Raw genomic sequence first — 455,186 nt, 5'->3', positions numbered from 1 at the left:
CTCGAAAGGAACGTCATGCACAACAAAATAGTTGAACAGGCACAGCACAGCATCCACGCGATCCACGACCTGATCCACGCCATTTTTACCAATCACCAGGGTGACGGTGCCGCGAGGATCGACGAACTGATGCCCGCCTTCGACGATAACTTCAGCATGGTCACCACCTCGGGCGCCATCGTCAATCGCGCTCAGGTCGAGCAGATGTTCCGTGGCGCCGTCGGCGCGCGCTCAGGCCTGGAGATCGCTATCAGCGACATGTTGACCGTCTGGCAGGAAGGCCAAAGCGTGGCTATCCGTTACAAGGAAACTCACCGGTTGAACCAGCAGGAAACATCGCGTCTCTCGGTGGTGGTGATTCGCATCGACGAGCACTCGGCCCAGTGGCTTTACCTGCACGAAACACCGTTAAGCTAAAAGCCAGCGACATATGAGGAGGTGCGGCCTAAAACTACTTGTTACCCTTTTGACGTTCGGCGGCCAACCGCGCGGCAAGTTCGTCGACACCGGGAAGCGGTTTTTCGGGCATGGCGCGCAAGGTCGCCTGCATCAGGCGCATTTGTCGGATGAACCGTCGGCAATTGGGGCAAAACATCAAATGATGGCGCACCATCAGCCGCTCACGAAAGCTCAACTGGCCATCGAGATAATCGCTGGACCGCGCTACTTGTTCCTTACAGGTCAACATTCGCCGGTCTCCTCAAAATGCTCCACGGTTGCAAACACCTTCAACCGTGCGCGGTGCAGCAGCACACGAACATTGGAGAGCGAGATCTCCAGAAGATTACAAATCTCCTCCAGCTCCAGGCCCTGGCGCTCACGCAAGAGCAGCACGCTGCTTTGCAGTTCCGACAGGCTGAGCAAGGTATGTTCCAGGCATTCACGCAGTTCGTTTTCGGTGAGCAGCGCTTCCGGGGTGTCCTGATGCCAGCTGAACGGCGCCACCAGCCAGTGGCCATCAGCGGCGGAGAACCGATCATCGTCGATGGTGCCGTGGGGTGACGGCAGGTCATCGAGCAAGACTTCCCGGCGGTTTTGTTTGTATCGGCCTTTTGCCGCGTTGGCGGTGATGGTCAACAGCCAGGTCTTGAGGCTGGAACGCCCCTCGAACCGGTTCAGGTTGCGCACCACCGACAGCCAGGCATCTTGCACCACTTCGTCGGCATGCCGGTTACCGACGATGGCATAAGCCACCGCCCGCATGGCGCTCTGATAGGTGCTGACCAACTCCTTGAAAGCCTGCTGCTCGCCCGCCAGCAGGCGGGCGAGCAGTTGCGTGTCGTCAGTCATCAGTGCTGATTCCCTGTGGGTGCATGACTCAAGCTTGTCACTACCCTTCACAACTCAGCGCTTGCGCAGAATCACGCTGCCAATCGAATAACCGGCACCAAACGAGCTGAGTACCGCCAGCGAACCGGCTGGCAAATCGTCCTGGTTCTTGTGAAAGGCAATCACTGAACCTGCAGAGCTGGTGTTGGCATACGTGTCGAGAATCACCGGGGCTTCTTCTTCGGTGGCTTCGCGGCCGAGCAGCTTCTTGACGATCAGGTGGTTCATGCTGAGGTTGGCCTGGTGCAGCCAGAAGCGTTTCACGTCGCTGATGTTCAGCGTGTTCTCGTCCAGGTGGGTGGCGATCAGCTCCGCGACCATCGGGCAGACATCGCGGAACACCTTGCGACCTTCCTGGACGAACAGTTTGTCACGGGCACCGATGCCCTCTTCCGCCGCGCGGTTGAGGAAGCCGAAGTTGTTGCGAATGTTGTTGGAGAACTTGGTCAGCAGTTTGGTGCTGACGATGTCGAACTGATACTTGGACGTGGCCAGGTCGGCACGTTCGATGATTACCGCAGTGGCCGCATCGCCGAAGATGAAGTGGCTGTCGCGGTCGCGGAAGTTCAGGTGACCGGTGCAGACTTCCGGGTTGACCATCAGGATCGCCCGGGCCTGGCCCAGCTGTACGCTGTTGGCGGCGGCCTGAATGCCGAACGTTGCCGAGGAACAGGCCACGTTCATGTCAAAACCGAAACCCTCGATACCCAGCGCTTCCTGGACTTCAATGGCGATGGCCGGATAGGCGCGTTGCAGGTTGGAGCAGGCAACGATCACCCCGTCGATGTCCGCCGCCGTCTTGCCGGCGCGTTGCAGGGCCTGCTCGGCAGCGCCAATGGCCATCTGGCAAAGCACCGACCATTCGTCATTGGAACGCTCGGGCAAACGAGGTGCCATGCGCTTTGGATCAAGAATACCTTCCTTGTCCATGACAAAGCGGCTTTTGATCCCCGAGGCTTTTTCGATAAACGCGACGCTGGATTCGGTCAGTGCCTGCACTTCGCCACGTTCGATGGCGTCAGCATTGTCAGCATTGAACTGAGCGACGTAAGTATTGAAAGACTGCACCAGCTCTTCGTTGGAGATGCTGTTGGCCGGTGTGTACAGGCCGGTGCCGCTGATGACGACATTATGCATGGTCGTTTCTCTGATCTGTTCAGGCAGAAAGTATTGGTACCGACGTACCAACACATAAAGGGTTTATCCCGTCGAAGGGCATCAACCTGGCATTTCTTGATTCCGATCCGCCCGGGTTGCGAGGCTCAAATATGCGCGGGCGGTGTTTATAACGGCGAAGTTTGCCATAAACATTGGCGTTTGGCCCCTGTCGCAAGAACAAAGGCAGGCATACCTGTGGAAGCTCGTGTGGCGAGGGGGCTTGCCCCCGTTGGGTGGCGAAGCCGCCCCAAAACCTGCAACCTCGGCGTATCAGTTACACCGAGTGCGCTGGTTTTACGACTGCTTCGCCACCGAACGGGGCGGTGCGGCGTTCCGACAAGCCCCCTCGCCACACAAGCCCGCTCCCACAGGGGTTACGGTTCGACTTGGGTCCATTGCTTGCTCAAACGCTTGTCGGAGATCGGCACCTTGGTCCCCAATTGCTGGGCGAACAGCGAAACCCGGTATTCCTCCAGCCACCAGCGATAGAGTTCAAGCTGCGGATCGCGCTTGCCTTCCTGCGCGTGCTTGTTGGCGCGGGTCTGGTATTGGGTCCAGAGGCCGGACAACTCGCCGCTCCAGACCCGATCCTTTTGCACCTGAGCCCCAAGTTTTTCGAAGCGCTGCTCGACGGCCTTCAAGTAACGCGGCAATTCCTTGAGCCACTGCATCGGGGTTTCACGGACAAAGCCCGGATACACCAGATGACTGAGCTGCTGCTTGATGTCGTTCAGGGCCACCGCTTGCGCCAGGTCGATCTTGCCTTTGAAGCGTTTCTGCAAAGCGTGCCAGAGCTTGAGCGTTTCCAGCGTCAGTTTCGCCAGACGCTCGGCATGCTCGGTCCACGCACCGCGCTTGCGCTCGGCCAGCGAGGCCAGACCAGCGCCGTCACGCGGCAAGCTTGCTTCGCCGTCGAGAATGCAGCTGTCGAGGCTCGCCAGCAGGATGTCTTCCACCAGACTGTCGATACGCCCCAGCTCGCGGTACATCAGGCCCAGCTCGGTGAGTCCCGGCAGCTTGCCGCGCAAGAACTTCGCCGGCTCGGCCAGTTGCTGCATGAGCAACCGCTGCAATGCCCGACGATGCTGGTACTCGGCCTCGGCCGGGGTCGAAAAACGCCCTTCCTTAACGCTGCCCGCCTCTTCCACCAGCGCCGGGTAGACCGTCATCGACAGCCCGGCGATCTTCTGCTGGGTTTTCTCGGCCACCGCGGCGAAGACCTTGGCCTCCACCGGCTGTTGGCTTTTCGCCGTCTGCGGTACCGCCAAAGCCGCCTGGCTGGCCTCGGCGAAACGTGCGGTCAGCTCGGCCAGATCACGGCCTTCGCCGAGGAACTTGCCCTGGCCATCGACGATTTCCAGGTTCATCCGCAGATGACTTTCAACCTGCTGCGCCGCTTCCGTCCAGGCCTCATCACTGACCCGTGCACCGGTCATGCGCAACAGTTCACGACCCAGCGCATGCGGCAACGAGCCCTCGGCGAAAGTGACTCGCTGCAACGCCGCTTTGACAAAGTCCGGCACCGGCACGAAGTTCTTGCGCAGGGCCTTGGGCAAGTTACGCACCAGGGCGATGCACTTGGCTTCGATCACCCCCGGCACCAGCCATTCCAGGCGTTCCGGCGGCAATGCCGGCAACAGTGGTGCCGGTACGCGCAAGGTCACACCGTCGCGGGGATGGTTAGGCTCGAAGTGGTAACTCAACGGCAACGTCAGATCACCCAGGCGCAGGGTGTCCGGGTAATGCGCGGCGGTGACTTCGCTGGCTTCGCGAGCCAGCACGTCTTCTTCGCGCATGATCAGCAATTGCGGGTCTTTCTGGCTGTTGATCCGATACCAGCTGTCGAAGGTCGCGGTCTGATGGATCTCTGCCGGCAAGCGCGCGTCGTAGAAGGCAAACAGGGTTTCCTCGTCTGCCAGAATGTCGCGACGACGGGCCTTGGCCTCCAGTTCGTCGAGCTGTTCCAACAATTGCTCATTGGCAAACAGACACTTGGCTTTCGACTGAATCTCACCGCGTACCAGCGCTTCGCGGATAAACAGCTCACGCGAGGTGACAGGATCGATCGGCCCGTAATGCACGGGCCGGCGACCGACCACGATCAACCCGAACAGGGTGATTTGCTCGTAGGCCACGACCTGTCCGCGCTTCTTCTCCCAATGCGGTTCGAAGTGGTTCTTCTTGATCAGGTGCCCGGCCAGCGGCTCGATCCAGTCCGGCTCGATCTTCGCCACCATGCGCGCATAAAGCTTGGTGGTTTCCACCAGTTCGGCAGTCATCAGCCATTGCGGACGTTTCTTGCCCAGGCCCGACGACGGGTGAATCCAGAAGCGCCGCTGACGCGCGCCGAGGTAATCGCCGTCTTCGGTTTTCTGGCCGATCTGGCTGAGCAATCCGGACAACACCGCTTTGTGCAGTTTCGGGTAGTCCGCCGGTTCTTTGTTCAGGCTCAGCTGCATGTCGCGGCAGATCAGGCTCAACTGACGATGGGAGTCGCGCCACTCGCGCAGGCGCAGGTAATTCAGGAAATTCTTGCGGCACCAATTGCGCAGCGGGCTGGCGGTCAGGGCCTGGCGCTGCTCTTCAAATCCACGCCACAGATTGACCAGCCCGGCGAAATCCGAGTCCACATCTTTCCATTGTGCGTGGGCCTGATCGGCGGCCTGCTGACGCTCCGGCGGACGCTCGCGCGGGTCCTGGATCGACATCGCACTGGCGACGATCAGCACTTCCTGCAAGCTGCCGAGTTTCGCCGCTTCGAGCAACATCCGGCCCATGCGCGGGTCCACCGGCAACCGCGCCAGTTGCCGGCCGAGCGGCGTCAGTTGGCTGTTGCGGTCGACTGCCGAGAGTTCTTGCAGCAGGTTGAAACCGTCGCTGATGGCCTTGCCATCCGGCGGCTCGATAAACGGGAAATCGGTGATTTCACCGAGGCGCAGATGGAGCATCTGCAAAATCACCGCCGCGAGGTTGGTACGGAGAATTTCAGGGTCGGTAAATTCCGGCCGCCCGATGAAATCTTCTTCGCTGTACAGACGGATACAAATGCCCGGCTCGACCCGTCCGCAACGGCCTTTACGCTGGTTGGCGCTGGCCTGGGAAATCGCCTCGATCGGCAAGCGCTGGACCTTGGCCCGATAGCTGTAGCGGCTGATGCGCGCGGTACCGCTGTCGATCACGTAACGAATGCCCGGCACGGTCAACGAGGTTTCCGCGACGTTGGTCGCCAGCACCACGCGACGGCCCGGATGGGATTGGAAAATCCGCTGCTGTTCGGCCGGCGACAGCCGTGCGTACAGCGGCAGAATTTCGGTGTGTTTGAGCTGGGCCTTGCGCAGCATGTCCGCGGCGTCACGAATCTCGCGCTCGCCGGGCAGGAACACCAGCACGTCGCCGGGACTGCGGCGTTCGCTGCGTTCGTATGCGGCAATTTCGTCGAGGGTGGCGAGGATCGCCTGATCCACGGTCAGGTCGTCTTCGACCCGGTTGCCCTCTTCGTCCTGCTCCAGCGTCAACGGCCGATACCAGGTGTCCACCGGGAAGGTGCGGCCCGAGACTTCGACAATCGGCGCATCGTCGAAGTGCTTGGAGAAGCGCTCAAGATCGATGGTCGCCGAGGTGATGATGACTTTCAGGTCCGGGCGGCGCGGCAGCAGGGTTTTCAGGTAACCGAGCAGGAAGTCGATGTTCAGGCTGCGTTCGTGGGCTTCGTCGACGATGATCGTGTCGTAGCGTTCGAGGTAGCGGTCGTTCTGGGTTTCCGCCAGCAGGATGCCGTCGGTCATCAGCTTGATCAGGGTGTTGGCATCGCTCTGATCCTCGAACCGTACCTGATAGCCGACCAAGGCACCGAGCGGCGTCGCCAGCTCTTCGGCGACCCGGCTCGCCACGCTGCGCGCTGCAATTCGACGCGGCTGGGTGTGACCGATCAGGCCGTGCTGGCCGCGACCGATTTCCAGGCAGATCTTCGGCAACTGGGTGGTTTTACCCGAGCCGGTTTCGCCGGCGATGATCAGCACCTGATGCTTGAGCAGCGCTTCCTTGATTTCGTCGCGTTTGGCGGCGATCGGCAGGCTGTCGTCGTAACGAATCAGCGGCAGGCTGGCACGTCGCGCCAGCACCTGATCGCAGGACGCTTGCATGCGCGTCACCCACAGGGCCAGCTTGGCCTCGTCGGGTTTCTTGCGCAGCTCGAGCAACTGCCGCCGCAGCCGGTGGCGGTCGGCGAGCATGGCGTGGTCGAGGTTTTTCAGCAGTTTGTCGATTGAAGGCGATTCGTCAGTCATCAGGTACGCAAAGGTCGTCTAGTGGCGCAGGGGGGCGATTGTCGCAGATTTGAGTCCATAGCGACGAACCCAACCTGCTTTTGTGGCGAGGGAGCTTGCTCCCGCTGGGTTGCGAAGCGGCCCCAAAAGGGACTGCTGCGCAGTCCAGCGGGAGCAAGCTCCCTCGCCACAAGGTGTTCACTCAGGAGGGCTACTCGTTATCGAGGCCTTTGCGCCGATACGGGAACACATCGATCACCTTGCCGGCGCGAATCGCCGCTTGCAGGCCTTTCCAGTAATCGGCGTTGTACAGCTCGCCATGCAGTTGATCGAACAATCGGCGCTGCGCAGAGTCGGCGAACAGGAACGGTGGGAATTCTTCGGGGAACACGTCCAGCGGCCCGATCGAATACCACGGCTCGGAGGCCATTTCGTCTTCCGGTGTGCGCGGTTGCGGGATATGGCGGAAGTTGGCTTCGGTGAGAAAGCAGATCTCGTCGTAGTCATAAAACACCACGCGCCCGTGTCGGGTGACGCCGAAGTTCTTCAGCAGCATGTCGCCGGGAAAAATGTTCGCCGCCGCCAGTTGCTTGATCGCCAGGCCGTAGTCTTCCAGCGCTTCGCGCACCTGCGCGTCGTTGGCGTTTTCCAGGTAGAGGTTCAACGGGGTCATGCGCCGCTCGGTCCAGCAGTGGCGAATCAGCACGGTGTCGCCTTCCACCTGAACCGTCGACGCGGCGACTTCCAGCAGCTCGGCCAGGCACGCCGGGTCAAACTTGCTCAACGGAAAACGGAAGTCGGCGAACTCCTGGGTATCGGCCATGCGCCCGACCCGGTCGACGCTTTTCACCAAGCGATACTTCTCGATCACCGTCGCGCGGTCGACGTTTTTCGACGGCGAGAAACGGTCCTTGATGATTTTGAACACCGTGTTGAACCCCGGCAGGGTAAACACGCTCATGACCATGCCGCGCACGCCTGGGGCCATGATGAACTGGTCGTCGGTGTTGGCCAGGTGATTGATCAACGCCCGGTAGAACTCCGACTTGCCGTGTTTGTAGAAACCGATCGAGGTGTACAGCTCGGCGATGTGCTTGCCCGGCAGGATGCGTTTGAGAAAACCGATGAACTCCGCCGGCACCGGCACATCGACCATGAAGTACGAGCGGGTGAACGAAAAGATGATCGACACTTCGGCTTCATCGGTGATCAACGCGTCAATCTGAATCCCCCGGCCTTCGCGGTGCAGAAACGGAATCACCAGCGGCCATTGCTCGTCCGCGGTATAGATGCGCCCTACCAGGTAGGCGCCCTTGTTGCGGTAGAGCACCGAGGAAAACAGCTCGACGCTCAGATCCGGGTCCTTGCAGACCCAATCCGGCAGATTCTCGCGCAGTTGCGCTTCGAGTCGGCGCAGGTCGCGGTCGAGGTCAGCGTAGTCTTCGCTGAAGCGGTAATCGGCAAAAATGCTCGCGAGCATGCCGGACAGTTGACCATGCGGCTTATAGATCCGGGTCTGCGCGGCCCGGGCCCGGTGCAAGCTGGGCCGGGTGGTGTGGATAAACATGCAGCCATCGCTGATCAGGTCATGACTGAACAGCCCGCAGAAAATCGAGTTGTACCAGGTCTCGGACAATTCATCGTCGAAACGCAAGTCGATCAGGTTGATGTAGGCACTTTTGACCAGCGGCCAACAGGTGACGTCCATCAGCACATCGTCCGCGAACGACTGATGCAAGCACCCCACCGTTTCGCCGACCTTTTCTTCATAGAGGTTGATCCGCGCTGCCGACGCGATCTGCGTTTCCTGCCACTGCGCCTTTTCGAAGCGCGCCCGGGCGCCGTCAGTGATCTGGCGGAAATGCTCGCGGTAATCGTCGAAGCCGTCGAGGATCATCTGGGCGATATCGGCGGCGGGCCATGGCTGCGGCATGTGAGGACCTCTGCGGGATGGTTCTTGTCGTTGGGGCTGAGCTTAGAGGTCAATTGTTACGCAACGCAACCATTGCCTTGGCACCCTGCGGCAGCGACACTTGCGCCCTGATAAAGGAAGGAACGAGCTGTGAACCCCGTCGATATTCTGCGTATGTTGTCACTTGCTGCCATTTGGGGGGCGAGCTTTCTGTTCATGCGCATCATCGCCCCAGTGATTGGCACAATCCCCACTGCTTTTTTCCGCGTTTCGATCGCCGCCACCGGGTTGCTGGTGATTCTGGCGCTGATGCGGATCAGCTGGGATTTCCGTGGCAAGTTCAAAACCGTGCTGCTGCTCGGGGTGATCAACTCCGGTCTTCCAGCGACCCTGTACTCAGTGGCCGCTCAAGTGCTGCCGGCCGGCTACTCGGCAATTTTCAACGCCACCACACCGCTGATGGGCGTGTTGATCGGCGGCCTGTTCTTCAGCGAAAGACTCACCCTGTCAAAAATTGCCGGCGTTGCCCTCGGCTTGTTTGGCGTCGCCATCCTGACCCGCGCAGGTCCCGTGGCCTTCGACATGCAATTGCTGATGGGCGCCCTCGCCTGCCTGCTGGCAACCACCTGCTACGGCTTCGCCGGGTTCCTGGCACGACGCTGGCTCGATCATCAAGGCGGCCTCGACAGCCGTCTCGCGGCATTGGGCAGCATGCTCGGGGCAACGCTGTTTGTGTTGCCGTTGTTCGGCTACAGCGTCATCACTCAGCCGCCCGTTAGCTGGGGTGGCTGGAATGTCTGGTTGTCGCTGCTGGGCTTGGGCCTGGGCTGCACGGCATTCGCCTACATCCTGTATTTCCGTTTGCTCAGCTCCATCGGCCCGGTCAAATCGATGACCGTGACCTTCATGATCCCGCCGTTCGGCGTGTTGTGGGGCGCATTGTTTCTCGATGAACCGCTGTCGATGGCGCACCTGTATGGCGGGCTGTTGATTGCAGGGGCGTTGTGGCTGGTGTTGAAACCTGCGGCGGTGAAGGTGCCTGAACTGGTAGAGCAATAACCCATCGGGAGCGGCGCATCGACACACTATGCGCCGCTTGGGATTGCTTGCACTTCACCTCAAGGCGAAGTCAGCGTAATCAGATAAGCGCCCGAGTTCACCGGTTTACCGGCCGCGTCGACCAAGGCGTATTGCTGATCGTAGTAACGGCCATCCTTGCTCCCCTCTGTGACCAGCTTCACGCCCACGCGGGAATGATCGAGCGCACTGACCGAGCGAACCGGCTCGACGCTGCGCACACTGACCGAGCTGCCATCCACCCTGGTCGGACAACCGTTGAACTCAAACGTCGAACTCGCCCCCATGTGGGAGCTACAACCTGACTCGACAATACTGCCGTGGAACTGGATGACACCTTGGCCTAGCGGGGTGGCCGCCAGGCACGCACCGCTCAGCGCGAAGAACAGGCTGATTCCGACCGACAAACGCTTACCGTTCATGTTGATGCTCCTTAGGGTTGTAAGGACTGCATCGACAAGTCTGGCTGGGATCTTGAGGATTTTAGGAAATGTCTGATGTTTATTTCTTGAAGCTGCCAACGGCGTCTCAGGGCGCATCGATTGCCAATGCATGCGGTACTGACCGGCGCATCCGCCAGCAGGCTGCCGCTGACAAACCAAGAAACGCCTGATGTTCACAGACTTTCACGGACGCTAAGGTGTTAGTTTCTTTATCACTACGCATTGCTAGCAACATGGATATTTCAAACAAACAGAATCGATTGCGCACTGTTCTGAACATCGCTTGCGTAATGGCGTTTGCCTACGGCCCCGGTGCAATGGCTGCCAATTGCAAGTTCCTCAATACCAGCGGTTCTAATAATACTTCTACTCCCCTGAATTGCGGGACCAGTTTGACCGCTGACAGCTTGGCAATCCCCCCAAGATGCCCCATAAACACAGTCATTTACGAGGAGAGCCTTCAACATGAAGAACTTTTCTTTACCTGCACAGCGTCGTTTCACTACGGAATGGTCATGACGCCTGCGCTCGGCGTACCTTCCGGCAATACTGACCCCCTGGGCAAAACCGGGCGGTCATTCCGTATAAAAGCACCTAATCCGAATGTCCCGGAAAAGACGCCCCCCCCTTCACCTGTAACGGTCAATTATCCAGCTAAGCACCACCTTCCAACAGGCGCAGGTCTCGTTGAGATGATTAAGGCGATTAAATCTGGCAAACACAGAGCTTTTAGGGATGTGGACGAAAGCAAGGCAACGATCGGGTAGACGCATCAGCGCGTCCATCTGTTGCTTGGCCGAAATGTGCCAGAACATCTCAGGAACCAAACTGAGTATTGCGGCAACAGCTTAAAGTCGGCGCTTGATGTAATACGAGTAGCTTCTCGAATCACAGACAGGTCTCCTCGGTAAAAAGCAGATTCTCGGCTCTATTGAAAAGAACTTGAGATCGAATTTGGAACAGCCAATCCCAGTATCAACTTAGCTATTGAGGCATGTATAACACTCGATCGCCACTTTAAGAATCGTCTGATTCGCACGCAGGCCCACCCTCGCTAGGGTAGCCAGATGAAACTGAAGAACTACCTTCACCAGATCAATCCCCTCCTCTCCACACCGAACGCCGCACGACGTCTGTTGCGTATTTTTGGCGTAGTTTTGCTCGTTGGCATACTCAGTGGCGTCTACAGTTTCCTGCTGCTGACGTTCAACGCCGAAGTGTCGCGCAGACGCAGCCACATGAGCAGTGCGATTGCTGAAGCCCACACGTTTTTCACCACCCGCGAAGCGCTGCTCGAAAGTCTAAGCCTGTCGGCGATTCGCAAGCCCGACGGGGTAAAACCGCAAGTCTCGCCAGAAGAAATCCATTTGCTGCTGGGTACCACACGCGGCAAGCAATGGAGCATCTGGCTGACCGAGCGGATCCGGCAGTACCTGACCAGCAAGCAGGTCAACTTGCTGTACGTCAGCAGTGGAAACGACCTTCAAGTGAAAAGGCTTTATACCGCCACACCGGTGGTTGGAGATTTCCCCCAGGCGATGCTCAATCGCTTGCAGGCGTTGAAAAGTGACAATACCAACGCGATGGACCAGTTGTGGCTGACCAATCAATCGTCCGGCCATTCGCAGCTCTACATTTTCATTCGGCTGGATGCGCGGGATCTCGATTCCGGCTGGCTGGGGCTTGAGATGGACGGTCGCGAGGTGTCCAACGCGCTGGATGATCAAAGCGCCGGGCAATTCACGATGTTCAATCCCGACGGCATGCTGGTGTTCAGCAACAGCCAACCTGCCCAGATCTGCAAAAATCTGATGCAAATGCAGATGCAGAATTTTTTTGGTTTTGTCGGCAAAAACTGGCTGCCCGATAATCTGGTGATGCGCAAACAACTGAAGTCATCCGACTGGCAGTTGGTCTATTCCATCGATCTGCGCAAGGTGCTCATCACACTCTGGCCACGACTTGGCGGCGCCCTGCTGTTCTGCCTGTTCAGTATCAGCCTGGTGTGGATTGTGATTCGCCGCCTCGAATACCGCTTTATCACGCCGACCATCAGTCGTATCCAGGCGCTGGTCGAAAGCGAGCTGTTCAGCAGCGATGTGATCCAGACCGCACCGGTTGCGCTGTGTGTTCTGCGTCGCGCCAATGGCCAGGTGGTGTTGGAAAACACCTTGGCGCAGCAATGGCTGGGCCAGAGCGGTGAGCGTGAGCGCCTCAGTCCGCGTTGGATCTACCAGGCGTTCGACGAGATGAACCCGCAAGTCACCGACTATTTCGAAGCTGCCGACGGCCGCCACCTGTACCTGAGTTGCGCGCCCACCCGTTACAAGGGCGAAGACGTCTTGCTGTGCGCCTTCAGCGACATCAGCACGCGCACCCAGATTGAGGATGCGCTGGATCAGGCGCGGCAACTGGCCGATGCCGCGAACGACGCGAAAACCCTGTTTCTGGCGACCATGAGCCATGAAATCCGCACACCTTTGTATGGCGTGCTGGGCACTCTGGAGTTGCTGGCGCGGACCGAACTGGACGCGCAACAAACCGACTACTTGCGCACCATCGAAGGGTCGTCCGCGACGTTATTGCAATTGATCTGTGATGTGCTCGATGTGTCGAAGATCGAGGCCGGGCAACTGGCGCTCGAGCTTACGGAGTTCAGTGTGTTTGAGCTGGTTCACGAGGTGCTTCAGGGCTACGCTGCCGCCGCTCATGGCAAGGGCCTCGACCTGTACGCAGTGATCGATCCGAAGTTGCCGGAGCGGGTCATCGGCGACGTGTCGCGTATCCGCCAGATTCTCTACAACCTGCTGAGCAACGCCGTCAAATTCACCGACGCCGGGCGCATCGTCCTGCGCGTGAGTCTGATTGGCCGCGACGGCGAGCGCGCCAACCTGTTCTGGCAAGTCTCGGACACCGGTAAGGGCATCACTCAGGAAGACCAGGCGCGTATTTTCGAACCCTTCTACCAGACTCGCGGCCACACTAATGTGATCGCCGGCACCGGCCTCGGCCTGCCCATCTGCCAACGCCTGACACACTTGATGAACGGCAGTATTCGCGTGGTCAGCGAACCCGGCCTGGGAAGCAGTTTCTCGCTGAATCTGTCTCTGGAACAGCCTTCAACCCCCGCACTACCCAGCAGTTTCACGCCGTTGCTACCAAAAGTGGTGTTTGTGGTTTCACCGATTCGCGAACTGACGGAAACCATGAGCGGCTGGTTGCGCCGGTGGGGCGCCCGCCCGCAGCTTGATCGCGCTTCACGCTGTGCCGCCACGCCAGACAGCGTGCTGCTTGAGTTGCATCCCGGTTGCTTCGAAGAACGCCTCGATCCGCAATGGACCGGGCCGTTGGTGATGGCCACCGGCGACGGCTACAACGAACCCCAGGCAGGTTCCGGAGGCTGGGTGGTCAACATCAACTACCTGGAGGCCATTCATCAGGCCGTCAGCCGGGCCCAAGGGCTTTCCGTGATCAAACCGGAAAATGACAACCCGCAACGGCAACTGAAAAAGTTGCATCTGCACATCCTCGTGGCTGAAGACAACGTCATCAACCAGTTGATCCTGCATGACCAATTGCAGGAACTGGGGTGTACGGCCGAACTGGCGAGCAATGGCGAGGAGGCACTGGCGATGTGGCGCAGAGGCCGTTTCGACGTGATTCTGAGCGACGTCAACATGCCGCGCAAAAATGGCTATGAACTGGCGCGAGAGCTGCGCCGTCTGGGGTGCAAGGTGCCAATCATCGGCGCAACCGCCAACGCCATGCGCAGCGAAGAAGCCCTGTGCCTGGCTGCTGGCATGAACCATTGCCTGGTCAAACCTTTCACGCTGCAGGCCTTGCACAACCAACTGGCGCCTTACGAAAGAACACCTCATGAAACCACTTAGTATCCTGATCGTTGAAGACCATCCGTTCCAGCAACTGTATCTGCAGAATCTGTTCAGCGAGCTCGGAGACTTTGAGCTGGAGTTCGCTCAAGAAGGCAGCGCAGCGCTGGACTACCTGAAAAGGCGCGACTTCGATCTGGTGCTGACTGATTTGCTGATGCCGGGAATGGACGGCGTCCAGTTCATTCAGGGGCTGGCGGCGTCCGGTTCGCGACCCGCGCTGGCGATCATGAGCGTCGCCTCCCGACGCATGCTGACCAGCGCCAGCCTCGCCGCGCGCAATCTCGGCGTCAGCGTCATCGGTCTGATTTCCAAACCGGTCAAGAGCAGCGCTTTGCGCAATCTGACTGATCAGTTGGGCAGTCGGCGTCAAGCCATCCTGCCCCTGCCCGGCCCGCAGATTGATCACTTGGCGATACTCGCAGCGCTGGACAACGGTGAACTGCAAGCCTGGTTCCAGCCGAAAAAATCGCTGGCCAACGGCCGTATCGTCGCCGCAGAGGCGCTGGTGCGCTGGATTCATCCCGAGCATGGCGTGCTGTTGCCGGGTATGTTTCTGCCGGCGTTCAAGGCGTTTGCCCTGGAGGAAAGCCTGCTGTGGCATATTCTCGAACAAGCGATGAAGGCGCAGAAATTGTGGGGCGCTCAAGACTACGCCATCCCGGTGTCGATCAACCTGCCCACCCACTTGCTTAACAGTCCCGATCTGGCCGACCGGATTCTGCAGTTTGTCCTTAAGCACCATGGCGCCCCGGCGATGATCTGTTTTGAGTTGATGGAGTGTTCGATGCCCGAGGACATCAGCAACTTCTACGCCGGTGCGTGCCGGTTGCGCATGAAGGGGTTCGGGCTGTCGCAGGATGACTTCGGTCAGGGTTACAGTTCGTACATGAATCTGGTGTCGACGCCGTTCACCGAGTTGAAGATTGACCGGGCGCTGGTGCACGGTTGCAGTGAAAACGAAGAGTTGGCCCAGGCCCTGACCAGCATCGTCGCGCTTGGCCGCCAATTGGGCCTCACGGTGGTGGCCGAAGGCGTGGAAACAGCACAGGAATTGGCTCTACTGCGTAGAATCAACTGCACTCAGGTTCAGGGGTTTCTCATTTCACATGCGGTGTCGTCATCCGAATTTCAACAACTGCTAACCCAGGACGGCCCGGCTGTCGTGGATTGATCCCTGACGCACAGACTCTGTTTGCATCCGAGGTAGCGGTGTCCAAGGCTTATCCAAGCATCTCCAACAGGCTGGCCCAATGACTCATCCCAATGCGCGTCTGCACAAACTGACCAGTAGCTCACTGCGCATGAATAAAGGTGTCGTGGTGCTCTGCGGTCTGGCATCGATGTTGGTCGGTCTCAGCGTCTGGGGCCTGAATCGCATGGTCGCCGAACAACGCGATGCGGTGCGTTATCACTTCGCCCGGCTGATGGAGAACATGGGCGAACAAGATCTTTTCCTCAGCGCTATCGCCCAACAAAGCGCCAAGGGACTCACGCTGAATACCCAGCGGATGCACATGTCTGTGCAGGAGCCGATGCCGGAGCAAGACAGCGGGATTTACCGGGCTAAAGAACTGTCTTTTTCCCTGCCCTTTAGCGTCAAGATCAACCCGACATCGATTGAACCGAGTGAGCGCCCCAAGGTATTCGCGCTGGGCGCGCATCTGGCCAGTTACTACAGCGCATTCTGGTCGGCCTCGCACTACCAGTCGCCCCAGGTATTTCTATTCAACGTCCCGGACAACTTTGACATCGCGGTGCCCGCCGCCGGGGAACTGCGCGGCGCCGGGCAGATTCAGGGGGGTACCTTTCAGCAGGTACTAACCCAGGTGTTGCAGTGCCTGCAGAAGAAAAATCCACAGCCGTTGGACAGTCAGGTTCACTGGGTTCGTTATGGTGCGCAAGCGGATAAAGGCGTTGCTCCGACAGTGCTGGCCTACATCAACGTCGACCTGCCGGCGAGCCAATTGGATATTGAAGGCGCCAGCCCGTGGGTGGTCGTGGCATCGCTGTTGAATCTGAGCCAGATCAACGATATCGAGCGCATCATGGAATGGTCGATCTACGACCGCTTCGGTCTCACCGCGCCCAACGGCAGCCTGTTGGTCGGGACCGAGCCGCCCGACCCGGCGCTGAGCGAAGGGCTGAACGTGCGCCTCGACGGTCTGGTGTTCAAGATTTCCAGCGAGGGGCCGCACCCGTGGACGGCGGTTTACGTGGTCGGTTTCAAGAGCTTTATCGATTACGCGTGGTGGCCGTTGCTCGGCGTCTTGACATTAATAATTGCCAGCATCGGTGGCGGCTGGGCCTTCAGCCGCTGGTACAAAACCCGCGTGGTACTGCCCGCCCATCAAGCGCATCAGAGCATCTCCGAAAGCGAGGCATTCAGCCGCGCGGTCATCGATGCTGCGCCCACCGGGCTGTGTGTGGTACGGCGCAGTGACCATCAGGTATTACTGGAAAACCAGCGTATTCAGGAGTGGCAGCAAAGCGACCGGTTGATCGCCGCCCTCGACCAGAAATACCCACTGACCAGCCCCGGCCAGACCGACCTCGAAATCGAGGGTCATCATCTGCACGTAGGGGTGGTTGACGCCCGTTATCATGGCGAGGATGTGTGGATCTGCGCATTCCACGACGTGACCCGGCATATCGATGATGCCGCGGCATTGGAGCAGGCATTGCGTGCGGCCGATTCGGCCAACGAGGCGAAAACGCGCTTTCTGGCGACCATGAGTCATGAAATCCGAACGCCGTTGTACGGCGTTTTGGGCACGCTCGAACTGTTGGGGCTGACCGATCTCGGGCCGCGTCAACAGGAATACTTGCGCACCATTCAGCGCTCTTCGGCGACCCTGTTTCAGCTGATCAGCGACGTGCTCGACGTGTCGAAAATCGAATCCGGGCAGATGACCATTGAAGCTCAGGACTTCTGCCCGCTGGAACTGACCGAAGACACTTTGTGCGCCTACAGTGCGTTCGCCGAGGCCAAAGGTTTGCAGCTTTATGCCTGCATTGATTCGGCGATCCCTGACCGGGTGCAAGGCGATCCGCTGCGCATCCGGCAGATTCTCAATAATCTGCTGAGCAACGCGATCAAGTTCACCGACAATGGCCGCGTGGTATTGCGACTGCGGCTGCTGGATCTCAACGCCGGCGGTGCCAATCTGCAATGGCAGGTCAGCGACTCCGGAATCGGTATTTCCCAGGCCCAGCAAAGCCAATTGTTCGACCCGTTCTATCAGGTGCGCGATGCCTCCAGCGAAGCCGGGGCGGGCCTCGGTCTGGCGATTTGCTGGTGGTTGTGCGAGCTGATGGCCGGGCAGTTGAAAGTGGTCAGTGAACCCGGACTGGGCAGCAGCTTCTCACTGCAATTGCACCTCGCTTGCGCAGTCGGTCAGTTGAGCGATTGCCCCGAATTCGCGCCTGACGCGCCGCCGATTTACGTACAGGCACCGGCACCGGAACTGGCGCAGCATGTGTGCAACTGGTTCAACCGACTGGGTCAGGAAACCCGCATCCTCGGCCCGGACGCGAAAAACCTGCCTGGCTCTTCAGCGCTGCTGCTGGATGTGCTGCCGTCCTCGCAAACCGCTTGGGGCGGCCCGCGTGTCATCGCCACGACCGCTGGGGCCAACCCGGCGGAATACACCGCCGAAGGCTGGTCGGTGGATGCGCATGACATCCGGGCGATGGCCTGGGCGGTCAGCTTCGCGCAACAAGGCGTGGGACAGCGTAACCACACTGCGCTTACCGAGCAGGCCCGACGGCTGGATCTGAACATTCTGATTGCCGAAGACAACCCGATCAATCGGGCGATCATCAAAGAGCAGCTTGAGGCGCTCGGTTGCACGGTGGTCGCCACCGCCGATGGCGAACAAGCCCTGCACCAATGGCTGCCTGGCTTGTTCGACATGGTGTTGACCGACGTCAACATGCCCGTGATGAATGGCTATGAACTGACCAAAGCACTGCGCAGAAACGATGCGGATCTGCCGATCATCGGCGTCACCGCCAATGCTCTGCGCGATGAAGGCGAACGCTGTGCGGCGGTCGGCATGAACGCCTGGCTGGTCAAGCCATTGAACCTGCACACGCTGCGTACGCAATTGCTCAAGCACTGCAAAGCAGCCAACCCGTTGCCCCTGGTTGAGCCGGACCAGCCCGCGCATATCGCGCAAATCCCCGATCAGCCGCAGTTGTCGCCAAAAATGCGGACCTTGTTTTTCAGCACCATGCAGCAGGACATCGACAAGGTCACGGCCTCACTTCGGGACAGCGATGCGGCTGCGCTTGGCCGTCATCTGCACAGCATGGCCGGAGCTTTGGGCGCCGTGCAGGCCGGCAGTCTGGCAGACGCATGCATCAGCCTTGAGAGCCGCCTGGAGGGTCACCCTCTCACTCCGGCCTTGGCTACCGAGGTCAGCGCTTTGCTGGAACGACTGGCAGCAATGCTCGACGCGCTGGCGTAATCCGTATGCATTCAACAACAAATCAAGGAGCGCCGAACATGGCAAAACTCAACGTCGTGATCGCCGATGATCACCCCATCGTATTACTGGGTGTACGTGAGCTGATAGAGCGCGATGAGCGCTTTCGCGTCGTGGGTGAAGCGGCGGGCTCGAACGAGCTGATCGAGCTGCTCAAACATCAATCGGTCGATCTGGTGATCACCGACTTCAAGATGCCCGCCGATTCGCCTTACGGCGATGGCCTGAAACTGGTGGAATACCTGCGCCGGCACTTTGCCGATGTGAAAGTTCTGGTATTGACCATGATTTCCAGTTCGCTGATCCTCACCCGCCTGCATGAATTGGGCGTCGTCGGGGTCATCCAGAAAAGCCAGCTACATGGCGAGATCCAATTGGCGCTGATGGCTGTGGCGCAAGGTCGCCCGTTTAACAGCGCCAAGCCGGCACCGACGTGCGTGAGGGAGCCGAACGTCGCGCTGGATGAGAGGCTGTCCCGGCTTTCACCCAAGGAGTTCGAAATCTTGCGAATGTTCGTCGCCGGACAGAGCGTAACCACGATTGCCCGCAACCTTTCCCGCAGCTTAAAAACCGTCAGTACGCAAAAGAATGCGGCCATGCGCAAGCTGGATGTTTCCAGCGACCAGGATTTGCTGACGTATTGCCTAGAAAATAACGTTTTCAACTGAGGCTGATCCTTCAGCCGAATTCAATCAGTAAAAAAGGCGCTCACCTGGATCAGCGTGAACGCCAGCATCGAACTCTCAGCTCGTAATCCCCCCCCCCTCAAACAGTCGCGTTCTTCGTAGCGCTCTCACCACCGAGCAAGACGACGTCACGCCGTTGCGCCCGTTCGTAGGTTTGCTCGCGCTCGAGCATCTGGTATTTAGCCTCCTCTGACTAATTCCTTAGTGTCTCGCTGGACCGCCAGGCATCAGTTCCATCGTCAATCTGGCTTCACTGATCTGGCGCCTGGATACCCGCGCATCTGCTGTCGGTATCACGGGTTCGATTTCCAGTTGGGCGGTAAGAGTTTTTCCTCTCGTAAGCTCGCCGCTAACGACCGGAGCAAAGGTCCGGCCGGGTTGAAGCAATCGCGAGTCCGAAGCGGCATCATTGATAATTCCGTCAGCAGTACTGCCGGCTATCTGTACGCTTTTGCCATCCACTTGCGCATTGGATAAGCGGATAACCAAGCTGCCGCGCTCCCCGTAAACCACATTGCCGCTGGCGTTTGTCTGACCACGCAGGGTTAGACGCATGGCCTGTGTATAGGGGCAAATCACGCTGAGCATTACTGTACGTTTGCCAAAGGTGGAGCTATTACTTACGGCAGGTGCATTCTGTAATTGCCACCGAGTTTGAGTACCGTAGTCGATGAGTTCTCCCCCGAGCGACACGCTGCACCGTCTATCCGTGGCTAAATTGGATGGCATCTTTTCGACGCCACTACCCAGAGGGGCCGCCTCGCTATAGTGGCTGAGACATGAACAAGCTGGAAGCGGCCGGCACACTCACCCCACATGAGCCGCACGCCTGCTATGACTTGCCGTCGCTGATCGACAAGGCCACTTTGCGCTATGACGTCAGCCGTCTGCGGCTGTTGGCCAGCGTGCCGCAAATCGCCATGCAGCGGGGCATGCGTGGTTATGTCGACCCGGCCTTATGGGATAGCGGCGTCTCGGCGGCCTTTATCAACTACCAGTTGAGCAGCAACCGTAACAGCACGGACTACGCCACCACGTTCTCCAACAACCTGGGTCTGCGTAACGGCCTCAATCTGGGCGCCTGGCGCCTGCGTAATGAGTCGAACTTCAGTAGCAGCACCGGTCAGCCCAACACGTTCAAGAGCAACCGCAGCTACTTGCAACATGACGTGACCGCGTTGAAGGGCCAGTTCAGTGCCGGCGATATATTCTCCGACACCGACCTGTTCGACAGCGTGCGTTATCGCGGCCTGAAACTGGCCTCCGACGAAGGCATGCGCGCCGACAGCGAGCGCGGCTATGCGCCGATCATTCGCGGCGTGGCGGAAACCAGCGCCACGGTGGAGATCCGTCAGAACAATTACATCCTCTACACCGCCAACGTGCCACCGGGCCCGTTTGAGATCAGCGATATCTATCCCAGCGGCTCGAACGGCGACCTGCAAGTGACCATCATCGAAGCCGATGGCCGTCGACGAGTATCGATGCAGGCATTTTCGAGCCTGCCGATCATGGTCCGCGAAGGCCAAGTGAAGTACAGCGTCTCGGCGGGCAAGTACAACAGCAACAGCGATGGCCTGGCGTCGCCGCAGTTTGTCAGCAGCACCCTGGCCTACGGCATCAACAGCAACCTCACCGGGATCGTCGGCGTCCAGGCCTCGGAGAACTTCAAGGCGCTGTCAGTCGGGGCGGGGCGCAACACCCCGATCGGCGCCGTCTCTGTCGACCTGACCCGCTCCTCCAGCCTTACCGCGGGCCAGACCGTCCAGGGTAATAGCCTGCGGGCGCTGTATGCCAAGACGTTCACCGGCACCGACACCAACTTCACCCTGGCGGCCCATCGCTATTCGACCGAGGGCTACCGGACCCTGACCAACCACGTCGAGGAACTCAACGCCGACGGCAAAAAAACCACAGGCAACTCGAAAACCCGTACCGACCTGACCATCAACCAGAGCCTGGGCCGCAACCAGCAATATGGCAGCGTTTACCTGAACGCCAGCGACCAGCGCTACTGGGGACGCGGCGGTTCCCAGAGCCTGTCTACCGGCTACAGCAACTACTGGGGTGAGGTCAGCTACAACGTCGGCGCGACCTATACCAAGGATGTCGGTGATTTCGGACCGTCCAACAATGACACGTTGATCAACCTGTCCCTGTCGTTCCCGCTGGGTTCCAAGCCCCGCGCTCCCAGGGCCTTTGTCTCGGCCAGCACGCAGAAGAACAGCGACAGCACTCAAGTCGGTATCAACGGTTACCTGTCGGAAACCAGCGACACCTATTACTCACTGCAAGGTGGCAACAGCAGCACCGGTGGCAGCTCGGCCTCGGCCAACATCAGCACCCGCACCTCGGTGGCGGATGTCAGCGCCGGCTACAGTCAGGGACGCGGCTACACCTCGCAAAATCTCAACCTTGCAGGTTCCGTGGTAGGCCACGCGGGAGGCGTCAATCTGGGGCAGACTGTGGGCGAAACCTTTGCCCTGGCCGAAGTGCCGGGTGTCTCCGGGGCCAAAATCGGTAGCTACAGCGGCGCTAAAACCGGCGCCAATGGCTTTGCCGTGGTCCCCAACACCCAGCCCTATCGGGTGAACTGGATCAGCCTGGATACCCGGGATCTGGGTGCGGACATCGAGATCGATAATGCAACCCAGCAAGTCGTACCAAGACGGGGTGCCGTGGTGCTGGCCCGCTATGTCGGCAAGACCGGGCGACGGGTGCAGTTCGAGCTGTTTGACGCGCAGAACAAGGCCATTCCATTTGGCGCCGCGCTGGAAGACGCCGCCGGTAAACAACTGGCCATTTCCGACCCGAGCGGTAAAGCGCTGGCGCTGGTGGAAGAGGATTCAGCCACCCTCACCATCAAATGGGCTGACAAACACTGCCTGGCGCCCTACGCATTACCCGAGCGCAACAAAGCCCTGAACTATGAGCGCGTGCGCCTGCAATGCCAGCCATGAAAAACGCGGCCTTCGCCAATCACGAAGGCCGCGTCAGCATCAGCGGCTTTTACGGAACACAAACACCAGGCCGACGATGATCAACAGCATGCCGAGCATGCTCAACATCGCCAGTCGGTTGCCGAAAATCAGGTAGTCCATCACCGCCGTCACTGCCGGCACCAAGTAGAACAAACTGGTGACATTCACCAGATTGCCTCGGGCGATCAGGCGATACAGCAGCAAGGTCGCCAGCAGCGATACCACCAGGCCCATCCACAACACGGGCACGATGAACCCCGTGCTGTGCTCGAAGTGGAATGGCTGGAACGGCACGAAAACTCCGCACAACAATAGCCCGGCCAGGTATTGCACCGGCAGTGTGCCGAGGGGATTGTCGGTGATGCGCTTCTGCATGATCGAGCCTGCGGTCATGCTGACCAGCGCCAGCAAACCAAAGAGCATTCCGGCCAGCGACATGCCGGCCAGGCCGATGCCCTGATAGACCACCATGATCAACCCCGCCAGCCCGAGCATCAGACCGAACATCCGGCTCCTGGAGCGTTGGCGCTCAATCAGCACCACGGTGAGGATCGGTTGAACCCCCATGATCGTGGCCATGACCCCAGGCGTAACCTTCAGGTCCAGCGCCAGCAGATAGAAAATCTGATAGGCGCCCAGCAATACCAGGCCGGTGGCCGCGGCATACAGCATCGGCTTGCGGCCACGAGGCAGTTTGAGCTTGAGCAACGGGATCAACAGCACCAGCCCACAGAGGGCAATGGCGAAACGGATCAACAGAAAGGCAAAGGGTGAGGCGTGAGCCAGCCCCCATTTGGAGAAAATCGCCCCGCTACTCCAGAGCAGAACAAACAGGCTCGTGGACGCCGCCGCGAGCGCGGTCTTTTTTGAAATGAGCAACATGAAAACCACCTGTCATCAGGCAAGAAGCCAACTCAGCCGAAGCTGAAATTCAGTCGTTGTGTTCAGGCGGGCACAGGCAACAGCAGAAGCCGCTGATCAGCCCGAGAAGCCAACACCTGGCGGTGAAACCACCGCGCACACCGGCGTGCGACTGACAGGAGGGGGATAGTGACTGATCTGCGCAGGCTGCATATTCCCGCACGGCACGACGCCAGCGTTGTGCCGCTGAATCGACTACCGCGTTGATGAGGGATGCAGGCATGGGCTGATCTTTTTCGAGGGAGAAATCGCTGGGTTGGAAACGCAGCGAGCGCTGACTATAACCAGCGCTCGACACAGATTGCAATGACTTGGTCAAAGCGCCAGTAAAGACAGCTGATGTGCCTGCGAATAGCCTTCAGAACGCACCACTCCCCATAGCAGCGGCACCACTAAAAATACAAGAGGCCATATGCGAGCACGAGTTAAGAAGCCTTGCGCGAAGGACAAATTATGGAGGATGCATAAAAAGCAGATGAATACGAGGCTATCCGCCAATCAATTTCGATTGTTCAAAGCGGCCCTGATCGGAACCGAAAATGAAGAGCCAAGCCTCCTCGCAGGCCGTCCTTGATTTTCTCTAGCCAAAAAAAACCGCTCATCGATGAGCGGTTTTTCTTTTTTGGCGATTGGTATCAGCCAAACAACCAGTAACCCAGCGCCGTCAGCACCACAACCGCCAATACTGGCCGCAGGATGCGGTACAGCTTCGGATTACGGCGCTTCCACTTTTTGACCACGCCGCTGAATTTGTCGCTGGAGGTCTTGCTCCAGGCGTAGACCTTGTTGATCCCGCCGACGCGCTCGTCATCGAGGTTTTGCGGCGCCGTGGCACGGCCCAGCAGGCCACTGACGCAACGGTTGATACGCGTCATCAAGCGGTTGCTCAGCGGTCGTTCGATGTCACAGAACAGAATCACCCGGGTCGTTTCGGTTTCGTTCTTGACCCAGTGCACGTAGGTTTCATCGAACATCACGTCTTCGCCATCGCGCCAGGCGTAGACCTGACCGTCGACAAAAATGCGGCAGTCGTCGGAGTTCGGTGTCGACAAGCCCAAGTGATAACGCAGGGAACCGGCGAACGGGTCGCGGTGCGGGTTGAGGTGGCTACCGCCCGGCAACAGGGCAAACATCGCGCCTTTCACGTTGGGGATGCGGCTGACCAGCTCGACGGTTTTCGGGCAGAGCAATTCGGCCGATGGCAGCGGTTTGTCATACCACTTGAGGTAGAAACGCTTCCAGCCCTTCTTGAAGAACGAACCGAAACCGGCGTCGTTATTCTTCTCGGCGGCGCGAATGTAGCCCTCGTCGAACAGGTGCATGGCCTCGTCACGAATGACTTCCCAGTTTTCCTTGAGCACATCCAGTTCCGGGAACTTGCTGCGGTCCAGGTACGGTTTGGACGGCACTCCCGAGAACAGGTACATCAAGGCGTTATAAGGAGCGAACAGCGCCGAGTGGTTGACGAACTGACGCAAGACCGGCAAACGCGCCTTGCCGCGCAAATGCACGTAGAGCGTGCTGCCGATGAACAGCAGCAACAGCGACGCCTTTGCGGCAAAGGAAAAGGTCATGGGGCAACTCCTTGGAAAAAGGTCTCTCTGCGCATCGTCATTTACCCGACATGGCAGCCGGCCATGATAAACACTACCGGCCTTGGGAAAAACCCACATAACTGAACAATCAGTGTTAAAGGTTGCGCAATAAAGCACTTATTAACATAAGGCACCTGAACCTTGACTGATTTGAGTCAACACAAGTCCCCTGTGGCGAGGGCGCTTGCTCCCGTCAGCTGACGCGATCAGTTGTGACGAAGAATAAAGATAGTCACAGCACCCCACGGATTCAGCGGTCTCAAGAGACTACTGTAGTGGTCTAATGAAATCTATGGTCGCCCATTTAGGCAAGAATGCTCGCCAGATAGAGGTGCCTGATGACCAAGCAACGTCGTTCCTTTTCCGCTGAATTCAAACGCGAGGCCGCAGGCCTCGTGCTCGATCAGGGTTATAGCCATATCGAAGCCTGTCGTTCGCTCGGGGGTGGTCGAGTCCGCGTTGCGTCGCTGGGTCAATCAGCTCCAGCAAGAACGCAATGGCGTCACTCCGCAGAGCAAAGCGCTGACGCCCGAACAACAGAAAATCCAGGAACTGGAAGCTTGAATCGCTCGTCTTGAGCGGGAGAAATCCATTTTAACAAGGCTACCGCGCTCTTGATGTCGGAAGAGCACGAGCGCACACGCTGATCGATCAGTTGAGTGCCCGAGAGCCGGTCGATTGGCTTTGCACAGTCTTTGATGTCACGCGCTCGTGTTACTGCGCCCACCGCCTCAGGCGACGAACTCCGGACGTTGAGCGGCTTCGGTTGCGCAGGCGGGTCAACGAACTGTTTACGCAAACCCGAAGCGCTGCCGGTTGCCGCAGCATCGTGTCGATGATGCAGGACGGCGGCGAGCAAATCGGGCGGTTCAAGGTGCGTGGTCTGATGCGGGAACTGGCGTTAGTCAGCAAACAACCTGGATCGCATGCCTACAAACCGGATACGAATCTGGTGATCAAGGCGCTGGATATGCCTTATGAGCAGCGTGGGAGGCCTCAAGGGCTGCTGTTTCACTCGGATCAGGGCTCGCAATATGGCAGCCGTCAGTTTCGCCAACGACTCTGGCGTTACCCCGCATGCGCCAGAGCATGAGCCGTCGTGGAAACTGCTGGGACAATGCCCCGATGGAGCGCGGGTTTCGCAGCTTGAAAACTGAATGGATACCGACCGTGGGCTACACGACGGCTCAAGAAGCACACCGAGACATCAGCCATTACCTGAAGCATCGGTACAACTGGATTCGGCCCCATCAATTCAACGGTGGGCTGGCGCCAGCTCAGGCCGAGAAAAAACTTAACGTCGTGTCCGGGATTAGTTGACCACTACATTTCCACCGCACCGGCCTTGACCCCGGCACGCGCCAATACATCCTTGAGCAGCACCCCGGTCCACTGTAACGCGCCCCATTAGACGATTCTTAAAAACCCATTAATTCAATCCACCCTCGCGACGTGCACACGGTTAAATAAAATACCCCCCCTAGACTATCAACTTTGCACTATCAGAATCGTCCCATAGCCGCCACTCACATCCGCACTTAACATTTGGCCTGTGCCCGAAGGACACACTACTTTCGCCTTACTTTTGTGGACAACCCGATGAAAAAGCTTTCGCTGACCTTGTTGACACTTTCAATGCTTGCTGCCGCAGGCCAGTCTTTTGCAGCCGACCCTGTAGTACCGACCAAGGCAGGTAGCGGCACCATCAATTTCAGTGGTGTTATCAACAATGACGCCTGCTCGATCGAAGATGCCGGAATCGGTAAAACCATCTCCGTGCCCATGGGCGACGTTTCCATTAAAGATATGGGCACCGCTTCCGCGCCGAAAGGCAGCGGCAAACTGAGCGCTGAAAACTTTGATATGAAAATCAACTGCAATGCCGGTACTAAGGTGGCCATGATCTTCCAGCCCACTACGGGTGCGGGTACAGGCTTGGTGACTGGTACCAAGGTGTTGAAGTTGATTGATGGTGTCGGTGCGGCGAGAGGTATCGGTATCGCTCTGCTCGACGCCAATGGCGATCAGATCGACCTGAGTTCGCCGACTGCCGCAAAGATTGAAAACACCCTGCAAGACGGTAACGCAACTCTGAAGTTCTCCGCTGCCTACGTCACCACCGGTGATGTCAAAACCGCTGTGGCCGGCCGTGGCGATGCCACCCTGCCGTTCACCTTGCAATACGAGTAATAACCACCAGGGCTACATTGCGCGGGGCTGCATGTCCCGCCTTTATTCACCTAAAGGGCCTTGCACATGTTCAACCGTCGTTTCATCTCCCTCTGCATGGGCTTGCACTGTGCATTCCTGGCCACGCACGCCAGCGCGGGTATTTCGCTGAGCGCCACTCGCCTGGTGTTTGACGGCGAACACAAAGAAGTCAGTATCAAAGTGCGCAACAACGGCGATGATTTGTTAATTCAGTCATGGATCGACAGCGATTCTAACGTCGGTTCGGCGCCGTTTGCCGTCACGCCACCGCTGGCAAAAATCCTTGGCAAGCAACAACAGTTACTTCGAGTGATCTATGAGGGCACCGGTATGCCGGCCGATAAAGAATCTGTCGTATGGCTCAACGTGCAGGAGATCCCTCAAACCTCAACGACAAAGAACACCTTACAATTGGCGGTCCGTCAGCGCATTAAAGTTTTTTTCCGCCCCGCCGGACTGACGGCCAAAGCTTACTTGGCGCCGACACAGTTAATGTGGCAAGTAGCCGAGCAAAATGGACATGCAATATTACAGGTCACCAATCCAGGACTTTATCATGTTTCACTGGCGGAGCTGACGCTTAAATCAGGCGTTATAACCGAGCAGCCCTTCGACTCGACCATGATTGCACCCGGTCAACACAAAAATTTTCCACTTGAAAAGTTGAACAGTTCACACCCCATCAAGTTGGACTTTCTCAGTATCAATGATTACGGTGCGCAAGATCGTTACGTTGCCGATTTGTCACGCGGGACTGCTGTCAGCGCCACCGCCAAGCACTAGCTTACGGTATTCACTTACCGTACATCTCGAACGTTTTGTAATTCAAACATGAATGTATTCTGTCTTTTATCGCTTTATAGGGCTGGGCATGTATTTATACCCACGCGGCAATTCCAACGACGTAAAAAAACAGGATAGTTTGGCTAATGCAGGGCTAAATGCGCTGTCGCTAGCCATTGCCCTCGGCGTGCCTCTAATGGCCAAAGCCGACGCCCCCTCTCTCGCCGAGCCTGCTCAAGTTTCACGGTTCAACACTTCGTTTTTGCAAGGTGCCGGGTCCGACGTGGACCTTGACCTGTTGCTCGTGCCAAACAGCGTGATACCTGGCACTTACCGGGTCGACGTGTACAGCAACGAGGTAATGGTAGGGCGCCGCGATATCGACTTTCGACTGATGTCGACGTCCAATAAAGTCCAAGCATGCCTAACCCTGGACATCATTCGTCAACTGGGCATCGACATGAGCAAGCTCGAAACCGGCGGTCAGCTCAATCCCGACGCGCCGGGCACCTGTTACGATCTGCCGAGCCTGATCGACAAAGCTACCGTGAACTACGACCCCGGCCGCCTGCGGCTCTCCATCACGATACCGCAGGTTGCCCTGCAACGCGGAATGCGCGGCTACGTCGACCCGGCCCTATGGGACGCCGGCATATCGGCGGCCTTCATCAATTACCAGTTGAGCGGCAATCGCAACGACACGGACTATTCCACGTCGATCTCCAATAGTCTCGGGTTGCGTAACGGCATCAACCTTGGCGCGTGGCGTTTGCGCAATGAATCGAACTTCAGCAGCCGTACCGGCGAATCGAATTCGTTCACCAGCAATCGCAGCTACGTGGAGCATGACGTGACTGCCTTGAAGGGGCAGTTCAGCGCAGGTGATATTTTTTCCGACTCGCAGCTTTACGACAGCGTGCGTTATCGCGGCGTAAAACTGAGTTCGGATGAGGGGATGCGCGCCGACAGCGAACGCGGCTATGCCCCGGTTGTCCGAGGCGTGGCGCAAACCAATGCCACCGTCGAGATTCGTCAGGACAACTACATTATCTACACCACCAGCGTGCCGCCGGGCCCGTTCGAGATCAACGATATTTACCCCAGCGGCTCCAACGGCGACTTGCAGGTCACAGTCATCGAGGCCGACGGTCGTCGCCGCGAAACCCGCCAGGCCTTCTCAAGCTTGCCGATCATGGTGCGCAAGGGCCAGATCAAATACAGCGCATCGGCAGGCAAATACAACAGCAACTCCGAAGGGCTGGCCTCGCCGAAGCTCTTCAGCGGTACGCTGGCCTACGGCATCAGCAGTAATCTCACCGGCATTGTCGGCATGCAGTCTTCGGACAACTTCAGTGCGATGTCGCTGGGTATGGGCCGCAATACAACCTTCGGCGCTTTTTCATTCGACCTGACCCACTCCTCCAGTCAGGTACGAGATAGCTCGAGCAAGGGCAACAGCCTGCGCATGCTGTATGCAAAAACCTTCACCGGTACCGATACCAACTTCACGCTGGCCGCCTATCGTTACTCCACCGAAGGCTACCGCACGCTGTCCGAGCATATCGAAGATCAGAGCTATACCGATCAACGGCGCGGTAACTCCAAGACTCGGACAGATTTGACCATCAATCAAAGCCTGGGTCGCAATCAACAGTTGGGCAGTGTCTACCTCAATGCCACTGACCAGCGTTATTGGGGCAGTGGCGGCTCACAAAGCCTGTCCGCTGGCTACAGCAATAGCTGGCGCGACCTGACTTATAACCTGGGTGTGACCCATACCAAGGATGTGGGCAATCGCGGCTCCGCGAATAACGACACTCAGGTCAATCTGTCGCTGTCTTTCCCACTGGGCTCCACGCCTCGGGCACCGAGAGCGTTCATCTCGAGCAGTACGCAAAAATCCGGTAACAGTACCCAGTTGGGCGTAAACGGCTATGTGTCCGAAGACAGCGACACCTACTATTCCCTGCAAGCAGGCAATAGCAGCAATGGCGGCAATACGGGTTCGGCAAGCATCAGCACACGCAGCGCGTTTGTAGATGCCAACGTTGGTTACAGCCAAGGGCGCGGCTACAACTCACAAAACCTCAACCTGGCAGGCTCGATCGTCGCACATGCAGGAGGCATCAATCTGGGGCAGACCCTCGGCGAGACCTTCGCCCTGGCCGAAGTGCCTGGTGTACCAGGCGGGGTCAAGATCAATAGCTTCAGCGGCACGAAAACCGGCTCGAATGGCTATGCCGTGATCCCCAACACCCAGCCCTACCGGGTCAATTGGATCAGCCTGGACACGCGCGACCTTGGCGCCGACGTCGAAATCGAAAACGCCACCCAGCAAGTCGTGCCTCGCCGTGGCGCCGCGGTGCTGGTGCGCTATCTCTCCGAGACCGGGCGTCGCGTGCAATTCGAGTTATTCGACAGCGCACACCGACGCTTGCCGTTTGGTGCAGCCCTGGAAGATGCAAGCGGTAAACAGATCGCCATTGCCGACCCCAATGGCAAGGCCCTGGCACTGGTTCAAGACCCGCGCGCCCTGCTCACTATCAAATGGGCGGACCGGCAATGCCAGGCGACCTATTCACTGCCAGAGCGCGATAAGGCACTGAACTATGAGCGCGTACCGTTGGTTTGCTCGCCCTGAAGTCTGTTCAGAAACCTTCTTCAATCACCCAAGGCTATCGGTGTCTCCATGCATTCTATAAAAGATCACATTGACCGAAATCCAGCGATGAAAAAACTGTTATGCCTCACCTCAATAGCACTGGTCGGCTGCATGAATGACGCAATGGCCAGTTGTTCTTTCAAAAACAATGACAAGCCCCGCGTCATAAATTTTACCGCGCCCAGTACAATCAACGTCCCGGTGGACGGTACCGCATTGACGGTGGTGGACGTACAAACCGCAGGTCCGGCTTCATACATTGTATTGACTTGCTCTCCAAGGGAGGATTCCGGCTTTTTACTGAACCCCTCTCTCGGTGCGCAGCCCGCCACTGGCACTGTATTCCCTTTAAGGGAAAGCGGACTTGATATGAGGCTCAGGATCGAGGGGCTCAGCCCGTTCCATTCTCTAACTGAAAAAAACAGTACTTTCACGGTGGGCACAAATGAAACTTTCAAAGACGGGCCCTACAGGCTGTTCTTGATCAAAAACGGCCCAATCAAACCAGGCGTGACTATTCCGGCGGGCCTACTCGGAACATGGGTTACAACCGGCGGTTTCGAGGTCGCACGCTTCAATTTGCTGAACCCCATCCAAGTGGTAGCTGCGTCATGTTCGGTCAGCGACGTCAATGTGCAGATGGGTGACAGCTACCAATTGTATGAACTTGAACATCCTGGCGATAGTACGCCACCGATACCTTTCAAGATCCGTTTGAATGACTGCGATGAAGGTATCAACAAAATCCAGCTGTCATTCGAGGCGGTCAATGGAATCGAAGAAGAGAGCAGCGGTATTGTGTCATTGGACAAGCAATCCACGTCCAGAGGCATAGGGTTAAAGCTAACTGACACACTGGGCGGTGCCGTCACAATGAATAAGACCTATAAACTGGGGAGTTATGTAACCGGCAATAAAACCGCAGAAGCCAATTTCAACGCCGCTTACGTCCGAGTTCCGGGTGATATTCAAGCAGGCACGGCGAACACAAGTATCAGGTTCACCATGACGTATCAATAAACCCAAGTAGTGGGGTCAAGTTACTGACCGAGGGTACGGTAAAGAGCCCCTCCTTGCGGCGTTTAGGAATCATCTCATGGCCCTGAGTCAATGGAATGTTCTCCCTTGCTGAATCTGCCCATCTAATCCTGCGGCATGACACACCTACCGGTGTTGAAATTGGCACGGTTTTTTTCACTCCCTGCGTCGATGCTACCGCACTGCCGAATGGCTCACGCTTACAGGTACACAACTGCTGTTCAAAATCAACGAAAACCAGCTCGCGCTGTAAGCTGCCATCATGGAACTTTCAAATGGGGTAGAGAAGCGCGGATCGGCTGAAGTTGCGGACAACGTTCGCGGCGCCTGGCTGCACTTTACCGAAACGAAGAGTTCATCAAGATGACCCTAGCGGTGATGATGGCGCCGAAGTGATTACGAGTGTTTTTGCCTTCAACAACTCAACGCAATCGATTGGCTAGACCCAGATACTACAAAGCAAAAAAACGCCCGTATTATCGGGCGCTAAATCGAACACCAATTCCAAGTGAGCCGAGTATAAAAGAAGTGAATATCGGGAACGCTTCGAATAATCAGATATCGGGTTGTTGCTTCTGTTCGATAGTGTCTGCTGCGGAAGAACCGTTGTTTTTGGTCTGGGCTGTCAGGGCCTTTTGTGCGGCTTCAGCGTGGGCTTCCACCTGGCTGGCCTGAAACGCCTCCCATCGGGCGCGGGCCCGGTCAGAACCATCTTCGGCAAAGACGGCGACAGAGATAACGGACAATAGGCCGGCAATGACAAGGGTGGACAGTTTCATAGAATAAATTTCCTGAGGTGATAAAGAAGAGTGCCGCTTGGGCTATATGAAATTTATGGATAGCACTTTAGGAAGTGTCGTTATTAACAGAGCGTTAAGTGCTCATCAGTTTTCGTTCGTGCAACGTCCTTGAACCAGATAGTCCAAAACATGCTCCCGCCCCTGATGATCCAGGTAATCGAGACGCGCGGGAATCACACCGCACTGGTCCGAGATATCAGTAATTGATATGATTTTTGCAACATCCATATGAACATAGAAGCCGGTCTTGTCATGAATCACCGGTGACTTCTCGGTAGTATCGGCAAAAACTGAACCGCAGGTGAGCAAGGTAGCAAATCCAAGCATAAACAATTTCATTAAACTATCTCTCTACTGGTAAGTTTCTTGCTAGCTGATAATTAGCCTACAGCAACTAATCCGACTCAAACATTCTACAAACAGAACAATGGCAAAGTTGTAGTGCAAACTCGCCCCCCCTTAAGACTCATGAGGCGTAACTGCATGAGATGTGTATAGGACTAATGAGCCGGACACTCACAATTGGGATACCGCCTAGAAAAGCCTGATTCCCCATCTGGCAAAACAGAATATTGCCTCTGTGAAAAAGGACAGTGGTGCCCCAGAGGGCATTGGTGAGCACAGCGCTAGGACAGCTGTTCCTATAGTGGTGGCTCATCAGTTCGGGGTGAACGGGTGAACGACCTCGCGGGACGAGTTCAGCGCGGAAAAAGGGATGAGAAATAACCATGGTGGTGTCCATTAGCAGGTAATGCGAGATGAGCCGGTGAATGATTCGATTTCATCCTTCCACTCTCACCCGATATGCACGATGACATTTTTCGCATGTACGCCATGCCCTAACGGCATGGCTTACGTTCCCCAGCCCAACGAGAGGGTCAAATCCACCCACACGGCAGCATCGCGCCAATGCATACCAAAAAGGCATGCCACCTATTAAAAACAAGCAATGGTGCATACGTCAGCAGTAGGTGACGATGTGTAACACCTCATTGGTGCTGCTTGGCACCACTCGGTGACTCGCACATTCCACTTCAGTCCGCTTGGAGCCTCACTGTGAAAAAAATCTTGCGAATCGCCACCGCTCTCGGCTTCGCGGCACTCTCCACCGGCACATTCGCCGCTACGACCAGCGCTGACACAACGCACTCCATGGGCATTCAACTGCTCGGCTCTGGTGGCCCCATCTCTGACGACGCCCGTGCTTCATCGGGCGAGATTGTCTGGATCGATGGCAAGTCGCGGCTGCTCATCGACGCCGGCGGCGGTACATACCTGCGCTTTGGCCAGGCGCATGCCCGGTTGGAAGACCTGCACTTCATCGGTATTTCGCACTTCCACACGGACCATAGTGCCGATTTACCCGCCATCTTGAAGGGCGCTTACTTTATGGCCTCGGGCAACACGACCGCACTGGTCGGTCCGGACGGATCTGACTCATTCCCGAGCATGACGGAATTCTTCCATGACACGTTCGGCGCCAAGACTGGCTCGTTTGCCTACCTCGAGGGTCTGCATGATGGCAGTGATGGGTTGAATCTAAAGGTCAGCCCGATTATCAACGTGGATCGTCACGCCGAGAAAGCGTCCCTCGTATATCAAGACGCCGAGGTTAAGGTATATGCCTACGGCATTCCGCACGGTGATGTGCCGACCCTGGCGTTTCGCATCGAAGGCAAGTGCGGCACGATCGTGATCTCAGCGGATCAGAACGGCAGCCGCGCTGGATTCGTCGACTTTGCCAAGGGCGCAGACATTTTGGTCATGCCGGCTGCCATCGATGACGATGCCGACGCCACCTCTAAATTCCTCCATGCAACGCCCACGGTCGTTGGCAAGATTGCCGCAGCCGTCAATCCCAAAATGCTTGTCCTCAATCACTTCATGGGCAGATCCCTGAAGAACAAGGATAGCAACGTCGCAATCATCAAACGCTACTACCACGGCCCGGTCTACGCAGGTCGTGATCTCTCGCGCTTCGAAATGCCATTACCCAGGAGCACCCAATGAAACACACATTCGCGCTATCCATCGCCGTTGCCTCGCTCGCCTCGCTCGCCGTCATCAGCCAGCCAGCTCACGCCAGTGAAACCCCACCACCGGCCATTGCCAAGACCACCAAGGGTGGCGGCAAGTGTGCCAGCGGTAAGTGCGGCACCGAGAAGATCTACGGCAAGGCCAAGATCAATCAGGACCCACAGGATCGATTGGTCCGCACACGTGACGGTAAATGTGGTCTGACTGCTCAAGGTTACGACGTCGCCGAAACGCCCCTGAAGAAGCTCGCAGAAGGGGTTTGTGGCCAATGATCATCCAAGGACGAGGGCTTGGGCTCCGACGTGAGTTTGCCTTGTCTCTCGCCAACGGCCCTATTCGGAATGACTTCGACTTTCTAGAAGTCGTACCGGACAACTGGATGGGGTTGGGTGGAGAGAGCATGGAACAACTCGACGCCATCGCGGATAAATATCCAATGGTGGCACACAGCTTGAGCCTGTCCATCGGCGACGCACAATCGCTGGATATGGATTACTTGCGCGCAGTGAAGACCTTCTTAGACAACTACGACATTGCGATCTATAGCGATCACGTCAGCATGTCACGCGATAGCTGCGGCTACCTTTACGAGCTGATTCCTGTGCGTCGCACGCAGGCAAGCCTGCAGCTTATGGTCGATAAGATCAAGGCAGTGCAGGATTACCTGTCCCGGCGTATCGCGTTGGAGAACATCTCCTACTACTACGATGAGGAGGGACAGATGGCCGAAACCGAATTCATCGCTCGGCTGGTCGACACCTCGGGCTGCGGGCTGCTATTGGATGTCAATAATGCGTATGTGAACGCGCGCAACCACGGATTCGATCCGCGCGCATTCATAGATGCATTGCCGACGGACGCGGTGACCTACTTTCACGTGGCCGGTCATCTAGATAATGGACCTCAAGAGCGGGTCTTGGATACGCATGGAACCGATGTTTCGGCCGCCGTGCTGAACCTGGGTGCTTATGCGGTTCATCGGTTCGGCGAGCAGCCCATTGTGCTAGAGCGCGACAACAATATACCCAGCCTCGACGAGCTATGTGAGGAACTGCGCGGCATCCACCAGGCCATGACCGGCTCGACAGGGAAGCTGCAATGAACCTTCGCATCGCACCAGATGTCGCCAGCGAAGCAGAGCGTCGGTGTCAGGCCGTACGCAGCGGTGATCTCGGCCCGTATGGAGAATTGGTCCGGGCGAACGCGCAAGAGCTAGTCACCACGATGTTCCCACGGTTTACCCAACATCGCGGTGCCGAGCGCCTGCGCCAGGATATCGACGCATTCTACAAATGCTTTGGCGCAACGCGGGCCGAATTCATTCACCTCGCGACCGAGTTTGTCCGCTTCATACAGCCGCGCCTGCCACCGGGTATCGGGCGCCCCCTTATCGAGTACGAATGGATGTTGTTTGACGTTGAGGTCGATAAGACCCCAGTTCCCCGCCCCCATGGGGAGGACGCTCGTCGCCCTACCCGCATTTACCTCAACCCCACCGTGCGATGGCTGGCCACTCCGTTTGATCTGCACGAGGACGACCAACATGCGGCGCAAGCGCCGCTAAACCACGACGCGCCTTATGTCTATGCCGTCTTTCGCACATTCGACCATAGGGTCGTGACGCAACGGCTTTCAAACCACGACATTGCAGAACTGTCCACCTTCACGGGCGGCGAGCGGCTCGTATCTCCAACAGAGTCAGCACACTGGTTCACGCACGCGCTTCGGCACGAACTCATTACTTTACACCACGAATAGTAAGGCATCGCCATGGATAAACTGATCGCACTTCTCAATCGCGGCCTCGAAAAGTCCAAAAAGCTGGATTTCGTAGCGCTACTTTCCATCCGTCTGTATCTGCTACCCACCCTCTACGAGGGCGCCCACGCCAAAGTCACCGGCTTCAGTGGCCTGGTCGAGTGGTTCGCCACTCCGGTGGCCCAAGGCGGTCTCGGCATGCCTTTGCCCACTCTGATGGCCACGCTTGCTACGGGAACCGAAGTAGCAGGGCTCATCTGCATCGCCCTGGGTCTGTTCACCCGCATTGTCACCATTCCGCTGGCGATATTGATGACCGTCGCCGGTTTGTCCGTGCACTGGTCGCACGGCTGGGCCGCGATTGCCGACAAAACCACCGAAGCCAGTATGCGCCTCAGTGGTCTCATGACTTGGCTGCAGCATTCCTTTCCGGGCCGCTTCAACTATGTTACGGAATTGGGTGACCCAATAATCCTCAACAACGGCATCGAATTCACGGTGACCTATGCCGTCATGATTATGGTGCTGTTCTTCTATGGCGCAGGTCGCTATGTCAGCGCAGACCATTGGCTGGCCAAGGTCTTCCCGCGTTGGCCGAAGTGACCATACGGCCAGCGTAGCGGTTCGATTCAATTTAGGACGCGCTACGTAGCCGCGTGGTCAATGTCGCCAGGTATGTCCATCAACGACCGACGACGGGTAACAGCTAAACCCAAGCCGGGTTCTGAGAGTTCCGTTTGAATAGCTTTGGGCTGAGTTCGTTGCTCAGCCCTTTTTTTGTATCTTCACAAAGTTCCAGAAGACACAGAAACGAGAACGCCGATTTGATTGATGGTGTTCGTGCGAGCAAACACATCTGAAAAAAGGCGTTCTCATCCAGTTCGCCAAACGGCTAAAGACTTACTGGCAAGACAACCTAAGTCGGAGTCGCTGACGATGCACACAAGGCAGTTGGAAGGGATAAACAATCGAATCAAGTGATCAAGCGGATGGCTTATGGTTAGCGGGATAGCGAGTCTTTTTCATGTAGAACCTCTATTTGCCCGTCGTTTGCAGTTACTGCTCGAGCAAGGAAAGTAATTCGCGCTCGGCCGGCCCATCAGGTACGGCAGCGCGACGCACAATACTCAACGTTCGACGAAGCGTGAGCTGCGCGCAAGGTAGAGGGATGAGTACGTCATTGGCCAATTCATCGGTGATACTGATGGAGGGCAGCCAGGCAATGCCGCCGCCATGAATGGTAGCCTGCTTGATGGCCTCAGTGTTGCCAAACTCCATGATTGATCCTTGCTGCACACCAAGATCTTCGAGTACTGCCGCAACCAATTCGCGCGTGCCCGATCCCACCTCGCGCATCAGTAATGGCTCGTCATTGATATCCTGGGGTTTAATGGCGGTAGCATCGGCCAACCGGTGCCACGCGGCTACTACCGGCAACAAATCGTCCTCGCGAAAACTGGTCGCGGTCAAACCATTTATATGCAAAGGACCTTCAATGAACCCCAGCGAGTAGCGCATATCTGCAACGGCCTGAGAAACCTGTTCAGTGTTATTCACGAAAAGACTTACCTTTACACCTGGATTGTTATTGCGAAAACGTGCAAGAACGCGCGGCAATACATATGTACCGATGGTGCTGCTCGCCGCTATGGATAAGTGCCCAATCTTGGCACTTGCGAGTTCCTTCATCGCCAGGTCAGCCGTTCTGGCAATATCAAAGAGTCGATCGGCATATTCGGCAAGAACTTCGCCGGCGTGCGTCAAACGCATACCACGCGGTTGTCGTTCAAAAAGTGTTAGACCGAAGCGCTCCTCCAGTTTGCGCAATTCGCGAGACAAAGCCGGTTGCGAGATGTGCAACGCCTTTGCGCAGGCAGTAACACTGCCTGTTTTGGTAATCGTATGAAAGACTAAGAGATGATGAAGGTTCATATAAGGGAAGAAAGAATGGCCATGAGCAAATGCTAGCGGGTACTCAGTCTATCCAGGATCTGGACGATGCAGTCAGCGCTAAGTGAACAGCGCTGACTTGGCACCATGGCTAAGCAAGTCAAACAACTGCATGATATTATCCTATCCGCTACTCCCTGGACATCAGATCGGTGCACGCCACGACAAACTGGTGAAAAGCTTTGGCGCAATGGTCTCAGTGGCTAGCACCATACGCTGTTTACGACATTACTTCTCGAGGACGTAACGTAAGCCCGCCTTGTCTGTCCCGGATTTGGTGGATAGACCGGGCCCAAGTTTGGTTCACAAACCATGACTAAGCTGTACCAGCGCCGATAGCTGTAGAGTTAAAGGATCAGCCACACCAATCCACTATCTGCTGCGCGGATGCGTGCAACTCGACATCAGGCGTGAGCGATTCCAGATCGGGATGCTGCTGCCGTAGCGTCTCCAGAACCTGTCCATGGCTCTGACGGAACTACGCAAACTGTTCCGTGTAGACTGCAATCGAACCTCTTGCTGAAAGAGCTCCAGCCGGAAGCAGACTAACGGCCTCACCGGTAGTCATGAATAATCGTTTTATGTCGGCCACGTCAATCGATAGCCCCCAACAAAGAACAAACGATGCTGGAGGCTGTACACTCTAATCGTGCAACTTTACCAACTGCGTGAGAGCGGCAGGCACTGCCTCGGGGGAACCCACCATGCTGGCGTCGGTGAAGTATTTGTCATTCACCACAAAACTGGGCACCGCCTGGATTTTATAGCGTTGGGCAAGTTTATCGCCTTGAGCCATCCGACTTTTAACTGCGAATGAGTTGATTTGTTGCTCGGCAACTTTTCTTTCTACGCCGAGCCCAACGAAAAAGTCAGCAATCTCCTCAGCAGTCTCCAGCTTCCCGCCGTGATGCGCTAGTTCAAATAGCGCGTGATTCGTGACGACTTGAATATCAAGGACTTCACCAACATAAAAGGCTTTAGCGTAGCCTTCCCATTGTTTGCTGCCAAAAGTGACAGGGACCCGAGTCAGGACCACGTCATTTCCAGCCTTGGCAGCCCATTGGGTCATGCTCGGATCGAGTTGCCGACAGTGAGAGCAGACATACGAAAAAAACTCGAGCACTTTTGGCGTTTGGCTTACTGGCTCATCCGTCACTGTATAATTCTTTCCAGCCTGTAATGAAATAACCGAGGCCGCCATCCCTATTGGAATATAAAATATCGCAGGCATAATCAAAGCCAAGCAGAACTTACGCATCAAAGTACCTCACTCATTTTATGAATCGAAGTGTATTTGTGACGATCACTGCGCCAGAACAAAGTCCGCCAACTGTTTCAGCTCGGCCGGCTGTAAACCTGGGAATGGTGGCATAGGTATCGCCCCCCAACGTCCAGCGCCACCGTGACTGATGTGATCGATAACTTGCGAAATGGCCTGGGCATCACCTTTGTAGTGCACAGCAACATCGTGGTACGCGGGGCCAACAATCTTTCGATCAATCGCATGGCAGCCGAGACAGCCATTCTGCTCCAGAAGCACCTTCGCATCGGCAACTTTAGGGTTATCCACTGTATGAGCCACACGTTCGATGGTCTTGATCGCAGATTTACTCTCGAGAGCAGGTTGACCTGAATAAGTAGCGGCCAGGTATTCACCCACCAGCCCTACTTCACTCTCTGAAAGTGGGGCGCCATAAGACTCTTTCATTTTTCTGGCCAGCCCTGTCCACTGTTTCTGGCTGAAGCCGGGTGGTTGATACTCAATATAATCGGCCGAATGACATATTCCGCACTTCTGCTGAGCAACGGAGTAACCCGGCAAGTCCGAGGGGCGCAGGCTGATAGTCTCGGCAGGCAGATTAATTGTTAATGGAGAAGCTACTGCGCAAATCGGAAAGGTACAAAATGCAAACAGCAACGCTTTGTAGTGCTCAAATACACTTTTCATCCTGGAGTCCTATACAACCGTGATCGGGGTGGTTTCAATATTGTTCTTTACATAGATAGCGGGGTTCCACAAGGCTCTCACCGGTTGTTGTTCGCCCTGCCCGTTCGTGGCACGAACTTGCAAACCTACTTTGCCCTTTTCTCGAGGTACCCACTGCAGTGTCCATTCGCGAAATGAGTAATTGCCCAGGTTCTCGCCCAATACAGCCAACTGCCAATTTCTGCCGCCATCTTCAGACAATTCAACTGACTGGATGCCGTGCCCACCATCAAATGCAAAGCCTTTCAAGGTAATGGGCTCGTTAAGCTTCACCTTGGCACCAGGCTGCAAACTGGTAATAAAGGATCGTACTTTCAGCCTACCGATCGGACGGGTTTTGTCTGGTACCGTTCCTGGCGGTACGCATTGGCAATCATTGTCAGGAACGCGGTAGGCCTTTTCCATAAAGTAGCCTTCGAAGGTATGGTCGATGACCTCAATTTCACTTAAATGCTTGACCCAATAGGTACCGAAGTAGCCAGGAACGATCAGTTTGATGGGGTAACCATTAAGGAAAGGGATATCGGTGCCGTTCATGGCCCAGGCAATCATCGGCTCATCGCTAAGCGCCAGATCGATACCCAGTGCCTTGATGAACTCTGGTGTTGTCGGCAATACCGGGTGGTCCAGGCCGCGAAAGGTCACTTGTTTAGCCCCCGCCTGCACCCCAGCCTGTTCAAGCACTGCTTTTAACGGGATGCCCGTCCACCGCGCGTTACCTACCGAGCCGTTACCCAGCTGCGCACCAAATACCCGTGGCGATCCATAACCTCGGCTGTTACCGGAACACTGGTTGACAGCCACTACCTCGACGGTCTTTCCCAACGCCTTGAGTTCCGCGAGGCTCAAGCTGAGCGGTTTGTCCACCAGGCCTTTGATCTGTAGCTGATAGTTGTCCGCATCAATCGAGGTAGGAAGATTAGCGAGGTGGTAGCGAACAAAAAAAGCATCATTGGGCGTCAGTATCGACTCGTTGAACACCGAAAACGGTGTTTCCAGATGCGGTGGACGAGCCGTGACACGCATCAGCGGTCTTTTCTGCGGATAAGCCACCAACTCCCGGGTTCCATTGGAAAAGTCCTGAGCCTCAGTTTCTGCCGCTCGACTATGCAACGGTTTAAATGCAAGCCCCGCAGCTACCAGACTTGCCCCCTGGAGAAAGACACGGCGCTTAATAGTGTTTCTGTTATCAATAGACATAAGTTCTACACTCTCAACACGAATAAGGATCGAAGATCAGACTCTTTACTTTATTTTTCCCAAGCGCTACCAGTGGCCTGCTCTACGCGCCTGTTGTTCGTCAGATAAGTAATACAGTAGGCCAAGTTGGTCGCTGACCTCAGACTTGCAAGCCTGAGGTAGCTATTGATGAGTTGACTATTTAGCCAAAGAAGCGATGCATGGCGAGACGAAAAGATTTCCTCGATACGCACCAGCAATCGTCCTGAAAGCCACGATCAACCACAGGACCGCCAACACCAACACCAGGCATCCACCAAAAATACTGAAGAAGCTGGAATGCAGAACAGAGCCCAACTTGAGAGTCGTGACGGCATAGACGCCGATAGGAAAAGTAAACCCCCACCACCCCAGGTTAAAAGGAACACCCGCCTTAAAGTAGCGGATCGTGATTAGGGCGGCCATTGCCATCCACCACAACCCCAGGCCCCAGAAAAGAATGCCGGAAATCAGTCCAATGCCTTGAGCAACCTCGCCAATCCCTTGCAGTCCCTGCGCCGAAAAGATTGCGGGGGCCTCGCCGCCTATGACCAGCATGCCCAGTGCACCTGTACCAATAGGACCCAGCGATAACCAGCTGGATGCGGCCATGCTTTCGTGGGGAAGTTTGTGCAACGCCATGCGCAACAGCAGGATGACCAGAATGCTCAGCGCAACAGGAACCGAATAGGCCCACAGTACATAGCTGGTAATCAACATAACGAATTGCGCGCCGGTATCGAGCAGGTGCGGAGCCAGCGACCCACCACTTGCAGCCGCTACTTCCGCGGCTACTACTGGCAGCAACCAGACGGCCGTCATTTGATCGATACTGTGTTGTTGACGGGTGAACATCATGTAAGGAATCAGCACACCGCAGGCGAGCGCCATGACGACATCGATCCACCACAGGGCTTCAGCCAGCGGTATGACACCTGTGCCCCAACGAGGAACGCCGAACACCAGAAGACCATTGATAATGGTCGCAAGCCCCATCGGAATAGTGCCGAAGAACATCGAGACCGTGGAGTGCCCGAAGATTTGCTTGGCCTCATCAAAAAACATGATCCACCGAGCCATGTACAGGACACTGAAGGTGCAGAACAGAACGATGTTCAACATCCAGAGCCCTTCAGCAATGGATCTCAAGCCAGGGATGGCTAGAGGAAACTGAGCCAGGGCCAAGGCAAGGATGCCGGTGCCCATGGTCGCGGCGAACCAGTTCGGCGTGAATTGGCGTATCGCCTCCCGTGGTCGGCTCAAATGGCTAAGGGGTTTGGCTCCCGCATTGATAGTTGCGAGATCTCTAAGCGACATGACAATCTTCCTGATGAGTGTGTAATGATCGTGTGCTCATTCTAGGTGATTTTCTTATCGGCTTTTCGCCGTATTATCGTCATAGCTTATCGATTTTACCGATAAGGAATTTTCTACGATGACGTGCTACGTGATATGTGCGAGCCAAACCGGCAATTGTGCCAGAGCAGACTGTGAGCAACGAATAGACAGATTGGGCAAAAGTGAGTGCTGATTTGTGCATCATTTGCCTAATTAACAGGGGTATCACCGAGCGTTACTTGAGCAGAAGAAGAAGTAACCTTATCGCCTAAAGACAAAGGTTGCTCGCCAGTGCTGTACTGGATGACAACATCCCCCCCTTAACTTCGATTGGTTAATGCTGGTACAGACAAAGTACTTGGCAATGGTGATATCGATAGATACCCCCATGAATGAGTATGAGCTGATAGCAAAGAACAGCCTCCTCGACCCAGGGTCCATTTCCTGAAGAGGCTGTATCCAGCATCGGAAAGTTGGTCAGTGCGACTTCATCCCCGCCGCCTGCATGAACAGTCGGATCAGCATGGCAAACACACCCAGTGCCGCCACGCTGCCCGCATAAATCACCAGCATCCAGCCCAGCCGCTGCCGCAGTAGTGGCTTATGTCCGGCCGGTTCAACAATTGTCTTACTGTCCATTGGAGCGCTCCTCTGCTAGTGGTAACCGTCCTCGTGGGTGACCTTGCCGCGGAACACGTAGTAGCTCCAGAAGGTGTAACCCAGGATGAACGGGATAATGAACAAGGTGCCAACCAGGAGAAAGCCCTGGCTTTGCGGTGGTGCGGCGGCGTCCCAGATCGAGATCGACGGCGGCACGATGTTCGGCCACAGACTGATGCCCAAACCGCTGTAGCCGAGGAAGACCAGCAGCAGGGTCAGCAGGAACGGCGTGTAGTGCGCGTTACGCGCCACCGCCTTGAACAGACCCCAGGTTGTTACCAGCACCAGGATCGGCACCGGCAGAAACCAGAACAGGTTCGACAAGGTGAACCAACGTGAGGCAATCTCGGGATGAGTTATTGGGGTCCAGATACTGACGATAGCGATTACCACCAGTAGCACGAGGACCAGCGGCCGCGCCAGGTCATGCATCAACTCCTGCAACTTGCCTTCGGTTTTCATGATCAGCCAGGTACAACCCAGCAAGGCATACGCGACGATCAGCGCCACGCCACAGAACAGGCTGAAGGGTGTCAACCAGTCCAGCCCACCGCCAGCGAACTGCCGATTGACCACCGGTATGCCGTCGATAAAAGCCCCCAGCGCCACGCCCTGGAAGAATGTGGCGACCAGCGAACCACCGATGAAGGCTTTGTCCCAGATATGGCGCTTGTCTTCTTTGGCCTTGAAGCGGAACTCGAAGGCCACGCCCCGGAAGATCAGCCCGAACAGCATCAGAATCAGTGGCAGATACAGCGCCGACAGCACCACCGAATACGCCAGCGGGAAGGCGCCAAATAACGCCGCACCGCCCAATACCAGCCAGGTTTCGTTACCGTCCCAGACGGGCGCGACAGTGTTCATCATCACATCGCGGTCACAGTGACCCTTGATGAAGGGAAAGAGAATGCCGATTCCCAGGTCAAAACCATCCATGACCACGTACATCATGATCCCGAAGATGATGATCACGGCCCAAATCAATGGAAGATCAATACCCATGACTCAATTCCCCTTGTTCAGGCTAAGGCTGTGATCACCTTCACCGTTGTCGTCGGCAGCAGAAAGTGGACGAGCCGGCGTACGTTGCTGACCAGGACCTCCGTGGCTGATTTCTGCGCCTTCGTTGGTCTTTGGACCTTTGCGCACCAGGCGCATCATGTAGCCGAAACCGGTCCCGAACAGCGCGAAATACACCACGACAAACAGACCCAGGGTAAGGCTCATCTGTGCCACGCTATGGTTCGACGAGGCATCGGTAGTACGCAGCAGGCCATACACCACCCACGGTTGACGACCGATTTCAGTGGTGAACCAACCGGCGAGAATCGCGATCAGACCGGACGGCCCCATGAACATCGCCAAGTACAGAAACGGGCGGCACTGGTAAAGCGTTCCGCGCTTGCGCAACCACAAGCTCCACAATCCGGTGAAGACCATCAACATACCGAGGCCGGCCATGACCCGGAACGACCAGAACACGATGGTCGAGTTGGGGCGGTCTTCAGGGGGAAACGATTTCAGTGCGGGCACCTGTTTGTCCAGGCTATGGGTCAGGATCAGGCTGCCCAGGTACGGAATTTCGACGGTGAATTTAGTCTTCTCGGCTTTCATGTCCGGCCAGCCGAACAGAATCAGCGGAGTCGCTTCATTACCATGGTCTTGCCAATGACCTTCAATCGCAGCGATTTTCGCCGGTTGATGTTTCAGGGTATTCAGGCCGTGCATATCACCGACCATGATCTGAATGGGCATGACGATCAGGGCCATCCACATGGCCATCGACAGCATGGTGCGGATCGCAGGGTTGTCACGGCCGCGCAACAGATGCCAGGCAGCCGATGAGCCGACGAAGAAGGCGGTGGCAACGAACGCAGCAATTGACATGTGTGCGAGGCGGTAGGGAAACGAAGGGCTGAAAATTACCGCCAGCCAGTCCGTCGGAATCACCTGGCCGTTAACGATTTCGAAGCCCTGAGGGGTCTGCATCCAGCTATTGGACGCCAAGATCCAAAAGGACGATATCAGCGTTCCAAGAGACACCATAACGGTAGAAAAAAAATGCAGTCCTCGCCCGACCCGGTTCCAGCCGAACAACATCACTCCCAGAAAACCCGCCTCAAGAAAGAAGGCGGTGAGTACCTCATAGGTAAGCAGAGTACCGGTGATGGGGCCGGCGAAGTCCGAAAAACGGCTCCAGTTGGTACCGAACTGATAGGCCATAACAACACCGGACACCACGCCCATGCCGAAGTTGACAGCAAAGATCTTCGACCAGAAGTGGTACAGATCACGATAGATGTCGTTACGGGTCTTCAGCCACAAACCCTCAAGAACTGCCAGGTAACCGGCCAAACCGACTGTGATAGCCGGGAACAGAATATGGAACGAGACCGTAAATGCGAACTGCATTCGCGCCAAGTCTAATGCCTGTAGATTAAACATAACTGCCCTCTTATATACGGATAAAGCGTGACTGCAACAGTGCTTTCAAGTTAGCTACTGAGGTTCTACATGACCGACATACTTTCTCTGCCGGGATGGCATGCAGAATCACAGACGGCAAGCCGGCTCAAATTTTTTTCAATCAGTAAAAGACCGAACCTTAACCACCAGGATTGAAATACAAGAAGCGAGTCATTGGAGTACGGCGAGCGTTGAGCTCATTACCTAACACCTCGAAGAAAAGTCATACCTGAGCAGTACTAGTTTGTCAGTAGCTGATAAACCACGGAATTAGTCTCACACTCTCCAATGCCACACTCCAGGACTGTAGATACCAGGTTTGCAGCTATCAGGAAAATAAATACGACCATGGCCAACTTCCCAAGAACATGCGCCTGTTGCCTGATAGGTGATGGTTGCTCCCAGTTCTTAAGCAGTAGAAGCCCCGAGATAAACCCCATGGGTGCAAGGGTAGACACTACGCCCCCCCGTATAGAAATGTGCGTCCAAAAGCGTCACCCCATAGCCCGGATCCTCTGGAAGAACATGCAGAAACATCTGGCGTGAGGCGATAGCTCCGGCTAGCAAACTCCCTAGTAGCGCACACCGAAACGCACATTCATTAAAAATCCAGAACCTATGATAATCATACTCAATCGTTGTAGCACGCATACCGGGCATGGCAGCTCATGCCAAAACAACTGGTAATAAAATGCAATTACCAGCGACAAACTGACGCCCAGAAGACCAAGAATATTTAACGCATCACCACTACTGAGCTTGGAGAGCTGAGAAGCACTCTCCCCCATCAAGGCCGCGAACTGCAATTACCCACTCCCTAACACCTTTCAAAAGTGCAAGTCAAGAAGATCAGTTGAGTGAGAGTTAAACCACACGAGACTGATAATTAATAACACCCCACATTCCGAAGCCAGTTCGCTTTTTCCAGAAAAATATAGAAACGGAGCTCAGCAGAGCGATTAAGAACGGCAAGAACATATACATTGCCGCCACTCCTTTACAAGAAGTGATCCAGCGCTTTTTATTTAGAATTAGCCAAAACCCTAAATTAGTCAGCCGCGCTAAAGCGCATCCTGAAATCTGCTTATCCCATCAAAAACAAGTCCCACCGAACCGTGTACAAACACTACAGTATGAAAAACAGAACGATGTTCAATACCCTTCAGAAATGGAGCGCGAACTTGGAGATCCATGAAAATCAGTCAAGATCAATGAAAAGCTGCTAGCCCCTGGTCGCCAGAATGAATTGGCGTACCACCCAATGGTCCGCTCATATGGTCAAATGTTTAACCAGCAAGATACCTATGCGTTATGGCAATCTTCCTAATATGTGTGAGTGACCATGTACGCAGTCTAAGTCATTTTCTTATCGGTTTTTTACCGTATTATCGACAAGTCTTATCGATTTTACCGATAAGGCTTTTGGCAAGGGTCATTTCTGTCTTGTTGCAGGCAAGCTGGCGAAGCGTTTGGCTCCAGACTTCAAAACCATTGCCGACTTTCGCAAAGACAACGGCAAAGCCGTTCGCAGCGTATGCCGCCAGCTTGCAGTTCTTTGCCGCAACCTCAATCTCTTTTCTCAGCTGATCATCGCCATCGACGGCCGCAAATTCAAAGCCGTCAATAACCGCGACCGCAATTTTATTCAGGGCAAGCTGAAGGCACGCATGCAGCAGATCGAGCAGAGTATTGATCGATATCTGACGGCAATGGATTCGGCGGATAGGACAACGCCCGAAGTGGCCGAGGCCAAGGCGAGCGGCTGAAAGAAAAGATAGAAAACTGAAAAAGCAGATGCAGAAAATTAAGGAAATCGAGGCGCAACGCAGCTCCACGAAAGTCCAGAACAGCAGATCTCCCTCACAGCCCAAGATGCACGTTCAATGGCCACGAGCGGCCGAGGCACCATAACGGCCAGCTACAACGTACAAACAGCTGTCGACGACAAACACCATCTGATCATTACCCATGAGGTGACCAACGTTGATCGTGGGCAACTGAGCAGTATGGCGAACCTGGCGCGTATAGAAATCGAGGCTGAATCGCTGACGGGGCTCGTTCAGGTAACTAATAGCGTCACTCCCGCCGCCAAGTACTTACTGTCCATGTGAATAACCCTAACTGAAGTAGTTAAGATCTACGTCGACAATGGCGTAGCGATCTTTAATGGAGGGAAGAGGTGGCAGTTTGTTGGACAAAACGACCAGACAATCAGGTTCAAAACGAGCGTCCATCGCTACAGATAGACGATCTCCATCATCAGGGTTGCGTTATAGCTACCAATGGCAGGTAACTCTTGTGCGCCGAGTACCGGTCTGACCGAGAGTTTGAGATTCAGCGCTGTCGCCTCCACGAAGAACGTAAATTGCTCGCCAAGGTTGAAATGTACATCGCGGACAGTGCCTGTCACGTCGCTCAGACGGGTTTTCAATCCCAGTTTGTCCAACGTGGTACGCAACGTAGCGGTGTCGTAGGCGCCGTTGCCGGCAGTGAAGCGCAATTGCAATTTACTGCCTTTCGTGCATTGAAAATCAAACGCTACGTCAGTCCAGTCGGTCATTCCAGAACCCAAAGCGTTCAGATTGACCTTGGGAATTTCAACGTTTTGCGTGGACGGAAAATTGGCTGAGCAAGGCGGCTGTATCAAGGTTCCGCGGATATCCAGCCGGGCCGTTGGCGCCGCCTGGCACACTTGAGCCGAACACAACACCGCAACGGTCAAAAGCGCTCCCCACAGCGTCAGCCTGATCGCCATAGGCACCTCACAGGTACTCGATATTGATCACTGTCGAGGCACTGAACTTGCCCTCGGTCAACTCGCCGTTCTTTAGCAGTTTTGCCTTCATGCTCAGGTCGACGTTACCGTTTTGCTTGGTGAGGGTGCGCTTCGCGCCCGTGATATCCACGGCCGAGTTGTCGCTGCTGAGCGTCAGTGTATAGGCCAGGTTGGCTTTGTCCGTAGTGGCCTGGGTTGTCGAACCTGAAACGGCACCGGACGCCTTGATACTAACACTCAGGGATGAATTGGCAGGGCATATCAGGGTGATGGGCACTGGAACGACTGGGGCGGACTCTACTTGGTCGTAGCGCAAGCTGCCGAAGTCGACGCTCAGTGTCTTGCTGCTTGTCACGTTGCACGGTGGGCGTGTCAAGGTGCCGCTCACGTTGATCGTGACCGTATCGGTGATTGCAAAGGCGGACTGGCAGGTTATGCCGGCGACGAGTAAGACGGTAGCGGATCCCAGTAATTTCATGAGTGTGCTCCTGCGGGAATCATGGATAAGTGAGGTTGAGTGTGTATTGGCTGGAGAACGCTCCGGTCGGTAAAGCACCGGCGTTAACCACGGGGCGAAAGTTGAGGCTTATCAGGTTACTACCGGTACTCAGGCTGAAACTTCGCGTCACATTGAAGTCAACCGCCTGACCGTTATCGGCCCAGGTCGCCGCCATGGACAAACCCTCAAGGCTGGTTGCAGATAATCCGGTACCGACCGCGCTTTGTGTAGGCACGAGCCTGGCCCTGGCGGTGACGCCAGACAGGCAGTTGACGGTGATATCGGCGGTGCGTTGGGCGCCAACATCATTGGGGGACAGCGTACCGAACTGAAGCGCCAGACTGGTTGCTGAACCAATAGAGCAGGCCGGTTCTACGACGATGTAGGTATAGGTGACCTCCGCGATCTTGGCCTTACGCTTAACATTATCTATGGGCGAATAACCGTAAACGGTAACGACAGTGCTGTAGATACCTGTCGCACGCTCAGCATTGAACACCACAAAAAAATCATAGGGAAACACACTGCCTTCAAGAAGTTCGCCACGGCAATTGCTCGGCACGAAGCATGCCGTTTGTGACCCACTGGCGTCTGATGGAACCGCGACTCTCGCATCCTTCGCTACAACTAAAAATGTCAGATTCCCGCTAGTGCCTACCGGACTTTGGGTCTGGGTGTAATAGCCGCCCAACGGGTACCAGCCATCCGTTCTACAGGTGCCTGAAGCAAAGGGTAATTGAAACCTAGTGCCCGGACGTACCGCCCCGAGTAAAACGCTTGATGAGACCGGGCTACCTGAACACGTTACGGAGGGATCAACATAAGCACTCGCCGACGGCCCAACGACACCGCACAATAGTGCAACCACTAAACAGCTTACTCGTCTTCTGATTAAATATTTTAGGTTCGCAAAACAGTACATCAGTACGCTTCCTTAATTATCACTAGCGCCAGTAGTGGGGTTACAGGTCAACTTGAATTGTCCAATGCCGGCTTGAGGCAAGGTGTAATGACTCAAGTCCAGGTCCTGACGGCACCAAGTCTTACCGTTGACCTTGATAACCAATCGAGACTGCTCCGGTACACCGGTGATAAATACCCGTCCTTTATCGGCAACCATGGCCTCGCTGAGCACGGCACCGGTCGAATCGAAGAGCTGGACGTTTGCCGCGAATGGCGCGGCCATCCCCTGCGCCGTTTCAACGGTCACCAACAGGCGGCGACCGTTTTGGGTCTTGAAGCGGGCCATCACAAAGGCCCCACGCTTGGGCGTGACTTCCTGTACCAGCCCGGCGATATCGACGTTGTCGGACAATGAATCCGTGTCGAGCGATACGCGGTTATCCCGGTAAGGCTGCGCCGACGAGATGATCGTATAGCCACTGTTGTTGGTCCTGACCCCGCTGCGGGTCAATACCCCCACATCGGCAGCGCCTGGGGTGGCAACGATGATGTTGGTTTCCCCCAGCGGCTGGGTAAACATCAGGGTGTCGCGCATGGCGACCACGCCGCCCTCGACGCCGTAATCCATTTGCCGAGTATTTCGATCTTGGTTGTACGAGCCATGCCAGATCGCATTGGCGGCGTTGTAGCGTGCGGCAACCGAGCCGCCCAATATGCGATCCTCATCACTCAGCTGCTGGTTGACGCCGAGGCTGTAGGACAGCGCGTCATCCTTGAAGCTTGAGCCGCTGAATGTGGCTGCGCGCGTTGCATTGCCATTGGAGTCCTGGTTGTTGCTCAAGCCGATGCGACTGCTGCTGCCCGGATCGCCAAGCGGAAGGCTCACGCTCAACGACAGGCTGCGAATGTCATCATCACTGCCGCCATTCTGCGCCAGGCCCAGGTTGTAAGAAGCGCGCCCCACACTGAAGCTGTAGCCCAGTTGAATCGACGTATTGCTCTTGGCCATGTTCCAATAAGCCGTCTTGGTCAGGTTGGCGTACAGGCCGCCGTAGTTGCCGAATTGCTGCGACACATTGGCGGTAAAACTGCTCTTCATATGACCTTGCAAGTAAGGCGAAAAGTGTTCGCCATTCGATAGCGATTCATCGACATAGGGGGCCAGGGACCGGTTGGCACGCGCGTTGTTCGCCTCACTGAAACTGTAATAACCACTGGTGGAGTAGCGGTAGCCGATCAGGCTGAAGTTGGTGTCGGTCAGGCTCAATGTCTTGGAATACCGGAAACGGTATGACTGCCCGGCCAGGGTTTTGCGTTCCGGGCCCAGGTCGTCGCTGACCGCATGCGTCACATCAAGGGAGATGGCGCCGAAACCGGCATAATCGTGAGCGAAACCCAACAGTGAGGATTTGTATTGATCGCTGACGAGCGCCCCGCCAAACAGCGTAGTGCCGTCGCTCAAACCACGGCGCAGGGTGCCCAGGACGAACGCCGGCTTAGCCTGATCACGGGCGCCGTCCGCCGGACGATACTGCCCCGCTGTCAGCGAATAGCTCTGTTGACCTTCGCGCATCATATACGGCACCGACGAGAACGATTGCGTGTACACCTGACGCTCGCCGTTGGGGCCCTGAACCGTGACTTCGATGTCGCCGTTGCTGGGCGTGGAATACAGGTCCTTGAGTGCGAACGGCCCTGAAGGCACCCACTGTTCACTGATCACATAGCCGCGCTGGCGCAGGGTCACCAACGAACGGCCATTGGCGACGCCGCGCACCACCGGGGCAAAGTTACGCGACTCTTCGGGCAGCATGTCCAAGTCGGACTCGATGCCGATACCACGATAGGAGATGGAGTCGAACAGGTCGCTGTCGGTTGAGCTTTCGCCGATGGTGGCGATTGCCATCATGTTGCCCATGTCACGCTGGACATAGGTGTCCAGCGACTTCCACTGGCCTTCGACGTTGGTGCTTTTTTGCCAGTTCGAGAAATTGCGCAAGCGCCAGGCGCCTGTATTAATCCCGCTGCGCACGCTACCGAACTGCGATTGACGGTTGTTGTAGTCCGTCTGGTACTGACTGCCGGAAAAACTGTAGTTAGCGAAGGCAACTTGCTCGCCATCGCTCCAGCGTTTGCGTCGGGTGGCAAACGGCACACTGCCGACGAAGGCTTGCGGGATCTGCAAATCCAGGCGCTGTTTGTGGAAGTCGTAGGTGTACGTCACACCCGCCAGGTCACGATTGAAATACACACACTGTTCGGTACTGATATCGGCATGCGCCAGCCGCGCAGGGTCGACCCCCAATGCCGTGAGCTGATCAATGCTCAAACAAGGAAACAGCCCGGTGAGGGTGGGTTTCTGCTGAGCCGTCTCACGCACAAAGCGCACGTCCCGCTGTTCGATCATGCGGTTATCGACCGTCACATTGACTCGATAGATACCCGGCAGTTGCCCCTGGCTCATCGTTTTGACTTGCTCGGCCACTTCGGCCGAAGTGTTACCTCCGCCAATTTCCAGGAATGAAGCATCAAAGCTGTAATCAGCGTAAACCGCAGTGGTTGTCAAACCTGAAGTGATCAGGGCAAAACAACTCCAATACTTAGATAGGCGCGCATAGACACACATGCGCAAAGGGGGCATGAGAGAGTCCTTTCTTTAAGACTTACAACTTAATGCTTAGTGAACTTTTATGGGATCTGTCTTGACGGTGCTGCCGTATTCATTTATGTAACTTAGTACAATCTTGTCGCCAGCTTTAAGTGCTTGTACGGATTTTAGCGTACTAACAGGCTTAATGACCTCAGGCAAATCCTTGTTAATAGCGTTATTGACCAATAACTCACTAACCACCACATTGAAGCCTGAGAGATTACGAACACTCAGCTTGCCATCGTCAACGCTCCACTCCAGCTGATCAACAGCTTCCTTCAGTGATCCTTTCAAGTTTTCCGGACGATAAAAAAGTTTGATAGTCGTTTTTAACGCAATCTGCAGTACGTTCTGACTATGCTGCTCGGCGCTCACCGCCGGGATAGCCTTGACGTTGACAAAGAACAGGCTTTCCCTGTCGTTGGGCAAGCTCTGTACGTTGGTCGCGATTATCCGCAGAATGTTCTGACTTTTCGCATCGAGTCTAAACAGCGGCGGAGTAATAATGAACTCATCGGCGCTGGCGTCGCGATTGTCATAGGGACTTACCCAGGACTGAATCAGATAAGGCGAGTCATCATCGGTGTTGGCCAGGGAAAGATTCGCCTCTTTGTCTTTACCTTGGTAAACCACTCGTGTGGTGCCCACGTTGACGCCCGCCTGAAGTTGGGGAAGCCAAAGACACGCCGCCAAAGCCGTAAAAGCCGCAACTTTTAAGCGCATAATAAGTTTTCCTCGGTTAACATCAGGACTCGCTGGTGAATTCGACCCCTGGCGTTAATATCATGATTACTTGTAGGTCACATCGAAACTGGCCAGCGCATTCACCTGGCCGGTACCGATACCGCGAACGCCAGGCTTGCCATCAGCACCGTCTGTGTCTGCAACCAGGCGCACATAGGATGCGGTGAAATCGAAGGTATTGGACTGCGGGCGCAACACGTAATCCGTGCTGGCGGTGTTGAGTGGTAGCTTGGTTCCGGTGCGGGCATCGTTGATTTGAATGCCGACTCCCGCTACCTGATTGGCACCGGTCATGCCCAGGATCGTTGGATCTGAAGACGACTGCTGTCCGCGGAAGGTGATCGCCGCATTTTTCAACGTGGCACTGCTGCAGTTTTCCAGCGAGATGGAAAACGGAACGGATCCAGCGGTGGCGCCGACCGTGTTGGCGAAGTCAGCCAAGCGGACCTGCCCCATATCCACCGACTTCTTCACATTTTCGCTGCTGATGGTACAAGCGTTGTCATTGATCGAACCAGTAAATTCAACTTGACCATCCGATGCCCGCGCGCTGGCGGCGGCCATCAGGATCAACAATGAGGAGCCACACAGGGCGGTGCATTTACAGAAATTCTTAACCATGAAAGTTACCCTTAGCTGTAGTCGATGTGCGATTTAATCATTTAACTTCCCTGTTCCACGGCTCGCCGCAGCAGGTGAATCAATGATTTACCGGCACAAGCACCCAGTCCATAAGACGATTCTTAAACGTCACTTATCTGTACGAATAAAAATGCGCGGCAAGGCCGCAATGCTGTTCACTCACTCACTGACTGACGCTGTGATACGTTGGTCGGCGCCCAGGGTTGATGCCGGACTCTCTACTTTTAGGTTTACCCCTTCCACCGCATCTGGATGTATTCCACAGAAAAGCATTTTTAATCTGTCCCATACTCCAATACCTAAACAACAGCCGATAGATTTGCTTTCTATCAACGCCCATCACCTCGGCATGTTCTTTTACATCTGCACAGAAATTAACGGTCAGAAAATCCAGAGGTGACTTACCCTCGACCATATCCTTGATCAAACTCCAGATCTTCTCGAGACTGCTTTTTTCTCGATCATTCAGTTCATCTTCACGGCGAATCATAAAATTAAGAGGCAGTTCAACATTTAGGATTGTGAAACTAAGCATGACGGGAATCCTCAACCGCTGAGAATTCACTCAAGCTCATCACCTCTACATGCAAAGGCTTTGACAGCTCGGTAATCTTTGATTTCAGGTCACTCTCAGCCTTCCGACCCAAATCAGGTGGAAAAATAGGCACTTCACTCCCATGTGTTCCATGTATAGAGATTTCGTGATTTTGAGCAGGAGGGTATTCAGCGGTATCTCATCTGTTCTTGCCGTGGAGATAACCTCTAACATCCGACTTATATTTTTTCACTCACAAGCGCTGGAGAGATAAGCGCGTAGCTTCTAAGAATCAGCAGATTCCTAATTCTGACTTGCGAAAGTCTTTCGTAGTTAACCAACTTCCACTCGATATCTCTTCTGGCCCAGAAAAGTCGCTCAATCCCGAGTTTTTTGAGCCATCTGCCCTGCTCGGCTTTCGGGGCGTCTTCGATCTCTTTTGCATACTTCATTGATCTCGCGACCAGTCGTTCCTTACCCGTACTGTCCACCTGCGTGATTAGAAAATCGGTCGTTAGCACTAGAGAAACGGAAGTCCCAGGGTAAACCGCTGGCCGGACGTTCAAGCTCGAAGCAATTGCATGGGTTTCAGCTGCAGGCAGCAGGGGAACTGCTCACGAATATCAATGATTGACCGGTCATGCTCAAGCATCACGTGGTAGTGGTACTCAGCATTCGAAAGCAGGTGGTGAGCTCAATGGACTTTCACTCCTGGCACGATGTGGGAAGTACCACGCGATACAAATGCCCGCACCTTGATCCAGGGAATGTATTCTTCGCTGACCCCCTTGGCCATCGCCGGCGGTTATCCGTTTATCTATCTTTCCCTGTGTAAAACGACCTTCGAGCGCACTGGTTTGCAAGGTGACAATTTAACCTGGCTCATCTGGCTAACCGGACTACCTGAATGACGTGGCAACGCTCCAAAAAGAGCATTGCTGGTAGAGAGGGGGAACTCATGCTGTCGAATCGCAGCGCAGGATGCATAGCATCACAACCTCACAAAAGATTGTGAACCTGATTAATGATTGCGGTTGCTACCCCGACGTAGGGCAGCAACCGTGACAAGGTTTATTTACTTGTGACATCAGTCTGACGAAACACTCCCGCAGGGTTAAGGAGTGCTTCGCACTCCAGCGCGAGCAAGCTCCCTCGCCACAACGTCAACACAGACGTTACTGCTGCAACTCTTGCTCAGTAAACAAATCGCTGAACAACATGCTCGACAGATAACGCTCACCAGAGTCCGGCAGGATCACCACGATGGTCTTGCCCTGCATTTCCGGGGTTTCGGCCAGACGCACGGCAACCGCCATGGCCGCACCGCAGGAAATCCCGGAGAGAATCCCCTCCTCCTGCATCAGGCGCAGGGCCATGGCCTTGGATTCTTCATCGCTGACCAGCTCGACCCGGTCAACTATCGACAGATCGAGGTTTTTCGGTACAAAACCCGCGCCTATGCCCTGGATCTTGTGCGGGCTTGGCTTGATTTCCTCACCGGCCATGGCCTGGGTAATCACCGGCGAGACCAGCGGTTCCACCGCCACCGAGAGAATCGGCTTGCCCTGGGTGTTCTTGATATAGCGCGAAACACCGGTGATGGTCCCGCCGGTGCCGACACCTGCAACCAGCACATCAATGGCTCCGTCGGTGTCATTCCAGATTTCCGGACCGGTGGTTTTTTCGTGGATTGCCGGGTTGGCCGGGTTCTCGAACTGCTGCGGCATGAAGTAGCGGGCCGGATCACTGGCCAGAATCTCGGCAGCCTTTTCGATGGCCCCCTTCATGCCTTTGGCAGGCTCGGTCAGTACCAGTTCGGCGCCAAGGGCCTTGAGCACCTTGCGCCGTTCGATGCTCATCGACGCCGGCATGGTCAGCACCAGCTTGTAGCCGCGAGCTGCCGCGACGAACGCCAGGCCGATGCCGGTGTTGCCCGAGGTCGGTTCGATAATGGTCATGCCCGGCTTGAGTTTGCCGCTGCTTTCGGCATCCCAGATCATGTTCGCGCCGATCCGGCATTTGACTGAATAGCCCGGATTGCGTCCTTCAATCTTCGCCAGAATGGTCACGCCGCGAGGCGCAATACGGTTGATCTGAACCAATGGCGTATTGCCGATGGAATGCGCGTTATCAGCAAAAATGCGGCTCATGGCTGGGTCCTTATGCAGCGTTGGAGAAGCCTCCAAGGGTATGCCTCGCAACCCTCGTGCGTCCAGTCGCGACGCTGGATGATAGGCATGTTCAGTCATTCGTTAAGCTGACCGGGTCACCATGTGACGCCCCATTCAGAGACTGAATAAGCCGTCTGCGTTCACAGTCGACCGGGCGCCGCGTTATAGTCGGGCATACTTTTATTTCGCCCGCCCTGCCTGGCGCAGATCGGCGTTACCGTTCGAGGAATTACCGATGAAGTTCGAAGGCACCCGCGCATATGTCGCCACCGATGACCTGAAGCTGGCGGTCAACGCCGCCATCACCCTGGAGCGGCCTTTGCTGGTCAAGGGCGAACCTGGCACCGGCAAGACCATGCTCGCCGAGCAACTGGCCGAGTCCTTCGGTGCCAAGCTGATCACCTGGCACATCAAGTCCACCACCAAGGCTCACCAGGGCCTGTACGAGTACGACGCGGTCAGCCGCCTGCGGGACTCGCAACTGGGTGTGGACAAGGTCCATGACATCCGCAACTACCTGAAAAAGGGCAAGCTGTGGGAGGCCTTCGAGTCCGAAGAGCGGGTGATTCTGCTGATCGACGAAATCGACAAGGCCGACATCGAGTTCCCGAACGACCTGCTGCAAGAACTCGACAAGATGGAGTTCTACGTTTACGAGATCGACGAGACCATCAAGGCCAAGCAGCGTCCGATCATCATCATTACCTCCAACAACGAGAAAGAGCTGCCGGACGCCTTCCTGCGCCGTTGCTTCTTCCACTACATCGCCTTCCCGGATCGCGTCACCCTGCAAAAAATCGTCGACGTGCACTACCCGGACATCAAGAAAGACCTGGTCAGCGAAGCGCTGGACGTGTTCTTCGATGTGCGCAAGGTCCCGGGTTTGAAGAAGAAGCCATCGACGTCCGAACTGGTCGACTGGCTCAAATTGCTGATGGCCGACAACATTGGCGAAGCGGTACTGCGCGAACGCGATCCGACCAAGGCCATCCCGCCGCTGGCCGGCGCCCTGGTGAAGAACGAACAGGACGTGCAATTGCTTGAGCGTCTGGCGTTCATGAGCCGTCGCGGCACCCGCTGATACTCTTCTTACAAGATCAAGGGCGAAAGCCATGCTGCTCAACCTGTTCAATGAAATGCGTGCAGCCAAGGTGCCGGTCTCGGTACGTGAACTGCTGGACCTGATCAACGCGCTGAAACAGCGCGTGACCTTCGCCGACATGGACGAGTTTTATTACTTGTCACGGGCGATTCTGGTGAAGGACGAACGGCATTTCGACAAGTTCGACCGGGCGTTCAGTGCCTACTTCAATGGCCTGGAAAAACTCGACGATCACCTTCAGGCACTGATTCCCGAAGACTGGTTGCGCAAGGAATTCGAACGTTCGCTGACCGATGAGGAGCGCGCGCAAATCCAGTCCCTCGGCGGTCTCGACAAACTGATCGAAGAATTCAAGAAGCGTCTGGAAGAACAGAAGGAGCGCCATGCCGGCGGCAACAAGTGGATTGGCACCGGTGGCACCAGCCCGTTCGGCTCCGGCGGTTTCAACCCGGAAGGCATCCGGGTCGGCGATGCCGGCAAGCGCCAGGGCAAAGCGGTCAAGGTCTGGGACCAGCGCGAGTACAAGAACCTCGACGACCAGGTCGAGTTAGGCACGCGCAACATCAAGGTGGCCCTGCGGCGGCTGCGCAAATTCGCCCGCCAGGGTGCGGCGGACGAGCTGGACATCGACGGCACCATCGATCACACCGCCCGTGACGCAGGGCTACTGAATATTCAGATGCGCCCGGAACGTCGCAACAACATCAAGTTGTTGCTGCTGTTCGACATCGGCGGCTCGATGGACGCCCATGTGAAGATCTGCGAGGAGCTGTTTTCGGCCTGCAAGACCGAGTTCAAACACCTGGAGTACTTCTACTTCCACAACTTCATTTATGAATCGGTGTGGAAGAACAACATGCGCCGTGGCTCGGAACGTACGGCGACCATGGACCTGCTGCACAAATACGGCGCCGACTACAAAGTGATCTTCGTCGGCGACGCCGCCATGGCGCCTTACGAAATCACCCAGGCCGGCGGCAGCGTCGAGCACTGGAACGAAGAAGCCGGTTACGTGTGGATGCAGCGCTTCATGGAGAAGTACAAGAAGCTCATCTGGATCAATCCGTACCCGAAAGACACCTGGGGCTACACCTCCTCGACCAAGATCGTGCGCGATCTGATCGAAGACCAGATGTTCCCGCTGACCTTGCGCGGGCTGGAAGAAGGGATGCGGTTTCTCTCCAAATAACTGCGTTCTCTGTGGCGAGGGGGCTTGTCGGAACGCCGCAGCGCCCCGTTCGGCTGCGCAGCAGTCGCAAATCGGCTGCATGCGTTTACCCGATAGAACCACGCCACAGGTTTTAGGGTCGCTTTGCGACCCAACGGGGGCAAGCCCCCTCGCCACAATGCTCGGCTGTGCTTAAAGAAACCTGCGCAAATACTCGACCTGCTGCCGATGCGCCGTTTCCTGCACCACCGGTGCCAACCGGATCTGCTGCCCTGGCAAACATTGCGCCAGGCGGGCCAACGCCAATGGCGTCAACGCGCCTAATCGTGGATAACCGCCAATGGTCTGCCGATCATTGAGCAGCACGATCGGCTGCCCGTCCGGTGGTACCTGGACCGCGCCCAGCGGGATGCCTTCGGAGATCATCGGCTTGCCTTGATACTGTAACGCCGTCCCCAGCAAGCGAATGCCCATGCGATCAGCACGACTGTCGAGGGTCCAGACACGGTTGAAGGCGTCGAACAGGCTTTGCCCGCTGAACTCGCCATGTTGCGCACCGAGCACCAGATCCAGCGGCTGATTCAGCGTGAAGTCCGGTCGCTGCTCGCGCGGCACCTCCCGCAGCGCCTGCGCCGGCCCGGAATAACTCAACTCGGCGCCGCGTGCCAAGGGCCGGCCAAAACCGTCGAGACCGCCGAGTTCCTCGCGCACTACCGTCGCACAACTGCCCAACACCTGGGGCGCATTAAAACCGCCGGGCGCTGCCAGATAGGCGCGGGCACCTTGCACCGGCTGGGTGAATTGCAAACGCTGGCCTTTCTTCAACTGAAAACTACGCCACGGCGCCAGCGGCTGGCCGTCGAGCAGCGCACCGAGGTCCGCCCCCGCCAGCGCCAGACAGCAATCGTCTTGCGCCTCCAGGGTCAAACCGCCGAGGGTGACTTCAATCACCGCGGCCTCCAGCGAATTACCCAGCAGCCAGTTGGCCCAGGACATCGACAGCCAATCCGCTGCACCGCCCTGGGTCACGCCCAGATGCCGTACACCGAACCGACCGGCATCCTGCAGCAAACACAGCGGCGTGCTGGCTTCGATCGTCAAACGGCTCATGCCAGCACCTCCAGCGGTGTATCGTCGCCGCCCAGATTGACGAACTCGGCATGACCGACCGCGGCAAAACGTACCGTGTCGCCCGGTTGCATCAGGCTGTAGCCCTCACGCTCGCGGTCGAACAACTTGGCGGGAGTGCGACCGATCAGATTCCAGCCACCCGGAGAAACCACCGGATACGCCGCTGTCTGCCGCTCGGCAATCCCCACGCTGCCGGCTGCCACGCGCTTGCGCGGGGTATTCAAACGGGGCGCGGCCAGCACTTCTTCAACCAGTCCCATGAAGGCAAACCCCGGCGCAAAACCCAGCGCGAACACTTGATACTCACGCTCGCTGTGGCGACGAATCACCTCCTCCACAGCCAGCCCGCTACGCTGCGAAAGCAGGCTCAGCTCAGGCCCGACACTGAGGTCATACCAGACCGGCAACACATGGCATTGACCACTGGCCCGGGCGTTAGGGGTCAGATCGGTCAAGGCTTCGGCGATCAGCTCCCGCGCCTGAGCCGGACTCAAGGCGAGCAGGTCGTAATGCACCATCAGGGTAGTATAAGACGGCACCAGATCGATCAAATGCCCGGCGAACCCCGCACGCAGTCGCTCGCTGGCGGCGAGCATCCACGGCATGTTGGCTTCGGCGATTTCATCGAACAACCGCACCATCAAACAATCGATGGCCACCACTTCAACCCGTGGCTTCATGGCGCGCTCTGCTGATTCAACGCTTCACGGATCCGCTGCACAGCCGCCACCGAACTGGCGTTGTCGCCGTGTACGCAGAGGGTGTTGGCCTGCAAATGCAAAGCGCTGCCGTCACTGGCGACAAGGTTGTCACCGCGAGCGATAGTCAGCGCCTGTTGAATGATTGTCTCGGGATCGTGATGCACCGACCCCGGCAGCTGCCGTGAAACCAGATGCCCGGCGCTGTCATAGGCACGGTCGGCGAATGCTTCGAACCACAGCGTCACACCGTACTCGTCGCCCATCAGCTGAGCCGCGTGGTTGTCACGGGTCGCCATCAGCATCAACGGCAATTGGGGGTCATACGCCGCCACGGCCTGAATCACCGCCCGCAGTTGCGCCGGGTTGGCCATCATGTCGTTGTACATCGCCCCGTGGGGTTTGACGTAACTGACGCGAGCGCCCTGCGCCCGGCAAATGCCGTCCAGCGCGCCGATCTGGTAGTGCAGCAGATCCTGAAGTTCCTGCGCGGTGTAGGCCATGGAACGGCGGCCAAACCCCAGCAGATCCTGATAGGCCGGATGCGCACCAATCTGCACGCCGTGGCTCAGCGCCAGGCTGACGGTCTTGCGCATGATGCTCGGGTCGCCGGCATGGAACCCGCAGGCAATGTTGGCGCAATCGATGTACGGCATCACTTCGGCATCCAGCCCCATGGTCCAGTGACCAAAGCTTTCGCCGATATCGCAGTTCAATAGCAGGCGGCTCACGGTGAGTACTCCTGAGGGTTTTATCGTTTTAACCGGGGACGTTCGAGCGGTCTCCAGATTATCAGTTACTGCGCATCGAGTTGCTTGCCACGGGTTTCCGGCAGGCTCAACGCCGCCAGGATCACTACACCGTAAGACACCGCCGCAAACGCGCCGATCCCGACGCTCAGCGGTACTTTCTGGCTGAGCAAACCGATCAGCAGCGGAAACAGCGCCGCCAGCGCGCGACCAACGTTGTAGCAAAAGCCCTGGCCCGAACCGCGAATCCGCGTTGGAAACAGCTCGGTGAGAAACGCGCCCATGCCACTGAAAATCCCCGAGGCGAAGAACCCCAGCGGAAAGCCCAGCCAAAGCATCACGCCATTGCTGACCGGCAGTTGGGTGTAGAGCAGCACAATGGTGAACGAGCCGACCGCGAACAGAATGAAGTTCTTCTTGCGACCCAGAATGTCAGTCAGGTAGGCGCTGATCACATAGCCGGCGTAAGACCCGAGAATCACCATCGCCAGATAACCGCCGGTGCCGAGTACGCTCAGTCCGCGCTCGTTTTTCAGGAAGGTCGGCAGCCAGGAAGTGATCGCGTAGTAACCGCCCAGGGCGCCAGTGGTCAGCAAGGATGCGCGAAACGTGGTGCTGAGCATGCCGGGGGCGAAGATCTCGTAGAACTTCGACGGGTTGCTCGGTTCCTGCCGGGCCTTGGCCTGGCGGTAGATTTCTGGGTCCTTGACCAACCGGCGGACGAAGATCACGAAAATTGCCGGCACAATGCCGAGGATGAACAGCGCACGCCAGGCATCCTCCGGCGGCAGGATCGAGAACAGCAGCGCATACAGAATCGCCGTCAGGCCCCAGCCCAGGGCCCAGCCGGATTGCACCATGCCCACCGCCTTGCCGCGGTCCTTGGCACGGATCACCTCGCCCATCAGTACTGCGCCGGCAGTCCATTCACCACCGAAACCGAAGCCCATCAAGGTTCGGGCGATCAACAGTTGTTCGTAGTTTTGCGCAAACCCGCAGAGGAAAGTGAAGAAGGCGAACCACAGCACCGTCAGTTGCAAGGTGCGCACGCGACCGATGCGGTCAGAGAGAATCCCGGCGACCCAACCGCCAATCGCCGAAGCGATCAGCGTGCTGGTGTGGATCAGCCCCGCTTGGCCAGTGGTGATGCCCCACATGGCGATCAGTGTCGGCACCACAAAGCTCAGCATTTGGGTGTCCATGCCGTCCAGGCCATAGCCGACCTTGCAGCTCCAGAAGGTTCGGCGTTCCTGCTGATTGATGTTGCGGTACCAGTCGAACGGGCCGGGGCGGCTCTCGATCTTGGGTTTGGCGACATCGAGCGTGTCGGGCGCACTCATGGCAAATCTCCAGCTGAATTTTATTGGTATTGTTCTGAACACCGACGACGCCTATCGTGGGTTCGGCGCATTTTTCGACGACGGCGCCCTGCTCGTCCAACTAATAAAAACCCTGCCAAGGCATAAGAAAAAGTTGATCGCATGAACCTCAAATTTCTCGAGACCTTCGTTTGGGTCGCCCGGTTGAAAAGCTTTCGCCTGACGGCCGACAAGCTCTTCACCACCCAGGCCTCGATTTCCAGCCGCATCGCGGTGCTGGAAAGCGAGCTTGGGGTGAAGCTGTTCCTGCGCGATTCACGCGGCGTGAAGCTGACGCCCGAAGGCGTGAAGGTGCTCGATTACGCCGAGCAAATGCTCGACACCATGCAAGCGCTGAAGCAGTCGCTGGAAACCCGCTCAAGCAAGGTCGGACGGGTTCGCATCGGCGTGATGGACACGGTCATTCACACCTGGCTCAGTCCGTTGGTGGCACAGATGACCGATCACTATCCGTTGGTAGAAATCGAGTTGGTCGCCGATACCTCGCTGAATCTCTGCGATCAGCTGCAAAAAGGTTTTCTCGACCTGATTCTGCAAACCGACCTGCTGCGCCAGGAAAGCGTGCGCAGCCTGGAACTGGCCAGCCACCCGATGGGCTGGATCGTCGCCAGCCATTCGATCTACAACCGCAACTACACCAGCGTCGCCGAACTGGCCCGTGAACGGATCATCACCTACTCGAAAAACTCCCACCCGCATCAGGACGTGCTCAGCCTGATGCAGGCCAATGGCGTACTCGCGCCAAAGCTCAATTGCGTGAATTCGGTGTCGGCGATTATCCGATTGCTGCGTGACGGTTTCGGCATTGGTGCCTTGCCGCCGGTGCTGGTCAGTGAAGAACTGGCCCGGGGCGAATTGACCTTGCTGGCCATCGACCAACGCCCGCCCAACCTGCAAGTGGTGGTGTCATGGCGGGTCGGCGCGGAATGGGTCGAGGAGATCGTGGCATTGTGTCAGCACGTGGTGGAGGGCTATGCGCAGAAGGTCGGTGAGCACTACATCGTCTTGAGCAAAGACTAAGCCGGCCTCTGAATAGGAGCTTTCCCACACCACAAGTAGGAATTACTATCATTTGCATTATTATTTTTAGACGGTATTCTCAGCGCGCATTCAGCTAAACAACTGTCCAGAAGGAGTCGGACCTGATGCGCGCCTACACGCAACAACAGCAGCAACTGCTCGCACACTGGAGCGAAGCCCTTGGCACCCAGGCTTTCCAGTCCCACCGCATCACCCTCGATCATTTGAGCAATGCGCTGGAACCCGCCGCCCAGCGCTGTTTTCAACGCCTGATCCAGGCGCTGTTTCGTGAAGACCTGATCAACCCCGACACCTGCGAATACGATGACAACCGCCGCTGCTGGTTGCCGCTGGGCAACGGCGCACACCTGTGCTTCGATCATCTGTCCGGTGGCAGGATGAACAGTTGGGATGTGCGCGGCAGCATCGTCCTGCACACCCCCGACGCACTGCCGCACAAGATCCAGCTGCCCAGCGAACTGCTCGCCCATCTCTCCACCCAGCTGAACCCGCCCGCCTCCCCGCAAGTACTGGAACGTCTGGCCCGCGAGCTGGATGACAGCTACAGCAACGACACCCTGTGCCTGGCGTTCCACCATGGATGGACCGAACGTCTGAGAGAGCAGATCGGCACCGAACACGACGACAACCTGCTCGCCTGGCTCAAAACCAGCCCCGGTCAGCGGAACCCGACGTCGTTGCTCGAACAGTGGGGCACGCTCGGCCATCCGTGGCACCCCAACTACAAGACCAAACTGGGCTTGAGCGCCACTCAGGTCATCGCTTTCTCGCCGGAGTTCGAAGCGAGCTTCCCTGTTGTGCTGTGCGCCCTGCACCGCCAATACGCCCACGTCGAAACGCTGGCCGGCAGCGCCGATTACTGGGAATGGTGGCAAGGTCACTTCCCGCAGGCCGCCGAACAATTGCAGCGCCATTTGCAGCAACTGGGCCTGGACGTTACGGACTACCTCCCGCTCCCGTCGCACCCCTGGCAAGCCGAAGAAGAGCTGCCAAAATCGTTCGCCAACGAAATCGCCGACAACCTGCTGATCGTCACCGACATCGTGGCCTTCACTGGCCACCCGACCATGTCCTTTCGCACGGTCGTACCGGAGGCCAGTCGCGTTGCGCCGATGGTCAAGTTGCCGGTGGCCTTGCGCCTGACCAGCGTGCAGCGCACCGTGTCGCCGCGCTCGGCCCGGATGGGGCCGCGTATCAGTCAGCTGTTGCTGGATATTCTCGATCAGGAGCCGCAGATTCAGCGTCTGCTGAACATCGTGCCGGAGCGCATCGGCGTGCATTACGCGCCACAACCGGCCAATGACGAACTGTCCCGGCATGCTGCCGTGCTGTACCGCGACAACCCGCTGACCCTGCTGCAAGCAGGCGAGTTGGCGATACCGGTCGGCAGCCTGTTCGCCGTCAACGAATTCGAACAACCGTTGCTGCGCGATTGGGTACGCCTGGCTCAGGGCCGTGACGACAGCGAGGCCATGCTGGCGTTCTTCGATGACTACCTGTCGATTGCCGTACCGAGCCTGTTGGGCATTTACCTGATGTATGGCGTGGCGTTCGAAGCGCACCAGCAAAACAGCTTCATGGTGATGGGCGCTGACGGGCAGTTGAATCGGCTGTTACTGCGTGACTTCGGCGACATCCGCATCGATCGCAAGACCCTGCATGCCAAGGGTCTGGATATCCAGCTGCACGATCCGAAAATGACCCTGTACGACGAGCCCGGTTTTGTCCGCGACAAACTCCTGCACACCACGTTCATGTGCCACCTCGGCGAGCTGACGTTGCTCTGCGCCCGTCACTGGAACGTATCGGAAAACCTCCTGTGGGAGCGATTGGCAGCGCACGTTGCAGAGTGCTTCGACGCCTTGCGCGAACACGTCGAACCGGCACGCTGGGACAGCGAGCGCGCGGCCTTGCTGGAACAGGACTGGCCGGCCAAATCGTTCATGCGCATGCGCTTGCACGACAGCCACGCCGACATCGTCGGACGCTTGAGCAACCCACTGCGATCCAGCGCCCATGCTCGCTGACAGTCGCGCGTTGCGACTGCTGATCGTCATCCAGTTGGTCTCCATGGGTGCCATGGAAATGAGCGGCCCGTTCTGGCCCTTGCAGATCCGCCATCTGCTCGGGCCAGAGGGCGCCGGCTACACAGCGCTGTTATCGGCGCTGGTCTATGCCGGCCCGATGCTCGCCGCCATGCTCCTGACTCCCGTGTGGGGCCAGTTGGGTGATCGCACCGGGCACAAGCCGATGATCGTTCGGGCGTTGCTGGCATTGGCGTTGTGCCAAGGGTTGGCGGCCATCACCGTCGACCCGTGGCTGCTGGTGGGCATTCGTGTGATGCAAGGCGCATTGGCCGGGTTTCTCGCCGCTGCGCAAGCCTATGCCCTGGCCTGCTGCGACAATTCCCGGCGCGGCCACACCCTGGCCCGCCTGCAATCGGCGACCGCCGTCGGCTCGTTGATCGGCCCGGTGCTGGGCGGTTGGCTGATGGATATCTCGGGATTCGCCCTGCTCTGTTATGGCGCGACGGCGATTTGCCTGCTGTGCGCACTGGGGAGTTTTTTCCTGCCGGCCGACAAGGCCCGGGCCTCGACGAAAAAACCAGTCGCGCCAGTGGCCCTGCCCAAAGGCTGGCTCGGTGGAATCTTGCTGGTGATCGTGTTGATTCAGGCCGCGAAGATGATGCCGCAGCCGTTCTACGCGCTGTACGTCGCCGAGATTCTGCACGCACCGAGCTGGCTGATCGGCGCCACTTATGCGGCGAGCGCCGCGACCCTGGCCATTTCCGCCCCGCTGTGGGGACGCCTGTTCGACCGCTGGCAACCGGCCTACACCTTGCGCGTCATCGAAGGCGTCGCCTGGCTGTGCGCCCTGACACTGGCGGCCACGGCACTGGCCAACGAATGGCTGGGGTTCCTCGTCAGCCGGCTGGTCTGGGGTGTCTGGCAAGGCGCCCTGCTGCCGGTCGCCTATGCACTGATCGCCAACACCGTTGCTTCAAGCCAACAGGGTTTTGCCCTCGGCCTCGGCAACAGCGCGGCCAAGGCTGGCGCCTTGCTCGGTGCCGTCCTCGGCGGGATCGGCATGGGGCTGGTCGGGCTGGCGCACAGTTTCTGGCTGGTGGCGCTGACTTATGCGCTGGCCGCCATCGGAATTCGCTGGGTGCGGTCCTTCACCTCCACACCCGGCCCAACACCCTTATCCACCCACACTTATCAAAACTAAAAAAAGACCACGTCATGACCCGAACCAAACTTTCTCTGTTGATTCCGCTGCTTGGCTCCTTCAGCGCCCAAACCTGGGCCGAGGAGACCGAACAGCAACCCGGCACCCTGAACATGCAAGCCACCGTCGTCTCCGCGACTCGTAGCGAGGCGAGCATCGCCTCGATTCCAGGCTCGGTCCAGGTCATCGACGAACAGCAGGTCCGCGAGCAAAGCGGCGCGGGTCGCCGAGTCTCCGACATTCTTGGGCAATTGGTGCCCGGCCTTGCGCCGTCCAGCGGCGGGATGAGCAACTTCGGCCAGACCCTGCGCGGGCGCAACATGCTGGTGTTGATCGACGGCGTATCGCAGAACGCTACGCGCGACAACTTCCGCCAGCTCAACAGCATCGCGCCGGCCAGCATCGAGCGCATCGAAGTGATTTCCGGCGCCAGCAGCATCTACGGTGCCGGCGCTTCAGGCGGCATCATCAACATCATCACCAAGCGCAACCAGGGCCAGGATATTGCCTATAGCAGCAAACTGGGCCTGACCAGCGGCAACAATCTCAACAGCAAAGGCTTCGCCTATGAAGCTTTCCAGAGTGCGACCGGGCGCAAGGACGCGCTGGACTGGTACGTGTCCGCCGACCTGACCCAGCGCAACGATCAGTTCGATGGCAACGGCAAGCGCATCCCTCAGGACACCTCCCAGGGCAGCAACATGGACACCGAAACCTATGACCTGCAAGGTCGTTTCGGTTACGAACTGGATGCCGACAAAAAACTCAGCCTGTCGCTGCAGGACTACAAGGACCAGCAGGACACGGACTTCACCAAAGACCCGAAAAACCTGCAGCAAGCCGTAGCGGTCAAAGGGCTGAAACTCGACGACCAGCCCTACACCCATAACCAGGCGGTCAACCTCAACTACACCGACAAGGACTTCTACGGTCAGGGCCTGCAGCTGGAAAGCTACTGGCGTCGGGCCGACGCGCTGTTCTTCCCGGACCTGTCGCGGGGCAAGGCCGGGATCGCCGACAACAACAGCGTGCAGGATGTCTACGGCTTGCGCGCGGCCATCGACACGCCGTTGCCGGCCATCGGCAGCGCTACGGGCAATCTGGTCTGGGGCGCCGACTACGATCACGAGCGCTCGCGCCAGCGTGGCGACCAGTACACCCTCAAAGGGCTGACTTACAGCAAGACCGGCACCACCTACGAGATGGGCCCGGATCTCGAAACCACCACCAAGGCGCTGTTCGGGCAAATGTCCTGGGACGTTGGCGACTGGACCTTGCGTGGCGGTGTGCGCCGCGAGTGGATCGAAAGTGAGGTCGCCGACAGCATCGCCTACGGTCAGATCGTCCAGACCGGCGTCCGCGCCACCCTGCCCGGCGACACCCTCAAATATGACGCCACGCTCTATAACCTGGGCGCGGTCTATCACCTGAGCGAGAACCAGGACCTCTTCGCCAATTACAGCCAGGGTTTTTCGCTGCCGGATATCCAGCGCTTCTTGCGTGACGTCAACAGCACTTTCGACATCCAGAGCCTCAACGCCCAGGCCATCAAGGTCGACAGCTACGAGCTGGGCTGGCGCGGTAACTGGGACCAGTGGCAGGCCGACGTCACCGTGTATGAAAACACCTCGGACGTGACCCAGTTCTACGATGCCAATGATCGCGTCCTGCGCCTGATCAACCAGAAGGAACGGGTACGCGGCATCGAAAACAGCCTGACCTACCGCGCGACCGATCACTGGTCGGTGGGGGGCACTTATGCGTGGGCCAAAGGCGAGACCGAGCAGAACGGCAAATGGATCGACCTGCCGGCGACACGCATCTCACCGGCCAAGACCACGCTGTTTGTCGGCTACACCGAAGATGACTACACCCTGCGTTTGCAAGGCATGCGCCTGGCCAGTTACGACGCCGCCGCCAAGGACAACAACGGGCGCGACATCAAGGGCTATACGCTGGTGGACTTGCTGGGATCGGTGCGATTGCCGGTCGGGCGTCTCGAAGGTGGGGTGTACAACCTGACCGACCGTACCTACGTCAACCTGTTCGCCCAGGCCAACGCCAAAGCGCCGTTCGCCAACGCCGAAGGCCGTACGTTGAGCATGAGCTACTCGATCGATTGGTAAATAACCCAATCGCCGTAGGAGTCGGTTCCGGTTTCGGGGGATCGAGATCGAGGGCTTGCGCAGATGCTGTAGGAGCACGGCTTGCCGGCGATGGCGATCTCAAGGACGCCATCGCCGGCAAGCCGTGCTCCTACGAAGGGTGTTACAAACCGCGCAAATCACGCTCTTCGATCGGCCGGCTCTGGCGCAGGCGCTTGCCGCCCAACACCACCCAGTCGATCAGGCGGAACAGGCATTCCAGACCGAACGACAGCAACATCGCCCCGCTCAGCCCCCAGCCCATGGCTTCAGGTGTCAGCAACAGCTGGTAGCTGTAGCCATTCCAGGTTTCCTTGCGAATATCCGGGTCAGCCGCCAACACCACCTGCAAGAAGCGGATGTACCACGGGCCTTGCATGGCCTGGAATTGCTTGTCCAGCGCCAATTGGCGAGTGAGCAAGGTGCTCAGGCTGTCGGCATCGCTGCGAAACACCGGGTCGTCACTGGCACGGTAATGAGCAACCAATGCTTGCAGATCGCCCTTGAAGAACTGCTCGGCGGTGCCTTGAAAACCCCGCAAGCCGGTCTGCGCTTCGATCAGGTGCGCCTCGACCCGCTTGGCGTAGTCGTTGATGAAACCCGGCACCTGCACACCCACCAACAGGCCGATCGCAAACAACACCAGCCGCAAATAACTGAGCAACATAGAAAGGTGTTCCTTATTCGGTCTTGCCCTGGCTGACGCATTCACCGCGTCGCCACAGGCTCCATTGGCCCGGTTCGTAACGGGTCCAGGTTTCGTTTTCGGTCAGGGGTTCGGTGGCAATGACCGTCACCACATCGTTGGGCGTGGTTTCGGCCTGGAAGTCGACGATGACGTCCGCATCCTTCAAGCGTGCCGGACCAAACGGCGCGCGTCGGGTGATGTGCGCCAATTTGCTCGAGCAATAACAGAACAGCCAGTCGCCGTCGCTCAACAGGCAATTGAACACACCTTTGCTGCGGTATTCGGCGCACGCCGCCACCAGGCTCGGTAGCAACTGCTCGACTTCAACCGGCTCCGGGAAGGCTTCACGCACGCGGTTGAGTACATCGCAGAATGCCGCTTCGCTGTCGGTGTCGCCAATCGGCCGGTAAAAACTGGCGGTCGGCTGAAAGTCAGTGAGTTGGCCGTTATGTGCGAAACACCAGTTGCGACCCCACAACTCACGCACGAACGGATGAGTGTTGGACAGGCAGACCTTGCCGACGTTGGCCTGGCGGATATGCCCGATCACCACTTCGCTTTTGATTGGATAGCGCTGCACCAGCTGCGCGACTTCGGACTCACAACTCGCCGCCGGGTCCTGAAACAAGCGCAGGCCACGGCCCTCATAAAACCCGATGCCCCAACCGTCCCGATGCGGGCCGGTTCGACCGCCACGCTGCATCAGCCCGGTGAAGCTGAACACGATATCGGTCGGTACATTGGCGCTCATGCCCAATAATTCACACATGCCTGGACTCTCGCTTCAATGCCGGGGCAACGTCAAAGACGGGGTTCAACTCGCGAACGCTGGGGGTTGCTCGGAACCGGCGGACGACCATAACGATCGTCACCAGCACCGCCAAAGGGCTGGTCATCATCCGGATCGGCAGCCTTGGCAGCGGCTTTCGCGGCGGCCTCCCGCTCCTTGCGAGCATTGGCGGCGCGCTCGATGGGAAAGCGGATCAACGCGAAGATCAGGTAAATGCCGAAAGCGATCATGCTGTACATGACCAGGTCGGAGATCGCGCGCCAGATGTTGTTACCGACCTTGAACAGCAGGTCCAGGGCAGTAATGGCGATGGCCGGGGCGAATTTTTCCTTTACCGGGTCGATAATGGTCGGGCTGAACAACAGCACGACCATGAGCAGACGCAGTGGCTCGCGCAACCAGCGCCACATCCAGCGGGTCAGCCGCATCCACACCAACAGGCAGCCTAAAGCGGCAAAGGCGTAAAGGCCCCAAGCGATCAGATAGTCGTTCTCGGTCATGGTGTCCATGGCAAGGCAGGCAAAGAGGCGCTTATGATAACGGCTTTTCACCGATCAGGCTGCCCCGCTGTCTGTGAAGCCATTTTTACATTACGCCCGAGAGTCCTTCATGCCCCTATCCGCCCACGTTTGCAGCGCCCCGATTGCCCACAAGGCCGACGGCGATGACCCATACGCCTGGCTGCAGGAGCGCGACAGCGCACAGGTGCTCGACTACCTCAAGGCTGAAAACAGCTATCAGGAAGCACAACTGGCCGACCAGGCCGAGCTGCGAGAAACCCTGTTCAACGAAATAAAAAGCCGGATTCTCGAAACTGACCTGTCGCTGCCCTCCCCGTGGGGGCCCTACCTGTATTACACCCGCACCGTCGCCGGTGACGAATATGCCCGGCATTACCGCTGCCCGCGTCCGGCCGACGACAGCCTGCTGGTCGACGAAAGCCAGGAACAGCTGCTGCTCGACCCCAATGTGCTGGCCAATGGCGGTTTTTTTTCGCTGGGCGCCTTCAGCATCAGCCCGGACCACCAGCGCCTGGCCTACAGCCTCGATACCAGCGGTGAAGAGATTTACACGCTGTTCGTCAAGGAGCTGTCCAACGGCAAGGTCAGCGAACTGGCATTCGACAATTGCGACGGCAGCATGACCTGGGCCAACGACAGCCTGACGCTGTTTTTCGGCGAACTGGATGACACCCATCGCCCACACAAGCTGTTTCGCTATCGTCTCGACGGTACCGCCGCTGAAGAAGTCTTCCATGAAGCGGACGGACGGTTTTTCCTGCACTGCTACCGTTCAAGCTCCGAACGCCAGTTGCTGCTGTCGCTGGGCAGCAAAACCACCAGCGAAGTCTGGGTGCTCGATGCGTCGCAGCCACAGCAGGCCTTCACCTGCCTGGCACCACGGGTTGAAGATCACGAGTACGACGTCGACCACGGCAAGCTCGACGACCAATGGACCTGGCTGATTCGCAGCAACCGCGACGGCATCAACTTTGCGCTGTATCAGGCTGCCGACACCGGGGTTGCGCCAACCGAAAGCGACTGGCAAAACCTGATCCCTCACAGCGACACGGTGATGCTTGACGGCATGAGCTTGAATACCTCGGCCATGACCCTGAGCCTGCGCGAAGGCGGTTTGCCGATCATCGAAGTTCACCCACAAGGCCTGCCTGCTTACCGCGTGCAACTGCCAGACGCGGCCTACAGCCTGCATGTGCAAAACAGCCTGGAGTTTGCCAGCGACAAGATCCGTCTGCGTTACGAGGCGTTGAATCGCCCGGCGCAGATTCGCCAGCTCACCCTCGCCAGCGGCGAACAGAAAGTCCTCAAGGAAACCCAGGTGCTCGGCCCTTTCGACGCCGATGCCTATGTCAGTCAGCGCCTGTGGGCGACCGCGCCCGATGGCACACAGGTGCCGATCAGCCTGGTGGTCAAACGTGAAATGCTCGGCAAGCCGACGCCGCTTTACCTTTACGGCTACGGCGCCTACGGCGAAAGCCTCGACCCGTGGTTCTCCCACGCGCGCCTGAGCCTGCTCGATCGCGGCATGGCCTTCGCCATCGCCCATGTGCGCGGCGGCGGTGAGCTGGGCGAAGCCTGGTATCGCGCCGGCAAGCAGGAACACAAGCAGAACACCTTCAACGACTTCATCGCCTGCGCCGAACACCTGATCGCCAACGGCTTCACTACCTCAAAACAACTGGCCATCAGCGGCGGCAGTGCCGGCGGATTGCTGATCGGCGCGGTGCTCAACCAGCGCCCGGAACTGTTTGCGGCGGCGATTGCCGAGGTGCCGTTCGTCGACGTGCTCAACACCATGCTCGATCCGGACTTGCCGCTGACCGTCACCGAATACGACGAATGGGGCAATCCTGAAGAGCTGGCAGTTTATGATCGGATCAAGGCATACGCGCCGTACGAAAACGTCGGCGCTCACGCCTATCCGGCAACCCTGGTGATCGCCGGCTACAACGACAGCCGCGTGCAGTATTGGGAAGCGGCCAAGTGGGTGGCCAAGTTGCGAGCGACCAAATCCGACAATAATCTGTTGCTGCTCAAGACCGAACTGGGTGCCGGTCATGGCGGGATGAGCGGGCGTTATCAAGGATTACGTGACGTAGCCCTCGAATACGCATTTGTTTTCAAGGTATTGGGAATCGCCTGAAGAACTCTGCAAGGCGTATGAGTCTTAAATGTGGGAGCAGGCTCGCTCCCACAAGGGATTGGCAATTACCCACAAAGCCCGAACCGGCAACACACAAGAAAAAGACTGTGATGACATGTCAGAACCGACCCTGTTGAACAAAGAAATTCGCGACTGGCTGATGGACTGCGGCCTGTTCGATCAACTGCAACTGGCCGATTTCACGGCGGCTGCCGGCTACTTCAGCATCAGCACCATCGCCGAGGGCCAGGAGATCTTCCACGAAGGTGATGCCGGCAGCTTCATGTGCATCATTCACTCGGGTCAGGTGGCGGTGCAGAAAACCAATAGCGACGGCAAGCCGGTGACGATCGCAACGCTGCGCAGCGGCCGGGCATTCGGCGAAATGGCTGTCCTCGATGGCGAACGGCGCTCGGCCAGTTGCGTGGCGGCGAGCAATTGCCAACTGCTCAACCTGGGCAAGGACTCGCTGGAAAAGATGCTCAACGACGCACCGAAAATCGCCGCGAAGATCATCCGTGCTATTGCCGTGTCGCTGTCCAAACGCCTGCGCATGGCCGACGGCCAATTGCTCTCGCAACAGATTTAACCGCCGGGAGATTTGTTTTTTTGCTGAATCTGCTCAAGCCCCGGCAAGGTCTGGTCCTTGGGCGGGTTGGGCATTTCGATCGGTGGCAACAACGGTTCACCGCCGCTACTGCTGCCGACCTTGGGTACAGTGGTCGGGGTAATCTGCGGGTATGGCGTAGGGGTTGCGGTGCCGGGTGAACCGGGGGCCGCTGACGGTGCAACAGGGACCGTTTGCAACTCTTGCGCCTGCGCTGCACTTATCGAGAGCGCGGCCAACACAATGACCGTTAGAATGGTGCACTTCATCAATGGCTCCGTTGCCCTTGCTTGTTGCCTTAAGGCTACTCCCAACCGCGCAAGATTGCCCTTCTCAATGCCGGTTTCTCCTCCCTGATGCCAGTTTCCCTCCTTTAAAGAGAGCCCCATGAAACGTTTCGTTCTGCTCGACACCACCCCGATCCCCGAAAACGGCGGTGCCCTGTGCCTGTTCGAGTATGGCGAAGATTTCGTCATCAAGATCCAGGGCGGTGACGGCGGACAATTGATGAACACCCGCATGCACGGTTCCGAAGACGCCTTGGCCGAGATTCCTTGCCGCAAGGTCGCCGGCCGACCGAATTCACGGGTGCTGATCGGTGGTCTCGGCATGGGGTTCACCCTCGCATCGGCGCTCAAGCACCTGGGCAAGACCGCTGAAGTGGTGGTCGCCGAACTGGTGCCGGGGGTGGTCGAGTGGAACCGCGGGCCGTTGGGCGAGAAGTCCGGGCGACCGCTGCTCGACCCGCGCACGGTGATCCGCATGGAAGACGTGGCCAAGGTCCTGCAGGCCGAGCCGCAAGGTTTCGACGCGATCATGCTCGACGTCGATAACGGCCCCGAAGGCCTGACCCAGAAAGCCAACAGCTGGCTGTACTCGGCCGGAGGCCTGAGCGCCTGCGCCAAGGCCCTGCGCCACAAAGGCGTGCTCGCCGTATGGTCGGCCAGCGCTGACCGGCAGTTTTCCGACAAATTGAAAAAGGCCGGCTTCAAGTCCGAAGAAGTGCAAGTCTTCGCCCACGGCAACAAAGGCACCCGACACACGATCTGGATTGCCGAGAAGCTCAAAGGCTGAGCTAAACTCTCGTTATTACCGTCATTAGTCTTTTTACAAAGGTGAACCCATGAGTTCGTCAACGCCTCCCTCCAACACGGCCAAACTGGACCGCATCCTCGCCGACGCCCAGCGCGACCGTGAAATGGGCTACCGCGACAAGGCCCTGAAGATGTACCCGCACGTCTGCGGACGCTGTGCTCGCGAGTTCTCCGGCAAGCGCCTGAGCGAGCTGACCGTGCACCACCGCGACCACAACCACGACAATAACCCGCAGGACGGCTCCAACTGGGAGCTGCTGTGCCTGTACTGCCACGACAACGAACACTCGCGCTACACCGACCAGCAGTACTTCGGCGACGGCTCGCTGAGCACGCCGAAAATCGCCAAGGCAACGCATAACCCGTTCGCCGCGTTGGCCGGGTTGATGAAAAAAGACGACTGACGTGCAAAGTCCCGAACGTCATCGGATTTTTTCAAACTCGGTACCTACCGCAAGCTGCTTGTATTCAACATGAAACTTTCATCAGAAAGTCTGGCAACTTTTATTGGCAAAATTGGACACCCGGTAATGATCTTTTCATTAGGTAACCGAAATGTCCCGTATTTTGACGATAGAAGACGATGCCGTGACGGCCAGGGAAATTGCAACCGAGTTGCAAAGCCACGGATTTGAAGTGGATTGGGTGGACAATGGCCGTGAAGGCCTGGTGAGTGCCGTCAGTGGCAATTACGACCTGATCACGCTCGACCGCATGCTCCCCGAGCTTGATGGCCTGGCCATTGTCACCACGCTGCGTGCCATCGGCGTGGTGACGCCGATTCTGATGATCAGTGCCCTCTCCGATATTGACGAACGCGTACGCGGCCTGCGCGCAGGTGGCGACGATTACCTGTCCAAGCCGTTCGCCACCGATGAGATGGCAGCGCGTGTCGAAGTGCTGCTACGGCGTAAAAGCCCGGTCGGAAAGTTCGAAACCACCCTCAAAGTCGCCGACCTGGAACTCAATCTGATCAGCCACGAAGCCAATCGTGCCGGTCAGCCGCTGAGTCTGCTGCCTACCGAGTACAAACTGCTCGAATTCATGATGCGCAATCCGGGACAAGTTCTCTCGCGGATGATGATTTTCGAAGAAGTATGGGGTTATCACTTCGACCCGGGAACCAACCTGATCGACGTGCATATCGGGCGCCTGCGCAAGAAGATCGATCCTCCCGGCCTGACGCCCTTGATCCGGACGATGCGAGGCTCGGGCTATGTCATTGCTGAACCCCTCTAAAGGCTGGAGCTCTTCGACCAGTCGCTTGCTGGTGCTCTACAGTACGTTGTTCGTGATCTGGAGCGGTGTCCTGATGGGCGGGCTCTATTACGAAGTTTCCGGCTACATGAACCGTCTGGCCAAACACTCGTTGATGCAGCGCCAGCACCTGCTCTCGCGCTTTCAAGGCGATCAGCTGATCGAAGCGCTGACCACCAGCATGCAGTTCGATATGCCGAACGTGGATGCCTTTGGGGTATTCGACAGGCAAAAAAAACCGCTGAACGGAGCGATCCGGAAAATCCCTGCACAACTGCCGCTGGACGGCCGGATTCACGAGTTGAACAGCTGCGTAGATTCCGACGATCCGGCGCTGCCGCAGTCCAGTTGTTATGCCATCGCGACCCACATCCAGAATGACCGCTGGCTGGTTCTGGTTCGGGATAACGGTTCGTTACTCGCCGTCACCCTGATCATTTGGCATGCGCTGCTCTGGGGTATTTCCTTGACCATCATTCCCGGTATCGCTGCCTGGCAACTGTTGCGCCGCCGCCCACTGCTGCGGATTCGAGCGATTCAGGCCAGTGCGCAATCCATTGTCGCCGGCAAACTGACCCAGCGCCTGCCGCTGTCGGATCGACGCGACGAACTGGATATGCTCGCGGCTATCGCCAATGCCATGCTGGAACGCATCGAGCGGTTGCTGAATGAAGTCAAAGGTACTTGCGACAACATTGCGCATGACTTGCGCACACCCCTCACCCATATACGGACACAGCTCTACCGTATTCAACAACAGGCCAGTGAGGGTTCGCCGCAGGCCTTGCAAATGAACAAGGTCATTGCCGAAGCCGATACGTTGATGGCGCGTTTTCGCGGCCTGCTGCGCATCTCTGAACTGGAAGATCATCAGCGTCGCTCCGCGTTCATCCAGTTCGATCCAATGACGTTGTTGAAGGAGGTTCATGACTTCTATTCGCCGCTTGCCGAGGAGCGCCAACTCACCCTGCTGTTGCAGCTACCGCAATCGCTGCCATCCCTGGACGGCGACCGGGCATTGCTGTTCGAAGCGCTGGCCAACCTGCTGAGCAATGCGATCAAGTTCACACCGCACGGCGGTGAGGTCATCCTCAAGGCCGTCAGTCATGACGGCAGCACACGGATCGAAGTGTTGGACTCCGGCCCGGGAATTCCTCCCGCTGAACGAGAAGCGGTATTTCAGCGGTTCTATCGCTGCGACAGCACTCACCAGCAGAACGGCTTCGGACTGGGGCTATCGATTGTTGCAGCGATCATCGATCTGCACGGGTTCAGACTGGAGGTCGGAACCCGTGAGCATGGAGGCGCGCGGCTGATTCTGGATTGTCATTCCGGTTAGATCCGGTTCGGGCAAAGCCTTAGTGTGCCGACCTGTCCAGTTTCAGTAGCGCACGACGGCCCCCTGGAAGGGTTTACCCCGGCATGCATCTAAAGTCGCCAGTCTGCGCGACTTGCTGACCGTGGGAGTCCTCCAGACGTGCACTGACTTCCTGCCCCAGGCTCGACTCCACCAGTGTGTAGTGTTCGCCCGCCTTGAATTGGTTGTAGCGGACCTCGCCTTGGCAGTCCTGCTGGTTCGAGTCACCACTCGGGATCTCGAACAGCGTCACGGCCAGATCATGAGCACCTGGGGTCACTTCGAAAAAGCGTCCGTCATCGATACGTTTGCCATCCACCCGTTCTGCCAGCATGTCATTGGGCGCCTCATCCCGAAGCCCGATCCAGGCCATGCCCGGATCAGGTTTTGGCATCGGACCGGCACAGGCGGACAACAGACAGGCCACGCTCAGGCCAGGAATCAGCAGCAGTTGTTTAAGTGTCATCGAATGACTCTCTCTCATGTAAAAAACACAGACCCCGGCATGCCTGAAGGTCAATCAGCAATCGTTGGAAAGCCGGCCTACAAACACTTGAAGCGGTCGCTTTGCGCGACTTGCTTGCCGTGGGAATCGACCAGGCGGGCGCTGGCGGACTGCCCCTCGCTCGACGTATTTATCTGGTAATGCTCACCTGCCTGAAAGCCGCTGTATTGAAGATGCCCCATGCAAGTGGGCTCAACCGAGTTGCCATCTGCCCCGGTCAGCAGCGTCATCTGCAGACGATGAGCGCCAGGCTTGACCTCGAAATAGCGACCATCGTCGACTCGCCGGCCATCGACTCGATCCGCCAGCAAACTGCTGCTCGAGGCTTGTTGCAGAGCAATCCAGGCATCGCTCGGATCGGACTTGGGGACCGGCCCCGCACAGGCAGACAACAGGCAGGCCAGGCCAAGACCTGGAATCAGTAACAGGGGTTTGAATGTCATTGAAAAAAACCTCGCAAATGACAGCCGATGTCGTCGTCAGGGTTGAAAGCAGCCCATCGGCTTGAGCATCAGAGTGACGAGACAGGCAGGTGCAGACAAATGAATCCAGGTGAAAGGATTTTCAGGAAATCGGTAAAAATTTCTTCATCCCGATGAAGGCAAATTGTTAGTTTGCAACCGCAAGACTGCCGAGGATTGCAACTCAACTCCTCGGAGGTTTACGGCATGCTCGGGCTGGTAAAGACTGCACTGCTAAAGCCCTACACGTTTATCGTGCTGGCAATTTTCATCTGCATCATCGGGCCCATGGCGGCGCTGCGCACACCGACCGATGTCTTCCCTGACATCGGCATTCCGGTGATTGCAGTGGTCTGGCAATACAACGGACTGGCCCCGCAGGATATGGCCGGACGGGTGATCTATACCTATGAGCGCTCCCTGAGCACCACGGTCAACGACATCGAACATATCGAGTCGCAATCGCTGCCGGGCATGGGCATCGTCAAGATTTTCTTCCAGCCAGGCGTCGATATTCGTACCGCCAATGCCCAGGTTACGGCGGTGTCACAGACAGTCTTGAAACAGATGCCCCCGGGGATTACCCCGCCACTGGTCCTGAACTACAGCGCCTCCACGGTGCCAATCCTGCAGATGGCGTTCTCCAGCCCGACCCTGTCGGAAGCGAAAATTCGCGACCTGGTGCAGAACAGTATCCGCCTGCCACTGACTTCGGTCCCGGGCTTGGCGATCCCCACCCCGATGGGCGGCAAACAGCGCCAGATCACCCTCGACCTCGACCCTCAGGCGTTGGCCGCCAAGGGGCTCTCGGCCCAGGACGTGGGTAACGCGTTGGCGGCTCAAAACCAGATAATCCCGGTGGGCACCGCCAAGCTCGGCCCCAACGAATACACAGTGCTGCTGAACAACAGCCCGCAAGCCATCGACGAACTCAACGACCTGCCGATCAAGACGGTCGACGGCGCGCTGATCACCATCGGCCAGGTGGCCCACGTGCGTGACGGCTCACCGCCACAGACCAATATCGTGCGAGTCGACGGCCGACGCGCCGTGCTGATGCCAGCCTTGAAGAACGGCAACATCTCCACCCTGTCGATCATCGACGGCATTCGCCAGATGCTGCCGCGCATCAATGAAACCCTGCCGCCATCGCTCAAGACCTCGTTGCTGGGCGACGCTTCAGTGTTCGTCAAACAGTCGGTGGGCAGCGTAGCCCGGGAAGGCATCATCGCCGCCTTGCTGACCAGCGCGATGATTCTGCTGTTTCTCGGCAGCTGGCGTTCGACCCTGATCATCGCTGCCTCGATTCCGCTGGCGGTACTGTCGGCCATCGCCCTGCTGGCCGCCAGTGGCCAGACCCTGAACGTCATGACCCTTGGAGGGCTGGCGTTGGCGGTGGGGATTCTGGTGGACGATGCCACGGTGACCATCGAGAACATCAACTGGCATCTGGAACAAGGCAAGGCGGTGAAGACCGCGATCCTCGACGGTGCGAAACAGATTGTCGGTCCGGCCTTCGTGTCGCTGCTGTGTATCTGCATCGTGTTCGTGCCGATGTTCCTGCTGCAGGGCATCGCCGGATACCTGTTCCGGCCGATGGCCCTCGCGGTGATCTTCGCCATGGCCAGTTCGTTCATCCTCTCGCGAACGCTGGTGCCGACCCTGGCGATGTTCCTGCTCAAACCCCACGTGCCCGAGCAAGGTCCGGGGCATCACCCGGAAGATGAATTCATCAATCATCATGAGGGCGAACATCACCACACGCCTCGGCATCCGTTGCTGCAAGCGCTGCTGAATTTCCAGCAGGGGTTCGAACAGCGATTTTCCAACCTGCGGGACACCTACTACGGACTGCTGGAACTGGCTCTGGAATACCGCAAGCGATTCCTGCTGGGGTTTCTGGCCTGTGTCCTGGCTTCCTTTGCGCTGCTACCGAGCCTGGGCCAGGACTTTTTCCCGGCCACCGACGCCGGTGCACTGTCCTTGCATGTGCGCTTGCCGCTGGGCACGCGGATCGAGGAAAGCGCTGCGGCCTTCGACCGGATCGAAGCACGCATTCGCGAGATCATTCCGGCCGAGCAACTGGACACGATCGTCGACAATATCGGTATCCCGCTGAGCGGCATCGACATGGCCTACAGCAACAGCGGCACCATCGGTCCCCAGGACGGTGACATTCAAGTAACCCTCAAAACGGAACACAGCCCCACCGCCGACTACGTGAAGCGGCTGCGCGAGGCCTTGCCCGAAAGCTTCCCCGGCAGCCATTTCGCTTTTCTGCCGGCGGATATCAGCAGCCAGATCCTCAACTTCGGCGCACCGGCGCCGCTGGACGTGAAAATCTCCGGCCCCAATAGCGATGCCAACCGGGCCTATGCGGTGGAACTGGAGCGACGCCTGCAACATGTGGCCGGTATTGCCGACCTGCGAATCCAGCAGTCCACCGGTTATCCGTCACTGCAAGTCAAGGTCGACCGACTGCGGGCCAATGGCCTGGGCATCACCGAACGTGACGTGACCAACAGCATGGTCGCCTCGCTGGCCGGCAGCTCCCAGGTTGCGCCGACCTTCTGGCTAAACCCGGCCAACGGCGTGTCGTATGGAGTGGTCGCGGCCACCCCGCAATATCGCCTGGACAGCCTGCCATCGCTGGAAGCCTTGCCGGTCACCGGCAGTGACGGTCGCTCGCAGATCCTCGGCGGCCTGGCGAGCATTTCCCGGGTGCAGAGCGAGGCGGTCGTCAGCCACTACAACGTCATGCCGACCCTGGATCTGTACGCCAACGTGCAGGGCCGTGACCTCGGCGGTGTGGCCAAGGACATCCAGAAAGTTTTGGATGACACCGCCTCCTTGCGACCCAAGGGTTCGGTGATCAGCCTGCACGGGCAGATCGACGCGCTGCATGAAGCCTTCAGTGGGCTGAGCTTCGGCTTGCTGGGTGCGGTGGTGCTGATTTATCTGCTGATCGTGGTCAACTTTCAGTCCTGGGTCGATCCGTTCGTGATCATCACCGCCCTGCCCGCGGCGCTCGCCGGGATTGTCTGGATGCTCTTTCTCAGTGGCACCTCGTTATCGGTGCCGGCACTGACCGGGGCAATCCTTTGCATGGGGGTGGCTACCGCTAACTCGATTCTGGTCGTCAGCTTCTGTCGCGAACGCCTGGCGGAACACGGCGATGCCCTCAAGGCGGCGCTGGAAGGCGGCTACACGCGCTTTCGCCCGGTGTGCATGACGGCCCTGGCGATGATCATCGGCATGCTGCCGCTAGCCCTGTCCGAAGAACAGAACGCGCCACTGGGCCGCGCCGTCATCGGCGGCCTGATCCTCGCGACCACTGCCACTCTACTGTTCGTTCCGGTGGTGTTCAGCCTGGTCCACGGACGTCAATCTCGCGCTAATGCTGAAGAAAACCTTGCTGGAGAAAGCTCTCATGTCGCCTGATCAAAAACCTTCGCGCAAACGCCTGATGCTGGCGGGTATCGGAGGCCTGACTCTGGCCGCGCTGCTGGTCACCAACGGCCTGGCTGCCCGCACCCGCCATGAAAAAGCCGTTGCCGCCTGGACCGAAACTGCGGCCATGCCCTTGGTCAGCGTGTTCCAGCCGCAACAGAACGTGCATGGCGACAGCCTGCGTCTGCCGGCGCATCTGGAAGCCTGGAGCAAGGCACCGATTCATGCCCGGGTCAGCGGCTACCTCAAGGACTGGAAAACCGACATTGGCACTCCGGTCAAAGCCGGGCAGATCCTCGGCGAAATCGACAGCCCGGACCTTGATCAACAAGTCGCACAGACCCATGCGCGGCTGATCCAGGAGCAAGCCAACGCACGCCTTGCCGAAACCACCGCGACCCGCTGGCAAAACCTGCTGGCGACGCATTCGGTGTCGCGTCAGGAAGCCGACGAAAAACGCTCCAACGCCGCAGCGGCCAAGGCCAACGCCCAGGCGGCCGCCGCCGATTACGCCCGGCTCTCGGCGCTGGAAGACTACAAAACCATTCGCGCTCCGTTCGCCGGGACCATCACCGCTCGCAACACTGACATCGGCCAGTTGATCAAGGCTGACAGCGACAGCGATCCGGAGCTGTTCGACATCGCCGACACCCATCAGCTGCGCCTCTATGTGCCGGTGCCGCAGAACTACGCCAGCGTGATCCGTCCCGGCATGCAAGCCGAATTGATTGTGCCGGAACACCCCGGCCAGCACTTCAGCGCCAGGCTGATCGGTGACTCCACCGCCGTCGACCGCCGCTCCGGGACCTTGCTTGCACAGTTTGTCGCCGACAATCCGGACGGGGCGTTGCTGCCCGGCGATTATGCCGAAGCCACTCTGCAGATTCCGGCCGACACCCATGGCGTGAGCATTCCCGCCAGCTCGCTGATCTTCCGCGCCCAGGGCACTCAAGTGGCAGTACTCGACCCGGATAACCATGTGCACCTGCGCGAGATTCATATCGGCCTGGACCTGGGCGAGCGCCTGGTCATCGATCAGGGCTTGAAGCCTGCCGACCGCGTCGTCGACAACCCGCCGGATGCGTTGCGCGAAGGTGATTCCGTACAACTGGCCGACGCTGGGGGTTCTCATGCGCCCAAGGCTTAAGCCTCTCGCCGCAGTGCTGGCCATGGCGCTGGCCCTGCAGGGCTGTTCACTGGCGCCGACCTATAAGGCGCCGCCGATCGACTTGCCCGCGCAATACCGCGAACAGACCAGCGACGGTCCCTGGCACATGGCCAAACCCGCCGAACAGCTGTCTTCGCAATGGTGGCAGTTGTACCAGGACCCGCGTCTGGACAACCTGCAACAGCAACTGCTCAAGGCCAACCCGGACCTGGCGGCAGCCCTCGCGCACTTTGATGCGGCGCAGGCTTATGCCGGCCAACTGCATGCCGGGCTGTTCCCACAGGTCACCGCCAGTGCGCAGCCGCTGCGCCAGCGCCAGTCGGACAACCGACCATTACGCGGGGCCAGCCAACCGTCGGTGTACAACAGCGATACCGCAGGCTTTGCACTGAGCTTCGATCTCGACCTGTGGGGGCGGATTCGCAACCAGGTGGCCGCAGGCGATGCCCAGGCCCAAGCCTCTGCCGACGACCTCGCCGCCGCTCGTTTGAGCCTGCAACGTCAACTGGCAACGCTGTATGTCCAGCTCAATGGCCTCGATGCCCAAGGCAAGATCCTCGCCAGTTCTCTCGATGATTACGGCCAGGCATTGCAACTGACCCGTGACCGCTATCAGGGAGAAATCGCCTCGGAACTCGATCTGACCCGAGCCCAGAGCCAACTGGCCGAGGCCAAGGCGCAGCTGGACGATGTCCGCGCGCAACGCAATCTGACCGAACATGCGATCGGTGAGCTGGTTGGCCAACCGGCCAGTGATTTCCATCTGGACGCAAACAGCCAGGCCTTGAATCTGCCATCGATACCCGGCGCGCTTCCGAGCACCTTGTTGCAACGGCGCCCGGATGTCGCAGCAGCCGAGCGAAGAGTCTTTGCCGCCAACGCCAGCATTGGTGTCGCCCGAGCGGCCTGGTACCCGGACTTCAGCCTGACGGGGCTGCTCGGAGGGCAAACCGCCGGCAGCGGCAATCTGCTGGCTGCCGGCAACCGCTATTGGGCGCTTGGGCCGTTGGTCAATCTGCCGATTTTCGACGGCGGTCGCCTGGATGCCAACGAGCGTCAGGCCAAGGCCGAATTTGAAGAAGCGGCCGCCCATTACCGCAGTCAGGTGTTGCGAGCGGTACGCGAAGTCGAAGACAACCTCGCGCAAATGCGTGACCTGCAGCGTGAGGCAGAGGATGAGCAGGCAGCCGTACATGCCGCGCAAACGACTCAGACGTTGGCCATGAACAGCTATGAAGCCGGAGCCGTGAACTATCTGGACGTAGTGACCGCACAAACCTCTGCCCTGCAGGCTCAACGACGTTTGCAGGATCTGCAGACCCGGCAGTTGCAGGCGAGCGTTGGATTGGTCGTGGCGTTGGGTGGCGGTTGGAGCAACGGCAGCTGACCGACAGTCGAGATTGACGCTGTATGCACCGGCCCTATCGCGAACAAACTCGCGAGAGCCATTGCCCACGCACCGCCAATCTCGAAACTGACCGTTCCCACCCAATCCCCGTATAATTGCGGTTTTTCTCGAAGGGCACCCCGCTCGTGGCAAACAAACGGTACAGCTGCATCGGTTTGTATAACCCCAAATCACCGGAGAACGTCGGTTCGGTGATGCGCGCCGCCGGCTGTTACGGCGTGGCGTCGGTGTTCTACACCGGCAAGCGTTATGAACGCGCCCGTGACTTTGTCACCGACACCAAGAAAATCCACCACGACATTCCGCTGATCGGCATCGACGACCTGAAGAAAATCCTCCCGCTGGGCTGCGTCCCGGTGGCGGTCGAGCTGGTCGATGGCGCCCGTTCGTTGCCCGAGTACACCCACCCGGACCGTGCGCTGTACATCTTCGGGCCGGAAGACGGTTCACTCGATAAAGAGATTCGCGAGTGGTGCGAAGACGTGGTCTACATCCCGACCACCGGCTGCATGAACCTGGCGGCCACCGTCAACGTGGTGCTTTACGACCGTATGGCCAAGGGCAATAACACCCGTTCCGGTCCAAAATTTCGCTGATACGCTGGGCGCGGTATGGAACAAGGCGGCCGACCGCACAGTCAGCTGTATAGCCATTGCCCCTGAGGAGACAGATCATGAGCGACATCAAACGCGTAGAACCCACGCCGTTCCAGACGCCGCCAACGCAAAACGTCCAGGGCTGGGAACGCATCGCGAGCACGGCCGGCGGCGTGGTGATGGTCGGCAAAGGCCTGCGCCGTGGTGGCGTGTTCGGGTTGATCGAGGTGGCGCTCGGCGGTGTAGCCCTGGCCCGCGGTATCACCGGTCACAGTTCGGCAAAAAGTTTCTTCGAAAAAAGTCGTCAGGACATGGCCAACGTCCGGTCGAAAATCGAACGGGCCGGTGCAGAGCTCAAAACCCTTAAAGCCAATGCTGATATGGCAACCCATACCGCGACGGTGACGGGCAATGATTCGCTGAAGTCGCCCAAGGCCGGGGTTTGAGAAACACTGCAAAACCCTGTGGCGAGGGAGCTTGCTCCCGCCGGCCGGTCCGCGCTCGGGCGTAGCAGTCGTAAATTCGACTTACACGGTTTATCTGTAAACCGCGTTTACCGCATTCAGGACCGCTTCGCGCTCCAGCGGGAGCAAGCTCCCTCGCCACAATTGCGCTTGACTCAAGTTATCTGAGCAACTCGGTGTCCAGCACTTTCGACGGCTCACCGATAATGCTCTCGGCCAACACCACAAACTCTTTGGTACTCACCCGCCCGAGGTCCATGGCGCCGCGCAACATGTCGTCCAACGAACGCTTGTTACGGGTTTTCAGGCGAATTTCGCGGTCCAGTTCCTGCAACAGCAACACCGCTTTGGCGAGCTGTGCCGTGCTGAGCTGATCGCCGCGCAGGGTGCTGACATGATGGCTGGCCTTGGTCATTTTATCTTCCAGCACCTGATAACGATCATCGCTCATGCCGCCGGCACGGCGCAGCAGTTCAATCGCGTAGTACTCGGCAAAGCCTTCATTGATCCAGTCACTGCGATCACTGTCCTTGATTCGCCCCAATACCTGGGCCAACTCACGGAGCAACGGGCTGCTGCCGCTTTCGCTGACCAACGGCAAATGACTGTGCAGATAAATCGATTCGTGCCCGGCCAGGCTGCCGCGCCACATCGGGTCCGCGGCCCCCACAATCAGCAGCTTGCCGGGATGACGCGGATACAGCGCCTGCACTTGCGGCCAGACGAAGGTCAGCAGCGTCAACACGTCCATCCGGTGCATGCCCTGCCCTTGCGGCGAGGCGACCGTGACTTCGGTTTCGCCCAGGCGTGTGCGACGACTGCCCAGGTTGCCGGCGAGCATCCAGCCCGTAGGCCGGTCGAGCCGTCGAGCAACGTTGTCGATGCGAAAGCGGTTCTTGCCGACCCGCGGCCAGGAAGTCTCGACGCTTTTCCAGCCTTCCGGCAATTCGAACTCGAGACGCGATACCAGCTCGACACCGTCCTGCTGATCCAGGCGCGCCGCCGGGACCAGGTCGTCGCCACGCATCAACGCCCAATTCGGCGTCATGCGGGTATCGAAACTGGAATTCTTGAAGGTGTGACTGATGCGTACCCGGTAGGTCAGGCTGGCCTTGTCAGCGCCCGGATGCCAGACGCCACGCGCTGCGTTGCCCGGCATGAGTTGCCACTGACCATCGGCCTTGAAGTCGCTGTACTGGCTGCCATCGCCCAGATCAAAATCCAGGCTGTGCACCGCCGAGCCACGTGCCAGGGTCAAGCGCACTTCAGCCTGATCGCTTTGCGGCAATAATCGTACGTGGTAATCGAGATCGACTTTTTTTGCCGCCCATACCGGTGAACTCAGCACCAGCAACGACAAAACCATCGGCAGCTTCAACCCAACAGCCATACACACTCCTTCGTGACTTACTCGTACTACGACAGGTGCTTAACCCGCCCGAAAAATCAGATGATCTTCCCAATCATCCTCAGCCACGCTGCCTTCGGCGAGCATACGCCCGGACTGGGAAATGCGCTCGTGGTGCACGGCATCCCGATCGCCGCAAACCAGGTGATGCCAAAGCGGCAAGTCCTTGCCCTCGCTGACCAAACGGTAACCGCAGGTCGGCGGCAGCCACTTGAACTGATCGGCCTTGCCCGGCGTGAGCTGGATACAGTCCGGTACCGAGTCGCGACGGTTCGCGTAGTCGGTGCACTGGCAGGTTTTCAGGTCCAGCAGTTTGCAGGCGATGCGCGTGTAGTAGACGCTGTTGTCTTCTTCGTCCTCAAGCTTTTGCAGGCAGCACAGGCCACACCCGTCGCACAACGACTCCCACTCCTCTTGATCGAGTTGTTCGAGGGTTTTGCGTATCCAGAAAGGTTCGACTTTGGCGGCCATGGCTCAAGCATCAACATCAGGTGGTGAAAAGGCCGCCAGTCTAGTGCCCCCGCCCCTGCGGGCCAAGTGCTGGCGACTGCCGGTAGAACAGAACTTGTCAGTTATGCCGCCACGAAGTAGCTTTGCCAGTCGCAACGACCCATGCCAAGGTGCCATAAACGCTCTACCGCGTTGCATTCAGGGCAATTGCCCCGGGTCTGAAAAACCTCACTGCCCAGCTCCACTGCGCGCGTCGGTTTTTACTCAACTTTTCCTTCATAAATGTAGTCAGGAAACTCGTCCATGAGCGCTAATCCCCGCGTTGCCGAATATGCCATTCACCCACAGTTCACTGATCGCTGGTCGCCGCGCGCCTTCACCGGTGAAAGTATCCCTGAAGAGACCCTGCTGAGCTTTTTCGAAGCGGCTCGCTGGGCACCGTCGGCCTACAACTCGCAGCCATGGCGTTTTCTCTACGCGCGCCGCGATACGCCGAACTGGGAGCGTTACCTGGGTCTGCTGAACGAGTTCAACCGCAGCTGGGCGCAACACGCCTCGGCCCTGGTGATCGTGATCTCGAAAACCACCTTCACCGCGCCAGGCGCCACCGAAGAAACCGCAGCCCTGTGGCACACCTTCGACACCGGCTCCGCCTGGGGCCATTTGGCCCTGCAAGCCTCTATCAGCGGCTGGCACACCCACGGCATGGCCGGTTTCGATCAGGAACTGACCCGCAAGGAGCTGAATATTCCTGAAGGCTACGCGCTGCACGCGGCAGTCGCGATTGGCAAGCTGGGTGACAAGGCGACGCTCGCCGATTACCTGCAGGCCCGGGAAGTCCCAAGCCCGCGTCGCCCGCTGAGCGAGCTGGCGGCTGAGGGTGATTTCACCCTGTAAGCCACACTGAAAAACCTGTGGCGAGGGAGCTTGCTCCCGCGGGTCGGTCCGCGCTCGGGCGAAGCAACCCCAAGACTGGCAACCGCGCTTTATCTGATAGAACGCATCCGCTGGTTTACGACCGCTACGCGGCCGAGCGGGAGCAAGCTCCCTCGCCACAACAAGCTCACTCCCACAGTTGTTCGGAGTTGATCAGTAGCCCCGTGTGAAATCCACTTCGCCGCGCAACGCTTCGCCCGCCTGAAACGCCCGCAGATTCTCGACAAACAGCTGCACCATCATTGGCGGTGAGGTAGGTGCCGAGCTGTGGCCGGTCAGCAGCAAGCCCCAGGCGGTCCAGAATGGATGGCGCTGCGGCAACGGTTCCTGACGGCAGACGTCGATCACCGCCCCCGCCAGATGCCCTTCCTTCAAGGCCTCTACCAGGTCCGCATCGACCACCGCCACGCCACGCCCGACGTTGATGAACAACCCGGTCGACTTGAACTGCTTGAACAACGCGGCGTTGTACAGATCGTGAGTGTTCGGTGTATTCGGCAGCAAATTGATCACGTAATCGACTTCACCGACCAGGCGCCCCAGATCCTCCAGCCTCGCGACTTCAATGAACGGCGCCTGCTCGCGCGGCGTACTGGCGATCCCGTACAGCTTGACGCCAAAAGGCACCAGGAACTGCGCCACGCTCTGACCGATGTCGCCAGTACCGACGATCAGCACCTTGCGCCCCGCCAGGCTCTGGCCCAGACGGTTATCCCACTTGCGCTCGACCTGGCTGACCAGTCGCGCCAGCACTTCGCGCTCATGGCCAAGCATGTAGGTCAGCACATATTCAGCCATCATTTGACCGAAAATCCCGACCGCACGGGTCAGCCGATAGTGGCGTGGCAAGCCGTCGGCGAGCAACGGTGTAATACCGGCCCAGGTCGATTGCAGCCACTGAGGCTCATGACCTTGACGCAACAGCGTCGCCAACAGGTCCGGCTGGCCGAGCCATACCGGGCAGTCGGCGGCCATGCTGGCCAGTTCAGCGGAGTCGCCGCTGGTCAGTACCTGCAGTTCAGGCGCGGCCTGTCGCAACAGTTGGGCATATACAGCGTGGTCGTGTTCGGCAATCAGAACGCGCATGGTTCGAACCTTCAAAAACAGTGCACAAGGCCGCCGAAGGAGTGTTTCTCCCTCGCTCGCGGCCCTTGCCAAAATTATCAATTCCATTGTTTCCAGAGGCTCTGGACAGAGCCTCTACAGATATCCGTCAAACCGGATCATTACGTCGTAGCAGCTCTTCCGGCAAGTGTTCGATGTACTCGTCTTCAGCCGGCGGCATTTGCAGGTGATAGCCCTGCTTGTCGAGGTTTTCCAGGACCACCGTGATGTCTTCGCGCGAGAGCTTGCGCTCGGGGGTCAACACCAGGTCGAAGGCGTGATGCGGTTTACCGAACGCCAGCAGCAGGTTTTCCGGGACGCGCTCCAGTGCATCGCTTTTGAGCACATAGAGGTACATCTCGTTTTTTTTCAGGCTTCGGTAGATAGAGCAAATACGTTTCAAGGCTGTTCTCCGGCGGTGGCCAGGCAGTCGAGCAGGGCCTGGCCCATCAATTCGCGGCGCCAGCCACGCAGCGAATCAGGCAATTGGTAAGGGCCCTCGGGGAAGCCGCTCTTGAGCAAGGCTTCGAGGGTTTTCTTGCGCAGCATCAGTTCCGGGGCAATGTTCAAGCGTTCAGCTTCGGCCTGACCGAGCGCCCGCAGCCGCTTGACCAGTGCCGCGGCTTCCACCGGCAAGGGCTCCGGCACCGCTGGCGGCCACTGGTCCGGCGGGACACTGCCGGCCTGCTTGATCAAGCCCAGCAGGAACTCACCGTCCTGACGCACGGTGCGCGGGTGCATGTCTTCGATTTTCGCCAATGCCCCGAGATTGTCCGGCTGGGTGCGTGCCAGCGGCCACAACGAATGCTCGCGCACGATGCGGTTGCGCGGCAGATCGCGGGCACGGGCCTCGTGCTCGCGCCAGGCGCAGAGTTCACGCAGCACGGCGAGTTGCGCGCGGGAAAGTTTCCAGGCCAGCTTGGCTTCGCGATACACCTCGTAAGGGTCGACTTCGCGGCGCAGGTTGGCCACCAGTTCGGCGCCATCTTCCAGGACCCAGGCGTACTTTTCGTCCGACAGCTTCGGCCGCAGATGCACGAAAACCTCTGCCAGATGCACGGCATCTTCGGCGGCGTAGCTGATCTGGGTTTCCGAGAGCGGACGTTGCAGCCAGTCAGAACGGGTCTCACCTTTGGGCAGGTCGATGCCGAGCACCTCCGACACCAGACGCGAGTAGCCCATGGAGAAACCCAGGTTCAGGTAGGCAGCCGCCAGTTGCGTGTCGAACAATGGCGCCGGCAGGCTGCCGGTCAAGCGCAACAGGACTTCGAGGTCTTCGCTGCAAGCGTGCAGCACTTTGACCACTGCCGGGTTTTCCAGCAATTGGGCCAGCGGTTGCCAGTTGTCGATCGTCAACGGATCAATCAGGAAAGCCCGCTCGCCATCGCCAATCTGCAACAGGCCGGCGATCGGATAAAAGGTGTCGACCCGCATGAATTCGGTGTCGAGGGCGACGAACGGCAACTGCTGCCATTGGGCGCAAAACTGACCGAGGCTATCGTTGTCGCGAATCCAGTGAATATCGATGGCCACACGGCTCTCCCTTGAAGAATGGCGCGCAGTATATATCGGCCCCGGCGATTTCCGCGCACTGACTGAGCAAGCGCTTGAGCAAAACTCCCGCGGCTCGAGAAGAATAGGACAACTAGTCGGCTTTATGCAGCACGTAGACTCGCGGCAGGTCGCTGCCAGGCAGGGTGTCCAGGTACTTGAGCGTCTTGAAGCCCGCTTGCCGAAACTCTGCCTCAAGTTCGGCCTTGGTCGCCAGTTGATGCGCTTGTGCATCCTCGCCGAACCGCGCACGCAGCTTGAAATACCCGTCTCGCTGTACCGACACGATCAGCGCGTCGCGACTGACCCGGTGAAACTCACGCAGCATCGCCAGGCGATCTTCACTGTTTTCGATGTGCTGGAACAACGGCATGCAAAAAATGCAATCCACGGAATTTTCCGGCAAACCGATGGTGAATGCCGAGCTCTGAAAGGTTTTGACCCGTTTGAGCAGCTCGGCCGGATGATGAGTCTGGGCATGGTCGAGCATTTCCTGGGACGGGTCGGTGGCGAGAATCACCCGGTTGGTATGCTCGGCCAGCACCGGCCAGTTGCCCCCTGCCCCGCAGGCCACATCGAGAATCAGCCCCGGTTCGCCGGCCACCTTGAGTGCGCGCCGCACCAGTCGCTTGCCACGCCACTGCAAAAACCGCTGCACCAGCCCACGGGGATGCCGCTGGAGGCAGACTCGAGCGTGCTCCTGATCGTAGCGTCGAGCACATTCGTGCTCGACTGAGGAAGGGGGTTGCGCAGACATAACTGGCGACTCTTGATAAAGGAAACGACTTACTGGCGACAGGTTATCAAGTTGCGCGTGAAAAAAAGGTTTAATGACGATGCCGGGGCTAGCCTGCAGCTTTTGCTGCGCCGCACGCTGGTTTCACCCTTGCACCAGCGCACCCGGCCAACAAATACTGACGTCGACCTCCCCTCCTCCTCTGGCAACACTCAAGGACGACCCGATGAAAGCTCGTTTACTGCTCTGCTCCTTGCTCACGTTCAGCGTCCAGGCAATTGCCCAGAATGCACCTTCGCACCTGGACCAGGTGATTGAACGAGGTCATCTGAAGGTCTGTACCACCGGCGATTACAAGCCTTACACCTATCTGCGCGCAGAGGGCGGATACGAAGGGATCGATATCGCCATGGCCCAATCCCTGGCGAAAAGCCTGAACGTTGATGTGCAATGGGTCCCCACCACCTGGAAGAACCTGATGACGGATTTTCTGGCTGACCGTTGCGATATCGGTATGGGTGGTATTTCGGTTTCACTGGAGCGACAGAAAAAGGCGGCTTTCAGTGACACGCTGGGCGTCGACGGAAAAATCCCGCTGGTGCGTTGCGAAGATAAACAACGCTATCAAACCGTCGAACAACTCAACCAGTCGTCCGTGCGGCTGATCGAACCGGCAGGCGGCACCAACGAAGTGTTTGCCCGCACTCACCTGCCCAATGCCACGCTGACCCTGTTCCCGGACAACGTGACGATTTTCGAGCAATTACTGGAAAACAAGGCCGACGTGATGATCACCGACGCTTCCGAAGCACGCTACCAGCAGAAGCTCAAACCCGGTTTGTGCGCGGTCAACCCCGAGCAGTACTTGCAGTACAGCGAGAAAGCCTACTTGCTGCCTCGCGATGACGTGGCCTGGAAGGCCTATGTGGATCAGTGGCTACACCTGAGTAAAGCCACGGGCGCCTATGATGCGGTGCTCGCCCAGTGGCTGGCGACCGCCCCCGGTCACTGAACACTGACCAGCACCCGGAATGCCTCACTCGCCGCGCTGCGATAAGCGCCCTTACGACTGAGCAACGCCACCGTGCGTTGTGGCAACGCTGGTTGCAGCGCCAGCGGACGCAACCCCGGCAACGCATGGGTAATGGCTTCGGGGAGAATGGTCGCCAGGTGCCCGCGACGAACAATCTCGACAATCGCGCTGATGGAGTTGGCTTCGATGACGATGCGTGGCGCGATGCCTTGCTGTCGGCAATACAGGTCGATGTGCTGACGGGTTGCAAAGTCGCCGCTGAGCAACACCAGCGACTGCTGGCCCAGCGCCTGCGCGTCGAGTGCTTGTTGCCGGACAAACCTCGGATGCGCCTCACTGACGACCAGGCTCAAGGTTTCGGCAAACAGCGTCTGGCTGTCGATGTCCGCCAGGTGACTGCCGGTGAATGCGATGCCGAGGTCCAGTCGGTCTTCGGCCAGCGCGGCCTCGATCTGGTCCTGGGTCATCTCCTCGACGCTCAGGGTGAGGCCCGGGTACAGGCTGTTGAAACGCGCCAGCAACGGGCCGATCAGGTAAGCGGTGAAGGTCGGCGTCATGGCCAGCCGCAACGAGCCGCGTGTCAGGTCCTGCACATCGTGCATCGCCCGTTTGGCCGCCTCCAGGTCTTGCAAGGCCAACCGCGCATAACGCACATACGCCTCGCCGGCATCAGTCAAACGCACCGTACGCCCGGAGCGATCGAACAACGGCGCACCGAGGACATCCTCAAGTTGCTTGATCTGCTGCGACAGCGTTGGCTGCGAGACATGCAATGCCTCCGCCGCCCGAGTGAAGTTGCGATGCTCGGCGACGGCGAGCAAGTAACGGATATGGCGTAACAGCATGCCGGCTCAACTATAGACATGGATTATGGATGGCATCATAAGCTGGTCCGCGTCGCTATGGCTGGAAACAGTATCCGTGCGCCTTCCCTTGCGACTTTTTCCGGTAAGCCGAGCAGTATTTAATTTTTAAATACTGCACATGACTTTCTGATTTGCCGACGCCCGCCGCGCACCGCCTAATCCATACCTTGTCCTTCAAGGTATGGTTATGGAAAACGTTCGCGCCACCTCCCGCCCCGCTGTCTGGCTGATGATCGCCGTGATCCTCGTCGCCCTGAACCTGCGTCCGTCGATGGCCGCCGTCGGTCCGCTGTTGTCGGCCATTCGCGGCGATATTGCGTTGAGTTTCAGCCTGGCGTCGCTGCTGACCATGTTGCCGGTGATGGCCATGGGCTTGGCGATGTTCTTCGGCATGAGCGTCAGCCGGCGCCTGGGAGAACATCGAACAGTGGTGCTGTCGCTGCTGATCATTGGCTTGGCCACTGTCTCCCGACTGTTCCTCGATTCGGCCGCCGAACTGATCCTCAGCGCAGTCCTCGCCGGCATCGGCATTGCGCTGATCCAGGCCTTGATGCCGGCGCTGATCAAATCCCGCTTCAGCGACAACGTCTCGTTGTTCATGGGGCTTTACGTCACCTCGATCATGGGCGGCGCGGCCATCGCGGCATCGTTCGCGCCCTTGGTGATGACGCGTACCGGCAGCTGGCGTGTGGGCTTGGCGATCTGGGCGCTGTTGGCATTGCTCGCCCTGTTGCTCTGGTATGGCCAACGTCACGCCGTCCCGGCGACGCCTGCCGCCGTGCAACGCAAAGAAGCGTTTTTCAGCAATTCGCGCGCCTGGCTGCTGGCGATTTTCTTCGGTTTGGGCACTGCGTCCTACACCTGCGTGCTGGCCTGGCTGGCCCCGTACTACGTCGAGAAAGGCTGGAGCGAGCAGAGCGCCGGCCTGCTGCTAGGCTTTTTGACGGCCATGGAGGTGATCTCTGGCTTGCTGACGCCGGCTATCGCCAACCGCAGCCGCGATAAACGACTGGTTCTGATGGTGCTGCTGGGATTGATCATGGCCGGCTTCTGCGGGCTGATCCTCAGCCCGCAACACCTGAGCCTGCTCTGGCCGTGTTTGCTGGGCCTGGGTATTGGCGGCTTGTTTCCCATGAGCCTGATTGTCTCGCTGGATCACCTGGACAATCCGCAGCGCGCCGGTGGGCTCACGGCATTCGTGCAAGGAATCGGCTATTTGATCGCCGGCTTGTCGCCACTGATCGCCGGGATGATTCGCGATCAACTGGGCAGTTTCGAATGGGCCTGGTGGTCACTGACGGCAGTGATGCTGTTGATGGTTCTGATGGTGTTGCGCTTTGACCCACGGCATTACGCCAAACACATTGATTGATCAGGGGCACACCAATGAAACAGATCAGTTTCGCCTCCGCCAACGCGGGCATGTTGCTTTGGGCTGCGTTGGTTGCCGCCTCGTTTTTCGCCGCTGCCGAGGTCAGCCAATCCATCGACCCGATCCTGCTGACCGGCCTGCGGCTGCTGTTTTCGGCTTTGGCATTTCTGCCGATGCTGCTGCTCAACGGCGGCACCGCGATCACCGCCAAAGGCCTTGTCAGTCATGCCTGGCTCGGGCTGTTGCTGGCCGTGTATTTCGGCTCGTTGTTTGAAGCGCTGCGCTACACCTCGGCGGTCAACACCGGAACCCTGTTTACCCTGGTGCCGTTGATGACGCTGTGCTTCGAGGCCTTCCTGATACCTGGCAACCGGTCGAAAAGCCGTCTGCTGCCGATGCTGATTGCGGCGGCCGGTGCGCTGCTGCTGATCCTCAAGGGCACAGGCCCCGGCGAAGTCCCTTCGCTCTACGCGGTGTCGGTGTTCGGGATTGGCTGTCTGGCGATGGCCCTCTATTCACCGTTGAGTCAGCGCTTCAAGGCCCACAATCTCAAGGGTCGTGGGCCCGTGGTGATGACGTTCTGGAACATGCTCTTCGGCTCGCTGTTCCTGTTCGCGTTCAGCCTGGCCAATGGCGGCTGGCGATCCGGCGCCCTGTTGTCCGCCCACGACCTGTTCTGGCTGGTCTACCTGGCGCTGTTCGCAACCCTGGCAACCTTCTGGTTGCTGCACCGGGCGATCGGGGTGATTGCACCGTCCACGGTCATTTCCTACGTCTACCTCAGCACGTTGTTCATCACCTTGTTCCATTGGTTCTGGCTGGCGCAGCAACCGCTGATGCTGGAAGTCGTGGGTGCCTTGCTGGTGGCCATCGGGATGCTCGCGCTGGTGATGTCCAGTCGTCGCGCACTTCCGGTAACTGCGTAAACACAGCGGCTGAAGGCTGAAGGTGCTCACCCGCCTTCGGCCCGGATTGCGACAGACGTCGCATTTGCTACAACTTCTGTCCCACACTTGTCCGTGAATAATCCTACGAACCATTCTCCTAGGACGATCGTTCCGCTAGCATCACTCGCACACGTTTGCGCACAACTTGCGCAACGAGCGGAGTGAGATAGTACGGATGCTGAACAGTAACTTGCTTAGAAAGCTCGACATGCAGGACCTCATGGTGTTCATCGCCGTGTATGAGCAAAGCAGCGTCACCGGTGTGTCTGAAGCGCTGTTTGTCAGCCAGTCCACGGTGAGTTACTGCCTGAAGAAACTGCGCACCAGTTTCGAGGATGAGTTGTTCATCAATACCCGCACCGGTATGCGTCCGACCTACAAGGCCGGCACCATGTACACACACGTGCAGAAGATTCTCGAAAGCATCAATCTGTGCCATGCCGGGGTTCAGGCGTTCGACCCGACGCAGCAAGCCGTGACCTTCAATATCTGTGCGCCGGAATACTTCGAGCAACTGATCCTGCCGCGGCTATTGAAGAACTTCGATTTCGCCGACCTGCCGGTGATCGTCAATGTGCACAAACTCGAAACCGACATACCCGCCGAAGAGCTGCGCGATGGCAGCCTCGACCTGGTGATCGGCTTCGGCCCGAACTTTCATCGCAGCCACACTGACTTCAGATCCCAGGTGTTGCTTGAGGACGATCTGGTGTGCGTTTTCGATAAACGGGCGACGCCGCTGGAGCCTCGCATCAGCCTCAAAGCCTACGTCGAGCGCCGACACGTGTTCCCCACGCCGTGGACGTCCACCACCAACATGGTCGACGGCTGGCTCGCCCAACAGGCGCACAAACGCCAGATCGTTGCACGCGCCAACAGCTACAGCGCTGCACTGAAGCTGATCACCGGGACCGACTTCATTCTGACCATGCCCCGGCGCATCCAGCACCTGCTGGCCAAAGACTCGGTCTTCAGCCATTGCGAGGCGCCGAACGGCGTACCAGGGTTCACCCTTGAGATGCAGTGGAGTCAAACCCACGAGCTGGACAGCGCCAACACCTGGCTTCGCGAGCAAGTGGTCAAGGCCTGCACAGAACAGGGTTTTATCTGAGGATCGGCGCGCAGGGTATCAGTGACTGATGGCAGTCTTGGCGTAGGAATCGCGATCGATATCCAGAATCTCGACGCATAGCTGCACATCAACACTGGCAGGCCATTCGCAGAGATCCTGCACCACCGCCAACAGGCTTTCGGACAATTGCTTCTTGATCGCGGGCGAGCGCCCGCTCAGCAAGGCCAGCTTCACATGCACAAAACCACGCTCGCCCAGCCCGGTACCGACCCGGAATGCGTCGACCTGCACCGCACGGCTCTTGATATCGAACTCTGCGGAAAACTGCCCGGACGCCACTAATGCGTTGTTCAAGCGCAACAATGCCACATCGGCATTGAGGTTCGGCAGGTTGGCGGTGTACTCCATGTGCAGGTGAGGCATTGCGATGCTCCTTGAGGATTGAACGAAGGGCCGTAGATATACCATAGAGCGCCCCAGCCCTTCCCCGCGAAAACACCTGCGCGTCAATGCTCCTGCGCCGGTAGCGATTCACGCAGTACTCGCGTTTCCCACGCGGCTACCAGAATCATCACCGCGGTGGTCAGCCCTCCCAGAACCAACGCCGAAAACAGCTGATTCAGCGCCACAGGCAATAGCGCGAGCAGCAGCGCCAGGCCCGCCAGATGAGACAGCGGCGGCAAAATCCGATCGGCCATGACCCACTTGAACAACGCACACCCCAGCAAGAACAGCCAGGGCCCGGCGACAATCACGAGGATCCCGGCATCGCTCGCCTGTTCCGGATGCACCAGCACCAGCTCATCGGCCACCGCGCTGACGATGATTCCGGCAACGATCAACACATGCAGATAGGTGTAGGCAATCCGCGCCTGCCGCCCAGGGTCGCTGGAATGGGCGATCCGGTGGTGAGCGCGCTCGGCGCCGCTGTCGAAATACACCCACCACATGGCCACGCTACCCAGCACGGCAATCAAAAAACCCGCCAGCGCCTGCCAGTTCAGCACCAGATCGGCGAACGTTGCGCCAGTCACCAGCAACGACTCGCCCAGGGCAATGATCACGAACAGACCACAGCGCTCGGCCATGTGATTGCCCTCGACGTTCCAGTCGGCCAGCGTTGAACGGCCGAGCCCCGGCACCCAGAAGTACAACGACGGCGAGATCAGTTCGATCAGTAATGCCAGCGCCCAACAGGCCAGGCGCTGATCGCCTTCAAGCAGTGCGCCGCTGATCCAGAACACCCCGGACAGCACCATCCACGCCAGAATTCGCTGGAAGTTACGGGTCATATTCAACGGCTCGCCACGCACCGCCCAGATCGCGAACAGCGTGCGGCCGACCTGCATGAAGACAAAGGCTGCGGCGAACATCACTCCGTGCTCAGTAAAAGCCTTGGGAATCGACGACGACAGCAGCAGGCCGGCGACCATCAAACCGAACAGGCCGAGGCGGATCGGCAACTTTTCGGGGTCCAGCCAGTTGGTCACCCAAGAGGTGAAGATCCACACCCACCACACCGCCACCATCATCAAGGCGACCTGCACCGCGCCACCTAGCGTCAGGTGCGCGAGCAAGGTGTGAGAAAGCTGGGTGACGGCGAACACGAACACCAGATCGAAAAACAGCTCGATCATGCCAACCTTGCCACTGTCTTGACTGCCGCGCCCACGCAACAGAGAACGGGAACTGCTCATGGGATGGATCTCCGGTCAGTCATCGGGAAAACACTGGCAGCAAAACAACACTATGTCGGGCAAGCAAGCCGCCGCCGGTTACCGTCCGAGCAATTTGTCGCTCTGTATCCCGGACACACCGCGCTCGCTCATGAAGGCTTCGAGCCGTGCACGCAGCCAACGTTCGGCGGGGTCGCTATCGACGTGGCTCAGCCAGACCATGGACAGGTCCAGGGTCGGCGTCTTGAACGGGAACGGTTCCATGAACAACTGACCCGAGGCGGCCATCGCCGCTGCCGCGTAGTCTGGCAGGCTGGCAATCAGGTCGGTCCCCGCGAGCAGGGCCGGCAAGGCACTGTATTGCGGCACCGAGAGCACCACCTGGCGTTTGCGACCGATTTCGGCCAGCCACTCATCGGCATAACCGCTGACATTGGCCGTATGCGAAACCAGTACATGCGGCCGCGCACAGTACTCGTCGAGGGTCAGCGGCGTATCGCAGGCATCGGCGCGCAGTATGCAGGGCTGAATGTGCCGCAACAGTTTGCGCTTGGCATTGGCCGGCAGGCCGCGGGTCTGGCTGATGCCGACCGTGATATCACCGGACGCGAGCAAGTCCGGAATCCGCCAGTAATCGACATGCTGAACCACGAACACCACTTGCGGCGCTTCCTGGCGCAATGCGCGCAACAGCGGTGGCAGCAAACCGAACTCGACGTCATCGGACAAACCGATGCGAAAGGTCATGGTGCTGCTGGCAGGTTCGAAGTGGTGGGTCAGGCTCAACGCCGAGGACAACGCATCCAGCGCCGGCGAGAGGTGTTGAATCAGCTCCTCGGCCCGCGCCGTCGGCTCCATGCGGTGGCCAACCCGGATAAACAGCGGATCGTTGAACATCGCCCGCAAACGGTTGAGTGCCGAACTGATGGTCGGTTGCCCGAGAAACAGCTTCTCTGCCACTCGCGTCACGTTGCGTTCGAGCATCAGCGTCTCGAATACCACCATCAAATTGATGTCGGCCTTACGCAATTCATTGCGGTTCATCAGCTGCCCTCAGTCCCCAAGACTGGGAGCAGTGTAGAAAAGCTTGAGTGCTGGCGTCTACGCACTCGTGCCACTGAACAACAGCGTCGACCGAGCGCAGTATGGAGCCGGCAGGCCGGTTCAATGCACGGTCAACGCTTGTAACCCGATTGCCAACTTACGCGAATCCTCGCCCATGCCGAGTTCGCCGGGACTGATTGCATTGGCAAAGTGAAACTGGATCCGCAACACACCCTGCTGCGCAATGAGCTTTTTCACTTCGGTTGGCAGTGCGATTTCAATCCTGTTCGCTTCTGGCTTGATCAGGCTGGTATCGAGGAGCCGAACTTCATTGACGCGGACTTCCAACGACTGACGTACGTGTGTAGGGGCCAGTAAGGCATTGGTTTCGAGCAGCAGCGAATGCACGTCAGTCGTCGGTCGCAGAATGATTTCCGCATCGGTTCCTTCTGACCAAGTCCCCCACGGTTCGTTGGCAGACCAGCCTTTTGCCAGATAGGCTGTCGCCGGGCTCCCTTCCGTGAACAGCATCCTTTCGCCCTGCTTGAGCAATGGAATCAAATCCAGCGGATTGACGGCATTGACTGCGGGACAATCGGCACATTGTTTCCAGCCAGGAGCCAGTACGTTCAAGCCATCGACTCTGGCCAGAACATCGGTGCTGCTGTCGAGGGAGACTGCCGCTTGGAGCAGTGCCCTCTCGTCCAGTACATACAGGGAATCGGCGTCATACTTCATGGAGGCGAGAGTCAGGTCCGCCTTGCGTTGTGCCGCCTCTACGGCCACGGCACTCACTCTACCCAGATAGACCGCATCCGTCGCCATACGGTAAGTGCCCGCGTAATCTGCCAGCGTCAACCACTTGACCGAAAAGTTTTGCGGACGAACCCAGCGCACCTTCTGATAGTGCGATGCAGCACTCGGCCAAAACGAGTCGACCAGCGGGGTCTTCCATTTCGATGCTGGCGAAACCATCAGGAGTTTCCGCGCCCCCATCCAGCCCGCCCGGGTATCCGCCACCTGGATCACCAGAGCAATGGCTAACAGCACCAACGCCGTTCGCTGCGTGTGCCCTCGGACAACCACGTAGATGATGCCGAAGATCGCCACATACATGACTGGCCAGATCATCCGCCCCGAAGCCCGAAAAATACCTGCCGCGGAAAGGAAGAACTCGGGTAATGGATAGTCGAACTCAAATGCGCCAATGCCGACTTTATTGGAGACGGCGAACAGTGCGAGCCCCAAAAGAGCAATCAGTAATACCGGCCGCCTACGCACTGCAACGATAACGTTGCTGTTGCCCTGCAGCGACACCAGAAAAGCGCAAATGGCCAGAAAAATGCCTCCCAGCCCCAGGAACGCTAAACCTTCGCCATCGCCCAAAACGCCTGGCATATCGTTCAGTACGTAGGACCAGTTGCTGGCATCGAAGAACGTCAGCACGTTCGCGCGAAACAACCCAAAACCGAGTGAGCCTACGCCACTGCCTCCGACACTGAAATAGCCGGCCTGCCAGCAGCACAAACTGACCAGAAGAAACAAGATGACCAGCTCGATAAACGCCTTGGGCAGCATCAGGTGACGTCGTAAGGTTTTAGCCAGCAGATCGGCAATCCAGATCAGCGCGACCATTGCCAATAGATAAGCATGCACCAGTGCCGTTGCCGCCAACAGAGCGCCCCAGGCCAGACGGCGCTTGTCGTTTTGAGGACGCAAGGCCAGGTACAAGGCGGCAAGAATCAGAAAATGGCCCGCCAGAGACAGATGCACACCCAATCGCGCAATCATTGCGGGGGTGAAGAGAAATAGCCCCGTCCCCAGTAAGCGTAATGTCACATTGGTGGTGACCAGCCCCATCAGCTTCCAGGCAAACCAGCTTTGGAGAATGAAACATGTCAGGAACCAGAGACCGAAATACTGGAAAGGCTCGGGGAGCAGCGCAGCAAAGGGTTTGAATATCAACGCAAACAGCGGATTTGAATCCGAGAATATGATGGCGTTACCCAGCTCCAGCCCATAGGACGGATTGAGACCCAATGGAAACGACCAAGGTGAGTACCTGAAAAAAACCCAACCAAGGTAATGGGTTGCCGGGTCCCCATTATCCAGCCAGGCAATGTTCATCGGGTTCAATGCCCGAGGACCGACCACGATAAAAAACGCCAATATCCCCATGAGAACAGGCAACATCGAGATCGTCAGGTGTTTTCCGGAAACCTTCATCGATACGTCCAAAAGTTATGCAGCACAAACGTAAAGGCCGGAATGGTCAGCGCCACTGCCCCTATCCCCAGCAAGTAATGAAGCCCGGCCATTTGTGCGGCCCAGGCCACCAGCATCGCCAGTAGTAAACCGGCCCCGGAAACCATCATGAAGCGCCCCAGCGTCCGGCCATGCAATCGGCTGGAAAAACTCCAGCTCGTGTTGATCACATAAGAAACCAGGGTCGCCACAGAAAACGCTACACCGTTGGCCACGGGTGGCAGCGCCAGCACGTAGTTGATGAGCAACACGGCCACCACCGCATGCAGGGCCGTTACGAATAACCCGGTCACGGCAAAACGCAGGCCACGCTTGATCAGGGCTGATTTTTCGGCTGAGGTCACGGTTTCTGCGCCAGCACGAACACCGTCAGACCCGCCAGGCGGTTCGCGCCCATGAACGGACGTTCGATACTGCACAAGGTCTTGAGCAGCGTATTGACCAATGGATGGTGCTGCTTGAGTTGCGAGCGTGGCGACGAAGGTTGTGCGCCTTGGGACAGCAACCGCAGGGTCGCTGCAATCGGGAACACCGCGCCGAAATAGTAAGTGCCCTGCTTCACTGTCAAACCGGCTTCCCTGGCCACCCTCTCCAGTTGCGGCAAGGTATAGCGACGTTTGTGTTCAAGAAAGTCATCGTGCCCGCTCCAGAGAAACTGGAATGCCGGCACGGTCATCAGGAAACGACTGCCGGACGAGACTTTATCGACGTACGCCTTGAGCAACCCGACATCGTCATCGACATGTTCCAGCACATCCATCAGCAGCACCAGATCGGCATCAACCGAGTCGATCGAACGGCGATAGTGCACCGGTTTCCCGGCAGTCGTGGCGTCCGAATCCGCTTCGTAGCTGATGTCCACGCACCAGGCCTCGGTGGCTGCCGTATGGGTCAGCAGATGATGGGAAAAGAACCCCGAACCCGCACCTACGTCAAGAATCCTGTCGACCCGCGCATTGCCCAGCAAACGAGTCGTCGCCGCCGCTTTTGAGCGGTAGTACCAATGCTGCTCGATGCTTGAACCGAGGATGTCGGTTTCCTTGAGATCCATGGTCAGTCCTTGGCGTTATGGACGCGACGCACCAGAAAAACCGGGCGGCGTTTTGATTCGATGTAGGTTCTGCCCAGGTACTCACCCAGCACCCCGATACCGATCAATTGCAGCCCCCCCAGAAAGGTGACGGCAACCATCAGCGAGGCGTAGCCCGGGACATCGATCCCGGTCAACAACGTCCGCAACACAATGAAAGTGGCAAATGAAAAAGAAACCACCGACACCAACAGCCCCAGATACGTCCATACCTTGAGCGGGTCGGTGCTGAAACTGGTGATGCCTTCCAGCGCGAAATTCCACAAGCGCCAGCCATTGAATTTGCTTTCCCCCGCCACCCGCTCCGGACGCTCGTAATCGACATGGGTCGTCCGAAACCCGACCCAGGCGAACAAGCCCTTCATGAAACGCCGTGACTCCGGCAAGGTCTGCAAGGCATCGATCACGCAGCGGTCCATGAGCCGAAAATCACCGACATTTTTCGGCAGCGGCTGATCAGATATTTTGTTGTGCAGGTGATAAAACCAGTTGGCGGAGGTTTGCTTGGCCCAAGAGTCGTTGTGACGACTCACGCGATGGCCCAGCACCACTTCATAGCCTTCACGCCAGCGGGCGATCATCTGGAGGACGACTTCGGGCGGGTCCTGGAGATCGACATCGATGGGCACTACCACCTGGCCAGTGGCAGTCTGCAAGCCCGCGGTCAACGCCGCTTCCTTGCCGAAATTGCGACTCAGATCGACGATTCGCACGCGGGGGTCAGTCTTCTGGCGCTCCAGAAGCAGCTCCAGCGTGGTGTCGGTACTGCCGTCATTGACGAACACCATCTCCAGACCGACCAGCGCCTCATCCTTGAAGACGTCAGTGATCCGCGCCATGAACAAATCGATGGTGGCAGCTTCATTAAAGACCGGAATGACGAGCGATAGCGCCACATGCTCGCCCCAATGCGTTCCATGCTGATGAGTCACTGATTGCTCTTTTTATAGTGATTTTTCTACTATCCGAGGTCGCCGGCTAATCTCCAGCGCCATGAGCTGCGTGACATTAAGCAGGAGCGTGGGAGGTGATGCAAGGGCGAAACTGCGGCGATTTTGGCCATTCATTTACCCCCCCCTTTCGCCACTTGGCGGATGACCTGATTCAGCAGACGCCGAAGCCGCGAAGCTGCTCGATGTACCTGAGCAGCTTCGTTTCCACACACCAGCAGGTACAGCCTAGATCTCCTTCACCGACGTTTCGTTGTGGACGCTTTTGATCAACCCGATCACGTGCAGGCAATCCGCCTTGTTGACGTACGACTCGCCGCTGGCAACCGTCTCATGATTGGCCGCCCTTAAACGCCAGCGCCATTGGCCCTTCCCGGTAAGCGGAGTGCCTCGCGACTGCCTGTAGATCTCAAAGTACATGGTTCGCTCCTTGCGACTGCTGATAACGACAGACTCCTGGTCTGTGCAGGCAGAGTAGACGAGTGATTCAAGATTTAACGGCGATCAAAAGTAAGCAGACATTACCCAAAATACCCTCCACCCCAACGAAAGCCAACAGACACTGAGGCCAGTTAAAAGGCTGACTGAACAGCGTCATTTTTCAGGAAATCGTACTTATTTTTCATACAGAGCCTGGACCGCATTCATCCCGACCTGCTGGAAAAAAGCACGGAACAAACAGGATTGTTCCGTCTTTGCACCGCCCCCTTACCTGGCTGCTACGACCGCTATCCGCCCGATGATGAGCACCCTGGGTGGATAGACCTCAAAAAAGTCGCTTTTTTGTTCATCACCCGCCAAGGGATAGTCCTACCATCTCATCGATTTCAGGAAATACCCCATGCCATCTCTATAAGCACTGGGAACAGTGCGCCAAAACCGAAGAGGTCAAACGCATCAATCAACTCCTCAAGAGCCTGCCGAGCGCCGAGGATAATTGACCAGCCCGCCCGTCTCGGTCGACCACATCAGAGCGCCAGGGCCAGAGTATCGGCCTTGGCGCTATTAATGTTCCGGCACTGCTCGCGAATGATGTCGGTCATCAGCCGGACTTCCGGGTTGAACCTGTACTCTTCCAGGAATCCCATATACATCGGCACGTTGCATTCGCGTTGATGACACAGTGGTACCAGGCGCAACTGACCGCTCGCCAGCTTGTCGCTGACCATGTGTTCAGGCAACCAGGCAAAACCCAGACCGCGTTCGACAAACGTCAGCGCGGTGCTCAGGTTGCTTACGGTCCAGCACTGGGACGCGCCGGACCAACTGCTGTTCTGGGAGTTGCGGATAGCCGAATCGCTAACCACGATTTGCCGGTAGTCTTTCATGTCAGCCAGGTTCAGCTCGCCATTGAAATGGGCCAGAGAGTGATCAGACGCCACGACACACAGCAGTGAAACGTTGAGCAGGAACTCCTGCATATAGCCCTCCGGCAGACTACTGGCGATGCCCAACTCGACCTTGCCGTTTTCCAGCAATTCGTATGCGCCGGACACGGCCGTTTCGTGAAGCCGGACATGGTACCCCTGCAAAACCGAAGAAAAGCGTGACAGCGCTTGCTCCAGCACGTTGGCGGGAAACAGCATGTCGACCGCCAGCGAGTGTTCGATACACAACCCCGGCTGGTACTGAATGGCCAGTCGCTCAAGCTTTTTCGCCGAGCCCAGCAGATGCTTGGCCTGAGGCAACAGGGCCTGGCCCAGAGGTGTCAATACGGCCTTGCGCCCCTCGATCAGGAACAGTTCCTGACCCAGCAGGGTTTCCATGCGGTTGACCGAATGGCTGACGGCCGACTGTGACTTGAACATATACTCGCCGGCCTGCTGGAAACCTCCACACTCGACTGTAGAAACAAAAGCCTGCCACTGGTCGAGACTGATCCTGGAAAACATTCGAACCTCCATGTCCGTATCGGGTAAAAACCACCGCTACTGCGGCTCGGCGTTTTACCACAAAAAAACCTCTCGCCCTACACCATCGATACCGCGATTGCCCTCATGCCTCACATGAAGATTCTGAATGAATAGCGACTAATTAATTCATTTAAAACAATCAAGCCGCTCATGATAAAACGCCACGCCAAGCAGGACGCTATCTCATTAATCCATCGGAAGGATTCGCTACTCGCTGACACGCCAAATCACACCCGTATCTTCCGTTCAGAAAAATCGCACATACCTTTGTGGCCTTTTCTGCGGACGCGTGCGGCAGCCTGAAAATTCGTCATAACTAAATAAAAACACTATAAAAATCAATCAATTAACTTTATTAAGCCACGCTATTACATAGGGCATGGATAAGCCCCCTGTTGCCGTAACAACAAGAGGCTTTAGTACCTTTGTACCAAAACAACCCGTCTATCGACTCACGCAGAAAAGAAAGGAAAACTTGCATGCGTACTCAAGTAGCCAAACGCAACACCCTACTCTGGAAGTCCGCCGTCGACTTTGTTAAACGCCGGTACATGAAAGCCTTTAACGCCATCATCGAGCCATCTCCCGAGTACTTTTTAATCGTATTCGATAACAATGACTCCATTCAGTCGTGTGCCGGTTTCAGTTTCGCCAAGTCAGGCCCTCTATTGTCCGAGTGTTATCTGGACTCACCGTCCGAGGAGACGCTGTCGCGCATCACCAACACCCGGATTGAACGCGACAGCATCGTCGAAATCGGCAATACCGCATCGATCAATTCGGCTGCCGGCCAGACCCTGTTCAACATGCTCTCAATGGTGACCTGGTGTATGGGCGCACGCTACGTGCTGTGCACCTGCACACCGCAATTGATCAAATCGATGGGCTACTGCAACGTCAAGGTCAACAAAATCTGCGATGCCGACCCGCAACGCATGACCCCACAAGCGGAAGTCGAATGGGGCTCCTACTACGAGCAGACGCCCATCACCGGCTACATCAAGCTGGGCGATATGAAGCGTCACTATCACGAGACCGTCCTCAAGACCGTTTTCCGACTCGACGTGCAGAGCGAGCAAGCAGCATGACGCATTTCGTCGAAGACTTGCTGGCCCAGGCCCAACGCACACCGGATGCCGTCTGCGTCGTCGATATTCCTGCGGCAGACGGTACGGGTGGGCGGCGCCTGACCTACACCCAGGTGCTGGAGCATGCCCGGCAGTTGGGGCAACACATGAACCGTCAGTTCACCGACGAAAAGCGCACCATCGGCATCGTCATGCGCAACAGCAGCGACTGGGTCATCGCCGACTTCGCCTGCCTGCTCTTCGGCTTCACCTCCTTGCCGCTGCCGTTGGGCTTCAGCAAGTACCAGGCCGAACACCTGGCCTTCGAATGCTCGGGCTTCCTGGTCGATGACAAAGGCCGGGAGACGCTGGAAAAGCGCTGGGAAATCGACCTGAACGCCAGCCGCCTGATCCATGTGCCCAGCGCACTCGAGACCCCGGCTCCGGTGCCAACGGGCCCGAGCTTCATCGACAGCGCCGATGCCGAATGGACCTGCAAAGTCATCCACACCTCCGGCACCACCAGCAAACCCAAAGGCGTTAAGCAAAGCCTGGGCGGCCTGAGCGCCGTGCTGCAATCGCTACTCGGCGTGGTCCCGGCCAGCTATCAAAAGCGCTACCTGTCGGTGGTGCCGCTGAGCCTGTTGATCGAACAGGTCACGGCGGTCTACCTGCCGCTGCTGTCCGGCGGCACGGTATACTTCCTCGACGAGCGCACGCCGTTGATCGGCGAAGCGGGCTACGACACCTCGGCGATTCTGGCGCAACTGCTCAAAACCCGGGCAAGCGCGGTGACCGTACCGCCGATCATGCTCGACGTGCTCCTTGAAGTGGCCGAGCAAAACACCGACACGGAGCTGCTGTCGTTGCTGCGCAACGAGTTGTACATCACCGCCGGTGGCGCTCCGATCAGCAGTGAAAAACTGCAGCGCCTGAGCGCACAGGGTATTCAGGTTCATCAAGGTTACGGATTGAGCGAGAACGGTTCGGTGGTGAGCGTCAACACCCCGGCCAACAGCAAGCTCGGCAGCGTTGGCAAACCCCTGCCGCACGTCCAGGTCCGGGTGACGGATCAGCAACGGGTAGAAATCAAAAGCAGCTCAATGTTCCAGGGCTACTCGTGGGTCGATCCGAGCGCCTGCTCCTTCACCGAGGATGGCTGGCTGCGCACCGGTGATATCGGCGAGTTCGATGACGAGGGTTTCCTGTTCATCACCGGCCGCGAGAAAAACATCATCTGCCTGCCCAACGGCCGCAATGTTTCTCCAGAGCAAATCGAGCTGGAGTTCAAAGAGCAAACCGGCGTGAACGATGCACTGATGTTCATGACCACAGACGGGCAACTGGCGATCGTACTCAGCATCGGACCGCTATTCGATCACCAGCACACTCAGGACTGGGCGCAACAGCGCTTCTCGGAAGTCGAACTGCCGCAGGCCATCTGGCCACTGGCGCCGGACGCCCCGCAGCTGCAAAGCCTCTATGCCCTCAATGGCCCGGCCCGTAGAGCGCACGCCACCGACCTGCATCGTCAGACATGTACTCACTAAAGGATTAGCGACATGACTCAATCTACTTATCAGGCGAGTGTCATCACCGATCGCGCGTATGCCTTGAGCGCCGACACTGCGGCGGTTTTCGAAGAGCTTTCGAACGCCGGCGTGATTATCTTCCGCAACTGCATCCAGTCGCTGGACGAGTTCGGTGCCTTCGTGAAAAAACACAGTTCGCGCCTGAGCCTGGACCCGGGCCGGGTGATCGCCAAAGGCGTCGCACAACTGGTCGACGCCGGCACCGATGCTGTAGGCCTGCACTGCGAAAACGGCAACGCGCCGATCTGGCCTGACCTGACCTGGTTCTTCTGCGAGATCGCCCCCACCAAAGGTTCGCAAACCACCTTGTGCGATGGGGTGAAGGTCTACCAGGAACTCAGCGAAGAGGCCCGTCAGCGCTTCGAGAGCAACCGCATCCGCTACCGCCGCACGGTGACGGGCGAAAAGTGGCGCAAGATCGTCAGCTACTACAAACCGGAAATCCAGCAGCTGGAAGACGCCCGTTTCGAGCACCTGAACGAGATCATCGGCCAGGACCCCAACACCCGGATGGAGTACAACCCAAGCACCGATTGCGTGGCCTACGCCTACAGTGTCCCGGCGTGCCAGACCTCCAGTTTCTGTGAGCACCCAGCCTTCGCCAACAGCATTCTCGGGCCGTCCTTCAACTACGAAAAACCGGTGATCGACTTCGAGAACGGCGAAGAGATTCCCGCCGACCTGCTGGCAGAAATCACCGAGGTCACCGAACGCAATACGCACACCGTGGGCTGGCAGGACCTGGACCTGGTGATGATCGACAACCGTCGGGTGATGCACGGCCGGCAAGCGATCATCGATGACCAGCGTCGCATTTTCAATGCGCTGAGCTATCGGTAATGGCCGCCATGACCAATCATCCAGAGCAAACCTGGGCCGTCGAAGGCCAGTACGAAAGTTTCATCGACAACCGCGGCCATCAACTAATTGACCTCAGTGGCGGGTTCGGCCTGCAAGTACCCGAAGTGGTGCAGGCCGTGAGTCGGCAGGTCGATAAAATCGGCCTGTCCAACCGTGTCCTGCTGTCCGCGCCGTTGATCGAGTTGTGCAAGCAACTCAGCGAGTTCATGCCCGAAGGGTTGGAGAACTCGTACGTCTGCAACTCTGGCGACGAGGCGTTTGAAGGTGCGCTGAAACTCGCGCGTTCGCTCACCCCCCATCGGCGCACTGTGATTGCCGTGGGAGGCGTGGCGTACGGTTCGTTGTCTTACGGGCGCTACCTGAGCGCCCCTGGGCTTTATCCGGAGTCCGGGGAGTTTCTGGGGATCAAGGTGGTGCACGTCGACTCGGTGCACGACCTGCCGGACATGGCGATCTGGCAGGACTGTTTTGCCCTGTGCTACGGCCCGTTGCGCACGGCCGCCAACGGGCTGCTGGAGGCGGTCGATCCGATGCTGATCGCCAGTCTGGAACGGATCGCCAACAGCCAGCGAATTGTGACCCTGTTCAATGACGTCGACACCTGCCTGGGCAGCGTCGGGCATCTGCTGTCGCAGAACCTGTCCGGTGCGCGCCCGGACATCGTCGTCCTGGGCAAAAGCCTGGGCGGCGGCTGCATCCCCATCGGCACCTACACCTGCAGCCATGCGCTGGCCTACAAGGCCTACGGCAAAGCCACACCGGCCAAACACGGGAGCACCACGGCGGGTAACCCGCCATCGTGCATCGCGGCACAGACTGCCCTGCGCTACGCGCAGGAACAGCGGCTGGACCAGCGCAGTCTCGACAACGGCAAGGCGCTGGCCAGCGAACTGGCCGACCTCAACGCAAGGGCCATCGGTGGCATCGTCAAGGTTCCGCTGGCCAGCACCGAGCAAGCCCTCGAGGCGCAACGGGCGCTGTACGCCGCCGGTGTGCATATTCGCCGGCCAAGCGGGCGCGAACTGCTCTTGCGTTGCCCATTGGTCGCGCGCACGGAGCGCGTGGTCGACGCCGCACACCTGATAAAAAGGACTTTGCAATATGCTGCTTAACCGCCTGGTGGATGACTGCTACAAACACTGGACGCCCTCGGCGGCCAAGCTTTATCGCATTGCCAATACCGGCATCGAACGCTCCGCCGAAGGGGCGATCGTTACCGACCATCGCGGCAAGCACTTCATCGATTGTGCGTGCAGCTATGGAATATTCCTGGTCGGTCACCAGAACCCTCAGGTCAAGTACGCCAGCCAGCGTCAGCTGAACCGGATGGCCTGGCAGCCCGAGGGGCTGACCCACAATTCGCAGCACCAACTGAGCGAGACCCTCAAGCGTCTGGCTCCCGGCGAGTGGGGCGATGTGCGCTACACCATGACCGGTGCCGAAGCCATCGAGCAAACCTTGCGCTATGCGCTCAAACGGCAGTTGCCGCGCAAACGGATCGTGGTCATGCGCAATGCCTACCATGGCAAAACCCTGACCACTATGGCGATCCTCGGCCAGCAGTACCAAAGCAACCAGCATGGCCTGAACCGCGTGATGGTCGACTTCATTCCCTACGGCGACTTCGCCGCCCTGGAACACGCCATCACCGACCAGGTGGCGGCGGTCTACATCGAGCCGATCCTCGGCGGTGCCCACCTGACGTTGCCCGAAGCCGGCTACAACACGCGGATCCGCGAGTTGTGCAGCGCCCACGGCTGCCTGATGATCGCCGATGAAATCCAGACGGCGTTCGGTCGCTGCGGCAAATGGTTCGCCGTCGATTACGACAACGTGGTGCCTGACATCATGGTGCTGTCCAAGGGCTTGACTGGCGGCTACGCAGCCATCGCGGCGGTGATGTACAGCCGCGCCTTGATCGACCGGCAGCCACTCGACCCTCTTGAAGATCAGGTCTGCGGCCAGGGCGGTTTGCCCTATGCCTGCGAAACGGCCCTGGCCGCAATTCATGCGATTGAAGAAGGCCAACTGATCGAAAAATCCCAGGCTGCCAGCACACAGTTGTGTCAGGGATTGCAGCTACTGGCCGAAGCCTACCCGCAGATCATCAGCGACGCGCCAGCGATTGGCCTGATGACCGGTTTACGCCTCAAGGGCGCGGTGTGGGAAAACCTGATCAGCATGGAACTGAGCAAACGCGGGGTTCACTCAGGGCACTCGTTGAACGAAAAAGCCTCGGCGCCGGTGTTGCGTTTCTATCCACCGCTGACCATCAGCACCGCGCAAGTGAGCCAGGTCCTCAAGGCCCTGGAAGAATCCCTCGAGGCCGTCGCCAGCAAGCCGCGCTGGATGCTCAAACTGATGACGCCGATCATCCGCAATCTCTACCGCATCCCCTACGCCATGACCCCACGGAGCGCAGACCGATGATTCGCGAGGACGATCTTTCCCGGTAGTTCGGCAAGCGCCTGGAGACCGCCTTGCCAAAATGGCAGGCGGTGATTCCCGCTCAGTAACCCTCCCCCACTGACATCGTTGCCGGGGTCATCCCCGGCAGCACGATCAGTTGGCCCTGGTGTGCCGCAAATGAGTATCTCGAGGGCACTTCAGACCGGAGTAATGCGGTAAGCACAACGGCGGGCATTCATCAGAATGTGCTCCACACGCTCAACCCTGGCTTGCAGAACCTGCTCGAACACATCCAGTTCGGCACGGCAGAAACCCTGACACGCGGTCGCCGCCGCGCAGATCGGGCAATGGTTTTCGATCAGCACAAAGGCCCCATCCGGTTGCTCACTCCACTCGGCCATGTAGCCCTCGCGGGCCCGCAGGGCCGCAAGGCGCTTGACCCGTTCCTGAAGGGTCTCGGCACTGGCCAGCTCTTGCAGGTACAAGGTGCGACTCTGCTGCTCGCGAACGTCGATCAGACGATCGATGGCCTCGGGCCCGAAGGTCTCGCGCACGGTCTGCAAGAGCTGCACGGTCAGCTCCGAATGGGTATCGGGAAACCGCGCATGGCCGGCCGCCGTCAGACGCCAGACCTGCGACGGGCGCCCGACGCCTCGGGCCTCGGACTGAGCCTCCACCAGGCCACTGGCGGCCAGTTTGACGAACTGCTGGCGCGCCGCTTCCCCCGTGGTGCCCATCGCGCGTCCGGCATCGGCCGCCAGTTGCGGGCCGCGGGTCTTGAGCATGTGAAGCAGTCGGTCGGCAGCCGACATCGACACGTCATCCTGGTTTTCCAAGTGTTTACTTGACAAACAACAGCCCTCGCAGCTTCAATATTTAAAGAATTAACTTGGTAAATCTAACCCAAGCCTTGAAAGCAGGCAATTGACTCTCGCAATCCGCCGGGTCGCGAGTCACAGCAGGAGGTTGTATGTCTACACAAGGAAGCAGCTGGAGCGATTTACTCTCCGGAAAAAACGCCGCGCGATCCATCGCACTGTCAGGAGGCGTTACGCTGCACGCGATCAATATCTACATCGCTACGACTATCCTGCCCTCCGTGGTCAAGGAAATCGGCGGGCTCGACCTGTACGCCTGGAACACCACACTGTTCGTCGTCGCATCCATCCTCGGCTCCGCGCTTACGGCCAAAATCCTGCAACGCACAGGGCCACGCGTTTCCTATGCGATAGCCTCGTTATTTTTCCTCGCTGGCAGCCTCATTTGTGCCCTGGCACCGAGCATGCCAGTGATGTTGGTCGGTCGCGCGGTTCAAGGTTTGGGCGGCGGCTTGATGTTCGCCCTGTGCTACTCGATGATTCAGCTGGTGTTCGAAGAGCGCCTCTGGCCTCGGGCCATGGCCCTGGTCTCGGGCATGTGGGGGATCGCCACGCTGATCGGCCCGGCCATCGGCGGCATCTTTGCGGAAATGGATGCCTGGCGTTTAGCCTTTGGCACGCTGGTGCCGGTGACGCTGGCGTACATACTGCTGACCAGCAGCGTATTGCCCAAACGTGACATGAATCAACCGCCCGTGGGCCGCTTGCCCTTGCTGCAACTGTTCCTGCTGGCTGCGGCGGTGCTCTCGGTATGCATCGGCAGCGCTTCGTCGCTTCCGACCTGGAACCTGCTGGGCATAGGCCTCTGCCTGCTGCTGGTGTTCTTCCTGGTTCGTCATGAATCCAGCACCCTGACACGCCTGCTGCCCAAGGATGCCTTGCGGCTCAACACCCCACTCTGTGCGCTGTACGCGACCATGGGGTTGTTGGTGGTTGGCATGACCAGCGAAATCTTCGTGCCGTACTTCCTGCAAACCCTGCACGGGCAGACGCCGCTGATTGCCGGCTACCTGGCGGCCCTCATGGCGGCTGGCTGGACGCTGTCCGAAGTGATGAGCTCCGGCTGGCGCGAGCGTGGCGTGCGCCGCGCAATCATCAGTGGCCCGGTGTTCGTACTGGTCGGACTGATCATCCTGGCCGTCGCCATACCGTTCGACAGTGGTGGAGACTGGGCGCTGCTCACCCCGATCTGCATTGCCTTGACCCTGGTGGGATTCGGCATCGGTATCGGCTGGCCACACCTGCTGACCCGAGTCCTGCAAGTGGCCTCGGCCGAAGACCAGGACTCGGCGGCTTCATCCATCACCACCGTACAACTGTTCGCCACCGCACTCGGCGCGGCACTGGCCGGGATGATCGCCAACATGGCCGGTCTCAACGACCCGAGCAACATGCAAGGCACTGCCAACGCCGCACGCTGGCTGTTTGCGCTGTTTACCATTGCACCGATTCTGGCGCTGGTGACTGCGGTGCGGTCGGCGCGGATTCGGCCGGGGCTTGCAGCGGTTTGAATCGGGTCGCGCTTCAATAAAAAACCCCGGCATTACCCGCCATTCTGTTCACTTAAGCCGGAGACCAGAGCTTTTTTATTTCAAACTCTACGGTGAAAACCAAGTAAAACGCCGCTTTCTCATGTCGAGACAAGCGGCGTTTTCATCATTCGCCATCACCAACACTGGATGTCATGGCGTCATGCTTCCGGGCTTATCAGCGCACCGACTCGATGCGCCACTTCCACAGACCTACCGGACTGTTCTCGAGAACATGAACGAACTGTCCATAGTCGGCGAGGTACCAGGACAGATCGGTCCAATCCAGCCCGCGGGCTTTCATCTTGGTGCAATTGAGGAGCTTGGCCGAGCCCAGCAGAGTCGGATGCAAGGCGCTGGCAGGTTGTTCGCGGACGATCTGGCAGGTCACAGTCCTGGGTTCACTGGTCTTGTGCGAAGGGCTGCCGTCAGCGTTGGCAGGCTCTGCCCGGGTTTCGATATAGCTGACCTGGGTCTTGAGCGGCAAGTTGCGCCAGTCACCCTGAAAGCTCAGGTCGACCAGGGGCCGCGAATCCGCCACTTCCTTGCCGGTTTCTTTGTCGATGTTGTGGCTGGCCAGATCGAACAAGCCACGGAAGGTCAGGTTGATCGCAGGCGGGAGCACAAAGTCCACTGGCTGCACCAGAGTTTGCCCCGAGGCGCTGTCGGTGCTGATGAAGACCTCCTTGGAGAAGTCGCCAAGTTTAGTCCCGTTAAACATCACCATGTCATAGCGATATCCCAGGTGGCGCAGGGGCCTGGCCGGCGCGGGCAGGTCCAGGGCCTGGATGGCCGCTACGACTGACGGTGCAACCGTCGGCGTGCTGATGACCGGCGGCAAGGTTTGGCGTGCGTTGAAGACAGGCAACCTGGCCAGCTCCGCTTGCGGCAGGCAAGCGGCCTTGAACACGCGTTGCCGGTCGGCCGAAGCCTGCATCAGCGGTTGCGGCACAGCCGGCCTTTCGACTTTGCCGCTGGAGACTTCGTGCGAGCCATCGATCATGAACTGGCTTAGTGCCGTGACCGTTTGCTGCTTGCAGTCCAAGGCCAGTCGCTCCTGGCTCTGAGCTATCAGCGCGGCTCCGTCGCTGGCAATAAGGTAGTGCCGATAATCGCGGCCGGCCCAGACATACAGTAGTCCGCCTTCCTGTTGCAGGCTATTGCGGTCAAGCATCAGCCAATCCTGATCCTCGGCTAATTCCAGCATCCGCCAATCGGGCGTGGGACGTTGTGTGCATACCTGTTGCAACTGCGCACTGTGCTGCAACTGCTGACTTTGCTCCGCCGGCAAAGCAGTGCTGGTCATTGGCTGGTCGGTAAACGCGCTCAAACCGTTACGGGTGGGATAGAACATGCTGTTCGGACCCTGCTTGCAGGACGCATTGAACCTGGCATAGATCGCAGAGTTGCCCACTCGCGTGACCAAGTAGGTCACCTTGTCGCCTTCGCGCACAATGGAGTGCTCCAGGACGGGCAACGTGAGGGCCTCATTGAAGACGGCCAGGCCCGGGTGCACCTTGGGTTCCTGCGGGATCGGCCTGGAGCTGCAACCGGTCAGACTCAGGGCCAGCAGCGAGAAGCCCAACACAACCGGGTGGCGGAAAAAGGTAGAGCTGGCGTCCATGCGGATACGGTCCTTGAAAATTAGGGGCGGGTGAAAGATAAAAATCTTGTTGATAGTTCGGCACATTTTTTTCGCCCATCACCGATGGGTATCTGAAATTGCACGTACTGCTCGACACGGCCGGTTATCGAATCCGGGCCGTTACGCAGATTCTGGAAAACCTCGCGATGCGCGGCGGCATCACCACCGACTCAGTGATCCTCAGCGACTTCGCGCAGCTGTGCCGCATTCCTCTACGTGATGGCTGCGACTTGCTCGATGTGATTGCTGCGCAGCCGTCGCCCGCAAGCGAACGCGCCAAGCCATAACCCCAAAAAAGAAAAAGCCCCCCTAACGTTTCAGCTACGGGGGCTTTTTTATAGGTATGGCGCAGAGATAGGGATTCGCCCCCAAAATAACGGGGACAAATGCTTTCTTACTGGGCCAGCGACACCTGACCAGCGCCGAGCTTCAACCCGGCCAGGCGCTTGAGCAGTTCATTGATGTTCTCCCGTGCCGAGCCTTCGTTCGCCAGTCGCAGGCGTTTCACACCGAAGAACGAGTCGCCGACGCCGGCGGTGAAGGGAGCCTTGACCTTGTCGGTCCAGATCACCCGGCCCGTGGCATTCTCTACCAGGCTGTATTCAACCATCGAAGTGACGGTGAAGTTCAGGCCGATCAGCGGCTGGTCGAGGCTTACCAGATTGGCGCGCAGGGCGTAGTTTGCCTTGCTGTTCTTACCCAGCAGGCCAGCGTTGCTCAACGATTGCTCAAGCGCCGAACGGAAGTCCGCGCTTTCGATCTGCGAAGTCCACAGCGGGTTGGTCGTGCTGCCGCCGCCGACACTGTCGACTTTCATGTTGTCGCGAAGCGCAACGTCATAGGTTTGTGCTTGCGCGGGATTGACCTGCATATTCTCGACCTTGGCTGATGAAGCACAGCCAGTGAGAACAAGGGCAAACAGGGAGATAGAAAGCAAACGGAGCATGGTCGATCCTTGATGTCCAAAAAGGGGCGAGTAACGGTAAACGTCGTATCAGGGTCTGCGAATGAAGGCCGGAGTGTCGGCGGCTGTCCCTGAAAACGCGAGGAGGATAATAGAGTTGAGTTAATGGCTCAATGACATCATCACAAGAAATGCGCCTTGGAAGGGAAGCGGTCAATGAAAGGGGGGATATTTTCAGCGCTCGCTTATCCAACGCCAAAATACTCGATACTTTTTCCAAGAGCTTGAACCCGGGCCTTTACGCAGATTCTGGAAAACCTCGCGATGCGTGGCGACATCACCATCGACTCGGTGATCCTCAGCGACTTCGCGTAGCGGTGCTGCATTCCTCTGCGCAACGGCTGCGATTGACTCGATGTGATTGCTCGACGGGGACACCTTCCAGCTCAAACCATTCAGTCCCAAAGAGGGGGGGTGAATCAAATTTCAGCTCTGGTTTGCAGCCGTTTCCTAAGCACACCCAATTGTTACCGAACGTCCCGGCGCGACGTAACTCCACGCTCAAGTAACAGCCGTCACGCCTTCGCAAAACCTTCCGAAAAAATCGCCTCCGGCCAAACCCTTGCCCCAAAAGCGTTCCAGTTAAACCCTGTGCTTTATTGAACAGCGATCCAACAAGTTGGCCGCCTGATTGCATATTCTTGTATGTACAAGTAAACGTGTGTGCACAAGAGTCGCGGGAACCTCTTCACCTCCACCGCCTTGCTTGTAGAGCAATGCCGCGCACAACAAAGACGTGTGCATCGGCAACCGCGTCGTGATTCTCAAGGACGGCCGATTGATTCAGATTGGTGCACCGAAAGGGATCCTTGACTCGTCTGCTGACGAATAGGTTGATCGCTTCGTTCAGCGTCCTGCCGCACCTGCTTGAAATGAGTTTTTCCGGACGACGTGTATCCAATGTGGCCAGGGGCCGAATCCTCTGGCCACAGGTGTAACTCGACAACAACCCTTGCGTGAGGCTTCACATGTCACAGGCTAAAAAAATTGTTATCGCCGATGCGCCGTTGCGTTGGCAGGATGTGGTCGCAGTTGCCCGGCACGGTGCTGTGCTTGAATTGTCGGCTCAAACCTGGGCACGGATCGACAATGCCCAGGCCATCGTCCAGCACATCGTCGTCAGCGGCGAGCGCGCGTATGGCGTCAATACCGGTTTGGGCGCGCTCTGCAATGTCTCGCTGCAAGGCGAACAACTGAGCCAACTGTCGCGCAATACATTGCTTAGCCACGCGTGTGGCGTCGGTGCACCACTGACCGATGAGCAGACGCGGTCGATCATGTGCGCGGCGATCATAAATTACAGCCACGGCAAATCCGGTCTGCATCGGCAAGTGGTCGAAGCGCTATTGGCCTTGCTCAATCGCGGGATTACCCCACAAGTACCGTCCCAGGGTTCGGTCGGCTACCTGACTCACATGGCGCATATCGGCATCAGTCTGCTGGGGGTCGGCCAGGTCAGTTATCGCGGGCAGATCGTCCCTGCGCAGCAAGCTTTGGCTGAAGAAGGCTTGAAGCCGGTGCAGTTGGGCGCGAAAGACGGGCTGTGCCTGGTCAACGGTACGCCGTGCATGACCGGCCTGAGCTGCCTCGCCCTCGCCGATGCAACCCGCTTGATCCAGTGGGCAGACGTGATCGGTGCCATGAGCTTCGAAGCCCAGCGCGGTCAGATCGACGCATTCGACGCTGAAATAATCGCCCTCAAGCCACATCCGGGCATGCAGCAAGTCGGCATCAACTTGCGCGGCCTGCTCGATGGCAGTGAAGTGATCGCCAGCAGCAAGGGCATTCGTACTCAAGATGCACTGAGCATCCGTTCGATCCCGCAAGTACATGGTGCGGCCCGTGATCAACTTGACCACGCGACCCGGCAGATCGAAACCGAACTCAACTCCGCCACTGACAACCCGCTGCTTCTGGGTACACCGGATAACTACCGGGTGATGTCTCAGGCCAACCCGCACGGCCAGTCGGTGGCCTTGGCTGCCGACTTGCTGGCGATCGCCATGGCGGAGATCGGCTCGATCGCCGAGCGTCGCCTGGACCGTTTGATCAACCCGCACGTCAGTGGCTTGCCGGCATTTCTGGTGAGCAACCCTGGGGTTAACTCTGGAATGATGATCGTCCAGTACGTTGCCGCTTCCTTGTGTGCGGAAAATCGTCAGCTGGCGCAACCGGCGGTGCTCGACAATTACGTCACATCGGGTCTGCAGGAAGACCACCTGAGCATGGGCACCAACGCTGCACTGAAGCTGCATCGGGCGCTGGAAAACTGCACGCAGATCCTCGCTATCGAGTATCTGCTGGCGGCCCAGGCCTTCGAATTTCTCAAGGCTGACTTTCTCAAGGGGCCATGCTTCGGTGCAGGCACGGAGGTCGCTTGGCGACTGCTGCGCGAGCGCGTTCCGGCCTACGACCAGGACCGCTGGCTGGCGCCAGATATCGCCAGTGCAGCAAGCGTGTTGAAAGATCCGCAATTGCTGCAAACCGCGTTACCGAGCCTGCACTAAAATCGATTCCCAAGCAGCGTGCCAAGCCGCAGCCATTCATAAGTGGCTGCGGCGGATAATCGCCACCAAAGCACTCACCCAATCGTTCCCCATCGCGCACCAACATCTCTCAATTTGTTACCGAGCGCCCCGGCATAGCGCAATTCCACACTCAAGTAACGACCGTCACACCTTCGCAAAGTCTCTCAAAAAAAATTGCCTCCCGCCAAACCCTTGTCCCAAAGCCATTCCCACCAAACCTGAGCTTTATAGAAAAGCGATCCAATAAGTTGGCCGCTTGATTGCATAGCCTTGTATGTACAAGTAAGTATGTGTGCGTAAGAGTCACGAGAACCTCTTTGCCTCTCCACTATTTCACTTGTAGCGCAATGCCGTGCACAGGCTTGCTCGCCCGCTGCCTGGCTGGTTTTTACTGCTTTGTATGGTATGCACAAAAATAGTTGTGCATACCCGCACAGGAGATTCGGCCTGAGCCGGATCAGATCGCAACACTCCATTGATTAGGCAGGAATTATCAAGATGTCGAAGAAATCAAGCTGGTTGGGTTCTGTAGCGCTCAGTGCAATGGTTCTCGCCTGTGCTCCGGCACTGCAGGCCAAAGAATGGACTTCGGTGAATATTGCAACCGAGGGCGCCTATGAGCCCTGGAACGTGACTCTGCCAGGCGGAAAAATTGGCGGCTTCGAACCGGAGCTGATGGATATCATCTGTCCGCGCATGAAGCTCAAGTGCAACATTGTCGTACAGAACTGGGACGGGATGATCGCCAGCCTCAATGCCGGTAAATTCGACATGCTGATGGACGCCATTGTCATCAACGAAGAGCGCCAAAAGGTAATGGCCTTTTCGATTCCCTACGCCCAGACACCTGCCAGTTTCGTTGCGCTGAAAGCCGATCTGTTGCCGGGCAAAACCGGTGCCGAAGCCGCCATCACACTGGGTACCGACGCCAAGGAAGTACGCGCCGGCGTTGAAGAGCTGCGCAAGGCACTCAAGGGCAAGACCATTGGTATCGCCTCCGGCACCATTTACACGTCATTCATTGATCAGAACTTCAAGGATGTGGCGACCATTCGTGAATACGGCAGCTCGGCCGAAGCCATTCTCGACCTGCTGGCCGGCCGCATTGACGTCGCATTCGATGACGTGACCTTTTTCAATTCGGTGATGGACAAGCCGGAAAACAAACCGCTGGCCTTTACCGGCCCGGTCATCAAAGGCCCGATCTGGGGTGAAGGGGAAGCTCTAGGCTTCCGCCAGACAGACCCTGAGCTCAAAGCCAAGTTCGACGCAGCTCTCAAGGAAGCCATGGCTGACGGCACGATCAAGACACTTAGCGAGAAGTGGTTCAAAGTAGACCTCACACCTAAGTCTTGACCCCTGAATTGCCCGGCACCGTGAAGGCTGCCGGGCTGCTTAAACCTTCTCAAGAATGGGAGCCTCTATGAACCTCTTGCAGCTACTCAGTTTTGGTGACTCAGGCTGGGGAATGGCGCTGCTCAAGGCAGCGGGCATGACCGTGATATTGACCCTGGCAGCGCTGCTGGTGGGTGCGGTATTTGGCAGCCTGGTCGCGGCTGCCAAGCTATCCCGTCGACGCAGTTTGCGCTGGCTGGGGGATCTGTATTCGATACTGTTCAGGGGGATCCCCGAGTTGCTGGTGATCTACCTGTTCTACTTTGGCGGAGCCAGTGTGGTGACGGCGGTTGGCCACTGGTTCGGGGGTGAAGGCTACATCGACGTGCCACCTTTTCTGGTCGGCGCGTTGGCAGTCGGGCTGATTTCCGGCTCCTATCAGGCTGAAGTCTACCGTGGCGCTTTTCTCGCGGTATCGCGAGGCGAACTGGAAGCCGGCCTGGCCATAGGCATGTCCCGCGCGATGCGCTTCAAACGGATTCTGGTCCCCCAGGTGCTGCGATTTGCGCTGCCCGGCCTGGGAAATGTCTGGCAAATGAGCCTGAAAGACTCGGCGCTGATTTCGGTCATCGGCCTGGTGGAATTGATGCGTGCCAGCCAGGTTGCGGCCGGTTCCACTCGTCAATATTTCACGTTCTACATCATCGGGGGCGCCGTGTACCTCATTCTAACCGGCTTGTCCGGTCGGCTTTTCAATATGGCTGAGGCTCGTGTGCGTCGCACGCGGCAGCGCAGTCCAGTCTAGTTCGAGTCGGGAGCGCTACGTATGATCGATTTTCCGTTCCTCGCTGACACCATGCTCAAGCTTTTGGCAGCGCTGCCCACAACGCTGACGCTGTTTTTCAGCTCATTGGTGATCGGCCTTACCCTGTCTGTCGGCATTGTCAGCCTGCGGGTCAGCCGCTGGTGGTTTTTCAGCTATCCGGCGCGGTTCTACATCATGTTGTTTCGCGGTACGCCGCTGCTGATTCAAATGTTCCTGATTTACTACGGGCTGGGCCAGTTCCCGGCCATTCGCGATAGCTTCGCCTGGGTACTGCTCAAATCGCCCTATGGCTGCGCGGTGCTTTCACTGGCCTTGTGTACCGCCGGTTACACCGCCGAAATTATTCGCGGTGGGCTGCTTAGCGTGCCACAAGGGCAAATCGAGGCGGGCAAGGCCGTGGGCATGTCGCCTTGGGAACTGCTACTCCGGATCATTGCTCCGGTCACCCTGCGCCAGGCCCTGCCGGCCTACTCCACGGAAGCCATTTTGCTGGTCAAGTCCACGGCTCTGGCTAGCCTGGTGACTGTGTGGGACGTCACTGGCGTCGCGCAGCAGATCATCCAGCGTACCTATCGCACGATGGAAGTGTTCATTTGCGCAGCCCTGATCTATCTGGTGCTGAATTTCCTGGTCGTCCGCGCTGTCGCCTGGCTCGAGTATCGCCTCTCGCCGCACTTGCGTGAGCGGCCAGTTGACGCCATCAAAAAAGCCAGCCCCTCGCTGCCTTCCCATTCCTGATTTGATACGGAGCATGCCATGAGCACTCAGCCCGCTTCAGCCTTGTCGGTAACTAACATTCAGAAGTCCTTCGGCAGCGCACATGTCCTCAAAGGCATTTCCCTGGAAGCCCACAAGGGCGATGTGATCTCGATCCTCGGTGCAAGTGGATCAGGTAAAAGTACCTTCCTGCGTTGCATCAACCTCCTGGAAACACCCGATCAAGGCATCATCAGCGTCAATGGTGAAGTGATCGAAATGAAGCAGCATGCCGACGGCCGCCAGACACCGAGCAACAGCCGCCAGGTCGAGCGCATGCGCAGCTGCCTGGGTATGGTGTTCCAGAGCTTCAACCTCTGGTCGCACATGACGGTGCTGCAAAACGTCATCGAAGGCCCGATGCGGGTTCTCAAACGTTCCCGTGCCGAATGCGTTGAGGAAGCAGAAGCCCTGCTGCACAAGGTCGGCCTGTACGATCGCCGCGACTATTACCCGGCGCACCTGTCCGGTGGCCAGCAGCAACGCGTAGCGATAGCCCGCGCACTGGCAATGAATCCACAGGTCATGTTGTTCGACGAACCAACCTCGGCACTTGACCCTGAACTGGTTGGAGAGGTGTTGCGCGTAATGCGCTCTCTGGCTGAAGAAGGCCGCACCATGCTGGTGGTCACGCACGAAATGGGCTTTGCCCGACACGTGTCAAATCGGGTGGTGTTCATGCATGGCGGCCTCATCGATGTGCAGGGTACACCGACGGAACTATTCGAAGGCTTGCCCACCGAACGCTTTCGGCAATTCGTCTCCAGCCATCATGAGAGAAGCGCCGAATAAGCACGGCCCGCGGAGCGCGCGCCAAGCCATAAACCCAAAAACGAAAAAGCCCCGTAGTGTGTTCAGCTACGGGGCTTTCATGTATTGCGTACAGCATGATTTGTCATACGCCGGAGCGCTGGAAGTCTTCAGTAGCGCGCCGGCAGCCAGAATCGACGACGCCTGAGCCTGATGCGAGAAGAACCGCCTGCCCGGCCAGCAACTGTCCGAGCTTGCGGCCACTAAAGCGGATCTGCGACAGGCTCAGGGCCGTGAACCCGATCATCACCGCCGCCGGCCGTCGCACCTCCTGACAGAATTCGCTGACTGGTTGCAAGGCCAGTCCGATGCCGCTGGCACGGCGACAGAAGTCGGATTCGTCACTGCCCGCAGGCAATTCCAGGACGAAGTGCAGACCGGCATGGTGCCCGGAAACCGAATAACCTCCCGGCGCCTGTTCCGCCAGACAGGCCAGCAACGCGTCACGGCGTTCCTGATAGGCCTGGCGCGCCGAGCGCAGGTAACGCACGAACGCCCCGCTCCTCATGTATTCCGCCAGCGCAGCCTGCTCGGTGACCCCAACGGAGCGGCCGGTGGTCTGCAGGGTCGCCAGCAGGCGATTGCGCAACGCCCCGGGAACCAGCATGAAACCGACGCGCAGCCCGGCGAACAAGGTCTTGTTGAAGCTGCCGCAGTAGATCACCCGGTCATCGCGGTCCAGGGACTTGAGGGCTGCCAGTGGCGCGCTGTTGTAGTTGAATTCGCTGTCGTAGTCGTCCTCCACCACCCAGGCATCGGTCCGGCTGGCCCAGTCCAGCAGGGCCAGGCGCCGCGACACCGAGAGGGTCACCCCGAGCGGCGACTGGTGCGCGGGCGTGACATAAACCAACCGGGCATCGCCGTGCTCGCGCAGTGCCCCATCGTCGATGCCGTCTTCGAGGACCGGGATATACACCAGCCGCGCTCCAGCCATGGAAAAGATCCTTTTCGCCGACAGGTAACCCGGATCTTCGACACACACCTTGTCACCCTGCGTCACCACGCTGCGGGCCACCAGGTCCAGGGAGTGGCGAATGCCCGTGGTCACGATCAGGTCATCAGGCTTGCAGCGGATGCCACGGTACTTGGCCAGGTAATCGGCAATCTGTTCGCGCAGGGCCAGCATGCCGCCGGGGTCTGGCGAACAGAGCAACTGCGCCGAGGCTTCGGCCATGGCCTTGGCAACCGCCCGCGACCACACGCGAATGGGGAACAGCGCCGGGTCCGCCAGGCGTGCCACGAAAGGCTGCCCTACCCTGACCGCGATCTCCAGCGCCGGCGGCGGTGCTGCTGGCGTCTGCTGCTCCCGTGCCTGGAGAGCCGCCCGGGCCTGCGGCGCGCGAATAAAGAGATCGGGCACCACCGCACTGACCCGAGTCCCCGAGCCCGACACCCGGGTCACATAACCTTCGCTGCGCAAGCGGTCGAAGACCATTTCCACGGTCCCCCGGGACAGCGACCAGCGCTGCGCCAGGGTTCGCGTAGAAGGCAACTGGCTACCGGCGGGCAGGAGTTTTTCCAGGATCGCGCCGCGCAATGCCTCATAGGCGCTTTCCTGTTTGGTCAACACCCGGCTGCCATCGCTCAGGCTACCGGGCTGGGGCAGATCCAGGGGAACGGAAACCTTTCCTCGGCTCATAGTGGTCCAGTCGAAATACTAATTAATGGCTCTCGGAATTAAACCACAAAGCGCTTAACGTCACGGTCCTGTAACGGATACCCAAGAACGCAATGGCTTCTACACCCTCCCCGAATTCACCCTCGCAACCATTGGCGGCCCGAGCCTGACTTGCCACTGGATGTCATGCTCGCCCCTACGGAATAACCCATGCCTGTAAAATCTAACCTGGCGCCCTGGATCTGGTCGGCGTTGTTGCTGGTGGTCGTCTGCCTGCCACGCGTCACCATCGACATCTACCTGCCCTCATTGCCGGCGATGGCCGATGCCCTGCGTGCCAGCGATGCCCAACTGCAACTGACCCTCACCCTGTACATGGTCGGGTACGCCTTTTCGATGTTGATTGGCGGCCCGCTCTGCGATCATTTTGGTCGGCGGCCAGTGCTGATCGGCGGCACGGCGCTGTACCTGATGGCAACCCTGATGTGCGCGCTCGCCCGCGATGTCGAGGTGCTGATCGTCGCCCGGATGCTCCAGGCCCTCGGTGGCTGCTGCGGCACGGTGATCGGCAGGGTCATGGTCCGCGACCGTTTCGACCGCCATGAACAGACCCGCCTGCTCAGCCGGATCTCCATGGGCATGGCCATTTCGCCGATGGTGGCCCCGATGATCGGCAGCCTTATCGAAACCGCCTTCGGCTGGCGTGGAGTGTTTGCCATCCTGAGCGTGATTGCTGCGCTAACGCTGACCCTGATCAGCCTGCTGCTGCCGGAAACCCGTCCGTCCGCCCAGCCCGATACGCGCCAGCAAGGCACCCTGCGCATTTACGCACGACTGCTGCGCGACCGCTATTTCCTGCGCTACTCCCTGGCCATAGGTTGCGTGTACTGCACCTATTTTCCGTTTATCGCCGAGTCCTCGACCCTGCTGCAACGCACCCTGCGCCTGTCCTCAATGGAATATGCCCAAGTGTTCGCCGTCACCGTGGCCGGTTATGTGCTGGGCTCCAATCTGTTCCGCCGCCTGTCCGTCAGACACGATGCCGATACTCTGATCAGCTACGCCATCGCCCTGAATCTGGTGGGCTCGTTGCTACTGACCATGGCCACCCGGCTCTGGCCCGAGGCGCTGCTGTCGATCGTCTGCCCGATGCTGCTGATCATGCTCTCGGTGGGTATCGCCATCCCCGCCTGCCAACTGGCGGTACTGCAACCCTTCTCGGCCATAGCCGGCACCGCTTCAGGGCTGTTTTTCTTTATCCAGATGGCCATGACCGCGGTGTGCGGCTTCGTCACCGGCAAACTTTCGGATGGCAGCGTCTACCCGATGATGATCATGACCTCGATCTTCAGCATCAGCTTCTGCCTGGTCTGGCTGCTGTTCAAAACAGAGACTGCCCCGCAGGAAGAGGCGCTGGGCGAACGCTGAAGCGGCGCTGGACATGTGGCAAACAAAACGCCAGAAACGAAAAAGCCCCCGTAACTTTTCAGCTACGGGGGCTTTTTCTATGTAATGGCGGAGAGATAGGGATTCGAACCCTAGGTACCGGTGAAGGTACAACGGATTTCGAATCCGTCCCATTCGGCCACTCTGGCATCTCTCCAACGGCGCGCATCATAACAGCACATTCAGCGGAAGCGAACCCCCTGAGTGAAATTTTTTCCGTGCTATCAGATGCTTGCGTCGATTACAGCGGTACGCCGAGGCGCTTGGCGACTTCTTCGTAGGCTTCGATGACGTCACCGAGGCCCTGACGGAAGCGGTCCTTGTCCATTTTCTTGCCGGTGGCCTTGTCCCACAGGCGGCAGCCGTCCGGGCTGAACTCGTCGCCGAGGACGATTTCACCGTGGAACACGCCGAATTCAAGCTTGAAGTCGACCAGCAGCAGGCCGGCATCGTCGAACAGTTTGCTCAGGACTTCGTTGACCTTGAGCGACAGTTCTTTCATGCGAACCAGTTGCTCGGCCTTGCCCCAACCGAATGCCACGACGTGGGATTCGTTGATGAACGGGTCGCCCTTGGCGTCGTCCTTCAGGAACAGTTCGAAGGTGTAAGGGTTGAGCTTCATGCCCTCTTCGACACCCAGACGCTTGACCAGGCTGCCGGCGGCGTAGTTACGCACGACGCACTCGACCGGGATCATGTCGAGCTTCTTCACCAGGCACTCGTTGTCGCCCAGCAGTTTGTCGAATTGGGTCGGCACGCCGGCTTCTTCGAGTTTCTGCATGATGAAGGCGTTGAACTTGTTGTTCACCATGCCTTTGCGGTCGAGCTGCTCGATGCGCTTGCCGTCGAACGCCGAGGTGTCGTTGCGAAACAGCAGGATCAAGCGGTCAGCGTCATCGGTCTTGTAAACCGATTTGGCTTTGCCGCGGTAGAGTTCTTCACGTTTTTCCATGATGGGCTCCGCTTGCTAAGTAGATGGGCTAGGCGATATGTCGCCAGTCGAGCCCTGAATCTTGATCGGCCAATTGCAGCCAGTCCGGGTCGCACCCAAGGGTGTCGACAAAACATTGCCGGGCCAGCTGCGGCAGGTTGTTCTTGCTGCTCAGATGGGCCAGTACCAGGTGTTGCAGGTCCTGCCAGCCCAACTCGGCCACCAGGCTTGCGGCCTGATGGTTGTTCAAATGTCCCAGTTCACCGCCTACCCGCTGCTTGAGAAAGTACGGGTAGTGACCGCGGGCCAGCAGGTCGCGGCAGTGATTGGATTCGATCATCAATGCATCGAGATCCCGATAACCGTCCAGCACCGTGGCGCAATACGAACCGAGGTCGGTCAGCAGGCCGAAACGCCGCGAACCGTCACTGAAGACGTACTGCGTCGGTTCCTGCGCATCGTGGGCCACGGCAATGACGCCGATACTCAGCCCGCCGATCTGCAACTGCTCACCACCGGCGATAAAGCCTGCCGGTTCAACCGGTTTGCGCATCCCGCGCAGGGTGCCACGACTCAGGTAGACAGGAAGATTGTAGCGCCGAGACAGCAAACCCACGCCATGCACGTGGTCGGCATGTTCGTGGGTCACCAGTATCGCGCTCAACTGCGTCGGGCTTACACCCAGGCGCAGCAGGCGTTTTTCGGTTTCACGCAAGGAGAAACCACAATCGACCAGGACGTACGTGTCATCACTGGCTATCAGCGTGCCATTCCCTTGGCTACCACTGCCGAGAACGGCGAAACGCATCTGATCAGCCCAGGTTGTCCTGAATCACGCCCAACACTTTGCGCGCCACTTCAGCCGGCGCAACGGTGTTGATGTTCTTCTCGACGGTCACTTGTACGTTCTCGCCAACCTTGCTCAGACGAACCTGATAACGCTCGGCGCGGGCTTCAACTTCTTCCTTGCTCGGCGCACTGCCGAACAGGTTGCTGAAGAAACCTGGCTTCTGGTCTTTCTTCTCGGCTTTTTCGGAAAGGTTGATGTAGTACAGGCCCAGGCTGCGGTTGATGTCTTCAACGCGCCATTCACCCTTTTCCAGCGCGCGCCCTACGCTCGACCAGGCACGGTCAAGGTCGGTACCGACGTTGAGCACCGGGTTACCGCTGCCGTCTTCAGTCAGGCTGACACGGTTTGGCGTATCGAAATCACGCGAGGCGAGCATCGAGACCGAACCGCCCTTCTCCGACGTGCGGCTCATGCTGGCGAGCATGTCGTCGATCAGCGCAGCGTCCAGGCCAGTGTTGACCGAACGGTTGGTGAACGCGACATCGGCGGTGCTACCGGCAGGACGCTCGGCGCTGACCACGTAGACTTCACTGGTGTTGCGCTGCACGCCTGGCTCGATGCGCACCCGCACCCGAGTCTGGCTGTCAGAACCAACGCCGGTACTGCTCAGGCGCTTGGCCATCGTCGCGGAAAGCTCGTCAGGACGCTGCCAGGCCGTGGTGAACTCGCCGGTTTGCGGACGCTGTTGATCCAGACGGAAGCCGTTGTCCTGGAAGAACTGCACAGCCACTGGCCAGACTTCAGCCGGTGGATGCTGGGCCATGACCCAACGCGTATCGCCGCTTTTTTGCAGGCTGTAATCGCTGGCATCGGCAATCGCCGACAACGGCTGCGGACGAGGAACGACGTATTCGCCCTTGAACGTGTCATCGGCGACGTTGCGCGGAATCGGCAGCAACGGGTCCAGGCGCTTGGAGGTATGGACATCCGGCGGCAGTTGCATCGGTGCAGTCTGTTGCGCTTCCAGGTAATCGCTACCACGGTCACGGAAGTAACCTTCCGGGCCCCAGATCCATCCACAGCCACTGGTGCTGGAGATAATCAAGGCAAGTGCGGAAAGTCCGGCCATTCGCTTCATGCGTTGTACTTCCTCAATTAAACCAATACGCCGGACTGGCGCATGGCCTGTCGCAGCGGTTCGTGACAGGCTTCGCTGAGCCAGGTGAGCGGCAGACGGATACCGTCCGGCATCAAGCCCATTTCATGCAGCGCCCATTTCACGGGGATAGGGTTGGATTCGATAAACAGGGTTTTATTGAGCGGCATCAGCTTTTCGTGGATCGCGCGGGCTTTCACGGCATCACCGTTCAAGGCGGCGATGCACAGATCGCTCATGTCACGCGGCGCAACGTTGGCAGTCACCGAGATATTGCCTTTGCCGCCCAGCAGGATCAGCTCGACTGCGGTGGCGTCGTCGCCGGAAATCACCAGGAAGTCCTTGCTGACACCGTCGAGGATGGCCTTGGCGCGCGAAAGATCGCCCGTGGCTTCCTTGATGCCGATGATGTTCTTCACGGTCGACAGGCGGATGACCGTCTCGGCCTGCATGTCGCACGCGGTACGACCCGGCACGTTGTAGAGGATCTGCGGGATGTCGACAGCTTCGGCGATGGTCTTGAAGTGCAGGTACAGGCCTTCTTGCGTCGGCTTGTTGTAGTACGGCGTTACCAGCAGGCACGCATCGGCGCCGGCGGTCTTCGCATTGGTGGTCAGTTCGATCGCTTCGCGCGTCGAATTGGCGCCTGTACCGGCGATTACCGGAATACGACCGTTGACCTGCTTGACCACGCGACGAATCACTTCGATGTGTTCGTTCACGTCAAGGGTCGCAGACTCACCTGTGGTGCCGACCGCCACAATGGCGTGGGTGCCGTTTTGCAGGTGAAAGTCCACCAGTTTGCTCAGGCTGTCCCAGTCAAGACGACCCTGTGCATCCATGGGTGTGACCAGTGCCACCATACTGCCCGCAATCATGCAACCGCTCCTGCCGGAAAAAGAGAACGGTAATGGTACTGGCGCCAAGATGCTTGTACAAGCGAAGTACTGCGCTCGCGCCATTCCCCTAAGCGCCGGTTTTCGCTACCCTTCAGACTTTGATCAGTACCGACAGGCTCGTACGCCGGGTTCCAGCCTCCACTTTCGGCCTCACAAGCCCCGATCCTGCGTTGCCGCCTACCCGATCTCGCCTCACTGGAGCTCGTCGCAACCATCTGGCTCGGGCTTTTTGATTTCGCATCCGGACGCCCACCCCGACGAATCGGCCCTTGATAAGTACCGACCGCTCATCGCTTTAGGAATGCTGCATGTCCACCCCCACAGTTCGCGAACAATTCCTTGTCATCAGTGCCCTTGGCGCCAACCCCATGGAGCTGACTAACGTCCTGTGCCGCGCCAGCCATGAAAACCGCTGTGCCGTGGTCACCTCTCGCCTGACCCGTCATGGCGAGTGCAGTGCGTTGGTCCTCGAGATTTCCGGTAGCTGGGACGCGCTGGCGCGCCTTGAAGGCAGCCTGTCGAGCCTCGCCAAAAAGCACGCCTTCACGGTCAACGTGGTGCGCAGCGCGGCGCTGGAAAACCGTCCACAGGCCCTGCCGTATGTCGCCTATGTCAGTTCGGCTTACCGCTCGGACATCATCAACGAGCTGTGCCAGTTCTTCATGGACCACAACGTCGAGCTGGAAAACCTGACCTGCGACACGTATCAGGCACCGCAAACCGGCGGCACCATGCTCAACGCCACATTTACCGTGACGCTACCGGCGGGCGTGCAGATCAGCTGGCTGCGCGATCAGTTCCTGGATTTTGCCGACGCGCTGAACCTGGACGCGCTGATCGAACCGTGGCGCCCACAGAACCCAATGTAAGGAAGCTCCCATGGCCGTTGCTATCGACCAACCTGTCGCCGATTTCGAAGCGCCTGCCACCAGCGGGCAAACCGTCAGCCTCGCGGCCCTCAAGGGCAAGCAAGTGGTGATCTACTTCTATCCCAAGGACAGCACGCCGGGTTGCACCACCGAAGGTCAGGGCTTTCGCGACCAGTATGCGCAGTTCACCGCGGCCAACACCGAAGTGTTCGGCGTATCGCGTGACAGCCTGAAATCCCACGAGAACTTCAAGTGCAAACAGGAGTTCCCGTTCGAGCTGATCAGCGACAAGGACGAAACCATCTGTCAGCTGTTCGACGTGATCAAGCTGAAAAAGCTCTATGGCAAGGAATACATGGGGGTTGATCGCAGCACTTTCCTGATCGACAAGAATGGCGTGCTGCGTCAGGAATGGCGTGGCGTGAAAGTGCCAGGGCATGTTGATGCGGTATTGGCTGCGGCCCAAGCCTTGAACAAAGCCTGAGTTATTTACGTTCTGCAGGAGCAGAGCTTGCTAGCGATGAACGATAACGCGGTGTGTCAGGTACACCGTCATCGCGGGCAAGCCTTGCTCCTGCAGGTCAGCGGTAATTACAACAACGGCGCGACTATCGGCTCCTTGCGCGGCCAGGCATCCAGCACTGCCTTGAACAGGGTAGCCAGCGGAATCGCGAAAAACACGCCCCAGAACCCCCACAGCCCGCCGAACAGCAGCACTGCGCAAATGATCGCCACCGGGTGCAGATTGACCGCCCCCGAAAACAGCAGCGGCACCAGCACATTGCCGTCCAGCACCTGAATGATCCCGTAGACTGCCATCAAGTAGATGAACTGATCGCTCCAGCCCCACTGGAACAACGCAATCAGCAGCACCGGCACGGTCACCACCACCGCCCCGACATACGGCACCACCACTGAAACACCGACCAACAGTGCCAGCAGCGCGGCGTAGTTGAGCCCCAGGGTAACGAAGCCGATGTAGGTCGCCCCGCCGCAAATGACCATTTCCATGACCTTGCCGCGAATGTAATTGGCGATCTGCCGGTTCATTTCTTCGGCAACGCGGGTGATCAGTGCACGCTCACGCGGCAGATACCCGCGAACCCACTGGCCGATCATCACCCGGTCCTTGAGGAAGAAAAACACCAGGATCGGCACCAGCACCAGATAGATCATGATGTTCACCAGCAGTGGCAAGCTGGACAGCGAGAACGTCAACGCCCACTGACCGAACTTGCCAATCTCGCCACGCGCCACCTCGATGGCCTGCAGCACCTGTTGATCGGACACCAGATGCGGATAGCGCTTGGGCAGCAACAGCAGCAACGACTGCCATTTGGCGAGCATGCCCGGCAGTTCGTTGAACAAGGCAATCAGTTGATGCCAAAGCAACGGCAGCACCACGACCAGAAATAGCAACAACATGCCCATGAACAACGCGAACACCAGCCCCACCGCGGCAGCACCGGGCAAATGCAGGCGTTCAAGGGTACTGACCAGGCCTTGCATCAGATACGCCAGCACCATTCCCGCCAATACTGGCGCGAGCATTCCACCCAGAGTCAGGACCGCGGTGAAGGCTAGAAAGAGCAGTACGGCCAGGACCACGGCCTCCTCATCGGAGAAGTAGCGCTGAATCCAGTCGCGTAACACTTTGAACATCGATATTCCTTAACAACGAACGCCGCAAAATTCAGGCTTTTTTCAGCCAGTAGCGATAAACGCCAGCTTCGTCTTCTTCATGAAGCAGCGTATGACCTGCCAAACGGGCAAAGGTGCGAAAGTCGCGTTGCGAGCCGGCATCGGTAGCGATGACCTTGAGTACCGCGCCGCTGGGCAGGCGATTGAGTTCCAGCTTGGCCTTGAGCAACGGCAATGGACAGTTCAACCCGCTGGCGTCCAGTTCGGCGTCATGCTCTACAGCGTCGGTCATTGCTTCACTCCGGATAGGTGATTGAGTGATCTAGAATATCTGGTCGCAACGCATGTGTCCGGCTACAGTAAGGTCTTTGTCGACTAAGGCTTCATGCATGACTTTTCTGCGCCCCACCCTGCTGACGCTCGCTTGCCTGCTAGCCTCACCGGGCTTTGCCGACGACCTGCCGTCACTTGGCGATGCCAGTTCTGCCATCGTATCGCCACAGCAGGAATACCAGTTGGGCCGCGCATGGCTGGCGATGCTGCGCAGCCAGGTGTCACAACTCAACGACCCACTGCTCAAGGATTACGTCGAAACCAGTGTCTATAAACTGGTGGAAACCAGCCAGGTGAATGACCGGCGCCTGGAGTTCATTCTGATCAACAGCCCGCAACTCAACGCCTTCGCCGCACCCGGCGGGATTGTCGGAGTCAACGGCGGCCTGTTTCTGAATGCCCAGACTGAAAGCGAATACGCTTCGGTACTCGCCCATGAATTGGCACACGTGTCGCAACGCCACTTTGCGCGCGGCGTCGAAGCTTCGCAACGTATGCAAATCCCGATGATGGCGGCCCTACTCGGCGGGATCATCGTGGCCGCGGCTGGCGCCGGCGACGCCGGTATCGCTGCCATCGCCAGCACCCAGGCAGCGGCCATTCAGGAGCAACTGCGCTTCTCCCGGGAGAAGGAGCAGGAAGCCGACCGTATCGGCATGCTCAACCTCGAGAAAGCCGGTTACGACCCGCGCTCGATGCCGACCATGTTCGAACGTCTGATGCGCCAGTACCGTTTCAATGCCAAACCGCCCGAATTCCTGCTGACTCACCCGGTCACCGAATCGCGGATCGCCGACACCCGCAACCGCGCCGAGCAGTTCAAACCGGGCGGCAAGGAAGACAGCCTGACGTATCAACTGATTCGCGCGCGCGTCCAGTTATTCTACGAAGACAGTCCGGGTCTTGCCGCTAAACGCTTTCGCGCCCAACTCGATGAAAACCCGAAAAGCGACGTAGCACGTTATGGCCTGGCAATCGCCCAGATCAAGGGCAGCCTGTTCAACGACGCCCGTGAGAACCTCAAGCAGTTGCTGGCCAAGTCGCCTGACGAAATCATCTACAACCTGGCGCAAGTCGATCTGGACATCGCCAACAGTCGCCTGCCGGATGCACAGGCGCGGGTCGACCGGATGCTCGTGCAGTACCCGCGCAACTATCCGCTGAATCAGGTGCGGGTCGACTTGCTGCTCAAGCAGAACCGCCCGGCTGACGCCGAGAAAGCCCTTGAAGCCTTGCTCAAGAACCGCCCGAACGATCCGGACGTCTGGTACATGGTGGCCGAGACTCGTGGCCAGTCCGGCAACATCATTGGCCTGCATCAAGCCCGCGCCGAGTACTTCGCACTGATCGGCGACTACCGCCAGGCGATCCAGCAACTGGACTTCGCCAAACGTCGCGCGGGCACCAACTTCCCACTGTCGTCACGCATCGATGCGCGTCAACGGGAGCTGATGGAGCAAGAGCGCCTGGTCAAGGACATGATGGGCTGAGGTTTCTTTGCCCCATAAAAAAACGCCTCTTTCGAGGCGTTTTTTTATTCAGTGACTAACCGGCTTACTCGACCAGTTTGAAGGTAATGAAGCTGGCACGCCCCTGACGCAGGACCCGCATCGATACAGAGCGGTTCTTTGGCAGCGCTTGGGCGATTTCCGTGAACTCCTTGGCAGAACCAATCGCCTGATTGTTCAAATGAGTAATCACGTCGCCCGGCTGCAGGCCGATCAGGGCGGCAGGACCTTCCTGAACATCCTTGATCACCACGCCGCCTTTGAGATCGAAGGCTTTCTTCTGCTCATCGCTCAAATCGGCCACAGATACACCCAGTCGATTGCTGCTGCGCTCGACACCAGGCTTGGCAAGGGCATCGAGCTCTTTGCCTTCCTCTGGAATCGCACCAACCGTCAGATCGACATTTTTACGCTTGCCGTCACGAATCACTTCAAGCTTGGCTTTCTCGCCCGCCTTGAGCGCACCTACCAGATGCGGCAGATCCGCTGACATGATGATCGGTTGACCGTTCATGCTCAGGATCACGTCACCGACCTGCAAACCACCCTTGGCAGCCGGACCACCCTCCTGGATCTGCGCCACCAGCGCACCGGCCGGCTTCTCCAGGCCAAAGGACTCGGCGAGATCCTTGCTCACTTCCTGAATGACCACACCCAACCAGCCTCGGCTGACTTTGCCACCGCTTTTCAGCTGATTGGAAACATCCATGGCGACATCGATCGGGATCGCAAACGACACCCCCATGAAACCACCGGAACGGGTGTAGATCTGCGAGTTGATCCCGACCACTTCGCCCGCGAGGTTGAACAACGGACCACCCGAGTTACCCGGGTTGATCGGGACATCCGTCTGGATGAACGGCACATAGTTTTCGTTCGGCAGGCTGCGGCCAATGGCACTGACGATGCCTTGGGTCACCGTGTGGTCAAAACCAAACGGCGAACCGATGGCAACAACCCACTGCCCGGCTTTCAGATCCTGGGACTTACCCAATTTGAGCACCGGCAGACCTTTGCCCTCGACCTTCAGCAACGCCACATCGGAACGTGGGTCAGTGCCGATCAACTTGGCTTTCAGCTCACTGCGATCGGCAAGACGCACGATGATTTCATCAGCATCGGCGATCACATGGTTGTTGGTCAGAATGTAGCCATCAGGCGAGATGATGAACCCCGAACCCAGGGATTGCGCTTCACGCTGGCGACCACGAGGCGCACGCTGCTGTGGCGGCATGCCACGCTCGAGAAACTCGCGCAGCGCCGGCGGCAGGCCTTCCAGATCCGGAAGATCCTGATTGGAGACCTTACGGTCCGGCAATTTCTGCGTGGTACTGATGTTCACTACCGCAGGCGAGGCTTGCTCGACCAACTGCGTGAAGTCAGGCAGCTCGGCCGCCTGGGCACTGACGGCCTGACCGAGTACCAATACAGCGGCAAAAATGGAGAGGTAGGATTTCAAACGTGGTATCGACATACGGCTCCCGTTACGACGAGCATGGTTAAGCGATATGGAGCAAGGAATACCGGGAAACATACACCGGTACTTTTGTTCCGGGAACAACAAACAAGGCCAGAGCCGTGGGGCTCTGACCTATAGAAAATTTTTGGGGATTTTGCAAATGGAAATGCTCACCAAACATTTCAACATCTCAATTGTGCAGTGGACAATTGCTGGCCTCTTTCACAACCATCCGACTGTCCGATGAGCATCACCGGATCAGCTCACTGCTTGGCCGCAGTGGTATTGGCACGCATGGAGAGTGCAATGCGCTCAGCGGTGCCGATCGGAATTTCGCCGACTACAGTGACCATCATCTCGCCTTCAGGCGTGGTCAGACGTCGCGAAACCGCAACGGTTGGGCCTAACTGAGTACGTGTATCGGTAACCACCGCGCCATTCAGTGGCTCGAGGAACACCGAAAAACGCGCCAGGCCATCGTCATACATCAAGCTGCTGATCTGGACCTTGGTCTGCGGATCCTGGCGTGCACTACTGCTACTGAGCTCGAAGCCAGGTGGCAACCAGTCGGAATGCCATACCTGAGCGGTTTTCACCGCTAATGCCTTGTCGCTGTCGAGCGTCACAGCCTTGCACTCGGAAGTGGCTTGCAGGTCACGCTCAGTCGGCATGTCAGCCGTATCCAGTCGAGTAAACTGGAAACGCTCCAGCAACTGCCCCTTGTCATTCAACAGCAATGACTTCAACGGCAAGCCGGTTTCGCGGTCCAGGTGCAATTCAAAGCCATAACGATGCTGATCACGCGGCGTCAATGAAACGATGACCGCCGGGCGCCCAGCCACGCGCGACTTGCCGATGACGGCAAGATCGTACCAATTCTTGAGCTTTTGAGGATCGAGCGCACGAGCAGAAGAGTCGGGAGTATCCCCCAGCCCCGCTACCAGGCTGCCGCTGACGCATTGAGTATGCCCATCAATGCGTACGACTTCCTGAGCAGAACCGTCAAGCTGAAGTAAACGCTCGCGGACTTTGCCATCCTGGACACGATGCCAGATGTTGTGGGTAGAAAAACTACCGTTACGCTCGTAGACGAAAGTGCCTTGGAAACTTTGCTGTTGTTCGGCTTGGCTCAGGCGGGTCAACCAGTCCTGAGCCTCATCGGCATAGGCTGGAACAACAAACCAGCCAGTCACCAGCAGCGTAAGTAGAGGGATGGCGCGCATGATCCTCCTTAACGGTTTTCCAGGCTTGCCGCACGAGCGTAAGGCAGAGCACTTTCAGTGCCTTTCAGTGCAGCTTGTTGAGCATGTTGGCGCAAGTAGCCTGGCAGACGCTGATCATGCCAGCCCGGCTGACCTTGCAATACGCCGTTGGCCATAGGACCAGTGGCTTCCGAACTCTCATTGTAGCCTGCCAAAACGGCTGGGCCTTTTACTTGAGGAACGGCCAGACCCGGTTGAGTGGAGTGCTGGGCCAATTCGACACCGGCGATCTCATCCTGGTTGTACAGACGCACGCCCGCCAGAACAGCAAGGGTCACCGATGCGGCCACTGCCAGACGGCCCACGGTACGCCATGGACCACGAGTGGTCTTGACCGGTACGGCTTCGTCAGCCAGGGCAGCAGAAACGGCCGAAGCAAGATCCAGACGAGGGATCAGCAGGTCCTTGTGCATGACTGCCCGAGCGACTTGGTAACGGGCCCAGGTCTCGCGGGTTTCAACATCGTCAAAGGCATTTAGTACCCGACGCAATTCCAGTTCGTCCGCTTCGTTATCCATCACTGCGGACAGCGATTCCTGCAGGGCTTCACGACTCATGGCGGTTCCTCTCTTGGCTGTCGCCGCTGTCTCAGCTTTCCTGCAACAACGGCTGCAGGGCTTTATCGATGGCTTCCCGAGCGCGGAAAATCCGGGAGCGCACGGTACCCACCGGACACTGCATGACGCTCGCAATGTCCTCGTAACTCAGACCATCGAATTCACGTAAAGTTAACGCCGTACGTAAATCTTCTGGCAGTTGCTGGATGGTTCGATGGACGGTGCCTTCGATCTCATCACGCAGCAATGCACGTTCCGGCGACTCGAGATCCTTGAGGCCATGATCGCCATCGTAGAACTCTGCATCCTCTGAACTGACATCGCTATCCGGCGGCCGACGGCCGCGTGAAACCAGATAGTTTTTCGCCGTGTTGATGGCGATGCGGTAAAGCCACGTATAAAACGCGCTGTCGCCGCGAAAATTTCCAAGTGCACGGTAGGCCTTGATAAAGGCTTCTTGTGCGACATCCTGGGCTTCATGGGTGTCGTGCACGAAACGCACGATCAACCCGAGAATTTTGTGCTGGTATTTCAGCACTAGCAGATCGAAAGCGCGCTTGTCGCCGCGTTGAACGCGCTCGACCAGCTGCTGATCCTCTTCCTGGGTTAGCATGAACACTCCTCGATAAGCTCGGAGGAGGCTTGCATAACTAATCGATCAGGCTTGCAAACATAGACTCGGGCTTTTCGCAAAAGTTCTCCCCCTCCAAGCAAGTTTCCTGCGCGCTCTGATTTGGCACACACGAAAGACGCAGCACGGGCTGGGCCGGCTACGCGAATAATCTTTTCGTCGAATCCACCCGCAATGACCAAAACACAAATCCTGCGTGAAGCCGACGCTGTTCCTTGTTTCAGGCAACCTTCTATTGAGCTTGGACGCCTTGCAAAGTTCCCAAGCTTTATAGTCGCGCGAGACGAATAATGTATGACCACGCGGCGAAAAACAGCGCTTCATCGGCGATCAGGCTGTCTTATCGTCGATCCCGCGTGTAAATTTCCCTACACGGCCCTCTACCTTTTCCGTCACGGTAGTTTCACATTGCCACGTAGGCCCGACTATTGTGCCGATCCACCCCTCTATATACTAGTGCGCTGTGTGGCTGTCTCGACTCGCCGATTCAGGTGTCTTGCGCCAACCCCGACCCGGGTCGCTTTGAGCGGAATCCTGAAATGAGCCAACAGTTTCAACACGATGTTCTGGTGATTGGCAGCGGCGCTGCCGGTTTGAGTCTGGCATTGACCTTGCCCGATCATTTGCGCATTGCCGTACTGAGCAAAGGCAACCTCGCCAACGGTTCGACGTACTGGGCCCAGGGTGGTGTCGCTGCCGTGCTGGATGACACCGATACCGTTGAATCCCACGTCGATGACACGCTCAACGCTGGCGGCGGCCTGTGCCACGAAGACGCCGTGCGTTTTACCGTCGAGCATAGCCGCGAAGCCATTCAATGGTTGATCGATCAGGGCGTACCATTCACCCGCGATGAACAGTCCGGCACTGAAGACGGCGGTTTCGAGTTTCACCTGACCCGCGAAGGCGGTCACAGCCATCGGCGCATTATTCATGCCGCCGACGCCACAGGCGCTGCGATTTTCAATACGTTGCTTGATCAAGCACGACAACGGCCGAACATCGAGTTGCTGGAGCAACGGGTCGCCGTTGATTTGATCACCGAAAAACGCCTGGGCCTGGAAGGTGATCGCTGCCTTGGCGCCTATGTGCTCAATCGCGGCACTGGCGAAGTCGATACCTATGGCGCGCGGTTCGTGATCCTCGCCTCCGGCGGTGCCGCGAAAGTCTATCTCTACACCAGCAACCCTGACGGCGCTTGCGGCGACGGCATTGCCATGGCCTGGCGTTCGGGCTGCCGGGTGGCGAATCTGGAGTTCAACCAGTTCCACCCCACCTGCCTCTACCACCCACAAGCCAAAAGCTTCCTGATTACCGAAGCCCTGCGCGGTGAAGGCGCACATTTGAAACTGCCGAACGGCGAACGCTTCATGCCGCGTTTTGACCCGCGTGCCGAGCTGGCGCCACGGGACATCGTTGCCCGGGCAATCGACCATGAAATGAAGCGCCTGGGTATCGACTGCGTGTACCTGGATATCAGCCACAAGCCTGCATCGTTCATCAAGTCGCACTTCCCGACGGTGTACGAACGCTGCCTGGAATTCTCCATCGACATCACCAAGCAGCCGATCCCGGTGGTTCCGGCTGCGCACTATACCTGCGGTGGTGTCATGGTCGACCAACACGGTCGTACCGACGTGCCAGGCCTGTATGCGATTGGCGAAACCAGCTTCACCGGCCTGCACGGCGCCAACCGCATGGCCAGCAACTCGCTGCTGGAGTGTTTCGTCTATGCCCGTTCGGCGGCGGCAGACATTCTTGAACAACTGCCTCAAGTCGAGATTCCGAGCACCCTGCCCGCCTGGGACGCCAGCCAGGTCACCGACTCCGACGAAGACGTGATCATTGCGCACAACTGGGATGAGCTTCGGCGGTTCATGTGGGACTACGTGGGCATCGTGCGCACCAATAAGCGCCTGCAACGCGCCCAGCATCGCGTGCGCCTGCTGCTGGACGAGATCGACGAGTTCTATAGCAACTACAAGGTCAGCCGGGATTTGATCGAACTGCGTAATCTGGCCCAGGTGGCAGAACTGATGATTCGCTCAGCCATGGAGCGCAAGGAAAGTCGCGGCCTGCATTACACCCTCGATTACCCGAACATGCTGCCAGAAGCGCTGGACACTATTCTGGTGCCGCCCACCTACGCCGACTGAACTTGAGCCGGACCCGCAGGCGTCGGTGAACATCCGCCGCCTGCGCATCACGCGGCACACAGATCGCCCGGACCCGCCGCTCGCCGCGCAGACGAAAACGCAACACGACGACCAACGGTAGCGCCAGGCTGTCTGGACGCAATTGCACAGCTTGCCAACCCGACGCCTGATTCCACAATTGCCAACCATCAGCGTCCCGACGCAAGCCGCGGAATGCCTGCGGGTGCGTCAGTAGAATCTGTCGCGGCAACACCCAAAAACCGTGAGCCACACACAGCGTTATGCCGAGCAAACTGGCCCATAGCGGCATAGAGAGCAGCAACAGCGAACCCAGCGCGAACAGCTGGGCAAGAAGATAAGCCGCCAGCAATTGCCGTGAGGCATGCCAGCGGCACTCAAACTGGGTGTCCTTTCTCACAGTTACGTTTCTCTTTTGGCGAGTGGCTGTTGTTGCCAGGCAAGGCGCCGCGACAAGTCATAGCCCGCTATGGCGAGGAGCGGCAACGCGGCATGGCGACAACAGACGCCGTCAAAAAGAAACAGTCACTGTGAGACAGGACACTCTCACTTGGGTTGGACACGGTCCAGAATCATGCGAACCATGCGCTGCAGCTCAGGGTCTTCCGACTCGGCGCGTTCCATGAACCAGCCGAACATGTCCTGATCTTCGCATTCGAGCAGTTTGCGGTAGCACTCGCGATCGACATCGTTGAGGTGCGGATAAACCTCTTTGACAAACGGCACGAGCAACACGTCAAGCTCGAGCATGCCGCGGCGGCTGTGCCAGTAGAGGCGATTCAGTTCAACATCTTCGACCATGGAGCGCTCCTCAAATAGAGCGCAAGTATACAGCCCCAATCCCCGTCGAACAGTCGGCTTTGGTCGGGCACGTTCGAACCTTTGTGAACTACCCATTTCAAGGGCGCCCCCTTATGATGTGCTCCAGACTCTTTACCCTGCGATGACCCATGGCTGATTCTGCTTTTTTCTGCACCTTGTCCCATGAAGGCGTACTCGCCGTTCGCGGCTCCGACGCCAGCAAGTTCCTTCAGGGACAATTGACCTGCAACCTCAATTACCTGAGCGACACCCACGCCAGCCTCGGTGCACGCTGCACCCAGAAAGGCCGCATGCAGTCGAGTTTTCGCATCCTGCTGGAAGGTGATGGGGTCCTGTTGGCGATGGCCAGCGAGTTGCTGGAGCCACAGTTGGCGGACCTGAAAAAGTACGCGGTGTTCTCCAAATCCAAGCTGACCGACGAAAGCGCTGACTGGGTTCGCTTTGGCCTGCAGCACTCGGAAGCCGTCCTGTCCGGCCTGGGCCTGGCGCTTCCCCGGGAAGACGGCGCAGTTGCCCGCGCAGGCGGTCTGATTGCCATTCGAGTGTCATCCGATCGCGTCGAACTCTGGGCGGCGGCCAGTCAGGCCGGCACCTTGCGCAACTCGCTGGCCGCATTGCTGCCTGAAGGCGACCTGAACCAGTGGCTGCTCGGGCAGATCCGCGCCGGCATCGGCCAGGTCATGCCGCAAACCCGCGAGCTGTTCATTCCGCAAATGCTCAACCTGCAAGCGGTAGGCGGCGTGAGCTTCAAGAAAGGTTGCTACACCGGCCAGGAAATCGTCGCGCGCATGCAGTACCTGGGCAAGCTCAAGCGTCGGCTGTATCGCCTGCAACTCGACGCCACCGAGCTGCCCGAGCCAGGCATCGCACTGTTTTCCCCAACCCACGGCAGCTCCATCGGTGAAGTGGTGATTGCCGCTCATGCCGAACAGAACATCGAGCTGTTGGCGGTGCTGCAAGCCGAAGCCGCGGACAGTGGCGACGTGCATCTTGGCGCCCTGGAGGGCCCGGCCCTGCACCTGCTCGACCTGCCTTACCAACTGGATCGTGACCTCGAGATCCAGCGTTAATTGCAGCATTTTTTTGCAATGCCCTAGAGAAACTAAATGAGCGAGCTGGCGGAAAAGGTCCAACAGGATTTGGTTGAGGCCATCGATAACGATGACCTGGTTCTGCCAACGTTACCGGAAGTGGCCCTGCAGATTCGCAAGGCCGCCGAAGACCCGGAAATCAGCGTCGCCGACCTGAGTAAAGTCATCGGCCGCGACACCGCGTTGTCCGCGCGGCTGATCAAAGTGGTCAACAGTCCGTTGCTGCGTGCGGCTCAGGAAGTGACAGACCTGCACACGGCAATCACCCGACTGGGCATCAATTACAGCAGCAACCTGGCTATCGGTCTGGTCATGGAACAGATTTTCCACGCCCGCTCCGAGGTGGTGGAACAGAAGATGCGCGAAGTCTGGCGCAAGAGCCTGGAAATCGCCGGTGTCAGCTATGCACTGTGCCGCACTCATACCCAATTGAAACCGGATCAGGCGGCCCTTGGCGGGTTGGTGCATCAGATCGGCGTGCTGCCAATTCTGACCTATGCCGAAGACCACTACGAGCTGCTGTCAGACCCGGTCAGCCTCAACCATGTGATCGAACACATTCATCCGCTGCTCGGTGACAAGCTGCTGCAGGTCTGGGAGTTTCCGGAAATGCTGGTGAAACTGCCGGGGCTGTATCTGGACTTCAAGCGTCAGTCCGAGCAGGTCGATTATGTCGATCTGGTGCAGATCGCCAGCCTGTATTGCCACAAGGACACCGATCATCCGTTGTCCAGAATTGACGTGCTCAACGTGCCGGCGTTCAAGAAACTGGGGATTGATCCGGAGAACACGGCAATGTGCAGCGATCTGGATGAGTCACGATCGATGTTTTATTGATCACTGCAGAGGGGCGTCTGTGGCGAGGGGCTTGTCGGAACGCCGCACCGCCCCGTTCGGCTGCGAAGCAGTCGTAAAATCGGCTGAGTCGTTGATTCAGATAAAACGCGGTGACCATTCTTGGGACCGCTTCGCGCTCCAGCGGGGGCAAGCCCCCTCGCCACAGGTATTGTGTTTCGCTCGCAGGTAATCAGCCCTACCCGGCGATAAAACTGACCCGAACCTTCAGCCCACGTTGCGCGCCATCGTGCAGGCTGATCTGGGCCAGATGGGCGCGGCAGATTTCACCGACAATCGCCAGGCCCAGGCCTGAACCCGCCACCTGCTGATTACGCCGGTAGAAGCGTTCAAACACCCGGTCGCGCTCCTCAAGCGGAATCCCCGGCCCATCATCCTCGACCTCCAGCACCGCGGGCGCACTGACGCGCAAGATCACGTTGCCGCCGGGGGGCGTGTGAGCCAAGGCGTTATCCACCAGATTGCTCAGCAGCTCATTCAACAGCGTTGGTTCGCCGCGCAGCCACACCGGCTCCTCAGCCTCCAACGCCAACGCGACGCCCCGCGCGTGGGCCAACGGCGCCATGGCCATGCCCAGTTCACGAGCCAGCTGACTCAAATCGAGCAACTGCGCCCCACCCTCGGCAATCGCCCGCGCACCGTTCTCGACGCGTGCAAGCGAGAGCAATTGATTCGCCAGATGAGTCAGCCGATCGGTGCCCTGAGCGGCGCTCTCCAACGTATTTCGCCAGATTTGCGGCTCGCCCGCCCGCAGTCCTAATTCGAGCCTTGCTTTAAGAGCCGCCAACGGCGTTCGCAACTCATGGGCGGCATCGGCGATGAACTGCGCCTGACGCTCGAACTGCCTGCGCAAGCGCTCGGTAAAGTGGTTAAGCGCGCGTACCAGCGGCCACAATTCACGCTGCACTTCTACCAGTGGCAAAGGCCGAAGGTCATCCGATTGCCGCTCCTCCACCACCGTGCGCAAACGCTCGAGCGGGCGCAGTGCCGCGCTCACCGCAAACCACACCAACAGCAACGCCCCCACTGCCAGCAGGCCCAGACGCAGCAAGGTATCGGTCATCAGGCTGCGAGCCATGCGGACGCGGGCCTCGTCGGTTTCCGCTACGCGGATTTCCGCCATGCCATTCATGTTCGGTTCGGTCACCGGCTTGAGCAGGCTCACTACCCTCACGTTCTGCCCTTGGTAAATGGCGTCATAGAACCGCGCCAGCGCTGGATAATCGTCGGTTCGCGGCGTGCCTGGCGGTGGTCCGGGCAGGTTTTCGTAACCGGAAATCAGCTGCTGATGGATGTCGTTGACCTGGTAGTAAATGCGTCCGGCACTGTCGTAGGCGAATGTATCCAGCGCCACGTAAGGCACATCGGCGCTGAGGCTGCCATCGCGCTGGGAAAGCCCGGCGGCGATGGTTCGCGCCGAGGCCAGCAAGGTCCGGTCATACGCCGTGTCGGCCGCTTCGCGACCATTCCAGTAGGCACTCAAACCGCTGGCGATCATCAGCACCACCAGCAGCAGTGCGAGGTTCCACAGTAGCCGCCAGCGCAGACTGCCAGGCTTATGCATCGCGGGCTTCCAGCAGGTAACCGAGCCCCCTGAAGGTCACGATTGCGACTGCATGGCCGTCGAGTTTCTTGCGCAAACGGTGGACGTAGATTTCGATGGCGTCAGGGCTGGCCTCTTCGTCCAGACCAAACACCTGGGAGGCCAACTGCTCCTTGCTCATCACCCGCCCAGGGCGCGCGATCAACGCCTCGAGCACCGCTTGCTCACGGGAAGTCAGGGTCAGCAGCTCATCGCCGAGGGTGAAGCGCCGAGTGTCCAGGTCATACACCAACACACCGCAACGTTGCTGACGCTCGCCGCCGAGTACGCTGCGCCGCAACAGGGCCTTGACCCGCGCTTCCAGCTCGGTCAGTTCAAAGGGTTTGGCCAGGTAGTCATCGGCGCCAAGGTTGAGCCCGTGAACCCGGTCCTTGACGTCGCTGCGGGCCGTCAGCATCAGCACCGGCAAGTTCTTACCACGGCTGCGCAAACGCGCCAGCACCTCGAAACCATCCATGCGCGGCAGGCCGACATCAAGGATCGCCACCGCGTACTCCTCGCTGTTCAAGGCCAGGTCGGCAGCTACCCCATCGTGCAGCACATCGACGGTCAAACCGGTGCTCTTGAGCGCTTGGGCGACACTTTCGGCCAACTGCAGATGGTCTTCGACGAGAAGAACACGCATGGTTTTTTACCTCGTTCGGGGATGGTCGACGCCATTCTTTGGCGCGGAGTTTACAGCCGCATCCGCCTCTGTGAAGACCGAAAACAATGAAAGTCTGCTGAAAGGTTGGAGAAAGGTTAGCCCGTTAGAGTCCAGCCACGGACAGTTTCGACTGCCGTGACCATGAAGCGCTGCAACCGAAAAACGCCTCGAAGCGTTTTCGTCAAATAAGAACAATAAATGGAGTATTTCAGCATGCTGTCCACACAGCCTCAGGCTTGCCCGCCTGCGCGTTTTTCCCGCCTCGCCTCCACAGCTCTCGCCAGTGCCGCCGCCCTCGCCGGCTTTTCGCCTGTCAGCCAGGCTGCCTTCTTCGAAGACAGTAGCGCGACCCTCGAAACCCGTAACATGTACTTCAACCGCGACTTTCGCAGTGGCACCAGTGCTCAACAGTCCAAGCGTGACGAATGGGCCCAGGGCTTCATGCTCAACGTGCAGTCAGGCTACACCGACGGCACCGTGGGTTTTGGTGTCGACGCGCTGGGCATGCTCGGGGTCAAGCTCGATTCCAGCCCCGACCGTACCGGCACCGGCTTGCTGCCAACCCACGATGACGGGCGTGCCGCCAATGAGTACTCCAAACTTGGCCTGACCGGCAAAATGAAGATCTCTGCTACCGAGCTCAAAGTCGGCAGCCTGATACCTGAATTGCCGACCCTCAAGCCCAACGATGGGCGAATTCTGCCGCAGACCTTTGAAGGCGGCCTGGTGACTTCAAAGGAAATCAAGAACCTGACCTTCACCGGCGGGCGCCTCGATAAAGCCAAGGACCGCGACAGCACCGATTTCGAGGACATCGCCCTCAACAACAAGAACAGCCGTTTCGCCGGCACCGTGCCCGGCACGCATTTCGATTTCGGCGGTGTCGACTACAAGTTCACCGACAAGATCACCGGCAGTTACCACTTCGCTCAACTGGGCGAGGTCTACAACCAGCATTTCCTTGGTCTGGTCGCCTCGCAACCGTTCGGTCCGGGCACTTTTGCCACCGACCTGCGGCTGGCCATCAGCAATGACCAGGGCCAGGCCCGTGGCGGCAAGATCGACAACAAATCCCTCAACGGCCTGGTGAGTTATGCCTTGAGCGGGCATAAACTCACCGCCGGTTATCAGCACATGTCCGGTGACAGCGCCTTCCCGTATGTCGACGGTGCCGACCCGTATCTGGTCAACTTCGTGCAGATCAACGACTTTGCCGGCGCCGAAGAACACTCCTGGCAGGCGCGTTACGACTACGACTTCGCCAAGCTCGGGGTTCCGGGCCTGAGCTTCATGACCCGTTACATCAGCGGTGACAACATCAAGCTGAAAAACGGTGCTACCGGCGAAGAGTGGGAACGCAACACCGAGATCAAATACGTGGTGCAAAGTGGTGCCCTCAAGGACGTCGCCGTGCGTCTGCGCAATGCCACCTACCGCTCCAACTACTCTGCCCGTGACGCTGATGAAGTGCGTTTGCTGGTGAGCTACAGCGTTGCCCTTTGGTAATTGATTCAACAAACGACAGCTCCTACACAACAACAACTCCTGTGGAGACGAAAAATGGACTTATCACTGCGTAAAGTTGCATTAGCCGCCAGCTGCCTGCTGTTCGCCGGCCCACTGCTGGCCGATGTGGCCGGCGAGCCCAAGCGCCCGGAATGCATTGCCCCGGCATCCCCCGGCGGAGGCTTCGACCTGACCTGCAAACTGGCGCAAAGCGCGCTGGTGAACGAAAAAATCCTGACCAAACCGATGCGCGTGACCTACATGCCCGGCGGTGTCGGCGCGGTGGCTTACAACGCCGTCGTCGCCCAACGCCCAGCCGATGCCGGCACGCTGGTGGCCTGGTCCAGCGGCTCGCTGCTGAACCTGGCCCAAGGCAAGTTCGGCCGCTTCGACGAAAACGCCGTGCGCTGGCTGGCAGCGGTGGGCACCAGCTACGGTGCCATCGCGGTGAAAAGCGACTCGCCCTACAAGAACCTCGACGACCTGGTTCAGGCGTTGAAGAAAGACCCGAGCAAAGTAGTGATCGGTTCCGGTGGCACGGTGGGCAGTCAGGACTGGATGCAAACCGCGCTGATTGCCAAGGCCGCCGGAATCAACCCGCGTGATCTGCGCTACGTCGCCCTCGAAGGCGGCGGCGAAATTGCTACGGCGCTGCTCGGTGGTCACATCCAGGTCGGCAGCACCGACATCTCCGACTCGATGCCGCACATCCAGAGCGGTGACATGCGCCTGCTGGCCGTGTTCGCCAACGAGCGTCTCGACGAGCCGGAAATGAAGGACATTCCGACCGCCAAAGAGCAAGGCTACGACATCGTCTGGCCAGTGGTTCGGGGTTTCTACCTCGGGCCAAAAGTCAGCGATGCGGAATACGCCTGGTGGAAAAACGCCTTCGACAAACTGCTGGCTTCGGAAGACTTCGCCAAGCTGCGCGATCAGCGTGAACTGTTCCCGTTCGCCATGACCGGGCCAGAGCTGGACACCTACGTGAAGAAGCAGGTAGCGGACTACAAACTGCTGGCCAAAGAGTTCGGCCTGATTCAGTAATCGCCTCTGTCTCGCGGCCAGCCCCTTGCGCATCAAGGGGCTGGCCCAGGAGTTTGTCATGCTCTTACAACGTATTTTTGCCTCGGTGCTGTTACTGGCCTGTCTCGGCCTGGCACTGATGGCCTGGCCGTATCAAGCGGCTTTTTCCTATGAACCCGTCGGCCCCAGGGCCTTTCCGCTGTTGATGCTCGGCTTGATGGGCGTGGCACTGCTGTACATGGTGTTTCGCCCTGCACCGATCAAACACAGTGAAGACGAGCCGCCACTGGACCGCGAAACCCTGACCAAGATCGGTATCTGTGTCGTTCTGCTGCTGGTGTTCGCCGGAACCTTCGAACCGCTCGGGTTCATTGTTTCGAGCATCCTCATCGGCGTACCGATGGCCCGTTTGTATGGCGGTCGCTGGTTGCCGAGCGTGGTGATCATCAGCTTGATGAGCGTCGGCCTGTACATGCTGTTCGACCGGTTGATGGACGTGCCACTGCCGTTGGGCCTGCTCGACGTTCTGGAGAACTGATATGGATACCCTTAACTATCTCGGCCAGGGTTTTGGCGTCGCACTGACTCCTTACAACCTGGTCACCGCGTTGTGCGGCACCCTGATCGGCACCGTGGTCGGCTTGTTGCCGGGTCTTGGGCCGATCAACGGCGTGGCGTTGTTGATACCGATTGCGTTCGCCCTCGGCCTGCCACCGGAGTCCGCGCTGATCCTCTTGGCTGCCGTCTACCTGGGTTGCGAATACGGCGGGCGTATCAGCTCGATTCTGCTGAACATTCCGGGCGAAGCGTCGACGGTCATGACCACTCTCGACGGCTACCCGATGGCTCGCCAGGGCATGGCCGGGGTGGCACTGTCGTTGTCGGCCTGGAGCTCGTTCATCGGCGCATTCATCGCCACCTGCGGCATGGTGCTGTTCGCCCCGCTGCTGGCGAAATGGGCCATCGCCTTCGGCCCTGCGGAATACTTCGTGCTGATGGTCTTCGCCATTGTCTGCCTCGGTGGCATGGCCGGTGATCGACCGCTGAAAACCTTCATCGCCGCGCTGATCGGGTTGTTTCTGTCGTGCGTCGGGATCGACGCCAACAGCGGCGTGTACCGTTTCACCGGAGACAACATCCACCTCACTGACGGTATTCAGTTCGTGGTGTTGGTGCTGGGCCTGTTCTCCATCAGCGAAATCCTCTTGCTGCTGGAAAAAACCCATCACGGCCAGGAAGCCGTGAAAGCCACCGGGCGGATGATGTTCAACTTCAAGGAAGCCGCCTCGGTGTTCGCGGTGAACATCCGCTGCGGCGTTCTGGGGTTCATCATGGGCGTGTTGCCAGGTGCTGGTGCGACGCTGGCCAGTGCCGTTGCCTACATGACCGAGAAACGTATCGCCGGTGCCAGCGGCACCTTCGGCCAGGGCGACAAACGTGGCCTCGCGGCGCCGGAAACTGCCATCGGCGGTGCTGCCTGCGGCGCACTGGTACCGATGCTGACCCTCGGCGTACCGGGTTCGGGCACCACGGCGGTAATGATCGGCGCCCTGTCGCTGTACAACATCACCCCGGGGCCGCTGTTGTTCCAACAACAGCCGGACATTGTCTGGGGCCTGATCGCCTCGTTGTTCGTCGCCAACGTCATGCTGGTGATCCTCAATATCCCGATGATCCGCATCTTCACCCGCATTCTTGCGGTGCCGAACTGGGCACTGGTGCCGGTGATCGCGATCATTACCGGTATCGGCGTCTACGCCGTGCACGCGACGACCTTCGACCTGTTCCTGATGATCGGCATCGGCATCTTCGGCTACATCCTGCGCAAGCTGGACTTCCCGTTGTCGCCAGTTCTACTGGGGTTCATTCTCGGCGGCTTGATGGAACAGAACCTGCGTCGAGCGCTGTCGATTTCCAACGGTGCGCTGGAAATCCTCTGGTCGAGTCCCATCACCTTCGGTTGCTGGGTACTGACGGCAATCATGTTGCTGATGCCGATCTTGCGCATCTGGCGCAAACGCTCCGTCGCGCGGCGTGCAATCGCCGATGTCTGATCGGCCTTTCAAAAGCTGGTGGGGAACACCGCTGGTCGGTCTGCTGGGCGGGTACCTCGCCAGCCAGATCGGCTGGCCGCTGCCATGGATGGTCGGCTCGTTGCTGGCGATCATCCTGGTGCGCTGCCTGACACCCTGGCAATTGGCGGAAATTCCTGGCGGGCGTAAATGCGGCCAGTGGATTATCGGAATCGGCATTGGTCTGCACTTCACCCCGCTGGTGATCGAGCAGATCATGCGCCACTTTGGCCTGATCTTCTTTGGGGCGCTGGTCACCAGCCTGTCGGCAGTGGTCGGGGTTTGGTTGCTGCGGCGCACCGGCGAGGATCGCGCCACTGCATTTTTCTCCAGCATGCCGGGCGGCTCCGGTGAAATGGTCAACCTTGGCGCACGCAATGGCGCCGTGCTCAGCCGGGTGGCGGCAGGGCAAAGTCTTCGGGTGTTGGTGGTGGTGTTGTGTGTACCGGCGGCCTTCAAATACCTGCTCGGGGACGGCGTTCCACAACTGCATCCGGCCAGCGTCGATTGGCGCTGGCTGGCGGTGTTGTTTCCGGCCGGTGCCCTGCTCGCCTGGATCTGGCAACGGTTGCGCCAGCCCAACCCCTGGCTGTTTGGCCCGTTGCTGGTGAGTGCAGCGGTGAGCATCGGCTGGGATTTACACATCGGGCTGCCCCACGGCGGCAGTCAGATCGGCCAATGGCTGATTGGCAGTGGCCTGGGCTGTCACTTCAATCGGCAGTTCTTTCGTCGAGCACCGTCGTTCATGGGCCGGACCTTGATCGGTACGGCGTTGACCATGCTGATCGCCACACTGGCGGCGCTGGGACTGAGTGCGCTGACCCAACTGGACCTGCGCTCACTGACTCTGGGCATGATGCCTGGCGGCATTGCAGAAATGAGCCTGACCGCTGAAACCTTGCAACTGTCAGTGCCGTTGGTCACAGCGATGCAAGTGATGCGGTTGTTGTTCGTGCTGTTTCTGGCGGAGCCGTTGTTCAGGTATTGGGACCGGTTGCCGGATGACACCTGAGTTGATCACCTGTGGCGAGGGGGCTTGCCCCCGTTCGGCTGCGTAGCAGTCGTAAACCATATGTCTGTGGTGTGTCTGACAAAATGCAGTGGCTGGTTTTGGGGCCGCTTCGCGACCCAACGGGGGCAAGCCCCCTCACCACAAAAGCCGCTCCCCTTCACTTTCGCGTCGTTTCAGACCGGTGGCAACCGCCAGTCGATCGGTGTCTCGCCATTCTGTTCAAGATACTTGTTGGCGCGGCTGAAATGCCCGCAACCGAGGAATCCGCGGTAAGCGGACAGCGGCGACGGGTGCACCGACGTCAGCACCAGATGTTTGGTCGCATCGATCAGTTTCTGTTTGCTCTGTGCATGAGCACCCCACAGCAAAAACACCAGATGGGGCTGATGTTCGCTGACCACCTCGATAATCCGATCGGTAAAGTGCTGCCAGCCCTTGCCCGCATGGGCGTTGGCATTGGCCCGCTCCACGGTCATGGTGGTGTTGAGCATCAGCACGCCCTGGTCGGCCCAGCTTTGCAGGTAACCGTGGTTCGGGATGTCGATGTTCAGGTCGCGCTTCAACTCTTTATAGATGTTCACCAGCGACGGTGGCGCCGGTACACCCGGTTGCACCGAGAAGCACAAGCCATGGGCCTGACCCGGGCCGTGGTACGGGTCCTGGCCGAGAATCACCACTTTGACCTTGTCCAGCGGCGTCGAATTGAGGGCGTTGAAAATCATCGGTCCCGGCGGATAGATTTCCTTGCCTGCGGCGTTTTCCTGCCGCAGAAACTCGCGCAACTCAGCCATGTAAGGCTGGTCGAATTCGGCACGCAGTGCTTCCTTCCAGCTCGGTTCGAGTTTGATACGGTCTTCAACAGTCATGGTTACACCCGAGAATTCAATGGGGCGAACCCTAGGAAAGCCCACCGCGCTTGTCAATTGATCTGACGCAGATCCAGCACTTTCTCGTACAGCGATCATACTGAACGTTCAATTCAGTCATCGAGGTCAAAATGAATCTGCACTTCGAAGAACTCACCGGCACGGACGGCGCACGCATCGGCATCGCCAGCCTGGATGCCGAAAAATCCCTGAACGCCCTCTCGCTGCCGATGATCAGGGCCTTGAGCGATCAACTGGAAGCCTGGGCCAAAGAGCCGCAGATTGTCTGCGTGCTGTTACGCGGTAACGGCGCCAAGGCGTTTTGCGCCGGCGGTGAAGTGCGCAACCTGGTAGAGGCCTGTAGAGCCCATCCCGGTGAGGTTCCGCCCTTGGCCGCACAGTTTTTCTCGGCGGAATATCGCCTTGATTTTCGCTTGCACACCTACCCTAAACCGCTGATCTGCTGGGGTCACGGTTACGTTCTCGGTGGCGGCCTGGGGTTGCTGCAAGGCGCGAGCATTCGCATCGTCACCCCGAGCAGCCGCCTGGCCATGCCCGAAATCAGTATCGGCCTGTACCCGGATGTTGGCGCCAGTTGGTTTTTGTCACGATTGCCCGGCAAGCTCGGCCTGTTTCTTGGTTTGACCGGCGCGCAGATGAACGCACGCGACGCCATTGACCTGGACCTGGCTGACCGCTTCTTGCTCGATGAACAGCAGGAGGAGCTTATCGAAGGTCTGCTGCAATTGAATTGGCAGGAACAAACGCCAATGCAGCTCAACAGCCTGCTCAAGGCCTTGCAGCAAGAAGCCGTCGGGAAAATGCCCGAGGCGCAATGGCTGCCACGACGCCAGCAGATTGATGAGTTGCTGGATGTCAGCGATGTACGCTGTGCCTGGCGCGCCATCAGTCTGTTGCGCGATCACCGTGACTTGTTGCTGGCCCGCGCGGCAAAAAACCTGCACGAGGGCTGCCCACTGACGGCTCATCTGGTCTGGGAGCAAATCCAGCGTGCTCGGCACCTGTCATTGGCCGAGGTATTCCAGATGGAATACACCATGAGCCTGAACTGCTGCCGGCACCCGGAATTCAGCGAAGGTGTTCGTGCGCGTTTGATCGACAAGGACCAGAAGCCGCACTGGCATTGGCCGGACATCAACGCGATACCTGAAGCGGTGGTCCAGGCGCATTTCCATAAGGTCTGGGAAGGTCGGCATCCGCTGGCAGACTTGTCGGGTTATTGAAATCCGGGCATAAAAAAAAAGCGGCGCTGAATGCGCCGCTTGTTCGTTGCAAGGCCTAACGGTGGCCGTCCCAATTGCGGCGGCCATCGCGACCATCACGGTCACCCTGTCTGTCGTGATCACGCCCGTCACGATGCCCCCGATCATTCCATTCCCGGCGACCATGGCCACCCTCTTCGCGATGACCCCAGCCATGGCGGTCGCGGTCATCCCAGCCACGGTTCTGGTAAACGCGGTACTCGACTCGCGGTGGTGCCTGGTAATAACGCGGCGCTGGCTGGTAGTAGCGCGGCGGCGAGTAGTAACGCGCAGGCGGTGCGGAATAATAGGATCCACCTCCGTAGTAATAGGCTGGCGCCGGAGAGGTGTAGACCTCAGAGCGGTAATTACCGGGGCCTTCGTCGTAATAGGGAACACAAGCAGAAAGCGTCAAACCCAATGAAGCAATGAGAAGAAGTCGACGATACATGGCGGCCTCCTGGACCGCGAATGAGCCATACCAGCGACGCTGGTCAGCGGCAGCCAATTCATCTGACTGACGAAACATCTGACAGCAAAATCAGAATCTGGTGCGATTTAGAAACAAATATAAACAAGTAGCCGATAACGCTTCTCGACCGCTGGAAGCCGGCATGAAAAACGGCGCTTCCTTCACCCGTAAAGCGCCGTGAAATGAAAGGATTGAAAAACCATTGAGCCCGCTCGCCTTATCTGGCGTCAATCGTGCTCGTGGCGATCCCTCCCGCGCCCGCGGTCATGGTCACCATGGTAATAATGGCGATAACCGCCGTAATAGCGAGGGCCATAGTAGTAACCACCATAGTAATAAGGCCTGTAGTAATAACCGCCGTAGTAATAAGGTGCCGGCACGGTGTACACCTCTGGACCGTAATAGCCGGGTTCTGCGTAGTAAAAACAGGCGGAAAGACTCAAGCCAAACAACCCACTGAGCAAGATTCGACGGTACATGGCGGCCTCCTGGACCGCAGGCAGCACATTCCGAAAACGCGGATTGCTGCCAGTCGGAACACTGAACGGCTGACATTGATTAAGACTCTGTCACAACCGCCAAGTGCCTCCTTTCACAGAACTTCAGATCAGCGGCCCGCCCAACTTGCACAGCCTGTTGTCACGCAACGATCAGGCGATGTACCGTGCCAAGCCTATCGACCCTGACCGAACCTGCGCAGAAGTGCCCCACTCCAGTGATGAATAAACCTGACCTCTGCCCGGCCTGCGGCGCCAGCAACGATTGCAGCCTGGCCGATCCGCGAACCGCCGACCAGGCTTGCTGGTGCTACACCGTGGCTATCGACCCGGCAGTGCTGCTGGCGTTGCCCGCCGAACTGCGCGACCAGTCATGCCTGTGCCCGAGCTGCGCTCAAGTCGAGTCGCAGCTGCGAGCAGCCCTATAGGGTAAGATGCGCGCCCTTTTCCGATCTGCCGACCGTCATGCGCGTTGACCGCTTCCTCAGCAACCTGCCCCGCTTCAACCGCAAACAGGTGCGCTTGCTGTTGGTCGAACAGCGGATCAGGGTCGACGGGCAGATCGTCAGCGATCCACATTGGGAAGTCCGCGAGTTCAGCCGTGTCGAGTGCGACGACGAAGTGCTGCAAGCCGGCAAACCACCGCGCTACTTCATGCTGCACAAACCGCCAGGTTGTGTCAGCGCCACTCGCGACCCGCAACACCCGACTGTCCTCGACCTGATCCTTGAACCTGACAAGGATGACCTGCACATCGCCGGGCGTCTGGACTTCAACACCACCGGGCTGATGCTGATCACCAACGACGGTTCCTGGTCGCGGCGCCTGACCCAACCGCAGACCAAACTGCCGAAGGTCTACTACGTCGAAACCGAACAACCGATAACGCCAAAGTACGCACAGACCTTCGCCCAGGGCCTGTACTTCGCCTTTGAAGACCTCACCACCCAGCCTGCGGACCTGGTAGTGCTGGGCGAAAAATCTGCGCGATTGAGTATCGTCGAAGGCCGTTATCACCAGGTGAAGCGGATGTTTGGCCACTTCGATAACAAGGTCTTGCGTCTGCACCGCGAACGCATGGGGCCGCTGGTACTCGATGACACATTGAGGCCGGGTGAGTACCGTCCGCTGAGCGCCACAGAGACCCAGCTGATCTGAAGCAAGCGACCGCTGAGCAGAAGTTGTCGAACAATTTACAAACTGCACTTGCGCGATGACCACTCCCCTGCTTGAATCAGGACGTCGGCCGAAATGTGACCGGCAAGTCATAACATACTTCTAAGAAACTTTTTGTCGGCAGAGCGCCTCGCAGATTCCACCTCTCCCGACAGACTGCCCGCCAATAACAATACCCGTCGACCAGCCTCCACCGGATCGACATGGGCTCAAAAATTCCAGGCGTATGCCTACCTGTCACAAAGCTCGTGCAATCTCATTGCGCGCATACCCGCTTGCCAGGAGTCTTACGACATGAGGCCAGAAATCGCTGTGCTGGATATACAAGGTCAGTACCGGGTTTACACGGAGTTCTATCGCGCAGACGCCGCAGAGAAGACCATCATTCTGGTCAACGGCTCGATGGCCACTACTGCATCGTTTGCACAAACCGTGAAAAACCTGCACCCGCAGTTCAACGTGGTGCTGTACGACCAGCCCTACGCGGGCAAGTCCAAAGCCCACAATCGGCATGAGAAAATGCTCACCAAGGAAGTCGAAGGGCAGATCCTCCTTGAGCTGATCGACCATTTTGCCGCGGAACACGTGATGTCATTCTCGTGGGGTGGCGCAGCCACCATGATTGCTCTGGCACAGCGCCCGCGCCGGATCGAAAAAGCCGTGATCAGTTCGTTCTCGCCGGTGGTCAACGAGCACATGCGCGACTACCTGGAGCGCGGTGTCGACTACCTCGGCAAGCTTGATCGCGACCGTGTCGGCCATCTGGTCAACAACACCATCGGCAAGCACCTGCCATCACTGTTCAAACGCTTCAACTATCGTCACGTCAGCACCTTGGCCGAACACGAATACGGGCAAATGCACTTCCACATCAGCCAAGTACTCAACAGCGATCGCATGTGCTACCTCAAGGCGGCCAAGCACATCGACGTGCCGGTGCTGTTCATGAACGGTGAATGGGACGAGTACACCGCCGCCAGCGATGCCCACCTGTTCGCCAGCCATGTGCAACACAGCACATTCAGCACCATCCGGGCCACCGGGCACTTTCTCGACATGGAGCACAAAGCCGCCTGCCGAGACAGCCGCCATGCACTGCTGGGGTTCCTGAAACCGGCTCATCATGAAGGCCGAACGCGTTCCCACTTCACCCAGGACCACCATGCATTGGCCATTTGAAACAGCGTCCTCGCGAGCAACCTCGTCTTCCTAGGTACACGCACTACTTCCCGGAACGAGGCTTGCCCGCGACAGACCGCAACACGCTTTCAAACCCTGCGTACCATCACCATCGCCAGCGCTGAGCCCAGCGGCCGACGAGGCGTGCGCCTACCCGCCCGAATCTGCAAAAAACCACGTAAACACAGATCCGCTAAAGAAAAACTTCAAATCCCCGGCCACATCTGGTACAAAGTCAGCCGCTCTGAGCGGGTGTCGTATAATGGCATTACTCCAGCTTCCCAAGCTGATAACGAGGGTTCGATTCCCTTCACCCGCTCCAATCAGATTTCAGTCTCACGTCGTTTTTTGACGGCGGATGCAGATAAAGAAAAAACCGGCCTTGATGGCCGGTTTTTTTATGTCTGGGGTTTGGTGGAATCGGGCTCCGAGGCATCTCCCCCACTTTTGTCCGCTGATCGATGAGCGAGTACTCTCGGAGCGTTAGCGACTACCCTGAAGTCTGTTAGCGTTTTTTTCTAAAAACACGGATTTATTATCAAATTTCATCAAGCGTTAGCATTTTCACGCCTACGAAAATTAGCGTTTTCGCACGGGACTCGCAGCAACTTCATCTTCTACACCGCACGTGTCGTCGCGCACACGATTCGAAAGGAAATGGCGGATGAAGCCAGAGTACTGGTGATCTTTCAGCGAGCTCAGGACCGGCTGAAAGAAGTACTGGAAATGTCAGACCAGGATGCGAACCGCATCATCCGCTTCATCAAGAAGAACGGCTGGGTGGTGTCCGGCAAGCTAAAGAAAGGTTACCCGCAGCTTGAAGGTGAGCGCATGGCAGAACGCGTTGTGGCGGCCGTGCGTTCTGCGTTTGAGAATCGTGAGATGGGGGGCGGCGAAGAGTGATTCTACGGCGCGGCGGATTAATGCCAGCCAAATTCAGTGTCGACCACCTATTTACTGGTGGCACAAAGAAGCCAATTTCCGAAAAGGCAATGTCCCACACGACACTGGGAATTGTCCGTACACTTGCTCATTGCTGTGCTTTTGTCACGAGACTTATAGTCGGCCGACGCCCAAATGGCGTGTCGGGTTTGGCGACTCGGCGACATGGTGCAGAAGCTTCCGAGCAGTTTCGGAGCGCTTTTGAACGCACTTAGCTACCTGTTTTTTGGCAGCTGTGCGTGGGAGATCCTAGGATCTACCGGTTTTACCATGTCCGGTTCGCCAACCCGCGTACAGCTGCCACCCATTTGTTTGGCGACAATTGAGTGGTGGGGTCTTCCAACTACATGGTGATCACTCATGAATGAATATATGGCCTTAACCAGCAACGCCGACGACCTACCCTCCCTGTTCGTCAACACCACTCAACCGCTGCATTCACTGCTCAGCACGGCCAGCTACAGAATCCGAGCCGTGACGCAGATTCTTGAAAACCTCGCGATGCGGGGTGACATCACCACTGACTCAGTCATTCTCAGCGACTTCGCATTGCTCTGCTGCATACCTTTGCGCGACGGTTGCGATGTGCTGGATGTGATTGCGCGACGTATGGATGCAGAACCGTCCTGACGTCACAAGGGGGCGCTGTTTCGGCGCCCCCTCCAGATCTTGACACCAAAAACTACGCATGCTAGCGAATGCTATACTTCTTTCAAATTGCATGAAGTCTGCAACGTCCCCCACGGCTACAGATACCGACTGCAAATCTCAGTTAACGGCTGCAGGACAGAGGAGGTCCACAGCAAGCACGAGATGGGAGGTGTGGTATGAATCGGCACTATTACATCAGTGACAATCTCGACGATCTTGAAACCGTTGAAACTGAACTGGAAGCCAACGGCATCAATACCGAACAAATTCATGTGCTCAGTGAAGAAGTGGCTGATGTTGAAGAACATCACCTCCACGAAGTTAACTCGTTAATGAAACAAGATACCGTTCACTCTGGCGAGATTGGTGCGGTGGTCGGTATACCACTCGCGGCGCTGGTCCTGGGTGGCGCCTATTGGCTAGGCTGGACCGAATCCGCAGCAGGCTGGATGCCTTTTATCTTCCTGGCGATTGTTATCGCGGGCTTCTCCATCTGGGAAGGTGGTTTTTTTGGTATCCAGGTGCCAAACACTCACTTCCGCAGTTTTAAACAGGTGGTAGACGAGGGTAAACATATCTTCTTCGTGGATGTTGAGCCGGATCAGGAATCGGTACTGGACCGGGTAATCGAACATCATCCAAGGCTGAAGATCGCCGGCACGGGAACGGCAGCCCCCCACTGGACAGTCGCCTGGCAGCACAAATGGCATCAGTTCAAACGAGTGATATCGGGTTAGCCCCGCAGGTTTGAGGGCGTCCGGAAGTGCCATCCGGACGTCGCTTATTGGCCGAAGAAAATCACCCGGCTGAGGAACACATAATCAGCCTCGGTGGCCATCAGTCCGACGAGTACCAGTAAACACAACGGTGGCACCAATATGGCGTAGACCATGGCCAACCGTTCCCAGGCCATGTGCATGAAGACGGAGACAATCAGACCTGCCTTCAACAACATGAGCGTGATGATCAGGAACCACCGGAGGTAGCCCTGGAAGTGAAAATAGTCGACGAGATACGACAACGTGCTGAGGACGAATAACAGCCCCCAGATTTTAAGGTACAAGCTGATTGGATGTTGCTGACCCTGGGTATGCGCCATCATCAGTGCTCCTCTTCAGAACCTGTTCACGACCTACCATAAATAGAAGAAAGCAAAAATAAACACCCACACCAAGTCCACGAAGTGCCAGTAAAGCCCGGCTATCTCGACGATCTGATAGTTTCCGGAGCGCTCATAATCTCCGCGCAATACTTTCATCGCCACAATGCTGAGGTAGATGACGCCGACTGACACATGCAGCCCGTGGAAACCGGTAATCATGAAAAAGCTGGCACCAAATTGCGCCGCCCCCATGGGGTTCCCCCAGGGACGCACCCCTTCTGCGATGAGCTTGCTCCATTCAAATGCCTGCATGCTGACGAAGGTCACCCCGAAGGCTGCGGTCGCCAGCATCAGGGCAGCGGTTTTCGCGCGATCACGGCGATAGGCGAAATTGACCGCCATAGCCATGGTGCCGCTGCTACTGATCAGCACAAAGGTCATGATGGCGATCAGAATAAGCGGGATTTCTCTGCCGCCAATCGTCAATGCAAACACTTCACTGGGGTTCGGCCAGGCGCTGGTGATCGTCATGCGTACCGACATGTAGCCGGTTAAAAAGCAGGTAAATACAAACGTATCGCTGAGCAGGAATATCCACATCATCGCCTTGCCCCAAGGCACCTGCCTGAAAGCCTCTCTGTCCGAGGCCCAGTCGTTGGCGATGCCCTGCCATCCCGTTGCAGGCGGCGAGCTGGGTGGATTGGATGAACTGGATTCGACTGGGGCTAGCGGGTGCGATGCCATGGCTTTTCACCTCAGGCCGCAGAATCTGGCAATGGCTTCATAGGTTGCCGGCGTACTGGTCAGCAGCGCGAATAGCACGAACCAAAGCCCCAGTAAGTAATGCCAATAGATGGCACAGAGCTCTACGCTGGCGCTGAGTTGCGGCAACGGCACGTGATGCAGGAATTTAGCGACGGTTCTGCTCCAGGCGATCAGCCCGCCCAGCAGGTGGAACCCGTGCAGGCCGGTCAACAGGTAGAAGAAACTGTTGGCCGGATTACTGGCGACAAAATAGCCCCAGGCGACAAACTGCTGCCAGACCCAGAGTTGTCCCGTCAGAAAGGCAGCTGCAAATATGCCCCCCACTGCAAAACCAATGACCGTTGCGTCCAGTCGCCCCTGTCGGGCGGCCATACGCGACCACTGCAGGGCGATGCAACTGAATACCAGAAAAGCCGTATTCAGCCATAGCTGCCATAGATTGGCTAACGGCGCCAAGGGCTCCGTCAGGGGTTGCCAGTCGGCCATTTGCGAACGTTCGATAAAGGCGACCAGAAAAAGAAAGAATAACGAGCTCACCACGGCCAGAAACAAGCGCAGGCCGACTCTTGCGTTTTGGATTCTATTGGCAGCCTCGGCGGCCTGAATATCCTCAGGACCACCACTCCAACTACCGCCGGGGTCAGCACCGTCGACGTTTCTCAATAGCAGCCTGTTCATGTCTTAACGTCCGCAATACTGGCTCCGGCACTGAGTTGCCGCATCTGCTCCAGCTCCTCGTCGGAGACCGTTTGCGGAACGAAATCCTGGTCTATTCCCGGCATGCTGTAGTCGTAGGCCCAGCGATGCACGACCGGCAGCTTCGCGCCCCAGTTACCGTGTACCGGCGGGGTGTCCGGCGTTTGCCATTCCAGACTGGCTGCGCCCCAGGGGTTACTGCCTGCCGGCTTGCCTTTGAAAGTGCTCCAGGCCAGGTTGAACAGGAACAGCAGTTGGGAAACGCCGACGATCAATGCGACCACCGTAATGAAAGAATTCAGTTCTTGCGCCGACTGCGGAATGAACGCGTAGTTGTCATAGGCGTAGTAGCGGCGTGGCATACCCTGGAACCCCAGGTAGTGCATGGGAAAGAAAATCGCGTAGGTGCCGAGAAAGGTAATCCAGAAATGCAGCTTGCCGAGGGTGTCGTTCGTCATGCGCCCGGTGACTTTCGGGAACCAATGATAAATGCCGCCGAACACCACCAGTACCGGTGCGACACCCATGACCATATGAAAATGGGCCACGACGAAATAGGTGTCCGAGAGCGGAATGTCCACGATCACATTACCGAGAAACAACCCGGTCAGACCGCCGACCAGAAAGGTGACGATAAAGGCCAGGGCAAACAGCATCGGTACGGTCAAATGAATGTCGCCCCGCCACAGGGTCAGAATCCAGTTGTAGACTTTCAGTGCGGTCGGCACCGCGATGATCAAGGTGGTGGTGGCGAAGAAAAAGCCAAAGTACGGGTTCATTCCGCTGACATACATATGGTGTGCCCAGACCACAAAACTGAGTACGCCAATCGCAATAATGGCCCACACCATCATTCGGTAGCCGAAGATACCTTTACGCGCATGCGTGCTGATCAAGTCGGAGACCAGACCAAACGCCGGGAGAGCAACGATATAGACTTCCGGGTGGCCGAAAAACCAGAACAGGTGCTGGAATAATATCGGGCTGCCACCTTGGTGATCGAGCTGCTGCCCCAGCGAGATGATCGCCGGCATAAAGAAGCTGGTGCCCAACAGCTTGTCGAACAGCGTCATGATCGCGCTGACAAACAACGCCGGGAAAGCCAGCAAGGCCATAATCGAGGCCATGAAGATTCCCCATACGGAGAGCGGCATGCGAAACAATGTCATGCCGTGCGTGCGCGCCTGCAACACCGTGGTGACGTAGTTCAACCCGCCCATGGTGGTTGCGACGATAAAAATCGCCAGTGAGACGAGCATCAGTACGATGCCCCACTCGGTCCCCGGTGTCCCCTTGGTAATGGACTGTGGCGGATAGAGCGTCCAGCCCGCACCGGTGGGGCCGCCAGAAACAAAGAAACTGGCGAGCAACACCAGTACCGCGAGCAAGTAGGTCCAGTAACTCAGCATGTTGACGTAGGGGAAGACCATGTCACGGGCCCCCACCATCAGCGGGATCAGATAGTTGCCGAAGCCGCCGAGAAACAAGGCCGTCAGCAAATAAATGACCATGATCATGCCGTGCATGGTCATCGCTTGATAGTAAGTACTGGCGTCCATGAACCCCAAACTACCGGGGAAGCCTATCTGCAAGCGCATCAAATCGGACAACACCACGGCGATGATGCCCACGAATATAGCCGTCAAGGAATACTGAATGGCGATGACCTTGTGGTCCTGACTCCAGATATATTTGGTCAGGAAACTCTTGGGCTCGTGCAGTGCTTCTGTTTCGGCTTGCTCCGCATAGGCCATCACGTCATCCTCCAACTGAAGTTTCGGTGTATTGCTGGCTGCTTACGGCTACTTTCCTGGCTCCGCCTTGCTCGTATCAGCGTCGGCATTCGCTTTGGATTTGATAAAAGCGATCAGTGCGCTCAACTCCTTATCACTCGGCGTAAAGGTCGGCATGATGGGTGCATAACCCTTGACGATTTTGGCGTTAGGCTTGAGAACCGATTCTTTTATATAGTCCTCATCGACCTTTATCCTCGTACCGTCCTCAAGGGTTTCTGTCTTGCCATACAGGCCCTGCCAGCTGGGACCAACGCCCTTGCTGCCATCGACACTGTGGCAGGCCAGACAGCCGAACGACTTGGCCAGTTGCTGTCCCTGCGCCGCCAAGTCTTCACCTGGGGCAGAAAGCTCATCGCCTTGGCGCGCGGTACCCAGTGATTTGATCAGGGTGACGAGAGCACCCAGTTCATCATCATTGAGAGTATAGGCCACCATGACCGGCGGGTAGCCCTGCACCCGCCGGGCCTTTGGATCGAGAATCGCCGATTTAAGGTAAGCCTCATCGACCTGCACACTGGTGCCATCGGCAAGCTGTTCAGTGCGGCCGTACAGCCCTTTCCATCCCGGGCCGAGACTGGCACTGCCATCCTGGCTATGGCAGGCGTTGCAACCGTACTTCTCGACCAACAGCCGGCCTTTTTCCAGCACGCTGTCGCGACTGGGTTTGGCAGCTGCCGCTAATGTCTGCGCAAAAGTCGGTTGGCTGCTCAGCCATTGATCGAAGGCGTTCTGTTCGTCCACGATCATATGGCCGCGCATGTTGTAATGCCCTACGCCACAATACTCAGCGCACATAATTTCATATTGCCCGGTTTTAGTTGGCGTAAACCAAAAGTACGACACCATCCCCGGCACCATGTCCATCTTGCCGCGCATTTGCGGTACATCGAAATCGTGCAGTACATCTTTAGAACGCAGTAAAACTTTTACCGGCTTATCGAGCGGGAGGTGAACTTCATTGTTGAGTATCAATATATCGTCCTGCCCTGCAGGATCCTTGAGATCAAGACCGAAAGGGTTGATGGAATCAGCAAACTTGATATCCGACTTTCCCAACTTCCCGTCTCGACCGGGAAAACGAAAAGCCCACTGCCACTGTTGGGCAACCACTTCAAGTTCATAAGCTTTTTTCGGCACCCGGACGAAATCACTATAAACAACCAGGCCTGGCGCCAACATCGCGGCAATACCGACCGACGTAACGATAATTAACCATAACTCCAATTTCTTATTGCCTGGCTGGTAAGCCGCCCTGGCACCGTCCTTGTGACGATAACGCATCACGGCGACCGCCATAAATACCGTGATGGCGATGAAAAATATTCCGCTGATGACCAGGGTGATGAACTGGGTGGTGTCTATTGACCCCCAGTTGGAAGCGGCCGGTGTCGCATGCCAAGGCGCCAGGATGTTGAACAACACTGATGCAACAACGATTAGAATCAAGATAATTGCTATTGCCATTTTCTCTTCATCCTATTCCTGTCACGCGTGGATTATGCAAAAGCATCGCCACTTAACAGCATCGTCAAATTAATATTAATCTGACGTCCCAGCAGAGCAGACAAGCACCACTGCTCCTGACGGTAAAGTCAGCAAGAAGTATAGTGCAGGAACGGAGCAAGCGCTTTTCCTGAAGTACCGTGACGCACGAGCATTCCAACTCCAACAGTAAGTTAATTAGTTAAATCCATTCGCCACCTATAGCTAAAGATATTCAGCATCACGCCTCCCTGTACTCAATTGGGCATAGCGACTTGTTTCCGATCAGTCAAAATAATCAGGATCGAGCCCCACGCCCCCAAGCGACGCCCGGTTGCCAGCTATACTTAATTTCTGATTACGGACGGTAGAGATCGACCAGAAGTGGCCCGAGCTACAGAGTCCAGCAGTCCACAACGGAGGTTCCGTCATGAGTGCCTTGACGATCGAAGGCTGGTGCAAAATCAGCGGCGCCCAAAAATCCACCCCGGTGGGAGAGATCCATTTTGACGTCGATGCCCCCCTCCACCTGCGCCTGGAGGAAGCTGAAGAACGCCTGCAGAAGACCCATGAGCGTGAAGCCATGGTCGATGTCGACATGAGTTCAATGGATTTGATCCTGCCCGAGGGATACGGCCCCTTGTCCGACTGCCAAATGCGCGTCTATTTGCAACACGAACGCGGTCAGTTCCATCTGGTCGGACATCGAGCAAGCGATGGAAGCTTGATCTATACCAATGCGGTATTGATTGATCAGCTGCTTGAGTAGCGACTACGTGATTCTCGGCATCGGGTTTTCTCTGCGGGGGAAGCGCGGTGTCAAAAACTCATCTTTGTAAACAGAAAATGCAGAGACAAGAAAAACCGGTCCTCAGTGACCGGTTTTTCATGCCCGCCATTCAGCAATAACACGCGTTGAACTGGCATTGAAGGAATCAGAAACACTCCAGCGCTGCTCCTGGACACCGTGTCTTGCGGTGGTTCCTACACTGTTCCCTACCACTCATCCATTCTGTCGCCACCAGCGGTGGTTATAGTGTTGATAACTTATTTTCAGTAGGTATAGTAACCACCTACACAGCACAGGGAAGTGATGTGAATAGCCGATATTTGATAACCCAAATCGTCGCAGACGGCTGGTATCTGGTACGGGTCAGGGGCAGCCATCACCACTTCAAGCATCCTGTGAAGCCCGGTCTGGTCACCGTCCCACACCCGAAAAAGGATTTACTGACCAAAACGGCCGTCAGCATCCTGCAACAGGCCCTGCTGTATTGAACCGGCGAACAGCACCCAGAGGACAACGAACATGCTTTACCCAATTGCGATTTCAATGGGCGATAACGAACACGCCTGGGGCGTGGAAGTGCCGGATATTCCGGGCTGTTTCTCGGCCGGTGATGACCTGGACGATGCGATCGCCATGGCGCGCGAAGCCATCGAAGGCCACTTCGAGATACTCGCCGAAGACGGCTCGGCGATTCCACCCGCCAACAAGGTCACCGTACACGCGGCCAATCCGCAGTACGCCGGCGCTACCTGGGCATTGGTGGACATCGATGTCACCAAGTACCTGGGCAAGGCTCAGAAACTCAACATCACCCTGCCCGGCTATCTGCTGACCCGTATCGACGAATACGTGCTGCATCACCCGGAAGAAAAAAGCCGTTCCGGCTTCCTCGCCTCGGCGGCGTTGAAAGTGTTGCAACAGGGCTGAGGGCAACAGCTTCAGGCCTGATGCAGCAACGGCCTTTAGCGGGTCGCCACAATGAATAAACGCGGGAACGGCAGCAACACCGAACCATCGGCCAGCACCGGGAAGAATGGCTCTAACGCAGCCAGGTATTGCTCGAGGTACTGAGCTTTTTCCGCCTCGTCGAGCGGTTCAAGAAACGGCCGCAAACCGCTGCCCTTGAACCACTCGACCACGGCCGCAGGACCGCCCGCCAGCGGGTGATGGTAGGTGGTGCGCCACACATCGACCCGCGAGGCGCACGAACACAGCATCTGGTAGTAGGTATTGGCATCGTCGAGGGTCGTCCGTTGCCCGGCGATATCCGCAAGCTTGCGGGCCCAAGGCCCGTTATTGGCGACTTCACGCATCATTCGATGCGACGGTTGATCGAGGTTGTCGGGCATTTGAATCGCCAGGCTGCCACCCGGTGCGAGCTTGGCCACCAGCGACGGCAACAGCGTGGCATGGTCGGGTAACCACTGGAACACCGCGTTGGCGAAGATCACATCGAACGGGCCGGGCTCGCTCCAGGCGGCGATATCGGCAATGTCGAAACGTACGTCCGGCAAGCGTTTGCGGGCGGCGTCGATCATGTCGGCCGAGCTGTCCAGCCCACGCACCGCGGCGTTGGCAAAACGCTGCACGAGCAATTCGGTAGAGTTGCCGGGGCCACAGCCGATGTCGATCACCGAACGCGCATCGGTGTTCGGGATAGCCGCCAGCAAATCGCGCGCCGGGCGCGTGCGCTCATCTTCGAAAGCCACATACTGTTTGGCAGACCAGCTCATCGCGTACTCCTGTAACGGATCAGGACATGAGCGACGCGCTAGACTCTGCGTTTCGCTCGTGGGGCGCCAGTAAGCGACGGCCCAACCAAGTTCGTCAAGACTCGGCTGGATGAGAGGGAACGCGATTCGTAGCAGCTGCCGGAGGCTGCGTTCGGCTGCGCAGCAGTCGTAAACCCTGAATCCACGGTTAACCTGAAAGAACGCGTTGCCTGATTTTACGAGCGCTTCGCACTCGAACGCAGCCTTCGGCAGCTGCTACGTATTGTCATGAATTCGAGATCGTGACAGCGTCCGGACAGCACAAAAAAGCGACCCGAAGGTCGCTCTTTTTTGATTCGGCGAAACGCTGGATCTAGTGGGCCCAGCCCCCGCCTTGCCAATGCCAGCCATCGTTGCGCTGTTCCCAATGCGGGTGCACGTAACGATAACCCCGGCGTTCCGGTTCCCAGTGCCCACGAACGGCGACATAACGCCCGCCTTCCCAGCGCCAGTAACCGCGCGACCAGACATAACCTGGCCGGCCCGCGGGCTCCACTTCGATCACCTGGACCGGTGGTGGCTGCGGCGCGATGACTTCGACGTACTCGCGTGGTGGCGGACGCCGATCGTGAACCACACGCTCCTGTACGCAACCGGAGGCCGCGATGACCACTGCTACCAATGCCGCGTAACGTAACAACATGCTGCCTCCTGAGGCTCATCGGCCAATAGAGTAACCCTGTACAACCATGCCCCCTTTACCGCCGCGCTCCTGCTTGGCGTATGAATATTTGTACCAGTAGATATCTGTCTAATACCTGAACCCACCTAAAGGAACTGTGTAAAGAAAAGTTGACCTTCCACAGATCGCAGAACCTGCGAGAAGTTGCTACAAAGCACTGCTACCAAATTCAAGGACCCGATGCAGTTCGTGGTGTCGGCGGCTGGGATACCCACGTCAATCAAGGCAGCACCAGCGGCCAACTGGCCAACAACCTGGCGAACCTCGGTGAAGGCCTGGTCGCCTATGCCCAGGCGCTGGGGGAAGAGTGGAACAACACCACCGTGGTGGTGCTCTCGGAGTTCGGCCGTACCTTCCGTGAAAACGGCTCCAGGGGCACCGACCACGGGCATGGCACGGTGTACTGGGTACTCGGCGGCAACGTTCGCGGTGGACGCATCGTGGGTGAACAGGTGGCGGTCAACCCACAAAGCCTGCTGCAAAACCGCGATTACCCGGTGCTCAACAATTATCGGAACCTGCTCGGTGGTTTACTTGGCAGGACCTGGGGCTTATCCGCTTCGCAGTTGCAGAACGTATTTCCCGGTGCGCGTCCGGACGCATTGCAGTTGCTCTGATCGGCGATCGGCGCAAGGCTTGCTCAAAGCCATCGACGGTCAATTCTCCGACACCCTGGAAGTGAAGCTGCCGAGGTCGGTAATCGTTGCTCAATGGCACACAATTCAGAGGGAAATCAACGCTTGGGAAACGTTCTGGATCACCACTTCCTTATCGCCAAATCATCGGAAATTAGAAGCAAAACTACCGTTCGTCGAACGAAGCCCCGTCTGTTTTGACAGCTTAAGACGGACATCTATATTCCAGACGCGGCCTGTTGGAAGGAACCTGGGCCGGTCACTTTTATAGGCAAGGAGCCAGGCCAGCTCGTACCTTGTGATCGGTAGGTTCCCCATAGTAGCGCGCTTACAGCAGCCGTATGGCAATCAAGCGTTGTTGTGCCTGGTAGACGCCAGGCCCTCACTATGAACAAGGAGCTTTACTATGTCTCGAGTCACGGATGTGCTTGTTTCGATCGACACCGAATCCATTCTGAAAAACTACCCGAACATCAGCAAAAATCCCAACGCGCCAACGCTTATCGATGTCAGTCATGTGTACATGGTCACCAACCGGGACAACGTGATCAATGGCCAGGCCGGTGGCGAACTGAATCTGAAAGCCTCCGTCGGTGACCTGATTCGCTGGCGTGAAACCAGCCTGTCGCAGAGCTTCGAAACAGCGGTAATTTTCTACAAGTTCATCGGCAACGCGGGTAATGAGCTGATCTCGACACCGACGCCACGCAAGGCCACCGCATGTGTTGCCGTGCCAAACACCAGCAACCCGTCAGTGCCTAGCTGCCAGAAAGTCGATAACCATTACTGGTCTTCGGAAACCCTGGCCACCGGCAGCGTGACCTATCACTTCAACTTCCTGATCGTGAACCGGGACTGCCAGATTGTAGGTTGCTGCTCGTGGGATCCGTTCATCACCATCCGTAACTGATCTGGACGGCCCCTTGGCGACAAGGGGCCGTCCCCTCTACCTCGCGCCCCGACTGGAACTGGATGTCTTGCGTAAGCCGCAGCGGTGGCCGCGATCGACCCACATCATGAAAGGAAGCCGTGATGTCTACAGATACCAGCGCAAATCCGTCATCCACCACTGAGCAGGCAACCAATGTGTTGCTGATTATCGACGCCGAAACCCTGCTCACCCGCTACCCGGAACCGAGCCTCGACCCGCAGAAACCGACCGTGATCGAGGACGGCTTCATTTTCACCTTTGGCGCGTCCCTGGGGACAACGCCAACGTCCAAGAGCCCTTGCCTTGAACTACCGGCAAGTTCAACCAAAACCTTCCACATCCGTGGCCGAACCGTCGGCCTGCACGCCGAACACAGCGTGGTATTTTACAACCTGACTGTGGGCGACGCCGGTGTGTTCTCAAAACCGCATCTGGTGGTGCATAACGGCCAGACCTTGCCCGCCCCCAATCCCGAATCCCCCACCGAACCGCTCGCGGTAAAAGCCGATGATCACTACTGGCATTGCCAGCAGCTGAGCACCGGAGTCGAGCAGTGCGAGCTGAGCTTTATGCTGGTGAACAGCAGCTGTGAAGTGCTGGGGTATTTCAGTTGGACGGTTGGGGTAAAGCTGTCGAGCTAAAGTGCCCGGACTGTTTTTGTGGCGAGGCTCGAAGCGGTACCGGCTCGCCACCTACTTTGTAGCAGCTGCCGAAGGCTGCGTTCGGCCCGCGTAGCGGCCGTAAATCTGGCACCGCATCATTTCTGAGGTACAGAGAACACGGTTTTGCGAGGGTTTCACCCTCGAACGCAGGCTTCGCCAGCTGCTACGGATCGAGTGAGCATGCATGACTCAACCATCCACCCGACCCGATTGGCTGTTGGCCTGAAGGGCCCTTGCCATATGCAAATGGTTTTCGAGCTTGGGCAGGGTTTCTGCAACGAAGGCCTTGAGTTCCGGCACGTCGGTGGTTTGTGCTTCCTGCTTCAACTGTTCGATGGTTTCCTGGGTGGTTTTCACCTGGCTGGCGGCAAAGGCCGTGTCGAAGGAGTCGCCGTCCTTGACCTCAGGAATCAGCGCCTTGGCCTTGCTGGCCACCTCGTCTCTGGGGGCGACGGGCAGATCGAGTTTCTTGGCGATTTTCGCCAGATGCTGGTTAGCCGTGGTGCGGTCGTTGATCACCACAATCGTGTAATCCTTGACCTCTTTGGATTCGGTTTTCTGGTGAGCCAGGCGGCTGGCTTCGATGTCTGCCATACCTTTGACCGAGGTGTCATTGATGAAGTCGGTTGGCGACTGGGCAAAAGCGTTGCTGGCGCCCAGGCCTAGCAACACGACAAAACTGATGGTCGATAATCGGCTGGCCATACGGCTCATGGTCACGCCCTCCTTGAACAGGCAAATGAGTGCAACGGGTTTCCCCGCCTGACGTCTGAAGTTAAAACACCGCAAAGGTTTAGAAAAATTGCACCGGCCGCGACGAACGGCGCCCGAATGGAAGCCGAATCAGACGCGGTCCAGCCGTCCACTCAGGCGTTTGACTGCGTACATGGCCTCATCCGCATGCTTGAACAATTGCTTTTCTTCGCTGCCATGCTCGGGGTAGAGCGCGATGCCGATACTCGGCAGGATGTTCAGGGTATGGCTCTCCAGGCGCATCGGCTGGCCAAGCACCTGACGGATTTTGATCGCCACACGGGCTGCATCTTCGGCGGCCTGAATGCTGTCGAGCAAGACCACAAACTCATCACCGCCAATGCGCGCCACCGTATCGGACTCACGCACACAGCCTTGCAGTCGATTGGCCACCGCTTGCAGCAACATGTCGCCGACGCCATGGCCATAGGTGTCGTTGACCTGTTTGAAGTGGTCCAGGTCGACGTACAGCAGCGCCATGCGTCCAGAGTTTCTTCTGGCTTTACCGAGGGCAGCAGTCAGGCGTTCACGCAACAGTTCGCGGTTAGGCAAGCGGGTCAACTGGTCGTGCTGCGCCATGAATTGCAACCGGCAGTGCAATTGCTTGCGCTCAATGGCTGCCGCGAGCTGGGCACAAACGTATTGCAGCAGCTCCTTGTCGCGCTCGGTATAGCGTTCGCCACCGGGTACGCTTTTGACGATCAGCGCACCGATGGTGCCTTTCTGTGAGTTCAGCGGCACACCCAGCCAGCAGGGTGAGTCCTGGCCATTTCCAACCTCGAACAGTCCGGGCATCGAGAAAGGTTGGTCAGGCGTCACCAGCACCGGCTGCCCCGTTTCGATCACCTCGGTGCAAAGCCGGCCGGTAACGCTGCACAGCGGATCGCTCTCGTGTTCGTCGACGTGGTACGGGAAACTCAATTGCTCGCAGTGCTCGTCATAGAGCGCCACCGAGAAGTTCAGCGCCGGCAGCCATTCGCCAATCAATTGATGAACGAGCTTGAACAGCGCCAGCAGATCCTCAGCAGCATGGGCTGCTTCGGAGATCGCGTACAGTGCGGCCTGCCGGGACTCTGCCTGTTTGCGCTCGGTGATGTCACGGGCCACGGCGATGCGCAGTTGATCGACTTCAGACCAACGCGCCGACCAGAGAAGATGCACCACCTGACCATCCTTGCGCAGGTAGCGGTTTTCGAAGTTCGGGTTGGGTTGGCCGCGCATGATTTCCCGAGCGGCGTCCAGGGTCCGTTGGCGATCGGCCGGGTGGACCATCTCGATCATCGACTGGCCGATCAGCTCGTCCGGGGTGTAGCCGAACACTCGCTCGCTGGCGGCACTGACAAAGACGAAGCGCCCCTGGCTATCGACCGCACACACGACGTCGAGCAAAAGATCGATGTAACTCGCCAGCGGCGCGGAATTACTGGTGGTCATCGTGGATGGATACTGTCCAAAAGTGCAGCCGTGAGTATCAATCCCTGGACCCGGCATCGCTGAAACGGATGTCCTGATGCAGCTGTCGCAGCCCTGCGCGCAGCCTCAAACCTTGTTCGTCAGCAACCCTGGCACCGCGTGCAGCAAGGCATTGATGGCGAAACCGGTGAACATTACCCCGCAAATCCGGGTAATTGCCAGCTCATGACGCTGATACAACATGCGCACCCGACGAGTGCCCACAATGCCGATCAGAATAGCGTATGCGGCGATACCGCCAACGAAACTCGGAAAGATCAGCTATGGACATGCCGGGAGTGCGCCCGGTCACGGAGTGAAAAACTTCATCCCGGCATAAGGTCTCTGGCGGCACGCCTCAAGTCGCGACACCAGATCCCCGACATGGGCCTCGATCTTGTGCCCATCCGGATCCAGAAAATAGAACACCACGCTGCAGTCCAGATCAGTGACCGCCGGGGTCAGATGGTTGAGGCCGGAGAGCATGCAGGAATACCTTGTGGGTGATGTTTTGAATCAAAGGTTCTGGGGGCAACAGACAAATGGGGCTAGCAGCGCCCCCCTGACAGCGATGTAGTATGTTGTATTACAAACCACTACATCGAGACTGCCATGTCCGTCATGTCTTTGCGCCTGCCAGACGAAATCGCCGAGACTCTCGCCAATTTGGCTAAAGCGACAGGCCGCAGCAAATCTTTTCTCGCCGTAGATGCGCTACGTGAATACCTGGCTCGAGAGGCCTGGCAAATCGAAGAAATCCAACATGCCTTAAAAGAGGCTGACGCTGGAGATTTTGCCAGTGACGAAGACGTAAATGCCTTGGCCCGCAAGTGGGCAAACAATGCGCGTTGAGTGGCTGAAAACCGCACTAAAAAATATTGATGACGAAGCCGCTTACATCGCGCTGGAAAGTCCAAAAGCCGCAGCTGACTTCGTCAAAGCCATCTTCACCAGTATCGAGCACCTTGCCCAATTTCCTGCGATTGGCCGTGAAGGCCGTCTGCCCGGCACTCGAGAGTGGGTACTAGCCGATCGCCCCTACGTCATCCCTTATAGAGTCCGCCAAGGGCGTTTGCAGGTTCTGCGAGTGTTCCACACCCGCCGTCTACCCCCCGGAACATGGTAGGTCTCAACCTGTGTCATGAGCCCTGCAATTCTTTCGGAACAACATACCGCTGACCGTCATACCGTAGCGTCGTCAGTACCGTTTTCCCCACTGTATCTTTGGATTCGCATTCGCCATTTTTCACCGAGTCTTGCGAGCCGGTGGTCACCGATTTAACGATCAGGTCGGCAAAGCCGTGGCTGCTGGTTTTGGCTATATCCAGAGTGCGTTTGATGTTCGAGAACTCGCCCGCACAGTTGGTATCCCACTCACCGCTAGCGGATTCGATCACCAGTTGCTCCAGTACCGGGCGCAGCGTGTTGCCTTCGCGAACATACAGCGACAGTTGGGACTCGCCGAAAGGATTGGCCCGCGACGAGCCAGTGAAACCTGCCCGCACGCCGAACGCTCGCAGATCGGAGGTGAGTTTGTAGCGCGCGGTATCGATGCTCAGCCCATCGAACCGGATGGCATCGGAGCTGAACACCGAGGCTTTGGAATAGTGGGCCAGCGGCTTGCCATCAACGTTGGACACCACCGCCAGTTTCAAGTCGTACATACCCATGCCGTCAGGCTCATCGCTATGAGTCGAGTCCGGCTCAATCTGCGACAGTGCAGTGATAGTCTGGCCGCTGTAGGCCGGCCAGTCCTTGCACACCGAATAACCCGGTACACCCTCGGGCAATGGCGGTGTTACACACTCGGCATACGCCTGGGTCGCGCCCAGCGCACCACTCATTGCCACACATCCCAACCAGCTGTATTTCAAGGTCATTCCCTGTTCCTTGTGAACGTCATCAATCGATAAAAGATCAGCCCTGCACTATCGCCCGCCCGGTCTGCCGATTCAACCCGTTCGATACAGCAGTTCAAAACGCGCTGCGAAAGATCTCCTCGATCTGCCGCTGATCTGCCGCCCGTGGATTGGTCAGGCCGCAGGCATCTTTCAAGGCGTTGGCGGCAAGGATCGGAATGTCTTGCAGCTTGGCGCCGAGGTCGCGCAAACCGCCGGGGATTTCCACATCCCTGGCCAACGCGCGGATCGCCACGATGGCCGCTTGGGCGCCCTCTTCCGGACTGACACCGAGGGTGTCGGCCCCCAGAGCCTGCGCCACTACCGCCAGGCGTTCGGCGCAGACCGCGGCGTTGAAGCTTTGTACGTGCGGCAGCAGTACCGCGTTGCACACACCGTGGGGCAAGTCATAAAAGCCGCCCAACTGGTGCGCCATCGCGTGCACAAACCCCAACGAAGCATTGTTGAATGCCATACCGGCGAGGAACTGCGCATACGCCATGTTTTCCCGGGCGATCATGTCGCTGCCGTCGTGCACGGCCAAGCGCAGGTTGCGGCTGATCAGCTCGATGGCTTTCAGTGCGCAGGCGTCGGTGATCGGGTTGGCGGCCGTGGAAACGTAGGCTTCGATGGCGTGGGTCAAGGCGTCCATGCCGGTAGCGGCGGTCAGGCCCTTGGGCATCGCCGCCATCAGCGCCGGGTCGTTGACCGACAGCAGCGGCGTGACGTTGCGGTCGACGATGGCCATTTTCACGTGGCGCGATTCGTCGGTGATGATGCAGAAACGGGTCATCTCGCTGGCAGTGCCGGCGGTGGTGTTGATCGCGATCAGCGGCAATTGCGGCTTGGCTGATTGGTCGACGCCTTCGTAATCGGCGATCTTGCCGCCGTTGGTGGCGCACAACGCAATGCCTTTGGCGCAATCGTGGGGCGAGCCGCCGCCCAGGGAAATCACGCAATCGCACTGGCTGCGCTGCAGCAGTTCCAGGCCGCTCTCGACGTTGGCGATGCTCGGGTTCGGTTTGGCACCGTCGAAAATCACCGAGTCGATGTCCTGCATCGCCAGTTTTTCAGCGATCAACCCTGCCACGCCAGCCTTGGCCAATCCTGCGTCCGTCACGATCAAGGCCTTGCGAAATCCATAGTTGCGAATGGCATTCATGGCTTCGTCGAGGCAACCGGTGCCCATGATGTTCACGGCAGGAATGAAAAACGTGCTGGTCATCACCAATCCTCTTCGATAGAGCCGAACCGGCAACCCCGATTCAGCGGAGGCCCAAAGGATCGACCCATCCGTTACCGCGCATCTTGATCTGGCTCAACACCCGGTCGTGATAAAGTCTGCGCCCTGCACTCCACCCGCTTGAGATGACCGACGCGATGACCGATTTCCAGGAATTTGATGCCCGACTAGAAGACTGGAATGCGTTGCGCGCAACCACCCCGTTCAGCGGCCTGCTGGTGGGCAACGGCGCCAGCCGTGCGGTGTGGGATGACTTTGGTTACGACTCGCTGTTCGAGAACGCCCGCACGGTCGAAGAAAAGCCGTTGAGCCAGTCCGAACTGAGCGTGTTCGACGCAATGCAAACCCGCAGTTTCGAGCAAGTGCTTAGTGCACTGAAAACCACCAGCCGGGTCAACAAGGCCCTGGCCGTGAGCTCCGCCGCGCCGCGCAATCGCTACTACGCAATCAAGGAAGCGCTGATCAACACCGTGCACGCGGTGCACATCCCGTGGCGTCTGGTACAGCCGTCAAGCCTGGCGGCAATCAATCAGGAATTGAGCACCTATCCGACGGTGTTCACCACCAACTACGACTTGCTCAATTACTGGGCGATCCAGCACCAACCCAATACCATCAGCGACCTATTTCACGGCACCGAGCCGAGCTTCGACCTGAGTACCAGTACCGCGGATAAAACCCGCCTGCTCTACCTGCACGGCGGCTTGCATCTGGTGCGCAACCAGGACGGCACCGCGCGCAAACTGACCTCGACGGAGGGCACACTGCTGGGCAGTTTTGCGATCAACAACACGATCAAGACGCTGGACGACGTGCCGCTGTTCGTCAGCGAAGGCAGCTCTGAAGACAAGCTCAAGACCATCCGCAGTTCGGATTACCTGTCGTTCTGCTACGACCAGTTACTCAAGCAAAGCGACGCGCTGTGCATCTTCGGCCACAGCCTGGGCAAGCAGGACGCTCACATCGTGCATGCGCTGCGCCAGGCACAACCGAAGACCGTGGCGATCTCGATTTACCCGCGCAGCGCGGCGTTCATCCAGAGCCAGAAGCGGCATTACGCGAAGGTGTTTGAAGGGACCGGTGTGGCGCTGAGGTTTTTTGATTCGAAGAGCCATGCGTTGGGTAGCCCAACACTGAGTGTGCCGGTCGAACGCTGACACCTGTGGCGAGGGAGCTTGCTCCCGCTCGGTCGCGCAGCGGCCGCAAACCAGAATGCGCGGTGTGTCTGACGCAATCGTGTTGCTGATTTCGGGGCTGCTTCGCACCCCAGCGGGAGCAAGCTCCCTCGCCACAAAAGCTGTGCTCTCAAGTCAGAACCTGCAGCTCCAGCTCACTCCTCGCCGCGATGCAGCACCAGCAACTGCGCCTGCACCTCGCCCACCGAGCGCAGGCGATGCGGTTCTTGCGCGTTGAAGTGCAGCGCATCGCCACGGTTCAAAATCACCCGTTCGCTCATGAAGTCGACTTCGACCTGGCTTTCATGGACAAACAGAAACGAGCGTCACGGGCTGCATTCCCACGCAGAGCATGGGAACGATCATCAGCAGCCTTTAAAACACCGGCAACGTCTTGTCCTTGATCACCTTGGTCGGCCCGTTGGCCTTGACGCTGGCGATGCCTTTTTCCAGTGCGGTGTCTGAAGAATAGGCTTCACTGCTGCCGATGATCTGATGATTGGCAGCCGTGAGATTGAAGTAAGGATGGCCATCCTTGGTGGTTTTTTTCTCGTAGCGTTCATCCAGTGGGCTATTGGCCTGAACCGAGGCGATGCCGTCATCAGCAGCGCTGCGCGTGGTGTACAGCTCGCTGGTAAGAATGGTCTCGGCGTTGGCCGCCTTCAGCACAAAGCGGAACTGGCCAGTGATGCTTTTGCTCAACTCGTACCATCCGGACATGCTCGTTCTCCTTGGAGATTGAGAGGTTCGCGCTTCAGAGTAAAGACCAGGTCGGGGTTTCTGTCGCCTGTACCGGCCTCATCGCGGGCAAGCCTTGCTCCTACGGTTCAATAGCGTTTGTGCGCACCGCGCAGGAGCAAGGCTTGCCCGCGATGGGGCCCTCAAGATCAATACAAACCCACTTACTTCACCACCGCGCGCACCACCGATAACTCCGGCGTCGTCACCCGGCGCTGGCTCAGGTAACGCGTGCAGCTGACCCGCAGGAACGAGGCGAAGTTCACCACTTCGCCCCGGTAGTCCATCACCTCTTCGTAGAGCTTGGCGATCAACTGGTTGGTGGTCATGCCATCGACTTCGGCGATCTCGCTGAGGATGTCCCAGAACTGGTTCTCCAGCCGCAGCGTGGTCACCACCCCGCAGATGCGCAGCGAGCGCGAGCGTGACTCGTAGAGGATCGGGTCGGCTTTGACGTACAGCTCGCACATGCGCAGGCCTCCGCTTACAAAGTGATTTTGGTGCCCAGCAGACCAAGGAAACCGGCCAGCCAGCTCGGGTGTGCCGGCCAGGCTGGAGCCGTCGCCAGATTGCCCTGAACGTGGCCTTGCGTCACCGGGATATCGATGAACGTGCCACCGGCCAAACGCACTTCTGGCGCACAGGCCGGATAAGCGCTGCATTCGCGACCTTCAAGAATCCCCGCCGCCGCCAACAATTGCGCACCATGGCAGACCGCCGCAATCGGTTTGCCGGCCTTGTCGAAAGCTTGCACCAGTTGTAGGACTTTTTCGTTCAGGCGCAGGTATTCCGGCGCCCGCCCACCCGGCACCAGCAACGCGTCGTAGTCCGCCGCATCGACCTTGGCGAAGTCGAAGTTCAGTGCGAACAGGTGACCGGGTTTCTCGCTGTAGGTCTGGTCGCCTTCGAAGTCATGGATCGCGGTGCGCACGGTCTGCCCGGCGGTTTTGTCCGGGCAGACCGCGTGCACTGTGTGACCGACCATCAGCAGTGCCTGAAACGGCACCATCACTTCGTAGTCTTCGACATAATCGCCGACCAGCATCAGAATTTTTTTCGCGGCCATGGGGATGACTCCTCTGGTAAAAATTGGGCAGGAAGGAGTATTCAAGGTAGTCCGAATCCAGCGAGGCGGGTAATAACCAGCTACTACGTAAAGCAGCGCACTCCCTGTAGCACGCAGATGCCTTTGTGGCGAGGGGGCTTGTCCCCGTTGGGGCGCGCAGCGGCCCTCAACCCCTACACCGTTTTCTTTCAGACAAACCGCGTCAATCTGTTTACGACTGCTTCACCCGAACGCGGACCGGCCGACGGGGGCAAGCCCCCTCGCCACAGGATTTGCGGTTGCTTCAAAACTGTACGTGTCACTCTGTGCCTAGCTGTAGCAGCGCTGCGCTCAAGGTTTATGGCTAGATGAACACTCTCCCGCCACTTCAGAATTCTGGTTACCGTTATGTCCTCCCGCGAAAACACCGGCATGGCGCTGGGCCTGCTCGGCGTCGTCATCTTCAGCCTGACCCTGCCCTTCACCCGGATCGTGGTGCAAGAAGTCCATCCGCTGCTCAATGGCCTGGGCCGAGCGTTGTTCGCGGCGATTCCGGCGGCGATGTTGTTGCTCTGGCGTCGGGAGAAATGGCCGACCTGGAAACAGATCAAAGGCCTGACGCTGGTGATTGCCGGAGTAATTCTAGGTTTCCCGGTACTCTCGGCCTGGGCGATGCAAACACTGCCGGCGTCTCATGGCGCACTGGTCAACGGTTTGCAGCCCTTGTGCGTAGCGCTGTATGCAGCGTGGTTGTCCCATGAGCGACCGTCGAAAGCCTTCTGGGCCTGTGCCGCATTGGGCAGCGCGTTGGTCCTGGGTTACGCCTTGATCAGCGGTGCCGGCAGCATCCAGGCCGGTGATCTGTTGATGCTCGGGGCGATTGCCATCGGTGGTCTGGGTTACGCCGAAGGTGGCCGGTTGGCCAAGGAGATGGGCGGCTGGCAAGTGATCTGCTGGGCGCTGGTGCTGTCGACACCGCTGTTGATCGGCCCGGTGACGTATCTGGCGCTGCAGCACCAAGGCGAGATTTCGGCGAAAACCTGGTGGGCCTTCGGTTACGTGTCGCTGTTCTCGCAGTTCATCGGCTTCTTCGCCTGGTACGCCGGGCTGGCGATGGGTGGCATCGCCCGGGTCAGTCAGATCCAGTTGCTGCAGATCTTCTTCACCATCGCCTTCTCGGCGCTGTTCTTTGGCGAACACATCGAACCGATTACCTGGCTGTTTGCGGTCGGGGTGATTGTCACCGTGATGCTCGGGCGCAAGACGGCAGTGCGCCCGGCGCAACCGGGTACGTTACCGGCGGGTATTCAGATCAAGCCGTTCAAATAAGCAGCCCATCGGCTCGCAGCAGCGTTTCCAGACAATGCTCGCTGATGTGGTAGAACGCCTTGAGCTCCTGGATTTTCACCAACAGCTGGGCCGGGTCCACCGGCTCCGCACGTTTGACTGCCAGGATCATCTTGTTCTTGTTGGTGTGGTCCAGGGAGATGAACTCGAAGACCTTGGTTTCATACCCGCAGGCCTCGAGGAACAACGCCCGCAGGCTGTCGGTGACCATTTCCGCCTGCTGACCGAGGTGCAAACCGTATTGCAGCATCGGCTTGAGCAGCGCCGGGCTCTGGATTTGCAGGCGAATCTGCTTATGGCAGCACGGCGAGCACATGATGATTGCCGCACCGGAGCGGATGCCGGTGTGGATCGCGTAGTCGGTGGCAATGTCACAGGCATGCAGGGCGATCATCACGTCCAGCTCGCTCGGTGCCACGCTACGCACATCACCACATTTGAACACCAGCCCCGGATGCTCCAGGCGCGCGGCAGCGGTGTTACACAGAGTGACCATGTCTTCGCGCAACTCGACACCGGTGACCACGCCTTCGGCGTGCAAGGTGTTGCGCAGGTAATCGTGAATGGCGAAGGTCAGGTAGCCCTTGCCTGAACCGAAGTCCGCCACCCGTACCGGTTTATCCAGCGCCAGCGGTGAAGATGTCAGCGCATGGCTGAAGACTTCGATGAACTTGTTGATCTGCTTCCACTTGCGCGACATCGCCGGAATCAGCTCGTGCTTGCTGTTGGTTACACCGAGATCCGCGAGGAACGGTCGGGTCAGGTCGAGGAAGCGGTTCTTCTCGCGGTTGTGCTCGGCGGACGGCACTTCGCGCAGTTGCTGGGGCTTGCTCTTGAACAGCGAGCTCTTGCCCTTCTTGCTGTATTCGAGCTGGGCTTCATCGGTCAGCGCCAGCAGGTGAGCGTTCTTGAAGTCCTGCGGCAACAGCGCAGCAATCGTCGCGATGCCCTCTTCGACCGGAAAATTCTTGGTGATGTCACGCGTCTTGTAGCGATAGACGAAGGACAGGCACGGCTGATCCTTGACCGTCAGCTGCTTGATGATGATTCGCTGCAAGTCGACTTCAGCGCCGACGTACTTGGCCAGCACCAGTTTGATGAAGGCGTTCTGCGCCAGGCTGGTGCTCAGCAGGTCGATAAATTGCGCGTGATGATCCGGCGTGAGGCTGGCGGGAGTTGCGGTAACAGACATGTAGAAAGCGCCTCGGGCGGTGCGGATCGGGGAATGACCGGTATTTTAGGGGGGATGGCGCGTCGGGACACGCAGTTATTTACGAACGGTGCACATCCTGTGGCGAGGGAGCTCGCTCCCGCTCGGTTGCGAAGCAGCCGCAAGACAGGCAACCGCGATTACCTGATGGCCTATGTTTACTGGTTTTAGGGCCGCTTCGCGCCCCAGCGGGAGCAAGCTCCCTCGCCACAAAGTTCCCGGTTCTAAATCCCAGAACCAGCTTCAGCCCAACACCACCAACCGGTTCGGTAACTCATTGCGCGCCTGCGTCACCGGCACATGCACCTTGAGCAACTCGCCACAGGCCTCGATGCAGGTGACAAAGCCCTGCAACGTCTGGCCCTGTTTTACCTGCCGGGTGAAGGCTGCGACGATCGGATCCCAGCTTTTGGCAGGCAGCCGCCTGGAAATCCCTTCGTCCACCAGAATCTCCACATAGCGCTCGGCTTCACAGACGAAAATCAGCACGCCGGTGCCGCCGACGGTGTGGTGCAGGTTCTGCTCCAGAAACTGCCGACGCGCCAGGTTCGAGGCGCGCCAATGGCGCACCGACCGGGGGATCAGGTGGGTGGTGATCGACGGAATCCGAAACACCAGGCACAGCACGATAAAACTCACCCACTGCACCAGCAGCAAGCTGTGCATGTTCAGCCAGCCGGTAACGTAGTGCACGATGCCCGGCACGATCAACGCCAGCAGGCTGGCCCAGAGCAGCGGGATGTACGCGTAGTCGTCGGCCCGGGCCGCGAGCACGGTGACCAGTTCAGCGTCGGTGTCGCGCTCGACACGCGCGATGGCCTCGGCGACTTTGCGCTGTTCGTGTTCCGTCAGTAATGCCATGGTTTTGAATGCTCGCTCATTATTGTTATCACCAGCCGCCCGACGAACCGCCGCCCCCGAAACTGCCCCCGCCGCCGCTGAAGCCGCCGCCCCCTCCCAAACCGCCGCCAAAGCCTCCGCCGCCAAACCCGCCGGAACCTCCGCGACCGCCGCCACGGGGCAGGATACCGAGCATCTGCATGATAGAAATCGTCAGGATAAACAGCACCGCCAATAACACGAATACTGTCGGATGACGCCCGATAAAGTCGCTGCCCTGATCTCCGCCCGAATCATATATCGTCGACGGTTCATCCAGTGGGCTGCCGCCCAGTACCACCAGCATCGCGGCAACGCCGTCACTGATGCCTTTGCTGAAATTGCCGGACTTGAACGCCGGAGTGATCACCTGATTGATGATCACCGAACTTTGCGCATCGGTCAGCCGATCCTCCAGGCCATACCCGACTTCGATCCGCAGCTTGCGCTCGGCGCGAGCGACGATCAACAAGGCGCCGTTGTTCTTGCCCTTCTGACCGATGCCCCAGTAGCGCCCCAGCTGATAACCATAATCATCGATGCTGGTGCCTTGCAGGTCCGGCAGCGTCACCACCACCAACTGCTCGCCGGTGGCCTGTTCGTGGGCCTGGAGTTGCTGAGTCAGTTGCGCGCGCACCGCAGGCTCGATCATCTGGGCGTTATCCACCACCCGACCGGTCAGCGCCGGAAACTTCAGCTCGGCCTGAGTGGTGATGGCAAAGATCCAAAGCATCACCACCAGGCTGATTTTCAAAACGCGCATTGGCACCTCATCCCTAATGGCTCATGCCTCATGGCTCTTTCCTCATGATTCATGGGGTGGTATCCCGACAGCACTGAAAACCCGCCGGGAACCTGCGCTGATCAGAACTTCACTTGCGGCGCCTTGTCGGCACCCGGGCTGGTGGCCTCGAAGGTGTCGCGCAACGGCAGGTCGCTGTACAGCACGCTGTGCCACAAACGGCCTGGGAACGTCCGCAGTTCAGTGTTGTAGTTCTGCACCGCCAGGATGAAATCCCGGCGCGCCACGGCGATGCGGTTTTCGGTGCCTTCAAGTTGCGATTGCAGCGCCAGGAAGTTCTGGTTGGCCTTCAGGTCCGGATAACGCTCGGACACCACCATCAAACGGCTGAGGGCGCCACTGAGCTGATCCTGGGCCTGCTGGAACTGTTTGAGTTTTTCCGGGTTGTCGAGGGTGCTGGCATCGACCTGAATCGAGGTCGCCTTGGCCCGCGCTTCGACCACCGCCGTCAGGGTCTCCTCTTCATGTTTGGCGTAACCCCTGACCGTTTCCACCAGATTGGGGATCAGGTCGGCGCGACGCTGGTACTGGTTCTGCACTTGCGACCAGGCCGCCTTGGCCTGCTCGTCGAGGGTCGGTATGGTGTTGATGCCACAGCCGGCCAGAACCGTGCTGAGCACCATCAATACTGCTATTTGCCAGCCCGAACGATAGCGCTGTTGTACATTCATGCGAGTGATGCTCCCTTGCCCATTACCCTGGAAATATTCCTGCGCGCCTTCAACTCGAACTCTTGGGGCATAATCTGCCGCCGCCACTGGATTGCATCGGGCCAATCGGCTAAAAGATGCCCAGCGCTGAAAGAGTTTAGAAGTTTGCGGCATTTAGTCGAACAACAACAGACGCCCCCTAATTTTTGGCTGACCGGCGCGTAACCACTGCGTCCGTTTAGGCTTTTGAGATCACTATTCATGAAGAAGCTGTGTTTGCTGGGCCTTGCCATCGGCCTGGCCAGTCACTCGGTATGGGCCGACACAACGCCTGCACCGATTGAAAACAAGGACGCTTTCATCAGCAACCTGATGAAGCAGATGACCCTGGAAGAAAAGATCGGCCAATTGCGCCTGATCAGCATCGGCCCGGAAATGCCCCGCGAGCTGATCCGCAAGGAAATCGCCGCCGGCAACATCGGCGGCACCTTCAACTCGATCACGCGCCCGGAAAACCGTCCGATGCAGGACGCGGCCATGCACAGCCGGTTGAAGATCCCGATGTTCTTCGCCTATGACGTGATCCACGGCCACCGGACCATTTTCCCTATCCCCCTGGCCCTGGCCTCGAGCTGGGACATGGACGCAATTGGCCGTAGCGGGCGCATTGCCGCCAAGGAAGCCGCGGCCGACAGCCTCGACATCACCTTCGCGCCGATGGTCGACATCTCCCGCGACCCGCGTTGGGGCCGCACCTCCGAAGGTTTCGGCGAAGACACTTATCTGGTCTCGCGCATCGCCAAAGTGATGGTCAAGGCCTATCAGGGCGAGACCCCGAGCGCGGCCGACAGCATCATGGCCAGCGTCAAACACTTCGCCCTGTACGGTGCGGTCGAAGGCGGTCGCGACTACAACACCGTCGACATGAGCCCGGTGAAGATGTACCAGGACTACCTGCCACCGTACCGCGCCGCGATTGATGCCGGCGCCGGTGGGGTGATGGTTGCGCTGAACTCGATCAACGGCATTCCGGCCACCGCGAACATGTGGCTGATGCAGGACCTGCTGCGCAAGGAGTGGGGCTTCAAGGGCCTGGCGGTCAGCGACCACGGGGCGATCTTCGAGCTGATCAAGCACGGCGTGGCCCGCGACGGGCGTGAAGCGGCGAAGCTGGCGATCAAGGCCGGCATCGACATGAGCATGAACGACACCCTGTACGGCAAGGAACTGCCAGGGCTGCTGAAGTCCGGCGAGATCCAGCAAAGCGACATCGACAACGCCGTGCGTGAAGTGCTGGGTGCCAAGTACGACATGGGCCTGTTCAAGGACCCTTACCTGCGTATCGGCAAGGCCGAGGATGATCCGGCCGACACTTACGCCGAAAACCGTCTGCACCGCGCCGAGGCCCGTGACGTTGCACGTCGCAGCATGGTGTTGCTGAAGAACCAGAACGAAACCCTGCCGCTGAAGAAGACTGCGAAAATCGTTCTGGTCGGCCCGCTGGCCAAGGCACCGATCGACATGATGGGCAGCTGGGCTGCCGCCGGTAAACCGGAACAGTCGGTCACGTTGCTCGACGGCATGACCCGTGCCCTGGGTGATCAGACCAAGCTGACCTACGTCCGTGGCGCCAACATCACTGAGGACAAGAAAGTCCTCGATTACCTGAACTTCCTCAACTTCGATGCCCCGGAAGTGGTGAATGACCCGCGTTCGGCGCAGGTCATGATCGACGAAGCGGTGAAAGCCGCGCAGCAGGCTGATGTGGTGGTGGCGGCAGTCGGGGAATCCCGTGGCATGTCCCACGAATCGTCGAGCCGTACCGATCTGAACATCCCGGCCAACCAGCGCGACCTGATCAAGGCCCTGAAAGCCACCGGCAAACCGTTGGTGCTGGTGCTGATGAACGGCCGTCCGCTGACCATTCTCGACGAGAAGGACCAGGCTGACGCGATTCTCGAAACCTGGTTTACCGGTACCGAAGGCGGCAACGCCATTGCTGACGTGCTGTTCGGCGACTACAACCCGTCCGGCAAGCTGCCGATCAGCATCCCGCGTTCGGTGGGGCAGATTCCGACCTACTACAACCACCTGAGCATCGGTCGCCCATTCACCCCTGGCAAACCGGGCAACTACACCTCGCAGTATTTCGATGACACCACCGGTCCTCTGTTTCCATTCGGCTACGGTCTGAGCTACACCAGCTTCAGCCTGTCGGACATGGCCCTGTCGTCGACCACGCTGAACAAGTCCGGCAAGATCGACGCCAGCGTGACCGTTAAAAACACCGGCAAGCGCGACGGCGAAACCGTGGTGCAGCTGTACATTCAGGACGTGGTCGGTTCGATGATTCGCCCGCTCAAGGAACTGAAAAACTTCCAGAAAGTGATGCTCAAGGCCGGCGAACAGAAAGTCATCCACTTCACCATCGACGAGGACGACCTGAAGTTCTACAACGCCCAGCTCAAATATGCAGCAGAACCTGGCAAGTTCAACGTGCAGATCGGCCTCGATTCCGAGGACGTGACGCAGCAGAGCTTTGAGTTGCTTTAACCCCCCTGAAATCTGGCGGGCTCTTGTGGCGAGGGGGCTTGCCCCCGTTGGACCGCGAAGCGGTCCTAAGACCGGCAAACTCGTTCTGTCCTGAGAATGAGTTTGCAGGTTTTATGGCTGCTACGCAGCCAAACGGGGGCAAGCCCCCTCGCCACAGTTCCACGTAACCGGCTATCCCCGCCGATCCAGCAGATTCACCACCATCCGATCCACCCATCCCCACACCCGCTGCTTGATCCGTCGCCACAACGGTCGGCGTTGCCATTCCTCAAGACTGACCCTATGACTCAGGGCAAAGTCCCTCTCGAAACTCGCCGCCACTGCCAGGCTCAACGTCGGATCGAGGGCTTCGAGGTTGGCCTCCAGGTTGAAGCGCAGATTCCAGTGATCGAAATTGCATGAGCCAATGCTCACCCAGTCATCGATCAGGACCATTTTCAGGTGCAGGAAACACGGCTGGTACTCGAAGATCTTCACCCCGGACTTGAGCAAGCGCGGGTAATAACGATGCCCGGCGTAGCGCACCGACGGATGATCGGTGCGCGGCCCGGTCAGCAGCAGGCGCACATCGATGCCCCGTGCAGCAGCCTTGCGCAGCGAGCGGCGGACTTTCCAGGTCGGCAGGAAGTAAGGCGTGGCCAGCCAGATTCGCTGCTGACCGCTGTTCAGTGCACGAAACAGCGATTGCAGGATGTCCCGATGTTGCCGGGCGTCGGCATACGCTACCCGCCCCATGCCTTCACCCATCGGCGGCACCCGTGGCAGACGCGGCAAACCGAAATGGGAGGCAGGTTTCCAGGCGCGGCGGTGGCGGTTGGCGATCCATTGGCGGTCGAACAGCAACTGCCAGTCGAGCACCAGCGGGCCGCCGATTTCCACCATCACTTCATGCCACTCGCTGGTTTCGCAACCTGGGGTCCAGAACTCGTCGGTGACGCCCGTGCCGCCGACCACCGCCAGCGACTGATCGACCAACAGCAACTTGCGGTGGTCACGGTAAAGGTTGCGCACCCAGCGCCGCCAGCTCAGGCGATTGTAGAAACGCAGCTCCACGCCGGCCTCGATCAGGCGTCGCCGCAGACTCAGGGTGAATGCCAGGCTGCCATAGTCATCAAACAGGCAACGCACGCGCACGCCGCGCTCGGCAGCTTGCACCAGCGCCTGCACCATCGCCTCGGCACAGGCGCCCGCTTCCACCAGGTACAGTTCCAGTTCGACCTGTTCCCGCGCAGCGGCAATCGCCGCCAGCATCCGTGGAAAAAACTGCGGCCCGTCGATCAACAGCTCATAGCGATTGCCGTCGCGCCAGGGAAACACTGCACCGCTCATGTCAGCGCGCCGTGAAAATCAGCACCGCACCCACCGGTACCGACGAACTAATGGCCGACAGGCCGGCGACTGTGCGCAGGGTTTCCAGCCCTGGCAGCAAATCGAAATCCTCCGCTTTAATGACCAGCGGTTCCAGGGTCACCACTTGAAAGCGCCGATCATCGAGGCGTGTCGCCAGCAACTCGGCGCTGTACGCGTGCTCTTTGCCGTGAAGGCTGACCGTCAGTGGCAAACGCAATTCGAGTTGCGCACCGGGGGCCAGATCCTTGATCGGCCGCAGATCGATCTGCGTGCTGATCAGCGCTTCAGGGAACGTCTTGATCTCGAACAGCTCTTTGCGCATGCGCTCATCGCGCAGCGGAATGCCGCTGTTGATCGACTCCAGTTCGACCTGCACTTGCGCCTGGCCGTTGGCATCGACCTTGCCATGCAGCACCAGAAAGCGCTGAACTTCGGAGAGGTTGGCGTTCTTGGTGGAGATAAACGACAGACGTGAAGACTCACCGTCCAGATACCAGTCGGCGTGGGCTGGCGAGGTAACGAAAGCCAACGGCAGCAAGGCCAGGGCTGTGCAGCAAAACCGCTTGAACATAAACACTCATGGGCAAGTAAACCTGAGCCGAACCTTAGCCTGAGTGAACGCGCTTGCAAACCGCGCAAGGCAAAAGACCGCCTCTATGGGTTCAACCGACACCCCTGACGAATCCCCAGCCACGCGGCGATATGACTGCGCCCCATGCCGCTGACCGTCACGCGTTTGTTGGGAGCGTCATCGAGAAAACTGCTGACGGGCACGTACTGCGTCACATAGCCCTGGCAATAATCCGCCGGGTTGTTCTCGACATACCGGCACGAGCAATATTCCTTGGCGGTGTAGGCGCTGATGATGTCGGGAAATGCCCACAAAGCGACCCGTTCCTGCCAGATCCAGCCGAGCAGCACGACACTCAACAACAGCAGCATGCTGAGCCGTGGTCGACGAAGAATAATTCCAGGATTCATGGCTGCACCTTCTGCGCAAATGCCGCCAGTGCCAGCCTGAGCAATTCGTTGTGCCGGTAACTGCCGTCGCGATCATCGCCATAGCGCACGATCACCAGGTTCTCGCTGGGCACCACGTACAGCGCCTGCCCCCAATGGCCGAGTGCGGCAAAGGTGTCATCGGGTGCGTCTTCCCAGGGTCTTTCGGCGCCGCCGACCGCCCGATTGAGCCACCAATGCCCGCCGGGAACGGCTTCATCCTGATTGGCCTTGAAGCGCATGAACGGTTGGCGGTTGAACTCGACCCAGTCCTTTGGCAGCAACTGCCGGTTACCCCAGCGACCGTCGCGCTGCATCAACAGGCCGATCCGCGCCAGATCGCGCGCCGTCATATAGGCATAGGACGAGGCAACAAACGTCCCCGTGGCATCGGTCTCCCAAACAGCACTGCGTATCCCCAAGGGGCCGAACAACGCGGTCCATGGATAGTCGGCATAGCGCTGCGCACCGACCATGGTCTTCAGCGTTGCGGACAATAGATTGCTGTCACCGCTGGAATAACGAAACGCCTGACCCGGCGGGCTGAACTCGTCATGGCCGGCAGCAAACGCGGCGATGTCCTGGCGTCCATGGGTGTAGAGCATCGCCACTATCGAAGAATTCAGCGGTGCATATTCATAGGTTTCCTGCCAGTCCAGCCCCGAGGCCCAATGCAGCAGATCCGCGATGGATACATTCGGATGGCCCTGCAAGGGTGGATAAAACTTCACGGCCGGGTCCTGCAATTTGAACAAGCCTTCGCCATAGGCCACGCCCAGCACCGTGGCCATCAGGCTTTTACTGACGGACCAGGTCAGGTGCGGTGTCTCGGCTGTGGTTGGGCCGGCGTAGCGTTCGTAGATCAATTGCCCGTCACGAATCACCAGCAAGGCATCGGTGCGAACGCCTGTGCGGCTGCCGTCGTCGCGCGGTGCAAAGGCGTAATCTTCCAGGGCCTGAAGCGCCGGACCACTGATTTTCGGGCCGGGTGACCATTGCTCGGCAGGCCAGTTTTCCGCCAGAACCGGAAGGCTGGCCAGCAACAGGAACAGCAGAGTCAGGCGTTTGAACACGGTAGGCACTCAGAGGGATTAACCCTCTGAGCGTAGTCGAGGCAGATGACGGTTTCGAATGTAAGTACCCAACCAGCAACTACTCAGCTTCCGTAGCAGCTGGGGCGCTAGTCAGATCCCGCCAACGCCTTGGCCAACCGCTTGGCCCGGGCTCCCGCCGCCAGATCGAGCACCGCCTGATCGCGCGTCCACAACGCCGCCCATTGTGGCGGTCCGGCGGCAAAGGCTTCATTGAGTGCAGACTTGAGCCCATCGAACTGCGCAAACAACCCGCCCAGCAACACATGCCCGGCGCTACTGTTCGGTGGTTGGCGGCTGACTTCCGCACACCCGGCCAACAGTGCCAGCAGCTTCAGTTGAAGGTCTTGCGGCCAGGCGCTGTCCTGACCCACACCGTACAGCCAGGCACTCATTGCGCTGAGTACATAGATGTCTTCCAGGGTGCGGAACGGTTTGACGTACGCGTCCCAGCCATCTCCAGCGAGCAGTTCACACAGCGCGTTGTCGAGAAACAGCCGGCCATGGCTGATGTCCGGCATCAAGGCAATGGCCGGCAGCTTTTCAACCCGTACGCCGGGTTCGCCGGGATACACCACCGCCAGACTCAAACGCGCTGACTCGCCCTGCTCTTCGCTGCGTGCGGCGATCAACAGCCAGTCTGCCGCATCACCCGCAGTCACGAAATCCTTGCGCCCGCTCAAACGCAAATCCTTGAGCCGGGTTTGCAGGTCTGCCGGGCGCAGGCTGCGCTGCTCAGTCGCACACAATGCCCCCAGGCTCGGCGGTGCGCTGGGCCACAACATACGCAACGCCGCCTGGTATCCCACCAGAAAGGCCAATCCCGGTGTTGCCATCATCCGCCCGCCACGCACCGCCAATTCGAACGGCGTCACCGCACCCAATACCTGCAGCAACGTCGCATACCCCTCTGCCAGGTCGGGGTTTTCGGGCTGGCGCTGGTTACAGTTCAACAAGACTTGCCAAGGCATAAACGGGTCCTCTGGGGGCTGTCACACAAGCATCACCAAAGCTTCATGGCGATGACACCGGGGCTACATAGCCTGACTTTGCACAACAAAGTCGATCGACTGCAACCCAAGACGGGTGAGCAGCCCGTACGGAGATTCGCAATGACTCAGATCGCCCGCATCAGCGACACCGGCAATGAACGCCGCCTGCAAGCCGAACGCCTGATCGGCGCCGAGGCGTTGCAGGAAGCCCAGGCCCTGCGCTTCAACGTTTTCAGTGGCGAGTTCAACGCCAAGCTCAAAGGCGCAGAGTTGGGTCTGGACATGGATGACTATGATGTTCACTGCGCCCACATTGGCGTGCGTGATTTGAATAGCGGACGCCTGGTAGCAACCACGCGTTTGCTCGACCATCAGGCCGCCAGCAGCCTGGGGCGTTTTTACAGCGAAGAAGAATTCAGCCTGCACGGCCTGGTCCATCTGCAAGGGCCGATCCTGGAGATCGGTCGCACCTGCGTCGACCCGGCCTACCGCAACGGCGGCACCATCGCCGTGCTCTGGGGCGAGTTGGCCGAAGTGCTGAATCAGGGCGGCTACAGCTACCTGATGGGCTGCGCGAGCATCCCGATGCAGGACGGCGGTATTCAGGCCCAGGCGATCATGCAGCGCTTGCGTGAACGCTATCTGTGCACCGAACACCTGCGCGCCGAACCGAAGAAACCGCTGCCGGCCCTCGACATTCCGTCCAACGTGATCGCCGAAATGCCGCCACTGCTCAAGGCCTACATGCGCCTGGGCGCGAAGATCTGCGGTGAGCCGTGCTGGGACGAAGACTTCCAGGTCGCCGACGTGTTCATCCTGCTCAAGCGTGACGAACTGTGCCCGCGTTACGCCAAACACTTCAAGGCGGCAGTCTGATGAGCCGGCTGCGGGTGTACGCGCGGATCGCGCGAGTGCTGCTGGTGGTCGCGCTGGGCTTGAGCATGGCCAGCGTGTTCGGGCTGTTCGAACGCATGGGGGTGGCCAACTCGATGGTGCGGCGCCAACGCTGGTCGCGTTTTTTCATGACCCGTCTGAGTAACGCCCTGCCCTTTCGCGTGACGGTTCACGGTGAACTGCCGCAAAAGCCGATGCTCTGGGTCAGTAACCATGTGTCCTGGACCGACATTCCGCTACTGGGCATGCTCACGCCCTTGTCCTTCCTGTCCAAGGCCGAAGTGCGTACCTGGCCGGTCGCCGGCTGGCTCGCGGCCAAGGCTGGCAGCCTATTCATTCGTCGAGGTTCGGGTGACAGCCAACTGATCCGCAAGCAGATGAGCCGCCACCTGGAGCAAGCCCATCCGTTGCTGATGTTCCCGGAAGGCACCACCACCGATGGCCGTTCGTTGCGCACCTTTCATGGTCGCTTGCTGTCGGCAGCCATCGACGCGGACGTGGCGCTGCAACCGGTGGCCGTTCGTTATCTGCGCGACGGCCAGATCGACCCGCTCGCCCCGTTCATTGGTGATGACGACTTGCTCTCGCACTTGATGCGCTTGTTCGCCAACGATCAGGGCGACGTCGAGATCCATCTGCTCAAACCGATTGCCTGCCACGGTCAGGAACGCGCGGCGCTGGCGTTTGCGGCGCAACAAGCGGTGCAGAAGGCGTTGTTTGGCGACGTGGCAAAACCTGCGGAACCACGACGCGCTGGCGAACTGATTGCCGCATGATCCCGATCCCGACCCAATCCCGTAGGAGCAAAGCTTGCTCGCGATGAACGATGACGCGGTGGTTCAGAAAAACCGCGGTGCATCGATCGCGAGCAAGCTTTGCTCCTACGGATACGGATTCAGGCGCTCCAGATGGTCTTGTGCAAAAAACTGAAGCTGCGGATAGAACAACCGAAAGTCCTCGCTCAACGGCTCATACAGCCGCTGCAATTCCTCCATCGCTGCAGCCAGTTCTTCAGGCCGTGACAGGCGCCGTGAAATCCCCCGCAGCACCTGGTCCAGCACCGCAAACTCCCGATAAGAACCAAGCCAGTCATTCGCCTCCATGTGCGGGGCAATCTGCGCGAGTCGCCCTGGCAGCTGCGGTTCGGCAGCCAGCACCCGGTACACATCCGAAGTGAACTGCTCCAGCGGCTGGTCCGCGTAAAGCCTCCAGTCCCGCGCCAGGCAATGGTCGAAAAACACATCGAGCACGATCCCGGCATAACGCCGTCGCGTCAGCGTAAAGCGCGACAACGCCAGGTCGACCAACGGATGGCGGTCGGTAAACACGTCGATGCTGCGATGCAGCTGAATGGCCGCTTCGATCTCCGGATTGAACTGCCCTTGCAGCCGCCCCTTGACGAAATCGCCATACAAACTGCCGAGCATTTGACCGGGGCGCTGGCCACCGAGATGAAGATGTGCGAGATAGTTCATGCCGCGTAGCTTAGCACTGCGCCCTCAATATCGTTATAACCCGATATACCGATTTAGGCTGTCATCAGATCAAAATCATATTGGTATATCGCGAAATACCGATTTAAAGTTCGCCTCATCGCGATATAACGTTTTACCCAACCCGAGCACTGCCATGTCCACCATTGACCTCGACGAAATAATAAAAGCCCTGGCGCACCCGGTACGGCGAGAAATCCTGCACTGGCTCAAAGACCCGACCGTCGAATTCCCCGACCAATCCCACAGCAACGAGCACGGCGTCTGCGCTGGGCAGATCGATCAACGTTGCGGTTTATCGCAGTCCACCGTTTCCGCCCATCTGGCGACCCTGCAACGCGCCGGCCTGATCAGCAGCCGTAAAGTTGGCCAGTGGCATTTTTTCAAACGCAACGAGGAAACCATTCAGGAATTCCTCCGCACCTTCAGCAAAGAGCTCTGACCCTTTCGCCGATAAGGAATCAACAATGCCCCTCTCGCTTCTCATTCTGGCCCTCAGCGCCTTTGCCATCGGCACCACCGAGTTCGTCATCATGGGCTTGCTGCCCGATGTGGCGGCCGACCTTGGTGTGTCGATCCCTGGCGCCGGGTGGCTGGTGACCGGCTACGCCCTGGGCGTGGCCATCGGTGCGCCGTTCATGGCACTGGCCACCGCCAGACTGCCACGCAAGGCTGCGCTGGTCGCGTTGATGGGCATTTTCATTGTCGGCAACCTGCTCTGCGCCCTCGCCAGTGATTATCAGGTGCTGATGTTCGCCCGTGTCGTCACCGCCCTGTGCCATGGCGCGTTCTTCGGTATCGGCTCGGTGGTGGCGGCAGGTCTGGTGCCTGCCAACAAACGGGCGTCGGCCGTTGCATTGATGTTCACCGGCCTGACCCTGGCCAACGTGTTGGGCGTACCGCTGGGCACTGCGCTGGGTCAGGAAGCTGGCTGGCGCTCGACCTTCTGGGCAGTGACCGTGATCGGCGTGATTGCGCTGATCGGCCTGATCCGTTTCCTGCCGGCCAAACGTGACGAAGAAAAACTCGACATGCGCGCCGAACTGAGCGCCCTCAAAGGGGCCGGTATCTGGCTGTCGTTGAGCATGACCGCACTGTTCGCCGCATCGGTCTTCACCTTGTTTACCTATGTCGCACCGCTGTTGGGCGAAGTTACCGGTGTCTCGCCACGCGGCGTGACCTGGACCCTGATGCTCATCGGCCTGGGCCTGACAGTCGGCAACATCATCGGCGGCAAGCTGGCTGACAAAGGCATGGCGGCGACACTGATTGGCGTGTTCATCAGCATGGCGGTGGTCTCCACCGTGCTGACCTGGACCAGCGTCGCAGTGATCCCGACCGAAATCACCCTGTTCCTCTGGGCTACCGCGTGCTTCGCCGCCGTCCCCGCCCTGCAAGTGAACGTAGTGACCTTTGGCAAGGCGGCACCGAACCTGGTGTCGACCCTGAACATCGGCGCTTTCAATGTCGGCAACGCACTCGGAGCCTGGGTTGGCGGCAGCGTCATCGCCCATGGTTTCGGCCTGACCAGCGTGCCCCTCGCGGCCGCTGCGCTGGCGATCCTGGCGCTGCTGGTGACCCTGATTACTTTCCGTCAGAGCGGTAATCCCGAACTGGCTCCTGCTACCAACTGATACCTCACGAGGGTTGTATTAAATGACGACTATTTTCGATCCGATCAAGCTTGGCGACCTGCAACTGGCAAACCGCATCATCATGGCGCCACTGACTCGCTGCCGCGCCGACGAAGGCCGTGTACCGAACGCACTGATGGCTGAATACTATGTGCAGCGCGCATCCGCCGGCCTGATCCTCAGCGAGGCCACCTCGGTCACGCCGATGGGCGTCGGCTACCCGGACACCCCGGGCATCTGGTCCAACGACCAGGTGCGCGGCTGGAGCAACGTGACCAAAGCGGTCCACGGCGCCGGCGGCAAGATCTTCCTGCAACTGTGGCATGTGGGCCGGGTTTCCCACCCGTCCTACCTGAACGGCGAAGCTCCGGTTGCACCGAGCGCCATCCAGCCAAAAGGTCATGTTAGCCTGGTTCGCCCACTGGCCGACTACCCAACGCCACGCGCACTGGAAACCGCTGAAATCGCCGACATCGTCGACGCTTACCGCGTCGGTGCGGAAAACGCCAAGGCTGCCGGTTTTGACGGCGTGGAAATCCACGGCGCCAACGGTTACCTGCTCGACCAATTCCTGCAAAGCAGCACCAACCAGCGCACCGACAATTACGGTGGCTCCCTGGAAAACCGTGCTCGCCTGTTGCTGGAAGTGACCGACGCTGCCATCGAGGTCTGGGGCGCAGGTCGCGTCGGTGTGCACCTGGCACCCCGCGCCGACTCCCACGACATGGGCGACGACAACCTGTCCGAAACCTTCACCTACGTCGCTCGCGAACTGGGTAAACGCGGCATCGCGTTCATTTGCTCCCGCGAGAAAGAAGCTGGCGACAGCCTCGGCCCACAACTGAAAGAAGCCTTCGGCGGCGCATACATTGTCAACGAACGTTTCACCAAGGACAGCGCCAACGCCTGGCTCTCCAGCGGCAAGGCCGATGCGGTCGCCTTCGGCGTACCGTTCATCGCTAACCCGGACCTGCCGGCACGCCTGAAAGCCGATGCACCATTGAACGAACCGCGTCCAGAACTGTTCTACGGCAAGGGTCCGGTCGGCTACATCGACTATCCGACGCTGTAAACTCCGTTTAAATAAAGAAGCCCCGGGTAGAAATACCCGGGGCTTCTTTATTGGAAAACGCTCAACTAATGAAACAACATCAACATTGCACCGACACTGACAGCGGGGCTAACTTCAACCACCAACACGACTAACACGTTATCTAACATGGACGCCCCCGCACACAAACTTATTATCACACTGACACTCAGCAACCTCACTGACTCGATAGTCTGACGCAACGACGTCATGCTGGATGACACCCCGTCAGCCTTCCCTTCCAACGTCATGCCACTTAGCACACAGCTGATCGTCCTGGAGGGCTGAGCCGTGGCCCGCAAAGCCCCTGAAACCACTTACTTAATCGAAAGGAATCGACATGAACGACATCAAAGACACCAGCAACAACTACGAAGAGCTGCTCTCGTTTTTCAACTACACCTCCATTGGAATGCTTTACAACCTGACGCCGCTTCTATTCAGCGAGGAAAACCAGCAAGCACTGGATGAGTTGATTGGGGTCGCCAAGGTTGAATTGATCAGCCTGTTAGATCAAATTAATTCGGAGCACGCCCAGAACAAACAAATCGAACAGTGGCGAAATCAAAACAAGCGCTCGAACATCACTCGCGTGATAGTCAAACTCATCAATAACTCCCCTCACACGTTTAAAATTGCACAGACCAGCTTGCCACTGCACACATCAGAGCGTGAGTCATTCCTGCTCCCCGCGTACGGCAATACAGCATTCAAATCCGATTTCGCCTATACCTACGCCTATCCTTGGCAAAAAAACAAAATCATGTTCAATCAGTTCGTGGATTTTATCGATCAGAACGTCGGGGTTCGTTTTGATCTCGGCATGATAATGAATACGTCCTTCGGCGTTCTGTCGCCCACACACAGGGCAAGGGTAAAAAACACCGTCACCTCCATTGGCTCATCCAAAATCAATTGCTCAACCCAAATCACGAGCATGGGAGAGAGTGAGCCTTTCAATTTCGAGGTGGAAATCAGGCTGGGCTGAAGCAACGCCCCTTCCGGATTGTTCTCACCTTTTCACATCTACGACACAAAACTCCTACAAAATACGTAGCTTGCTACCTGTCATCCCGAAGCGCGTCCGTATATAAAAGCACCCATTACGACAACGCGGGCGAAGAGTTGGTCTTCGCCCGCGTCTATTGACAGAATCGGATCCAATTACGCATCTTGTTTCATTTGCGCAGGCTGGGGCTCAAGCGCAGCATGTCCAGACCCGCGTCGACCCAGCGCGCGGCTTCAGCGTGCAGCTGAAAGCTGTCGGGAGCGAGCAGCCACCCATACAGGATGCCGTCAACATAGGCATGAATGCTGATTGCTGCGCGGGCCGTGTCGAGATTCTCCGGCAACTGGCCTCGTTTCACCGCATTACGCAATGCCAGTTCGATACGCACATTGCACTCCAGACTGACGGTGCGACGCTGCTGGCGCAGATCACACATTTCATCAGTGAATTCGCACTTGTGGAACAGAATCTCATTGATGCGTCGGGTCTTCGGGTCCAGGGCAACTTGATGAAACAAATGAATCAGCAGTTTGCGCATGCATCCCAGCGGATCCTCTTCCTCTGCGCTTTCGCTCGCCCTGGCCATTTCATCCAGCGGTTCATGCAAGCTGTCGAGCATCGCCTGAACCAGATCAGCCTTGTTGCTGAAATGCCAGTAGATGGCCCCACGCGTAACACCGGCCAGGGTCGCGATGTCCGCCAGTGTCGTGCGCGCCACGCCCCTTTCGTAAAAGGCTTTTTCTGCCGCTTCGAGTATCTGGCTGCGAGTTTCTTGAGCTTCCTCTTTGGTGCGACGGACCATGGCAGTAAAACCTCAATCAGGAATGCTTCAGCGATGTCTGTACACCGTCTGAATAAATGTGGGTGCGAGCTCTTTGAGATCTCATCCCCAGCCTACAATTTTCACCTTGCATCGACTTTTGTAACCGGATGGGTACTGAGCCAGGCTATTTACAAACAACCATGAACGTAAGTATATTCCTTAGCAAGCTACTTATCCACCCAGCACAGTTTTTTTACCTTTACACTTTTCTTGTGCGCATGTTGCGCGCCTGACCCGAGGATCTTCATGCAATTCAAGCCAGCTGTTACCGCTCTGGTTACTGCCGTCGCCCTGGCATCGCTGCTCAGCGGATGTAAAAAGGAAGAGGCGCCCCCAGCCCCTCCAACCCCTCAGGTCGGCGTCGTAACCCTTCAACCTCAAGCCTTTACCCTGACATCCGAACTGCCGGGCCGCACAACGGCCTACCGCATCGCGGAAGTTCGCCCACAGGTCAATGGCATCATTCTCAAGCGCCTGTTCAAGGAAGGCGGTGACGTGAAGGAAGGCCAGCAGCTTTACCAGATCGATCCTTCGGTCTATCAGGCCACCCTGAACAGCGCACAAGCCAACCTGCAATCGACCAAGTCGATTTCCGATCGCTACAAGCAACTGGTCAACGAGCAAGCCGTAAGCCGTCAGGAATACGACACTGCCGTGGCCAACCGCCTGCAATCGGAAGCCGCCCTGAAAAGCGCAGAGATCAATGTGCGCTACACCAAGGTTTACGCACCGATTTCCGGTCGCATCGGCCGCTCTTCGGTCACCGAAGGCGCACTGGTCAACAATGGCCAGGCCGACGCCATGGCCGTGATCCAGCAACTGGACCCGATCTACGTCGACGTTACCCAGTCTTCGGTCGAACTGCTGGAGCTGCGCCGCGAACTGGAAAGCGGTCGTCTGCAAAAGGCCGGCGAGAATGCCGCCATGGTCAAGCTGACCCTCGAAGACGGCAGCCAGTACAAGCAACAGGGCAAGCTCGAGTTCTCCGAAGTGTCGGTTGACCAGACCACCGGTTCCGTGACCTTGCGCGCAGTGTTCCCGAACCCTGATCACACCTTGCTGCCGGGCATGTTCGTTCACGCCCAGCTGCAAGCCGGGGTGAACGCTGCCGCGATTCTCGCACCGCAACAGGGCGTGACCCGTGACCTCAAGGGAACGCCAACTGCTCTGGTGGTCGGTCCGGACAACAAGGTCGAGCTGCGTCAGCTCAAGGCCAGCCGTACGGTCGGCAGCCAATGGCTGATTGAAGATGGCCTCAAGGCCGGCGACCGCCTGATCACTGAAGGACTGCAATTCGTCAAACCAGGCGTCGTAGTCAAGCCCACTGAAGCGACTAACGTTGGCGCAAAGAACCCAGCCCCCGCACAGGCAGCTAACACTGCCACTGGCGGTAAAGGGGAGTAAACCATGTCGAAATTTTTTATCGACCGTCCGATTTTCGCCTGGGTAATTGCCCTGGTGATCATGTTGGTCGGGGCTCTATCGATCCTCAAGTTGCCGATCAACCAATACCCGAGCATCGCCCCGCCGGCGATCGCCATTTCCGTCACCTACCCAGGTGCTTCTGCACAAACCGTGCAGGACACCGTGGTGCAGGTGATCGAGCAGCAGCTCAACGGTATCGATAACCTGCGTTATGTGTCCTCGGAAAGTAACTCCGACGGCAGCATGACCATTACCGCGACCTTCGAGCAGGGCACCAACTCCGATACCGCGCAGGTCCAGGTCCAGAACAAACTGAACCTGGCCACCCCGCTGCTGCCACAAGAAGTGCAGCAACAGGGTATCCGCGTGACCAAGGCAGTGAAAAACTTCCTGATGGTCATCGGCGTGGTCTCGCGCGACGGCAGCATGACCAAGGACGACCTGTCCAACTACATCGTTTCCAACATGCAGGACCCGATCTCGCGGACAGCCGGTGTCGGTGACTTCCAGGTGTTTGGTGCCCAGTACGCCATGCGTATCTGGCTCGACCCGGCCAAGTTGAACAACTTCAACCTGACCCCGGTCGATGTCAAAACCGCCATCGCCGCGCAGAACGTCCAGGTTTCCTCCGGTCAACTCGGTGGCTTGCCCGCCCTGCCTGGCCAGCAACTGAACGCCACGATCATCGGCAAGACCCGCTTGCAGACGGCCGAGCAGTTCAAGGAAATCCTGCTGCGGGTCAACAAGGACGGCTCGCAGGTTCGCCTGTCTGACGTTGCCGATGTCGGCCTCGGTGGCGAAAACTACAGCATCAGCGCCCAGTTCAACGGCAGCCCGGCTTCCGGTCTGGCAGTGAAGCTGGCCAACGGCGCCAACGCCCTCGACACCGCCAAGGCCCTGCGCAAGACCATCGACAACCTCAAGCCATTCTTCCCGGAAGGGATGGAAGTGGTGTTCCCGTACGACACCACTCCGGTGGTGACCGAATCGATCAAGGGTGTGGTTGAAACCCTGGTTGAAGCGATCGTGCTGGTGTTCCTGGTGATGTTCCTGTTCCTGCAAAACTTCCGCGCCACGGTCATCACCACCATGACCGTACCGGTGGTGTTGCTGGGTACCTTCGGGATCCTCGCGGCGTTCGGCTTCAGCATCAACACCCTGACTATGTTCGGTATGGTGCTCGCCATCGGCTTGCTGGTGGACGATGCCATCGTCGTGGTGGAAAACGTCGAACGGGTGATGAGCGAAGAAGGACTCTCACCCAAGGAAGCCACCAAGAAATCCATGGGCCAGATCCAGGGCGCACTGGTCGGTATCGCACTGGTTCTGTCGGCGGTACTGCTGCCGATGGCGTTCTTCAGCGGTTCGACCGGGGTGATCTACAAACAGTTCTCGATCACCATCGTTTCGGCCATGGCCCTTTCGGTATTGGTTGCCCTGATCTTCACCCCGGCGCTCTGCGCCACCATGCTCAAGGCGATTCCGAAAGGCGAGCACGGCACTCCGAAACGCGGCTTCTTCGGCTGGTTCAACCGCAACTTCGACCGTAGCGTAAGAAGCTACGAGCGCGGTGTCGGCAACATGCTCAAGCACAAGGCGCCGTACCTGCTGGCCTACATCATCATCGTGGTCGGCATGATCTGGCTGTTCACCCGCATTCCAACGGCGTTCCTGCCGGAAGAAGACCAGGGTGTACTCTTTGCCCAGGTCCAGACCCCGGCCGGCTCTACCTCCCAGCGCACCCAAGTGGTCGTGGACGAGATGCGTGAATTCCTGCTGCGTCCAGGCAAGGACGGTGGTGAAGGCGATGCGGTGAACTCGGTGTTTACCGTGACCGGCTTCAACTTCGCCGGCCGTGGCCAGAGTTCGGGCATGGCGTTCATCATGCTCAGGCCATGGGCCGAGCGAAACGCCGACAACAGCGTGTTCAAGGTTGCGGCCCGTGCCCAACAGCACTTCTTCACCTTCCGCGACGCCATGGTGTTCGCCTTCGCGCCACCGGCGGTACTGGAGTTGGGTAACGCCACCGGTTTCGATGTGTTCCTGCAGGATCGCGCCGGCATCGGTCACGACAAGTTGATGGCTGCCCGTAACCAGTTCCTCGGTATGGCGGCGCAGAGCAAGGTGCTGTCGCAGGTCCGTCCGAACGGTCTGAACGACGAACCGCAATACCAGCTGGAAATCGACGATGAAAAGGCCAGTGCCTTGGGCATCACGATGACCGACATCAACAACACGCTGTCGATCGCGCTGGGCAGTAGCTACGTCAATGACTTCATCGACCGTGGTCGAGTGAAAAAGGTTTACGTACAAGGCCAGCCGGGTGCTCGCATGAGCCCTGAAGACCTGAAGAAATGGTACGTACGCAACAGCCAGGGCGCCATGGTTCCGTTCTCCGCGTTCGCCAAGGGCGAGTGGATCTACGGCTCGCCGAAGCTGGCGCGTTACAACGGCGTAGAAGCGGTGGAAATCCTCGGTTCCCCGGCACCTGGCTACAGCACCGGTGAAGCCATGGCCGAAGTCGAAGCCCTGGCCCAGAAACTGCCGGCAGGCGTGGGTATTTCCTGGACCGGTCTGTCGTATGAGGAACGTCTGTCCGGCTCGCAAGCTCCGGCGCTGTACGCCTTGTCGTTGCTGATGGTCTTCCTCTGTCTGGCGGCGCTGTACGAAAGCTGGTCGATTCCGATTGCGGTGATGCTGGTTGTACCGCTGGGGATCATTGGTGCCCTGCTCGCCACCAGCCTGCGCGGTCTGTCCAACGACGTGTATTTCCAGGTGGGCCTGTTGACAACCATCGGTCTGGCGGCGAAAAACGCCATTCTGATTGTCGAATTTGCCAAGGAACTGCATGAACAAGGGCGCAGCCTGAGTGACGCAGCCATCGAAGCGTGCCGGATGCGTTTGCGACCGATCATCATGACCTCGCTGGCGTTCGTCCTCGGTGTGGTACCGCTGGCCATTTCCACCGGCGCAGGCTCGGGTAGCCAGCATGCGATCGGTACCGGGGTTATCGGCGGCATGCTGACGGCCACCGTACTGGCGATCTTCTGGGTCCCACTGTTCTTTGTCACTGTGTCGTCGATGGGTCAACGCAAAACTGCGGATCAGGATGACGTCGCTATAGAAACTTCTAAAGAGGCTGGCCAATGAGCAAGTCGCTACTCTCCCTAGCCATCGCCGCGTTCGTGCTCGGTGGCTGCTCGCTGATACCGGATTATCAGCAGCCTGCCGCACCGATTGCATCGCAATACCCACAAGGTCCGGCGTACTCGCCGGCCCAGGCCGCGAACCAGGCTGCCGCCGAACAAGGCTGGAAGCAGTTTTTCCGTGACCCGGCGCTGCAACAGCTGATCCAGACCGCTCTGGAAAACAACCGCGACCTGCGTGTCGCGGCACTGAACATCGACGCCTTTGCGGCCCAATACCGCATCTCGCGCGCCGACCTGTTCCCGGCCGTCTCGGCGACCGGCACCGGCAGCCGTCAGCGGATCCCGGCGCGTGCCTCGCAGACCGGTAAAGAGAGCATCAGTGCCAGCTACTCGGCCACCGTGGGCGTCAGCGCCTATGAGCTCGACCTGTTCGGTCGGGTTCGCAGCCTGAACGAACAAGCGCTGCAAAACTACTTCGCCACTGAAGAGGCACGCCGCAGCACCCAGATCAGCCTGGTGGCCAGCGTGGCCAACGCTTACCTGACCTGGCAGGCCGACAAGGAACAGCTGAAACTGTCCCAGGACACCCTCGCCACCTTCGAAGAAAGCTACCGGCTCACCGCCCGCAGCAACGAAGTCGGCGTGGCGTCGGCGCTGGACCTGAGCCAGTCGCGTACGGCCGTGGAGACCGCCCGGGTCCAGCAGGCGAAATTCACTCGCCTGGTGGCCCAGGACGAAAACAGCCTGGCGCTGCTGTTGGGCACCGGTGTACCGGCCAATCTGGCCGCGGGCCAGCCGTTGTCCGATGACCTGCTCAGCGAAGTACCGGCCGGTCTGCCGTCCGACCTGCTGCAACGTCGCCCGGACATCCTTGAAGCCGAACACAAGCTCAAGGCTGCCAACGCCAACATCGGCGCGGCGCGCGCAGCGTTCTTCCCGAGCATCAGCCTGACCGCCAATGCCGGCACCCTGAGCCCGGATCTGTCCGGTCTGTTCAAGGGTGGTTCGGGGACCTGGCTGTTCCAGCCACAAATCAACCTGCCGATCTTCAATGCCGGTAGCCTGAGCGCCAGCCTGGATTACTCGAAAATCCAGAAAGACATCACGATCGCGCAGTACGAGAAGTCGATCCAGACCGCCTTCCAGGAAGTCTCCGACGGCCTCGCCGCACGCCTGACCTTCAACGAACAGTTGCAGGCCCAGCGTGATCTGGTGGCCGCCAACCAGAACTACTACCGCCTGGCCGAACGTCGCTACCGCATCGGTGTCGACAGCAACCTGACCTTCCTAGACGCCCAGCGTCAGTTGTTCACTGCGCAGCAATCGTTGATCACCGACCGTCTGTCGCAACTGATCAGCGAAGTGAATCTGTACAAGGCTCTCGGTGGTGGCTGGAACGCACAAACCGCGAAGAACGAGCCGGTGAAAGAAGAAGCACCGAAGCTGAAGATGTTCTGATAACACCCGCAAAAACGAAGCCCACCATTTGGTGGGCTTTTTTATGGGCTGTGTCTCGTCCTGAATAAGGTTTACACCTTCTGACTTATCTTCAGGAGGAACTAATGGATACGGGAAAAAGGCGCTGTAGCCTCTGATGGGCGCTACGTAGGCAAGCTTAAACACCCGTCGTAGCAGCTGCCGAGCCCGCGAGGCTGCGTTCGGTCTGGGCCCAGAGTGTGTAAAAACACTGTCTGAGGCTTTCATCTTCAAATCTAGGGTCTTTCTTACGCTTCGGCCCCCACGCACGGCCAAGATGCTCTTGGCCCACCAACTTGGCGTTGCCGATGACTAGAAAGGCCTGAACGGGCTCTAACGTCCTCTGAATCATGTCCGAAATTGACCAAATCTTAGGTCGCCAGAGCCTTAATCAAGCTCCCGACCCCCATGATTTTCATCACTCGTTTCAGGTTGTAGGCGAGCACATTCAAGCTCATTTCGGCGCTCACCCCGGGTAGCTTTCGGGTCAGGAAGTGGGCCGCTCCCATCCAGTGCTTGAGCGTCCCGAAGGGATGCTCAACCGTTCGTTTGCGGATCCGCATCATTTCTGGCGCGTTGCTCAGCCGACTCTGCATTTTTTCCAGTACGGCTTCATGCTCCCAGCGTCGGACTCGCCGTTCCCTGCCCGGTGTGCACTTCAATTTCAGTGGGCACTGTTGGCAGTTGGAACTCCAGTAACGGTGTAACTTCAGGCCGTTATCAACGCTGGAAAAACGCCAGATCAACGCCTGTCCAGCTGGGCAAATGTATTCATTTTTCGTCGCGTCATAGATGAAGACATCATTATTGAAACGCCCGTCCGCCTTGGCTCCGGAGGTCATTGGCTTCGGCACATAGGCGGTGATGTCTGCATTGTGACAGGCCAGGATTTCTTCGCTTTTGAAGTAGCCTCGATCAGCCACTACTGACAGCGTTTCCAAGCCCATGGCCTCGCGGGCCTGCTTGCCCATCGAGCTGAGTTGATCGCGGTCGGAGCCGGTATTGGTGACCTCGTGCGCAACGATCAAATGGTGTTGGGTATCGACTGCTGTCTGCACGTTGTAGCCGACGATTCCAGTGCCACGCGTCATCATGGAACGGGCGTCTGGATCGGTCAGTGAGACCTGTTTGTCCGGCGAGTCGTTGAGCCGCACTTCGATCGCCTGAAGCTCTTTCATTTGAGCCTTCAGCTTGACGATTTTTTCTTCCAGCCGCGCAGCCTTGGGCTGCGCAGTCGAGGGCTCTTGTTGATCGGCTTCGTCGAGTGCAGTCAGATACCGGTTTATGCTCGATTCAATTTCTACCATTCTCCGTTGCAACTTGGCGCTGGTGAAATTGCGGTCGCGGTTGTTGACCGCCTTGAACTTGCTGCCGTCGATGGCAACTAGGTTTTCTTCGAATAATCCCAACTGCTGACACAGCACGACGAACTGCCGGCAGACACCGCGGATGGCTTTGCTGTTGTCTTTTCGGAAGTTGGCAATGGTCTTGAAATCGGGCCTCAAGCGGCCGGTTAGCCACATCAGCTCGACGTTACGCTGGGCCTCTCGCTCCAGCCGTCGACTCGACTGAATCCGGTTGAGATAGCCATAGATGTAGATCTTCAGCAGGATCGCGGGGTGATAAGCAGGCCGGCCAGTATCGGCCGGTATGACGCCTTCAAAACCCAGCTTAGCCAGGTCAAGTTCATCGACGAAGACGTCGACTACGCGCACCGGATTGGTATCGCTGACGTAGTCGTCGAGGCTTTCGGGAAGCAAGGTGCTTTGACCTCGATGTTCACCTTGAATAAAGCGCGTCATGGGCGATCCTTGCGATGAAATCCTCAGAAATCATAGCAAGGGTTCGCTAAGGCGTTTTTACACACTCTGGGCCGCATCCGGACAAAGCGGTCGTAAAATCATGCAACACGTTCATTCCGGTAAACCGCGTATGCAGGGTTGGCGAGGACTGCGTCCTCGGACGCAGCCTCGCGGGCTCGACAGCTGCTACGCGGGAGCCGCGTTCTTATCTGTTACTCCGGTGGATCGAGGTGGTCCAGTGCGCGATTCACCGCCAGCTCGGCCAGCGAGATCATCTGTTGAATCGCCAGTGCGGTATTGCGTTTGGGGCCTTCGAGGTCGAACGCCAGATCGCTGGCCATGACATTGGCCGAGGCGAGGGTTTCGCAGGCGTGGGCCAGCAGGGTTTCGCTGTCGACGTCGGGGGCAATGACGAAAATGCAGCCGGGGCGGCGGTCGGCTAACAATTGCTTGGTCTCGGGCAGCACCAGGTAGTGGTCGAGCGCGCGGTGCGCGGCGGCGTGGAGTTCTTTTGAGTCGAGGGAGGCGTAGGGGGAAACCGGATCGGTTTCGGGGGGATTCGGTGTGGCTTTGAACATGATGAAACTCCAAATGTAAGTAGAGGAGCCATCACCCTCGCTACCAAACGAAGGGTGGTGGCCATACGCGGGTTGGTAGACCGGACACTTGGAAACCGGCGCGCCCGAGGGCGCCCTGCGCATGGCCACCATAAAAGCGAATGCCGACAAAAAGCACCTGCATAAGGTGACGCTGTGCGCCATGTGTCCGGGCTACCAAACCCGATCGCTGATAATCAGCGACACGGAAACGATAGAGGCGTGGACCAAGGCGCACAAGCCGGCGGATTCTGGCGCAGGTGTAGGCCGTGACGCAAGGCGCTGTAGCCTCTGATGGGCACAGCGTGGGCAAGCTTAAACACCCGTCGTAGCAGCTGCCGAGCTGCGCGAGGCTGCGTTCGGCTGCGAAGCAGTCGTAAAATCATGCAACACGTTCATTCAGGTAAACCGCGTACGCAGGGTTGGCGAGGACTGCGTCCTCGAACGCAGCCTCGCGCAGCTCGGCAGCTGCTACGGGGCGCGTTACGGCTTAACTGACAGACGGCCCCCTCCAACGCCATTGACCAGAAAAACCGGTTCTTCCAGATAATTGAGTCCCAGCCGGTTTTCGAACAGTTCATCGCGTAACGCTGCCGTAGTGAAACAACCCAGCCCAAGGGCCGTGGCCACCAGTGAAAAGGTCTGACTCAAATGCCCAGCATCCATCAGCGCCACCCGCAGTGCTCGGCTGAACTCGTACTTCCAGGCCATTCGCTCGACCCGCGCCGTGGATACAAACACTGCCGCTGCGTCCTTGATCCACGGCTGCTCGCCACAGGCGTCGCCGATCCAGACTCGCGGGTCTTCCCGTGACAGCAGCTCGAGCCCGTGGCGGCGTACCGAATAGTGGTAAAGACCGCGTTCGAAGCCTTGCACATTCATCAGCACCGCATACACCTCGGTGCCCTGCAGCGAACCGCCGGCCGGTGAGGTTTTCTTCAGGAAGTAATCCCCCATGCGGTTCTGTTCCATGACCGTCGCGCCCCACGTGTAGTAGAGCAACAGGGACAATTGCTGCGCGCTCAGCGGCTGGTCGCTGAAGGTGCGCGACGTGCGGCGCTCGCACAGCGAATCGAGCAATGTCGATTGGGCGATCGCGCCGGAAGGCGCCAGCAGCGGGTTTTCCAGGGCAACAAAAGGATGGGAGAAATAATCCTTGAATGCCGACGGCTGACGTCGCGCTGAGGCCTTTTGCTCAAGCTGCGCTTCCAGATCGCTGACGCTGATGTAGGGCGTGTGCGACCCGGTGCGGGTGCTCAGGTAAAACTCCAGCGCCGCGTCCCAATGGGCCCAAAGGCTGGCCGGATGGCTGCGCTCAATGGAAGCGCCAGTGTCAGATGATGTATCGACCGGCTGTAGGACACCCTGGCTGAACAGTTCCCGCAGGAACGCCAGGTTGTCGTCCTGCTCGGGACTCTGCAAAACACCCGGCAGCAACAAGGCACTGCCCAATGTCTGGGGAGTCAGGAAGTGGCGCAGCAACGGCAGAAACATCACACCGAATTCCAGACTCAGGTCGCACTGCCGATCGCGGATAAAAAACGACGCCGAACCGATGCTGAGCCAGGTGCTTTCCCTGAGTTTGAGCAGGGTTTGTGCACCCTGCTCGAGTTGCGTTTGCGGCGCCTGCCGGGCACACCCCTGCCAGAACAAGGCTTTGGGGCGAAGAGACTTGATGGCCGTGATCAACGTCAACAATTCTGCATCATCGGTTTTGCGGGAAATATCCCACTCAAGGGTGATCGCTTTCACCGGCGACGAATCAAACAAATGACGCAAGATTTCCCAATCCCGCTGCGGATGGCCGGTATGAATTTCAATCAGCCGGTCCAGCGGCAACGAACGCAAGTAGCTGTTCAGGTCGTAACCCAGGGTTCTGGCGGTCGCGATTGCGCTGTCGAGGTCCAGCAGAAAGCCCGAGTCACTGCGCTCCACCACTCGAGAGATGAACGCGCCTTCGGATTGCTCTTGTGCATCGTGCAACGAAAACAACCTCGGCGCGTTTTCCAGTACCAGCAGCGTTGCCGTGAGGTCACGCAATTCGATGGCGTTGGCCACCACCGTGTCAGCTACCTCTTGGGCCAGGGTCGGCAGAATGAAATGCTGAGTGTCGCCTCCGTGAAACCGCGACCAGGAAATATGCTCGGCCAACCAGGGCGAGCGGGTTTTCTCGCACAGCCGCCGAGTCATTTTCAGAAACTCGCGGTCCATCGCGATGCCCACACTGCCCAAGGACAAACTGGAAGAATGCAGCAAGCTCGGTACTTGCGCACCGAGCTCAAGCAGACGCGGTTCCAGAATGCAGTGCGTCGGCTGAAACTCGACGTAATCAAAATGCGGCAAGCCCTCGGCGAGAATCCGTTCGACGGTCGGGTCGAGTCCCTCCTCCGATAACTCATCCTGAGGCGTGTGCCGTGGCAAATGGTATTCCAGCCCAACGCCGGCCTCCGGAAACTGCGAAACATCAAACATCGCCATGTCCGCCTCCCTGGCGTCAACCGGTCAGGCCCAGCATGCGTTTAGCCCCCGCCGCAGCGCCCGATATCGCCAACAACGCGGCGTGTTGAGTTTCCAGCGCCCTGACTTCTTTGATCAGGTTTTCCAGCAGTTGGCGGCCCTGAGGGGTGAAATCCGCGCACGCTTCGAAATCCGGTAACGCCTTGATCAAGCCTTGCAGGATGAACACCAGGCGTTTTTGTGCCCGCTGCAGTTCATGGGACGAGCGCGAACGAACCCGCTCCAGGTATTTGACCAACGCGACGTACACGAAAAACGCATGAAAATAGCCATAGAGGTCACGCTTCTGCCCCGACCACGGCAAGGTGAACAACGCCTCCCGCGAGGTCTCATCCCTGACGACCGGGCACACTTCGACAATGTTGTAGAGCAACTGATGAGTGGCCTCATGCACCAGCGACTCTTCCAGGTCGAGTATCGAATCATCCCGGTTCGAGATGAGGATGATCCCGGTGAAGCGCGAAGCCGAGCAGCTTCGAAATGAACCATCGGGCAAATAACATATGGACTTGACCAGTTTTCTAAACTGCTCGCGACAGGCGGGCCACGAGTGTTCTATCCGCAACAGCGCGATATTCACCACATCGCAAAAGAAACTCACGGAATGACCATGACGTTCCAATTGTTTACGGGTTGCTTCATCTTCCGGAAACTCATAACTGGGCGGTGCCACTCTCATCACCAACGGATCAATATTAAAACGATACACCGGCGGGCAATAATCATTCATGTGAACACTGTCGTTCTTTTTCACCCGCGCCAGCATCAGTGGGAACTCGATCAACATGCGCTCTAACTCATCGGTATTCGCCGCCTTTTTCGTGATAACCAGGTTGGCATAATGAGCCGTCAATACACTCCACACTTGAAACACCGGATCATTAATAATCACGCGCTGCTCGCGGGTCGGCGGCACAATAAGATTGAATGCCTGCTCGAAAAACTCCGCCAACTGCGGAGCATTGGGAAACAGTTGAAAAAGTTCGGTGTACAGCGCCACAAAACTTGTGTAGCGATTTCGACTGACACGTTCCAGCAATACGTCAAATCGTGAAGGATCCGTGTCCGGCAGGAATGTCGTGCCCTGAAACAACTCGTCATCGGATAGCTCACGCAGACCACTGTTCCCGATTTCCATTTTTCAACCTTCCCTTAGGTAGGCGGCAACGGCTTCGCCATCGTCAGACTGGCGATGCCATACCCTGATTGTTCATAAAGACGACGCGCCGCATCGTTGCGACCAAAGACATGCAGTCGCACTTCTTCGCATCCCGCCTGGCGTGCCCATGACTCGAGGGCCAACAGTGATTGTTTCGCATAACCCTGGCGGCGCTCTCCAGGGTCAATGTAGATATCCAGGATGAAGGCACTCTTGCCGGCACCGGTGTGTCGCTCGGCGACCCACAACTCGCCAATACGACGCTCCTGATCCTTGATCACCCAGAGTTGGTTTTTTTCAGTCAGTCGCCCTTGCGGCAACAACTGCTCGAAGACACTGCGTGCCCTTTGCGAGGCCTCCTCATGGGCCCACTCACCCGAGACGACCATACCGTCACCATATTCAGCAACGGCTCTTTCGGCGAACGTTGCAAAGTCCGCGTTATCCATTGGAGCCAAGGTGACAGGCATGAGTCATTCACTCCGCGCTCGACCGCTGTGCCTCATGACACTTCATAAAGCCATTCGGCGTACCTGCATGAAAGACCCACCTTTCGGGGTACGCCAAATGGCATCACCGGCCGCTAATCCATGCGCGCTTGCTGTTGCTGGGTATCAAATATGGCACGCGTCCCCAGATTACTTCGAATACCGGCAGAGGCAGCCGACAGTTTCGCAGCATCAATGCCTTTAACCGCCGCAATTTCATCAGCACTTAGATGCACACCAATATTTTTAGCTGCCGAAGCAGGATCATTGTGAAGTGCATCGGCAAACCCCGGATCCAGCACCGCCCGTCCAACAACCGTGGCCAAGGTTTGCTGATTGACTTTATTGCTCATGGTACTTCTCCTTGTTATTTCGGCACGACGAAAAATGCACCCCTGACGAAGCATGTAACTTTCCCTCGTCCGTCCTGGGGACTTTGAATATAGCAAGACCACTGCTCTTTTCCAGCCATCCCCACGGCTCCCTTTAAACCGTTTCACGATAATCGATAACACCGTTTCTTAAGGTTAACTGGCGATTATCGATAGTCGTTTAATGACAACAAGAACTGTAGGAAAGCGCTTACAACCAAAGTAATAGGCCCTTCTATTTAATAGCCACTGGACAGCAATGCGTCATTAATAGAACACACAGCCAGACACCCATTATTGCCCCGAATAACTATGGGATTTAATTAACAATGCTTCATACCGCTGGTGATCCGACAGGCGTCGATTTGTGTTCGATTATCGCCCAAAACCCGGTACGCCCGATTGAATCCCGCCCTTGATCCCCCGCACCATTCCCCCACCTACAAGAACCAATAACAACAGGTCCGGCACCATGACTGCACACCCTACCCGCTCCGGCTGATCTCTCCCGTTCGTTGACCCGAATTCGAATTTTTGTCTGCAACCCCTTGGTTGCGGCTGCGTCCTGCTTCATCCCTAACAATTAGAGAGACCCGACCTCATGAAGCCTTCCACCTGTGCAAAACAGCTTTTGCCGACTCTATTGACCACCGCACTGGTCAGCGCAGCCCTCCCGGCGCTAGCCGAAGAGTCGGGTTTTCTAGACGGCGCCCAGGCCAACCTCAGCCTGCGCAACTTCTACTTCAACCGCAATTTCACCAACCCGACCAAGGCGCAAGGAACAGCGGCAGAATGGACGCAAAGCTTCATCCTCGATGCCAAATCCGGGTTCACCCAGGGCACCGTCGGTTTCGGCATGGACGTATTGGGCCTGTACTCGGTGAAGCTCGATGGCGGACGCGGCACCGGCGGGACGCAGCTGCTGCCGCTGGACCACGATGGTCGCCCCGCCGATAACTTCGGACGTCTGGGCGTGGCGTTCAAGGCGAAGCTTTCCAAGACCGAGTTGAAAGTCGGTGAATGGATGCCGGTGTTGCCGATCCTGCGTTCGGACGATGGGCGTTCGTTGCCGCAAACGTTTCGCGGTGGCCAGATCACCTCGAAGGAAATCGACGGCCTGACGCTCTACGGCGGTCAGATGCGCGCTAACAGCCCGCGTGACGACAGCAGCATGAGTGACATGTCGATGACCGGCAAACCCGCCTTCACCTCCGACCGTTTCAACTTTGAGGGCGCCGAATACAGCTTCAACGACAAGCGCACGCAAATCGCGGTGTGGAATGCCCAGCTCAAGGACATCTACAGCCAGCAATTTATCAACCTGGTCCACACCCAGCCACTGGGCGACTGGACGCTGGGCGCCAACCTTGGCTTCTTCTATGGCAAGGAAGATGGCAGCGCACGGGCCGGCGACCTCGATAACAAAACCTGGTCCGGGCTGTTCTCGGCCAAATATGGCGGCAACACCTTCTATGTCGGCTTGCAGAAACTCACCGGCGACAATGCCTGGATGCGGGTCAATGGCACCAGCGGCGGGACGCTGGCCAACGACAGTTACAACTCGAGCTACGACAACGCCCGGGAGAAATCCTGGCAACTGCGCCACGACTACAACTTCGCCGCCCTCGGCATTCCCGGTCTGACCCTGATGAACCGCTACATCAGCGGCGACAACGTGCACACCGGGACCGTCACCAACGGCAAGGAATGGGGCCGCGAAAGTGAAATCGGCTACACCGTGCAAAGTGGCAGCCTGAAAAACCTCAACGTCAGGTGGCGCAACTCGACCATGCGTCGGGACTACAGCAACAACGAGTTCGACGAAAACCGCCTGATCGTCAGCTATCCGATCAGCCTGCTCTAAAGCGATAAAAATACCGCGAGGACATGAACCGTTCAGCACCGTTATGCTCCTATGGAGACTTCCATAGGAGCGACGGTTGGCGGCGTGGTGAATAACCGCGCACCGACAGTCTGCATTCGTCCTGATCTGTCGTAGGCCAAAGCAAAAACATGAAACTGATCGCTGCTGTCTTATCCGTCCTTGCCGTAACGGTCGGCCTCAGCGGCTGTATCGGCCCGCCGATCGAACTGACCCCGAAGACCGAGCAGATTCTGCGCTCGACCCCGCCGATCCGCTTTTTGCTGACCTTTGACGACGGTCCAAGCGCGTCCAGTTTTTTCAATCCGACCAGTGCCGTTCTCGACGTGCTTGCCAACAACCCGATTGAGCCGGGTATCAAGGCGGTGTTCTTCGTACAGACACAAGCCCCCCGGGCCGGTGGCAGCGAACTGGGCAAAACAATCATGCAGCGTGAACATGCCGAGGGCCAGACCCTGGGTTTCCACACCGCCACGCAGTGGCATACCAATCACCGCTCACTCTCCCCGGAAGAACTCGAACAGTCGCTCACCCAAGGCTCTGCGGACATTGCGGCGATCACCGGCAGCACGCCGGTACTGCTGCGGCCGCCGTTCTGGAATTACGACAAACGCACGTTCGCCGCGTATCAACACCATGGCTTGCATGTACTGCTGACCGACCTGAGCGCCAATGACGGCAAGATATGGGGCTTCAATGGCAGCCCGCGCCGGCGTTCCAACATGCTCAGGCAAATGTCCGAGGTACGCGAACGGATAGCGGCAGGGGAACTGCCGACAGTTGATGGCGTTATTCCGGTGGTGGTGACGTTTCACGACCTCAATCGCTACACGTCCTGGCACATGGGGGAATATCTACAGATTCTGCTCGACAGCGCCCGCGAGACCGGTGTGACAACCGCCGACAAACCGTTTTACGACGACCAGGCTGCCGTGCAACGCGCCGCCATGGCCCGCACGGTGCGCGATGACTCGCAACCGGTGCATTTGCCCGGCGTGTGGAGCTGGTTCTGGGACAGCAACTCTCATTGAGGCACGCCGTCGCTGAAGCATTGCGGCCCTGACAGTCATGTCAGGGCCTGATGTCGCGACTACTCGCGCGATTCGACGCCCAACTCATCCCACACCGACTCGGCCAGGTGGAAAGTCGCATTGGCCGCCGGGATGCCGCAGTAGATCGCGCTCTGCATCAGCACTTCCTTGATCTCGGCGCGGGTGACGCCATTGTTCGCCGCGCTACGCAGGTGCAGTTTCAGCTCTTCGTTGCGGTTCATACCGATCAGCATGGCGATGGTGATCAGGCTGCGGGTGTGGCGTGGCAAGCCTGGGCGGGTCCAGATGTCACCCCAGGCGTGGCGGGTGATCATGTCCTGAAACTCCGAATTGAACTCGGTCAGGGTCGCCAGGCTGCGATCGACATGAGCATCGCCGAGCACCGCGCGACGCACTTGCATGCCGTCGGCGTAACGTTGTTTCTCGTCCACAAATCACTCCTCAGATAGACTTTTCAGCCAACAAAAAACTCAGCACCCGGTCACTGAACGCGCTGCCGGCCTGAACGTTGGACAAATGGGCGGCGTAGAACTCGGCGTATTCGGCGCCTCTCACCCGCTCTTGAATGAAGCGCCCGCCAGAAGGTGGCGTGACCGCGTCTTCGGTGCCGGCGATGACCAGGGTCGGTACCGTGATCGATGCCAGTTGCTCGCGGAAATCGGCATCGCGCACTGCCGCGCAATTGGCGGCATAACCTTGCGGTGAAGTGGCGGCGAGCATGTCGGTGATCTGCTTCGCCACCGCCGGATTGGCTTGGGCAAAATCCGGGGTAAACCAACGGGCAATCGATGCATCGCGCAGTGCGACCATCGCCGCCGGACCGTCGCGCAGCACGGTTTCGATACGTGGGTTCCACACAGAGGGATCACCGATCTTCGCCGCGGTATTGCACACCACCAGTTTGTGCAGACGCTCGCCAGCGTTGATCCCCAACCACTGACCGATCAGCCCACCCATGGACAGACCGCAAAAATGGGCGCGCTCGATGTTCAGGGCATCCAGCAGCGCCAGCACGTCACGGCCCAACTGCTCGATGCTGTACGGCCCCGGCGTCACCAGCGAACGACCATGACCGCGAGTGTCGAAACGCAGTACGCGAAAGTGCTTGGTGAACGCCGGAATCTGCACGTCCCACATATGCAGGTTGGTGCCCAGCGAGTTGGACAGCACCAGCACCGGGGCGTGTTCCGGACCGTCGAGTTGGTATTTCAGTTCGCCGTCGGCGAGTTGTACGAATCCCACAGAAATTCTCCTTCAGGCAGTCAGGGCAACATGTTCGGCCAGCGCACGCTCAACCCAGGTTTGAGCCTGACCAAGGTAGTGCGCAGGGTTCATCAATTGATCGAGTTCAGCGCTCGAGAGCTCGGCAGTCACCTGTGGCTCATCACCGAGCACCGCACGTAAATGTCGCTGCTCGGCCACCGCGCGTTTGCAGCACAGTTCCAGCAGATGGTGGGCTTTATCGCGACCGATCCGTTGGGCGAGGACGATGCTCACGGCTTCGGCCAGCACCAGGCCCTGGGTCAAATCGAGGTTCTGCGCCATGCGCTCGGCGTCGACCTCCAGCCCTTCTGTAATTAACAGCGCTTGCTGCAAGGCACCGGACACCAGGCAGCAGATTTCCGGCAAGGTTTCCCACTCGGCATGCCACAACCCCAGGCTGCGTTCGTGCTCTTGCGGCATGGCGCTGAACAGGGTCGACAGTAATCCGGGAACACGCGTCGCAGCACCGATCAGCACCGCCGCGCCCACCGGGTTGCGTTTGTGCGGCATGGTCGAGGAGCCGCCCTTGCCCGGCGCCGAGGGTTCGAAGACTTCCGCCGCCTCGGTCTGCATCAGCAGGCTGATGTCACGGCCGAGTTTGCCGAGGCTGCCGGCGATCAGGCCCAGCGCTGCGCCAAACTCCACCAGCCGGTCGCGCTGGGTGTGCCAAGGTTGTTCCGGCAATGTGAGTTGCAGCTCCTGCGCCAGCGCTTCGGCAATCGGCATGGCCTGCTCGCCGAGGGCCGCGAGGGTTCCGCTGGCACCACCAAATTGCAGCACCAGCAGGCGCGGCTTGAGTGCGTGCAGACGTTGCCGACTGCGCGTCACCGCCCCCAGCCAACCGGCGACTTTCATCCCCAGCGTGACCGGCGTCGCATGTTGCAGCCAGGTACGTCCGGCCAGTGGCGTGAGCACATGGTGCCGGGCCTGGATCGCCAACGCTTCGCCGAGTCGCGCCAGATCGCTGTCGATCAAGTGCAGTGCCTGGCGCACTTGCAGCACCAGCCCAGTGTCCATCACATCCTGACTGGTTGCGCCCAGATGCACGTAACGTTCGGCGTCCTGATCATGTGCGGCGATCTGCTTGCCCAGCGCCTTGACCAACGGAATCGCCGAGTTACCGGCAATCGCAATCGCCTCGCCAAGGGCCGCAAAGTCGTAGTGCTCGGCCCGGCAAGCCGCCTCGATCGGGGCAACGGCAGATGCCGGAATCAGCCCGACCCGCGCCTCGGCCCGGGCCAATGCAGCTTCAAAATCGAGCATGGCCTGAACCCGGCCCTGATCACTGAACACCTCACGCATATTTCGAGCCGTGAAATAGGCATCGAACAATTGATTGCCCGGTCGTTGCATAGGAGATTCCTTACGCGGCGCGCGCCCGCTTCAGGCGCGCGCCGACAAGTCAAAGTTCGTTTTCCAGGTACGCTGCCTGCCTCGGCAAACGCAGGCTGAACAGGAAGGCGATCGCCATCATCGCCGTCACGTACCAGTAGAAGGAGTTTTCGATACCCACCGATTTCAGGCTCAAGGCCACGTACTCGGCCGAACCGCCGAAGATCGCATTGGCCACCGCGTAGGCCAGGCCCACCCCCAGCGCACGGACTTGCGGCGGGAACATTTCGGCTTTCACCAGACCGCTGATCGAGGTGTAGAAACTGACGATGGCCAATGCCACGGTGATCAGCCCAAACGCCAGGAACGGGTTGGTCACCGACTTCAAGGTCAGCAGGATCGGCACGGTGAACAAAGTCCCCAGCGCACCGAACCAAAGCATCGAGTTGCGCCGGCCGATCTTGTCGGCGAGCGTGCCGAACAACGGCTGCATGCACATATAAAGGAACAGTGCGCCGGTCATGATGTAACTGGCGGTCTTGGCGGGCATCCCGGCGGTGTTCACCAGGTACTTCTGCATATAGGTGGTGAAGGTGTAGAAAATCAGCGAACCACCGGCGGTGAAGCCGAGCACGGTAATAAAGGCGGCGGTGTTGTTCCTGAACAGCGCGGCCATGCTGCCGGCATCCTTGTTTTCGCGCATTTCCTTGCTGGTGGTTTCTTTCAGCGAACGACGCAGGAACAGCGAAATCAATGCAGCAGCAGCACCGACCACGAACGGAATCCGCCAGCCCCAGGCACGCAGGTCGTCCTCAGTCAGGAACTGTTGCAGGATCACCACCAACGACACGGCCAGCAGTTGGCCGCCGATCAAGGTCACGTACTGGAACGAGGCGAAGAAGCCGCGCTGGCCCTTGAGCGCGACTTCACTCATGTAGGTCGCGGTGGTGCCATATTCACCGCCTACCGACACGCCCTGGATCAGGCGAGCCACCAGCAGCAGGAGCGGTGCCCAGACACCGATGTCCTTGTAGGTCGGCAGGCAGGCGATCAGCAATGAGCCGGCGCACATCATCAGCACCGAAATCATCATGGAATTCTTGCGCCCGTGCTTGTCGGCCACCCGGCCAAACAGCCAGCCGCCGATGGGACGCATCAAAAACCCTGCGGCGAACACTCCGGCGGTATTAACCAGTTGCACCGTGGGGTTGTCGGAGGGGAAAAACGCCGGGGCAAAATAGATTGCGCAGAAGGCGTAAACATAGAAGTCGAACCACTCGACCAGGTTGCCGGAAGACGCCCCGACAATTGCAAAGATCCTTTTGCCACGCTCTTCAGCGGTATAGAGACTGGTTATTGTTGTCATGGTTTTTCACTCGATGGGGACAGAGAGAGTCTAGACATACTTTGCAACAGCCCCGCTCCACAGAACAAACCCGAACACTGCGATAAACCTGTGGCGAGGGAGCTTGCTCCCGCTCGGTCGCGAAGCGGCCGTAAATCCGGCTGACCAGTTCTATATGAAAAACTGCACAGCCAGGTTTTGGGTCTGCTACGCAGACCAACGGGGGCAAACCCCCTCGCCACAGCAAGCGCCCTCGCCACAAAAGTGCGGTGAACTCAGTAATCGAAAAACACCGTCTCGGCATCGGTGCCCTGCAGGATCACGTTCCACTGCAACGTGCCCGTCCCATTGGCTTTCGCCATCAAGGTCGTGCGGCGCTCTTCAGGCACGCAGGCCAGCAGCGGGTCGCTGGTGTTGGCCAGTTCGCCGTCAAAATAGATTCGCGTCAGCAAGTGCTTGACCAGGCCTCGGGCAAACACCAGCACCACCAGGTGCGGCGCCTGGGTGCTGCCCTTGAGCCCCGGCACTGTCCCCGGTTTGATGGTGGTGAAACGGAATCGCCCTTCTGCGTCCACCGGCACTCGGCCAAACCCTTCGAAGTTCGGGTCCAGCGGTTTGTCTTGCTCGTCTTCTGGATGGTCATACTTGCCGGCGGCATTGGCCTGCCAGACTTCCAGCATCGCGTCGTTGACGAAATCGCCGTTGCCATCGACCACTTGCCCGGTGATCGTCACACGCTCGCCGAGAGTTTGTTCAACGGTCAGGTTTTCACGGTTCAACCAGGTCAGACCGATGTGGTAATACGGCCCGACCGTGTGGGACGTCGTCGCGTTCAGCGTCATCTTATTTCTCCATCGGCGTGGCATCGCGGCCGCGCAAAACGATATCCCAGCGATAACCGAGGGCGTAGGACGGGATGGTTTTTTCCAGGTCGAAACTGGCGATCAAGCGCTCCTTGGCGCTGGTATCGGGTACGCAGTTGTAGATCGGGTCGTAGGCCAGCAACGGATCACCGGGGAAGTACATCTGCGTCACCAGGCGCGTCAGAATGCTCGGCCCGAACAGCGAGAAATGGATATGCGCGGGGCGCCAGGCATTGTGGTGGTTGCCCCACGGGTAAGCACCAGGCTTGATGGTCTGGAACTGGTACCAGCCATCGGCGTCGGTCACGGTGCGGCCGGTGCCGGTGAAGTTCGGGTCCAGCGGCGCGTCATGCAGGTCGCGGTCATGGTTGTAGCGGCCAGCGGCGTTGGCCTGCCAGATCTCCACTAAAATCCCCGGCACCGGCAGGCCGTTCTCATCCAGCACACGGCCGTGAATGATGATCCGCTCACCCAATGGCGCGCCCTGATGCTGGGCGGTCAGGTCGTTATCCCGTTCTTGCAGAGACTCGGCGCCAATGGTCGGGCCAGTAATTTCCGACAATGAGTGAGGCAAAAACACCAACGGCTTGGACGGCGAACGGCGATTGGTCGATTGATAGGCCGGATGCAAATATTCCGGCTGGGTGCCCGCTTGCGGGCGACGGTAACCAGGCTTGTCAGTCATGAAACCTCCTCTTTTCTTGTTCGATAGCGCGGCGGCGCATCAGACCCGTTCGATGGCCAGTGCCAGCCCTTGGCCAACGCCAACGCACATGGTCGCCAGCGCTTTCTTGCCGCCGGTTTTTTCCAACTGATGCAGCGCCGTCATTACCAGCCGCGCACCACTCATGCCCAACGGATGACCCAACGCAATGGCGCCACCGTTCGGGTTGACCTGCGCTGCGTCGTCGGCCAGACCGAGTTCACGCAACACCGCCAGGCCCTGGCTGGCAAAGGCTTCATTGAGTTCGATCACATCGAAATCGCTGACCGCCACGCCCAGCCGTTCGGTCAACTTGCGCACCGCCGGCACCGGGCCGATGCCCATCACTCGCGGCGCAACACCAGCGCTGGCCATGCCCAATACCCGAGCGCGGGCGGTCAGACCGTGTTTTTTCACCGCTTCGGCAGATGCGAGAATCAGCGCCGCGGCACCGTCGTTCACGCCTGAGGCGTTGCCAGCGGTGACGGTTTTGTCCGGGCCGTTGACCGGTTTGAGTTTGCTCAGGGTTTCCAGAGTGGTGTCAGCGCGCGGATGTTCGTCCTGCTCGACCACGCTTTCGCCCTTCTTGTGGGCAATGCGCACCGGGACGATTTCTTCGGCGAAATAGCCGGCAGCTTGCGCGGCTGCCGTCCGTTGCTGACTGCGCAGTGCGAAAGAATCCTGATCGGCGCGGGAAACCGCGTAATCGTCGGCCACGTTATCGGCCGTCTGCGGCATCGCGTCGACGCCGTATTGAGCCTTCATCAACGGGTTGATGAAGCGCCAGCCGATGGTGGTGTCTTCCAGTTTCATGTTGCGCGAGAACGCTGCATCGGCCTTGCCCATCACGAACGGTGCGCGGGACATCGACTCGACACCACCGGCAATCGCCAGCTCCATCTCACCGCTGGCAATTGCCCGGAACGCCGTGCCGATGGCGTCCATGCCCGAAGCGCACAGGCGATTGAGGGTCACGCCGGGAATGCTGTCCGGCAACCCGGCCAGCAGCAATGCCATGCGCGCCACGTTACGGTTGTCTTCGCCGGCCTGGTTGGCGCAACCGAGGAACACTTCGTCCACGGCGCTCCAATCGACGCTCGGGTTGCGCTCCATCAGCGCCTTGATCGGTACGGCAGCCAGATCGTCAGCGCGAACCGCCGACAAACCACCGCCAAAACGGCCGATCGGTGTGCGAATCGCATCGCAGATATAAACCTCGCGCATCAGGCTTCTCCCGGTGCTTGGCCGTGGGCGGCAGCGGTACGCGCTTCAAGATCACGCAGCGCAGCCAATTCGATGGCGGTCGGTTCGGCGGTGTGCTCCAGCTGATCGGCAAAGCGGACAGCCCAACCAGTGGCGGCGATCACTTGCTCGCGGGTCACGCCCGGGTGCAGCGCGGTGACCACGAATTCGTTGGTGCCGGCTTCCGGTTCCATGATGCACAGGTCGGTGATGATCCCCACGGGACCGGCGCCCGGCAGGCCGAGACGCTTGCGCGAGTCGCCGCCTTCGCCATGACCGACCGAGGTAATAAAGTCGAGTTTGTCGACAAACGAGCGAGCCGACTGTTTGAGGATGATCAACACGCTTTTCGCCGAGCCGGCGATCTCCGGCGCACCACCGGCACCCGGCAGGCGGACTTTCGGCTGATGGTAATCGCCGACCACGGTGGTGTTGATGTTGCCAAAACGGTCGACCTGAGCAGCACCGAGAAAACCGACGTCAATGCGCCCGCCTTGCAACCAGTAGCGAAAAATCTCACCGGTCGGGACGACGGTGTCGGCGGTTTCCGCCAACTCGCCGTCACCGATCGACAGCGGCAATACCGTCGGCTTGGCACCGATCGGACCCGATTCATAGATCAGGACGACATCTGGAGAGGAAGTCAGACGCGCCAGGTTGGCCGCTTTCGACGGCAGGCCGATGCCGACGAAGCACACCGAGCCATTCTTCAGGCGGCGAGCGGCGGCGACGGTCATCATTTCATTGGTGGAGTAAGCCATTATTGAGCCTCCGACGCTTTGGCCAGCTTGGCCTGGAATTCACTGAAGTCAGCACTGCCGTGGATGTATTCGTTGATCCACGCGGTGAAGGTTTCACGGTCGCGGGCAATCGGATCCCAGGCCTGATAGAAGCGGTTGTCGCGCTCGGTATAACCGTGGGCGTAGGACGGATGCGCGCCACCGGGCACATGGCAGACCGCACTCAAGGCCCAGGTCGGCAAGACACAGGCGTTCATCGGCGCCTTCAGGTCGTCGACGATTTCTTCAACGGTGACGATACAGCGCTTGGCAGCCAATGCGGCTTCCTTCTGCACCCCAAGAATGCCCCAGAGCAAGACGTTACCCTTGCGATCGGCCTTCTGCGCGTGGATCACCGTGACGTCCGGGCGCACCGATGGCACCGCCGCCAGCACTTCACCGGTGAACGGGCAGGTCACGCTTTTGATCAACGGGTTGACCTTCGGCAAGTCGGAACCGGCGTAGGCCCGCAGCACTGCGAACGGCAGGCCGGAAGCGCCCGCAACGTAGGCATTGGCCAGGTCGGCGTGGCTGTGCTCTTCGATTTCCAGCGCGTGCGGCCACTGTTTCTCGACGGCATCGCGCAGACGGTGCAGGGAGCCTACACCCGGGTTACCGCCCCAGGAGAAAATCAGCTTGCGAGCGCAACCGGCACCGATCAATTGGTCGTAGACCAGGTCAGGAGTCATGCGCACCAGCGTCAGGTCTTTCTTGCCCTGACGAATGATTTCATGACCCGCTGCGGTCGGAATCAAGTGCGTGAAGCCTTCAAGCGCGACGGTATCGCCGTCGTTGACGAATTGCTTCACCGCGTCGTGCAGCGAAAGGATTTCAGCCATGGGGTTGGACTCCCGATTATCAGTAAACCGATGTGGAGGACAAAGCGCGATGAGCAGCGCCGGAATGACTGAAGATTAAGCCGCCGAAAAACCCCAAACAATCCGATAATCGACTAAGTGTTCGTTTATCGAACAGATTGTTGCCTCCCTATCGTTCCCACGCTCCGCGTGGGAATGCAGCCAGGGACGCTCCGCGTCCCAAGAGCGTCCATTGAGGCATTCCTACGCGGAGCATGGGAACGATCAACATTCAGCGTGGGAACGATCGCGACTCAATTCGCATCCGCATGGCTGACCATGCCTTTGATCACCACCGCCGTGGTGGCCAACGCGGCCGGAATCACCAAGGCTGTCAGCACCTGTTCGAAATTCCAGCCCAGGCCCAACAATGTCGCCCCCATCCAGGCGCCGAGAATCGCCCCGAATCGGCCAATCCCGAGCATCCACGACACGCCCGTGGCCCGACCTTGAGTTGGATAGAAGCGCGCCGCCAGCGATGGCATCGCCGATTGCGCGCCGTTGACGCACATCCCGGCAACCAGCACCAACGTTGCCAGCAGCGTGATGTTGCCCAGGCTCTGCCCTACCGCGTAGGCAAACACTCCGGCCAACAAGTAGAAAGTGCCGATCACCTTGTGCGGATTGAACCGGTCCATCGCCCAGCCCACCGCCACTGCACTCAGCACGCCGCCAAACTGGAACAGCGCACCAATGAAGGCCGCCTGCTCCATGCTCGCGCCGCTGTCACGCATCAGGGTCGGCAGCCAACTGGTCAACAGGTAGACGATGACCAGCCCCATGAAATAGGTCAGCCACAGCAATAACGTGCCGGTGCTGTAAGTGCCGGAGAAAATCACCGCGAACACATTGCGGGCCTTCACGGTTTTTTGTTCGGGTACGCTGAAACTCGACGCCTGGGCGATAGTCGCCGGATCAATCGGCGCCAGCGCCTTGCGCACTTTGTCGGTGCCGCGATTGCGCACTACCAGGTAACGCGCTGACTCCGGCAGCCACAGCAACAGCACCACGCCGAGAATCAGCGGCAGAACCCCGCCAATCAGCAACAAGCTGTGCCAGCCAAACGCCGGGATCAGCTTGGCCGAGATGAAACCGCCACCGGCCATGCCCAGGTTGAAGCCGCAGAACATGCTGGTCACCAGCAGGGATTTTTTGCGCTCCGGGGTGTACTCCGACAGCAGCGTGGTGGCGTTCGGCATGCCGGCGCCCAGGCCAAGCCCGGTCAGGAAACGCAGCACCAGCAGTTGCTCGACATTCGTGCTGTAGGCCGAGGCCAGACTGAAGGCGCCGAATAACAGTACCGCGCCGACCAGTACGATTTTTCGTCCAAAACGGTCAGCCAGCGGTCCTGAGCCCAGCGCGCCGAAGACCATGCCGATCAGCGCGGCACTCATCACCGGGCCGAGGCTGGCGCGGTCGATCCCCCAATCCTGGGACAGCGCCGGTGCGATAAAACCCATGGCCGCGGTGTCCAGGCCATCGAGAAACACAATCAGGAAACACAGGATCACCACCCGCCATTGATAGCGCGACAGCGGTTGGGCATTGATAAAGGACTGCACATCGAGGCAGTTCCCGACAGCGGATTGAGGCTGGTTCATTATTTTTATCCCAGGCAAGAAGCGCAGGCGAATACGCGCAGGCAATCGCCTCTTCATTATTATTCGGTCGTCTTCCGGTGCCAGGAGCAGTGGCCAACAGCAGCGGATGACGCTGCCGCGACATTAATGAGGCAAGGGAAACAGCGTCAATTCGCCAAACGCGACTCTGTGCGTTTACCGAACAGCTTACGCAAACAGCTGGGCACTCAACTCACGGCTGGCACTCAACAACCCGGGCAAAAAGCGCTGCTCCAGTTCATTGCGACTGACCCGTCCAGCGTGTGTACTGACATTCAGCGCAGCCAGCACCTGACCGGAAGCGTCGTACACCGGAACGGCAATCGAGCGCAGGCCTTGCTCGAGTTCCTGATCGACAATGCACCAGCCTTGCTGCCGAACTTCCTGAAGACATTCAAGCAATGACTCGCGCGTATGCAGGGTGCGGCTGGTCTTGGCCTGCAATTCGGCATGTTCGAGGTAATCGTGCAGCGATGCATCGTCCAGCGCGGCCAGAAGAATCCGCCCCATGGAGGTGCAGTAAGCCGGCAAACGCCCGCCCACCGACAGATCGACCGAGATCAAACGCTGGGTGGTTGCCGAACGGGCGATGTACAAGATGTCATCCCCCTCCAGCGTGGCCATGTTGCACGCCTCGTGCAGTTGTTCGCTCATGCGGTCCAGATAAGGCTGGGCCGATACCGCCAGCGGCGTCGAGGACAGATAGGCATGGCCAAGGGTCAGGACTTTGGGCAGCAGCGAATAGGTTCGGCCATCGGTGGTTGCGTAGCCGAGCTTGATCAGCGTATGCAGGCAACGGCGTACGGCAGCGCGGGGTATTTCCGTACGGTGGCTGATTTGCGCGATGGTCAGATGCCGCTTGCGCTCCTGGAAGGCTTGCACCACCGCCAGACCACGGGCCAGGGAGGTCATGAAGTCCGGATCGCCAGTGAATGCCTGAATCCGCTTGGCCGGCGAAGCAACGATCGGCGGCGCCACTGAAGCAAAGGAATTGCGCAATTGATCGTTCATTTCAGGTCATTCCCCAGAGTTCGATAGCTATTACAAGCTGCTCCGGAGCTTGTGTACAAGCATCGGCAGCCAAGGTTGGGCGATTATCGAACCATTAATCGATAATCGCAATCAACCGACGCACGACCCAATGGCATAAGGCCTGCGGTACATTTTCCGATAAGACCGGGAACCGTTCATTACAGATTTTGACACTTTAGCTGACACTGAATAACAACCACGTTCTAATCCACTCAACTTGTACGACTTAATGGCGCCAGGAAATGGGCTTGTTAAAGACGTTGCCCCAAAGTGCACTGCACACACGACTTGCGGGTAACAACACAAATTCACAGAACGAAGCACTTTTAAGTTATTCGAGATAGTGTTCTGCCAATCGGTCGCTATAATGCAACTCAGTGATGACCGTGCTTGTTGGCAACTACGGGATCCAATCACTCAGGCAGCGCGAGGTTTCAACCCTGCTTCCTGCTGGCAAACGCCTGACGCTCATTTCGAATGCCCGACCCATGCGTTTGCAAAAAACAAAGAAACTGATGCTACGTCAGTGGTTCTACTCTGGTGCCGTGGCCGCCTGCACGAAGGAAGCTGTCAAGCACAACGCTGTCGCAATGGGTGTCTTCCCGGACACTCTGCTCGAGAGTCGTGTGACCGACACAACGAATGCAGTGCGTATCACCAGAATTTATCTCAACTCAATTAGGTAACACTGTGACGAAAGAAGAACTGCGCGCGGAACTTGAGCGCCAGGAACAACGTTACAAGGAAGTTTACGGCGGGGAAGTCACCACCTACGCCGCTCAGCCCGACCCGGAACGCAAACCTTGGCGTAAACGCGCCAGCATCCTCGATCAGGCCTTTACCCAGGAACTGCAGAAGATGGAAAAGGAACTCAAAGCCGAAGAGCCATAATCGCGAAGGTTTGAGTTTTCAGGGCCTGCGTCACCTTCAGCTACACGCTGAATGAAATGGCGTCCCATATCGCGCCTGCTAAAAGCCGGCGATTGCCACCTCACTCCTACCGGATGAGGTTATTGGCGCTTGGCTGGCCCTCCTTACAGATATTTCACACACCCCGTTCGGCCTCCCATCGAAGTCGCTGAAATGCCGGCGTGCGCCACAACACCCAATGAAATCAAAGGCTTGAAAAACCTACGGCAACGCTGGGACTTAGGGCCTTGTTACACACTAATTCGTTGAAGAATGTAACCGATGAGCAGCAAGTGCATTGATTAGCAGGGTTTTCTGGCATAATCGCGCCCCCTTATGACCGGGTCAGAAAACCTTCATGATCGATTTATTCAGCGGACTGGATGCTTGGGTGCTTGTGAGCCTCTTGCTCGCCCTGGCCTTTGTCCTCGCCTTCGAGTTCATCAACGGCTTTCATGACACCGCTAACGCGGTTGCCACTGTTATCTACACCAAAGCCATGCCGCCTCATCTGGCAGTGTTCTTTTCCGGTGTGTTCAATTTCCTCGGCGTATTGCTGGGCGGCGTTGGCGTGGCGTATGCCATCGTCCACCTGTTGCCGGTGGAACTGCTGATCAATGTGAATACCGGCCACGGGTTGGCGATGGTGTTCTCGTTGCTCGCTGCGGCCATCACCTGGAACCTGGGGACCTGGTACTTCGGTATCCCGGCCTCAAGCTCCCATACCTTGATCGGTTCGATCCTCGGTGTGGGCCTGGCGAACGCCCTGATCAACGACATTCCATTGGCTGACGGTGTCAACTGGCAGAAAGCGATCGATATCGGCGCCTCGCTGGTGTTCTCGCCATTAGCCGGTTTCCTGGTAGCCGCGCTGGTGCTGGTTGGCCTGAAATGGTGGCGTCCCCTGTCCAAGATGCACAAGACACCGGACCAACGCCGCAAGCTTGACGACAAGAAGCACCCGCCGTTCTGGAACCGCCTGGTTCTGGTGATCTCGGCAATGGCTGTCAGCTTTGTTCACGGCTCCAACGATGGCCAGAAAGGCATCGGCCTGATCATGCTGGTATTGATCGGTATCGTGCCGGCCCAGTTCGTACTCGACCTGAGCAGCACCACCTACCAGATCGAGCGGACTCGCGATGCGACCCTGCACCTGAGCCAGTTCTATAAGCGTAATGCCGATACCCTGGGCGAGTTCCTGGCCTTGGGCAAAAGCCTGGATGGCGATTTGCCGGAGAAATTCCGCTGCAACCCGCAACAGACCGAACCGACCATTACCGCCCTGCTCGGCACCCTCAAGGGTGTAGCGGACTACCACTCGCTGTCGCAAGAAAGCCGCATTGAAGTGCGTCGCTACCTGCTCTGCCTGGACGATACGGCGAAAAAGGTCGGCAAGTTGCCTGGCCTCGATGCCCGCGAAAAGGCTGACCTGGACAAACTGCGCAAAGACCTGACCACCACCACCGAATATGCCCCGTTCTGGGTGATTCTGGCGGTCGCCCTGGCACTCGGACTGGGCACCATGGTTGGCTGGAAACGCGTGGTACTGACCATCGGCGAGAAAATCGGCAAGCAAGGCATGACTTACGCTCAAGGCATGTCGGCACAAATCACCACGGCGGGCATGATCGGCCTGGCGAACATCTTCAGCCTGCCGGTATCGACCACCCACGTGCTGTCTTCGGGTGTGGCCGGGACCATGATCGCCAACAAAAGCGGCCTGCAAGGCGGCACCGTGAAAACCATCCTGCTGGCCTGGGTCCTGACCCTGCCAGCAACGGTGGCCCTGTCGGCCGGCCTGTTCTGGCTGGCATCGAAGGCACTCGGCAGCTGATCTACCGCCGTACAAAAAAGGCGCGCCCTCCTGGAGGTCGCGCTTTTTTTATGCCTGCAGGATTTGCAAGGATTTGTTGATCGTTTCCATGTCCTTGAAGGGACGCGGAGCGTCCCGGGCGGCATTCCTTTGCTGCGCGTGGGAACGAGATCTAAGCCATACGCGCTCTTACCACTCAGGCCGGCCGGCAGGCCGCCGTGCTGTTGCTGTTGATCTTGATCCACCCGCCCCTATCGGGAGGCCGAGTGGAGGTGTTCATCAGGGGGTGGGCGCGCAGCGCCGTACGGCGCAGCCGGACACATCGAGAGGAGGTCGTCGCGAAGCAGACCGTAGGCGATGCCCCCTGACGGACACCGGAGCAAGGGGACGCCGAGCCTAGGCGAGGTGCCGTACGCTTGGGGCGAAGACTTTTGCTTACTTTTCGCTGGGCCGGCACCCCGGCGTTTGGAAAAGTGAGGCGCCGTAAGGGCGAAACCGTAAGCGGCCGTTACCGCAGCAACGGATATGTACACCCGCAAGAGATTGGCCGGCTGTCAGGCCGCCATCGCGAGCAAGCTCAGCTCCTACAGGTTTGATTGGTGTACACCTACAAGCGCTGACTCCGCAAAAAACCGCAGGCAAAAAAAAAAGGGCGACCGAAGTCGCCCAAAATGCCTTGCGTGCTCGTGCTTCCAGAAAGACCTAAGGCTTTTTACGCTTATGTGCGTCTTTCCAGATAAAAAATCCAAACCCGGCAAAAAACAGAACCATGAGGCCAACTGTCAGCACTCCGGCAATCACCACATTATCGAAAAACATGACTGGCCTCCTGCACTTGCCCTGTTGCGATGGGGCTAAGTTACCCAATCGGGCGCAGAAGAAAATTGACCGGGATCAATGCCGCCCAAGACCGGGCGTAAAAGGAAGGGAAATAACTGACCTGCATCAATGGAAACAGGGAGGATCAACGCTTTTTCGGTTTGTTTTTCGGCTTTTTCTTCGCTTTACCCAAAGGCATGGCCTGCTCGAAAGCCTGGCGCACTTCGTTCAGGCGCTTTTCATTAAGGTCATGCACGCGCTTGGCACGCTCAGTGTTGAGGTCAATCAGCTTGTCATCTTGGCTCATGGCGTGGCTTACATCTTCAAGGTCAATACAGGCGTAGCAAAGTGACTACTGTCACCCTGCCCGCTCAGGGTTTGCCAATAATGCGGCCAATAGCCGGCGCTGACCAGTCGCCAGCAACATCACAGCGCAACAAAAAGTGAGTAAGCGTCAGACCTCGACATCGACCCACAATCCCTGGCGCGGCTGATCGTCTATCAGCGGGACAACCGGCACCGTGTTGTCGGCGTTCAACTCGTCACCCGGCACAGCCAAGTGCTCTTCAGGGTCCTCTTCGGCTTCGCGGCGACGCTTGTCGCGCGCTTGCTGACGCCGTTGCTCTTCGCGCAACAACTGCGCCGACTCTTCGGCATGGCGCTTGTGCAGGTCGATCGTACTTTCGCTGGAACTCGCCTCCACCGGCACCACCGGCGGAATATCCGGCCGCTGGCGTATCGGATCCTGTTGGGAAGTAATCGGCACGGCACTCAAGGGGAGCATCGGTGGCAGCATGGTTATTAGTCTCCTGACAGCAGGCTGTCGGCTGCTGAGTCGGCGACTTGAGCCAACGGTCGCAAACTTGCGAGCCAACGCGGCCCGAACCTTCGGCCGCTCCTACGCGAGTAACCCTTTGGCCTCGGGACCCGCATCCGTTAATATAGTCGGCTTTTTCAAGGCGGGAGTCAGGCAGCATGGCGCAGCAGTATCAACCGGGGCAACGCTGGATTAGTGACAGCGAAGCCGAGCTAGGTCTAGGCACCGTTCTGGCACAGGACGGTCGCTTGCTGACCGTGCTCTATCCGGCCACTGGCGACACTCGCCAGTACGCGCTACGGAATGCGCCCCTCACTCGCGTGAGGTTTTCTCCGGGTGACATGATCACTCACTTCGAAGGCTGGAAAATGACCGTGCGCGAAGTCGACGACGTCGACGGCCTGCTGGTCTATCACGGGCTCAACGCACAGAACGAAGTCGTCACGCTGCCTGAGACCCAACTGTCGAACTTCATCCAGTTCCGTCTGGCCAGCGACCGTTTGTTCGCCGGACAGATCGACCCACTGGCCTGGTTCTCCCTGCGTTACCACACCCTGGAACACACCAGCCGCCAGTTGCAATCCTCGCTCTGGGGCCTGGGTGGCGTGCGTGCGCAGCCGATCGCTCACCAATTGCACATCGCTCGTGAAGTCGCTGACCGTATTGCGCCGCGGGTTCTGTTGGCGGACGAAGTAGGTCTGGGTAAAACCATCGAAGCCGGTCTGGTGATCCATCGCCAACTGCTCTCGGGCCGCGCCAACCGCGTGCTGATCCTGGTTCCGGAAAACCTCCAGCACCAATGGCTGGTGGAGATGCGCCGTCGTTTCAACCTGCAAGTCGCGCTGTTCGACGAAGAACGCTTCATCGAAAGCGATGCCGGCAACCCGTTCGAAGACACCCAGCTCGCACTGGTCGCTCTGGAATGGCTGGTGGACGACGAAAAGGCCCAGGACGCGTTGTTCGCTGCCGGCTGGGACCTGCTGGTGGTCGACGAAGCGCACCACCTGGTGTGGCACGAAGATCAGGTCAGCCCTGAGTATTCGCTGGTCGAGCAACTCGCGGAAACCATTCCCGGTGTGCTGCTGCTGACCGCGACCCCGGAGCAACTGGGTCAGGACAGCCACTTCGCGCGCCTGCGCCTGCTCGATCCAAACCGTTTCCATGACCTGAAAGCCTTCCGCGCCGAGAGCGAAAACTATCGCCCGGTGGCCGAAGCCGTTCAGGAGCTGATGGACCAGGGGCGCTTGTCCCCGGCCGCACACAAAACCATCCAGGGTTTCCTCGGTGACGAAGGCGAAGCGCTGCTGACTGCCGTCAACGCTGGCGACGCCGAGGCCAGCGCCCGTCTGGTCCGCGAATTGCTGGACCGCCACGGCACTGGCCGCGTGCTGTTCCGCAACACCCGCGCCGCGGTACAAGGCTTCCCGGAACGCAAACTGCACCCGTACCCGCTGCCGTGCCCGGACGAATACCTAGAACTGCCGCTGGGCGAACACGCCGAGCTGTATCCGGAAGTCAGCTTCCAGGCTCAGCCGGATATAGATGAAGAACAACGCTGGTGGCGCTTCGACCCTCGTGTCGAATGGCTGATCGACCAGCTGAAAATGCTCAAGCGCACCAAAGTGCTGGTGATCTGTGCCCACGCCGAAACCGCGATGGACCTGGAAGACGCCCTGCGCGTACGTTCCGGCATTCCGGCCACGGTGTTCCACGAAGGCATGAACATCCTCGAACGTGACCGCGCGGCGGCTTACTTCGCTGACGAAGAATTCGGTGCCCAGGTACTGATCTGTTCGGAAATCGGCAGTGAAGGTCGCAACTTCCAGTTCTCCCACCACCTGGTGCTGTTCGATCTGCCATCGCACCCTGACCTGCTGGAACAGCGGATCGGGCGTCTGGACCGGATCGGTCAGAAGCACGTCATCGAACTGCACGTGCCGTACCTGGAAACCAGCCCGCAAGAGCGCCTGTTCCAGTGGTATCACGAAGCGCTGAATGCGTTCCTCAACACCTGCCCGACCGGCAACGCCTTGCAGCATCAGTTCGGCCCGCGCCTGCTGCCGCTGCTGGAAAATGCCGATGACGGCGAGTGGCAAGCGCTGATCGACGAAGCCCGCACCACCCGTGAAAACCTCGAAGCCGAGTTGCACAGCGGTCGTGACCGCCTGCTGGAACTCAACTCCGGTGGCGCTGGCGAAGGTGACGCGCTGGTTGAGGCGATTCTTGAGCAAGACGATCAGTTCGCCCTGCCGATCTACATGGAAACCCTGTTCGACGCATTCGGCATCGACAGCGAAGACCATTCGGAAAACGCGCTGATCCTCAAGCCGAGCGAAAAAATGCTCGACGCCAGCTTCCCGCTGGGTGACGACGAAGGCGTGACCATCACCTACGACCGCAACCAGGCGCTGTCTCGCGAAGACATGCAATTCATCACCTGGGAGCACCCGATGGTTCAGGGCGGCATGGACCTGGTGCTGTCCGGTTCGATGGGCAACACCGCCGTGGCGCTGATCAAGAACAAGGCGCTCAAGCCTGGCACCGTGTTGCTGGAACTGCTCTATGTCAGCGAAGTGGTTGCCCCGCGCTCGCTGCAACTGGGCCGTTACCTGCCGCCGGCCGCGCTGCGCTGCCTGCTCGATGCCAACGGCAACGACCTGTCGGGCCGCGTCTCGTTCGAAACCCTCAACGACCAGCTCGAAAGCGTGCCTCGCGCCAGCGCCAACAAGTTTGTCCAGGCCCAGCGTGATCAACTGACACCGCGCATCAATGCCGGTGAAGAGAAGATCACTCCGCGCCACGCCGAACGTGTAGCCGAAGCGCAACGCCGCCTGGCCGCCGACACCGAAGAAGAGCTGGCGCGCCTGACCGCCCTGCAAGCGGTCAACCCGACCGTGCGCGACAGCGAACTGGTTGCCCTGCGCCAACAGCGCGAGCAAGGCCTGGCCATGCTCGATAAAGCGGCACTGCGACTGGAAGCGATCCGGGTGCTGGTGGCGGGGTAATCCCTCCTCTCCTCCGGTAAAAACAAAAGGCCCGCAGCGATGCGGGCCTTTTTGTTTTCTGAAGACCTGCAAGATCTTAAGCTGTTGCCACCGCAATTCCGGGCTCAACCACCGCCACCAACCCTTCCTTCATCCGCTTGGCATCCCGCACAAAACACCGCGAAGCCAGGAACAGAAACACCATAGTCGAAAACAACGCCACCGGAATCAGGTACATCGCGTCATGCAGCCCTGCCGCCTTGAAGGCCTCGTTCATTTGCTCGGCGCCGGCCGCCAGCATTGCGCTATGGGCAAAGTGATCGGACAAAGCGCCGACCACCACCGGCCCCAAGCCACCGCCCAACAGGTAGAGTCCGGCAAAAAACAACGCCATCGCCGTGGCGCGCAAACGCGGTTCGACCACATCCTGAATAGCCGTGTAAACGCAGGTATAGAAGTTGTAGGCAAACAACCAGCCGACGCTGAATACGGCGACGAACACACCGATTTCAATCCGTCCTGCATGCAGTGCCCAGGCCGTGCACAGGGTCGAGATGATCAGGCTGAACGCAGCAAACAGCAGCCGACCGTTGGCCACCCGCTGGTGAATCTTGTCAGCCACCCAGCCGCCCAGCGTCAGGCCGAACAAGCCGGTCACACCGACGATCACCCCGGTCGCCACCGCCGCTTGCTGCAATGGCATCTGAAAGTAGCGCTGCAACATCGGCACCAGAAACGAGTTACAGGCATAGGTGGCGAAGTTGAAACACAGCCCCGCCATTACCAGCCAGAGGAACGTTGGAATCGCCAGTACCCGGCGAATCGGCCGATCCACCCGCTCCTGGGACACGCGCACAGTTTCCGCCGCGCCGCGCTGGGGTTCTTTGATGAAGAACATGAAGATCGCCAGGATCAAACCCGGGATCGCCGCGATAAAGAATGGTGCACGCCAGCTGTCGAACGCCTTGACCATCGCGCCGATGGTGAAGAACGCCAGCAACAGGCCCAGCGGCAAACCGAGCATGAAGATCCCCATGGCCCGCGCCCGACGGTGTGCCGGGAACAAATCACCGATCAGCGAATTGGCGGCCGGCGCATAGCTGGCTTCACCGATGCCGATCCCCATGCGCACGATCAGGAAACTCCAGAAACTCCCCACCAGGCCGTTGACTGCGGTCAACCCGCTCCAGACCGCCAAGCCCCAGCCCATCAGTTTGCTGCGCGAACCGGTGTCCGCCAGTCGCCCTAACGGCAGACCGGCAATGGCATAAACGATCGTGAATGCAGTACCGATGATCCCCAGTTGAAAGTCGCTGAGGTGCCATTCCATGCGGATTGGCTCGATGATAATCGCCGGGATTGTACGATCGAAGAAGTTGAACAGATTGGCCAGAAACAGCAGGAACAGAATGCGCCAGGCATTCGCCGCTTGGGTCGAGTTCTGCATGGGTCCGTCTCTTTTATTGTTATGAGGGCTTCACTGCCGACAACACTCCAGCCCGGTACCCGCAATCTAGTCAGCGCCATGGCCGCTGTCTGTCATTATTCGTCAGGCTGATACCCGCTCATGACAGCCAACGCCGCGCGCGTGACAATTTATGTCTAAGCGCTCCCCGGCTTATTGCAAAATCATTAGTGCCAATGTGCCACTATTTCTTGTGCTCTGTGCACGGCCTCTATACTCCAGACATTCGCCAGCGTTCATGGCGCCGGCAGAGAATGACTCAAAGGCGGGGCATGCTATGGAGTGGCCTGGTTTGCATTTCATTACCGAGCTGCCAGAGAGCAGCGGGCAAGTCGTCCTCAATTGCACTCATAACCCCTTTCTGGTGCTACTGGCCTATCTGGTTGCCTGTGCAGCCAGCTTCGCCACGCTGGACATGGCCGAACGCGTCGGTAATGCCGAAAATCCTGCCTCTCAACGGCTCTGGCGCTGGGTCGGTGCCTGCTGCCTGTCGGGCGGTATCTGGGCCATGCACTTCATCAGCATGCTGGCGTTCCAGGCCCCCATCGACATCCATTACGACTTGCCGGCCACCCTGCTTTCCCTGTTGATCGCCTTTATTGCAGCCTTTGTAGCGATGAACACCCTGAGCAATGCTCAACTGAACGTGCGGCAATACGTGCAAACCTCGATTTGCATCGGACTGGGCATCGCCACCATGCATTACGTGGGAATGACGGCAATGCGCTCGAACGCCGTGGCCCACTACCAGCCAATCGTGTTCGGCCTGTCGGTCCTGATTGCCATCGGTGCCAGCGCCATTGCCTTGCTGCTGTCGCATGGTCTGCGCAACGGCGGCGGCATCGCTCATCAAGTACTCAAGTACACCGCCAGCCTGGTACTCGGCGCCGGCATCGTGAGCATGCACTTCACCGGCATGCAGTCCATGAGCCTGGTGTTGCCGACTGGCGTCCCCATGCAACTGTCGGTCGACGACGACCACCTGCAACTGGCGCTGACGATTGCGCTGATCGCGCTGGTGGTCATCGGCAGCAGCATCAGCGCCGCCCTCGCCGACAAAAAACTGCAGCACAAGGACCATGACCTGCGCCGGGTCAACGCGCTGCTCAGTCAACTGGATCAGGCGCGCATGTCGCTGCAACAAGTGGCGCACTACGACCCCCTGACCAACCTGATCAACCGCCGCGGTTTCAACCAGATCTTCGCCGAAAAGCTCATCGAGAAAAGCACCCATGGCGGCATGCTGGCGGTGATGTTTCTGGACATCGATCACTTCAAGCGGATCAACGACAGCCTCGGTCATGACGCCGGTGACGAACTGTTGAAAGTGCTCGCCAGCCACATCAAAAGCTCGACCCGCAGTCACGACGATGTGGTCGCGCGGTTTGGCGGCGATGAGTTCTGCATTCTGATCAACCTGCGTGAGCGCGACGAAGCACGGCACATGGCCCAGCGCATCATGCAAAAGATGAAGGAGCCGATCGAGTTGGCCGGCAGGCGCATGGTCATGACCACCAGCATCGGTATCAGCGTGTTCCCTGACGACGGCAAAACCTGCGAGGAACTGCTGAAACACGCCGACCTGGCGCTGTACCAATCCAAGGGCAACGGCCGAAACGGCCTGCACTTCTTCAGCTCCAACCTGAAAACCAAGGCGACGATGGCGCTGCAGCTCGAAGAAGAACTGCGCAATGCCTTACGCGACGAAGACGGATTGATGCTTTATTACCAGCCGATCTATGACCTCAAAAGCGGCCAGGTCACCAAACTGGAAGCGCTGATTCGCTGGCAGCACCCGATACACGGCTTGCTCGCCCCTGATCGTTTCATCGCGATTGCCGAAGCCAATGGCTTGATCGCCGAACTCGACAACTGGGTGCTGCGCAAAGCCTGCGAAGACCTTAGCGAGCTGTCCAGGCACGGCTGCGAGTCGTTGAAAATCGCCGTGAACTGCTCACCTCTCAATCTCGCTCGCGAAGAGCTCGCCGAGGAAGTCGAAAGTGCGCTGCGAGCAGCCGGCGTCTCACCGCAGAGGCTGGAGCTGGAGGTCACGGAAAACGCACTGATGGGCAATATTGCCAATACGCTGGTGCTACTGCGCAAGATTCGGGCGCTGGGAGTTTCGTTGTCGATCGACGACTTCGGCACCGGTTATTCGTCGCTGGCCTACCTCAAGCGTCTGCCGCTGAACACCCTGAAAATAGACCGTTCGTTTATCCAGGACATCCCCAAGGCCACTCAGGACATGGAGATCGTCCAGGCCATTATCGTCATGGCCCACACCCTGCATTTGCAAGTGGTCACCGAAGGGGTCGAAACCCTGGAGCAGTACCAGTTTCTCGAACGTTTCGGTTGCGACTTTGTTCAGGGTTACTTGTTGAGCCGCCCGGTGCCGCTGGCTGAATTACGTCCGGTACTGAACGAGATCAACCAGCGCAAGCACGCACACGCCATCAATCCTTTGAATCTGGCTCGCGGTATAGATGGATTAGTGTCGCGGGATCTTTTTCCAGATAGCCCTGACCTGCATGCAGACGCATCAACTGCGCGGCCAGTCCACTGATCGGCGTCGCGGAGCCTTGCTCGCGGGAAAACTTCACGGCGCCATCCAGGTCCTTGAGCAGCGTTCGAACATGCCACTTTATGGGTTCGAAACGGCTCTCGGCCATTTGCGGGGCAAGTATCTGCAAGGGTTTAGAGTCGGCAAACCCGCCGCTCAATGCTTCGGCCAACAGGCTCGCCTCCACGCCTGAACGTTCAGCCAACGCCACCACTTCAGCGATCACCAACGCATTGCAGGCAACGATCATCTGATTGCAGGCCTTGGTCACTTGCCCAGCGCCGACCGCGCCCATGTGCGTGACCCGTTGGCCAAGACTCGACAACACCAGGCGTACGCGTTCGACATCGGCTGACTCACCACCCACCATGATCGCCAGGCTTGCGGCCTCGGCCCCCGCCACACCACCAGACACCGGCGCATCCACCCAGCCCATGCCCGTACGACTGACCAGTTCGGCAGCCATTTCCCGCGTCGCGGTGGGCTCCAAGCTGGAAAAATCCACCAGCAACTGACCGGTTTTCGCACCGGATGCCACGCCCGCAGCACCGAACACGACCTCGCGTACCACCTCGGTATTGGCCAGGCACAACATCACCAGATCGGCGTGCTGACACAGCTCGGCAGGTGTGGCCACTTGTCGCGCTCCGGCCTCGACCAAGGGCGCGCACTTGTCGGGGTTGCGGTTCCAGACGGTCAGTGGATAGCCCGCTGCCAACAAACGCCGACACATTGGTAAACCCATCAAGCCAATACCGGCAAACGCCAAAGAAGGTAACGCTGCCATCAAATTGCCTCCGTTCGATTAAAGATCGCCAAATTTTGGCCGATTCATCATGACTCAGGAAAGGATTCCCCCTAGCGACGCTCAGGTAAAGCCCTATCGCTGGGGACAATATCGCGCTGTAAAGTCGCGAGTTCTTTATTCGTGATGGCTTGATGACATCTCGCCACCGAACCAACCAGTCCAGGCACATGGCGCACAATGACTTCTAAAAATAATCCTGCCCCAGCGGTATCCGAACTGACGCTCACCGCCGCCACGGATAAACCCTCAGTCCCGAAGCCATTGACCAGCTCGCGCCCGCTTGCGACCCAGCAGTACCTGTACTTTACCGAGACCAACACCGATCGCATCCTCGACAACCTCGATGGCCTGCGCGATCTGGTGTTCCCCAAGCCGCCGCACCTGGAAGACGCCCACGAACTGCATCAGCAGGAATTCCCTTCGGTGTGCCTGATCGGTCTGGGTCGCTGCGGTTCGAACATTGCGCTGGACGTTGCGGAGCTGGTGTACAACGCCCGCAAGTTCTACCTCAACGAGTTCAACAACGAAGACAAGCCCTATGCTGAAAAGGGCTACAGCCCTGCGCAATGGATTCGTAACAACCTCAAACTGGGTGTCGGCAAGGCCACCAAACCGGTGTTCCTGGTCGAACCACTGGTGATGCTCGGCGACCTGGATAAAGACATCGCCGGACGTATCCGTTTCTCGCGCAAGGGCGAAAAAAGCGGCTTCCTGCGCGACTACAGCAAAATGAAGATCATGGACCTCTCGGAAGTCCACGCCGGTGGCGCCGGTAACGCGCCGATCCTCGGCCAGTACCTGGCGAAGATCATCCTGAACAAGGACACCCAGCGTTTCTCCAGCCCCGACTGGAAGATGATCCACTCGTACCTGATCGACAGCTGCGGCATCAAGGCCAACCAGTCGCGCCTGTACTTCTCGATCTTCAGCGCCGGTGGCGGTACCGGTTCGGGCATGGCCTCGGAGTTCGGGCTGGCCCAGCAACACTCGTACATGAACAAGACGTTCGACACCAAACCGGTGGACGAACACGACAGCAAGAGCGGCCACTCCTTCGTTTTCGAGCCGATCTTCACCAGCGGCATTTGTGTACTGCCGAACATTTCCGATCACCGCAGTGAAATGTCTGAAGCGCTGCACATCAACGCCGGTCGCCTGTTGTGCAAGTACCTGTCGGAAGAATGGGATTTCTCGTACAACTTCGCCAACGAAGACAGCAGCGAAGCCAGCGTCATGGGCCGCATCCGCCCATGGAACGCGATGATGCTGATCTCCAACGACATCATGCGTTACGCCGAAGAGAACGATGACGGCAATATCCAGAACATTGATGTCAATGCCATGGAAAAGCACGCCAACCAGTACATCTCGCAGCAAATCTTCAACATTCTGACAGCCCAGGCGGTCACCACCGACTACGATCAGAACTATTTCCGCCGGGCCGGCATCGATATCGGCGAAACCATTCGCCTGGACGCCAACGACCTGTTCATGAGTCTGGCCGGGCCAGTGGCGATTGCCTACGCCGAGTCGGTGGTGCCAGAGCAACCGGCACCGAGCAGCGACAAGTTCAAGGTGTTCGACAAAGAGCCGCAGCGCCTGAACATCGACGACCTGTTCTTCCGCTCCATCGACCTGCCGCACTTCAACAAAGTGACCCAGGCCATCGAAGGTATCAGCCTGTTGCCGATCGAGTCCAAGCGTTATCGCGCATCGCTTGAGCAGTACAAGAACTCGGGTTACGACGCTGCCGCGCTGCATGACCTGCACTTCTTCAAGAACTGCTCGTCGGTGGTGTCGATCGTATCGCTGCCCAAGGATTACAAACTGTCCTACATGGACCTGAACCGGTTGAAGACTCACCTCAACAGCCTGTTCCCCAACACCACGCTCAAGCGTTATGCACTGGTGATCGGCGCCTCGGCCAACCTTTCGCTGACCACCCTGATCGCCAAGAGCCCGTGCCTGTCAGACGATTTCCTGACCTTGATCGTGGCGTTCATCAAGCGCTGCTTCGCCCGCAATCCGTACCGTTTCGACGAAACGCTGGACAATTCGATCCTCGACTTCATCATTCATGAAGACTTCGACGAGGCGAAAATCGACGAGCTGCTCAACGAGTTCGAAAACCCGGCGAAGATCCTCGACACCAACTGGTACGCGATCAAGCCGATGTACGAGAAGAAGTACCGCGAGCTGATCAACGACAAAGACAAATTCGTCTCGATCAACGACATCCGCCTGTCGCGCGATTGCGTGAAAAAGGCCATCAAGTACCTGCGCGAGATCTACCGCCACCGCATCGGCAAGACCAAGGTCATCTCGCTGAATAACCATACGGGCAAGACGGCCTGACCGCGTCACGGCCAATCGCGAGCAAGCTCGCGATTGGCGTCCTCACATCCAGCAAATTTCCAACATCCAGAAACAATTAAGCAGCCATTCGGCTGCTTATTAAACTGTTCCCGTTACGTTTACGTAACCTTCCCCCCGCCTGCCTGTGGCATTTCTCTACGGCAACCTGCCATCACGCTACTCGGCTACACACTTTTACCCGAACGCCACCAGCACCAAATCGGTGCGCCACTTCAGGCCTGCGCCCTTTCCTGGATCAGAATCCACGGCGAAACGACCACTGCCCACAACTCCGGATCACGCTCGAAAATATCCAGCGCCCGCGTTTCAGAGAGCTTGGCGAGTTTGTCGGCGGCCAGCCAGGCAGCCACTTTCTCGCCTTCGTCCTGGGCAACTGCCTCGGCGGCAGCGATCAAATCCAGGTCGGGATCGACCCACAATAGGGCACCCTTGGCGAAGAACGGTTCGAGTTCCTTCCAGGTAATAGATGCGGTTTCACCAAGCAGCTTGGCATAGAGGGTGCTAGGTTCTTGAGTCATGGGCCCTGTCCGGAATTGAAATCGGCGCAATCATAACGTCGGCGCTCTGGCAGAAAAACCCGGATGCAATAGAGTCATTGATCGAGAACTGCAGGAAAGCAAGGATAGCCGCTGAATCGGGTTACTACGCAGCCAAAATCCCGCCGCAATTCTGTCTTTTTCTTTCAAAAATGCGACACTCCCAGAAATTGCCCCTGAGCGCCAGCTTTCCAAGCGAACAACCGGCGCTCTACACTGTACCGGTACAGTTGCCGGGGGCATTTCCGGGGGATATCCAAGATATCGATCCGGTTCTGTGGCTCAGGCTGCCAGGACTATAAAAACTACAACAGTAAGAGTGGAGCACTATGAATAAGGCTACTAAGCAGATTTCCAAACTGTTTGCCGCTATGGTTCTGGCCGGGGTTGCCAGCCATTCGTTCGCAGCTGACACCATCAAGATCGGCATCGCCGGCCCTAAAACCGGTCCAGTGACCCAGTACGGTGACATGCAGTTCATCGGCGCTAAAATGGCCATCGAGCAGATCAACGCCAAAGGCGGTGTTGACGGCAAGATGCTCGAAGCCAAGGAATACGATGACGCCTGCGACCCTAAACAGGCCGTTGCCGTTGCCAACAAAGTGGTCAACGACGGCGTCAAGTTCGTGGTCGGCCACCTCTGCTCCAGCTCCACTCAACCGGCTTCGGACATCTACGAAGACGAAGGCGTGATCATGATCACCCCGGCCGCCACCAGCCCGGACATCACTAACCGTGGCTACAAAATGGTGTTCCGCACCATCGGCCTCGACAGCGCCCAAGGCCCTGCCGCCGGTAACTACATCGCCGATCACGTAAAGCCGAAAATCGTTGCCGTTCTGCACGACAAACAGCAATACGGTGAAGGCATCGCCACCGCCGTGAAGAAAACTCTCGAAGGCAAAGGCGTCAAGGTTGCCGTGTTCGAAGGCCTGAACGCCGGCGACAAGGACTTCTCCTCGATCATCCAGAAACTCAAGCAAGCCAACGTCGACTTCGTCTACTACGGCGGCTACCACCCCGAACTGGGCCTGATCCTGCGTCAAGCCAAGGAAAAAGGCCTGAACGCCAAGTTCATGGGGCCAGAAGGCGTCGGCAACGAATCCATCTCGCAGATCGCCCAGGACGCTTCCGAAGGCCTGCTGGTGACCCTGCCGAAGTCTTTCGACCAGGATCCGGCCAACAAGGCACTGGTTGACGCATTCGCCGCCAAGAAACAGGACCCGACCGGCCCGTTCGTGTTCCCGGCCTACTCGGCAGTCGAAGTCATCGCTGAAGGTATCAAGGCAGCGAAGAGCGAAGACACCGCCAAAGTGGCCGCAGCCATTCACGCTGGCACCTTCAAGACTCCGACTGGCGACCTGAGCTACGACGCCAAGGGCGACCTGAAGAACTTCAAGTTCGTGGTTTACCAGTGGCACTTTGGCAAACCTAAAACCGAAGTTTCGCCTCAGTAAGGCGTTGCCTGACTGACTGCCAATAAAGCCCACGGCGTGCCGTGGGCTTTGTTTTACGAGGTAATGGGCCGTGCCTCCGTGATCCGGAAGCCTCCCCACCTGAAAATCTCAAAACCGTCATCAGCGGTTCGCTGGCAAACCTCATGTTCGAAGTGGATGCAGATCCACGGGGCCTGAGCGGGAAAATGACTCCACCAGTGAAATGCGTATCAGGTTTTTAGGAGCGCAGTAATGCCTGAGATCTATCACTTTTTCCAACAGCTGGTTAATGGTCTGACCATTGGCAGCACGTATGCCCTGATCGCCATCGGCTATACGATGGTTTACGGCATCATTGGAATGATCAACTTCGCCCACGGCGAGGTCTACATGATCGGTTCCTACGTGGCCTTCATCGTCCTTGCCGGACTGGCCATGCTGGGTATCCATTCTCTACCGTTGTTGATGACCGCCGCATTCCTGGCGACCATCGTTGTCACCAGTGCCTACGGCTACAGCATCGAACGGATCGCCTACCGCCCTCTACGGGGCAGTAACCGCCTGATCCCGCTGATCTCGGCCATCGGCATGTCGATCTTCCTGCAAAACACCGTACTGCTCTCGCAGGACTCCAAGGACAAATCGATCCCCAACCTGATTCCGGGCAGCTTCAGCTTTGGTCCAGGCGGGGCACAGGAAGTACTGATCTCCTACATGCAGATCCTGGTATTCGTAGTGACCCTGGTGGTGATGCTCTGCCTGACCACGTTCATTTCGCGTTCACGTCTGGGACGTGCCTGCCGGGCCTGTGCCGAAGACATCAGGATGGCTAACCTGCTGGGCATCAACACCAACAACATCATCGCCCTGACCTTCGTCATCGGTGCTGCCCTGGCAGCCGTGGCGGCTGTACTGCTGAGCATGCAGTACGGCGTGATCAACCCGAACGCCGGATTCCTGGTGGGCCTCAAGGCCTTTACCGCGGCGGTTCTGGGCGGCATCGGGAGCATTCCGGGCGCCATGCTCGGTGGTCTGGTGCTGGGGGTGGCCGAAGCATTCGGCGCCGATATATTCGGTGACCAGTACAAGGACGTGGTGGCTTTCGGCCTTCTGGTTCTGGTGTTGTTATTCCGGCCAACCGGCCTGTTGGGCCGTCCGGAGGTTGAGAAAGTATGATCAGGAATCTTAGACAGGCGCTTTTCAGCGCGCTATTGGTTTGGGCTGTGGCGTACCCGGTACTCGGCCTGAAACTGTCCATCGCCGGCATCAACCTCGAAGTACAGGGTGCCACGACCTCCACGCTGCTGATCATCGCCGCCTGCTCGGTGTTGATGTTCCTGCGCGTGCTGTTCGACCGCGAATACACGGCGGCCATGCGCTCCGTGCCCAAAGGTAAATTGATCCCGGCCAGTGCGAGCAATTTCCTGACCCTGCCCAGCACCCAGCGCTGGGTCATCATGGGGTTGATCGTCATCGCTCTGGTCTGGCCGTTCTTCGGCTCGCGCGGTGCGGTGGATATCGCCACACTGATTCTGATCTATGTGCTGCTCGGTCTGGGCCTGAACATCGTGGTCGGTCTGGCAGGTCTGCTCGACCTGGGCTACGTCGGTTTCTACGCCGTGGGCGCCTACAGCTATGCGCTGCTGTCGCACTACTACGGTCTGAGCTTCTGGATCTGCCTGCCCATCGCCGGCTTGATGGCGGCAACCTTCGGCTTCTTGCTGGGCTTCCCGGTGCTGCGTTTACGCGGTGACTATCTGGCGATCGTGACCCTGGGCTTCGGTGAGATCATCCGTCTGTTCCTGCGTAACCTGACGGGCCTCACGGGCGGACCGAACGGTATCAGCAACATTCCCAAACCGTCGCTGTTCGGCCTGAGCTTCGAGAGAACGGCCGCCGAAGGCATGCAGACCTTCCACGAGTTCTTCGGCCTGACGTACAACCCGGTCAGCAAGGTGGTTTTCCTCTACCTGGTCGCGCTGCTGCTGGCGCTGTTCGCGCTGTTCGTGATCAACCGTCTGCTGCGCATGCCGATCGGCCGTGCCTGGGAAGCGTTGCGTGAAGACGAAATCGCCTGCCGGGCCCTGGGCCTGAACCCGACCGTGATCAAGCTGTCGGCCTTCACCCTGGGTGCCTGCTTCGCCGGTTTTGCCGGTAGCTTCTTCGCCGCACGTCAAGGACTGGTAACTCCGGAGTCGTTCACCTTCATCGAGTCGGCCACCATCCTCGCCATCGTGGTGCTGGGCGGCATGGGCTCGCAACTGGGCGTGGTCCTCGCGGCCGTCGTGATGATCCTGTTGCCCGAGCTGATGCGTGACTTCAGCGAATACCGCATGTTGATGTTCGGCGCCTTGATGGTGCTGATGATGATCTGGCGTCCTCAAGGTCTGCTGCCCATGCAACGTCCTCACATGGAGCTGCGTAAATGAGCAGAGAGATCCTGAAAGTAGAAGGCCTGAGCATGCGCTTTGGCGGCTTGCTGGCGGTCAATAGCGTTGCCCTGAGCGTGAAAGAGAAACAGGTGGTATCGATGATTGGCCCTAACGGTGCCGGCAAGACCACTGTGTTCAACTGCCTGACCGGTTTCTACAAGCCCACTGCTGGCACTATCCAGCTCAACGGTGAAGCGATCGAAGGCCTGCCCGGCCACAAGATCGCCGGTAAAGGCGTGGTGCGGACGTTCCAGAACGTGCGGTTGTTCAAGGAAATGACCGCCGTGGAAAACCTGCTGATCGCTCAGCACCGGCACCTGAACACCAACTTCCTGGCGGGTCTGTTCAAGACCCCGGCGTTTCGCCGCAGCGAACGCGAGGCCATGGAATACGCCGAGTTCTGGCTCGACAAGGTCAACCTCAAGGAGTTTGCCAACCGTCCGGCCGGTACCCTGGCCTACGGTCAGCAGCGCCGCCTGGAAATCGCCCGTTGCATGATGACCCGTCCAAGCATCCTGATGCTCGACGAACCAGCCGCCGGCCTCAACCCGCGGGAAACCGACGACCTCAAGGCGCTGATCGGCACCCTGCGTGAAGAGCATAACGTCACCGTGCTATTGATCGAACACGACATGAAACTGGTCATGAGCATCTCCGACCACATTTTCGTGATCAACCAGGGCACGCCTCTGGCCAACGGCACGCCGGAACAGATCCGCGACAATCCTGAAGTGATCAAAGCCTACCTGGGGGAAGCGTAAATGCTGCAGTTCGAAAACGTTTCCACCTTCTACGGCAAGATCCAGGCCCTGCACGGCGTCAACGTCGAAGTCCGTCAGGGCGAGATCGTCACGCTGATCGGGGCCAACGGCGCCGGCAAATCCACCCTGCTGATGACCCTGTGCGGTTCGCCGCAAGCCCATAGCGGCAGCATTCGCTACATGGGCGAAGAACTGGTCGGCCAGGACTCCGCGCGAATCATGCGTAAAAGCATCGCCGTGGTCCCGGAAGGTCGTCGGGTGTTTGCCCGTCTGACCGTGGAAGAAAACCTCGCCATGGGCGGTTTCTTCACCGAGAAAGGCGATTACCAGGAGCAAATGGACAAGGTCCTGGGGTTGTTCCCGCGGCTCAAGGAACGCTTCAACCAGCGCGGCGGCACCATGTCGGGTGGTGAGCAGCAGATGCTTGCCATCGGTCGGGCGCTGATGAGCAAACCCAAGCTGCTGCTGCTCGACGAGCCGTCGCTGGGATTGGCGCCGATCATCATCCAGCAGATCTTCGACATCATCGAACAGCTGCGCAAGGATGGTGTGACGGTGTTCCTGGTTGAACAGAATGCTAACCAGGCGTTGAAGGTTGCCGACCGTGCCTATGTGCTGGAAAACGGCCGGGTAGTGATGCAAGGCACCGGTGCAGCCCTGCTGAGCGACCCTAAAGTGCGCGACGCCTACCTGGGCGGCTAAGCACTGCTGCAAAAAAAACGGCCTGCGGGCCGTTTTTTTTTGCCTTGTAGGAGCACGGCTTACCGGCGATGGCGTTCTCCCGGGCACCATCGCCGCAAGCCGTGCTCCTACAGGATTGTGTCGTGTACAAAAGTTTTTTCACACGCGCTGTAACGAACTCGAATGACCTTTCTCTAGAGGGGTAAGCAAGCACCAACGCTTACTTGAACCCACCCCTCGTTTGGAGAAACACCATGACTGCTACCACTCGCACCCTGTCCGCCGCCGCCCTCGCCCTGGCCTTGGGTTCCGCCCTGAGCATCGCGGCTCTGCCGACCACTGCCCACGCCGCAGCCACTGACATGGAAAAATGCTTTGGCGTCGCCATGAAAGGCAAGAACGATTGCGCCGCAGGTGCAGGCACTACCTGCGCGGGCACCTCGAAAATCGACTTCGAGAGCAACCACTTCAAACTGGTGCCAAAAGGCACTTGCGAGAAGACCGCCAGCCCGACCTCACCGACCGGCTTCGGTCAAATGGCCGCCTACAAAGCCAAGTCGTAATCCCTCCTCTGCCTGAGTGTTGATGATGACCACTTCAGCGCTGCACAACGTACATCCTCACACTCAGGCATTGGCGTCCGAGCTCCCGCCCCGCGCGGGGCTGGGGCTCAAGACCGAGCACTTCGGCGCAGTACTCGATACTCGCCCGGACATCGGTTTCTTCGAAGTCCACGCCGAAAACTATATGGTGGCCGGCGGCCCGTTTCATCATTACCTGGGTTTGATCCGCGAGCAGTATCCGCTGTCGCTGCATGGCGTCGGTCTATCGATCGGCGGCGAAGGCCCGCTGAACTCCGAACACCTTGCCCGGCTCGCCAAACTGATCGAACGCTATCAACCCCAATCCTTTTCCGAACACCTGGCCTGGTCGAGCCACGGCCCGGTGTTTCTCAATGACCTGCTTCCATTGGCCTATAACGAGTCGACACTGCAGCGTGTCTGCGAGCATATCGACCAGGTCCAGCAGCATCTGAAACGCCCCATGCTGCTGGAAAACCCGGCGACTTACTTACAGTTCCAGCACTCCGGCATGGAAGAAGCCTGCTTCATCACTGACGTCATTCGCCGCACCGGCTGCGGCTTGCTGCTGGATGTGAACAACGTCTACGTCTCTTGCATCAATCATCAGCGCGATCCCTTGGCCTACATCGACGCACTGCCGTTGCATGCCGTGGGCGAGATCCATCTGGCCGGATTTGCCGAAGACACTGACAGCCTCGGCGATCGCCTGCTGCTCGACGATCACGGTGCCCCCATCGATAACGCTGTGTGGACGCTGTATACGCAAGTTCTTGAGCGCGTCGGGCCGGTGGCCACGCTGATTGAGCGCGACAATCAGGTGCCGGCATTTTCCGTGCTGCTCGCCGAGGCCCGTCAGGCCGATGAATTGCTGGGTTACACCGAGGTTCACCGATGAATACTCAAGCCTATTTCGCCGCCGCCCTGCTTGATCCTCGACAGCCCTGCCCTGACGGTTTGTTCAGCGCCGACGGCGCAGACCCGGATAGCCGCTTCGCGGTGTACCGCAACAACGTGCAGAGCTCGTTGATCAACGCCTTGACCGACAGCTATCCGGTGGTTTCGCAGTTGGTCGGTGATGAGTTCTTCCGGGCCATGGCCCGATTTTATGTGCGGGACTTCCCACCGACCAGTGCGCTGATCAACGACTACGGCAGTGACTTCGCCAGTTTCATCGAGCACTTTGCGCCGGCCGCTTCAGTGCCGTACCTCGCAGATGTTGCGCGCCTGGAACGCTTGCGGGTAATGGCCTATCACGCAGCGGATGCCAATGCCGTCGAGCCTGCACAGATTGCTGCTGCGCTGGCTGCTCCCGAAGCGCTCGCACAGCTACACATTCATCTGCATCCCTCAACGTTCACGCTGAGTTCGCCGTACGCCACCGTTGCGCTATGGGCTGCCCACCAGACTGACATACCGCCCCGGAACCTTGAGCCGTATCACCCGCAAAACGCACTGGTGCTGCGCAATGGCCTGGAGGTCGAGGTCTTTGCGATCGATGTCGGCACTGCGACCTTCATCCACAGCCTGCAAAAAAACCACCCTCTGGGGCAAGCGGTCGCCGATGCCCTGAACGCTGCACCGCCGTTCGACCCGAGTCAGTGCCTGGCGCTGCTGATCGGCCACAACGCCATCATCCACTTGCAACACGACAAGGTATCGCCATGAACACCCGCACCGAACACCCGAACGCAATCACCCACTTGATCGAACGGATCATCGAACTGTTCGAGAAAATCCCCCACAGCCTGATCGCCTTCGTTGCACGTTTCTCCATTGCCGCGGTGTTCTGGAAGTCCGGGCAAACCAAGGTCGAAGGCCTGGCCATCGACCTGCTCGACGGCACCTTCCAGCTCGGAATTCCGCACCTCGCGGACTCGACCATTCCGTTGTTCCAAAGCGAATACCATGTGCCGCTGCTGTCCCCGGAACTGGCGGCGCACATGGCGGCCTTCGCCGAGCATTTCTTCCCGATGCTGATCCTCGTCGGCTTCGCCACACGTTTCTCGGCCCTGGCGCTACTGGGGATGACGCTGACCATTCAGACCTTTGTCTACCCGGACGCCTACCCGACTCACGGCACCTGGGCGGCCGTTCTGCTGTACCTGATGGCCAGAGGTCCGGGCATGCTGTCGATCGATCACCTGATCGCCAAACATTACGCCGCCAAACGCTAAGCCCGTGTAGCAGCTGCCGAAGGCTGCGTTCGAGTGCGAAGCGCTCGTACATCAGACGACGCGCTCTTTCAGATAAATTGCATGTTCAGGATTTGCGAGGACTTCGTCCTCGGACGCAGCCTCGCTGGCTCGGCAGCTGCTACAGCCGATCCAGTGCTTCGCCGCTGCGCTTGAACCACCTCATCAGGTAGTCGGCCAATACCTGCGTGCGCTTGGGCAAGCCGCCCTGATACGGATGCACCAGATACATCGGCATGCTGCGGGTCTGATAGTCGCGCAGCAGCCAGCGCAAACGGCCATCGGCCAATTCAGCCTGGAGCAAGTAAGAAGGCAGGCGCGCAATCCCCGCATGGGCAAGCGCAGCCTTCTTCAGCAGGTTGTAGTGGTTGCTGGCGAACGGTCCCGAGACCCGCACCCGCAACAGTTCATGTTGCTGGTGATACAACCACTCTTCCCGGCCGCTGTAATGGCTGTTGAGCAGGCAACGATGATCGGCCAGGTCCGCCGGCGTCTGCGGCTCACCAAACTGCTCAAGATAAGCCGGGCTGGCGCAGGTCATCTCGTGCCAGGCCAACAGTGGTTTGGCGACCATTCGCTCGTCGTTGGCCACCTCTGAACGAATCGCCAGATCGAACCCGTCCCGCGACAAGTCGCGGTAACTGTTGTTCAGCTCAAGTTCGATCTGCACGTCGGGGTACTCTCGGGAAAACTCCAGCAGCAACCCATCGAAAAAAGTCTCCCCCAACGACACCGGGACCGTCATCCGAATCGGCCCTGCCATGTCGTCCTTCAAGCGTGCCAGGGCCTGTCGCGCCCGCTCTACCTGAATCACCAGCGCCTGCGCTTGCGGCAACAATGCTGCACCAGCGGCTGTCAGGCTCAAACGCCGTGTGGTTCGCTGCAACAGCACTACGCTGAAACGTGTTTCCAGCTGACTGATGCGCTTGGACAACTGCCCCTTGCTACACCCCAGTTGCTGCGCTGCCAGCGTGAAACTGCCGGCCTCGATCAACACTGCAAACGCCGCCAGATCATCCATTTCGCTCATGGATTGTTTCCATTTGAAAACCAAAGGTTGCCCATTAGCACGCTTATCAATAAAAAAAACCACACTAAACTGAAACCACATTCACCCACTTGAGGATTCGCACGATGAAAATTCTTTTGATTGGAGCCTCCGGCACTGTCGGCTCGGCCATTGACCGGGAACTGTCCCAGCGCCACAAAATCATTCGTATCGGTCGCAAGAGTGGTGACTTCCAGGTCGATATCAGTGACAGCGCCTCGATCCACAAGCTGTTCGAACAGACCGGCAAATTCGATGCACTGATCTGCGCCGCCGGCAGCGTCAACTTCGTACCGCTGGCGAACATGACTGAAAAAGACTTCGAACTGGGCTTGCGAGACAAGCTGATGGGCCAGGTCAATCTGCTGTTGATCGGCCGGGATTTCGCCAACGACGGTGCGTCGTTCACCTTCACCACCGGCATTCTCAGCCACGATCCGATTCGTACCGGCAGCTCGGCGTCGATGGTCAACGGCGCCTTGGACAGTTTCGTCCGTGCGGCAGCGATAGAGTTGCCACGCGGTCTGCGGATCAACTCGGTCAGCCCTAACGTACTGGTTGAAGCCATGGGCAGCTACGCACCGTACTTCCGCGGATTCAAACCGGTCCCAGCCGCCGATGTGGCGCTGGCCTACGCGAAAAGTGTGGAAGGCCTGCAGACTGGCCAGATCTACAACGTCGGCTGAGAGCAAGGCGTTTTACAGGAGGGCAGGTGCACTGCAGGGTTGTGATGAGCGGTCAGCCTGAGTAACGTGGCGGCACTTGTCTGGAGACCCAACGATGCGTGCTGCCCGTTCCCTGATGTTTGTCGCCCTGCTTCCTGTATTCGCCGGTTGCCAGTTGCTGCAGAGCCAGCCTGAGAAACCGTCCATGGCGGGCCTGTCCCGCATGCAGGGCGAACTCAGCATGGCCAACGGCAAGCTGATGTTTCAGCCGTGCCAGGAAAACAAGCTGTATGTCGTCAATGACACCGGCAGCACCAGCATCCTGCAGGAAGCTGCAACGCTGGCGGGCGCGCAGCACAAGATTTTCGCTGACGTGCGCGGCCGGGTTGCCACTGGCAAATCAGCTGATGCGGCTGCCCAGTTCGACGTGCAGCAGCTATACCGCGTCGAGCGCTCGAGCGCGGCCTGTGAAGACCCCAACTTCCAGCGGCTGATCCTGCGTGCCAGCGGCACTACGCCCGACTGGAACGTCAAGGTCAACACCAAGGGCATGGTGATCGAGCGCGCCGGCCAGCCAGCGTTGGCCTTGCCGTTTCTGGAAGAACAACTCGGTGACGGGCGTTTCAGCCTCAGTAGCGAAGCCAATGACCAACACGTTGAACTCTGGATCGCACCACAACGCTGCGTCGACAGCACCCGTGGCAGCGTTCAATTCATGAGCGCCGAGTTGCGGGTCAACGGCCAGGTACAACGTGGCTGCGCGTATTTCGGCGGCTCACGTAACGACTGATTCGACAGGATGCTGTTTTAGCCTCACCGGAACGGGCCGTTGAGGCTTATAATCGCCCGTTTGTGAAACGCCTTTGGCGCAGTTGTGCGCCCCCGCGAACCGGACCCTGTCATGTTACGAATCACCGAACTCAAGCTGCCGATCGACCATCCCGAAGAAGACCTGCGGCCAGCCATCGTGCAGCGCCTGGGCATCGCCAGTGATGACCTGCTCGATTTCACCTTGTTCAAGCGCAGCTACGACGCGCGCAAAAAATCTTCCGAACTGTGCTTCATCTACACCATCGACCTTAGCGTGCGCGATGAGGCGAAATTGCTGCACAAATTCGCCGATGACCGTAACGTCAATGCGGCACCGGATGTCAGCTACAAGGTCGTTGGCCAGGCTCCGCAGGATCTGAGCCAACGGCCGATCGTGGTCGGTTTCGGCCCGTGCGGGATTTTCGCCGGGCTGCTGCTGGCGCAGATGGGCTTCAAGCCGATCATTCTTGAGCGCGGCACAGAAGTGCGTCAGCGCACCAAGGACACCTGGGGTCTGTGGCGCAAAAGCGTGCTGAATCCTGAGTCCAACGTGCAATTCGGTGAAGGCGGCGCGGGGACATTCTCTGACGGCAAGCTGTACAGCCAGATCAAGGATCCCAAGCACCATGGCCGCAAAGTCCTGCACGAATTCGTCAAGGCCGGCGCGCCGGAAGAGATCCTCTACGTCAGCAAACCGCACATCGGTACGTTCCGTCTGACGGGCGTCGTCGAAAACATGCGTGAGCAGATTCGTGCGCTGGGCGGTGAAGTACGCTTCCAGCAAAAAGTCACTGACGTGCTGATCGAAGACGGCCAGTTAACCGGTATCGGGCTCGCCAGCGGCGAACAGATCCACTCGAAACACGTGATTCTTGCCCTCGGCCACAGCGCCCGCGACACCTTCCGCATGCTCCACGGTCGTGGCGTGTTCATGGAAGCCAAGCCGTTTTCGGTAGGTTTCCGTATCGAACACCCGCAATCGCTGATCGACAGCGCGCGCCTGGGCAAATACGCCGGTCACCCGAAACTCGGTGCCGCCGACTACAAACTGGTGCACCACGCCAAGAACGGTCGTTCGGTCTACAGCTTCTGCATGTGCCCGGGCGGCACCGTGGTGGCGGCGACTTCCGAGCCGAATCGCGTGGTGACCAACGGCATGAGCCAGTATTCGCGTAACGAACGTAACGCGAACTCCGGGATTGTTGTGGGCATCACCCCGGAAGTCGACTATCCGGGTGGCCCATTGGCCGGGATCGAGTTGCAGGAGCGTCTGGAGTCCCACGCCTTTGTGCTGGGTGGCAGCAACTACGAAGCACCGGCGCAACTGGTCGGCGATTTCATCGCAGGCAAGCCGTCGACGGCGCTGGGCAGCGTCGAACCCTCCTACAAACCCGGGGTTGCACTGGGCGATCTGGCGCTGGCGTTGCCGGCGTTTGCCATCGACGCCATTCGTGAAGCCTTACCGGCCTTCGAGAAGCAGATTCGCGGCTACTCGCTGCACGACGCGGTGCTGACCGGAATCGAAACCCGCACCTCTTCGCCGCTGCGGATCACCCGTAACGAGTCGATGCAGAGCCTGAACGTCAAAGGCCTGTTCCCGGCCGGTGAAGGCGCCGGTTATGCCGGTGGGATCCTGTCGGCGGGTGTCGATGGTATTCGCATTGCCGAAGCGGTGGCGCGGGATATTCTCGGCATCGAGGCCTGACCGAAACCCTGTAGGAGCAAGGCTTGCCCGCGATGAAGTTGACGCGGTCTTCCCGTAAGACCGCATTATCGTTCATCGCAGGCAAGCCTTGCTCCTACGGGGACAGTGCCTGGTTTTAGATACCGGCGCGCAACACGCTGGTCGGCAGCGGCTCACCGCGCTCGGCACTGCCCACAACGGCCGCGATCAGTCCACTCAGCTCATACCCCTGAGCCTTCAGCCAGTCCTGATCGTAATAGGTGGTCGCGTAGCGTTCGCCGCCATCACACAGAATCGCCACGATCGAGCCACTCTCCCCCGCTGCCACCATCTGCTGCCCCGCCATCAAGGCGCCAATCAGGTTGGTCCCGCTCGAGCCTCCCACATGCCGGCCCAGACGCTGCGCCAAATAATGCATGGCCGCCAGCGACAACGCATCCGGCACCTTGACCATCGCATCGATGACCTTAGGCAAGAACGACGCCTCGACCCGCGGCCGGCCAATGCCTTCGATCCGCGAACCGCAATCCAGACGCAAGCTCGCATCGCCGGTCTGGTAGTACTCGAAGAACACCGAACGCTCGGCATCGGCACACAACACGCGGGTGCAATGCTGGCGATAACGCACGTAGCGCCCCAGAGTGGCCGTCGTACCGCCGGTGCCAGGGCTGGAAATCAGCCAGCTCGGTTCAGGATGACGTTCGAAACGCATCTGCTGAAAGATCGACTCGGCAATGTTGTTGTTGGCTCGCCAGTCAGTGGCACGCTCGGCATAGGTGAACTGGTCGATGAAATGGCCGTCGTGTTCCCGGGCCAAGCGCTCGGACTCGGCGTAGATCTGTGTCGGATCCTGCACCAGATGGCTTTTGCCACCGTAGAACTCGATTTGCGCAATTTTTTCCCGAGAGGTCGTGGCCGGCATCACTGCAATGAACGGCAAACCGAGCAAGCGCGCGAAATACGCCTCGGAGATCGCCGTCGAGCCGCTGGACGCCTCGATCACCGGCGCCCCAGGCTTGAGCCAGCCATTACACAGCGCATAAAGGAACAGTGAGCGCGCCAACCGATGCTTGAGGCTACCGGTGGGATGACTGGACTCATCCTTGAAATACAACTCGATGCCCGGCAATCCCGGCAGTGGCAAAGGGATCAGGTGCGTATCAGCGCTGCGCTGGAAGTCGGCTTCGATGATCCGGATGGCTTCGCGAGCCCACTGACGGTTGTCGCTCATGGTCTTTTTCTCATTGAATCGAATAGGCATAAGGAAACCTGGCGGTGACAACAGGCAATGGATTGACCTTGTCGGAAGGCTCAATCAACAAGCTTAGGAAAAAACCCACATAACGCACAGGTACAGCTGAGGCCCAATACGCCAACCAACTGCTAGGCTCAGGCCGGGCCCGGGAGACATCGTTGTAACGGCATATAACAAAAAAGAATATAACTTTTGTTTTAACAACTAACCGTACGGGTTAGGGTGGTCCACCTTTTGAATCAATAGATGGAGAGCGACCTTGCCTCTGCGTAGCACTTTCACGCGTTTCTTTCAGTTGGAAGCTGCCAGCGGTCTGTTATTGATTGCCGCTGCAGCTCTTGCCCTGATCATCAACAACTCACCGCTGTCCTGGCTCTACAACGGCCTGCTGGACACTCCCGTGGTCGCCCAGATCGGCGCCCTGAAAATCGCCAAGCCACTGTTGTTATGGATCAACGACGGCCTGATGGCGATGTTCTTCCTGTTGATCGGCCTTGAGGTCAAACGCGAAATCCTTGAAGGCCATCTGTCCAAACCGTCGCAGATCGTCCTGCCGGGCGCAGCGGCCATCGGCGGCATGGTCGTGCCGGCGCTGATCTACTGGTTCCTCAACAAAGACAACCCGTCAGCCCTGGGTGGTTGGGCGATCCCGATGGCCACTGATATCGCCTTCGCCCTCGGCGTGCTCGCCTTGCTGGGCAAGCGTGTGCCGGTCTCGCTGAAGCTGTTTTTGATGACCCTGGCGATCATCGATGACCTGGGTGCAATCATCGTCATCGCGATTTTCTACTCCGGCGCATTGTCGACGCTGTCGTTGATGCTGGCCGCAGCCTGTCTGGTGGCGCTGGTGGCGATGAATCGGCTAGGCGTGGTCAAGCTCGGCCCCTACATGATCATTGGCCTGATTCTATGGGTGTGTGTACTCAAGAGCGGTGTCCACGCCACGCTGGCCGGTGTGACCCTGGCGTTCTGCATTCCGCTACGCACCAAAAACGCTGAACCGTCACCGTTGCTGAGCCTGGAGCACGCGCTGCACCCTTGGGTGGCCTTCGGTATCCTGCCGTTGTTCGCTTTCGCCAATGCCGGTGTTTCACTGGCTGGCGTTAACCTTGAGAGCTTCACCCACCACGTACCGATGGGCATTGCTGCCGGTTTGCTGCTGGGCAAGACCGTCGGTGTCTTCGGCCTGACCTGGCTCGCCGTCAAAATAGGCATTGCAGCCCTGCCCGCTGGCGCTAATTGGGGCCAGGTACTCGGCGTGGCAATCCTTTGCGGTATCGGTTTCACCATGAGTCTGTTTGTCGGCTCCCTGGCCTTTGTGCCGGGCAGCAGCGAATACGCGGGCATGGATCGCATGGGCATTCTCACCGGCTCGATCCTCGCCGCATTGATCGGTTACGCGGTGACCGCAGCGGCCAGTCGCAAGAGCATCAATAGAGCGCCCTGAATAGCCGGATTTATTACTGAGTTCACACAGCCGAGGTGTGCTGTAGTGGTCTAACAAAACAATCAGCCAAAAACACAAAACCCCGACCAGTTACCTGGTCGGGGTTTTGTTTTAACCGCGTAAAACTTAGTGCGAAACGCGGCTGGTGCCACCGACGGTGGATATACGCACGCGTTCGCCAACACGGAATACTTCGTTTGGCTGAACTTCCTGAACGTAGGCGCGCATGCTGCCGTCGTCTTCGCGAACGGTGATTTCAACGCCTTGGGTACGGGTCGCGCCTTCTTCGATGGCAGAACCCGCCAGACCGCCAGCCACAGCACCGATCACCGCAGCGACGATGCTGCCTTTGCCACCACCCACGGAGCTGCCGGCAACGCCGCCAACGGCCGCACCGGCTACGCTGCCGATCGGGGTTTTAGTGCCTTCGATTTTCACCGGACGCAGGGACTCGATGGTACCCATACGGATCGTCTGCACCCGACGTGCTTCGTCACGGGAGTAGGAGTCACCGGTCAGGCTCGATTGGCAACCGGTGAGCAGCATCGCCATCGTAGAAAAAGAAGCAACCAGCAAAACAGACTTACGCATAGCATCAACTCCAAAGGACAGGTATTCATTAAACTCCGCAGCTTGACGCCTGTCACGGCACTGCCCGGATAAAATTGGTTTCATTCAGGTGCAGTACAGTCGCACTTGAGAACTCATCACACAGTAGCGCCAAATTCCAGAATCTGCGCCATTGCACCAAGGATTTCCATGGATTACTTCATCATTGTCGCCACCACCGTTGCCGGACTGTACTTCCATTGGTGGCTGTACGTGCGGATCAAACGCTGGATGGACCGTGATCTGGCGCTGGCACTTGCCGGCAATGACGAGCGGAAAAAGGCGTTCATGCTGCAACAATTGGCTATTGCCCGGCAGCAGAATATCAAACGTCGGGACCTGCCACAGTGGCTGGAGGCGGCGGCTGCCACCTACCCCACTGTGTAGCCGGTTTACGGTGCCAGGCGCTCGCGACTCCAGTCCGCGCCTTGCAGACGATAGTTCAGACGGTCATGCAAACGACTCGCCCGACCCTGCCAGAACTCGATGCGTTCTGGCAACAAACGATAGCCGCCCCAATGTTCCGGGCAATGCGGCTGGCTATCGCTGAAGCGCTGTTCAGTGACTTTGAGCAGCCCTTCCAGCTCGGCACGATCGGCAATCACCTGACTCTGCGGAGACGCCCAGGCCCCCAGGCGACTGCCCAGCGGCCGTACCTGGAAATAGGCATCGGACTCCTGCGGCGTGACCTTCACCACTCGACCCTCGATACGCACCTGGCGCTCCAGGGTCGGCCAGAAGAAGGTCATGGCAGCAAACGGATTGCCCGCCAGCTGCTGCCCCTTGGCACTGTCGTAGTTGGTGAAGAAGGTAAACCCCTGATCATCAAGCCCCTTGAGCAACAGGATTCGGCAATGCGGGCGACCGTCCTGATCAACCGTGGCCAGGGTCATGGCATTCGCCTCGACCGGAGGTTGCTCGGTATTTACCGCCTCGGCAAACCACTGATGAAACAGCGCGAATGGCTCGGCCGGGGCCTGAGCCTCGGTCAAACCATCGCGAGTGTAGTCACGACGCATATCAGCCAAAGTCCGGGGCATAGCGTTTTCCTTGTGCTTGATCAGTCAGTTGCTGGCCGATTACTGGCCGCTGGTGCTTTTTGCCGCTGTATCCGCTTTGGCTGCAGCTGCTGGCTTCTTGGCCGGCTGTTTTTTGGCCGGAGCTTTCTTCGCCGGAGCCTTTTTCGAGACAGCGCCTTTCTTCTTCGACGTTGCTTTTTTCGTGGCCACGGCTGGTGCTGCGGGCTTGACGGGCTGCGCTGCAACCATTTCCACCGGTGGTGGGGTCGGCTGGCTGTATTTGTTCAGCAATGCCAGCATGGTGGTGCGCTGGGTCAGCATGATTTCCACGCGACGGTTCAAGGCACGGCCCTGGGCGCTGTCATTGGCGGCGCGCGGCATCAAGCTGCCCATGCCACGCAACATCAGACGATCACGCTTCAAGCCACTGAGGCTGAAGATCGACGCAACGGAAGTCGCACGGTCCTTGCTCAGTTGTTGAGCGTCGGAAGTTGTGCCCACAGCGTCGCCGTGGCCAAGTACCAGGACGGCAGCCTGGGTATCGGGCTCAACCAGCTTGGCGATCTTGGTGAACTGCCCCAGGGACGACGGCAGCAGCATGGCTGGACGTTTCGGGTTGAAAGAGTCATCCACTGGCACTACGACCACCAGCACATTCTCACGACGTTCAACCTGCATATGGCCGTCCTGGACCGCAGACCGCAAGCGTGGCTCGTAGCTGTCCAGCCAGGCCTGGGTGATTTTCGGATCAGGCATCGGCACATCTTTGATGTCGGCCTTGGTGATGGCTTTTGGCTGGTCGCCGAACGGCCACCACCATTTGCTTTCGCTATCGGCCTTGGCTGCTGCGGCAGCTGAAGAACCTGGAACTGCAGCCGGGGTGGTTGGCGCGGCAGCACTTGCAGTCGATTTGGCCTTCGCGGCTGCAGCGTCTTCAGCGGCCTTCGCGTCCGGTTTGGCAGCGGCTTTGTCCGAACCGGAACCGAATGACCACCAGTGGGCCCCGTCTGCATCATTTTGTGGGGTTTGCGCGCAACCGGTAATGCTGAGACACAGTGCCAAGGCTAGAGATTTGTTCAGTGACATGGGGATATCCACAAAATGAGATAAGAAGCTGTGGGCCGCTACGACCCGTATAAAACAGACGCTTTGAAACTATAGAAGCCACAGGGTTCCGTCCTGCGACCATTGGGCAAGTTTTTTTCAAAAAAATGCCTTGAAGCTACCCTTTACAGACAGGCGGCTAAAACCCGCACAAGCTTCTGCGCACGAGGGTCCATCAACACATATGGCCCAAGGGTATTGGTCACAAAACCGAAGGCCACATCATGTTCCGGGTCAGCGAAACCGATGGAGCCACCAGCACCCGGATGACCAAACGCTCGAGGGCCGAGGCCAAAGGTCGCGTTGGGTACGTCCGGTTGATCGAGCATACAACCCAGACCAAAACGGGTCCGGGTCAGTAAAGTCTTGTCTTCGCCCAGGCTGTGCTCGCGAGTCAGTTCCTGGAGCATCTCGCTTTCCAGCAGGCTGCCATCGAGCAGACCGCTATAGAATCCGGCCAGGCTGCGGGCATTGCCGTGGCCATTCGCTGCCGGTTGTTGCATACGACGCCACTCCGGCTTGTTGGTACTGGTCATGATCGATGGCGGGTTGGTAAACGCCAGAGTGGTCATGGCCTTCGGCTCACGCATCGTCACTTGCAGCAAACGCTGCGCCGCCGCATCGCCGACATTGCCCTTGCCACGCGCGATGTGCGCCACGCGATGAAACTCTTCATCCGCCAGGCCGACATGAAAATCCAGCCCCAGCGGTCGCGCAACACGTGCCACGATCGACTCGCCCGGACCACGGCCATCGGCGCGTCGCAGCAGTTCCCCGACCAGCCAGCCATAAGTGATCGCCGCATAACCATGGCCTTCACCGGGCGTCCACCAAGGGGCTTCGGCGGCCAGCGCGTCGACCATGGTTTGCCAGTTATAGAGTGCTTCAGGGGGTAGCAACTCGCGCAAGGCCGGCAGACCGGCCTGATGGCAGAGCAACTGACGCAAGGTGATCGCCTCCTTGCCGGCAGCGGCGAATTCCGGCCAATACCTGGCGACCGGAATATCGAGCTGCAACTTGCCTTCGGCGACCAGTTGCAGGGCAGTCACTGCAGCAAAGGTCTTGGTGCAGGAGAACAGGTTGGCAATGGTGTCGCTGTGCCAAGCCTCGTGACCATCCTTGTCGGCAGTACCGGCCCAAAGGTCGACGACGGTTTCACCGCCAATTTGTATGCACAGTGCCGCGCCGCGTTCCTGGGGATCGTCGAAGAGTGCCGCGAAAGCTTCACGTACCGCTTCAAATTTAAGCTCGTAATGACCCTGAATCAGCACCCGTAACTCTCCGAAAAAACGTTTCGACACAATGACCTGCATTGTTCCAGCCCTTGAGCGATTTGGGAACAGGGGCGGGCTCGGCGGTTGCCGTAATCGTTAATAGGTCAGCGATCAAAAGATCAAAAGATCGCAGGCTTTAATGACCATTGGCGGAATGCCCACCTGCATGGCCAGCGCCCTGCCCTGCACCCTTGCTGTCGCGGCCTTTCTTCCCAGCTGTGTCTTCATGACCGGCACTGTCGGCTTTATCCGCCGCAGCCTTGGCCTTCTCGGCTTCTTTGCCGAGCTGATCGACGGCCTGCAAGTTGGCCTTGCGCACACTTTCGACAAAGCCCTGGAACGGCAGATCGGTGATCCCGACCAGACCGAAATGGCCGTTTTCACCGTCCAGCAGGCGACCGCTCACCGGTTGATCGAGGTACTGGAACCAATGCACGCCGACAATCGACGGTTCACTCACCGCTTGCTTGACGAAATTGGCGTAGGCCGGCCCACGGTCTTCTTCCTTCGCCAGCTCCGTTACTCCGCCCCAGAACGGACCGCGATCACGCGAACCGAAGTTGAACTCGGTGATCAGCACCGGTTTGTCCAACGCCTGTAGTTTGGCGAAGTCATAACCGTCCTGAGGTTTAAGCGTGTACATGTTGAAGCTCAGGACGTCGCAGTACTGCGCGCAAGACTCGACAGCCTCAGGTGTGCTGGTGGCAAACCGACCACCAAGCAGCAGGTGGTTGGGTGCGTGCCATTTCAGCGAATCGGCGATGGTCTTGAAATAGGTGTCGGCGAAAACTTTCTGGAAATATTTGAAGTCGGCTTCGATTTCCGGGTGTTCCGCACTTGGCAGCGGCGGCACGAACCCCGGGTCTTCCATCAATTCCCAGGCCGGCAAATCAATGCCCCAGGCTTTCGACAAGCCCGCCTGGTTACGGTATTTGTCCCGCAGTTGCTTGAGGAACGCCCGTTTGGCCGGCACGTCGGTGGTCATTTTCAAAGTACCGTACGCCAAGGCATAACGGGCCTTCGGGTCATCGCCGGGACCGGCCCAGGCCAGTTCGTTATCGGCGAAGTAACCGATAAGCCATGGGTCGTCACGGTGATCGCGTGCAGCAATGGCCACGGCACGCTCGGTGGCCATGGCGAAACGCGGGTCGAACGGGTCGGGCATGCCGCCCCACCAGTCGGTGCCGGTGCTGATGCTGGCGTAATCGCCAACGATGGACAGCGGCAAGGTGTACGGCACACGGTCATTCAAGCCCAGCGCCGGGGCGCTCCAGTCGCCGATGGTGTTGAAACCCCAGGCTTGCAGACGGTCGAGTGTATGGCCGGTCCAGCGTTTTTCGTCGAACGTGTGGGAGGTGCACGGGGTTGTGGCGGTGTCGGCCTTGGCTTCTTCGGCTTTGGCTTCATCAGCCTTGGTTTCACTCGTCACCGCACACGGTTGGCCATAAGTGCGCTGCAGGTTGGCACCGTAGAAGTCATACCAGCGACCGGCATTGAACCCACGTCCCTGATCGGCACCATTGCCATTGCGGTTGTCGCCTTCACCGTAATGGCTGGCCAATGGCTCGTCGTTAGCGGGCAACGACTCGAACATGGCTTCGCGCCCGGCGACGTAGGTCTGGCTGGTATCGGCGGTGACTGTATTGACTCCCAGGGAATAGAACGGGTGACCTTCCGGGGTCACCAGATACCAGCGACCGTCACGCTTTTCAGTACGAAAGAAGCCGCTGGCCTTGAACGCCGGGCCTTTGCTCCAGCCACCGAACGTGTCCAGGGACGAGCGTTTACGCTCGGCCAGCCAGGTTTTCAGTTGCTGTTGTTCTTTGTTTGCCGCCGCTTTGAGTTGCTCGTCGCTGGTGACTTTTTCCGGCCATTTCGCTCGCGTGGACTGACCATAAGCGTCCACTAACGAACCGTAGGCGGCCTTGACCACCGACTCGCCGTCCTGCACGCCAAAGCGCTCAAGCATGATGCTCTGGGCGACTTTTGGCTGATCCATCGACAGCGTCACCGACACCACCTGGCTGCGATCCAGTTCACCCGTGCTGCTGGTCAGCAATACGCGCTGGCCTTCGACAGTGATCGGCATCGGCGGCCCGGCTTTCAGGCCCTGGCTCAGTGGCGAACTCGGTGTCAGCGGAACCAGCAAGGTTTGCGCAGGCCCGGCCGGCAAATCGATGCGGCTGACCAAGGTCTTGCCGTCGTTACTCTGGATTTTCACGTAGAGCGTTACAGGCCAGTTCATTGCACTCTGGATACGCAAGCTCATGACACCAGACTGCGACCAGTCCCAGGCGCCGCTTTGCGGAGTCAGACGCAGGTTCGGTTGAGCCGCCGGGTTGAAGGTCACCCGGCGCAGCACTTCACCTTCGGCCGTTTGCTCTGCGTTGGACTGCGGCAGGCTGGCGTCCTGGGTCGCCACCTGGACCACATCGGCGGGCCGGACAAAGTTGAACAGCGTCTGTTGTCCGGCCGGAGCCGCCAGCAGTGGCGCAGCGAACATCAGGGCAAAAACAGCGGGTAACGAACGGCGAATCATATGAACCAGGTTCTCCCTAACGACCAGTGAACGGCCTGTGTGGAATCGGTAGTGGGGGGATAGACAACGAAGTGGGCGATTTCGCCCACCGTGTCTCAAGATATTTCGCGGCGAAACGGCGGCAGCGCGTTGAGGATAGCTTTGCCGTAGCGTTGCGTGACCAGACGCCGGTCAAGCAAAGTGATGGTGCCGCGGTCTTCTTCGGTGCGCAGCAGGCGCCCGCAAGCCTGAACCAGCTTGAGCGAGGCGTCGGGCACCGAGATTTCCATGAACGGATTACCACCTCGGGCTTCAATCCATTCGGCCAGCGCGGCTTCGACCGGATCGTCCGGGACCGAGAACGGGATTTTGGCGATCACCACGTGCTCGCAGTAAGCACCCGGCAAGTCGACACCCTCGGCGAAACTCGCCAGGCCGAACAGCACGCTGGAGTCACCGCCATCGACCCGCGCCTTGTGCTTGTTCAGGGTTTCCTGCTTCGACAGGTTGCCTTGAATGAACACTTGCTTGCGCCAGTCGCGGTCCAGGCCGTCGAACACGTCCTGCATCTGTTTGCGCGAAGAGAACAGCACCAGCGTGCCGCGCGAGCCTTCGACCAGTTCCGGCAGGTCACGAATGATCGCCGCGGTGTGGGCCGCCGCGTCCCGTGGGTCGGCGCGCAGGTCCGGCACCCGCAGCACGCCTGCGTCAGCGTGATGGAACGGGCTCGGCACCACCGCCGTCACGGCCTTTTTCGGCAGACCGGCGCGCATGCGGAAACGGTCGAAGGTGCCCAGTGCGGTCAAGGTGGCCGAGGTCACCAGCGCACCGTAAGCCACATTCCACAGGTTGCGTCGGAGCATTTCCGCCGCCAGGATCGGGCTGGCGTTGACCTCGATATCGAACAGCGAACCGCTTTCGGCCAGGGTCAGCCAGCGCGCCATCGGCGGGTTGTCTTCCGGGTCTTCGGCGGTGAATGCGGTCCACAGCTCCCAGTTGCCCTGGGAACGGGACAGCAGGCTGCCAAACAGCGGATACCATTCTTCGGCCTGATTGCTGGCGATGCCGATATTGACCTCGCCATCCATGCCTTCCTTGAGCAGCTCGGTGAGCCGGGTAAAGACATCAGTCAGGCGCGCGAAGCCTTTCTTCAGCTCGACGCCCATCTCGCGCATATGCTCGGGAATCACCCCGCCGACGAAACGATGACGTGGCCGTTCGCGGCCCTCGACGTCTTCGCCGGGCTTGAATTCGGCAACCTGTTCGCAGGCGGTGAACATGAACTGCTGCTGGGTCTTGATCTCTCGCGCCAGCTCCGGCACTTGTTCGATCAGCTTGCCCAGATCGCCCGGCAACGGGTGCTGGGCCAGCAATTTGGTGAGGTTCTTGGCGGTCGTTTCCAGCCAGTCGGCGGTGGAACGCAAACGCGTGTAATGGGCGAAGTGGCCGATCGCCTTGTCCGGCAGGTGATGGCCTTCGTCGAACACGTAGATGGTGTCGCGCGGGTCGGGCAGGACGGCTCCGCCGCCCAAGGCCAGGTCAGCGAGGACCATGTCGTGGTTGGTGACGATCACGTCCACCTTGCCCATGCCTTCGCGGGCCTTGTAGAAGGCGCACTGACCGAAGTTGGGGCAATGACGGTTGGTGCACTGGCTGTGATCGGTGGTCAGGCGCGCCCAATCCGCATCTTCAAGGGCGGTGGACCAACTGTCGCGGTCGCCGTCCCATTTATTGCCGGCAAGTTTTTCGATCATGCTGGTGAACAGTTTCTGACTGGCTTCATCGACCTCGATCTTGAAGCCTTCTTCTTCGAACAGCTGCGCGGTAGCGGTTTGCGCGTGGCCTTCCTGCAACAACATGTCGAGCTTGGACAGGCACATGTAGCGGCCACGGCCCTTGGCCAGCGCAAAGCTGAAGTTCAGCCCGCTGTTGCGCATCAGGTCCGGCAGGTCCTTGTAGACGATCTGTTCCTGCAGGGCGACGGTGGCGGTAGCGATCACCAGGCGTTTGCCGGCGGCCTTGGCAGTCGGAATCGCCGCCAGGCTGTAGGCCACGGTTTTCCCGGTACCGGTGCCGGCTTCCACCGCGACAATCGCGGGGTCGCCACTGCGCCGGCCTTCGTCGTCGGTGTCGATGTCACCGAGGACCTTGGCAATTTCGGCGATCATCAGGCGCTGGCCGTAACGCGGCTTGAGGCTCTTGGCTTCGAGAAAACGCGAGTAGGCGCCCTGGATCGTGGTTTTGAGTTCTGTGCTGATCATGGATTGTCGGGCGCAAAAAACGCTGGATAAATTTTCAGTGGTTCGGATCGGCGGCTATCATACCCCGCTAATTAATCCCGCGCAGAACGGAGTACCCCAATGACACCTTTCGCCCTCATTTATACCCTGCATGTACTGGCGGCCCTGATCTGGGTCGGCGGCATGTTTTTCGCCTGGATGGTCCTGCGCCCCGCCGCCATGAAGGCACTTGAAGGGCCTGCGCGACTGAAGCTGTGGGTAGAAGTGTTTCAAGGTTTTTTTGTCTGGGTCTGGGTCGCGGTGGTGATCTTGCCGATCAGTGGTGTCGGGCTGATTCATCTGCGCTTCAGCGGTTTTGAAACCGCACCGCGTTACGTGCAGATCATGATGGGGCTGTACCTGGTGATGACCGCGCTGTTTATCCGCATTCAGGCGCTGAATCTGCCGGAATTGCGTAAAGCGGTGCTGGCCGAGGATTGGCCGACGGGTGCGGCGATGCTGGGCAAGATTCGGCGCTTGGTGGGGATCAATCTATTGCTGGGGTTGCTGCTGGTGGCGGTGGCTTCGGCTCGGCCGATGTTCTAGGGATAACGCAAGCCCAGCAGGGCTTTTGTGGCGAGGGGGCTTGCCCCCGTCGGCCGGTCCGCGCTCGGGCGAAGCAGTCGTAAACCAGTCACCGCATGCATTCTGAAGGAACGGGAGCGCTGGTTCTGGGGCCGCTTTGCGACCCAGCGGGGGCAAGCCCCCTCGCCACAGGGGGACTCGCCAATTGTTACAACCGCTGTACCGTCACGGCACCTGCCGCCCCGGCAGGACCTGGCTGACCTTGCGCACCTGCACGACCGCTTTTACCGCCGTCGGCACGGTAGACGAAACACCCCTTGGCCTTTCCGCCTGCGCCGGGCTTGCCACCGGCACCCGCTACGCCGCCGGCGCCACCGTCGACCAGCACCTTGATCTGCTGGGCCGGGTAATCACGCGGTAATTCCACCCGGACCTGCGCACCCGGCGCCCCGGCATGACCATCGCCACCATTGTCACCATCCGCCCCATGCCCGGCCTGGCCCCATGTGCAACCCGGCTCCTGGCCGTTGCCGCCATCAAGCCCCACGTAACCTGGCGCACCGGCGCCGCCACGGGCATCCACCGACAACTCGGGAGCATTCAGCGAGGCAATCCGCAGATTCAGGTTGCGCCCGGCGCGGGCGGCCTTGAGGTAAGTGCCGGGTGCGCCTCGCGAGGTGATCTGGCTGCCACTGGCAAGCTGCGCACGGCTGATATTCAGTTGCAGAGCCTGTTCGCTGGGGACAATGGCGATCCGTGCCTCGCGGCCCAGACGCAACTCGCCAACGCTCAATTCGGTCACGTTCGAGGGGATCAGCAGCGTGCCATTATCGGCGACTTCCAGGCGCTCCAACTGCAAGGTGCTGGCGGTATTGGGCAAACGCAGCAGCGAGTTGGTCTCGACCGTGACCACTTGAGCCATCGCCATCGGGCTGATCAAGGCGGTGAGCAGGCAGAGCTTACGCATGGCGAACCTCCCCGGCGGCAGGAGCTGCAAGGGTTTGCACATGGAAAATACCGACAATGAGGATCTGCCAGCGATCACGCCACGGATGAGCCCGCTCTTTAAGGTTGCGGTTAAAGAGCACCAACTCCACAACATGGGTCATCAGCAACAGACAGCCGATCAGATTGATCATCAAATGAAACGGACCGATCAACGGGCTGATCAGATTGACCAGCACCACCAGCCAGAACAACAGGGTCAACCCCTTCCCCAAGCCCCAAAGCACCTTCATGTACGCCCCCCGCAGATCATTATTCTTTGCACGCACAGTACCGACTTCCGCAACGGATAAGCCAGAGGCCAACGAAAATTCTTCTGAACGGGCGGTTTAGAGCGTCGCATCTGTCGATCAGCGGTCCATCACCCGTTCGACTCCACGGCTTTTCGCCGCGTATTTACGGCGGGCCTCACCATTGCCTGCAAACCACCTCTAGGCCCGCACGTTCGGGCAGGCTAGTCTTCGCACATCTGATTGAGGATCTTCGATGACCACAGGTATTTCTTCGCGCACGCCCCAGCAAGCACTCGCCGCCTTGCTCGACCGTTATGCGCCACAACGTCTGTTGCTGATCGGCGCCAGCGGCTTCCCGGCGCTCGAAGCTTTCAAGCTCGCGCACCCGGATGCCTGCGTCGCGCAAGTCGCGCCCGGCCCTCTGCCACCTGAGCTTGCCGCACAACGCTTCGACCTGGCGCTGGCACTCGACTGCCTTGAGCATCTGCCCAAACGCGATGGCCTGAACCTGCTCGGCGGAATTCGCAATCTCAACGCTAGCCGCATCGCGGTGCTGGCAGACCTGAAAGCCTGCGGCTGGCAAGAAACCGACTTCTTTTCCTTGGCACTGCAGGCCAGCGAACGCTTCCAGCGTGACGAACAGGTCCTGACACTGTTTACCTACGATCTGCTTGACTACAAACAAGTGCCTGACTGGCTCAATTCACGCTTCTGGGCCAATCCGGAAAACTTCGGAAAATACTGGTGGTAACACGATGAGTACGTCCATTTGCCCGTGCGGCAGTGGCACCCTGCTGGATGCCTGCTGCGGCCATTACCACGCCGGCCACCCCGCGCCATGCGCCGAAGCCTTGATGCGTTCGCGCTACAGCGCCTATGTGCTGGGCCTGATCGACTATCTGGTGGCCACCACCCTGCCCGCCCAACAGGCAGGCCTGGATCGTCAGTCGATCAGCGAATGGAGCGCGCAAAGCACCTGGCTTGGCCTTGAGGTGGAAAGCTCCGAGGTCTTCGGCGGCCAGCCCGAACATGCATTCGTCACCTTCACCGCACGCTGGCACGACAGCACCGGCGAGCACAGCCATCGCGAACGCTCATCCTTTGTGCAAAACGCCGGGCGCTGGTACTTCATCGACCCGACTGTACAGCTCAAGGCCGGGCGCAATGATGCATGCCCCTGCGCCAGCGGGCAGAAATTCAAGAAGTGTTGTGCGAGTTATTTCACCGTTTGAGGCGATCTTTTGGGGCTAGACTGGGGGTCAAGGAGAAATACCACTATGACCCATCAGCAGCGCGCCTTACGAATTGTCACCCTGTTCATGTTCCTGAGCCTCGGTGGCTGCGCGTCCTGGTTCGCTGATGACAGCCTCGACCCGCAAGTCCACCTGCTCAAAGTCGAAGTGGTGCGCGCCAAACTCCTTGAGCAGAAATTCATGCTCTACTTTCGCGTCGACAACCCCAACGACTCCGACCTTAGAGTTCGCGGCCTGGTGTACCGGATTCATTTAAGCGATTTCCTGCTGGCCGAAGGCGAGGCCAGCGAATGGTTCACCGTCGACCCGAAAAGCAGCAGCTATTTCCAGGTGCCGATCCGCACCAACCTCTGGCAACACCTGCGCGACGTGGTGAAATTGCTGAAGAAACCCGACCAGCCGATCCCCTATCGCCTGGAAGGAACGCTTCAAACCGGATTATTCATCGGCAATGACGTGCACCTGGCCAATAATGGCGAGATAATTCCCGGCGATTTTATTCCGGAGTAACCTCGATGACCCAGCAACCCCATGTCCATGGCCCTGACTGCAACCACGATCATGACCATCACGACCACCATGATCACGACCATGGCCATGTTCATGGCCCGAACTGCGGCCACGCTCACCAGGAGCCGGTGCGCAACGCGTTGAAAGACGTTGGCCGCAACGACCCTTGCCCATGCGGCAACGGCAAGAAGTTCAAGAAGTGCCACGGCGCTTGATGCGTTAACACAACGCATCCCCCCTGTAGGAGCAAGGCTTGCCCGCGATAGGATCGCCTCGGTATCTGAGGTATTACGCGTCATCGTTCATCGCGGGCAAGCCTTGCTCCCACAGGTTTTAATCAGCCATCAGAATCTCGGCTGTGCGAATCACCGTCGCATACTCCCCGTGCAGATTGCCCAGCGACATGGCGTGCACCTCCTGCGCCGAATGCTTGTTGCCGAAGAAGTCGAACTTGTCGAAGGTGTAGCAGGCGTCTTCCACGACCCAGGTTTCAAACCCCAGATTGCCCGCCGTACGCGCCGTGGACTCGACCGAGTTATGGGTCGCCACGCCGACAATGATCAGTTGCTCGATCCCCGCCTCACGCAAACCCGCTGCAAGCGTCGTCCCGCTGAACGCATCGGGGACCTGTTTCTGGATCACACACTCGCCCGATTGCGGCTCGAACCGTTCCTGAAACTCGACACCCGACTGCTGTGGCCAGAACACCGATTCCGGCGAGCGGGACAAATGCTGCACATGAATCACCGGCCGCGCCATGCGCCGCCATTCCCTCAACAACTCGGCCATCCGCTCCTCGGCGTGGGGGTTATTGCGTGGTCCAAGCCTGGGGTGATGAATGCCTTTTTGCTGATCGATCAGAATAAGCACTGCGTTTGCCTGAAGTTCCATGGCGAGTTATCTCTTGCACGGGTCATTGAATTTTCCACACTTGAGCATTACCTCTTCCTCCAGGCAAGTCATCGTGAACGCCAATCCCCTGAAAACAGCGCAGTCCCCTGTGGCGAGGGAGCTTGCTCCCGCTGGGGCGCGAAGCGGGCCTGAAAATGGGACTGCTACGCAGTCCAGCGGGAGCAAGCTCCCCCACCACAGATACAGCCTCCAGCGTCAAATTCTTTGATTTATCGGACAAACCTTGAAATAAGATCGGCACCCGCTTGCGCGGCCTTCTCCTGCTCACTAACGTAGCGCCTTTATTGCGCCTCTACTCCCGCAGGAGCTTTGCCATGGCCTCGCCAGCCTTTACATCTTTTCTTCCCCGGTTCGGCGTTGCCGCAGCAGTGGCCAGTGTGCTCAGCCTCACCGGTTGCCAGACCTGGAATGCCCAGGACAGCCTGCCACCCACCGCAGGCGTGCAGCCGCTCAAAGGGTTGGCGCAGAACGTTTCAGTGCGGCGCAATGCCATGGGCGTGCCGCTGATCGAAAGCAACACCTTCCACGACGCACTGTTCACCCTCGGCTACGTACACGCCAGTGATCGCATCACCCAGATGGTCACCATGCGCCTGCTGGCCCAGGGTCGCCTGTCGGAGATGTCCGGCGCAGAGATGCTCGACGCTGACCGCTACATGCGCGCAGTCAATCTGAAGAAAAGTGCCGACGAGCTCTACAAGGCCTCCTCTCCGCGCCTGCAACGCTTCTTTGAAGTCTATGCACGCGGGGTCAACGCCTACCTGTTCCGCTATCGCGACAAACTGCCGTCAGACCTGGCCGCCACTGGCTACCAACCTGAATACTGGAAACCGGAAGATTCGGCGCTGATTTTCTGCCTGCTGAATTTCAGCCAGTCAGCCAACCTGCCGCAAGAAATCGCTTCGCTGGTGATGGCGCAAACCGTCACGACAGACAAACTCCCGTGGCTGTTGCCGTCGTATCCGGACGAAAAGCTGCCACTCGCCGAAGCTGAAAAGCTTAAAGGCGTGAAGCTCAACGGCACGGTCCCGGGCCTGAGCGAACTCAGTAAAGCCGGCGACCAGTTGTCCGCATTGAATTTGCTCGGCGCCACGGCGTCGAGCAACTGGGCAATTGCCCCGCAGCGCAGTCGCAGCGGCAAGAGCCTGCTGGCCAGCGACAGCCAATTCCCGATTGGCGTGCCGTCGCTGTGGAACTACGTACAGATCCGTTCGCCGAAGTACCAGGCGGCCGGGGTTTCCGTTGCCGGCCTGCCGATGGTCCTCGCCGGTTTCAACGGTAAAGTGGCGTGGAGCATGACCGCGGTCATGGGCGATAACCAGGACCTGTTCCTTGAAAAGCTCAAGCGTCAAGGCAATGGCCTGAGCTACGAAGTCTCAGGCAAATGGCAACCGGTGACGGTTCGCAACGAAACCTACTTCGTCAAAGGCCAGCGGCCGATTCGCGAAGCCGTGTACGAAACCCGTCACGGCCCGCTGCTCAACAGCGCCCAAGGCAGCGCACTGGGCAATGGTTTCGGTCTGGCGTTGCAGATGCCGAACTTTACCGACGACAAGAGCCTCGATGCCTTCTTCGACTTGTCCCGTGCGCAGAGCGCAGAGAAAGCCTCGGACGCCAGCCGTGAAATCCGCGCTATCGCGCTGAACATGGTATTCGCCGATGCCAGCCACATCGGCTGGCAAGTCACCGGGCGCTTCCCGAACCGCCGCGAAGGTGAAGGCCTGTTGCCATCGCCGGGCTGGGAAGGTCGTTACGACTGGGACGGTTACGCCGACCCGATGCTCCACCCTTATGACCAGGACCCGGCCCAAGGCTGGGTCGGCACCGCCAACCAGCGGGTCATCCCTCATGGTTACGGCATGCAGCTGTCCAACTCCTGGGCCGCGCCCGAGCGTGGCGAGCGCATCGCCGAGCTGGCGGCTGCCGGCAAGCACGACAGCCGCAGCATGATCGCGATGCAGTACGACCAGACCACGCTGTTCGCCGCCAAACTGAAAAAGATGTTTGAAGCCCCGGGCATGTCCCAGCCGCTGAAACAGGCGATCGACGCACTGCCTGCTGCCGAAGCCGGCAAAGCGCGCGAAGCTTACAACCGCTTGATGGCGTTCGACGGCAAGCTCAGCCCGACTTCGGCCGACGCAGCGATCTATGAACTGTTCCTGCAAGAAAGCATGAAGCAGATCTTCCTCGACGAGCTCGGCCCAGAGTCCAGCCCGACGTGGAAAGCCTTCGTCGCCAACGGCAAATTGTCCTACTCGGCCCAGGCCGACCATTTGCTGGGCCGCGAAGACAGCCCGTTCTGGGATGACCTGCGCACGCAGCAAAAAGAAGACAAACCGACCATTCTCGCCCGTAGCCTGGCCGCGGCCATTACCGCCGGCGAGAGTCAGATGGGCGCCGACCACAAAGCCTGGCAGTGGGGCAAACTGCACCACTACGAATGGAAAAACAGCCGAGGCCAGACCGTGCGTGGCGCCATGTCAGCCGGAGGTGACCACACCACATTGAATGCTGCCGCGTACACGTGGGGGCAGGATTTCAACGTGACGCGGGTGCCGGCGATGCGTTTCATTGTCGACTTCGGCCAGGCCGAACCGCTGATGGGTCAGAGCGGCACCGGCCAATCCGGTAACCCGGCCAGCCCGAACTATATCGACAGCATCGACCCGTGGCTCAAAGGCCAATACATGAGCTTGCCGATGCAACCGCAGAACTTCGACAAGGTATATGGCAAAACGCGGCTGACCCTGGTGCCAGGCAAGTAACACGTAGAGCGATCAGTGACGAGGGAGCTTGCTTCCTCGCCACCGATCGCTCTACTTTGGTGCGGCAATTTGTTCACGCCCGTTTTTGGGCACGATTCCTCTCCAGACGTGTCTTGAATCATCTTTTAAAACGCTTGTTCGGGACTCTGGTTCGGAAATTGCTACTTTCATAAGGTCTTACGCTTTCCAGTAACAATAATTTCGCGCCACAAGCGCTCAAATTGGTTCTTAGGGATTTAATAATGAAAAAAGCATTGCTGACCCTTTCTGCACTGGCGTTGTGCATGGCCGCTGGTTCCGCACTGGCCAAGGAATATAAAGAACTGCGTTTTGGCGTTGACCCTTCCTACGCTCCGTTCGAGTCCAAAGCGGCCGACGGCAGCCTGGTGGGCTTCGACATTGATCTGGGCAACGCGATCTGCGCCGAGCTGAAGGTCAAGTGCAAATGGGTCGAAAGCGATTTCGACGGCATGATTCCAGGCCTCAAGGCCAATAAATTCGACGGTGTGATCTCTTCGATGACCGTCACCGAAGCCCGCGAAAAAGTCATCGACTTCTCCAGCGAACTGTTCTCCGGCCCTACCGCACTGGTCTACAAGAAAGGCTCCGGCATTTCTGACGTGGCTTCGCTCAAGGGTAAAAAGGTCGGCTACGAGCAAGGCACCATCCAGGAAGCCTACGCCAAGGCCGTACTGGACAAGGCTGGCGTGACCACTCAGGCCTACGCCAACCAGGATCAGGTCTACGCCGACCTGACTTCCGGTCGTCTGGACGCCTCGATCCAGGACATGCTGCAAGCCGAACTGGGCTTCTTGAAGTCGCCACAAGGCGCTGCTTATGAAGTCAGCAAGCCGGTCAACGATCCTTTGCTGCCAGCCAAAACAGCTGTCGGTATCTCGAAAGGTAACAAAGAGCTCAAAGCCCTTCTCGATAAAGGTATCAAAGCGTTACACGATGATGGCACCTACGCGACCATTCAAAAGAAACACTTCGGTGATCTGAATCTGTACAGCGGCAAATAATGCCCGGCGCCCATCCTCGTGATGGGCGCTTTTTTCACGCTATCAGGTTGCAGATTTTATGTTCGAACAACTCTTACAAAACCTCGGGCTTTCTGCCTTCAGCTTGAAGGGCTTTGGCCCGCTGCTGATGCAAGGCACTTGGATGACCATCAAATTATCGGTGTTGTCGCTGCTGGTGGCCGTGTTGCTCGGCCTGCTCGGCGCCACTGCCAAACTCTCCAGCGTCAAACTGCTACGAGTTCCCGCCCAGATCTACACCACCCTGATTCGCGGCGTGCCGGACCTGGTGCTGATGCTGCTGATTTTCTACAGCCTGCAAACCTGGCTGACCTCCCTGACCGATCTGATGGAATGGGAGTACATCGAAATCAACCCGTTCAGCGCCGGGGTCATCACCCTGGGCTTTATCTACGGCGCGTACTTCACCGAGACCTTTCGCGGCGCAATCCTCGCCGTTCCACGGGGTCAGGTCGAAGCCGCCACGGCTTATGGCCTCAAGCGCGGCCAGCGGTTTCGCTTCGTGGTGTTCCCGCAGATGATGCGCTTTGCCCTGCCGGGCATCGGCAATAACTGGATGGTGATGCTCAAGGCCACTGCGCTGGTGTCGATCATCGGCTTGGCGGACCTGGTCAAAGCGGCTCAGGACGCCGGTAAAAGCTCCTATCAACTGTTTTACTTCCTGGTGCTGGCCGCCTTGATTTACCTGCTGATCACCAGCGCTTCGAACTTTGTCCTGCGCAGGCTTGAACGCCGTTATGCCGCCGGTGCCCGGGAGGCCGTACGATGATCGAACTTCTACAGGACTACTGGAAACCGTTCCTTTATACCGACGGCTACCACATCACCGGCCTGGCGATGACCATGTGGCTGCTCAGCGCCTCGATCTTCATCGGTTTCCTGGTGTCGATTCCGCTGTCGATTGCCCGGGTTTCCAGCAAGCTCTATGTGCGCTGGCCGGTGCAGTTCTACACTTACCTGTTTCGCGGTACGCCGCTGTATATCCAGCTGCTGATTTGCTACACCGGGATCTACAGCCTGGCCGCGGTCCGTGCGCAGCCAGTACTCGACGCGTTCTTTCGCGATGCGATGAACTGCACCATCTTAGCCTTTGCCCTGAACACCTGCGCCTACACCACGGAGATTTTCGCCGGGGCGATTCGCAGTATGAACCACGGTGAAGTCGAAGCCGCCAAGGCCTACGGTCTGACGGGTTGGAAGCTATATGCCTACGTGATCATGCCGTCGGCCCTGCGTCGTTCGTTGCCGTACTACAGCAACGAAGTGATCCTGATGCTGCACTCGACCACTGTAGCCTTCACCGCCACCGTCCCGGACGTTCTGAAAGTCGCTCGTGACGCCAACTCGGCGACCTTCCTGACCTTTCAGTCGTTCGGCATTGCCGCGCTGATTTACCTGACCGTCACCTTTGCGCTGGTCGGCCTGTTCCGACTGGCCGAACGCCGATGGCTGGCGTTCCTCGGGCCGACTCACTAGCTCTCCTGCTTCAGGACACAAAAGCAAATGCGCCACCAGATCCATGACCTGCTTGCCCCACTGCCGGGCACTGCACGACAGATCCACAGCTTCCACTTCGGCCCGACCCAGGCCAAAGGCAAAATCTACATCCAGTCCTCGCTGCACGCCGACGAAATGCCCGGCATGCTGGTGGCTTGGCACCTCAAGCTGCGCCTGGCCGAGCTCGAAGCCGCCGGCCGTCTGCGCAGCGAGATCGTGCTGGTGCCCGTGGCCAACCCGATTGGCCTCGAACAAGTGCTGATGGACGTGCCACTGGGCCGCTATGAACTGGAAAGCGGACAGAACTTCAACCGCTGGTTCGTCGACCTCGGTGAAGAAGTCGGCAACGAGATCGAAGGGCAACTCAACGACGACCCACAACACAACCTTGAGTTGATCCGCAGCAGCCTGCGCAATGCGCTGGCTCGGCAAACCGCCCGCACCCAACTGCAATCCCAGCGCCTGACCCTGCAAACACTGGCCTGCGACGCGGACATGGTGCTGGACCTGCATTGTGATTTCGAAGCCGTCGCGCACCTGTACACCACGCCCGAGGCCTGGCCGCAAGTCGAGCCACTGGCGCGCTACATCGGCGCCGAAGCCAGCCTGCTGGCCACCGACTCCGGCGGTCATTCGTTCGATGAGTGTTTCACGCTGGTCTGGTGGCAAATGCAGGAACGCTTCGGTGAGCATTTCGACATTCCGCTGGGCAGCTTCTCGGTGACCGTCGAATTGCGCGGTCAAGGCGACGTCAATCATCCGCTGGCCAGCCTCGATTGCCAGGCGCTGATCGACTATCTGGTTCATTTCGGCGCAATCGAAGGTGAAGCCGCACCCTTGCCCGAACTGCCCTACCCTGCCACGCCACTGGCCGCAGTAGAACCGGTTGCAACCCCGGTCGGCGGCTTGCTGGTGTACCACGTGCTGCCGGGCGAGTACCTGGAGGCGGGACAACTGATCGCCGAAATCATCGACCCGATCGGCGACCGCGTGACCCCGGTTCATTGCGCCAACGCCGGCCTGCTCTACGCCCGTTCGACTCGCCGGATGGCCACCGCAGGCATGGTGATCGCCCATGTTGCAGGCCTCGAAGCCTATCGCACCGGCTACCTACTTTCGCCTTGAGGATGCATGCCCCATGTACAAACTGACCATCGAAGGCCTGCATAAATGCTACGGCACTCATGAAGTGCTCAAAGGCGTTTCGCTCAAGGCCAAGACCGGTGACGTGATCAGCCTGATCGGCGCCAGCGGCTCGGGCAAAAGTACCTTTTTGCGCTGCATCAACTTTCTCGAGCAACCCAACGACGGCGCCATGAGCCTGGACGGTCAAGCGATCCGCATGATCAAAGACTCCCATGGCATGCGGGTGGCCGATGAAGCCGAGCTGCAACGAATTCGTACCCGCCTGGCAATGGTGTTCCAGCACTTCAACCTGTGGAGCCACATGACGGTGCTGGAAAACATCACCATGGCCCCGCGCCGGGTGCTGGGTGTCAGCAAGAAAGACGCCGAAGATCGCGCCCGGCGTTATCTGGACAAGGTCGGCCTCGCGGCACGTGTGGCCGATCAATACCCGGCGTTCCTGTCGGGCGGTCAGCAACAACGTGTTGCCATTGCCCGCGCACTGGCGATGGAGCCGGAAGTCATGCTGTTCGACGAACCGACCTCGGCGCTGGACCCGGAGCTGGTGGGCGAAGTGCTCAAAGTGATCCAGGGCTTGGCCGAAGAAGGCCGGACCATGATCATGGTGACCCACGAAATGAGCTTCGCCCGCAAAGTCTCGAATCAGGTGCTGTTCCTGCATCAGGGGCTGGTAGAGGAAGAAGGCGCGCCTGAAGACGTGCTCGGCAATCCGAAGAGCGAACGCCTCAAGCAATTCCTCAGCGGCAACCTCAAGTAACCCCAGATGCCGTAGGAGCGTGGCTTGCCCGCGATGGGGCAACGCGATTTATCTGATAACCCGCGTTATCGTTCATCGCGGGCAAGCCACGCTCCCACAGGGATCAATCCAACCTCGGGCCATTGAATTTCGATGCGGAAAATCAGGCAACCGGCGCGGGAGGCGGCTTATCCGGCAAGGTGGGTTCGCCAGGCTCGCCTGGTTCCGTCGGTTGTTCGTTCGGGGTATCGGGGTCGGGCTGACCAGGGATTCCGCCGGCCTGCGTGACAGGCGGATGCGCCAGCAATGACCAGGCCAGCAGGCCCACTTGATTGGGCTCAAGCCTTGCCAGTTCGGCACTTACTCGCGGATCGATCTTCATGAAGCACTCCTGAGCGATGGCCCGATACGCCTTGCGCGCATCGGAGCAGTACACCCCATAGAGTGTACGCCCGCTCAGGAATTCCAACGGTTTGTCAGACGGCTGACTCAGGTACGCGGCAGCGTCACGCCACGCTGGCCCTGATACTTGCCGCCACGGTCCTTATAAGACACTTCACACTCTTCGTCGGACTCGAAAAACAGCATCTGCGCCACGCCTTCGTTGGCGTAGATCTTTGCAGGCAACGTGGTGGTGTTCGAGAACTCCAGGGTCACGTGACCTTCCCACTCCGGCTCCAGCGGCGTGACGTTGACGATGATGCCGCAACGAGCGTAGGTGCTCTTGCCCAGGCAGATCGTCAGTACATTGCGCGGAATACGGAAGAACTCGACGGTACGCGCCAGCGCGAAAGAGTTCGGCGGAATGATGCAGACATCGCTTTTGACGTCGACGAAGCTCTTCTCATCGAAGTTTTTCGGATCGACAGTCGCCGAATTGATGTTGGTGAACACCTTGAATTCATCGGCGCAACGCACGTCATAGCCGTAGCTCGATACGCCGAAGGAAATCAGCCGGTCGGCGCCTTCGCCACGCATCTGACGCTCTACGAACGGCTCGATCATGCCGTGCTCTTGCGCCATGCGGCGAATCCACTTGTCCGATTTGATGCTCATGGCGGGGGTGTCCTGAATAGCGAGGTGGAAAAATTCTGTCCGGCATCTTACCGGGGCGCGCCGCCGGTTCAAAGTCCGGGGCACAATTCTCGCCGATCCCCCACGATTTCCGGGCCTTCGCGGCAATACGGCACACCGTCAGTCATGAAAACAGAGAAACCTTCGCAAAGACCATTGGCACGTTCAGGAAAAAGGGTTAAGGTGGCGCCACTGTGCTGCTTGTGTCACTGAGAATCTCTACACGATATGTTGAATTTCGATCCAACCATCTACAAGAATTTTTCCTGCTCTTTGCACTCAGTCTCGGCCAGGGTTCTTCCTGAGTCGCAGTTATCTTTGTTCAAGGAGTTACACCATGTCTAATCGCCAAACCGGTACCGTTAAGTGGTTCAACGATGAAAAAGGCTTCGGCTTCATCACTCCACAATCCGGTGACGACCTGTTCGTTCACTTCAAAGCTATCCAATCCGACGGCTTCAAAAGCCTGAAAGAAGGCCAACAGGTTTCTTTCATCGCTACCCGCGGTCAGAAAGGCATGCAAGCTGAAGAAGTTCAAGTTATCTAACTTGTCCTGATTTAGTAAAAGGCCCCGCCCTCAAAAGCGGGGCTTTTTTGTGCCTGTCTGTTTTTACCGGCCACACCCGATTTGGCGAGATTTTCATTCGCTCACGGAAGACTTACTCTGGAAGCAGCCTCAACACCCTCATCAGGAAGCGGCAACGTGACTGACGCCAACCATGAAACCGAGACCCCGGCACAGATGCGCCGAACCACGCTCTACCTGACCCTGGCCCAGGTTCCGGAAGGCAAAGTGGTGAGTTACGGTCAACTCGCCGAACTGGCAGGCTTGGGGCGGGCCGCCCGCTGGGTGGGGCGCACATTGAGTCAGTTGCCCGGCGACACCAAGCTGCCCTGGCATCGTGTATTGGCTGCCGGCGGTCGCCTCAGCCTACCAGCGGGAAGCCCCTCCGGCGATGAACAGCGGGCACGCTTGCGCATGGAAGGTGTCAGTGTCCTGAACAATCGTGTTGATATTCAGCGTCATGGCTGGCGCCCGGTAGAGCACAGCGGTTAGAGTGCGCGCTTTGTTTTCGCAATTTTGAGGCAGACTCCAGCCCATGCCCCGTAAAACCTGGCGCGCCGCGCTCGCTGCTTATGCCAGCCCCTCGACGCTCGTACTATTGCTACTGGGTTTCGCCGCTGGCCTACCCTACATGCTGGTGTTCTCAACGCTATCCGTCTGGCTGCGTGAGGCCGGCGTAGCCCGTGAAACGATTGGTTATGCCAGCCTGATCGGGCTGGCCTATGCGTTTAAATGGGTGTGGTCGCCACTTCTCGACCAGTGGCGCCTGCCATTACTCGGCAAACTCGGCCGACGACGCTCGTGGCTGGTCCTGGCGCAAATACTGCTGGTCCTCGGCCTGATCGGCATGGGTTTCTGCGACCCGCAAAAGCACCTGTCCTGGCTGATTGCGATTGCCGTTCTGGTCGCGTTCGCCTCTGCCACCCAGGATATTGCCGTCGACGCCTATCGCCTGGAAATTGTCGACGACACGCGCCAAGCTGCATTGGCCGCCAGTTATATGTCCGGCTATCGGGTCGCGGCGCTCCTGGCGACAGCCGGTGCACTGTTCATTGCCGAAGGTTTCGGCTCCACCGGGTTCAACTACAAACACTCGGCCTGGACCGGCACCTACGCGCTGTTCGGCCTGCTGATGATCCCGGCGTTGGTGACCACCCTGCTGATGCGCGAACCTCCCGTGCCGCTGCGTACCCAGCTGTCCGCCGGGCGCTACAGCTTTGTGCACCAACTCGCCTCGGTATTCGTACTCATCGTTTTGCTGGTATCCGTACCCGCGATGTTTACCCAGCTCTACAACACTGATTTCGCCAGCGTCATCACGGGCGCCATGAGCCCATTGGATCTGCTGCTGGAAGATCGGGCATTTCTACGAGCGCTGCTCTACATCATCCTGACCAGCCTGTGCCTCTCCACCATGGGCCGCCGCGGCCTGGCCCCGGTGCTGACGCCCGTCAACGACTTCGTTGTCCGCTACCGCTGGCAGGCCTTTCTGCTGCTGGGCCTGATCGCCACCTACCGAATGTCCGACACTGTGATGGGCGTAATGGCCAACGTGTTCTACATCGACCTGGGCTTCACCAAGGATCAGATCGCCGGCGTCAGCAAGATCTTCGGCCTGATCATGACCCTGGTAGGCGCCGGCATGGGTGGCCTGCTGATCGTGCGTTTCGGCATCCTGCCGATTCTGTTCATCGGCGGGTTCGCATCAGCTGCTACCAACCTGCTGTTTGTGATGCTCGCCGACATGGGCGCCAACCTGGAGATGCTGATCGTCACCATCTCCCTCGACAACTTCAGTTCGGGCATGGCGACCTCGGCCTTCGTCGCCTACCTGTCGAGCCTGACCAACCTGAAGTTTTCCGCGACCCAGTACGCCCTGCTCAGCTCGATCATGCTCCTGCTGCCACGCCTGATCGGCGGCTACTCCGGAGTCATGGTGGAGAAATACGGCTATCACAACTTCTTCATCATCACAGCGCTGCTTGGCGTGCCGACCCTGCTGTTGATCGCCCTGCACTGGTTCCAGGAAAACCGCCGCGAAGGCCCGACTCCAACGCCCGAGCCTGCCCAGACCGCTACCGCCGTCGAAGAATCATAGCCCCTTGAGTGCGGGGCTTTCTCCGCACTCAAGCCACACCGCCGGCCGCAATCCTGTACGCCAGCAAATCTCGCCCGTACAATGCTTCGTCACTTCTAGTCTTCAGCAACCGACAACGGCCTACCATGCGCACCAGTCAATATTTGCTCGCCACACAGAAAGAAACGCCTTCCGATGCGGTCGTCGTCAGCCATCAGCTGATGCTGCGCGCCGGCATGATCCGCAAACTCGCCTCCGGCCTGTACACCTGGCTGCCGATGGGCTTGCGAGTGATGCGCAAGGTCGAAGCCGTCGTTCGTGAAGAAATGAACGCCGCCGGCTCTCTCGAAGTGTTGATGCCGAGCACTCAACCGGCTGAGCTGTGGCAGGAATCCGGTCGCTGGGAAGAGTACGGCCCTGAACTGCTGCGCTTCAAGGATCGTCACGGTCGCGACTTCTGCGCCGGTCCGACTCACGAAGAAGTGATCACCGACCTGATGCGCAACGAGTTGAGCAGCTACAAGCAGCTGCCGATCAACCTGTACCAGATCCAGACCAAATTCCGTGACGAAATCCGCCCACGCTTCGGCTTGATGCGCGGTCGCGAATTCATCATGAAGGACGCTTACTCCTTCCACGCCGACCAGGCATCGCTGCAGATCACTTACGACCGCATGCACCAGGCGTACTGCAACGTGTTCACCCGCCTCGGCCTGAAGTTCCGCCCTGTAGAAGCCGACAACGGCTCCATCGGCGGCGCCGGCTCCCACGAGTTCCACGTACTGGCCGAATCCGGTGAAGACGACATTGTCTTCAGCAACGGTTCCGACTACGCAGCGAACATCGAGAAAGCCGAAGCCGTACCACGGGAGACCTCGCGCGCCGCACCGTCTGAAGAGTTGCGCCTGGTCGACACCCCGAACGCCAAGACCATTGCGCAACTGGTCGAAGGCTTCAACCTGCCAATCGAAAAAACCATCAAGACCCTGGTGGTTCACGCTGAAGAGAAAGGCAAGCTGATTGCCCTGATCATCCGTGGCGACCACGAGCTGAACGAAATCAAGGCCGCCAACCAGCCTGGCGTCGCCAGCCCGCTGGTCATGGCCTCTGAAGCCGAACTGCGTGACGCCATTGGCGCCGGCGCCGGCTCCCTTGGCCCGCTGAACCTGCCGCTGCCAATCATCATCGACCGTTCCGTCGAACTGATGAGCGACTTCGGCATCGGTGCCAACATCGACGACAAACACTACTTCGGCGTGAACTGGGAGCGCGATCTGCCAGTACCGACCGTTGCCGACCTGCGTAACGTCGTGTCCGGCGACCCTAGCCCTGACGGCAAAGGCACCCTGGAAATCAAGCGCGGCATCGAAGTCGGGCACATCTTCCAGCTGGGCAACAAGTACAGCAAAGCGATGAAGTGCGAAGTACTCGGCGAGAACGGCAAGCCGGTCACCCTGGAAATGGGCTGCTATGGCATCGGCGTGTCCCGCGTAGTAGCTGCGGCCATCGAGCAGAACAATGACGAGAAAGGCATCATCTGGAGCGACGCCCTCGCGCCCTTCCAGATCGCCCTGGTGCCTCTGCGCTACGAAACCGAGCAGGTTCGCGAAGCGACCGACAAGCTGTACGCGGAACTGACCGCTGCCGGCTTCGAAGTGCTGCTGGACGATCGCGACAAGAAAACCAGCCCGGGCATCAAGTTCGCGGACATGGAGCTGATCGGCATTCCTCACCGGATCGTGGTCAGTGACCGCGGCCTTGCCGAAGGTAACCTGGAATACAAGAGCCGTACCGAGGCCGAGCCGCAAGCGCTGCCGGTCGCTGACGTGCTGTCGTTCCTTCAGGCTCGTATCCGCCGCTGACACCAGATAGAGAAGTCATGTTCAAGCGAAACACCTTAAACCTCGGTGGTGCCGCCCTGTGCGGCACCCTGTTGCTCAGCGGCTGCGCCAATCAGATGTCACAACGCAGCGAGCACGAGGAACGCATCGAGCGCAAACTGCTCGATCACAGCCTGCAGATCGATGTCGGTGAGCCTAAGGTGCTTGAGCTGCCGCAACGCCGGGTTCGGATTCACGAGCAGAAGACCTTCGAGGTCACCGAGTACGATGTCACCCGGCGCTACGATCGCTACACGCCTTACCAACCCTGGCGCAAGGTCTACGAGATTCCGCTGGGCGCGGTGACTTTGGTGGGCGGCGTCGGCGCAAACATCGCCAACGTGTTCGCCCTCGGCAACCTGCCAGACAGCATGACCAAGGACTGGATCAGCAATGGCATTGCCGGGCTCAACCCGTTCATGAACATACAGTCCCATGGTCGCGCACAACAGAACCTGGCCGGTATCGATGAAGTCCAGCGTGATAAGCGTATGGAATATTCGAGCCTGCCATGGAGCGAGCGCCCGGTAGAGGTCAAGGCCGGCACGCAGACCTTCGAGCTCACCACCGACCGCAACGGCGTGTTGCGCTTGAACCTGCTGGACAGCCCGTTCGCGGAACAGGACCTGAACCGTATCGGCAAGCTGCAGATTACTGTTGAAGATGCTCAGGACGATGTGCACACCGACTCGTCCCTGACGATCAGCAGCACCTTGCGCAGCAAGCTGCTGGAAGCTCATACGCTGATTTACGACGACCTCGAAGACGACGAAGTGAGCCAGTGGGTACACCGGGTCAAACGCCTGTCGGAGCTGGGCCTGGAAGAAGAAGCCAGCGAGCTGGAACAAAGCCTGATCGAACTGACCCGCAACGATCCCGAGTTGCAAAGCGAGTTTCTCAAGTCGCTGACCAAGGATGCCGGGCGTTTGGTGGCGGATCCAGGGCCGAACTAAAGCTTAAAAGCATCGCGGGCAAGCCTTGCTCCTACAGAGTCAAACGCGCTTGCCCCCGATCGGACCCTACCGCTCAAACAGATCCAACTGCTCGAACCCGCCACGCAGATCCTGCAAGCGCACGCCAATCCCCAGCAAACGCACGGGTTTGCCACCCCGATTGAACGCCTGAGTCAGCAACAACTGATAGCTACCAAGATCACGCCCTGCCCCGGCCTGCTCCAGTGTCGTCTGGGTAAAATCATGGAACTTCACTTTGACGAACGGCTTGCCCGGCCGGTAGCTGCTATCGATCCGCGCCATACGCCCGTTCAGGGTTTCCAGCAGGTCCGGTAGTTTATCCAGGCAACTAAGCAGATCCGGCAGATCCACATCGTAGGTATTTTCGACACTCACCGACTGCCGGCGACTGTCGTTCTGCACCTGCCGACCATCGATCCCACGCGCCAGACTCCACAGACGCTCGCCAAAACTGCCAAATTCGCGCACCAGCGCCAGCTTGTTCCACTCACGCAACTGCAGGCAATCGGCAATACCGAGCTTTGCCAGCTTGTCGGCAGTGACTTTGCCGACACCATGCAATTTGCTCACCGGCAACTGCGAGACGAAGTCCTCGACCTGATCCGGCGTGATCACAAACAATCCGTTGGGCTTTTTCCAGTCACTGGCGATCTTCGCGAGAAACTTGTTCGGCGCTACACCCGCCGAGACGGTGATATGTAGCTGATTGGAGACGCGGCGCCGAATGTCCTGGGCAATTCGCGTGGCACTGCCAGCGAAATGCGTGCTTTCCGACACGTCGAGGTACGCCTCATCCAGCGACAGTGGCTCGATCAGGTCGGTGTAATCGCGAAAAATCACCTGGATCTCTTTCGACGCTTCTCTATAGGCATCCATGCGCGGCTTGACGATGACCAGGTCCGGGCACAGCTTCAAGGCATGCCGTGAGGACATGGCCGAGCGCACCCCGTAAGCCCGCGCCTCATAGTTGCACGTCGCGATAACTCCGCGATGATCCGCCGAGCCACCCACCGCCAGCGGCTTGCTCGCCAGAGTCGGGTCGTCACGCATCTCGATGGCGGCATAAAAGCAGTCACAATCGACGTGGATGATTTTGCGCTGCGTCATATAAGGCAGTGTTCAATGAAGGAAAAAGGACTACGGCGAACCGGATCGCCAGTATCTCACTGACAACTGTATATAGCACCAGTGCCTGATTTCTTATCTCATAGCAGAAGAAAATGCCTGCACTGGATTTATTTTTTCAATCGAAACAAACCCGTCAATAGAGCTGAAAGCCTTATACAGCAAGCCCTCAAGCCCAATTCGACTGTCTGACTGATACGCTAAGCGATTGAACAGGAACAGATTTTTATCAATTAGCAATTGACAGCCCGGCGATCCTCTGTAGAATGCCGACACACAGACGCGGGATGGAGCAGTCTGGTAGCTCGTCGGGCTCATAACCCGAAGGTCGTCGGTTCAAATCCGGCTCCCGCAACCAAACATCAAAAAAGGCTACTCGAAAGAGTGGCCTTTTTTGTGCGCGTGTGTTTTTCGTCACCCCTCCTTCCCTCTTGTCGCCAGAGCCAGGAAAAAACCCTTTGCGCTTCTTATACTTAACCTGAGCGCAGCAACCGTCCGACGCTAATTAACGTTAATTTGACCAAGCAGGCTATTAACGGTTGACACTCAGGCGATCGCCTGTAGAATGCCGCCACACAGACGCGGGATGGAGCAGTCTGGTAGCTCGTCGGGCTCATAACCCGAAGGTCGTCGGTTCAAATCCGGCTCCCGCAACCAAACATCAAAAAAGGCTGCTCGAAAGAGCGGCCTTTTTTGTATCTGTAGAAAAGTCCTTTCGCAACAATGATCTGGCAATGTTCTACGAACCTTTGGCACCCTTCAGGGTCCACCAGATCAGGCTATGCTGAGTCGCAGGCAAGCCTCTCTACGATTGAATGTGCGTAATCCCCAATGCTCGGTGATACGCGTTAATATTTGTGATTATTTTTTTCTACAGGGATTGGTAACTTGGCTGGATACCCCCATCCTGTCGCGCACAATCCAAGAGGTGATTGATGCGCGCCAACTCGTCTGATTTACAAGACACCGTCACAGCGACACAACCGATCACAGCCACCCGTTTGCACTGGCTGGATCTGGTCAGCAAGTACCGTCAGCCCATTGGCCTGGCGGTCACACTGCTATTGTTCGCTATCGCGCTGATTGCCTGTCGCCATCTATTAAGCGAGCTGGATCTCTACGCCCTGCACGACTCGATTCTGGAAGTGCCGAAGCCGGCCCTGCTCGGCGCATTGGCTGCAACCATTGCCGGCTTCATCATCTTGCTCGGCTATGAATGGTCAGCCACGCGTTACGCTGGCGTGAACTTGCCGCCGCGCACCATGATTCTGGGTGGCTTCACCGCATTCGCCATCGGTAACGCCATTGGCCTTTCGCTGCTGTCCGGCGGTTCGGTGCGTTACCGCCTGTACGCACGTCACGGGCTCGGGGCATCGGAAGTCGCCCACATGACGCTGTTTGCCAGCCTGTCATTGGGCTGCGCCCTGCCGCCGCTCGCGGCCCTGGCGACACTCAGCAACCTGCCTGCTGCCTCCATCGCGCTGCATGTGTCGCAGCCGTTGCTGGGCGCCATTGCGATTGCCGTGTTGCTGCTGTGCTCGGTATTGGCCATCGGCCTCTACCGCCGCCGCCTGCCAGAACAACCGTATACGGACAATCTGCTGGTTCGCATCGGACGACGCACGCTACGCTTGCCGGGTCGTCGCCTGACCTTCCTGCAATTGGTGATTACCGCACTGGACGTGGCAGCCGCCGCGACCGTGCTGTATCTGCTGCTGCCGGAAGCGCCACCGTTCGGCGCCTTCCTGTTGGTCTATCTGCTGGCCCTGGCCGCTGGCGTGCTCAGCCACGTACCGGGCGGCGTCGGGGTATTCGAAGCGATTCTGCTGGCGGCCTTCGCCGACAAGCTCGGCGCTGCGCCACTGGCCGCCGCCCTGCTGCTGTATCGCCTGATCTATGTGGTTCTGCCGCTATTGGCGGCTTGCGTCCTGCTGCTGATCAATGAAGCACAGCGCCTGTTCAACACCCGTCAATCGCTGCGCGCCGCCTCGGGCATGGCCGCGCCGGTACTGGCGATCCTGGTGTTCCTGTCTGGTGTGGTATTGCTGTTCTCCGGTGCGACACCGGAAATCGACACCCGTCTGGAACACATCGGGTTCCTGATTCCCCATCGCCTGGTCGACGCCTCGCACTTCGGTGCCAGCCTGATCGGCGTGCTCTGCCTGTTGCTGGCTCAAGGTCTGCGTCGTCGCCTCTCGGCCGCGTGGATGCTGACCACCATCTTGCTGATGATCGGTGCCGTGCTCTCGCTGCTCAAAGGGTTCGACTGGGAAGAAGCCTGCCTGATGATCCTGACCGCCAGCCTGCTGGCGATCTTCCGTCGCTCTTTCTACCGCCCAAGCCGCTTGACCGAAGTGCCGTTCTCGCCGCTATACCTGGTGGCCAGCCTGTGCGTATTGGGTGCCTCGATCTGGCTCCTGCTGTTCGCCTATCAGGATGTGCCGTACAGCCATCAATTGTGGTGGCAGTTCACCCTGGATTCCGATGCCCCGCGCGGCCTGCGCTCGTTGCTCGGGGCGGCCGTTCTGCTGGTGGTGGTGTCTCTGACCTGGCTGCTGCGCACCGCGCGCCCGGTGATTCATCAGCCCGACGCCGCAGAACTGGATAAGGCGCTGAAGATCCTGATGGCCTCATCGCAACCGGACGGCGGCCTCGCCCTGACCGGTGACAAGGCGCTACTGTTTCACCCTAACGACGAAGCGTTCTTGATGTATGCGCGTCGTGGCCGCAGCCTGGTGGCCCTGTACGACCCGATCGGCCCGACCCAGCAACGCGCGGAAATGATCTGGCAGTTCCGTGACCTCTGCGACCTTCATCACGCCCGTCCGGTGTTCTATCAGGTACGCGCCGAAAACCTGCCGTACTACATGGACATCGGCCTGACCGCGATCAAACTGGGCGAAGAAGCGCGGGTTGACCTGCATCGCTTTGATCTCGAGGCCAAGGGCAAAGAGATGAAGGACCTGCGTTACACCTGGAACCGTGGCACCCGCGATGGCCTGTCGCTGGAAATCTACGAACCGGGTCAAGCCCCCATGGAGGAGCTGAAGGTCATTTCCGATGCCTGGCTGACCGGCAAGAACGTTCGTGAAAAAGGCTTCTCCCTCGGCCGTTTCAGCGACGATTACCTCAAGCACTTCCGTATCGCGATCATTCACTTTGAAGGTCGCCCGGTGGCATTCGCCAACCTGCTCGAGACGTATAGCCACGACCTGGCCAGCCTCGACCTGATGCGTGCACACCCGGATGCGCCCAAGCTGACCATGGAGTTCATGATGGTCGGCCTGATTCAACATTATAAAAATCATGGATATGCACGTTTCAGTCTGGGCATGGTGCCGCTGTCGGGTCTGCAACCCCGTCGTGGCGCGCCACTGACCCAACGCCTCGGCTCGATGGTGTTTCGCCGTGGCGAGCAGCTCTATAACTTCCAGGGGCTGCGCCGCTTCAAGGACAAATTCCAGCCTGACTGGGAACCTCGTTACATGGCCGTGCCCGCCGGACTCGATCCGCTGGTGGCACTGGCCGATACCGCCGCCCTGATTGCGGGCGGCTTGACTGGATTGGTGAAACGCTGATGATTCAACGCTCCTGGCGGTATGTATTAGCCACTCTGGTGGTACTGGCTGTGATCCTCGGTGGCGGTTACTGGTACTGGAGCCGCCCGGCCCCCGAGCCCACCCTCGAACTGCTGACGCCTGTTGATGGCCCGGCAATGACCCGGGTCATTCCTGGCACCACGCCGCGTGCCCAGGTGGTCGTCGCGGTGAACGAAGATCAGAAGCTCAGCGACAAGCAACTGATGACCCTGAGCCGTGGCGGTGCCGCGCAAATCGTTCAGGTGGTCCTGCCCACGGACTGCGCGCAGCAAGGTAATGCCCTGCAGGCCGCCTTCCAGCAGCTCAAGGGCCCAGCGACCCTGGTCAGCGGTATCGGCCCTGGCGCCATCCTGGCCTGGCGCTGGCTGGCCGAGCAGAAGGACGACAAGTCCCAGGCCGTTTCAGTAGACCTGGCGCTGGAAAAACCCGGCTGTACACAACAGCTGCCAAAAAGCGCAGCCCACGGTCACTGGCTGGTCGCATGGAACGATAACCCGGACGACACCAGCGCCGGCTTCGTGCGCGATCAACCCAATGCCGAAACCAGCATCAGCGACTACGACATCAACCTGCCGCAAGTCCTCAACAACGAACTGCGCAAGCTCCTCGTCGGCGCTGACAAGGGCAACGGCGGCCTGAACATTCCTGTGGTCGAAGTGCCCGCCGGCCAGGCCAAGGACACCGTCACCCTGTTCCTTTCCGGTGACGGCGGCTGGCGTGACCTGGACCGTGACGTAGCCGGTGAAATGGCGAAGATCGGTTACCCGGTGGTCGGCATCGACACCCTGCGCTACTACTGGCAGCACAAGAGCCCTGAGCAAAGCGCCATTGACCTTACCGAACTGATGCAGCACTACCGTCAGAAGTGGGGCACCAAACGCTTCATCCTGACGGGCTATTCGTTCGGTGCCGACGTCTTGCCAGCGATCTACAACCGTATGCCGGAAAGCGAACAGCAACGGGTCGATGCAATCATCCTGCTGGCCTTTGCCCGCACCGGCAGCTTCGAAATCCAGGTCGAAGGCTGGCTCGGCAATGCCGGCAAAGAGGCCGACACCGGCCCGGAAATGGCCAAGCTGCCCGCCGACAAGGTCCTGTGCATCTACGGCGCAGAAGAAATCGCCGAGAGTGGCTGCACCGACAAGACCGCTGTGGGTGAAGCCTTGAAGCTGCCGGGCGGCCACCACTTCGACGAGAACTACCCGGCCCTGGCCAAACGTCTGGTCAATGCGATCGAGAAGCGTCAGAACAAGGACAAGGTCGCAGAACAGTGACCTGAGCCGAGTTCAACAAAAAGCCTCCGTTAGCGCAAGGTAACGGGGGCTTTTTTGTGAGCACTGTCCTCAGTCCCAGGACAAAGGACAGTCGCTAACCCAGGCCAAATGAACAGTCAACGCACTGTCGCTGGAATAACAACTGCGCAAGCACCCAGCGGCTTGTAAATCGCTCGCCGCGTTTACTTTCGTTTACTCAAGGTGTCGAAATATCGGATGACGCTCGCAGACCTTGTAGGCAAACTCCGAATCTTGCGTTGGGGCACTTTGATGCCTTGTTGCGCTTTTCTTCGACGGGATACTCTCCGGACGTCGCTGTGCTTTCAGCGATCGGGCTTGGAAACCCGTCGAACCGTAGCGCAACAGCACCCCATCATGACTGCAGAGTTTTTTACGACTGCAATCCTGTGTTATGGCGGCTGTGCGTGGGACGCCTTCGGGCGTGCCGGTTCCTAGGTTCCCGGTTTTCCAACCTGCGTACAGCCGTCACCCATTCGCTTGGAAACGAATGTGGCGGCTCCTTGAACCCAGGAGTAACACCATGACCAAAACAGATTCTTCCGCGACTTCAGAACTGAAAACCATCGGCTTGACCCCTCTCATCTACTGCTCGGACCGGGCCTTATTCAACGTCCGCGCCGGTGTTCCCATCGTTGATGCATTGTCACAGGCCTCTGATCTGCTGTTCCTCGCCCGATCATTTGCTCAGGATGCCGCCTTCGCAAAAGGCACCGACCGCCACGCCTGGGCCGCGCATTATCTGACGGCAATGAGCAAGGCAGTGATTGATGACGTGGTAAAGGTCCTGACCCCGCGACCGGCCCGGACAAAGACCAAATCCGAAGACCCGCGGCCTGAAAGCAACTAAAGGCACAGAGACGAAAAAGCCCCCGTTACCAAACTGGCAACGGGGGCTTTTTGTGAGGCTTACATTTCTACCTGTGTACCCAGCTCAATCACCCGGTTCACCGGCAACTTGAAGAACCGCAAGTTGCCGTTGGCGTTTTTCAGCATGAAGGCGAACAACGCCTCGCGCCAGCGAGCCATGCCGACGAGCTTGGAGGTGATGACCGTTTCCCGGCTGAGGAAGTAAGTCGTGCGCATCGGGCTGAAGTCCAGTTCATCGAGATGGCACAACTTCAGCGCTTGCGGCACATCCGGTTCGTCCGTAAAACCGAAGTGCAGGATCACCCGGTAGAACCCTTCACCGTAGGAGTCGACCTCAAACCGTCGCTGTGTCGGCACCCGCGGAATGTCCTCGTAAACCACCGTCAGCAACACCACCTGCTCATGCAACACCTGGTTGTGCAGCAAGTTGTGCAACAACGCATGGGGCACCGCATCCGGCCGCGCGGTCAGGAACACCGCCGTACCCTGGACCCGGTGAGGTGGCTGCACGCGAATACTGCTGATGAAAATCGGCAACGGCAGACCGCCTTCATCCAGTCGATCCACCAGCAGCTCTTTACCGCGTTTCCAGGTGGTCATGAGGATAAACAGCACAATCCCCGCCAATACCGGGAAGGCACCGCCCTGCACGATTTTAGGTACGTTGGCGGCGAAGTACAGCCCGTCCACCAGCAGGAAGCCGACCAGGATCGGCACCGTCAGGATAGGCGACCACTTCCACAGCAACAGCATGACCGCCGCCACCAGAATACTGGTGATCAACATGGTCCCGGTGACCGCCACACCGTAAGCCGAGGCCAGGGCGTTGGACGACCCGAAACCCAGCACCAGCAAAATAACGCCGACCATCAGCGTCCAGTTCACCGCGCCGATGTAGATCTGGCCTTGCTCGGCACTTGAGGTGTGCTGAATGTACATGCGCGGGATGTAGCCGAGCTGAATCGCCTGACGGGTCAGGGAGAACGCACCGGAAATCACCGCCTGGGAAGCGATCACCGTGGCCAGTGTCGACAGCACCACCAATGGAATCAATGCCCAGCCCGGTGCCAGCAGATAGAACGGGTTACGCGCGGCGTCCGGGTTCTCCAGCAGCAACGCGCCCTGACCAAAGTAGTTGAGCACCAGCGCCGGCAGCACCAATGCGAACCAGGCACGGGCAATCGGCTTGCGACCAAAGTGGCCCATGTCCGCATACAACGCTTCAGCGCCGGTCAACGACAACACCACCGCGCCAAGAATCGCGATGCCTATGCCAGGGTGAACCTCGAAGAAGCGTACACCCCAGATCGGGTTCAGCGCTTGCAGCACTTCCGGATGCCGGGAGATACCCAGTACCCCCAGTACACCCAGCACCAGGAACCACGACACCATCACCGGACCGAACAACTTGCCGATGCGGTCAGTGCCGTGTTTCTGGATCAGGAACAACCCCACCAGCACGATCAGCGACAACGGCACGACCCAGCGTTCGAGGCCCTCGAATGCCAGCTCCAGACCTTCCACCGCCGACAATACGGAAATCGCCGGGGTGATCATGCTGTCGCCGTAGAACAACGCAGCGCCGATCAGACCGAGGATCACCAGCACCGATTGCAGCCGCGGATACGATGCCGAGGCTCGCCGCGCCAACGCGGTCAGGGCCATGATCCCGCCTTCGCCCTGGTTGTCGGCACGCAGAATGAACAACACGTACTTGATCGAGACGACCCAGATCAGCGACCAGAAAATCAGCGCCAGAATCCCGAATACTCCGTCATGGTTGGCTTGCACCCCATAGCCGCCGGTAAACACCTCTTTGAGGGTATAGAGCGGGCTGGTACCGATATCGCCATAAACCACCCCGACCGCCGCCACCAACATTCCCAAGGGCTTTGCTGCCCCGGAATGCGCTGAGCCTACTGCCTGACTACTTGCCTGACCCATCAACCACTCCTGCCACCAAGACCGGGGCTTCATGTAAAAAGCACGACACGAACAAGCGCCTGAGCTTTGCCAATCTGCGCAGACTGCCGTGCAGCATGCGCTGTTTTACTTATTGATACAGGCGATTTATTGACTTAAAAAATACGCCTGGGTGTAACGGCGCGAAGCATAGCGCAGCACTCGTCGTATTTCCCTCCATAAAGCTGGTCAACTGCGCTGACCACCGCTAGAATTGCGCACTTTTTGATCAGAGGCGCGTCAAGCGCCCGTCTGTCGCCTTGCCGTTGTCGGCTGGAGGCGTCACAAAACACCGAGGTTAGACATGTCCACCACAACGCCGGCCAACCCTAAAGTTGGTTTCGTATCCCTGGGTTGCCCGAAAGCACTGGTCGACTCCGAGCGCATCCTCACCCAACTGCGCATGGAAGGCTATGACGTCGTGTCGACCTATCAGGACGCCGATGTCGTGGTGGTCAACACCTGCGGCTTCATCGACTCGGCCAAGGCCGAATCCCTTGAAGTGATCGGCGAAGCCATCAAGGAAAACGGCAAGGTCATCGTCACCGGCTGCATGGGCGTCGAAGAAGGCAACATCCGCAACGTACACCCGAGCGTGCTGGCCGTCACCGGTCCGCAGCAGTACGAGCAAGTGGTCAACGCCGTGCACGACGTCGTGCCACCGCGCAAGGACCACAACCCGCTGATCGACCTGGTGCCGCCGCAAGGCATCAAGCTGACGCCGCGTCACTACGCCTACCTGAAGATTTCCGAAGGCTGCAACCACAGCTGCAGCTTCTGCATCATCCCGTCGATGCGCGGCAAACTGGTCAGCCGTCCAGTGGGCGATGTGCTCGACGAAGCCCAGCGCCTGGTCAAATCCGGCGTTAAAGAGCTGCTGGTGATTTCCCAGGACACCAGCGCCTACGGCGTTGACGTCAAGTACCGCACCGGTTTCTGGAATGGCGCGCCGGTGAAAACCCGCATGACCGAACTCTGCGAAGCGCTCAGCACCCTCGGCGTCTGGGTTCGCCTGCACTACGTTTACCCGTACCCGCACGTCGATGAGCTGATCCCGCTGATGGCCGCCGGGAAAATCCTGCCGTACCTGGACATCCCGTTCCAGCACGCCAGCCCGAAAGTGCTCAAGGCGATGAAACGTCCAGCGTTTGAAGACAAGACCCTGGCGCGCATCAAGAACTGGCGCGAGATCTGTCCGGACCTGATCATCCGTTCGACCTTCATCGTCGGCTTCCCCGGCGAAACCGAAGAAGACTTCCAGTACCTGCTGAACTGGCTGACCGAAGCCCAGCTCGACCGCGTCGGCTGCTTCCAGTACTCGCCGGTTGAAGGCGCACCGGCCAACGATCTGGATCTGGAGATCGTTCCAGACGAGGTCAAGCAAGACCGCTGGGATCGCTTCATGGCGCACCAGCAGGCCATCAGCTCGGCGCGCCTGCAAATGCGCATCGGCCGTGAAATCGAAGTGCTGGTCGATGAAGTCGACGAGCAAGGCGCGGTTGGCCGTTGCTTCTTCGACGCCCCGGAAATCGACGGCAACGTATTCATCGACAACGGCAGCAACCTCAAGCCGGGCGACAAAGTCTGGTGCAAAGTGACCGACGCCGACGAATACGACCTGTGGGCTGAACAGATCTAAACGCAAAAAATATGAAAAGCCCCGCTCTCTTCACGAGATGCGGGGCTTTTTTACGTCTATCGTATTGTTCAGCAAGAGGATTCAACCTCACTCACGGCACAAGGGGCAGGCGGGCATGCGCCATCATTCGGTCATCCACACACCAAAACACAGCGACTATGAAGAACTGACCCGGGTCTGGGAGGCGTCGGTCCGCGCCACGCATGACTTTTTACCGGACAGTTACATCGAGCTACTGAAAAACCTGGTGCTTACCCGCTATCTGGATGCCGTCATGCTGATCTGCACCCGCGACCGACACCAGCACATCACCGGGTTCGCCGGCGTTGCGGCAGGCAAGATCGAAATGCTCTTTATCGCCCCCGAACACCGTGGCGAGGGCCTGGGCAAACAACTGCTGAACTACGCCATGGAACACCTCAACGCCGATCAACTGGACGTCAACGAACAAAACCCGCAAGCCTTGGGGTTTTATTTCAAACAGGGTTTCGAAGTCATCGGACGCTCGGAGATCGATGGCATGGGCCAGCCTTATCCGCTGTTGCACATGCGTTTGAAACAGGCCAATCAACAGGCGCGGCGCGGCTAAAAGCCACACGAGGCAAATGGACCCGCGATTAACCGGCGCGAGGCAGGTACAATGCCTCCCCCCTTTTGTAACGGCTCCCTGTCATGACTGACCCGATTCGTCTCTCCAAACGCCTCATCGAGCTCGTCGGCTGCTCCCGTCGGGAGGCTGAGCTGTTCATTGAGGGCGGCTGGGTCACCGTGGACGGCGAAGTCATCGATGAGCCGCAGTTCAAGGTCGACACCCAGAAAGTCGAACTCGACCCCGAAGCCAAGGCTACCGCACCGGAACCCGTGACCATCCTGCTGCACGCGCCAGCGGGCATGGACGCCGAGACCGCCCTGCAACTGATCGGCCCCGAGACCCTGAGCGAAGAACACCGCTTCAGCAAACGTCCGCTCAAGGGCCACTTCCTGCGCCTGACCGCCAGCGCCGACCTGCAGGCCAACGCCAGCGGGCTGTTGGTGTTCACCCAGGACTGGAAGATCCTGCGCAAACTCACTGCCGATGCCAGCAAGATCGAGCAAGAGTATGTGGTCGAGGTCGAAGGTGACATGGTCGCTCACGGGCTCAACCGCCTGACCCACGGCCCGTCGTACAAAGGCAAGGAACTGCCAGCGGTCAAAGCCAGCTGGCAGAACGAAAATCGCCTGCGCTTCGCGATGAAAAACCCGCAACCGGGGATCATCGCCCTGCTCTGCCAGGCTGTCGGCCTCAAGGTCGTCGCCATCCGCCGCATCCGTATCGGCGGTGTTTCCATCGGCAAAGTGCCGGTGGGCCAATGGCGCTATCTGTCTGCCAAAGAGAAATTCTAAGGCCGCCACACATTTCGGCGTCGCCGTTAACGGCAACGCCCACAGCTGAATGATCAGGACTGCACACATGATTCATAACGACGTACTGCGCAGCGTGCGCTACATGCTCGACATCAGTGACAAAAAAGTCATCGAGATCATCAAGCTCGGCGGCATGGATGTCACCCTGCCCGACCTGGTGACGTACCTCGACAAGAAAGAAGAAGACGAAGAAGGCTTCGTACGCTGCCCGGACGAGGTCATGGCGCACTTCCTCGATGGCCTGGTGTTCTTCAAGCGCGGCAAGGACGAAAGCCGTCCACCGCAGCCGATCGAGCTGCCAGTCACCAACAACATCATCCTGAAGAAACTGCGCGTGGCCTTCGAACTGAAAGAAGACGACATGCACGCCATCCTCAAGGCCGCCGAATTTCCGGTCTCCAAGCCTGAGCTGAGCGCACTGTTCCGCAAGTTCGGCCACACCAACTATCGCCCTTGTGGCGACCAGTTGCTGCGCAATTTCCTCAAGGGCCTGACCCTGCGCGTTCGCGGCTGATCACCTGGCCTGCGGTGACCGGGAACATCATTCCACTGGATGGCGGGTTCAGCCTCTGACGCTCTTGTGGCGAGGGAGCTTGCTCCCGTTCGGCTGCGCAGCAGCCGTAAAATTGGCACCTTAATTGATCGGGAAGGACTCGGTCACAGGTTTTGGGGGCGCTTCGCACCCCAGCGGGAGCAAGCTCCCTCGCCACAGAGGCAGCGTGGGTTATCATGCCCACCTCTTTTCCGTCTCGACCCCAGACCATGACCTACAGCGTTTCCCCGATCGGCTTCGTGCGCTCCTGCTTCAAGGAGAAGTTCGCCATTCCGCGTCAGCCGCAACTGGCACCGGCCGCTCGCGGCATTCTGGAATTGGTGGCACCGTTCGATCAGGGTGATGCGGTGCAAGGCCTGGAGCAGGTCAGCCATGTCTGGCTGCTGTTCCTGTTCCATCAGGCACTGGAAGACAAGCCGCGACTCAAAGTCCGCCCACCGCGCCTGGGCGGTAACAAGTCCATGGGCGTGTTTGCCACGCGCGCGACCCATCGGCCCAACGGCATTGGCCAATCGGTGGTCAAGCTGGACAAGGTTGAAGCCAATCGCCTGTGGATCTCCGGCATTGACCTGCTGGACGGTACACCGATTCTCGACATCAAACCCTACGTGCCCTATGCCGATATCATCCCGGGCGCATCCAACGAGATCGCCAGCGCCGCGCCGCAACTGATTCCCGTGCTGTGGGCGGATTCAGCCTTGCAACAGGCGCATACGCACGCTCAGCGCCTTGAAGAGCCCTTGGTCGAGCTGATCGAGCAATGCCTGGCGCAAGACCCACGCCCGGCTTACCAGACACCCGCACCCGAACGCGAATACGGCGCACAGTTCTGGGACCTGGACGTACGCTGGCATTACCCGCAAGCCGGGCTGATCCGCGTCCTTGAAGTCATCCCCGCGAAAGCCTGAACCCCAGAAACGCAAAAGCCCGCGCTGCCTTCTCAGGCAACGCGGGCTGATCGTTCCCACGCTCTGCGTGGGAATGCATCCTGTGACGCTCTGCGTCAGCGGAACAACAGCTTACTTCTCGACGAACGCACGCTCGATCAGGTAGTCACCGGGCTCACGCATACGCGGCGAAACTTTCAGACCGAAGCTGTTCAGTACTTCGCTGGTTTCGTCGAGCATGCTCGGGCTGCCGCAGAGCATGGCGCGGTCGTCTTCAGGATTGATCGGCGGTAGGCCGATATCGCTGAACAACTTGCCGCTGCGCATCAGGTCGGTCAGACGACCTTCGTTTTCAAACGGTTCGCGGGTCACGGTCGGGTAGTAGATCAACTTGTCACGCAGGGCCTCGCCGAAGAACTCGTTCTGCGGCAGGTGCTCGGTGATGAACTCGCGGTAAGCGACTTCGTTGACGTAACGTACGCCGTGGCACAGGATCACTTTTTCGAAACGCTCGTAGGTTTCCGGATCCTGGATGACGCTCATGAACGGCGCCAGACCGGTGCCGGTGCTGAGCAGGTACAGATGCTTGCCAGGCTTCAAATCGTCCAGCACCAGGGTGCCGGTCGGTTTTTTGCTGATGATGATCTCGTCGCCTTCCTTCAGATGTTGCAACTGGGAAGTCAGCGGACCATCGGGAACCTTGATGCTGAAGAACTCGAGATGCTCTTCCCAGTTCGGGCTGGCAATCGAGTAAGCGCGCATAAGCGGGCGGCCGTTGGGCTGCTGCAGGCCGATCATCACGAACTGGCCGTTCTCGAAGCGCAGGCCCGGATCGCGGGTGCACTTGAAGCTGAACAGAGTGTCATTCCAGTGGTGAACACTGAGGACACGCTCGTGGTTCATGTTGCTCATGTACGGGGGACTCCTGGAGATTTTGTCTGCGCATGCTCTGCGCCAAGAGAGCAGTGCGCAATTGCATCGCATTCTAATGGCAGCGACAATATCTGTTAACTGGATTATTAAGATAAGGGTTATCGGTTATATAGATATGCGATTTACTCTACGTCAACTTCAAGTCTTCGTCGCCGTCGCTCAGCAAGAGAGTGTGTCTCGTGCTGCCGGCCTGCTCAACCTTTCACAGTCAGCGGCCAGCACCTCGATCACCGAACTCGAGCGTCAATCCAGCTGCCAATTGTTCGACCGCGCCGGCAAGCGGCTGAGCCTCAATGCCATGGGCAAACAATTGTTGCCGCAGGCGGTGGCCCTGCTCGACCAGGCCAAGGAAATCGAAGACCTGCTCAACGGCAAGTCCGGTTTCGGCTCGCTGGCGGTCGGCGCCACGCTCACCATCGGCAACTACCTGGCAACGTTGCTGATCGGCAGCTTCATGCAGCGCCATCCGGAAAGCCAGGTGAAGCTGCACGTGCAGAACACTGCCAACATCGTGCAACAAGTCGCCCACTATGAAATTGATCTGGGTCTAATCGAAGGCGACTGCAGCCACCCGGACATCGAGGTACAAAGCTGGGTCGAGGATGAATTGGTGGTGTTTTGCGCCCCGCAACATCCGCTGGCCACCCGTGGCCAGGCCAGCATGGAGGAGCTGACACACGAGGCATGGATCCTTCGCGAACAAGGCTCAGGCACGCGCCTGACCTTTGACCAGGCCATGCGTCACCACCGAAGCGCCTTGAATATTCGGCTTGAGCTGGAACACACCGAAGCGATCAAGCGCGCGGTGGAATCTGGCTTGGGGATTGGCTGTATATCGCGGTTGGCGCTACGCGATGCATTCCGCCGCGGCAGCCTGGTGGCGGTTGAAACACCAGACCTGGATCTGGCGCGGCAGTTTTATTTCATCTGGCATAAACAGAAATATCAGACGTCGGCCATGCGCGAGTTTCTCGACCTGTGCCGCGCTTTCACCGCCGGGGTTCAGCGCAGCGACGAGATCGTTTTGCCGACGATTGCCTAAAGCAGAATCACCGCCCACACCATCACGATCATGCTCAGGGCCATTAACTGAGCAGCGCTGCCCATGTCCTTGGCATTTTTCGACAACGGGTGCCGATCGAGGGAAATCCGGTCAATGGCCGCTTCCACGGCCGAATTGAGCAACTCGACGATCAGCGCCAGCATGCAGACGGCAATCAGCAAGGCACGCTCGACGTGGCTGACGTTCAGCACAAACGCCAGCGGAATCAGGATGACATTGAGCAGCACCAGTTGACGGAAAGCAGCTTCGCCGGTGAAGGCTGCACGCAGGCCGTCGAGAGAATAACCACCTGCATTGAGAATGCGCTTGAGACCGGTTTGACCTTTGAAAGGCGACATAGAGTAGGCAACTGAACCAGAAGAAGTAGAAAAGCTAGATCAACAGAAGTTAAAAAAGCGTGAATGAAAGCGCCGTTAGTGGCTCGAAATTGACTCAAGTTGTTGCAACAACAACGCCGCCTGAGTCCGGGTACGCACCCCCAACTTGCGGAAGATCGCCGTCACATGCGCCTTGATCGTCGCCTCCGACACACTCAACTCGTAGGCAATCTGCTTGTTCAGCAGACCTTCGCAGACCATGGTCAATACACGGAACTGCTGTGGCGTCAGACTGGCCAAGCCTTCGCTGGCAGCCTTGGCCTCGTCCGAAACGCTGACCGCTTCAAATGCCTGCGGCGGCCAGAAGACATCGCCATCCAGCACAGAGCGCACCGCTTGCTGAATCACTTCCAGTGAACTGGATTTGGGAATGAAACCGCTGGCCCCGAATTCACGGGAGCGCACCATGATCGAGGCTTCTTCCTGAGCCGAAACCATCACCACCGGAATCTGCGGGTATTGACCGCGCAACAGCACCAGCCCTGAAAACCCGTACGCGCCCGGCATGTTCAGGTCCAGCAGCACCAGATCCCAGTCAGCCTTTTCGGTCAGGCGGGCTTCCAGCTCGGCAATGCTCGCCACTTCCACCAGACGAACCTCGGGGCCAAGGCCCAGGGTCACGGCCTGGCGCAGCGCGCTGCGAAAGAGAGGGTGATCATCGGCAATCAGGATTTCGTATGTGGCCATTTTTCAAATGATCCTGTTTTTTATGGCAGACCCGATGCATTCAGGCCTAGCCAAGGCAACTCGAGGTACCACCAGACAGCGGCACCAACAGGGCACGTTCAACGCCAAGAACCCATAAAACCGGCGTTTCAATCTCGGCCGCACCCTAATCGGCGCCAAGGATGCCCAGCGAAGCCTGGGTGGTCAAGCCGCAAACCTGCGGTTACCTGTCAGTATGGGCGACTCTCAGGACATGACCGGCGCGGTGTGTTCAACGAAAGGCAGCAATTCTGTATGGGCCGGGGTCGAGACATTCATTTCCAGTTGATGCTTGGCATCGAGGTAATGCTGGCTGAACACATCGAAATAGGCATCCAGTGCCGATGCAGCGTCTACATCCCCTGCCAGATCCAGGCACAACGCAGCCACTTCCGCGGTGCACAGGTGTTCGCTGCGGGTAGACCTTCGCAGGCGGTACCGCGAGAGTTTTTCGGGGAGCAGGCTCAGAATCGGAAACCCGTCGAAATAAGGGCTTTTCCGAAAAATCTTCCTCGCCTCGGTCCAGGTTGCATCCAGCAGGATGAACAGCGGGCGCTTTTCGCTGGTCGCCTCGACGGTATGAGTCACGCGTTCGGGAGCAACGTATTCGCCGGGAAAGACCAGATAAGGCTGCCATTGCGGGTCGGACAAAAGCTTGATCAATTGCGGGTCGATCTCGGTACGCGACCAGATAAAGGCAAAGTTATCCCTGACCACGTCTGCGATCAGCCAGCCGGTGTTGCTCGGTTTGAACACTTCCTTCCTGGTCATGATCAGGCAAACACCGGCCCGTGATTCGACCTGGGGACGCCAGTTACATAGGCAGTGGCTTTCGATCACCCGGCACGTATGGCAACGGGGCGCCCGTGAACCGCGGGCCAGAAAAGGCTTGGTGCTCTCCTCTTCTCGCTCATCGCGCAGACGGGCTACGGCGTTCGTGGCAAAACGTTGGGCTGCATCGCTCATCGCAGGCAGCACCGGCTGGGAAGGGATATCGACACAAAAAACACTCGGCAAGGCAGAAAGTCGCGGCAGTTTACCAGAGCAGCTCGCCCAAACCTGTACCGCCTACCCCCCGCTCGCCTATAATCCGCCGCCACTGAACGCACCGCCATGTGGCTGGTCGAAGCACCAGTCACTGAACCAGGAGAGTTTCATGCTGCGCCTTATCGTCCCCACCGCTGCCCTTCTGCTGGCCCTGCCCTTCAGCGCTCAAGCAGCCTCCCTGAATGACTTGAATCTGGGCAAGATGCTGGAAAAGGTTGCTGCGGAAAGTAACGTCGGCCTGCCTCGGGAAATCAATGAGAACCTTCTCGACCAAGGTTATACGGTCGATGGCAAACAGCTGATCGACCACATCAGCGTGCAATCGGCTTATGCCGACGAAATGCGCGCCAATCCGAAAGTGGTTTATCTGCAACTGGGCGCCAGCGTTTGCCGCAACGTGAACTACCGCAAGCTGATGGCCAAGGGCGCGATCATGCGTTACGACTTTTCGGAAAACAAAACCAATCGCCCTGTAGGCTCGGCCAGCTACCAGGAATCGGATTGCCCTGCGCAAACGGCGCAAAAGAAAAAGTAATCACTTAATCAGTGCGAACCTGCGCGTCGTTGCTCGTCATCGGCGCGCAGCTCTGCCACCAGCGCCTGCAAATAAGGCGAGCGCCACTCTTGGCCTTCCAGGCGCCGACGACATTCCTCTTCAAGGCTCACGTGATTGCGCGCGGCCGCCGACTGCAGCAATCGATACAGTTGCGCATCGACCTCCAGAATCACCAGGCTCATAGCCTGCCTCCTTGCACTTGATCGCCAATCATTGCGCGATGATCCCCTACCGCTCCTGAAGCCTTGCGCCTTGCCCTGGACGCAATGCTGTCGTGTTGTGTCTGTAACTGAGTAAATCAGAGCCTTGGCCGTCCGACACAGGTTCTGACGAGCGGTGACAGTCGGTTGTGAACTCGCAATAAGTGATTGCCAGCGAAGACTTTCGAGGACCATGATCAAGTCAGCGCAACTCACCACGAGCGTCTAGATTCAATGTATTGGTGTTTAATGTCCGGGGCAGAAAAGGGGCTGCCCATTCAGAGTCCTGTCGTGCGAACGTTTCTTTCATCCAAGGGATAAGCAGAACCCGTCTGGATGACTCGACCGCCACTTCAACGCTTCATGGTCAGGTCGGGTCGGGTGTAGTGCCCAGCCCTCTTGCGGGCTGAGAGCGACACAAGCTGTGTCGCGGCTCAGGCGAATTTCTCGTTCGAGCCGAAGGTTCTGTGTAGAAGGAGAAGTTGAATGCCTTACCAACCGAATGAGCTTCTGGTGCGTCATTTTCAGAGCATCGGCGTCGATCTCACCAGCAAGATCGAAGAGCAACTCAACCTGGTTTCACCCAATAGCCCGAATATTCCGATTTATCGCGACATGATGTTGACGGTCCTGCGCATGGCGCAAGAAGACCACAATCGCTGGAACGCCAAGATCACCCAGCAAACCCTGCGCGAACTCGAGCATGCCTTCCGTGTGCTGGAGCAGTTCAAGGGGCGGCGCAAAGTGACCGTTTTCGGCTCGGCACGTACGCCGGTTGAACATCCGCTGTACGCCCTGGCCCGGGAACTGGGCGCAAAACTCGCCCAATCGAACCTGATGGTCATCACCGGTGCCGGCGGCGGCATCATGGCCGCCGCCCATGAAGGTGCAGGCCGGGATAACAGCCTTGGATTCAATATCACCCTGCCCTTCGAGCAGCATGCGAATCCGACCGTAGGCGGCACTGCCAACCTGCTACCGTTTCACTTTTTCTTTACCCGCAAACTGTTCTTCGTCAAAGAGGCCGACGCACTGGTGCTCTGCCCTGGCGGCTTCGGCACGCTGGACGAAGCCCTGGAAGTACTGACCCTGATCCAGACCGGCAAAAGCCCGCTGGTTCCCGTGGTGTTGCTGGATGCTCCTGGCGGCACGTTCTGGGAAAGTGCGCTGAACTTCATCCGCAATCAATTGGAGGCCAACCATTACATCCTGTCGAACGACCTGAAGCTGATTCGTCTGGTGTACACCGTCGATGACGCTGTGGCGGAAATCAATCAGTTCTACAGCAACTTCCACTCCAGCCGCTGGCTGAAACATCAGTTCGTGATCCGCATGAATCACAAACTCAGCGACCAGGCGCTCGAGCATATACAGGAGGCCTTTGCCGACCTGTGCCTGAGCGATCACTTTCATCAACATACTTACGCTGGCGAGGAGCACGACGAGGCTCAGTTCAGCCATCTGGTACGGCTGTCCTTCACGTTCAACGCCCGTGATCACGGACGCCTGCGTGAACTGGTCGACTACATCAACCAGCCGGAAAACTGGGCCACGGCTCAGCCGCCCCAGACGCCACAACGCAAACGGGAACAGATCAAGGTTACTTGAGCAAAAAAAGGCCCGACTATTTCAATAGTCGGGCCCTTTCAGTCAGTCATCCATTCCTCGGCCGCTGAACAAGCGGCCAATCATTTCCATGGAGTATCCCCGATAGGCGAGGAAGCGCCCTTGCTTGGCGCGCTCGCGGGCGTCTATCGGTAAATGCCCGGCAAACTTGCGTCGCCAGGTCTCCTCCAGGTTCTCCTGCCAACTGATTCCGCTTTCACGCAGGGCAAGTTCGATATCGGCACGTTGCAAACCACGCTGGCTCAACTCTTCGCGAATGCGCAAAGGGCCGTAGCCGGAACGGGCACGGTAGGAAACGAAGCTTTCGAGGTATCGGGATTCGGACAGCAGCCCCTCTTCCGTCAGACGGTCGAGTGCTGTATCGATCATTTCATCAGAAGCGCCGCGCTGACGCAGTTTACGCGTCAGCTCGACTCGACCGTGCTCGCGTCGTGCGAGCAGGTCCATTGCGGTTCGCCGCACCGCGACGAGGGTATCGAGTACGGCGGTCATCGGATCAATCAGATATCAGCGTCAGCCAGATCATCGGCAGTCTCTTTGACCGGCGAAGCCTTGACGTCTGGAGTCGGCGTCAGCAGCTTGTCGCGAATCTGCTTCTCAAGAGTGGCTGCGATGTCCGGGTTATCCTGCAGGAACTTGGCCGAGTTGGCTTTGCCCTGGCCGATCTTGCTGCCGTTGTAGGCATACCATGCACCGGATTTCTCAACGAAGCCGTGCAGTACGCCAAGGTCGATCATCTCACCGTTGAGGTAGATGCCCTTGCCGTAAAGAATCTGGAACTCGGCCTGACGGAACGGCGAAGCCACCTTGTTCTTGACGACTTTGACGCGGGTTTCGCTGCCGACCACTTCATCGCCTTCTTTCACCGCGCCTGTGCGGCGGATGTCCAGACGAACCGAAGCGTAGAACTTCAGCGCGTTACCACCGGTGGTGGTTTCCGGGCTGCCGAACATCACGCCGATTTTCATCCGGATCTGGTTGATGAAGATCACCAGGCAGTTGGCGTTCTTGATGTTACCGGTGATTTTACGCAGCGCCTGGGACATCAGACGGGCTTGCAGGCCCACGTGCATGTCACCCATTTCGCCTTCGATTTCAGCCTTCGGAACCAGGGCCGCCACGGAGTCGACGATGATCACGTCAACTGCGTTGGAGCGCACCAGCATGTCGGTGATTTCCAGGGCTTGCTCGCCGGTATCCGGCTGGGAAACCAGCAGGTCGTCGACATTGACGCCCAGTTTGCCAGCGTACTCCGGGTCCAGGGCGTGCTCGGCGTCGACGAATGCGCAGGTCGCGCCGGCTTTTTGAGCCTGGGCGATCACGGACAGTGTCAGCGTGGTTTTACCGGAGGATTCAGGGCCGTAGATTTCAACGATACGGCCTTTTGGCAGACCGCCAATGCCGAGTGCGATATCCAGACCCAGAGAGCCAGTGGAAATAGCCGGGATCGCCTGACGGTCTTGATCGCCCATACGCATCACGGCACCTTTGCCGAATTGACGTTCGATCTGACCCAGGGCCGCAGCCAAGGCTTTCTTCTTGTTGTCGTCCATTAAAGTCCTCACGTAATCAATAAGGCCTGACGGCCAACACCTGTATAAGTAGCCAGTATTATTCCACAGCGTTTCGGGATCGCCTACCCCTCATTTGAGATTTCTCCGGCGGTATACTGCAGCAACCCCTCTAGCGCGGCCTTCACCGTTTGTCGGCGGACCTCACCGCGGTTACCGGGGAAGTGTCGGCACTCCGAATACACGGCATCTCCGATCCCCCAGGCCAACCACACGGTGCCCACCGGCTTGTTCGACGTACCGCCGTCCGGTCCTGCAATACCGCTGACCGCCACGGCAAAACGCGCGCGACTATTGTGCTGGGCGCCACGTACCATGGCTTCGACCACTTCACGACTGACCGCCCCGACCTCGGTGAACAACTCGGCGGGCACATTCAGTTGCTGGGTCTTCTGCCGATTGGAATAGGTGACGTAACCCGCCTCGAACCACGCCGAGCTGCCGGCGATTCGGGTGATCGCTTCGGCGATCCCGCCACCGGTGCAGGACTCGGCCGTGCTGACGTGGGCATTGAGCATCTGCAAACGCCGGCCTAGTTGCGCGGCAAGCTGGGTGATTTCGTTCACGACTCTCTCCTAGATCAGGCGGGCATGCGCACTACCGTACACGAGCGAATCACGCTTGCAAGACGCAGGCTGGATCAAAATGTTAGCGAGCAAGCGCTCTGACATAGGCCTGACAGGCCTGCAAGGCAATCAGTCCGCGGTCGCCTGTGTCGGTGATGCCGATAATTCGTTGAGCATGCGCCGGCTCAAGTCGGGCTCGTAGGGTTCCATGAACCACGCCGCCGGTGCCGGAGGCGGCTGACACAGCACAACCGGTGTCGGCTTCACGGGGGTCGACAAGGACTGACAGGCGCAAATCAGCAGTGGCAAGACGGTCGCGCAGGCGACCTTGATCACGTTGTGCATCGCTCAAGGCCTTTGAATAGGTTTGATCGCTGGCCTGAAGACGCTGCTCCAGGGCCAGGCGCTTGTCCTGTTCGGTGCGCTGTTGATTCGCCGCCGCCAGGGTCAGTTGGTTCAGCGCCTCGCCGTGCAACCTGGCTTGTTCCGCCAGTTGCCGACCGTAACGCCAATCCTGAAGGTGCCAGGACGCTGCCGCAGCACCGCCAGCCACAATGGCCAGCAGTACAGCGACGCCAATCATCCGGTAAGAAACCGGCATCAGACCGAAGGCTGGCATAACACCGCCCTCGCCCGTGTCCAGAGCTGCAAACGTTCTTCCAGCCCGTTCAACCCGCCGTTGATCCTGCGGGTGATGCTGTTGAACTGCTCACGATCGGCCAGTTCATTCAAACCGTTCAGCTCCCAGAACCAGGCCGCCGATTCGGCCGCCCATTGAGGCTGCTCGAGCAACTCTGGCAGGGTCAGCAAACGCTCATCACCGAACAGTCCAAGGCTGCATCGACGATAGTTATCGCGCCCGGTGATCTGAATCAGCCCACGCCCCCGATAGCGCTGACCATCACCGTCAACTTCAGGCGTATTGCCCAAGCGGACGGCCAGCGTGCCGGTATCGTATTTGCTGAGGTACTGGTCGCTGCCCAACTCACGCACATACCGCAACTGCCCCGACTCATGGCCGATTTGTGCAAGGAATGCGGCGATGCGCTTGGGGGTGTTGATGTTGTGGCGGGTCATGGCGGTGTTGAGGGCAGAAACGAAAACGCCCGCTTGGAGGCGGGCGTTGGGCATTATTTTGAGCAGCTGCTGTTCTGTAAGAGGCATAAACCAATGTCCTATTGCTTAGTACTTGATCACGTACAGCAACGCGATGTTGCGAGGGCGCGATTCATTGCCGCCGACCGCCGCCACAGTAACGGTGTGAGCGTGATCGCCAACGGCAGCTACCGCAACGGAGTGGGCGTGGTCACCCACCGCATTGATCGCCAAGCCATGGGCGTGGTTGCCCCCTGCTGCGGTCACCGCGTTATAGTCGCCCGGCCCACTGCCGGTGCCCTGACGACCAAAAGAGGTGTTGTTACCGTTGGCATAAACGCCATGCTGGTGATCTCCGGAATTGTTAGTGATGCCGGTATGGGTGTGGGTACCTGCGCCTCCTGTCGAGGCGCTATGGTTATGTGTACCCGCGCCGGCAGTCGAGGCCGCGTGGGTGTGCGAGGCATTTTGTCCGCCTTGCGTACTGCCCATTTCCCGTGCGGCATCGACTCCGCGACCATCGTCCCAGCCACGTACAAATTCACCGCGCAGATCAGGCAGGGCAAAGGTCGTATTTCCATTACCAGCACCAAAACGTGTACCAATGGCTGCAAAAAGCGCGGCATATTGCGTGCGAGAAACGATTTCACCATTGCATTTCAGCCAGCCTTTTGGCGGCTCCGCAGTCGCTACAGTTTTGATGTCACCAATATCACTGCCGGTCTGCTTGATCATTCCGGTGCTGGCGACCATCACCCAGGCACCCTCTGCAATCGAGCTGTTCCATTGCACCCAAACATCACCTGCGGCAGTGATCTCTCCTTCCTGGACCGCGTTATGGTCGGTACCAACGATGGGTTTGGCAGCCAGTCCGTTAGGCGAAAAGGTACTCGCGCCGGTATTGGCGTGTAACGCTTTGAAGCGCAGTACCAGGCCGTCAACCAGATTGATGAGCGCCGGAGCATAATTGGCCGCATAGGCATCGGCCTTACCGGTGTCCAACGCATAATCAACCAATCCTGCCTGGTTGATTTTGCGTACAGCCAACAGCAATTGCCCAAGCTCGACTTCGTCAGGAACAACCCCTGCACCTTTGATCACAGCCAACAACTCTTCTGTAACCGAGTTCCCCCACGCGGCAGGTATCAGTGACCCCGGGGTGCCATTCAACGGGTTCTCGTCGACAAACTTTCCATTTACCAGCCCTACGCTGGGCACACTCTTTGGATAATCCACTTTTCTATTCCCTAGTCATAATTGATTTTCACCTGCGTATGAGCAGGTGCGTTTCGGTGTATCAGGCACTCCAGCGCCGAGCCCGGGTTCATGCCAAAACGCTCGCCCCAGTAACTGGCACCGAAGCGGCGACCCAGCAGGAGGCGGCCGCCGGTATTAAGCGTCCACATAAACTGAGCCTGCCATGTACCGAAGTGCGCCGATCCAAACCTTGAGCTCCCCATGCGTGGTGCTCGCGATTGAGTGACGGTGGCATTTGGATAGCCCTGGCTACGGGCGATTTCAACGAAGTACACAGCGGTCTGGGCCCCGACCGCGAGCAGCCGCCGGCGTACTGCGAGGCGGCGGTCGTCGAACAGCGGGGTCAGGCCCAGGCATGGATCGGGCAGGTTCATCACCCGTTCCCAGTCCGGCACCAGTTCGCTGACGCCGGCCGGGTCCATTTCGTTGAGCAGGTCGGCGGCGCGGGCGTCGAGACGTGCCAGTTCCTGGGAGACGCCTTCCAGCACTTGCTCCAGTTCCGGCACTCGCTCCGGATCCCAGGCCGGGCCGCTGGGCAGCAGGCTGCGCAGTTGGGCCTGGTATTGCTCGGCGGTTCTTATTGCAGCCATACGCAGCCTCCGAACGTCAGCAACTGATTGCTCGCGGCCGTAACGTCGGCGGCTGGCGCGACCAGTTTGTGATCGCTTTCGCCAGTGGCGCTGCTGATGGCTTCGGCAATGTGGGTCAACAGCAAGGTTTCCCCGAGCCCGGCCTCACGGTTGTGCAGGTCGCGCAACTGCGCTTCGACGGCGGCGCGCACGGCGCTGGTGTCGGGGGTCAGGCGCAGACGGTAGGTCACCGGCAACTGCACCGGCGCCAGCACATGCAGCTCGGCAGTGACCGGGCGCAAAGGCTCGATGTATGCCTGGACCAACGCCAGTTGTGTCGCATCCGGAACCGGTTGCGGGTCATCGTCACGCATGACGAACAAACCGACAGTGCCTGGCCCCAGATAGCTGCCGCGACACCAGGCGCGGGTGATTCCGGGGCACTCCAGCGCCCAGGTTTCATAGTCTTGCGCCGAGCCGCCGTGAGGAATGATGCGGTACGAGCGAATCACCCGCGAGCGCAGCGATTCGAGGCTTTCGCGGGCAATGCCGCCAGTCAGGCCCGGCGCCAGCACGGTGAAGACTCCGCCGATGCCCTGGATCGGTTGCACCGGGATCAGCGTCATGCCTGCATCCGCATTGCCGAGCGATCCGGCGTCCAGCGCGGCGATGGTGGTGCTGTTGAGGCCATTGCTGGTGGTGAGCGCGGCGGTCACTTTGTAGGTGCGACCGTCGCTCGATTGCAGCAGGGTGTCGACGTCCAGCACCGCGCCCGCCGTGGCGCTGAAGCTGACGCTGCCGCGGGCGGATTGCGCCGCTTTACGCGGCTGGTTGAGGCGTAGCGCGGCGATGCGTTCCAGGGTCGGTTCATCGGCCTTGTCCGGCAGAATCTGCTCGGCGATCCAGTCCAGATAGCCATACAGGCCAAAGGCTGCACCGCCGAGGGTTCGGGCCAGAACTTGCGCATCGGACTGGCGCAGCGAATCGCTGGCCAGGTCGCTTTGGGTGCGCTTGATCAGCACCGGCAGCGAAGGCGTTTCAAACGGCATAGGTCACCTGCCAACTGTGTTCAGGGTTGATGTCCAGACGCTCACCGTCGGCCAGGGTCAGGACCGTGCGCAGATTCAAGCGCTGGTCGTCGAGGCGTTCGCTGAGGATCTCGATGGCGCTGCAGTGGCCATCGTCGATCAGCCATTGCAGGGCTTCGCGGGCATAAAATTCGGCGTCGAGCTGGGTCTGCCGGGTCAGCTTGACTCGGCGCAACAACCACAGGCGCGAGCCGATTCGGTCGTCGGCCACCGTGGGAAAACTGTCGCCCCACCAGCCGAAGCGTTCGTCGTCATCGAGGAAGTCATCGTCGGCGGCGCGGCGCCAGGTGAAGAGGCTGATCAGCACCGAACGGGTCAGTGCAGTTTTGAGGTCATGACTGATAAACATCACTGGCCTCCTGCGGGGGCAGCGGTCTGGCCGTTGCCCGGCTGGACGCCCGGATGCACGTGTTTGATCTGGCTGATACCACCGGCGATCTGGTCACCCTGGGAGACGATCTTGCCGGTCTGGGTCAGGGTCGGCGTGTCGATGTTCACAGCGCTGCTGGCGCGGATGTTCAGCGTGCTGGTTTCGATGTCGATGATCCGCCCGCGCTTGAAGTGGACCTTGTCCCCTTCGTCGGTGTAGATCGCCACTTCACCGGGCGCCAGCGCCTTGAGGCGATAGCGGCGATCGGCGACCACCAGTACCACGGCGTGGGAGCGATCGCCGCCGAGAAAGGTCGCGATACCTTCGGCACCGGCCAGCGGGTTGCTGGTGAAACCGTAGGGTTCGAAGTGCTCCATGTCGTCGTTCACTTCGCCGGCAGTCAGGCGCATTTGCAGCGATTGCAGCTTGGTCGCCGAATTGGCGAGCACGACAGTGCCGCGCGCCAAGAGGCGTGTCAGTAGGCTCATTATGGGTTCCTCGTAGGAGCACGGCTTGCCGGCGATAGGGGCAAATGCGCTGGGTCAGACAGGACGCTTCGCGGGCAAGCCTTGCTCCTACACAAGTGCGCCGTGCTCAGGATTTTGGGGGTACCGGGTTGGCGTCGAAGGTATGCGGCGGCGCCACTTGCAGGGTGGTAATGGAGCCCTGTTCAGAGAGCGAGTAAGTGACCTTCGAGATCAGCATGTCCTGATCAAAACCCAGCACTTTGTCGATCACCCTGACCTGCGTGTTGTGCCGCCACAAATCGCCGTTGGATTGCCGCCAGCCTTGCACGCGATAGGTCGTCGTCAGGGCCTTGCCAGTGCGGGTGGCGCTTTCCCAATCGGCGCGTTGTTGCGCCAGTTCTGGCGTCAGTTGCGCACTTTCGCTGATCACCGTGACCCGTTTGCGTTGGGCCGTAGCATCGGTCGCCACACCCGACACCTCGCTCACCGCACTGCCGCTTTTGCTGTCGCTGCCCTTGTGCTGGCCGATTACCCGGTATTCAGAGAAGACCTGGCTGAAATCCATCGGCGCGTTGGCCGAGAGAATGTTCTTGCCCAGTTCCAGCACATCACTGGCCCGCCCGCCGCTGCCGGGTTTCGCCAACAGCACACGGCCTTCGGCATCGTCGGTGGAGAACACCCGATACAGGGTCAGCAAGCGGTCGATGGACTGAAACACCGTTTCTCCCGGGACGATGCTGTGTTTATTCAACTTGGCGGTTTGTGCGATCTCGCTGACCACTCCCACGCCATAAGGCGATGCCAGGGCCTGGACGATGCTCAGCACGCTTTGTTCCTGCCATTGGCTCGGACGATTGATCGCCGCGCAATCCACCAGGTCCCGGGTCAGCGAACTGCCCTCGATACTCAGACTGATCTGCTTGCCATCGTAACTGACCGGTGCCTTGTAGACGTGTCCCGTGAGCACCAGGTCGCAACCGATCCGCACTTGGCAACGTGAGCCGGGTTTGATCGGCACCGCCAGGGTTTGCCCCGGCCATTGCCAGGTGATGTTGAGTGTGAAAGTACGGAACTGACGCTCCAGGTCCGCACTGATTTCCACACTTTTCCAGCCGCCATAATCCAGACCGTTAACGGTCAGGCTGACGGCGTTTGCAAGGTCGGTCATGGTCTACTCCCGGGCGATTTGCAGGCCGCCCGGGGGCAGGAATCCAAAGTGGATCACCCCGTTGCGTTGCGTCACTTCACTTACCCGAGTGGCATCCCCCAGGTATTTGTAGGTGAGCACCAGTGCCGGCATGCTCTGATTGGGAGACAACGTGATCAGCCGCACACCGGAAGATGCCACCGCCGTCAGATGCCCGAACAGTTGCTGGCGCATGGCGTTGAGCGCTTGATAATGCACAGCGTCCGCCTTGAGCGCGGCTTGCCAGATCGCTTCATTGAGCGCATCGCGCAAGGTCAGCACATCGTCGGCCACCGGCACGTCCACCCGCTGCACCGGCTGCACCGCTTGCTGCGCGAGGGACGGCGTGGAGTTCAATTTGACCACCGGGGTCGCCACCGGCATTCGCGCCACCTGATAGCCGAGCTTCACCAACAACGCGTCCTGCACCAGATTGGCCATGGCCTGAGCCGCCGCCACCGTGTCCTTGCCAGTGGTGAGCTTGGGAGCGTCGATCTTTTTCACCGCTTCAACCTGCTGCGAAGCGCTGGCGAGCACGCCACGGTAACCCTCACGCGCGAAGTCCCCGAGTTCCTTGATGTCGCCCAGCAAACCCTTGAACTCCGCGCTCACTTCACGGGGCAATTCCTTGATCGCCTTGACCAGCAAACTGAGCTCCTTGTAGGTCTCGATCACCTGCTTGAACTCATGCTCGATGACCTCGTAGACGTCTTTGAGGCTGTCGCGCAGCTCCTTGATGCCGATCCGTGCCGCCTTGATGAGGCTCATGGCATCTTCGAAGCGACCTACCATCGATCCCAACAAGCTGTCGGCCGACACCAGCAATTGCTCGCGAGTGTTGACCTGAGCGGTGGGGAACTGCAGCGGCTGGTCGGGGTAGAACTTCAGGGCGAACGTCACCAGCCCGCCGTCCTGGCGGGTCTGGGTCATTTCGCATTCGCCGACCTTGACCTGCATCCGCCCCAGCCACGGATGAACCAACTCACCCGCGCCCTCCTCCAGCGCCTTGAGCAGTTTGTCACGCTGCTCCAGGCAATCCGGCCCGACGATAAACGCCATCAGGTCGTGGATCTTCGCCTGTTGGCCAAGCCCCTCGAAGAACGGCTGGTCACGCTGGGGATACTCATGCAACTGACCTTTCTGGCCGACCGGGGTTTTCGCCTGATCGACCCAGAATCCGACGCCGCGAAACGACGCTGGCAACAAACGATCACGCCAACTCATTGGAACCTCCTAGAGACAGTGAGCGATAGCCAATCTGCGACGTCACGGCCAGGCCAGGCTGGTTGGTCTGTGGTTGATCGGTACGCATGCCGGCCGGTGCATTTTCAAAGCGCACCGTCAGGCCGCCTTCCAGTTGCGCACGGTTGTTGGCGGCGCTTTGTTGCACCAGGGCGTTGGAGCCTTTCGGCAAATCGCTCGACAGCGACGCTTGATCGCTACTGGCACCGAAAAACGCTGGCGCCAGTTCACCTTTGCCTTCGGCGTTGGTTTTCTGTTGCGCCTCGGTCAAGCCTTCGACCTTGCCGGTGATCTTCGCGATGAAGCCACTGACACTGCCGCCGAACAGGTCCTTGATCGGTTCGATAATCGCCTTGAGCTTTTCCCACAGCCCACTGAACCACGCGATGATCGGCGTCCAGTGCTCGGTAATCATCTGCATCGGTGACCAGTCGAACAGCGTTTTGAACAGCTCCCCGACCGGGGCCGTGACACTGGTCAGCGAGTCCCACAAGCCTGAGAAGAACTCACTCAGTGGCTGCCACGCCGCACTGACCTGCATCATCGGCGACCAGTCGAACAGACCTTTAAAAAAGTCCACCACCGGTTGCGCCATCACCTCCAGGGTTTGCCACATCCCCGAGAAGTAATTGCTCAGCGGGTCCCAGGCTGCGCTGACCAACGCCATCGGCGACCAGTCGAACAGGCTTTTAAGGAAGCTCACCACGGGCACGGACAATGCCCGAAGTAAATCCCAGATTGCTGAAAACAATCCAACCAGCGGTTGCCAGTTGCTGACGATCATCCCCAACGGAGTCCAGGAAAACAGCGTCTTGAAGAAGTCGATCACCGGCACAGCAACGGCTTTGACCCCTTGCCAAAGCGAACTGAAGAAGCTGCTGATCGGACGCCAGTTGGCGATGATCATCCCCAATGGCGTCCAGCTGAAGATCACCTTGAACGCTTCGAACAGCAGCGAAGCCGCCGCTTTGATAACGTCCCAGAGCGCAGCGAACACCTGACTGATCGGCCCCCAGTTATTGATGATCAGCCCCAGCGGCGTGAAGGCGAACATCGTCTTGAAGAACTCGACCATCGGCATGACAACCGGTGCAATCTCTTGCCAGAGCCCGGCGAAAAACGCCGAGATCGGCTTCCAGTTTGCAACGATTACCCCAGCCACCAACGCAATGCCCATGGCTATCAGCATCAGCGGACTGGTCTTGAGCACCGTGCTCATCAGATCAAGCGCTTGTGAAGCACCCGTAACCGCCGATTGAATCGCCGAGAACGCGATAGCGCCCGCGGCAATGCCCTGGACCAGTTCCGGGTTGTCGTTGAGCAACGTTCCGACGCCATTGAGCAACGGCTCGAGACCGACCACCACCGCGCTGACTGCCGGCATTAATGCGGCGTCAACCGCGACCGAGACCTTGTCCATCGAAGCGCTGAAAACGTTCAGGTTTTGCGCAGCACTTTTGGGTACGCTCGGTACATCAACGCCTTTTGCCAACTCACTGACTTCTGCCAATTTGCCCTGGAACGCTGCCGCCGACTTGATACCTTCGACGAAGGGCGTGACCACGCTGCCGCCCTTGAACAAGCCGCTGATGTCCAGCCTGCCCATACCGGCCTGCTCAAGGTTGGTTTTGAAGCCATCGACTTTCGCCCGAAGGTCCTTGAGTTTGGGTGACAGTTCATCGATGCCGGTCAGCAAGACCGCTTTTTTCTCAATCTTTTCTGTCTCTGCCATCACTGCACCTGCTGCATCGCATTGATCCGTTGCGCGTGCTCCAGTGATTCGCGGAGCACGTCCAGTGGCCTGGCCATCATCTGTTCGGGGTCAACCTTCCAGAACCAGGCCAGGTCATAGGCGACAGCGATCAGGTCGGTGATGGCGCCGATGCCGCACTCATGAAAAAACTCGCGACAGCCCAGCTCAGCGCGTTGAGGTCAGCCAGATCCAACTGGTTGACCGACGACGGCGGAATGCCGGCGCAGACCGCGATGTATTTGGCCGCGACGTCCATGTCCAGGCTGACTTCTTCGCTCTTGTCGATCTTGTACGGCAACGCCTTGATCGCCCGCACCTCCTGCACCGTCGGACGGCGCAGGGTCAGTTCGGTCAGCGGCTCGCCGTGGGCCTCGATGGCCACTTGCAGCTTCACGGCTTGAGTCATTGCCAGGTCCCCTTCACACCTTCGAAGACCAACGCGATAGACGCGTCATCGCCCTTGGAAATCGGCGCATCGACCAGGTAGGCACCGGCCAGCACGAAGACTTTGCCGTTGCTGAATTCGCAGGTGACAGTCATGTCGGTACCGGCGATTAGCTGCTTGAGCGGGAAGTCCGGGGTGTGCAGTGCCGTCACCTTGAACGATGGGGTGATGTCGGTTTCCTTGTAGAAACCCGGCACCAGTGTTTCGCGTTTGGTGGACATCAGCGGCGCTTCGCAGCCACCGTTGATGGTCAGTTGAGCGCCGTCCACTTTGACGTAGCAGGTGCCCGCAATCAGTTGACCCATGGTGTTTCTCCCTTCAATAAAAAGCCCACGCGAGGTGGGCACAAATCACACAGTGAAACGCGGCACTCAGGCCGCGTTGTCGTACTGCAAACGGAATTGGTTGAGCAGCGCGAACACGCGCAGGCCGTTGATGTAATCCGGCGGGAACAGCACGTTGACGCGGCTCGGGTCCTGGCTGTCGCGCTCGACGATCAGGTGCTCGGCGAACAGCTCGGCGTTCTCGACGTGGCCTTCCAGCTCGAGCTTGGCGTACTGGGCGATCAGCTCACCGCGAATGGTGCTCGGGGTCACGATCGGCTGGCCGGCACCGAAACGGGTGCCGTCGGCGGCCAGTTTGTGACGGCCGTACTTGCTGGTGATCACGCTTTGCAGGCGACGCACGATGAACGCCGACTGGTGCATGGTTTCGCTGTCCAGATAGGAGTTGTCTGCCTGGCCGTAAGCGTTTTTCTGGTAGGTGGTGATCGCCCGCTGAATGCGCACGTAGCCGCCTTCGTAGTACGCGGTAGCGATGCCGTAGTTGAGCAGCGACTGGCGCTCGGTCAGGGTGAAGCGCTCACTGGCCGGAGCCGGTTCAACGCCCGGCAGGCTGCCGCTTTGGGTTGGACGGCTGGCGTCGGCAGAGATGAACACCGAAGTCCGCGCAGCCAGTGCGGCAGCCTGAACCCAGAACGGTTGAGGGACACCCAACTCCAGCGCCTGAATGGTCATGTGCTGGTCGTTACGGGTTTGACCGGCGGCGACCAGAGTGCCAACGGTGCCGCGTTTGGCGGTGTAGACGTGACCGAACAATTGCTTGGCCCACGACCAACGACCGACGCTGTCATCCATGACGGCTTGCCAGGTATTGAGGGTTGCAGTGTCAGTCCACGGCATGCAGATGAATTCGAACGGCTCATCACCCAGCGCTGCGACTGCCGCTACTTGATCCGGCACGCCAGCGCCACCGGCCATTGGGGTGATGGCGGTGGTCAGGCCAGCCGGTGTGTCTTCGCCATTGCTCTTGCCCAGGCGATTGAACTGCAGGCTGATGTCGTTGGCGCTGTCACCGGTCCATTTGGCGGCCAGGGTAATCACGCCTTCGACCGCAGCGGCGGTGACCGGCAAATCGGCGCTGGCGTTGATTTTCAGAGCCAGTGCAGTCGCTGCCTGAGCCGCGGTTGCAGCATTGACCACGGCCGCTTGAACACGCACGCCACCAACGTACAGGTTGAGCACACCGCTTTCCGTTGCGGTGCCAGTCAGGGTCAGCACACCTTTGGCAATGCTGCCCACGGTGTTGTGCACCGGCAGGCACCAGATTTCGCCGACCGGATCGGTCTTGCGCCAGGTCTCGTACATCGAGGCCAGCATCGAGCCTTGGCCGCCGATGCTTTTGGCCAGCGCCACGCTGGACACCAGCACCAGTTTGCCGACTTCGGCGCTGGCAACGTTGTCGTTGACCTGAGCGACGATCAACCGGCGCATGGCCGACGACGCGCTATTGGCTGCCGAATTGTCCATCTCGGCGTAGAACAGCGGAACACGAATGTCCGCAGGAATGTTGCTGAATCCGATCGCCATTATTTGGCTCCCTGTGGTGTTGCCGCTTCCACGGCTTTGGTAGTGATATCGCCATCGGCCAGACGTCGACGCCACCAGGCGTTGTCCGGCACTTCACGGCCTTCGAGAGGCAACAGATCGCCCGCTTCCGGGTCGGGCACGGCACGGCCTTCGGCCGGCAGCACAGTGATGCGTTTGCTCATTGCTTTACGTCTCCAGAAAAAGTCAGTTCCAGGCGCCCGTCAGGCCCCGGACGTTTCAGGTTGGGGTCCGCCGGATCGATCGCATCGACCCGCACGGTCACCCCGGCAAAGGACGACAATCCGTCCAGTTCACGCTCGTGCCAGCTCTCTGCCGGCTGACCTGGCAGATTGCGGCCGAGCTGAAACTCGGTAAAAAAGCGCAGGCGATACAGCGCACGACTGCTGTTGATGGAAACCAGTTCGCCGCCGTCGTAGACGATGGCGTCGTAACCGCTACCGGGCTTGAAACCCACCAGTGCGCGCCAGAGTTCGGCGCGCAGGTCGTGCAACAGATCCAGCGCTTTTGTAGCGTCCGTGGTGTCGAGCACCAGGGTCACTTCGAAACGGTCGCGGATCGGTTGCAACATCAGGTTTTGCGCCACGCTTTTGCTCGCCAGATCGGCGAGCGGCACGAGGTAGGCACATGGGGTTTGCAGCGGTGTGTTGGTTTGCAGCGTGGCGAGGTCTAAGCCTGCGGCCACGCGATTGGCCAGGGTTGGGCATTGCTCACGCAACTGCGTGAGGATCGGCGTGATCTTCATGAGGGCGCTCCAGCGTTTTATGAAAGGCACCGCTCTTGTAGGAGCAGAGCTTGCTCGCGATGGCGGTGCGTCAGTCGCGGTGATGTTGAATGTGCTGCCGCAGGCGATCTGACCGGAACCTGGATCAGGCGATGGCGTCAGCATTCGGGTCAAGGCAAGTCGCCTCGATCATGCAGCGATAGCTATTGGTGCGATCGCCGCTGGCGGTGACTTTATCGATCGACCAGCGCCCACGCATAAAGCCCGGCCACGTGTCGTCCAGCACTACCAACCCTTCAGCCGAAAAGTCAGGATTACCCGGACAGCTGATTTTTACCTTGAGCTTTTCACGGCCCATTTTGCGCACTTCGGCTTCGCCGACCGCCTGCGCTTCTTCCGCACTTTGGCAGCGCTGGCGCACGGTCTTGAACGGCGCGAGCCCGGTTTCAACCACCCGCAGCAAACCGGCTGCGGCGTCCCACCAACTGATCTTGCAGCCCTGGCTTTTGCCCCGGGCGGAGTCATCGAGGGTGGCGGTAATAAACGCATGATCGCCGGGGCGATTGTTGTGGGTGACCGACAATTTCACGTCCGGCAATACTTTGCCCGACAACGATTTGACCTGACCTGGCCGAGCCAGCACATACAGCTCATTGACCGGTTTGGCGATGGCGCCGTACTTGCTCGCCAAGCGCGTGATAAAACCCATGTCGGTTTCATTCGACTGGTCGATGTGCTCGACCTTTTTCAGCGCCAATGCCGGGTCCACCCTCGGCGAAAAGCCGTGCCTGGCTGTCAGCTCGCGAAACAATGCGCCGAGGGTAGTCGGGCCATGGCTGGCCGAGCGGCGCTGCTGAAATCCGCTCTCGTCTGCCGCACTGAACGGTGCGGCGGTAGCCACCAGCGATACGCGAAACGGGAACAGCGTCGGCGTGCGTCGGGTTACCAGAAACTGGCCTTTATCCACCAGCCCGGATTCCAGATAACCCACGCACAAGCCGACTTTCCCGCCCAGGCTCGGCAGCCCTTCAAGGCCTTCCAGATCGAGCACCAGAGTCAGTTGATCGGACTCGATACCGGCGGCATCAATGTGTTCCCAACTGATCAGGCGCTGATTGATCAGGGTCGCGTTGGCCCCGTAAATTTCTATCGCTGGCGTGAACCCCAATGCCATGTAACCTCCTTAATCCCACGCGGTTACCGGTGTGGTCGCTACGGGTCTGGATTCAAGTTCCGGCAGCACCACCCAGATGCCTGCTGGCAGTACCGGAGCCTGCTCGGCCAGCGTCGGGTTGAGGCGCCACAGCGCCTCTTCAGCCAAATCATCACAACGTTCAAGCTCGCGGTAGAGCAACAGATTCACCGAGTCACCGGCCACCGTTCGTACCTTACGCATTGACGAATTCCTCCAACGTAATCGACCAATTGATCAACATCGCCGTGCCGTCATCAATCACATCGCTTTGGGTTTCCGTCACATCATTGATCCGCCATAAACCCCAGTTGCGGCCAATGCCATCGACCAACGGCAGCGGTACTCTCATTGCTTGCAAGGCGCGCAATTCATCGAGCCGGTCCATGGCCACCGCGTACATCGCCTTGCCGGTTATCGTCAGGCTTTGCAGGCCTTGACCGGTCTGGCTGGACTTGGGCTTGCTGGTCAGGATATCCACCTTCACCCAGCCGCCGTCCGACTTGCGCACCAGACCGCTGTAGGCGAAGTTGCGTGACAAGCCGAAAATGAAGCTTCCGAGTGCCATTTGCTGCCTCATCAAGCCACCCCGTCAGTCAGGGCCGTGTCACGTCGCACGGCGAGTTGATTAGTCGTTGTCATCAGTCCGAATTGCCCGGAAATATGCTGCACCACCAGGTTTGCCAGTTGAGCGGCGCTGGCTTGATCCTGACCATTGATATAAATGTTCGCGGTCAGTGCATTTTGCTGACTGGTGGCCTGGGTGTTGGTCAGGTCTTTACTGACCTGGTCCGGAGCGGCGAGTTTGTCGGCAGGCGCTGCGAGTTTTTCACCCAGCCAGGCACCTGACTCACTGCCCATCCAGCCGCCTACCAGCCCGCCAAGAACTCCACCGATGGCAGTACCCAACAGCGGAACGACACTGCCCAAGGCGGCACCCGCGGCCGCACCGGCCGAAGCCCCCGCCCAGCCACCGCCTGCAGCCCCAAGGCCTGCTCCCACCATCCGGGTGTTGCCGACAAGCAGACCCTCGGTCACATCAGCGACGGCGCTGACTCCTTTCAATGGACCGGGAAGCTTGCGGGGTATCGAACGCATTGAGGCAGTCAACCCGCCCCAGCGAGGAGTGCTCGCACGCGAGCCTCGCGGACTCACACGCACAGACGGACCATTTCTGGGTTCTGGACTCCTGTTTGTCTCGCTGGCATTCGGTTTGTCCGTCCGGCCTTTGTTTCTGAAATCGTCGGAAATCGCCTCACCCAATCGATCAGGGAGCCGTGCGGCCACCCCACCCAAGACTCGCTTGGCCATCCGATTGGTCAGCTCATCCGTTATGGCCTTGAATAGCGCCCCCACCAGCGGTTTGATCGCCGCTGCAACCAGCACAATGGCAGCGGTGGTTTTCGGGGAGGCTTCAGCCAATTCACTCAAGCCGTCCACCAGCGAACCAAGCGAGTGGAGCGAACTATCCGTCACGGGCGCCAGAGCATTACCCGTGGCCACCGACAGACGATCATTGCTTGCACTCAAGACGTTCCACTGGCCTTGCCGGGTTTTCGACAGTGCGAGTGCGTCTTGCCTTACCGAGCCCTTGTCACCCAGCTCCGACGTGGCGTACTGGGCTTTGTCTTTTACCTGCCAGAAGGCGCCATTCACATCGGTAAGGTTTTGCGCCATGTTCAGCGCGGGCTTATCACCATCGCCAAATAGCGTGGAGGCAAGCGTCGCGCGATTCTCGGCAGGTTGCGCGTTCAAGGCCGCAAGCACCGACATCACCGTGCCAGGCGCGGCGTCCTTGTCACGCAAGCCGCTCGCCACCGCTTTCGGCTCCAGCCCCAGCTGCTTCCAGGCCGCTTGCTCGGTTGCCGAGGCCTGATCACCCTTGCCCATGACCGTGGTGATGCTTTTTAGCGCTACGCCGGCCTCAGCCTTTTGCGTACCGGTATTGAGCAAGGCCGCCGTCAACGCTGCGGCTAGCGCAGGGGACAGGCCTGCCGCCGTTGCCGCAGCACCGTCACGCTGCAGGACGGCACCGATATCGGCCGCTTTCGCACCATTGGGTATCTTGCCCAGATGGTTGGTTGCATCCGCCAGGTCAAAGGCTTGAGCACCGTTGAGCTTCATGGAGGTGCGCCAGCCGACCATCATCTCGGCGACATCCATGGCCGGCATTTTGAACGCCGACGCGGCGACGCCAGCGTCACTGGCGAAGCGCTGCAGCTCTAACTGCCGGTCCGACGCATTGGGCAGATCGCTAACGATTCCTGCCCTGGCAGCCAGACTTTCAATCTTCACCAAATCAACTGCCTTGGTCCCCCCGGCCGCCACCAGCGGAGCGCTGGCAATGTGCTGGGTTGACTGCGCCATCTCTTCGCTCTGGCGCGGGGTAAATTGGGTTGCCTGCTTCAGATCGGCCATGGCCGAATCCATCGCTATCGCGGGTTTGAGCAGGTCCGGCGGTTCGATACCGCTACCCGGCTTGCCCGCACTCTTTTGCTCGCTGGCCGGTTCACTCTTGGCACCGGCTCCCATCGTTTGGGGCAACAATCGTTGCGACGAAAGTTTCAAGGTCAACGACTCGATAGCCGTCGTCAGCAGACCGAGCTTGAGCCCGACGTTTTCCAGCGCCAGACCGAGGCCAGACATCTGATCCCTGGCGGACGTGCCCGTACCTTGTGCTGACGCAACGCTCGTCACTGCCGTAGTCAGGCTGGTATTACCGAACGCCAACCCGCTGTCGTTGAGGGCCGCGTATTTGAGCGAATATCTATCGTCCGCCATCCCGCTCTACTCCTGTTTCACGCCAAGGCGAGTGATCGCGATGTCGTAGCGGCGCAATGCCTTGCCAGCGTCCCACTCCAGAATTTCCGCCTCACTTACCGAGTAAATGAGCGGCACCACATCGAGGATTACTTCGATGTCGCGTTCCGAAAGAAGTCCGCCGGTTTGTTTAAAAAATCGTCAATGCGCACCTGCAACTGGGTCCAGTCGGGCACGGTCAGCGAGGCCAGGTCGGGAAGCATCAGGCCGGTGCAATGGGCGGTGATGAATTCGGCGCGTTCCTTGGCCGTCTTCAGTTTTTTCATCGCCTTGGTGGCGCGCAGCACCGGCATTTCCAGGGTCAGCGAAGTCATGCAGCGGCCCGCCACATTGAGCGGTTGCAGCAGTTGCACCTGATCGGGATCGTCGTCCGAAACTTCGCCAGCCTCGGTAGCCTGCTGTAGAAAGTACGACGCCGGGCGGGTCGACATTTCGTGCACGTACTGCGCAATGCTTACGTAGTCCGGGCGTTTGAGCTGATCCAGTTCCTTGACCGACAGGCCGGTGGCCAATTTGGCCAGTTCGAAGAACTGATCGTCCTCATCCTCGCCGGCGCGGGCCAGCGCCTCTTTCTGCGCGGCGTAGTACAGCGGCTTGAGTTGGATCTGCTCGAGCTGCGACTCATCGTCACCGGTAATCGGCGACAACAGGACATGTTTAGGCGGCATCCAGGACATGAAATGATTCCTTGCTCATACAAAAAAGCCGCCCGCAGCAAGCCGGAAACCAGCAGGTGAAGACGGCGATACAGGAAGGTGTTGCGGTCGCTTAAGGCAGCAGCACGGCGCGGCGGGCGTCGCCGAGAATGTCGACGCCGTTGAGCACGAACTTCTGGGTGCGCACGTCGATGTCGATCACCGGGATGCCGTTTTCCAGACGGTTGTAGGTGCGGCAGGACAGCTCCAGCGTTGTGATGGATTTTTCGCCCATCTTCAGCTTCGCCTCGCTCAGGGATTTCAGCTTGCCGCCCACGGTGTGATAGGTGAACCAGGTGTTGCCATCCTGGTCCTGACCGGCTTCGCGGACATTCAACAGGATGTCTTCACCCAGTTTCACACCGAGCGCCAGCATGATTTCCGGGCCAGTGCCTTGCAGGTTCAACGTGGCGTTGAGCACTTTGCCGCTCTTGGCCATTTCCTCGGCGATAAAGCGCCCGCCGGTCATCGGCTCCATGTCGAAATCGATTTTCGGCGGGGTGAAATCTTCCACCGTTGCTGACAACGGCAGGCCTTGCAGGGTGGCCGCGATGGCCTGTCTTACGCGGTTGGTAAACATTAGAGAACATCCTCCAGGAACTGCTCGATGATTTCATCGCGGGCGTTGAGTTGATAAACCATGTGTTCATTCGGCGCGTACCGGCCGTAGTCGATGACGATGAACCAAGTGCCGTTTTTGTACTTCTCGACGCTGTTCAATTCCGGGTGCAGGTACACGCTGCCGCCAGGGATGGTTTCGTCGGCGACCAGGGTTTGCAGCCAGTCGTTGATGCGCTTGACCTCCTGATCCATGAACGACTTGGTCAGGTTCTTGGCCATGGCTTTCTGGCCGGCCTTGACCAGCTTGCGGCTGATCGCATCTTCCAGGCCGACGTAGCTGATGAACTTGCCGGTGATGGAGCGGTTACCCAGCAGCGAGAAGCCGCCGAGAACGGTCCGGGCGTAGTAGCTGATGCCGTAGCGGTTGAGCAGATCGCCCTCGGTCGAGGTGTCGAGGATGTTGTATTCCACGGTCCGCGAAACGTCTTCGGCGTAGGTCACCTGATTGCCCGGGCTTTCCCATTGCTTGACCTTGGCCAAGGCCGCGATAGCCAGGCTCGAAGGCGCCAGGAACACGTTTTTCTTCGCCGCCTTGGAGTACACCGCAGGCATGTTGTGCACGACGAGGCAGCGGTCGAAACCCAGATCCGCACCGCCCAGTTCCTTGCTGTAGGTCACCTGATCGGCGATCGAAGTGTCCTTGCCATCGAGTACCACACGGGCCTTGATGCGCTTGCCGAACGAGGCGAACTCACTGGCCACCGCCTTGGTGCCGGTAAAGCCCGGCGCACCGATGATGGTCAGGTCTTCAGGCACACCGCTCAGTGCGGCCAGGCCCAGCTTGCGACCGGTCAGCGCTTCGTTGCCGCCGATCACGTTGTTCAGGGTGTCGGCCGGGGTCGCGCCCTCTTCGACGATGACCACATACACCGGCACCTTGACCACTTTCAGGATCTGGTAAACCGCCTGATACAGCGTGCCCGCCTCGGCGCCTGTCGGATCGAGCTGCGCATGGGTGGTAAAGCTGTTGATGCGGAACGGGGTATTTTTCGGGATCAGCGGATTGGCATTCGGCGCCGTGCCGACCAGACCGATGACGTTGTCACCGAGGCCACCCATGGCCTCGGGGGATTCGGTGGCATTGACGGTGATGCCGTTGTGCTCGAAGTTCAAAACCTCAGCCATGGTTATTCAGCCTTCTTGATGGTGGCCTTTTTGGCCGGGGTGATTGGGGAGGTCTCGAGGACGCTGGTTAGCTCCAGACGGCCAGCGCTGCGCAGAGCAGAGGCCTCAACGTCGAGCAGTTCGAGCTGTTGGCCAACACTCGACCAATGGCCACCACCGGTGGGGAACGGGATGAGGACGGTGTATTTCTGACGATTGGACATTTACGAATTTCTCCAGACTCAACAACACAAAAGCCCCATTGCAGGGGCTTTGTGCGGGCGAAAAAAAACCGCTTACGCGGTTGGGGATTCAGGTGCGATCAGGTAACGGATAGAGCGCCTTGATTTCGGCCACCTTATCGCGCCACGCTTTTTCCTTTTCAGGTGTTTCGTCGTATTGCCACTCGAGAAACAACGGATCAGCCTCAGCTACGTACAGGGCACGACGCGCTGCCCCGACTGCCACCGACTTCGCTACGCGCTCAGCTTCAAGGCAGAGCTCATCGGCTCGGGCCTCACTGAATCCAAGCGCTACCAATGTGGGGCGATCAGTTGGCACATTGATCAGCGTCTCACCCGAGTCAAGCAATAGCTCTTTGATAAAACCGGTCATCTTTAAACCCCTTTTGCTGCATAGCGTTTATCGTTGTCAAACGTATAAGCCATTCTGTTTTCGGGATACGTTGTGCCCAACTCAGGCGCGGTAACTGCAAAAGGTTTTACCTTCCACGAAATCTCATATTCAGAAGTTACAGCTTGACTCAGTTCAACCTCAGCATCAGAACGACTGTACTTCACCGGCGCTTCAAAACTTTTTGTAATGATATAGGACAGTCCGCCACGCAAATAGCATCCCGACTCCTGCGGAGAGTTCACCAGCGCACCGGAAACCTGATTAAGATAAATCGGCTTGACGCCTGTTACCGGACGGACATACGAAAGCATCCCAAACTCAACGCGCCGAACGGTTTCCCGATACGTTTGAGAAACCCGTTTTACTGCCAGGAAGTTTGCATCGCCATTCCAGGGAATCCCACACCCCTCCATCTGCAAATTCAAGCCAGCCACATGGACTTCAAAATTGTTGTTGAACGGATTTTTTTCACTGTCGAGGCTGTAGTTCCTGGATATCAAGATCTCGGAAATGCCCTGCTCGTTGCCAGGCATTCGCCACCAAACCGGATAAAAAATATTAGTAGACAACCCGGTCAAATCAATAATCTGTGAGTAAGAGGCCCGCCCGTTAATATCCTTTGCCTGTACGGCGCCGCGCCATGCAGTGAACTGACCTAATGCCGCGTCCATGCGCGCATCGATCTTGCCGATCTGATCAGTCACCGTCTGGGTAAGTTTTTCACATGCATCTACAACCTTTGTGATAGTTGTTTCAATTCCCATCATCAACCCCTGGTAAAGTTTATCTTTTCAGCACCAGCGTTAAACGCCGCTACAAGTTTATGAAAGCCATAGTTCATATTCGCGTCCAGCGTTGAAGCGCGATCAGCGGATGCGCACACCACTTCAAAGCCCAAAACAGCACCGTCGAAGTTCGTCAAATGTGGAACACTCATGCCCCCCCTATTTCGCTTCAAGATCCATAACCCGCAACATCAGATCAACATGGCGGGACATGTTGCCGATCGAGGCCGCAGCCATGATCGAGATCTCCTCAGCCAGCAACACATTGAGGTTTTCACTACCGACAACAATGGTCACGCTGTCCGCCGGCAATGGCGAAATATCGAGGGTGAATTTTTGCAATACACGAGCGGCGCTGGCCTTATACGTCAGCAGCTTTCCAGCGACCGAGTACACCGCCAGCAGCGTGCCGCTGGCGAGATAGAAGCCAAACTCGCCAATCTCGTATTCATCCGGACCGCTGAACAGCGCGGCCATCCGTAGCTGCCGGGAACCAAGGTCCTCGTAGTCAACAATCGCCACCCGTTGCCGCTCATCGCGAAGGGCTGTTTCCGAACCGTTCGGGTCATAGCGAGCGGTGCCCACACCGATGTGAGTAATCTCACCTTTCAAGCCTTGGTTTTTTGCCTGCAACACTTCATCCAGACCGGCGGAAGTGAAGCGAACCAAGCGCGTAATGTCTTCTGTCATAGCTGCGCCCTGAGGTCGTAATCGTTAATGGTGTAGCGCTGAGACACCCCAGCGCCTGTCAGTCGTATTCAGGCAGCGCCCCAAAAAGGAATAATTCGCCATCGGAAAGCGGCGTGTGTGCGGCGCTGTGCATTGCAAGCCAAGCGTGCAGCCTCACTTCAGGCAATGCGCCCGGTTGACTGTCGTCGCTGATACTCAGCCCAGGATCAGCACCCGCAGCAACACGCAGGTCGCCGCTCGTTTCGTGAACGACGGTGATGGTTGCATCGTCTCGCTCGCTCTTCGCCGCATTGACGCGGCGTATCAAGCGATTGTGATCGCCACTCGACCAGCTTCGACCGATGATCGCCTGCACGTCGAAGGTGTAGGGGTTACCGAGAGGTCGCTGCTCGTACCAGGCAGAGATATTCGGTGTGAAACCCAGCGATTCGACGGCATGACTCAACGCTTTATTGGTTCCGGCCTGCCGCTGGATCTGCCAGGACAGTGAGACGGTCAAACGCTTTTCTGACTCGCTGGCGCCCGCGTCCCATTCGCTGACACCACGATCTGCGGCGAGATACGGCAAGAACGCCGACGGTGTCTTCGCTGGATTCATCAATTCAGGGAACGGCAGAGCAATGCGATCGAGCAATTGACCAAAACCGAGATCGAGCGCTTTTTCCAGCGGCGAACTGTTCGCCGGCAACAGGCTCGGACGAGAAGCTTGATCACTCATAGCGTCAGCACCTCAACCTCGACACCCGTGCAGTACGGAGCCTGGAAGGCTGTGGTCACGATGGGCTCCACTGGCTCGAGGATCTCCAGCTGTACCGCGCCGGCGGTATGTATCGTGTAATCGATCCAGCTCGGATCGACCCGCCCTTCCAGCCGATGGCACGCATCGGCATATGCCTGCAACTGCTGCTCAGCGGCCACCTTGGTCAGACCCGAATCCGGTCCGGCGTTGATCTTCGCGACCACCCGGATCTTGTAGCGCTTGATTTCGGCGGCCTGCACCGTAACGAGATCCGTTTCGGGCCTCACGTCAGGGCGGGCAAAGTGCCGGCGAACCCCGTCCAGCAGGTCCGCAGACGGCGTGCCGTCAGCCTCTCGCGACAGCACGGTGACCCTCACCTCGCCAGGCGCTGTTCGGCACCCGTTGCCATCCTTGACCTGCGCCGCGTAGCCATCCGGATCAAAGCTGTAGGTCACCGTCACCACACCCGGGGCCGTGGTTTCGACCTTCACTGCGGGCCGTTCGCCGAGGGTGAACACCTCGCGGCGATACTGCATCCGCGAACCCGCTGCCGGTGCATGCGGCGCCAGGTAGTAACGCAGCCGGGCATTGTCGTCGCTTTCATAAGTGGGTGGGATCGGCGGGAATGCCGCCGGATTTCCCGGGTCCAGTACCTGACGCTCAAGACCCATGTCCGCGAGGCGGGCGTCGAGGTTGCTGCCGGTCGCCCACCACGCGAGCATCTGCTTGATGCGGGCGTTGTATTTGCGTTCGTGGGTTTGCAGCCGCACACAAAAGGCCTCAAGGGCCAGGGTCAGCAGCTCGCTTTCGTTGTCGAGGCTGACTTGCAGTTTGGCGGCAGTTTCCGGTGAACGGGCGGCCACGTAGTCGACGACAAACGCCTTGAATTCTGCGAGCAGCGCCTCGAACGCCTCGACCGTGACAATCGCCGGCTCAGCCAACTGGTTTTGACCGGGTATCAGCATGCTCATGTCACGACCTCGAATGTCTGTTTGCGGTTTTTCCAGGTGCCGGCGAAGCGCAACAACAGCCCCGCCCCTCGACGACTGGCGACGATGACCTCAGGCTGAAAATCATCGATACCGTTTGCCTTGTTGTAAAACGCCTGTGCTGCGTGGCTCTGCGCAAGGATCAACATGTCGTCGCCAACGTTCTGCCCCAGCAAATCGGGCACCAGCGATCCATACAGCGGACGCTTTTGACGAGTGCCCAGCGGGGTGGTCAGTGCGCGGGTTGCGCGCTGCACAAACTGCAGCCAGTCGTCGACCGCTGCTCCGGTATTTCTATCGACTCCAATCATGGGAAGTCCCTTATGCCGTACTGATGACTCGCCCCTGGTGATCCACCAAAGGGCCGAGGAAGTGAACGCCAGAGGCGTCGAGCAGCACGCCGACTGCGCCCAGCTTCAGCTCGATGGCCTCAGGGGTCAGCGCCAGCCGGGCCGGGCCGACAGTCAACTCGACCGACTCACGCGAGCCCTTGAATGTCGTCTGTCCATTGGTCCAGCTCAGGACATGGCTTGCATCGTCGTAGCTGCTTTCGGTGCCGTCCTTGTGTCGACGACGTGTCAGCGTGGCCACGGTCGAAACCGGCGGGAACCGATTGCTGTTGAGGCCGAACAAGGCGACCGATTGCCCGGCGCCATCGCCGCCGCCATAGTTCAGCAGCAAGCACTGCTCACCCTCGGAAGGGATGCGCGATTCACTCTGTTCGCCTGCACTCGGGTTGAAGAACCTGATCGCTGGCGTCAGCAGATCCCCATGGCTGACCTTGCAGGTGTTGCTGGCGGCATCGACCTCTACACACACGCCGATGCGACAGAAGCTGTCGGCACGCCGGTGCAGGTCTTCGAACTCGGTCTCCATTTCGGCCAAGCGCTCGATGATCGGACCGAGCTGCATACGTAGAAGAGCGTCAAACATGGGCCACTCCTTGAGTGCTTGTTAAACAAGCGCTGTGTATTGATCCGGATCGTCGATGTTCGAGACCTGCGAGGTGAACGCGAACTTCGGTGTGCCCGTTGGCTCATCGAGCAACGGCGAGCCGAAGTACAGCGTCTGGGAAAACGAAACTGTCCATGCGTCGTACACCTGCTCACCGCTGGTGAACGTCGACGGCACTGCCTCGATGCTCATCGGCAGGTCGCATTGCCCTCCCGATACGCCCCAACGGTTATCCGTGACGATATCCTTCAGTGCGCTGGCGAGATTGCAGGCCTCAAGCCCTGAATGCCCGCTCTTCCCGGCGACCACGCCTTGCAGCGAGATCGTCAGGACATGAGCGATACGCCCATCGTTGGCGCGGGTGCCCGCGGCATCGCGCTGAATCGCGATCAGGACCCAGGCATCATCGACAACCCCATCGAAATCCTGATATCCCCCAACCTTCAGGCCTGGATAAATCGGCCGAAGTGCCTCACCGATAGCGAAAATCAGCTCCGAGGGTTTATTGATAACGCTTGGAGACATAAGCGGTTTCCTGTTCGAGTATTACTGCGTCAAATCACCACCGGACGGCGGTCTCCCCCGCCGTCTAATGCACCTGGAAAGCCCAGGACGTTATCGAGAACTTTGTCTAGATACTTCATGGGCCGAGGCGAACTAATTACAAGCGCTCGACGACAACCTTATCGATAAAGGCAAAGTTATAGTTCGGGTTCTGTTCATTCGAAAAGCTGAGTGTGGTGTGAGCGGTTGTTGCGGTGAAGTCATAAGTAATGGTGTCCCATACCGTTGCCACTCCTGACGCGGTAGGTGTATTGAAACTGGTCGTTTGCCCCGCCACTTTCACTTGAATAATACCGTCGCCCGAACGGCCGCCATACTTGGAGTTACCGGCACTAAACGTCAGCCGATACTTAGCACCGATAACGGTTTCAAAGTTTTGCTGAATCCCGCCACCGTTCAGATAGGCGTAGTTGGCAAGGTCAACGATTACCACACCGTCTGCCGCGACGGAGCTCGGGATCGACGCCGGCATATTGAAGTACTCCGCACCCGACAGAAAGGTTGTCCAGCCAGTGATAAAGTTTGTTTTCGCCGGGGTGTCCAGAACACAACTACTGCTGCAACCTGGCTGTTCAAAACTGCCATTGATCAGAAGGTTGGCGGCAAAAGCGTTGCTGCCAACGCCAAGCAATGCAGCGGACAATGCGAGTGGAGCAATAGTTTTATTGATAACGTTCATGTATTTACCTGTTGAGTTGAATGATTGAGTCATGCGGTACTTACCGCACTCATTTTTCGTTAAGGAAAGTTACCGCCGATGACCCGCATCCTTGCAGGTCGGGGTCGTTGTCTACGCCCCCCGTCAGCCAATCCATTGGACTTGTTCTGCGATGATCCTCTTTGCTGCCAGTACCATTAGCGGTCCTGACTGGAATCACGCGGCGCCATTTCATCGACGCCAATCCGCTTGGCCGCCCAGCGCTCGTAAAGCCCGATAGCGACGTCGGCACCGGCCATCGCGGTAAGGCAACCGAAAGCGCCGGCGGTCCAGATCGACACGCCAGCGGCATACAGCAGCATGATGGTCGAGACCCCGCAGACCATGCAGGCCCCGGAGCGCAGCACCAGACGCCGCAACAGTGGCCAGCCGCGAGCGCCCTCCTTGTCGGCGCGCCACATTTCGCCGGACACCCCGCCGACCACCGCCAGAGCGATGACCAGCCAGATAGGCATGTCCGCCAACGCTTGCTGCTCGTTTGTCATGTCACGCCTCCTGCGTTGATAAATAGGTGATGGGTTTGTGTGTTGTTCAAACGCTGTCTCTTGATGTGCCTGACGGTAGGTAGGCATTCCAAAAAGCCCGGTCGCCCGGGCTTTTCAGTAATACGGTCCTTCCGATCTTTCGGCGCTACTGGCGCGGTACGGATCCATTCAAATTGTTCCTCCGACCGCGACCCTGTCCGCCGGATAACTGCTTACGGTGCTTTACGCTGCACACCCGGGTCAGTTGCCAACCCTCTGAACCGTTGAGGCCGGTTCATCGCTGCCTTTGCTGTGGAACTAAAGAGCTTCGTTGCGAGCCGTTGTTGAGCGGCTTGAGGCAAAGAATATGCATGGATGCATATACAGTCAATGCATAAATGCATTTATTTATGCATCAGAAATGCACGGACGCATGAAAGCCCCGCAAACAAAGGGTGGGATGGTTTTCGTCGGGCGAAAAAAAACCCGCTTGATAGCGGGTTTTGTCTGACAGCTAAGCGTTAGCGGGCGTACATGCCCCACCAGAAGACATGGCCGAGGATGACGATTTGCTCTTCCTGGATTTCCTGGAAGGTGTAGTCCTCATCCGGGTGTTCATCGCGATTGAAGCTACGCAGACGAATGCCGGTAGGCAGACGATAGAGCTGCTTCACCCGCAGCTGGCCGTTATGGTTGATGGCATACAGATCACCATCAACGATGTCGCCAATCCCGGACTTGCCGGCATTGACCCCAACCGTGGCGCCGTCGCGCAACACCGGCAACATGCTGTTGCCGCGCACGGTCACGCATTTGGCCTGGTCGAACTGCACACCGTTATGCCGCAAGCTGCGCTTGCCGAAGCGCAAGCTTGAGCGCTCGCTTTCTTCGATGACGAATCTTCCTGATCCAGCAGCCAATTCAACCTCGCGAAGAAAGGGGACCGAGACCTCGTCGTCATCGACGGGGGTATCGTCATCCCACAGACTTATGTCCTTGAGTTCCGAATGCGACTCTTCGCGTGCAGGCGCATTGGCCGACGCAACATCGGCGCGGCCACGCAACTGGTCAGTGCTCACACGGAAGTACTCGGCGATCTTCGAGATGTGTTTATCCGAAGGATCGACGATCTTCCCGCTGAGAATCCGCGAGAGGGTAGATTGAGGCACGCCGGTGCGACGGTGAAGCTCCGTGGGGGAGATCCCGTGCTGATCGAGCAGTGCTCTTAAGACGGTAGAAACATTGCGTTTTTGCATAACGCGCATAGTGCTTGTTCTTATCGAAGATGACAAATGCTGTTTTGCATAACCAGTGCATAAATCGCAGAGTTGTGCATCGGGCCTTTCATCCCTGCGTAGGTCGGACTGCCCATGGTAACCTTGCGCCCATCGCGGAAAAGCCGGGCTGATGTCCCTCTTTTGCCCCACCCCTTTCAACGAATTCGCCTGATTACCTGATGAATAAAGCACTCTCCGATCTGTCTTCCCACACTCCGATGATGCAGCAGTACTGGCGTCTGAAGAACCAGCACCCTGACCAGTTGATGTTCTACCGCATGGGTGACTTCTACGAGATCTTCTATGAAGACGCGAAGAAGGCCGCCAAGTTGCTGGACATCACCCTGACTGCCCGTGGGCAATCGGCCGGGCAGGCGATTCCGATGTGCGGGATTCCTTACCACGCGGCGGAAGGTTACCTGGCGAAACTGGTCAAGCTCGGTGAGTCGGTGGTGATCTGTGAACAGGTCGGCGACCCGGCGACCAGCAAAGGTCCGGTAGACCGTCAAGTTGTACGAATCATCACCCCCGGCACCGTCAGCGATGAAGCGCTGCTGGATGAGCGCCGCGACAACCTGATCGCCGCCGTACTGGGTGACGAGCGCCTGTTCGGCCTGGCCGTGCTGGACATCACCAGCGGCAACTTCAGCGTGCTGGAGATCAAAGGCTGGGAAAACCTGCTGGCGGAGCTGGAGCGGGTCAATCCGGTCGAGCTGATGATTCCGGACGATTGGCCAAAAGACTTGCCGGCAGAGAAGCGCCGTGGCGTTCGTCGTCGTGCACCGTGGGATTTTGAGCGTGATTCGGCGCTGAAAAGTCTTTGCCAGCAATTTTCCACCCAGGACCTCAAAGGTTTCGGCTGCGAGAACCTGACCCTGGCGATCGGTGCCGCCGGTTGCCTGTTGAGCTACGCCAAGGAAACCCAACGCACCGCCCTGCCGCATTTGCGCAGCCTGCGTCATGAGCGTCTGGACGATACCGTGGTGCTGGACGGCGCGAGCCGTCGCAACCTGGAGCTGGACACCAACCTGGCGGGTGGCCGCGAGAACACCCTGCAATCGGTGGTCGACCGTTGCCAGACCGCCATGGGCAGCCGCTTGCTGACCCGTTGGCTGAATCGCCCACTGCGCGACTTGAGCGTGCTGCTGGCACGCCAGACCTCGATCACCTGCCTGCTCGACGGTTACCGCTTCGAGAAACTCCAACCGCAGTTGAAAGAGATCGGTGACATCGAGCGGATCCTGGCGCGTATCGGCCTGCGTAACGCTCGCCCGCGTGACCTGGCTCGCCTGCGCGACGCTCTCGGTGCCCTGCCAGAACTGCAAGTGGCGATGACCGAGCTTGAGGCGCCACACCTTCACCAACTGGCGGTGACTACCAGCACCTATCCCGAGCTGGCCGCCCTGCTGGAAAAAGCCATCATCGACAACCCGCCGGCGGTGATCCGCGACGGTGGCGTGTTGAAAACCGGTTACGACGCCGAACTCGACGAGCTGCAATCGCTGAGCGAAAACGCCGGACAATTCCTGATCGACCTCGAAGCCCGCGAGAAGGCTCGCACCGGCCTGGCCAACCTGAAAGTCGGCTACAACCGGATTCACGGTTACTTCATCGAGCTGCCAAGCAAGCAAGCCGAGCAGGCACCGGCCGATTACATCCGCCGCCAGACCCTCAAGGGTGCCGAGCGTTTCATCACGCCAGAACTCAAAGCCTTCGAAGACAAGGCCCTGTCAGCCAAGAGCCGTGCGCTGGCCCGCGAGAAGATGCTTTACGAAGCCCTGCTCGAAGACCTGATCAGCCAACTGCCACCGCTGCAGGACACTGCCGCGGCACTGGCCGAGCTGGATGTCTTGAGCAACCTGGCCGAGCGTGCGCTGAACCTTGACCTGAACTGCCCACGGTTCGTCAGCGAGCCGTGCATGCGCATCAGCCAGGGCCGTCACCCGGTGGTTGAACAAGTATTGACCACGCCGTTCGTGGCCAACGACCTGAGCCTGGACGACAGCACGCGGATGCTGGTGATTACCGGCCCGAACATGGGCGGTAAATCCACTTACATGCGGCAAACCGCGCTGATCGTGCTGCTGGCGCATATCGGTAGCTTCGTGCCTGCCGCCAGCTGCGAATTGTCGCTGGTGGACCGGATTTTCACCCGGATCGGCTCCAGTGATGACCTGGCCGGTGGCCGTTCGACCTTCATGGTCGAGATGAGCGAAACCGCGAACATCCTGCACAACGCTACCGAACGCAGCCTGGTGCTGATGGACGAAGTCGGTCGCGGCACCAGCACCTTCGACGGTCTGTCGCTGGCTTGGGCTGCGGCCGAGCGTCTGGCTCAGCTGCGCGCTTATACGCTGTTCGCCACCCATTACTTCGAGCTGACGGTACTACCGGAAAGCCAGCCGCTGGTGGCCAACGTCCACCTCAATGCCACCGAGCACAACGAGCGCATCGTATTCCTCCATCACGTACTGCCTGGCCCTGCCAGCCAGAGCTACGGATTGGCGGTTGCGCAACTGGCCGGCGTCCCCACCGAGGTGATTGTGCGGGCTCGCGAGCATCTGGGGCGACTGGAAACCACGGCACTGCCTCACGAAACGGCGCAGCCAAGCAAAGGCAAACCGGCCGCACCGCAGCAGAGCGATATGTTCGCCAGCCTGCCGCATCCAGTGCTCGATGAACTTGCCAAGCTTAATCTGGATGACATGACCCCGCGTAGGGCGCTCGAAATGCTCTATACATTAAAGACACGGATCTAACGCACTGGCCTGCAAGCTGTTAGAATCTCGCGCGGTTTGGGATGCTGCAGGCAAATAGCCTGGTCTGCAGACTATCGCTCCCAAACCTGGCGACCCCACCGTGAAGGGGCGCAGCACGCCGCCGCCTGAGGAGAGAATTAGAATGACCTTCGTCGTCACCGACAACTGCATCAAGTGCAAGTACACCGACTGCGTAGAAGTGTGTCCGGTGGACTGCTTTTACGAAGGCCCGAACTTCCTGGTGATTCACCCGGATGAGTGCATCGACTGCGCCCTGTGCGAGCCGGAATGCCCTGCTGTGGCCATCTTCTCTGAAGACGAAGTCCCGAGTGAGATGCAAGAATTCATTCAGCTGAACGTTGAACTGGCCGAGATCTGGCCCAACATCACTGAGAAGAAAGATCCGCTGCCAGACGCGGCAGAGTTTGATGGCGTTAAAGGCAAGATCAAAGACCTCGCTCGCTGATCATTGTCGCGCTCTTGAAAAGGCCCCCTGCGGGCCTTTTTGCGTTTCAGGGGGTGCGGTCCTTTTCTGCGGGCAAAAAAAGGGGCGGTATGACCCGCCCACATTTTTTCCCTATTCCTTGTGTTCCTTTTCATCGTCCTGATGAATCACGTCCTTGCGATGTTCCTTGACCATCATCCTTGATGGCTGTGTCTATCCGTCGACACAGGGCTGATATTAAAGAGTTCCCCGGTAAGAGCAATCACCTGCCACGGGTAAGCCCGAATGAAACGATATGTTTATCTATAAAAAATATCGTTATAAATCAATAATTTACATAATTAAGCCAACAGAGATAGACGACCACTACCCGGTAGAAAAACCGAACACTTACGAAAGAGTAAGCCATGGCTTACGTTAACCTGCGAAAGCGTCCGAATAGCTCTTACGAAGCTTAAACAGCCTATCAATCGGCGAATAACAAAAAGCCCCGAAACAGACGGGGCTTATTGTTATCAGGCGAACGCGCTCCTGCTACTGGAACAGCGACTCACTCGACAGGCCATTCTTCTCAAGGATTTCACGCAGACGTTTCAGACCTTCAACCTGAATCTGTCTGACCCGCTCACGGGTCAGGCCAATCTCCAGGCCTACGTCTTCCAGCGTACTGCTCTCGTGGCCGCGCAGGCCGAAGCGGCGGATCACCACTTCGCGCTGTTTGTCCGTCAGCTCCGAGAGCCACTGATCGATGCTCTGCGACAGGTCATCATCCTGAAGCAGCTCACAAGGATCGGTAGGGCGGTCATCCGTAAGGGTGTCCAGCAGGGTTTTATCCGAATCCGGACCCAGCGAGACGTCGACCGAAGAAACCCGCTCGTTCAGGCCCAGCATGCGCTTGACCTCTCCTACCGGTTTTTCCAGCAGGTTGGCGATTTCTTCGGGTGAGGGTTCATGATCGAGCTTTTGCGTCAGCTCCCGTGCCGCACGAAGGTAGACGTTGAGCTCTTTCACCACATGAATCGGCAGCCGGATGGTCCGGGTCTGATTCATGATTGCACGCTCGATGGTCTGGCGTATCCACCAGGTCGCGTAGGTCGAAAAACGGAAGCCGCGCTCTGGGTCGAACTTTTCCACTGCCCGGATCAGGCCGAGGTTGCCCTCTTCGATCAGGTCGAGCAGCGACAGTCCACGATTGACATAGCGTCGGGCGATTTTCACCACCAGTCGCAGGTTGCTTTCAATCATGCGCTTGCGCCCAGCCGGATCGCCACTTTGCGACAGTCGCGCAAAATGAACTTCTTCTTCCGGTGACAACAAGGGGGAAAAGCCGATTTCGTTGAGGTACAACTGGGTAGCATCGAGCGCTCGGGTGTAGTCGATGTACTTATGCTGCTTGAGTGTTGCGGAGTGCCTGGATTTGGAGCGAACTGAAGGCGTAGCTGATCCTTCATTCGACATCTCATCCGATGCGACGTCGGTCTCCATCAGGAGAACCTCATCGTCGATGTCAAACTCCGGCACTTCTTTACTGAGAGCCATTGTTATAGTCCTTTGGTGAGTTCGACCTCAAGCTCAAGCGACACCTTTATCCTTGGCAACGCTGGAGCCTGTTCCCTCTACGTGACGGAACAGGCTGGTAACAAATCAACGACGTGGCAGGAATTGCAGCGGATCTACAGGTTTACCTTGTCGGCGAATCTCAAAATGCAGTTTCACCCGGTCTGTACCCGTGGACCCCATTTCGGCAATTGTCTGTCCGACTTTGACCTGCTGCCCCTCCCGAACCAACAGCCTGCGGTTGTGACCGTAGGCACTGACGTAGGTATCGCTGTGTTTGATGATGACCAATTCGCCGTAGCCCCGCAAGCCACTCCCGGCATAAACCACGGTCCCATCAGACGCAGCTAAAACAGGCTGTCCCAAATCCCCGGCGATATCAATTCCTTTATTCAAACTACCGTTTGAAGAGAATTTTCCAATCAAAATGCCGTTGGATGGCCATCCCCAGCCTGTCGGCGCGGGCCCTGCAGGAGGCAATGGCGCAGGTGTCGGCTTGTTTGCGACGGACGGCGCAGCCGTCTGTTTCGCGGTGGTCGCACCCGAGGCTGGACCCCGGGTTACGGTAAATTTGCTCGAAGGAGAAGCGGTTGTTCCAGACGGGGTCACTACCTCTGTCGGCGTTGAACCGGAACGTCCGTCGAAGCGAATCGTCTGACCTGGATGGATTGTGTAAGGCGTAGGAATGTTGTTGCGTGCCGCCAGGGCCTTGTAGTCCCAGCCGTAGCGAAACGCGATCGAGAACAGGGTATCGCCGCGACGGACCACGTATTGGCCGGTGGTTACTGCAGGGCGTTGGGCCGCCGCATTATTACGATCGACCACTCGCACATCGCCTGAACGCGTGCTGGAGCAACCGACCAACAAGGAACTCAAGACAAGGCCAGTCACCAGGCGCTGAAAGCTTGTTGTACCGATACGCTGCGCAATGACTGTGAGACTCACCCGCCGCTCCCTTTGTGGTGGTTGAAAATAAAAATCGCCGTATTCAGGCATGAAATGTCGCAAGTATAACTGGCCGTCCGGGCTTTACCGTCGGCAAAACAAAATCGACACGCGCGCACGTTTGCTTATCGCTGTTCAATCGCGTTTAACCGATCAATGCCGCTGTAAGACCAAGGTAATCAAATAGAATTCAGCGTCGTTAAATAAATGCTTAAGCCAGTGGCCCATGGAGCAACGGTACAAAGCGCACCCCCCCCAAAACACGCCTGGAAAAGCCTTGTTCTTCACGGATGATCAACATCAATTGCTGAACCTCCCCTGAACCAACCGGAATCACCAGCCGCCCACCCGGCGCTAATTGATCGAGCAACGCCTGAGGTACATCGGTCGCCACCGCGGTGACGATAATGCCGTTGTACGGTGCCAGCGCTGGCCAGCCTTCCCAACCGTCGCCCCACCGAAATACCACGTTGCGCGTGTTCAACTCGACCAGGCGCTCCTTGGCACGATCCTGCAGGACCTTGATGCGCTCGACGGAAAACACCCGCTCGACCAATTGCGACAACACCGCTGTCTGGTAACCGGACCCGGTGCCGATCTCCAGCACTTTATCCAGAGGACCGGCCTCCAGCAGCAGCTCGCTCATGCGAGCCACCATATAAGGCTGAGAAATGGTCTGGTTATGGCCAATCGGTAATGCCGTGTCTTCGTAGGCACGGTGCGCCAGGGCTTCATCGACAAACAGATGACGCGGTGTCCGCCGAATGACCTCCAACACCTGGGCGTTGGACAGGCCTTCCTCATATAAGCGCTGGATCAGCCGTTCGCGCGTGCGCTGGGAGGTCATCCCGATACCACGACGCAGGATATCGTCTTGTTCACGAGCCATCAGCGCAGCCCCTCCAGCCAGCCATCAAGACTTTTGAAGGCATCATTGAAGGTACGATCGAGTTGCAGCGGGGTGATCGAGACATAACCCTGCATTACCGCATGGAAATCCGTACCAGGCCCGCCATCTTCCACATCGCCGGCCGCGGCAATCCAATAGCCGGATTTGCCACGCGGATCGACCACTTGAATCGGCGCGGCAGCGCGGGCACGGTGACCCAGGCGAGTCAGCTGGATACCTCGAATATGTTCCAGAGGCAGATTCGGAATGTTCACGTTCAGCACCGTGCGCGGTGGCAAATCAAGGTCGGCATAAGCCTCCACCAGCTTGCGCGCAAAGTAGGCCGCCGTCGGCAGGTTTTCCACTTGCCGCGATACCAGCGAAAAGGCAAACGACGGCAGCGTGAGGAAACGCCCTTCGAGCGCTGCCGCAACCGTGCCGGAATACAACACATCGTCGCCCAGGTTGGCTCCCATGTTGATCCCGGAAACCACCATATCCGGCTCGCGCTCCAGCAAACCGTTGAGGCCCAGGTGCACGCAATCGGTCGGCGTGCCATTTAGGCTGATAAAGCCATTGGCCAGGGTTTGCGGGTGCAACGGACGGTCAAGCGTCAGCGAACTGCTGGCGCCGCTTTTGTCCTGGTCAGGGGCAATAACCACGCACTCGGTGTAATCCGCCAGCGCAGCATGAAGCGCGGCAAGACCGGGCGCTGTTACCCCATCGTCGTTAGAAATCAGAATACGCATGAGCTGTCCGTCTGCCCCACCGGCACCAGATCGACGAGTTCACGCACCAATACGGTGGCGAAGCATCCGGCCGGAAGGACGAATTCCAGTTGCAGAATGTCCAGCGAGGGATAATGCCACGTCAACCCGCCAATGGGCAGCCGCAGGATGCGACGTTCATGGCTCATTCCAGCGTTTATCAACCAATCGCGCAGATCCGCTTCGCCTGCCGCGACCCGCTGCTCCAGTTCATGAGTCGCACCGGTCGCGGGGGACTCGCCCTCGCCCCACAGCGGCCCGGTCGGGTGCAGGTCGAGGATTGCCAGGCGCGGATCGCTGCATTCGGCCTCACCTGCCGGGAAGAAGCTGCGGCTGTCGGTGAAAGCCAGCAGGTCACCGACCTGGGCGCGCTGCCAGCTGCCGTCGGCAACTCGCGCCGCCAATACCTGATTGAACAGAAAGCTGCGCGCGGTAGAGAGCAGGCGTGAACGCACGTTGCGCTGCTCCGGCAAGGCTTTACGTGCCGCCCAGTCACGGGCATCCACCACGTTGCCGCCATTGTGGCCGAAACGCTGCGCGCCGAAGTAGTTGGGAATGCCTTGTTTGGCGATCAATTGCAGACGCGCGTCAATCGCGTCCTTGTCGCCAGCAAACTGGGTCAAGCGCAAGGTAAAGCCATTGGCCGAATGCGCACCGCGCTGCAGCTTGCGTTTATGGCGTGCGGTCTTGAGGATTTTCAGTGTGTCGTTTTCTGCCGCAGACAAGTCAGGATCGGCCTTGCCCGGCAATTGCACGCTGAACCACTGGCGGGTCAGTGCCTGGCGATCTTTCAAGCCGGCATAACTGACGGTGCGCAACGGCACGCCGGCAGCCTTGGCAATCCGCCGGGCCGCCTCTTCAGTGTTCAGGCCGCGTTTTTCCACCCAGATCCACAGGTGTTCGCCTTCGCCGGTCAGCGGGATATCGAGGACTTCATCGACCTGAAAATCTTCCGCGATGGCTTTCAGTACGGCAGTGCCGAGGGCTTCACCATAAGCGCGCGGGCCAAGCAATTGCAGTTCATTCATGCGCGCAACAACAAGGCAACGGAGTGCACGGCAATGCCTTCTTCGCGACCGACAAAGCCGAGCTTTTCGGTGGTGGTAGCTTTCACGTTCACTTGATCCAACTCAACTTGAAGATCCGCGGCGATCAGCGCACGCATCGATTCGATATGCGGGGCCATTTTCGGCGCCTGGGCAACGATGGTGTTATCGACATTACCGACCTTCCAGCCCTTGGCGTGGATCAGAGCGACAACGTGACGCAACAGTACGCGGCTGTCAGCACCTTTGAATTGCGGGTCGGTGTCTGGAAAGTGTTTACCGATATCACCCAGCGCCGCTGCGCCGAGCAAGGCATCGCTCAACGAATGCAGCAAGACGTCGCCGTCGGAATGGGCGAGCAGTCCGAAACCGTGTGCAATTCGCACGCCGCCCAGGGTGATGAAATCGCCTTCAGCGAAACGGTGCACATCATAGCCGTGGCCAATACGCATAAAAAAACGCCCCGATTTAGTCAGGGCGTGATTCTACCTGCTTTAGGCGCCTAGAGCGTGTGCGTGATGTCGCAAGTGTTCATCAATAAAGCTGGCGATAAAGAAATAGCTGTGGTCGTAGCCCGGTTGCAGACGCAAGGTCAGCGGATGGCCGGCCAGTTTCGCCGCCTGCTGCAGCGCTTCGGGTTTGAGCTGAGTGGCGAGGAAGTCATCCCGATCACCCTGATCCACCAGCAACGGCAGCTTTTCGCTGGCCTCGCTGATCAGCACGCAGGCATCCCATTCGCGCCACTTCGAACGCTCTTCACCCAAGTAGCGCGAAAACGCCTTCTGACCCCAAGGGCAATCCATTGGATTGTTGATAGGCGCGAAGGCCGACACCGACTGATACCGCCCAGGGTTGCGCAAGGCACAGACCAGTGCGCCGTGCCCGCCCATGGAGTGGCCGCTGACGCCACGTTTGTCCGAGGCCGGAAAATGCGCTTCGACCAACGCAGGCAATTCCTGCACCACATAGTCGTGCATCCGATAGTGCTTTGCCCAGGGTTCCTGCGTGGCGTTCAGATAGAACCCGGCACCGAGGCCGAAATCCCATGCGCCATCCGGGTCGCCCGGAACATCGGCACCTCGCGGACTAGTGTCCGGCGCGACGATGATCAACCCCAGCTCGGCCGCCATGCGCATCGCGCCGGCCTTGTGCATGAAGTTTTCGTCGGTGCAGGTCAATCCCGACAACCAGTACAACACCGGCAGCTTACCGCCCTGCTCCGCTTGCGGCGGCAAGTACACGGCAAACACCATGTCGCAGCCCAGCACTTCGGAATGATGCTTGTAGCGTTTATGCCAGCCACCGAAGCTCTTCTGGCATGAGAGATTTTCCAGACTCATGACCGACCTCAGAAATGGATGACAGAGCGGATGCTTTTGCCTTCATGCATCAGGTCGAATGCCTTGTTGATGTCTTCCAGGCCCATGGTGTGGGTGATAAAAGTGTCCAACGGGATTTCGCCGCTCTGGGCCATTTCCACGTAGCTTGGCAACTCGGTGCGACCGCGCACGCCGCCAAATGCCGAACCGCGCCAGACGCGACCGGTCACCAACTGGAACGGACGGGTAGAGATTTCCTGGCCAGCACCGGCAACGCCGATGATCACCGACTCACCCCAACCTTTATGGCAGCACTCCAGTGCCGCACGCATCAGTTGTACATTGCCGATGCACTCGAAGGAGAAGTCGACGCCGCCGTCAGTCATGTCGACGATCACGTCCTGAATCGGACGGTCGAAATCTTTCGGGTTCACACAATCGGTAGCGCCCAACTGCTTGGCGATTTCGAACTTGGCCGGGTTGATGTCGATGGCAATAATTCGCCCTGCCTTGGCTTTGACCGCACCGATGACCGCTGACAGACCAATGCCGCCCAGGCCGAAGATGGCCACGGTGTCGCCCGGCTTGACCTTGGCAGTGTTGATGACCGCGCCGATACCGGTGGTGACGCCGCAGCCCAGCAGGCAGACTTTTTCCAGTGGTGCTTCTTTAGGGATCTTCGCGACGGAAATTTCCGGCAACACGGTGTATTCGGAAAAGGTCGAAGTACCCATGTAGTGGAAAATCGGCTGACCTTTGTAGGAGAAACGCGTGGTGCCGTCTGGCATCAGGCCTTTGCCCTGGGTCGCACGAATGGCCTGGCAGAGGTTGGTCTTGCCCGACTTGCAGAATTTGCACTGGCCGCATTCCGGGGTGTACAGCGGAATCACGTGATCGCCGACCGCGACCGAAGTCACGCCTTCGCCGATAGCTTCGACAATCGCGCCACCTTCGTGGCCGAGGATCGACGGGAAGATACCTTCCGGGTCAGCGCCCGACAGGGTGTAGGCGTCGGTATGGCAAACACCGGAGGCGACCACACGCAACAGGACTTCACCCGCCTTGGGCATGGCGACATCGACTTCAACGATCTCAAGGGGTTTCTTGGCCTCGAAGGCAACGGCAGCGCGCGACTTGATCATCCTGTCTCTCCAGCGAATAAAAACGAGACAACGAGTGTAAAACACCACCAGACGATTAATAATCCAGCCGAAAGCAAAACATTATTGCTGCACAGGGATAATCCTCATGTCCGAGAACCGCTGGGAAGGCATCGATGAATTCGTCGCCGTCGCCGAATGCAACCAGTTCACGGCTGCCGCCGAACGCCTCGGGGTTTCGTCCTCGCACATCAGTCGACAAATCGTACGCCTTGAAGAGCGCCTGCAAACCCGCCTGCTTTACCGCAGTACCCGTCGGGTGACGCTGACCGAAGCCGGGCAGACTTTCCTGCAACACTGCCAACGCTTGCAAGACGGACGCGAAGAAGCCTTGCGCGCCGTCGGCGACCTGACCAGCGAACCCAAAGGCATGCTGCGCATGACCTGTGCAGTGGCGTACGGCGAACGTTTCATCGTTCCGCTGGTGACCAGCTTCATGGGGCTTTACCCACAATTGCGGGTCGATATCGAGCTGAGCAACCGCCCGCTCGACCTGGTGCACGAGGGCCTGGACCTGGCAATCCGGCTCGGCCGCCTGCAAGACTCACGGCTGGTAGCCACGCGCCTGGCGCCACGACGCATGTACTTGTGCGCCTCACCGTCCTATCTGGAACGCTACGGCCGACCGCACAGTTTGTCCGAGCTGAGTCGGCATAACTGCCTGATCGGCAGCTCGGACATCTGGCAACTGGAACAGGACGGCAGAGAGTTTTCCCAGAGAGTACAAGGCAATTGGCGCTGTAACAGCGGGCAAGCAGTGCTGGACGCAGCACTACAAGGCGTCGGGCTGTGTCAGCTGCCGGACTATTACGTGCTGGAACACCTGAACAGCGGCGCACTGGTGTCGTTGCTGGACGCTCATCAACCACCGAACACCGCCGTCTGGGCGCTGTATCCACAGCAACGGCATCTATCGCCGAAAGTGCGCAAACTCGTGGACCATCTGAAAGAAGGGTTAGCAAAAAGGCCGGAATACCAACTTTGATCAAAGGATCAAAGGATCAAAGGATCGCAGCCTACCGCAGCTCCAAAGATAACCAATAACACGCCCCCACCACTCAACAGGCCGAGCGTTAGCTCGCCTGCCGCTGCTGATCTTGATCCACCCGCCCCTATCGGAAGGCCGAGCGCAGGTGTTCATCAGGGGGTGGGCGCGCAGCGCCGTACGGCGCAGCCGGACACATCGAGAGGAGGTCGTCGCGAAGCAGACCGTAGGCGATGCCCCCTGATGAATACCGGAGTGAGGGAACGCCGAGCCTAGGCGAGGTGCCGTACGCTTGGGGCGAAGCCTTTTGGTTCCTTTTTGGCGTTTGAAAAAGGGACTCGCCGTAAGGGCGAAACCCCAAGCGGCCGTTACCGCAGAAATGGATATGTACACCTGCTTAGAGATAGGTCGGCTGTCCGGCCGCCATCGCGGGCAAGCCCGGCTCCCACAATGGATCGATGTACATCTGCGGGAGATTGGTCGGCTGTCAGGCCGCCATCGCGAGCAAGCTCGGCTCCCACAGGAGATCTATGTACATCTGCAAGAGATGGGTCGGCTGTCAGGCCGCCATCGCGGGCAAGCCCGGCCCCCCCATATCAGTTGAGCGGAGCGACAGAGGAATCAGCGGCGATTAGCCCAACGCAGCCGCAGCCATTCAAGGTCTTCAGGCCGAGTAACCTTGAGATTATCCGCCCGCCCCTCGATCAAGCGTGGCGCCTGACCCGACCACTCCATCGCAGACGCCTCATCGGTAATGGCCACATCAGCCACCAGACTGTCCGCCAACGCCCGATGCAAAGCCCCCAAACGAAACATCTGCGGCGTATACGCCTGCCAGATCAAACTGCGATCAACCGTTTCAAGGACCCGACCATGCTTGTCCACACGCTTGAGCGTGTCACGCGCAGGCACAGCCAGTAACCCGCCGACAGGATCGTCAGCCAATTCCGACAATAACTTGTCGAGATCATCACGGGTCAGGTTCGGCCGCGCAGCATCGTGGACCAACACCCAGTCTTCATCTGCAGCGCCTTGCGCATGCAAATGCAGCAACGCGTTCAGCACCGAACCCGAGCGTTCTTCGCCACCGTCCACCCGCTGGATACGCGGATCGGCAGCACACGCCAGGGTCGGCCAATAAGGGTCATCAACGGCAAGACTGACCACCAGGCCTTTCAAGGCTGGATGATCGAGGAAACAGCCAAGGCTGTGTTCGAGAATAGTGCGCCCGCCCAGTTGCAGATATTGCTTGGGACGGTCCGCGGCCATACGGGCACCGACGCCCGCGGCAGGAATCACGGCCCAGAAGGCCGGTAACGTATTCATCATTGAGCCAACTGGTAAAGGGTTTCACCGTCCTTGACCATGCCCAACTCATGGCGAGCCCGCTCTTCAACGGTCTCCATGCCTTTTTTCAATTCGCTGACCTCGGCGTCCATGACCCGATTGCGCTCCAGCAACGATTCGTTCTCAGCATGCTGATCAGCAATTTGCTGAGTCAACTCGGCCACTTGCGCCAGACTGCCATTACCCACCCACAGGCGATATTGCAGACCAGCCAGCAGCAAGAGCAAGACAAGAAACAACCAGTAAGGACTGCGCATCGAATATCAGGTATCCAGTGAAAAAAGACAGCCATGCCAACTTTAAAGCTTCTGATAGCACGAAGCCTGGAAGAACCAGGCTCGTACTTATAAGGCATCAGATTAGTGGCAAAAATCCCGATCAGTCACTGTAAAAACTACCACAGGCTGTGCGCCTTCGGCGTTACGCACAAAATACTGCGTTAAAAACAGGCTCGGACTGCTCATTTACAACACGTAAACTCCGCGTCCTCGCCTGTTTTTGCCTTGTCTTTTCTGCGCTCGCTACGTTTTTACAGGGACTGATGCTGCGATTTTTTCGACACAATCCGGTGTCTTTTTAACTACCCAAGCTTAGCCGCGGAATTCGCCACGACCGTTGTACTTGGCTTTGCCGCCCAATTGCTCTTCGATGCGCAGCAGTTGGTTGTACTTGGAAACGCGGTCGGAACGGCACAGCGAACCGGTTTTGATCTGGCCAGCCGAAGTGCCCACAGCCAGGTCGGCAATGGTCGAATCTTCGGTTTCGCCGGAGCGGTGCGAGATCACGGCAGTGTAACCAGCGGCCTTGGCCATCTGGATCGCTTCCAGGGTTTCGGTCAGGGTGCCGATCTGGTTGAACTTGATCAGGATCGAGTTGGCGATCTTCTTGTCGATGCCTTCTTTCAGGATCTTGGTGTTGGTCACGAACAGGTCGTCGCCCACCAGCTGGGTTTTTTCGCCGATTTTGTCGGTGAGGATTTTCCAGCCAGCCCAGTCGGACTCGTCCAGGCCATCTTCAATGGAGATGATCGGGTAACGTTCGGTCAGGCCTTTGAGGTAGTCGGCAAAACCTTCGGCGGTGAACACCTGGCCTTCACCGGACAGGTTGTACTTGCCGTCTTCGTAGAATTCGCTGGCCGCGCAGTCCAGAGCCAGGGTCACGTCGGTGCCCAGTTTGTAGCCAGCGTTGGCCACGGCTTCGGAGATTACTTTCAGTGCATCTTCGTTGGACGCCAGGTTCGGTGCGAAACCACCTTCGTCGCCCACCGCAGTGCTCAGGCCACGAGCCTTCAGTACAGCTTTGAGGTGATGGAAAATCTCGGTGCCCATGCGCAGACCTTCCGAGAAAGTCTTGGCGCCCACTGGCTGAACCATGAATTCCTGGATGTCGACGTTGTTATCGGCGTGCTCGCCACCGTTGATGATGTTCATCATCGGAACCGGCATCGAGTAAACACCCGGAGTACCGTTCAGGTTGGCGATGTGTGCGTACAGCGGCAGGTCCTGGTCGTGGGCAGCAGCCTTGGCAGCAGCCAGCGACACGGCGAGGATTGCGTTGGCGCCCAGGCTGCCCTTGTTCTCGGTACCGTCCAGCTCGATCATGATGCGGTCGAGGGCTTTCTGGTCAACCGGGTCTTTACCCAGCAGCGCGGTGCGAATCGGGCCATTGATGTTGGCTACAGCTTTCAGTACACCCTTGCCCAGGTAACGGCTCTTGTCGCCATCACGCAGCTCGAGCGCTTCGCGCGAACCGGTGGAAGCACCGGACGGCGCGCAAGCGCTGCCGATGATGCCGTTATCGAGAAGCACGTCCGCTTCGACGGTGGGATTGCCACGGGAGTCGAGAACTTCACGACCTTTGATGTCGACGATTTTTGCCATTGTTGTAAACACTCCAAAGTTGACGAAAACGCTGTAGAAGCACGGCTTGCCGGCGATGGGGCCCTCAAGGACGCCATCGCTGGCAAGCCCTGCCCCTACAAGAGCAGTGCGGCCAGCGGGCCAGAGCGATAAATCGAGCGGTACTTTACCGGAGAATTGAGGATTACGCGGTTTCTACCGTCGGAAAACTCTTCACCAACTCGTCCAGAGCCTTGAGCTGAGCCAGGAATGGCTCCAGTTTGTCCAGACGCAAGGCGCAAGGGCCGTCACATTTGGCGTTGTCCGGATCCGGATGCGCTTCCAGGAACAGGCCGGCCAGCGACTGGCTCATGCCCGCCTTGGCCAGGTCGGTGACCTGCGCACGGCGTCCGCCGGCAGAATCCGAGCGACCACCAGGCATTTGCAGCGCGTGGGTCACGTCGAAGAACACCGGGTATTCGAACTGTTTCATGATGCCGAAGCCGAGCATGTCCACGACCAGGTTGTTATAGCCGAAGCTCGAACCACGCTCGCAGAGGATCAACTGATCGTTACCGGCCTCTTCGCATTTGCTCAGGATGTGTTTCATTTCCTGAGGGGCGAGGAACTGGGCTTTCTTGATGTTGATCACAGCGCCGGTCTTGGCCATCGCGACGACCAGATCGGTCTGGCGCGACAGGAAGGCCGGCAACTGGATGATCTCGCAGACTTCAGCGACAACTGCAGCCTGCTCAGGCTCATGGACATCGGTGATGATCGGCACGCCAAAGGCTTGCTTGATGTCCTGGAAAATCCGCATGCCTTCCTCGAGGCCGGGGCCCCGATAGGAGGTTACCGACGAACGATTGGCCTTGTCGAAGCTGGCCTTGAACACGTAAGGGATACCGAGTTTCTCGGTGACCTTTACGTACTCTTCACAGACCTGCATCGCCATGTCACGGCTTTCCAGCACGTTCATGCCACCGAACAGCACCATCGGTTTGTCGTTGGCGATTTCGATGTTGCCTACGCGGATGATCTTTTGAGCCATCAGGTTCAAGCCTTCTTCTGGTGTTGAGCCAAAGCTGCTTTGACAAAGCCGCTGAACAACGGGTGGCCGTCGCGCGGAGTCGAGGTGAACTCCGGGTGGAACTGGCAAGCAACGAACCATGGGTGGTTCGGCGCTTCAACCACTTCAACCAGCGCACCGTCACCGGAACGACCGGAGATTTTCAGACCGGCTTCGATCAGTTGCGGCAGCAGCTTGTTGTTCACTTCATAGCGATGACGATGACGCTCGACGATCACATCCTTGGCGTAGCAATCGTGAACCAGGGAGCCGGCTTCCAGCAGGCATTCCTGAGCACCCAGACGCATGGTGCCGCCCAGATCGGACGATTCGGAACGGGTTTCAACGGCGCCGGTGGCATCTTCCCACTCGGTGATCAGACCCACGACCGGGTGACCGCTGGTGCGATCGAATTCGGTGGAGTTGGCGTCTTTCCAGCCCAGCACGTTACGGGCGAACTCGATCACGGCGACTTGCATGCCCAGGCAGATACCCAGATATGGAACCTTGTTTTCGCGAGCGTATTGAACGGCGGTGATCTTGCCTTCCACGCCACGCAGACCGAAGCCGCCTGGCACCAGAATCGCATCAGCGCCTTCCAGCAGCGCGGTGCCCTGGTTCTCGATGTCTTCGGAGTCGATGTAACGCAGGTTGACCTTGGTACGGTTGCTGATGCCGGCATGACTCATCGCTTCGATCAGCGACTTGTAGGCGTCCAGCAGTTCCATGTACTTGCCGACCATGGCGATGGTGACTTCGTGCTCAGGGTTGAGCTTGGCATCGACCACGGCTTCCCACTCGGACAGATCGGCGCCGCCACATTGCAGGCCGAAACGCTCGACGACGAAATCATCCAGGCCCTGGGAGTGCAGGATGCCCGGGATCTTGTAGATGGTGTCGGCGTCTTCCAGCGCGATGACCGCACGTTCTTCAACGTTGGTGAACTGCGCGATCTTGCGACGCGAAGAGATATCGATCGGGTGGTCGGAACGGCACACCAGCACGTCTGGCTGCAGGCCGATGGAACGCAGTTCCTTGACCGAGTGCTGAGTTGGCTTGGTTTTGGTTTCGCCGGCAGTGGCGATGTACGGCACCAGTGTCAGGTGCATCAGCATCGCGCGCTTGGCGCCGACTTCGAAACGCAATTGACGGATGGCTTCGAGGAACGGCTGGGATTCGATGTCACCCACGGTGCCACCGATCTCGACCATCGCCACGTCGGCATCGCCTGCACCCTTGATGATGCGGCGCTTGATTTCGTCGGTGATGTGCGGAATCACCTGGATGGTTGCGCCCAGGTAATCACCACGGCGCTCTTTGCGCAGGACGTGCTCGTAGACACGGCCGGTGGTGAAGTTGTTGTTCTGGGTCATGGTCGTGCGGATGAACCGCTCGTAGTGGCCCAGGTCCAGGTCGGTCTCGGCGCCGTCGTGAGTGACGAACACTTCACCGTGCTGGAACGGGCTCATGGTGCCCGGGTCAACGTTGATGTACGGGTCCAGCTTGAGCATGGTGACCTTAAGTCCCCGCGCCTCCAGGATGGCCGCCAATGAAGCCGATGCAATGCCTTTCCCCAATGAAGAAACAACACCGCCCGTGACGAATATGTAGCGCGTCATGAAAAACCCTAGAAGTCTGCGTTAAAGCGGTCCGAGCCGCCGGGGAAAGCGAAGGAAGGCCGAAGCCCCCGATCACCTGCATTAATTACAGTGCATCTTTCAAAAAAACCGCCGCGTTGGGACAGACCGGAAGAAGAATCACCGGTACGTTGCTCGCTACACATTTTTTGGAATCGCCCAGCAAAGACTGCTTGGTAATCGGCAACTCCTGCAATTCAGCTGAATCCACAGAAGTTGTATCAAGAAGGGAGCGTAGTCTACCGGAAAGCCCCTTTCAGCTCAAACCTTGATCGTTGATCGCTGGCTGCCACCGCAAAAGACCGTTTCCCCCCGCACTACCGTCGAGCCCACGCAGGTTTGCCACCGCGAGCAATTGTTCATTGCAGAAGAGCAGCGGCAATCTGCCACGGGCAAACAGCGGCAGGCCGCTTTCATTGAGCAAACGCTTGAGGTCGCGATGCCCGCGCCCCGGCAAATGCATGATTTCACCGCCCTGCCGGTAGCGCACGCTTAATACGCCGGCAGGAATGGTCCCGCTGAAGGTCACCCGGCCGTTGTTCGGCAGCAGCAGTGCCAGCGACGGATCAGGCCAAAGCGGAGCCGGCTCGGGGCGGTTCAGCCAATGGCCGGACAACCACCAGATTCGCCCGTTCGCACGATGCAACTCACCGTCCGCCAGGCGCCAGATCGGCCGAGCATCCGTCGCTGCATCGCGCAAATTTTCCCAACCCGACCAATGGTCGCTGTCCGGCATCCGCGTCAACGGCGCCAGCCAGTGGCTGAGAGCATTGCGCTGGCGGGCGGCGGAAAGCGTTTCAAGCGCAGCCATTTCCAGCGACGGCACGCCCAGCCAATCGAATTCGCTGACCGTTGCGGCGGGCGCCAGATCCATCTCGGCCAAATCATCGAGCAAACCCTGCGCTTCACTCAAATGCGCGGCGCTGCGGGCGATGGTGGCCACGGCCTGTGGCCAACGCTGAGTGAGCGCTGGAAAAATCTGCTGGCGAAGGTAATTGCGAGAAAACTGCTGATCAGCGTTCGACGGATCCTCGATCCAGCTCAACCGATGCTCGACGGCATAGGCCTCGAGTTCAGCCCGCGACACCTCAAGCAACGGCCGCAGCAAAAAACCACTACCCAAAGGACGCTGCGACGGGATCGCCGACAAACCTCTCACCCCTGCCCCGCGCAACAGGCGGAACAAGAGGGTTTCCGCCTGATCGTTCTGGTGCTGCGCCGTGAGTAGCAACTCATTGGTTTGAGTCGCCTCGACAAAGGCGCCATACCGCGCCTCGCGCGCCGCTCGCTCCAGGCTCGCCCCAGGCTGAACCTGAACGTGAATAACCTCCAATGGCACCCCCAGGGCGTCACACACCGTCTGACAATGCCCCGGCCACGCATCAGCCGCAGCCTGGAGACCGTGATGGATGTGAATGGCTTTGAGTTCAGGCAGGGAGTGTTTTTTGGCGAGTTGCGCAAGAAGGTGCAGCAGAACGGTGGAGTCGAGACCACCGGAGAAAGCGACACGCCAGGTCGGCGCGGTGTGCCAGGGAGCCAGGCGTTTGAGAAGTGCAGCTGAAAGGCTCATGAACATCCCCAAACCTGTAGGAGCAAAGCTTGCTCGCGATGAACTTGTGGTGAGGAGGCTTGCCCCCCGTTCGGCGGCGTAGCCGTCGCAAAAAGGTCGATTCGTTCGATCGCATCGACTGTATTTGGGACTACTTCGTAGTCCAACGGGGGCAAGCCCCCTCACCACAACAAGACTCGCTCCTACAGAGAGCTGTGCTCGATCAGAGACCGTAGCTCATCAGGCGCTCATAACGACGGGCCAGCAGCGCGTCGTTGTCGAACTTCTTCAGCATCGCCAGTTGCGAGCTCAGTTCCGCACGGATCGAGGCAGCAGCAGCGGCCGGATCACGGTGCGCGCCACCCAGCGGCTCGCTGATCACTTTATCAACGATACCCAGGCCTTTCAGGCGCTCGGCGGTGATGCCCATGGCTTCAGCGGCATCCGGGGCTTTCTCGGCGGTTTTCCACAGGATCGAGGCGCAACCTTCCGGCGAGATCACCGCGTAGGTCGAGTACTGCAGCATGTTCAGCTGGTCGCAAACGCCGATCGCCAGCGCACCGCCGGAACCACCCTCACCGATCACGGTGGCGATGATTGGGGTTTTCAGGCGGGCCATGACACGCAGGTTCCAGGCAATCGCTTCGCTCTGGTTACGCTCTTCAGCGTCGATGCCAGGGTATGCACCCGGGGTGTCGATGAAGGTCAGGATCGGCATTTTGAAACGCTCGGCCATTTCCATCAGACGGCAGGCCTTGCGGTAGCCCTCAGGGCGCGGCATGCCGAAGTTGCGGCGAACCTTCTCGCGGACTTCACGGCCTTTCTGGTGGCCGATGATCATCACCGGCTGGTCGTCCAGACGGGCAACACCGCCGACAATCGCAGCGTCGTCGGAGAAGTGACGGTCACCGTGCAACTCATCGAACTCGGTGAAGATGTGTTCAATGTAGTCCAGGGTGTACGGGCGACGTGGGTGACGCGCCAGACGCGCGATCTGCCAGCTGGTCAACTTGCCGAAGATGTCTTCGGTGAGCGTGCTGCTCTTGTCCTGCAAGCGGGAGATTTCATCGCCGATATTCAGCGAATTGTCATTACCGACCAAGCGCAACTCTTCGATCTTGGCTTGCAGGTCGGCGATCGGCTGTTCGAAATCAAGAAAATTCGGGTTCATAGGCGTCCGTCTTGGGTCGACGTCCAAGAGAGCTTGGGCCGGCCGGTTGTCTATTCGCGCCCTACCTTAAGGGACAGGCGCGTTCAGGTCGAGATTAAAAATTGGGTCAAGGTCAAGGCCAAGCTTTCAAAAGTAAAGAATGGCACCTGACCGTCAACGGTATTGGAGGAAGACGTTGTCTCGCCCGAACTGGTCACGCAGGGCTTGAATCAAGGCATCCGCCGGATCGATTCGCCAGGTCTCGCTGAACTGCAACAAGGCCTTGGCGTCAGGACTGGTGTACTCCATGGTAATCGGACACGCACCACGATGACGCTTGAACAACTCACCCAGCCAGCGTAGCTGATCGCCTTTGAGGTCTTGGGTCTGGACCTTCAAGCGCAGGCTTTCGGCCAGGTTGGTGCGTGCGTCCTCCATGCTCATCACCCGCTTGACCCGCAAGCGCAGGCCACCGGAGAAGTCGTCATTGCTGACTTCGCCTTCGACCACCACCATCGCGTCAGTCTGCAACAGCGACTGCGCGGAATGGAACGCCTCGGCAAACAGCGACGCTTCGATCCGGCCCGAGCGGTCGTCGAGGGTGATGAACCCCATCTTGTCGCCCTTCTTGTTCTTCATTACCCGCAAGGCGATGATCATGCCCGCGACCGTCTGTGTATCACGCGCCGGTTTCAAATCGATGATGCGTTGACGGGCAAAGCGGCGGATTTCACCTTCGTATTCGTCAATCGGGTGACCGGTCAGGTACAGCCCCAGGGTATCTTTCTCCCCCTTCAGGCGCTCCTTGAGCGTCAGTTCCTTGGCCTTGCGGTGATTGGCGTAGACGTCGGCGTCTTCCTCGACAAACAGACCGCCAAACAGGTCGGCGTGGCCACTGTCGTGGGTCCGTGCGGTCTGCTCGGCCGCCTTGATCGCTTCTTCCATGGCCGTCAGCAAGACTGCGCGATTGCGGTCGATGTTGGCCTGATAGGCTTTCGGTTCGTCGTGGAAATACGGACCGAGTCGGTCCAGCGCACCACTGCGGATCAACCCGTCGAGGGTCCGCTTGTTGATGCGCTTGAGGTCGACTCGGGCGCAGAAATCGAACAGATCCTTGAATGGCCCCTCCAGGCGCGCTTCAGTAATTGCTTCAACCGGCCCTTCACCAACCCCCTTGATCGCCCCCAGACCGTAAATAATCCGGCCTTCGTCGTTCACCGTGAACTTGAACTCCGAGGTGTTCACGTCCGGCGCGTCGAGGCGCAGCTTCATGGTCCGCACTTCTTCGATCAAGGTCACGACCTTGTCGGTGTTGTGCATATCCGCCGAGAGTACCGCCGCCATGAACGGCGCCGGGTAGTGGGCTTTCAGCCAGGCAGTCTGGTACGACACCAGGCCGTAGGCGGCGGAGTGGGATTTGTTGAAGCCGTAACCGGCGAATTTTTCCACCAGGTCGAAAATGTTACCGGCAAGGTCGGCATCGATATTATTGGTCGCGCAACCTTCAATGAAACCGCCGCGCTGCTTGGCCATTTCTTCGGGTTTTTTCTTACCCATGGCCCGGCGCAGCATGTCCGCACCACCGAGGGTGTAGCCGGCCATGACCTGGGCAATCTGCATCACCTGTTCCTGATACAGGATGATGCCGTAGGTCGGCGCCAATACCGGCTTGAGGCCTTCGTACTGGTAATCCGAGTGCGGGTACGCCAGTTCGGCGCGCCCGTGTTTACGGTTGATGAAGTCATCCACCATGCCCGATTGCAACGGGCCTGGACGGAACAACGCCACGAGTGCGATCAAGTCTTCCAGGCAGTCGGGCTTGAGCTTTTTGATCAGCTCTTTCATGCCGCGCGACTCGAGCTGGAACACTGCGGTGGTTTCAGCTTTTTGCAGCAGCGTATAGGTCGGCTTGTCGTCCAGCGGGATAAACGCAATATCCAGCGGCGGCTCATTGACCTTGGCGCGGTCGCGGTTGATGGTTTTCAGTGCCCAATCGATGATGGTCAGGGTTCGCAGACCCAGGAAGTCGAACTTCACCAGACCGGCCGCCTCGACGTCATCCTTGTCGAACTGGGTTACCAGGCCACCACCTTCTTCGTCGCAATAGATCGGCGAGAAGTCGGTCAGCTTGGTCGGTGCGATCACCACACCACCGGCGTGCTTGCCGACGTTACGCACAACGCCTTCAAGCTTGCGCGCCATCTCCCAGATTTCCGCAGCCTCTTCATCGACCTTGATGAAGTCGCGGAGGATTTCTTCCTGCTCGTAGGCTTTTTCCAGGGTCATGCCGACTTCGAAGGGGATCATCTTCGACAGACGATCCGCCAAACCGTAGGACTTGCCCTGCACCCGCGCCACGTCACGGACCACAGCCTTGGCGGCCATGGAACCGAAGGTGATGATCTGGCTTACCGCGTTGCGGCCGTATTTCTCGGCCACGTAGTCGATCACCCGGTCACGACCGTCCATGCAGAAGTCGACGTCGAAGTCGGGCATGGATACCCGTTCCGGGTTCAGGAAACGTTCGAACAGCAGGTCATATTCCAGCGGGTCGAGGTCGGTGATCTTCTGCACATAGGCCACCAGCGACCCGGCACCCGACCCACGGCCAGGACCTACCGGTACGCCGTTGTTCTTGGCCCACTGGATAAAGTCCATAACGATCAGGAAGTAACCGGGGAAGCCCATCTGGATGATGATATCCAGCTCGAAATTCAACCGGTCGACATAGACCTGACGCTTGGCCTCGTAATCTTCGGTGGTGTCCTTGGGCAGCAGAACGCTCAAGCGCTCTTCCAGGCCGTCAAAGGAGACTTTGCGGAAATACTCGTCGATGGTCATGCCATCGGGAATCGGGAAGTTGGGCAGGAAGTGCTTGCCGAGCTTCACATCGATATTGCAGCGCTTGGCAATCTCGACGGTGTTTTCCAGCGCTTCGGGCAAGTCGCTGAACAACTCGGCCATTTCCTCGGCGCTTTTGAGGTATTGCTGGTCACTGTAGTTCTTCGAGCGGCGCGGATCGTCGAGCGCCCGCCCTTCACCGATGCATACGCGGGTTTCGTGAGCGGCGAAGTCTTCCTGCTTGATGAAGCGCACGTCGTTGGTGGCCACCAGCGGTGCGCCGATCTTGTCAGCCAGGGCCACGGCGGCGTGCAACTGTTCTTCGTCGTTGGGGCGATTGGTGCGCTGGATTTCCAGATAGAAGCGATCCGGGAATACGGCCATCCACTCACGGGCCAGAGTCTCGGCCTCATCAGGATTGCCACCGAGCAAGGCGATACCGATCTCGCCCTCCTTGGCCGCCGACAACATGATCAAGCCTTCGTTGGCCTCGGCCACCCACTCGCGCTCGATGATGACCTGGCCATTGCGCTGGCCATCGATAAAGCCACGCGAAATCAACTCGGTGAGGTTGCGGTAGCCAACGGCGTTCATCGCCAGGAAGCTGATCCGGCTCAGCGGATTGTCAGGATCCTTGTTCGACAGCCACAGGTCAGCGCCACAGATCGGCTTGATCCCGGCGCCCATGGCGTTTTTGTAGAACTTGACCAGGGAACACATGTTGTTCTGGTCGGTGACCGCCACGGCAGGCATGTTCATGCCGACCAGGGTCTTGACCAGCGGTTTGATCCGCACCAGACCGTCGACCAGGGAGTATTCAGTGTGCAGGCGTAGGTGAACGAATGAAGCCGGCATAGTGATCCTGTCTGAAAACGTGAAGACAACAAGGCCCGGATTGTACCGGGCCTTGGCAAAAACATCAGCCTTGTGACTAGCTCTCGATCAAACCCTCGCGGGCCTCATAAGCAAGGCGCACCGGCGCGAACGAACGCCGGTGAATTGGTGTCGGCCCCAGTCGGGCCAAGGCTTCCAGATGAACGGGCGTCGGGTAGCCTTTGTGGCCGCCGATACCATAACCCGGGTAAATCAATTCGAATGCCGCCATTTCGCGATCACGGCTGACTTTCGCCAGGATCGATGCTGCTGCGATGGCCGGGACCTTGCTATCGCCTTTAACCACCGCTTCAGCCGGCATGGCCAGCTTCGGGCAGCGGTTGCCGTCGATCATCGCCAGCTTCGGCGTGATGTGCAGACCTTCGACGGCACGCTGCATGGCCAGCATGGTGGCGTGCAGAATATTCAGCTCATCGATTTCTTCGACTTCGGCACGTGCGATGCACCAGCTCAGGGCTTTCTCGCAGATTTCGTCGTAGAGCTTTTCACGGCGTGCTTCGGTGAGCTTCTTCGAGTCATTGAGCCCGAGAATCGGCCGGTTCGGATCGAGGATCACCGCCGCCGTCACCACAGCGCCGCAAAGCGGGCCGCGACCCACCTCATCGACACCGGCGACCAGATCTTCGACGTCTGCGACGAGGGTAAAATCCAGACCCATTTGCATCTTTACGTTACTCACTGAGATTTGCCGATCAGATTGAGGACGGCATCTGCGGCCTGGTTCGAGGCGTCGCGACGCAAGGTCCGGTGAATCTGGTCAAAACCGGTGGTTTGCTCTTCACCGCCATCGATCAACGGCGACAGCGTCAGCGCCAATGCCTCGGGGGTCGCGTCGTCTTGCAGCAATTCGGGCACCAGCAGACGCTGGGCCAGTAAATTCGGCAAGGAGATGTAAGGGCTTTTCACCATGCGCTTGAGAATCCAGAACGTCAGCGGCGCCAGGCGGTAAGCCACGACCATCGGTCGCTTGTACAACAGCGCTTCCAGCGTGGCGGTTCCCGAAGCAATCAGCACCGCGTCGCAAGCGGCCAGCGCCTGATGGGAACGGCCATCGAGCAGGGTCACTGGCAAATCGCGGCCCGCCAACAGCTCTTCGAGCTGCACGCGGCGCTCGGGGCTGGCGCACGGCATGACGAACCGCACACCGGGGCGCATGGCCCGCAAACGCTCGGCGGTGTCGAGGAACAAGGCCCCCAGGCGCCCAACCTCCCCACCCCGACTGCCTGGCATCAGCGCAACCAATGGGGCGTCTTCTGGCAATCCCAGTTCGGCGCGCGCAGCCGTGCGGTCAGCCTCAAGGGGGATTGCATCGGCCAGGGAATGACCGACAAACCGCACCGGCACGCCTTTCTCTTCGTAGAATTTGGCTTCAAACGGGAACAGCGTGAGCATCAGATCGCAGCCTTCGCGAATCTTCAGCACGCGCTTTTGACGCCATGCCCAAACCGATGGGCTGACGTAATGCACGGTCTTGATCCCGGCCTGACGCAGTTTGAGTTCGATGTTAAGGGTGAAATCCGGAGCGTCGATGCCGATGAAAACATCCGGCTTTTCGGCTATGAGGGTCGCGATCAGTTTTTTGCGACGAGCCAACAGCTCACGCAAGCGACCGAGCACCTCGACCAGGCCCATGACCGCCAGACGCTCCATCGGGAAGTAAGACGTCAGGCCTTCAGCCTGCATCAGCGGACCGCCGACACCGATGAACTCAACCGCAGGATGCTGTGCCTTGAGCGCCCGCATCAGACCTGCGCCCAGAATATCGCCGGAGGCTTCGCCCGCCACCAGTGCAACACGCAGACTGGCCATGATTAACGGGTGATGCCGCGAGTCGAAGACTGAATGGAGTCACGGAATATCGCGACTTCCGGAAACTCTTCCGACGGCTCGGCCAACTCGGCAAGCGCTTGTTCGACTGTCAAACCCTGGCGATAAACCACTTTGTAGGCACGGCGTAATGCGTGGATCGCCTCTTCGCTGAAACCACGGCGACGCATGCCTTCGAAGTTCATGCTGCGGGCTTCGGCAGGGTTGCCGAACACCGTGACATAGGCTGGAACATCCTTGCCAATGGCTGTGCCCATACCGGAAAAACTGTGGGCGCCAATATGGCAATACTGATGAACCAGGGTAAAGCCTGACAGGATCGCCCAGTCATCGACATGCACATGACCAGCCAACGCGGTGTTGTTGACCAGGATGCAGTTATTGCCGATAACGCTGTCATGACCAATGTGGGCATAGGCCATGATCAGGTTGTGGTCGCCCAGGGTCGTTTCGGAACGATCCTGAACGGTGCCACGGTGAATCGTCACGCCTTCACGGATCACATTGTGGTCACCGATCACCAGACGGGTTTCTTCACCCTTGTACTTCAAATCGGGCGTGTCCTCACCTACCGAGGAAAACTGGTAAATGCGGTTGTGCTTACCAATACGCGTCGGCCCTTTGAGAATCACGTGCGGGCCAATCACTGTTCCCTCGCCGATTTCCACACCAGCGCCGATGATCGACCATGGGCCGACCTCGACGTCGTCGGCCAGAATGGCCGTCGGATCGATGATTGCGCGAGGGTCAATCAAACTCATAGTTTGCGTTCCGCACAGATGATTTCAGCAGAGCAGACTGGCTTGCCATCGACCGAAGCCTGGCATTCGAACTTCCAGATCTGACGCTTGCAACTGATGAACTTGGCTTCAAGAATCAACTGATCGCCCGGCAGAACCGGCTGGCGGAAACGCAGCTTGTCGGAGCCGACGAAGTAGTAAAGCGTGCCATCGGCCGGCTTGACGTCGAGCATTTTGAAACCAAGGATCCCGGCAGCCTGAGCCATCGCTTCAATGATCAATACGCCTGGCATGATTGGATGCGCCGGGAAGTGACCATTGAAGAACGGCTCGTTGATGCTGACATTCTTGTAGGCGCGAATGCGCTTGCCCTCAACATCCAGCTCCACTACCCGGTCCACCAACAGGAACGGGTAACGGTGAGGCAGGTATTCGCGAATCTCGTTGATGTCCATCATTTCGGGGGGAAGCCTATGTAAAGATTGGGAGCGCGCGACTGACGCACACTCCTCTAGCAAATCAAGGAGGCAGTCTAACGGCTGTGCACACTTGATATGGAAATGGTATCAGCCATCTGATGAAGCATTGCCGTCAGGGGTCACGTCCCCAACACGCTTTTCCAGCTGTCGCAGACGTCGCGCGATATCATCGAGTTGACGGATACGTGCGGCGCTTTTGCGCCACTCGGCAGCCGGTTGCATAGCTGTCCCGGAGGAATAGGAACCCGGCTCGGTAATCGAGTGAGTCACCATGGTCATCCCGGTCAGGAATACGTTGTCGCAAATATCAATGTGTCCGACCAGCCCCACACCACCTGCCAGCATGCAGTGCTTGCCGATTTTGGTGCTGCCGGAAATCCCCACGCACGCCGCCATGGCGGTGTGATCACCGACTTGCACGTTGTGGGCGATCTGAATCTGGTTATCGAGCTTCACGCCATTGCCGATGATGGTGTCAGCCAACGCACCGCGGTCGATGGCGGTATTCACGCCAATCTCCACATCGTCACCGATCAATACCCCACCCACCTGGGCGATCTTCTGCCAGATGCCTTTTTCGTTGGCAAAACCAAAGCCTTCACCACCGAGCACGGCACCGGACTGAATCACCACGCGCTTGCCGATGCGTACATCGTGGTACAGCGTCACACGCGGGGCCAACCAGCCGCCCTCACCGATCTCGCTGCGCGCACCGATGAAGCAGTGGGCACCGACCGTCACGCCAGCGGCAATTCGCGCAGCACTTTCGATCACGGCAAACGCGCCAATGCTCGCAGCCGGATCAACCACTGCGTCCGCTGCCACCACCGCTGTCGGATGGATACCGGCAGCAGCCTTGGGCTTGGGGTCGAACAGATGGGAAACCCGGGCATACGCCGCATACGGATCAGGCACAACCAGCGCATCACCGGCAAAACCTTCTGCGTCAGCGGCCTTCAGCAACACTGCTGCGGCCTGGCTGTCAGCCAGATATTTACGGTATTGGGGGTTTGCCAGAAAGCTCAACTGAGCTGGGCCAGCCTCCTGCAAGGTGGCTAGCCCAGTGATTTCTTTCTCCGCGGAGCCACGGAGAGTGGCCCCGAGGAACTCGGCCAATTGACCGAGCTTTATAGTCGCTGTCATGGATTACTTCAGCTGATTCATGCGCTCGATAACCTGGCGAGTGATGTCGTACTGAGGCTTGACATCAATCACTGCGCCACGCTCGAAGACCAGGTCAAAAGCACCTTTCTTGATGACTTCTTCCACAGCGCTGTCCAGTTTCGGCTTGAGCTGCTTCAGCATTTCACGGTCAGCAACGGCTTTGGCTTCGTTCAGTTCTTTGGACTGGAACTGGAAGTCACGGGCCTTTTGCTTGAACTCAAGCTCAAGACGCTCACGCTCGCCCTGGGCCATTTTGTCGCCACCGCTTACCAGACGATCCTGAATGCCTTTGGCACTGCTTTCCAGGGTTTTCAGCTTGGTCAGCTGTGGCCCGAACTTCTTCTCGGCATCCACGGCGTACTTCTTCGCCGCGTCAGATTCCAGCAGAGCCATTTGATAGTTCAGTACCGCGATTTTCATTTCGGCAAATGCCGGGGTTGCTACCAGGACAGTTGCCAGGAGAACCAATTGAGTCAACTTACGCACGATGCACTCCTACAAAATCCATTGTCGTTATCTTGGATCAGGCTATTAGAAAGTCTGACCGAGGGAGAATTGGAACACCTGAGTCTCCGCATTGCTGTCCGGTTTCTTGACCGGCATTGCCAAGGCAAAGCTCAACGGACCAAGGGCGGTAACCCATGTCACACCCACACCCACCGAACTGGCCATATTGCTCAGGCTGATGTCGTTGCACTGAGTATTGGAAAGACTGCCATTGGTATTCCTGACCTGCTCGCACTTGGAGTCGAACACGTTACCGACGTCCCAGAACACAGAGGTACGCAGGGATCGCTGGTCCTTGACGAAAGGCAATGGGAAGAGAACTTCTACACCACCTTGAATCAGGACGTTACCACCGAATGGCAGCGGATCCTGATCCGGATCGGCGAGAGTGCCTGCGTTACCTGTACCGTTTGCACCGCCAGCACCCCGACTCGGCGTACTACGAGGCCCCAATGTACTGTCCTTGAAACCGCGTACCGAGTTGAAACCACCAGCATAATAGTTCTCGTAGAACGGCAGCCCACTCGTAGAACCATAACCATCACCGTAACCCAGCTCGGTGTGCAGGCGCATGGTGTAGTTCTCAGACAATGGCTGGAACAACTGACCACGGTAGTCGAGCTTGAAGAATGACAGATCGCTGCCCGGGGTAGTGGCTTCCAGTGTCAGGCTTTGCGAGTGACCACGGGTCGCCAGCACGCCTTTGTTCAGGGTCGATTCAGACCAACCGGCCGAAGCCTTGAAGTTCAGGTACTGGTCGCCTTCCGTGTTAACAAAGTTGAAAATCTCGTCAACGGTGTACTGACCGGTCTTGATCTTGTCTTGCTGCGCCGTCAGACCAAAGGTCAGACGCGAAGTCTCGCTGATCGGATAACCGACGTTGACACCCGCGCCCAAGCTGTCTACCGCATAGCTCGATACGTTGACGTCGAGGTTTTTGTAGTCAGTGGTGCGATAGAAAGCGTTGTAACCCAGGCTCACGCCATCGGCTGTCCAGTAGGGGTCGACATAACCGAAGTTATAACGGCTCTGGTATTGGCTACGGGTCAAGCCGATGCTGACCTTGTTACCGGTACCCAGGAAGTTGTTCTGGGTAATCGAACCACCCAGGATCAAACCGGCGCTCTGAGCAAAACCAACGCTGGCGGTAATCGAACCGGAAGGTTGCTCTTCAACGGCGTAGTTCACGTCAACCTGGTCATCGACACCTGGTACGGCCGGAGTCTCGACGTTGACCTCCTTGAAGAAGCCCAGACGTTCCAGACGGGTCTTGGACTGGTCGATCAGGTAAGTCGAAGCCCAGCCACCTTCCATCTGGCGCATTTCACGACGGAGCACTTCGTCTTCCGACTTGGTGTTGCCGCGGAAGTTGATACGGTTTACGTAGGCACGCTTGCCCGGATCGACCACAAAGGTGATATCAACGGTGTGATCGTCGTCATGCGGGGTCGGTACGCCGTTGACGTTGGCGAAGGTGTAGCCCTCGTTACCCAGGCGACGGGTGATCAACTCGGAAGTCGTGGTCATCAGCTTACGCGAGAACACCTGACCTTTTTGCACCAGCAGCAGCGCCTTGACCTGGTCTTCAGGGACCTTCAGGTCTCCGCTGAGCTTCACGTCACGAACGTTGTACTTCTGACCTTCGTTGATGTTGACGGTGATATAGACGTGCTTTTTGTCCGGAGTGATCGACACCTGGGTCGAAGCGATATCCATGTTGATATAGCCACGGTCCAGGTAGTAGGAACGCAGACGTTCCAGGTCACCGGAAAGTTTCTCACGAGCATACTTGTCATCGTTCTTGAAGAACGACAACCAGTTGCTGGTCTTGAGTTCGAACAGGTCGATCAGGTCTTCGTCAGGGAAAACCGTGTTACCCACCACGTTGATGTGCTGGATAGCCGCGACAGTGCCTTCGTTGATATTGACCTTCAAACCAACGCGGTTGCGCGGCTGAGGAACAACTTCAGTGTCAACGGTGGCCGAGTAGCGACCTTGAGCGACGTACTGGCGCTGCAGCTCGTTACGCACGCCTTCAAGCGTCGCACGCTGGAAGATCTCGCCTTCGGCCAGACCGGATTGTTTAAGGCCTTTCATCAGGTCTTCAGTGGAGATCGCCTTGTTGCCTTCGATCTCGATACTGGCGACCGACGGGCGCTCGACTACAGTAATGACCAGGACATTGCCATCGCGGCCCAGCTGGATATCTTGAAAGAAACCGGTTTTGAACAGCGCACGAGTGGATTCCACCAGGCGACGATCATCCGCCTGTTCACCGACGTTCAACGGCAAGGCACCAAAGACGCTACCCGCGGATACCCGCTGGAGGCCATTGATACGAATATCGGAGATAGTGAAGGACTCGGCGTGAACTTCGGCGATCATCAATACGGTGAGAACCGCAGTTAGCAGCAGACGTTTCATGAAGTCCTTTCTTATTCCAACTGGCAATAAACAAACTGCCGCAAAATGCGGCAGATTCGCAATTCAGCGAAGCGTTACAGTCGACCCAGATCGTTGACCAGAGCAAGCAACATCACCCCGATCACCAAACTGATACCGATCTGTATCCCCCAACTCTGCACCCGATCCGACAAGGGACGACCACGCGCCCACTCGATCAGATAAAACAACAGATGCCCCCCATCCAGTACAGGAATGGGCAGCAAATTCAGAACCCCCAAGCTAATACTCAGATAAGCCAGGAAATTCAGGAAATCAGCGACACCCGACTGGGCAGAAGCGCCCGCCACTTTAGCAATGGTTATCGGTCCACTCAAGTTTTTTACCGAGAGCTCGCCGAACAACATTTTCTTTAGTGAATCAAGGGTCAGCACACTCATGGTCCAGGTGCGTCGAGCACCTTCGCCAATCGCGGCCACGGGACCGTAGCTGACCTCGCGAATCATCTCTGGTGGCCAATCGATAGCCTTCACCCCGGCACCCAGATAACCACTGGCTACTTTCGCCTTGTCGCGAGTTGCCAAGGTAACCGGGACGTCGATTTGAGCACCGTCACGCTCGATATGCAGCACAATTTTGGTATCAGGACGCACACGCACCCAATCGACCACTTGCTGCCAATCGGTCAGCGCCTGGCCATCGAGCGCCAGCAGACGGTCACCGGTCTTCAGGCCTGCTGCCTGCGCCGGGCCCTTAGGGTCCAGCTCTGCCAACACAGGCGGCAATGCCGGACGCCAAGGACGGATACCCAACGAACGAATCGGGTCCGGCTCATCAGCCCCCTTGAGCCAGTGATCCAGGACCAGCTCGCGCGGCGAATCGGCGGTAGAGCCCTGTTCGCGCACCAGCAATTGCAATGAACCACTTTCACCAAGACGCCGGACCAGTTGCAGATTCACCGCTGCCCAACCCGAAGTCGGCTCACCATCGATGGCGACGATTTCCTGCCCCGGACTCAAACCGGCCTTGGCGGCCATGCTGCCGACTTCAACGGCGCCGATGACAGGACGCACCTGCTCGGTGCCAAGCATCGCCAGCACCCAGAAAAACGCCAATGCCAACAAAAAGTTGGCGATAGGCCCGGCAGCTACGATGGCAATGCGCTGACGAACGGATTTGCGATTGAAGGCCTGATCAAGCTGCTCGGCCGGCACTTCGCCTTCACGCTCATCAAGCATCTTCACGTAACCACCCAAAGGGATGGCAGCGATCACGAACTCGGTGCCACGCCGGTCATGCCAGCGCAGCAATGGCAGGCCGAAGCCCACGGAGAAACGCAGAACCTTGACGCCGCAGCGACGCGCGACCCAGAAATGGCCAAATTCATGGAAGGTGACCAGCACGCCCAAAGCCACCAGGGTGCCGACAATCATATAGAGCGCGCTCATCTACTTTCTCCGCAATCCTATTCAGTGCTGCCGTGGGCAAACCCGCCGCAACACCTATCGCCCGTGACGACTCAACCAACGCTCGGCCAGGACACGCGCTTTCGCGTCCGCAGTGAAAACCGCATCGAGATCATCGACCGAAACCACAGGTTCGAGGTTTAGCACCTCCTCAATGATACTCGCGATCTCCAGGTAACGGACACGTCCATCGAGAAAGGCTGCAACAGCTACCTCATTCGCGGCGTTCAGCATGGCCGGAGCACTGTTCCCGGCCTCTGCCGCCTGGCGCGCCAGACGCAAGCACGGGAAACGCTCTTCGTCAGGCGCCTGGAAGTCCAGACGCGCGATTGCAAACAGGTCCAGCGGCGCAACCCCGGAGTCGATGCGCTCAGGCCATGCCAGTGCATTGGCGATCGGCGTCCGCATATCCGGATTACCCAACTGCGCCAATACCGAACCATCAACATAGTCGACCAGCGAATGAATCACGCTTTGCGGATGAATCACCACCTCAACCTGTGACGGCTTGGCATCAAACAGCCAACAGGCCTCGATCAGCTCCAGGCCTTTGTTCATCATGCTGGCCGAGTCGACCGAAATCTTGCGCCCCATCGACCAATTGGGATGGGCACATGCCTGCTCTGGCGTAACATGCGCCAACTCAGCCATGGATGTCTGCCGGAACGGACCGCCAGAAGCTGTCAGTAAAATCCGTCGAACGCCTACAGCGCCGAGCCCACGAGAAAAATCTGCGGGCATGCACTGAAAGATCGCATTGTGCTCGCTGTCGATCGGCAGCAGCACCGACCCGCTCTTGTGCACGGCCTGCATGAACAGGGCGCCGGACATCACCAGCGCTTCCTTGTTGGCCAGCAGAATCTTCTTGCCCGCCTCCACCGCCGCCAGCGTCGGACGCAACCCCGCCGCACCGACAATCGCCGCCATCACCGCATCGACTTCAGCGTCGGAAGCGACCTGACACAGACCCTCCTCCCCCACCAGCACGCGCGTAGAAAGGCCCGCAGCCCGCAAATCGTCTTGCAGACGCCGGGCAGCCACGGGCTCCGGCACAACAGCAAAGCGCGGCACATGGCGGACGCACAAAGCCAACAGCTCACTCAGGCGAGAGAAGCCGCTCAAGGCAAAGACTTGATAGCGCTCGGGATGACGCGCGATGACATCAAGGGTGCTCAGGCCAATAGAGCCGGTCGCCCCCAGGACAGTGATCTGTTGTGGGCGGCTCACGATGCAGCCATCCACAGCAATACCGCAAACACCGGAATCGCCGCAGTGAGACTGTCGATACGATCCAGAATGCCGCCATGACCCGGCAGCAGATTACTGCTGTCCTTGATACCCGACTGGCGCTTGAACATACTTTCGGTCAAATCGCCGACCACCGAGATAAACACGATAATCGCCGCGCCGATCAACCCTTTCAGCATCTCGCCGACCGTCCAGTCACGCACCAGACCAACAATGGCGGTGATCACCAGACTCAGCAGCAAGCCGCCGTACACGCCTTCCCAGCTCTTGCCAGGGCTGACCTGCGGAGCAAGCTTGCGCTTGCCGAATGCCCGACCGGAAAAGTAAGCGCCAATATCTGCGCCCCAGACCAATACCATCACCGCCATGATCAACCAGTTACCCAGCGGCTCTTGCTTGATCAGGATCAAACCTTGCCAGGCCGGCAACAGGATCAGCAGGCCGATAACCAGTTTGCAGGCCGCACTGGACCAATGCTCACTGGTCTTGGGATAGGTCAGCACCAGATAGGTTGCCACCGCCCACCAAAGCACGGCAGCCCCCAGCACCCAAGGCGAAAGCCCCGGCAACACGTGCATGACAAACAGCATCGCCGCGACCACCGCGGCATAAGCGACACGCATCGGTTGAGCAGTGAAACCTGCCAGACGCGCCCATTCCCAGGCACCAAGAGTCACGACCAGGCCGATAAACAGCGCAAAACCGGAGCCCTCGAGCAGAAAAAATCCGCACAGGGCGATCGGCAGCAGGATCAGCGCAGTGATGATTCGTTGTTTAAGCATTAAACCCGGGCTCCAGCCTCGACCTGCTCACTCGTTTTACCGAAGCGGCGCTGGCGAGAAGCGAAATCGGCCAATGCATTACGCATGGCTTCGTGTTTGAAGTCCGGCCAGAACAGGTCGGAGAAATAAAGCTCGGAGTACGCCAATTGCCACAGCAGGAAGTTGCTGATGCGATGCTCGCCACCGGTACGAATGCACAAATCCGGCAACGGCAAATCACCGGTAGCCAGACAGGTCTGCAGCAATTGCGGAGTAATGTCGTCCGGACGTAAATGCCCGGCCTGAACCTCTCGCGCCAGACGTTGGGCTGCCTGGGCGATATCCCATTGGCCGCCGTAGTTGGCCGCGATCTGCAGGACAAAACGATTGGCGCCGACGGTCATTGCCTCCGCCTCACGCATGGCGGCCTGAAGCTCGGGATGAAAGCGCGAACGATCGCCGATAATACGCAACGTGATGTTGTTGTCGTTGAGGCGCTTGGCCTCGCGACGCAACGCCTTGAAAAACAAATCCATCAAGGCGCTGACTTCATCGGCCGGACGCTGCCAGTTTTCACTGGAGAAGGCGAACAGGGTCAGTACTTCAACCCCGGCCTCAGCGCATACCTCAATAACCGCGCGCACAGCATCGACGCCAGCCTTGTGCCCGGCAACACCGGGCAAGAAACGTTTTTTTGCCCAGCGATTATTACCATCCATGATGATCGCGACGTGGCGCGGCACCGAGGACAGCACTGGCTGCTTGGTCTTTTCCATGAAGGCGTCCTGACCCCTTATACGGCCATCAGGTCCTTTTCTTTGTCTTCAGTGAGCTTGTTGATCTGAGCCTCGAAGTCTTTGATCAACTTGTCGATATCGGCACTCGCGCGACGCTCTTCGTCTTCGCTGATTTCCTTATCCTTGACCAGCTTCTTCAGGTCGCCCAGTGCATCACGGCGAATATTACGCACCGCGACACGAGCATCTTCGGCTGCGCTGCGCGCTTGCTTGGTGAAGCCCTTGCGGGTTTCCTCGGTCAAGGCCGGCATGGAGATCAGCAGCAACTCACCCAGGTTCGTCGGGTTGAGGTTCAGGCCAGCACTCTGGATCGCCTTGTCGACCGCGGCGAGCATGTTGCGCTCGAAAGCCACGACTTGCAGGGTCCGGGAGTCCTTCACGGTGACGTTGGCCACACTGCTCAAAGGAGTATCCGAACCGTAGTAAGGCACCATCACGCTACCCAGGATGCTTGGGTGCGCCTTGCCTGTACGAATCTGACCAAAAGCGTGGGCCAGGGACTCCAGGGATTTGGTCATGCGCTCTTGAGCGTCTTTCTTGATTTCGTTGATCATTGCTCGCCTTCCTCGATCAGGGTTCCTTCAGCGCCGCCATGTACGATGTTCAGCAGGGCGCCGGGCTTGTTCATATTAAATACGCGCAGCGGCATCTTGTGGTCGCGGCACAGGCAAATAGCCGTCAGATCCATCACACCCAGCTTACGATCCAGTACTTCATCGTAGGTCAGATGATCGAACTTCTCGGCATGCGGGTCTTTGAATGGGTCAGCGGTGTACACACCATCAACCTTGGTCGCCTTCAACACAACGTCAGCATCGATCTCGATCGCACGCAAGCAGGCTGCCGAGTCGGTGGTGAAGAACGGGTTGCCGGTACCGGCAGCGAAAATGACCACTTCCTTGGAGTTCAGGTGACGCATGGCTTTGCGGCGATCGTAGTGATCGGTCACGCCTACCATCGAAATAGCCGACATCACGATGGCCGAGATATTCGCACGTTCCAGCGCATCACGCATGGCCAGGGCGTTCATCACAGTGGCAAGCATGCCCATGTGGTCGCCAGTCACCCGATCCATGCCGGCCGCACTCAGTGCCGCGCCGCGGAACAGATTACCACCACCAATCACCAGACCGACCTGAACACCGATACCGACCAGTTGGCCGACTTCCAGTGCCATGCGATCCAGAACCTTGGGGTCGATCCCGAACTCTTCGGAGCCCATCAAGGCCTCGCCGCTAAGCTTGAGTAGAATGCGTTTATAGCGAGCCTGATAACCACTGCCCTGCTGAGCCATTGCGAATCTCTCCTGCGGCGTATTTTAAAAAATTCTTGCGGGCTGTTTGCAGCCTGCGTTTACTCTAACGTGACGCTGTCACAGCGCCATCGGAACACGGCTTTGTAAGCCAGTTCCGACGGAAAACCAAATAAATTGGCTTCCCCATCTGAAAAGAGGCTGCGCGCGTAAGCGGGCAGCCTCTTCAGGGCGACAGTTAAAAAACCGTCTTACTGCTTGGCAGCAGCCAGTTGAGCAGCAACTTCTTCAGCGAAGTTGTCGACTGGCTTCTCGATGCCTTCGCCTACTTTGAAGTAAGTGAAAGAAACGATTTCAGCACCGGCTTTCTTGGCCAGTTCGCCAACCTTGATTTCAGGGTTCTTGACGAACGCCTGCTCAACCAGGCTCGCTTCAGCCAGGAACTTGCTGATACGGCCTTTGACCATGTTTTCAACGATGTTTTCTGGCTTGCCGGCGATTTTGTCAGCGTTGAGGGTCAGGAACACGCCTTTCTCGCGCTCGATCGCTTCAGCGGAAACTTCCGACGGCAGCAGGAATTCAGGGTTGGTAGCCGCTACGTGCATAGCGATGTCTTTGGCCAGCTCAACGTCGCCGCCCTTCAGAACAACAGCTACACCGATCTTGTTGCCGTGCAGGTAACCACCGACAACATCACCTTCAACGCGAGTCAGGCGACGGATGTTGACGTTTTCGCCAACCTTGCCGACCAATACCAGGCGAGCAGCTTCTTGAGCTTCGATCAGAGGCTCAACGGTAGTCATCTTGTCGGCGAACGCTTTTTCAACGCTAGCAGCAACAAATACCTTGAAGTCGTCCTGCAGAGCCAGGAAGTCAGTCTGCGAGTTCACTTCCAGCAGGACTGCGGATTTACCGTCTTCTTTCAGAGCGATCGCGCCTTCAGCAGCAACGTTGCCTGCTTTTTTGGCAGCCTTGATGGCGCCCGAAGCACGCATGTCATCAATGGCTTTCTCGATGTCGCCGCCAGCCTTGGTCAAGGCTTTCTTGCAGTCCATCATGCCTTCGCCAGTACGCTCGCGCAGTTCTTTGACCAACGCTGCAGTAATCTCTGCCATTTCAAAATTCCTCTTGGATAGGTTATCAACCATTCCACCCGATCGAACGGGCGTTCAATTCTTCCCGAACCACCCTTGTTAGCTGCTGCACATTACAGATGCAGTAGCGGCATCCTGAAAACAGGCGCCAACAAATGGTTTTCGAGGTGGCAAAAAGGGGGCCAAGCCCCCTTTTTGCTTACTGAGTCAACGCCAAGGCGTCAATTACTCAGCTGCTGCTACCGGAGCTTCTTCAACGAACTGCTCGGTGCCGCCAGCAACGTGGTTGCGACCGCGGATTACAGCGTCAGCCATCGAACCCATGTACAGCTGGATAGCGCGGATTGCGTCATCGTTGCCTGGGATGATGTAGTCAACGCCTTCCGGGCTGCTGTTGGTATCGACTACGCCGATAACCGGGATGCCCAGCTTGTTGGCTTCGGTGATCGCGATGCGCTCGTGATCAACGTCGATAACGAACAGTGCGTCAGGCAGACCGCCCATGTCCTTGATACCACCCAGGGAACGATCGAGCTTTTCCAGGTCGCGAGTGCGCATCAGCGCCTCTTTCTTGGTCAGCTTGGCGAAAGTACCGTCTTCGGCTTGCACTTCAAGGTCACGCAGACGCTTGATGGAAGCACGGATGGTTTTGAAGTTGGTCAGCATGCCGCCCAACCAGCGGTGATCGACGTACGGCGAACCGCAACGTGCTGCTTCTTCAGCAACGATCTTGCCAGCGGAACGCTTGGTGCCGACGAACAGAATCTTGTTTTTGCCCTGGGCCAGACGCTCTACGAAAGTCAGAGCTTCGTTGAACATTGGCAGGGTTTTTTCAAGGTTGATGATGTGGATCTTGTTACGCGCGCCGAAAATGTACTTACCCATTTTCGGGTTCCAGTAACGGGTCTGGTGACCGAAGTGCACACCGGCCTTCAGCATATCGCGCATGTTGACTTGGGACATGATAGTTCCTTAATAAGTCGGGTTTGGCCTCCACGTATCCCAATGACCAACCAGCAGCATCAGCTGAAGGCACCCAGGTCATCGTGTCGACACGTGTGTGGATTTAAGCTTTTCGGGGTATACCCGGAAAGCGGCGCATTTTATATCACAAGGAGGGCGAAAACGAAACCCGGATTCTTAAAACCTGATCAGTGCGTTGGTTCCGGCCCTTGGAATCCCCCCAGAATGCGCCATTCTATAGAGAGAAGCGATGCACAGAGGCGCGGACTCGCCGTGATCGTCTGTTAGAATCGTGTTTTTCAGGGCTGCGAGCAGCATCACGCAGGCCCATTCCGTATAGAAAGCGCCACTGAGCGTAGAGAGAACCTGTATGACCGTCACCCTCAAAACCCCAGAGGACATCGCAAAAATGCGGATCGCCGGCAAGCTTGCCGCCGATGTGCTGGAAATGATTGCCGAATACGTCAAGCCGGGCGTCACGACCGAAGAGCTGGACCGCATCTGCCACGACTACATCGTCAACGAGCAGAAAGCCATCCCTGCCCCGCTCAACTACAAAGGCTTTCCAAAGTCGATCTGCACCTCGATCAACCACGTGGTCTGCCACGGCATCCCGAACGAGAAGCCGCTGAAAGACGGCGACACGCTGAACATCGACGTCACTGTGATCAAGGATGGCTATCACGGCGACACCAGCCGCATGTTCCACGTCGGCACCGTGCCGGTCTGGGCCGAGCGCCTGTCGCAAGTCACCCAGGAATGCATGTACAAGGCCATCGAACTGGTCAAGCCCGGCTGCCGCCTCGGCGATATCGGCGAAGTCATCCAGAAGCACGCTGAAAAGAATGGCTTCTCGGTGGTTCGCGAGTTCTGCGGCCACGGCATCGGCAAGGTGTTCCACGAAGAACCGCAAATCCTGCATTACGGCCGCGCCGGTACCGGCATGGAACTGAAAGCCGGCATGACCTTCACCATCGAGCCGATGATCAATCAGGGCCGTGCCGACACCAAGGTCCTCGGCGATGGCTGGACCGCGATCACCAAGGATCGCAAGCTGTCGGCGCAGTGGGAGCACACCCTGCTGGTGACCGAAACCGGCTACGAGATCTTCACCCTGCGCAGCGATGACACCATCCCTCGCGTTTCGGCCTGATCCGACAAGTTCCGCACCCAGCCTATAGAAGGAAAGCCAATCGATGCCGCAGGTGGATCCCGAACTTTTCGACCGCGGCCAGTTCCAGGCCGAACTGGCCCTGAAGGCAAGCCCGATCGCGGCCTTCAAGAAGGCCATCCGCCAGGCACAAGAGGTGCTCGACGCGCGATTTCGCAGCGGACGGGATATTCGCCGGCTAATAGAAGATCGCGCCTGGTTCGTCGACAACATCCTGCAACAGGCCTGGGAGCAGTTCAATTGGAGTGAAGACGCCGACATCGCGCTGGTCGCGGTCGGCGGCTACGGTCGCGGCGAACTGCACCCCTACTCCGACATCGATTTGCTGATTCTGCTGGACAACGCCGATCACGAAGTTTTCCGCGACTCCATCGAGCGTTTTCTGACGCTGCTATGGGACATCGGCCTGGAAGTTGGCCAGAGCGTACGCTCGGTGGACGAATGCGCCGAACAAGCCCGCGCCGACCTGACCATCATCACCAACCTGATGGAGAGCCGCACCATTGCCGGCCCCGAGCACTTGCGCCAGCGCATGCTCGATGTCACCAGCACTGAGCACATGTGGCCGGCCAAGGATTTTTTCCTGGCCAAACGTGCTGAACAGAAGGCACGTCACCACAAATACAACGACACCGAATACAACCTGGAACCCAACGTCAAAGGCTCGCCTGGCGGCCTACGGGATATTCAGACGATTCTGTGGGTGGCACGCCGCCAATACGGCACGCTGAACCTGCGCGCACTGGCGGGCGAAGGCTTCCTGGTCGAAAGCGAAAACGCCCTTCTCGCCTCGTCCCAGGAGTTTTTGTGGAAGGTTCGTTACGCCCTGCACATGCTTGCTGGCCGCGCCGAAGACCGCTTGCTGTTCGATCACCAACGCTCGATCGCCGGGCTGCTGGGCTTTGAAGGCGATGACGCCAAGCACGCCATCGAAAACTTCATGCAGCAGTACTACCGGGTGGTGATGAGCATTGCCCAGCTCAGCGACCTGATCATCCAGCATTTCGAGGAAGTCATCCTCGCGCCGGAAGATGAAGCGCCGCCGCAACCGATCAACTCGCGCTTCCAGTTGCATGACGGCTACATCGAGGCGATCAACACCAACGTGTTCAGACGCACACCGTTTGCCATGCTGGAAATTTTCGTGCTGATGGCTCAACAGCCGGAAATCAAGGGCGTGCGGGCTGACACCATTCGTCTGCTGCGCGAACACCGGCACCTGATCGATGACGACTTCCGCAACGACATTCGCAATACCAGCCTGTTCATCGAACTGTTCAAATGCAAGATCGGCATCCACCGCAACCTGCGACGGATGAACCGTTACGGCATTCTCGGGCGCTACCTGCCAGAGTTCGGTTTTATCGTCGGGCAGATGCAGCACGACCTGTTCCATATTTATACGGTCGACGCCCACACCCTGAACCTGATCAAACACCTGCGTAAGCTGCAGTACACCCAGGTGTCCGAGAAATTCCCGCTGGCCAGCAAGCTCATGGGCAAACTGCCCAAGCCGGAGCTGATCTACCTTGCCGGGCTGTACCACGACATTGGCAAGGGCCGGCATGGCGATCACTCGGATATTGGGGCGGTCGACGCCGAAGCGTTTTGCCAACGCCATCAACTGCCCCTGTGGGACAGCCGACTGATTGTCTGGCTGGTGCAAAACCACCTGGTGATGTCGACCACCGCCCAGCGCAAAGACCTGTCCGACCCGCAAGTGATCCACGACTTCGCGCAGATCGTCGGCGACGAAACCCGCCTCGACTACCTGTACGTGCTGACCGTTTCGGACATCAACGCCACCAACCCGACGCTGTGGAACTCCTGGCGCGCCAGTCTGTTGCGCCAGCTCTACACCGAAACCAAGCGCGCCTTGCGCCGTGGCCTGGAAAACCCGGTCGATCGTGAAGAACAGATCCGCCAGACCCAACGCGCCGCCCTGGATATTCTGGTACGCGGCGGCACTGACCCGGATGATGTCGAACAGCTCTGGTCGCAACTGGGCGACGACTATTTCCTGCGTCACACCGCTGGCGACGTGGCCTGGCACACTGAGGCGATCCTCCAGCAGCCAGCCGACGGCGGGCCACTGGTACTGATCAAGGAAACCACCCAGCGCGAGTTCGAGGGCGGCACGCAGATCTTCATCTATGCGCCGGACCAGCACGACTTCTTCGCCGTGACCGTGGCGGCGATGGACCAGCTCAACCTGAACATTCACGACGCCCGGGTGATCACCTCGACCAGCCAGTTCACCCTCGACACCTATATCGTGCTCGACACCGATGGCGACTCGATTGGCGACAACCCGGCGCGGGTCAAGCAGATCCGCGACGGCCTGACCGAGGCCCTGCGCAATCCGGACAACTACCCGACCATCATCCAGCGTCGGGTGCCGCGTCAGCTCAAGCACTTTGCGTTCGCACCGCAAGTGACGATCCACAACGACGCCCAGCGTCAGGTGACGGTGCTGGAACTCAGCGCCCCCGACCGTCCGGGTCTGTTGGCACGGATCGGAACAATCTTTCTCGAATTCGACCTGTCGCTGCAGAATGCCAAGATTGCCACCCTCGGCGAGCGGGTCGAAGACGTGTTCTTCATCACCGACGCGAGCAATCACCCGTTGTCCGACCCGCAACTGTGCAGTCGCTTGCAGGATGCGATCGTCGAACAACTGAGCGTCAGCCCCGAACCCTCTATCGAACTGTCGCGCATCAGCATCTGAATGCGCGCCATGATTTAACTGCTTTTGAGTGAGACCCCGCACCGATGAACAACGCTCTGAACCAGCTCCAGCCTTACCCGTTCGAGAAACTGCGCGCCCTGCTCGGTGCGGTGACGCCAAACCCGGACAAGCGCCCGATTGCGCTGTCCATCGGCGAACCGAAGCACCGTTCGCCAAGCTTTGTCGCTGAAGCGCTGGCGAGCAATCTGGATCAGATGGCGGTGTACCCGACCACGCTTGGCATCCCGGCCCTGCGGGAAGCCATTGCCGGCTGGTGCGAGCGGCGCTTTGGCGTACCGAGTGGCTGGATCGATCCGGCGCGCAACGTGCTGCCGGTCAACGGCACTCGCGAAGCGCTGTTCGCCTTCACCCAGACCGTGGTCAATCGCGGCGACGACGCACTGATCGTCAGTCCGAACCCGTTCTACCAGATCTATGAAGGCGCAGCGTTCCTCGCAGGCGCCAAGCCGCATTACTTGCCGTGCCTGGATGAAAACGGCTTCAACCCGGACTTCGACGCCGTATCGGACGATATCTGGAAGCGCTGCCAGATCCTCTTCCTGTGCTCGCCGGGCAACCCTACGGGGGCGCTGATCCCGGTCGAAACCCTGAAGAAACTGATCGCCCTGGCCGATGAACACGACTTCGTGATCGCTGCCGACGAGTGCTACAGCGAGCTCTACTTCAACGAACAGACCCCACCGCCAGGCCTGCTCAGCGCCTGCGTGGAACTGGGTCGCAAGGATTTCAAACGCTGCGTGGTGTTCCACAGCCTGTCCAAGCGTTCCAACCTGCCGGGCCTGCGCTCGGGTTTCGTCGCCGGCGATGCCGAGATTCTCAAGGGCTTCCTGCTGTATCGCACCTACCATGGCTGCGCCATGCCGGTTCAGACCCAACTCGCCAGCGTTGCCGCGTGGAATGACGAAGTGCATGTGCGGGCCAACCGTGCGCTGTACCGCGAGAAGTACGATGCGGTACTGGAAATCCTCAGCCCGGTGATGGACGTACAGCGCCCGGACGGCGGTTTCTACCTGTGGCCGAACGTCGAAGGCGATGATGCCGCCTTCTGCCGTGATCTGTTTGTCGAAGAACACGTGACGGTGGTGCCAGGCTCGTACCTGTCCCGCGAGGTTGACGGTTTCAATCCGGGTGCTGGCCGAGTGCGCCTGGCATTGGTCGCGCCTTTGGCGGAATGCGTTGAAGCGGCAGAACGGATTCGCGACTTCATTCTGCGCCGTCAATAACTGTTACATCGCCCGCAGGAGTTGCCGCAGGCAGCTCCTGCATGAAATCCGACCAGGGTTCCCGATCAATCGCCGTTGAAGTGCCATATTGGTCGCTTAAGCTGCCCGCTGACAGCTGCCATCGGCAATGCGACAAAGCCCGGTCATGGCCGACGCCGAACCCGCTCGCTCATGGCATAATCCTTGATCTTTTATTTCCAGCACCTCCAAAGGGGGGCAATTCCTTGACCGCTTCAAGCAAAACGTTGCACCTTTTCGGCATCAAAGCCTGCGACACCATGAAAAAGGCGCGCACCTGGCTCGATGAAAACGCTGTGCATTTTGACTTTCATGATTACAAAACGGCCGGAATCGACCGTGAACACCTGACCCAGTGGTGCAACGAGCACGGCTGGCAAGTGGTGCTCAACCGTGCAGGCACGACCTTTCGCAAACTCGACGACGAACGTAAAGCCGATCTCGACCAGGCGAAAGCTATCGAATTGATGCTCGCACAACCTTCGATGATCAAGCGCCCGGTGCTCGATCTCGGTGACCGAACCCTGATTGGCTTCAAGCCAGACATTTACGCGGCAGCGCTCAAGTAAGCCAGCCCGTTCAATTTTGTTAGAGGTATAAACATGTCCACTACCCTGTTCAGCCTGGCCTTTGGTGTCGGCACTCAAAACCGTCAAGGTGCATGGCTGGAAGTGTTTTACGCAGCTCCGGTACTCAAGCCATCGGCTGAGCTGGTCGCCGCTATCGCGCCGATTCTGGGCTACACCGAAGGCAATCAGGCTATCGCCTTCACTACCGCCCAGGCCGCGCAACTGGCTGAAGCCCTGAAAGGTGCCGACGCTGCTCAAGCGGCGCTGCTGACCCGCCTGGCCGAAAGCCACAAGCCGCTGGTCGCCACCCTGCTGGCCGAAGACGCACAACTGAGCTCCACCCCTGAGGCCTACCTCAAGCTGCACCTGCTGTCCCATCGCCTGGTCAAGCCACACGGCCTGAACCTGGCCGGGATCTTCCCGTTGCTGCCGAACGTGGCCTGGACCAGCCAGGGCGCAATCGACCTGAACGAACTGGCCGAGCATCAACTGGAAGCCCGTCTGCGTGGCGAGCTGCTGGAAGTGTTCTCGGTCGACAAGTTCCCGAAAATGACCGATTACGTCGTACCGGCTGGCGTGCGTATCGCTGACGCGGCACGTATTCGTCTGGGTGCCTACGTGGGCGAAGGCACCACCGTGATGCACGAAGGTTTCGTCAACTTCAACGCCGGCACCGAAGGCCCTGGCATGATCGAAGGCCGCGTCTCTGCGGGCGTGTTCGTCGGCAAGGGTTCGGACCTGGGCGGCGGTTGCTCGACCATGGGCACCCTGTCGGGCGGCGGTAACATCGTGATCAAGGTCGGCGAAGGCTGCCTGATCGGCGCCAACGCCGGTATCGGCATTCCATTGGGCGACCGCAACACTGTTGAGTCGGGCCTGTACGTAACCGCTGGCACCAAAGTGGCACTGCTGGACGAGAACAACAAACTGGTCAAAGTGCTCAAGGCCCGCGAACTGGCCGGCCAGCCTGACCTGTTGTTCCGCCGCAATTCGGAGACCGGTGCCGTGGAATGCAAAACCCACAAATCGGCCATCGAACTGAACGAAGCGCTGCACGCTCACAACTAAGCAGAGCGTCAAACACCCCCCGTAGGAGCAAAGCTTGCTCGCGATGCTTTTGGCGGCCTCAAGGGCCCCATCGCGAGCAAGCTCTGCTCCTACAGGGCCAGGCGTACACCCGCCCATGTTTATCAGGGCCCGATGGCATGATGATTCCTTCTCCCTGGCGCGCCGATTTTCCGGCCATCGCCGCTCTGCAACGGCAAGACCAGACCTATCTGGACAACGCCGCCACCACCCAGAAACCCCAAGCCCTGCTCGATGCGCTGGCGCACTACTACGCCAACGGCGCAGCCAACGTTCATCGTGCGCAACACCTGCCCGGCGCCCATGCCACGCAGGCGTTCGAAGGCAGCCGCAGCAAAGTCGCGCATTGGCTCAATGCCGGCAACAGCGGGCAAATCATCTTTACCCACGGCGCAACCTCTGCGCTGAACCTCCTGGCCTACGGCCTGGAACACCTTTTCAATCCGGGCGATGAGGTTGTCATCAGCGCCCTGGAACACCACGCCAACCTGTTGCCGTGGCAGCAATTGGCGCACCGTCGCGAGCTGAAACTGGTGGTGTTGCCGCTGGACGCGGACGGCCTGATCGATCTCGACGCCGCCGCCCGGTTGGTCGGCCCGCGCACGCGATTGCTGGCGGTCAGTCAGTTGTCCAATGTGCTCGGCGCATGGCAACCGTTAGCGCCGTTGCTGGCGCTGGCCAAGGCGCAGAACGCCTTGACCGTGGTCGACGGCGCCCAAGGCGTGGTCCATGGCCGCCATGACGTGCAGGCACTGGGCTGCGACTTTTACGTTTTTTCCAGCCACAAACTCTATGGCCCGGACGGTCTCGGCGTGCTGTATGGCCGCAACGAAGCCTTGCAACAGCTGCGCCCATGGCAGTTCGGCGGCGAGATGGTACTGGACGCCAACTACCACGACGCACGTTTCCGCCCGGCCCCGCTGGGCTTTGAAGCCGGCACGCCACCGATTGCCAGCGTGATTGGCCTGGGTGCGACCCTCGACTATCTGGCCGGTCTCGACCAGGACGCCGTGTGCGCCCACGAAGCCGCGCTACATGATTACCTGTTGAAGGGCTTGCAGGCGCGCAATGGCATTCGCCTGCTGGGCAAGCCGCAACTGGCACTGGCCAGTTTTGTCGTCGAAGGCGTGCACAACGCCGACCTGGCGCATCTGCTCACCGAACAGGGCATCGCCGTACGCGCCGGACACCACTGCGCAATGCCGTTGCTGAAAAGCTTCGAACTGGCGGGAGCGATCCGGGTTTCGTTGGCGCTGTACAACGACTCGGAAGACCTCGAGCGCTTTTTCGAAGCCCTTGATCAAGCACTGGAGTTGTTGCGATGAGCCTGCCGACGGATGCCATTACGGCACTGGAAACCTTTCAGGCCGCTGCCGGCTGGGAACAACGCGCTCGCTTGCTGATGCAATGGGGCGAACGGCTTCCGGCGTTGAGCGATGCAGACAAGACCGAGGCCAATCGCGTACACGGCTGCGAAAGTCAGGTGTGGCTGGTGGGCGCGCTGCACGATGGTCATTGGCAGTTTGCTGCCAGCAGCGATGCACGATTGATTCGCGGGTTGGTGGCGTTGCTGCTGGCGCGGGTCAACGGCTTGACCGCCGCCGAGTTGCAACAGGTGGATTTGCCCGATTGGTTCAATCAACTGGGGTTATCGCGACAACTGTCGTCGTCGCGCAGCAATGGCCTCAATGCGGTGTTGCAGCGGATGCGCGAACTGTCCACCTGACGCACTCTCGCCTTTTTCTGTAGGAGCAAAGCTTGCTCGCGATGGCATCAACGCGGTCATTGGATGGACCGAGTCGCCTGCATCGCGAGCAAGCTTTGCTCCTACGGGGCGGAGGCAGCGTCGTGTCAGACCGCTGGTTTGATCTTGTCTGCCGGGCGCCGCACACCCGCTACGATCTTATCCACAGCCTTGGTCGCGGCGACCATGCCAAAAGTCGCGGTCACCATCATCACCGCGCCAAAACCGCCGGCGCAGTCGAGTTTCACCCCATCACCGACAAAGCTCTTCTGCAAGCAAATGCTGCCATCGGGTTTCGGATAGCGCAGTTGCTCGGTGGAGAACACGCACGGCACGCTGTAGTGACGGGTCACAGTGCGCGAGAAACCATAATCGCGACGCAACGTGGAGCGCACTTTCGAGGCCAGCGGGTCATTGAAGGTACGGTTCAGGTCACACACCTGGATCAGCGTCGGATCGATCTGCCCGCCTGCACCGCCCGTGGTAATGATCTGGATCTTGCGACGTTTGCACCAGGCGATCAGCGCAGCCTTGGCGTTGACGCTGTCGATGCAGTCGATCACGCAGTCGATATTTGGCGTGATGTACTCGGCCATGGTTTCGCGGGTGACGAAATCCGCCACCGCGTGCACGGTGCACTCCGGGTTGATCCCGCGCAGGCGCTCGGCCATGACCTCGACCTTGGGTTTGCCGACAGTACTGTCCAGTGCATGCAACTGGCGATTGGCGTTGCTGACGCACACGTCATCGAGGTCGAACAGCGAGATTTCGCCGACACCGCAACGGGCCATGGCTTCCGCCGCCCAGGAACCGACGCCACCGACGCCAACAATCGCCACATGGGCCGCGCGCAAACGCGCCAGGCCTTCAATGCCATACAACCGGGCAATGCCAGCAAACCGCGGATCTTCTGTACTCATGACCACTACCCTAAAAACCGGCGCGCATTATAGGGCCGATACGTGCCAAGAACATCTTTGCGCTATAAACGGCAGCAGGTCGTGCTTTATTTGTGTCGGCATATGTACATTTTTTGTCACACAAAAGAACTTAAGCGAAGATGGCTTGCCCAATGTCCGGCTTTTTTCTGTCTGCTGTACGCTCAGTTGAACGCCAGTGTAGGATGCGCGCCGATTGGCGCGTGCCAACCGTCCCCTCGTTCCACACCTTTTGGAACCCGATATAGCTATGTCATCGCGTAAATTTGGACTCAATCTGGTGGTAGTGCTGGCGATTGCCGCGCTGTTCACCGGTTTCTGGGCGCTGATCAACCGCCCCGTCACGACCCCCAACTGGCCTGAGCAGATCTCCGGTTTTTCTTACTCGCCGTTCCAGCAAGGCCAGTTCCCACAGAAAAACCAGTTCCCGTCCGACGATGAAATGCGTCGCGACCTGGAGATCATGAGCAAGCTGACCGACAACATTCGGACCTACTCCGTCGACGGTACGCTGGAGGACATCCCGAAACTGGCGGAAGAATTCGGCCTGCGCGTAACGCTCGGGATCTGGATCAGCCCCGATCTTGAGCGTAACGAGCGCGAGATCCAGCGCGCCATCGAACTGGCCAACAGTTCGCGCAGCGTCGTGCGCGTGGTGGTCGGTAACGAAGCGATCTTCCGTAAGGAAATCACCGCCGAGCAATTGAGCGTGATCCTCGATCGCGTGCGCGCAGCGGTAAAGGTCCCGGTGACCACGTCCGAGCAGTGGCACGTCTGGGAAGAAAACCCGATGCTGGCCAAGCACGTCGACCTGATCGCGGCTCACATCCTGCCGTATTGGGAATTCATTCCGGTGGACCAGGCCGGCCAGTTTGTTCTGGACCGTGCCCGCGACCTGAAAAAACTCTTCCCGAAAAAGCCGCTGCTGCTGTCCGAAGTGGGCTGGCCGAGCAATGGCCGCATGCGCGGTGGTGCTGATGCGACCCCGGCGGACCAGGCGATTTACCTGCGTACGCTGGTGAACAAGCTCAACCGCCAGGGCTTCAACTACTTCGTGATCGAAGCGTTTGACCAGCCATGGAAAGCCAGCGACGAAGGTTCGGTAGGCGCCTATTGGGGCGTGTTCAACGCTGCGCGTCAGCAGAAATTCAACTTCGAAGGCCCGGTCGTAGCGATTCCGCAATGGCGAGTACTGGCGGTCGGCTCCGTGGTCCTGGCGTTGTTGTCCCTGACCCTGCTGATGATCGACGGCTCGGCACTGCGCCAGCGCGGTCGGACCTTCCTGACCTTCACCGCGTTCCTCGGCGGTTCGGCACTGGTGTGGATCGGTTACGACTACAGCCAGCAATACAGCACCTGGTTCAGCCTGACGGTGGGCTTCCTGCTCGCCCTCGGTGCGCTCGGGGTATTTATCGTACTGCTGACCGAAGCCCACGAACTGGCCGAGACCGTCTGGACCCACAAACGTCGGCGTGAATTCCTGCCGGTGGTGGGCGACTCGGACTACCGTCCGAAAGTCTCGATCCATGTGCCGTGCTACAACGAGCCGCCGGAGATGGTCAAACAGACCCTCAACGCCCTGGCCAACCTCGACTATCCGGACTTCGAAGTCCTGATCATCGACAACAACACCAAGGACCCGGCCGTCTGGGAACCGGTGCAGGCCTATTGCGAAACCCTCGGCCCGCGCTTCAAGTTTTTCCACGTATCGCCATTGGCCGGCTTCAAGGGCGGTGCGCTGAACTACCTGATCCCGCACACCGCCAAGGATGCCGAAGTCATCGCGGTGATCGACTCGGACTACTGCGTCGACCCGAACTGGCTCAAGCACATGGTGCCGCACTTCGCCGATCCGAAAATCGCCGTGGTGCAGTCGCCACAGGATTATCGCGACCAGAACGAAAGCACCTTCAAGAAGCTCTGCTACGCGGAATACAAAGGCTTCTTCCACATCGGCATGGTCACCCGTAACGACCGCGACGCGATCATCCAGCACGGCACCATGACCATGACCCGTCGCTCGGTGCTCGAAGAGCTCGGCTGGGCTGACTGGTGCATCTGCGAAGACGCCGAATTGGGTCTGCGGGTGTTCGAAAAAGGCCTGTCGGCGGCGTACTACCACAACAGTTACGGCAAGGGCCTGATGCCCGATACCTTTATCGACTTCAAGAAACAGCGTTTCCGCTGGGCCTACGGAGCGATTCAGATCATCAAGCGGCACACCGCCAGCCTGTTGCGTGGCAAGGACACCGAACTGACCCGTGGCCAGCGTTACCACTTCCTCGCGGGCTGGTTGCCGTGGGTCGCGGATGGCATGAACATCTTCTTCACCGTCGGCGCCCTGCTCTGGTCGGCGGCGATGATCATCGTGCCGCAACGGGTCGATCCACCGCTGCTGATCTTCGCAATCCCGCCATTGGCGCTGTTCGTGTTCAAGGTCGGCAAGATCATTTTCCTCTACCGCCGTGCGGTCGGGGTCAACCTGAAGGATGCATTCTGCGCGGCATTGGCCGGTCTGGCGTTGTCGCACACCATCGCCAAAGCGGTGCTGTACGGTTTCTTCACCAGCAGCATTCCGTTTTTCCGCACCCCGAAAAATGCCGATAACCACGGCTTCTGGGTAGCGATTTCGGAAGCGCGCGAAGAGCTGTTCATCATGCTGCTGTTGTGGGGCGCGGCACTGGGGATCTACCTGGTGCAGGGCATCCCGAGCAACGACATGCGCTTCTGGGTGACCATGTTGCTGGTGCAGTCGCTGCCGTATCTGGCTGCGCTGATCATGGCCTTCCTGTCTTCGCTGCCAAAACCTGCGCCAGAAACCGAGCCGGCACCTGCCGCTTAAATCTGCGCAAACCACTAAACGGCGGCCTCTGGCCGCCGTTTTGCTTTAAGATATCTGCCATTTTGTGGGGCCAGCCCCAATTCCTGTAGGAGCAAAGCTTGCTCGCGATTACGCGACTCGGTGTAACAGAAAGTCCTCATAATCGTTCATCGCGAGCAAGCTTTGCTCCTACACAATAAGCTTCCGGAGTTATTACATGACGGCCCACGCCGACCTTTCGCCGACCCTCCAACTCGCCATCGACCTGATCCGTCGTCCGTCCGTGACGCCGGTCGACGCCGATTGCCAGAAGCAGATGATGCAGCGCCTGGGCGATGCCGGTTTTGCGCTTGAGCCGATGCGCATCGAGGATGTGGATAACTTCTGGGCCACCCACGGCAAACACGAAGGTCCGGTGCTGTGCTTCGCCGGTCACACCGATGTGGTGCCGACCGGCCCGGTGCAGGCCTGGCAGATCGATCCGTTCGACGCGGTGATCGACGAACACGGCATGCTCTGCGGCCGTGGCGCGGCAGACATGAAAGGCAGCCTGGCCTCCATGACCGTAGCAGCCGAACGTTTTGTCGCCGACTTCCCGGACCACAAGGGCAAGGTCGCCTTCCTGATCACCAGCGACGAAGAAGGCCCGGCGCATCACGGCACTAAAGCAGTGGTCGAACGCCTCGCAGCGCGCAAAGAGCGTCTGGACTGGTGCATCGTCGGCGAACCGTCGAGCACCACGCTGGTCGGTGACGTGGTCAAGAACGGCCGTCGCGGCTCCCTTGGCGCCAAGCTCACCGTGCGCGGTGTGCAAGGTCACGTGGCCTACCCGCACCTGGCGAAGAACCCGATCCACCTCGCCGCCCCCGCTCTGGCCGAACTGGCCGCCGAGCACTGGGACCACGGCAACGATTTCTTCCCGCCGACCAGTTTCCAGATTTCCAACGTCAACTCCGGCACCGGCGCGACCAACGTGATCCCGGGTGATCTGGTGGCGGTGTTCAACTTCCGTTTCTCCACCGAATCGACCGTCGAAGGCCTGCAACAGCGGGTAGCCGACATCCTCGACAAACATGGCCTGGACTGGCATGTCGACTGGGCGCTGTCCGGCCTGCCGTTCCTCACCGAGCCGGGCGCCCTGCTCGATGCGGTGTCGGCAAGCATCAAGACCATCACCGGACGCGAAACCAAGGCATCCACCAGCGGTGGTACGTCGGACGGGCGCTTCATCGCCACCATGGGTACGCAAGTGGTCGAGCTTGGCCCGGTCAACGCGACGATTCACCAGGTCAACGAGCGCGTGCTGGCCAGCGACCTCGACCTGCTGACCGAAATCTACTACCAGACCCTGATCAAGTTGCTCGCCTGATGCTTGCCTGTCCTATCTGCAGCGCGCCGCTGAACGCGGTCGACAACGGCGTCGCGTGCCCGGCAGGGCATCGCTTCGACCGCGCCCGCCAGGGTTACCTGAACCTGCTGCCGGTGCAGCACAAGAACAGCCGTGATCCAGGCGACAACCTGGCGATGGTCGAAGCCCGTCGCGATTTCTTGAATGCCGGGCACTACGCGCCGGTAGCCAAGCGTCTCGCCGAACTGGCGGCCGAACGTGCACCACAACGCTGGCTGGACATCGGTTGTGGCGAGGGTTACTACACCGCGCAAATCGCCGACGCGCTGCCAAATGCCGACGGCTACGCGCTGGATATCTCCCGCGAAGCGGTCAAGCGCGCCTGCAAACGTAACCCGCAGTTGACCTGGTTGATCGCCAGCATGGCCCGGGTGCCGTTGGCCGATGCCAGCTGCCAGTTCCTCGCCAGCGTGTTCAGCCCGCTCGACTGGCAGGAAGCCAAACGCCTGCTCAGCCCGGGTGGCGGCTTGATGAAAGTCGGGCCGACCAGCGGACATTTGATGGAACTGCGTGAGCGTCTGTATGACGAAGTGCGCGAATACACCGACGACAAACACCTGGCCCTGGTGCCGGAAGGCATGACGCTGCAACACAGCGAAATCCTCGAATTCAAACTGAACCTGGTCAGCGGCCAGGACCGCGCCAACCTGCTGGCCATGACGCCTCACGGCTGGCGCGCGAGTGCCGAACGCCGGGCGGCCGTCATCGAACAGGCCGAGCCGTTCGAGGTCAGTGTGTCGATGCGCTACGATTACTTCGTTCTGCAGTAATTATTTCAGAGCAACCCTTAAACTTTTGGTCTTGAGCAGTGGCTTGAGACCGGCTAAATCCGCGAATGGATTTTTCGAAACCCGCAGTGAGGAACATCCATGCGCCAACCCGATATCGAGATTTACCTGAAAGACGCCGACGTCGACTACAAGGCTATTGCCACCTGGCTCGGCGCGGCGCTGGGCCCTTGCACCGACTGGGTTCAGAAAGGTCAGACCTACAAGTGCAAGGCCGGCAACGTGCCTGTGACCTGGCTGCCAAAAGCCGTGGGCAAATGGAACAGCCTGTACCTGGAAAGCGACCAGACGCCGTGGGACGACGACATCGCCTGCGCCCGCGCCGCCTTTGCCGCACTGAATGTCGAAGTGCGCTGCGCGCCAGGGACCTGGGTCGAGGAAGAAGGTGAAGAGACGGCGGATCGCTGGATTCGGATCAGCGTCGACGGTGAAGAAGAGATCACCTGGAAAACCGCTTAACCCTGCTAAACAGCCGTGTGGCGAGGGGGCTTGCCCCCGTTCAACTGCGCAGCAGCCGTAAAACCAGCGAACGCGTACTTCCTGAAACACTGCGTTTGCTGAATTTGGGGCCGCTTCGCGACCCAACGCGGGCAAGCCCGCTCGCCACAGGGAATGATGGTGATTTCGCAGTCCGTGGGTTACAGGCCGACTACATCCTCAGCCTGCAAACCTTTCTGCCCATCGACCACGGCGTATTCAACCTGCTGGCCTTCGGCCAACGAGCGGTGGCCTTCGCCACGGATCGCGCGGTAATGCACGAACACGTCTGCCCCGTCCTCACGCTGAATGAAGCCGTAGCCCTTGGCGTCGTTGAACCACTTCACGTTGCCGGTCTCGCGCGTTGCCATCAATCAATCCCCCTATTTTTATTATTGGTCGGCGTGCTCATGAACACGCCTTGTGAACGTTTGCCAGCGCTCGTTTGACTGTAAGAAACAGCGCCGATAGTGGCAAACGACTGGCCGAGTATATGACAGTGGTAAAAACTCTCAACTCAAGATTACTTCGGCGCTTTTTTGCCGATTTTCGACGAATACGGCACACTACCGGCCCCGAGCGCTTGCTCGGTTTTTTCAACTAAAGCAGAAGCCGTATGACCCGCTCCCCGTTCCGCCGTCTGGTGTTTGGCGCCTTGCGCCGACTGTTGTACCTCTGGGTTCGCTCGGAGACGATCAATCAGTCGTCCTTCACCCTCAACCTCGACCGCAGTCGTCCGGTGTTCTACGTCCTGCAAAATCCTTCGCTGACTGATCTTGCCGTGGTCGATACCGAATGCAGCAAGGCCGGACTGCCGCGTCCGGTGCTGCCGACATCAGTGGGCAATCTGCTGGAGCCTGCAGCGTTTTTCTACCTGACGCCTGAGCCCGACTGGCTCGGCCGCCAGGACAAGCGCGGCGCACCGCCCACCCTGACCCGGCTGGTCAGCGCCTTGAGCCAGAATGGCGCCGAAGACGCGCAGATCATCCCGGTCAGCGTGTTCTGGGGCCAGTCGCCGGACAGCGAATCGAGCCCGTGGAAACTGCTCTTCGCTGATAGCTGGGCGGTGACCGGACGTCTGCGCCGACTGCTGAGCATCATGATCCTGGGGCGCAAGACCCGCGTGCAATTCTCCGCGCCGATCCACCTGCGCGAGTTGATCGAGCACAACAAGGGCCATGAACGCACCGTGCGCATGGCCCAACGCATTTTGCGGGTGCACTTTCGCAACCTCAAAGCCGCGGTCATCGGCCCGGACATTTCCCACCGTCGCAACCTGGTCAAAGGCCTGCTGAATCAGCCACTGGTCAAACAGGCGATCCTCGACGAAGCCGAGCGTGAAAACATTTCACCCGAGAAAGCCAAGGCGCAGGCCCTGCGTTACGGCAACGAAATTGCCTCGGACTACACCTACACCGCGATCCGTTTTCTGGAAGTGGTGCTGAGCTGGTTCTGGAACAAGATCTACGACGGGATCAAGGTCAACCACATCGAAGGCGTGCAGAAAGTCGCCCAAGGTCACGAAGTGATCTACGTGCCGTGCCATCGCAGCCACATCGATTACCTGCTGCTCTCCTACCTGCTGTTTCGCAACGGCCTGACGCCGCCGCACGTCGCCGCCGGGATCAACCTCAACATGCCGGTGATCGGCAGCCTGCTGCGGCGCGGCGGCGCGTTCTTCATGCGCCGCACCTTCAAGGGCAATCCGCTCTACACCTCGGTGTTCAACGAATACCTGCACACGCTGTTCACCAAAGGCTTTCCGGTGGAGTACTTCGTCGAGGGCGGCCGTTCGCGCACCGGGCGCATGCTGCAACCGAAAACCGGGATGCTGGCGATCACCCTGCGCAGCTTCCTGCGCTCGTCGCGCATGCCGATCGTCTTCATCCCGGTGTACATCGGTTACGAGCGGGTACTCGAAGGCCGGACCTACCTCGGCGAACTGCGTGGCGCGAGCAAGAAGAAAGAGTCGATCTTCGACATTTTCAAAGTCATCGGCGCGCTCAAACAGCGCTTCGGCCAGGTGGCGGTAAACTTCGGCGAGCCGATCAAACTGGCGGAGTTCCTCGACAGCGAACAACCGGATTGGCGCACCCAGGAGCTTGGCCCACAGTTCAAGCCGGCCTGGCTCAACGAAACCACCAACCGCCTCGGCGAGCGCGTGGCGCGGCATTTGAACGAAGCGGCCGCGATCAACCCGGTGAACCTGGTGGCGCTGGCCCTGCTCTCCACCAGCCGTCTGGCGCTGGACGATCGCGCCATGGCGCGAGTGCTCGATTTGTATCTGGCCTTGCTGCGCAAAGTGCCTTACTCGCCACACACCACGCTGCCGGAAGGTGACGGCCGGGCGTTGATCGAACACGTCAAGGACATGGACCTGCTCTCTGAGCAAAGCGATGCGCTGGGCAAGATTCTTTACCTGGACGAGCAAAACGCCGTCCTGATGACCTACTACCGCAACAACGTGCTGCACATTTTCGCCCTGCCGGCGTTGCTCGCGAGCTTCTTCCAGAGCGCCTCGCGCATGAGCCGCGAACAAATCCTGCGCTACGCGCGCGCGCTGTATCCGTACCTGCAATCGGAGCTGTTCATTCGCTGGTCGCTGGACGAACTGGATGCGGTGATCGACCAATGGCTCGAAGCCTTTGTCGAACAAGGCCTGCTGCGTTTCGAGAACAACGTGTACTTGCGCCCGGCGCCAAGCTCCCGGCATTTCGTGTTGCTGACCTTGCTGTCCAAGAGCATCGCGCAGACCTTGCAGCGCTTCTACATGACCGTTTCCCTGCTGCTCAACAGCGGCCAGAACACCCTCAGCGCCGAAGAACTGGAAGACCTGTGCACGGTCATGGCCCAGCGCCTGTCGATCCTGCATGGCCTGAACGCCCCGGAGTTCTTCGACAAGAGCCTGTTCCGCCACTTCATCCAGACCCTGCTGAACCTCGACGTGCTCAAGCGCGACGAAGCCGGCAAGCTGAGCCACCACGAACTGCTCGGCGAACTGGCTGAAGGCGCGGCCAAACGCGTGCTGCCGGCGGAGATTCGCTTGTCGATCCGTCAAGTGGCGCTGCATCGCAGCGAAGATGCGGCGGATCAACCCGCACCTGCGCTGCAAGCCGACTAAATTACTTAAGGCGCCAGCGTGGTTCTGGCGCCCTCGATACGGAGATCTCCGATGAAAAAGCTCACCCTGCTCGCCGTCGCCGCACTGCTCGGTGCCTGTCAGAGCCCACAACCGGCGCCTAAAGCGTCCCTTGATGGCGAAGTCTTCTACCTGCAACGCATTGCCCTGCCACCGACCGCGACCCTGAGCGTCAGCCTGCAGGACGTATCGCTCGCCGATGCGCCGGCGGTGGTGCTCGATGAGCAGAAAGGTCCGGTCAAAGGTCAGGTGCCGCTGGCGTTTCACTTGAATTACGATCCGGCGCAGGTCAAACCCGGCCATCGTTATTCAGTGAGTGCACGCATCGAAGTCGATGGCAAACTGATGTTCATCACCACCGAACATAACGCGGTGCAACTGGACGGCAAGGATCCACAACCGTTGCGGATCCGTGTCGATTCCGCCCGGTAATTTCTACACTTCTCGAATAAGGAAGCTTTCCATGCTCCGTCCTTCCCTACGTCTGGTCGGCCTCTGTGCTGGCCTGCTGATCTCCGCCAACGCTCTGGCCCTGTCGCTGGGCAGTCTTTCCCAGGGCGAAGCCTCGGGCGGTCTCAAGGACGCCCTGGCCCAAGGGGCCGTAGCGGCCGTCACCACGCTTGGCAAACCGGGCGGTTTCAGCAACAACCCTGAAGTGAAGATCGAACTGCCGGGCAAACTGGGCAAGGTCGCCAGCAAGATGAAACAGTTCGGCATGGGGGACCAGGTCGATCAACTGGAAACCAGCATGAACAAGGCGGCGGAAGCGGCCATGCCGCAGGCCCAGGCGCTGCTGGTGGATGCGGTGAAAAAGATGACCGTGACCGATGCCAAGGGCATCCTCACCGGCGGTAAGGATTCGGCCACCCAGTACCTGGACAAGACCAGCCGCGAACAAATCCGCGCCAAGTTCCTGCCAATCGTTAAACAGGCCACCGACCAGGTGGGCCTGGCCAAGCAGTACAACTCGTTCGCCAGCCAGGCGGCAACCTTCGGCGTGCTCGATGCCAAGAGTGCCAACGTTGAAGGCTACGTGACGGAAAAGGCCCTGGACGGCCTGTTCAAGATGATCGCCCAGAAAGAAGAAGGCATCCGCGCCAACCCGGCGGAAGCCGCGACCAGCCTGGCGAAGAAAGTCTTCGGCGCGCTGTAACCCTCCCCCCGCTGATCGTTCCCACGCGCGGGAACGATCAATACAAGCGGGCTTGCCTTAATGCCTGTAAGTCAAGGAATGTCAGCCTCGGCACATTCCCTGTAGCAGCTGGCGCAGCCTGCGTTAGGTCTGGGCCGCATCCGGACGAAGCGGTCGCAAATAGGCGATATGCAGTGTTCCTGAAAGGACGAAGTTTGCCTTTTTGCGAGCGCTTCGCACTCGAACGCAGGCTTCGCCAGCTGCTACAGGGTCGCGTAACGGCTTGACTACGGGGATTAGGGCTTGCCCGCCCCCACATCAGTTTGGTGGTGTTTAATTGCATGGCGACTGCGTTCGTCACAAGCCACAGCGTCTTGCGTTGCGCCCTACACCTACGCCAGAATCCGCCGGCTTGTGCGCTTGGGCACTGGGCTCTATCGTCTCCGGGTCGCTGAAAATCAGCGATCGGGTTTGGTAGCCCGGTTTTTTTCCAAGGCGCACAGCGCCGACATTTCCACACGGTGGGCGGTTTCTTTTGGCCTACTGTTTGTTATGGCGGCTGTGCGCAGGGCGCCTTCGGGCGCACCGGTTTCCTTGGTGGCCGGGCTACCAACCTGCGTTCAGTCGCCACCCTATTGGTTGGTAGCCCATAGGTTGCGACTCCGTACACTGAGGAGTTTCGCCATGTTCAAGCCCACACCCAATCCCCCCGAAGCCGACGCCGAAAGCGTCTCCCCCTACGCGTCCCTCGACTCGAAAGAACTCCACGCCGCCGCCCACCGGGCGCTCGATCATTACCTGCTGTTACCTGAAACCAAGAAGTTGCTGACCGACCGCCGGCCCAGCTGCATCTTCGTCATCGCCCCGCAGGTCGACAACGAAACCCTATTGGCCCACGCCAGCGAAACCCTGGCCTCGGCCAATGTCATGGCCAGCGACCTGGCGTTTGAACTCGACGGCCCCAAACGCAACAGCGCACTGGCGATTCAGCAGATGGTCGCCCTGGCGGAACTGGCGGTAAACCGCGCGCTGGATAACATTGATCAGCCAGAGACTTAACAGCACCACCGCGTAGGAACAGCGGCAGGCTGCGATCTTTTGATGTTTGGATCGCAGCCTACGACCAGTCTGTTTTGATGTGTGATGACTCGCGCAAAAAGAACACCCACTCACGGCCCATCTTTTTCTTCTCGAACAGCTTCAACTCAACCAAACCATTCAAGGTCGTGGCCGCCGTGTTGTAGGAGCAGTTCAGGTTGTCCTTCACATTGACCGCGGTAAACTCCTTGGCCCTGCCGCTCTTGGCAATCTGAAACAGCGTGCGCTGCTTCTCGGTCAACTGCTCGAAAAGCCCGGATTCCTCCAGCCAGCGATCAAAACCTTCGGCATCAACCAGGCTTTTTTGATAAGCCGCCGTGAACCCGGTCACGGCCCGCAAAATCACCGAACACTGGTAATCGATGAAGTATGTCAGGTCCAGCGCGTCGCTCTCGGTATGCACATAAGACCGACCGTACTTCACCGGCGCATTGCGCAGCAGAATGCTGATCGCGATGTAGCGAAATGCCGAGAAGTCATTCTTGAACATGAACCAGTAAAACAACGCCCGCGCCACCCGGCCATTGCCATCGCGAAACGGATGCTCGTAGCCCAGGGCAAAATGCAGGGCGATGGCCTTGATCATCGGGTGCACATAATCAACGCGTAGAGGGTCGTCGTGGGACTGGTTGATCCAGCTCGCCAATCCATCGAGCCGAGCGCTGATGCCCGTGGCTGGCGGCGGTGTATGAACGGTATTGCCTTCGCCATCCTGCACCACCACTTGATCATTGCTGCGAAAAAGTCCCGGCGAATACAGCGCGTCATCAATGCCTTCGACGCCGACACGATGCAGTTGCCGGATCAGTTCGACACTCAATGGCTCGTGACGCTTCTCCCAGGCGAAGATCATCATTTTGTAGTTGCCGATGACCATTCGCTCGTCCGGGGTACGCGGCAGGCGATTGCGCTTGAGCATGTCCTTGGCCACCAGCGTGGTGGTCGCGGCGCCCTCGAGCTGGCTGCTGCTGATGGCTTCGTCTTCGATCAGGTCATTGAGCAGGTAACTGAAATGCGCCGTCTCACCGATATGATGAGTCATGTATTCCAGCGCGGCGGTCGTGGCCTGACGATCAACCGTCGAGAGGGTTTTCTGTGCCAGCGGTGTCAGAACGAACTGGCCCCATTGGCTCGGCTCGCCCAGCGGCAACAAACGCACGTATTGCGCCACGCGGGCCTTTTTCACCAAGGCCCAGCACAAAGTCGGATCAAGACCGGGCGGCCAGCGAAAACGCAGATCATCGAACGGCAAGTAACGCCCCTGATCATCCAGCGGCTTGAGCAGTGCCAGATAGTCGACCAGCTTTTCCTTGTGAGGCGATTGGCCGAGTGCGTCGAAAAGACTCGGGTCTATGGCTGGAGGGCTTTTTATCATCGCTGTCTCAAAAACTCGAGAAACTGAGTTATGAGTACAACATAACGACGCCCATGTCTCAATATCAGCCAAAACTGAGATATCTGTAGGAGCAATGCTTGCTCGCGATGCAGGCGACGCGGTCGACCTGATGACCGCGTTGATGCCATTGCGAGCAAGCTTTGCTCCTACGGTTCCTGTGTCAAACCGGTTCTTTCTTGACCCTGAACCACGCCGCATACAGCGCCGGCAGGAACAGCAAGGTCAGCGCCGTCGCGACGATCAAGCCGCCCATGATCGCTACCGCCATCGGGCCGAAGAACACGCTGCGTGACAACGGAATCATCGCCAGCACGGCGGCCAGTGCAGTCAGCACGATAGGCCGGAAGCGCCGCACCGTGGCTTCGATGATCGCTTGCCAGGGTTTGAGCCCGGCGAGGATGTCCTGTTCGATCTGGTCGACCAGGATCACCGAGTTACGCATGATCATCCCCGACAGCGCGATGGTCCCGAGCATGGCCACGAAACCGAACGGCTGACGGAACACCATCAGGAACAAGGTGACACCGATCAATCCCAACGGCGCTGTCAGAAACACCATCGCCGTGCGTGAGAAGCTGCGCAGTTGCAGCATCAGCAAGGTCAGTACAACCACGATGAACAACGGCACACCGGCATTCACCGAATCCTGGCCACGGGTCGAGTCTTCTACCGTGCCGCCGACGTCCAGCAAATAACCGTCAGGCAATTCGGCGCGAATCGGCTCGAGTGTCGGAAGGATCTGCTTAACCAGGGTTGCCGGTTGCTCCTTGTCATAGATGTCGGCGCGAATCGTCACGTTTGGCAAGCGGTTGCGGTGCCAGATAATGCCTTCTTCGAAGCCGTATTCCAGGGTCGCCACCTGCGACAGCGCGACACTTTTGCCGTTGTCGGTCGGCACCGCCAGGCTCGACAGCCGCGACAGTTCGGTGCGTTCGTGCAAGGTGCCGCGCAAGAGGATCTCGATCAACTCGTTGTCTTCACGGTACTGGCTGACGCTGGAACCTGTCAGAGAGCTTTGCAAGAACCTCGACAGGTTTGCCGTGCTCACGCCCAAGGCTCGCGCGCGGTCCTGATCGACGTTCAGGTACACCACTTTGCTCGGCTCTTCCCAGTCCAGGTGCACGTTGACCACATGCGGGTTCTCACGCACCTTGGCCGCGACTTTACGTGCCAGCGCGCGGACTTCTTCAATGTGTTCACCGGTAACCCGGAACTGCACCGGATACCCCACTGGCGGACCGTTTTCCAGGCGCGTGACCCGCGAGCGCAAGGCCGGGAATTGTTCGTTCAGGGTTTCGATCAGCCAGGTGCGCAGGCTTTCGCGCTCCTCGATGGTTTTTGCCAGGACCACAAATTGCGCGAAGCTCGCTGCCGGCAATTGCTGGTCCAGCGGCAGGTAAAAACGCGGCGAACCGGTGCCGACATACGCGACATAGTTGTCGATGCCCGCGCGCTCCTTGAGCATCGCTTCCAGGCGCTTGACCTCCTCGTTGGTGTTGCTCAACGAGGCGCCTTCGGCCAGTTTCAGATCAACCATCAGTTCCAGGCGCCCGGAAGCCGGGAAGAACTGTTGCGGCACAAAACGGAACAACAGCACCGAGGCCACGAACAGCAGGATGGTCAACGCGATCACGGTTTTGCGGCGGCGCACGCACCACTCCACCAGACGCCGAACGCGTTGATAGAACGGTGTGCCGTAAGGGTCCGGCTGACCGGCACCGTGTTTGGCAGCGTGAATTTTCGCCAGGTCCGGCAGGAGTTTTTCACCCAGATAGGGCACAAACATCACGGCGGCGACCCACGAGGCCAGCAACGCGATGGTCACCACCTGGAAGATCGAGCGGGTGTATTCACCGGTGCCGGATTGCGCGGTGGCAATCGGCAGGAAACCGGCCGCGGTAATCAATGTCCCGGTGAGCATCGGGAACGCGGTGCTGGTCCAGGCAAAGCTGGCAGCCTTGAGCCGGTCGTAGCCCTGCTCCATTTTGATCGCCATCATTTCCACGGCGATGATCGCGTCGTCCACCAGCAATCCCAAAGCCAGCACCAACGCACCGAGAGAGATCTTGTGCAGGCCGATTCCGAGGTAATACATGCAGGCAAACGTCATTGCCAGCACCAGCGGAATCGCCAGGGCGACCACCATGCCAGTGCGTACACCGAGGGAGAAGAAGCTCACCAGCAAGACAATCGCCAGCGCTTCCACCAGCACCTGGACGAACTCGCCGACGCTGCTTTTCACCGCGGCCGGCTGGTCGGAGACCTTGCGCAGTTGCATACCGGCCGGCAGGTTTTTCTGGATACGCTCGAACTCCAGCTCCAGCGCCTTGCCGAGCACCAGAATGTCGCCGCCATCCTTCATCGCCACGGCCAGGCCGATTGCGTCCTCGCCCATGAAGCGCATGCGCGGTGCCGGTGGATCGTTGAAGCCACGGTGCACATCAGCCACATCGCCGATACGGAAGGTCCGGTCGCCGACACGGATCGGAAAATCCCTGATCTGCTCGACCGTCTGGAAATTGCCCGTCACCCGCAGCTGCAAACGCTCACTGGAGGTTTCAAAGAACCCGGCGTTGGACATCGCGTTCTGTTCTTCCAGCGCTTGCTGCACCGTGGCCAACGGCAATCCCAGGGTGGCGAGTTTGACGTTGGACAGTTCAATCCAGATTTTCTCGTCCTGCAGCCCGAGCAAGTCGACCTTGCCCACATCCTTGACCCGTTGTAGCTGGATCTGGATACGGTCGGCGTAATCCTTGAGCACCGCGTAATCGAAACCCTCGCCGGTCAGCGCATAGATATTGCCAAAGGTAGTGCCGAATTCATCGTTGAAGAACGGTCCCTGAATCCCCGGCGGCAAGGTCTGGCGGATGTCGCTGATCTTCTTGCGCACCTGATACCAGAGCTCGGGGATCTGCGCCGAATGCATCGAGTCCCGGGCCATGAAGGTCACCTGGGATTCACCGGGGCGAGAGAACGAGACAATCCGTTCATACTCACCGGTTTCCATCAGCTTCTTTTCAATGCGCTCGGTGACTTGCCGCGAGACTTCCTGGGCCGCCGCCCCCGGCCAACTGGTCCTGATCACCATGGCCTTGAAGGTGAACGGCGGGTCTTCGCTCTGGCCCAGCTTGGTGTAGGACAACGCGCCGACGACCGCCAGCAAAATCATCAGGAACAGTACGATCTGGCGGTTATGCAGCGCCCATTCGGAAAGGTTGAAACGCATCGGGGATTACTCCTTGACCGCCAGATTGACCACGCGGTTGGAGCGATCCACCGGCCGCACTTGCTGGCCCTCGTGGAGCACATGAACGCCAGCGGCTACCACCCAGTCGCTGGGGTTGAGGCCATCAAGCACCGGCACGCTTTTCTCACCGAAGGCGCCGACACGAACCGGGGCCTTTTTCAGGGTGTTGTTGGCACCGACGACCCAGACGTACGTTGCACCGTTTTCTGCGGTGAGCGCCGAGAGCGGCACCGACAGCGGCACCACGTCAGCCAGTTGAATGAATACTCGGGCGCTTTGGCCGAGCTCGGCCGGCACCTTGCCAGCACTAAAGGTGATGCGCGCGGCAAAGGTCCGCGATTTTGGATCGGCGGCCGGCGACAGCTCACGAATACTCCCGGCGAACCGCTGGCCTTGCTGGGTCCACAGCTCAACGGTGACCGGCTGGCCCACCTTGAAACGGCCGAAGTTTTGCTCCGGCAGGCTGATCAGCACTTCACGCTCGCCGTCGGTGGCCAGGGTGAAGGCAGTTTGCCCGGCGGCCACCACTTGCCCGACTTCCACGGCGCGCTTGGCCACGACACCGTCATGTGGCGCACGCAGTACGGCGTAGCTGGCCTGGTTGCTGGCCACATCGAATTCGGCCTTGATCTGCTTGAGTCGCGCTTCGCCGGAGCGGTAGAGATTTTCAGAATTGTCGTACTGCGAGCGGCTGACCATCTGACGGTCCATCAGGGTCTTGTAGCGATCACGCTCGGCACGCACCAGGTTCAGGTTGGCCTCAGCGGCAGCAACCTGCGCGCGAGTCGCTTCCAGTTGCAGGCGTACGTCCTGGGGATCGAGTTCTGCCAGCGGCTGGTTGGCCTTGACCCTCTCCCCTTCCTCGACCAGCCGTCGGCTGACTTTGCCGCCAATACGGAAGGCCAGGTCTGGCTCGTAACGCGCGCGAACTTCGCCGGGATAGCTGTCCATCGCCTGCGCGGAAGGCTCTGGCTGAACCACCATGGCCGGACGCACGGTGACTTGCGCCGGCTCTTCGTGGCCGCACGCAGACAACAAGAACGCCAGGCTGACTGGCAAGGCATAGCGGAACATGGTGAACGACCTTTCGCTAATGGAGCTCGGAATATTTATACTGGCCGGTATGTTATTAATAGCAAACTCACCAGTCCAGTATTAAAGCGAAAAATGTCCAACAATCTTCCTGCATCCAACGGCCCCGGCCGCCCGAAGGATCTCGCCAAGCGCGAGGCGATCCTCGAGGCGGCGAAGCGTCTTTTTCTAAGCAATGGTTACGCAAGCACCAGCATGGACGCGGTGGCGGCTGAGGCCGGAGTATCAAAGTTGACCGTTTACAGTCACTTCAACGACAAGGAGACGCTGTTCTCCTCTGCCGTGATGGCCAAATGCGAAGAGCAATTGCCCACACTGTTCTTCGAACTGCCCGACGGCATGCCGATCGAGAACGTGCTGTTGAACATCGCCCGACGCTTTCATCTGCTGATCAACAGCGATGAATCGGTGAACCTGAATCGCCTGATCATGACGCTGGGGAGTCAGGACCCGAAACTCTCGCTGATCTTCTTCGAGGCAGGTCCGCAGCGGATGTTGCAGGGCATGGAGCGCTTGCTGACGAAGATCGACCAGATCGGCGCCTTGAGCATCGACAAGCCACTGAATGCCGCCGAGCACTTTTTCTGCATGCTCAAAGGCGCAGCAAATTTTCGCTTGCTCTACGGCTGCGGCGACCCCCTGACCGGGGACGCGGCCGAGGCTCACATACAGGAAGTGGTGGGGTTGTTTATGCGGGCATATCGGCCGGATTCGGCCTGATAGATAGGTAGCGTCTGGGCGGACGCTATCGCGGGCAAGCCTTGCTCCTACAGGTCAGACAATTCTGTAGGAGCAAGGCTTGCCCGCGATGGGGGCGACACGGTCCTAAGGCTTGAGCGCTTTCTTGGGGTAGATGTCGTAGCGGCTGGACTTGCCGTCCAGCGCATGGCTCGGCTTCGGCCCTTCGATGCAGGGCGCCTTGCGCGGGCGTTTGACCACCACCCGGTGGCTGGCCAGTGCGAGCGCAGCTTGAAGCAGGGCCGGTGCGTCCGGGTCATCGCCTACCAACGGGCGAAACAGGCGCATTTCCTTCTTCACCAACGCGGTTTTCTCACGATGCGGGAACATCGGGTCGAGGTAGATCACCTGCGGCGGCTCACCTTCCCAATTGCGCATCAACTCGATCGAGTTGCCCTTGAGCAAGGTCATCCGCGCGACAATCGGCGCCACCTCAAAATCTTCCGCCGCGCGGGCCAAACCGTCTTCCAGCAACGCGCCAATCAACGGCTGACGCTCGATCAGGCTCATTTCGCAGCCCAGGCTTGCCAGCACAAAACCATCCTTGCCCAGCCCCGCCGTGGCATCCAGCACCTTCGGCCGCACGCCTTGAGCGACGCCGACAGCCTTGGCGATCATCTGGCCGCTGCCGCCACCGTACAACCGGCGATGGGCCGCGCCGCCCTCGACGAAGTCCACCCGCACCGGGCCCGGCGCATCCGGGCCGAGCTGTTGCAACTGCAAGCCGTGCTCACCCACTTGCAACGCAAACTCGGCATCGTCCAGCAACAACGGCAAGTTCAATCGCTCGGCCCAGTGCTCGGCACGTGCCTGAAACGCTTCGGCCAGGGCCTGGACTTTGATGCGGCTGGCCGCGGGTTGCTCACTCATCAGAAAACACACTCAAAAAATTAATGATCGGCAAAAACGGCCGATAACAAAACTATCGAGCATTTTGCCAGAGCTGAGCGTCGACCGAGAGAAATGTCAGACATTCAACGCACATCAGTAGGCTACATCTCGCCCCACGGCGATTATGGCCTGCGTAATTCCCAAGCACTGAGCGGCGTCAGTCACCTGTGGCAGGATTTTTTTGCCCAGGCACTGGCCGATCAATTGGGCGATGCTGCACCGGAGCCTGGCAATTACCCCCCCGTCGCCATCGATGGCCCGGTCGAACCGACCGTTGGCGCGGAACTGCTCGAACACATCGTCACGCAGCGCACCTGCGACGTGAAGGACACCGAAGTCCGCCCGCCTGAGCCGCTGTTCCTGCCGATTGCCGAATTCGAAATGGACCTGGCAGACAAACCGTTTCCGCCGTTCCCGCCGCAAGAAATTCTCGCGCAACAGAAGCAACAAGACTTCGAAAGCGCTTGGGTGCGCCCGATCGTCCTCGCTGCCGGCCAGCCATTGCCCGCGCCAGGCCCGGCACCGCAACCGCGTCCGTTGCACCTGCCGATTGCCGAGTTCGAACTCGACCTGCTGGATAAACCGGCAACCCCTTATCCGCATGAAGAGCTGGCCGAGCAACAGAAGCAATTCGACTTCGATAACGGCTGGGCCCGCCCGATCGTCCTGCAAAACCTGCGCATCGCCGCCTGAGCCTCAACTTCAGCCTCAGCGACACACCCACCACGGCCCGACATCCAGATGAAAATGGTTGCGATGGGCTGCGTTGTAGTCCGGGCTCAATACCACGCTAAACATGTCACACGCGCCATCGCGAACCTTGCGTAGAAAGCGCGCATCGTCATTGTCCTTCGGCCAATCGCGCAGCACGCTGATACTGCGCCCGTCCGCCAGGCGAAAGCCGGCGATATCCAGTGCATCGGCCGTCGCGTGCTGGCTGCGCGAGCCGTTTTCGAGGTTGTACATATTGCGGCAGGCAAAACTGCCGAGGTGATCGACCCGCGCTACCGCCTGCCCATACATGGCCTGCGCCGCCGGTTGCAGGGCATGCCGCTCGAACAGCACAAACGCCACCGCCAGCGGGCAACTGGCGAGAAAGCTGCTGCTCAGCGCCACCTCGCCGCCCTGCACGCGCAGGGTGTTGTTCAGCGGGCAATCGACGTCCGGGTTGCTGTCGACCTGGCGGGTGAACTTCAACCCGGCACCGCTGAGCACCTGATCGCAGAGCTGAGGGTTATCGCGCAGCCTGATCAATTTGAAGCGCGTCAGCAGGTTCGGCGTCGCCCGGACATCCAGCGGCGCCCAAGGGTTCCAGGCCGCTGGCAACGACAGCCAACCGCGCCAGACACCCACCAGCAAGCCGCCCATCACCAGCATCACCGCCAACAGCACTTTCAGAAACCGCACGACAACTCCCTGTGGATCAGCCTTTGAACAACTGATTGATCTGCCCAAACGGCAGCGCGCGGTCGGCGAAATCGAAGGTGCCGTGCGACTGAATTTCCTGCGCGGCCTGATAGAACGCACCGTAGGCCGCACGGGCCATGGCCGAGCCGACGCTGATCCGTTTGACGCCCATTTCACTGAGCTGCGCGACGCTCAACTTGAGACCGCCGGACATCAGCACATTGACCGGTTTCGGCGCCACCGCACGGACCACCGCCAGTATCTCTTCAGCGTTGCGCAGGCCCGGCGCATACAGCACATCGGCGCCCGCTTCGGCAAAGGCCTGCAAACGGCGAATGGTGTCGGCCAGGTCCGGATTCCCGTGCAGGTAATTCTCGGCACGCGCGGTCAGGGTGAACGGGAACGGTAAACTGCGGGCGGCCGCGACCGCCGCTTCGATTCGTGCTACGGCGTGTTCAAAGCAGTAAATCGGGCCGTCTTCACGGCCGGTAGCGTCTTCGATCGAACCACCGACCGCGCCGGCAGCGGCGGCACGCAGCAGGCTCTCGGCGGACTCTTGCGGGCTGTCGGCGAAACCGTTTTCCAGATCGACTGCGACCGGCAGATCGCTCGCGGCGACAATCGCCCGAACGTTGAGCAGTGTCTCTTCGAGTTTGACCGCGCCATCCGGGCGGCCCAGCGAAAAAGCATAACCGGCACTGGTCGTCGCCAGCGCCTGGTAACCCAGGCCGGCAAGCATTTTTGCCGAACCGGCGTCCCACGGATTGGGAATCACAAAAGCTCCGGCACCTTCGTGTAAGGCCTTGAAGGCCTGAGCTTTAAGGGTTTGCGCATCCATTGGCTCACTCCTGCAGAAGGGAAAACCCGTCGTCAGAGCAACCCAAGCTGCTCGGCGGCGGGTTCTCTATATAGCTCAGGCAGCGCCGGCAAGCCAGGCAAACGCGTCATCAACCGAGTATGAAAGCGTTGTGCCAAAGCGGCGGCCAGCAGGTTGTCGGCGGTGTGCAGGAAGATATACGGCGTGCGGCCCTCTTCGATCCATTGGGCGATTTTCTCGACCCATGGCGTCAGGAACGTATCGTTGGCTTCAAGCAGCGGATGGCCGATGAAACGCACCTGCGGGAATTGAGTAAAAGCCGCCGGGCGCGGTGGCACCTTGGGCTTTTTCGCTTGCGCATGCAGCACCGAAGGTTCAGTCGACGTGCAACTGAATAGCGCCCGTGGATCGAGGCAAATGCGCTCCACGCCACGATCCAGCAACAGCCGATTGAGACTGCGCTCGGCATCGCCTTTGGCGAAGAAGTCCCGATGCCGCACTTCAACGGCCAACGGCCGCTGCAGCCCATCGATAAACCCGGCCAGTTCGCCCAGCCGTTGCGGGGTAAAGGCTGCCGACAGTTGCAACCAGAGCGGTGAAACCCGCTCACCGAGCGGGCTGAGCAATTGCACGAAGGTTTCGGCGGCGCTCAGTTGCTCGCGCAGGTCGCCGCCGTGGCTGATGTCGCCGGGGAATTTGGCGGTGAAGCGAAAATGTTCCGGCATCGTCTGCGCCCAGCGCTCCACCGTCGCCGGCGCAGGGCGTGCGTAGAACGTGGTGTTGCCTTCAACGGCGTTGAACACCTGTGAGTACAGGCCGAGAAACTCATTGGGACGGGCGTTTTGCGGATACAGGTATTCGCGCCAGGCGTTTTCGCTCCAGGACGGGCAACCGAGGTAATAAGGCAACCGCATCAGATGTGCAGGTCGAGACCCAGCACTTCCATATCCCAATCGACGAAAGCCGCGGTGCTCAGGTAGCTGGCCAGGGCCATCGCCACGCTTTTGCTCATGGCGCGATGGTAGATCATGTCCTGCTGACGGGCGGGGAGATTGCTCAGGCGTTGCGCAGAAGCCTTGGCGGCGCGGGCGGCCAGTTGCTCCTCAGAAGGAAACTCCTGCTCGCCATCGATATCCTCGATGGACTCGTCCACCGACACATCGCCTTTGCGTGGCTTGCGCTTGATGGGGTAGGACTGAGAGGCAAAGCCGTCTATGCGCATAGGTACAAACTCGCTATCGATGATGGCAATTTAGCGGCACTTACCAGTGTGCGCAAACTCCCAAGTGATAACTAGAGCACAGAAACCGGAAAAGGTTTAAAAGCGCGCGGCAGAAACTGACAATTGGCTGCGCCCCTGTGGCGAGGGAGCTTGCTCCCGCTCGGGGGCGAAGCGCCCGCAGATTAACCGACGCGGTACATCTGACGAAATGAGGCTGCGGATTTTGGGGGCGCTTCGCACCCCAGCGGGAGCAAGCTCCCTCGCCACAAAGGCACTCGGATTCACTTGGCTTTGGGGGTTGCCACTTTGTCGCGCAGGTAAACCGGTTGTGCGTCGTCGGCAGGGATGCCTTCGCCGCGTTCCCAGGCGAAACGGGCCAGGGTCAGCAAGTCTTCGGCGTGAGGCAACATGCCAGCATCCTGGCCGATCAGGTTGACCGCGATGCGCTCGCCATAGCCCCAGCCGGTGCCCGCGCCAAACCAGTCGCCCGTGGCCTCTGCCGGCAATGCCGCGACTTCTGGCGGCAATACCGCTTCAGCCCCCACCAGACGCATTTCGCCCGCGGTTTCGCGGTAGCAGCCCCAATAGACTTCATCCATCCGCGCATCGATGGCCGCCGCAACCTGATGTGCACCGTGCTCGCGCAATGCGCGCTGCGCCAGTACCGCCAGGTTGGACACCGGCAACACCGGACGATCCAGCGCAAACGCCAGGCCCTGAACCACGCCAATGGCGATTCGCACGCCAGTGAACGCACCTGGGCCGCGACCAAAGGCAATCGCATCGACCGCTTGCAAGGTGGTGCCCGCATCCGCCAGCAACTGCTGGATCATCGGCAACAACTTCTGCGCATGCAGGCGCGGGATCACCTCGTAATGACTCGTGACCTTGCCGTCATGCAGCAAGGCAACGGAGCAAGCTTCAGTCGCGGTGTCCAGGGCCAGCAAGGTGCTCATCGATGTTTCCGTAAAGAGAGTTGGAAAAAGTCCGCCAGTATAAACAACAACGGCCCGCAAGCGGGCCGTTGTAGGTAAAGCAAATCAGCTTTCTCAGCTCAGCGCTTCAAGCACCTTGCCGGTGATCGCTTCGACCGAACCGACGCCTGCGATGTGGCTGTACTTCGGCTTGCCTTGGGCAGCCGACAGTTGCTGGTAGAAATCCACCAGTGGTTTGGTCTGGGAATGGTAGACCGACAGACGATGACGCACGGTTTCTTCAGTGTCGTCTTTACGCTGCACCAGCGCTTCGCCGGTGACGTCGTCCTGGCCCGCGACTTTCGGCGGGTTGTAGACGGTGTGGTAAACGCGACCGCTGGCTTCGTGTACACGACGACCGGCGATACGCTGGACGATTTCTTCGTCATCAACGGCGATTTCAACCACGTGATCCAGTTCTACACCGGCATCGACCAGGGCTTCAGCCTGAGGAATGGTGCGCGGGAAACCGTCGAACAGGAAGCCATTGGCGCAATCGGGCTGAGCGATACGATCCTTGACCAATGCGATGATCAGGTCGTCGGAGACCAGGCCGCCTGCGTCCATGATGCTCTTGGCTTTAATGCCCAGCTCGGTGCCGGCCTTGACGGCAGCACGCAGCATGTCGCCGGTGGAGATCTGTGGAATAGCGAATTTTTCAGTGATGAACTTAGCCTGAGTACCTTTACCGGCCCCGGGAGCTCCCAGCAGAATGACGCGCATCGATGTGCTCCTCAATTTCTTATTTAGATAACGATCGGATTTGCCGCGTGGGGCCAATCTCAAAAATAGGGTCGTGGGCCGCCCAAACGGCCAAAGGCTGATCAAGATACACAGCAGGCCCTGACCACACAAGCCGCCGAAAGTCGGAGCAACCCGTGCCTGTTATACCCTGGCGAGGAGGCGATCCAAGTCGCAACCCCATAACAAAGTGTCGCCTGACAAGCGCGACCGGCCCCCGCGGACCGGTCGTTTGTCGCAGTAAAATTGCCTGCGACACCCCGCAAAAGACCTTAGCCGGTATTGCGCAAACCGGCGGCAATCCCCGCCACAGACACCAGCAACGCCTGCTCCACCGGGCTGCCCTGCACCACATCCGGCTGTCGCGAGCGCGCCAACAGTTCAGCCTGCAATAGATGTAGCGGATCGAGGTAGGTGTTGCGCAAACGGATGAACTCCAGGGTGTCAGGGCTATGGGCCAGCAGCTGCGACTGACCGGTCAGGCCAAGGACCACGGCACATGCCTGCGACAATAGGTCGCGTAAATGCACACCCAAAGGTAACAATTCCGGCGCAACCAATCGCTCGTCGTAGGACTGGGCAATGTCCGCGTCAGCCTTGGCCAGCACCATCTCCAGCATGTCGATGCGTGTGCGGAAGAACGGCCACTGCTCACGCATCTGCGCCAGCAACTCGCCCTCACCGCGCGCCAAGGCGTTGCTCAACGCCGCTTCCCAGCCAAGCCAGGCCGGCAGCATCAGGCGGGTCTGGGTCCAGCCGAAGATCCACGGGATCGCCCGCAGGCTTTCGATCCCGCCAGCACGACGCTTGGCCGGACGGCTGCCGAGCGGCAGGCGCCCCAGCTCCTGCTCGGGCGTGGATTGACGGAAATACTCGACGAACTGCGGATTCTCCCGCACCACGGCGCGATAAGCGCTGACGCCATCGGCCGCCAATTCGTCCATCAGGCCGCGCCATGCGGGTTCCGGCGGTGGCGGCGGCAACAGCGTTGCTTCGAGCACCGCCGCCAGATACAGGTTGAGGTTTTGCTCGGCGATGTCCGGCAAGCCGAACTTGAACCGAATCATTTCCCCTTGCTCGGTGGTACGGAAACGCCCGGCCACCGACCCCGGCGGCTGCGACAGAATCGCCGCGTGCGCCGGGCCACCGCCACGGCCCACGGTGCCGCCGCGACCATGGAACAACAGCAGTTCAACTTGTTGCTCGCGGCAGATATCCACCAAGCGTTCCTGCGCCCGGTACTGAGCCCAGGCCGCCGCCGTGGTGCCGGCGTCCTTGGCCGAGTCGGAATAACCGATCATCACTTCCTGTGGGCCCTGCAACCGCGAGCGGTAACCCGGCAGCAGCAACAGTTTCTCGATCACCGGGCCGGCGTTGTCGAGGTCGGCGAGGGTTTCGAACAGCGGCACGACACGCATCGGCCGCAGCACGCCAGACTCTTTAAGCAGCAGCTGCACGGCGAGCACGTCCGAAGCAGCACCCGCCATGGAGATCACATACGAGCCGAGCGACGCCGCCGGCGCCGCGGCGATTTCGCGACACGTCGCCAGGACTTCGGCGGTGTCGGCCGAAGGTTTGAAATAGGCCGGCAGGAGTGGTCGACGATTGTTCAGCTCGCCCATCAGGAAGCTGATGCGCGCGTCCTCGTCCCAGTCTTCATAGCGACCGAGCCCGAGGTAGTCGGTGATTTCGGTCATCGCCGACGCATGCCGCGATGAGTCCTGGCGCACGTCCAGTCGCACCAGGAACAGGCCGAACGTCACCGCCCGACGCAGGCAATCGAGCAACGGACCATCGGCGATTACGCCCATGCCGCATTCATGCAGCGATTGATAGCACAGCTCCAGCGGATCCAGCAGCTCGCGGTTGTTTTGCAGCACGTCGGCCGGCGCCGGGGTGCTTGCGGTCAAGGATGCCTGCGCCCAGTTACGGGTCGCGCGCAGGCGTTCACGCAGTTGTTTAAGCACTGCACGGTAAGGTTCGGCGCTGTCCCCAGCCTTGGCCCGCAACGCGGTGCTGGCCTGCTGCATCGACAACTCGGCGGCCAGTTGATCGACATCGCGCAGGTAAAGGTCGGCCGCCATCCAGCGCGCCAACAGCAGCACTTCACGGGTCACCGCCGCCGTGACGTTCGGGTTGCCATCACGGTCGCCGCCCATCCACGAGGCGAAGCGAATCGGCGCCGCCTCCAGCGGCAAGCGCAGACCGGTGGCCGCATGCAGCGCCTGGTCGGCCTTGCGCAGGTAGTTGGGAATCGCCTGCCACAGCGAATGCTCGATCACCGCAAAGCCCCACTTGGCTTCATCGACCGGGGTCGGCCGGGTGCGGCGAATTTCTTCGGTGTGCCAGGCTTCGGCGATCAGGCGCTGCAAGGTCGACTTGATCTGCTCGCGCTCGGCGCGGGTCAGGTCACGGTGATCCTGTGCCGCCAGTTGCGCGGCGATGGCGTCGTATTTCTGGATCAAGGTCCGGCGGGCGACTTCAGTCGGATGCGCCGTCAGCACCAGTTCGATCTCCAACCGTCCCAATTGCCGCGCCAGCGCGTCGCTGCCATGCCCTTCAGCCCGCAGGCGGGCGAGCAGTTCGGGCAACACCCGCGCCTCGAACGGTGCCGGTTGGGACTCTTCGCGGCGGTGAATCAACTGATATTGCTCGGCGATGTTCGCCAGGTTCAGGAACTGGTTGAACGCTCGCGCCACTGGCAGCAGTTCATCTTCAGTCAACTGGTTGAGGCTGGCGCGCAGTTCGGCGTCCGTCGAGCCACGACGGTCAGCCTTGGCACCCTTGCGGATCAGCTCGATCTTGTCGAGAAAGCCATCCCCGTACTGCTCACGAATGGTGTTGCCCAACAACTCACCCAGCAGGTGAACATCCTCGCGCAAGCGTGCATCGATATCAGTCATCAGCAGTTCTCCAGCGAATGGCGGTCGACTCCAAGAGTGCCGTCCACAGCGGGTTCTTACAAGTCAGACGACAAATCGACGGTAAATCCTGAAGGTTGGGGCTAGTCTGAAGAATAAGCCGTACAAAGGCTTGCCACCGGCCACGGCCGGACACTCATCTCCCCTGCCACCAGCAGGTGCCTATTGAGGTCATTATGAAAATCCGTGAGCTAGCCCAACATTGGGAAGAAACCGCCAAAGGCCGTCTGACCAAGACCGGCTACACCATTCACCTGGACGTCGAAGCCGCGGCGCGGTTGGCGGCGCTTACCGAGATGTACCCCAAACGCCACCCCGAAGAACTGCTGGGCGAACTGATCGGCGCCGCCCTGGAAGAGCTCGAAGCGAGTTTCCCTTACATCAAGGGTCAGCACGTGGTCGCAACCGATGAGGAAGGCGACCCGCTCTACGAAGACGTTGGCCCGACACCGCGCTTTCTCGAATTGTCGCGGCGCCATTTGCACGATTTATCGGCTCAGAACGGCAAGCAAAAACACTGAGGACCTGTGGCGAGGGAGCTTGCTCCCGCCGGGCCCCACAGCAGTCGTAACTCGACTGAGGTGGTCTATCTGAAACAACGAGGTGACGGCTTTCAGGCCTGCTTCGCAGGCCAGCGGGAGCAAGCTCCCTCGCCACAAAGGTTCACGTCGCTGGGATTACTGTTCGAGCTGCGGAGTCTCTTGCCCCATGCAACGCACGGCTTTTTTCTTGTTGTTGACCAGCACACCCGTCAGGCCTTTCTGTTCGGTGTCGAACAGCACCAGTACGCCATCGACGCACTGGGCGACTTGCGCGGCCGGCTCCAGGGAGACTTTGTAGTCTTCACCCGGTATGGTCTTGAGCATGGTGAAGTCGCTGAGCAGCAGCGCGTCTTCCGGTTTGGCGAAGTGCAGGTAACCGTAGAACCACAAGGCCCCGACGGTGCCGAGGATGCTGCAGATACCGGTGATGATCAGCGGGATGGCGTTACGTTCTTCACTCATTGCGGACTCTCTGGAGGTTCAACTTCTGAATTCGGGGGTGCCGGGTAATTGGGCGTTTCGCCCAAGCGGCGCAGACCGTTGAAGTGCTGCGGGTCATCGAGGTAACGCAGCATGACAGTGCGCCAGATCGGGACGCTGAAGGTCTGCACGTGCCCGCCTCGGGTCAATTGCAGGACCTTGGGCGCGGGCGCAGCTTGATACAGTCGGATGCCATTGGAAAGAGGCACGAGCGGATCGTCGATGCTGTGGAAGATCAGTTTTGGCACGCGATTGAGCTGCGGCATGGCGTAGATCGCGCTGTCGGCGTCCGGCACCAGCCAGGACAACGGCACCTGAAACGGCCAGGTCATCCACGACGAACTCAGTGCAAACCGCCCGACATCCCGGTAACTGGCCGGCACGCTGTCGAGGACCAGCGCCTTGAGCCGGGGCTGACGCTCGGGGTGTTCAGCCAGATAATGCACGACCAGCGCACCGCCAAGGCTCTGACCCAGGACGATCAACGGTTTGCCCTGAACTTCTGGCGCCTGGTCCAGCCATTTGAATGCAGCGTCGATGTCCTGATAGATCGCCGGAAGGCCGGGTTTACCCTGCGACAGCCCATAGCCGCGATAGTCCACCAGCAGCACCTGGTAACCCTGCTTCGGTAGCCACCAGCTGGCCCCAAGATGCCCGGCGAGATTTCCGCCATTGCCGTGCAAGTGCAGCACCGTGCCCTTGACCGCTACGCCTTTTTTGGCCGGCAGCCACCAACCGTTGAGTTTCACGCCGTCAGCGCTGGTCAAGGTGATGTCACGGTATTCAAGCCCGGCTCTTTGCGGGGTAAACGGCAGACCGGGATCGGGGTAGAACAGCAAGGAGCTGCAACCGCCGAGGGTCAGGAGAAGGCAAAGGATGCCGAGGACTTTCATCCGTTGAAACCCCGCAATGAAGGTGAAGAACTCCGCTGCCATTCAGATCATCAGCATCGCGGTCTGCGGCAACTCACAGGGGATCGCATTCCAGCGTAGGCGCTGCCGCGGGCTGCGATTTTTGCATTCGGTTTTCCGAACGCGACCCATCAGTCGATTCGGTTAACCGGACTATCACGTCCTGAATCCAATCCTGTAAAAATTTAATATCCTTTAAAATCAATAAGTTGATTGATAAATTCTGAACTGGCACGACTCATGCTCTACAACTTGGGACGAATGCCTGATGTGCCAACACTTCAGGAGCCGTCAAGGCATTCAGCAGTACAAAAGAGCCGACAAACTGGCTCCATATAAAAACAATGTAGAGGAAAATTTGATGCGCATCGTTCCCCATATCCTGGGCGCAGCCATTACGGCCGCTCTGATCAGCACGCCAGTTTTCGCCGCCGAACTCACCGGCACCCTGAAAAAGATCAAAGAGTCCGGCACCATTACCCTGGGGCATCGCGACGCTTCTATTCCGTTTTCCTACATTGCAGATGCTTCCGGTGTACCGGTCGGCTACTCCCACGATATTCAGCTGAAAATCGTCGAAGCCATCAAGAAAGACCTGGACATGCCAAACCTGAAGGTCAAGTACAACCTGGTCACCTCGCAAACCCGTATTCCACTGGTTCAAAACGGCACTGTAGACGTCGAGTGCGGTTCCACCACCAACAACACCGAGCGTCAGCAACAAGTTGACTTCTCCGTTGGCATCTTCGAAATCGGCACCAAGCTGCTGTCGAAAAAAGACTCGACCTACAAAGACTTCGCCGACCTCAAGGGCAAGAACGTCGTGACCACCGCCGGCACCACGTCCGAGCGCATTCTGAAGTCGATGAACGCCGACAAGCAGATGGGCATGAACGTCATCTCCGCCAAAGACCACGGCGAATCCTTCCAGATGCTGGAATCGGGCCGTGCTGTCGCCTTCATGATGGACGACGCCTTGCTGGCCGGTGAAATGGCCAAGGCCAAGAGTCCGACTGACTGGGCCGTGACCGGTACTGCTCAGTCCTATGAAATCTACGGCTGCATGGTCCGCAAGGGCGACGCGCCGTTCAAGAAGGCTGTAGACGACGCCATCGTCGCGACCTACAAGTCCGGCGAGATCAACACTATCTACGGAAAGTGGTTCACCCAGCCAATCCCGCCAAAAAACCTGAACCTGATGTTCCCGATGAGCGACGAGCTCAAGGCCCTGATCTCCAACCCGACCGACAAAGCGGCTGAAGAAAAGAAATCCTGATTTCTGACTAACCCACCTCCTGACAGGGCCTGCGCCCTTTCAGGAGGCTGTCACTACCTGCTGGCACTTTCTGGAAACACTCGAACCGGTGGTTGTCGAGCCGATCGCGTGTGCCTGATCGTCGAGATCAGAGGGAACGGAGTTTCCCCAGGCAGGCACTTGTACATCGATCGATCTGAGGGGAGACCCTAATGAATTACAACTGGGATTGGGGCGTGTTCTTCAAGTCCACCGGCGTGGGCAGCGAGACCTATCTCGACTGGTTCATCACGGGATTGGGCTGGACCATCGCCATCGCCATCGTGGCCTGGATCATCGCCCTGATGCTGGGCTCGGTGCTCGGCGTCATGCGTACCGTACCGAATCGCCTGGTATCGGGCATCGCCACCTGCTATGTGGAACTCTTTCGTAACGTACCGCTGCTGGTTCAGCTGTTCATCTGGTACTTCCTGGTGCCCGACCTGTTGCCGCAAAACCTGCAGGACTGGTACAAGCAGGACCTGAATCCGACCACCTCGGCCTACCTGAGCGTCGTCGTGTGCCTGGGCCTGTTCACCGCCGCCCGAGTGTGCGAGCAAGTGCGCACGGGTATCCAGGCGCTGCCGCGTGGCCAGGAATCGGCCGCCCGCGCCATGGGCTTCAAGCTGCCGCAAATCTACTGGAATGTGCTGCTGCCCCAAGCCTACCGGATCGTCATTCCGCCGCTTACCTCGGAATTTCTCAACGTCTTCAAGAACTCCTCCGTCGCCTCCTTGATCGGCCTGATGGAGCTGCTTGCACAGACCAAACAGACCGCGGAGTTCTCCGCCAACCTGTTCGAAGCCTTCACCCTGGCGACCCTGATCTACTTCACCCTGAACATGAGCCTGATGCTGCTGATGCGTATGGTCGAGAAGAAAGTTGCGGTGCCCGGCCTGATTTCCGTGGGGGGTAAATAATGGATCTCGATTTCAGTGGCGTCGTACAGGCCGTCCCCGGCATGTGGAACGGCATGGTCATGACCCTGCAACTGACGGTACTCGGCGTCGTCGGCGGGATCATCCTCGGCACTCTCCTGGCGCTGATGCGCCTGTCCCACAGCAAGCTGCTGTCGAACATTGCCGGCGCTTACGTGAACTACTTCCGCTCGATCCCGCTGCTGCTGGTGATCACCTGGTTCTACCTGGCGGTACCGTTCGTGCTGCGCTGGATCACCGGCGAAGACACGCCGATTGGTGCATTCACCTCGTGCATCGTGGCCTTCATGATGTTCGAAGCGGCGTACTTCTGCGAAATCGTCCGGGCCGGCGTGCAGTCGATTCCCAAGGGACAGATGGGCGCAGCCAAGGCCTTGGGCATGGGCTACGGCCAGATGATGCGCCTGATCATCCTGCCGCAAGCGTTTCGCAAGATGACTCCGCTGTTGCTGCAACAAAGCATCATCCTGTTTCAGGATACCTCGCTGGTCTACACGGTCGGCCTGGTGGACTTCCTCAATGCTACGCGGGCCAGTGGCGACATCATCGGCCGCGCCAATGAGTTCCTGATCATCGCAGGTCTCGTGTACTTCACAATCAGCTTTGCCGCCTCACGGCTGGTCAAGCGTCTGCAAAAAAGGTTTGCCGTATGATTTCTATCAAGAATGTCAACAAGTGGTATGGCGACTTCCAGGTACTGACTGATTGCAGCACCGAGGTCAAAAAAGGCGAAGTGATTGTGGTGTGCGGACCGTCTGGCTCCGGCAAATCCACCCTGATCAAATGCGTCAACGCCCTGGAACCGTTCCAGAAAGGCGACGTGGTGGTCGATGGCACCTCCATCGCCGACCCGAAGACCGACCTGCCGAAACTGCGCTCGCGCGTTGGCATGGTGTTCCAGCATTTCGAACTGTTCCCGCACCTGACCATCACCGAAAACCTGACCATCGCGCAGATCAAGGTGTTGGGCCGCAGCAAGGAAGAAGCCACCAAAAAGGGCCTGCAACTGCTTGAGCGCGTCGGCCTTTCGGCTCACGCCCACAAGCACCCGGGCCAGCTCTCCGGTGGTCAGCAACAGCGTGTGGCGATTGCCCGTGCACTGGCGATGGACCCGATCGTCATGCTGTTCGACGAACCGACCTCGGCGCTCGACCCGGAAATGGTCAATGAAGTGCTCGACGTGATGGTGCAACTGGCCAACGAAGGCATGACCATGATGTGCGTAACCCACGAAATGGGCTTCGCCCGTAAAGTGGCGGACCGGGTGATCTTCATGGATCAGGGCAAAATCATCGAAGACTGCAAGAAGGAAGAGTTCTTCGGCGACATCAACGCCCGCTCGGACCGCGCGCAGCACTTCCTCGACAAGATTCTGCAGCACTAAAACCGGCAACCGCTCCCTGTTGGAGCGGGCCTGCCTTTGTGGCGAGGGAGCTTGCTCCCGCCGGCCGGTCCGCGCTCGGGCACAGCAGTCGTAAACCAGTCAGTGCGGTGTGTCAGATTAAATGCATTGGCAGGTTTTAGGGCCGCTTCGCGACCCAGCGGGAGCAAGCTCCCTCGCCACAGGTCCTGCGCTCGACTGAAACGAGCGCAGGCCCGCCGCCACACTGGTTGACCCAAGGCATCTGTGATGAAATGCGACCCCACTCTCTATCGCGCAGCGCCGCCATCACTTGCCGTGAAACCTCGTCTGATTCGCCAACTGTTCCTGCCACCGCTGATCATCTTGCTGATGGTCGGATTGGGTTACCTCGGCTTCTGGGTCAGCGAGCACTACGGAATTCGCAGCCTGAGCGAGAACGGTCAACGTCAGCTGGAACTGCACGCCCGCGCGGTCGAAAGCGAGATCAGCAAATACACCTACCTGCCCAGCCTGCTGGAACTCGAATCGAGTGTTTCAGAACTGTTGGGCGACCCTACGCCCGAGCACCGGCAAGCGGTCAACAATTACCTCGAAGGCCTGAACCGGCGCAGCCGCAGTCGGGCAATCTACGTGATGGATACCACCGGTCGGGTACTGGCCACCAGTAACTGGCGCGATGTCGACAGCTACCTAGGCGAAGACCTGTCCTTCCGTGCGTATTTCCAGAATGCCGTACGCGGTCAGCCCGGTCGTTTCTACGGCATTGGCAGCACCAACGGCGAGCCCGGTTACTACCTGGCCCATGGCCTGGAAGAGCAAGGCAAGATCATCGGCGTCGCAGTGGTCAAAGTCCGCCTCGAAGCCATGGAAGAACGCTGGCAGCGTGCACGCCTGGAAGCCTTCGTCAGCGACGAGAATGGCATCATCATTCTGTCCAGCGACCCGGCGCGGCGGCTCAAATCGGTTCGCCCGCTCAGCGACGACACCAAGGAACGCCTGGCCCGCAGCCTGCAATATTACTGGTACCCGCTCAACGAACTGGAACCGCTGGCCCGCGAGCGGCTGTCCGAAGGCGTGGAGAAAATCACCTTCCCGGCCAACGCCGAGCTGGTCTCGGATGAACAGGAAATCAGTTACCTGTCGCAGACCCGCGTCTTGAGCGATACACCGTGGAATTTCACCCTGCTCACACCGCTCGGGGATTTGCGTCGGGAAGCGATCAACCAGGGCATCCTGGTCGCGGTGGCCTTCGCGCTGGTGGCGTTCCTGCTGATTGCCTGGAACGAACGGCGCAAAGTCATCGCCACCCGCCTCGCCGCCCGCGAAGCGCTGCAAGAAGCCAACAATCAGCTCGAACGCAGGATTACCGAACGCACTACCGACCTGCGGGCCAGCAACGAGCGCCTGAAAAGCCAGATCCGCGAACGGCGCCAGGCCGAAGAAACCTTGCGTCGGGCTCAGGACGAACTGGTACAGGCCGGTAAACTCGCGGCCATCGGCCAGATGTCCACCAGCATTGCCCACGAATTGAACCAGCCGCTGGCCGCGTTGCGTACCTTGTCCGGCAATACCGTGCGCTTTCTCGAGCGCGGTCAGCTGGACATCGCCAGTGCCAACCTGAAAACCATCAACGATCTGATCGACCGCATGGGCCGGATTACCGCCAGCCTGCGCTCCTTTGCCCGGCGCGGCGACGATCAGGGCCAGGCCAGCCTCGGTAAAGCGGTAGATGCCGCCTTGCAGTTGCTCGGCGCACGCCTTGAAAGCGCTCGTTTGCTGTTGCACCGCGAGTTCAGCGACGTGCAAGTACAGATCGACCAGACCCGCCTGGAACAGATTCTGGTCAACCTGATTGGCAACGCCCTGGACGCCATGCAAGCGCAGCCATTGCCCGAACTATGGCTGGAAGGTGACATTGTCGACGGCAAATATCGCCTGCGCGTCCGCGATAACGGCCACGGTATCAACGCCGAAGCCCGCAAGCATTTGTTCGAACCTTTCTTTACCACCAAACCCGGCGAGCAGGGCCTGGGCCTTGGCCTGACCCTGTCGGCGAGCCTGGCGGCCGCCACTGGCGGTCACCTCGGCGTCGAGCACCCGGCCAGCGGTGGTACCGCTTTCGTCCTCAGCTTACCGTTGGTAAGCCCCGTTCCTGCCGAGCCGATATGAACAACGACCTTAGTGTGCTGATCGTCGAAGACGATCCCCATGTCCTGCTCGGTTGCCAGCAGGCGCTGGCTCTGGAAGATATCCCCTGCGAAGGCGTTGGCAGCGCTGAAGAGGCCCTGGCGCGAGTCGGCGACAACTTCGCCGGGATCGTCATCAGCGACATTCGCCTGCCGGGCATCGATGGACTGGAACTGCTGAACCGCCTCAAGGCCCGTGACCGTAGCCTGCCGGTGGTGCTGATCACTGGTCATGGCGACATCTCGATGGCGGTTGGCGCGATGCAAAAAGGCGCCTACGACTTCATGGAGAAACCGTTCTCCCCCGAACGCCTGGTCGACGTCGCACGCCGCGCCCTGGAGCAACGCAGCCTGGCTCGCGAAGTGACCTCGTTGCGCCGGCAACTGGCCGAGCGTGATTCCCTGGAGGGGCGGATCATCGGGCGCTCGCCCGCCATGCAGCACCTGCGCGAGCTGATCGCCAACGTCGCCGATACGTCGGCCAACGTGCTGATCGAAGGCGAGACCGGCACCGGCAAAGAGCTGGTCGCGCGTTGCCTGCACGACTTCAGCCGCCGTCAGTCGCAGCAATTCGTCGCGCTGAACTGCGGTGGCCTGCCGGAGAACCTGTTCGAAAGTGAGATTTTCGGTCATGAAGCGAATGCGTTCACCGGTGCCGGAAAACGCCGGATCGGCAAGATCGAACATGCCCACGGCGGCACGTTGTTCCTCGACGAAGTAGAAAGCATGCCATTGCCGCTGCAAATCAAACTGCTGCGGGTATTGCAGGAGCGCACGCTGGAGCGGCTCGGCTCGAACCAGAGTGTCGCGGTCGACTGCCGGGTGATCGCGGCGACCAAGTCTGACCTCGACGACTTGAGCCGCGCCGGCCAGTTTCGCAGCGACCTGTATTACCGCTTGAACGTAGTGACGCTGGAACTGCCACCGCTGCGTGAGCGTCGCGAAGACATCCTGCAATTGTTCGAACACTTCTTGCAGCAATCGTCCCTGCGCTTTGACCGTGCGCTGCCTGAGCTGGACAACCAGACCCTGTCGAACCTGATGAGCCACGACTGGCCCGGCAACGTGCGCGAGCTGCGTAACGTCGCCGAGCGTTTTGCCCTGGGTTTGCCGGCCTTCAAGAAGTCCGGCAGCGGTGGCGCCGCCCAAGGCCTGGCGTTCTCCGAAGCGGTGGAAGCCTTCGAACGCAACCTGCTCAACGATGCCTTGCAGCGCAGCGGCGGCAACCTGACCCAGGCCAGCCAGGAACTGGGAATGGCCAAGACCACGCTGTTCGACAAAGTTAAAAAATACGGCTTGAGCCACTAACCCACTGCGAGAGTTTTCGTGGATCTACTGTTAAAAGCTGCACTGGGCGCCGCGGTGGTGGTGATCCTCGCCTTCCTCGCCAAAACCAGAAACTATTACATCGCAGGCCTGGTGCCGCTGTTTCCGACCTTTGCACTGATTGCCCATTACATCGTCGGCAAGGGCCGCTCGCTGGACGATCTGAAGACCACCATCGTGTTTGGCATGTGGTCGATCATTCCGTACTTCGTTTATCTGGCAACCTTGTATGTGATGGTCGATCGCCTTCGCCTGGAGGCCTCGCTGGCGGTGGCTGCGCTTGCGTGGCTGATGGCGGCGACGGTGCTGGTTTCTGTTTGGGTCCGCGTTCACGCCTGACCAGAACCCCCTGTGGCGAGGGAGCTTGCTCCCGCCGGCCGGTCCATGCTCGGGCGCAGCAGTCGTAAAACCGGCCATCCGGTACTTCCAGAAATACCGAGAGTTACTTGATTGCGACTGCTACGCAGCCGAGCGCGGACCGAGCCGAACGCAGGCTGCTACGGGGATCTGAGCTCAGGTCAATTGAATTTGTAGCTGATCGCCGCCTGAACCTCGCCCTGGTTCACGCGGCCTTCTTGTTTGACGATAGTGCTGTCCGCCGCCGAATTGGTCAGGTGCTTCCAGGTGGCACTGGTCACCAGCGACCACTTTGCGGCCAGCGGGAACTCGAAGTTCTGGGTCAACGCCACATTCTGCAAGCCGCCACTGGCCTTGTACGGACGGAACTCCGAATCCCGGGCATCTTTCTGGGAAACACCAAAGAACGTCTGAGTCTGCTGGCGATCGGCAAAATTGGCGCTCAGTTCACTACTGCCAATGATCCCCAGCCCCAGTGGATAACCCACTTCCCCGCCCACCCGACCGAGCACACCACCCTGGCCGCGATTAGCGCCCACGGTATGGCCGACGAAAGCGAAAATGCGCCAGAAATCAGCCGGGCTGTACTGAACGAAGCCGCCGGCCTCGCCCATGGCCGACACATTGTGCAGGCCTCGCAGCGTGCCATTGGAGTTACGGCCCGGAATGTAGTTGATAAATGGCCCGGCACTGAAACCATTGGCTTTCAAGGCGCTCCAGGTCAAACCGTCGTCGGTGCTGAGGCTGACATCGCCCCAGTCCAGATCGAAGTAAGGCACCGGCACGGTTTCATAACGGCTACCCGTGGGGTCATAGGGCTGATTGCTCATGCCGAGACCCGCCTCACCGGTTATCCCGGCAGCCTGCGCGGTGGCGCAAAAGCCGCCAAGGCCCAGCAAGGCAGTGAATACAGCAGAGGTAATCCTGAACATAAAGCGATTCCTTATCAGTACAGGCGCGCATCAACTCCCAGGTCGACTTTGCTGCGCAAGCACTCATGTTGTTTGTAGCAACCTACAAAAATTGTAGCTAGCCGGACATATTTCCTGCCCAGCATATCTCAGAGCCCTAGCCCGCTGGGCTTGAAACAACTTGGCACAGTCCCTGCTCTACCCCGTTGCAAGCGCATCAGCGCGCCCCTGCCCCAATAGGTAATGCAGATGATTGATTGGCATATCGTGTGTGATTTCGACGGGACCATCACCCGGACCGACGTAATCGACAGCATTCTCCAACGTTTCGCCGACCCGAGCTGGGAAGCGATCGAGGAAGAGTGGCTGAGCGGTGCTATCGGCTCCCGTGAATGCCTCAGCCGCCAGCTTTCACTGGTCAAGGCAACGCCCAATGAACTGCTCGAGTTCTTCGACAGCGTCGAAATCGATGCCGACTTCCCGGACTTTGTCGACCATGTGGTCGGCCTGGGGGCTTCCATCGAAGTCGTCAGTGACGGTATCGAACAAGGTATCGCGCGGATTCTGTCGCGCAACTACGTCAGCCTCCTGCCGATCCTCGCCAACCGCCTGCGCCAGGTCGACAACAACAGCTGGCGCATCGACTTCCCGTATTCGAGCGAGGCCTGCCGCGCGGCTTCCGGCAACTGCAAATGCAAATCCACGCCCAGCAGCAAACGCGTGCTGGTGATTGGTGACGGTCAGTCCGACATGTGCGTGGCCTCCACCGCCGACTTCGTATTTGCCAAGGACCGCCTGGCCGAACATTGCGAACGCAATGGCATCGCTTACGCCCGCTTCGACAGCTTCGCCGAACTTCCGGCCTTGCTGGCCAAACTGCCGGCCGGCAGCGCAGCCAACGCCACTGACTTCGCACTTGAAACCTCTTCTGAACTCTCGCTACACAATCAGGAACTCTTCCACCATGTCTGATATCCGAATTGCTACCGCAGAAGACCAGATTCTTCTGGAAAAAGAAGCCAAGTACTGCTCCTACGGCGACACCGTTCACTACATCGAACCACCGCGTATTTTCAGCCGTTGCGAAGGCTCGTACGTGTGGGACACCAGCGACCAGGCTTACCTGGACCTGCAAATGTGGTACTCGGCGGTCAACTTCGGCTATGCCAACCCGCGCCTGAACAACGCCCTGAAACAACAGATCGACACCCTGCCGCAAATCGCCAGCCAGTACCTGCACAAAGGCAAGATCGAGCTGTCGGAAATGATCGCGGTCGACGCCAAGAACAAGTTCGGCCTCGACGGTCGCGTGCACTTCAACGTCGGCGGTTCGCAGTCCATCGAAGACTCGTTGAAAGTCGTGCGTAACGCCACCAACGGCAAGAGCCTGATGTTCGCCTTCGAAGGCGGCTACCACGGTCGTACCCTCGGCGCCTCGTCGATCACTTCGAGCTACCGCTACCGTCGCCGCTACGGTCACTTCGGTGAGCGTGCCAACTTCATCCCGTTCCCGTACCACTTCCGTGGCCCGAAAGGCATGACCAAGGAAGAATACGGCAGCCATTGCGTGCAGCAGTTCGCCCGGCTGTTCGAAACCGAATACAACGGCGTGTGGGACCCTAAAGTCGGCCAGAGCGAATACGCAGCCTTTTACGTCGAGCCGATCCAGGGCACCGGCGGCTACGTGATTCCGCCAATGAACTTCTACAGTGAACTCAAGCAAGTGCTGGATCAGCACGGCATTCTTATGGTCGTCGACGAAATCCAGATGGGTTTCTGGCGTACCGGCAAGCTGTGGTCGATCGAACACTTCGACGTCAAGCCGGACGTGATCGTCTTCGGTAAGGCGCTGACCAACGGCCTCAACCCACTGGGCGGTATCTGGGCTCGCGAAGAGCTGATCAACCCTAAGGTGTTCCCGCCAGGTTCGACTCACTCCACCTTCGCGTCCAACCCGCTGGGGACTGCGGTCGGTCTGGAAATGTTCAAGATGACCCACGAAGTCGACTACGGCTCGATGGTCATGGCCAAGGGCAAGTACTTCCTCGAAGGCCTGCAAGAGCTGCAGAAACGCTTCCCGATCATCGGCGACGTCGACGGCCTGGGCCTGGCCCTGCGCTGCGAAATCTGCACCACTGACGGCTTCACCCCGGACAAGGCGACCCTGGACTACATGGTCGAGGAAGGCATGAAGGGCGATATGGTGGTTGACGGTCAGAAACTGGGTCTGATCCTCGACGTGGGCGGCTACTACAAGAACGTGATCACCCTGGCCCCGTCGCTGGAAATCAGCTACGCGGAAATCGACCTGGGCCTGAAACTGCTCGAGCAATTGCTGAACCGGGCCATGAAACGATGAACGAAACAGAGATCGATCTCGGCGAAGGTAGCACCGGTTTCGTTCTCGGCAGTGGTGAGGTCGCGGTGTTGTTGATCCACGGCCTGACCGGCACCCCGACGGAGTTGCGTCGGGTTGCCATCGGCTTGGCCAAATCGGGTTGCACGGTGTACGTGCCAACCCTGGCCGGGCACTGCGGTGATAACGCCGACCTGCAAGCCACCGGCTGGCAGGACTGGTACGAAGGTGTCCGCAAGACATTCGTGGGCATACGCCAGAAGCACGAACAGGTGTTCGTCGGCGGTCTGTCCATGGGCGCGGTCATGTCCATGTACGTCGCGTCCGAGCATCCAGGACAGGTCGCCGGCCTGCTGATGTATTCGACCACCCTGCGCTACGACGGCTGGAGCATCCACAAACTGGCGTTCCTGACGCCTTTGCTGATGAAGATTCCGTTCGGCGTGCACATCTGCAGCTTCGAAGAGAAGCCACCTTATGGCATCAAGAACGAGCGCCTGCGGGCGATCGTCGAACGCCAGATGAAGGACGGCGAAAGCAGCAATGCCGGTCTGTTGACCATGGAAGGCGTCACCGTGCGCGAATTGCACCGGATGAATGCCGTGGTCAAGAAACGCATGCCGTCGATCAAGACACCAGCACTGGTGCTGCACTCCATCGAAGACGACATCACCAGCCGCTGGAACGCCGACTACGTCGAACGTCATCTCGGCGGCCCAGTCACCAAGATCCTGCTGGACAACTGCTATCACATGATCACAGTTGACCTGGAATACCGCCGCGTCGTGGACCTGAGCGCGGACTTTGTCCATCAGCTTTCCATGAAGCCTGGCGAGCGTGAAGAGTATCGACAGCTGGCGTAGCTTAAGGACAAGACGTGATTACCGCCCAAGCCTTTTCAACCATCGAGGCCATCGAACGCTGCGCCTGGAATGACTGTTTCCCTGGGGAACTGGAGGACTGGGATTATTACCGGGCGGTTGAACGGGCGGGGGTCGCCGACTTCAAGTGGCGCTACCTTGCACTCTATGAAGGCAGCACATTGATAGCCGCAGCCGCGGCATTTACCACACAGTGCTCGCTCGACACTACGATGCAGGGCATCGGCAAACGCATCACGCAATGCCTGCGCCAATGGTTGCCGGGCGTGCTGGAAATTCGCTTGTACGCCATCGGATCGCCAGTGACCGAGCAATGCCATGCAGGCACCGCCAGCCATATCGCTGGCGACCGGCGTCCGGCGTTGCTGCGTCAGTTGCTGGCGTTGGCCCGCAACGATGCCGACAAGGCCGGGATCGGCCTGCTGGCTGTCAAGGATGTGCCCAGCCACGATCACCAGTGGATTGAAGTCTGCCGCGAGGCCGGGCTGCAAACCATGCCCGCTTTACCCAGTGCAGTATTGCCGATTGCGTTCGGCTCACTCGACGCCTACCTCGGCACGCTGGGCAAATCCACCCGCAAGGACTTGCGCCGAAAACTTCGGGCGCAAGGCCCGCGAATCGAATGGCGACGCTCGGTCGACGATGTATTGCCACAGATGATGCTCTTGTATGAAGCCACTCTGGCGCGCAGTGATCTGACGTTCGAACGACTGTCGGCAGAGTATTTCACCAGTATCCTCGAACACCTCGACCAACGTGCCGCGTGCGTACTGTATTGGGTGGACAAGCAACTGGTGGCGTTCAACCTGCTATTGCTGGACGAACATCGACTGGTGGACAAATTTTTTGCCCACGACCTGGAACAGTCCCGTGAGTACAACCTGTACTTCAGAAGCTGGCTGGCCAATGTCGACTATTGTATTCAGCATAAAATCCCGCTGTATGAGTGCGGCCAGCCCGACTATGCCAGTACGCTGCGGCTCGGTTGTAAATTTGAAGGCAATACGCTGTTTTTTCACCACCGCAGCGGGTTGCTCAATACATTACTGAAACTTGTGAAACTGTTTATCCGACCGGATAAATCCGACCCAGCGATGGCTGCTGCGATAAGCGAAACCTGATGACCAAAGTCCGACGCCGTAAAGCCCTGCCCTTCGCCATCTCCCGCTGGAGCCTGCAACGCAAGCTGGTATTGGCATTCTGGCTGGTCAGCGTGATCCCGACCATGATCGCTGCGGAACTGGCGGCCACCACGCTGTCACAGATCTTCGATAGCAACGTGCGCATCTGGTTGCAGGAATCGACCAAGATCGTCGAAGACGAGGTCCGCGAAATCCTCCGCGAAAACACGCGGGTCGCCCAGTTGTTGCTGCGCCACATCCGCCCGATCAACGACCAGCTCTCGGCCCGGCAGGACCGCCTCAGCGCCGACATTGCCGAAGCCATGGGCATCGACGTCGTGGCGCTGGTGCGCACCAGCGATCATAAAGTGCTGTTCAGTACCGTGGCCGACGACATCGTCCAGCAAATCAACACCGCGCCCAAAGCCGTCCTGCAAACCATTCAGGTCACGGGCGCGTCCACCGGCATCCTGGTCTCGACCTTCCAGACAACACAGGCTGGGGTCGATTATCAGTTGGTCCTCGCCAACTACCTGGACAGCAGCTTTCTCACCAGCGTCGCCGATGTGCATTCCCTTGACCTGCGGTTGTACCTGGCCAAGGCCGATGACTTCTCGGAAATTTTCGCGACCCAGCGCTTCGAAGATCACCCCATGAAGGTGCCCGAAGACATCGAGCAGATCCTGCGCACCACGAAAAATCCGATCGAACAGTTCACCAAAAACTACAGCGGCATCTATCGGCCAATCCTCAATGACAGCGGTGAACTTCAGGGGGTGATCTTCAGTGGCCTGCTGCGCCACAACAGCCTGGTCGGGCTGGTGAACCAGAGCAACCTGTTCATTCTGATTTTCATCCTCAGTTCGGCGCTGTCGCTGGGTGTCGGCTGGCTGGTCTCGCAACGCCTGACCCAGCCCCTGCGCGCGCTCTCCAAAGGCGTTCGGGCGGTGATCGACGGCGATTATCGTCAGCGAGTGCCGGTTTATGGCAGCGACGAACTGGCCGAACTGAGCAGCACCTTCAACCACATGACCGAACGTCTCGGCGAGTTGCAGCACCTGGAGTCGCAACTGCGCCGCCGCGATCGCTTGCACGCCCTGGGTGAAGTGGCCATGGGGCTGGCCCATGAAATCCGCAACCCGCTGGGCATCATCAAGACCGCGACCCAATTACTGCACCGTCGCGCCGACCTGCCCGAGACCGACAAGCGGCATCTGGAATACGTGGTCAGCGAGGTCACCCGGATCAACGACCTGATCACCGAGTTCCTCGACTTTGCCAAGCCCAACGCGCCCATGCGCTCCACCCAACCGGTGCGACCGCTGCTTGATGAGTTGGTCGGGTTCTGCGCCCCGGAACTGGCGACTCACAACATCGACGCCCGAATCGAAGACAACGCCCCTGGCGCGACCATCTATGCCGACGCACGACAGCTCAAACAGGCCTGCCTGAACCTGGTGATCAATGCCATAGACGCAATGCCCGACGGCGGTCGCCTGACCCTGGGCATAACCAGCGACAAGGAATACACCGTCATCAGTGTTTCCGACACCGGCCAAGGCATCGAACCGGACATGCTCGAACGGATTTTTACACCGTTCGTCACCACAAAGGCTTCGGGTACCGGTCTGGGGCTGGCAAAAGTCTTCTCGATCATGGAGAACCATGACGGACGGGTCGAATGCATCAGCGAAAAAGATGCCGGCTCCACATTCAGCCTGTACATTCCGGCCAACGGTGAAGACGACAGCGACGACGAGGACAGTGATGACGCATAACATTCTGGTGGTCGATGACGAGCCCAAGCTTTGCGACTTGTTGGCCTCGGCCCTGAGCCAGAACGACATCCAGGTGTTCACCGCCAGCAATGGCCTGCACGCGCTCAAGGTGCTGGAACAGGAAGACATCGACCTGGTGATCAGCGACTGGCGCATGCCCGGCATGGACGGGCCGCAGTTGCTGGCGGAAATCAAAGTGCGCTATCCGCAACTGCCGGTGATCGTCATGACGGCCTACAGCACGGTTAAAAATGCCGTGCAGTCGATGCGCAATGGCGCCTTCGACTACATTGCCAAGCCGTTCGACATCGATGAGCTGGACATCACCGTCAACAAGGCCCTGCAATTTCGCGACATTCTCAAAGACAACCAGCGCATGCGCGCCGAGCTTGAAGAACACCAGCAGATCGACAGCCTGGTGGGCGACAGCCCGACCTTCCGCCGAGTGCTGCAAGCAGTGGATTCGGTACGCGAAAGCAATGCGACCATCCTGCTCACCGGCGAAAGCGGCACTGGCAAGGAAATGGTCGCCCGGGCCATCCACAAACACGGCAACCGTGCTGACAAACCCTTCGTCGCCGTGAACTGTGCGGCGATCCCCGAAGGGTTGCTGGAAAGTGAAATGTTCGGCCATCGCAAAGGCGCCTTCACCGGCGCCGTAGCGGATCGGGTCGGGCGCTTCATGCAGGCCGACAAGGGCACGCTGTTTCTCGATGAGGTCGGCGACATGCCGCTGGCCTTGCAGGCAAAAATCCTCCGGGCCTTGCAGGAGCGAGTGATCGAGCCGGTGGGTGACCCGCGCGAGCGCAAAGTCGATGTGCGGGTGATCGCCGCCACCAACAAGAACCTGCTGGAAGCGGTGGCCAACAAAGAGTTTCGCGAAGACCTTTATTATCGCCTCAACGTGTTCCCGATCCCCCTGCCCGCCCTGCGTGAACGGGTCGAAGACATCGCGCCACTGGCCCGACACTTCGCTCACACCCTCGGCGCCACCGCCGGCAAACGCATCACCGGTTTCAGCCCGGAAGCCTTGCAGGCCATGGCCAATTATTCGTGGCCGGGGAACATCCGCGAACTGCAGAACTGCGTTGAACGAGCCACCATCGTGGCCTCGGGTTCGGTGATCGAGGAGGACGATCTACCAGCGTACCTGTTCGCCTCAAGACCCACCGTCGACGGCACCCGCGTGCCCCTCAACGTAGGCACTGGCGTGCCGCCGGACCTCGACGCCGCGCTGGTGGAAGTCGAGAAGTCGTACATTCTTGCCGCCCTGCAACAAAGCAATGGCGTGCAAGCGGCCGCTGCGCAACTGATCGGCATCTCGGAGCGCAGCTTCTGGTATCGGCTGAAAAAACTCGGGATTCATGTGGACAAAATCGTCCGCTAAAACCCTCGACGCGGTCCCTGTGGCGAGGGAGCTTGCTCCCGCTGGGCCGGTCCGCGTTCGGGCGAAGCGGCCCTAAACCCGTCACCGCGTACTTTCAGATAGAAACAGTCTGCGACTGCTGCGCCCGAACGCGGACCGGTCGGCGGGAGCAAGCTCCCTCGCCACAAAGGCGCGTTGAGCGTTACAACAGGTTCGGTGCCTGCACCGGATCGATCTGCGCCCAATGCGCGGTGTCCTCACGATGGGTTTTCAGGTACGGCAACACTGCCGCCAGTAACGGCGCCTTGAACGCTTCCTGAAAACGATGGGCCAGCCCCGGAATCAGCTTCAACTGACTGCCCTGGATATGCGCCGCCAGGTGAATGCCATGCATCACCGGCAACAGCGGATCAGCAGTACCGTGCACCACCAGCGTCGGCACCCGCAGTTGGTTGAGCAGTGCCACCCGGCTCGGTTCGGCGAGGATCGCCATGATCTGGCGTTTCACGCCTTCAGGATTAAACGCCCGGTCATACGCCACCGCGGCCTGATGCAACAGCGCCTGGCGATCATCGCTCACTTGCGGACTGCCCAGCGCGGCCAGCAGATCAGCCTGTTGCTCCAGCGCCACCTCACGGTTCGGCGCACCGCGCCGTGAGAGCAATTGCACCAGCGCCGCATTCGGCGCCGGCAGCCCTTCTGCGCCGGAACTGGTCATGATCAGCGTCAGGCTCTCGACCCGCTGCGGTGCCATGGCCGCCATGTGCTGGGCGATCATCCCGCCCATACTCGCGCCCAGCACATGGAATTGCTCGACATGCAGCGCATCCATCAGGCCCAGCGCGTCGTCCGCCATATCCGTCAGGCTGTACGGCGCCGCCACCGGCAATCCGAGTTTGTAGCGCAGCACCTCAAAGGTCAGGTTGGCGTTGGCCGGAGCCTGACGCCAGGTCGACAGCCCGACATCGCGGTTGTCATAGCGAATCACCCGGAAACCCTGCTCGCACAGCGCCACCACCACCTCGTCCGGCCAGTGAATCAACTGGCCACCCAGGCCCATCACCAGCAGTAATGCAGGATCGGACGCACGACCGATGCTCTGGTACGCCAGGCTGACCTGCGCCAGATCGACCCGCTCGGTCGGAACATTGACATCGCAGCGCGACGCCGCCAAAGACGGTAAGCCGAATAGCAGAGCGGTCAAAAAAACCGCCGTTGAAAAAAATCGTACCCGCATGAAGAAACACCGAAACGCAGAACCCCAGTAGAGAGCGAGTCTGATGAACTTTGTTAAAGCGCGCTGCCACAGTTACGTGACAGTTTGATGAAGAGTGCTCAACGGTCAGTTGTCGAAATCTATTTGTAGGAGCAAAGCTTGCTCGCGATGCCGGCGACGTGGTTTGTCTGAAGGACCGCGTCATCGTTCATCGCGAGCAAGCTTTGCTCCTACGGGTCTCTGTCAGGCCAGTTGATTACGCAGTTGGCGCGCGGCGGCGACCATATTCACCAACGCGGCTTCTGTTTCGGGCCAGGCGCGGGTTTTCAGGCCGCAGTCCGGGTTGACCCACAGCCGTTCGGCCGGGATCCGCTGCACCGCCTTACTCATCAACTTGACCATCTCGGTGGTGTCCGGCACCCGTGGCGAGTGAATGTCGTAGACGCCCGGGCCGATGTCGTTCGGGTAGTCGAAGGCCTTGAAGGCTTCCAGCAACTCCATGTCCGAACGCGAGGTTTCGATGGTGATCACATCAGCGTCCATGGCCGCGATGGATTCGATCACGTCGTTGAATTCGCTGTAGCACATGTGGGTGTGGATCTGGGTTTCATCGCGCACGCCAGACGCGCTCAAGCGGAACGCTTGCACCGCCCAGTCGAGGTATTCCTGCCACTGCGCCCGGCGCAGCGGCAAGCCCTCGCGGAACGCCGCTTCGTCGATCTGGACGATTTTGATCCCGGCCTGCTCCAGGTCGACCACTTCATCGCGCAAGGCCAGCGCCAACTGTTGCGCCTGGACTTTACGCGACACGTCTTCGCGCGGGAACGACCACATCAGCATCGTCACCGGCCCGGTCAGCATGCCTTTCATGACCTTGTCGGTCAGGCTCTGGGCGTAAGTGATCCAGTCGACGGTCATGGCCTTCGGACGGCTCAGGTCGCCATAGATGATCGCCGGCTTCACACAGCGCGAACCGTAGCTCTGAACCCAGCCGAAACGGGTGAACAGGTAGCCGTCGAGTTGCTCGGCAAAGTACTCGACCATGTCGTTGCGCTCGGCTTCACCGTGCACCAGCACGTCGAGGCCGAGACGTTCCTGGATTTGCACCGCGTGGCGGATTTCGCTGTGCATCGCGTCGGTGTAATCGTTGGCCGAGAGCTTGCCCTGTTTGAACGACTGACGCGCCAGACGGATCGATGCGGTCTGCGGGAACGAGCCGATAGTGGTGGTCGGGAAGGCCGGCAAATTCAGGCGAGCGCGTTGCAACTCGATACGCTTGGCAAACACCGAATGACGCTGACTGTCGGTGTCGCGAATGGCCCGGATGCGCGCCTGCACCTCGGCTTTGTGAATGCGTGGCGACTGCGCACGGCTGGCCTGCACGGCACGGTTCTGCGCCAGAGCAGCCTGGACCTTCGGCGCTTGCGGATCGTTGAGCGCATCCCGCAGCACGGCGATTTCAGCGCACTTTTGTACGGCGAACGCCAGCCAGCTCTTCAGCTCGGCGTCGAGTGTGTCTTCACGGTCCAGATCCACCGGACTGTGCAGCAGCGAACACGAGCTGCTGACCCAGAGGTTGTCGCCGTAACGTTCTTGCGCCGGTTTCAGTTGTGCCAGCGCCTGTTCCAGCTCGCAACGCCAGACATTGCGACCGTTGACCAGGCCCACCGACAGCACTTTGTAAGTCGGCAGGCGATCGAGTACCTGGCCCAGTTGTTCCGGCGCTCGCACCGCGTCGATGTGCAGGCCGTCCACCGGCAGGCTCACCGCCAGCCCGAGATTGTCTTCCAGGCCACTGAAGTAGGTGGCCACGAGTTTCTTCAGCGGCGAATACTGAAGGATGTGGTAGGCGCGCTCGAAGGCGTTTTTCCAGGCTTGCGGCAGGTCGAGGGTCAGGATCGGTTCGTCAATCTGCACCCATTCCACACCTTGGGCCTTTAGGCGATTGAGGATTTCGCCGTACAGCGGCAGCAGGCGTTCGAGCAGCTCAAGCTTGTCGAAGTCGTTGCCTTTGGTTTTACCCAGCCACAGGTAAGTCAAAGGGCCGATGATCACCGGCTTGACGCGGTGACCGAGGGCGTGGGCTTCGTCGACTTCGTCGAACAGCTGCTCCCAGCTCAATTTGAACGGCTGGTCAGCGCTGAATTCCGGGACCAGGTAGTGGTAGTTGGTGTCGAACCACTTGGTCAGTTCCTGCGCATGGTGCGTCTTGGCAGACTCACCATCGCAGCACTTTGCGCTGGCGCCACGGGCCATTGCGAACAAGGTGTCGAGGGTCGGCAGGCCCTGTGCATCCTTGGCGCTGTCGAAGCGTTCGGGGATCACGCCAAAGGTCAGCGAGTGCGTCAGCACCTGGTCGTACCAGGCGAAGTCGCCCACCGGCAGCAGGTCGATACCGGCGTCTTTCTGCACTTGCCAGTGTCTGGCTCGCAGTTCACGGCCGACGCTTTGCAACCCGGCCTGATCGAGGTCGCCCTTCCAGTAGGATTCGAGGGCTTTTTTCAGCTCGCGGTCGGCACCGATGCGTGGAAAACCGAGTGTGTGGGCCAAGGCCATGGCGTGTTTCTCCGAAGTAAAAGATGGCCCTATTGTCGACAGCCAACCCAACATGAGACAAACTCAACCTTTTCGTGTTGATCACAAAATTTGCTCATGGAGCCCCCAGTGCTCGAAATCCGTCACCTGAAGACCCTGCACGCCTTGCGCGAGGCCGACAGCCTGGTCGACGCCGCCGACCGTCTGCACCTGACCCAGTCCGCCCTGTCCCACCAGTTCAAAGAGCTGGAAGAGCGCATGGGCATGCCGCTGTTCGTGCGCAAAACCAAACCGGTGCGTTTCACCAGCGCCGGCCTGCGCCTGCTACAACTGGCCGATGCCACCCTGCCGCTGCTGCGCGGTGCCGAACGTGACATTGCGCGCCTGGCCGGAGGCACCGCCGGACGGCTGCACATGGCAATCGAATGCCACAGTTGCTTTCAGTGGCTGATGCCGACCATCGACCAGTTCCGCGATGCCTGGCCGGAAGTCGAGCTGGACCTGGCGTCGGGCTTTTCCTTCGCCCCGCTGCCGGCCCTGGCCCGTGGCGACCTGGACCTGGTGGTAACGTCCGACCCGCTGGAGCTGGCCGGGATCACCTACGTGCCGTTGTTCACCTACGAAGCGATGCTCGCGGTGGCCAATCAGCATCGGTTGGCGAACAAGCCGTACATCGTCCCGGAAGACTTGCTCAGCGAAACCCTGATCACCTACCCGGTGGAACGTGATCGGCTGGACATCTTCACCCGCTTCCTGGAACCGGCCGACATTGAACCGGCGCAGGTCCGTACTTCGGAACTGACGGTGATGATGATGCAGTTGGTGGCCAGCGGCCGTGGCGTCTGCGGCATGCCGCATTGGGCGCTGCATGAATACAGCTCACGGGGTTACGTGAAGGCCAAGCGGCTCGGTGAGAAAGGTTTATTTGCCACGCTATACGCCGGGATCCGCGCCGACATGCTCGACGCGCCGTACATGCGCGACTTCCTGCTGACGGCCAAGGACACCTCGTTCTCGACCCTGGATGGGGTTAGCGCGGTGCGCTGACATTCTCTGACAGGTATCACACCTGTGGCGAGCGCGCTTGCTCGCGCTCGGCGGCGAAGCCGTCGTAATGTCAGCGAACGCGGTATACCTGACAGAGCGTGGTGGCAGAGCTTGGGGCTGCTTTGCAGCCCAGCGGGAGCAAGCTCCCTCGCCACAAAAGCACTCAGCGTCAGGCCGGGACTTCGCGCCACATATGGATCTTGTCGAAGTACTCTTCGCCAACCCGCACCGCCAGCGGTTCGAGCCCGAACTGCACGAAACCGCAACGCTGGTACAACGCCAATGCGGCGTCATTGCCAGCGGTGACGGTCAGTTGAATCAGCTTCAAGCCCGACCGACACCGTGCCTCGTCGAAAAGCACCTGAACCAGCTGATAACCGAGCCCCCGCTGTCTGGCCTCGTCTGACACATACATGCCAAACAGCGTTGCCTTGTGCCGGGCTTTTTCCCGTGCCTCGAAGGCCAGGCCGACAATGCCTACCAGTTCGTCGCCTTCAAATGCGCCGAACAGCACGTCCAGCGGGCTGGTCAAGCGTGACTCCCACCAGCTCAACGGCATTACCGCGCGCTCGCGGACACTCGACGTGAACGCCTGCGGGTGACGGTCATAGGCCTCAAGCATCAGCGCCCGGTAAGCGAGTGCATGGCTGGCATCGAGTCGTTGGATTGCCATGTGCTTCAGGCCATGCGCCGCTGTTCAGACATCAGTCGCACTGCAAGCCCGGCCAGTACGAAGCCCATGAAATAGCGCTGAACCGCCAGCCAGCTCGGATTGTTGACGAACCACGAGGCAATCCCGGCAGCAAACAGTGCGATAAACAGGTTAACCGTGAAACTCACGCTGATCTGGGTCAGGCCCAGGGCAATACTTTGGGTAAACACCGAACCGTGTTCCGGGCTGATGAACTGCGGGAACACCGAGAGATAGAACACCGCGATTTTCGGGTTCAATGCGCTGGTGAAAAAGCCCATCAGCATCAGTTTTCGAGAAGAATCCGGCGGTAGTTGCTGCGCCTCAAAGGGCGAGCGCGCACCCGGTTTGACTGCCTGCCAGGCCATCCACAGCAGGTACAGGGCGCCGGCCCATTTGAGCGCCTCGTAAGCCATCGGCACCGCCATGAACAGTGCTGTCAAACCGGCCGCCGCGCAGAACAGATGCACGAAAAAACCTGCGACAACCCCAAGTAACGAGGTCACGCCCGCCTTGCGTCCCTGGCAGATCGAACGGGAGATCAGATAGATCATGTTCGGGCCCGGGGTCAGCACCAGTAGCAGCGAGGCCGCCGCAAAAATCAACAGATCATGTGTTGGAATCATGACGCAGTCCTTGTCATTGTGTGGGGGGGTCAGGCCGGAGCCGTCAGGGAGGCACGATAAAACGGCAGGATCAGGTCCCGTGTCAATGGCGCCAGGATGAAATCAACGACATTGTGCGGATCAATCCACAGCACTTCTTCGATCTCTGCCGCCGGGGTGACGTGTTGCTGGATATCCAGTTGAAAAATCTCGGCCTCGACCACAAACCCCGGCTCATTGGCTGCCGGGGCAGAAAACTTGCCCAGATAACTCGCTTGAAGGGTGTCGATGACCAAACCCAGTTCTTCTTCCAGCTCGCGGGCCAGCGCATCGATCGGTTGCTCAGAGGCCTCGATCTTGCCACCCGGTTGCATGAAGGCCTGGGTCCCGCGCTTGCGCACCAGCAGGGTTCGACCGTCCGGGCCGATCAGCAGGGCAGCGGCAATGCGGATAATGCGCGGTGAAACAGAGGATGAAAGCGTCATGGATCAACGATGGCCTTGGACAAAAGAGCCAAGGATCACATGAGTGCAGGTGCTGCGTCACCTCGAAAAACACCGCCCCGCAGGAGCATGGCTTGCCAGTGATGACGTCTGTGGACTCGCCATCGCCGGCAAGCCGTGCGCCTACGGATGCCCGGTGAAGTTCACAACGGTATCTACGCAGAAATCACCGCTTCCAGCTCCTCGGGCACGTGGACAAATACGCTGTACCTGGCACCCTCCATGGCTTCGAAGGCGATGAGTTTTTCCACCAGCGGGCCATTGAGCACCTTGCCGGCATTGAGCAGCAGCATGCCGTTGTCGGCATTGAGGTTGCGCGCCAGCACCATCCCGGCCGCCAGATCGCGGGTGCTCAGCACCTTGACTGTCGGATCGCCGAGGGTGATATCACGCTGGTAGGTGGCGCAAACCTGAACGAAGTCTTCCACCAGCTCCGGGTCGTAGAAACGCCCGGTGTATTTGCGGATGAACAGCAGCGCTTCATCACTGTTCATGTTTCGCTCAAGAATCAGCCCGCACTGCAATTCGATGAAGTCCACGGCCAGCTTCAGCAGGCGCGAACCCAAAGGGATTGCCTCCCCCTTGAGGCGATCGGGAAACCCGCTGCCGTCCCAGCGCTCCTGATGGTGCAGGATCAGGCGTGCGGCATCCTTCATCGGCTCAAGGGTCATCAACAGCGATTCGCTCTGTTTCGGATAACCGCGATACAGCTCCCGTTCGGGGTGATGCAGCAGGTCCGAAGGCGTCGTCATCATGCCGTCGGTCCAGCTCAGCTTGCCGATGTTGTAAAGCGCCGCAGCCATGGTCAGGTCTCGGCTGCTGGCCTCATCCAGCCCATGGGTCTGGCAGTAGATACGCACCAGATCGATGATTTGCCGATTGGTTTGCTTGGCCGGTGGCAGACGCAAGTTGGCCAGCAGCGAAAACACTTCGGTGCCGGTGACGTAGCTGTGCTTGAGCTCTTCATAGGCCAGATCGAGCATGTCGGCGGTCTGCTGCAACTCCGCGGTGCGCGCTGCGACACGTTTTTCCAGGGACACGTTGAGCAGCTTCAACTGCTCGTTCTGATCCCACGTCAACTGCACCAGACGCAGCCGCTCGCGCTCGGAGAGCTGATACGCCAGCGACTGACGCAAGGTCAGCAGCATTTCCTCGTCATTCCAGGGCTTGCTGATGTAACGGTGAATCTGCCCCTCGTTGATCGCCTTGATGATCATCGAGAGATCGGCATAGCCGGTCAGCAGGATGCGTACGGTGTCGGGATAGTGTTCGTGGATGTGCGCCAACAGGGTCGCACCGTCCATGTTGGGCATGCGGGCATCGGTCATCACCAGATCGACCGGTTGCTGCTCCATGATCTCCAACGCCTGGGTGCCGCTTGTGGCCAGCAGCACTTCATAGGGTTGGCCGCGCAACAGCCGACGCAGGCTATTGAGGATCGATTCTTCGTCATCAACCAGTAACACTCGGGGTTTAAGCGGCTCATCCATGGCATTACCTCAGCTGAAACAGACCAGTCGTTTGTGAGCACCCAAGGGAACTCCCCCTCCTCCTTGGGCCTGAACTACAGGCTAGACGGTTTTTCAGCACAGTTCGCAATAGATTTGCCACACGGCAGGCGGCGAACTTGAGAGTCGCAGACTATGCTCTGGGTACCTGGATCCAAAATCTGCACCCGTAGCCACACTGCGATCAGGAAGGGATGCCGTATGAACACGACGCTGCGAGGGCTTATTTGCAACGGTGCATTGCAATGAAGACACCGTTTGCGCGAAAAAACCGACGGATCCTGATCGTCGACGACACCGCCTCTATCCATCAGGACTTTGCCAAGATCCTCAGCCCCCACGTGCTCGACGATGATGCGCTGAGCAGCGCCGAAGAAGCCCTGTTCGGCACGCAAGCAGTGGCTGCGGACCTGGGGTTTGTGCTCGACAGCGCCTTTCAGGGCCTGGAAGCCCTGCGCAAGGTCGAAGCCGCCCTGGCCAAGGACCTTCCGTATGCGATGGCCTTTATCGACATGCGTATGCCGCCCGGCTGGGACGGACTGGAAACCATCGAACGGCTCTGGCAGGTCGATCCAAAACTGCAAGTCGCGCTGTGTACCGCGTATTCCGACTACTCCTGGGACGATATCGCCGAACGGCTGGAGCTCGGCGATCGCTTGCTGATCCTGAAGAAGCCTTTCGATGCCATCGAAATCCGGCAGATGGCCAGCACCCTGACCGTCAAATGGCAAATGACCGAAGAAGCCGAATTAAAGATGAACCTGCTGGAGCAGGCGGTCGAGGAGCGCACCCGCGAGCTGTCCGACGCCAATATCATCGTGCAGAACAGCCCGACCATTTTGTACCGGCTGCGCGGCGAACCCTCGTTCCCGTTGATGTACATCTCCCACAACATTACCAAGTTCGGTCACGTGGCCGCGCAATTGGTGGCGTCGGCAAACTGGGCTCAGGAGCTGATTCATCCCGAGGACCAAGGTAAAGTCGACAATGCCATGGCACGGATACTCGACCGGGACGCTGTCGGGGCGTCCATCGAGTTTCGTCTGCGCACCGGCACCGGCGACTGGCGCTGGGTCGAAAACCGCTACGTACCGGTGCGTAACCAGGACGGACGCTTGCTGGAAGTCGAAGGCATCATCATCGATATCACTGAACGCAAGCTGGCCGAAGAGAAGATCGCCCTGCTGGCACGTACCGACGGGCTGACCGGGCTGGCCAATCGAACAACGCTCCTCGAACGCCTGCACCAGGCATTCGCTGCCGCCCGTCGGGGCGGCGCCCCCTTCGCGGTGTTCTACCTGGACCTCGATCATTTCAAACGCATCAACGACACCCTGGGCCATCCCATCGGGGATTTGCTGTTGCAGGAAGTCGCCCGCCGCATCAAGGCCTGTGTCCGCGAAAACGACCTTGTGGCGCGTCTCGGCGGTGACGAGTTTGCAATCGTGCAGCTCGACGCCAGCGACCCGACACAGTCGGCGGCCCTGGCAGGCAAGGTCCGCGATGAACTGGTAATGCCTTACACCCTCGATGGCAACAATGTGCGGGTTTCGGTCAGCATCGGCATCAGCACTTACTCCAGTACCAGCCTGAGTGCCGAAAGCCTGTTGGCTCAAGCCGACATGGCGCTGTATCGCTCCAAGGAAAAAGGTCGCAACCAGTACCACTTCCACTCCGAGGAGATCAATCAGGAAGTACTCGACCGGGTGTCGATTGCCAACGATTTGAAACAAGCCATCGAGCAAAACCAGCTTGAACTGCATTATTTGCCCGAAGTCGACCTGAGTACCGGGAAGATCCTTGGCATGGAAGCCCAGGTCCGCTGGAGTCATCCAGAGCGAGGAATACTGGAACCCGATATGTTTCTTCCCGCGGCGGAAAAAACCGGTGTAATCATCGCGCTCGGGCACTGGTTGCTGGATCGGGCCTGTCGGCAAATGCGTGAGTGGCGCGACGAAGGCATGGCGCCCCCGGTGATTGCAATCAAGCTTTCGCTGGCCCAGCTCAAGAGCGGTCCGGACCTGATCTACGACGTGCTGCGCACCACGGCCCTATGGAACCTCTGCCCCTGGGACCTGCGCTTCGACGTCACCGAAGCGACACTGGCGCAAACCAAATGGACCCACAACGATGTGCTGCCGCGCTTGCGTGAGCTGGGGGTGAAAATAGCCATCGACGACTTCGGCACCGAGTACTCCTCGTTCGACTACCTCAAGACCTATCGAGTCAATCACCTCAAACTCGCCCAGGCTTTCATCGACACCGCGACTCGCGATCCCGCCAGCGCCACGACCTTGCGCGCGATCATCAATTTCGCCCGCGAAGTGGGGATCGGCATCATTGCCGAGGGTGTCGAGACCCAGGAACAGCGCAGCTCGCTGATCTCCACCGGCTCGCCAATGAACGCTCAGGGCTATTACTTCAGCAAAGCCGTCAGCAGCCAGCAGGCAGCGGCGTTGCTGATGGCCGGCAGCATCGTGCCGCCGACCTTCCCCGGCGCAACGAACCCGCTGCTCGAAGACTCGTGCTATCCACCGGAGGACCGAGGATGAAACCATCGCTCGCCCCCACCAACCGGCGCATCCTGATCATCGATGACATGCCTTCGATCCATCAGGACTTTCGCAAGATTCTCAGCCCCGATGTGCCGGACGAGCAGTCGCTGGCCGGCACCGAGGAACTGTTATTCGGCACAGAACAACGCGTTCGCCCGACGTTTCTCCTCGATTCGGCCTATCAGGGAGAAGAAGCACTGGAGCTGGTAAAACGTGCCCAGGCCGAAGGCAGGCCCTATGCCCTGGCGTTTACCGATATGCGCATGCCACCGGGTTGGGACGGCCTGGAAACCATCGAGCGACTCTGGAAGGTCGACCCGCACCTGCAAATAGCTTTGTGCACCGCCTTCTCTGACTACACCTGGGAAGCGATGGCCGAACGCCTGGCGTTCGGCGACCAGTTGCTGGTGCTGAAAAAGCCTTTCGACAGCCTGGAAATCCGTCAGATGGCCAGTGCCCTGACCTGGAAATGGCAGATGGCCCAGGACGCCGCGATAAAAATGCTCAGCCTGGAGCGAACCATCGAAGACCGCGTTCAGGAACTGCTCAAAGTCTCCCATCTGCTGCAATACGATGTACTGACCGGCCTGCCCAACAGCACTTTGCTCGGTGATCGACTGACTCAGTCCCTGGCCCTTTCACGGCGACACGACAAACAACTGGCGGTGATATTTCTGGGGCTCGACCGCTTCAAGCGCATCAACAACGCACTGGGCCACCCGGTGGGCGACGAAATGCTCAAACGGGTCGGCCGGAGCCTCGCGTCCACGGTGCGTGAATCCGATTCGGTATTTCGCTACGGTTCCGACGAGTTCGTGGTGATCCTCGCGGACATCCACCATCCCCAGCAAACCCAAGGCATTGCCGAAAAGCTGCTGAAAGCCGTCAACACCCAGCAGCACATTGCCGGCCATGACCTGAGTGTGACCGCCAGCCTGGGCATCAGCATCTACCCGGACGACGGCTTCGATGCCGTGCCGTTGATCAAGAAAGCCGAAACCGCGATGCATAACGTCAAGGAGAGAGGCCTTAACGACTTCAGCTTTTTCATTGACGAGATGAATCAGCGCGCCCGTGAACAGCAAAGCATCGAATCCGGCCTGCGCCTGGCGCTGGAACGCGATGAGTTCGTCCTGCATTACCAACCCAAACTGGATCTGCGCACGGGTAAAGTGGTCGGTGCGGAAGCCTTGATCCGCTGGCTCAAACCCGGTCACGGTTGGGTGTACCCAATGGATTTCATTGGAGTGGCCGAAGACAGTGGGCTGATCATTCCCCTGAGCAAATGGGTATTGACCCAGGCCTGCCAACAGGCCCGCGCCTGGCAACTGGCCGGATTGCCGGCGATCAGCATGTCCGTCAACGTTTCCGCCATCGACTTCCGTCAGCACGACTTTGTCGACGGTATCGTGCGGATCCTCGAACTGACCGGCCTCGACCCAACGCTACTGGAGCTCGAAATCACCGAAAGCGTGCTGATGCAGAACGTCGAGGCCACCGTGCAGACCCTGCACGCCATCAAGGCATTGGGCGTGCGCCTGGCAATCGATGATTTCGGCACCGGTTATTCCAGCCTGAGCTACCTGCAACGGTTCCCGGTCGATGTACTGAAAATCGACCAGTCATTCATACGCGGGCTGAGCACCGAAAACAACGACGCTGCGCTGGTCAGCGCCATCATCAGCCTGGGCAAGAGCCTCAACCTCAATATCATCGCCGAAGGCGTGGAAACCCTGGAACAGCTGGACTTTCTCAAGGCCCTTCAGTGTGAGGAAGGCCAGGGTTACTTCTTCAGCAAAGCCGTGCTCCCCCAGGAGTTCGTACAGTTGCTCACCGACAGCGAACAGACACCACCGCGCACGTAGACTGACGCCCCGACAGGCAGGCACCCGGCAAAGGAATCATCAGATGTCGCCCTATGGATTCACGCTGCTCACCACGTTGATGCTCGGACTCTGCCTGACGGCGAGTGCCGAGCCTTTGGACGAACCCCTCAAACCGCTGCCACCGGTGCCTGTGCAAGACCCTCAGCGTGTCGAGCTGGGTCGTCAGCTGTTCAATGAAACGCGCTTGTCGGTCAACAACAGCCTGTCCTGTGCCAGCTGCCATCACCTGGAAAAGGGCGGTGCCGATAACAAGCAATTTTCCATCGGTTTCGACGGCAAGCCGCTGGTCGTCAACACCCCCAGCGTGCTGAATGCCAGCCTGAACTTCAGGGAGTTCTGGAACGGTCGCGCCGCTACCCTGGAAGACCAGATTCACGCAGTGGTGGAAAGTCCCACTGAAATGGGCAGTAACTGGGAACACGTTGTGCAAATGCTGTCCACTGACCCGACCTATCGCTCGGCGTTTGCCAACGCTTACCCCAATGGGGTTACGGTGGCCAATGTGGAAAATGCCCTGGCCACCTACGAGCGCACATTACTCAGCACCAATTCGCGTTTCGACCAGTACCTGCAGGGCAACACCGACATTCTCAGCCTCGACGAAAAATACGGTTACCAACGCTTCAAGGACTACGGCTGCATTGCCTGCCACCAAGGGGTAAACATCGGCGGCAACATGTACCAGAAGCTCGGGGTCATGGGCGACTACTTCCAGGCGCGGGGTAACCCGACCGAATCGGACCTTGGGCGTTATCTGGTGACCAAGGATGAAGAAGACCGCAACGTGTTCAAGGTCCCCAGCCTGCGCAACGTCGCAGTGAATGCGCCGTACTTTCATGACGGCGCGGCAAAAACCCTCGAAGAAGCCGTTGATGTGATGTTCAAGTTCCAGTTGGGACGCGTTCCCTCGGATGAAGACAAGGCCCTGATCATCAAATTCCTCAAGACCCTGACCGGCGAGTGGGGAGGCAAACCATTATGAAAGTGTCCCGTCGACTCAGTTTGCTGTTGCTTACCGGCATGACCGTCTTGCTGGCCTCGATCCTGCTGTTCCTGTATCTGAAGTCCAGTTCGGATCAAACCTCGACCTATACCGAATCGCGGGATCTGATCCGTCAGATAAAACAACTGGACGCGCAATGGGAAACCGAGATCCTCAAGGCCCGAATCGCCCTCGTCCACAACTACGATCCACTGGTTTCGCCGCTGAGCGAAATGAGCCGTCTGTGGGAACGGTTCGACTCGATAGAGTCCAGACACGGCCGCAACGACTCGACACAGTGGCAAACCAGCCATGACGCTTACCTGAACGCGATCAAGGAAAAGACCCGGCTGGTCGAACAGTTCAAGTCACACAATGCGGTGCTGCGCAATTCACTGGCGTTCCTGCCCGCCGCCGAAGACGACATTCAGAACCAGTTCGCACGCCTTGAGGACGACAACAAACTGCAAATGCAGAACACCGCCACCGACACCTACGACCTGCTACTCAGCGGCCTGGAGTTCGCCCAGGTCACGTCCGACGACAAAGCCGCCGACATCCTGCTCGGCCTGAATAAACTGGCGGTGAACAAAGACCGACTGCCTGCCGAGTTCCACACACCGGTGGAGATTCTCAGCAACCACATCGCGCTGATCCTGCGTGAACAACCCCTGGTCAATAGCCTGCTGGAACGGATCGAGGCAGTCCCCGTGTCCGAGCGCCTGGACAACATCACCAGCCTGCTGGACAACGATCAACAACTGGTCGATGCAGTCGATCAACGCTACCACTTCTACATGGCGGTTTTTTCGGCGCTGCTGGTGCTGTTGCTACTGTTTCTGGCCAATGGTCTGCTGCGCAGCTTTGCGGAAATCAACCGCGTCAACAAGGACCTGCAAGCAGCCAATGAAAGCCTGGAACAGCGGGTCGAAGAACGCACCCGCGAACTCAAGGACACCCAAAGCGAACTGCTGGACACCGCACGCCAGGCCGGGATGGCCGAGATCGCCACCAACGTGCTGCACAACGTCGGCAATGTGCTCAACAGCGTGAATATCTCTGCCGACCTGGTCACCCGCAAACTGCGCACCAGCAAGGCGCTGGGGCTGGGCAAGGCGATGCAGCTGATCAACGAACACCAGGGTGATCTCGGGCACTTCATCACCGAAGACGAAAAAGGCAAATTGCTGCCCGGCTACCTGAATCAACTGGTGGACGCCATTGCCCTTGAGCAGCAAGGCATTAGCGACGAACTGGCGCAATTGAGCAAAAGCGTTGACCACATCAAGGACATCGTTGCCACCCAGCAGTCCTACGCCGGGGCCAACAGCCTGATGGAGCCGCTGCAAGTCAGCGAACTGCTCGAAGACGCCCTGCGCATGAACTCGGGCGCCCTGACCCGCCACCATGTCACCGTGGTCAAGGACTACGCCGAAGTGCCCACGGTCATGGGCGATAAACACCGGATGTTGCTGATTCTGATCAACCTGATCAGCAACGCCAAATACGCCATGTCGGACCTCAGCGACCGCCCCCGGGAAATGACCCTGGGGGTCAAGGTGGTCGACGACGCCACGCTGCAGGTCAGCGTCAAGGACGAAGGCGAAGGCATCTCGGCCGAAAACATGACCCGGATCTTTGCCCACGGCTTCACCACGCGCAAGGAAGGTCACGGTTTTGGCCTGCACAGTTGCGCCCTCGCCGCCATCGAGATGAATGGCCACCTGACAGCCCACAGCGACGGTCCGGGAAAAGGTGCGCTGTTCACCTTGAAAATCCCCTTGAAAATCGCCGAAGGTGAAACATGAAGCAGTCATCGAATCGACGCATCCTGCTGATCGACGACACACCGTCGATCCATGACGACTTTCGCAAGATCCTGACACCTGAGCTACCACAACACGGCGAACTGGACGAGATGGAGTCGGCGCTGTTCGGCACGCAAATCAAAGCGGCGAGCACCCGCTTCGAACTGGATTCGGCCTATGCAGGCCAGGAAGGCTTGAGCAAACTGGTCCAGGCCCAACACGACAATCGCCCCTATGCACTGGCGTTCGTCGACATGCGCATGCCCCAGGGCTGGGACGGCGCCGAAACCATCGAGCATTTATGGCAAGCCGATCCGCGTTTGCAGGTGGTGGTCTGTACGGCGTATTCCGACTACTCCTGGGATGACCTGCTCAATCGCTTGCAGGCCCACGACCGGCTGCTGATCCTGAAAAAACCCTTCGACAACATCGAAGTCCAGCAAATGGCCAATACCTTGACCAGCAAATGGGACATGACCGAGCGCGCCAGCGTGCAACTGGATCAGTTGGGGCACCTGGTAGAACGGCGGACCCGGCAGTTCCAGCAAGCGAGCGTCGAACTGCAACAGGAGATCGACGAGCGCAAGCAGCTCGAAAGCCAGTTGATACAGTCGGAAAAACTCGCGTCCCTGGGGCAACTGGCGGCGGGTGTGGCCCATGAAATCAACAACCCCATCGGCTTCATTTCTTCCAACCTCGGTGCCCTGGACGGTTACTTCAAGCAGTTGCAGAGCATGCTCGACGCCTATCAGGGAGCCGAAGAAGCCATCGGCTCCGTTGAGCTTCTCGAACGGCTCCAAACGTTGCGTAAAGACGTGGAACTGGACTTCCTGCGTGAAGATATTCCGCTGCTGATCAAGGAGTCCAAGGACGGCATCAACCGGGTCGGGCAAATCGTCAGGGACCTGAAGGATTTCTCACGCGTAGACGCCAGCCAGGAGTGGCAGTCGGTCAATCTGCAAACGGGTATTGATTCGACGCTGAACATTGTCGCCAACGAACTCAAGTACAAGGCCGACGTGATCAAGCACTACCAGACGCTTCCCGAGATCGAGTGCCTGCCCTCGCAGATCAATCAGGTGATCATGAATCTGATCGTCAACGCCGCCCAGGCCATGGGCCCCGAACGCGGGACCATTACCCTGAGTAACGGAGTTGCCGGGGAAAAAGTCTGGATCGAAGTGGCGGACACCGGCTCGGGCATCGCGCCCGAATGCCTGCAGAAAATCTTTGATCCCTTCTTCACCACCAAACCGGTGGGCCAGGGGACCGGATTAGGCCTGTCATTGTCCTATGGCATTGTGAAAAAGCATCGTGGCGACATTACCGTGCGCAGCGAAGTCGGGGTGGGCAGCACCTTTCGGATCGAGCTACCGATCCGACAGTCAAAAACCACAGCCTGAATCCGCAGAAAAGATCGCAGCCTTCGGCACCCGGGTGGCACTGCAAGGAAATCGCCCGTAAGCTGGGAATCTCTGCCGAAACCGTGAAAGTCCATAAGAAACACATTTACAGCCAGCTGGGGATCAAATCCCGGTCCGAGCTGTTTTCGATATTTCTCCGGGCACAAAACGCCTGTAAAACCTGCTGCGTTGAATGAACCACCTTGTGGCGAGGGAGCTTGCTCCCGCCGGCCGGTCCGCGCTCGGGCGAAGCAGTCGCAAAACCGGTTAACGGGTTTTATCTGACTGAACGCGGTGCCACTTTTTTGGGACCGCTTCGCGGTCCAGCGGGAGCAAGCTCCCTCGCCACACAGAAGTACGCAGTGAATAACCAATAAGTCCGAACCCAAGGAAACCGTATGAGCCTGTCACTCCTGAGCCGCTACGCCTTCTTTGCCGTCTGTGTGATCTTCACCCTCGCCAGTCTGCCGTTTCTTGAATACGACTGGCTCTGGCCAATCTCCATCGTCACTGGCCTGCTGAGCCTGCTGGGTATTTTCGATCTGCTGCAAAGCCCTCACGCGGTACGCCGCAACTACCCGATCCTGGGCAATATCCGTTATCTGGTCGAAGGCATTCGCCCGGAAATCCGCCAATACCTGCTCGAATCCGACAGCGACGCCCTGCCCTTCTCCCGGGCCCAGCGTTCGTTGGTCTATTCGCGGGCCAAGAACGAAAGTGCCGACAAACCCTTTGGCACGCTGATCGACGTGTACCAGTCGGGTTTCGAGTTCATCGGCCATTCGATGCGCCCGGCCCCCGTCAGTGACCCGAGCAGTTTCCGGGTGGCCGTTGGTGGCCCGCAATGTACAAAACCGTACTCGGCCTCAGTCTTCAACATCTCGGCCATGAGCTTCGGCTCGCTGAGCGCCAACGCGATCCGCGCCCTCAACCAGGGCGCCAAACTCGGCAACTTCGCACACGACACCGGCGAAGGCAGCATCAGCCCCTACCACCGCGAACACGGTGGCGACCTGACCTGGGAACTGGGCAGCGGCTACTTTGGCTGCCGCACCGCCGACGGACACTTCGACCCGGAGCGCTTTGCCGCCCAGGCTCAGGACCCGCAGGTACGGATGATCGAAATCAAAATGAGCCAGGGCGCCAAACCCGGCCACGGCGGCATTCTGCCCAAGCATAAAGTGACCCAGGAAATTGCCGACACGCGTGGCGTTCCAATGGGCCAGGACTGTGTGTCGCCATCGCGCCACAGCGCGTTCTCCACGCCAATCGAAATGATGCACTTCATCAAGCAACTGCGTGAGCTGTCGGGCGGCAAACCGGTGGGCTTCAAGTTCTGCCTCGGCCACCCATGGGAATTCATGGGCATTGCCAAGGCCATGCTGGAAACCGGCATCCTGCCGGACTTCATTGTGGTCGACGGCAAGGAAGGCGGCACTGGCGCTGCGCCAGTGGAGTTCACCGACCACATCGGCGTGCCGATGCGTGAAGGTCTGCTGTTCGTGCATAACACCCTGGTGGGCCTGAACCTGCGGGACAAGATCAAACTCGGTGCCAGCGGCAAAATCGTCAGCGCCTTCGACATCGCCAGCGTCCTGGCGATTGGCGCCGACTGGGCCAACTCGGCCCGTGGTTTCATGTTCGCCATCGGCTGCATCCAGTCGCAAAGCTGCCACACCAACAAGTGCCCGACCGGCGTCGCCACTCAGGACACCCTGCGCCAACGCGCATTGGTGGTACCGGACAAGGCCCAGCGCGTGTTCAACTTCCATCGCAGCACCCTCAAGGCCCTGGCCGAAATGCTCGCCGCGGCAGGCCTCGAACACCCGTCGCAGCTGTCCGCCAAACACCTGGTACGGCGCATGTCAGCGACCGAGATCAAACTGTTCTCCCAATTGCACGTGTTCCTCAAACCCGGCGAGTTGCTGACCGGGGAAGTGAATGGCGAGTTCTATTCACGGATGTGGCAGATGGCGCGGGCGGATAGTTTTGAGGCGAATGAAGTGGCCGCTTGAAGATAGTTTTTACGCCAATCTCGTTGCGAGATTGGCGCTCTTTCCAAGGAAGAAACAGTGCTGAAAGTAATTGCCCGGGATTTCATCAAACCCGAACATATCGAAACCGTCCGCCCGTGGTACACCGAATTGGTGGAGAAAACCCGACAGGAGCCGGATTGCATTGCCTACGACCTGTTCGTCGATCAGAAAGACCCGGGGCATTTCATCTTCGTTGAGCAATGGCCGAATCAGGCCGCGCTGGACGCTCATTGCCAGTCAGAACACTTCAGACGGCTGGTGCCGCAAATCAACCGCTATCAGGCCAAAGATTGCATTGTTGTGCTGATGGATGAGTTCTGACCTCCTGCAAGATACAAAAGAAGTGAATGGCGAGTTCTATTCACGGATGTGGCAGATGGCTCGGGCTGACAGCTTTGAGGCCAATGTCGTGTAAGGCGTACTCGCGATTATCAGGTGGCTGGGTAGCACAGCCACCGCCGGTGGTGGTGGCGGTGGTGATTTGCTCTGCCCAGGCGCGGGTCACATAGAGTCGAAGCTCCATGTCTCCCAAGCCTTGCGCGAACACACACTGCCAATTGCCTGGAAAGTGGTTTTCTTCATCCGCCAGGCGAGTCGATGTCACCCACCACACTCGCTTGATCTCGGGCGATACACTGACAAGGTTGTCGAGAAAGACCTTATCCCGATCCTGATAAATCAACGTGGACGCGCCATAACCGTTGGGTCGGTGAGCCGTGCTGCTATCCCAGGGCGCCTGATACAGCCTTGGTTGAATGTCGGAGCGATTGTAGTAAGCAACGCTGTAATACCAGTACGCGCCATCCACAATGATGTTATCGCCTGCGATCGCGTTTTCATTGATACGCGACACAATATCGTCAAGCGGATACTGGGACGCATTGCGTGGATCATCCAGATCATCTTGTTGTTGATAGATTGTATTCAACCCCATGAGTTGAACGCCGACCATCAACAAGGCCGATACCCACGCCAGGGCACGCGTGCGATGTGCTATCCGGCTGATTGCCAACGCCACAATCATCGGCAAGCCCAGCGCCGCAAAGGCCATGTACCGCTCAACAAATATGGGGAAACCGAATGACACCACAAAGACAATCAACACCGGCAACAGCACGTAGATAACCAGTAACAACTCAAGTTTCAACCGGCTTCTTTCCTTGAACCCGACCCATACCACCGATGCCATTACCAGCGCCGGAAGCAGTACATAAATCGGGCTGGCAAACTCCAGTCCACTCTTCACCGTCAAAAACTTCCAGACCGCTGAAGGCAACGTATAGATCGTCAATTCAGGAATCCAGAAAATATCCCCTCCGGTCTCCAGCTTCTCCGTATTTAAAAACAGCTCATTGCCCAGGCTGATCAACCAGGGAATATAAAGAACAACAATGGCCACATTCGTGCCCCACCACGTTGGCCGCGAAAGGTAATGAAGGGTTTTATCTCGCTGAAGACGCAAGACAACGAGGTATAGCCAGTGAGACAGCAAACATAAAACAGCCAGGTAATGGGTGTATAACGCGGCCGTCATGAGCACGAGATAGCTCATCAGGTATCGGTTGCGAGCGCTTTTAAGCCAATAGACCAAGGCGATGGTTGCGCCCAGCAGCCATACCCCCTCCAGCGTATACATCCGGGCTTCCTGGCTGTAGCGAACGGATATCGGTAACAGGGCCAGAAACAACCCGGCCAACAAGGCCACCCTCGGCGTGCTGATCAATCGCATCAGCCACATGCCCAACGCGACTGTCGCAACCCCCGCCAGCGCACTCAGGGCCCGAATCGCAAACACCCCTTCACCAAAAATCGCCATCCAGGCATGCAGCACCAGAAAATACAGCGGCGGATGAACGTCATGCCCCAGGTGAAACCAGATACGCCCCGGCGACTGAACCCCCACCAATGCCGAGAACGCTTCATCGGTCCAGAAATAAGGAAGGCTGATGCAGTAAAACCGAACAATGATCGCGAGCATCATGACCAGCACCCACCCAGCGTTTTCTATCGATGAGTGCAGGGATAGAAACCCCGTATCGTCACGACGCTTAAAGCGCATATTTTCTCCCCGACAACGTAAACCTGATAGAAACAGGTGCCTGTCCACGGACGACTACCCTCATCGTGAATCCGTGTTTACGCTAAACACTCTCGATAAAACGGCCTGCAGTCATCGGTAAAGGCTAGCCAAAGGAGCTGCCCCGGATTGGTTTTTTTTGATTCCTCACGGAATTCAGGGACTTACTGAAAATAATCGGACGTCCCCATCCCCTTGGATAAAGGTATCGAGCAGTCGCCAGTTTTCAGGGATAACGACCTGCTGCGCCCCGTCACCACGGCCGTCCAGCACCCACACCCGACCTGAGCCCGGTGTCAGGGTTTCAAGGTTATCGAGATAGACCTTATCTGCGTTTTGTTGAGTCAGTGTCGAGGTTTGATAGCCATCGGGACGTCCGGAAGTACCGTCCTTTTGAAGGGGCGTATAGAGCATCGGTGTCACGCCAGTCTTGTTGTAGTACGCAAAGGGATAGTAAAGAAACCTGTTGACTACAACGACACCGTCATCGGGACGCGCAAAGGCATTGATGTAGTCTGCCAACGCATCGACCTTGTTGACTTCGGCATACACAATATGGCCCCGTTGATGAACGTTATATAATCCGACACTTTCCATCGACACTATCAATAGCAACAGGACAAAAAATAACGTTTTTGCGCGCTCCCACAGAGCATCCAGTGACATCGCCAGGATCATCGGAAAGCCCAACGCAGCAAACACAAAATAACGATATATAAACAGTGGCCGAACCAGTGAGACCCCTGCAATCAATACCAACGGGAACCAGGTATAGATAACGAGCAGCGTGCTGAATCTTTTCTCACTCGTGTCCCGCATGACAATGACCGCCGACACCAGCAGCATCAATAACGGCACACTGTAGAACAGCCAGACTGATTCTTTTGGCCCATCGCTATAACTCACAAACTGCCAGAACGCTGAAACCACCGTAGGAACATCCAGCGGCGCTATCCAGTTAAAGCCGGAAAACCTTAACTGGTTCATCAGGCTCGGCACCCAGGGCATGAACAGTAAAACGACCGTTCCATTGGCCATCCACCATGCAGGCGCTAGCAACTGTCTTTGTTGTGCTACGCGTTGAAACCTCAATACCAAAAGCCAGGCCCAGTGTGCCGCCATACACACAGCAGCAAAATAGTGAGTATAAAATCCTGCAACCATCAGTAACGTATAGATGGCAAGCGGCCAATGACGGCCTGAGCCTTTTACCCAGTAGACGAAAGCAATCGTTGCGCTAACCATTAACAGCGCAAGCAACGCATACATGCGAATTTCCTGACTGTAGCGTACCGCTATGGGCAGTAACGCCAACATGGTTCCGGCGAGCATCGCCGCCCGTTGCGTACTGACCAAACGAACCAGCCAGATGCCCAGCCCGACGGTGACAACGTCCGCCAGTGCGCTCAGGCTTCGAGCAGCAAAAACACCCTGTCCGAACAGATTCATCCATTCATGCAACAGCAGATAATACAGCGGCGGGTGCACATCCCGGGCCGTATGGAACAGGATTTGAGAGGGTGAATATGAACTCAACAGCAAGGTAAACCCTTCATCGGCCCAGATTGCAGGTTTACCCAAGTCGTAAAAACGTACCCCTGCCGCCACGAGAATAATCAGCAGTATCCAGCACGTGCTCTGGAGAGTGCTGGCACTCGAACGGTTAACCTGGCTTACCACTTATCCTCTCCAGAAGAGGGCACTTCCTTCATAACGATAAAGCCATAATCGCCAATCACGTACATAGAATAAAATTTGCTGTCCACCACGGGCGTGTACCGTTGATACCCTACCAGCGTCGCATTTTTCCGTTCATTTTCGATAACGACATTGGTAATCCCCTCTCTGAGCAGATTTTCAGACAGCATGTAAAAATCAATATTGAGTATGTATTTCAGCACCGGGATGCGCTCAAAACTTCCCTTGGCGCTTAGCAACCAACTGTTTGAATAGCTGATTGCCATGTATATCCGCTTCGCTTCGCGCAAGCCAGGATGAGAGGCAATATCATAGGCCATATTGAATTCAGCATTCAGCCCAAACTCCTTCTGCAGATTCAGTACCCGCCCATACGCATATGACATCGACAGCATACTCAGCAACGGCACAATCAATACAACACCGAGCCTGGCATCCACCGTCACCAACCACTGATGAGCCAGGTAAAACAAAAACACCAGCAACACGCCAAAGCCCAATAGTGTTCTGGCGCCCTCATTGAAAAACCGGAACAACAGGGCCGAACCTGACACCAGAAAAACCAGGAATAAAACCATAAGCACATACAAAAAAAACAAAAGTATCTTATTTAACGACGTTTCTTTCCCCTGGATAATATTTCGCCCAACCCGCCCTCCTCCAACAACCGCAAACACCACCACCATCCACGCCAGCCAACGATTCCCTCCCTGAAACAGCAATCCAATTTTTCCAACTAATACGCCGACATTGTTCAGGATCAGCAACAGCCCGCTCGTATTGAACGGAATCATCTCCAGGCGCTCATGGCTCATGAGTGGATAGGCCAACAAAAAATAAATGATCAAGCCTGCAACCAACTGCACCGCTTTCACTCCTGCGATTGATAATAAACAGGCAAGGGACTCCTTATTATCAAGAGCTCTCACGAACTCGATGCAGCACAGCCCCAAAAACACATTGATACTCAGTTGATACAAGCTGAGCCCCATTGCAATCAATGCGCCAGGCACCAGTACCTGAACGACGCCAGCTTTATGTTGAAACGCCACCGCATAGATCACCGCCACCAGGCTCAACGCCGTTGCCGGCCCGTCATATTGATACGATAAATTCTGTAGAAAAAACGGGTTGTACCACAGTGGCAGGAACACCAGACAGCATGAAACAGTCGGTACTTTGTAGTAATGCATCGTCAGTTTCGTCAAGGCAAACACCATGGCAAGCGTGGCGATCAGCAAGGGTAAGGGAAACATATCAGGCGCGCCCGAGGTGAAGCTCAAGGTGTTGTAAAACAGTTCGACCAGTAACCGTCCCTGTCCCGCCCAGCCAGTACCGGCCGCCAAGGAGCGCCAGTTATCATCTATATAGTAATAATCGACCAGTATCAGAGGGAGTATATAAACAAGAGTGGCCAGTAAAAAAAACACAAACACTTCACGACCGGACAACGCCCTGCTCAATACACTCGCCACCTTCATTTCGGCACTCCTTTGCCACCCACAATATCTTTCACCACGTACCTCGGTCGGTGTTTCGATTCAATATAGATTCGCCCCACATACTCACCCAATATGCCAATACCGATCAGTTGCACCCCCCCCAGGAATAAAATCGCGGTCATCAACGAAGGGTAACCTGGCACGTTATTGCCGAAGAAAATCTTGTCCAGCACCATGTAAATGGCGTAGAGAATTGCAAACAGGGAAATCGCGCTACCGACATACGTCCACAACTGCAAGGGCACTGTACTAAAAGACGTAATCCCTTCCAGCGCCAGATTCCAGAGTTTCCAGAGATTGAACTTGGTGGTACCCGCCACGCGCTCGGCCCGTTCGTATTCGACGACGGCGGTATTGAACCCCGCCCACGAGAGAATGCCCTTCATGAATAACCGGTGTTCCGGGAGCGTGCGAATCACGTTCACGACCTTGCGGTCCATCAACCGAAAATCACCGACGTTCTCTTCTATCCGGGTATAAGCGATCCGGTTCAACAGGTGATAGAACAGTGCCGCGCTGTGCCGCTTCATATAACTGTCGGCGGTGCGATCATGGCGCTTGGCAAGTACCACATCCGCCCCGTTCTGCCATTCCCGGACCAACAAGGGGATCACATTGATCGGGTCCTGCAAATCGACATCCATCGGTATCACCGCATCGCCGGTGGCGTACTCCAACCCGGCAAATAACGCGGGCTCCTTGCCGAAATTGCGCGAAAAATTGATCACCAGCACATGCTCGTCAGCCAATGCGATGGCTTTGGCCTGCGCTGCCGTCTGGTCGGAACTGCCGTCATTGATGAACACGATCTCGACGTCACAATCAGCGATCGACAGTTCCTGACGAACCGCCTGATAAAACAGGTTAATCGCCTGTTCTTCATTGAATACGGGAACAATCAGCGAGATCTTCACTGCTCACGCCCCCGAAAGATGAAATATTTCGAGTAAAAAAAACCGCAGACCAGGCTGATACCCGAGAAAACCACCAACGTCACCAACCCTGGCAGCAGTAACTGATCCGCCCCATACCCCACGCCATAACTTAATACGCCCATGAACCCGACAAACAGCACATACCGTAGAACACTGGTTCTTTGTTTGAAGGTGTATCGCGCATTGGCATAAAAGGAAAAAGAAACGGCCAGGCAAAAGCTCACGAAGTTACTGGGTGCCTGACGAAATCCCATGACGGTGTGCAGAACAAAAAACGTCGACCAGTGGATCAACGTATTAAGCAGGCCAACCGACACGAATCTGGGGAAACCGTGAAATGCGGCTCTCATGTCCATTGCGTTTGTTTCCAGTCTGAACACCTGCCCAGTTGAAAGCTTGGCACCCTTGGTCCGCTTGTCTATTTTCCAGTCAACAAATAGACCAATGGCTAAAAATGCTGTTTTAGAGATGCGCTTCAACGTTCAGAGATACGCCCCCAACCCGCTCCGTTCGCCGCTGAGACATCCGGTAATATCCGGCCTTTGCAATTGCCGCCAAATCGCGCCACCCTGCGCGCCGCCGATGTGCGGCGCACAGTCTTTTGCCCCGCTGACCACCCTTTATTCACATCTGTTCAAGAGCCCGTTGTCATGACCCAAGGACGCGACCTTCGTATCGATTTCTTTCGCGGACTGGCACTGATCTTCATTTTCTGGGATCACGTGCCACACAACCCCCTTGCCCATTTCACGGTGCGCAATTTCGGTTTCAGCGATGCGGCGGAAATCTTCGTGTTTCTGGCGGGCTACGCGGCGGTGCTGGCCTACGGCAAGATTGCCCGACGCGATGGGTTGCTGTTGGCCACGGTAAAAATCCTCCGTCGCGCCTGGTTGCTGTACGTGGTGCATATCTTTCTGTTGGCGGTGCTGATGGGCATCGTGTTCTTCGCCAACAGCCACGTGGAAACCCGTGACCTGGTGCAGGAAATGGGCCTGCAATACTTCCTCAGCAACCCGCAACAGGCCTTGGTCGATGAGTTGCTGCTGCGCTTCAAGCCCAACCTGATGGACCCGTTGCCGTTGTACATTCTGCTGTTGCTCGGACTGCCGCTGGTGTTGCCGATGTTGCTGCGCAAGGCCGAGTACGTGGTCGGGTTGTCGGTGGTGCTGTACATGCTGGCGCCGTGGTTTCAATGGAACCTGGCGGCCACCGACGGTGGCGTGTGGTTCTTCAACCCGATGGCCTGGCAGTTGTTGTTTATCCTCGGTGGCGCAGCGGCGATTCACGGTCAGCGCCCCGCTGTACCGGACACCCGCACCTTGCCCCGACAGCCACTGTTTGTTGCGGCAGCGACCTATCTGCTGATCACCGGGCTGATCGCAGTGTCGTGGAATTGGCCGACGGTGCATGACGCGTTCATGCCCCGGATGCTGGGCGAATGGCTGTACCCGATCAGCAAGACCAACTTGTCACCGGCGCGGCTGCTGCACTTTTTGGCGCTGGCGTACGTCATCGCCAAGCTCTTGCCCAACAGCGGCTGGACGCAAAACTGGCTGGCGCGGCAAAGCTGCCGCATGGGCCGTTACTCGCTGGAAGTGTTTTGCCTGGGTGTGCTGCTGGCACCGCTGGCGGACATGCTCAACTCGCTGGCCGGGGATGCTCTGGTCATGCAGATTTTCAGCGCCCTGTTGGGGGCGGGATTGATGGCGGTACTGGCGGCGTGGCTGGACTGGAACAAACGGCTGAACCGGCCGGCGCAAGTGGCCGCGGTTTAGATGATCAAAGCGCACATCTGTGGCGAGGGAGCTTGCTCCTGCTCGGGGGCGAAGCCGCCGCAGAACAGATAAACACGATCTACCTGACAGACCGCAGGTTTGGGAGTGCTACGCACCCCAGCGCGAGCAAGCTCGCTCGCCACAGGTAAATCGCGTTGTCCCAACCGAAATGAGAAAGCCCTGACCTTGCGACCAGGGCTTTTTCTTTACTGCGCTAGCCGCTTACGACGCCGTGCGCACCGCAGCTTGCGGGACACCGGTCGGTTGTAGCTTGAACACATAAAACAGCACCGTCAGCAGCACCAGGAATGCAGGTCCCACGTACAGTGCGACGCGGGTGTCCGGGAAGTAGGCCATCAGACCAACCACCATCACCAGGAACGCCAGCGCCAGGTAGGAACTCACCGGGTACAGCCACATGCGGTACTTGAGAGCGGCACGTTCAGCCGGGCTCAGGCCTTTGCGGAACTTGAGCTGCGCCAGCAGGATCATCACCCAGGTCCAGATCGCACCGAAGGTCGCGATGGCGGTGACCCAGACAAAGACTTTTTCCGGCACCAGGTAGTTGAGCAACACGCCCAGCAGCAGCGCGCCGATCGACAGCAACAAGGCGCGACGCGGCACACCGTTCGAGGTTTTGGCGAAACCGGCCGGGGCCTGGCCGTTCTGCGCCAGGCTGTAGAGCATACGTCCGGTGCTGAAGATGCCGCCGTTGCAGGACGACAGCGCGGCAGTAATCACCACGAAGTTGATGATGCCGGCAGCGGTCTTGATGCCCAGGCGCTCGAAGGTCATCACAAACGGACTGCCCTGAGTGCCGATTTCGTTCCACGGGTAGATCGACAGAATCACGAACAGCGCGCCGACGTAGAACAGCAAGATGCGCCAGAACACCGAGCCGATGGCATTCGGAATAGTCTTCTGCGGGTTCTTCGCTTCACCGGCCGTCAGGCCGATCATCTCGACACCCAGGTAGGCGAACATCACCATTTGCAGGGACATCAATACGCCCTGCACGCCATTGGGCATGAAGCCGCCATGGCTCCACAGGTTGGAAATCCCCAGCGCAACGCCATCGTTGCCGAAACCGAAGGCGATCACACCGACACCGCCGACCACCATTGCAATAATGGTGACGATCTTGATCAGGGCGAACCAGAACTCGAACTCACCGAAGGCCTTGACCGCGATCAGGTTGATCGAGCCCATGCTCACCAACGCCGCCAGTGCCCAGATCCAGCGCGGCACCTCGGGGAACCAGATGCCCATGTACACCGCCACCGCGGTAATTTCCGCGACGCAGGTCACCAGCCACAGGAACCAGTAGTTCCAGCCCGTGAGGAAGCCCGCCAACGGGCCGAGATAATCTTGTGCGTAACGACTGAACGAGCCGGCGACCGGGTTGTGCACCGCCATTTCGCCAAGGGCGCGCATGATCACCAGGATCGCCAGACCACCGATGATGTAAGACAGCATGATTGCCGGGCCGGCCATTTCGATGGCCTTGGCTGAACCGAGGAACAGACCGACACCGATACAGGCGCCGAGCGCCATCAAGCGAATATGCCGTTCGCCGAGTTCGCGTTTGAGCGGGCCGCCCTGAGCGGTCTCGCCGTGGGGCAGGTGATTGCCAACGGTCATAGGGTACAAACCTCATCTTGTTATTGGATATAGCCACCGAGTGTCGAGGTACAGACCCATAAGCCTGAACCTCCTGAAACCGGATCCACTTCATGGGTAGATACGTCTTGTAGGACAAAACCTGCAAGATCAGCGGGGCGTGCAGTATAAAAAGCTCAACGTAGGGCTTTTCACTATATAAACGACAAGATTCAGCCAGAACTCTCGGCAAAAGCGGTCCTTGCGGAGGGGCATTACCTGGGATTCAGCCTTGAACTCGCCAGCGAAGCGGCACCGAGTATTGCACAGCAATGGTGCGGCGTCATGCCCCTACCTAGGCCGTATTTACCGGCTTGATGGCTCTAGCCCAATACTCTCAGACAACCACCAGCCCCCGTGGCGAGGGAGCTTGCTCCCGCTCGGGGGCGAAGCCCCCGCAGAACAGATAAACGCAATTCACCTGACAAACCGCGCTCGCAGGTTTGGGACTGCTTCGCACTCCAGCGGGAGCAAGCTCCCTCGCCACATTGAGGTCTTCAGTGTTTTCGGACTTTTCACTCAGCAGTGGCAGCTTCGACTCCATGGCTGGGCAGCTAAGGTCAATTGATACCCCAGACCTAAGGACGCAATGGAATGCATCCCCGCCCAAACTCTCATTGTCTACGCCGTGGCAGGTACTCTGAACCCGGACGGGCCTATATGGTCACGACCGTCGTTCACCAGCGGTGCCCGCTCTTCGCCGACTGGCGTATAGGCCGATTGCTGGTAACAGAAATGAAACGGGCTCATGAAAGAAATCAAATCGACTCTCTGGCCTGGGTCGTCATGCCTGATCATTTCCACTGGTTGCTTGAACTGAAGCAAGGCACCCTGTCTCAGGTCATGCAATCAATCAAATCTCGTAGCACACTCACTATCAATAGAGCGGTCAATGGCTCAGGAGCCTTCTGGCAAAGCGGTTACCACGACAGGGCAATACGCGACGGTGAAGACCTGCGCCCATTCGCCCGATACATCGTCGCCAACCCATTGCGGGCCGGGTTGGTGGAAAACATCGGAGACTATCCGCTCTGGGATGCAAGCTGGCTCTGACCACATCATTAGAGCGGTTCCTGCTTTTGTGGCGAGGGAGCTTGCTCCCGCTCGGGGGCGAAGCCGCCGCAGAACAGATAAACGCAATTCACCTGACAAACCGCGCTTGCAGGTTTGGGACTGCTTCGCACTCCAGCGGGAGCAAGCTCCCTCGCCACATTGACGTTCGGGGGTACCTGCTCCCTCGCCACGGTCAGTGATGGGTTCGTGTTTTTTTGCATTCACAAATTTTTCACCAGTTCCAACCAGCGACTAAGCTTCAGACAAGTCCGATCAATCTACGTAAATGGATCAATCGACTATGGGCGCTTTGTGGCAATCCGATTCGAGTGAAGCTGTTGTGCCAACTGACAACGTGGAAGAAGCGCCTTCACCGAAAAAACCTCGCCGTCGTCGTTATGGCTGGCGGCTGTTCTGGTTGCTGTTATTGATTATTCTGGTTGCGCTCGGTTGGGCAGCCTCCAAGGAAATGCGTACCTCGAAACTGCAGGCGCGCGAATTCAGCCAGTTTGCTGCATCGCTGAGTTACTCGATGCAACCGGGGCCCAGCGATTCGATTTTCTATCCGGGTGCCGGGCCTTTCGACAAACGCCTGGGCTACAGTTCTCTGGGTGAGTTTTTGCCGCGCTTGCTCAAGCGTGGCTACATGATCTCTGCGCAAACCCGTTTCTCACCGAAACTGTTCAACTACAGCGAAAAGGGCTTCTTCGTGCCCTACGCGGAAAAAATCCAGGCCGGTTTATCCATTACCGACTGCCGCGCCTTGCCGTTGTATCAGTACAACTATCCGCAGCAGCTGTATTCGAGCTTTGCCGCTATCCCGCCGCTGGTGGTGCACAGCCTGCTATTCATCGAGAACCGCGACCTGCTCGACCCCAAACAACCCCTGGCCAACCCCGCTGTGGACTGGCCGCGTTTTGGCAAGGCGGCCTGGTCGCAAATCGCCAAACTGCTGCACCTGCCCGGTCAGACTGCCGGTGGCAGCACCCTGGCCACTCAGCTGGAAAAATACCGCCACTCACCCGATGGCCTCACGGTGTCCGGCAGCGAGAAAATCCGCCAGATGATTTCCGCCAGCGTGCGTGCTTATCAGGATGGCCCGCAAACCCTCACGGCTCGTCAAAATATCGTGCGCGATTACCTCAACAGCGTGCCGCTGTCGGCGGTGCCTGGTCATGGTGAAGTGCATGGCATGGCCGAAGGGTTGCGCGTGTGGTACGGCGCCGATTTCAATCAGGTCAATAAAGCCCTGACAAGTGTTGCCAGTGACCCGCTGAGTCTGTCTCAACGCGGTCTGGCCCTGCGTCAGGTACTGTCACTGATGATCGCCCAGCGTCGGCCTTCACACTACTTGGCCAATGGCCGTGACGAACTGGCAGAACTCACCGACAGCCACATCCGCCTGCTCGCACAAAACGGCGTGATCGACGACCCGCTGGCCGCTGCCGCACTGGCCAGCAAGGTGACCTACCGCGACTGGCAACAACAACCGACCATTCAACCGATCGAATCCAACAAGGGCATCAGTGTGGCGCGCAGTCGGCTGGCCGCCCTGCTCAATCGGCCTTTGTATGACCTCGATCGCCTTGACCTGTCGGCCACCAGCACCTTGCAGTACGACCTGCAAACCAAGGCCACCGCGTACCTCAAGCATTTGGCCGACCCGACCTACGCGGCGCAACTGGGCCTGCTTGGCGAACACTTGCTGACCCCCACCAGCACGACCCAGGTGCGTTACAGCTTCACCCTGTTCGAGCGGACCCCCGATGGCTCGCGGGTGCGCGTGCAGACCGACAGCACCGATCAGCCCTTCGACATCAACGAAGGCAGCAAACTGGAACTGGGCTCCACCGCCAAACTGCGGGTGTTGACCTCCTACCTGCAAATCATCTCCGAACTGCACGACCGTTATGGCGACCAGTCACCGGCCGAGCTGAAAAAAACCGCGGTCCCCGAGCAGGACGTGATTAGCCGCTGGGCCGTCGATTACCTGATCCAGAACACCGACCGCAGCCTGCCGAAAATGCTCGATGCGGCGCTCAACCGTACGTACTCGGCCAACCCCGGCGAGTCATTTTTCACCGGTGGCGGCCTGCACACCTTTCACAACTTCCGCAAGGAAGACAACGGTCGCAGCCCGACCCTGCGCGATGCCCTGCGCGAATCGATCAACCTGCCGTTCATTCGCCTGATGCGCGACCTGGTGCGCTACAGCACTTACTCGGGGCCCAACAGCAGCGGCCAGTTGCTCAGTGACGATGACAACCCACGGCGCCAGGAGTATCTGGCGCAATTCGCCGACCACGAAGGCACCGCGTTTTTACTGCGCTTCTGGAAGAAGTACCAGAAAAAAGACACCCAGGCTCGCCTCGAGACCTTCCTCGACAGCATGCACCCGACGGCGATTCGTCTGGCCGCGGTGCACCGTTACCTGCTGCCCGAAGCCAGTCAGGAAAGCTTCAACAGCTTTGTCCGCGCACACCTGAAAACGGCCAAAAATACCGATAAGAATATCGACAGAACCGCCGGCAAGATCAACGAAAAGCTCACTGACGAGCGCCTGGAAAAACTCTATAAAACCTACGGACCAGGCGCCTTTGACCTGCCCGATCAAGGCTTCATCGCCAAAGTCCACCCACTGGATCTGTGGCTGATGGGCTACTTGCTGAACCACCCCGACGCCAAGTTCAGCCAGATCGTCAAAGCCAGTGAATTCGAGCGTCAGGAAGTCTACAGCTGGCTGTTCAAGAGCCGGCACAAGAGCGCTCGCGACAGCCGCATCCGGACCATGCTGGAGATCGAAGCCTTCCTCGACATTCACCAGCGTTGGCAGAAAGTCGGCTACCCGTTCGACCACCTGGTGCCGTCACTGGCCACCGCCATCGGCAGCTCCGGCGATCGGCCAGCGGCTCTGGCAGAGCTGATCGGGACGATCCTCAACGATGGCGTGCGGATGCCGACCTTGCGCATCGACAGCCTGCATTTCGCCGCCGGCACGCCGTATGAAACAACGGTGATCAATGACCCGGACAAAGGCAAACGCGTGATGCCGTCCGAAGTGGCGACGGCGATGCGCGAAGCGTTGTCGCAAGTGGTCGACGCCGGTACCGCGAAACGGGTCGCCGGTACGTTCAAACTGCCAAACGGCACCCCGCTGGCCATGGGCGGCAAGACCGGCACCGGTGACAACCGCATTGAAGCCTTCGGCTCCGGCGGACGGGTGCTGAGCTCGAAATCGATCAACCGCACCGCCACGTTCGTGTTCTACATTGGCGAGCATCACTTCGGCACCCTGACCGCCTTCGTGCCAGGCGCCTCGGCCGAAGCCTTCAAATTCACCTCGGCATTACCGGTGCAGGTACTTAAAGGGATGGCACCGATTCTCACACCGTATTTGCAACCGGGGAGCAACACGCTGTGTCTGCCTGTCAACGTAGCGCAGCGCTGATGAAGAAGAACATTAAAGGAAGGTAGTAATTAGTTGTTTTCGGCATTGTAAATTTCAATGCCTTATCCGCGCGAACACCTGTTTAACAGTTGAAATTCAGGCTATTACTTTGAGCCTCGGGCGTTAGGCTGATACTCCCGATAAAGACTCAAGGTTTATTAAAAGCATGTCTGACTTACAAGGAAGTATCTCTGCTCGCCAGGCACTGGAGGCAAGCGATAATAAAGGCCGCCATTACGACTTCATCAAGAGCCGGATCCACCCCGCTTTCAAGAACACTTCATTGCAAAGGGTTCGGGAGCTTAGCCTCACAAAAACACGGGCTGCGCAATGGATAACCACAGCCACAGACTTCGATCACACGCTGTTACAAGAGGCCAACCTTAAACTCTGGTCCGCTCAAAACAAGGTGGACCGGTTTATTGATAAGTTACAAGATGTTTATGAGTTCGCAGAACCCATACTCACCCATGCACTGATAAAACAGTTCGGCGTCAATGCCAATGTCAGAACCACTTACTTGCACCTCTATCTACCCAAGGAACGCCCTTGGTATGTCATCAACACGTCCGGCGGCGTTGTCACCCGAACCGTCTCGCTGCTGGACGCCGCCTTACACAACTTCGCGCGTACTGAAACCTGTGAGCCAGACTCCGACTTCATCAGCCAGCCCGATGCTCGCGGGCACTTCGACAT

General features: G+C 58.7%; 426 protein-coding genes, 4 tRNA genes and 11 pseudogenes (2 of these 441 cut by a window edge). 196 read left to right on the top strand and 245 right to left on the bottom strand.

All coding sequences use genetic code 11. From position 1 onward, the window contains the following. Together AO353_RS18250 and AO353_RS18245 are read left to right on the top strand one after the other, a co-directional pair. Positions 1 to 35, top strand: the 3' portion of a protein-coding gene (locus tag AO353_RS18250; RefSeq protein ID WP_054596211.1) for an MFS transporter. 1,333 nt of this gene lie to the left of the window's left edge; 35 of the gene's 1,368 nt are visible here — the last part of the coding sequence; the start codon falls outside the window, past its left edge; it ends in the stop codon at positions 33 to 35. After that, complete coding sequence (locus AO353_RS18245; protein WP_054596210.1) at positions 16 to 417, top strand: hypothetical protein; 402 nt, start codon at positions 16 to 18, stop codon at positions 415 to 417. The genes AO353_RS18250 and AO353_RS18245 overlap by 20 nt, the downstream gene beginning before the upstream one ends. A gap of 34 nt (positions 418 to 451) precedes the next feature. Here the strand turns inward: AO353_RS18245 and AO353_RS18240 are convergent, their stop codons facing one another. From AO353_RS18240 to aceK, 5 genes are all read right to left on the bottom strand, one after another. Continuing rightward, entirely contained in the window at positions 452 to 688 is a 237-nt protein-coding gene (locus tag AO353_RS18240; RefSeq protein ID WP_054596209.1) for an anti-sigma factor family protein, read from the bottom strand. After that, positions 682 to 1,290, bottom strand: a complete 609-nt coding sequence (locus tag AO353_RS18235) for an RNA polymerase sigma factor (RefSeq protein ID WP_054596208.1) — start codon at positions 1,288 to 1,290, stop codon at positions 682 to 684. Before AO353_RS18235 ends, AO353_RS18240 begins: the two co-directional genes overlap by 7 nt. A gap of 54 nt (positions 1,291 to 1,344) precedes the next feature. Then, entirely contained in the window at positions 1,345 to 2,466 is a 1,122-nt protein-coding gene (locus AO353_RS18230; RefSeq protein ID WP_054596207.1) for a beta-ketoacyl-ACP synthase III, read from the bottom strand. Positions 2,467 to 2,861: 395 nt separating this feature from the next. Further along, positions 2,862 to 6,773, bottom strand: a complete 3,912-nt coding sequence (gene hrpA, locus AO353_RS18225; protein ID WP_054596206.1) for an ATP-dependent RNA helicase HrpA — start codon at positions 6,771 to 6,773, stop codon at positions 2,862 to 2,864. A gap of 190 nt (positions 6,774 to 6,963) precedes the next feature. Continuing rightward, positions 6,964 to 8,685 carry a bifunctional isocitrate dehydrogenase kinase/phosphatase gene (gene aceK / locus AO353_RS18220; protein ID WP_054596205.1) on the bottom strand — a complete coding sequence of 574 codons (1,722 nt, stop codon included), beginning with the start codon at positions 8,683 to 8,685 and terminating at the stop codon, positions 6,964 to 6,966. 129 nt (positions 8,686 to 8,814) lie between these two features. Between aceK and AO353_RS18215 the strand changes: the two genes are divergently transcribed. Beyond that, entirely contained in the window at positions 8,815 to 9,723 is a 909-nt protein-coding gene (locus AO353_RS18215) for a DMT family transporter (RefSeq protein ID WP_054596204.1), read from the top strand. Positions 9,724 to 9,782: 59 nt separating this feature from the next. On the opposite strand, the gene AO353_RS18210 is transcribed toward AO353_RS18215, so the two are convergent. After that, the gene (locus AO353_RS18210) at positions 9,783 to 10,163 is read right to left on the bottom strand and encodes a type 1 fimbrial protein (RefSeq protein ID WP_054596203.1); all 381 of its coding nucleotides are present in this window, start codon (positions 10,161 to 10,163) and stop codon (positions 9,783 to 9,785) included. Positions 10,164 to 10,417: 254 nt separating this feature from the next. Between AO353_RS18210 and AO353_RS31105 the strand changes: the two genes are divergently transcribed. From AO353_RS31105 to AO353_RS18190, 5 genes are all read left to right on the top strand, one after another. After that, a complete protein-coding gene (locus AO353_RS31105; protein WP_146016076.1) occupies positions 10,418 to 10,951 on the top strand; it encodes a hypothetical protein in 534 nt (177 codons plus the stop codon). A 300-nt stretch (positions 10,952 to 11,251) separates the two neighbouring features. Beyond that, entirely contained in the window at positions 11,252 to 14,074 is a 2,823-nt protein-coding gene (locus AO353_RS18205) for an ATP-binding protein (protein WP_054596202.1), read from the top strand. Continuing rightward, the gene (locus tag AO353_RS18200) at positions 14,061 to 15,248 is read left to right on the top strand and encodes an EAL domain-containing protein (protein WP_054596201.1); all 1,188 of its coding nucleotides are present in this window, start codon (positions 14,061 to 14,063) and stop codon (positions 15,246 to 15,248) included. The genes AO353_RS18205 and AO353_RS18200 overlap by 14 nt, the downstream gene beginning before the upstream one ends. Before the next feature lie 79 nt (positions 15,249 to 15,327). Then, positions 15,328 to 18,546, top strand: a complete 3,219-nt coding sequence (locus AO353_RS18195) for a hybrid sensor histidine kinase/response regulator (RefSeq protein WP_054596200.1) — start codon at positions 15,328 to 15,330, stop codon at positions 18,544 to 18,546. A 38-nt stretch (positions 18,547 to 18,584) separates the two neighbouring features. After that, on the top strand, positions 18,585 to 19,232 hold the full coding sequence (locus AO353_RS18190; protein ID WP_054596199.1) for a response regulator: 648 nt from the start codon (positions 18,585 to 18,587) through the stop codon (positions 19,230 to 19,232). 219 nt (positions 19,233 to 19,451) lie between these two features. On the opposite strand, the gene AO353_RS18185 is transcribed toward AO353_RS18190, so the two are convergent. Next, positions 19,452 to 19,838 carry a hypothetical protein gene (locus tag AO353_RS18185; protein ID WP_054596198.1) on the bottom strand — a complete coding sequence of 129 codons (387 nt, stop codon included), beginning with the start codon at positions 19,836 to 19,838 and terminating at the stop codon, positions 19,452 to 19,454. Positions 19,839 to 20,029: 191 nt separating this feature from the next. Between AO353_RS18185 and AO353_RS18180 the strand changes: the two genes are divergently transcribed. Further along, positions 20,030 to 22,210 carry a fimbria/pilus outer membrane usher protein gene (locus AO353_RS18180; protein ID WP_371917625.1) on the top strand — a complete coding sequence of 727 codons (2,181 nt, stop codon included), beginning with the start codon at positions 20,030 to 20,032 and terminating at the stop codon, positions 22,208 to 22,210. Positions 22,211 to 22,249: 39 nt separating this feature from the next. On the opposite strand, the gene AO353_RS18175 is transcribed toward AO353_RS18180, so the two are convergent. Further along, positions 22,250 to 23,113 carry a DMT family transporter gene (locus AO353_RS18175; protein ID WP_054596197.1) on the bottom strand — a complete coding sequence of 288 codons (864 nt, stop codon included), beginning with the start codon at positions 23,111 to 23,113 and terminating at the stop codon, positions 22,250 to 22,252. Positions 23,114 to 23,787: 674 nt separating this feature from the next. Next, the gene (locus AO353_RS18170) at positions 23,788 to 24,726 is read right to left on the bottom strand and encodes an aspartyl/asparaginyl beta-hydroxylase domain-containing protein (RefSeq protein WP_054596196.1); all 939 of its coding nucleotides are present in this window, start codon (positions 24,724 to 24,726) and stop codon (positions 23,788 to 23,790) included. A 359-nt stretch (positions 24,727 to 25,085) separates the two neighbouring features. Here AO353_RS18170 and AO353_RS18160 point away from each other — a divergent pair. The 6 genes and pseudogenes from AO353_RS18160 to AO353_RS31600 all read left to right on the top strand — a co-directional run bounded on the left by AO353_RS18160 (position 25,086) and on the right by AO353_RS31600 (position 31,837). After that, a pseudogene (locus AO353_RS18160) lies at positions 25,086 to 26,067 on the top strand (transposase). 279 nt (positions 26,068 to 26,346) lie between these two features. After that, positions 26,347 to 26,937, top strand: a complete 591-nt coding sequence (locus AO353_RS18155) for a fimbrial protein (protein ID WP_054596195.1) — start codon at positions 26,347 to 26,349, stop codon at positions 26,935 to 26,937. A gap of 66 nt (positions 26,938 to 27,003) precedes the next feature. Beyond that, positions 27,004 to 27,741 (top strand): molecular chaperone, encoded by a 738-nt coding sequence (locus AO353_RS18150; protein WP_054596194.1) that lies wholly within the window; start codon positions 27,004 to 27,006, stop codon positions 27,739 to 27,741. 196 nt (positions 27,742 to 27,937) lie between these two features. After that, complete coding sequence (locus tag AO353_RS18145; protein ID WP_054596193.1) at positions 27,938 to 30,382, top strand: fimbria/pilus outer membrane usher protein; 2,445 nt, start codon at positions 27,938 to 27,940, stop codon at positions 30,380 to 30,382. An 87-nt stretch (positions 30,383 to 30,469) separates the two neighbouring features. Further along, positions 30,470 to 31,423, top strand: coding sequence for a fimbrial protein (locus AO353_RS18140; RefSeq protein ID WP_158246520.1), 954 nt, complete (start codon positions 30,470 to 30,472; stop codon positions 31,421 to 31,423). 232 nt (positions 31,424 to 31,655) lie between these two features. Then, a pseudogene (locus AO353_RS31600) lies at positions 31,656 to 31,837 on the top strand (hypothetical protein). A gap of 158 nt (positions 31,838 to 31,995) precedes the next feature. Here AO353_RS31600 and AO353_RS18135 read toward each other — a convergent pair. Beyond that, a complete protein-coding gene (locus tag AO353_RS18135; RefSeq protein WP_054596191.1) occupies positions 31,996 to 32,220 on the bottom strand; it encodes a hypothetical protein in 225 nt (74 codons plus the stop codon). 105 nt (positions 32,221 to 32,325) lie between these two features. Beyond that, entirely contained in the window at positions 32,326 to 32,580 is a 255-nt protein-coding gene (locus tag AO353_RS18130) for a DUF2790 domain-containing protein (RefSeq protein ID WP_054596190.1), read from the bottom strand. Between the two features lie 717 nt (positions 32,581 to 33,297). Between AO353_RS18130 and AO353_RS18125 the strand changes: the two genes are divergently transcribed. Genes AO353_RS18125 through AO353_RS18105 form a run of 5 tightly spaced genes read left to right on the top strand, consistent with a single transcriptional unit; the run spans position 33,298 to position 36,639 of the window. After that, the gene (locus tag AO353_RS18125; RefSeq protein ID WP_054596189.1) at positions 33,298 to 34,251 is read left to right on the top strand and encodes an MBL fold metallo-hydrolase; all 954 of its coding nucleotides are present in this window, start codon (positions 33,298 to 33,300) and stop codon (positions 34,249 to 34,251) included. Then, entirely contained in the window at positions 34,248 to 34,550 is a 303-nt protein-coding gene (locus AO353_RS18120; protein WP_054596188.1) for a hypothetical protein, read from the top strand. Before AO353_RS18125 ends, AO353_RS18120 begins: the two co-directional genes overlap by 4 nt. Then, complete coding sequence (locus AO353_RS18115) at positions 34,547 to 35,380, top strand: DUF692 domain-containing protein (protein WP_054596187.1); 834 nt, start codon at positions 34,547 to 34,549, stop codon at positions 35,378 to 35,380. Before AO353_RS18120 ends, AO353_RS18115 begins: the two co-directional genes overlap by 4 nt. Further along, complete coding sequence (locus AO353_RS18110) at positions 35,377 to 36,036, top strand: putative DNA-binding domain-containing protein (RefSeq protein WP_054596186.1); 660 nt, start codon at positions 35,377 to 35,379, stop codon at positions 36,034 to 36,036. Before AO353_RS18115 ends, AO353_RS18110 begins: the two co-directional genes overlap by 4 nt. 12 nt (positions 36,037 to 36,048) lie before the next feature. After that, positions 36,049 to 36,639, top strand: a complete 591-nt coding sequence (locus tag AO353_RS18105) for a DoxX family protein (RefSeq protein WP_054596185.1) — start codon at positions 36,049 to 36,051, stop codon at positions 36,637 to 36,639. Between the two features lie 453 nt (positions 36,640 to 37,092). Here AO353_RS18105 and AO353_RS18100 read toward each other — a convergent pair whose 3' ends face one another. From AO353_RS18100 to AO353_RS31385, 9 genes are all read right to left on the bottom strand, one after another. Then, entirely contained in the window at positions 37,093 to 37,968 is an 876-nt protein-coding gene (locus tag AO353_RS18100) for a LysR substrate-binding domain-containing protein (RefSeq protein ID WP_081013758.1), read from the bottom strand. A 661-nt stretch (positions 37,969 to 38,629) separates the two neighbouring features. Further along, positions 38,630 to 39,244: a thiol:disulfide interchange protein DsbA/DsbL gene (locus AO353_RS18095; RefSeq protein ID WP_054596184.1), complete on the bottom strand. Its 615-nt coding sequence runs from the start codon at positions 39,242 to 39,244 to the stop codon at positions 38,630 to 38,632. Positions 39,245 to 39,289: 45 nt separating this feature from the next. Further along, a complete protein-coding gene (locus AO353_RS18090; protein ID WP_109790524.1) occupies positions 39,290 to 39,934 on the bottom strand; it encodes a c-type cytochrome in 645 nt (214 codons plus the stop codon). A 9-nt stretch (positions 39,935 to 39,943) separates the two neighbouring features. Next, on the bottom strand, positions 39,944 to 41,173 hold the full coding sequence (locus tag AO353_RS18085) for a molybdopterin-dependent oxidoreductase (RefSeq protein WP_054596183.1): 1,230 nt from the start codon (positions 41,171 to 41,173) through the stop codon (positions 39,944 to 39,946). A gap of 177 nt (positions 41,174 to 41,350) precedes the next feature. Next, entirely contained in the window at positions 41,351 to 42,508 is a 1,158-nt protein-coding gene (locus AO353_RS18080; RefSeq protein WP_054596182.1) for a TDT family transporter, read from the bottom strand. 498 nt (positions 42,509 to 43,006) lie between these two features. Further along, positions 43,007 to 43,168 carry a DUF2474 domain-containing protein gene (locus tag AO353_RS29885; protein ID WP_081013757.1) on the bottom strand — a complete coding sequence of 54 codons (162 nt, stop codon included), beginning with the start codon at positions 43,166 to 43,168 and terminating at the stop codon, positions 43,007 to 43,009. A gap of 15 nt (positions 43,169 to 43,183) precedes the next feature. Next, positions 43,184 to 44,191 (bottom strand): cytochrome d ubiquinol oxidase subunit II, encoded by a 1,008-nt coding sequence (gene cydB / locus AO353_RS18075; protein WP_054596181.1) that lies wholly within the window; start codon positions 44,189 to 44,191, stop codon positions 43,184 to 43,186. A 3-nt stretch (positions 44,192 to 44,194) separates the two neighbouring features. Continuing rightward, complete coding sequence (locus AO353_RS18070; protein WP_054596180.1) at positions 44,195 to 45,634, bottom strand: cytochrome ubiquinol oxidase subunit I; 1,440 nt, start codon at positions 45,632 to 45,634, stop codon at positions 44,195 to 44,197. Positions 45,635 to 46,227: 593 nt separating this feature from the next. Continuing rightward, complete coding sequence (locus AO353_RS31385; RefSeq protein WP_203226128.1) at positions 46,228 to 46,461, bottom strand: disulfide bond formation protein B; 234 nt, start codon at positions 46,459 to 46,461, stop codon at positions 46,228 to 46,230. 651 nt (positions 46,462 to 47,112) lie between these two features. Here AO353_RS31385 and AO353_RS18065 point away from each other — a divergent pair. After that, positions 47,113 to 47,706, top strand: a pseudogene (locus AO353_RS18065) (IS5/IS1182 family transposase); the annotation flags it as partial. Between the two features lie 185 nt (positions 47,707 to 47,891). On the opposite strand, the gene AO353_RS18060 reads toward AO353_RS18065, so the two are convergent. The 9 genes from AO353_RS18060 to cysK form a co-directional block, all read right to left on the bottom strand. Beyond that, on the bottom strand, positions 47,892 to 48,410 hold the full coding sequence (locus AO353_RS18060) for a fimbrial protein (protein WP_054596179.1): 519 nt from the start codon (positions 48,408 to 48,410) through the stop codon (positions 47,892 to 47,894). Positions 48,411 to 48,417: 7 nt separating this feature from the next. After that, a complete protein-coding gene (locus AO353_RS18055; RefSeq protein ID WP_054596178.1) occupies positions 48,418 to 48,909 on the bottom strand; it encodes a fimbrial protein in 492 nt (163 codons plus the stop codon). A 19-nt stretch (positions 48,910 to 48,928) separates the two neighbouring features. Then, positions 48,929 to 49,492: a fimbrial protein gene (locus AO353_RS18050; protein WP_146016077.1), complete on the bottom strand. Its 564-nt coding sequence runs from the start codon at positions 49,490 to 49,492 to the stop codon at positions 48,929 to 48,931. Between the two features lie 372 nt (positions 49,493 to 49,864). Then, positions 49,865 to 52,474 (bottom strand): fimbria/pilus outer membrane usher protein, encoded by a 2,610-nt coding sequence (locus AO353_RS18045; protein ID WP_054596176.1) that lies wholly within the window; start codon positions 52,472 to 52,474, stop codon positions 49,865 to 49,867. Positions 52,475 to 52,510: 36 nt separating this feature from the next. Beyond that, on the bottom strand, positions 52,511 to 53,206 hold the full coding sequence (locus AO353_RS18040; RefSeq protein WP_054596175.1) for a molecular chaperone: 696 nt from the start codon (positions 53,204 to 53,206) through the stop codon (positions 52,511 to 52,513). 66 nt (positions 53,207 to 53,272) lie between these two features. Then, positions 53,273 to 53,848 (bottom strand): fimbrial protein, encoded by a 576-nt coding sequence (locus AO353_RS18035; RefSeq protein WP_054596174.1) that lies wholly within the window; start codon positions 53,846 to 53,848, stop codon positions 53,273 to 53,275. A gap of 184 nt (positions 53,849 to 54,032) precedes the next feature. Then, positions 54,033 to 54,404, bottom strand: coding sequence for a hypothetical protein (locus AO353_RS18030; protein ID WP_054596173.1), 372 nt, complete (start codon positions 54,402 to 54,404; stop codon positions 54,033 to 54,035). Between the two features lie 239 nt (positions 54,405 to 54,643). Next, a complete protein-coding gene (locus AO353_RS31590) occupies positions 54,644 to 54,925 on the bottom strand; it encodes a TnsA endonuclease N-terminal domain-containing protein (RefSeq protein ID WP_306460894.1) in 282 nt (93 codons plus the stop codon). A gap of 654 nt (positions 54,926 to 55,579) precedes the next feature. Then, positions 55,580 to 56,554, bottom strand: a complete 975-nt coding sequence (gene cysK, locus AO353_RS18020) for a cysteine synthase A (RefSeq protein WP_054596172.1) — start codon at positions 56,552 to 56,554, stop codon at positions 55,580 to 55,582. Positions 56,555 to 56,810: 256 nt separating this feature from the next. On the opposite strand from cysK, the gene AO353_RS18015 reads away from it, so the two are divergent. After that, on the top strand, positions 56,811 to 57,656 hold the full coding sequence (locus AO353_RS18015) for an AAA family ATPase (protein ID WP_024265085.1): 846 nt from the start codon (positions 56,811 to 56,813) through the stop codon (positions 57,654 to 57,656). Positions 57,657 to 57,687: 31 nt separating this feature from the next. Continuing rightward, entirely contained in the window at positions 57,688 to 58,866 is a 1,179-nt protein-coding gene (locus AO353_RS18010) for a vWA domain-containing protein (protein WP_054596171.1), read from the top strand. 171 nt (positions 58,867 to 59,037) lie between these two features. On the opposite strand, the gene AO353_RS18005 is transcribed toward AO353_RS18010, so the two are convergent. The 4 genes from AO353_RS18005 to AO353_RS17990 all read right to left on the bottom strand — a co-directional run bounded on the left by AO353_RS18005 (position 59,038) and on the right by AO353_RS17990 (position 62,763). After that, the gene (locus AO353_RS18005; protein ID WP_054596170.1) at positions 59,038 to 59,955 is read right to left on the bottom strand and encodes a biotin-dependent carboxyltransferase family protein; all 918 of its coding nucleotides are present in this window, start codon (positions 59,953 to 59,955) and stop codon (positions 59,038 to 59,040) included. Further along, positions 59,952 to 60,656, bottom strand: a complete 705-nt coding sequence (locus tag AO353_RS18000; protein WP_054596169.1) for a 5-oxoprolinase subunit B family protein — start codon at positions 60,654 to 60,656, stop codon at positions 59,952 to 59,954. Before AO353_RS18000 ends, AO353_RS18005 begins: the two co-directional genes overlap by 4 nt. After that, positions 60,653 to 61,405, bottom strand: coding sequence for a 5-oxoprolinase subunit PxpA (locus AO353_RS17995; RefSeq protein ID WP_019692480.1), 753 nt, complete (start codon positions 61,403 to 61,405; stop codon positions 60,653 to 60,655). The genes AO353_RS18000 and AO353_RS17995 overlap by 4 nt, the downstream gene beginning before the upstream one ends. A 65-nt stretch (positions 61,406 to 61,470) precedes the next feature. Beyond that, entirely contained in the window at positions 61,471 to 62,763 is a 1,293-nt protein-coding gene (locus tag AO353_RS17990) for an MFS transporter (protein ID WP_054596168.1), read from the bottom strand. Between AO353_RS17990 and AO353_RS31200 the strand changes: the two genes are divergently transcribed. From AO353_RS31200 to AO353_RS17970, 5 genes are all read left to right on the top strand, one after another. Then, on the top strand, positions 62,762 to 62,908 hold the full coding sequence (locus tag AO353_RS31200) for a hypothetical protein (RefSeq protein ID WP_158246521.1): 147 nt from the start codon (positions 62,762 to 62,764) through the stop codon (positions 62,906 to 62,908). The genes AO353_RS17990 and AO353_RS31200 overlap by 2 nt on opposite strands. Then, positions 62,905 to 63,822: a LysR family transcriptional regulator gene (locus AO353_RS17985; RefSeq protein ID WP_054596167.1), complete on the top strand. Its 918-nt coding sequence runs from the start codon at positions 62,905 to 62,907 to the stop codon at positions 63,820 to 63,822. Before AO353_RS31200 ends, AO353_RS17985 begins: the two co-directional genes overlap by 4 nt. A gap of 125 nt (positions 63,823 to 63,947) precedes the next feature. Next, positions 63,948 to 65,870 (top strand): IucA/IucC family protein, encoded by a 1,923-nt coding sequence (locus AO353_RS17980; protein WP_054596166.1) that lies wholly within the window; start codon positions 63,948 to 63,950, stop codon positions 65,868 to 65,870. After that, complete coding sequence (locus tag AO353_RS17975) at positions 65,860 to 67,071, top strand: MFS transporter (protein WP_054596165.1); 1,212 nt, start codon at positions 65,860 to 65,862, stop codon at positions 67,069 to 67,071. The genes AO353_RS17980 and AO353_RS17975 overlap by 11 nt, the downstream gene beginning before the upstream one ends. Before the next feature lie 14 nt (positions 67,072 to 67,085). Beyond that, positions 67,086 to 69,197, top strand: a complete 2,112-nt coding sequence (locus tag AO353_RS17970) for a TonB-dependent receptor (RefSeq protein WP_054596164.1) — start codon at positions 67,086 to 67,088, stop codon at positions 69,195 to 69,197. Positions 69,198 to 69,339: 142 nt separating this feature from the next. On the opposite strand, the gene AO353_RS17965 is transcribed toward AO353_RS17970, so the two are convergent. From AO353_RS17965 to AO353_RS17955, 3 genes are read right to left on the bottom strand one after another with little or no spacing between them, the layout of a single operon-like run. After that, positions 69,340 to 69,882: a DUF2937 family protein gene (locus AO353_RS17965; protein WP_054596163.1), complete on the bottom strand. Its 543-nt coding sequence runs from the start codon at positions 69,880 to 69,882 to the stop codon at positions 69,340 to 69,342. Between the two features lie 13 nt (positions 69,883 to 69,895). Further along, entirely contained in the window at positions 69,896 to 70,672 is a 777-nt protein-coding gene (locus tag AO353_RS17960; protein WP_054596162.1) for a class II glutamine amidotransferase, read from the bottom strand. A 32-nt stretch (positions 70,673 to 70,704) separates the two neighbouring features. Next, positions 70,705 to 71,202, bottom strand: a complete 498-nt coding sequence (locus AO353_RS17955) for a hypothetical protein (RefSeq protein WP_054598264.1) — start codon at positions 71,200 to 71,202, stop codon at positions 70,705 to 70,707. A 100-nt stretch (positions 71,203 to 71,302) separates the two neighbouring features. Between AO353_RS17955 and AO353_RS17950 the strand changes: the two genes are divergently transcribed. Then, entirely contained in the window at positions 71,303 to 73,357 is a 2,055-nt protein-coding gene (locus tag AO353_RS17950) for a S9 family peptidase (RefSeq protein WP_054596161.1), read from the top strand. 115 nt (positions 73,358 to 73,472) lie between these two features. Beyond that, a complete protein-coding gene (locus AO353_RS17945) occupies positions 73,473 to 73,946 on the top strand; it encodes a cyclic nucleotide-binding domain-containing protein (RefSeq protein WP_054598263.1) in 474 nt (157 codons plus the stop codon). On the opposite strand, the gene AO353_RS17940 is transcribed toward AO353_RS17945, so the two are convergent. After that, positions 73,943 to 74,233 (bottom strand): hypothetical protein, encoded by a 291-nt coding sequence (locus tag AO353_RS17940; protein WP_054598262.1) that lies wholly within the window; start codon positions 74,231 to 74,233, stop codon positions 73,943 to 73,945. The genes AO353_RS17945 and AO353_RS17940 overlap by 4 nt on opposite strands. A gap of 118 nt (positions 74,234 to 74,351) precedes the next feature. Between AO353_RS17940 and AO353_RS17935 the strand changes: the two genes are divergently transcribed. From AO353_RS17935 to AO353_RS17920, 4 genes are all read left to right on the top strand, one after another. Continuing rightward, the gene (locus tag AO353_RS17935; protein WP_054596160.1) at positions 74,352 to 75,038 is read left to right on the top strand and encodes a spermidine synthase; all 687 of its coding nucleotides are present in this window, start codon (positions 74,352 to 74,354) and stop codon (positions 75,036 to 75,038) included. A 49-nt stretch (positions 75,039 to 75,087) separates the two neighbouring features. Beyond that, the gene (locus AO353_RS17930) at positions 75,088 to 75,462 is read left to right on the top strand and encodes a YajD family HNH nuclease (protein ID WP_054596159.1); all 375 of its coding nucleotides are present in this window, start codon (positions 75,088 to 75,090) and stop codon (positions 75,460 to 75,462) included. A 151-nt stretch (positions 75,463 to 75,613) separates the two neighbouring features. After that, a complete protein-coding gene (locus AO353_RS17925) occupies positions 75,614 to 76,297 on the top strand; it encodes a response regulator transcription factor (RefSeq protein WP_054596158.1) in 684 nt (227 codons plus the stop codon). Further along, a complete protein-coding gene (locus tag AO353_RS17920; RefSeq protein WP_054596157.1) occupies positions 76,275 to 77,654 on the top strand; it encodes a sensor histidine kinase in 1,380 nt (459 codons plus the stop codon). The genes AO353_RS17925 and AO353_RS17920 overlap by 23 nt, the downstream gene beginning before the upstream one ends. A gap of 73 nt (positions 77,655 to 77,727) precedes the next feature. On the opposite strand, the gene AO353_RS17915 is transcribed toward AO353_RS17920, so the two are convergent. Together AO353_RS17915 and AO353_RS17910 are read right to left on the bottom strand one after the other, a co-directional pair. Continuing rightward, positions 77,728 to 78,138: a hypothetical protein gene (locus AO353_RS17915; RefSeq protein WP_054596156.1), complete on the bottom strand. Its 411-nt coding sequence runs from the start codon at positions 78,136 to 78,138 to the stop codon at positions 77,728 to 77,730. A gap of 77 nt (positions 78,139 to 78,215) precedes the next feature. Beyond that, positions 78,216 to 78,620 carry a hypothetical protein gene (locus AO353_RS17910; protein WP_054596155.1) on the bottom strand — a complete coding sequence of 135 codons (405 nt, stop codon included), beginning with the start codon at positions 78,618 to 78,620 and terminating at the stop codon, positions 78,216 to 78,218. A gap of 225 nt (positions 78,621 to 78,845) precedes the next feature. Between AO353_RS17910 and AO353_RS17905 the strand changes: the two genes are divergently transcribed. The 5 genes from AO353_RS17905 (at position 78,846) to AO353_RS17885 (ending at position 85,706) form a co-directional block, all read left to right on the top strand. Further along, complete coding sequence (locus tag AO353_RS17905; RefSeq protein WP_054596154.1) at positions 78,846 to 82,079, top strand: efflux RND transporter permease subunit; 3,234 nt, start codon at positions 78,846 to 78,848, stop codon at positions 82,077 to 82,079. Further along, positions 82,069 to 83,235 carry an efflux RND transporter periplasmic adaptor subunit gene (locus tag AO353_RS17900; RefSeq protein ID WP_054596153.1) on the top strand — a complete coding sequence of 389 codons (1,167 nt, stop codon included), beginning with the start codon at positions 82,069 to 82,071 and terminating at the stop codon, positions 83,233 to 83,235. Before AO353_RS17905 ends, AO353_RS17900 begins: the two co-directional genes overlap by 11 nt. After that, a complete protein-coding gene (locus tag AO353_RS17895) occupies positions 83,219 to 84,643 on the top strand; it encodes an efflux transporter outer membrane subunit (protein WP_054596152.1) in 1,425 nt (474 codons plus the stop codon). The genes AO353_RS17900 and AO353_RS17895 overlap by 17 nt, the downstream gene beginning before the upstream one ends. Before the next feature lie 146 nt (positions 84,644 to 84,789). Beyond that, positions 84,790 to 85,260, top strand: coding sequence for an RNA methyltransferase (locus tag AO353_RS17890; protein ID WP_019692493.1), 471 nt, complete (start codon positions 84,790 to 84,792; stop codon positions 85,258 to 85,260). Positions 85,261 to 85,337: 77 nt separating this feature from the next. Beyond that, a complete protein-coding gene (locus AO353_RS17885) occupies positions 85,338 to 85,706 on the top strand; it encodes a YgaP family membrane protein (RefSeq protein WP_054596151.1) in 369 nt (122 codons plus the stop codon). A gap of 178 nt (positions 85,707 to 85,884) precedes the next feature. Here AO353_RS17885 and AO353_RS17880 read toward each other — a convergent pair whose 3' ends face one another. Then, entirely contained in the window at positions 85,885 to 87,114 is a 1,230-nt protein-coding gene (locus AO353_RS17880; protein ID WP_054596150.1) for a hypothetical protein, read from the bottom strand. 39 nt (positions 87,115 to 87,153) lie between these two features. Next, positions 87,154 to 87,603, bottom strand: a complete 450-nt coding sequence (locus AO353_RS17875) for a YcgN family cysteine cluster protein (RefSeq protein WP_054596149.1) — start codon at positions 87,601 to 87,603, stop codon at positions 87,154 to 87,156. 282 nt (positions 87,604 to 87,885) lie between these two features. Here AO353_RS17875 and AO353_RS17870 point away from each other — a divergent pair, with 282 nt between their 5' ends. After that, the gene (locus tag AO353_RS17870) at positions 87,886 to 88,479 is read left to right on the top strand and encodes a nitroreductase family protein (protein WP_019692497.1); all 594 of its coding nucleotides are present in this window, start codon (positions 87,886 to 87,888) and stop codon (positions 88,477 to 88,479) included. A gap of 192 nt (positions 88,480 to 88,671) precedes the next feature. On the opposite strand, the gene AO353_RS17865 is transcribed toward AO353_RS17870, so the two are convergent. The 4 genes from AO353_RS17865 to AO353_RS17850 form a co-directional block, all read right to left on the bottom strand. Beyond that, on the bottom strand, positions 88,672 to 89,604 hold the full coding sequence (locus tag AO353_RS17865; RefSeq protein ID WP_054596148.1) for a D-2-hydroxyacid dehydrogenase: 933 nt from the start codon (positions 89,602 to 89,604) through the stop codon (positions 88,672 to 88,674). Between the two features lie 127 nt (positions 89,605 to 89,731). Beyond that, a complete protein-coding gene (locus AO353_RS17860; protein ID WP_019692499.1) occupies positions 89,732 to 90,025 on the bottom strand; it encodes a YcgL domain-containing protein in 294 nt (97 codons plus the stop codon). After that, positions 90,022 to 91,155: a ribonuclease D gene (rnd, locus tag AO353_RS17855; protein WP_054596147.1), complete on the bottom strand. Its 1,134-nt coding sequence runs from the start codon at positions 91,153 to 91,155 to the stop codon at positions 90,022 to 90,024. Before rnd ends, AO353_RS17860 begins: the two co-directional genes overlap by 4 nt. A gap of 112 nt (positions 91,156 to 91,267) precedes the next feature. After that, positions 91,268 to 91,930, bottom strand: a complete 663-nt coding sequence (locus AO353_RS17850) for a class I SAM-dependent methyltransferase (protein WP_054596146.1) — start codon at positions 91,928 to 91,930, stop codon at positions 91,268 to 91,270. A 205-nt stretch (positions 91,931 to 92,135) separates the two neighbouring features. On the opposite strand from AO353_RS17850, the gene AO353_RS17845 reads away from it, so the two are divergent. Then, on the top strand, positions 92,136 to 92,921 hold the full coding sequence (locus AO353_RS17845; RefSeq protein ID WP_054596145.1) for a transporter substrate-binding domain-containing protein: 786 nt from the start codon (positions 92,136 to 92,138) through the stop codon (positions 92,919 to 92,921). On the opposite strand, the gene cynR is transcribed toward AO353_RS17845, so the two are convergent. Beyond that, complete coding sequence (gene cynR, locus AO353_RS17840; RefSeq protein WP_054596144.1) at positions 92,915 to 93,787, bottom strand: transcriptional regulator CynR; 873 nt, start codon at positions 93,785 to 93,787, stop codon at positions 92,915 to 92,917. The genes AO353_RS17845 and cynR overlap by 7 nt on opposite strands. Positions 93,788 to 93,995: 208 nt before the next feature. On the opposite strand from cynR, the gene AO353_RS17835 reads away from it, so the two are divergent. From AO353_RS17835 to AO353_RS17825, 3 genes are all read left to right on the top strand, one after another. Then, entirely contained in the window at positions 93,996 to 95,180 is a 1,185-nt protein-coding gene (locus tag AO353_RS17835; RefSeq protein ID WP_054596143.1) for a cyanate transporter, read from the top strand. 14 nt (positions 95,181 to 95,194) lie between these two features. Beyond that, positions 95,195 to 96,106 (top strand): DMT family transporter, encoded by a 912-nt coding sequence (locus AO353_RS17830; RefSeq protein ID WP_054596142.1) that lies wholly within the window; start codon positions 95,195 to 95,197, stop codon positions 96,104 to 96,106. A 196-nt stretch (positions 96,107 to 96,302) separates the two neighbouring features. Further along, entirely contained in the window at positions 96,303 to 97,238 is a 936-nt protein-coding gene (locus AO353_RS17825; protein ID WP_054596141.1) for a LysR family transcriptional regulator, read from the top strand. Positions 97,239 to 97,256: 18 nt separating this feature from the next. Here the strand turns inward: AO353_RS17825 and AO353_RS17820 are convergent, their stop codons facing one another. From AO353_RS17820 to AO353_RS17780, 9 genes are all read right to left on the bottom strand, one after another. After that, positions 97,257 to 97,622 (bottom strand): 5-carboxymethyl-2-hydroxymuconate Delta-isomerase, encoded by a 366-nt coding sequence (locus AO353_RS17820; protein WP_054596140.1) that lies wholly within the window; start codon positions 97,620 to 97,622, stop codon positions 97,257 to 97,259. Positions 97,623 to 97,705: 83 nt separating this feature from the next. Continuing rightward, entirely contained in the window at positions 97,706 to 98,896 is a 1,191-nt protein-coding gene (locus AO353_RS17815) for a low temperature requirement protein A (RefSeq protein ID WP_054596139.1), read from the bottom strand. A gap of 78 nt (positions 98,897 to 98,974) precedes the next feature. Then, positions 98,975 to 99,919, bottom strand: a complete 945-nt coding sequence (locus AO353_RS17810) for a LysR substrate-binding domain-containing protein (protein ID WP_054596138.1) — start codon at positions 99,917 to 99,919, stop codon at positions 98,975 to 98,977. A gap of 120 nt (positions 99,920 to 100,039) precedes the next feature. Further along, positions 100,040 to 102,145, bottom strand: a complete 2,106-nt coding sequence (locus AO353_RS17805; protein ID WP_054596137.1) for a DUF6311 domain-containing protein — start codon at positions 102,143 to 102,145, stop codon at positions 100,040 to 100,042. After that, positions 102,142 to 102,528 (bottom strand): GtrA family protein, encoded by a 387-nt coding sequence (locus tag AO353_RS17800; RefSeq protein WP_054596136.1) that lies wholly within the window; start codon positions 102,526 to 102,528, stop codon positions 102,142 to 102,144. Before AO353_RS17800 ends, AO353_RS17805 begins: the two co-directional genes overlap by 4 nt. After that, positions 102,525 to 103,235 (bottom strand): class I SAM-dependent methyltransferase, encoded by a 711-nt coding sequence (locus AO353_RS17795; RefSeq protein WP_054596135.1) that lies wholly within the window; start codon positions 103,233 to 103,235, stop codon positions 102,525 to 102,527. The genes AO353_RS17800 and AO353_RS17795 overlap by 4 nt, the downstream gene beginning before the upstream one ends. 2 nt (positions 103,236 to 103,237) lie before the next feature. Continuing rightward, positions 103,238 to 104,206: a glycosyltransferase family 2 protein gene (locus AO353_RS17790; protein WP_054596134.1), complete on the bottom strand. Its 969-nt coding sequence runs from the start codon at positions 104,204 to 104,206 to the stop codon at positions 103,238 to 103,240. Positions 104,207 to 104,452: 246 nt separating this feature from the next. Beyond that, positions 104,453 to 104,644 (bottom strand): YegP family protein, encoded by a 192-nt coding sequence (locus AO353_RS17785; RefSeq protein ID WP_054596133.1) that lies wholly within the window; start codon positions 104,642 to 104,644, stop codon positions 104,453 to 104,455. A gap of 548 nt (positions 104,645 to 105,192) precedes the next feature. Further along, a complete protein-coding gene (locus AO353_RS17780; protein ID WP_054596132.1) occupies positions 105,193 to 106,116 on the bottom strand; it encodes a LysR family transcriptional regulator in 924 nt (307 codons plus the stop codon). Between the two features lie 500 nt (positions 106,117 to 106,616). Between AO353_RS17780 and AO353_RS17775 the strand changes: the two genes are divergently transcribed. From AO353_RS17775 to AO353_RS17755, 5 genes are read left to right on the top strand one after another with little or no spacing between them, the layout of a single operon-like run. Continuing rightward, complete coding sequence (locus AO353_RS17775) at positions 106,617 to 107,225, top strand: thermostable hemolysin (protein ID WP_054596131.1); 609 nt, start codon at positions 106,617 to 106,619, stop codon at positions 107,223 to 107,225. After that, a complete protein-coding gene (locus AO353_RS17770) occupies positions 107,222 to 108,754 on the top strand; it encodes an AMP-binding protein (protein WP_054596130.1) in 1,533 nt (510 codons plus the stop codon). Before AO353_RS17775 ends, AO353_RS17770 begins: the two co-directional genes overlap by 4 nt. A 12-nt stretch (positions 108,755 to 108,766) precedes the next feature. After that, positions 108,767 to 109,636, top strand: a complete 870-nt coding sequence (locus AO353_RS17765) for a TauD/TfdA family dioxygenase (RefSeq protein WP_054596129.1) — start codon at positions 108,767 to 108,769, stop codon at positions 109,634 to 109,636. Between the two features lie 8 nt (positions 109,637 to 109,644). Then, positions 109,645 to 110,769 carry an aminotransferase class III-fold pyridoxal phosphate-dependent enzyme gene (locus AO353_RS17760; protein WP_158246522.1) on the top strand — a complete coding sequence of 375 codons (1,125 nt, stop codon included), beginning with the start codon at positions 109,645 to 109,647 and terminating at the stop codon, positions 110,767 to 110,769. Continuing rightward, positions 110,759 to 112,087, top strand: coding sequence for an aspartate aminotransferase family protein (locus AO353_RS17755; RefSeq protein ID WP_054596127.1), 1,329 nt, complete (start codon positions 110,759 to 110,761; stop codon positions 112,085 to 112,087). Before AO353_RS17760 ends, AO353_RS17755 begins: the two co-directional genes overlap by 11 nt. Before the next feature lie 176 nt (positions 112,088 to 112,263). Here the strand turns inward: AO353_RS17755 and AO353_RS17750 are convergent, their stop codons facing one another. Then, entirely contained in the window at positions 112,264 to 112,878 is a 615-nt protein-coding gene (locus AO353_RS17750) for a helix-turn-helix transcriptional regulator (protein WP_203226127.1), read from the bottom strand. Between the two features lie 158 nt (positions 112,879 to 113,036). On the opposite strand from AO353_RS17750, the gene AO353_RS17745 reads away from it, so the two are divergent. After that, on the top strand, positions 113,037 to 114,455 hold the full coding sequence (locus tag AO353_RS17745) for an MFS transporter (protein WP_054596125.1): 1,419 nt from the start codon (positions 113,037 to 113,039) through the stop codon (positions 114,453 to 114,455). A gap of 196 nt (positions 114,456 to 114,651) precedes the next feature. On the opposite strand, the gene AO353_RS17740 is transcribed toward AO353_RS17745, so the two are convergent. After that, a complete protein-coding gene (locus tag AO353_RS17740) occupies positions 114,652 to 116,097 on the bottom strand; it encodes a hypothetical protein (RefSeq protein WP_054596124.1) in 1,446 nt (481 codons plus the stop codon). A gap of 77 nt (positions 116,098 to 116,174) precedes the next feature. Here AO353_RS17740 and AO353_RS17735 point away from each other — a divergent pair, with 77 nt between their 5' ends. After that, positions 116,175 to 116,405, top strand: a complete 231-nt coding sequence (locus AO353_RS17735) for a hypothetical protein (RefSeq protein ID WP_054596123.1) — start codon at positions 116,175 to 116,177, stop codon at positions 116,403 to 116,405. Positions 116,406 to 116,512: 107 nt separating this feature from the next. Here the strand turns inward: AO353_RS17735 and AO353_RS17730 are convergent, their stop codons facing one another. Further along, positions 116,513 to 117,064, bottom strand: a complete 552-nt coding sequence (locus AO353_RS17730) for a hypothetical protein (protein WP_081013753.1) — start codon at positions 117,062 to 117,064, stop codon at positions 116,513 to 116,515. Between the two features lie 249 nt (positions 117,065 to 117,313). Here AO353_RS17730 and AO353_RS31585 point away from each other — a divergent pair. From AO353_RS31585 to AO353_RS17705, 7 genes and pseudogenes are all read left to right on the top strand, one after another. Beyond that, positions 117,314 to 117,394 (top strand): annotated as a pseudogene (locus tag AO353_RS31585) (short-chain dehydrogenase); the annotation flags it as partial. Positions 117,395 to 117,818: 424 nt separating this feature from the next. Further along, a pseudogene (locus AO353_RS32180) lies at positions 117,819 to 117,914 on the top strand (glycine betaine/L-proline ABC transporter ATP-binding protein); the annotation flags it as partial. Positions 117,915 to 118,050: 136 nt separating this feature from the next. After that, positions 118,051 to 119,589, top strand: a complete 1,539-nt coding sequence (gene hutH, locus AO353_RS17725) for a histidine ammonia-lyase (RefSeq protein WP_054596122.1) — start codon at positions 118,051 to 118,053, stop codon at positions 119,587 to 119,589. Positions 119,590 to 120,201: 612 nt separating this feature from the next. Further along, positions 120,202 to 120,966: a transporter substrate-binding domain-containing protein gene (locus AO353_RS17720; protein WP_102667258.1), complete on the top strand. Its 765-nt coding sequence runs from the start codon at positions 120,202 to 120,204 to the stop codon at positions 120,964 to 120,966. A gap of 67 nt (positions 120,967 to 121,033) precedes the next feature. After that, complete coding sequence (locus AO353_RS17715) at positions 121,034 to 121,750, top strand: ABC transporter permease (RefSeq protein ID WP_054596120.1); 717 nt, start codon at positions 121,034 to 121,036, stop codon at positions 121,748 to 121,750. Between the two features lie 21 nt (positions 121,751 to 121,771). Then, positions 121,772 to 122,509, top strand: a complete 738-nt coding sequence (locus AO353_RS17710; RefSeq protein ID WP_054596119.1) for an ABC transporter permease — start codon at positions 121,772 to 121,774, stop codon at positions 122,507 to 122,509. 18 nt (positions 122,510 to 122,527) lie between these two features. Further along, positions 122,528 to 123,319 (top strand): ABC transporter ATP-binding protein, encoded by a 792-nt coding sequence (locus AO353_RS17705; RefSeq protein WP_054596118.1) that lies wholly within the window; start codon positions 122,528 to 122,530, stop codon positions 123,317 to 123,319. Positions 123,320 to 123,422: 103 nt separating this feature from the next. Here AO353_RS17705 and AO353_RS17700 read toward each other — a convergent pair whose 3' ends face one another. Next, on the bottom strand, positions 123,423 to 124,976 hold the full coding sequence (locus AO353_RS17700) for a PLP-dependent aminotransferase family protein (RefSeq protein WP_081013752.1): 1,554 nt from the start codon (positions 124,974 to 124,976) through the stop codon (positions 123,423 to 123,425). Between the two features lie 189 nt (positions 124,977 to 125,165). Here AO353_RS17700 and AO353_RS17695 point away from each other — a divergent pair, with 189 nt between their 5' ends. Further along, complete coding sequence (locus AO353_RS17695; protein ID WP_054596117.1) at positions 125,166 to 126,383, top strand: multidrug effflux MFS transporter; 1,218 nt, start codon at positions 125,166 to 125,168, stop codon at positions 126,381 to 126,383. 85 nt (positions 126,384 to 126,468) lie between these two features. Here AO353_RS17695 and AO353_RS17690 read toward each other — a convergent pair. The 5 genes from AO353_RS17690 to dapA form a co-directional block, all read right to left on the bottom strand. Continuing rightward, a tRNA-Ser gene (locus AO353_RS17690) sits at positions 126,469 to 126,558 on the bottom strand. A gap of 84 nt (positions 126,559 to 126,642) precedes the next feature. Continuing rightward, entirely contained in the window at positions 126,643 to 127,353 is a 711-nt protein-coding gene (gene purC, locus AO353_RS17685; RefSeq protein ID WP_019692525.1) for a phosphoribosylaminoimidazolesuccinocarboxamide synthase, read from the bottom strand. A gap of 28 nt (positions 127,354 to 127,381) precedes the next feature. Beyond that, positions 127,382 to 128,140, bottom strand: a complete 759-nt coding sequence (locus AO353_RS17680) for an MBL fold metallo-hydrolase (RefSeq protein ID WP_054596116.1) — start codon at positions 128,138 to 128,140, stop codon at positions 127,382 to 127,384. A gap of 4 nt (positions 128,141 to 128,144) precedes the next feature. Continuing rightward, positions 128,145 to 129,260, bottom strand: a complete 1,116-nt coding sequence (bamC, locus tag AO353_RS17675; RefSeq protein WP_054596115.1) for an outer membrane protein assembly factor BamC — start codon at positions 129,258 to 129,260, stop codon at positions 128,145 to 128,147. A 17-nt stretch (positions 129,261 to 129,277) separates the two neighbouring features. After that, positions 129,278 to 130,156, bottom strand: coding sequence for a 4-hydroxy-tetrahydrodipicolinate synthase (dapA, locus tag AO353_RS17670; RefSeq protein ID WP_054596114.1), 879 nt, complete (start codon positions 130,154 to 130,156; stop codon positions 129,278 to 129,280). A 329-nt stretch (positions 130,157 to 130,485) separates the two neighbouring features. Here dapA and AO353_RS17665 point away from each other — a divergent pair, with 329 nt between their 5' ends. After that, a complete protein-coding gene (locus AO353_RS17665; protein WP_019692529.1) occupies positions 130,486 to 131,046 on the top strand; it encodes a glycine cleavage system protein R in 561 nt (186 codons plus the stop codon). A gap of 10 nt (positions 131,047 to 131,056) precedes the next feature. Next, a complete protein-coding gene (locus AO353_RS17660) occupies positions 131,057 to 131,530 on the top strand; it encodes a peroxiredoxin (RefSeq protein WP_054596113.1) in 474 nt (157 codons plus the stop codon). Positions 131,531 to 131,637: 107 nt separating this feature from the next. On the opposite strand, the gene AO353_RS17655 is transcribed toward AO353_RS17660, so the two are convergent. Both AO353_RS17655 and AO353_RS17650 read right to left on the bottom strand, forming a co-directional pair. Next, the gene (locus AO353_RS17655) at positions 131,638 to 132,708 is read right to left on the bottom strand and encodes an AI-2E family transporter (protein WP_054596112.1); all 1,071 of its coding nucleotides are present in this window, start codon (positions 132,706 to 132,708) and stop codon (positions 131,638 to 131,640) included. A gap of 31 nt (positions 132,709 to 132,739) precedes the next feature. Then, positions 132,740 to 132,979, bottom strand: a complete 240-nt coding sequence (locus AO353_RS17650; protein ID WP_054596111.1) for a sulfurtransferase TusA family protein — start codon at positions 132,977 to 132,979, stop codon at positions 132,740 to 132,742. Positions 132,980 to 133,076: 97 nt separating this feature from the next. On the opposite strand from AO353_RS17650, the gene AO353_RS17645 reads away from it, so the two are divergent. Then, a complete protein-coding gene (locus AO353_RS17645; RefSeq protein ID WP_054596110.1) occupies positions 133,077 to 134,510 on the top strand; it encodes a M48 family metalloprotease in 1,434 nt (477 codons plus the stop codon). 64 nt (positions 134,511 to 134,574) lie between these two features. Here AO353_RS17645 and AO353_RS17640 read toward each other — a convergent pair whose 3' ends face one another. The 4 genes from AO353_RS17640 to rpoE form a co-directional block, all read right to left on the bottom strand. Beyond that, entirely contained in the window at positions 134,575 to 136,002 is a 1,428-nt protein-coding gene (locus AO353_RS17640) for a DegQ family serine endoprotease (protein ID WP_054596109.1), read from the bottom strand. Between the two features lie 248 nt (positions 136,003 to 136,250). Further along, positions 136,251 to 137,210 carry a MucB/RseB C-terminal domain-containing protein gene (locus AO353_RS17635; RefSeq protein ID WP_054596108.1) on the bottom strand — a complete coding sequence of 320 codons (960 nt, stop codon included), beginning with the start codon at positions 137,208 to 137,210 and terminating at the stop codon, positions 136,251 to 136,253. Positions 137,211 to 137,218: 8 nt separating this feature from the next. Then, complete coding sequence (locus AO353_RS17630) at positions 137,219 to 137,806, bottom strand: sigma-E factor negative regulatory protein (protein ID WP_054596107.1); 588 nt, start codon at positions 137,804 to 137,806, stop codon at positions 137,219 to 137,221. Positions 137,807 to 137,837: 31 nt separating this feature from the next. After that, on the bottom strand, positions 137,838 to 138,419 hold the full coding sequence (rpoE, locus tag AO353_RS17625; protein WP_019692537.1) for an RNA polymerase sigma factor RpoE: 582 nt from the start codon (positions 138,417 to 138,419) through the stop codon (positions 137,838 to 137,840). Between the two features lie 557 nt (positions 138,420 to 138,976). On the opposite strand from rpoE, the gene nadB reads away from it, so the two are divergent. Next, the gene (nadB, locus tag AO353_RS17620; RefSeq protein ID WP_054596106.1) at positions 138,977 to 140,593 is read left to right on the top strand and encodes an L-aspartate oxidase; all 1,617 of its coding nucleotides are present in this window, start codon (positions 138,977 to 138,979) and stop codon (positions 140,591 to 140,593) included. Here the strand turns inward: nadB and AO353_RS17615 are convergent. Beyond that, entirely contained in the window at positions 140,562 to 141,011 is a 450-nt protein-coding gene (locus AO353_RS17615) for a protein YgfX (protein ID WP_054596105.1), read from the bottom strand. The genes nadB and AO353_RS17615 overlap by 32 nt on opposite strands. A gap of 146 nt (positions 141,012 to 141,157) precedes the next feature. Continuing rightward, on the bottom strand, positions 141,158 to 141,412 hold the full coding sequence (locus tag AO353_RS17610) for a succinate dehydrogenase assembly factor 2 (RefSeq protein WP_019692540.1): 255 nt from the start codon (positions 141,410 to 141,412) through the stop codon (positions 141,158 to 141,160). A 149-nt stretch (positions 141,413 to 141,561) separates the two neighbouring features. On the opposite strand from AO353_RS17610, the gene AO353_RS17605 reads away from it, so the two are divergent. Both AO353_RS17605 and AO353_RS17600 read left to right on the top strand, forming a co-directional pair. Beyond that, positions 141,562 to 142,503 (top strand): YgfZ/GcvT domain-containing protein, encoded by a 942-nt coding sequence (locus AO353_RS17605; RefSeq protein ID WP_054596104.1) that lies wholly within the window; start codon positions 141,562 to 141,564, stop codon positions 142,501 to 142,503. Between the two features lie 36 nt (positions 142,504 to 142,539). Continuing rightward, positions 142,540 to 143,361 (top strand): HDOD domain-containing protein, encoded by an 822-nt coding sequence (locus AO353_RS17600; protein ID WP_054596103.1) that lies wholly within the window; start codon positions 142,540 to 142,542, stop codon positions 143,359 to 143,361. Between the two features lie 196 nt (positions 143,362 to 143,557). Here the strand turns inward: AO353_RS17600 and AO353_RS17595 are convergent, their stop codons facing one another. Then, complete coding sequence (locus tag AO353_RS17595; RefSeq protein ID WP_054596102.1) at positions 143,558 to 144,943, bottom strand: sensor histidine kinase; 1,386 nt, start codon at positions 144,941 to 144,943, stop codon at positions 143,558 to 143,560. Further along, positions 144,936 to 145,607: a response regulator gene (locus tag AO353_RS17590; RefSeq protein WP_019692544.1), complete on the bottom strand. Its 672-nt coding sequence runs from the start codon at positions 145,605 to 145,607 to the stop codon at positions 144,936 to 144,938. The genes AO353_RS17595 and AO353_RS17590 overlap by 8 nt, the downstream gene beginning before the upstream one ends. 234 nt (positions 145,608 to 145,841) lie before the next feature. Here AO353_RS17590 and AO353_RS17585 point away from each other — a divergent pair, with 234 nt between their 5' ends. The 5 genes from AO353_RS17585 to AO353_RS17565 are packed head-to-tail and all read left to right on the top strand — an operon-like array spanning position 145,842 to position 151,241. Next, positions 145,842 to 147,134 (top strand): OprD family porin, encoded by a 1,293-nt coding sequence (locus tag AO353_RS17585; RefSeq protein WP_054598260.1) that lies wholly within the window; start codon positions 145,842 to 145,844, stop codon positions 147,132 to 147,134. A gap of 54 nt (positions 147,135 to 147,188) precedes the next feature. Beyond that, a complete protein-coding gene (locus AO353_RS17580) occupies positions 147,189 to 148,178 on the top strand; it encodes a Bug family tripartite tricarboxylate transporter substrate binding protein (protein WP_054596101.1) in 990 nt (329 codons plus the stop codon). A gap of 58 nt (positions 148,179 to 148,236) precedes the next feature. After that, positions 148,237 to 148,695, top strand: coding sequence for a tripartite tricarboxylate transporter TctB family protein (locus tag AO353_RS17575; protein WP_054596100.1), 459 nt, complete (start codon positions 148,237 to 148,239; stop codon positions 148,693 to 148,695). Between the two features lies 1 nt (position 148,696). Continuing rightward, complete coding sequence (locus AO353_RS17570; protein WP_054596099.1) at positions 148,697 to 150,211, top strand: tripartite tricarboxylate transporter permease; 1,515 nt, start codon at positions 148,697 to 148,699, stop codon at positions 150,209 to 150,211. Then, on the top strand, positions 150,204 to 151,241 hold the full coding sequence (locus AO353_RS17565) for an AbrB family transcriptional regulator (RefSeq protein WP_054596098.1): 1,038 nt from the start codon (positions 150,204 to 150,206) through the stop codon (positions 151,239 to 151,241). The genes AO353_RS17570 and AO353_RS17565 overlap by 8 nt, the downstream gene beginning before the upstream one ends. A 173-nt stretch (positions 151,242 to 151,414) precedes the next feature. Here the strand turns inward: AO353_RS17565 and ung are convergent, their stop codons facing one another. Then, positions 151,415 to 152,107: a uracil-DNA glycosylase gene (gene ung, locus AO353_RS17560; RefSeq protein WP_054596097.1), complete on the bottom strand. Its 693-nt coding sequence runs from the start codon at positions 152,105 to 152,107 to the stop codon at positions 151,415 to 151,417. 131 nt (positions 152,108 to 152,238) lie between these two features. On the opposite strand from ung, the gene AO353_RS17555 reads away from it, so the two are divergent. After that, positions 152,239 to 153,351: an enoyl-CoA hydratase/isomerase family protein gene (locus AO353_RS17555; protein ID WP_054596096.1), complete on the top strand. Its 1,113-nt coding sequence runs from the start codon at positions 152,239 to 152,241 to the stop codon at positions 153,349 to 153,351. Positions 153,352 to 153,406: 55 nt separating this feature from the next. On the opposite strand, the gene AO353_RS17550 is transcribed toward AO353_RS17555, so the two are convergent. Then, positions 153,407 to 153,820 (bottom strand): hypothetical protein, encoded by a 414-nt coding sequence (locus tag AO353_RS17550; protein ID WP_054596095.1) that lies wholly within the window; start codon positions 153,818 to 153,820, stop codon positions 153,407 to 153,409. Positions 153,821 to 154,068: 248 nt separating this feature from the next. After that, on the bottom strand, positions 154,069 to 154,320 hold the full coding sequence (locus tag AO353_RS17545) for a hypothetical protein (protein ID WP_054596094.1): 252 nt from the start codon (positions 154,318 to 154,320) through the stop codon (positions 154,069 to 154,071). 239 nt (positions 154,321 to 154,559) lie between these two features. On the opposite strand from AO353_RS17545, the gene AO353_RS17540 reads away from it, so the two are divergent. The 7 genes and pseudogenes from AO353_RS17540 (at position 154,560) to AO353_RS17510 (ending at position 159,023) form a co-directional block, all read left to right on the top strand. Further along, positions 154,560 to 154,766, top strand: a complete 207-nt coding sequence (locus AO353_RS17540; RefSeq protein WP_054596093.1) for a cysteine-rich CWC family protein — start codon at positions 154,560 to 154,562, stop codon at positions 154,764 to 154,766. A gap of 37 nt (positions 154,767 to 154,803) precedes the next feature. Next, positions 154,804 to 155,496, top strand: coding sequence for a pseudouridine synthase (locus AO353_RS17535; RefSeq protein WP_054596092.1), 693 nt, complete (start codon positions 154,804 to 154,806; stop codon positions 155,494 to 155,496). Between the two features lie 312 nt (positions 155,497 to 155,808). Continuing rightward, positions 155,809 to 156,693: an alpha/beta fold hydrolase gene (locus AO353_RS17530; RefSeq protein WP_054596091.1), complete on the top strand. Its 885-nt coding sequence runs from the start codon at positions 155,809 to 155,811 to the stop codon at positions 156,691 to 156,693. Between the two features lie 248 nt (positions 156,694 to 156,941). Next, positions 156,942 to 157,015, top strand: a tRNA-Gly gene (locus AO353_RS17525). Positions 157,016 to 157,224: 209 nt separating this feature from the next. Beyond that, positions 157,225 to 157,596, top strand: a pseudogene (locus tag AO353_RS17520) (cell filamentation protein Fic); the annotation flags it as partial. Positions 157,597 to 157,995: 399 nt separating this feature from the next. Next, positions 157,996 to 158,265 carry a hypothetical protein gene (locus AO353_RS17515; RefSeq protein ID WP_054596089.1) on the top strand — a complete coding sequence of 90 codons (270 nt, stop codon included), beginning with the start codon at positions 157,996 to 157,998 and terminating at the stop codon, positions 158,263 to 158,265. Between the two features lie 197 nt (positions 158,266 to 158,462). Continuing rightward, positions 158,463 to 159,023, top strand: a complete 561-nt coding sequence (locus AO353_RS17510) for a hypothetical protein (protein ID WP_054596088.1) — start codon at positions 158,463 to 158,465, stop codon at positions 159,021 to 159,023. Positions 159,024 to 159,067: 44 nt separating this feature from the next. Here the strand turns inward: AO353_RS17510 and AO353_RS17505 are convergent, their stop codons facing one another. From AO353_RS17505 to AO353_RS17485, 5 genes are read right to left on the bottom strand one after another with little or no spacing between them, the layout of a single operon-like run. Then, entirely contained in the window at positions 159,068 to 159,385 is a 318-nt protein-coding gene (locus AO353_RS17505) for a cytochrome C oxidase subunit IV family protein (protein ID WP_054598259.1), read from the bottom strand. A 33-nt stretch (positions 159,386 to 159,418) separates the two neighbouring features. Then, complete coding sequence (locus AO353_RS17500) at positions 159,419 to 160,132, bottom strand: heme-copper oxidase subunit III family protein (RefSeq protein WP_024265019.1); 714 nt, start codon at positions 160,130 to 160,132, stop codon at positions 159,419 to 159,421. A 6-nt stretch (positions 160,133 to 160,138) separates the two neighbouring features. Beyond that, positions 160,139 to 160,831 carry a cytochrome c oxidase subunit 3 gene (locus AO353_RS17495; protein WP_054596087.1) on the bottom strand — a complete coding sequence of 231 codons (693 nt, stop codon included), beginning with the start codon at positions 160,829 to 160,831 and terminating at the stop codon, positions 160,139 to 160,141. Beyond that, positions 160,828 to 162,603, bottom strand: a complete 1,776-nt coding sequence (ctaD, locus tag AO353_RS17490) for a cytochrome c oxidase subunit I (RefSeq protein WP_054596086.1) — start codon at positions 162,601 to 162,603, stop codon at positions 160,828 to 160,830. Before ctaD ends, AO353_RS17495 begins: the two co-directional genes overlap by 4 nt. Before the next feature lie 48 nt (positions 162,604 to 162,651). Further along, positions 162,652 to 164,109, bottom strand: coding sequence for a cytochrome c oxidase subunit II (locus tag AO353_RS17485; RefSeq protein WP_054596085.1), 1,458 nt, complete (start codon positions 164,107 to 164,109; stop codon positions 162,652 to 162,654). Between the two features lie 448 nt (positions 164,110 to 164,557). Between AO353_RS17485 and AO353_RS17480 the strand changes: the two genes are divergently transcribed. From AO353_RS17480 to AO353_RS17475, 3 genes are all read left to right on the top strand, one after another. After that, positions 164,558 to 164,896, top strand: coding sequence for a hypothetical protein (locus AO353_RS17480; protein ID WP_054596084.1), 339 nt, complete (start codon positions 164,558 to 164,560; stop codon positions 164,894 to 164,896). Between the two features lie 326 nt (positions 164,897 to 165,222). Further along, on the top strand, positions 165,223 to 165,405 hold the full coding sequence (locus AO353_RS29865; protein WP_081013750.1) for a type II toxin-antitoxin system HicA family toxin: 183 nt from the start codon (positions 165,223 to 165,225) through the stop codon (positions 165,403 to 165,405). A gap of 31 nt (positions 165,406 to 165,436) precedes the next feature. Beyond that, the gene (locus AO353_RS17475; RefSeq protein ID WP_054596083.1) at positions 165,437 to 165,844 is read left to right on the top strand and encodes a type II toxin-antitoxin system HicB family antitoxin; all 408 of its coding nucleotides are present in this window, start codon (positions 165,437 to 165,439) and stop codon (positions 165,842 to 165,844) included. A gap of 35 nt (positions 165,845 to 165,879) precedes the next feature. Here the strand turns inward: AO353_RS17475 and tam are convergent, their stop codons facing one another. Both tam and AO353_RS17465 read right to left on the bottom strand, forming a co-directional pair. Further along, positions 165,880 to 166,650 (bottom strand): trans-aconitate 2-methyltransferase, encoded by a 771-nt coding sequence (tam, locus tag AO353_RS17470; protein ID WP_054596082.1) that lies wholly within the window; start codon positions 166,648 to 166,650, stop codon positions 165,880 to 165,882. Between the two features lie 352 nt (positions 166,651 to 167,002). After that, the gene (locus AO353_RS17465) at positions 167,003 to 167,332 is read right to left on the bottom strand and encodes a YXWGXW repeat-containing protein (RefSeq protein ID WP_019692252.1); all 330 of its coding nucleotides are present in this window, start codon (positions 167,330 to 167,332) and stop codon (positions 167,003 to 167,005) included. Positions 167,333 to 167,481: 149 nt separating this feature from the next. On the opposite strand from AO353_RS17465, the gene AO353_RS17460 reads away from it, so the two are divergent. The 3 genes from AO353_RS17460 (at position 167,482) to AO353_RS17450 (ending at position 169,578) form a co-directional block, all read left to right on the top strand. Continuing rightward, positions 167,482 to 167,988, top strand: coding sequence for a DUF1501 domain-containing protein (locus AO353_RS17460; RefSeq protein WP_237142899.1), 507 nt, complete (start codon positions 167,482 to 167,484; stop codon positions 167,986 to 167,988). Between the two features lie 424 nt (positions 167,989 to 168,412). After that, positions 168,413 to 168,916 (top strand): inclusion body family protein, encoded by a 504-nt coding sequence (locus AO353_RS17455; RefSeq protein ID WP_054596081.1) that lies wholly within the window; start codon positions 168,413 to 168,415, stop codon positions 168,914 to 168,916. Positions 168,917 to 169,038: 122 nt separating this feature from the next. Beyond that, entirely contained in the window at positions 169,039 to 169,578 is a 540-nt protein-coding gene (locus tag AO353_RS17450) for an AidA/PixA family protein (RefSeq protein ID WP_054596080.1), read from the top strand. Positions 169,579 to 169,788: 210 nt separating this feature from the next. On the opposite strand, the gene AO353_RS17445 is transcribed toward AO353_RS17450, so the two are convergent. The 4 genes and pseudogenes from AO353_RS17445 to AO353_RS31380 form a co-directional block, all read right to left on the bottom strand. Next, positions 169,789 to 170,313 carry a DUF4142 domain-containing protein gene (locus tag AO353_RS17445; RefSeq protein WP_054596079.1) on the bottom strand — a complete coding sequence of 175 codons (525 nt, stop codon included), beginning with the start codon at positions 170,311 to 170,313 and terminating at the stop codon, positions 169,789 to 169,791. A 129-nt stretch (positions 170,314 to 170,442) separates the two neighbouring features. After that, positions 170,443 to 171,786, bottom strand: coding sequence for a GGDEF domain-containing protein (locus tag AO353_RS17440; protein ID WP_054596078.1), 1,344 nt, complete (start codon positions 171,784 to 171,786; stop codon positions 170,443 to 170,445). Positions 171,787 to 171,891: 105 nt separating this feature from the next. Further along, positions 171,892 to 172,086: pseudogene (locus AO353_RS29860) on the bottom strand (LysE family translocator); the annotation flags it as partial. Positions 172,087 to 172,113: 27 nt separating this feature from the next. Beyond that, positions 172,114 to 172,230: pseudogene (locus AO353_RS31380) on the bottom strand (glutathione transferase); the annotation flags it as partial. A 186-nt stretch (positions 172,231 to 172,416) separates the two neighbouring features. Between AO353_RS31380 and relB the strand changes: the two are divergent. Next, positions 172,417 to 172,656, top strand: a complete 240-nt coding sequence (relB, locus tag AO353_RS17435) for a CopG family ribbon-helix-helix protein (RefSeq protein WP_054596077.1) — start codon at positions 172,417 to 172,419, stop codon at positions 172,654 to 172,656. Next, a complete protein-coding gene (locus AO353_RS29855; RefSeq protein WP_081013749.1) occupies positions 172,646 to 172,930 on the top strand; it encodes a type II toxin-antitoxin system RelE/ParE family toxin in 285 nt (94 codons plus the stop codon). The genes relB and AO353_RS29855 overlap by 11 nt, the downstream gene beginning before the upstream one ends. Before the next feature lie 13 nt (positions 172,931 to 172,943). Here the strand turns inward: AO353_RS29855 and AO353_RS17430 are convergent, their stop codons facing one another. Next, positions 172,944 to 173,684, bottom strand: a complete 741-nt coding sequence (locus AO353_RS17430; protein ID WP_054596076.1) for a hypothetical protein — start codon at positions 173,682 to 173,684, stop codon at positions 172,944 to 172,946. Positions 173,685 to 173,778: 94 nt separating this feature from the next. Continuing rightward, complete coding sequence (yiaY, locus tag AO353_RS17425; RefSeq protein ID WP_054596075.1) at positions 173,779 to 174,927, bottom strand: L-threonine dehydrogenase; 1,149 nt, start codon at positions 174,925 to 174,927, stop codon at positions 173,779 to 173,781. 155 nt (positions 174,928 to 175,082) lie between these two features. Between yiaY and AO353_RS17420 the strand changes: the two genes are divergently transcribed. Then, positions 175,083 to 176,102, top strand: a complete 1,020-nt coding sequence (locus tag AO353_RS17420) for a DUF4917 family protein (protein WP_054598258.1) — start codon at positions 175,083 to 175,085, stop codon at positions 176,100 to 176,102. 173 nt (positions 176,103 to 176,275) lie between these two features. Here the strand turns inward: AO353_RS17420 and AO353_RS29845 are convergent. From AO353_RS29845 to AO353_RS17405, 4 genes and pseudogenes are all read right to left on the bottom strand, one after another. Then, a pseudogene (locus AO353_RS29845) lies at positions 176,276 to 176,440 on the bottom strand (cupin domain-containing protein); the annotation flags it as partial. Positions 176,441 to 176,495: 55 nt separating this feature from the next. After that, positions 176,496 to 176,840: a YegP family protein gene (locus AO353_RS17415; RefSeq protein WP_054596074.1), complete on the bottom strand. Its 345-nt coding sequence runs from the start codon at positions 176,838 to 176,840 to the stop codon at positions 176,496 to 176,498. 182 nt (positions 176,841 to 177,022) lie between these two features. Beyond that, on the bottom strand, positions 177,023 to 177,328 hold the full coding sequence (locus AO353_RS17410) for a ribbon-helix-helix domain-containing protein (RefSeq protein WP_054596073.1): 306 nt from the start codon (positions 177,326 to 177,328) through the stop codon (positions 177,023 to 177,025). Positions 177,329 to 177,342: 14 nt separating this feature from the next. Then, positions 177,343 to 177,924 (bottom strand): DJ-1/PfpI family protein, encoded by a 582-nt coding sequence (locus tag AO353_RS17405; RefSeq protein WP_054596072.1) that lies wholly within the window; start codon positions 177,922 to 177,924, stop codon positions 177,343 to 177,345. A gap of 387 nt (positions 177,925 to 178,311) precedes the next feature. On the opposite strand from AO353_RS17405, the gene AO353_RS17400 reads away from it, so the two are divergent. After that, positions 178,312 to 179,232, top strand: coding sequence for a DMT family transporter (locus AO353_RS17400; RefSeq protein ID WP_054596071.1), 921 nt, complete (start codon positions 178,312 to 178,314; stop codon positions 179,230 to 179,232). Here the strand turns inward: AO353_RS17400 and AO353_RS17395 are convergent. From AO353_RS17395 to AO353_RS17380, 4 genes are all read right to left on the bottom strand, one after another. Then, the gene (locus AO353_RS17395; protein WP_054596070.1) at positions 179,225 to 180,442 is read right to left on the bottom strand and encodes a class I SAM-dependent methyltransferase; all 1,218 of its coding nucleotides are present in this window, start codon (positions 180,440 to 180,442) and stop codon (positions 179,225 to 179,227) included. The genes AO353_RS17400 and AO353_RS17395 overlap by 8 nt on opposite strands. Before the next feature lie 261 nt (positions 180,443 to 180,703). Next, positions 180,704 to 181,321, bottom strand: a complete 618-nt coding sequence (locus tag AO353_RS17390) for a TPM domain-containing protein (protein ID WP_054596069.1) — start codon at positions 181,319 to 181,321, stop codon at positions 180,704 to 180,706. 28 nt (positions 181,322 to 181,349) lie between these two features. Next, entirely contained in the window at positions 181,350 to 182,102 is a 753-nt protein-coding gene (locus AO353_RS31910; RefSeq protein WP_054596068.1) for a TPM domain-containing protein, read from the bottom strand. A 101-nt stretch (positions 182,103 to 182,203) separates the two neighbouring features. Further along, positions 182,204 to 182,812 (bottom strand): LemA family protein, encoded by a 609-nt coding sequence (locus AO353_RS17380; protein WP_054596067.1) that lies wholly within the window; start codon positions 182,810 to 182,812, stop codon positions 182,204 to 182,206. Positions 182,813 to 183,052: 240 nt separating this feature from the next. Here AO353_RS17380 and bglX point away from each other — a divergent pair, with 240 nt between their 5' ends. Then, entirely contained in the window at positions 183,053 to 185,344 is a 2,292-nt protein-coding gene (gene bglX, locus AO353_RS17375) for a beta-glucosidase BglX (RefSeq protein WP_054596066.1), read from the top strand. Positions 185,345 to 185,515: 171 nt separating this feature from the next. Here the strand turns inward: bglX and AO353_RS17370 are convergent, their stop codons facing one another. The 5 genes from AO353_RS17370 to AO353_RS17350 all read right to left on the bottom strand — a co-directional run bounded on the left by AO353_RS17370 (position 185,516) and on the right by AO353_RS17350 (position 189,755). Then, complete coding sequence (locus tag AO353_RS17370) at positions 185,516 to 186,673, bottom strand: phospholipase D-like domain-containing protein (RefSeq protein WP_054596065.1); 1,158 nt, start codon at positions 186,671 to 186,673, stop codon at positions 185,516 to 185,518. Position 186,674: 1 nt separating this feature from the next. Beyond that, on the bottom strand, positions 186,675 to 187,265 hold the full coding sequence (locus AO353_RS17365) for a YceI family protein (RefSeq protein ID WP_054596064.1): 591 nt from the start codon (positions 187,263 to 187,265) through the stop codon (positions 186,675 to 186,677). Positions 187,266 to 187,348: 83 nt separating this feature from the next. After that, positions 187,349 to 187,675 (bottom strand): hypothetical protein, encoded by a 327-nt coding sequence (locus AO353_RS17360; RefSeq protein ID WP_054596063.1) that lies wholly within the window; start codon positions 187,673 to 187,675, stop codon positions 187,349 to 187,351. Then, positions 187,672 to 188,766: a serine hydrolase domain-containing protein gene (locus AO353_RS17355; RefSeq protein WP_054596062.1), complete on the bottom strand. Its 1,095-nt coding sequence runs from the start codon at positions 188,764 to 188,766 to the stop codon at positions 187,672 to 187,674. The genes AO353_RS17360 and AO353_RS17355 overlap by 4 nt, the downstream gene beginning before the upstream one ends. 107 nt (positions 188,767 to 188,873) lie before the next feature. Beyond that, entirely contained in the window at positions 188,874 to 189,755 is an 882-nt protein-coding gene (locus tag AO353_RS17350; RefSeq protein WP_054596061.1) for an acyl-CoA dehydrogenase family protein, read from the bottom strand. A 141-nt stretch (positions 189,756 to 189,896) separates the two neighbouring features. Here AO353_RS17350 and olsB point away from each other — a divergent pair, with 141 nt between their 5' ends. Beyond that, positions 189,897 to 190,652, top strand: coding sequence for an L-ornithine N(alpha)-acyltransferase (gene olsB, locus AO353_RS17345; protein ID WP_054596060.1), 756 nt, complete (start codon positions 189,897 to 189,899; stop codon positions 190,650 to 190,652). Then, on the top strand, positions 190,652 to 191,446 hold the full coding sequence (locus AO353_RS17340; RefSeq protein ID WP_054596059.1) for a lysophospholipid acyltransferase family protein: 795 nt from the start codon (positions 190,652 to 190,654) through the stop codon (positions 191,444 to 191,446). Before olsB ends, AO353_RS17340 begins: the two co-directional genes overlap by 1 nt. Before the next feature lie 105 nt (positions 191,447 to 191,551). Here the strand turns inward: AO353_RS17340 and AO353_RS17335 are convergent, their stop codons facing one another. Then, positions 191,552 to 192,145 (bottom strand): ACP phosphodiesterase, encoded by a 594-nt coding sequence (locus tag AO353_RS17335; RefSeq protein ID WP_054596058.1) that lies wholly within the window; start codon positions 192,143 to 192,145, stop codon positions 191,552 to 191,554. A gap of 154 nt (positions 192,146 to 192,299) precedes the next feature. Between AO353_RS17335 and AO353_RS17330 the strand changes: the two genes are divergently transcribed. The 4 genes from AO353_RS17330 to AO353_RS17310 all read left to right on the top strand — a co-directional run bounded on the left by AO353_RS17330 (position 192,300) and on the right by AO353_RS17310 (position 195,875). Continuing rightward, complete coding sequence (locus tag AO353_RS17330) at positions 192,300 to 192,605, top strand: ArsR/SmtB family transcription factor (RefSeq protein WP_054596057.1); 306 nt, start codon at positions 192,300 to 192,302, stop codon at positions 192,603 to 192,605. A gap of 25 nt (positions 192,606 to 192,630) precedes the next feature. Beyond that, on the top strand, positions 192,631 to 193,797 hold the full coding sequence (locus AO353_RS17325) for an MFS transporter (protein ID WP_054596056.1): 1,167 nt from the start codon (positions 192,631 to 192,633) through the stop codon (positions 193,795 to 193,797). Between the two features lie 22 nt (positions 193,798 to 193,819). Further along, positions 193,820 to 194,869: an alkene reductase gene (locus AO353_RS17320; protein ID WP_054596055.1), complete on the top strand. Its 1,050-nt coding sequence runs from the start codon at positions 193,820 to 193,822 to the stop codon at positions 194,867 to 194,869. A gap of 358 nt (positions 194,870 to 195,227) precedes the next feature. Next, entirely contained in the window at positions 195,228 to 195,875 is a 648-nt protein-coding gene (locus AO353_RS17310; protein WP_054596053.1) for a hypothetical protein, read from the top strand. Between the two features lie 190 nt (positions 195,876 to 196,065). On the opposite strand, the gene emhR is transcribed toward AO353_RS17310, so the two are convergent. After that, entirely contained in the window at positions 196,066 to 196,698 is a 633-nt protein-coding gene (gene emhR, locus AO353_RS17305) for an efflux system transcriptional repressor EmhR (protein ID WP_054596052.1), read from the bottom strand. 267 nt (positions 196,699 to 196,965) lie between these two features. Here emhR and emhA point away from each other — a divergent pair, with 267 nt between their 5' ends. Genes emhA through adeC form a run of 3 tightly spaced genes read left to right on the top strand, consistent with a single transcriptional unit; the run spans position 196,966 to position 202,751 of the window. Beyond that, entirely contained in the window at positions 196,966 to 198,123 is a 1,158-nt protein-coding gene (gene emhA / locus AO353_RS17300) for an efflux RND transporter periplasmic adaptor subunit EmhA (protein ID WP_054596051.1), read from the top strand. Between the two features lie 3 nt (positions 198,124 to 198,126). Continuing rightward, positions 198,127 to 201,294 (top strand): efflux RND transporter permease subunit EmhB, encoded by a 3,168-nt coding sequence (gene emhB / locus AO353_RS17295; protein WP_054596050.1) that lies wholly within the window; start codon positions 198,127 to 198,129, stop codon positions 201,292 to 201,294. Beyond that, entirely contained in the window at positions 201,291 to 202,751 is a 1,461-nt protein-coding gene (gene adeC / locus AO353_RS17290) for an AdeC/AdeK/OprM family multidrug efflux complex outer membrane factor (RefSeq protein ID WP_054596049.1), read from the top strand. The genes emhB and adeC overlap by 4 nt, the downstream gene beginning before the upstream one ends. Before the next feature lie 389 nt (positions 202,752 to 203,140). Here adeC and AO353_RS17280 read toward each other — a convergent pair whose 3' ends face one another. From AO353_RS17280 to AO353_RS17250, 6 genes are all read right to left on the bottom strand, one after another. After that, a complete protein-coding gene (locus tag AO353_RS17280) occupies positions 203,141 to 204,571 on the bottom strand; it encodes an IS1182 family transposase (RefSeq protein WP_054594662.1) in 1,431 nt (476 codons plus the stop codon). Positions 204,572 to 204,783: 212 nt separating this feature from the next. Continuing rightward, positions 204,784 to 205,149 carry a DUF6124 family protein gene (locus tag AO353_RS17275; protein ID WP_054596047.1) on the bottom strand — a complete coding sequence of 122 codons (366 nt, stop codon included), beginning with the start codon at positions 205,147 to 205,149 and terminating at the stop codon, positions 204,784 to 204,786. Positions 205,150 to 205,650: 501 nt separating this feature from the next. Beyond that, complete coding sequence (locus tag AO353_RS17265) at positions 205,651 to 207,645, bottom strand: DUF692 family multinuclear iron-containing protein (protein WP_054596045.1); 1,995 nt, start codon at positions 207,643 to 207,645, stop codon at positions 205,651 to 205,653. A gap of 16 nt (positions 207,646 to 207,661) precedes the next feature. Then, positions 207,662 to 208,822: an aKG-HExxH-type peptide beta-hydroxylase gene (locus AO353_RS17260; RefSeq protein WP_054596044.1), complete on the bottom strand. Its 1,161-nt coding sequence runs from the start codon at positions 208,820 to 208,822 to the stop codon at positions 207,662 to 207,664. Positions 208,823 to 208,836: 14 nt separating this feature from the next. Beyond that, complete coding sequence (locus AO353_RS17255) at positions 208,837 to 209,313, bottom strand: GNAT family N-acetyltransferase (RefSeq protein ID WP_054596043.1); 477 nt, start codon at positions 209,311 to 209,313, stop codon at positions 208,837 to 208,839. Positions 209,314 to 209,426: 113 nt separating this feature from the next. After that, the gene (locus AO353_RS17250; protein WP_054596042.1) at positions 209,427 to 209,684 is read right to left on the bottom strand and encodes an Os1348 family RiPP precursor; all 258 of its coding nucleotides are present in this window, start codon (positions 209,682 to 209,684) and stop codon (positions 209,427 to 209,429) included. A 619-nt stretch (positions 209,685 to 210,303) separates the two neighbouring features. Here AO353_RS17250 and AO353_RS17245 point away from each other — a divergent pair. Both AO353_RS17245 and AO353_RS17240 read left to right on the top strand, forming a co-directional pair. Next, positions 210,304 to 211,566, top strand: coding sequence for an OprD family porin (locus AO353_RS17245; RefSeq protein ID WP_054596041.1), 1,263 nt, complete (start codon positions 210,304 to 210,306; stop codon positions 211,564 to 211,566). A 149-nt stretch (positions 211,567 to 211,715) separates the two neighbouring features. Continuing rightward, on the top strand, positions 211,716 to 212,615 hold the full coding sequence (locus AO353_RS17240; RefSeq protein ID WP_054596040.1) for a polysaccharide deacetylase family protein: 900 nt from the start codon (positions 211,716 to 211,718) through the stop codon (positions 212,613 to 212,615). Between the two features lie 59 nt (positions 212,616 to 212,674). Here the strand turns inward: AO353_RS17240 and pcaC are convergent, their stop codons facing one another. The 11 genes from pcaC to pcaR all read right to left on the bottom strand — a co-directional run bounded on the left by pcaC (position 212,675) and on the right by pcaR (position 223,650). Beyond that, positions 212,675 to 213,067, bottom strand: coding sequence for a 4-carboxymuconolactone decarboxylase (pcaC, locus tag AO353_RS17235; protein WP_054596039.1), 393 nt, complete (start codon positions 213,065 to 213,067; stop codon positions 212,675 to 212,677). 10 nt (positions 213,068 to 213,077) lie between these two features. After that, positions 213,078 to 213,878, bottom strand: coding sequence for a 3-oxoadipate enol-lactonase (pcaD, locus tag AO353_RS17230; RefSeq protein ID WP_054596038.1), 801 nt, complete (start codon positions 213,876 to 213,878; stop codon positions 213,078 to 213,080). A gap of 12 nt (positions 213,879 to 213,890) precedes the next feature. After that, the gene (locus tag AO353_RS17225; RefSeq protein WP_054596037.1) at positions 213,891 to 215,252 is read right to left on the bottom strand and encodes a 3-carboxy-cis,cis-muconate cycloisomerase; all 1,362 of its coding nucleotides are present in this window, start codon (positions 215,250 to 215,252) and stop codon (positions 213,891 to 213,893) included. A 49-nt stretch (positions 215,253 to 215,301) separates the two neighbouring features. After that, a complete protein-coding gene (locus tag AO353_RS17220; protein ID WP_054596036.1) occupies positions 215,302 to 216,597 on the bottom strand; it encodes an MFS family transporter in 1,296 nt (431 codons plus the stop codon). A 254-nt stretch (positions 216,598 to 216,851) separates the two neighbouring features. Further along, complete coding sequence (gene pcaG / locus AO353_RS17215) at positions 216,852 to 217,418, bottom strand: protocatechuate 3,4-dioxygenase subunit alpha (RefSeq protein ID WP_054596035.1); 567 nt, start codon at positions 217,416 to 217,418, stop codon at positions 216,852 to 216,854. 1 nt (position 217,419) lies between these two features. Next, positions 217,420 to 218,124, bottom strand: coding sequence for a protocatechuate 3,4-dioxygenase subunit beta (gene pcaH / locus AO353_RS17210; protein ID WP_054596034.1), 705 nt, complete (start codon positions 218,122 to 218,124; stop codon positions 217,420 to 217,422). Between the two features lie 39 nt (positions 218,125 to 218,163). Further along, positions 218,164 to 219,369 (bottom strand): 3-oxoadipyl-CoA thiolase, encoded by a 1,206-nt coding sequence (gene pcaF, locus AO353_RS17205; protein WP_173859965.1) that lies wholly within the window; start codon positions 219,367 to 219,369, stop codon positions 218,164 to 218,166. Continuing rightward, positions 219,366 to 220,148, bottom strand: coding sequence for a CoA-transferase subunit beta (locus AO353_RS17200; RefSeq protein ID WP_173859966.1), 783 nt, complete (start codon positions 220,146 to 220,148; stop codon positions 219,366 to 219,368). The genes pcaF and AO353_RS17200 overlap by 4 nt, the downstream gene beginning before the upstream one ends. Then, positions 220,145 to 221,002 carry a CoA transferase subunit A gene (locus tag AO353_RS17195; RefSeq protein ID WP_054596031.1) on the bottom strand — a complete coding sequence of 286 codons (858 nt, stop codon included), beginning with the start codon at positions 221,000 to 221,002 and terminating at the stop codon, positions 220,145 to 220,147. The genes AO353_RS17200 and AO353_RS17195 overlap by 4 nt, the downstream gene beginning before the upstream one ends. Before the next feature lie 272 nt (positions 221,003 to 221,274). After that, positions 221,275 to 222,621 (bottom strand): MFS transporter, encoded by a 1,347-nt coding sequence (locus AO353_RS17190; RefSeq protein WP_054596030.1) that lies wholly within the window; start codon positions 222,619 to 222,621, stop codon positions 221,275 to 221,277. Positions 222,622 to 222,807: 186 nt separating this feature from the next. Next, positions 222,808 to 223,650, bottom strand: a complete 843-nt coding sequence (gene pcaR, locus AO353_RS17185; protein WP_054596029.1) for a pca regulon transcriptional regulator PcaR — start codon at positions 223,648 to 223,650, stop codon at positions 222,808 to 222,810. A gap of 401 nt (positions 223,651 to 224,051) precedes the next feature. Between pcaR and AO353_RS17180 the strand changes: the two genes are divergently transcribed. The 3 genes from AO353_RS17180 (at position 224,052) to AO353_RS17170 (ending at position 226,414) form a co-directional block, all read left to right on the top strand. Beyond that, complete coding sequence (locus AO353_RS17180) at positions 224,052 to 224,357, top strand: hypothetical protein (protein WP_054596028.1); 306 nt, start codon at positions 224,052 to 224,054, stop codon at positions 224,355 to 224,357. A 4-nt stretch (positions 224,358 to 224,361) separates the two neighbouring features. Continuing rightward, positions 224,362 to 224,562, top strand: a complete 201-nt coding sequence (locus tag AO353_RS17175; RefSeq protein ID WP_019692194.1) for a hypothetical protein — start codon at positions 224,362 to 224,364, stop codon at positions 224,560 to 224,562. A gap of 376 nt (positions 224,563 to 224,938) precedes the next feature. After that, positions 224,939 to 226,414 (top strand): inorganic phosphate transporter, encoded by a 1,476-nt coding sequence (locus AO353_RS17170; protein ID WP_054596027.1) that lies wholly within the window; start codon positions 224,939 to 224,941, stop codon positions 226,412 to 226,414. 681 nt (positions 226,415 to 227,095) lie between these two features. Here the strand turns inward: AO353_RS17170 and ccoM are convergent. The 3 genes from ccoM to AO353_RS17160 form a co-directional block, all read right to left on the bottom strand. Beyond that, positions 227,096 to 227,212, bottom strand: a complete 117-nt coding sequence (ccoM, locus tag AO353_RS31955; RefSeq protein WP_007926603.1) for a cytochrome c oxidase subunit CcoM — start codon at positions 227,210 to 227,212, stop codon at positions 227,096 to 227,098. Between the two features lie 145 nt (positions 227,213 to 227,357). Further along, a complete protein-coding gene (locus AO353_RS31375) occupies positions 227,358 to 227,519 on the bottom strand; it encodes a hypothetical protein (protein WP_007906621.1) in 162 nt (53 codons plus the stop codon). A 147-nt stretch (positions 227,520 to 227,666) separates the two neighbouring features. Further along, on the bottom strand, positions 227,667 to 228,008 hold the full coding sequence (locus AO353_RS17160; protein ID WP_054596026.1) for a hypothetical protein: 342 nt from the start codon (positions 228,006 to 228,008) through the stop codon (positions 227,667 to 227,669). 179 nt (positions 228,009 to 228,187) lie between these two features. Here AO353_RS17160 and rapA point away from each other — a divergent pair, with 179 nt between their 5' ends. Next, positions 228,188 to 231,034, top strand: a complete 2,847-nt coding sequence (gene rapA / locus AO353_RS17155) for an RNA polymerase-associated protein RapA (protein ID WP_054596025.1) — start codon at positions 228,188 to 228,190, stop codon at positions 231,032 to 231,034. A 76-nt stretch (positions 231,035 to 231,110) separates the two neighbouring features. Here rapA and AO353_RS17150 read toward each other — a convergent pair whose 3' ends face one another. Next, positions 231,111 to 232,460 carry a spinster family MFS transporter gene (locus tag AO353_RS17150; protein ID WP_054596024.1) on the bottom strand — a complete coding sequence of 450 codons (1,350 nt, stop codon included), beginning with the start codon at positions 232,458 to 232,460 and terminating at the stop codon, positions 231,111 to 231,113. Between the two features lie 295 nt (positions 232,461 to 232,755). Here AO353_RS17150 and AO353_RS17145 point away from each other — a divergent pair, with 295 nt between their 5' ends. Then, on the top strand, positions 232,756 to 235,041 hold the full coding sequence (locus tag AO353_RS17145; protein WP_054596023.1) for a putative bifunctional diguanylate cyclase/phosphodiesterase: 2,286 nt from the start codon (positions 232,756 to 232,758) through the stop codon (positions 235,039 to 235,041). Here AO353_RS17145 and AO353_RS17140 read toward each other — a convergent pair. After that, a complete protein-coding gene (locus AO353_RS17140) occupies positions 234,932 to 235,828 on the bottom strand; it encodes an NAD(P)-dependent oxidoreductase (RefSeq protein ID WP_081013747.1) in 897 nt (298 codons plus the stop codon). The two genes, AO353_RS17145 and AO353_RS17140, sit on opposite strands and share 110 nt — an antisense overlap. Before the next feature lie 195 nt (positions 235,829 to 236,023). Between AO353_RS17140 and AO353_RS17135 the strand changes: the two genes are divergently transcribed. Next, on the top strand, positions 236,024 to 238,201 hold the full coding sequence (locus tag AO353_RS17135) for a hypothetical protein (RefSeq protein WP_054596021.1): 2,178 nt from the start codon (positions 236,024 to 236,026) through the stop codon (positions 238,199 to 238,201). A 233-nt stretch (positions 238,202 to 238,434) separates the two neighbouring features. Here the strand turns inward: AO353_RS17135 and AO353_RS17130 are convergent, their stop codons facing one another. Next, the gene (locus AO353_RS17130) at positions 238,435 to 238,740 is read right to left on the bottom strand and encodes a DUF2288 domain-containing protein (protein ID WP_054596020.1); all 306 of its coding nucleotides are present in this window, start codon (positions 238,738 to 238,740) and stop codon (positions 238,435 to 238,437) included. A gap of 347 nt (positions 238,741 to 239,087) precedes the next feature. Between AO353_RS17130 and AO353_RS17125 the strand changes: the two genes are divergently transcribed. From AO353_RS17125 to AO353_RS17085, 9 genes are all read left to right on the top strand, one after another. Then, complete coding sequence (locus AO353_RS17125; protein WP_054596019.1) at positions 239,088 to 240,215, top strand: branched-chain amino acid ABC transporter substrate-binding protein; 1,128 nt, start codon at positions 239,088 to 239,090, stop codon at positions 240,213 to 240,215. A 231-nt stretch (positions 240,216 to 240,446) separates the two neighbouring features. After that, positions 240,447 to 241,370 carry a high-affinity branched-chain amino acid ABC transporter permease LivH gene (livH, locus tag AO353_RS17120; RefSeq protein ID WP_019692183.1) on the top strand — a complete coding sequence of 308 codons (924 nt, stop codon included), beginning with the start codon at positions 240,447 to 240,449 and terminating at the stop codon, positions 241,368 to 241,370. Then, complete coding sequence (locus AO353_RS17115; RefSeq protein ID WP_054596018.1) at positions 241,367 to 242,623, top strand: high-affinity branched-chain amino acid ABC transporter permease LivM; 1,257 nt, start codon at positions 241,367 to 241,369, stop codon at positions 242,621 to 242,623. Before livH ends, AO353_RS17115 begins: the two co-directional genes overlap by 4 nt. Continuing rightward, positions 242,620 to 243,387 (top strand): high-affinity branched-chain amino acid ABC transporter ATP-binding protein LivG, encoded by a 768-nt coding sequence (livG, locus tag AO353_RS17110; protein ID WP_054596017.1) that lies wholly within the window; start codon positions 242,620 to 242,622, stop codon positions 243,385 to 243,387. The genes AO353_RS17115 and livG overlap by 4 nt, the downstream gene beginning before the upstream one ends. Beyond that, positions 243,388 to 244,089, top strand: a complete 702-nt coding sequence (locus AO353_RS17105) for an ABC transporter ATP-binding protein (protein WP_054596016.1) — start codon at positions 243,388 to 243,390, stop codon at positions 244,087 to 244,089. Between the two features lie 233 nt (positions 244,090 to 244,322). Beyond that, on the top strand, positions 244,323 to 244,631 hold the full coding sequence (locus tag AO353_RS17100) for a DUF2282 domain-containing protein (RefSeq protein ID WP_054596015.1): 309 nt from the start codon (positions 244,323 to 244,325) through the stop codon (positions 244,629 to 244,631). Between the two features lie 22 nt (positions 244,632 to 244,653). After that, a complete protein-coding gene (locus tag AO353_RS17095; RefSeq protein WP_054596014.1) occupies positions 244,654 to 245,547 on the top strand; it encodes a DUF692 domain-containing protein in 894 nt (297 codons plus the stop codon). Continuing rightward, positions 245,544 to 246,317 (top strand): DNA-binding domain-containing protein, encoded by a 774-nt coding sequence (locus AO353_RS17090; RefSeq protein WP_054596013.1) that lies wholly within the window; start codon positions 245,544 to 245,546, stop codon positions 246,315 to 246,317. The genes AO353_RS17095 and AO353_RS17090 overlap by 4 nt, the downstream gene beginning before the upstream one ends. Continuing rightward, a complete protein-coding gene (locus AO353_RS17085; protein WP_054596012.1) occupies positions 246,314 to 246,826 on the top strand; it encodes a DoxX family protein in 513 nt (170 codons plus the stop codon). Before AO353_RS17090 ends, AO353_RS17085 begins: the two co-directional genes overlap by 4 nt. Positions 246,827 to 246,965: 139 nt before the next feature. Here the strand turns inward: AO353_RS17085 and AO353_RS17080 are convergent, their stop codons facing one another. Then, positions 246,966 to 247,874 (bottom strand): LysR family transcriptional regulator, encoded by a 909-nt coding sequence (locus AO353_RS17080; RefSeq protein WP_054596011.1) that lies wholly within the window; start codon positions 247,872 to 247,874, stop codon positions 246,966 to 246,968. 104 nt (positions 247,875 to 247,978) lie between these two features. Here AO353_RS17080 and AO353_RS17075 point away from each other — a divergent pair, with 104 nt between their 5' ends. From AO353_RS17075 to AO353_RS17065, 3 genes are all read left to right on the top strand, one after another. Further along, complete coding sequence (locus tag AO353_RS17075; protein ID WP_054596010.1) at positions 247,979 to 248,578, top strand: short chain dehydrogenase; 600 nt, start codon at positions 247,979 to 247,981, stop codon at positions 248,576 to 248,578. A gap of 94 nt (positions 248,579 to 248,672) precedes the next feature. After that, positions 248,673 to 249,347: a COG3650 family protein gene (locus AO353_RS17070; protein ID WP_054596009.1), complete on the top strand. Its 675-nt coding sequence runs from the start codon at positions 248,673 to 248,675 to the stop codon at positions 249,345 to 249,347. Between the two features lie 111 nt (positions 249,348 to 249,458). Then, positions 249,459 to 251,072, top strand: coding sequence for an NAD(P)/FAD-dependent oxidoreductase (locus tag AO353_RS17065; RefSeq protein WP_054596008.1), 1,614 nt, complete (start codon positions 249,459 to 249,461; stop codon positions 251,070 to 251,072). A gap of 115 nt (positions 251,073 to 251,187) precedes the next feature. Here AO353_RS17065 and AO353_RS17060 read toward each other — a convergent pair whose 3' ends face one another. Next, entirely contained in the window at positions 251,188 to 252,282 is a 1,095-nt protein-coding gene (locus AO353_RS17060) for a PLP-dependent cysteine synthase family protein (protein WP_054596007.1), read from the bottom strand. 283 nt (positions 252,283 to 252,565) lie between these two features. Here AO353_RS17060 and nhaA point away from each other — a divergent pair, with 283 nt between their 5' ends. Beyond that, a complete protein-coding gene (nhaA, locus tag AO353_RS17055; RefSeq protein WP_054596006.1) occupies positions 252,566 to 253,753 on the top strand; it encodes a Na+/H+ antiporter NhaA in 1,188 nt (395 codons plus the stop codon). Positions 253,754 to 253,879: 126 nt separating this feature from the next. On the opposite strand, the gene AO353_RS17050 is transcribed toward nhaA, so the two are convergent. Continuing rightward, positions 253,880 to 254,344, bottom strand: a complete 465-nt coding sequence (locus tag AO353_RS17050; RefSeq protein WP_054596005.1) for a glycine zipper 2TM domain-containing protein — start codon at positions 254,342 to 254,344, stop codon at positions 253,880 to 253,882. A 168-nt stretch (positions 254,345 to 254,512) separates the two neighbouring features. On the opposite strand from AO353_RS17050, the gene AO353_RS17045 reads away from it, so the two are divergent. Further along, positions 254,513 to 254,749, top strand: coding sequence for a hypothetical protein (locus AO353_RS17045; RefSeq protein WP_054596004.1), 237 nt, complete (start codon positions 254,513 to 254,515; stop codon positions 254,747 to 254,749). 5 nt (positions 254,750 to 254,754) lie between these two features. Here AO353_RS17045 and pdxH read toward each other — a convergent pair whose 3' ends face one another. The 5 genes from pdxH to dinG all read right to left on the bottom strand — a co-directional run bounded on the left by pdxH (position 254,755) and on the right by dinG (position 262,538). Then, positions 254,755 to 255,402 (bottom strand): pyridoxamine 5'-phosphate oxidase, encoded by a 648-nt coding sequence (pdxH, locus tag AO353_RS17040; protein WP_054596003.1) that lies wholly within the window; start codon positions 255,400 to 255,402, stop codon positions 254,755 to 254,757. Between the two features lie 39 nt (positions 255,403 to 255,441). Next, complete coding sequence (locus AO353_RS17035) at positions 255,442 to 256,467, bottom strand: OmpA family protein (RefSeq protein WP_054596002.1); 1,026 nt, start codon at positions 256,465 to 256,467, stop codon at positions 255,442 to 255,444. 143 nt (positions 256,468 to 256,610) lie between these two features. Next, positions 256,611 to 257,756 (bottom strand): serine hydrolase domain-containing protein, encoded by a 1,146-nt coding sequence (locus AO353_RS17030; protein WP_054598257.1) that lies wholly within the window; start codon positions 257,754 to 257,756, stop codon positions 256,611 to 256,613. A gap of 139 nt (positions 257,757 to 257,895) precedes the next feature. Beyond that, a complete protein-coding gene (locus AO353_RS17025; RefSeq protein WP_054596001.1) occupies positions 257,896 to 260,298 on the bottom strand; it encodes a beta-galactosidase in 2,403 nt (800 codons plus the stop codon). Positions 260,299 to 260,393: 95 nt separating this feature from the next. Continuing rightward, positions 260,394 to 262,538 carry an ATP-dependent DNA helicase DinG gene (gene dinG / locus AO353_RS17020; RefSeq protein WP_019692164.1) on the bottom strand — a complete coding sequence of 715 codons (2,145 nt, stop codon included), beginning with the start codon at positions 262,536 to 262,538 and terminating at the stop codon, positions 260,394 to 260,396. Between the two features lie 99 nt (positions 262,539 to 262,637). Here dinG and AO353_RS17015 point away from each other — a divergent pair, with 99 nt between their 5' ends. After that, positions 262,638 to 263,102, top strand: a complete 465-nt coding sequence (locus AO353_RS17015) for a CopD family protein (RefSeq protein ID WP_054596000.1) — start codon at positions 262,638 to 262,640, stop codon at positions 263,100 to 263,102. A 187-nt stretch (positions 263,103 to 263,289) separates the two neighbouring features. Here the strand turns inward: AO353_RS17015 and AO353_RS17010 are convergent, their stop codons facing one another. Both AO353_RS17010 and AO353_RS17005 read right to left on the bottom strand, forming a co-directional pair. Next, a complete protein-coding gene (locus tag AO353_RS17010; protein WP_054595999.1) occupies positions 263,290 to 264,048 on the bottom strand; it encodes a hypothetical protein in 759 nt (252 codons plus the stop codon). Further along, on the bottom strand, positions 264,041 to 264,319 hold the full coding sequence (locus AO353_RS17005) for a DUF1145 domain-containing protein (RefSeq protein WP_054595998.1): 279 nt from the start codon (positions 264,317 to 264,319) through the stop codon (positions 264,041 to 264,043). Before AO353_RS17005 ends, AO353_RS17010 begins: the two co-directional genes overlap by 8 nt. Before the next feature lie 253 nt (positions 264,320 to 264,572). Here AO353_RS17005 and AO353_RS17000 point away from each other — a divergent pair, with 253 nt between their 5' ends. From AO353_RS17000 to AO353_RS16985, 4 genes are read left to right on the top strand one after another with little or no spacing between them, the layout of a single operon-like run. After that, positions 264,573 to 265,070, top strand: a complete 498-nt coding sequence (locus tag AO353_RS17000) for a DUF6231 family protein (RefSeq protein ID WP_054595997.1) — start codon at positions 264,573 to 264,575, stop codon at positions 265,068 to 265,070. A 4-nt stretch (positions 265,071 to 265,074) separates the two neighbouring features. Further along, positions 265,075 to 265,551, top strand: coding sequence for a YchJ family protein (locus AO353_RS16995; protein ID WP_054595996.1), 477 nt, complete (start codon positions 265,075 to 265,077; stop codon positions 265,549 to 265,551). A 45-nt stretch (positions 265,552 to 265,596) separates the two neighbouring features. Beyond that, complete coding sequence (locus AO353_RS16990; RefSeq protein WP_054595995.1) at positions 265,597 to 266,082, top strand: LEA type 2 family protein; 486 nt, start codon at positions 265,597 to 265,599, stop codon at positions 266,080 to 266,082. Between the two features lie 5 nt (positions 266,083 to 266,087). Further along, entirely contained in the window at positions 266,088 to 266,297 is a 210-nt protein-coding gene (locus AO353_RS16985; protein WP_007906737.1) for an SEC-C metal-binding domain-containing protein, read from the top strand. Between the two features lie 118 nt (positions 266,298 to 266,415). Here the strand turns inward: AO353_RS16985 and AO353_RS16980 are convergent, their stop codons facing one another. Continuing rightward, positions 266,416 to 266,973: a cysteine hydrolase family protein gene (locus tag AO353_RS16980; protein WP_054595994.1), complete on the bottom strand. Its 558-nt coding sequence runs from the start codon at positions 266,971 to 266,973 to the stop codon at positions 266,416 to 266,418. Between the two features lie 335 nt (positions 266,974 to 267,308). Here AO353_RS16980 and AO353_RS16975 point away from each other — a divergent pair, with 335 nt between their 5' ends. The 6 genes from AO353_RS16975 to AO353_RS16950 all read left to right on the top strand — a co-directional run bounded on the left by AO353_RS16975 (position 267,309) and on the right by AO353_RS16950 (position 274,199). After that, positions 267,309 to 269,759, top strand: a complete 2,451-nt coding sequence (locus AO353_RS16975; RefSeq protein ID WP_054595993.1) for a penicillin acylase family protein — start codon at positions 267,309 to 267,311, stop codon at positions 269,757 to 269,759. A 242-nt stretch (positions 269,760 to 270,001) separates the two neighbouring features. Continuing rightward, positions 270,002 to 270,781, top strand: a complete 780-nt coding sequence (locus tag AO353_RS16970) for a transporter substrate-binding domain-containing protein (RefSeq protein WP_054595992.1) — start codon at positions 270,002 to 270,004, stop codon at positions 270,779 to 270,781. A 58-nt stretch (positions 270,782 to 270,839) separates the two neighbouring features. Further along, a complete protein-coding gene (locus AO353_RS16965) occupies positions 270,840 to 271,568 on the top strand; it encodes an ABC transporter permease (protein ID WP_054595991.1) in 729 nt (242 codons plus the stop codon). After that, a complete protein-coding gene (locus AO353_RS16960) occupies positions 271,565 to 272,275 on the top strand; it encodes an ABC transporter permease (RefSeq protein ID WP_054595990.1) in 711 nt (236 codons plus the stop codon). Before AO353_RS16965 ends, AO353_RS16960 begins: the two co-directional genes overlap by 4 nt. Positions 272,276 to 272,302: 27 nt before the next feature. Continuing rightward, positions 272,303 to 273,421 carry a succinylglutamate desuccinylase/aspartoacylase family protein gene (locus AO353_RS16955; protein WP_054595989.1) on the top strand — a complete coding sequence of 373 codons (1,119 nt, stop codon included), beginning with the start codon at positions 272,303 to 272,305 and terminating at the stop codon, positions 273,419 to 273,421. 13 nt (positions 273,422 to 273,434) lie between these two features. Continuing rightward, positions 273,435 to 274,199, top strand: coding sequence for an ABC transporter ATP-binding protein (locus AO353_RS16950; protein ID WP_054595988.1), 765 nt, complete (start codon positions 273,435 to 273,437; stop codon positions 274,197 to 274,199). Between the two features lie 142 nt (positions 274,200 to 274,341). On the opposite strand, the gene AO353_RS16945 is transcribed toward AO353_RS16950, so the two are convergent. Then, complete coding sequence (locus AO353_RS16945) at positions 274,342 to 274,560, bottom strand: hypothetical protein (RefSeq protein WP_054595987.1); 219 nt, start codon at positions 274,558 to 274,560, stop codon at positions 274,342 to 274,344. Positions 274,561 to 274,667: 107 nt separating this feature from the next. Next, a complete protein-coding gene (gene dcd / locus AO353_RS16940; RefSeq protein ID WP_019692149.1) occupies positions 274,668 to 275,234 on the bottom strand; it encodes a dCTP deaminase in 567 nt (188 codons plus the stop codon). A gap of 355 nt (positions 275,235 to 275,589) precedes the next feature. Between dcd and AO353_RS16935 the strand changes: the two genes are divergently transcribed. The 5 genes from AO353_RS16935 to AO353_RS16915 all read left to right on the top strand — a co-directional run bounded on the left by AO353_RS16935 (position 275,590) and on the right by AO353_RS16915 (position 280,727). Continuing rightward, positions 275,590 to 275,799 carry a cold-shock protein gene (locus tag AO353_RS16935; protein ID WP_002554837.1) on the top strand — a complete coding sequence of 70 codons (210 nt, stop codon included), beginning with the start codon at positions 275,590 to 275,592 and terminating at the stop codon, positions 275,797 to 275,799. Positions 275,800 to 275,994: 195 nt separating this feature from the next. Further along, entirely contained in the window at positions 275,995 to 276,309 is a 315-nt protein-coding gene (locus tag AO353_RS16930; protein ID WP_219731303.1) for an MGMT family protein, read from the top strand. Positions 276,310 to 276,352: 43 nt separating this feature from the next. Beyond that, positions 276,353 to 277,915 (top strand): AmpG family muropeptide MFS transporter, encoded by a 1,563-nt coding sequence (locus AO353_RS16925; protein ID WP_054595985.1) that lies wholly within the window; start codon positions 276,353 to 276,355, stop codon positions 277,913 to 277,915. Between the two features lie 125 nt (positions 277,916 to 278,040). Continuing rightward, positions 278,041 to 279,756, top strand: coding sequence for a proline--tRNA ligase (locus AO353_RS16920; RefSeq protein ID WP_054595984.1), 1,716 nt, complete (start codon positions 278,041 to 278,043; stop codon positions 279,754 to 279,756). Between the two features lie 17 nt (positions 279,757 to 279,773). Further along, positions 279,774 to 280,727, top strand: coding sequence for a hypothetical protein (locus tag AO353_RS16915; RefSeq protein WP_054595983.1), 954 nt, complete (start codon positions 279,774 to 279,776; stop codon positions 280,725 to 280,727). A gap of 66 nt (positions 280,728 to 280,793) precedes the next feature. Here the strand turns inward: AO353_RS16915 and dinB are convergent, their stop codons facing one another. Continuing rightward, on the bottom strand, positions 280,794 to 281,855 hold the full coding sequence (dinB, locus tag AO353_RS16910) for a DNA polymerase IV (protein ID WP_054595982.1): 1,062 nt from the start codon (positions 281,853 to 281,855) through the stop codon (positions 280,794 to 280,796). Between the two features lie 299 nt (positions 281,856 to 282,154). On the opposite strand from dinB, the gene AO353_RS16905 reads away from it, so the two are divergent. The 5 genes from AO353_RS16905 to AO353_RS16885 all read left to right on the top strand — a co-directional run bounded on the left by AO353_RS16905 (position 282,155) and on the right by AO353_RS16885 (position 287,614). Further along, positions 282,155 to 282,231, top strand: a tRNA-Met gene (locus AO353_RS16905). A gap of 222 nt (positions 282,232 to 282,453) precedes the next feature. After that, a tRNA-Met gene (locus tag AO353_RS16900) sits at positions 282,454 to 282,530 on the top strand. Between the two features lie 278 nt (positions 282,531 to 282,808). Then, positions 282,809 to 285,451: a bifunctional lysylphosphatidylglycerol flippase/synthetase MprF gene (mprF, locus tag AO353_RS16895; protein WP_054595981.1), complete on the top strand. Its 2,643-nt coding sequence runs from the start codon at positions 282,809 to 282,811 to the stop codon at positions 285,449 to 285,451. Then, on the top strand, positions 285,451 to 286,746 hold the full coding sequence (locus AO353_RS16890; protein ID WP_054595980.1) for a virulence factor family protein: 1,296 nt from the start codon (positions 285,451 to 285,453) through the stop codon (positions 286,744 to 286,746). Before mprF ends, AO353_RS16890 begins: the two co-directional genes overlap by 1 nt. Before the next feature lie 541 nt (positions 286,747 to 287,287). After that, positions 287,288 to 287,614 (top strand): DUF3077 domain-containing protein, encoded by a 327-nt coding sequence (locus AO353_RS16885; protein ID WP_054595979.1) that lies wholly within the window; start codon positions 287,288 to 287,290, stop codon positions 287,612 to 287,614. Between the two features lie 59 nt (positions 287,615 to 287,673). On the opposite strand, the gene AO353_RS16880 is transcribed toward AO353_RS16885, so the two are convergent. Then, complete coding sequence (locus AO353_RS16880; protein ID WP_371917631.1) at positions 287,674 to 289,515, bottom strand: potassium transporter Kup; 1,842 nt, start codon at positions 289,513 to 289,515, stop codon at positions 287,674 to 287,676. Between the two features lie 385 nt (positions 289,516 to 289,900). Between AO353_RS16880 and rimO the strand changes: the two genes are divergently transcribed. The 5 genes from rimO to tsaA all read left to right on the top strand — a co-directional run bounded on the left by rimO (position 289,901) and on the right by tsaA (position 294,100). Next, positions 289,901 to 291,235 (top strand): 30S ribosomal protein S12 methylthiotransferase RimO, encoded by a 1,335-nt coding sequence (gene rimO / locus AO353_RS16875; RefSeq protein ID WP_054595977.1) that lies wholly within the window; start codon positions 289,901 to 289,903, stop codon positions 291,233 to 291,235. A 115-nt stretch (positions 291,236 to 291,350) separates the two neighbouring features. After that, positions 291,351 to 291,824: a GNAT family N-acetyltransferase gene (locus AO353_RS16870; RefSeq protein ID WP_054595976.1), complete on the top strand. Its 474-nt coding sequence runs from the start codon at positions 291,351 to 291,353 to the stop codon at positions 291,822 to 291,824. Between the two features lie 83 nt (positions 291,825 to 291,907). Next, a complete protein-coding gene (locus AO353_RS16865) occupies positions 291,908 to 292,618 on the top strand; it encodes an rRNA pseudouridine synthase (protein WP_054595975.1) in 711 nt (236 codons plus the stop codon). Between the two features lie 67 nt (positions 292,619 to 292,685). Continuing rightward, the gene (locus AO353_RS16860; RefSeq protein WP_019692130.1) at positions 292,686 to 293,153 is read left to right on the top strand and encodes a DUF1456 family protein; all 468 of its coding nucleotides are present in this window, start codon (positions 292,686 to 292,688) and stop codon (positions 293,151 to 293,153) included. Between the two features lie 248 nt (positions 293,154 to 293,401). Beyond that, positions 293,402 to 294,100 (top strand): tRNA (N6-threonylcarbamoyladenosine(37)-N6)-methyltransferase TrmO, encoded by a 699-nt coding sequence (gene tsaA / locus AO353_RS16855; protein WP_054595974.1) that lies wholly within the window; start codon positions 293,402 to 293,404, stop codon positions 294,098 to 294,100. 111 nt (positions 294,101 to 294,211) lie between these two features. On the opposite strand, the gene fpr is transcribed toward tsaA, so the two are convergent. Next, on the bottom strand, positions 294,212 to 294,991 hold the full coding sequence (fpr, locus tag AO353_RS16850) for a ferredoxin-NADP reductase (protein WP_003189055.1): 780 nt from the start codon (positions 294,989 to 294,991) through the stop codon (positions 294,212 to 294,214). Positions 294,992 to 295,127: 136 nt separating this feature from the next. Between fpr and AO353_RS16845 the strand changes: the two genes are divergently transcribed. Next, positions 295,128 to 296,054 (top strand): LysR family transcriptional regulator, encoded by a 927-nt coding sequence (locus AO353_RS16845; protein ID WP_054595973.1) that lies wholly within the window; start codon positions 295,128 to 295,130, stop codon positions 296,052 to 296,054. Here the strand turns inward: AO353_RS16845 and AO353_RS16840 are convergent. From AO353_RS16840 to AO353_RS16830, 3 genes are all read right to left on the bottom strand, one after another. Then, positions 296,051 to 296,413: a diacylglycerol kinase gene (locus AO353_RS16840; RefSeq protein ID WP_054595972.1), complete on the bottom strand. Its 363-nt coding sequence runs from the start codon at positions 296,411 to 296,413 to the stop codon at positions 296,051 to 296,053. The two genes, AO353_RS16845 and AO353_RS16840, sit on opposite strands and share 4 nt — an antisense overlap. Positions 296,414 to 296,488: 75 nt before the next feature. Then, positions 296,489 to 297,139, bottom strand: coding sequence for a response regulator transcription factor ErdR (gene erdR / locus AO353_RS16835; RefSeq protein WP_054595971.1), 651 nt, complete (start codon positions 297,137 to 297,139; stop codon positions 296,489 to 296,491). A 225-nt stretch (positions 297,140 to 297,364) separates the two neighbouring features. Then, the gene (locus AO353_RS16830) at positions 297,365 to 298,123 is read right to left on the bottom strand and encodes a tRNA-uridine aminocarboxypropyltransferase (RefSeq protein WP_054595970.1); all 759 of its coding nucleotides are present in this window, start codon (positions 298,121 to 298,123) and stop codon (positions 297,365 to 297,367) included. Positions 298,124 to 298,313: 190 nt separating this feature from the next. Between AO353_RS16830 and AO353_RS16825 the strand changes: the two genes are divergently transcribed. After that, positions 298,314 to 298,739, top strand: coding sequence for a PA3611 family quorum-sensing-regulated virulence factor (locus AO353_RS16825; RefSeq protein WP_019692124.1), 426 nt, complete (start codon positions 298,314 to 298,316; stop codon positions 298,737 to 298,739). 8 nt (positions 298,740 to 298,747) lie between these two features. On the opposite strand, the gene AO353_RS16820 is transcribed toward AO353_RS16825, so the two are convergent. Continuing rightward, positions 298,748 to 298,942, bottom strand: a complete 195-nt coding sequence (locus AO353_RS16820) for a hypothetical protein (RefSeq protein ID WP_054595969.1) — start codon at positions 298,940 to 298,942, stop codon at positions 298,748 to 298,750. 504 nt (positions 298,943 to 299,446) lie between these two features. Between AO353_RS16820 and AO353_RS16815 the strand changes: the two genes are divergently transcribed. Continuing rightward, a complete protein-coding gene (locus tag AO353_RS16815) occupies positions 299,447 to 300,568 on the top strand; it encodes an LOG family protein (RefSeq protein ID WP_054595968.1) in 1,122 nt (373 codons plus the stop codon). 42 nt (positions 300,569 to 300,610) lie between these two features. Here the strand turns inward: AO353_RS16815 and recX are convergent, their stop codons facing one another. The 38 genes from recX to AO353_RS16630 form a co-directional block, all read right to left on the bottom strand. Further along, positions 300,611 to 301,078, bottom strand: a complete 468-nt coding sequence (gene recX, locus AO353_RS16810; RefSeq protein WP_054595967.1) for a recombination regulator RecX — start codon at positions 301,076 to 301,078, stop codon at positions 300,611 to 300,613. An 8-nt stretch (positions 301,079 to 301,086) separates the two neighbouring features. Further along, positions 301,087 to 302,139: a recombinase RecA gene (recA, locus tag AO353_RS16805; RefSeq protein ID WP_054595966.1), complete on the bottom strand. Its 1,053-nt coding sequence runs from the start codon at positions 302,137 to 302,139 to the stop codon at positions 301,087 to 301,089. Positions 302,140 to 302,222: 83 nt separating this feature from the next. After that, positions 302,223 to 302,723: a CinA family protein gene (locus AO353_RS16800; RefSeq protein ID WP_054595965.1), complete on the bottom strand. Its 501-nt coding sequence runs from the start codon at positions 302,721 to 302,723 to the stop codon at positions 302,223 to 302,225. Positions 302,724 to 302,805: 82 nt separating this feature from the next. After that, the gene (locus tag AO353_RS16795) at positions 302,806 to 303,342 is read right to left on the bottom strand and encodes a lysis system i-spanin subunit Rz (RefSeq protein WP_054595964.1); all 537 of its coding nucleotides are present in this window, start codon (positions 303,340 to 303,342) and stop codon (positions 302,806 to 302,808) included. Then, on the bottom strand, positions 303,324 to 303,887 hold the full coding sequence (locus AO353_RS16790) for a glycoside hydrolase family 19 protein (RefSeq protein ID WP_054595963.1): 564 nt from the start codon (positions 303,885 to 303,887) through the stop codon (positions 303,324 to 303,326). The genes AO353_RS16795 and AO353_RS16790 overlap by 19 nt, the downstream gene beginning before the upstream one ends. An 18-nt stretch (positions 303,888 to 303,905) precedes the next feature. After that, positions 303,906 to 305,054, bottom strand: a complete 1,149-nt coding sequence (locus AO353_RS31570; RefSeq protein WP_146016071.1) for a phage tail protein — start codon at positions 305,052 to 305,054, stop codon at positions 303,906 to 303,908. 11 nt (positions 305,055 to 305,065) lie between these two features. Beyond that, positions 305,066 to 305,665 carry a YmfQ family protein gene (locus tag AO353_RS16780; protein WP_054595961.1) on the bottom strand — a complete coding sequence of 200 codons (600 nt, stop codon included), beginning with the start codon at positions 305,663 to 305,665 and terminating at the stop codon, positions 305,066 to 305,068. Then, on the bottom strand, positions 305,653 to 306,693 hold the full coding sequence (locus AO353_RS16775; protein WP_054595960.1) for a baseplate J/gp47 family protein: 1,041 nt from the start codon (positions 306,691 to 306,693) through the stop codon (positions 305,653 to 305,655). The genes AO353_RS16780 and AO353_RS16775 overlap by 13 nt, the downstream gene beginning before the upstream one ends. After that, positions 306,683 to 307,081, bottom strand: coding sequence for a phage GP46 family protein (locus AO353_RS16770; RefSeq protein ID WP_054595959.1), 399 nt, complete (start codon positions 307,079 to 307,081; stop codon positions 306,683 to 306,685). Before AO353_RS16770 ends, AO353_RS16775 begins: the two co-directional genes overlap by 11 nt. Next, positions 307,081 to 307,590 carry a phage baseplate assembly protein V gene (locus AO353_RS16765; RefSeq protein WP_054595958.1) on the bottom strand — a complete coding sequence of 170 codons (510 nt, stop codon included), beginning with the start codon at positions 307,588 to 307,590 and terminating at the stop codon, positions 307,081 to 307,083. Before AO353_RS16765 ends, AO353_RS16770 begins: the two co-directional genes overlap by 1 nt. A gap of 106 nt (positions 307,591 to 307,696) precedes the next feature. Further along, a complete protein-coding gene (locus AO353_RS16760; protein ID WP_054595957.1) occupies positions 307,697 to 308,737 on the bottom strand; it encodes a phage baseplate assembly protein in 1,041 nt (346 codons plus the stop codon). Between the two features lie 3 nt (positions 308,738 to 308,740). Continuing rightward, positions 308,741 to 309,979, bottom strand: coding sequence for a DNA circularization protein (locus tag AO353_RS16755; protein WP_054595956.1), 1,239 nt, complete (start codon positions 309,977 to 309,979; stop codon positions 308,741 to 308,743). Continuing rightward, positions 309,966 to 311,729, bottom strand: coding sequence for a hypothetical protein (locus tag AO353_RS16750; protein WP_054595955.1), 1,764 nt, complete (start codon positions 311,727 to 311,729; stop codon positions 309,966 to 309,968). The genes AO353_RS16755 and AO353_RS16750 overlap by 14 nt, the downstream gene beginning before the upstream one ends. 130 nt (positions 311,730 to 311,859) lie before the next feature. Further along, positions 311,860 to 312,156, bottom strand: coding sequence for a phage tail assembly protein (locus tag AO353_RS16745; RefSeq protein WP_054595954.1), 297 nt, complete (start codon positions 312,154 to 312,156; stop codon positions 311,860 to 311,862). After that, positions 312,153 to 312,500 (bottom strand): phage tail tube protein, encoded by a 348-nt coding sequence (locus AO353_RS16740; protein ID WP_054595953.1) that lies wholly within the window; start codon positions 312,498 to 312,500, stop codon positions 312,153 to 312,155. The genes AO353_RS16745 and AO353_RS16740 overlap by 4 nt, the downstream gene beginning before the upstream one ends. 66 nt (positions 312,501 to 312,566) lie before the next feature. Then, entirely contained in the window at positions 312,567 to 314,063 is a 1,497-nt protein-coding gene (locus AO353_RS16735; protein ID WP_054595952.1) for a phage tail sheath subtilisin-like domain-containing protein, read from the bottom strand. Further along, positions 314,063 to 314,245, bottom strand: a complete 183-nt coding sequence (locus tag AO353_RS16730; protein ID WP_054595951.1) for a DUF2635 domain-containing protein — start codon at positions 314,243 to 314,245, stop codon at positions 314,063 to 314,065. The genes AO353_RS16735 and AO353_RS16730 overlap by 1 nt, the downstream gene beginning before the upstream one ends. Then, the gene (locus AO353_RS16725; RefSeq protein ID WP_054595950.1) at positions 314,242 to 314,826 is read right to left on the bottom strand and encodes a phage tail terminator protein; all 585 of its coding nucleotides are present in this window, start codon (positions 314,824 to 314,826) and stop codon (positions 314,242 to 314,244) included. The genes AO353_RS16730 and AO353_RS16725 overlap by 4 nt, the downstream gene beginning before the upstream one ends. Before the next feature lie 124 nt (positions 314,827 to 314,950). Beyond that, the gene (locus AO353_RS16720; protein WP_054595949.1) at positions 314,951 to 315,979 is read right to left on the bottom strand and encodes a phage tail protein; all 1,029 of its coding nucleotides are present in this window, start codon (positions 315,977 to 315,979) and stop codon (positions 314,951 to 314,953) included. A 9-nt stretch (positions 315,980 to 315,988) separates the two neighbouring features. Then, entirely contained in the window at positions 315,989 to 316,201 is a 213-nt protein-coding gene (locus tag AO353_RS16715) for a tail protein X (RefSeq protein WP_054595948.1), read from the bottom strand. Continuing rightward, positions 316,194 to 316,577, bottom strand: coding sequence for a phage tail protein (locus AO353_RS16710; RefSeq protein WP_054595947.1), 384 nt, complete (start codon positions 316,575 to 316,577; stop codon positions 316,194 to 316,196). The genes AO353_RS16715 and AO353_RS16710 overlap by 8 nt, the downstream gene beginning before the upstream one ends. Beyond that, entirely contained in the window at positions 316,577 to 318,778 is a 2,202-nt protein-coding gene (locus tag AO353_RS16705) for a phage tail tape measure protein (RefSeq protein WP_054595946.1), read from the bottom strand. The genes AO353_RS16710 and AO353_RS16705 overlap by 1 nt, the downstream gene beginning before the upstream one ends. A gap of 128 nt (positions 318,779 to 318,906) precedes the next feature. Continuing rightward, positions 318,907 to 319,494 (bottom strand): phage tail assembly protein, encoded by a 588-nt coding sequence (locus tag AO353_RS16700; RefSeq protein WP_054595945.1) that lies wholly within the window; start codon positions 319,492 to 319,494, stop codon positions 318,907 to 318,909. Between the two features lie 91 nt (positions 319,495 to 319,585). Continuing rightward, a complete protein-coding gene (locus AO353_RS16695; RefSeq protein WP_054595944.1) occupies positions 319,586 to 320,092 on the bottom strand; it encodes a phage major tail tube protein in 507 nt (168 codons plus the stop codon). Then, entirely contained in the window at positions 320,092 to 321,258 is a 1,167-nt protein-coding gene (locus AO353_RS16690) for a hypothetical protein (protein ID WP_054595943.1), read from the bottom strand. Before AO353_RS16690 ends, AO353_RS16695 begins: the two co-directional genes overlap by 1 nt. 2 nt (positions 321,259 to 321,260) lie before the next feature. Next, a complete protein-coding gene (locus tag AO353_RS16685) occupies positions 321,261 to 321,461 on the bottom strand; it encodes a hypothetical protein (protein ID WP_054595942.1) in 201 nt (66 codons plus the stop codon). 88 nt (positions 321,462 to 321,549) lie between these two features. Next, entirely contained in the window at positions 321,550 to 321,852 is a 303-nt protein-coding gene (locus AO353_RS16680) for a hypothetical protein (RefSeq protein WP_054595941.1), read from the bottom strand. A gap of 2 nt (positions 321,853 to 321,854) precedes the next feature. Further along, positions 321,855 to 322,640, bottom strand: a complete 786-nt coding sequence (locus AO353_RS16675) for a phage tail protein (protein ID WP_237142898.1) — start codon at positions 322,638 to 322,640, stop codon at positions 321,855 to 321,857. Then, positions 322,640 to 322,810: a hypothetical protein gene (locus AO353_RS31195; protein ID WP_158246523.1), complete on the bottom strand. Its 171-nt coding sequence runs from the start codon at positions 322,808 to 322,810 to the stop codon at positions 322,640 to 322,642. Before AO353_RS31195 ends, AO353_RS16675 begins: the two co-directional genes overlap by 1 nt. 7 nt (positions 322,811 to 322,817) lie before the next feature. Next, on the bottom strand, positions 322,818 to 323,348 hold the full coding sequence (locus AO353_RS16670; RefSeq protein ID WP_054595940.1) for a hypothetical protein: 531 nt from the start codon (positions 323,346 to 323,348) through the stop codon (positions 322,818 to 322,820). Positions 323,349 to 323,406: 58 nt separating this feature from the next. Further along, positions 323,407 to 324,066 carry a phage tail protein I gene (locus tag AO353_RS16665; RefSeq protein WP_054595939.1) on the bottom strand — a complete coding sequence of 220 codons (660 nt, stop codon included), beginning with the start codon at positions 324,064 to 324,066 and terminating at the stop codon, positions 323,407 to 323,409. After that, positions 324,063 to 325,058, bottom strand: a complete 996-nt coding sequence (locus tag AO353_RS16660) for a baseplate J/gp47 family protein (protein WP_054595938.1) — start codon at positions 325,056 to 325,058, stop codon at positions 324,063 to 324,065. The genes AO353_RS16665 and AO353_RS16660 overlap by 4 nt, the downstream gene beginning before the upstream one ends. Then, on the bottom strand, positions 325,055 to 325,387 hold the full coding sequence (locus AO353_RS16655; RefSeq protein ID WP_054595937.1) for a hypothetical protein: 333 nt from the start codon (positions 325,385 to 325,387) through the stop codon (positions 325,055 to 325,057). Before AO353_RS16655 ends, AO353_RS16660 begins: the two co-directional genes overlap by 4 nt. A 10-nt stretch (positions 325,388 to 325,397) precedes the next feature. Continuing rightward, on the bottom strand, positions 325,398 to 326,009 hold the full coding sequence (locus AO353_RS16650) for a phage baseplate assembly protein V (protein WP_054595936.1): 612 nt from the start codon (positions 326,007 to 326,009) through the stop codon (positions 325,398 to 325,400). Positions 326,010 to 326,030: 21 nt separating this feature from the next. After that, complete coding sequence (locus AO353_RS16645) at positions 326,031 to 326,555, bottom strand: hypothetical protein (protein WP_054595935.1); 525 nt, start codon at positions 326,553 to 326,555, stop codon at positions 326,031 to 326,033. A gap of 136 nt (positions 326,556 to 326,691) precedes the next feature. After that, the gene (locus AO353_RS16640) at positions 326,692 to 327,273 is read right to left on the bottom strand and encodes a DUF642 domain-containing protein (RefSeq protein ID WP_054595934.1); all 582 of its coding nucleotides are present in this window, start codon (positions 327,271 to 327,273) and stop codon (positions 326,692 to 326,694) included. Positions 327,274 to 327,449: 176 nt separating this feature from the next. Beyond that, positions 327,450 to 327,797 carry a phage holin family protein gene (locus AO353_RS16635; protein ID WP_054595933.1) on the bottom strand — a complete coding sequence of 116 codons (348 nt, stop codon included), beginning with the start codon at positions 327,795 to 327,797 and terminating at the stop codon, positions 327,450 to 327,452. A gap of 500 nt (positions 327,798 to 328,297) precedes the next feature. Further along, the gene (locus tag AO353_RS16630; protein WP_054598255.1) at positions 328,298 to 329,032 is read right to left on the bottom strand and encodes an XRE family transcriptional regulator; all 735 of its coding nucleotides are present in this window, start codon (positions 329,030 to 329,032) and stop codon (positions 328,298 to 328,300) included. Positions 329,033 to 329,232: 200 nt separating this feature from the next. Here AO353_RS16630 and mutS point away from each other — a divergent pair, with 200 nt between their 5' ends. After that, entirely contained in the window at positions 329,233 to 331,812 is a 2,580-nt protein-coding gene (gene mutS, locus AO353_RS16625) for a DNA mismatch repair protein MutS (protein WP_054595932.1), read from the top strand. A gap of 142 nt (positions 331,813 to 331,954) precedes the next feature. Then, complete coding sequence (gene fdxA, locus AO353_RS16620; RefSeq protein ID WP_019692115.1) at positions 331,955 to 332,278, top strand: ferredoxin FdxA; 324 nt, start codon at positions 331,955 to 331,957, stop codon at positions 332,276 to 332,278. Positions 332,279 to 332,791: 513 nt separating this feature from the next. On the opposite strand, the gene rpoS is transcribed toward fdxA, so the two are convergent. The 8 genes from rpoS to AO353_RS16580 form a co-directional block, all read right to left on the bottom strand. Then, a complete protein-coding gene (gene rpoS / locus AO353_RS16615; RefSeq protein ID WP_054595931.1) occupies positions 332,792 to 333,796 on the bottom strand; it encodes an RNA polymerase sigma factor RpoS in 1,005 nt (334 codons plus the stop codon). A gap of 105 nt (positions 333,797 to 333,901) precedes the next feature. Then, positions 333,902 to 334,759 carry a peptidoglycan DD-metalloendopeptidase family protein gene (locus AO353_RS16610; protein ID WP_054595930.1) on the bottom strand — a complete coding sequence of 286 codons (858 nt, stop codon included), beginning with the start codon at positions 334,757 to 334,759 and terminating at the stop codon, positions 333,902 to 333,904. Positions 334,760 to 334,970: 211 nt separating this feature from the next. Further along, the gene (locus tag AO353_RS16605) at positions 334,971 to 335,606 is read right to left on the bottom strand and encodes a protein-L-isoaspartate(D-aspartate) O-methyltransferase (protein WP_173859967.1); all 636 of its coding nucleotides are present in this window, start codon (positions 335,604 to 335,606) and stop codon (positions 334,971 to 334,973) included. Positions 335,607 to 335,647: 41 nt separating this feature from the next. Next, positions 335,648 to 336,397 (bottom strand): 5'/3'-nucleotidase SurE, encoded by a 750-nt coding sequence (surE, locus tag AO353_RS16600; RefSeq protein WP_054595928.1) that lies wholly within the window; start codon positions 336,395 to 336,397, stop codon positions 335,648 to 335,650. Beyond that, positions 336,385 to 337,443 (bottom strand): tRNA pseudouridine(13) synthase TruD, encoded by a 1,059-nt coding sequence (truD, locus tag AO353_RS16595; RefSeq protein ID WP_054595927.1) that lies wholly within the window; start codon positions 337,441 to 337,443, stop codon positions 336,385 to 336,387. The genes surE and truD overlap by 13 nt, the downstream gene beginning before the upstream one ends. Then, the gene (gene ispF / locus AO353_RS16590; protein WP_054595926.1) at positions 337,440 to 337,913 is read right to left on the bottom strand and encodes a 2-C-methyl-D-erythritol 2,4-cyclodiphosphate synthase; all 474 of its coding nucleotides are present in this window, start codon (positions 337,911 to 337,913) and stop codon (positions 337,440 to 337,442) included. The genes truD and ispF overlap by 4 nt, the downstream gene beginning before the upstream one ends. 42 nt (positions 337,914 to 337,955) lie before the next feature. Beyond that, the gene (gene fghA, locus AO353_RS16585; protein ID WP_019692108.1) at positions 337,956 to 338,801 is read right to left on the bottom strand and encodes an S-formylglutathione hydrolase; all 846 of its coding nucleotides are present in this window, start codon (positions 338,799 to 338,801) and stop codon (positions 337,956 to 337,958) included. An 8-nt stretch (positions 338,802 to 338,809) separates the two neighbouring features. Further along, on the bottom strand, positions 338,810 to 339,922 hold the full coding sequence (locus AO353_RS16580) for an S-(hydroxymethyl)glutathione dehydrogenase/class III alcohol dehydrogenase (protein WP_054595925.1): 1,113 nt from the start codon (positions 339,920 to 339,922) through the stop codon (positions 338,810 to 338,812). Positions 339,923 to 340,028: 106 nt separating this feature from the next. Here AO353_RS16580 and AO353_RS16575 point away from each other — a divergent pair, with 106 nt between their 5' ends. Continuing rightward, complete coding sequence (locus tag AO353_RS16575; RefSeq protein WP_054595924.1) at positions 340,029 to 340,925, top strand: LysR substrate-binding domain-containing protein; 897 nt, start codon at positions 340,029 to 340,031, stop codon at positions 340,923 to 340,925. A 621-nt stretch (positions 340,926 to 341,546) separates the two neighbouring features. Here the strand turns inward: AO353_RS16575 and ispD are convergent. The 23 genes from ispD to rpsB form a co-directional block, all read right to left on the bottom strand. Beyond that, positions 341,547 to 342,254 (bottom strand): 2-C-methyl-D-erythritol 4-phosphate cytidylyltransferase, encoded by a 708-nt coding sequence (ispD, locus tag AO353_RS16570; protein ID WP_054595923.1) that lies wholly within the window; start codon positions 342,252 to 342,254, stop codon positions 341,547 to 341,549. Continuing rightward, a complete protein-coding gene (gene ftsB / locus AO353_RS16565; protein WP_019692104.1) occupies positions 342,251 to 342,529 on the bottom strand; it encodes a cell division protein FtsB in 279 nt (92 codons plus the stop codon). Before ftsB ends, ispD begins: the two co-directional genes overlap by 4 nt. Positions 342,530 to 342,862: 333 nt before the next feature. Further along, a complete protein-coding gene (eno, locus tag AO353_RS16560; protein WP_019692103.1) occupies positions 342,863 to 344,152 on the bottom strand; it encodes a phosphopyruvate hydratase in 1,290 nt (429 codons plus the stop codon). Between the two features lie 163 nt (positions 344,153 to 344,315). Beyond that, complete coding sequence (gene kdsA / locus AO353_RS16555; protein WP_054595922.1) at positions 344,316 to 345,161, bottom strand: 3-deoxy-8-phosphooctulonate synthase; 846 nt, start codon at positions 345,159 to 345,161, stop codon at positions 344,316 to 344,318. Positions 345,162 to 345,166: 5 nt separating this feature from the next. Further along, entirely contained in the window at positions 345,167 to 346,798 is a 1,632-nt protein-coding gene (locus AO353_RS16550; protein ID WP_054595921.1) for a CTP synthase, read from the bottom strand. 274 nt (positions 346,799 to 347,072) lie between these two features. After that, positions 347,073 to 348,386 carry a tRNA lysidine(34) synthetase TilS gene (gene tilS, locus AO353_RS16545; RefSeq protein ID WP_054598254.1) on the bottom strand — a complete coding sequence of 438 codons (1,314 nt, stop codon included), beginning with the start codon at positions 348,384 to 348,386 and terminating at the stop codon, positions 347,073 to 347,075. A gap of 202 nt (positions 348,387 to 348,588) precedes the next feature. Continuing rightward, on the bottom strand, positions 348,589 to 349,536 hold the full coding sequence (locus AO353_RS16540) for an acetyl-CoA carboxylase carboxyltransferase subunit alpha (RefSeq protein WP_019692099.1): 948 nt from the start codon (positions 349,534 to 349,536) through the stop codon (positions 348,589 to 348,591). Positions 349,537 to 349,689: 153 nt separating this feature from the next. Further along, a complete protein-coding gene (gene dnaE, locus AO353_RS16535; RefSeq protein ID WP_054595920.1) occupies positions 349,690 to 353,211 on the bottom strand; it encodes a DNA polymerase III subunit alpha in 3,522 nt (1,173 codons plus the stop codon). Positions 353,212 to 353,287: 76 nt separating this feature from the next. After that, positions 353,288 to 353,914, bottom strand: coding sequence for a ribonuclease HII (gene rnhB, locus AO353_RS16530; RefSeq protein WP_081013746.1), 627 nt, complete (start codon positions 353,912 to 353,914; stop codon positions 353,288 to 353,290). An 11-nt stretch (positions 353,915 to 353,925) separates the two neighbouring features. Then, entirely contained in the window at positions 353,926 to 355,062 is a 1,137-nt protein-coding gene (gene lpxB / locus AO353_RS16525) for a lipid-A-disaccharide synthase (protein ID WP_173859968.1), read from the bottom strand. After that, entirely contained in the window at positions 355,062 to 355,838 is a 777-nt protein-coding gene (lpxA, locus tag AO353_RS16520) for an acyl-ACP--UDP-N-acetylglucosamine O-acyltransferase (RefSeq protein ID WP_054595917.1), read from the bottom strand. The genes lpxB and lpxA overlap by 1 nt, the downstream gene beginning before the upstream one ends. Then, positions 355,835 to 356,275 (bottom strand): 3-hydroxyacyl-ACP dehydratase FabZ, encoded by a 441-nt coding sequence (gene fabZ, locus AO353_RS16515; RefSeq protein ID WP_007978374.1) that lies wholly within the window; start codon positions 356,273 to 356,275, stop codon positions 355,835 to 355,837. Before fabZ ends, lpxA begins: the two co-directional genes overlap by 4 nt. 108 nt (positions 356,276 to 356,383) lie before the next feature. Next, complete coding sequence (lpxD, locus tag AO353_RS16510) at positions 356,384 to 357,439, bottom strand: UDP-3-O-(3-hydroxymyristoyl)glucosamine N-acyltransferase (protein ID WP_054595916.1); 1,056 nt, start codon at positions 357,437 to 357,439, stop codon at positions 356,384 to 356,386. Positions 357,440 to 357,442: 3 nt separating this feature from the next. Continuing rightward, positions 357,443 to 357,946 carry an OmpH family outer membrane protein gene (locus tag AO353_RS16505; protein WP_019692093.1) on the bottom strand — a complete coding sequence of 168 codons (504 nt, stop codon included), beginning with the start codon at positions 357,944 to 357,946 and terminating at the stop codon, positions 357,443 to 357,445. A 45-nt stretch (positions 357,947 to 357,991) separates the two neighbouring features. Then, positions 357,992 to 360,391, bottom strand: a complete 2,400-nt coding sequence (gene bamA, locus AO353_RS16500; RefSeq protein WP_054595915.1) for an outer membrane protein assembly factor BamA — start codon at positions 360,389 to 360,391, stop codon at positions 357,992 to 357,994. A 74-nt stretch (positions 360,392 to 360,465) separates the two neighbouring features. Beyond that, positions 360,466 to 361,818 carry a sigma E protease regulator RseP gene (gene rseP / locus AO353_RS16495; protein ID WP_054595914.1) on the bottom strand — a complete coding sequence of 451 codons (1,353 nt, stop codon included), beginning with the start codon at positions 361,816 to 361,818 and terminating at the stop codon, positions 360,466 to 360,468. A gap of 54 nt (positions 361,819 to 361,872) precedes the next feature. Continuing rightward, a complete protein-coding gene (ispC, locus tag AO353_RS16490) occupies positions 361,873 to 363,063 on the bottom strand; it encodes a 1-deoxy-D-xylulose-5-phosphate reductoisomerase (protein WP_054595913.1) in 1,191 nt (396 codons plus the stop codon). Then, positions 363,060 to 363,866, bottom strand: a complete 807-nt coding sequence (locus AO353_RS16485; protein ID WP_054595912.1) for a phosphatidate cytidylyltransferase — start codon at positions 363,864 to 363,866, stop codon at positions 363,060 to 363,062. The genes ispC and AO353_RS16485 overlap by 4 nt, the downstream gene beginning before the upstream one ends. After that, the gene (gene uppS / locus AO353_RS16480) at positions 363,866 to 364,621 is read right to left on the bottom strand and encodes a polyprenyl diphosphate synthase (protein ID WP_054595911.1); all 756 of its coding nucleotides are present in this window, start codon (positions 364,619 to 364,621) and stop codon (positions 363,866 to 363,868) included. The genes AO353_RS16485 and uppS overlap by 1 nt, the downstream gene beginning before the upstream one ends. A 17-nt stretch (positions 364,622 to 364,638) precedes the next feature. Further along, a complete protein-coding gene (gene frr, locus AO353_RS16475; protein WP_019692087.1) occupies positions 364,639 to 365,196 on the bottom strand; it encodes a ribosome recycling factor in 558 nt (185 codons plus the stop codon). Further along, a complete protein-coding gene (pyrH, locus tag AO353_RS16470) occupies positions 365,193 to 365,936 on the bottom strand; it encodes a UMP kinase (RefSeq protein ID WP_011059526.1) in 744 nt (247 codons plus the stop codon). The genes frr and pyrH overlap by 4 nt, the downstream gene beginning before the upstream one ends. A 209-nt stretch (positions 365,937 to 366,145) precedes the next feature. After that, complete coding sequence (gene tsf, locus AO353_RS16465) at positions 366,146 to 367,009, bottom strand: translation elongation factor Ts (protein ID WP_054595910.1); 864 nt, start codon at positions 367,007 to 367,009, stop codon at positions 366,146 to 366,148. A 204-nt stretch (positions 367,010 to 367,213) separates the two neighbouring features. After that, positions 367,214 to 367,951, bottom strand: a complete 738-nt coding sequence (gene rpsB / locus AO353_RS16460) for a 30S ribosomal protein S2 (RefSeq protein ID WP_003219330.1) — start codon at positions 367,949 to 367,951, stop codon at positions 367,214 to 367,216. A gap of 370 nt (positions 367,952 to 368,321) precedes the next feature. Here rpsB and map point away from each other — a divergent pair, with 370 nt between their 5' ends. The 7 genes from map to AO353_RS16425 all read left to right on the top strand — a co-directional run bounded on the left by map (position 368,322) and on the right by AO353_RS16425 (position 376,493). Beyond that, the gene (map, locus tag AO353_RS16455; protein ID WP_054595909.1) at positions 368,322 to 369,104 is read left to right on the top strand and encodes a type I methionyl aminopeptidase; all 783 of its coding nucleotides are present in this window, start codon (positions 368,322 to 368,324) and stop codon (positions 369,102 to 369,104) included. Between the two features lie 43 nt (positions 369,105 to 369,147). Continuing rightward, entirely contained in the window at positions 369,148 to 371,850 is a 2,703-nt protein-coding gene (locus AO353_RS16450) for a [protein-PII] uridylyltransferase (protein ID WP_054595908.1), read from the top strand. Between the two features lie 44 nt (positions 371,851 to 371,894). Beyond that, positions 371,895 to 373,094: a succinyldiaminopimelate transaminase gene (dapC, locus tag AO353_RS16445; protein ID WP_054595907.1), complete on the top strand. Its 1,200-nt coding sequence runs from the start codon at positions 371,895 to 371,897 to the stop codon at positions 373,092 to 373,094. A gap of 278 nt (positions 373,095 to 373,372) precedes the next feature. Beyond that, entirely contained in the window at positions 373,373 to 373,681 is a 309-nt protein-coding gene (locus AO353_RS16440) for an arsenate reductase (RefSeq protein ID WP_237142995.1), read from the top strand. 33 nt (positions 373,682 to 373,714) lie between these two features. Then, positions 373,715 to 374,749 (top strand): 2,3,4,5-tetrahydropyridine-2,6-dicarboxylate N-succinyltransferase, encoded by a 1,035-nt coding sequence (dapD, locus tag AO353_RS16435; protein ID WP_054595905.1) that lies wholly within the window; start codon positions 373,715 to 373,717, stop codon positions 374,747 to 374,749. 137 nt (positions 374,750 to 374,886) lie between these two features. After that, positions 374,887 to 376,092 carry an aminotransferase class V-fold PLP-dependent enzyme gene (locus AO353_RS16430; protein ID WP_054595904.1) on the top strand — a complete coding sequence of 402 codons (1,206 nt, stop codon included), beginning with the start codon at positions 374,887 to 374,889 and terminating at the stop codon, positions 376,090 to 376,092. Then, positions 376,089 to 376,493 (top strand): SufE family protein, encoded by a 405-nt coding sequence (locus AO353_RS16425; protein ID WP_054595903.1) that lies wholly within the window; start codon positions 376,089 to 376,091, stop codon positions 376,491 to 376,493. The genes AO353_RS16430 and AO353_RS16425 overlap by 4 nt, the downstream gene beginning before the upstream one ends. Positions 376,494 to 376,618: 125 nt before the next feature. Here AO353_RS16425 and tcdA read toward each other — a convergent pair whose 3' ends face one another. Next, a complete protein-coding gene (tcdA, locus tag AO353_RS16420) occupies positions 376,619 to 377,431 on the bottom strand; it encodes a tRNA cyclic N6-threonylcarbamoyladenosine(37) synthase TcdA (protein ID WP_162491271.1) in 813 nt (270 codons plus the stop codon). A 268-nt stretch (positions 377,432 to 377,699) separates the two neighbouring features. Here tcdA and AO353_RS16415 point away from each other — a divergent pair, with 268 nt between their 5' ends. The 4 genes from AO353_RS16415 (at position 377,700) to AO353_RS16400 (ending at position 382,925) form a co-directional block, all read left to right on the top strand. Beyond that, positions 377,700 to 380,291, top strand: coding sequence for a glycosyltransferase (locus AO353_RS16415; protein ID WP_054595901.1), 2,592 nt, complete (start codon positions 377,700 to 377,702; stop codon positions 380,289 to 380,291). 196 nt (positions 380,292 to 380,487) lie between these two features. Continuing rightward, the gene (dapE, locus tag AO353_RS16410) at positions 380,488 to 381,639 is read left to right on the top strand and encodes a succinyl-diaminopimelate desuccinylase (protein WP_054595900.1); all 1,152 of its coding nucleotides are present in this window, start codon (positions 380,488 to 380,490) and stop codon (positions 381,637 to 381,639) included. Beyond that, positions 381,639 to 382,448 carry a putative RNA methyltransferase gene (locus tag AO353_RS16405; RefSeq protein ID WP_019692073.1) on the top strand — a complete coding sequence of 270 codons (810 nt, stop codon included), beginning with the start codon at positions 381,639 to 381,641 and terminating at the stop codon, positions 382,446 to 382,448. The genes dapE and AO353_RS16405 overlap by 1 nt, the downstream gene beginning before the upstream one ends. 99 nt (positions 382,449 to 382,547) lie before the next feature. Beyond that, positions 382,548 to 382,925: a hypothetical protein gene (locus tag AO353_RS16400; protein ID WP_054595899.1), complete on the top strand. Its 378-nt coding sequence runs from the start codon at positions 382,548 to 382,550 to the stop codon at positions 382,923 to 382,925. A 179-nt stretch (positions 382,926 to 383,104) separates the two neighbouring features. Here the strand turns inward: AO353_RS16400 and AO353_RS16395 are convergent, their stop codons facing one another. Next, a complete protein-coding gene (locus AO353_RS16395) occupies positions 383,105 to 383,314 on the bottom strand; it encodes a cold shock domain-containing protein (RefSeq protein ID WP_054595898.1) in 210 nt (69 codons plus the stop codon). 245 nt (positions 383,315 to 383,559) lie between these two features. Here AO353_RS16395 and plsB point away from each other — a divergent pair, with 245 nt between their 5' ends. From plsB to AO353_RS16375, 4 genes are all read left to right on the top strand, one after another. Then, positions 383,560 to 386,064 (top strand): glycerol-3-phosphate 1-O-acyltransferase PlsB, encoded by a 2,505-nt coding sequence (plsB, locus tag AO353_RS16390; protein WP_054595897.1) that lies wholly within the window; start codon positions 383,560 to 383,562, stop codon positions 386,062 to 386,064. A gap of 51 nt (positions 386,065 to 386,115) precedes the next feature. Then, on the top strand, positions 386,116 to 386,514 hold the full coding sequence (locus AO353_RS16385; RefSeq protein ID WP_054595896.1) for a YbaY family lipoprotein: 399 nt from the start codon (positions 386,116 to 386,118) through the stop codon (positions 386,512 to 386,514). Positions 386,515 to 386,545: 31 nt separating this feature from the next. After that, a complete protein-coding gene (locus tag AO353_RS16380; RefSeq protein ID WP_054595895.1) occupies positions 386,546 to 387,235 on the top strand; it encodes a DUF4197 domain-containing protein in 690 nt (229 codons plus the stop codon). Positions 387,236 to 387,898: 663 nt separating this feature from the next. Continuing rightward, positions 387,899 to 388,273, top strand: coding sequence for a DUF6124 family protein (locus tag AO353_RS16375; protein ID WP_054595894.1), 375 nt, complete (start codon positions 387,899 to 387,901; stop codon positions 388,271 to 388,273). Between the two features lie 58 nt (positions 388,274 to 388,331). Here the strand turns inward: AO353_RS16375 and AO353_RS16370 are convergent, their stop codons facing one another. The 3 genes from AO353_RS16370 to AO353_RS16360 form a co-directional block, all read right to left on the bottom strand. After that, the gene (locus AO353_RS16370; RefSeq protein ID WP_102667247.1) at positions 388,332 to 389,687 is read right to left on the bottom strand and encodes a Fic family protein; all 1,356 of its coding nucleotides are present in this window, start codon (positions 389,685 to 389,687) and stop codon (positions 388,332 to 388,334) included. A gap of 181 nt (positions 389,688 to 389,868) precedes the next feature. Next, positions 389,869 to 392,934, bottom strand: coding sequence for an efflux RND transporter permease subunit (locus AO353_RS16365; protein ID WP_054595893.1), 3,066 nt, complete (start codon positions 392,932 to 392,934; stop codon positions 389,869 to 389,871). 6 nt (positions 392,935 to 392,940) lie between these two features. Next, a complete protein-coding gene (locus AO353_RS16360) occupies positions 392,941 to 394,029 on the bottom strand; it encodes an efflux RND transporter periplasmic adaptor subunit (protein WP_054595892.1) in 1,089 nt (362 codons plus the stop codon). Positions 394,030 to 394,122: 93 nt separating this feature from the next. Between AO353_RS16360 and AO353_RS16355 the strand changes: the two genes are divergently transcribed. Beyond that, on the top strand, positions 394,123 to 394,767 hold the full coding sequence (locus AO353_RS16355) for a TetR/AcrR family transcriptional regulator (RefSeq protein ID WP_054595891.1): 645 nt from the start codon (positions 394,123 to 394,125) through the stop codon (positions 394,765 to 394,767). A 105-nt stretch (positions 394,768 to 394,872) separates the two neighbouring features. Here AO353_RS16355 and AO353_RS16350 read toward each other — a convergent pair whose 3' ends face one another. Then, entirely contained in the window at positions 394,873 to 395,655 is a 783-nt protein-coding gene (locus AO353_RS16350) for a class I SAM-dependent methyltransferase (RefSeq protein ID WP_054595890.1), read from the bottom strand. 93 nt (positions 395,656 to 395,748) lie between these two features. Here AO353_RS16350 and AO353_RS16345 point away from each other — a divergent pair, with 93 nt between their 5' ends. Beyond that, positions 395,749 to 396,369: a hypothetical protein gene (locus tag AO353_RS16345; RefSeq protein ID WP_054595889.1), complete on the top strand. Its 621-nt coding sequence runs from the start codon at positions 395,749 to 395,751 to the stop codon at positions 396,367 to 396,369. A 15-nt stretch (positions 396,370 to 396,384) separates the two neighbouring features. On the opposite strand, the gene AO353_RS16340 is transcribed toward AO353_RS16345, so the two are convergent. From AO353_RS16340 to ppc, 7 genes are all read right to left on the bottom strand, one after another. Beyond that, complete coding sequence (locus AO353_RS16340) at positions 396,385 to 397,083, bottom strand: extensin family protein (protein WP_054595888.1); 699 nt, start codon at positions 397,081 to 397,083, stop codon at positions 396,385 to 396,387. Positions 397,084 to 397,099: 16 nt separating this feature from the next. After that, complete coding sequence (locus tag AO353_RS16335; protein WP_054595887.1) at positions 397,100 to 397,921, bottom strand: isocitrate lyase/PEP mutase family protein; 822 nt, start codon at positions 397,919 to 397,921, stop codon at positions 397,100 to 397,102. Between the two features lie 32 nt (positions 397,922 to 397,953). Continuing rightward, positions 397,954 to 398,814: a DUF72 domain-containing protein gene (locus AO353_RS16330; protein ID WP_054595886.1), complete on the bottom strand. Its 861-nt coding sequence runs from the start codon at positions 398,812 to 398,814 to the stop codon at positions 397,954 to 397,956. Further along, complete coding sequence (locus tag AO353_RS16325; protein WP_054595885.1) at positions 398,814 to 399,122, bottom strand: hypothetical protein; 309 nt, start codon at positions 399,120 to 399,122, stop codon at positions 398,814 to 398,816. The genes AO353_RS16330 and AO353_RS16325 overlap by 1 nt, the downstream gene beginning before the upstream one ends. A 281-nt stretch (positions 399,123 to 399,403) precedes the next feature. Further along, entirely contained in the window at positions 399,404 to 400,078 is a 675-nt protein-coding gene (tsaB, locus tag AO353_RS16320; RefSeq protein ID WP_054595884.1) for a tRNA (adenosine(37)-N6)-threonylcarbamoyltransferase complex dimerization subunit type 1 TsaB, read from the bottom strand. A 93-nt stretch (positions 400,079 to 400,171) separates the two neighbouring features. Then, on the bottom strand, positions 400,172 to 400,819 hold the full coding sequence (gene adk / locus AO353_RS16315) for an adenylate kinase (protein WP_054595883.1): 648 nt from the start codon (positions 400,817 to 400,819) through the stop codon (positions 400,172 to 400,174). A 290-nt stretch (positions 400,820 to 401,109) separates the two neighbouring features. Continuing rightward, entirely contained in the window at positions 401,110 to 403,740 is a 2,631-nt protein-coding gene (ppc, locus tag AO353_RS16310; RefSeq protein ID WP_054595882.1) for a phosphoenolpyruvate carboxylase, read from the bottom strand. Between the two features lie 194 nt (positions 403,741 to 403,934). Here ppc and AO353_RS16305 point away from each other — a divergent pair, with 194 nt between their 5' ends. Next, complete coding sequence (locus AO353_RS16305; RefSeq protein ID WP_054595881.1) at positions 403,935 to 404,279, top strand: hypothetical protein; 345 nt, start codon at positions 403,935 to 403,937, stop codon at positions 404,277 to 404,279. Between the two features lie 156 nt (positions 404,280 to 404,435). Here the strand turns inward: AO353_RS16305 and AO353_RS16300 are convergent, their stop codons facing one another. Together AO353_RS16300 and AO353_RS16295 are read right to left on the bottom strand one after the other, a co-directional pair. Continuing rightward, positions 404,436 to 404,762, bottom strand: coding sequence for a hypothetical protein (locus AO353_RS16300; RefSeq protein WP_054595880.1), 327 nt, complete (start codon positions 404,760 to 404,762; stop codon positions 404,436 to 404,438). Then, entirely contained in the window at positions 404,759 to 405,673 is a 915-nt protein-coding gene (locus AO353_RS16295) for an alpha/beta hydrolase (protein WP_054598252.1), read from the bottom strand. The genes AO353_RS16300 and AO353_RS16295 overlap by 4 nt, the downstream gene beginning before the upstream one ends. A 379-nt stretch (positions 405,674 to 406,052) precedes the next feature. On the opposite strand from AO353_RS16295, the gene AO353_RS16290 reads away from it, so the two are divergent. The 7 genes from AO353_RS16290 (at position 406,053) to AO353_RS16260 (ending at position 413,137) form a co-directional block, all read left to right on the top strand. Beyond that, on the top strand, positions 406,053 to 406,967 hold the full coding sequence (locus AO353_RS16290; RefSeq protein WP_054595879.1) for a glutamate/aspartate ABC transporter substrate-binding protein: 915 nt from the start codon (positions 406,053 to 406,055) through the stop codon (positions 406,965 to 406,967). A 191-nt stretch (positions 406,968 to 407,158) separates the two neighbouring features. After that, positions 407,159 to 407,905 (top strand): amino acid ABC transporter permease, encoded by a 747-nt coding sequence (locus AO353_RS16285; RefSeq protein WP_054595878.1) that lies wholly within the window; start codon positions 407,159 to 407,161, stop codon positions 407,903 to 407,905. Continuing rightward, the gene (locus AO353_RS16280) at positions 407,905 to 408,576 is read left to right on the top strand and encodes an amino acid ABC transporter permease (RefSeq protein ID WP_054595877.1); all 672 of its coding nucleotides are present in this window, start codon (positions 407,905 to 407,907) and stop codon (positions 408,574 to 408,576) included. The genes AO353_RS16285 and AO353_RS16280 overlap by 1 nt, the downstream gene beginning before the upstream one ends. Beyond that, positions 408,573 to 409,307: an amino acid ABC transporter ATP-binding protein gene (locus tag AO353_RS16275; RefSeq protein WP_054595876.1), complete on the top strand. Its 735-nt coding sequence runs from the start codon at positions 408,573 to 408,575 to the stop codon at positions 409,305 to 409,307. The genes AO353_RS16280 and AO353_RS16275 overlap by 4 nt, the downstream gene beginning before the upstream one ends. Positions 409,308 to 409,553: 246 nt before the next feature. Further along, positions 409,554 to 411,455, top strand: coding sequence for a sensor histidine kinase (locus tag AO353_RS16270; RefSeq protein ID WP_054595875.1), 1,902 nt, complete (start codon positions 409,554 to 409,556; stop codon positions 411,453 to 411,455). After that, positions 411,452 to 412,780: a sigma-54-dependent transcriptional regulator gene (locus AO353_RS16265; protein WP_054595874.1), complete on the top strand. Its 1,329-nt coding sequence runs from the start codon at positions 411,452 to 411,454 to the stop codon at positions 412,778 to 412,780. The genes AO353_RS16270 and AO353_RS16265 overlap by 4 nt, the downstream gene beginning before the upstream one ends. Positions 412,781 to 412,807: 27 nt before the next feature. Beyond that, positions 412,808 to 413,137 carry a GlpM family protein gene (locus tag AO353_RS16260; RefSeq protein WP_173859969.1) on the top strand — a complete coding sequence of 110 codons (330 nt, stop codon included), beginning with the start codon at positions 412,808 to 412,810 and terminating at the stop codon, positions 413,135 to 413,137. Positions 413,138 to 413,316: 179 nt separating this feature from the next. On the opposite strand, the gene AO353_RS16255 is transcribed toward AO353_RS16260, so the two are convergent. Further along, positions 413,317 to 414,087 carry a MipA/OmpV family protein gene (locus tag AO353_RS16255; RefSeq protein WP_054595873.1) on the bottom strand — a complete coding sequence of 257 codons (771 nt, stop codon included), beginning with the start codon at positions 414,085 to 414,087 and terminating at the stop codon, positions 413,317 to 413,319. A gap of 228 nt (positions 414,088 to 414,315) precedes the next feature. Here AO353_RS16255 and AO353_RS16250 point away from each other — a divergent pair, with 228 nt between their 5' ends. From AO353_RS16250 to AO353_RS16225, 6 genes are read left to right on the top strand one after another with little or no spacing between them, the layout of a single operon-like run. After that, a complete protein-coding gene (locus AO353_RS16250; RefSeq protein WP_054595872.1) occupies positions 414,316 to 415,038 on the top strand; it encodes an MtnX-like HAD-IB family phosphatase in 723 nt (240 codons plus the stop codon). After that, positions 415,031 to 416,425 carry an aspartate aminotransferase family protein gene (locus AO353_RS16245; protein WP_054595871.1) on the top strand — a complete coding sequence of 465 codons (1,395 nt, stop codon included), beginning with the start codon at positions 415,031 to 415,033 and terminating at the stop codon, positions 416,423 to 416,425. Before AO353_RS16250 ends, AO353_RS16245 begins: the two co-directional genes overlap by 8 nt. Further along, positions 416,422 to 417,285: an alpha/beta hydrolase gene (locus tag AO353_RS16240; protein WP_054595870.1), complete on the top strand. Its 864-nt coding sequence runs from the start codon at positions 416,422 to 416,424 to the stop codon at positions 417,283 to 417,285. The genes AO353_RS16245 and AO353_RS16240 overlap by 4 nt, the downstream gene beginning before the upstream one ends. A 14-nt stretch (positions 417,286 to 417,299) precedes the next feature. Next, positions 417,300 to 418,424: a GNAT family N-acetyltransferase gene (locus AO353_RS16235; protein WP_054595869.1), complete on the top strand. Its 1,125-nt coding sequence runs from the start codon at positions 417,300 to 417,302 to the stop codon at positions 418,422 to 418,424. After that, positions 418,424 to 420,202 carry a sensor histidine kinase gene (locus AO353_RS16230; RefSeq protein WP_054595868.1) on the top strand — a complete coding sequence of 593 codons (1,779 nt, stop codon included), beginning with the start codon at positions 418,424 to 418,426 and terminating at the stop codon, positions 420,200 to 420,202. Before AO353_RS16235 ends, AO353_RS16230 begins: the two co-directional genes overlap by 1 nt. Next, positions 420,192 to 421,589 (top strand): sigma-54-dependent transcriptional regulator, encoded by a 1,398-nt coding sequence (locus tag AO353_RS16225; protein ID WP_054595867.1) that lies wholly within the window; start codon positions 420,192 to 420,194, stop codon positions 421,587 to 421,589. Before AO353_RS16230 ends, AO353_RS16225 begins: the two co-directional genes overlap by 11 nt. A gap of 181 nt (positions 421,590 to 421,770) precedes the next feature. On the opposite strand, the gene AO353_RS16220 is transcribed toward AO353_RS16225, so the two are convergent. Together AO353_RS16220 and metE are read right to left on the bottom strand one after the other, a co-directional pair. Continuing rightward, positions 421,771 to 422,805 (bottom strand): alpha/beta fold hydrolase, encoded by a 1,035-nt coding sequence (locus tag AO353_RS16220; protein WP_054595866.1) that lies wholly within the window; start codon positions 422,803 to 422,805, stop codon positions 421,771 to 421,773. A gap of 222 nt (positions 422,806 to 423,027) precedes the next feature. Further along, a complete protein-coding gene (metE, locus tag AO353_RS16215) occupies positions 423,028 to 425,340 on the bottom strand; it encodes a 5-methyltetrahydropteroyltriglutamate--homocysteine S-methyltransferase (protein WP_054595865.1) in 2,313 nt (770 codons plus the stop codon). A gap of 108 nt (positions 425,341 to 425,448) precedes the next feature. On the opposite strand from metE, the gene metR reads away from it, so the two are divergent. Further along, entirely contained in the window at positions 425,449 to 426,366 is a 918-nt protein-coding gene (gene metR / locus AO353_RS16210) for a transcriptional regulator MetR (protein ID WP_054595864.1), read from the top strand. Between the two features lie 169 nt (positions 426,367 to 426,535). Here the strand turns inward: metR and AO353_RS16205 are convergent, their stop codons facing one another. From AO353_RS16205 to AO353_RS16190, 4 genes are all read right to left on the bottom strand, one after another. Next, positions 426,536 to 427,039, bottom strand: a complete 504-nt coding sequence (locus AO353_RS16205; protein ID WP_054595863.1) for a GNAT family N-acetyltransferase — start codon at positions 427,037 to 427,039, stop codon at positions 426,536 to 426,538. A 5-nt stretch (positions 427,040 to 427,044) separates the two neighbouring features. Then, positions 427,045 to 427,683 (bottom strand): LysE family translocator, encoded by a 639-nt coding sequence (locus tag AO353_RS16200; protein ID WP_054595862.1) that lies wholly within the window; start codon positions 427,681 to 427,683, stop codon positions 427,045 to 427,047. Positions 427,684 to 427,712: 29 nt separating this feature from the next. Continuing rightward, a complete protein-coding gene (locus tag AO353_RS16195; protein WP_054595861.1) occupies positions 427,713 to 428,147 on the bottom strand; it encodes an NUDIX hydrolase in 435 nt (144 codons plus the stop codon). A 173-nt stretch (positions 428,148 to 428,320) separates the two neighbouring features. Then, positions 428,321 to 429,655, bottom strand: a complete 1,335-nt coding sequence (locus tag AO353_RS16190) for an HD domain-containing phosphohydrolase (RefSeq protein WP_054595860.1) — start codon at positions 429,653 to 429,655, stop codon at positions 428,321 to 428,323. A gap of 263 nt (positions 429,656 to 429,918) precedes the next feature. Between AO353_RS16190 and AO353_RS16185 the strand changes: the two genes are divergently transcribed. From AO353_RS16185 to AO353_RS16155, 8 genes and pseudogenes are all read left to right on the top strand, one after another. Beyond that, positions 429,919 to 432,225 (top strand): EAL domain-containing protein, encoded by a 2,307-nt coding sequence (locus AO353_RS16185; RefSeq protein WP_054595859.1) that lies wholly within the window; start codon positions 429,919 to 429,921, stop codon positions 432,223 to 432,225. Then, positions 432,222 to 434,093, top strand: a complete 1,872-nt coding sequence (locus AO353_RS16180; RefSeq protein ID WP_054595858.1) for a putative bifunctional diguanylate cyclase/phosphodiesterase — start codon at positions 432,222 to 432,224, stop codon at positions 434,091 to 434,093. The genes AO353_RS16185 and AO353_RS16180 overlap by 4 nt, the downstream gene beginning before the upstream one ends. Positions 434,094 to 434,136: 43 nt before the next feature. Beyond that, a complete protein-coding gene (locus AO353_RS16175) occupies positions 434,137 to 435,096 on the top strand; it encodes a cytochrome-c peroxidase (RefSeq protein ID WP_054595857.1) in 960 nt (319 codons plus the stop codon). Next, positions 435,093 to 436,904 carry a DAHL domain-containing protein gene (locus tag AO353_RS16170; RefSeq protein ID WP_054595856.1) on the top strand — a complete coding sequence of 604 codons (1,812 nt, stop codon included), beginning with the start codon at positions 435,093 to 435,095 and terminating at the stop codon, positions 436,902 to 436,904. The genes AO353_RS16175 and AO353_RS16170 overlap by 4 nt, the downstream gene beginning before the upstream one ends. Next, positions 436,901 to 438,307 (top strand): ATP-binding protein, encoded by a 1,407-nt coding sequence (locus tag AO353_RS16165; protein ID WP_054595855.1) that lies wholly within the window; start codon positions 436,901 to 436,903, stop codon positions 438,305 to 438,307. The genes AO353_RS16170 and AO353_RS16165 overlap by 4 nt, the downstream gene beginning before the upstream one ends. A 32-nt stretch (positions 438,308 to 438,339) precedes the next feature. After that, positions 438,340 to 438,504, top strand: a pseudogene (locus AO353_RS29830) (response regulator transcription factor); the annotation flags it as partial. A gap of 201 nt (positions 438,505 to 438,705) precedes the next feature. Continuing rightward, a complete protein-coding gene (locus tag AO353_RS16160) occupies positions 438,706 to 440,322 on the top strand; it encodes an FMN-binding glutamate synthase family protein (protein ID WP_054595854.1) in 1,617 nt (538 codons plus the stop codon). A gap of 57 nt (positions 440,323 to 440,379) precedes the next feature. After that, positions 440,380 to 440,664 carry a putative quinol monooxygenase gene (locus tag AO353_RS16155; RefSeq protein WP_054595853.1) on the top strand — a complete coding sequence of 95 codons (285 nt, stop codon included), beginning with the start codon at positions 440,380 to 440,382 and terminating at the stop codon, positions 440,662 to 440,664. Positions 440,665 to 441,721: 1,057 nt separating this feature from the next. Here AO353_RS16155 and AO353_RS32175 read toward each other — a convergent pair. The 5 genes and pseudogenes from AO353_RS32175 to AO353_RS16130 form a co-directional block, all read right to left on the bottom strand. Next, positions 441,722 to 442,321 (bottom strand): annotated as a pseudogene (locus tag AO353_RS32175) (glycosyltransferase family 39 protein); the annotation flags it as partial. 255 nt (positions 442,322 to 442,576) lie between these two features. Beyond that, the gene (locus AO353_RS16145) at positions 442,577 to 444,100 is read right to left on the bottom strand and encodes a glycosyltransferase family 39 protein (RefSeq protein ID WP_054595851.1); all 1,524 of its coding nucleotides are present in this window, start codon (positions 444,098 to 444,100) and stop codon (positions 442,577 to 442,579) included. Beyond that, positions 444,094 to 445,599: a glucosyltransferase domain-containing protein gene (locus AO353_RS16140; protein ID WP_054595850.1), complete on the bottom strand. Its 1,506-nt coding sequence runs from the start codon at positions 445,597 to 445,599 to the stop codon at positions 444,094 to 444,096. Before AO353_RS16140 ends, AO353_RS16145 begins: the two co-directional genes overlap by 7 nt. Beyond that, positions 445,596 to 446,534, bottom strand: a complete 939-nt coding sequence (locus AO353_RS16135; protein WP_054595849.1) for a glycosyltransferase family 2 protein — start codon at positions 446,532 to 446,534, stop codon at positions 445,596 to 445,598. Before AO353_RS16135 ends, AO353_RS16140 begins: the two co-directional genes overlap by 4 nt. After that, the gene (locus tag AO353_RS16130) at positions 446,531 to 447,034 is read right to left on the bottom strand and encodes a GtrA family protein (protein ID WP_371917658.1); all 504 of its coding nucleotides are present in this window, start codon (positions 447,032 to 447,034) and stop codon (positions 446,531 to 446,533) included. Before AO353_RS16130 ends, AO353_RS16135 begins: the two co-directional genes overlap by 4 nt. A 171-nt stretch (positions 447,035 to 447,205) precedes the next feature. Here AO353_RS16130 and AO353_RS16125 point away from each other — a divergent pair, with 171 nt between their 5' ends. Beyond that, positions 447,206 to 448,330, top strand: a complete 1,125-nt coding sequence (locus tag AO353_RS16125; protein WP_054595848.1) for an OpgC family protein — start codon at positions 447,206 to 447,208, stop codon at positions 448,328 to 448,330. 222 nt (positions 448,331 to 448,552) lie between these two features. Here AO353_RS16125 and AO353_RS16120 read toward each other — a convergent pair whose 3' ends face one another. Next, positions 448,553 to 449,971 (bottom strand): amino acid permease, encoded by a 1,419-nt coding sequence (locus AO353_RS16120; protein ID WP_054595847.1) that lies wholly within the window; start codon positions 449,969 to 449,971, stop codon positions 448,553 to 448,555. Between the two features lie 612 nt (positions 449,972 to 450,583). Between AO353_RS16120 and AO353_RS16115 the strand changes: the two genes are divergently transcribed. The 3 genes from AO353_RS16115 to AO353_RS16105 all read left to right on the top strand — a co-directional run. Beyond that, the gene (locus AO353_RS16115) at positions 450,584 to 451,042 is read left to right on the top strand and encodes an REP-associated tyrosine transposase (protein ID WP_054595846.1); all 459 of its coding nucleotides are present in this window, start codon (positions 450,584 to 450,586) and stop codon (positions 451,040 to 451,042) included. A gap of 301 nt (positions 451,043 to 451,343) precedes the next feature. Continuing rightward, positions 451,344 to 454,490, top strand: coding sequence for a transglycosylase domain-containing protein (locus AO353_RS16110; RefSeq protein ID WP_054595845.1), 3,147 nt, complete (start codon positions 451,344 to 451,346; stop codon positions 454,488 to 454,490). Between the two features lie 166 nt (positions 454,491 to 454,656). Next, positions 454,657 to 455,186, top strand: the 5' portion of a protein-coding gene (locus AO353_RS16105) for an NEL-type E3 ubiquitin ligase domain-containing protein (RefSeq protein ID WP_054595844.1). The gene runs 4,567 nt beyond the window's last position; only the first 530 of its 5,097 coding nucleotides appear in the window; it begins with the start codon at positions 454,657 to 454,659; the stop codon falls past the right edge of the window.

The organism is Pseudomonas fluorescens (assembly GCF_001307155.1).
GTDB lineage: Bacteria > Pseudomonadota > Gammaproteobacteria > Pseudomonadales > Pseudomonadaceae > Aquipseudomonas > Aquipseudomonas helvetica.
This window is presented reverse-complemented; position numbering and strand designations above follow the sequence as displayed.

What these genes read in the sequence shown, in the direction of transcription:
- AO353_RS18245 (WP_054596210.1), top strand. Translation starts at nt 16, where the DNA reads ATGCACAACAAAATAGTTGAACAGGCACAGCACAGCATCCACGCGATC.
- AO353_RS18240 (WP_054596209.1), bottom strand. Translation starts at nt 688, where the DNA reads ATGTTGACCTGTAAGGAACAAGTAGCGCGGTCCAGCGATTATCTCGAT.
- AO353_RS18235 (WP_054596208.1), bottom strand. Translation starts at nt 1,290, where the DNA reads ATGACTGACGACACGCAACTGCTCGCCCGCCTGCTGGCGGGCGAGCAG.
- AO353_RS18230 (WP_054596207.1), bottom strand. Translation starts at nt 2,466, where the DNA reads ATGCATAATGTCGTCATCAGCGGCACCGGCCTGTACACACCGGCCAAC.
- hrpA (WP_054596206.1), bottom strand. Translation starts at nt 6,773, where the DNA reads ATGACTGACGAATCGCCTTCAATCGACAAACTGCTGAAAAACCTCGAC.
- aceK (WP_054596205.1), bottom strand. Translation starts at nt 8,685, where the DNA reads ATGCCGCAGCCATGGCCCGCCGCCGATATCGCCCAGATGATCCTCGAC.
- AO353_RS18210 (WP_054596203.1), bottom strand. Translation starts at nt 10,163, where the DNA reads ATGAACGGTAAGCGTTTGTCGGTCGGAATCAGCCTGTTCTTCGCGCTG.
- AO353_RS31105 (WP_146016076.1), top strand. Translation starts at nt 10,418, where the DNA reads ATGGATATTTCAAACAAACAGAATCGATTGCGCACTGTTCTGAACATC.
- AO353_RS18205 (WP_054596202.1), top strand. Translation starts at nt 11,252, where the DNA reads ATGAAACTGAAGAACTACCTTCACCAGATCAATCCCCTCCTCTCCACA.
- AO353_RS18200 (WP_054596201.1), top strand. Translation starts at nt 14,061, where the DNA reads ATGAAACCACTTAGTATCCTGATCGTTGAAGACCATCCGTTCCAGCAA.
- AO353_RS18195 (WP_054596200.1), top strand. Translation starts at nt 15,328, where the DNA reads ATGACTCATCCCAATGCGCGTCTGCACAAACTGACCAGTAGCTCACTG.
- AO353_RS18190 (WP_054596199.1), top strand. Translation starts at nt 18,585, where the DNA reads ATGGCAAAACTCAACGTCGTGATCGCCGATGATCACCCCATCGTATTA.
- AO353_RS18185 (WP_054596198.1), bottom strand. Translation starts at nt 19,838, where the DNA reads ATGCTCAGCGTGATTTGCCCCTATACACAGGCCATGCGTCTAACCCTG.
- AO353_RS18180 (WP_371917625.1), top strand. Translation starts at nt 20,030, where the DNA reads ATGAACAAGCTGGAAGCGGCCGGCACACTCACCCCACATGAGCCGCAC.
- AO353_RS18175 (WP_054596197.1), bottom strand. Translation starts at nt 23,113, where the DNA reads ATGTTGCTCATTTCAAAAAAGACCGCGCTCGCGGCGGCGTCCACGAGC.
- AO353_RS18170 (WP_054596196.1), bottom strand. Translation starts at nt 24,726, where the DNA reads ATGACCTTTTCCTTTGCCGCAAAGGCGTCGCTGTTGCTGCTGTTCATC.
- AO353_RS18155 (WP_054596195.1), top strand. Translation starts at nt 26,347, where the DNA reads ATGAAAAAGCTTTCGCTGACCTTGTTGACACTTTCAATGCTTGCTGCC.
- AO353_RS18150 (WP_054596194.1), top strand. Translation starts at nt 27,004, where the DNA reads ATGTTCAACCGTCGTTTCATCTCCCTCTGCATGGGCTTGCACTGTGCA.
- AO353_RS18145 (WP_054596193.1), top strand. Translation starts at nt 27,938, where the DNA reads ATGGCCAAAGCCGACGCCCCCTCTCTCGCCGAGCCTGCTCAAGTTTCA.
- AO353_RS18140 (WP_158246520.1), top strand. Translation starts at nt 30,470, where the DNA reads ATGAAAAAACTGTTATGCCTCACCTCAATAGCACTGGTCGGCTGCATG.
- AO353_RS18135 (WP_054596191.1), bottom strand. Translation starts at nt 32,220, where the DNA reads ATGAAACTGTCCACCCTTGTCATTGCCGGCCTATTGTCCGTTATCTCT.
- AO353_RS18130 (WP_054596190.1), bottom strand. Translation starts at nt 32,580, where the DNA reads ATGAAATTGTTTATGCTTGGATTTGCTACCTTGCTCACCTGCGGTTCA.
- AO353_RS18120 (WP_054596188.1), top strand. Translation starts at nt 34,248, where the DNA reads ATGAAACACACATTCGCGCTATCCATCGCCGTTGCCTCGCTCGCCTCG.
- AO353_RS18115 (WP_054596187.1), top strand. Translation starts at nt 34,547, where the DNA reads ATGATCATCCAAGGACGAGGGCTTGGGCTCCGACGTGAGTTTGCCTTG.
- AO353_RS18110 (WP_054596186.1), top strand. Translation starts at nt 35,377, where the DNA reads ATGAACCTTCGCATCGCACCAGATGTCGCCAGCGAAGCAGAGCGTCGG.
- AO353_RS18105 (WP_054596185.1), top strand. Translation starts at nt 36,049, where the DNA reads ATGGATAAACTGATCGCACTTCTCAATCGCGGCCTCGAAAAGTCCAAA.
- AO353_RS18100 (WP_081013758.1), bottom strand. Translation starts at nt 37,968, where the DNA reads ATGAACCTTCATCATCTCTTAGTCTTTCATACGATTACCAAAACAGGC.
- AO353_RS18095 (WP_054596184.1), bottom strand. Translation starts at nt 39,244, where the DNA reads ATGCGTAAGTTCTGCTTGGCTTTGATTATGCCTGCGATATTTTATATT.
- AO353_RS18090 (WP_109790524.1), bottom strand. Translation starts at nt 39,934, where the DNA reads ATGAAAAGTGTATTTGAGCACTACAAAGCGTTGCTGTTTGCATTTTGT.
- AO353_RS18085 (WP_054596183.1), bottom strand. Translation starts at nt 41,173, where the DNA reads ATGTCTATTGATAACAGAAACACTATTAAGCGCCGTGTCTTTCTCCAG.
- AO353_RS18080 (WP_054596182.1), bottom strand. Translation starts at nt 42,508, where the DNA reads ATGTCGCTTAGAGATCTCGCAACTATCAATGCGGGAGCCAAACCCCTT.
- AO353_RS29885 (WP_081013757.1), bottom strand. Translation starts at nt 43,168, where the DNA reads ATGGACAGTAAGACAATTGTTGAACCGGCCGGACATAAGCCACTACTG.
- cydB (WP_054596181.1), bottom strand. Translation starts at nt 44,191, where the DNA reads ATGGGTATTGATCTTCCATTGATTTGGGCCGTGATCATCATCTTCGGG.
- AO353_RS18070 (WP_054596180.1), bottom strand. Translation starts at nt 45,634, where the DNA reads ATGTTTAATCTACAGGCATTAGACTTGGCGCGAATGCAGTTCGCATTT.
- AO353_RS18060 (WP_054596179.1), bottom strand. Translation starts at nt 48,410, where the DNA reads ATGGCGATCAGGCTGACGCTGTGGGGAGCGCTTTTGACCGTTGCGGTG.
- AO353_RS18055 (WP_054596178.1), bottom strand. Translation starts at nt 48,909, where the DNA reads ATGAAATTACTGGGATCCGCTACCGTCTTACTCGTCGCCGGCATAACC.
- AO353_RS18045 (WP_054596176.1), bottom strand. Translation starts at nt 52,474, where the DNA reads ATGCCCCCTTTGCGCATGTGTGTCTATGCGCGCCTATCTAAGTATTGG.
- AO353_RS18040 (WP_054596175.1), bottom strand. Translation starts at nt 53,206, where the DNA reads ATGCGCTTAAAAGTTGCGGCTTTTACGGCTTTGGCGGCGTGTCTTTGG.
- AO353_RS18035 (WP_054596174.1), bottom strand. Translation starts at nt 53,848, where the DNA reads ATGGTTAAGAATTTCTGTAAATGCACCGCCCTGTGTGGCTCCTCATTG.
- AO353_RS18030 (WP_054596173.1), bottom strand. Translation starts at nt 54,404, where the DNA reads ATGCTTAGTTTCACAATCCTAAATGTTGAACTGCCTCTTAATTTTATG.
- cysK (WP_054596172.1), bottom strand. Translation starts at nt 56,554, where the DNA reads ATGAGCCGCATTTTTGCTGATAACGCGCATTCCATCGGCAATACGCCA.
- AO353_RS18015 (WP_024265085.1), top strand. Translation starts at nt 56,811, where the DNA reads ATGAAGTTCGAAGGCACCCGCGCATATGTCGCCACCGATGACCTGAAG.
- AO353_RS18010 (WP_054596171.1), top strand. Translation starts at nt 57,688, where the DNA reads ATGCTGCTCAACCTGTTCAATGAAATGCGTGCAGCCAAGGTGCCGGTC.
- AO353_RS18005 (WP_054596170.1), bottom strand. Translation starts at nt 59,955, where the DNA reads ATGAGCCGTTTGACGATCGAAGCCAGCACGCCGCTGTGTTTGCTGCAG.
- AO353_RS18000 (WP_054596169.1), bottom strand. Translation starts at nt 60,656, where the DNA reads ATGAAGCCACGGGTTGAAGTGGTGGCCATCGATTGTTTGATGGTGCGG.
- AO353_RS31200 (WP_158246521.1), top strand. Translation starts at nt 62,762, where the DNA reads ATGGCAAATCTCCAGCTGAATTTTATTGGTATTGTTCTGAACACCGAC.
- AO353_RS17990 (WP_054596168.1), bottom strand. Translation starts at nt 62,763, where the DNA reads ATGAGTGCGCCCGACACGCTCGATGTCGCCAAACCCAAGATCGAGAGC.
- AO353_RS17985 (WP_054596167.1), top strand. Translation starts at nt 62,905, where the DNA reads ATGAACCTCAAATTTCTCGAGACCTTCGTTTGGGTCGCCCGGTTGAAA.
- AO353_RS17980 (WP_054596166.1), top strand. Translation starts at nt 63,948, where the DNA reads ATGCGCGCCTACACGCAACAACAGCAGCAACTGCTCGCACACTGGAGC.
- AO353_RS17975 (WP_054596165.1), top strand. Translation starts at nt 65,860, where the DNA reads ATGCTCGCTGACAGTCGCGCGTTGCGACTGCTGATCGTCATCCAGTTG.
- AO353_RS17970 (WP_054596164.1), top strand. Translation starts at nt 67,086, where the DNA reads ATGACCCGAACCAAACTTTCTCTGTTGATTCCGCTGCTTGGCTCCTTC.
- AO353_RS17965 (WP_054596163.1), bottom strand. Translation starts at nt 69,882, where the DNA reads ATGTTGCTCAGTTATTTGCGGCTGGTGTTGTTTGCGATCGGCCTGTTG.
- AO353_RS17960 (WP_054596162.1), bottom strand. Translation starts at nt 70,672, where the DNA reads ATGTGTGAATTATTGGGCATGAGCGCCAATGTACCGACCGATATCGTG.
- AO353_RS17955 (WP_054598264.1), bottom strand. Translation starts at nt 71,202, where the DNA reads ATGGACACCATGACCGAGAACGACTATCTGATCGCTTGGGGCCTTTAC.
- AO353_RS17950 (WP_054596161.1), top strand. Translation starts at nt 71,303, where the DNA reads ATGCCCCTATCCGCCCACGTTTGCAGCGCCCCGATTGCCCACAAGGCC.
- AO353_RS17945 (WP_054598263.1), top strand. Translation starts at nt 73,473, where the DNA reads ATGTCAGAACCGACCCTGTTGAACAAAGAAATTCGCGACTGGCTGATG.
- AO353_RS17940 (WP_054598262.1), bottom strand. Translation starts at nt 74,233, where the DNA reads ATGAAGTGCACCATTCTAACGGTCATTGTGTTGGCCGCGCTCTCGATA.
- AO353_RS17935 (WP_054596160.1), top strand. Translation starts at nt 74,352, where the DNA reads ATGAAACGTTTCGTTCTGCTCGACACCACCCCGATCCCCGAAAACGGC.
- AO353_RS17930 (WP_054596159.1), top strand. Translation starts at nt 75,088, where the DNA reads ATGAGTTCGTCAACGCCTCCCTCCAACACGGCCAAACTGGACCGCATC.
- AO353_RS17925 (WP_054596158.1), top strand. Translation starts at nt 75,614, where the DNA reads ATGTCCCGTATTTTGACGATAGAAGACGATGCCGTGACGGCCAGGGAA.
- AO353_RS17920 (WP_054596157.1), top strand. Translation starts at nt 76,275, where the DNA reads ATGTCATTGCTGAACCCCTCTAAAGGCTGGAGCTCTTCGACCAGTCGC.
- AO353_RS17915 (WP_054596156.1), bottom strand. Translation starts at nt 78,138, where the DNA reads ATGACACTTAAACAACTGCTGCTGATTCCTGGCCTGAGCGTGGCCTGT.
- AO353_RS17910 (WP_054596155.1), bottom strand. Translation starts at nt 78,620, where the DNA reads ATGACATTCAAACCCCTGTTACTGATTCCAGGTCTTGGCCTGGCCTGC.
- AO353_RS17905 (WP_054596154.1), top strand. Translation starts at nt 78,846, where the DNA reads ATGCTCGGGCTGGTAAAGACTGCACTGCTAAAGCCCTACACGTTTATC.
- AO353_RS17900 (WP_054596153.1), top strand. Translation starts at nt 82,069, where the DNA reads ATGTCGCCTGATCAAAAACCTTCGCGCAAACGCCTGATGCTGGCGGGT.
- AO353_RS17895 (WP_054596152.1), top strand. Translation starts at nt 83,219, where the DNA reads ATGCGCCCAAGGCTTAAGCCTCTCGCCGCAGTGCTGGCCATGGCGCTG.
- AO353_RS17885 (WP_054596151.1), top strand. Translation starts at nt 85,338, where the DNA reads ATGAGCGACATCAAACGCGTAGAACCCACGCCGTTCCAGACGCCGCCA.
- AO353_RS17880 (WP_054596150.1), bottom strand. Translation starts at nt 87,114, where the DNA reads ATGGCTGTTGGGTTGAAGCTGCCGATGGTTTTGTCGTTGCTGGTGCTG.
- AO353_RS17875 (WP_054596149.1), bottom strand. Translation starts at nt 87,603, where the DNA reads ATGGCCGCCAAAGTCGAACCTTTCTGGATACGCAAAACCCTCGAACAA.
- AO353_RS17870 (WP_019692497.1), top strand. Translation starts at nt 87,886, where the DNA reads ATGAGCGCTAATCCCCGCGTTGCCGAATATGCCATTCACCCACAGTTC.
- AO353_RS17865 (WP_054596148.1), bottom strand. Translation starts at nt 89,604, where the DNA reads ATGCGCGTTCTGATTGCCGAACACGACCACGCTGTATATGCCCAACTG.
- AO353_RS17850 (WP_054596146.1), bottom strand. Translation starts at nt 91,930, where the DNA reads ATGTCTGCGCAACCCCCTTCCTCAGTCGAGCACGAATGTGCTCGACGC.
- AO353_RS17845 (WP_054596145.1), top strand. Translation starts at nt 92,136, where the DNA reads ATGAAAGCTCGTTTACTGCTCTGCTCCTTGCTCACGTTCAGCGTCCAG.
- cynR (WP_054596144.1), bottom strand. Translation starts at nt 93,787, where the DNA reads ATGCTGTTACGCCATATCCGTTACTTGCTCGCCGTCGCCGAGCATCGC.
- AO353_RS17835 (WP_054596143.1), top strand. Translation starts at nt 93,996, where the DNA reads ATGGAAAACGTTCGCGCCACCTCCCGCCCCGCTGTCTGGCTGATGATC.
- AO353_RS17830 (WP_054596142.1), top strand. Translation starts at nt 95,195, where the DNA reads ATGAAACAGATCAGTTTCGCCTCCGCCAACGCGGGCATGTTGCTTTGG.
- AO353_RS17825 (WP_054596141.1), top strand. Translation starts at nt 96,303, where the DNA reads ATGCTGAACAGTAACTTGCTTAGAAAGCTCGACATGCAGGACCTCATG.
- AO353_RS17820 (WP_054596140.1), bottom strand. Translation starts at nt 97,622, where the DNA reads ATGCCTCACCTGCACATGGAGTACACCGCCAACCTGCCGAACCTCAAT.
- AO353_RS17815 (WP_054596139.1), bottom strand. Translation starts at nt 98,896, where the DNA reads ATGAGCAGTTCCCGTTCTCTGTTGCGTGGGCGCGGCAGTCAAGACAGT.
- AO353_RS17810 (WP_054596138.1), bottom strand. Translation starts at nt 99,919, where the DNA reads ATGAACCGCAATGAATTGCGTAAGGCCGACATCAATTTGATGGTGGTA.
- AO353_RS17805 (WP_054596137.1), bottom strand. Translation starts at nt 102,145, where the DNA reads ATGAAGGTTTCCGGAAAACACCTGACGATCTCGATGTTGCCTGTTCTC.
- AO353_RS17795 (WP_054596135.1), bottom strand. Translation starts at nt 103,235, where the DNA reads ATGGATCTCAAGGAAACCGACATCCTCGGTTCAAGCATCGAGCAGCAT.
- AO353_RS17785 (WP_054596133.1), bottom strand. Translation starts at nt 104,644, where the DNA reads ATGTACTTTGAGATCTACAGGCAGTCGCGAGGCACTCCGCTTACCGGG.
- AO353_RS17780 (WP_054596132.1), bottom strand. Translation starts at nt 106,116, where the DNA reads ATGTTTTCCAGGATCAGTCTCGACCAGTGGCAGGCTTTTGTTTCTACA.
- AO353_RS17775 (WP_054596131.1), top strand. Translation starts at nt 106,617, where the DNA reads ATGCGTACTCAAGTAGCCAAACGCAACACCCTACTCTGGAAGTCCGCC.
- AO353_RS17770 (WP_054596130.1), top strand. Translation starts at nt 107,222, where the DNA reads ATGACGCATTTCGTCGAAGACTTGCTGGCCCAGGCCCAACGCACACCG.
- AO353_RS17765 (WP_054596129.1), top strand. Translation starts at nt 108,767, where the DNA reads ATGACTCAATCTACTTATCAGGCGAGTGTCATCACCGATCGCGCGTAT.
- AO353_RS17760 (WP_158246522.1), top strand. Translation starts at nt 109,645, where the DNA reads ATGACCAATCATCCAGAGCAAACCTGGGCCGTCGAAGGCCAGTACGAA.
- AO353_RS17755 (WP_054596127.1), top strand. Translation starts at nt 110,759, where the DNA reads ATGCTGCTTAACCGCCTGGTGGATGACTGCTACAAACACTGGACGCCC.
- AO353_RS17750 (WP_203226127.1), bottom strand. Translation starts at nt 112,878, where the DNA reads ATGTCGGCTGCCGACCGACTGCTTCACATGCTCAAGACCCGCGGCCCG.
- AO353_RS17745 (WP_054596125.1), top strand. Translation starts at nt 113,037, where the DNA reads ATGTCTACACAAGGAAGCAGCTGGAGCGATTTACTCTCCGGAAAAAAC.
- AO353_RS17740 (WP_054596124.1), bottom strand. Translation starts at nt 116,097, where the DNA reads ATGGACGCCAGCTCTACCTTTTTCCGCCACCCGGTTGTGTTGGGCTTC.
- AO353_RS17730 (WP_081013753.1), bottom strand. Translation starts at nt 117,064, where the DNA reads ATGCTCCGTTTGCTTTCTATCTCCCTGTTTGCCCTTGTTCTCACTGGC.
- hutH (WP_054596122.1), top strand. Translation starts at nt 118,051, where the DNA reads ATGTCACAGGCTAAAAAAATTGTTATCGCCGATGCGCCGTTGCGTTGG.
- AO353_RS17715 (WP_054596120.1), top strand. Translation starts at nt 121,034, where the DNA reads ATGAACCTCTTGCAGCTACTCAGTTTTGGTGACTCAGGCTGGGGAATG.
- AO353_RS17710 (WP_054596119.1), top strand. Translation starts at nt 121,772, where the DNA reads ATGATCGATTTTCCGTTCCTCGCTGACACCATGCTCAAGCTTTTGGCA.
- AO353_RS17705 (WP_054596118.1), top strand. Translation starts at nt 122,528, where the DNA reads ATGAGCACTCAGCCCGCTTCAGCCTTGTCGGTAACTAACATTCAGAAG.
- AO353_RS17700 (WP_081013752.1), bottom strand. Translation starts at nt 124,976, where the DNA reads ATGAGCCGAGGAAAGGTTTCCGTTCCCCTGGATCTGCCCCAGCCCGGT.
- AO353_RS17695 (WP_054596117.1), top strand. Translation starts at nt 125,166, where the DNA reads ATGCCTGTAAAATCTAACCTGGCGCCCTGGATCTGGTCGGCGTTGTTG.
- purC (WP_019692525.1), bottom strand. Translation starts at nt 127,353, where the DNA reads ATGGAAAAACGTGAAGAACTCTACCGCGGCAAAGCCAAATCGGTTTAC.
- AO353_RS17680 (WP_054596116.1), bottom strand. Translation starts at nt 128,140, where the DNA reads ATGCGTTTCGCCGTTCTCGGCAGTGGTAGCCAAGGGAATGGCACGCTG.
- bamC (WP_054596115.1), bottom strand. Translation starts at nt 129,260, where the DNA reads ATGAAGCGAATGGCCGGACTTTCCGCACTTGCCTTGATTATCTCCAGC.
- dapA (WP_054596114.1), bottom strand. Translation starts at nt 130,156, where the DNA reads ATGATTGCGGGCAGTATGGTGGCACTGGTCACACCCATGGATGCACAG.
- AO353_RS17665 (WP_019692529.1), top strand. Translation starts at nt 130,486, where the DNA reads ATGTCCACCCCCACAGTTCGCGAACAATTCCTTGTCATCAGTGCCCTT.
- AO353_RS17660 (WP_054596113.1), top strand. Translation starts at nt 131,057, where the DNA reads ATGGCCGTTGCTATCGACCAACCTGTCGCCGATTTCGAAGCGCCTGCC.
- AO353_RS17655 (WP_054596112.1), bottom strand. Translation starts at nt 132,708, where the DNA reads ATGTTCAAAGTGTTACGCGACTGGATTCAGCGCTACTTCTCCGATGAG.
- AO353_RS17650 (WP_054596111.1), bottom strand. Translation starts at nt 132,979, where the DNA reads ATGACCGACGCTGTAGAGCATGACGCCGAACTGGACGCCAGCGGGTTG.
- AO353_RS17645 (WP_054596110.1), top strand. Translation starts at nt 133,077, where the DNA reads ATGACTTTTCTGCGCCCCACCCTGCTGACGCTCGCTTGCCTGCTAGCC.
- AO353_RS17640 (WP_054596109.1), bottom strand. Translation starts at nt 136,002, where the DNA reads ATGTCGATACCACGTTTGAAATCCTACCTCTCCATTTTTGCCGCTGTA.
- AO353_RS17635 (WP_054596108.1), bottom strand. Translation starts at nt 137,210, where the DNA reads ATGCGCGCCATCCCTCTACTTACGCTGCTGGTGACTGGCTGGTTTGTT.
- AO353_RS17630 (WP_054596107.1), bottom strand. Translation starts at nt 137,806, where the DNA reads ATGAGTCGTGAAGCCCTGCAGGAATCGCTGTCCGCAGTGATGGATAAC.
- rpoE (WP_019692537.1), bottom strand. Translation starts at nt 138,419, where the DNA reads ATGCTAACCCAGGAAGAGGATCAGCAGCTGGTCGAGCGCGTTCAACGC.
- nadB (WP_054596106.1), top strand. Translation starts at nt 138,977, where the DNA reads ATGAGCCAACAGTTTCAACACGATGTTCTGGTGATTGGCAGCGGCGCT.
- AO353_RS17610 (WP_019692540.1), bottom strand. Translation starts at nt 141,412, where the DNA reads ATGGTCGAAGATGTTGAACTGAATCGCCTCTACTGGCACAGCCGCCGC.
- AO353_RS17605 (WP_054596104.1), top strand. Translation starts at nt 141,562, where the DNA reads ATGGCTGATTCTGCTTTTTTCTGCACCTTGTCCCATGAAGGCGTACTC.
- AO353_RS17600 (WP_054596103.1), top strand. Translation starts at nt 142,540, where the DNA reads ATGAGCGAGCTGGCGGAAAAGGTCCAACAGGATTTGGTTGAGGCCATC.
- AO353_RS17595 (WP_054596102.1), bottom strand. Translation starts at nt 144,943, where the DNA reads ATGCATAAGCCTGGCAGTCTGCGCTGGCGGCTACTGTGGAACCTCGCA.
- AO353_RS17590 (WP_019692544.1), bottom strand. Translation starts at nt 145,607, where the DNA reads ATGCGTGTTCTTCTCGTCGAAGACCATCTGCAGTTGGCCGAAAGTGTC.
- AO353_RS17585 (WP_054598260.1), top strand. Translation starts at nt 145,842, where the DNA reads ATGCTGTCCACACAGCCTCAGGCTTGCCCGCCTGCGCGTTTTTCCCGC.
- AO353_RS17580 (WP_054596101.1), top strand. Translation starts at nt 147,189, where the DNA reads ATGGACTTATCACTGCGTAAAGTTGCATTAGCCGCCAGCTGCCTGCTG.
- AO353_RS17575 (WP_054596100.1), top strand. Translation starts at nt 148,237, where the DNA reads ATGCTCTTACAACGTATTTTTGCCTCGGTGCTGTTACTGGCCTGTCTC.
- AO353_RS17570 (WP_054596099.1), top strand. Translation starts at nt 148,697, where the DNA reads ATGGATACCCTTAACTATCTCGGCCAGGGTTTTGGCGTCGCACTGACT.
- AO353_RS17565 (WP_054596098.1), top strand. Translation starts at nt 150,204, where the DNA reads ATGTCTGATCGGCCTTTCAAAAGCTGGTGGGGAACACCGCTGGTCGGT.
- ung (WP_054596097.1), bottom strand. Translation starts at nt 152,107, where the DNA reads ATGACTGTTGAAGACCGTATCAAACTCGAACCGAGCTGGAAGGAAGCA.
- AO353_RS17555 (WP_054596096.1), top strand. Translation starts at nt 152,239, where the DNA reads ATGAATCTGCACTTCGAAGAACTCACCGGCACGGACGGCGCACGCATC.
- AO353_RS17550 (WP_054596095.1), bottom strand. Translation starts at nt 153,820, where the DNA reads ATGTATCGTCGACTTCTTCTCATTGCTTCATTGGGTTTGACGCTTTCT.
- AO353_RS17545 (WP_054596094.1), bottom strand. Translation starts at nt 154,320, where the DNA reads ATGTACCGTCGAATCTTGCTCAGTGGGTTGTTTGGCTTGAGTCTTTCC.
- AO353_RS17540 (WP_054596093.1), top strand. Translation starts at nt 154,560, where the DNA reads ATGAATAAACCTGACCTCTGCCCGGCCTGCGGCGCCAGCAACGATTGC.
- AO353_RS17535 (WP_054596092.1), top strand. Translation starts at nt 154,804, where the DNA reads ATGCGCGTTGACCGCTTCCTCAGCAACCTGCCCCGCTTCAACCGCAAA.
- AO353_RS17530 (WP_054596091.1), top strand. Translation starts at nt 155,809, where the DNA reads ATGAGGCCAGAAATCGCTGTGCTGGATATACAAGGTCAGTACCGGGTT.
- AO353_RS17515 (WP_054596089.1), top strand. Translation starts at nt 157,996, where the DNA reads ATGAATGAATATATGGCCTTAACCAGCAACGCCGACGACCTACCCTCC.
- AO353_RS17510 (WP_054596088.1), top strand. Translation starts at nt 158,463, where the DNA reads ATGAATCGGCACTATTACATCAGTGACAATCTCGACGATCTTGAAACC.
- AO353_RS17505 (WP_054598259.1), bottom strand. Translation starts at nt 159,385, where the DNA reads ATGGCGCATACCCAGGGTCAGCAACATCCAATCAGCTTGTACCTTAAA.
- AO353_RS17500 (WP_024265019.1), bottom strand. Translation starts at nt 160,132, where the DNA reads ATGGCATCGCACCCGCTAGCCCCAGTCGAATCCAGTTCATCCAATCCA.
- AO353_RS17495 (WP_054596087.1), bottom strand. Translation starts at nt 160,831, where the DNA reads ATGAACAGGCTGCTATTGAGAAACGTCGACGGTGCTGACCCCGGCGGT.
- ctaD (WP_054596086.1), bottom strand. Translation starts at nt 162,603, where the DNA reads ATGGCCTATGCGGAGCAAGCCGAAACAGAAGCACTGCACGAGCCCAAG.
- AO353_RS17485 (WP_054596085.1), bottom strand. Translation starts at nt 164,109, where the DNA reads ATGGCAATAGCAATTATCTTGATTCTAATCGTTGTTGCATCAGTGTTG.
- AO353_RS17480 (WP_054596084.1), top strand. Translation starts at nt 164,558, where the DNA reads ATGAGTGCCTTGACGATCGAAGGCTGGTGCAAAATCAGCGGCGCCCAA.
- AO353_RS17475 (WP_054596083.1), top strand. Translation starts at nt 165,437, where the DNA reads ATGCTTTACCCAATTGCGATTTCAATGGGCGATAACGAACACGCCTGG.
- tam (WP_054596082.1), bottom strand. Translation starts at nt 166,650, where the DNA reads ATGAGCTGGTCTGCCAAACAGTATGTGGCTTTCGAAGATGAGCGCACG.
- AO353_RS17465 (WP_019692252.1), bottom strand. Translation starts at nt 167,332, where the DNA reads ATGTTGTTACGTTACGCGGCATTGGTAGCAGTGGTCATCGCGGCCTCC.
- AO353_RS17455 (WP_054596081.1), top strand. Translation starts at nt 168,413, where the DNA reads ATGTCTCGAGTCACGGATGTGCTTGTTTCGATCGACACCGAATCCATT.
- AO353_RS17450 (WP_054596080.1), top strand. Translation starts at nt 169,039, where the DNA reads ATGTCTACAGATACCAGCGCAAATCCGTCATCCACCACTGAGCAGGCA.
- AO353_RS17445 (WP_054596079.1), bottom strand. Translation starts at nt 170,313, where the DNA reads ATGAGCCGTATGGCCAGCCGATTATCGACCATCAGTTTTGTCGTGTTG.
- AO353_RS17440 (WP_054596078.1), bottom strand. Translation starts at nt 171,786, where the DNA reads ATGACCACCAGTAATTCCGCGCCGCTGGCGAGTTACATCGATCTTTTG.
- relB (WP_054596077.1), top strand. Translation starts at nt 172,417, where the DNA reads ATGTCCGTCATGTCTTTGCGCCTGCCAGACGAAATCGCCGAGACTCTC.
- AO353_RS29855 (WP_081013749.1), top strand. Translation starts at nt 172,646, where the DNA reads ATGCGCGTTGAGTGGCTGAAAACCGCACTAAAAAATATTGATGACGAA.
- AO353_RS17430 (WP_054596076.1), bottom strand. Translation starts at nt 173,684, where the DNA reads ATGACCTTGAAATACAGCTGGTTGGGATGTGTGGCAATGAGTGGTGCG.
- yiaY (WP_054596075.1), bottom strand. Translation starts at nt 174,927, where the DNA reads ATGACCAGCACGTTTTTCATTCCTGCCGTGAACATCATGGGCACCGGT.
- AO353_RS17420 (WP_054598258.1), top strand. Translation starts at nt 175,083, where the DNA reads ATGACCGATTTCCAGGAATTTGATGCCCGACTAGAAGACTGGAATGCG.
- AO353_RS17415 (WP_054596074.1), bottom strand. Translation starts at nt 176,840, where the DNA reads ATGTCCGGATGGTACGAGTTGAGCAAAAGCATCACTGGCCAGTTCCGC.
- AO353_RS17410 (WP_054596073.1), bottom strand. Translation starts at nt 177,328, where the DNA reads ATGTGCGAGCTGTACGTCAAAGCCGACCCGATCCTCTACGAGTCACGC.
- AO353_RS17405 (WP_054596072.1), bottom strand. Translation starts at nt 177,924, where the DNA reads ATGGCCGCGAAAAAAATTCTGATGCTGGTCGGCGATTATGTCGAAGAC.
- AO353_RS17400 (WP_054596071.1), top strand. Translation starts at nt 178,312, where the DNA reads ATGTCCTCCCGCGAAAACACCGGCATGGCGCTGGGCCTGCTCGGCGTC.
- AO353_RS17395 (WP_054596070.1), bottom strand. Translation starts at nt 180,442, where the DNA reads ATGTCTGTTACCGCAACTCCCGCCAGCCTCACGCCGGATCATCACGCG.
- AO353_RS17390 (WP_054596069.1), bottom strand. Translation starts at nt 181,321, where the DNA reads ATGGCATTACTGACGGAACACGAACAGCGCAAAGTCGCCGAGGCCATC.
- AO353_RS31910 (WP_054596068.1), bottom strand. Translation starts at nt 182,102, where the DNA reads ATGCGCGTTTTGAAAATCAGCCTGGTGGTGATGCTTTGGATCTTTGCC.
- AO353_RS17380 (WP_054596067.1), bottom strand. Translation starts at nt 182,812, where the DNA reads ATGAATGTACAACAGCGCTATCGTTCGGGCTGGCAAATAGCAGTATTG.
- bglX (WP_054596066.1), top strand. Translation starts at nt 183,053, where the DNA reads ATGAAGAAGCTGTGTTTGCTGGGCCTTGCCATCGGCCTGGCCAGTCAC.
- AO353_RS17370 (WP_054596065.1), bottom strand. Translation starts at nt 186,673, where the DNA reads ATGAGCGGTGCAGTGTTTCCCTGGCGCGACGGCAATCGCTATGAGCTG.
- AO353_RS17365 (WP_054596064.1), bottom strand. Translation starts at nt 187,265, where the DNA reads ATGTTCAAGCGGTTTTGCTGCACAGCCCTGGCCTTGCTGCCGTTGGCT.
- AO353_RS17360 (WP_054596063.1), bottom strand. Translation starts at nt 187,675, where the DNA reads ATGAATCCTGGAATTATTCTTCGTCGACCACGGCTCAGCATGCTGCTG.
- AO353_RS17350 (WP_054596061.1), bottom strand. Translation starts at nt 189,755, where the DNA reads ATGCCTTGGCAAGTCTTGTTGAACTGTAACCAGCGCCAGCCCGAAAAC.
- olsB (WP_054596060.1), top strand. Translation starts at nt 189,897, where the DNA reads ATGACTCAGATCGCCCGCATCAGCGACACCGGCAATGAACGCCGCCTG.
- AO353_RS17340 (WP_054596059.1), top strand. Translation starts at nt 190,652, where the DNA reads ATGAGCCGGCTGCGGGTGTACGCGCGGATCGCGCGAGTGCTGCTGGTG.
- AO353_RS17335 (WP_054596058.1), bottom strand. Translation starts at nt 192,145, where the DNA reads ATGAACTATCTCGCACATCTTCATCTCGGTGGCCAGCGCCCCGGTCAA.
- AO353_RS17330 (WP_054596057.1), top strand. Translation starts at nt 192,300, where the DNA reads ATGTCCACCATTGACCTCGACGAAATAATAAAAGCCCTGGCGCACCCG.
- AO353_RS17325 (WP_054596056.1), top strand. Translation starts at nt 192,631, where the DNA reads ATGCCCCTCTCGCTTCTCATTCTGGCCCTCAGCGCCTTTGCCATCGGC.
- AO353_RS17320 (WP_054596055.1), top strand. Translation starts at nt 193,820, where the DNA reads ATGACGACTATTTTCGATCCGATCAAGCTTGGCGACCTGCAACTGGCA.
- AO353_RS17310 (WP_054596053.1), top strand. Translation starts at nt 195,228, where the DNA reads ATGAACGACATCAAAGACACCAGCAACAACTACGAAGAGCTGCTCTCG.
- emhR (WP_054596052.1), bottom strand. Translation starts at nt 196,698, where the DNA reads ATGGTCCGTCGCACCAAAGAGGAAGCTCAAGAAACTCGCAGCCAGATA.
- emhA (WP_054596051.1), top strand. Translation starts at nt 196,966, where the DNA reads ATGCAATTCAAGCCAGCTGTTACCGCTCTGGTTACTGCCGTCGCCCTG.
- emhB (WP_054596050.1), top strand. Translation starts at nt 198,127, where the DNA reads ATGTCGAAATTTTTTATCGACCGTCCGATTTTCGCCTGGGTAATTGCC.
- adeC (WP_054596049.1), top strand. Translation starts at nt 201,291, where the DNA reads ATGAGCAAGTCGCTACTCTCCCTAGCCATCGCCGCGTTCGTGCTCGGT.
- AO353_RS17280 (WP_054594662.1), bottom strand. Translation starts at nt 204,571, where the DNA reads ATGACGCGCTTTATTCAAGGTGAACATCGAGGTCAAAGCACCTTGCTT.
- AO353_RS17275 (WP_054596047.1), bottom strand. Translation starts at nt 205,149, where the DNA reads ATGTTCAAAGCCACACCGAATCCCCCCGAAACCGATCCGGTTTCCCCC.
- AO353_RS17265 (WP_054596045.1), bottom strand. Translation starts at nt 207,645, where the DNA reads ATGGCGATGTTTGATGTTTCGCAGTTTCCGGAGGCCGGCGTTGGGCTG.
- AO353_RS17260 (WP_054596044.1), bottom strand. Translation starts at nt 208,822, where the DNA reads ATGGAAATCGGGAACAGTGGTCTGCGTGAGCTATCCGATGACGAGTTG.
- AO353_RS17255 (WP_054596043.1), bottom strand. Translation starts at nt 209,313, where the DNA reads ATGCCTGTCACCTTGGCTCCAATGGATAACGCGGACTTTGCAACGTTC.
- AO353_RS17250 (WP_054596042.1), bottom strand. Translation starts at nt 209,684, where the DNA reads ATGAGCAATAAAGTCAATCAGCAAACCTTGGCCACGGTTGTTGGACGG.
- AO353_RS17245 (WP_054596041.1), top strand. Translation starts at nt 210,304, where the DNA reads ATGAAGCCTTCCACCTGTGCAAAACAGCTTTTGCCGACTCTATTGACC.
- AO353_RS17240 (WP_054596040.1), top strand. Translation starts at nt 211,716, where the DNA reads ATGAAACTGATCGCTGCTGTCTTATCCGTCCTTGCCGTAACGGTCGGC.
- AO353_RS17225 (WP_054596037.1), bottom strand. Translation starts at nt 215,252, where the DNA reads ATGCAACGACCGGGCAATCAATTGTTCGATGCCTATTTCACGGCTCGA.
- AO353_RS17220 (WP_054596036.1), bottom strand. Translation starts at nt 216,597, where the DNA reads ATGACAACAATAACCAGTCTCTATACCGCTGAAGAGCGTGGCAAAAGG.
- pcaG (WP_054596035.1), bottom strand. Translation starts at nt 217,418, where the DNA reads ATGACGCTGAACGCGACGACGTCCCACACGGTCGGGCCGTATTACCAC.
- pcaH (WP_054596034.1), bottom strand. Translation starts at nt 218,124, where the DNA reads ATGACTGACAAGCCTGGTTACCGTCGCCCGCAAGCGGGCACCCAGCCG.
- AO353_RS17195 (WP_054596031.1), bottom strand. Translation starts at nt 221,002, where the DNA reads ATGGCTGAAATCCTTTCGCTGCACGACGCGGTGAAGCAATTCGTCAAC.
- AO353_RS17190 (WP_054596030.1), bottom strand. Translation starts at nt 222,621, where the DNA reads ATGAACCAGCCTCAATCCGCTGTCGGGAACTGCCTCGATGTGCAGTCC.
- pcaR (WP_054596029.1), bottom strand. Translation starts at nt 223,650, where the DNA reads ATGAACGATCAATTGCGCAATTCCTTTGCTTCAGTGGCGCCGCCGATC.
- AO353_RS17180 (WP_054596028.1), top strand. Translation starts at nt 224,052, where the DNA reads ATGACCGTGCTTGTTGGCAACTACGGGATCCAATCACTCAGGCAGCGC.
- AO353_RS17170 (WP_054596027.1), top strand. Translation starts at nt 224,939, where the DNA reads ATGATCGATTTATTCAGCGGACTGGATGCTTGGGTGCTTGTGAGCCTC.
- ccoM (WP_007926603.1), bottom strand. Translation starts at nt 227,212, where the DNA reads ATGTTTTTCGATAATGTGGTGATTGCCGGAGTGCTGACAGTTGGCCTC.
- AO353_RS31375 (WP_007906621.1), bottom strand. Translation starts at nt 227,519, where the DNA reads ATGAGCCAAGATGACAAGCTGATTGACCTCAACACTGAGCGTGCCAAG.
- AO353_RS17160 (WP_054596026.1), bottom strand. Translation starts at nt 228,008, where the DNA reads ATGCTGCCACCGATGCTCCCCTTGAGTGCCGTGCCGATTACTTCCCAA.
- rapA (WP_054596025.1), top strand. Translation starts at nt 228,188, where the DNA reads ATGGCGCAGCAGTATCAACCGGGGCAACGCTGGATTAGTGACAGCGAA.
- AO353_RS17150 (WP_054596024.1), bottom strand. Translation starts at nt 232,460, where the DNA reads ATGCAGAACTCGACCCAAGCGGCGAATGCCTGGCGCATTCTGTTCCTG.
- AO353_RS17145 (WP_054596023.1), top strand. Translation starts at nt 232,756, where the DNA reads ATGGAGTGGCCTGGTTTGCATTTCATTACCGAGCTGCCAGAGAGCAGC.
- AO353_RS17135 (WP_054596021.1), top strand. Translation starts at nt 236,024, where the DNA reads ATGACTTCTAAAAATAATCCTGCCCCAGCGGTATCCGAACTGACGCTC.
- AO353_RS17130 (WP_054596020.1), bottom strand. Translation starts at nt 238,740, where the DNA reads ATGACTCAAGAACCTAGCACCCTCTATGCCAAGCTGCTTGGTGAAACC.
- AO353_RS17125 (WP_054596019.1), top strand. Translation starts at nt 239,088, where the DNA reads ATGAATAAGGCTACTAAGCAGATTTCCAAACTGTTTGCCGCTATGGTT.
- livH (WP_019692183.1), top strand. Translation starts at nt 240,447, where the DNA reads ATGCCTGAGATCTATCACTTTTTCCAACAGCTGGTTAATGGTCTGACC.
- AO353_RS17115 (WP_054596018.1), top strand. Translation starts at nt 241,367, where the DNA reads ATGATCAGGAATCTTAGACAGGCGCTTTTCAGCGCGCTATTGGTTTGG.
- livG (WP_054596017.1), top strand. Translation starts at nt 242,620, where the DNA reads ATGAGCAGAGAGATCCTGAAAGTAGAAGGCCTGAGCATGCGCTTTGGC.
- AO353_RS17105 (WP_054596016.1), top strand. Translation starts at nt 243,388, where the DNA reads ATGCTGCAGTTCGAAAACGTTTCCACCTTCTACGGCAAGATCCAGGCC.
- AO353_RS17100 (WP_054596015.1), top strand. Translation starts at nt 244,323, where the DNA reads ATGACTGCTACCACTCGCACCCTGTCCGCCGCCGCCCTCGCCCTGGCC.
- AO353_RS17095 (WP_054596014.1), top strand. Translation starts at nt 244,654, where the DNA reads ATGATGACCACTTCAGCGCTGCACAACGTACATCCTCACACTCAGGCA.
- AO353_RS17090 (WP_054596013.1), top strand. Translation starts at nt 245,544, where the DNA reads ATGAATACTCAAGCCTATTTCGCCGCCGCCCTGCTTGATCCTCGACAG.
- AO353_RS17085 (WP_054596012.1), top strand. Translation starts at nt 246,314, where the DNA reads ATGAACACCCGCACCGAACACCCGAACGCAATCACCCACTTGATCGAA.
- AO353_RS17080 (WP_054596011.1), bottom strand. Translation starts at nt 247,874, where the DNA reads ATGAGCGAAATGGATGATCTGGCGGCGTTTGCAGTGTTGATCGAGGCC.
- AO353_RS17075 (WP_054596010.1), top strand. Translation starts at nt 247,979, where the DNA reads ATGAAAATTCTTTTGATTGGAGCCTCCGGCACTGTCGGCTCGGCCATT.
- AO353_RS17070 (WP_054596009.1), top strand. Translation starts at nt 248,673, where the DNA reads ATGCGTGCTGCCCGTTCCCTGATGTTTGTCGCCCTGCTTCCTGTATTC.
- AO353_RS17065 (WP_054596008.1), top strand. Translation starts at nt 249,459, where the DNA reads ATGTTACGAATCACCGAACTCAAGCTGCCGATCGACCATCCCGAAGAA.
- AO353_RS17060 (WP_054596007.1), bottom strand. Translation starts at nt 252,282, where the DNA reads ATGAGCGACAACCGTCAGTGGGCTCGCGAAGCCATCCGGATCATCGAA.
- AO353_RS17050 (WP_054596005.1), bottom strand. Translation starts at nt 254,344, where the DNA reads ATGCGTAAGTCTGTTTTGCTGGTTGCTTCTTTTTCTACGATGGCGATG.
- AO353_RS17045 (WP_054596004.1), top strand. Translation starts at nt 254,513, where the DNA reads ATGGATTACTTCATCATTGTCGCCACCACCGTTGCCGGACTGTACTTC.
- pdxH (WP_054596003.1), bottom strand. Translation starts at nt 255,402, where the DNA reads ATGCCCCGGACTTTGGCTGATATGCGTCGTGACTACACTCGCGATGGT.
- AO353_RS17035 (WP_054596002.1), bottom strand. Translation starts at nt 256,467, where the DNA reads ATGTCACTGAACAAATCTCTAGCCTTGGCACTGTGTCTCAGCATTACC.
- AO353_RS17025 (WP_054596001.1), bottom strand. Translation starts at nt 260,298, where the DNA reads ATGATTCGCCGTTCGTTACCCGCTGTTTTTGCCCTGATGTTCGCTGCG.
- dinG (WP_019692164.1), bottom strand. Translation starts at nt 262,538, where the DNA reads ATGATCAGCACAGAACTCAAAACCACGATCCAGGGCGCCTACTCGCGT.
- AO353_RS17015 (WP_054596000.1), top strand. Translation starts at nt 262,638, where the DNA reads ATGACACCTTTCGCCCTCATTTATACCCTGCATGTACTGGCGGCCCTG.
- AO353_RS17010 (WP_054595999.1), bottom strand. Translation starts at nt 264,048, where the DNA reads ATGCGTAAGCTCTGCCTGCTCACCGCCTTGATCAGCCCGATGGCGATG.
- AO353_RS17005 (WP_054595998.1), bottom strand. Translation starts at nt 264,319, where the DNA reads ATGAAGGTGCTTTGGGGCTTGGGGAAGGGGTTGACCCTGTTGTTCTGG.
- AO353_RS17000 (WP_054595997.1), top strand. Translation starts at nt 264,573, where the DNA reads ATGACCACAGGTATTTCTTCGCGCACGCCCCAGCAAGCACTCGCCGCC.
- AO353_RS16995 (WP_054595996.1), top strand. Translation starts at nt 265,075, where the DNA reads ATGAGTACGTCCATTTGCCCGTGCGGCAGTGGCACCCTGCTGGATGCC.
- AO353_RS16990 (WP_054595995.1), top strand. Translation starts at nt 265,597, where the DNA reads ATGACCCATCAGCAGCGCGCCTTACGAATTGTCACCCTGTTCATGTTC.
- AO353_RS16985 (WP_007906737.1), top strand. Translation starts at nt 266,088, where the DNA reads ATGACCCAGCAACCCCATGTCCATGGCCCTGACTGCAACCACGATCAT.
- AO353_RS16980 (WP_054595994.1), bottom strand. Translation starts at nt 266,973, where the DNA reads ATGGAACTTCAGGCAAACGCAGTGCTTATTCTGATCGATCAGCAAAAA.
- AO353_RS16975 (WP_054595993.1), top strand. Translation starts at nt 267,309, where the DNA reads ATGGCCTCGCCAGCCTTTACATCTTTTCTTCCCCGGTTCGGCGTTGCC.
- AO353_RS16970 (WP_054595992.1), top strand. Translation starts at nt 270,002, where the DNA reads ATGAAAAAAGCATTGCTGACCCTTTCTGCACTGGCGTTGTGCATGGCC.
- AO353_RS16965 (WP_054595991.1), top strand. Translation starts at nt 270,840, where the DNA reads ATGTTCGAACAACTCTTACAAAACCTCGGGCTTTCTGCCTTCAGCTTG.
- AO353_RS16960 (WP_054595990.1), top strand. Translation starts at nt 271,565, where the DNA reads ATGATCGAACTTCTACAGGACTACTGGAAACCGTTCCTTTATACCGAC.
- AO353_RS16955 (WP_054595989.1), top strand. Translation starts at nt 272,303, where the DNA reads ATGCGCCACCAGATCCATGACCTGCTTGCCCCACTGCCGGGCACTGCA.
- AO353_RS16950 (WP_054595988.1), top strand. Translation starts at nt 273,435, where the DNA reads ATGTACAAACTGACCATCGAAGGCCTGCATAAATGCTACGGCACTCAT.
- AO353_RS16945 (WP_054595987.1), bottom strand. Translation starts at nt 274,560, where the DNA reads ATGAAGATCGATCCGCGAGTAAGTGCCGAACTGGCAAGGCTTGAGCCC.
- dcd (WP_019692149.1), bottom strand. Translation starts at nt 275,234, where the DNA reads ATGAGCATCAAATCGGACAAGTGGATTCGCCGCATGGCGCAAGAGCAC.
- AO353_RS16935 (WP_002554837.1), top strand. Translation starts at nt 275,590, where the DNA reads ATGTCTAATCGCCAAACCGGTACCGTTAAGTGGTTCAACGATGAAAAA.
- AO353_RS16930 (WP_219731303.1), top strand. Translation starts at nt 275,995, where the DNA reads ATGCGCCGAACCACGCTCTACCTGACCCTGGCCCAGGTTCCGGAAGGC.
- AO353_RS16925 (WP_054595985.1), top strand. Translation starts at nt 276,353, where the DNA reads ATGCCCCGTAAAACCTGGCGCGCCGCGCTCGCTGCTTATGCCAGCCCC.
- AO353_RS16920 (WP_054595984.1), top strand. Translation starts at nt 278,041, where the DNA reads ATGCGCACCAGTCAATATTTGCTCGCCACACAGAAAGAAACGCCTTCC.
- AO353_RS16915 (WP_054595983.1), top strand. Translation starts at nt 279,774, where the DNA reads ATGTTCAAGCGAAACACCTTAAACCTCGGTGGTGCCGCCCTGTGCGGC.
- dinB (WP_054595982.1), bottom strand. Translation starts at nt 281,855, where the DNA reads ATGACGCAGCGCAAAATCATCCACGTCGATTGTGACTGCTTTTATGCC.
- mprF (WP_054595981.1), top strand. Translation starts at nt 282,809, where the DNA reads ATGCGCGCCAACTCGTCTGATTTACAAGACACCGTCACAGCGACACAA.
- AO353_RS16890 (WP_054595980.1), top strand. Translation starts at nt 285,451, where the DNA reads ATGATTCAACGCTCCTGGCGGTATGTATTAGCCACTCTGGTGGTACTG.
- AO353_RS16885 (WP_054595979.1), top strand. Translation starts at nt 287,288, where the DNA reads ATGACCAAAACAGATTCTTCCGCGACTTCAGAACTGAAAACCATCGGC.
- AO353_RS16880 (WP_371917631.1), bottom strand. Translation starts at nt 289,515, where the DNA reads ATGTTGGTGGCGGCGGTCGGGGTGGTTTATGGCGATATCGGTACCAGC.
- rimO (WP_054595977.1), top strand. Translation starts at nt 289,901, where the DNA reads ATGTCCACCACAACGCCGGCCAACCCTAAAGTTGGTTTCGTATCCCTG.
- AO353_RS16870 (WP_054595976.1), top strand. Translation starts at nt 291,351, where the DNA reads ATGCGCCATCATTCGGTCATCCACACACCAAAACACAGCGACTATGAA.
- AO353_RS16865 (WP_054595975.1), top strand. Translation starts at nt 291,908, where the DNA reads ATGACTGACCCGATTCGTCTCTCCAAACGCCTCATCGAGCTCGTCGGC.
- AO353_RS16860 (WP_019692130.1), top strand. Translation starts at nt 292,686, where the DNA reads ATGATTCATAACGACGTACTGCGCAGCGTGCGCTACATGCTCGACATC.
- tsaA (WP_054595974.1), top strand. Translation starts at nt 293,402, where the DNA reads ATGACCTACAGCGTTTCCCCGATCGGCTTCGTGCGCTCCTGCTTCAAG.
- fpr (WP_003189055.1), bottom strand. Translation starts at nt 294,991, where the DNA reads ATGAGCAACATGAACCACGAGCGTGTCCTCAGTGTTCACCACTGGAAT.
- AO353_RS16845 (WP_054595973.1), top strand. Translation starts at nt 295,128, where the DNA reads ATGCGATTTACTCTACGTCAACTTCAAGTCTTCGTCGCCGTCGCTCAG.
- AO353_RS16840 (WP_054595972.1), bottom strand. Translation starts at nt 296,413, where the DNA reads ATGTCGCCTTTCAAAGGTCAAACCGGTCTCAAGCGCATTCTCAATGCA.
- erdR (WP_054595971.1), bottom strand. Translation starts at nt 297,139, where the DNA reads ATGGCCACATACGAAATCCTGATTGCCGATGATCACCCTCTCTTTCGC.
- AO353_RS16830 (WP_054595970.1), bottom strand. Translation starts at nt 298,123, where the DNA reads ATGAGCGATGCAGCCCAACGTTTTGCCACGAACGCCGTAGCCCGTCTG.
- AO353_RS16825 (WP_019692124.1), top strand. Translation starts at nt 298,314, where the DNA reads ATGCTGCGCCTTATCGTCCCCACCGCTGCCCTTCTGCTGGCCCTGCCC.
- AO353_RS16820 (WP_054595969.1), bottom strand. Translation starts at nt 298,942, where the DNA reads ATGAGCCTGGTGATTCTGGAGGTCGATGCGCAACTGTATCGATTGCTG.
- AO353_RS16815 (WP_054595968.1), top strand. Translation starts at nt 299,447, where the DNA reads ATGCCTTACCAACCGAATGAGCTTCTGGTGCGTCATTTTCAGAGCATC.
- recX (WP_054595967.1), bottom strand. Translation starts at nt 301,078, where the DNA reads ATGACCGCCGTACTCGATACCCTCGTCGCGGTGCGGCGAACCGCAATG.
- recA (WP_054595966.1), bottom strand. Translation starts at nt 302,139, where the DNA reads ATGGACGACAACAAGAAGAAAGCCTTGGCTGCGGCCCTGGGTCAGATC.
- AO353_RS16795 (WP_054595964.1), bottom strand. Translation starts at nt 303,342, where the DNA reads ATGCCAGCCTTCGGTCTGATGCCGGTTTCTTACCGGATGATTGGCGTC.
- AO353_RS16790 (WP_054595963.1), bottom strand. Translation starts at nt 303,887, where the DNA reads ATGCCTCTTACAGAACAGCAGCTGCTCAAAATAATGCCCAACGCCCGC.
- AO353_RS16780 (WP_054595961.1), bottom strand. Translation starts at nt 305,665, where the DNA reads ATGGCTGCAATAAGAACCGCCGAGCAATACCAGGCCCAACTGCGCAGC.
- AO353_RS16775 (WP_054595960.1), bottom strand. Translation starts at nt 306,693, where the DNA reads ATGCCGTTTGAAACGCCTTCGCTGCCGGTGCTGATCAAGCGCACCCAA.
- AO353_RS16770 (WP_054595959.1), bottom strand. Translation starts at nt 307,081, where the DNA reads ATGTTTATCAGTCATGACCTCAAAACTGCACTGACCCGTTCGGTGCTG.
- AO353_RS16765 (WP_054595958.1), bottom strand. Translation starts at nt 307,590, where the DNA reads ATGAGCCTACTGACACGCCTCTTGGCGCGCGGCACTGTCGTGCTCGCC.
- AO353_RS16760 (WP_054595957.1), bottom strand. Translation starts at nt 308,737, where the DNA reads ATGACCGACCTTGCAAACGCCGTCAGCCTGACCGTTAACGGTCTGGAT.
- AO353_RS16755 (WP_054595956.1), bottom strand. Translation starts at nt 309,979, where the DNA reads ATGAGTTGGCGTGATCGTTTGTTGCCAGCGTCGTTTCGCGGCGTCGGA.
- AO353_RS16750 (WP_054595955.1), bottom strand. Translation starts at nt 311,729, where the DNA reads ATGGCAGAGACAGAAAAGATTGAGAAAAAAGCGGTCTTGCTGACCGGC.
- AO353_RS16745 (WP_054595954.1), bottom strand. Translation starts at nt 312,156, where the DNA reads ATGACTCAAGCCGTGAAGCTGCAAGTGGCCATCGAGGCCCACGGCGAG.
- AO353_RS16740 (WP_054595953.1), bottom strand. Translation starts at nt 312,500, where the DNA reads ATGGGTCAACTGATTGCGGGCACCTGCTACGTCAAAGTGGACGGCGCT.
- AO353_RS16735 (WP_054595952.1), bottom strand. Translation starts at nt 314,063, where the DNA reads ATGGCGATCGGATTCAGCAACATTCCTGCGGACATTCGTGTTCCGCTG.
- AO353_RS16730 (WP_054595951.1), bottom strand. Translation starts at nt 314,245, where the DNA reads ATGAGCAAACGCATCACTGTGCTGCCGGCCGAAGGCCGTGCCGTGCCC.
- AO353_RS16725 (WP_054595950.1), bottom strand. Translation starts at nt 314,826, where the DNA reads ATGAAGATCACGCCGATCCTCACGCAGTTGCGTGAGCAATGCCCAACC.
- AO353_RS16720 (WP_054595949.1), bottom strand. Translation starts at nt 315,979, where the DNA reads ATGGCATTGGGGTTCACGCCAGCGATAGAAATTTACGGGGCCAACGCG.
- AO353_RS16715 (WP_054595948.1), bottom strand. Translation starts at nt 316,201, where the DNA reads ATGCGTAAGGTACGAACGGTGGCCGGTGACTCGGTGAATCTGTTGCTC.
- AO353_RS16710 (WP_054595947.1), bottom strand. Translation starts at nt 316,577, where the DNA reads ATGAGGCAGCAAATGGCACTCGGAAGCTTCATTTTCGGCTTGTCACGC.
- AO353_RS16705 (WP_054595946.1), bottom strand. Translation starts at nt 318,778, where the DNA reads ATGGCGGACGATAGATATTCGCTCAAATACGCGGCCCTCAACGACAGC.
- AO353_RS16700 (WP_054595945.1), bottom strand. Translation starts at nt 319,494, where the DNA reads ATGTCCTGGATGCCGCCTAAACATGTCCTGTTGTCGCCGATTACCGGT.
- AO353_RS16695 (WP_054595944.1), bottom strand. Translation starts at nt 320,092, where the DNA reads ATGTTTACCAACCGCGTAAGACAGGCCATCGCGGCCACCCTGCAAGGC.
- AO353_RS16690 (WP_054595943.1), bottom strand. Translation starts at nt 321,258, where the DNA reads ATGGCTGAGGTTTTGAACTTCGAGCACAACGGCATCACCGTCAATGCC.
- AO353_RS16685 (WP_054595942.1), bottom strand. Translation starts at nt 321,461, where the DNA reads ATGTCCAATCGTCAGAAATACACCGTCCTCATCCCGTTCCCCACCGGT.
- AO353_RS16680 (WP_054595941.1), bottom strand. Translation starts at nt 321,852, where the DNA reads ATGACCGGTTTTATCAAAGAGCTATTGCTTGACTCGGGTGAGACGCTG.
- AO353_RS16675 (WP_237142898.1), bottom strand. Translation starts at nt 322,640, where the DNA reads ATGATGGGAATTGAAACAACTATCACAAAGGTTGTAGATGCATGTGAA.
- AO353_RS31195 (WP_158246523.1), bottom strand. Translation starts at nt 322,810, where the DNA reads ATGAGTGTTCCACATTTGACGAACTTCGACGGTGCTGTTTTGGGCTTT.
- AO353_RS16670 (WP_054595940.1), bottom strand. Translation starts at nt 323,348, where the DNA reads ATGACAGAAGACATTACGCGCTTGGTTCGCTTCACTTCCGCCGGTCTG.
- AO353_RS16665 (WP_054595939.1), bottom strand. Translation starts at nt 324,066, where the DNA reads ATGAGTGATCAAGCTTCTCGTCCGAGCCTGTTGCCGGCGAACAGTTCG.
- AO353_RS16660 (WP_054595938.1), bottom strand. Translation starts at nt 325,058, where the DNA reads ATGAGCATGCTGATACCCGGTCAAAACCAGTTGGCTGAGCCGGCGATT.
- AO353_RS16655 (WP_054595937.1), bottom strand. Translation starts at nt 325,387, where the DNA reads ATGATTGGAGTCGATAGAAATACCGGAGCAGCGGTCGACGACTGGCTG.
- AO353_RS16650 (WP_054595936.1), bottom strand. Translation starts at nt 326,009, where the DNA reads ATGTTTGACGCTCTTCTACGTATGCAGCTCGGTCCGATCATCGAGCGC.
- AO353_RS16645 (WP_054595935.1), bottom strand. Translation starts at nt 326,555, where the DNA reads ATGTCTCCAAGCGTTATCAATAAACCCTCGGAGCTGATTTTCGCTATC.
- AO353_RS16640 (WP_054595934.1), bottom strand. Translation starts at nt 327,273, where the DNA reads ATGAACGTTATCAATAAAACTATTGCTCCACTCGCATTGTCCGCTGCA.
- AO353_RS16635 (WP_054595933.1), bottom strand. Translation starts at nt 327,797, where the DNA reads ATGACAAACGAGCAGCAAGCGTTGGCGGACATGCCTATCTGGCTGGTC.
- AO353_RS16630 (WP_054598255.1), bottom strand. Translation starts at nt 329,032, where the DNA reads ATGCAAAAACGCAATGTTTCTACCGTCTTAAGAGCACTGCTCGATCAG.
- mutS (WP_054595932.1), top strand. Translation starts at nt 329,233, where the DNA reads ATGAATAAAGCACTCTCCGATCTGTCTTCCCACACTCCGATGATGCAG.
- fdxA (WP_019692115.1), top strand. Translation starts at nt 331,955, where the DNA reads ATGACCTTCGTCGTCACCGACAACTGCATCAAGTGCAAGTACACCGAC.
- rpoS (WP_054595931.1), bottom strand. Translation starts at nt 333,796, where the DNA reads ATGGCTCTCAGTAAAGAAGTGCCGGAGTTTGACATCGACGATGAGGTT.
- AO353_RS16605 (WP_173859967.1), bottom strand. Translation starts at nt 335,606, where the DNA reads ATGACCTCCCAGCGCACGCGCGAACGGCTGATCCAGCGCTTATATGAG.
- surE (WP_054595928.1), bottom strand. Translation starts at nt 336,397, where the DNA reads ATGCGTATTCTGATTTCTAACGACGATGGGGTAACAGCGCCCGGTCTT.
- truD (WP_054595927.1), bottom strand. Translation starts at nt 337,443, where the DNA reads ATGAATGAACTGCAATTGCTTGGCCCGCGCGCTTATGGTGAAGCCCTC.
- ispF (WP_054595926.1), bottom strand. Translation starts at nt 337,913, where the DNA reads ATGCGTATTGGCCACGGCTATGATGTGCACCGTTTCGCTGAAGGCGAT.
- fghA (WP_019692108.1), bottom strand. Translation starts at nt 338,801, where the DNA reads ATGAGTCTGGAAAATCTCTCATGCCAGAAGAGCTTCGGTGGCTGGCAT.
- AO353_RS16580 (WP_054595925.1), bottom strand. Translation starts at nt 339,922, where the DNA reads ATGATCAAGTCGCGCGCTGCCGTTGCCTTCGAGGCCAAGAAACCCCTT.
- AO353_RS16575 (WP_054595924.1), top strand. Translation starts at nt 340,029, where the DNA reads ATGTCCGAGAACCGCTGGGAAGGCATCGATGAATTCGTCGCCGTCGCC.
- ispD (WP_054595923.1), bottom strand. Translation starts at nt 342,254, where the DNA reads ATGATGAATACGTTACCGGCCTTCTGGGCCGTGATTCCTGCCGCGGGC.
- ftsB (WP_019692104.1), bottom strand. Translation starts at nt 342,529, where the DNA reads ATGCGCAGTCCTTACTGGTTGTTTCTTGTCTTGCTCTTGCTGCTGGCT.
- eno (WP_019692103.1), bottom strand. Translation starts at nt 344,152, where the DNA reads ATGGCAAAAATCGTCGACATCAAAGGTCGTGAAGTTCTCGACTCCCGT.
- kdsA (WP_054595922.1), bottom strand. Translation starts at nt 345,161, where the DNA reads ATGGCTCAAAAGATCATCCGCGTAGGCAACATCGAAATCGCCAACGAC.
- AO353_RS16550 (WP_054595921.1), bottom strand. Translation starts at nt 346,798, where the DNA reads ATGACGCGCTACATATTCGTCACGGGCGGTGTTGTTTCTTCATTGGGG.
- tilS (WP_054598254.1), bottom strand. Translation starts at nt 348,386, where the DNA reads ATGAGCCTTTCAGCTGCACTTCTCAAACGCCTGGCTCCCTGGCACACC.
- AO353_RS16540 (WP_019692099.1), bottom strand. Translation starts at nt 349,536, where the DNA reads ATGAACCCGAATTTTCTTGATTTCGAACAGCCGATCGCCGACCTGCAA.
- dnaE (WP_054595920.1), bottom strand. Translation starts at nt 353,211, where the DNA reads ATGCCGGCTTCATTCGTTCACCTACGCCTGCACACTGAATACTCCCTG.
- rnhB (WP_081013746.1), bottom strand. Translation starts at nt 353,914, where the DNA reads ATGCAAATGGGTCTGGATTTTACCCTCGTCGCAGACGTCGAAGATCTG.
- lpxA (WP_054595917.1), bottom strand. Translation starts at nt 355,838, where the DNA reads ATGAGTTTGATTGACCCTCGCGCAATCATCGATCCGACGGCCATTCTG.
- fabZ (WP_007978374.1), bottom strand. Translation starts at nt 356,275, where the DNA reads ATGATGGACATCAACGAGATTCGCGAATACCTGCCTCACCGTTACCCG.
- lpxD (WP_054595916.1), bottom strand. Translation starts at nt 357,439, where the DNA reads ATGACAGCGACTATAAAGCTCGGTCAATTGGCCGAGTTCCTCGGGGCC.
- bamA (WP_054595915.1), bottom strand. Translation starts at nt 360,391, where the DNA reads ATGAAACGTCTGCTGCTAACTGCGGTTCTCACCGTATTGATGATCGCC.
- rseP (WP_054595914.1), bottom strand. Translation starts at nt 361,818, where the DNA reads ATGAGCGCGCTCTATATGATTGTCGGCACCCTGGTGGCTTTGGGCGTG.
- AO353_RS16485 (WP_054595912.1), bottom strand. Translation starts at nt 363,866, where the DNA reads ATGCTTAAACAACGAATCATCACTGCGCTGATCCTGCTGCCGATCGCC.
- uppS (WP_054595911.1), bottom strand. Translation starts at nt 364,621, where the DNA reads ATGGAAAAGACCAAGCAGCCAGTGCTGTCCTCGGTGCCGCGCCACGTC.
- frr (WP_019692087.1), bottom strand. Translation starts at nt 365,196, where the DNA reads ATGATCAACGAAATCAAGAAAGACGCTCAAGAGCGCATGACCAAATCC.
- pyrH (WP_011059526.1), bottom strand. Translation starts at nt 365,936, where the DNA reads ATGGCTCAGCAGGGCAGTGGTTATCAGGCTCGCTATAAACGCATTCTA.
- tsf (WP_054595910.1), bottom strand. Translation starts at nt 367,009, where the DNA reads ATGGCAGAGATTACTGCAGCGTTGGTCAAAGAACTGCGCGAGCGTACT.
- rpsB (WP_003219330.1), bottom strand. Translation starts at nt 367,951, where the DNA reads ATGTCCCAAGTCAACATGCGCGATATGCTGAAGGCCGGTGTGCACTTC.
- map (WP_054595909.1), top strand. Translation starts at nt 368,322, where the DNA reads ATGACCGTCACCCTCAAAACCCCAGAGGACATCGCAAAAATGCGGATC.
- AO353_RS16450 (WP_054595908.1), top strand. Translation starts at nt 369,148, where the DNA reads ATGCCGCAGGTGGATCCCGAACTTTTCGACCGCGGCCAGTTCCAGGCC.
- dapC (WP_054595907.1), top strand. Translation starts at nt 371,895, where the DNA reads ATGAACAACGCTCTGAACCAGCTCCAGCCTTACCCGTTCGAGAAACTG.
- AO353_RS16440 (WP_237142995.1), top strand. Translation starts at nt 373,373, where the DNA reads ATGAAAAAGGCGCGCACCTGGCTCGATGAAAACGCTGTGCATTTTGAC.
- dapD (WP_054595905.1), top strand. Translation starts at nt 373,715, where the DNA reads ATGTCCACTACCCTGTTCAGCCTGGCCTTTGGTGTCGGCACTCAAAAC.
- AO353_RS16430 (WP_054595904.1), top strand. Translation starts at nt 374,887, where the DNA reads ATGATGATTCCTTCTCCCTGGCGCGCCGATTTTCCGGCCATCGCCGCT.
- AO353_RS16425 (WP_054595903.1), top strand. Translation starts at nt 376,089, where the DNA reads ATGAGCCTGCCGACGGATGCCATTACGGCACTGGAAACCTTTCAGGCC.
- tcdA (WP_162491271.1), bottom strand. Translation starts at nt 377,431, where the DNA reads ATGAGTACAGAAGATCCGCGGTTTGCTGGCATTGCCCGGTTGTATGGC.
- AO353_RS16415 (WP_054595901.1), top strand. Translation starts at nt 377,700, where the DNA reads ATGTCATCGCGTAAATTTGGACTCAATCTGGTGGTAGTGCTGGCGATT.
- dapE (WP_054595900.1), top strand. Translation starts at nt 380,488, where the DNA reads ATGACGGCCCACGCCGACCTTTCGCCGACCCTCCAACTCGCCATCGAC.
- AO353_RS16405 (WP_019692073.1), top strand. Translation starts at nt 381,639, where the DNA reads ATGCTTGCCTGTCCTATCTGCAGCGCGCCGCTGAACGCGGTCGACAAC.
- AO353_RS16400 (WP_054595899.1), top strand. Translation starts at nt 382,548, where the DNA reads ATGCGCCAACCCGATATCGAGATTTACCTGAAAGACGCCGACGTCGAC.
- AO353_RS16395 (WP_054595898.1), bottom strand. Translation starts at nt 383,314, where the DNA reads ATGGCAACGCGCGAGACCGGCAACGTGAAGTGGTTCAACGACGCCAAG.
- plsB (WP_054595897.1), top strand. Translation starts at nt 383,560, where the DNA reads ATGACCCGCTCCCCGTTCCGCCGTCTGGTGTTTGGCGCCTTGCGCCGA.
- AO353_RS16385 (WP_054595896.1), top strand. Translation starts at nt 386,116, where the DNA reads ATGAAAAAGCTCACCCTGCTCGCCGTCGCCGCACTGCTCGGTGCCTGT.
- AO353_RS16380 (WP_054595895.1), top strand. Translation starts at nt 386,546, where the DNA reads ATGCTCCGTCCTTCCCTACGTCTGGTCGGCCTCTGTGCTGGCCTGCTG.
- AO353_RS16375 (WP_054595894.1), top strand. Translation starts at nt 387,899, where the DNA reads ATGTTCAAGCCCACACCCAATCCCCCCGAAGCCGACGCCGAAAGCGTC.
- AO353_RS16370 (WP_102667247.1), bottom strand. Translation starts at nt 389,687, where the DNA reads ATGATAAAAAGCCCTCCAGCCATAGACCCGAGTCTTTTCGACGCACTC.
- AO353_RS16365 (WP_054595893.1), bottom strand. Translation starts at nt 392,934, where the DNA reads ATGCGTTTCAACCTTTCCGAATGGGCGCTGCATAACCGCCAGATCGTA.
- AO353_RS16360 (WP_054595892.1), bottom strand. Translation starts at nt 394,029, where the DNA reads ATGTTCCGCTATGCCTTGCCAGTCAGCCTGGCGTTCTTGTTGTCTGCG.
- AO353_RS16355 (WP_054595891.1), top strand. Translation starts at nt 394,123, where the DNA reads ATGTCCAACAATCTTCCTGCATCCAACGGCCCCGGCCGCCCGAAGGAT.
- AO353_RS16350 (WP_054595890.1), bottom strand. Translation starts at nt 395,655, where the DNA reads ATGAGTGAGCAACCCGCGGCCAGCCGCATCAAAGTCCAGGCCCTGGCC.
- AO353_RS16345 (WP_054595889.1), top strand. Translation starts at nt 395,749, where the DNA reads ATGTCAGACATTCAACGCACATCAGTAGGCTACATCTCGCCCCACGGC.
- AO353_RS16335 (WP_054595887.1), bottom strand. Translation starts at nt 397,921, where the DNA reads ATGGATGCGCAAACCCTTAAAGCTCAGGCCTTCAAGGCCTTACACGAA.
- AO353_RS16330 (WP_054595886.1), bottom strand. Translation starts at nt 398,814, where the DNA reads ATGCGGTTGCCTTATTACCTCGGTTGCCCGTCCTGGAGCGAAAACGCC.
- AO353_RS16325 (WP_054595885.1), bottom strand. Translation starts at nt 399,122, where the DNA reads ATGCGCATAGACGGCTTTGCCTCTCAGTCCTACCCCATCAAGCGCAAG.
- tsaB (WP_054595884.1), bottom strand. Translation starts at nt 400,078, where the DNA reads ATGAGCACCTTGCTGGCCCTGGACACCGCGACTGAAGCTTGCTCCGTT.
- adk (WP_054595883.1), bottom strand. Translation starts at nt 400,819, where the DNA reads ATGCGCGTCATTCTGCTGGGAGCTCCCGGGGCCGGTAAAGGTACTCAG.
- ppc (WP_054595882.1), bottom strand. Translation starts at nt 403,740, where the DNA reads ATGACTGATATCGATGCACGCTTGCGCGAGGATGTTCACCTGCTGGGT.
- AO353_RS16305 (WP_054595881.1), top strand. Translation starts at nt 403,935, where the DNA reads ATGAAAATCCGTGAGCTAGCCCAACATTGGGAAGAAACCGCCAAAGGC.
- AO353_RS16300 (WP_054595880.1), bottom strand. Translation starts at nt 404,762, where the DNA reads ATGAGTGAAGAACGTAACGCCATCCCGCTGATCATCACCGGTATCTGC.
- AO353_RS16295 (WP_054598252.1), bottom strand. Translation starts at nt 405,673, where the DNA reads ATGAAAGTCCTCGGCATCCTTTGCCTTCTCCTGACCCTCGGCGGTTGC.
- AO353_RS16290 (WP_054595879.1), top strand. Translation starts at nt 406,053, where the DNA reads ATGCGCATCGTTCCCCATATCCTGGGCGCAGCCATTACGGCCGCTCTG.
- AO353_RS16285 (WP_054595878.1), top strand. Translation starts at nt 407,159, where the DNA reads ATGAATTACAACTGGGATTGGGGCGTGTTCTTCAAGTCCACCGGCGTG.
- AO353_RS16280 (WP_054595877.1), top strand. Translation starts at nt 407,905, where the DNA reads ATGGATCTCGATTTCAGTGGCGTCGTACAGGCCGTCCCCGGCATGTGG.
- AO353_RS16275 (WP_054595876.1), top strand. Translation starts at nt 408,573, where the DNA reads ATGATTTCTATCAAGAATGTCAACAAGTGGTATGGCGACTTCCAGGTA.
- AO353_RS16270 (WP_054595875.1), top strand. Translation starts at nt 409,554, where the DNA reads ATGAAATGCGACCCCACTCTCTATCGCGCAGCGCCGCCATCACTTGCC.
- AO353_RS16265 (WP_054595874.1), top strand. Translation starts at nt 411,452, where the DNA reads ATGAACAACGACCTTAGTGTGCTGATCGTCGAAGACGATCCCCATGTC.
- AO353_RS16255 (WP_054595873.1), bottom strand. Translation starts at nt 414,087, where the DNA reads ATGTTCAGGATTACCTCTGCTGTATTCACTGCCTTGCTGGGCCTTGGC.
- AO353_RS16250 (WP_054595872.1), top strand. Translation starts at nt 414,316, where the DNA reads ATGATTGATTGGCATATCGTGTGTGATTTCGACGGGACCATCACCCGG.
- AO353_RS16245 (WP_054595871.1), top strand. Translation starts at nt 415,031, where the DNA reads ATGTCTGATATCCGAATTGCTACCGCAGAAGACCAGATTCTTCTGGAA.
- AO353_RS16240 (WP_054595870.1), top strand. Translation starts at nt 416,422, where the DNA reads ATGAACGAAACAGAGATCGATCTCGGCGAAGGTAGCACCGGTTTCGTT.
- AO353_RS16230 (WP_054595868.1), top strand. Translation starts at nt 418,424, where the DNA reads ATGACCAAAGTCCGACGCCGTAAAGCCCTGCCCTTCGCCATCTCCCGC.
- AO353_RS16225 (WP_054595867.1), top strand. Translation starts at nt 420,192, where the DNA reads ATGACGCATAACATTCTGGTGGTCGATGACGAGCCCAAGCTTTGCGAC.
- AO353_RS16220 (WP_054595866.1), bottom strand. Translation starts at nt 422,805, where the DNA reads ATGCGGGTACGATTTTTTTCAACGGCGGTTTTTTTGACCGCTCTGCTA.
- metE (WP_054595865.1), bottom strand. Translation starts at nt 425,340, where the DNA reads ATGGCCTTGGCCCACACACTCGGTTTTCCACGCATCGGTGCCGACCGC.
- AO353_RS16205 (WP_054595863.1), bottom strand. Translation starts at nt 427,039, where the DNA reads ATGGCAATCCAACGACTCGATGCCAGCCATGCACTCGCTTACCGGGCG.
- AO353_RS16200 (WP_054595862.1), bottom strand. Translation starts at nt 427,683, where the DNA reads ATGATTCCAACACATGATCTGTTGATTTTTGCGGCGGCCTCGCTGCTA.
- AO353_RS16195 (WP_054595861.1), bottom strand. Translation starts at nt 428,147, where the DNA reads ATGACGCTTTCATCCTCTGTTTCACCGCGCATTATCCGCATTGCCGCT.
- AO353_RS16190 (WP_054595860.1), bottom strand. Translation starts at nt 429,655, where the DNA reads ATGGATGAGCCGCTTAAACCCCGAGTGTTACTGGTTGATGACGAAGAA.
- AO353_RS16185 (WP_054595859.1), top strand. Translation starts at nt 429,919, where the DNA reads ATGAAGACACCGTTTGCGCGAAAAAACCGACGGATCCTGATCGTCGAC.
- AO353_RS16180 (WP_054595858.1), top strand. Translation starts at nt 432,222, where the DNA reads ATGAAACCATCGCTCGCCCCCACCAACCGGCGCATCCTGATCATCGAT.
- AO353_RS16175 (WP_054595857.1), top strand. Translation starts at nt 434,137, where the DNA reads ATGTCGCCCTATGGATTCACGCTGCTCACCACGTTGATGCTCGGACTC.
- AO353_RS16170 (WP_054595856.1), top strand. Translation starts at nt 435,093, where the DNA reads ATGAAAGTGTCCCGTCGACTCAGTTTGCTGTTGCTTACCGGCATGACC.
- AO353_RS16165 (WP_054595855.1), top strand. Translation starts at nt 436,901, where the DNA reads ATGAAGCAGTCATCGAATCGACGCATCCTGCTGATCGACGACACACCG.
- AO353_RS16160 (WP_054595854.1), top strand. Translation starts at nt 438,706, where the DNA reads ATGAGCCTGTCACTCCTGAGCCGCTACGCCTTCTTTGCCGTCTGTGTG.
- AO353_RS16140 (WP_054595850.1), bottom strand. Translation starts at nt 445,599, where the DNA reads ATGAAGGTGGCGAGTGTATTGAGCAGGGCGTTGTCCGGTCGTGAAGTG.
- AO353_RS16125 (WP_054595848.1), top strand. Translation starts at nt 447,206, where the DNA reads ATGACCCAAGGACGCGACCTTCGTATCGATTTCTTTCGCGGACTGGCA.
- AO353_RS16120 (WP_054595847.1), bottom strand. Translation starts at nt 449,971, where the DNA reads ATGACCGTTGGCAATCACCTGCCCCACGGCGAGACCGCTCAGGGCGGC.
- AO353_RS16115 (WP_054595846.1), top strand. Translation starts at nt 450,584, where the DNA reads ATGCATCCCCGCCCAAACTCTCATTGTCTACGCCGTGGCAGGTACTCT.
- AO353_RS16110 (WP_054595845.1), top strand. Translation starts at nt 451,344, where the DNA reads ATGGGCGCTTTGTGGCAATCCGATTCGAGTGAAGCTGTTGTGCCAACT.